Origin of the sequence: Neotamlana sargassicola, assembly GCF_020523965.1 — a bacterium.
In the GTDB taxonomy this organism is placed as follows: domain Bacteria; phylum Bacteroidota; class Bacteroidia; order Flavobacteriales; family Flavobacteriaceae; genus Neotamlana; species Neotamlana sargassicola.
The window spans coordinates 288,357-749,729 of the sequence record NZ_JAJAPX010000001.1 but is presented as its reverse complement, the minus strand read 5'-3'; the positions used below and the strand labels follow the sequence as shown (position 1 = coordinate 749,729).

The 461,373-nt window shown below is 33.4% G+C and carries 408 protein-coding genes, 3 tRNA genes and 1 pseudogene (2 of these 412 running past the window's edge); 212 read left to right on the top strand and 200 right to left on the bottom strand.

Translation table 11 applies throughout. The annotated features are described in order from the left end of the window. The 3 genes from LG651_RS03235 to LG651_RS03225 form a co-directional block, all read right to left on the bottom strand. Positions 1-830, bottom strand: the 5' portion of a protein-coding gene (locus tag LG651_RS03235) for a helix-turn-helix and ligand-binding sensor domain-containing protein (protein WP_226694715.1). It extends 1,978 nt beyond the left edge of the window; 830 of the gene's 2,808 nt are visible here — the first part of the coding sequence; its start codon is at positions 828-830; its stop codon lies beyond the left edge, outside the window. Between the two features lie 85 nt (positions 831-915). Further along, positions 916-1,590: a head GIN domain-containing protein gene (locus tag LG651_RS03230; RefSeq protein WP_226694714.1), complete on the bottom strand. Its 675-nt coding sequence runs from the start codon at positions 1,588-1,590 to the stop codon at positions 916-918. Positions 1,591-1,688: 98 nt separating this feature from the next. Next, the gene (locus LG651_RS03225; RefSeq protein WP_226694713.1) at positions 1,689-1,982 is read right to left on the bottom strand and encodes a YbjQ family protein; all 294 of its coding nucleotides are present in this window, start codon (positions 1,980-1,982) and stop codon (positions 1,689-1,691) included. A 107-nt stretch (positions 1,983-2,089) separates the two neighbouring features. On the opposite strand from LG651_RS03225, the gene LG651_RS03220 reads away from it, so the two are divergent. Together LG651_RS03220 and LG651_RS03215 are read left to right on the top strand one after the other, a co-directional pair. After that, positions 2,090-2,929 carry a DUF6503 family protein gene (locus LG651_RS03220; protein ID WP_226694712.1) on the top strand — a complete coding sequence of 280 codons (840 nt, stop codon included), beginning with the start codon at positions 2,090-2,092 and terminating at the stop codon, positions 2,927-2,929. 377 nt (positions 2,930-3,306) lie between these two features. Further along, positions 3,307-3,855 (top strand): NUMOD4 domain-containing protein, encoded by a 549-nt coding sequence (locus LG651_RS03215; RefSeq protein ID WP_226541943.1) that lies wholly within the window; start codon positions 3,307-3,309, stop codon positions 3,853-3,855. Positions 3,856-3,942: 87 nt separating this feature from the next. Here the strand turns inward: LG651_RS03215 and LG651_RS03210 are convergent, their stop codons facing one another. Together LG651_RS03210 and LG651_RS03205 are read right to left on the bottom strand one after the other, a co-directional pair. Beyond that, entirely contained in the window at positions 3,943-5,298 is a 1,356-nt protein-coding gene (locus LG651_RS03210) for an MFS transporter (RefSeq protein WP_226694711.1), read from the bottom strand. Positions 5,299-5,679: 381 nt separating this feature from the next. After that, on the bottom strand, positions 5,680-7,914 hold the full coding sequence (locus LG651_RS03205; protein ID WP_226694710.1) for a ribonuclease R family protein: 2,235 nt from the start codon (positions 7,912-7,914) through the stop codon (positions 5,680-5,682). Between the two features lie 687 nt (positions 7,915-8,601). Between LG651_RS03205 and rpiB the strand changes: the two genes are divergently transcribed. The 3 genes from rpiB to LG651_RS03190 are packed head-to-tail and all read left to right on the top strand — an operon-like array spanning position 8,602 to position 10,463. Continuing rightward, positions 8,602-9,036: a ribose 5-phosphate isomerase B gene (rpiB, locus tag LG651_RS03200; protein WP_226694709.1), complete on the top strand. Its 435-nt coding sequence runs from the start codon at positions 8,602-8,604 to the stop codon at positions 9,034-9,036. A 5-nt stretch (positions 9,037-9,041) separates the two neighbouring features. Continuing rightward, entirely contained in the window at positions 9,042-9,959 is a 918-nt protein-coding gene (locus LG651_RS03195) for a cation diffusion facilitator family transporter (RefSeq protein WP_226694708.1), read from the top strand. A gap of 60 nt (positions 9,960-10,019) precedes the next feature. Next, positions 10,020-10,463: a GNAT family N-acetyltransferase gene (locus LG651_RS03190; RefSeq protein ID WP_226694707.1), complete on the top strand. Its 444-nt coding sequence runs from the start codon at positions 10,020-10,022 to the stop codon at positions 10,461-10,463. Here LG651_RS03190 and LG651_RS03185 read toward each other — a convergent pair. From LG651_RS03185 to LG651_RS03155, 7 genes are all read right to left on the bottom strand, one after another. Then, positions 10,460-11,863, bottom strand: coding sequence for a T9SS type B sorting domain-containing protein (locus tag LG651_RS03185; RefSeq protein ID WP_226694706.1), 1,404 nt, complete (start codon positions 11,861-11,863; stop codon positions 10,460-10,462). The genes LG651_RS03190 and LG651_RS03185 overlap by 4 nt on opposite strands. 5 nt (positions 11,864-11,868) lie before the next feature. Next, positions 11,869-12,723 (bottom strand): OmpA family protein, encoded by an 855-nt coding sequence (locus LG651_RS03180; RefSeq protein ID WP_226694705.1) that lies wholly within the window; start codon positions 12,721-12,723, stop codon positions 11,869-11,871. Between the two features lie 79 nt (positions 12,724-12,802). Beyond that, positions 12,803-14,437, bottom strand: a complete 1,635-nt coding sequence (locus LG651_RS03175) for a S41 family peptidase (RefSeq protein WP_226694704.1) — start codon at positions 14,435-14,437, stop codon at positions 12,803-12,805. A 13-nt stretch (positions 14,438-14,450) separates the two neighbouring features. Further along, positions 14,451-14,825, bottom strand: coding sequence for a ribonuclease P protein component (rnpA, locus tag LG651_RS03170; protein ID WP_226694703.1), 375 nt, complete (start codon positions 14,823-14,825; stop codon positions 14,451-14,453). Positions 14,826-14,921: 96 nt separating this feature from the next. Continuing rightward, positions 14,922-16,742: a M1 family metallopeptidase gene (locus LG651_RS03165; RefSeq protein WP_226694702.1), complete on the bottom strand. Its 1,821-nt coding sequence runs from the start codon at positions 16,740-16,742 to the stop codon at positions 14,922-14,924. 12 nt (positions 16,743-16,754) lie between these two features. Continuing rightward, positions 16,755-18,365 carry a S8 family peptidase gene (locus LG651_RS03160; RefSeq protein WP_226694701.1) on the bottom strand — a complete coding sequence of 537 codons (1,611 nt, stop codon included), beginning with the start codon at positions 18,363-18,365 and terminating at the stop codon, positions 16,755-16,757. A 27-nt stretch (positions 18,366-18,392) separates the two neighbouring features. Next, a complete protein-coding gene (locus LG651_RS03155) occupies positions 18,393-19,253 on the bottom strand; it encodes an MBL fold metallo-hydrolase (RefSeq protein WP_226694700.1) in 861 nt (286 codons plus the stop codon). A gap of 166 nt (positions 19,254-19,419) precedes the next feature. Between LG651_RS03155 and LG651_RS03150 the strand changes: the two genes are divergently transcribed. After that, positions 19,420-21,297: a cation:proton antiporter gene (locus LG651_RS03150; RefSeq protein ID WP_226694699.1), complete on the top strand. Its 1,878-nt coding sequence runs from the start codon at positions 19,420-19,422 to the stop codon at positions 21,295-21,297. A 133-nt stretch (positions 21,298-21,430) separates the two neighbouring features. Here LG651_RS03150 and LG651_RS03145 read toward each other — a convergent pair whose 3' ends face one another. The 6 genes from LG651_RS03145 to lepA form a co-directional block, all read right to left on the bottom strand. Beyond that, positions 21,431-22,045: a hypothetical protein gene (locus LG651_RS03145; protein WP_226694698.1), complete on the bottom strand. Its 615-nt coding sequence runs from the start codon at positions 22,043-22,045 to the stop codon at positions 21,431-21,433. Between the two features lie 233 nt (positions 22,046-22,278). Next, positions 22,279-24,678, bottom strand: a complete 2,400-nt coding sequence (locus tag LG651_RS03140) for a glycoside hydrolase family 31 protein (RefSeq protein ID WP_226694697.1) — start codon at positions 24,676-24,678, stop codon at positions 22,279-22,281. Positions 24,679-24,867: 189 nt separating this feature from the next. Beyond that, a complete protein-coding gene (glgB, locus tag LG651_RS03135) occupies positions 24,868-26,775 on the bottom strand; it encodes a 1,4-alpha-glucan branching protein GlgB (protein WP_226694696.1) in 1,908 nt (635 codons plus the stop codon). Positions 26,776-26,778: 3 nt separating this feature from the next. Next, the gene (locus LG651_RS03130) at positions 26,779-28,044 is read right to left on the bottom strand and encodes a glucose-1-phosphate adenylyltransferase (protein WP_226694695.1); all 1,266 of its coding nucleotides are present in this window, start codon (positions 28,042-28,044) and stop codon (positions 26,779-26,781) included. A 5-nt stretch (positions 28,045-28,049) separates the two neighbouring features. Then, complete coding sequence (locus LG651_RS03125) at positions 28,050-29,456, bottom strand: glycogen synthase (protein ID WP_226694694.1); 1,407 nt, start codon at positions 29,454-29,456, stop codon at positions 28,050-28,052. A gap of 148 nt (positions 29,457-29,604) precedes the next feature. Next, positions 29,605-31,401 (bottom strand): translation elongation factor 4, encoded by a 1,797-nt coding sequence (gene lepA / locus LG651_RS03120; protein ID WP_226694693.1) that lies wholly within the window; start codon positions 31,399-31,401, stop codon positions 29,605-29,607. A gap of 184 nt (positions 31,402-31,585) precedes the next feature. Between lepA and LG651_RS03115 the strand changes: the two genes are divergently transcribed. After that, positions 31,586-34,009, top strand: a complete 2,424-nt coding sequence (locus LG651_RS03115) for a TonB-dependent receptor (RefSeq protein ID WP_226694692.1) — start codon at positions 31,586-31,588, stop codon at positions 34,007-34,009. 14 nt (positions 34,010-34,023) lie between these two features. Here LG651_RS03115 and LG651_RS03110 read toward each other — a convergent pair whose 3' ends face one another. From LG651_RS03110 to LG651_RS03100, 3 genes are all read right to left on the bottom strand, one after another. Further along, entirely contained in the window at positions 34,024-34,203 is a 180-nt protein-coding gene (locus LG651_RS03110; RefSeq protein ID WP_226694691.1) for a hypothetical protein, read from the bottom strand. A gap of 20 nt (positions 34,204-34,223) precedes the next feature. Then, positions 34,224-35,618 (bottom strand): radical SAM protein, encoded by a 1,395-nt coding sequence (locus LG651_RS03105; protein ID WP_226694690.1) that lies wholly within the window; start codon positions 35,616-35,618, stop codon positions 34,224-34,226. Between the two features lie 139 nt (positions 35,619-35,757). Next, on the bottom strand, positions 35,758-36,501 hold the full coding sequence (locus LG651_RS03100; RefSeq protein ID WP_226694689.1) for a prolipoprotein diacylglyceryl transferase: 744 nt from the start codon (positions 36,499-36,501) through the stop codon (positions 35,758-35,760). An 85-nt stretch (positions 36,502-36,586) separates the two neighbouring features. Between LG651_RS03100 and dusB the strand changes: the two genes are divergently transcribed. The 3 genes from dusB to LG651_RS03085 all read left to right on the top strand — a co-directional run bounded on the left by dusB (position 36,587) and on the right by LG651_RS03085 (position 39,728). Continuing rightward, positions 36,587-37,579, top strand: a complete 993-nt coding sequence (gene dusB / locus LG651_RS03095) for a tRNA dihydrouridine synthase DusB (RefSeq protein WP_226694688.1) — start codon at positions 36,587-36,589, stop codon at positions 37,577-37,579. 114 nt (positions 37,580-37,693) lie between these two features. Continuing rightward, positions 37,694-38,704, top strand: a complete 1,011-nt coding sequence (locus LG651_RS03090) for a dipeptide epimerase (protein WP_226694687.1) — start codon at positions 37,694-37,696, stop codon at positions 38,702-38,704. Between the two features lie 4 nt (positions 38,705-38,708). Then, positions 38,709-39,728, top strand: a complete 1,020-nt coding sequence (locus tag LG651_RS03085) for an aminotransferase class I/II-fold pyridoxal phosphate-dependent enzyme (protein WP_226694686.1) — start codon at positions 38,709-38,711, stop codon at positions 39,726-39,728. A 69-nt stretch (positions 39,729-39,797) separates the two neighbouring features. Here LG651_RS03085 and LG651_RS03080 read toward each other — a convergent pair whose 3' ends face one another. Next, on the bottom strand, positions 39,798-41,276 hold the full coding sequence (locus LG651_RS03080; RefSeq protein ID WP_226694685.1) for a SusD/RagB family nutrient-binding outer membrane lipoprotein: 1,479 nt from the start codon (positions 41,274-41,276) through the stop codon (positions 39,798-39,800). Positions 41,277-41,287: 11 nt separating this feature from the next. Next, a complete protein-coding gene (locus tag LG651_RS03075; RefSeq protein ID WP_226694684.1) occupies positions 41,288-44,476 on the bottom strand; it encodes a SusC/RagA family TonB-linked outer membrane protein in 3,189 nt (1,062 codons plus the stop codon). A gap of 127 nt (positions 44,477-44,603) precedes the next feature. Between LG651_RS03075 and LG651_RS03070 the strand changes: the two genes are divergently transcribed. From LG651_RS03070 to LG651_RS03040, 7 genes are all read left to right on the top strand, one after another. Beyond that, positions 44,604-45,353, top strand: coding sequence for a DeoR/GlpR family DNA-binding transcription regulator (locus LG651_RS03070; protein ID WP_226694683.1), 750 nt, complete (start codon positions 44,604-44,606; stop codon positions 45,351-45,353). A gap of 13 nt (positions 45,354-45,366) precedes the next feature. Then, complete coding sequence (locus LG651_RS03065; protein ID WP_226694682.1) at positions 45,367-46,635, top strand: D-alanyl-D-alanine carboxypeptidase/D-alanyl-D-alanine-endopeptidase; 1,269 nt, start codon at positions 45,367-45,369, stop codon at positions 46,633-46,635. Positions 46,636-46,684: 49 nt separating this feature from the next. Beyond that, complete coding sequence (locus LG651_RS03060) at positions 46,685-47,107, top strand: OsmC family protein (RefSeq protein WP_226694681.1); 423 nt, start codon at positions 46,685-46,687, stop codon at positions 47,105-47,107. A gap of 87 nt (positions 47,108-47,194) precedes the next feature. After that, positions 47,195-48,886: a single-stranded-DNA-specific exonuclease RecJ gene (recJ, locus tag LG651_RS03055; RefSeq protein ID WP_226694680.1), complete on the top strand. Its 1,692-nt coding sequence runs from the start codon at positions 47,195-47,197 to the stop codon at positions 48,884-48,886. 57 nt (positions 48,887-48,943) lie between these two features. After that, positions 48,944-49,303 carry a hypothetical protein gene (locus LG651_RS03050; protein ID WP_044631496.1) on the top strand — a complete coding sequence of 120 codons (360 nt, stop codon included), beginning with the start codon at positions 48,944-48,946 and terminating at the stop codon, positions 49,301-49,303. Between the two features lie 52 nt (positions 49,304-49,355). Next, complete coding sequence (locus LG651_RS03045; protein ID WP_226694679.1) at positions 49,356-50,618, top strand: MFS transporter; 1,263 nt, start codon at positions 49,356-49,358, stop codon at positions 50,616-50,618. A 7-nt stretch (positions 50,619-50,625) separates the two neighbouring features. Beyond that, positions 50,626-50,907, top strand: a complete 282-nt coding sequence (locus tag LG651_RS03040; protein ID WP_226694678.1) for a SelT/SelW/SelH family protein — start codon at positions 50,626-50,628, stop codon at positions 50,905-50,907. A gap of 43 nt (positions 50,908-50,950) precedes the next feature. On the opposite strand, the gene LG651_RS03035 is transcribed toward LG651_RS03040, so the two are convergent. Both LG651_RS03035 and rbfA read right to left on the bottom strand, forming a co-directional pair. Continuing rightward, positions 50,951-52,156 carry an ABC transporter permease gene (locus LG651_RS03035; RefSeq protein WP_226694677.1) on the bottom strand — a complete coding sequence of 402 codons (1,206 nt, stop codon included), beginning with the start codon at positions 52,154-52,156 and terminating at the stop codon, positions 50,951-50,953. A gap of 43 nt (positions 52,157-52,199) precedes the next feature. Beyond that, positions 52,200-52,643: a 30S ribosome-binding factor RbfA gene (rbfA, locus tag LG651_RS03030; protein WP_226694676.1), complete on the bottom strand. Its 444-nt coding sequence runs from the start codon at positions 52,641-52,643 to the stop codon at positions 52,200-52,202. A 32-nt stretch (positions 52,644-52,675) separates the two neighbouring features. Here rbfA and mce point away from each other — a divergent pair, with 32 nt between their 5' ends. Together mce and LG651_RS03020 are read left to right on the top strand one after the other, a co-directional pair. Then, positions 52,676-53,080: a methylmalonyl-CoA epimerase gene (gene mce / locus LG651_RS03025; protein ID WP_226694675.1), complete on the top strand. Its 405-nt coding sequence runs from the start codon at positions 52,676-52,678 to the stop codon at positions 53,078-53,080. Between the two features lie 76 nt (positions 53,081-53,156). After that, positions 53,157-53,230 (top strand) — tRNA-Ile (locus LG651_RS03020). Between the two features lie 387 nt (positions 53,231-53,617). Here the strand turns inward: LG651_RS03020 and LG651_RS03015 are convergent. Beyond that, positions 53,618-53,809, bottom strand: coding sequence for a hypothetical protein (locus LG651_RS03015; RefSeq protein WP_226694674.1), 192 nt, complete (start codon positions 53,807-53,809; stop codon positions 53,618-53,620). On the opposite strand from LG651_RS03015, the gene LG651_RS15845 reads away from it, so the two are divergent. After that, positions 53,745-53,885: a PID-CTERM protein-sorting domain-containing protein gene (locus tag LG651_RS15845; protein ID WP_394371654.1), complete on the top strand. Its 141-nt coding sequence runs from the start codon at positions 53,745-53,747 to the stop codon at positions 53,883-53,885. The two genes, LG651_RS03015 and LG651_RS15845, sit on opposite strands and share 65 nt — an antisense overlap. Positions 53,886-53,890: 5 nt before the next feature. On the opposite strand, the gene LG651_RS03010 is transcribed toward LG651_RS15845, so the two are convergent. Next, positions 53,891-54,481, bottom strand: a complete 591-nt coding sequence (locus tag LG651_RS03010; RefSeq protein WP_226694673.1) for a riboflavin synthase — start codon at positions 54,479-54,481, stop codon at positions 53,891-53,893. Between the two features lie 65 nt (positions 54,482-54,546). Here LG651_RS03010 and pdxA point away from each other — a divergent pair, with 65 nt between their 5' ends. From pdxA to LG651_RS02970, 8 genes are all read left to right on the top strand, one after another. After that, positions 54,547-55,590 carry a 4-hydroxythreonine-4-phosphate dehydrogenase PdxA gene (gene pdxA, locus LG651_RS03005; RefSeq protein ID WP_226694672.1) on the top strand — a complete coding sequence of 348 codons (1,044 nt, stop codon included), beginning with the start codon at positions 54,547-54,549 and terminating at the stop codon, positions 55,588-55,590. A gap of 136 nt (positions 55,591-55,726) precedes the next feature. Continuing rightward, positions 55,727-56,269, top strand: a complete 543-nt coding sequence (locus LG651_RS03000) for a YceD family protein (RefSeq protein ID WP_226694671.1) — start codon at positions 55,727-55,729, stop codon at positions 56,267-56,269. 8 nt (positions 56,270-56,277) lie between these two features. Further along, positions 56,278-56,478, top strand: coding sequence for a 50S ribosomal protein L32 (gene rpmF, locus LG651_RS02995; protein ID WP_226694670.1), 201 nt, complete (start codon positions 56,278-56,280; stop codon positions 56,476-56,478). 160 nt (positions 56,479-56,638) lie between these two features. Further along, on the top strand, positions 56,639-57,634 hold the full coding sequence (locus LG651_RS02990) for a beta-ketoacyl-ACP synthase III (protein WP_226694669.1): 996 nt from the start codon (positions 56,639-56,641) through the stop codon (positions 57,632-57,634). 35 nt (positions 57,635-57,669) lie between these two features. After that, on the top strand, positions 57,670-58,155 hold the full coding sequence (gene accB / locus LG651_RS02985) for an acetyl-CoA carboxylase biotin carboxyl carrier protein (RefSeq protein ID WP_226694668.1): 486 nt from the start codon (positions 57,670-57,672) through the stop codon (positions 58,153-58,155). A gap of 44 nt (positions 58,156-58,199) precedes the next feature. Then, the gene (gene accC, locus LG651_RS02980; RefSeq protein WP_226694667.1) at positions 58,200-59,552 is read left to right on the top strand and encodes an acetyl-CoA carboxylase biotin carboxylase subunit; all 1,353 of its coding nucleotides are present in this window, start codon (positions 58,200-58,202) and stop codon (positions 59,550-59,552) included. A 211-nt stretch (positions 59,553-59,763) separates the two neighbouring features. Next, positions 59,764-60,465, top strand: coding sequence for a monofunctional biosynthetic peptidoglycan transglycosylase (gene mtgA / locus LG651_RS02975; RefSeq protein WP_226694666.1), 702 nt, complete (start codon positions 59,764-59,766; stop codon positions 60,463-60,465). After that, a complete protein-coding gene (locus LG651_RS02970) occupies positions 60,446-60,904 on the top strand; it encodes a GreA/GreB family elongation factor (RefSeq protein WP_226694665.1) in 459 nt (152 codons plus the stop codon). Before mtgA ends, LG651_RS02970 begins: the two co-directional genes overlap by 20 nt. A 36-nt stretch (positions 60,905-60,940) precedes the next feature. Here LG651_RS02970 and LG651_RS02965 read toward each other — a convergent pair whose 3' ends face one another. The 3 genes and pseudogenes from LG651_RS02965 to LG651_RS02955 all read right to left on the bottom strand — a co-directional run bounded on the left by LG651_RS02965 (position 60,941) and on the right by LG651_RS02955 (position 65,261). Beyond that, on the bottom strand, positions 60,941-61,846 hold the full coding sequence (locus tag LG651_RS02965) for an ABC transporter ATP-binding protein (RefSeq protein WP_226694664.1): 906 nt from the start codon (positions 61,844-61,846) through the stop codon (positions 60,941-60,943). Positions 61,847-61,945: 99 nt separating this feature from the next. Next, a pseudogene (locus LG651_RS02960) lies at positions 61,946-64,006 on the bottom strand (prolyl oligopeptidase family serine peptidase); the annotation flags it as partial. 310 nt (positions 64,007-64,316) lie between these two features. Then, complete coding sequence (locus tag LG651_RS02955; protein ID WP_226694662.1) at positions 64,317-65,261, bottom strand: nicotinic acid mononucleotide adenyltransferase; 945 nt, start codon at positions 65,259-65,261, stop codon at positions 64,317-64,319. A gap of 184 nt (positions 65,262-65,445) precedes the next feature. On the opposite strand from LG651_RS02955, the gene LG651_RS02950 reads away from it, so the two are divergent. The 5 genes from LG651_RS02950 to LG651_RS02930 all read left to right on the top strand — a co-directional run bounded on the left by LG651_RS02950 (position 65,446) and on the right by LG651_RS02930 (position 70,473). Beyond that, positions 65,446-67,164, top strand: coding sequence for a T9SS type A sorting domain-containing protein (locus tag LG651_RS02950; RefSeq protein WP_226694661.1), 1,719 nt, complete (start codon positions 65,446-65,448; stop codon positions 67,162-67,164). 64 nt (positions 67,165-67,228) lie between these two features. Further along, positions 67,229-68,407 carry a helix-turn-helix domain-containing protein gene (locus LG651_RS02945; protein WP_226694660.1) on the top strand — a complete coding sequence of 393 codons (1,179 nt, stop codon included), beginning with the start codon at positions 67,229-67,231 and terminating at the stop codon, positions 68,405-68,407. Between the two features lie 96 nt (positions 68,408-68,503). Then, complete coding sequence (locus LG651_RS02940) at positions 68,504-69,505, top strand: NAD(P)H-dependent glycerol-3-phosphate dehydrogenase (RefSeq protein WP_226694659.1); 1,002 nt, start codon at positions 68,504-68,506, stop codon at positions 69,503-69,505. A gap of 52 nt (positions 69,506-69,557) precedes the next feature. Next, the gene (locus tag LG651_RS02935) at positions 69,558-69,920 is read left to right on the top strand and encodes a hypothetical protein (protein ID WP_226694658.1); all 363 of its coding nucleotides are present in this window, start codon (positions 69,558-69,560) and stop codon (positions 69,918-69,920) included. A 94-nt stretch (positions 69,921-70,014) separates the two neighbouring features. After that, complete coding sequence (locus LG651_RS02930; protein ID WP_226694657.1) at positions 70,015-70,473, top strand: hypothetical protein; 459 nt, start codon at positions 70,015-70,017, stop codon at positions 70,471-70,473. A gap of 85 nt (positions 70,474-70,558) precedes the next feature. Here the strand turns inward: LG651_RS02930 and LG651_RS02925 are convergent, their stop codons facing one another. The 11 genes from LG651_RS02925 to LG651_RS02875 form a co-directional block, all read right to left on the bottom strand. Next, positions 70,559-70,954, bottom strand: a complete 396-nt coding sequence (locus LG651_RS02925) for a hypothetical protein (RefSeq protein WP_226541580.1) — start codon at positions 70,952-70,954, stop codon at positions 70,559-70,561. Between the two features lie 148 nt (positions 70,955-71,102). After that, the gene (locus LG651_RS02920; protein ID WP_226694656.1) at positions 71,103-72,521 is read right to left on the bottom strand and encodes an efflux transporter outer membrane subunit; all 1,419 of its coding nucleotides are present in this window, start codon (positions 72,519-72,521) and stop codon (positions 71,103-71,105) included. A gap of 5 nt (positions 72,522-72,526) precedes the next feature. Further along, positions 72,527-75,664: an efflux RND transporter permease subunit gene (locus tag LG651_RS02915; protein ID WP_226694655.1), complete on the bottom strand. Its 3,138-nt coding sequence runs from the start codon at positions 75,662-75,664 to the stop codon at positions 72,527-72,529. 22 nt (positions 75,665-75,686) lie between these two features. Then, positions 75,687-76,814 (bottom strand): efflux RND transporter periplasmic adaptor subunit, encoded by a 1,128-nt coding sequence (locus LG651_RS02910; protein WP_226694654.1) that lies wholly within the window; start codon positions 76,812-76,814, stop codon positions 75,687-75,689. 8 nt (positions 76,815-76,822) lie between these two features. Beyond that, complete coding sequence (locus tag LG651_RS02905; protein ID WP_226694653.1) at positions 76,823-77,323, bottom strand: GbsR/MarR family transcriptional regulator; 501 nt, start codon at positions 77,321-77,323, stop codon at positions 76,823-76,825. 134 nt (positions 77,324-77,457) lie between these two features. Then, on the bottom strand, positions 77,458-78,384 hold the full coding sequence (locus tag LG651_RS02900; RefSeq protein ID WP_226694652.1) for a helix-turn-helix domain-containing protein: 927 nt from the start codon (positions 78,382-78,384) through the stop codon (positions 77,458-77,460). Between the two features lie 45 nt (positions 78,385-78,429). Beyond that, positions 78,430-78,903 carry a DUF1097 domain-containing protein gene (locus LG651_RS02895; protein WP_226694651.1) on the bottom strand — a complete coding sequence of 158 codons (474 nt, stop codon included), beginning with the start codon at positions 78,901-78,903 and terminating at the stop codon, positions 78,430-78,432. A gap of 11 nt (positions 78,904-78,914) precedes the next feature. Further along, on the bottom strand, positions 78,915-79,655 hold the full coding sequence (locus LG651_RS02890; RefSeq protein ID WP_226694650.1) for an SDR family oxidoreductase: 741 nt from the start codon (positions 79,653-79,655) through the stop codon (positions 78,915-78,917). Between the two features lie 94 nt (positions 79,656-79,749). Continuing rightward, positions 79,750-82,191 (bottom strand): helix-turn-helix domain-containing protein, encoded by a 2,442-nt coding sequence (locus LG651_RS02885; RefSeq protein ID WP_226694649.1) that lies wholly within the window; start codon positions 82,189-82,191, stop codon positions 79,750-79,752. 137 nt (positions 82,192-82,328) lie between these two features. Next, on the bottom strand, positions 82,329-83,348 hold the full coding sequence (pheS, locus tag LG651_RS02880; protein ID WP_226694648.1) for a phenylalanine--tRNA ligase subunit alpha: 1,020 nt from the start codon (positions 83,346-83,348) through the stop codon (positions 82,329-82,331). 237 nt (positions 83,349-83,585) lie between these two features. Beyond that, positions 83,586-83,942, bottom strand: a complete 357-nt coding sequence (locus LG651_RS02875) for a hypothetical protein (RefSeq protein ID WP_226695004.1) — start codon at positions 83,940-83,942, stop codon at positions 83,586-83,588. A gap of 116 nt (positions 83,943-84,058) precedes the next feature. Here LG651_RS02875 and LG651_RS02870 point away from each other — a divergent pair, with 116 nt between their 5' ends. After that, positions 84,059-84,589: a CvpA family protein gene (locus LG651_RS02870; protein WP_226694647.1), complete on the top strand. Its 531-nt coding sequence runs from the start codon at positions 84,059-84,061 to the stop codon at positions 84,587-84,589. Here the strand turns inward: LG651_RS02870 and LG651_RS02865 are convergent. From LG651_RS02865 to LG651_RS02810, 12 genes are all read right to left on the bottom strand, one after another. Next, positions 84,586-85,254 (bottom strand): DUF2490 domain-containing protein, encoded by a 669-nt coding sequence (locus LG651_RS02865; RefSeq protein ID WP_226694646.1) that lies wholly within the window; start codon positions 85,252-85,254, stop codon positions 84,586-84,588. The two genes, LG651_RS02870 and LG651_RS02865, sit on opposite strands and share 4 nt — an antisense overlap. 6 nt (positions 85,255-85,260) lie before the next feature. Beyond that, a complete protein-coding gene (locus LG651_RS02860) occupies positions 85,261-85,890 on the bottom strand; it encodes a carbonic anhydrase family protein (RefSeq protein ID WP_226694645.1) in 630 nt (209 codons plus the stop codon). Between the two features lie 40 nt (positions 85,891-85,930). Further along, positions 85,931-87,514, bottom strand: coding sequence for a SulP family inorganic anion transporter (locus LG651_RS02855; RefSeq protein ID WP_226694644.1), 1,584 nt, complete (start codon positions 87,512-87,514; stop codon positions 85,931-85,933). Positions 87,515-87,596: 82 nt separating this feature from the next. Then, a complete protein-coding gene (locus LG651_RS02850) occupies positions 87,597-87,881 on the bottom strand; it encodes a hypothetical protein (RefSeq protein ID WP_226694643.1) in 285 nt (94 codons plus the stop codon). Positions 87,882-87,921: 40 nt separating this feature from the next. Beyond that, the gene (locus tag LG651_RS02845; protein ID WP_226694642.1) at positions 87,922-88,698 is read right to left on the bottom strand and encodes a tetratricopeptide repeat protein; all 777 of its coding nucleotides are present in this window, start codon (positions 88,696-88,698) and stop codon (positions 87,922-87,924) included. Positions 88,699-88,726: 28 nt separating this feature from the next. Further along, complete coding sequence (locus LG651_RS02840; RefSeq protein WP_226694641.1) at positions 88,727-90,499, bottom strand: BatD family protein; 1,773 nt, start codon at positions 90,497-90,499, stop codon at positions 88,727-88,729. 135 nt (positions 90,500-90,634) lie between these two features. Next, positions 90,635-91,495, bottom strand: coding sequence for a tetratricopeptide repeat protein (locus LG651_RS02835; protein WP_226694640.1), 861 nt, complete (start codon positions 91,493-91,495; stop codon positions 90,635-90,637). A gap of 83 nt (positions 91,496-91,578) precedes the next feature. Beyond that, positions 91,579-92,616 (bottom strand): vWA domain-containing protein, encoded by a 1,038-nt coding sequence (locus tag LG651_RS02830; protein WP_226694639.1) that lies wholly within the window; start codon positions 92,614-92,616, stop codon positions 91,579-91,581. Between the two features lie 78 nt (positions 92,617-92,694). Continuing rightward, entirely contained in the window at positions 92,695-93,702 is a 1,008-nt protein-coding gene (locus LG651_RS02825; protein ID WP_226541624.1) for a vWA domain-containing protein, read from the bottom strand. Then, entirely contained in the window at positions 93,702-95,354 is a 1,653-nt protein-coding gene (locus tag LG651_RS02820; protein WP_394371653.1) for a BatD family protein, read from the bottom strand. The genes LG651_RS02825 and LG651_RS02820 overlap by 1 nt, the downstream gene beginning before the upstream one ends. A 7-nt stretch (positions 95,355-95,361) precedes the next feature. Continuing rightward, positions 95,362-96,228, bottom strand: coding sequence for a DUF58 domain-containing protein (locus LG651_RS02815; RefSeq protein WP_226541628.1), 867 nt, complete (start codon positions 96,226-96,228; stop codon positions 95,362-95,364). A 112-nt stretch (positions 96,229-96,340) separates the two neighbouring features. Next, complete coding sequence (locus LG651_RS02810; protein ID WP_226694637.1) at positions 96,341-97,342, bottom strand: AAA family ATPase; 1,002 nt, start codon at positions 97,340-97,342, stop codon at positions 96,341-96,343. Positions 97,343-97,604: 262 nt separating this feature from the next. Here LG651_RS02810 and LG651_RS02805 point away from each other — a divergent pair, with 262 nt between their 5' ends. The 3 genes from LG651_RS02805 (at position 97,605) to LG651_RS02795 (ending at position 100,545) form a co-directional block, all read left to right on the top strand. Further along, the gene (locus tag LG651_RS02805; protein WP_226694636.1) at positions 97,605-98,357 is read left to right on the top strand and encodes an SDR family NAD(P)-dependent oxidoreductase; all 753 of its coding nucleotides are present in this window, start codon (positions 97,605-97,607) and stop codon (positions 98,355-98,357) included. Next, positions 98,358-99,491, top strand: a complete 1,134-nt coding sequence (locus tag LG651_RS02800; protein WP_226694635.1) for an ATP-binding protein — start codon at positions 98,358-98,360, stop codon at positions 99,489-99,491. It begins immediately after the preceding gene. A 118-nt stretch (positions 99,492-99,609) separates the two neighbouring features. Then, positions 99,610-100,545, top strand: a complete 936-nt coding sequence (locus LG651_RS02795; protein ID WP_226694634.1) for a cadherin repeat domain-containing protein — start codon at positions 99,610-99,612, stop codon at positions 100,543-100,545. A gap of 470 nt (positions 100,546-101,015) precedes the next feature. Here the strand turns inward: LG651_RS02795 and LG651_RS02790 are convergent, their stop codons facing one another. Together LG651_RS02790 and LG651_RS02785 are read right to left on the bottom strand one after the other, a co-directional pair. Next, a complete protein-coding gene (locus LG651_RS02790) occupies positions 101,016-101,591 on the bottom strand; it encodes a hypothetical protein (RefSeq protein WP_226694633.1) in 576 nt (191 codons plus the stop codon). A 19-nt stretch (positions 101,592-101,610) separates the two neighbouring features. Then, positions 101,611-102,540, bottom strand: coding sequence for an OmpA family protein (locus tag LG651_RS02785; protein ID WP_226694632.1), 930 nt, complete (start codon positions 102,538-102,540; stop codon positions 101,611-101,613). Between the two features lie 212 nt (positions 102,541-102,752). On the opposite strand from LG651_RS02785, the gene LG651_RS02780 reads away from it, so the two are divergent. Further along, on the top strand, positions 102,753-102,968 hold the full coding sequence (locus LG651_RS02780; RefSeq protein ID WP_226694631.1) for a hypothetical protein: 216 nt from the start codon (positions 102,753-102,755) through the stop codon (positions 102,966-102,968). 32 nt (positions 102,969-103,000) lie between these two features. Here the strand turns inward: LG651_RS02780 and amaB are convergent, their stop codons facing one another. After that, positions 103,001-104,569 (bottom strand): L-piperidine-6-carboxylate dehydrogenase, encoded by a 1,569-nt coding sequence (amaB, locus tag LG651_RS02775; protein ID WP_226694630.1) that lies wholly within the window; start codon positions 104,567-104,569, stop codon positions 103,001-103,003. 647 nt (positions 104,570-105,216) lie between these two features. Here amaB and LG651_RS02770 point away from each other — a divergent pair. From LG651_RS02770 to LG651_RS02760, 3 genes are all read left to right on the top strand, one after another. After that, the gene (locus LG651_RS02770; protein ID WP_226694629.1) at positions 105,217-111,681 is read left to right on the top strand and encodes a GEVED domain-containing protein; all 6,465 of its coding nucleotides are present in this window, start codon (positions 105,217-105,219) and stop codon (positions 111,679-111,681) included. Positions 111,682-111,706: 25 nt separating this feature from the next. Continuing rightward, on the top strand, positions 111,707-114,388 hold the full coding sequence (locus tag LG651_RS02765; RefSeq protein WP_226694628.1) for a PQQ-dependent sugar dehydrogenase: 2,682 nt from the start codon (positions 111,707-111,709) through the stop codon (positions 114,386-114,388). A gap of 82 nt (positions 114,389-114,470) precedes the next feature. After that, entirely contained in the window at positions 114,471-114,779 is a 309-nt protein-coding gene (locus LG651_RS02760) for an antibiotic biosynthesis monooxygenase family protein (RefSeq protein WP_226694627.1), read from the top strand. A gap of 3 nt (positions 114,780-114,782) precedes the next feature. Here the strand turns inward: LG651_RS02760 and LG651_RS02755 are convergent, their stop codons facing one another. Continuing rightward, positions 114,783-115,334: a YciI family protein gene (locus LG651_RS02755; protein WP_226694626.1), complete on the bottom strand. Its 552-nt coding sequence runs from the start codon at positions 115,332-115,334 to the stop codon at positions 114,783-114,785. Positions 115,335-115,336: 2 nt separating this feature from the next. After that, positions 115,337-115,804 carry a CYTH domain-containing protein gene (locus tag LG651_RS02750; RefSeq protein WP_226694625.1) on the bottom strand — a complete coding sequence of 156 codons (468 nt, stop codon included), beginning with the start codon at positions 115,802-115,804 and terminating at the stop codon, positions 115,337-115,339. Positions 115,805-115,927: 123 nt separating this feature from the next. Here LG651_RS02750 and dinB point away from each other — a divergent pair, with 123 nt between their 5' ends. The 3 genes from dinB to LG651_RS02735 all read left to right on the top strand — a co-directional run bounded on the left by dinB (position 115,928) and on the right by LG651_RS02735 (position 120,977). Further along, the gene (gene dinB, locus LG651_RS02745; RefSeq protein ID WP_226695003.1) at positions 115,928-117,025 is read left to right on the top strand and encodes a DNA polymerase IV; all 1,098 of its coding nucleotides are present in this window, start codon (positions 115,928-115,930) and stop codon (positions 117,023-117,025) included. A 108-nt stretch (positions 117,026-117,133) separates the two neighbouring features. Then, on the top strand, positions 117,134-119,584 hold the full coding sequence (locus LG651_RS02740; RefSeq protein ID WP_226694624.1) for a TonB-dependent receptor: 2,451 nt from the start codon (positions 117,134-117,136) through the stop codon (positions 119,582-119,584). A gap of 16 nt (positions 119,585-119,600) precedes the next feature. After that, positions 119,601-120,977 carry a hypothetical protein gene (locus LG651_RS02735; RefSeq protein ID WP_226694623.1) on the top strand — a complete coding sequence of 459 codons (1,377 nt, stop codon included), beginning with the start codon at positions 119,601-119,603 and terminating at the stop codon, positions 120,975-120,977. 83 nt (positions 120,978-121,060) lie between these two features. Here the strand turns inward: LG651_RS02735 and pyk are convergent, their stop codons facing one another. The 5 genes from pyk to LG651_RS02710 form a co-directional block, all read right to left on the bottom strand. After that, positions 121,061-122,497, bottom strand: a complete 1,437-nt coding sequence (gene pyk / locus LG651_RS02730) for a pyruvate kinase (RefSeq protein ID WP_226694622.1) — start codon at positions 122,495-122,497, stop codon at positions 121,061-121,063. Then, positions 122,497-122,982, bottom strand: a complete 486-nt coding sequence (locus tag LG651_RS02725) for an IPExxxVDY family protein (RefSeq protein WP_226694621.1) — start codon at positions 122,980-122,982, stop codon at positions 122,497-122,499. Before LG651_RS02725 ends, pyk begins: the two co-directional genes overlap by 1 nt. A gap of 105 nt (positions 122,983-123,087) precedes the next feature. Then, entirely contained in the window at positions 123,088-123,834 is a 747-nt protein-coding gene (gene rnc / locus LG651_RS02720) for a ribonuclease III (RefSeq protein WP_226694620.1), read from the bottom strand. Positions 123,835-123,841: 7 nt separating this feature from the next. Next, the gene (gene fabF / locus LG651_RS02715) at positions 123,842-125,092 is read right to left on the bottom strand and encodes a beta-ketoacyl-ACP synthase II (protein WP_226694619.1); all 1,251 of its coding nucleotides are present in this window, start codon (positions 125,090-125,092) and stop codon (positions 123,842-123,844) included. A 13-nt stretch (positions 125,093-125,105) separates the two neighbouring features. Further along, positions 125,106-125,339 (bottom strand): acyl carrier protein, encoded by a 234-nt coding sequence (locus tag LG651_RS02710; protein WP_007647141.1) that lies wholly within the window; start codon positions 125,337-125,339, stop codon positions 125,106-125,108. A gap of 185 nt (positions 125,340-125,524) precedes the next feature. On the opposite strand from LG651_RS02710, the gene purN reads away from it, so the two are divergent. From purN to LG651_RS02690, 4 genes are all read left to right on the top strand, one after another. Then, the gene (purN, locus tag LG651_RS02705; protein ID WP_226694618.1) at positions 125,525-126,091 is read left to right on the top strand and encodes a phosphoribosylglycinamide formyltransferase; all 567 of its coding nucleotides are present in this window, start codon (positions 125,525-125,527) and stop codon (positions 126,089-126,091) included. 40 nt (positions 126,092-126,131) lie between these two features. Continuing rightward, positions 126,132-126,773 (top strand): ribonuclease H1 domain-containing protein, encoded by a 642-nt coding sequence (locus LG651_RS02700; protein WP_226694617.1) that lies wholly within the window; start codon positions 126,132-126,134, stop codon positions 126,771-126,773. 169 nt (positions 126,774-126,942) lie between these two features. Further along, positions 126,943-127,869: a PfkB family carbohydrate kinase gene (locus LG651_RS02695; RefSeq protein WP_226694616.1), complete on the top strand. Its 927-nt coding sequence runs from the start codon at positions 126,943-126,945 to the stop codon at positions 127,867-127,869. 87 nt (positions 127,870-127,956) lie between these two features. Beyond that, complete coding sequence (locus tag LG651_RS02690) at positions 127,957-129,855, top strand: amidophosphoribosyltransferase (RefSeq protein ID WP_226694615.1); 1,899 nt, start codon at positions 127,957-127,959, stop codon at positions 129,853-129,855. Positions 129,856-130,267: 412 nt separating this feature from the next. Here LG651_RS02690 and LG651_RS02685 read toward each other — a convergent pair whose 3' ends face one another. Continuing rightward, on the bottom strand, positions 130,268-131,089 hold the full coding sequence (locus tag LG651_RS02685; RefSeq protein ID WP_226694614.1) for a GIN domain-containing protein: 822 nt from the start codon (positions 131,087-131,089) through the stop codon (positions 130,268-130,270). 245 nt (positions 131,090-131,334) lie between these two features. After that, positions 131,335-131,943, bottom strand: a complete 609-nt coding sequence (locus LG651_RS02680; RefSeq protein ID WP_226694613.1) for a superoxide dismutase — start codon at positions 131,941-131,943, stop codon at positions 131,335-131,337. A 124-nt stretch (positions 131,944-132,067) separates the two neighbouring features. Between LG651_RS02680 and LG651_RS02675 the strand changes: the two genes are divergently transcribed. The 15 genes from LG651_RS02675 to LG651_RS02605 all read left to right on the top strand — a co-directional run bounded on the left by LG651_RS02675 (position 132,068) and on the right by LG651_RS02605 (position 148,404). After that, on the top strand, positions 132,068-135,208 hold the full coding sequence (locus tag LG651_RS02675; protein ID WP_226694612.1) for a UvrD-helicase domain-containing protein: 3,141 nt from the start codon (positions 132,068-132,070) through the stop codon (positions 135,206-135,208). 11 nt (positions 135,209-135,219) lie between these two features. Beyond that, the gene (gene kbl / locus LG651_RS02670) at positions 135,220-136,413 is read left to right on the top strand and encodes a glycine C-acetyltransferase (RefSeq protein WP_226694611.1); all 1,194 of its coding nucleotides are present in this window, start codon (positions 135,220-135,222) and stop codon (positions 136,411-136,413) included. 121 nt (positions 136,414-136,534) lie between these two features. After that, complete coding sequence (locus LG651_RS02665) at positions 136,535-137,926, top strand: OmpA family protein (RefSeq protein WP_226694610.1); 1,392 nt, start codon at positions 136,535-136,537, stop codon at positions 137,924-137,926. A gap of 75 nt (positions 137,927-138,001) precedes the next feature. Then, on the top strand, positions 138,002-140,767 hold the full coding sequence (locus LG651_RS02660) for a PD-(D/E)XK nuclease family protein (protein WP_226694609.1): 2,766 nt from the start codon (positions 138,002-138,004) through the stop codon (positions 140,765-140,767). 2 nt (positions 140,768-140,769) lie between these two features. After that, entirely contained in the window at positions 140,770-141,612 is an 843-nt protein-coding gene (locus LG651_RS02655) for an alpha/beta hydrolase family protein (protein ID WP_226694608.1), read from the top strand. A gap of 278 nt (positions 141,613-141,890) precedes the next feature. After that, positions 141,891-143,207 (top strand): phage integrase SAM-like domain-containing protein, encoded by a 1,317-nt coding sequence (locus LG651_RS02650; protein WP_226694607.1) that lies wholly within the window; start codon positions 141,891-141,893, stop codon positions 143,205-143,207. A gap of 19 nt (positions 143,208-143,226) precedes the next feature. Continuing rightward, complete coding sequence (locus LG651_RS02645; RefSeq protein WP_226694606.1) at positions 143,227-144,060, top strand: hypothetical protein; 834 nt, start codon at positions 143,227-143,229, stop codon at positions 144,058-144,060. Positions 144,061-144,204: 144 nt separating this feature from the next. Then, complete coding sequence (locus tag LG651_RS02640; RefSeq protein WP_226694605.1) at positions 144,205-144,501, top strand: helix-turn-helix domain-containing protein; 297 nt, start codon at positions 144,205-144,207, stop codon at positions 144,499-144,501. Between the two features lie 4 nt (positions 144,502-144,505). Beyond that, positions 144,506-144,799 (top strand): hypothetical protein, encoded by a 294-nt coding sequence (locus LG651_RS02635; protein ID WP_226694604.1) that lies wholly within the window; start codon positions 144,506-144,508, stop codon positions 144,797-144,799. Continuing rightward, the gene (locus tag LG651_RS02630) at positions 144,799-146,238 is read left to right on the top strand and encodes a hypothetical protein (RefSeq protein ID WP_226694603.1); all 1,440 of its coding nucleotides are present in this window, start codon (positions 144,799-144,801) and stop codon (positions 146,236-146,238) included. The genes LG651_RS02635 and LG651_RS02630 overlap by 1 nt, the downstream gene beginning before the upstream one ends. Then, the gene (locus LG651_RS02625) at positions 146,222-146,782 is read left to right on the top strand and encodes a DUF6046 domain-containing protein (RefSeq protein WP_226694602.1); all 561 of its coding nucleotides are present in this window, start codon (positions 146,222-146,224) and stop codon (positions 146,780-146,782) included. Before LG651_RS02630 ends, LG651_RS02625 begins: the two co-directional genes overlap by 17 nt. Then, positions 146,779-147,066: a hypothetical protein gene (locus tag LG651_RS02620; protein ID WP_226694601.1), complete on the top strand. Its 288-nt coding sequence runs from the start codon at positions 146,779-146,781 to the stop codon at positions 147,064-147,066. Before LG651_RS02625 ends, LG651_RS02620 begins: the two co-directional genes overlap by 4 nt. A 184-nt stretch (positions 147,067-147,250) precedes the next feature. Beyond that, on the top strand, positions 147,251-147,400 hold the full coding sequence (locus tag LG651_RS15840; RefSeq protein ID WP_226694600.1) for a helix-turn-helix transcriptional regulator: 150 nt from the start codon (positions 147,251-147,253) through the stop codon (positions 147,398-147,400). Positions 147,401-147,554: 154 nt separating this feature from the next. After that, positions 147,555-147,743 (top strand): hypothetical protein, encoded by a 189-nt coding sequence (locus tag LG651_RS02610; RefSeq protein ID WP_226694599.1) that lies wholly within the window; start codon positions 147,555-147,557, stop codon positions 147,741-147,743. A gap of 259 nt (positions 147,744-148,002) precedes the next feature. Continuing rightward, positions 148,003-148,404 carry a hypothetical protein gene (locus LG651_RS02605; protein ID WP_226694598.1) on the top strand — a complete coding sequence of 134 codons (402 nt, stop codon included), beginning with the start codon at positions 148,003-148,005 and terminating at the stop codon, positions 148,402-148,404. Between the two features lie 203 nt (positions 148,405-148,607). On the opposite strand, the gene LG651_RS02600 is transcribed toward LG651_RS02605, so the two are convergent. Further along, positions 148,608-148,681 (bottom strand) — tRNA-Ala (locus LG651_RS02600). Between the two features lie 80 nt (positions 148,682-148,761). On the opposite strand from LG651_RS02600, the gene LG651_RS02595 reads away from it, so the two are divergent. Both LG651_RS02595 and LG651_RS02590 read left to right on the top strand, forming a co-directional pair. After that, positions 148,762-149,262 carry a GNAT family N-acetyltransferase gene (locus tag LG651_RS02595; RefSeq protein WP_226694597.1) on the top strand — a complete coding sequence of 167 codons (501 nt, stop codon included), beginning with the start codon at positions 148,762-148,764 and terminating at the stop codon, positions 149,260-149,262. Beyond that, a complete protein-coding gene (locus tag LG651_RS02590) occupies positions 149,259-150,593 on the top strand; it encodes an MATE family efflux transporter (protein WP_226694596.1) in 1,335 nt (444 codons plus the stop codon). The genes LG651_RS02595 and LG651_RS02590 overlap by 4 nt, the downstream gene beginning before the upstream one ends. 121 nt (positions 150,594-150,714) lie before the next feature. Here the strand turns inward: LG651_RS02590 and LG651_RS02585 are convergent, their stop codons facing one another. Beyond that, positions 150,715-151,344, bottom strand: a complete 630-nt coding sequence (locus tag LG651_RS02585) for a 2OG-Fe(II) oxygenase (protein ID WP_226694595.1) — start codon at positions 151,342-151,344, stop codon at positions 150,715-150,717. Positions 151,345-151,463: 119 nt separating this feature from the next. Here LG651_RS02585 and LG651_RS02580 point away from each other — a divergent pair, with 119 nt between their 5' ends. Both LG651_RS02580 and LG651_RS02575 read left to right on the top strand, forming a co-directional pair. Then, positions 151,464-151,919, top strand: a complete 456-nt coding sequence (locus tag LG651_RS02580; protein ID WP_226694594.1) for a 6-pyruvoyl trahydropterin synthase family protein — start codon at positions 151,464-151,466, stop codon at positions 151,917-151,919. Between the two features lie 130 nt (positions 151,920-152,049). After that, positions 152,050-152,805 (top strand): UDP-2,3-diacylglucosamine diphosphatase, encoded by a 756-nt coding sequence (locus tag LG651_RS02575; protein WP_226694593.1) that lies wholly within the window; start codon positions 152,050-152,052, stop codon positions 152,803-152,805. A 21-nt stretch (positions 152,806-152,826) separates the two neighbouring features. Here the strand turns inward: LG651_RS02575 and LG651_RS02570 are convergent, their stop codons facing one another. The 5 genes from LG651_RS02570 to LG651_RS02550 all read right to left on the bottom strand — a co-directional run bounded on the left by LG651_RS02570 (position 152,827) and on the right by LG651_RS02550 (position 156,216). Next, complete coding sequence (locus LG651_RS02570) at positions 152,827-153,489, bottom strand: peptidoglycan-binding domain-containing protein (RefSeq protein ID WP_226694592.1); 663 nt, start codon at positions 153,487-153,489, stop codon at positions 152,827-152,829. A gap of 100 nt (positions 153,490-153,589) precedes the next feature. Continuing rightward, positions 153,590-154,168, bottom strand: a complete 579-nt coding sequence (locus LG651_RS02565) for a uracil-DNA glycosylase family protein (RefSeq protein ID WP_226694591.1) — start codon at positions 154,166-154,168, stop codon at positions 153,590-153,592. A gap of 121 nt (positions 154,169-154,289) precedes the next feature. After that, the gene (locus LG651_RS02560) at positions 154,290-154,634 is read right to left on the bottom strand and encodes a HopJ type III effector protein (protein ID WP_226694590.1); all 345 of its coding nucleotides are present in this window, start codon (positions 154,632-154,634) and stop codon (positions 154,290-154,292) included. An 18-nt stretch (positions 154,635-154,652) separates the two neighbouring features. Beyond that, complete coding sequence (gene rsmI, locus LG651_RS02555) at positions 154,653-155,324, bottom strand: 16S rRNA (cytidine(1402)-2'-O)-methyltransferase (RefSeq protein WP_226694589.1); 672 nt, start codon at positions 155,322-155,324, stop codon at positions 154,653-154,655. A 178-nt stretch (positions 155,325-155,502) separates the two neighbouring features. Then, on the bottom strand, positions 155,503-156,216 hold the full coding sequence (locus LG651_RS02550; RefSeq protein ID WP_226694588.1) for a hypothetical protein: 714 nt from the start codon (positions 156,214-156,216) through the stop codon (positions 155,503-155,505). A gap of 104 nt (positions 156,217-156,320) precedes the next feature. On the opposite strand from LG651_RS02550, the gene LG651_RS02545 reads away from it, so the two are divergent. The 4 genes from LG651_RS02545 to LG651_RS02530 all read left to right on the top strand — a co-directional run bounded on the left by LG651_RS02545 (position 156,321) and on the right by LG651_RS02530 (position 159,645). After that, positions 156,321-156,980 (top strand): thymidine kinase, encoded by a 660-nt coding sequence (locus LG651_RS02545; protein ID WP_226694587.1) that lies wholly within the window; start codon positions 156,321-156,323, stop codon positions 156,978-156,980. Then, entirely contained in the window at positions 156,964-158,070 is a 1,107-nt protein-coding gene (gene alr / locus LG651_RS02540) for an alanine racemase (RefSeq protein WP_226694586.1), read from the top strand. Before LG651_RS02545 ends, alr begins: the two co-directional genes overlap by 17 nt. A 67-nt stretch (positions 158,071-158,137) precedes the next feature. Beyond that, positions 158,138-158,539 carry a large-conductance mechanosensitive channel protein MscL gene (gene mscL / locus LG651_RS02535; protein ID WP_226694585.1) on the top strand — a complete coding sequence of 134 codons (402 nt, stop codon included), beginning with the start codon at positions 158,138-158,140 and terminating at the stop codon, positions 158,537-158,539. Positions 158,540-158,655: 116 nt separating this feature from the next. Then, positions 158,656-159,645 carry an aspartate-semialdehyde dehydrogenase gene (locus LG651_RS02530; protein WP_226694584.1) on the top strand — a complete coding sequence of 330 codons (990 nt, stop codon included), beginning with the start codon at positions 158,656-158,658 and terminating at the stop codon, positions 159,643-159,645. An 81-nt stretch (positions 159,646-159,726) separates the two neighbouring features. Here the strand turns inward: LG651_RS02530 and LG651_RS02525 are convergent, their stop codons facing one another. From LG651_RS02525 to LG651_RS02490, 8 genes are all read right to left on the bottom strand, one after another. Beyond that, positions 159,727-159,966: a PID-CTERM protein-sorting domain-containing protein gene (locus tag LG651_RS02525; RefSeq protein WP_226694583.1), complete on the bottom strand. Its 240-nt coding sequence runs from the start codon at positions 159,964-159,966 to the stop codon at positions 159,727-159,729. A 171-nt stretch (positions 159,967-160,137) separates the two neighbouring features. Then, the gene (locus LG651_RS02520; protein WP_226694582.1) at positions 160,138-160,548 is read right to left on the bottom strand and encodes a hypothetical protein; all 411 of its coding nucleotides are present in this window, start codon (positions 160,546-160,548) and stop codon (positions 160,138-160,140) included. After that, a complete protein-coding gene (locus tag LG651_RS02515; RefSeq protein ID WP_226694581.1) occupies positions 160,526-161,125 on the bottom strand; it encodes an archaeosortase/exosortase family protein in 600 nt (199 codons plus the stop codon). The genes LG651_RS02520 and LG651_RS02515 overlap by 23 nt, the downstream gene beginning before the upstream one ends. Continuing rightward, positions 161,112-161,354 carry a PID-CTERM protein-sorting domain-containing protein gene (locus tag LG651_RS02510; RefSeq protein ID WP_226694580.1) on the bottom strand — a complete coding sequence of 81 codons (243 nt, stop codon included), beginning with the start codon at positions 161,352-161,354 and terminating at the stop codon, positions 161,112-161,114. The genes LG651_RS02515 and LG651_RS02510 overlap by 14 nt, the downstream gene beginning before the upstream one ends. Before the next feature lie 216 nt (positions 161,355-161,570). Beyond that, the gene (locus tag LG651_RS02505; protein ID WP_226694579.1) at positions 161,571-165,986 is read right to left on the bottom strand and encodes a CheR family methyltransferase; all 4,416 of its coding nucleotides are present in this window, start codon (positions 165,984-165,986) and stop codon (positions 161,571-161,573) included. 117 nt (positions 165,987-166,103) lie between these two features. Next, the gene (nadD, locus tag LG651_RS02500) at positions 166,104-166,682 is read right to left on the bottom strand and encodes a nicotinate (nicotinamide) nucleotide adenylyltransferase (RefSeq protein WP_226694578.1); all 579 of its coding nucleotides are present in this window, start codon (positions 166,680-166,682) and stop codon (positions 166,104-166,106) included. A 3-nt stretch (positions 166,683-166,685) separates the two neighbouring features. After that, complete coding sequence (gene gmk, locus LG651_RS02495) at positions 166,686-167,273, bottom strand: guanylate kinase (protein WP_226694577.1); 588 nt, start codon at positions 167,271-167,273, stop codon at positions 166,686-166,688. 12 nt (positions 167,274-167,285) lie between these two features. Further along, a complete protein-coding gene (locus LG651_RS02490) occupies positions 167,286-168,143 on the bottom strand; it encodes a YicC/YloC family endoribonuclease (protein WP_226694576.1) in 858 nt (285 codons plus the stop codon). Positions 168,144-168,386: 243 nt separating this feature from the next. On the opposite strand from LG651_RS02490, the gene nirB reads away from it, so the two are divergent. The 7 genes from nirB (at position 168,387) to LG651_RS02455 (ending at position 179,661) form a co-directional block, all read left to right on the top strand. Beyond that, on the top strand, positions 168,387-170,903 hold the full coding sequence (gene nirB, locus LG651_RS02485) for a nitrite reductase large subunit NirB (RefSeq protein WP_226694575.1): 2,517 nt from the start codon (positions 168,387-168,389) through the stop codon (positions 170,901-170,903). A 30-nt stretch (positions 170,904-170,933) separates the two neighbouring features. Beyond that, the gene (gene nirD / locus LG651_RS02480; protein WP_226694574.1) at positions 170,934-171,311 is read left to right on the top strand and encodes a nitrite reductase small subunit NirD; all 378 of its coding nucleotides are present in this window, start codon (positions 170,934-170,936) and stop codon (positions 171,309-171,311) included. A 15-nt stretch (positions 171,312-171,326) separates the two neighbouring features. Then, positions 171,327-171,911: a DUF4202 domain-containing protein gene (locus LG651_RS02475; protein WP_226694573.1), complete on the top strand. Its 585-nt coding sequence runs from the start codon at positions 171,327-171,329 to the stop codon at positions 171,909-171,911. A gap of 15 nt (positions 171,912-171,926) precedes the next feature. Next, positions 171,927-173,783, top strand: a complete 1,857-nt coding sequence (locus LG651_RS02470; protein WP_226694572.1) for a sensor histidine kinase — start codon at positions 171,927-171,929, stop codon at positions 173,781-173,783. A gap of 13 nt (positions 173,784-173,796) precedes the next feature. Then, a complete protein-coding gene (locus LG651_RS02465; protein WP_226694571.1) occupies positions 173,797-174,471 on the top strand; it encodes a response regulator transcription factor in 675 nt (224 codons plus the stop codon). Between the two features lie 235 nt (positions 174,472-174,706). Beyond that, positions 174,707-178,228, top strand: coding sequence for a nitrate reductase (locus LG651_RS02460; RefSeq protein ID WP_226694570.1), 3,522 nt, complete (start codon positions 174,707-174,709; stop codon positions 178,226-178,228). Next, positions 178,228-179,661, top strand: coding sequence for a rubredoxin domain-containing protein (locus LG651_RS02455; RefSeq protein WP_226694569.1), 1,434 nt, complete (start codon positions 178,228-178,230; stop codon positions 179,659-179,661). The genes LG651_RS02460 and LG651_RS02455 overlap by 1 nt, the downstream gene beginning before the upstream one ends. A gap of 115 nt (positions 179,662-179,776) precedes the next feature. Here LG651_RS02455 and moaA read toward each other — a convergent pair whose 3' ends face one another. From moaA to LG651_RS02410, 9 genes are all read right to left on the bottom strand, one after another. Then, positions 179,777-180,784, bottom strand: coding sequence for a GTP 3',8-cyclase MoaA (moaA, locus tag LG651_RS02450; RefSeq protein WP_226694568.1), 1,008 nt, complete (start codon positions 180,782-180,784; stop codon positions 179,777-179,779). A gap of 84 nt (positions 180,785-180,868) precedes the next feature. After that, complete coding sequence (gene moaCB / locus LG651_RS02445; protein ID WP_226694567.1) at positions 180,869-181,780, bottom strand: bifunctional molybdenum cofactor biosynthesis protein MoaC/MoaB; 912 nt, start codon at positions 181,778-181,780, stop codon at positions 180,869-180,871. A 94-nt stretch (positions 181,781-181,874) separates the two neighbouring features. Then, positions 181,875-182,162 carry a four helix bundle protein gene (locus LG651_RS02440; protein WP_226694566.1) on the bottom strand — a complete coding sequence of 96 codons (288 nt, stop codon included), beginning with the start codon at positions 182,160-182,162 and terminating at the stop codon, positions 181,875-181,877. Between the two features lie 26 nt (positions 182,163-182,188). Further along, positions 182,189-182,632 carry a molybdenum cofactor biosynthesis protein MoaE gene (locus LG651_RS02435; RefSeq protein ID WP_226694565.1) on the bottom strand — a complete coding sequence of 148 codons (444 nt, stop codon included), beginning with the start codon at positions 182,630-182,632 and terminating at the stop codon, positions 182,189-182,191. A gap of 53 nt (positions 182,633-182,685) precedes the next feature. Continuing rightward, positions 182,686-182,919, bottom strand: a complete 234-nt coding sequence (locus LG651_RS02430; RefSeq protein WP_226694564.1) for a MoaD/ThiS family protein — start codon at positions 182,917-182,919, stop codon at positions 182,686-182,688. After that, positions 182,903-183,487: a molybdenum cofactor guanylyltransferase gene (mobA, locus tag LG651_RS02425; protein ID WP_226694563.1), complete on the bottom strand. Its 585-nt coding sequence runs from the start codon at positions 183,485-183,487 to the stop codon at positions 182,903-182,905. Before mobA ends, LG651_RS02430 begins: the two co-directional genes overlap by 17 nt. Position 183,488: 1 nt before the next feature. Next, entirely contained in the window at positions 183,489-184,229 is a 741-nt protein-coding gene (locus tag LG651_RS02420; protein WP_226694562.1) for a sulfite exporter TauE/SafE family protein, read from the bottom strand. 1 nt (position 184,230) lies between these two features. Next, positions 184,231-184,569, bottom strand: a complete 339-nt coding sequence (locus tag LG651_RS02415; protein WP_226694561.1) for a winged helix-turn-helix domain-containing protein — start codon at positions 184,567-184,569, stop codon at positions 184,231-184,233. Positions 184,570-184,580: 11 nt separating this feature from the next. Beyond that, complete coding sequence (locus tag LG651_RS02410) at positions 184,581-185,759, bottom strand: molybdopterin molybdotransferase MoeA (RefSeq protein WP_226694560.1); 1,179 nt, start codon at positions 185,757-185,759, stop codon at positions 184,581-184,583. Between the two features lie 230 nt (positions 185,760-185,989). Between LG651_RS02410 and LG651_RS02405 the strand changes: the two genes are divergently transcribed. The 18 genes from LG651_RS02405 (at position 185,990) to LG651_RS02320 (ending at position 209,642) form a co-directional block, all read left to right on the top strand. Continuing rightward, positions 185,990-186,730, top strand: coding sequence for a Crp/Fnr family transcriptional regulator (locus LG651_RS02405; RefSeq protein ID WP_226695002.1), 741 nt, complete (start codon positions 185,990-185,992; stop codon positions 186,728-186,730). 248 nt (positions 186,731-186,978) lie between these two features. Then, a complete protein-coding gene (locus tag LG651_RS02400) occupies positions 186,979-187,392 on the top strand; it encodes a globin family protein (RefSeq protein ID WP_226694559.1) in 414 nt (137 codons plus the stop codon). A gap of 30 nt (positions 187,393-187,422) precedes the next feature. After that, entirely contained in the window at positions 187,423-188,247 is an 825-nt protein-coding gene (locus tag LG651_RS02395; RefSeq protein ID WP_226694558.1) for a c-type heme family protein, read from the top strand. Between the two features lie 55 nt (positions 188,248-188,302). Further along, positions 188,303-188,779, top strand: a complete 477-nt coding sequence (locus tag LG651_RS02390; RefSeq protein WP_226694557.1) for a hypothetical protein — start codon at positions 188,303-188,305, stop codon at positions 188,777-188,779. Positions 188,780-188,787: 8 nt separating this feature from the next. Beyond that, the gene (locus LG651_RS02385) at positions 188,788-189,816 is read left to right on the top strand and encodes a ferredoxin--NADP reductase (RefSeq protein WP_226694556.1); all 1,029 of its coding nucleotides are present in this window, start codon (positions 188,788-188,790) and stop codon (positions 189,814-189,816) included. 13 nt (positions 189,817-189,829) lie between these two features. Next, complete coding sequence (locus tag LG651_RS02380; RefSeq protein ID WP_226694555.1) at positions 189,830-190,531, top strand: cytochrome c3 family protein; 702 nt, start codon at positions 189,830-189,832, stop codon at positions 190,529-190,531. Between the two features lie 248 nt (positions 190,532-190,779). Next, positions 190,780-190,974 carry a hypothetical protein gene (locus LG651_RS02375; RefSeq protein WP_226694554.1) on the top strand — a complete coding sequence of 65 codons (195 nt, stop codon included), beginning with the start codon at positions 190,780-190,782 and terminating at the stop codon, positions 190,972-190,974. Positions 190,975-191,142: 168 nt separating this feature from the next. Beyond that, the gene (locus LG651_RS02370; RefSeq protein WP_226694553.1) at positions 191,143-192,024 is read left to right on the top strand and encodes a BPSS1187 family protein; all 882 of its coding nucleotides are present in this window, start codon (positions 191,143-191,145) and stop codon (positions 192,022-192,024) included. Between the two features lie 38 nt (positions 192,025-192,062). Continuing rightward, a complete protein-coding gene (locus LG651_RS02365) occupies positions 192,063-193,505 on the top strand; it encodes a helix-turn-helix transcriptional regulator (RefSeq protein WP_226694552.1) in 1,443 nt (480 codons plus the stop codon). Positions 193,506-193,792: 287 nt separating this feature from the next. Next, entirely contained in the window at positions 193,793-196,951 is a 3,159-nt protein-coding gene (locus tag LG651_RS02360) for a SusC/RagA family TonB-linked outer membrane protein (protein WP_226694551.1), read from the top strand. A 14-nt stretch (positions 196,952-196,965) separates the two neighbouring features. Then, complete coding sequence (locus tag LG651_RS02355) at positions 196,966-198,414, top strand: SusD/RagB family nutrient-binding outer membrane lipoprotein (protein ID WP_226694550.1); 1,449 nt, start codon at positions 196,966-196,968, stop codon at positions 198,412-198,414. Positions 198,415-198,488: 74 nt separating this feature from the next. Beyond that, entirely contained in the window at positions 198,489-200,069 is a 1,581-nt protein-coding gene (locus tag LG651_RS02350) for a sulfatase (RefSeq protein ID WP_226694549.1), read from the top strand. 7 nt (positions 200,070-200,076) lie between these two features. Then, positions 200,077-201,645 carry a sulfatase gene (locus LG651_RS02345; RefSeq protein WP_226694548.1) on the top strand — a complete coding sequence of 523 codons (1,569 nt, stop codon included), beginning with the start codon at positions 200,077-200,079 and terminating at the stop codon, positions 201,643-201,645. 15 nt (positions 201,646-201,660) lie between these two features. Then, a complete protein-coding gene (locus LG651_RS02340) occupies positions 201,661-202,449 on the top strand; it encodes an aspartate/glutamate racemase family protein (protein ID WP_226694547.1) in 789 nt (262 codons plus the stop codon). A 353-nt stretch (positions 202,450-202,802) separates the two neighbouring features. After that, positions 202,803-205,046 (top strand): beta-glucosidase, encoded by a 2,244-nt coding sequence (locus LG651_RS02335; RefSeq protein WP_226694546.1) that lies wholly within the window; start codon positions 202,803-202,805, stop codon positions 205,044-205,046. 16 nt (positions 205,047-205,062) lie between these two features. Then, on the top strand, positions 205,063-206,028 hold the full coding sequence (locus LG651_RS02330; protein WP_226694545.1) for an SMP-30/gluconolactonase/LRE family protein: 966 nt from the start codon (positions 205,063-205,065) through the stop codon (positions 206,026-206,028). Positions 206,029-206,041: 13 nt separating this feature from the next. Further along, positions 206,042-208,288 (top strand): glycoside hydrolase family 3 N-terminal domain-containing protein, encoded by a 2,247-nt coding sequence (locus LG651_RS02325; protein ID WP_226694544.1) that lies wholly within the window; start codon positions 206,042-206,044, stop codon positions 208,286-208,288. A gap of 10 nt (positions 208,289-208,298) precedes the next feature. Continuing rightward, a complete protein-coding gene (locus LG651_RS02320) occupies positions 208,299-209,642 on the top strand; it encodes a GntP family permease (protein ID WP_226694543.1) in 1,344 nt (447 codons plus the stop codon). Here LG651_RS02320 and LG651_RS02315 read toward each other — a convergent pair. The 4 genes from LG651_RS02315 to LG651_RS02300 all read right to left on the bottom strand — a co-directional run bounded on the left by LG651_RS02315 (position 209,631) and on the right by LG651_RS02300 (position 222,049). After that, a complete protein-coding gene (locus tag LG651_RS02315) occupies positions 209,631-212,915 on the bottom strand; it encodes a VCBS repeat-containing protein (protein WP_226694542.1) in 3,285 nt (1,094 codons plus the stop codon). The two genes, LG651_RS02320 and LG651_RS02315, sit on opposite strands and share 12 nt — an antisense overlap. A 97-nt stretch (positions 212,916-213,012) precedes the next feature. Next, positions 213,013-214,551, bottom strand: coding sequence for a RagB/SusD family nutrient uptake outer membrane protein (locus tag LG651_RS02310; RefSeq protein ID WP_226541433.1), 1,539 nt, complete (start codon positions 214,549-214,551; stop codon positions 213,013-213,015). Between the two features lie 11 nt (positions 214,552-214,562). Further along, complete coding sequence (locus LG651_RS02305) at positions 214,563-217,610, bottom strand: SusC/RagA family TonB-linked outer membrane protein (protein ID WP_226694541.1); 3,048 nt, start codon at positions 217,608-217,610, stop codon at positions 214,563-214,565. A 287-nt stretch (positions 217,611-217,897) separates the two neighbouring features. After that, the gene (locus tag LG651_RS02300; protein ID WP_226694540.1) at positions 217,898-222,049 is read right to left on the bottom strand and encodes a hybrid sensor histidine kinase/response regulator transcription factor; all 4,152 of its coding nucleotides are present in this window, start codon (positions 222,047-222,049) and stop codon (positions 217,898-217,900) included. Positions 222,050-222,900: 851 nt separating this feature from the next. Between LG651_RS02300 and LG651_RS02295 the strand changes: the two genes are divergently transcribed. From LG651_RS02295 to LG651_RS02275, 5 genes are all read left to right on the top strand, one after another. After that, positions 222,901-224,298 carry a CmpA/NrtA family ABC transporter substrate-binding protein gene (locus tag LG651_RS02295; RefSeq protein ID WP_226694539.1) on the top strand — a complete coding sequence of 466 codons (1,398 nt, stop codon included), beginning with the start codon at positions 222,901-222,903 and terminating at the stop codon, positions 224,296-224,298. Between the two features lie 139 nt (positions 224,299-224,437). Next, positions 224,438-225,544 (top strand): ABC transporter permease, encoded by a 1,107-nt coding sequence (locus LG651_RS02290; RefSeq protein ID WP_226694538.1) that lies wholly within the window; start codon positions 224,438-224,440, stop codon positions 225,542-225,544. A 190-nt stretch (positions 225,545-225,734) separates the two neighbouring features. Further along, positions 225,735-226,580, top strand: coding sequence for an ABC transporter ATP-binding protein (locus LG651_RS02285; RefSeq protein ID WP_044631371.1), 846 nt, complete (start codon positions 225,735-225,737; stop codon positions 226,578-226,580). A 12-nt stretch (positions 226,581-226,592) separates the two neighbouring features. Beyond that, positions 226,593-227,411: an ABC transporter ATP-binding protein gene (locus tag LG651_RS02280; RefSeq protein ID WP_226541461.1), complete on the top strand. Its 819-nt coding sequence runs from the start codon at positions 226,593-226,595 to the stop codon at positions 227,409-227,411. 50 nt (positions 227,412-227,461) lie between these two features. Next, positions 227,462-228,736, top strand: a complete 1,275-nt coding sequence (locus LG651_RS02275) for an alginate export family protein (protein ID WP_226694537.1) — start codon at positions 227,462-227,464, stop codon at positions 228,734-228,736. Positions 228,737-228,902: 166 nt separating this feature from the next. Here LG651_RS02275 and LG651_RS02270 read toward each other — a convergent pair whose 3' ends face one another. After that, positions 228,903-230,369 (bottom strand): glutamate synthase subunit beta, encoded by a 1,467-nt coding sequence (locus LG651_RS02270; RefSeq protein ID WP_226694536.1) that lies wholly within the window; start codon positions 230,367-230,369, stop codon positions 228,903-228,905. A gap of 4 nt (positions 230,370-230,373) precedes the next feature. Continuing rightward, positions 230,374-234,888, bottom strand: coding sequence for a glutamate synthase large subunit (gltB, locus tag LG651_RS02265; protein ID WP_226694535.1), 4,515 nt, complete (start codon positions 234,886-234,888; stop codon positions 230,374-230,376). Between the two features lie 465 nt (positions 234,889-235,353). Here gltB and LG651_RS02260 point away from each other — a divergent pair, with 465 nt between their 5' ends. From LG651_RS02260 to LG651_RS02245, 4 genes are all read left to right on the top strand, one after another. Next, positions 235,354-236,376 carry an outer membrane beta-barrel protein gene (locus LG651_RS02260; RefSeq protein WP_226694534.1) on the top strand — a complete coding sequence of 341 codons (1,023 nt, stop codon included), beginning with the start codon at positions 235,354-235,356 and terminating at the stop codon, positions 236,374-236,376. Between the two features lie 88 nt (positions 236,377-236,464). After that, positions 236,465-237,730, top strand: coding sequence for an ammonium transporter (locus tag LG651_RS02255; RefSeq protein ID WP_226694533.1), 1,266 nt, complete (start codon positions 236,465-236,467; stop codon positions 237,728-237,730). A 168-nt stretch (positions 237,731-237,898) separates the two neighbouring features. After that, positions 237,899-238,237 carry a P-II family nitrogen regulator gene (locus LG651_RS02250; protein WP_226694532.1) on the top strand — a complete coding sequence of 113 codons (339 nt, stop codon included), beginning with the start codon at positions 237,899-237,901 and terminating at the stop codon, positions 238,235-238,237. A gap of 24 nt (positions 238,238-238,261) precedes the next feature. Then, entirely contained in the window at positions 238,262-239,509 is a 1,248-nt protein-coding gene (locus tag LG651_RS02245) for an ammonium transporter (RefSeq protein ID WP_226694531.1), read from the top strand. Positions 239,510-239,640: 131 nt separating this feature from the next. Here the strand turns inward: LG651_RS02245 and LG651_RS02240 are convergent, their stop codons facing one another. The 3 genes from LG651_RS02240 to tyrS form a co-directional block, all read right to left on the bottom strand. After that, positions 239,641-242,229 (bottom strand): phosphoenolpyruvate carboxylase, encoded by a 2,589-nt coding sequence (locus LG651_RS02240; protein ID WP_226694530.1) that lies wholly within the window; start codon positions 242,227-242,229, stop codon positions 239,641-239,643. A gap of 179 nt (positions 242,230-242,408) precedes the next feature. After that, positions 242,409-244,769, bottom strand: coding sequence for a hybrid sensor histidine kinase/response regulator (locus LG651_RS02235; RefSeq protein WP_226694529.1), 2,361 nt, complete (start codon positions 244,767-244,769; stop codon positions 242,409-242,411). Between the two features lie 160 nt (positions 244,770-244,929). Next, on the bottom strand, positions 244,930-246,225 hold the full coding sequence (gene tyrS / locus LG651_RS02230) for a tyrosine--tRNA ligase (protein WP_226694528.1): 1,296 nt from the start codon (positions 246,223-246,225) through the stop codon (positions 244,930-244,932). A gap of 86 nt (positions 246,226-246,311) precedes the next feature. Here tyrS and LG651_RS02225 point away from each other — a divergent pair, with 86 nt between their 5' ends. Further along, entirely contained in the window at positions 246,312-247,319 is a 1,008-nt protein-coding gene (locus LG651_RS02225; RefSeq protein ID WP_226694527.1) for an NAD-dependent epimerase/dehydratase family protein, read from the top strand. Here the strand turns inward: LG651_RS02225 and LG651_RS02220 are convergent. The 3 genes from LG651_RS02220 to LG651_RS02210 are packed head-to-tail and all read right to left on the bottom strand — an operon-like array spanning position 247,297 to position 249,923. Beyond that, positions 247,297-247,848: a DUF4296 domain-containing protein gene (locus LG651_RS02220; protein ID WP_226694526.1), complete on the bottom strand. Its 552-nt coding sequence runs from the start codon at positions 247,846-247,848 to the stop codon at positions 247,297-247,299. The two genes, LG651_RS02225 and LG651_RS02220, sit on opposite strands and share 23 nt — an antisense overlap. Further along, positions 247,845-249,194, bottom strand: coding sequence for a dihydroorotase (locus LG651_RS02215; RefSeq protein ID WP_226694525.1), 1,350 nt, complete (start codon positions 249,192-249,194; stop codon positions 247,845-247,847). Before LG651_RS02215 ends, LG651_RS02220 begins: the two co-directional genes overlap by 4 nt. Positions 249,195-249,200: 6 nt before the next feature. Further along, positions 249,201-249,923, bottom strand: coding sequence for a polyprenol monophosphomannose synthase (locus LG651_RS02210; RefSeq protein WP_226694524.1), 723 nt, complete (start codon positions 249,921-249,923; stop codon positions 249,201-249,203). 115 nt (positions 249,924-250,038) lie between these two features. Here LG651_RS02210 and LG651_RS02205 point away from each other — a divergent pair, with 115 nt between their 5' ends. Together LG651_RS02205 and LG651_RS02200 are read left to right on the top strand one after the other, a co-directional pair. Then, the gene (locus LG651_RS02205; protein ID WP_226694523.1) at positions 250,039-250,695 is read left to right on the top strand and encodes a DUF4271 domain-containing protein; all 657 of its coding nucleotides are present in this window, start codon (positions 250,039-250,041) and stop codon (positions 250,693-250,695) included. A gap of 11 nt (positions 250,696-250,706) precedes the next feature. Then, positions 250,707-251,456 (top strand): uroporphyrinogen-III synthase, encoded by a 750-nt coding sequence (locus tag LG651_RS02200; RefSeq protein WP_226694522.1) that lies wholly within the window; start codon positions 250,707-250,709, stop codon positions 251,454-251,456. A gap of 55 nt (positions 251,457-251,511) precedes the next feature. Here LG651_RS02200 and LG651_RS02195 read toward each other — a convergent pair whose 3' ends face one another. The 4 genes from LG651_RS02195 to LG651_RS02180 all read right to left on the bottom strand — a co-directional run bounded on the left by LG651_RS02195 (position 251,512) and on the right by LG651_RS02180 (position 255,352). Further along, positions 251,512-253,113 carry a S41 family peptidase gene (locus LG651_RS02195; RefSeq protein ID WP_226694521.1) on the bottom strand — a complete coding sequence of 534 codons (1,602 nt, stop codon included), beginning with the start codon at positions 253,111-253,113 and terminating at the stop codon, positions 251,512-251,514. Then, positions 253,114-253,545, bottom strand: a complete 432-nt coding sequence (locus LG651_RS02190; RefSeq protein WP_226694520.1) for a deoxycytidylate deaminase — start codon at positions 253,543-253,545, stop codon at positions 253,114-253,116. A 201-nt stretch (positions 253,546-253,746) separates the two neighbouring features. Next, positions 253,747-254,337: a HupE/UreJ family protein gene (locus LG651_RS02185; protein ID WP_226694519.1), complete on the bottom strand. Its 591-nt coding sequence runs from the start codon at positions 254,335-254,337 to the stop codon at positions 253,747-253,749. A 61-nt stretch (positions 254,338-254,398) separates the two neighbouring features. Then, on the bottom strand, positions 254,399-255,352 hold the full coding sequence (locus tag LG651_RS02180) for an NAD-dependent epimerase/dehydratase family protein (RefSeq protein WP_226694518.1): 954 nt from the start codon (positions 255,350-255,352) through the stop codon (positions 254,399-254,401). Positions 255,353-255,509: 157 nt separating this feature from the next. On the opposite strand from LG651_RS02180, the gene LG651_RS02175 reads away from it, so the two are divergent. Then, positions 255,510-256,031 (top strand): hypothetical protein, encoded by a 522-nt coding sequence (locus LG651_RS02175; RefSeq protein WP_226694517.1) that lies wholly within the window; start codon positions 255,510-255,512, stop codon positions 256,029-256,031. Positions 256,032-256,101: 70 nt separating this feature from the next. On the opposite strand, the gene LG651_RS02170 is transcribed toward LG651_RS02175, so the two are convergent. Beyond that, positions 256,102-256,815, bottom strand: coding sequence for a hypothetical protein (locus LG651_RS02170; protein WP_226694516.1), 714 nt, complete (start codon positions 256,813-256,815; stop codon positions 256,102-256,104). A gap of 253 nt (positions 256,816-257,068) precedes the next feature. Between LG651_RS02170 and LG651_RS02165 the strand changes: the two genes are divergently transcribed. Further along, positions 257,069-257,536, top strand: a complete 468-nt coding sequence (locus LG651_RS02165) for a CBS domain-containing protein (protein ID WP_226694515.1) — start codon at positions 257,069-257,071, stop codon at positions 257,534-257,536. Positions 257,537-257,600: 64 nt separating this feature from the next. Here the strand turns inward: LG651_RS02165 and LG651_RS02160 are convergent, their stop codons facing one another. The 11 genes from LG651_RS02160 to LG651_RS02110 all read right to left on the bottom strand — a co-directional run bounded on the left by LG651_RS02160 (position 257,601) and on the right by LG651_RS02110 (position 266,501). Beyond that, positions 257,601-258,269, bottom strand: a complete 669-nt coding sequence (locus tag LG651_RS02160; protein ID WP_226694514.1) for a hypothetical protein — start codon at positions 258,267-258,269, stop codon at positions 257,601-257,603. A gap of 26 nt (positions 258,270-258,295) precedes the next feature. Further along, complete coding sequence (locus tag LG651_RS02155) at positions 258,296-258,643, bottom strand: hypothetical protein (RefSeq protein ID WP_044631348.1); 348 nt, start codon at positions 258,641-258,643, stop codon at positions 258,296-258,298. Positions 258,644-259,058: 415 nt separating this feature from the next. Next, positions 259,059-259,412, bottom strand: a complete 354-nt coding sequence (locus LG651_RS02150) for a hypothetical protein (RefSeq protein WP_226694513.1) — start codon at positions 259,410-259,412, stop codon at positions 259,059-259,061. A 134-nt stretch (positions 259,413-259,546) separates the two neighbouring features. Continuing rightward, complete coding sequence (locus LG651_RS02145) at positions 259,547-259,999, bottom strand: cbb3-type cytochrome c oxidase subunit I (protein ID WP_226694512.1); 453 nt, start codon at positions 259,997-259,999, stop codon at positions 259,547-259,549. A gap of 10 nt (positions 260,000-260,009) precedes the next feature. After that, complete coding sequence (locus LG651_RS02140; protein ID WP_226694511.1) at positions 260,010-261,194, bottom strand: YHYH protein; 1,185 nt, start codon at positions 261,192-261,194, stop codon at positions 260,010-260,012. Between the two features lie 252 nt (positions 261,195-261,446). After that, positions 261,447-261,941: a MepB family protein gene (locus LG651_RS02135; protein WP_226694510.1), complete on the bottom strand. Its 495-nt coding sequence runs from the start codon at positions 261,939-261,941 to the stop codon at positions 261,447-261,449. Positions 261,942-262,115: 174 nt separating this feature from the next. Beyond that, on the bottom strand, positions 262,116-262,733 hold the full coding sequence (locus LG651_RS02130; protein ID WP_226694509.1) for a hypothetical protein: 618 nt from the start codon (positions 262,731-262,733) through the stop codon (positions 262,116-262,118). Positions 262,734-262,863: 130 nt separating this feature from the next. Then, on the bottom strand, positions 262,864-263,436 hold the full coding sequence (locus LG651_RS02125) for a hypothetical protein (RefSeq protein ID WP_226694508.1): 573 nt from the start codon (positions 263,434-263,436) through the stop codon (positions 262,864-262,866). 131 nt (positions 263,437-263,567) lie between these two features. Further along, positions 263,568-264,263, bottom strand: a complete 696-nt coding sequence (locus LG651_RS02120; RefSeq protein ID WP_226694507.1) for a hypothetical protein — start codon at positions 264,261-264,263, stop codon at positions 263,568-263,570. Positions 264,264-264,411: 148 nt separating this feature from the next. Next, positions 264,412-265,599, bottom strand: coding sequence for a PDDEXK-like family protein (locus tag LG651_RS02115; RefSeq protein ID WP_226694506.1), 1,188 nt, complete (start codon positions 265,597-265,599; stop codon positions 264,412-264,414). A 161-nt stretch (positions 265,600-265,760) separates the two neighbouring features. After that, on the bottom strand, positions 265,761-266,501 hold the full coding sequence (locus tag LG651_RS02110; RefSeq protein ID WP_226694505.1) for a hypothetical protein: 741 nt from the start codon (positions 266,499-266,501) through the stop codon (positions 265,761-265,763). Positions 266,502-266,729: 228 nt separating this feature from the next. Between LG651_RS02110 and LG651_RS02105 the strand changes: the two genes are divergently transcribed. Then, positions 266,730-267,062 (top strand): single-stranded DNA-binding protein, encoded by a 333-nt coding sequence (locus LG651_RS02105; protein WP_226694504.1) that lies wholly within the window; start codon positions 266,730-266,732, stop codon positions 267,060-267,062. Positions 267,063-267,192: 130 nt separating this feature from the next. Here LG651_RS02105 and LG651_RS02100 read toward each other — a convergent pair whose 3' ends face one another. The 4 genes from LG651_RS02100 to LG651_RS02085 all read right to left on the bottom strand — a co-directional run bounded on the left by LG651_RS02100 (position 267,193) and on the right by LG651_RS02085 (position 270,843). Continuing rightward, positions 267,193-267,642: a YHS domain-containing (seleno)protein gene (locus LG651_RS02100; RefSeq protein ID WP_226694503.1), complete on the bottom strand. Its 450-nt coding sequence runs from the start codon at positions 267,640-267,642 to the stop codon at positions 267,193-267,195. A 51-nt stretch (positions 267,643-267,693) separates the two neighbouring features. After that, a complete protein-coding gene (locus LG651_RS02095; protein ID WP_226694502.1) occupies positions 267,694-268,674 on the bottom strand; it encodes a LuxE/PaaK family acyltransferase in 981 nt (326 codons plus the stop codon). Between the two features lie 84 nt (positions 268,675-268,758). Further along, complete coding sequence (locus tag LG651_RS02090) at positions 268,759-270,393, bottom strand: T9SS type A sorting domain-containing protein (RefSeq protein WP_226694501.1); 1,635 nt, start codon at positions 270,391-270,393, stop codon at positions 268,759-268,761. A gap of 105 nt (positions 270,394-270,498) precedes the next feature. Further along, the gene (locus LG651_RS02085; RefSeq protein WP_226694500.1) at positions 270,499-270,843 is read right to left on the bottom strand and encodes a T9SS type A sorting domain-containing protein; all 345 of its coding nucleotides are present in this window, start codon (positions 270,841-270,843) and stop codon (positions 270,499-270,501) included. Between the two features lie 196 nt (positions 270,844-271,039). Between LG651_RS02085 and LG651_RS02080 the strand changes: the two genes are divergently transcribed. After that, the gene (locus LG651_RS02080; protein ID WP_044625303.1) at positions 271,040-271,720 is read left to right on the top strand and encodes a response regulator transcription factor; all 681 of its coding nucleotides are present in this window, start codon (positions 271,040-271,042) and stop codon (positions 271,718-271,720) included. After that, on the top strand, positions 271,720-272,790 hold the full coding sequence (locus LG651_RS02075) for a sensor histidine kinase (RefSeq protein ID WP_226694499.1): 1,071 nt from the start codon (positions 271,720-271,722) through the stop codon (positions 272,788-272,790). The genes LG651_RS02080 and LG651_RS02075 overlap by 1 nt, the downstream gene beginning before the upstream one ends. Here the strand turns inward: LG651_RS02075 and LG651_RS02070 are convergent. Then, positions 272,741-273,793, bottom strand: coding sequence for a glycosyltransferase (locus LG651_RS02070; protein WP_226694498.1), 1,053 nt, complete (start codon positions 273,791-273,793; stop codon positions 272,741-272,743). The two genes, LG651_RS02075 and LG651_RS02070, sit on opposite strands and share 50 nt — an antisense overlap. Positions 273,794-274,001: 208 nt before the next feature. Here LG651_RS02070 and trmB point away from each other — a divergent pair, with 208 nt between their 5' ends. From trmB to LG651_RS02055, 3 genes are read left to right on the top strand one after another with little or no spacing between them, the layout of a single operon-like run. After that, a complete protein-coding gene (trmB, locus tag LG651_RS02065) occupies positions 274,002-274,676 on the top strand; it encodes a tRNA (guanosine(46)-N7)-methyltransferase TrmB (protein WP_226694497.1) in 675 nt (224 codons plus the stop codon). Between the two features lie 3 nt (positions 274,677-274,679). After that, positions 274,680-275,312, top strand: coding sequence for a LysE family transporter (locus LG651_RS02060; RefSeq protein ID WP_226694496.1), 633 nt, complete (start codon positions 274,680-274,682; stop codon positions 275,310-275,312). A gap of 1 nt (position 275,313) precedes the next feature. After that, the gene (locus LG651_RS02055) at positions 275,314-275,643 is read left to right on the top strand and encodes an MGMT family protein (protein ID WP_226694495.1); all 330 of its coding nucleotides are present in this window, start codon (positions 275,314-275,316) and stop codon (positions 275,641-275,643) included. 16 nt (positions 275,644-275,659) lie between these two features. On the opposite strand, the gene LG651_RS02050 is transcribed toward LG651_RS02055, so the two are convergent. Then, positions 275,660-276,493, bottom strand: coding sequence for a hypothetical protein (locus tag LG651_RS02050; RefSeq protein WP_226694494.1), 834 nt, complete (start codon positions 276,491-276,493; stop codon positions 275,660-275,662). A gap of 156 nt (positions 276,494-276,649) precedes the next feature. On the opposite strand from LG651_RS02050, the gene LG651_RS02045 reads away from it, so the two are divergent. The 5 genes from LG651_RS02045 to LG651_RS02025 all read left to right on the top strand — a co-directional run bounded on the left by LG651_RS02045 (position 276,650) and on the right by LG651_RS02025 (position 279,510). Continuing rightward, positions 276,650-277,786 carry an Mrp/NBP35 family ATP-binding protein gene (locus LG651_RS02045; RefSeq protein WP_226694493.1) on the top strand — a complete coding sequence of 379 codons (1,137 nt, stop codon included), beginning with the start codon at positions 276,650-276,652 and terminating at the stop codon, positions 277,784-277,786. Positions 277,787-277,789: 3 nt separating this feature from the next. Further along, positions 277,790-278,032, top strand: a complete 243-nt coding sequence (locus LG651_RS02040; RefSeq protein WP_044633116.1) for a NifU family protein — start codon at positions 277,790-277,792, stop codon at positions 278,030-278,032. A 209-nt stretch (positions 278,033-278,241) separates the two neighbouring features. Beyond that, entirely contained in the window at positions 278,242-278,571 is a 330-nt protein-coding gene (locus LG651_RS02035; protein WP_226694492.1) for a 2Fe-2S iron-sulfur cluster-binding family protein, read from the top strand. A gap of 47 nt (positions 278,572-278,618) precedes the next feature. Continuing rightward, on the top strand, positions 278,619-278,915 hold the full coding sequence (locus LG651_RS02030; RefSeq protein ID WP_226694491.1) for a hypothetical protein: 297 nt from the start codon (positions 278,619-278,621) through the stop codon (positions 278,913-278,915). An 88-nt stretch (positions 278,916-279,003) separates the two neighbouring features. Beyond that, positions 279,004-279,510 (top strand): ferritin, encoded by a 507-nt coding sequence (locus tag LG651_RS02025; protein WP_226694490.1) that lies wholly within the window; start codon positions 279,004-279,006, stop codon positions 279,508-279,510. Positions 279,511-279,556: 46 nt separating this feature from the next. Here LG651_RS02025 and LG651_RS02020 read toward each other — a convergent pair whose 3' ends face one another. The 5 genes from LG651_RS02020 to LG651_RS02000 form a co-directional block, all read right to left on the bottom strand. Further along, a complete protein-coding gene (locus LG651_RS02020; protein ID WP_226694489.1) occupies positions 279,557-280,354 on the bottom strand; it encodes a DUF1853 family protein in 798 nt (265 codons plus the stop codon). A 5-nt stretch (positions 280,355-280,359) separates the two neighbouring features. Continuing rightward, complete coding sequence (locus LG651_RS02015; RefSeq protein ID WP_226694488.1) at positions 280,360-281,262, bottom strand: metallophosphoesterase; 903 nt, start codon at positions 281,260-281,262, stop codon at positions 280,360-280,362. A 38-nt stretch (positions 281,263-281,300) separates the two neighbouring features. Continuing rightward, positions 281,301-282,020, bottom strand: a complete 720-nt coding sequence (locus tag LG651_RS02010; RefSeq protein WP_317197706.1) for an SGNH/GDSL hydrolase family protein — start codon at positions 282,018-282,020, stop codon at positions 281,301-281,303. A 52-nt stretch (positions 282,021-282,072) separates the two neighbouring features. Next, the gene (locus tag LG651_RS02005; RefSeq protein ID WP_226694486.1) at positions 282,073-283,251 is read right to left on the bottom strand and encodes an acyl-CoA dehydrogenase family protein; all 1,179 of its coding nucleotides are present in this window, start codon (positions 283,249-283,251) and stop codon (positions 282,073-282,075) included. A 96-nt stretch (positions 283,252-283,347) separates the two neighbouring features. Further along, a complete protein-coding gene (locus LG651_RS02000) occupies positions 283,348-284,064 on the bottom strand; it encodes a tRNA1(Val) (adenine(37)-N6)-methyltransferase (protein WP_226694485.1) in 717 nt (238 codons plus the stop codon). A gap of 128 nt (positions 284,065-284,192) precedes the next feature. Between LG651_RS02000 and LG651_RS01995 the strand changes: the two genes are divergently transcribed. The 3 genes from LG651_RS01995 to LG651_RS01985 all read left to right on the top strand — a co-directional run bounded on the left by LG651_RS01995 (position 284,193) and on the right by LG651_RS01985 (position 285,994). Further along, the gene (locus tag LG651_RS01995; RefSeq protein WP_226694484.1) at positions 284,193-284,642 is read left to right on the top strand and encodes a DUF2383 domain-containing protein; all 450 of its coding nucleotides are present in this window, start codon (positions 284,193-284,195) and stop codon (positions 284,640-284,642) included. 220 nt (positions 284,643-284,862) lie between these two features. Beyond that, a complete protein-coding gene (locus LG651_RS01990) occupies positions 284,863-285,357 on the top strand; it encodes a DUF2383 domain-containing protein (RefSeq protein WP_226694483.1) in 495 nt (164 codons plus the stop codon). 163 nt (positions 285,358-285,520) lie between these two features. Then, positions 285,521-285,994, top strand: a complete 474-nt coding sequence (locus tag LG651_RS01985; protein WP_226694482.1) for a hypothetical protein — start codon at positions 285,521-285,523, stop codon at positions 285,992-285,994. A gap of 7 nt (positions 285,995-286,001) precedes the next feature. Here LG651_RS01985 and rimM read toward each other — a convergent pair whose 3' ends face one another. The 3 genes from rimM to LG651_RS01970 all read right to left on the bottom strand — a co-directional run bounded on the left by rimM (position 286,002) and on the right by LG651_RS01970 (position 288,371). Continuing rightward, a complete protein-coding gene (gene rimM / locus LG651_RS01980) occupies positions 286,002-286,526 on the bottom strand; it encodes a ribosome maturation factor RimM (RefSeq protein WP_226694481.1) in 525 nt (174 codons plus the stop codon). A 148-nt stretch (positions 286,527-286,674) separates the two neighbouring features. Beyond that, on the bottom strand, positions 286,675-287,187 hold the full coding sequence (locus tag LG651_RS01975; protein WP_226694480.1) for a 30S ribosomal protein S16: 513 nt from the start codon (positions 287,185-287,187) through the stop codon (positions 286,675-286,677). A gap of 86 nt (positions 287,188-287,273) precedes the next feature. Further along, the gene (locus LG651_RS01970; RefSeq protein WP_226694479.1) at positions 287,274-288,371 is read right to left on the bottom strand and encodes a lactonase family protein; all 1,098 of its coding nucleotides are present in this window, start codon (positions 288,369-288,371) and stop codon (positions 287,274-287,276) included. A gap of 267 nt (positions 288,372-288,638) precedes the next feature. On the opposite strand from LG651_RS01970, the gene LG651_RS01965 reads away from it, so the two are divergent. Next, positions 288,639-289,088, top strand: a complete 450-nt coding sequence (locus LG651_RS01965; protein WP_226694478.1) for a ferritin-like domain-containing protein — start codon at positions 288,639-288,641, stop codon at positions 289,086-289,088. A gap of 62 nt (positions 289,089-289,150) precedes the next feature. On the opposite strand, the gene gldD is transcribed toward LG651_RS01965, so the two are convergent. The 4 genes from gldD to mutY all read right to left on the bottom strand — a co-directional run bounded on the left by gldD (position 289,151) and on the right by mutY (position 292,623). Next, positions 289,151-289,729, bottom strand: a complete 579-nt coding sequence (gene gldD, locus LG651_RS01960) for a gliding motility lipoprotein GldD (protein ID WP_226694477.1) — start codon at positions 289,727-289,729, stop codon at positions 289,151-289,153. Beyond that, complete coding sequence (locus LG651_RS01955) at positions 289,729-291,033, bottom strand: gliding motility-associated protein GldE (protein WP_226694476.1); 1,305 nt, start codon at positions 291,031-291,033, stop codon at positions 289,729-289,731. The genes gldD and LG651_RS01955 overlap by 1 nt, the downstream gene beginning before the upstream one ends. A gap of 21 nt (positions 291,034-291,054) precedes the next feature. Further along, positions 291,055-291,495, bottom strand: a complete 441-nt coding sequence (locus LG651_RS01950; RefSeq protein ID WP_226694475.1) for a single-stranded DNA-binding protein — start codon at positions 291,493-291,495, stop codon at positions 291,055-291,057. A gap of 78 nt (positions 291,496-291,573) precedes the next feature. After that, a complete protein-coding gene (mutY, locus tag LG651_RS01945; protein WP_226694474.1) occupies positions 291,574-292,623 on the bottom strand; it encodes an A/G-specific adenine glycosylase in 1,050 nt (349 codons plus the stop codon). A gap of 141 nt (positions 292,624-292,764) precedes the next feature. Here mutY and LG651_RS01940 point away from each other — a divergent pair, with 141 nt between their 5' ends. The 5 genes from LG651_RS01940 to LG651_RS01920 all read left to right on the top strand — a co-directional run bounded on the left by LG651_RS01940 (position 292,765) and on the right by LG651_RS01920 (position 306,766). Next, positions 292,765-293,055 (top strand): HU family DNA-binding protein, encoded by a 291-nt coding sequence (locus LG651_RS01940; protein ID WP_044633095.1) that lies wholly within the window; start codon positions 292,765-292,767, stop codon positions 293,053-293,055. Positions 293,056-293,449: 394 nt separating this feature from the next. Beyond that, a complete protein-coding gene (locus LG651_RS01935) occupies positions 293,450-294,994 on the top strand; it encodes an Rne/Rng family ribonuclease (RefSeq protein WP_226694473.1) in 1,545 nt (514 codons plus the stop codon). A gap of 187 nt (positions 294,995-295,181) precedes the next feature. After that, complete coding sequence (locus tag LG651_RS01930; protein ID WP_226694472.1) at positions 295,182-303,503, top strand: BspA family leucine-rich repeat surface protein; 8,322 nt, start codon at positions 295,182-295,184, stop codon at positions 303,501-303,503. Positions 303,504-303,507: 4 nt separating this feature from the next. Next, a complete protein-coding gene (locus LG651_RS01925; protein WP_226694471.1) occupies positions 303,508-304,422 on the top strand; it encodes a PorP/SprF family type IX secretion system membrane protein in 915 nt (304 codons plus the stop codon). Between the two features lie 121 nt (positions 304,423-304,543). Next, positions 304,544-306,766 carry a response regulator gene (locus tag LG651_RS01920; protein ID WP_226694470.1) on the top strand — a complete coding sequence of 741 codons (2,223 nt, stop codon included), beginning with the start codon at positions 304,544-304,546 and terminating at the stop codon, positions 306,764-306,766. A gap of 19 nt (positions 306,767-306,785) precedes the next feature. Here LG651_RS01920 and LG651_RS01915 read toward each other — a convergent pair whose 3' ends face one another. From LG651_RS01915 to LG651_RS01905, 3 genes are all read right to left on the bottom strand, one after another. Further along, a complete protein-coding gene (locus tag LG651_RS01915) occupies positions 306,786-307,817 on the bottom strand; it encodes an NADP(H)-dependent aldo-keto reductase (RefSeq protein WP_226694469.1) in 1,032 nt (343 codons plus the stop codon). A 274-nt stretch (positions 307,818-308,091) separates the two neighbouring features. After that, entirely contained in the window at positions 308,092-309,048 is a 957-nt protein-coding gene (locus LG651_RS01910) for an OmpA/MotB family protein (protein WP_226694468.1), read from the bottom strand. Positions 309,049-309,078: 30 nt separating this feature from the next. Next, positions 309,079-309,840, bottom strand: coding sequence for an exodeoxyribonuclease III (locus LG651_RS01905; RefSeq protein WP_226694467.1), 762 nt, complete (start codon positions 309,838-309,840; stop codon positions 309,079-309,081). Positions 309,841-310,090: 250 nt separating this feature from the next. On the opposite strand from LG651_RS01905, the gene LG651_RS01900 reads away from it, so the two are divergent. Beyond that, positions 310,091-313,513, top strand: a complete 3,423-nt coding sequence (locus LG651_RS01900) for a hypothetical protein (protein WP_226694466.1) — start codon at positions 310,091-310,093, stop codon at positions 313,511-313,513. On the opposite strand, the gene LG651_RS01895 is transcribed toward LG651_RS01900, so the two are convergent. The 4 genes from LG651_RS01895 to LG651_RS01880 form a co-directional block, all read right to left on the bottom strand. Then, positions 313,510-314,418, bottom strand: coding sequence for a M28 family peptidase (locus LG651_RS01895; RefSeq protein ID WP_226694465.1), 909 nt, complete (start codon positions 314,416-314,418; stop codon positions 313,510-313,512). The two genes, LG651_RS01900 and LG651_RS01895, sit on opposite strands and share 4 nt — an antisense overlap. 149 nt (positions 314,419-314,567) lie before the next feature. Further along, a complete protein-coding gene (locus tag LG651_RS01890) occupies positions 314,568-315,311 on the bottom strand; it encodes a succinate dehydrogenase/fumarate reductase iron-sulfur subunit (protein WP_226694464.1) in 744 nt (247 codons plus the stop codon). A gap of 70 nt (positions 315,312-315,381) precedes the next feature. Next, complete coding sequence (locus LG651_RS01885; protein ID WP_226694463.1) at positions 315,382-317,394, bottom strand: fumarate reductase/succinate dehydrogenase flavoprotein subunit; 2,013 nt, start codon at positions 317,392-317,394, stop codon at positions 315,382-315,384. An 11-nt stretch (positions 317,395-317,405) separates the two neighbouring features. Beyond that, complete coding sequence (locus LG651_RS01880; protein ID WP_226694462.1) at positions 317,406-318,083, bottom strand: succinate dehydrogenase cytochrome b subunit; 678 nt, start codon at positions 318,081-318,083, stop codon at positions 317,406-317,408. Between the two features lie 201 nt (positions 318,084-318,284). On the opposite strand from LG651_RS01880, the gene LG651_RS01875 reads away from it, so the two are divergent. Continuing rightward, positions 318,285-319,577 carry an aminopeptidase P family protein gene (locus LG651_RS01875; RefSeq protein WP_226694461.1) on the top strand — a complete coding sequence of 431 codons (1,293 nt, stop codon included), beginning with the start codon at positions 318,285-318,287 and terminating at the stop codon, positions 319,575-319,577. Positions 319,578-319,634: 57 nt separating this feature from the next. Here the strand turns inward: LG651_RS01875 and LG651_RS01870 are convergent, their stop codons facing one another. After that, the gene (locus LG651_RS01870; protein WP_226694460.1) at positions 319,635-320,957 is read right to left on the bottom strand and encodes an aspartate kinase; all 1,323 of its coding nucleotides are present in this window, start codon (positions 320,955-320,957) and stop codon (positions 319,635-319,637) included. A 98-nt stretch (positions 320,958-321,055) separates the two neighbouring features. On the opposite strand from LG651_RS01870, the gene LG651_RS01865 reads away from it, so the two are divergent. The 4 genes from LG651_RS01865 to LG651_RS01850 all read left to right on the top strand — a co-directional run bounded on the left by LG651_RS01865 (position 321,056) and on the right by LG651_RS01850 (position 323,172). Next, positions 321,056-321,712 (top strand): hypothetical protein, encoded by a 657-nt coding sequence (locus LG651_RS01865; RefSeq protein ID WP_226694459.1) that lies wholly within the window; start codon positions 321,056-321,058, stop codon positions 321,710-321,712. Positions 321,713-321,718: 6 nt separating this feature from the next. Beyond that, the gene (locus tag LG651_RS01860) at positions 321,719-322,498 is read left to right on the top strand and encodes an alpha/beta fold hydrolase (protein WP_226694458.1); all 780 of its coding nucleotides are present in this window, start codon (positions 321,719-321,721) and stop codon (positions 322,496-322,498) included. A gap of 56 nt (positions 322,499-322,554) precedes the next feature. Beyond that, positions 322,555-322,836, top strand: coding sequence for a hypothetical protein (locus tag LG651_RS01855; protein ID WP_226694457.1), 282 nt, complete (start codon positions 322,555-322,557; stop codon positions 322,834-322,836). Between the two features lie 66 nt (positions 322,837-322,902). Further along, complete coding sequence (locus LG651_RS01850) at positions 322,903-323,172, top strand: hypothetical protein (protein WP_226694456.1); 270 nt, start codon at positions 322,903-322,905, stop codon at positions 323,170-323,172. Here the strand turns inward: LG651_RS01850 and thiL are convergent. Next, entirely contained in the window at positions 323,162-324,205 is a 1,044-nt protein-coding gene (thiL, locus tag LG651_RS01845; RefSeq protein ID WP_226694455.1) for a thiamine-phosphate kinase, read from the bottom strand. The genes LG651_RS01850 and thiL overlap by 11 nt on opposite strands. 499 nt (positions 324,206-324,704) lie before the next feature. Here thiL and LG651_RS01840 point away from each other — a divergent pair, with 499 nt between their 5' ends. The 14 genes from LG651_RS01840 to LG651_RS01775 all read left to right on the top strand — a co-directional run bounded on the left by LG651_RS01840 (position 324,705) and on the right by LG651_RS01775 (position 337,634). Next, the gene (locus tag LG651_RS01840) at positions 324,705-325,034 is read left to right on the top strand and encodes a HesB/IscA family protein (protein ID WP_044633079.1); all 330 of its coding nucleotides are present in this window, start codon (positions 324,705-324,707) and stop codon (positions 325,032-325,034) included. 16 nt (positions 325,035-325,050) lie between these two features. Further along, positions 325,051-326,499, top strand: a complete 1,449-nt coding sequence (gene sufB, locus LG651_RS01835) for a Fe-S cluster assembly protein SufB (RefSeq protein ID WP_226694454.1) — start codon at positions 325,051-325,053, stop codon at positions 326,497-326,499. 54 nt (positions 326,500-326,553) lie between these two features. Continuing rightward, positions 326,554-326,973: a hypothetical protein gene (locus tag LG651_RS01830; RefSeq protein ID WP_226694453.1), complete on the top strand. Its 420-nt coding sequence runs from the start codon at positions 326,554-326,556 to the stop codon at positions 326,971-326,973. Between the two features lies 1 nt (position 326,974). Next, complete coding sequence (gene sufC / locus LG651_RS01825) at positions 326,975-327,727, top strand: Fe-S cluster assembly ATPase SufC (protein WP_226694452.1); 753 nt, start codon at positions 326,975-326,977, stop codon at positions 327,725-327,727. A 72-nt stretch (positions 327,728-327,799) separates the two neighbouring features. Further along, a complete protein-coding gene (gene sufD, locus LG651_RS01820; protein WP_226694451.1) occupies positions 327,800-329,113 on the top strand; it encodes a Fe-S cluster assembly protein SufD in 1,314 nt (437 codons plus the stop codon). Positions 329,114-329,229: 116 nt separating this feature from the next. Continuing rightward, positions 329,230-330,444 (top strand): aminotransferase class V-fold PLP-dependent enzyme, encoded by a 1,215-nt coding sequence (locus LG651_RS01815; RefSeq protein ID WP_226694450.1) that lies wholly within the window; start codon positions 329,230-329,232, stop codon positions 330,442-330,444. 144 nt (positions 330,445-330,588) lie between these two features. Then, positions 330,589-331,650 (top strand): zinc metalloprotease, encoded by a 1,062-nt coding sequence (locus LG651_RS01810; protein WP_226694449.1) that lies wholly within the window; start codon positions 330,589-330,591, stop codon positions 331,648-331,650. 78 nt (positions 331,651-331,728) lie between these two features. Next, positions 331,729-332,514, top strand: coding sequence for an META domain-containing protein (locus LG651_RS01805; RefSeq protein ID WP_226694448.1), 786 nt, complete (start codon positions 331,729-331,731; stop codon positions 332,512-332,514). Positions 332,515-332,630: 116 nt separating this feature from the next. Next, positions 332,631-333,053, top strand: coding sequence for a SufE family protein (locus LG651_RS01800; protein WP_226694447.1), 423 nt, complete (start codon positions 332,631-332,633; stop codon positions 333,051-333,053). A 77-nt stretch (positions 333,054-333,130) separates the two neighbouring features. Next, on the top strand, positions 333,131-333,457 hold the full coding sequence (locus LG651_RS01795; protein WP_226694446.1) for an SUF system Fe-S cluster assembly protein: 327 nt from the start codon (positions 333,131-333,133) through the stop codon (positions 333,455-333,457). Between the two features lie 10 nt (positions 333,458-333,467). Beyond that, positions 333,468-335,309, top strand: coding sequence for an ABC transporter ATP-binding protein (locus tag LG651_RS01790; RefSeq protein WP_226694445.1), 1,842 nt, complete (start codon positions 333,468-333,470; stop codon positions 335,307-335,309). A gap of 18 nt (positions 335,310-335,327) precedes the next feature. Continuing rightward, positions 335,328-335,837: a DUF2480 family protein gene (locus tag LG651_RS01785; protein ID WP_226694444.1), complete on the top strand. Its 510-nt coding sequence runs from the start codon at positions 335,328-335,330 to the stop codon at positions 335,835-335,837. A gap of 77 nt (positions 335,838-335,914) precedes the next feature. After that, positions 335,915-336,853 carry a DUF3078 domain-containing protein gene (locus LG651_RS01780; RefSeq protein WP_226694443.1) on the top strand — a complete coding sequence of 313 codons (939 nt, stop codon included), beginning with the start codon at positions 335,915-335,917 and terminating at the stop codon, positions 336,851-336,853. An 82-nt stretch (positions 336,854-336,935) separates the two neighbouring features. Next, the gene (locus LG651_RS01775) at positions 336,936-337,634 is read left to right on the top strand and encodes a hypothetical protein (protein WP_226694442.1); all 699 of its coding nucleotides are present in this window, start codon (positions 336,936-336,938) and stop codon (positions 337,632-337,634) included. Between the two features lie 7 nt (positions 337,635-337,641). Here the strand turns inward: LG651_RS01775 and LG651_RS01770 are convergent, their stop codons facing one another. Together LG651_RS01770 and hflX are read right to left on the bottom strand one after the other, a co-directional pair. Beyond that, positions 337,642-339,942, bottom strand: a complete 2,301-nt coding sequence (locus LG651_RS01770) for a transglycosylase domain-containing protein (protein ID WP_226694441.1) — start codon at positions 339,940-339,942, stop codon at positions 337,642-337,644. Continuing rightward, complete coding sequence (hflX, locus tag LG651_RS01765) at positions 339,926-341,149, bottom strand: GTPase HflX (protein WP_226694440.1); 1,224 nt, start codon at positions 341,147-341,149, stop codon at positions 339,926-339,928. The genes LG651_RS01770 and hflX overlap by 17 nt, the downstream gene beginning before the upstream one ends. A gap of 75 nt (positions 341,150-341,224) precedes the next feature. Here hflX and LG651_RS01760 point away from each other — a divergent pair, with 75 nt between their 5' ends. Beyond that, positions 341,225-342,193 (top strand): endonuclease/exonuclease/phosphatase family protein, encoded by a 969-nt coding sequence (locus LG651_RS01760; protein ID WP_226694439.1) that lies wholly within the window; start codon positions 341,225-341,227, stop codon positions 342,191-342,193. 2 nt (positions 342,194-342,195) lie between these two features. Here the strand turns inward: LG651_RS01760 and LG651_RS01755 are convergent, their stop codons facing one another. Together LG651_RS01755 and LG651_RS01750 are read right to left on the bottom strand one after the other, a co-directional pair. Next, the gene (locus LG651_RS01755; protein WP_226694438.1) at positions 342,196-343,620 is read right to left on the bottom strand and encodes a DUF5689 domain-containing protein; all 1,425 of its coding nucleotides are present in this window, start codon (positions 343,618-343,620) and stop codon (positions 342,196-342,198) included. Between the two features lie 110 nt (positions 343,621-343,730). Next, positions 343,731-346,538 carry a TonB-dependent receptor gene (locus LG651_RS01750; protein WP_226694437.1) on the bottom strand — a complete coding sequence of 936 codons (2,808 nt, stop codon included), beginning with the start codon at positions 346,536-346,538 and terminating at the stop codon, positions 343,731-343,733. 181 nt (positions 346,539-346,719) lie between these two features. Between LG651_RS01750 and LG651_RS01745 the strand changes: the two genes are divergently transcribed. After that, positions 346,720-347,685 (top strand): endonuclease/exonuclease/phosphatase family protein, encoded by a 966-nt coding sequence (locus LG651_RS01745; RefSeq protein WP_317197705.1) that lies wholly within the window; start codon positions 346,720-346,722, stop codon positions 347,683-347,685. A 32-nt stretch (positions 347,686-347,717) separates the two neighbouring features. Here the strand turns inward: LG651_RS01745 and LG651_RS01740 are convergent, their stop codons facing one another. Then, the gene (locus tag LG651_RS01740; RefSeq protein ID WP_226694435.1) at positions 347,718-348,158 is read right to left on the bottom strand and encodes a hypothetical protein; all 441 of its coding nucleotides are present in this window, start codon (positions 348,156-348,158) and stop codon (positions 347,718-347,720) included. Positions 348,159-348,248: 90 nt separating this feature from the next. Beyond that, positions 348,249-348,746 carry a heavy-metal-associated domain-containing protein gene (locus LG651_RS01735; protein WP_226694434.1) on the bottom strand — a complete coding sequence of 166 codons (498 nt, stop codon included), beginning with the start codon at positions 348,744-348,746 and terminating at the stop codon, positions 348,249-348,251. A gap of 132 nt (positions 348,747-348,878) precedes the next feature. On the opposite strand from LG651_RS01735, the gene LG651_RS01730 reads away from it, so the two are divergent. From LG651_RS01730 to LG651_RS01705, 6 genes are all read left to right on the top strand, one after another. Continuing rightward, positions 348,879-349,325: a DUF4199 domain-containing protein gene (locus tag LG651_RS01730; RefSeq protein ID WP_226694433.1), complete on the top strand. Its 447-nt coding sequence runs from the start codon at positions 348,879-348,881 to the stop codon at positions 349,323-349,325. A gap of 110 nt (positions 349,326-349,435) precedes the next feature. Beyond that, entirely contained in the window at positions 349,436-350,095 is a 660-nt protein-coding gene (gene rplU / locus LG651_RS01725) for a 50S ribosomal protein L21 (RefSeq protein ID WP_226694432.1), read from the top strand. Positions 350,096-350,135: 40 nt separating this feature from the next. Beyond that, positions 350,136-350,396: a 50S ribosomal protein L27 gene (rpmA, locus tag LG651_RS01720; RefSeq protein WP_044633057.1), complete on the top strand. Its 261-nt coding sequence runs from the start codon at positions 350,136-350,138 to the stop codon at positions 350,394-350,396. Between the two features lie 145 nt (positions 350,397-350,541). Then, positions 350,542-352,113: a tetratricopeptide repeat protein gene (locus LG651_RS01715; RefSeq protein ID WP_226694431.1), complete on the top strand. Its 1,572-nt coding sequence runs from the start codon at positions 350,542-350,544 to the stop codon at positions 352,111-352,113. 162 nt (positions 352,114-352,275) lie between these two features. After that, positions 352,276-355,158, top strand: a complete 2,883-nt coding sequence (locus LG651_RS01710; protein WP_226694430.1) for a TonB-dependent receptor — start codon at positions 352,276-352,278, stop codon at positions 355,156-355,158. A 2-nt stretch (positions 355,159-355,160) separates the two neighbouring features. Further along, the gene (locus LG651_RS01705) at positions 355,161-356,168 is read left to right on the top strand and encodes a phytase (protein ID WP_226694429.1); all 1,008 of its coding nucleotides are present in this window, start codon (positions 355,161-355,163) and stop codon (positions 356,166-356,168) included. A gap of 58 nt (positions 356,169-356,226) precedes the next feature. Here the strand turns inward: LG651_RS01705 and LG651_RS01700 are convergent, their stop codons facing one another. Beyond that, positions 356,227-356,694 carry a DUF1569 domain-containing protein gene (locus LG651_RS01700; RefSeq protein WP_226694428.1) on the bottom strand — a complete coding sequence of 156 codons (468 nt, stop codon included), beginning with the start codon at positions 356,692-356,694 and terminating at the stop codon, positions 356,227-356,229. Between the two features lie 94 nt (positions 356,695-356,788). On the opposite strand from LG651_RS01700, the gene LG651_RS01695 reads away from it, so the two are divergent. Then, the gene (locus tag LG651_RS01695) at positions 356,789-357,049 is read left to right on the top strand and encodes a hypothetical protein (protein ID WP_226544262.1); all 261 of its coding nucleotides are present in this window, start codon (positions 356,789-356,791) and stop codon (positions 357,047-357,049) included. 72 nt (positions 357,050-357,121) lie between these two features. Beyond that, positions 357,122-357,415, top strand: coding sequence for a GIY-YIG nuclease family protein (locus LG651_RS01690; protein ID WP_226694427.1), 294 nt, complete (start codon positions 357,122-357,124; stop codon positions 357,413-357,415). A 497-nt stretch (positions 357,416-357,912) separates the two neighbouring features. On the opposite strand, the gene ahcY is transcribed toward LG651_RS01690, so the two are convergent. Continuing rightward, positions 357,913-359,229 carry an adenosylhomocysteinase gene (ahcY, locus tag LG651_RS01685; protein WP_226694426.1) on the bottom strand — a complete coding sequence of 439 codons (1,317 nt, stop codon included), beginning with the start codon at positions 359,227-359,229 and terminating at the stop codon, positions 357,913-357,915. Between the two features lie 132 nt (positions 359,230-359,361). Here ahcY and LG651_RS01680 point away from each other — a divergent pair, with 132 nt between their 5' ends. The 14 genes from LG651_RS01680 to moeB all read left to right on the top strand — a co-directional run bounded on the left by LG651_RS01680 (position 359,362) and on the right by moeB (position 371,558). Beyond that, the gene (locus LG651_RS01680) at positions 359,362-359,988 is read left to right on the top strand and encodes a 4'-phosphopantetheinyl transferase family protein (protein ID WP_226694425.1); all 627 of its coding nucleotides are present in this window, start codon (positions 359,362-359,364) and stop codon (positions 359,986-359,988) included. A gap of 30 nt (positions 359,989-360,018) precedes the next feature. Continuing rightward, entirely contained in the window at positions 360,019-360,753 is a 735-nt protein-coding gene (locus LG651_RS01675; RefSeq protein ID WP_226694424.1) for a geranylgeranylglyceryl/heptaprenylglyceryl phosphate synthase, read from the top strand. A 4-nt stretch (positions 360,754-360,757) separates the two neighbouring features. Then, positions 360,758-361,390, top strand: a complete 633-nt coding sequence (gene pnuC / locus LG651_RS01670) for a nicotinamide riboside transporter PnuC (RefSeq protein WP_226694423.1) — start codon at positions 360,758-360,760, stop codon at positions 361,388-361,390. Then, positions 361,351-361,920, top strand: a complete 570-nt coding sequence (locus tag LG651_RS01665) for an AAA family ATPase (RefSeq protein WP_226694422.1) — start codon at positions 361,351-361,353, stop codon at positions 361,918-361,920. Before pnuC ends, LG651_RS01665 begins: the two co-directional genes overlap by 40 nt. After that, positions 361,920-363,464 (top strand): DUF4301 family protein, encoded by a 1,545-nt coding sequence (locus tag LG651_RS01660; protein ID WP_226694421.1) that lies wholly within the window; start codon positions 361,920-361,922, stop codon positions 363,462-363,464. The genes LG651_RS01665 and LG651_RS01660 overlap by 1 nt, the downstream gene beginning before the upstream one ends. After that, a complete protein-coding gene (gene arfB, locus LG651_RS01655; protein ID WP_317197704.1) occupies positions 363,464-363,871 on the top strand; it encodes an alternative ribosome rescue aminoacyl-tRNA hydrolase ArfB in 408 nt (135 codons plus the stop codon). Before LG651_RS01660 ends, arfB begins: the two co-directional genes overlap by 1 nt. Positions 363,872-364,247: 376 nt before the next feature. Continuing rightward, positions 364,248-366,380, top strand: coding sequence for a TonB-dependent receptor (locus LG651_RS01650; RefSeq protein WP_226694420.1), 2,133 nt, complete (start codon positions 364,248-364,250; stop codon positions 366,378-366,380). A 30-nt stretch (positions 366,381-366,410) separates the two neighbouring features. Further along, a complete protein-coding gene (thiS, locus tag LG651_RS01645; protein WP_226694419.1) occupies positions 366,411-366,611 on the top strand; it encodes a sulfur carrier protein ThiS in 201 nt (66 codons plus the stop codon). 247 nt (positions 366,612-366,858) lie between these two features. After that, the gene (locus LG651_RS01640; protein ID WP_226694418.1) at positions 366,859-367,449 is read left to right on the top strand and encodes a thiamine phosphate synthase; all 591 of its coding nucleotides are present in this window, start codon (positions 366,859-366,861) and stop codon (positions 367,447-367,449) included. Between the two features lie 5 nt (positions 367,450-367,454). Continuing rightward, complete coding sequence (gene thiE, locus LG651_RS01635; RefSeq protein ID WP_226694417.1) at positions 367,455-368,093, top strand: thiamine phosphate synthase; 639 nt, start codon at positions 367,455-367,457, stop codon at positions 368,091-368,093. A gap of 103 nt (positions 368,094-368,196) precedes the next feature. Then, positions 368,197-368,970 carry a thiazole synthase gene (locus LG651_RS01630; protein ID WP_226694416.1) on the top strand — a complete coding sequence of 258 codons (774 nt, stop codon included), beginning with the start codon at positions 368,197-368,199 and terminating at the stop codon, positions 368,968-368,970. Positions 368,971-369,002: 32 nt separating this feature from the next. Continuing rightward, entirely contained in the window at positions 369,003-370,151 is a 1,149-nt protein-coding gene (gene thiH / locus LG651_RS01625) for a 2-iminoacetate synthase ThiH (RefSeq protein WP_226694415.1), read from the top strand. A 17-nt stretch (positions 370,152-370,168) separates the two neighbouring features. Next, positions 370,169-370,471 carry a DUF1330 domain-containing protein gene (locus LG651_RS01620; protein ID WP_226694414.1) on the top strand — a complete coding sequence of 101 codons (303 nt, stop codon included), beginning with the start codon at positions 370,169-370,171 and terminating at the stop codon, positions 370,469-370,471. 28 nt (positions 370,472-370,499) lie between these two features. After that, positions 370,500-371,558: a HesA/MoeB/ThiF family protein gene (gene moeB, locus LG651_RS01615; RefSeq protein ID WP_226694413.1), complete on the top strand. Its 1,059-nt coding sequence runs from the start codon at positions 370,500-370,502 to the stop codon at positions 371,556-371,558. Here the strand turns inward: moeB and LG651_RS01610 are convergent. After that, entirely contained in the window at positions 371,555-371,989 is a 435-nt protein-coding gene (locus LG651_RS01610; protein WP_226694412.1) for a hypothetical protein, read from the bottom strand. The two genes, moeB and LG651_RS01610, sit on opposite strands and share 4 nt — an antisense overlap. A 188-nt stretch (positions 371,990-372,177) precedes the next feature. Between LG651_RS01610 and greA the strand changes: the two genes are divergently transcribed. Then, a complete protein-coding gene (greA, locus tag LG651_RS01605) occupies positions 372,178-372,651 on the top strand; it encodes a transcription elongation factor GreA (protein WP_226694411.1) in 474 nt (157 codons plus the stop codon). A gap of 87 nt (positions 372,652-372,738) precedes the next feature. Further along, entirely contained in the window at positions 372,739-373,128 is a 390-nt protein-coding gene (locus tag LG651_RS01600) for an HIT family protein (protein ID WP_226694410.1), read from the top strand. Positions 373,129-373,327: 199 nt separating this feature from the next. On the opposite strand, the gene LG651_RS01595 is transcribed toward LG651_RS01600, so the two are convergent. Together LG651_RS01595 and LG651_RS01590 are read right to left on the bottom strand one after the other, a co-directional pair. Continuing rightward, the gene (locus tag LG651_RS01595) at positions 373,328-373,672 is read right to left on the bottom strand and encodes a hypothetical protein (RefSeq protein WP_226694409.1); all 345 of its coding nucleotides are present in this window, start codon (positions 373,670-373,672) and stop codon (positions 373,328-373,330) included. A 1-nt stretch (position 373,673) separates the two neighbouring features. Beyond that, positions 373,674-374,828: a sensor histidine kinase gene (locus tag LG651_RS01590; RefSeq protein WP_226694408.1), complete on the bottom strand. Its 1,155-nt coding sequence runs from the start codon at positions 374,826-374,828 to the stop codon at positions 373,674-373,676. A gap of 119 nt (positions 374,829-374,947) precedes the next feature. Here LG651_RS01590 and LG651_RS01585 point away from each other — a divergent pair, with 119 nt between their 5' ends. From LG651_RS01585 to arsB, 4 genes are all read left to right on the top strand, one after another. Beyond that, the gene (locus LG651_RS01585; protein WP_226694407.1) at positions 374,948-375,817 is read left to right on the top strand and encodes a flavin reductase family protein; all 870 of its coding nucleotides are present in this window, start codon (positions 374,948-374,950) and stop codon (positions 375,815-375,817) included. A gap of 78 nt (positions 375,818-375,895) precedes the next feature. Continuing rightward, positions 375,896-376,273, top strand: coding sequence for a DUF3127 domain-containing protein (locus tag LG651_RS01580; RefSeq protein WP_226694406.1), 378 nt, complete (start codon positions 375,896-375,898; stop codon positions 376,271-376,273). An 83-nt stretch (positions 376,274-376,356) separates the two neighbouring features. Beyond that, positions 376,357-376,977 (top strand): leucyl/phenylalanyl-tRNA--protein transferase, encoded by a 621-nt coding sequence (gene aat / locus LG651_RS01575; protein ID WP_226694405.1) that lies wholly within the window; start codon positions 376,357-376,359, stop codon positions 376,975-376,977. 90 nt (positions 376,978-377,067) lie between these two features. Continuing rightward, positions 377,068-378,096, top strand: coding sequence for an ACR3 family arsenite efflux transporter (arsB, locus tag LG651_RS01570; protein ID WP_226694404.1), 1,029 nt, complete (start codon positions 377,068-377,070; stop codon positions 378,094-378,096). Positions 378,097-378,158: 62 nt separating this feature from the next. On the opposite strand, the gene LG651_RS01565 is transcribed toward arsB, so the two are convergent. The 3 genes from LG651_RS01565 to LG651_RS01555 form a co-directional block, all read right to left on the bottom strand. Next, positions 378,159-378,758: a DUF2490 domain-containing protein gene (locus LG651_RS01565; RefSeq protein ID WP_226694403.1), complete on the bottom strand. Its 600-nt coding sequence runs from the start codon at positions 378,756-378,758 to the stop codon at positions 378,159-378,161. A 64-nt stretch (positions 378,759-378,822) separates the two neighbouring features. Next, the gene (locus LG651_RS01560) at positions 378,823-379,422 is read right to left on the bottom strand and encodes a hypothetical protein (protein ID WP_226694402.1); all 600 of its coding nucleotides are present in this window, start codon (positions 379,420-379,422) and stop codon (positions 378,823-378,825) included. Beyond that, positions 379,388-379,954 carry a DNA-3-methyladenine glycosylase I gene (locus tag LG651_RS01555; RefSeq protein WP_226694401.1) on the bottom strand — a complete coding sequence of 189 codons (567 nt, stop codon included), beginning with the start codon at positions 379,952-379,954 and terminating at the stop codon, positions 379,388-379,390. The genes LG651_RS01560 and LG651_RS01555 overlap by 35 nt, the downstream gene beginning before the upstream one ends. Before the next feature lie 105 nt (positions 379,955-380,059). Here LG651_RS01555 and LG651_RS01550 point away from each other — a divergent pair, with 105 nt between their 5' ends. After that, entirely contained in the window at positions 380,060-380,677 is a 618-nt protein-coding gene (locus tag LG651_RS01550) for a thioredoxin family protein (protein ID WP_226694400.1), read from the top strand. Here the strand turns inward: LG651_RS01550 and LG651_RS01545 are convergent. The 6 genes from LG651_RS01545 to LG651_RS01520 all read right to left on the bottom strand — a co-directional run bounded on the left by LG651_RS01545 (position 380,664) and on the right by LG651_RS01520 (position 385,109). Then, positions 380,664-381,371 carry an energy transducer TonB gene (locus LG651_RS01545; protein ID WP_226694399.1) on the bottom strand — a complete coding sequence of 236 codons (708 nt, stop codon included), beginning with the start codon at positions 381,369-381,371 and terminating at the stop codon, positions 380,664-380,666. The genes LG651_RS01550 and LG651_RS01545 overlap by 14 nt on opposite strands. Before the next feature lie 62 nt (positions 381,372-381,433). Beyond that, positions 381,434-382,129 carry a tRNA pseudouridine(55) synthase TruB gene (gene truB / locus LG651_RS01540; RefSeq protein ID WP_226694398.1) on the bottom strand — a complete coding sequence of 232 codons (696 nt, stop codon included), beginning with the start codon at positions 382,127-382,129 and terminating at the stop codon, positions 381,434-381,436. Position 382,130: 1 nt separating this feature from the next. Further along, complete coding sequence (locus LG651_RS01535) at positions 382,131-382,925, bottom strand: undecaprenyl-diphosphate phosphatase (protein ID WP_226694397.1); 795 nt, start codon at positions 382,923-382,925, stop codon at positions 382,131-382,133. Continuing rightward, positions 382,925-383,179: a DUF3098 domain-containing protein gene (locus LG651_RS01530; RefSeq protein ID WP_226544293.1), complete on the bottom strand. Its 255-nt coding sequence runs from the start codon at positions 383,177-383,179 to the stop codon at positions 382,925-382,927. Before LG651_RS01530 ends, LG651_RS01535 begins: the two co-directional genes overlap by 1 nt. 36 nt (positions 383,180-383,215) lie before the next feature. Then, positions 383,216-384,094 (bottom strand): cell division protein FtsX, encoded by an 879-nt coding sequence (locus tag LG651_RS01525; protein ID WP_226694396.1) that lies wholly within the window; start codon positions 384,092-384,094, stop codon positions 383,216-383,218. A gap of 88 nt (positions 384,095-384,182) precedes the next feature. After that, positions 384,183-385,109: a DMT family transporter gene (locus LG651_RS01520; protein ID WP_226694395.1), complete on the bottom strand. Its 927-nt coding sequence runs from the start codon at positions 385,107-385,109 to the stop codon at positions 384,183-384,185. Positions 385,110-385,266: 157 nt separating this feature from the next. Between LG651_RS01520 and leuS the strand changes: the two genes are divergently transcribed. The 5 genes from leuS to LG651_RS01495 all read left to right on the top strand — a co-directional run bounded on the left by leuS (position 385,267) and on the right by LG651_RS01495 (position 392,482). Beyond that, positions 385,267-388,107, top strand: coding sequence for a leucine--tRNA ligase (gene leuS, locus LG651_RS01515; RefSeq protein ID WP_226694394.1), 2,841 nt, complete (start codon positions 385,267-385,269; stop codon positions 388,105-388,107). Between the two features lie 166 nt (positions 388,108-388,273). Further along, positions 388,274-388,525, top strand: coding sequence for a SemiSWEET family sugar transporter (locus tag LG651_RS01510; protein ID WP_226544297.1), 252 nt, complete (start codon positions 388,274-388,276; stop codon positions 388,523-388,525). Positions 388,526-388,695: 170 nt separating this feature from the next. Next, entirely contained in the window at positions 388,696-389,796 is a 1,101-nt protein-coding gene (gene ald, locus LG651_RS01505) for an alanine dehydrogenase (RefSeq protein ID WP_226694393.1), read from the top strand. 146 nt (positions 389,797-389,942) lie between these two features. Further along, positions 389,943-390,638, top strand: a complete 696-nt coding sequence (locus LG651_RS01500) for a zinc metallopeptidase (RefSeq protein ID WP_226694392.1) — start codon at positions 389,943-389,945, stop codon at positions 390,636-390,638. Positions 390,639-390,709: 71 nt separating this feature from the next. Then, on the top strand, positions 390,710-392,482 hold the full coding sequence (locus LG651_RS01495) for a MutS-related protein (RefSeq protein WP_226694391.1): 1,773 nt from the start codon (positions 390,710-390,712) through the stop codon (positions 392,480-392,482). A 465-nt stretch (positions 392,483-392,947) separates the two neighbouring features. Here LG651_RS01495 and LG651_RS01490 read toward each other — a convergent pair whose 3' ends face one another. After that, positions 392,948-393,838, bottom strand: coding sequence for a thioredoxin family protein (locus tag LG651_RS01490; RefSeq protein WP_226694390.1), 891 nt, complete (start codon positions 393,836-393,838; stop codon positions 392,948-392,950). A gap of 583 nt (positions 393,839-394,421) precedes the next feature. Between LG651_RS01490 and LG651_RS01485 the strand changes: the two genes are divergently transcribed. From LG651_RS01485 to LG651_RS01470, 4 genes are all read left to right on the top strand, one after another. Then, entirely contained in the window at positions 394,422-395,006 is a 585-nt protein-coding gene (locus tag LG651_RS01485; RefSeq protein ID WP_226694389.1) for a sensor histidine kinase, read from the top strand. Beyond that, entirely contained in the window at positions 395,003-395,692 is a 690-nt protein-coding gene (locus tag LG651_RS01480; protein WP_226694388.1) for a LytR/AlgR family response regulator transcription factor, read from the top strand. Before LG651_RS01485 ends, LG651_RS01480 begins: the two co-directional genes overlap by 4 nt. Positions 395,693-395,761: 69 nt before the next feature. Beyond that, a complete protein-coding gene (locus tag LG651_RS01475) occupies positions 395,762-396,238 on the top strand; it encodes a hypothetical protein (RefSeq protein ID WP_226694387.1) in 477 nt (158 codons plus the stop codon). Between the two features lie 48 nt (positions 396,239-396,286). Then, on the top strand, positions 396,287-397,072 hold the full coding sequence (locus LG651_RS01470) for a nitrilase family protein (protein ID WP_226694386.1): 786 nt from the start codon (positions 396,287-396,289) through the stop codon (positions 397,070-397,072). Here LG651_RS01470 and LG651_RS01465 read toward each other — a convergent pair. Both LG651_RS01465 and LG651_RS01460 read right to left on the bottom strand, forming a co-directional pair. Next, the gene (locus tag LG651_RS01465; protein WP_226694385.1) at positions 397,059-398,660 is read right to left on the bottom strand and encodes an Ig-like domain-containing protein; all 1,602 of its coding nucleotides are present in this window, start codon (positions 398,658-398,660) and stop codon (positions 397,059-397,061) included. The genes LG651_RS01470 and LG651_RS01465 overlap by 14 nt on opposite strands. A 59-nt stretch (positions 398,661-398,719) precedes the next feature. Next, entirely contained in the window at positions 398,720-399,397 is a 678-nt protein-coding gene (locus LG651_RS01460; protein WP_226694384.1) for a ComF family protein, read from the bottom strand. A 237-nt stretch (positions 399,398-399,634) separates the two neighbouring features. On the opposite strand from LG651_RS01460, the gene LG651_RS01455 reads away from it, so the two are divergent. After that, positions 399,635-401,179 carry a glycine--tRNA ligase gene (locus tag LG651_RS01455; protein WP_226694383.1) on the top strand — a complete coding sequence of 515 codons (1,545 nt, stop codon included), beginning with the start codon at positions 399,635-399,637 and terminating at the stop codon, positions 401,177-401,179. A gap of 83 nt (positions 401,180-401,262) precedes the next feature. On the opposite strand, the gene LG651_RS01450 is transcribed toward LG651_RS01455, so the two are convergent. Further along, positions 401,263-401,730 (bottom strand): Lrp/AsnC ligand binding domain-containing protein, encoded by a 468-nt coding sequence (locus tag LG651_RS01450; RefSeq protein ID WP_044633017.1) that lies wholly within the window; start codon positions 401,728-401,730, stop codon positions 401,263-401,265. Between the two features lie 223 nt (positions 401,731-401,953). Further along, a complete protein-coding gene (locus tag LG651_RS01445; RefSeq protein ID WP_226694382.1) occupies positions 401,954-403,318 on the bottom strand; it encodes a saccharopine dehydrogenase family protein in 1,365 nt (454 codons plus the stop codon). 98 nt (positions 403,319-403,416) lie between these two features. Here LG651_RS01445 and LG651_RS01440 point away from each other — a divergent pair, with 98 nt between their 5' ends. Together LG651_RS01440 and pckA are read left to right on the top strand one after the other, a co-directional pair. Beyond that, positions 403,417-403,815, top strand: coding sequence for a DUF423 domain-containing protein (locus LG651_RS01440; RefSeq protein ID WP_226694381.1), 399 nt, complete (start codon positions 403,417-403,419; stop codon positions 403,813-403,815). Between the two features lie 61 nt (positions 403,816-403,876). Beyond that, positions 403,877-405,493 (top strand): phosphoenolpyruvate carboxykinase (ATP), encoded by a 1,617-nt coding sequence (gene pckA / locus LG651_RS01435; RefSeq protein WP_226694380.1) that lies wholly within the window; start codon positions 403,877-403,879, stop codon positions 405,491-405,493. Between the two features lie 100 nt (positions 405,494-405,593). Here the strand turns inward: pckA and LG651_RS01430 are convergent, their stop codons facing one another. From LG651_RS01430 to LG651_RS01420, 3 genes are read right to left on the bottom strand one after another with little or no spacing between them, the layout of a single operon-like run. After that, positions 405,594-406,205, bottom strand: coding sequence for an FAD-dependent oxidoreductase (locus LG651_RS01430; protein ID WP_226694379.1), 612 nt, complete (start codon positions 406,203-406,205; stop codon positions 405,594-405,596). 1 nt (position 406,206) lies between these two features. After that, positions 406,207-406,410, bottom strand: a complete 204-nt coding sequence (locus tag LG651_RS01425) for a hypothetical protein (protein WP_226694378.1) — start codon at positions 406,408-406,410, stop codon at positions 406,207-406,209. A gap of 9 nt (positions 406,411-406,419) precedes the next feature. Beyond that, positions 406,420-407,007 (bottom strand): MarC family protein, encoded by a 588-nt coding sequence (locus LG651_RS01420; RefSeq protein ID WP_226694377.1) that lies wholly within the window; start codon positions 407,005-407,007, stop codon positions 406,420-406,422. A gap of 100 nt (positions 407,008-407,107) precedes the next feature. Between LG651_RS01420 and LG651_RS01415 the strand changes: the two genes are divergently transcribed. The 3 genes from LG651_RS01415 (at position 407,108) to LG651_RS01405 (ending at position 411,322) form a co-directional block, all read left to right on the top strand. Continuing rightward, complete coding sequence (locus LG651_RS01415) at positions 407,108-407,680, top strand: DUF3109 family protein (RefSeq protein ID WP_226694376.1); 573 nt, start codon at positions 407,108-407,110, stop codon at positions 407,678-407,680. Positions 407,681-408,245: 565 nt separating this feature from the next. Continuing rightward, the gene (locus LG651_RS01410; protein ID WP_226694375.1) at positions 408,246-409,520 is read left to right on the top strand and encodes a ribonucleotide-diphosphate reductase subunit beta; all 1,275 of its coding nucleotides are present in this window, start codon (positions 408,246-408,248) and stop codon (positions 409,518-409,520) included. Positions 409,521-409,522: 2 nt separating this feature from the next. Then, positions 409,523-411,322, top strand: a complete 1,800-nt coding sequence (locus LG651_RS01405) for a ribonucleoside-diphosphate reductase subunit alpha (protein WP_226694374.1) — start codon at positions 409,523-409,525, stop codon at positions 411,320-411,322. Between the two features lie 251 nt (positions 411,323-411,573). Here LG651_RS01405 and LG651_RS01400 read toward each other — a convergent pair whose 3' ends face one another. Further along, positions 411,574-412,434 carry an OmpA/MotB family protein gene (locus tag LG651_RS01400; RefSeq protein ID WP_226694373.1) on the bottom strand — a complete coding sequence of 287 codons (861 nt, stop codon included), beginning with the start codon at positions 412,432-412,434 and terminating at the stop codon, positions 411,574-411,576. A gap of 88 nt (positions 412,435-412,522) precedes the next feature. Then, positions 412,523-414,790, bottom strand: a complete 2,268-nt coding sequence (locus LG651_RS01395) for an inorganic phosphate transporter (protein ID WP_226694372.1) — start codon at positions 414,788-414,790, stop codon at positions 412,523-412,525. Between the two features lie 276 nt (positions 414,791-415,066). On the opposite strand from LG651_RS01395, the gene LG651_RS01390 reads away from it, so the two are divergent. Then, positions 415,067-415,381 carry a toxin-antitoxin system YwqK family antitoxin gene (locus LG651_RS01390; RefSeq protein ID WP_226694371.1) on the top strand — a complete coding sequence of 105 codons (315 nt, stop codon included), beginning with the start codon at positions 415,067-415,069 and terminating at the stop codon, positions 415,379-415,381. 73 nt (positions 415,382-415,454) lie between these two features. On the opposite strand, the gene LG651_RS01385 is transcribed toward LG651_RS01390, so the two are convergent. From LG651_RS01385 to LG651_RS01375, 3 genes are all read right to left on the bottom strand, one after another. Continuing rightward, a complete protein-coding gene (locus LG651_RS01385; RefSeq protein ID WP_226694370.1) occupies positions 415,455-418,343 on the bottom strand; it encodes a TonB-dependent receptor in 2,889 nt (962 codons plus the stop codon). Between the two features lie 69 nt (positions 418,344-418,412). Then, positions 418,413-419,711: an autotransporter outer membrane beta-barrel domain-containing protein gene (locus LG651_RS01380; RefSeq protein WP_226694369.1), complete on the bottom strand. Its 1,299-nt coding sequence runs from the start codon at positions 419,709-419,711 to the stop codon at positions 418,413-418,415. A 240-nt stretch (positions 419,712-419,951) separates the two neighbouring features. Beyond that, positions 419,952-420,326, bottom strand: coding sequence for a carboxypeptidase-like regulatory domain-containing protein (locus LG651_RS01375; RefSeq protein WP_226694368.1), 375 nt, complete (start codon positions 420,324-420,326; stop codon positions 419,952-419,954). A 159-nt stretch (positions 420,327-420,485) separates the two neighbouring features. Between LG651_RS01375 and dgt the strand changes: the two genes are divergently transcribed. Further along, complete coding sequence (gene dgt / locus LG651_RS01370; protein ID WP_226694367.1) at positions 420,486-421,826, top strand: dGTP triphosphohydrolase; 1,341 nt, start codon at positions 420,486-420,488, stop codon at positions 421,824-421,826. A 186-nt stretch (positions 421,827-422,012) separates the two neighbouring features. Here the strand turns inward: dgt and dxs are convergent, their stop codons facing one another. Further along, positions 422,013-423,764 (bottom strand): 1-deoxy-D-xylulose-5-phosphate synthase, encoded by a 1,752-nt coding sequence (dxs, locus tag LG651_RS01365; protein WP_226694366.1) that lies wholly within the window; start codon positions 423,762-423,764, stop codon positions 422,013-422,015. Positions 423,765-423,803: 39 nt separating this feature from the next. On the opposite strand from dxs, the gene LG651_RS01360 reads away from it, so the two are divergent. Beyond that, positions 423,804-424,253: a nucleoside deaminase gene (locus tag LG651_RS01360; RefSeq protein ID WP_226695000.1), complete on the top strand. Its 450-nt coding sequence runs from the start codon at positions 423,804-423,806 to the stop codon at positions 424,251-424,253. Positions 424,254-424,479: 226 nt separating this feature from the next. Here the strand turns inward: LG651_RS01360 and LG651_RS01355 are convergent, their stop codons facing one another. The 8 genes from LG651_RS01355 to LG651_RS01320 form a co-directional block, all read right to left on the bottom strand. Continuing rightward, complete coding sequence (locus tag LG651_RS01355) at positions 424,480-424,719, bottom strand: hypothetical protein (RefSeq protein ID WP_226544304.1); 240 nt, start codon at positions 424,717-424,719, stop codon at positions 424,480-424,482. Between the two features lie 8 nt (positions 424,720-424,727). After that, entirely contained in the window at positions 424,728-426,512 is a 1,785-nt protein-coding gene (locus LG651_RS01350; RefSeq protein ID WP_226694365.1) for a chloride channel protein, read from the bottom strand. An 11-nt stretch (positions 426,513-426,523) separates the two neighbouring features. Beyond that, positions 426,524-427,225, bottom strand: coding sequence for a DUF6503 family protein (locus LG651_RS01345; protein ID WP_226694364.1), 702 nt, complete (start codon positions 427,223-427,225; stop codon positions 426,524-426,526). Between the two features lie 80 nt (positions 427,226-427,305). Then, entirely contained in the window at positions 427,306-429,060 is a 1,755-nt protein-coding gene (aspS, locus tag LG651_RS01340) for an aspartate--tRNA ligase (protein ID WP_226694363.1), read from the bottom strand. Positions 429,061-429,190: 130 nt separating this feature from the next. Then, entirely contained in the window at positions 429,191-432,664 is a 3,474-nt protein-coding gene (locus LG651_RS01335) for an efflux RND transporter permease subunit (RefSeq protein ID WP_226694362.1), read from the bottom strand. 27 nt (positions 432,665-432,691) lie between these two features. After that, positions 432,692-433,858, bottom strand: coding sequence for an efflux RND transporter periplasmic adaptor subunit (locus LG651_RS01330; RefSeq protein WP_226694361.1), 1,167 nt, complete (start codon positions 433,856-433,858; stop codon positions 432,692-432,694). Between the two features lie 5 nt (positions 433,859-433,863). After that, complete coding sequence (locus LG651_RS01325; RefSeq protein ID WP_226694360.1) at positions 433,864-435,189, bottom strand: TolC family protein; 1,326 nt, start codon at positions 435,187-435,189, stop codon at positions 433,864-433,866. After that, positions 435,189-435,800 carry a TetR/AcrR family transcriptional regulator gene (locus LG651_RS01320; RefSeq protein ID WP_226694359.1) on the bottom strand — a complete coding sequence of 204 codons (612 nt, stop codon included), beginning with the start codon at positions 435,798-435,800 and terminating at the stop codon, positions 435,189-435,191. The genes LG651_RS01325 and LG651_RS01320 overlap by 1 nt, the downstream gene beginning before the upstream one ends. Before the next feature lie 125 nt (positions 435,801-435,925). Here LG651_RS01320 and LG651_RS01315 point away from each other — a divergent pair, with 125 nt between their 5' ends. Both LG651_RS01315 and LG651_RS01310 read left to right on the top strand, forming a co-directional pair. Then, positions 435,926-436,900, top strand: coding sequence for a polyprenyl synthetase family protein (locus tag LG651_RS01315; RefSeq protein WP_226694358.1), 975 nt, complete (start codon positions 435,926-435,928; stop codon positions 436,898-436,900). Further along, positions 436,900-437,250 carry a hypothetical protein gene (locus LG651_RS01310; protein ID WP_226694357.1) on the top strand — a complete coding sequence of 117 codons (351 nt, stop codon included), beginning with the start codon at positions 436,900-436,902 and terminating at the stop codon, positions 437,248-437,250. The genes LG651_RS01315 and LG651_RS01310 overlap by 1 nt, the downstream gene beginning before the upstream one ends. On the opposite strand, the gene LG651_RS01305 is transcribed toward LG651_RS01310, so the two are convergent. Then, positions 437,247-437,369, bottom strand: a complete 123-nt coding sequence (locus LG651_RS01305) for a hypothetical protein (RefSeq protein ID WP_317197703.1) — start codon at positions 437,367-437,369, stop codon at positions 437,247-437,249. The genes LG651_RS01310 and LG651_RS01305 overlap by 4 nt on opposite strands. A gap of 146 nt (positions 437,370-437,515) precedes the next feature. Here LG651_RS01305 and LG651_RS01300 point away from each other — a divergent pair, with 146 nt between their 5' ends. Both LG651_RS01300 and odhB read left to right on the top strand, forming a co-directional pair. Continuing rightward, positions 437,516-440,266 carry a 2-oxoglutarate dehydrogenase E1 component gene (locus tag LG651_RS01300; protein WP_226694356.1) on the top strand — a complete coding sequence of 917 codons (2,751 nt, stop codon included), beginning with the start codon at positions 437,516-437,518 and terminating at the stop codon, positions 440,264-440,266. Positions 440,267-440,296: 30 nt separating this feature from the next. Next, the gene (odhB, locus tag LG651_RS01295; RefSeq protein WP_226694355.1) at positions 440,297-441,505 is read left to right on the top strand and encodes a 2-oxoglutarate dehydrogenase complex dihydrolipoyllysine-residue succinyltransferase; all 1,209 of its coding nucleotides are present in this window, start codon (positions 440,297-440,299) and stop codon (positions 441,503-441,505) included. 603 nt (positions 441,506-442,108) lie between these two features. Here odhB and LG651_RS01290 read toward each other — a convergent pair. Then, positions 442,109-442,738 carry a response regulator transcription factor gene (locus LG651_RS01290; protein ID WP_226694354.1) on the bottom strand — a complete coding sequence of 210 codons (630 nt, stop codon included), beginning with the start codon at positions 442,736-442,738 and terminating at the stop codon, positions 442,109-442,111. A gap of 31 nt (positions 442,739-442,769) precedes the next feature. Continuing rightward, positions 442,770-443,213 carry a retropepsin-like aspartic protease gene (locus LG651_RS01285; RefSeq protein WP_226694353.1) on the bottom strand — a complete coding sequence of 148 codons (444 nt, stop codon included), beginning with the start codon at positions 443,211-443,213 and terminating at the stop codon, positions 442,770-442,772. A 228-nt stretch (positions 443,214-443,441) separates the two neighbouring features. On the opposite strand from LG651_RS01285, the gene LG651_RS01280 reads away from it, so the two are divergent. From LG651_RS01280 to LG651_RS01245, 8 genes are all read left to right on the top strand, one after another. Beyond that, entirely contained in the window at positions 443,442-444,209 is a 768-nt protein-coding gene (locus LG651_RS01280) for a TatD family hydrolase (protein WP_226694352.1), read from the top strand. Positions 444,210-444,211: 2 nt separating this feature from the next. Continuing rightward, positions 444,212-445,243: an asparaginase gene (locus tag LG651_RS01275; RefSeq protein WP_226694351.1), complete on the top strand. Its 1,032-nt coding sequence runs from the start codon at positions 444,212-444,214 to the stop codon at positions 445,241-445,243. A gap of 79 nt (positions 445,244-445,322) precedes the next feature. Continuing rightward, positions 445,323-445,410: transfer RNA gene (locus LG651_RS01270), tRNA-Ser, on the top strand. A 74-nt stretch (positions 445,411-445,484) separates the two neighbouring features. Beyond that, entirely contained in the window at positions 445,485-446,258 is a 774-nt protein-coding gene (locus LG651_RS01265) for a MotA/TolQ/ExbB proton channel family protein (protein ID WP_226694350.1), read from the top strand. A gap of 26 nt (positions 446,259-446,284) precedes the next feature. Beyond that, positions 446,285-446,716 carry a hypothetical protein gene (locus LG651_RS01260; protein WP_044632974.1) on the top strand — a complete coding sequence of 144 codons (432 nt, stop codon included), beginning with the start codon at positions 446,285-446,287 and terminating at the stop codon, positions 446,714-446,716. A gap of 3 nt (positions 446,717-446,719) precedes the next feature. Then, positions 446,720-447,304 (top strand): ExbD/TolR family protein, encoded by a 585-nt coding sequence (locus tag LG651_RS01255; protein WP_226694349.1) that lies wholly within the window; start codon positions 446,720-446,722, stop codon positions 447,302-447,304. Positions 447,305-447,325: 21 nt separating this feature from the next. After that, positions 447,326-447,799 carry an ExbD/TolR family protein gene (locus LG651_RS01250; RefSeq protein ID WP_226694348.1) on the top strand — a complete coding sequence of 158 codons (474 nt, stop codon included), beginning with the start codon at positions 447,326-447,328 and terminating at the stop codon, positions 447,797-447,799. 110 nt (positions 447,800-447,909) lie between these two features. After that, a complete protein-coding gene (locus LG651_RS01245) occupies positions 447,910-448,599 on the top strand; it encodes a porin family protein (protein ID WP_226694347.1) in 690 nt (229 codons plus the stop codon). Here the strand turns inward: LG651_RS01245 and LG651_RS01240 are convergent. The 11 genes from LG651_RS01240 to rplM form a co-directional block, all read right to left on the bottom strand. Beyond that, positions 448,594-449,151: a hypothetical protein gene (locus LG651_RS01240; RefSeq protein ID WP_226694346.1), complete on the bottom strand. Its 558-nt coding sequence runs from the start codon at positions 449,149-449,151 to the stop codon at positions 448,594-448,596. The two genes, LG651_RS01245 and LG651_RS01240, sit on opposite strands and share 6 nt — an antisense overlap. Before the next feature lie 47 nt (positions 449,152-449,198). Further along, positions 449,199-450,656, bottom strand: coding sequence for an RNA polymerase factor sigma-54 (gene rpoN, locus LG651_RS01235; protein WP_226694345.1), 1,458 nt, complete (start codon positions 450,654-450,656; stop codon positions 449,199-449,201). Between the two features lie 116 nt (positions 450,657-450,772). Then, complete coding sequence (asnS, locus tag LG651_RS01230; RefSeq protein ID WP_226694344.1) at positions 450,773-452,206, bottom strand: asparagine--tRNA ligase; 1,434 nt, start codon at positions 452,204-452,206, stop codon at positions 450,773-450,775. A gap of 54 nt (positions 452,207-452,260) precedes the next feature. After that, a complete protein-coding gene (locus LG651_RS01225; RefSeq protein ID WP_226694343.1) occupies positions 452,261-454,648 on the bottom strand; it encodes an efflux RND transporter permease subunit in 2,388 nt (795 codons plus the stop codon). 47 nt (positions 454,649-454,695) lie between these two features. Continuing rightward, the gene (locus tag LG651_RS01220; RefSeq protein WP_226694342.1) at positions 454,696-455,967 is read right to left on the bottom strand and encodes a DUF5686 family protein; all 1,272 of its coding nucleotides are present in this window, start codon (positions 455,965-455,967) and stop codon (positions 454,696-454,698) included. Positions 455,968-456,097: 130 nt separating this feature from the next. Beyond that, the gene (gene frr / locus LG651_RS01215; protein WP_226694341.1) at positions 456,098-456,655 is read right to left on the bottom strand and encodes a ribosome recycling factor; all 558 of its coding nucleotides are present in this window, start codon (positions 456,653-456,655) and stop codon (positions 456,098-456,100) included. Positions 456,656-456,708: 53 nt separating this feature from the next. Continuing rightward, entirely contained in the window at positions 456,709-457,416 is a 708-nt protein-coding gene (pyrH, locus tag LG651_RS01210) for a UMP kinase (protein WP_226694340.1), read from the bottom strand. A gap of 130 nt (positions 457,417-457,546) precedes the next feature. Next, entirely contained in the window at positions 457,547-458,521 is a 975-nt protein-coding gene (gene tsf, locus LG651_RS01205) for a translation elongation factor Ts (RefSeq protein ID WP_226694339.1), read from the bottom strand. An 84-nt stretch (positions 458,522-458,605) separates the two neighbouring features. Beyond that, positions 458,606-459,376, bottom strand: a complete 771-nt coding sequence (gene rpsB, locus LG651_RS01200) for a 30S ribosomal protein S2 (RefSeq protein ID WP_226694338.1) — start codon at positions 459,374-459,376, stop codon at positions 458,606-458,608. Positions 459,377-459,603: 227 nt separating this feature from the next. Continuing rightward, positions 459,604-459,990, bottom strand: coding sequence for a 30S ribosomal protein S9 (gene rpsI, locus LG651_RS01195; protein ID WP_044632961.1), 387 nt, complete (start codon positions 459,988-459,990; stop codon positions 459,604-459,606). Beyond that, complete coding sequence (gene rplM, locus LG651_RS01190) at positions 459,990-460,445, bottom strand: 50S ribosomal protein L13 (RefSeq protein ID WP_226694337.1); 456 nt, start codon at positions 460,443-460,445, stop codon at positions 459,990-459,992. The genes rpsI and rplM overlap by 1 nt, the downstream gene beginning before the upstream one ends. A 326-nt stretch (positions 460,446-460,771) precedes the next feature. Here rplM and LG651_RS01185 point away from each other — a divergent pair, with 326 nt between their 5' ends. Further along, positions 460,772-461,373, top strand: partial view of an ABC-F family ATP-binding cassette domain-containing protein gene (locus LG651_RS01185; RefSeq protein ID WP_226694336.1) — the start only. The gene runs 1,030 nt beyond the window's last position; only the first 602 of its 1,632 coding nucleotides appear in the window; the start codon lies at positions 460,772-460,774; its stop codon lies beyond the right edge, outside the window.

Genomic DNA, 461,373 nt, shown 5'->3' with positions numbered 1-461,373 from the left:
ATTTCTCCAGTAGGTGATAAGAGTAAAATACCATCGGAAATACTTCCTAGAACAAAACTTCCGTCTTCTAGTTTTTTACTACTATAAATGCGTAATTTTTCTAAGGAACTACTTGCGGAAATTTGCCATGATACTATTTCATTATTTTCTAAATAGTAAAAACCGTTATCCTCGGTTAAAAAAAACAATTTATTATTTTTTTTAAAAACATTAACGAGTAAATTTTTCTTGATAACGTTATGGTCTGAAACTAAACGTGCTTCACCGTTTGCTATTTCGAATAAACCGTTAGTTAACTTTTGAAAATAAATAGAATCGTCGACCTTAAATAAACGATAAATAGTTTCCTTAGAATTGATTATAGAATAGTTATTATTTTTAGTATTGTAAATATAAATTCTGTTAAGCGATTGAAACAGAACATAATCGTCTATCCCAATAATATTCCATAACTCTTCATCTTCTAAAAAAGGAATGTTTAATTGTTGAGATAATGAGGTGTAATTTAAATTTCCGTAATTATCGCGTTCCCAAAAACCAAACTCTCTAAAACTACCTGAATAAATAATATTATTAATAACAGCTACCGACCGGATAATAGTTTTGTTTGGAGAATTATAAACACGCCATTTAGCACCATTAAATTCTAATAAGCCTTTATTATTAGCAATAAAAATAGATTTATTTTGGTCTTGAGAAATAGACCAGTTTTGATTTTCTGCACCATATTGAGAAGGTGTAAAAATTTGAATAGGCGGGCGTTCCTGAGCTGTAACTATAAAAAAAGAATACATTACAGCTACAAAACTTAAAAATTTAGTTAGCTTCAACGGTAAAATTTAGTTTGTTGTATAGCTAAATTACTAAAAATAAGCTTTACAAGCACGTATGTATAGGTGTTGTAAAGCTTAAAATTTAATCTATACGCTTTATGCTACCACCAAAAATTTTGCTTTCGTTAACTGTTTCTGGCTTACCATAAATAAATATTTCGCCTCCAGCTCTTACTTTAGCATCTACTGTTTTTGAGGCTTTTACATATGCCGAACCAGCAGCGTTAATGGATACTTTAGCTTTTTCGGAATTTAATTCTTTACCATGATATTCGCCACCTGTTAATAAAGAAATATCTTGACTTTTAGAAGTTCCTAACACTTCAACTACACCTCCGGTTACCGCTTTAACATTAGTAAAAGACACATCTACAGGTACTTTAATTATACCACCTTCTTGGGCTTTTAAATCTATTTCGAACTGTTTTATTATATCGTTTGAAGTTACTGTTGCACCTTCATTTACATCAATAATATCAACTTTGGTGTAGTATAATTTTACCTTCGTTTGGTTTCCTTCAAAGGATTCGCCTAACTTCATTTTTATTTTTAAAGTGCCGTTTTTGTTAACAATTACAACGTCATCTTTATTATCGCCAGTAATTTCAACTTTGTCTTCGTTTGCTTGAATAAGCTCCACATTAATTAAATCGTAAACTTTAAGTTCTTTAAATTCTCCAACTGTTTTTTCAATAACATTTTGGGAAAATAAGTTTACAGTAATAAATAATACAAGCGTTTTAACTAAGGTTTTCATTTTAAATTTTAAAAATTTTAAATTCTACTTTTTTATAATTTACGTAAAGGAATCAATAATTGTTCCATTACCTAAAAACTTTAGCAAAACATTATAATTTATTCCACTTTTACAGCAGTACCTGTAACCGAAATAAAAAAATATGCGCCAGATTCAGTTTCCACATCTACAGTTATACCAACAACCGCATTTGCTTGCAAGTTCATCGCATTTGATTTTAATTTTTGAAATGCTTCTTCTTTAGCTTTATCTATAGCCTCAGAAAATAAATTTAAATTCTTCTCAGTTTTAAATGAAAACGCGGTTTTTATATTGCTAGAAATGCCAGAAACAATTCCTAAATAATCTACAATTTTATGGCCTTCAATATTGGGTGTTGTCGTTAAAATCATGTTTATCTAATATATTTACTTGTTAGTATTTAAAAGATTGTTAAAGTTACATATAAAACATAGCTAACCGTTTATTTAGTTATATTTTTATCCAAAAAATAACAGTTATGATTTCAAAAAAATACTTTTCGGCTATAATGCTATCAAGTTTACTTGCCATATCTTGCAATAACAAAACTAAGACAGAAAAATCGGAAATTAAACCAGCCACAGAAACACCAAAACAAACCTTTAAAAATAAAGGCCATGAATTGGTTTATAACCTAGTACAAACTGTTGGAAATTACGACAAGCTTCGTGCAAAAAAAGATGTTGTTTATACCTATACATACCAAACACCGGATGGTAAAAAAGATGTATCAACAGAAAAATACATATTTAATGGCGAACTTTCTTATGGAAAATATGAACAACATGAAAGAACTTTACCCGATTTAAAAGGTATTTTAGAACAAGGTTACAACGGAAAAAACTATTGGTTAAAACATGAAGCTACCCCAATTAACGACGAAAAAGCCTTAAAACGTGTTGCTTTTAATAGACCTACAAACTTTTACTGGTTTGCTATGTTTCAAAAATTACTGGATCCAGGTTTAATTTACGAGCATTTAGGCGATACTGTTATAAACGATACTAATTACGATATTGTAAAAGTATCGTTTGAAACTAAAAATGATAAACCAACCGATATATACCAGCTTTACATTAATAAAAAAACCCAATTAGTAGATCAGTTTTTATTTACTGTTGCCGATTTTGGTGTTATGGAAACACCGTTTTTAATGACTTTAGAATACGAAAAAATTAATGATCTATTAATACCAACAACGCGCAAGTATAAAAAATCGACTTGGGATGCAGCTGTTTCTCAAGACCCTTGGATACTTGTAAACTGGAGCAACATTAAATTTAATAACGGTTTAACTACCGAACAATTTAACATGTAATACAAATCCATATAAAATTTTAAAAGAGAGACTTTTTAATAAGAAGTCTCTCTTTTTTTTCCTTAGCATATACTTAATACCCGTTTATAATTACTAAAATTTTTAGCTTGAAATAAAATTTATTACATCCAATTAAACGTATTATTTTCACTTCAAAAAATTGATTAGTCATGATAAGGTTATAATAAACCATAAAACACTTTTCAAAATACACATTCGTAAAAACTTAAAATAATTAAGAAAAATATAATATTAGATGTATTTTAATTCTTTCAAATAACTCTAAACCAACGGTTTTTAAGAGAAACATTTTATGCTTCTTCTTATTTTACGTAAATTAGATTCTTGCTATTTTTTACAATTTAAAATGAAAACCTATGATAAGAGATTATTGGAAAGAAGAATGGAAAGAAATTAAATTTGATGAAGGTATTGCCGAAAACGAAAAATTTAAAATTTCAAACTACGGAAGAGTTATTAACTGTAAAGGCGAAAAAGAATTTTTAGTAAAGGAATCTTATATAAATGGTTACCGAAATTTACCAGTAAAACAAAAGGTAAATGGAAAATCAACCAGCCGATACATTCACAAACTTGTTGCACAACACTTTTTAGAGCAAAATGACGGCGTTTACGTAATTCATTTAAACTACGATAAAAATGATAACCGCGTTGAAAACTTAAAATGGGCTACTAAACGCGAAAAAGAAATTCATCAATTTAGTAATCCAGAATATAAAAATAAACCTAGAAAACGTACTTATGCGAAACTTACCGAAAGTAAAGTTAGGTTAATAAAACGAAAAATAAACGATCCTAACCGCAGAACACGTTTAAAAATGATTGCCAAACAATTTGGCATTTCCGAAATGCAATTATACCGCATAAAATCTGGTGAAAACTGGAGCTCGGTAACCGATTACTAAATTTATAAAAACCTGAATACCAATCAAAAAAAATCCTGAAAAGCTCAACTTTTCAGGATTTCTTATTTAACAATATTTACCAAATTTTTAGGCAGTAACAGCCGAGTTATCTACCGCTTTTTGTAAATCTTCTATTCTTTTTTGTTCATCTTTTGCTGCCTGCTCTTCTTTAGGAGAAAACTTAACTAGCAATCCAAGAAATCCAACTGCAGCTACAATAAATCCGAAGGCAAAAAATGCTTCTTGTAAACTAGAACCACTTCTTAATAAATACTGTGCATAAAGCACTGCACCAACATTACCACCTGCACCAACAATACCAGAAACGGCTCCTAGAGCTTTTCTGTTAATAAATGGTACTACCGAATATGTGGCACCTTCTGCCATTTGCACAAATAGCGAGAAAAATACCATACTTGCAACTGCAAATCCTAAAACATTCATTTGAGAAAATAACAATAATGCAATACCTTCGGCAATAACCACGTAAACTAATATTTTAACACGACCATTAAGTCCAGAGTTCTTTCCGAATTTATCGGCAATCCATCCACCTGTAGAACGCGCAAACAAATTCATTGCCCCAAAAAATAACACAATAAAACCAGCCGATTCTTGACTTAAACCAAACTTTTCTTGATAATATGTTGAAGCCTTACCGGTAACAAACAATTCCATACCAAAACAACCTGCATACATTAAAAATAATATCCATACACGCTTATCTGAAGCGGCTGTTAAAAACAATCCTTTTTCACCTTTTTTAACTTGAGGTCTTTCTTCTGGCAAATCAACATAATTACCTTTTGGGCAATCTGTAGTATATTTCCAATACAAAAAAGCTACAACTAACATAATTATTGCTGGAACAAACATAGCAATACGCCAATGTGCATTAGCTTCGGCTAGTCCTAAAGCCAAAACTCCAGAAGCAATTAAAGGCATAACAGCATTTGTTACACCACCGCCTAAATTACCCCAACCAGCAGTTGTAGCATTTGCAATACCAATAACATTAGGTGCAAACATTACCGAAGTGTGATACTGCGTAATTACAAACGATGCACCAATTACTCCAATGGCTAATCTTGACAATAAATAGGTTTCCCAAGAATAAGCAAAGGATGAACTAGCCACAGCAATAGCTCCAAAAATGAGTAAATAAACATAACTCTTTCTAGGACCAATTTTATCGCATAATGAACCAATAAGTAAACGTGCAAAAATGGTAACGCCTACAGAAGCAATAAAAGCTAAGGTTGTTTGTGCTTTAGTAAGTGCTAAATCTGGTGCAATAGTAGATTTCATTAATGGTGCGTGCGAAAACCAACCGAAGAAACATAAAAAAAATGCAATCCAACTTAAATGAAATGTACGCATTTGTACGGTTTTAAAATCTGTAAGTGTAATTTTTGTAGCTTTACTTGTACTTATATTACTCATAATTGTCTGCGATTAAGATTAAAAAATAAGTATTAATACTTATAAAATACTTATATATTACAAACATACATGATTTTTATCATTTTAAAAACTGCTTTTTTACATATTTGTGTTTTTTACAAATACCTTAATTTTAGTGATTTAAAATTAAACAATATAAAATTTGACTCATTTATATCAACTAAATACTTAAGTATTAATAAAATAATACGTACTTAGATTAAGTATATTTATACAAAAAGAGTTAATTAATTAAGAAGAATACTAAAGTTTTGTAACGAATTTAAAATATTACTTATTAGATAAAAGCGAAAAAAAAGCATTCTAATTTGTACAAATTAGAATGCTTAAGCCCTTTATTTCTTTTAAAGGTTAAAAATTTTATACCTCTTCTGCCTTTCCAATTAATGTAAAATCGAGGTGTTTTTTAACTAAATCGGTATTTTTTACTTTTACAACAACTTCATCACCAAGTTGGTAAACAATTTTATTACTTCTCCCAACCATAGCATAAAGTTCTTGATCGAAAGCATAATGATCGTCTGTCATATCACGAACACTTACCATACCTTCACATTTATTCGAAATAATTTCAACATAAATACCCCAATCTGTTACTCCAGAAATAACGCCTATAAATTCTTCATCTTTATGATCTTCCATAAAGCGAATTTGCATGTATTTAATAGAATCACGTTCGGCTTTTGTAGCTAAATTTTCCATATCGCTGGAGTGTTTACATTTTTCTTCGTAAACATCCTCATTAGCGCTTTTTCCGCCATCTAAATAGTGTTGTAGTAATCGGTGTGCCATAACGTCTGGATAACGTCGTATAGGCGATGTAAAGTGACTGTAATAATCGAATGCTAAACCATAATGCCCAATATTGTGTGTAGAATATTCGGCTTTACTCATACTTCGTATGGCTAAAGTATCTACTAAATTTTGTTCTTTTTTACCATTAACTTCTTTAAGTAAATTATTTAATGACGCTGAAGTAGATTTTCTATCTTTAAAATCGAGTTTATAACCAAAACGTTTTACAACACCTTGTAAACTGGCTAATTTACTTTCGTCTGGCTCGTCATGAACTCTGTAAACAAAGGTTTTTTTAGGTGATTGTTTACCAATAAATTCCGATACTTTTCGGTTAGCAAGAAGCATAAATTCTTCAATTAACTTATTAGCATCTTTACTGGTTTTAAAGAAAACCCCAACCGGATCATTATTTTCATCTAAGTTAAATTTTACTTCAACTTTATCAAAAGAAATAGCTCCAGATTGCATACGAACACCACGCATTTTTTTAGCAAGTTTATCTAATACTAAAACGGCTTCGGCAATTTCCGGTTTTGTTTGGTATGTTTTTCCTGTTAATGATACTTCTTCTGGAATTTCAGTATTGATTTTTAACGTTTCGATTGCACTCAGCGAGACACCGGAATTATTTTCAATTATTGCCTGAGCTTCTTCGTAAGCAAAACGAGCATCACTGTAAGTTACGGTTCTGCCAAACCATTGGTCTTTTATTTCAGCTTTATCGTTTAGAGTAAATACTGCTGAAAATGTATATTTTTCTTCATGCGGACGCAATGAACAGGCATTGTTAGATAATACTTCGGGCAGCATTGGCACAACTCTATCTACTAAATAAACCGATGTAGCTCGCTCGTACGCTTCATCATCTAAAACAGTTCCTTCTTGCAAATAATGCGATACATCCGCTATATGAATACCAACTTCGAATAAACCATTTTCTAATTTTGTAAATGATAAAGCATCATCAAAATCTTTTGCGTCTTTCGGGTCGATGGTAAAGGTTAAATCTTTACGCATATCGCGGCGTTTTGCTATTTCGGCTTCGGTTATAGATGTATCTAACTCATTTGCATAAGCTTCAACGGCTTCTGGAAACTCGCTTGGTAAGCCATAATCTGCTAAAATAGCATGAATTTCTGTATTGTGTTCTCCAGGTTTACCCAGGACTTTTATTACTTTTCCGTAAGGTGAATCGGCTTTTTCTGGCCAATCTTCAAGTTTTACTAATACTTTATCTCCATCTTCAGCCTTAAAAGTTTTATTTATGGGTACAAAAATATCTTTATACATTTTTGTACTATCTGGCACTACAAATGCATAATTACTATGTAATTGAATTACACCTACATACTCACTTTTATCTCGTTTTAAAACTTGGGTAATTTCACCTTCCATTTTGCCGCGTTTACGGCGTTTGTATAAGTAAAATTCTACTTCGTCACCGTTTAACGCACGATTAATATTGTTTGAAGCTACGTATATATCTTCTTCAAACTCGTCGCAAATAATATAACCAGATCCACGCGACGATAAATCTAAAATACCGGCGTAATATTCGGTATTAACAACGGCTTTAAATTTACCACGATCTACTTGTTCAATTTCTTGTTTAGCTGCAAGTTTAGCTAAAGTTTTTATAATTTGGTTACGGCTGCTAGCATCGTTAACACCAAGTTTTGCTGCTATTTGTTTGTAGTTAAACGCTTGGTTACGTTCTTTTTTTAATATACTTAATATTGTATTTGTAAGGTTGGAAATACCGTTTTTTCTGGATTTTCCTTTTCTTTTTCTGCTCATATAATTTGAGTAATCTTTTAATTCCTAATAACAAAATATTAGAAAGCCTGTTATAAAAATAGCTTAAAAAGGCGAAGTAATAGCTATTTGTTTACACAAAGCTACAATAATAAAATGTAAAACGTTTTAATTAATGTTAAATTGAAGTTATTCACACTATATATTATAATATCTTTTTCTTTTAAAAATTTTAAAAAAATATTGATGATGATTATTGTTTGTTAATAGCGGTATAACTTTTTAGATTTTTATTTTGAAAAGTATGTTATTTAAAACTATTGATAGGTAATTAACATTTATGAACATACTTAACTTGTTAATTTTTAAGCTTTTTTATTTTACTATTAACAGCTGTTAATAACTAAACTAACAGTAAATTTTTAATAAAATATTTAGTTAACATAGCTTATAACTGTACATTTTAGTGCTTATAAGTTAACTAAAAATTTACATTAACTTATTTGTGTGTTACGTAAACGTTACGGATTGTAATTTTTTAGATAAAAACCAAATAAATATTTTATAAACATATCAACAGTTATTAACAGGTAATGAAAAACTAATACACAGCTTTTGTAAAAAACACGAGATTATTAACATGTTAATATAAATGATAAGTTTTTTTACAGAATAGCTATCTAAATACTAATTCGTTACCTTTGTATACATATATTAAAGTATAAAAAAATGACAATTTCTATAGGAAACGACCACGCTGGTACCGATTATAAATTCGCAATTGTAAAATATCTTGAAGAACAAGGATATACCGTTTTAAATCACGGTACAGATAGTAAAGATAGTGTAGACTATCCAGATTTTGTTCATCCAGTTGCCACAGATGTTACCAACCAAAAAGCTACTTTTGGTATTTTAATTTGTGGTAGTGCCAATGGTGTTGCTATTACAGCTAATAAGCATCAAGGTATTCGTGCTGGTTTATGTTGGACTAAAGAAATTGTTGAACTTATTCGAGGCCATAATAATGCTAACATATTATGCATTCCTTCGCGATTTACAGCTATAGAACAAGCTGTTGAAATGGTTGAAACGTTTTTAAATACAGAATTTGAAGGTGGTCGTCATCAACGTCGTGTAGATAAAATTCCGTTATCTTGTTAATATGAATGGAACACAAACATTCGCATAGCCAAAATACTCATTATAAAGATTTAAATGGACAGAATCTGTTAGTTTCTATATTATTAAATATAGTTATTACAGCATCTCAAGTAATTGGTGGTTTAATTTCTGGTAGTTTATCTCTATTAAGCGATGCATTGCATAATTTTAGTGATGTTTTATCGCTTATAGTTAGTTATATAGCTAATAAATTAGCAAAAAAAGAGGCTTCAGAACAACGTACTTTTGGTTATAAGCGTGCCGAAATTTTAGCAGCTTTTATAAATGCTTCTACTTTAATAATTGTTGCTATTATTTTAATTAAAGAAGCTGTACAGCGTTTTAAAAATCCGCAAACCATTGAATCTAATTTAGTTATAATACTTGCGCTTGTGGCTATTTTAGGAAACGGATTTAGTGTGTATTTGCTAAAAAAAGAATCTAATAATAATATTAATATAAAATCTGCTTACATACATTTATTAACAGATATGTTAGCAAGTATTGCTGTTTTAGTTGGTGGCTTGTTAATGAAGTATTTTAATATGTTTTGGGTAGATAGTTTACTCACTTTTTTAATTGCTTTGTATTTAATTTGGGTTGGGTATTTTTTATTAAAATCTTCTACCAAAATGTTAATGTTATTCACACCAGAACATATTGACATTAAAGAAGTTGTAAACGAAGTTAACAAGTTACCAAAAGTAAAAAAATTACATCATGTACACATTTGGAATTTAAGTGATGATGAATTGCATTTAGAAGCACATTTAGATTTAATTGAAGATGTTAACATCACAGATTTTGATGCTATTTTATTAACCATTGAAGCTGTATTACAAGAAAAATTTAATATTAACCACGTTACTATTCAACCTGAGTTTAATAAAGATGATATAAAAGATATTATTGTTCAGGATTAATTTTTTTAAAACCTTTCGATTTCGCTCTAGGTGACAACTACTAATTAGTAAAACTTATATATGCTAACCATACAAACTAAAACATTTAACGAACTTACTACCAACGAGCTGTATAATATATTACAATTACGAAGCGAGGTATTTGTAGTAGAACAAGATTGTGTTTACCAAGATATAGATTATAAAGACCAAAAAGCGATTCATGTATTAGGTTTTAAAAATGAAAAAATAGTGGCTTATACACGCATTTTTAAACCTGGTGATTATTTTGAAAAATCAAGCATTGGTAGAGTAGTAGTGGCGCAAAACGAACGCAAACATAAATACGGTTACGATATAATGAAAGCTTCAATAACTGCGGTTAGTAAGTATTTTAACGAAACAGAAATAAAAATTTCTGCACAATGTTATTTAAAAAAGTTTTATAACAGCTTAGGATTTAACGAAATAGGAGAGGAGTATCTTGAAGATGGTATACCGCATATAGCAATGCTTAAAAATTAGCGTTTTAATGTAAAATGGCCCCATAAAACTTCACCAGTATTAAAACTTATAACATACCAATAATCGTCGGTTGGTAAATGGTTACCTTTAAAAGTGCCATCCCATTCTAAAATACCTTGTGCTAAAAATTTTATAAGTTTTCCGTATTTATTGTAAATACTAATTGTGTTAATAACATTAGTATTATCTATAACCTGCCATAAGTCGTGGCTACCATCGTTATTAGGTGTAAAATATTTTGGAATATAATAATCTGAATCTGTTATAAAAACATAAAAATTTGATTCATTACTATCGCATACGGTTGCATTATAAATGTAAATTAATTGCGATTGGTTAATAACATCTCCAGCGCTTAAAGGTGTTCCGTTGGCATCAGATTCGGTGAAATAATTACCGTTTGTTAAAGTTGGTAAGGTGTAGGTTGTTCCTATAAAATCATCAATTTCATCTACGGGAACAAAAACACTACAAGTTTCAACAGTATTTGTATAATTGTTAAAATTAGTTGGTTGCCAAGTACTAAAATCATCATTTTCATTATCTACAACTACACAATTTAAAAAATCGTTATTGCTAAAATCTATAAAAGTTATAGCAGAATTATTACCGTTTTTAAGGTTTAAGGTACATAATTCGTTTGTATTACAATCTAAATAAGATAGGTTTGAATTCTTAGAAAAATCAAGCGTTTTAAAATTATTGTTACTACAAATTACTGTTTTTAGCGCTTTATTTTCACTAATATCTAGTGTTGTTAGTTGGTTATTTTCACAAGTCAAATAGGTTAAATTTGTATTTTCTTTTAGGTTTAAATTATTTAATGTGTTGTTACCACACTGCAATCTATTTAATGCTGTATTTTGAGTTATATCTAGGTTCGATATATTATTTTCTTCACAAACCAATACGGTTAATGCTGTATTGTTAGTTACGTTTAAAACGGATAGATTATTATTCCAACAAACTAACGAAATTAAACTTGTATTGTTAATAACATTTAAAGTGTTTAAGTTGTTTGAGTAACACCATAAAATTTTTAGTGCTTTAAGGTTTGAAACATCAATATTTGTTAGCAAGTTATTGTGAATATATAACTCTGTTAATAAGCTATTTTGAGATACATTTAAGGTTGTTAATAGGTTTTGTGAACAGTCTAAACTTATTAGGTTTGTAAAATCTTCTATTCCTGTTAAATCGCTTATATTTTGTGCAGAAACATCTAAGTTTGTAATGGTGTTAATATTAGCTGTGGGCACAAAATTGTCTATAGGTGCAGTGTCGTAACCTAAATTAATTAATGCTTGTTCAAAATTATTATCTGGAACATAAGTTTGCGCTGTTAGTTTTAACTGAAAAACAATTAAAATAACGAATATATATAAGGTTTTGAAGCGCATAACATTTAGTTGGCATTATCTACGTAATTGATTACAATTTCAACACGACGATCGAATTTAGGATCGCCACCTAATGGAAATTTACGTCGCATTCCTAGATGTCTCATGCGTTTTTTATCTACGCCTTTTTTCGCAAAATAATCGTAAACATATTTTGCTCGAGCTTCCGATAAATTTCTAAGTTTTGTTTTCCTGTCTATAGCATCGCGTGAATATTTTGTACAACACACATGCCCTTGAATGGTAAAGTAAATATCTGGTCTGTTGGCTAATGCTTCAGCTATGGCAGTTAAGTTTTTTTTAGTTGCTGGAGTAACAGTAGCATAACCTGTTTTAAATAAAATATCTTTAAAAATTATTTTATCGCCTTTAACGCTTTCGTTAATTTTTTCGACAACGGTTTTTTCTTTAGGTGGTTGTATTATTTCAACAGCTTTAACTACAGGTTTAGGTGGTTTTGGTGTAACAATAATTTCAACTTTTCGATTTAAACCTCTAATTTTTAACAGGTTTTTTTCTTCAACTATTTTTAATAAAATTTCGCCTTTACCATCTACGTTTGTAATTAATGATTCGCTAATTTCGTTTTCAGAAAAAATAGTTTTTATTGCTTCGGCACGTTGTTGTGAGAGTTTTAAATTGTAAGTATCGGCGCCTCTATCATCACAAAATCCAAAAATAGATATAGTTTCTATATCTACATCGGTTAATTTAGAAATAAATAATAAAAGCCTATTAGTTTCTGTATTTGGTACTACGAATTCATCAGTTTCAAAATAGACTTCGTGTTTTAAATTTTCTTGCGAAAAACTTAAAATTGAAATAAAATTGAGAAGTATAATTATTAAAACTTTGTTCATAGCAACCTATGTGATAAATATAATATTTTTAAATGAAATCGAAGCTATATACTGTTATACAGCATATTTCAACGGTATTTTAATTTAAATATCCAGAATAGGTACTTAGGTTACCAAGTATTTCGGTAGCTTTTTTTATGTCGTTATCGTGTATTTTATAATAGTCGTATAAACCTTCTCGGTAGGCATATTGTTTTACTATTTCTTCTGTAAGTTTGTTAAGTAAATAGTCTTTATTTTCGTCGATTACAGTTGATTTCGATTTGTTTAAATTTGAAATTAACGTGTTATAATCTGTATTTATATTATCGTTTAATTCTTCTTTTTTAGCAATTTCGAAGGCTTTTCTTAGCGCTTTCTCTGTATCGGTTTCGAAAGTAAAATTGTTAGTTTTTAAATAATTTTTAAAGTCTTTAAAATCGGTATCATTTAATTTTAAACTGTTAATATCGTTAATTTTATGTTTGTAATAATAGTTTGTTGCATAGTTAAACACTAAATCGTTATTAACAATTGCAGATGTTATGGGTGAGGTTTTATAACTTCCTATTAAAACATCTGGGAAAACACCACCACCATCAAACACTTTACGTCCGTTTTTAGTTTTAAATTCGTTGTAATTTTCTTGTTTTACACGAACAGCTTCTCCGTTTTCGTTTCTATGCCAATAATCTAAAGCTTGAATACAACGGCCAGAAGGCGTGTAATAGCGCGAAATAGTAATTTTTATTTGTGTTCCATATGTTAATTCTTTTGGGCGTTGCACTAAACCTTTTCCAAAGCTACGAGAACCCACGATTACAGCACGATCTAAATCTTGTAAAGATCCAGATACAATTTCGCTAGCCGAAGCGCTTTTACCATCAATTAAAATAACCAAAGGAATTTCGGTATCAATAGGGTCGTTTTGTGTGTAATATGTACGGTTGTATTTTTTAACTTTAGATTTAGTGGTTACTACCAATTGACCTTTGGGTACAAATAGGTTAACAATTTTTATAGCTTCGTTAACCAATCCACCAGGGTTTCCGCGTAAATCTAAAATAATACGTTTAGCACCTTGTGCTTTTAAATCGCGCAGTGCATAATTGGTTTCGCTATGCGCTTTACGGCTAAAGGAACTTAAAACAATATAACCTGTGTTATTGTTTATCATTGAAAAATGAGGCACAGCTTTAATTTCTACTTCGGCGCGCTTAATGGTTGTAGTTTGTGTTTTGCCTTGTCTATTAAAAGTGACTTCAACTTGCGATCCGGCGGTACCTTTTAATAAGTTACCCGCATCGTCTTTATAATCTAAAATAGAAGTGTTGCCAACTTTAATAATTTCGTCCCCGGCTTTAAGGCCCGCTTTATCCGCAGGATAATCTTTGTAAGGTTCAATAATTAATAATTTATCTTTTAAGGTTTTTACTTTGGCTCCAATGCCTGTATAATCGCCAGTGTTGTTAATTCTTGCCGCTTCAACATCTTGTTCGTTCATGAAATTGGTGTACGGATCTAAATCGGCAAGCATGCTTTTTATAGCGGTATCCATAAGTTCGCCAGGGTTGGTATCATCAACATAATTCATGTTGATTTCCTTAAAGAGCATAGTGAAAATTTCAATTTGCTTTGCAATTTCAAAAAAATCGTTTTTAAATGCTGAAGTTGTTAAAAATACAGCACAAAGTAAAACGGGAATAATTACTTTTCTTTTTAATAATTTTTTCATGAACGAATTTTTATTAGGCTTGGCTTTTATTCGAAAATTTCTCGAAAAGTTGCTTCATTTTAGTATTTACAAGGTTAAAGCTTGGTATTTCTTTACCAATGTACAAAATCATAAACGCATGTGGCGTTGATAAATTGTTAAATATATCGGGTTTATTTAATCTATAAGCTTCACGCATTAAACGTTTTATACGATTTCTAGCTACCGCAGTTTTAAAATTACGCTTACTTACCGAAACACCTGTTTTAGCCTGTACATTTTCGTTAAATGTTGTTGGTAAATATACTAAACGCAAAGGGTAGGCCGAAACCGATTTACCGCTGGAAAATAGTTCGTCGATAAGCGTTTTGCTTTTTAATTTTTCGTTTTTAGGGTAGGTAAGACGCAATTATTGTGCTTTTATTTGCCAAAGGTATGTAAATTATAAAAATAAAAAACCTTCTGTTTTAACAGAAGGTTTTTAAAATTAATATAAAAATTAAATCTACTTCGTATTATTTTCTGGGTTAATATCTGCCATTAAACCACTTGGGTCAATTTGTACACTTTTAACCGATTTTTCTGCGTTAAATGTATAGGTAGGATATGCCCATGCCCAATCTTTTATAAGGGTTGCAGTGGTTGGTTTTTCCCCACGCATCATTTGTAATGGTATGTAATAATTTTGTGTTGTACCATCGGTGTAGGTTACTGTTAAATCTATAGGCATTGGCATTAAACCAATACGCTCTAAAGTTATAGTTTTATCTTCAATAGATGTAATACCGTAATCTATAGTGTTTGTTGTTTGTCCAAAATCTATTAAATACCAATCGAGTTCTAAACCAGAAACTCTTTCGGCAGTTCTAACAATATCTAATGGTTTTGGGTGTTTAAAAGAAAAATCGGTAAAATATTTTTTTATGGTTTTCTTTAAGTTTTCTTCTCCAATTATATAACCTAATTGAGCTAAAAACACTTCACCTTTACTGTAAGCCGAAATACTGTAAGCTTGATTGTAAGCATATCTATCGGCATGTGTAGTTAACGGTTGCTCTTTACCAGATTTAGCTAAATACAGGTAGTTTCTGTAAGCGCCAGCAGTTGGATTTTCTTTATTAGTCTCCATAACTTCGTTCATTGCTAAATCACTAATGTAACTTGTAAAACCCTCGTCCATCCACTCGTGTTTTGCCTCGTTGCTCGCTAGTAAAAATTGAAACCAAGTATGTGCCATTTCGTGAGCTGTAACACCAACTAAACTACCAAAACTACGTTCACCAGTAATTAAAGTACACATAGCATATTCCATACCGCCATCACCACCTTGAATTACAGAGTATTGTTTGTAAGGATATTTACCAACGTGCTCGGAGTAATATTTAATTAACGCCGCAGCTTTAGGTTGAAATTCTTTCCAGAATTTTAAATTTTCTTCCGGAAGTGTTTTTTTGTAGTAAAAATTAAGCAATGGACCATTTTCCATTTGTAAGGTATCGTGAATATATTCTGGATCTGCCGCCCAAGTAAAATCGTGTACCTTTGGAGCCTTAAAATGCATGGTTTTTTTATTGCCTTTTACAGATGGCTCTCCTTGTAAGTAACCTGTACCACCAACAACATAATTTTTATCTATTGTTAGTTTTACATCAAAATTACCCCAAACCCCGTGAAATTCACGACCAATATATGGGTCTGCATGCCAACCTTCAAAATCGTATTCGGCTAATTTTGGGTACCATTGTGTCATGGAAAGTGCAACACCTTCTTTGTTGTTTCTACCAGAACGACGAATTTGTACAGGCACTTGGGCATCAAAAACCATATCGAAGGTAACTTTTTCGCCAGGTTGAATAGGTTTTGCTAATTCAACTTCTAAAACGGTACCCACAGTTTCGTGTTTTAAAATGGTTCCGTTTTGTTTTAAAGAATTAACGTTTATATAACCAATTTCGTTAGGCTTAAGTTTGCTAATTCTATCTTCAACACGACGGTCTGGATCTGCAATTGTACGCGAACGTACATCCATTTCGCTACCAGGTTGAAAAGCATTAAAGTATAAATGATAGAATACTTTGTTTAAAACATCTGGTGAATTATTGGTGTAAACCAATTGCTGTTTTCCTTGATATTGATAGGTGTTTACATCCATATCAATTTCCATTTTGTAATCTACATGTTGTTGCCAGTATCCAGAATTTACGTTCGAAATTATTGGTGTTTTTGGCGTATTTGGAGGTGTTGCTTTATTAGAAGCAGCGCCTTTACCTCCACCACAGGATAATAAAAAAAACAGGCTTAAAAGCGATATAAAAAAACGTTTCATAATAATAATTTTTTATTGAGCGGCTACTTTTGAAGCCATTATTAATGCGTTAAAAGCATTTACTATTTTACCAGATTTTGATAATTCGGCAAACGGACGAATATCACTGCTATTGCCACCAACAATAACTTTTGGTGTTAAAGCTAAGCCAGAGTCCATAATAATTTGTTTTACCTGTGAAGCTTTTAAAGTAGGGTAATAAGAACGAATTAAAGCAGCAACCCCAGCAACAGCAGGCGCTGCCATAGATGTTCCGCCTTTGGTATCGTATTCGTTTTCTGGAGTTGTAGAATAAACGCTTGCTCCTGGAGCAAAAACATCGACATTTTGTTTCCCATAGTTAGAAAAACCAGCTACTAAGTTTGAACCATATTTTGGAGCCAATGCGCCTACACGAATGTAGGTGTTCGATATTTCTTCACCATTTATGTTATCGTCTGGAAAATTAGGTTCTGTATCTACATCTTTACTATCGTTACCTGCTGCATGAACAAAAACTACATCTTTTTCACTTGCATAAGCAATGGCATCGCGTACCCAATCGCTATGCGTTGAAAAACTTTTACCAAAACTTCCGTTAATTACAGAAGCACCATTATCAACAGCATAGCGAATAGCAAGTGCTACATCTTTATCGTATTCGTCTCCGTTAGGCACGGTTCTAATACTCATAATTTCTACGTTGTTAGCTACACCATTTGCACCTAAGCCATTATTACGTTCTGCAGCAATAATTCCGGCTACGTGTGTACCATGGCTTTCACTTTTCACAGTTGGTTTTACATTTCCGTCACCGTAGAATTTTGTAGATAAATCGTCTGGATTATCACCATTTACGCGACCTGTAAACGATTTATTAAGGTTATAGTTTAAACGTTCGTTAATTTGTTCTAAACCAGAATTAATTTCTTCTTTGGCTTCATCCATCGATTCCATACCATTACTAAATATGTATTGTGCCATTTGTTTTGCTTGATTTACTTTTTCATCTTCACTTTCAATAGCATTAACATCTTCTTTAGTGTATTTTTCTTTACCTGTAGCTTTTGCTAAAATTTGGTCTGCAGCCATAATTTGCTGGTAAATTTGGTCGTATTGTGTTTTACGTCCTAACCAAGTTTGGTATTGCGAATCGTATTCGGCCTTAGCGGCAGCATAATCTGGATTGCTAGTATCTCCGCTAGCTACAATTCTAACATATTCTAATTGTTCGTTATAGCCTTCACCAAGAAAATTCCAGCCATGAATATCATCAACATAACCGTTATTATCGTCGTCTTTTCCGTTGTTTGGTATTTCATCTTCATTCGTCCATATAACATCATTTAAATCTTCGTGGTCAATATCGATTCCAGAATCAATTACAGCAACAATAATTTTTTTCCCTTTTTTGTTCTTAATAATTTCAGCGTAAGCTTTATCTACACTCATACCAGGAATGGTATCGGCAATCATGTCTAAATGGCCCCAATTATGCTTTTCGGTTTCTGTTAGTTCCGAAACTTTTAAAGGTGAGGTATCAATATTTTCTGGTGGTGTAGAAATTATGTTAGCTCCGGTACCGCAGCCAAATAATACTGCCGAAAATACGGCAGAAGTGAATAAGGGTTTAATAATTTTCATTTGTTTATTTTGAGTTTATCTTATAATTTAACTAAATATATCTGTTGTTTCAAACGTTTCGTTTAGCCTAACGCCTTTATCGGTATGTTTTACTGTAATTATTTCGTTATGAGCGTCGTGTTCTAAAAATAGATAATAATTATTATCTGCGGCTATATTTAAAAATTTTTGCTTTTCTGTGAGCGTTAAAAGCGGTCTGGTATCGTAACCCATAACATAGGGTAATGGTAAATGCCCAACAGTTGGCAATAAATCGGCCATAAAAACTATGGTTTTGCCTTTGTAATTAATAATAGGAATCATTTGTTTATCGGTATGGCCATTGGCGAAAAAAATATCGAAACCAAGCTGAGAGTTTTTAAGTAAGTCGCTTTCTGGAATGTTTGTAAATTTTAATTGGCCACTTTCTTCTATTGGTAAAATATTTTCTTTTAAAAACGATGCTTTTTCGCGTGCATTTGGTTGTGTTGCCCATTGCCAATGGTTTTGGTTACTCCAAAAATGGGCATTTTTAAAAGCCGTTTCGTAGCCTGTTTTGTTTTTGTTCCATTGTATGCATCCGCCACAATGGTCGAAATGTAAATGGGTTAAAAACACATCGGTTATATCATCGCGATGAAATCCATGTTTTTTTAAAGAACTATCTAAATTAAATCCACCCCATTGGTAATAATAACTAAAAAATTTATCCGATTGTTTATTACCCATGCCGGTATCAATCAAAATAAGGCGGTCACCATCTTCAATTAATAAACAACGGGCAGTTAAATCAATCATGTTATTAGCATCGGCCGGATTGGTACGCTGCCATAACGATTTTGGAACCACGCCAAACATAGCGCCACCATCTAACTTAAAATTACCAGCATTTATAGGATATAAATTCATAAGAATGTAAAATTAAGAAATCTAGTACGATTGCTTAAAAACGTTAAGAATTTATTAAGATATAAAGTTTTAATAGCTTGGTAAATACTAAAAATTTATAACAATGTGCATTAAAAAACTTAAACTTAGCAGAATTTTTTAAATTAGTAGCTTATAACACTAACATATGGTTGCATTAGGAGGGATAATTATTTTAGGAATATTAGCACAATGGGTAGCATGGAAATTTAAAATTCCGGCTATTTTACCTTTAATTTTAATAGGCCTACTTGTTGGCCCTTTTGCAGCCGAATATTTATCGCACGACGGAACGAAATGGATTGAACCAATTTGGAATGGTAAAGAGGGTTTATTTCCTGGCGAAAGCTTATTTTATTTTGTTTCTTTAGCCATTAGTATTATTCTTTTTGAAGGTGGCTTAACACTTAAAATTAACGAAATTAAAAATGTAGGACCGGTTATTACAAAATTAATAACCTTAGGTTCTGTTGTAACCTTTTTTGGTGCTGCTATTGCGGCACACTACGTGTTTTATTTAACATGGGAAATTTCTTTTTTATTTTCGGCTTTAATAATTGTTACGGGACCCACAGTAATTACACCTATTTTAAGAAACATTCCCTTAAAAAAAGATGTTTCGGCTATTTTAAAATGGGAGGGTATTTTAATAGACCCAATTGGAGCACTTGTTGCGGTTTTGGTATTCGAGTTTATTAGTGTTGGTGCAGGAGGCGAGTTTACAAAAACGGCTTTAATTGAATTTGGAAAAATTGTTTTATTCGGCTTTACATTCGGCTTTACATTTGCTCACGCATTAAACTTTATAATAAATAAAAAATTAGTGCCACATTATTTACTTAATGTATTTGCCTTAGCTGCGGTTTTGGGTGTTTTTATTTTATCTGATGTTTTTGCTCACGAATCTGGTTTATTGGCTGTTGTAGTTATGGGCATGGTTTTAGGAAATTCTAAATCGCCTTACCTTAAAGAGTTGTTGTATTTTAAAGAATCGTTGAGTGTTTTATTAATTTCAATTTTATTTATTTTACTTGCGGCCAATATAAATTTTGAAGATTTATTACTTGTTTATAATTGGAATGCGGCTATTTTGTTTGCTTGTGTTGTTTTTATAATTAGGCCAATTGGCGTGTTTTTAAGTACACAAGGCAGTAAACTACGTCTTAAAGAAAAGCTTTTTATTAGTTGGGTTGGCCCGCGCGGAATAGTAGCTGCAGGTATAGCTTCGTTATTTGGTTTAACACTTGCCGATAAAGGCGTTACCGATGCCAAATACATTACACCTTTGGTGTTTATGATTGTGTTAGGAACGGTTTTACTTAATGCAACCACGGCAAGATTATTTGCAAAATTGGTTGGCGTATTTTTAGAAAAATCTGGAGGTATTTTAATAGTTGGTGCTTCGAAAGTATCACGCTTGCTTGGGCATTATTTAGAAACCAATGGGCGCCATGTGGTTTTAATTGATAGTAACGAACGCAATATTGAAAAGGCACGTGAACTTGGGCTTGAAGCTATTTCTACCAATATTTATTCCGATACGCTTATGGATAATATTGAACTTAGTGATGTAGGTTATTTAATGGCTTTAACGGGAAATTCCGATATCAACAAATACGCTATTGAAAAATTTGGAAATCAATTTGGAGAAAATGGCTCGTTTAGATTGATTACCACACAGGAAATGCTCGATCAAGATTTTAGTAATCATCCAAAAGAAGGATTATTTTCGCATCGCGACGATTTTAATTCGCTTTTAGAGCTTTCGCGTCGTCACCCAAGTATTCAGGAGATTGATTTGACCGATAAAGCGCATTACGAAAGCCTTATTGAAATTACTAATAACGACGACGATATAATTCCTTTATTTATTAAAGATATAGAAGGCGAATTACACATTATTTCCTCTTTTGGATTAAATATTGTTGAAAAAATAAAAGATGGTTTTCAATTGGTTTACCTTGGAAAACCTTTTGATGTTGAAAAAGTACCAACAGTTGAAAATAGTTCGTTGGGTAAGGAGTAAAGTAAAACAATACTGCTTTAAGTATTAAAAAATATAGAAAAACCTGTGATTCTTATTTTATTTAGGAATCACAGTTTTTTCACTTTTTAAGCACTTTTTTATATTGTTAAAGAATGTTTTTTTGTTAAAGAAATTATTTAAACTTTTTAGCAAAGTACTTTTCAACCAGTCTGTTTGCTGCGGTTCTAGAGCCATTATATCCAGAAAACGCCGATTGACTTGCCGCATAACTTTTGGTTTCTAAGTAAGTTTTTCCGCTTAATGTTAAAAGGGTGGCTTTTACTTTTCTATCTCCCATAAGTTTCTTTTTTAATGAAAAAACAATGATAAAATCGGCATCAGATTTATTTTCAACTATTTGCCAATAGTTCCATTTTTTTAGTGAATTTTTAAAATACTCTAAAGCATCATTATTAGCGTCATCACTTTTTTCTAAAAAAACTTTATTGCCTTTATTAAAAATACTAGAAATATCACTTTTTTCTTTTTCTGCATATACTTTTTCTTTATCCGATGTTGTTTGTTGAAATATTTCTATGTCTCCATTTTCATACTTTATTTGGGATATGTCTTTTTTATCAATTATAATTAATGGGCCATCCAGATAGTTTGTTTTTTTATATTTTATTTCATTTTTACTTATTTCTAAAATTTTAGCATTAATAGTGGAACCATCGATATTTGTAATAACATCTTGAGAAAAAGAGATAAATGGAAGTAAAAAAAGGGCTGATAATTTGGTTTTCATAAATGAATGTTTGAAATTTTTTAGTGTAAATTAAGATGTAAAAGTAAATTTATATTGCAAAATTATAGCTATTTCTTTTGAAGAAATTGGAAGCTTACTACAAAGTAATTGATATGTATTAAAATATAGGAGAGCAAAGGGTTAATAGTAATTTGTTACGAAAAGAATAAAAAAAAGCTTCAAATTAAACGTTTGAAGCTTTTTATAATGTGATATAAATTCTTTTCTTAGTACTACGCCATAATATGAAGCTCTGTAAATTCTTTATCTAGCACTAAAGTATTACTACTATAAACTAGGTCTTCTACGGGAATTAAAACATTATCTATTTCAATTTTTTTAATTTTAAATGGCAACCCATGTAAATTAAGTTTAAACGTTTTATAGGTAGTAATGTATTTACCTGTTTTAAATTGTTGTATAATAAGTTCGTCTTCTTTCCCAGTAAGTTTAAAATCGCGTAAGCTGTAACGGCCTTTTATATAATCGTAACCGTCGCCTGCATCTTCGTAAACTTGGGAGGTTTCTTTACCTAGTTTATAATAAACATCTAGGGTAAGTTCTTCAATCGTTTTTTCGCCAACGTATTGTTGTATTGGGTATTTTGGAATAATGGCGCCTTCGCTAACAAAAATAGGCATACTATCTAAATCGGCATCAACCCACATTTCTTGGCCACCTGTTACAATTTCGTCCGTCCATAAATTATACCATCTTCCAAACGGGAAATACATGCGTCGTCCTTTTTGGTTAGGAGCATTTACTGGGCAAACTAGTATTTTTTCACCAAAAATAAATTCGTCGTTTCTATAATGGGTTTGCGAATCTTCTTGATCGTATAATACCAACGACTTTAAAATAGGAATTCCGTCGCTTACATGGCGCCAAAAGGCCGTGTATAAGTATGGTAATAATTGATAGCGTAGCTCAATAAATTTTTTAACTACATTGGTTATAGTATCGCCAAATGCCCAAGGCTCTTGGTCGCCGTGATCGCCCGACGAATGCGTACGACAAAACGGATGAAAAATACCTAATTGTATCCAACGTGCATAAAGCTCTCCATTAGGTTGTTCGGCAAAACCACCAATATCCGATCCAATAAACGAAAATCCAGACATGGCCATACGTTGTGCTTGTAAATTAGCAATATTTAAATGATCCCAAGTGGCAATATTATCGCCAGTCCAACTTGAAGTGTAACGTTGCGTACCAGAATAAGCGGCTCTGGTAATTACAAACGGACGTTTAGGGTACGAGAATTTTTTTAAACCCTGGTAAGTAGCACGCGCCATTTGCATACCATAAACGTTATGAGCCTTACGGTGGCTGCATTGGTTACCATCGTAATCGTGTCTTACATCGTCTGGAAACGATTTTCCAGGAACATCCATTACAGCTGGTTCGTTCATATCGTTCCAAACGCCTTTTACGCCAATTTCTTCAATAAGTTCTTGAAATAAATCAGACCACCAATCGCGTACTTCGGGATTGGTAAAATCTGGGAAATAGCATTCGCCTGGCCATACTTTACCTTTCATGTATGGGCCATCGGCACGTTTACAGAAATAGTCTTTATCTAAACCTTCTTTAAACACCGAATAATCCATGTCTATTTTTATTCCAGGATCTATAATTACAATGGTTTTAAAGCCATCGTCAGCCAATTCTTTAACCATGCGTTTTGGGTCTGGAAAATATTCTTTACTCCAAGTAAAACAGCGGAAACCTTCCATGTAATCAATATCTAAATAAATAGCATCGCATGGTATTTTTAGTTCTCTAAATTTGCTTGTTATTTCTTTTACTTTCGATTCTGGATAGTAGCTCCATTTACATTGGTGATAACCAAGCGCCCAAAGCGCTGGCATTTCGTGTGGTTTTCCGGTTAAATCGGTATAATTTTCTACTACTTCAGACATTTCTGGGCCGTAAATAAAGTAATAATTCATTTCGCCACCATGGGCCCAAAAACTGGTAATATTACGGCGTTCGTGACAAAAATCGAAATATGAACGGAAGGTATTATCGAAAAATATACCGTACGATTTTTTATTGTGTAATGCCGTGTAAAACGGAATGGCCTTGTAAATAGGGTCGGTGTCTCTGCCATAGGCGTACGAATCGGTTACCCAGTTTTCAAAACGTTTTCCTTTTAAATTATTATCAACAGGCTTATCACCTAAACCGTAATAACATTCGCCTGCTTGCGCTGTTTTTGACATTTTTACAACGTTGCCACCAAATGCGTAACTTTCTTCCCAATGAAAACCAAGTTCGTCTTCACAAATTAGTGTGTTATCAACAGCGTCGAATAACGAAATACGCATATCGCTTTTTGCAACTTTACATATTAATTTTGATGTAGTAATTACGTAAGCTTCGGTTTCTTCTTCTACTTCTAAATGATTATACCCTCTACTTGCGTATTTTGTAATGGCATACGAAAAATCATTTTCAAAAATTCCTGTAGTTGTATATCTAAAACGAAGTATACTGTCTCTGCGAACCGTAATTTGCATTACAACGCCATTATCGGCTGTAAAAGAAAGTACATTAAGGTTTTTTTCGTAGTTTATTATTTTGGAAGGAAATAAGTTTCCTTTGTATTCTAATTCTGTATTAAGTATCATAGCTTATACTTTATATGTTAAGTATCTAATTTAATAAATTAAAAAATCCTCTTGCGTTTATTTTCCCTAAAAAAACACCTAAAAAATTAATAAAGATTAAAAATTTAGGTGTTTAATATTGCAAAAATGCAAGAAGCTAAAAATATAAGAGTTTTTAATCTTTTATTAAAAGATTATATGGTAATTCTTTTAAATAAATTCGAAAATTATTACAGATAATGGTGGTAAAGTTACTTTTGTCGAGTATGGTTTACCATTCCATGATTTTTTTACGGGTTTTACAGGATTTTTGTTTGAAACTCCGCTGCCTCCAAACTCGGTGGAATCGCTATTAAAAATTTCTTTTATGTTTCTGTTTTCAGGCAAACCTATACAGTAATCTTCTCTTAAACTTGGAGTTAAATTACAAATAACAATTACGTTTTGTTCGGCATTATCTCCTTTTCGAATATATGAAATAACACTGTTTTCGTGGTCGTCGTAACTTATCCACTCAAAACCTTCACCTTCAAAAGGTTTTTGGTATAGTGCAGGTGTGTTTTTATAAAAAGTATTTAAAGCTTTATAGTATTTTTTTAGATTTTGATGCGGAATAAATTCGAGTAAATTCCAATCTAAACTTTCTTGAAAATCCCATTCGTTATATTGTCCAAATTCGCCACCCATAAACAATAATTTGGTTCCTGGATGGGTAAACATGTAGCCATATAATAAACGTAAATTCGCAAAACGTTGCCATTCATCACCAGGCATACGACCTAAAATAGAGTTTTTACCGTAAACCACTTCGTCATGAGAAAGAGGTAACATAAAATTCTCGGTAAAGGCGTAAGCTAAACTAAAAGTGATTTCGTTATGGTGGAATTTGCGATATACGGGATCTTTTTTAAAGTATTCTAAGGTATCATGCATCCAGCCCATCATCCATTTCATTCCGAAGCCTAAACCACCAATATCAACTGGTTTAGAAACCATAGGGAAAGCTGTAGATTCTTCGGCAATGGTTTGTACATCTGGGAATGATGCGTAAACTTCTGTATTTAATTCTTTTAAAAAGCTAACTACAGCTAAGTTTTCGCGACCGCCATAAATATTTGGCTCCCATTCGCCGTCTTCTCTAGAATAATCTAAGAATAGCATAGACGCTACGGCATCTACGCGTAAACCGTCGGCATGGTATTGGTCTAACCAGAAAATAGCATTACTTATTAAAAACGATCGAACTTCGTTACGTTCGTAGTTAAAAATTAAGCTTTTCCAGTCCTGATGATAGCCTTTGCGTTTGTCTGGGTGTTCGTATAAGTGTGAGCCATCGAAAAACCCTAAACCATGAGCATCTTCTGGAAAATGCGAGGGCACCCAATCTAGTATAATACCAATATCGTTTTGGTGTAGTTTATCTACTAAATATTTAAATTCTTCAGGGTAACCATAACGTGATGTTGGTGCAAAATATCCAGTTAATTGGTAGCCCCACGAGGGGTCGAAAGGAAACTCCATAATTGGCATAAGCTCAACATGGGTAAAATTCATGTCTTTTACGTAGGCTACTAATTCATCGGCTAGTTCGAAATAAGACATAAAACGGTTTTCTTCCACTTTTTTCTTCCATGAACCTAAATGAACTTCGTAGACAGAGTATGGTGCGTTTAAAGCATTATGCTTTTTACGTTTTTTCATCCAATCGGTGTCTTTCCAACTGTAATTATCTTCCCAAACAATAGAAGCTGTACTTGGTGGGTGTTCGCAGCGTCGTGCATATGGATCGGATTTTTCGGTAACTACGCCGTGGTGGTGACTTACAATTTTGTATTTATAAAGATTACCTTTTCCAACATACGGAATAAAACCTTCCCAAATACCGCTAGAATCCCAACGCACGTTAAGTTGATGTTCGCCTCCTGTCCAGAAATTAAAATCGCCAACAACCGACACTTCTTTTGCACTCGGCGCCCAAACGGCGAAATATGTGCCTTCTATACCATTAACGGTAATAATATGTGATCCAAATTTTTCGTAAAGTCTAAAGTGTTTACCAGCTTTAAAAAGATTGATATCGAATTCTGTAAATAAACTATGTGCTTTAACTTGTGCCATATATTATAATTTGAAGCCTGCAGGAATTACGGCTCCTTTTTTAATTACTACAATACCATCCTTAATAACGTAAGTATCGGTTTCGGTATTTTCAAGGTGCATACCGCCTTCAATTGACACATCGTCGCCAATGCGGCAATTTTTATCGAGTATGGCATTTTTAATAAAACAGCGTTCACCTATCCCCATTAAAATTTCAATTTGTTTTTCTTCAATTTCTGCAAGAGTTTCGTAACTATCACTGCCCATCATATAGGTGCTAATTACTGTAGAATCTTTACCAATTCTAGAACGAATACCAATAACCGATTGTTCTATTTTTTCAGCGCTAATAATACAACCTTCAGAAATTACAGCTTTTTCCAGTGTTGTTCCTGCTAATTTGGTAGTTGGTAGCATTCTTGCTCTGGTATAAATGCGCTTAGTTTTGTCGTATAAATCGAATTTTGGGATGTCTTCTGTTAATCCTATGTTGGCTTCAAAAAACGAATCGATATTTCCAATATCGGTCCAATAGCCTTCATATTGATAGCTTAACGTTTTATGTTTTGATATTGTTTGAGGGATTATTTCTTTACCAAAATCAATTGTAGTTTCATCTTCCATCAACTTAATTAATAGGTCTCTATTAAAAATATAAATACCCATTGAGGCTAAATAATTTCGGCCTTCTGCTTTCATTTCGTCACTAACTTCCGAAGTCCAATCGGGCAATAAGCTAGCATCTGGTTTTTCAATAAAAGAGGTTACTACGTTTTCGTCGTTAGCTTTCATAATACCAAAAGAAGTAGCGTCTTTAGCATTTACTGGTATAGTGGCAATAGAAATTTCGGCATTTGCAGCTTCGTGTGCAGCAACCATTTTATCGTAGTCCATTTGGTATAATTGATCGCCAGATAGAATTAAAGCATACTCAAAATCATGACGAATAAAATGATGCATGCTTTGGCGAACAGCATCGGCAGTTCCTTGAAACCAACCTTTATTATGTGGTGTTTGTTCGGCAGCTAATACATCAACAAATGCGCTACTAAAAAAACTAAAATGGTAGGTGTTTTTTATATGGCGGTTTAATGATGCTGAGTTAAATTGCGTTAATACAAAAATGCGCTTAATATCAGAATTTATACAATTAGAAATTGGGATATCTACTAAGCGGTATTTACCTGCAATTGGAACAGCTGGTTTGGAGCGCTCGTGCGTTAGTGGATACAGCCTTGACCCTTGGCCACCACCAAGAATAATTGAGAGCACTTTACTATTTATCATAATTTTTAGTTTAGAGTGTTATATAGATTGATATATTGTTGAGCTGAAGCATGCCATGAATGGTCAATTTTCATTATTTGCGTTCTTATTCGTTTGTATTTTGTAGGTTTAGAGTAAAGTGCCACGGCACGTAATATAGTTTCGTTAATTTCTGTAATGTCGGTACTGTTATGGCAAAACCCAAAACCATTGGGTTCTGTAATATCTATAACGGTATCTTTTAATCCGCCAATTTTTGTTACAATAGGAATGGTACCATATCGAAGAGAATACATTTGATTTAACCCACAAGGTTCAACTCGCGATGGCATTAAAAGAAAATCGGCACCGGCATAGATAATATGTGAGAGTTTTTCATCGTAACCAATATAGGTATTGTAATTACCTTCGAATTCTGTTTTTAAAGCACTAAGGCTTTCTTCTAAATAAGGGTCACCAGAGCCTAAAAGCAGAATATTAAGATTTTTATTTTTTAGTGCGTTTTTAAAAATTTCGGGAAACAAATCAGTTCCTTTTTGGTGAACCAAGCGCCCTATAAAAGCGAAGAGTGGTTTTGTTTCGTCTAAATTAAACGCTTCACAAAGGTGTTTTTTATTGGCTTTTGCCCCTTTATTTACAGTTTTTATAGAATAATTTTGTACTATAAATTCATCGGTTTCTGGATCCCAAACATTGGTATCGATACCGTTTAAAATACCTGAGCACTTTTGGCTTTCGGCGCTTAATAGGCTTTCTAAGCCATTGGCATTTTCTTTTAATTCTTCCATGTAAGTTGGAGATACCGTAGTTACGCGCCATGCACATTTTATGGCCGCGGCTAAAGGGTTTATTGTTCCTCCCCAGTCTAGTAGGCCAACATTATCGAAATTGAATGCCGGAATTAAATGGACTTTGTTATGAGGAAACCAGCCTTGGTATTGCGCATTATGTATGGTTAAAATATTAGGAATGTATCTTAAAGCTTCGTATTTAAAACTTTCCTGAAGCATAAATGGAATTAATCCTGTATGATGATCGTGACAATGAATAACATCTGGGTAATCGTGCCATGTTAATAACCAATCTAAGGTAGCAATTTGAAAGGCTAAAAATCGTTCGGTATCTTCAAAGGAATACACATATTCTTTAAAAAGTAAATTGGGAACATCAACAAAAAACACATCAAAATCTAATGTTGAGTCTTCAAGTACTAAAATATTAAAGTTATAAGGCGTTTCGCCCAATAGAATTTCGGAAGAAAAAATAGTATTAAAGGTGTTTTCCTGGGTAAATTTATTGTTGTAAAAAGGCATAAACACCTGAGCGTATTCTCCAGAACTATTTAAATATTTTGGTAGTGCACCAACTACGTCGGCAAGTCCTCCAACTTTAGCAATAGGGTAGCATTCTGCACTAATATGAACAATTTTCATTATTTAGTTTTCGTTGTTATAAACTTACGAAAATAAATAGCAAAAAATGAATAATACTTGTGTTTTTCAATAAATTAATACATTATTAATAATTGACAAAAGAATTAATAATGATTTAATATTTGTAGGTGCAAATTTTATAGAATTATTAATCGTTAAGTTTTAAAACAGCCATAAACGCTTGTTGAGGTATTTCTACGTTTCCTACTTGGCGCATACGCTTTTTACCTTTTTTCTGTTTTTCTAGTAATTTACGCTTACGAGAGATATCTCCACCATAACATTTTGCGGTAACGTCTTTGCGTAAGGCCTTAACAGTTTCTCTTGCTACAATTTTGGCTCCAATTGCTGCTTGAATAGGAATATCGAATTGCTGACGTGGAATTAACTCTTTTAACTTTTCGCACATTTTTTTACCGATGTTATGTGCGTTGTCGGCGTGAATTAATGCAGAAAGCGCATCAACCGATTGGGCGTTTAATAACACATCTAAACGTACTAGTTTAGATTGTTTCATGCCTATTGGATGATAATCGAAAGAGGCATAACCTTTTGATACGGTTTTTAAGCGATCGTAAAAATCGAAAACTATTTCTGCCAAAGGCATATCGAAATTAAGTTCAACTCGCTCTGTGGTTAAATAGGTTTGGTTGGTTATTTGTCCGCGTTTTTCAATACACAAGCTCATTACGTTACCAACAAAATCGGCTTTTGTAATTATGGTTGCTTTTATAAAAGGCTCTTCAACACGGTTTAAGGTTGAAGGTTCTGGTAAATCGCTTGGGTTATTAACAATAATAACTTCGTCTGGATTTTTATTTGTGAAGGCGTGGTAACTTACGTTTGGAACGGTTGTAATAACCGTCATGTTAAATTCGCGCTCTAAGCGTTCTTGAATAATTTCCATGTGAAGCATACCTAAAAAACCACAACGGAACCCGAAACCAAGAGCTGCAGAACTTTCTGGAGCAAATACTAACGAGGCATCGTTAAGCTGAAGTTTTTCCATAGAGGCGCGAAGTTCTTCGTAATCTTCGGTATCAACAGGATAAATACCAGCAAAAACCATAGGTTTTACATCTTCGAAACCACCAATGGCATTTTTAGTTGGGTTGGCAGAATCTGTAATAGTATCACCAACTTTTACTTCTTTAGCTTCTTTTATGCCGGTAATAACGTATCCTACATCACCAGCTTTAATTTCTTGTTTTGGCTGTTGTTTTAATTTAAGTGTACCAACCTCGTCGGCGCCATAAGTTTTACCGGTTGCAATAAATTTAATTTGTTGGTTTTTTTTAATAGAACCATTTATAACTCTAAAATAAGTTTCTACACCACGAAATGGGTTGTAAACCGAATCGAAAATTAAGGCCTGTAAAGGTTCGTTTGGCTCTCCGACAGGAGCAGGAATACGCTCAATAATGGCTTTTAAAATGTTATCGACACCAAAACCAGTTTTTCCGCTGGCGTGAATAACATCTTCTGGATCGCAACCTAAAAGGTCTACAATATCGTCGGTAACTTCTTCTGGGTTTGCACTTGGTAAATCTACTTTATTAAGTACCGGAATAATTTCTAAATCGTTTTCTAAAGCTAAATATAAATTCGAAATAGTTTGAGCTTGTATACTTTGTGCCGCATCAACAATTAGTAATGCGCCTTCGCAAGCGGCGATAGATCGAGAAACTTCGTAGCTAAAATCTACGTGACCTGGTGTGTCAATTAGGTTTAATACATAGGTTTCGCCTTCAAAAATATAATCCATTTGAATGGCATGACTTTTTATAGTAATACCACGTTCACGCTCCAAATCCATGTTATCTAAAAGTTGATCTTGCTTTTCGCGTTCGGTTACAGAACCGGTGTAGTCTAGTAAACGATCGGCAAGCGTACTTTTACCATGGTCAATATGTGCAATAATGCAAAAGTTTCTAATATTCTTCATATGGCTAACCTAAAAATAGATTTAGTTTGCAAATATATGTGATTTTAAATGAGCGTAAAACAATGCTAGTTGGTAAATTATAAGTTATTTTAAAATTATGGGTGATAATTTATAAATATTTCATTTAATTTAAACGTTTACAGCAATTTGTAGTCTTAAATTTATACTTTAAACCACTAAACTTATGACCACGTTTTTAAAAGCTTCAAAACGAACGTTTTTTTTCCTTTTTTTCCTACTATCTATTTTTAAAATTAGTGTATTAAAAGCTCAAACCAATAAAAAAGTTCCTGAAATTGAAGGCATTTATGTGCACACCGACCGTGCAAAATATATGTTTGGCGAATCACTTTGGTATAAGGCATATTCGGTTTATCCTTACAGCAATCTTTTGTTTAGTAAAAGTAATATTTTATATGTAGAATTGGTTTCTCCAGACAATGAAGTTGTGGTACAAAACAAAACTATTTTAGAAAACGGATTGGGTCATGGGGATTTTATTTTAAACGATTCGTTAGGGATTGAAAAACCTGGAATGTATCAGTTAAGAGCCTATACCAATTGGAATAGGAATTTCGAAAATCACTTTGTTTTTAAAAAAAACATAGAAATTTTAAATGTTTTAGCGTCGACTAATTCTCAATCCCAAGAGGCTTCTAAAAAATCAAAAAAAGAGGAATTAACAAACCCGATTTCTATAGAAAATAATGTTCAGTTTTTTCCAGAAGGAGGTTCGTTAATAAGCAGTGTAAACAATGTTGTAGCCTTTAAAGCAACAAATGGAATGGGTTTTCCTATTCATGTAAAAGGAGAAATTTATAAAGCATCAAACGACTCGCTAGTCACTTTTTTTGGAACACTTCACGATGGTATGGGAAAATTTATGCTTAAGCCTAAACCAGGAGAAAAATTTTATGCTAAACTTTTAAATTCTAATAAAAAAATAGCGATTCCAAGCAGTTTGGATCAAGGTTATGCTTTAGGTTTTAGAAAAATTAGAGGTAAAAATATGCTCATTATTAAAACTAACGGAAATACTTTAGCTAATCAAACAAGTGCGCCTTTTCAAATAATATTTAAATTTAAAGGCGTTACGTATTTCGATATTAGGCAAGAAATTTCAAATCCTACTACTTATTTAGAAATTCCAAATAACACGCTTCCAGAAGGTATAAATCAAGTTACTTTAATCGATGCCAGTAATAGGCCACATAGCGAACGATTGATTTATATTGAAAAGGATAAAGACTTGGAGGTTGCAGTTACAACCAATAAATATAGTTACCAACCAAATGAAAACATAACGGTAACAGTTTCTTCTAAAAATAAAAGTGGAGAAGTTGCTTTGGCAAGTTATTCTATAAGTTGTATTGATAGAAATGGTGACGAATCGAAACAATACGAATCTAACATTGCGACGCATTTTTTAATGGAGTTTGACATTAAAGGAAAAGTACATAATCCGGGTTATTACTTCGATGAAGCAAACCCAAGACGATTACTAAATTTAGATTTATTGTTATTAACCCAAGGTTGGAGAAATTATTTATGGAAAAATTTACCAGAACCTAAGCTATTAAAAGCTCCTTTTTTAGCCGAAAAAGGGATTTCATTTAGTGGTCGTGTAAAACAAATTTTGGGAACAAAAGCTAAGGCAAATAATACGGTAACATTGGCTTTGTTTAATAACGGCAAAGTAGAAATGTTAAGTACAGAAACCGATGATTTAGGAATGTTTAGGTTTAAAGACCTCATGTTTTACGGCAAAACAAAGTTTGTGTTAAGTTCTAAAAACGAAAAAGGAAAAGGAAAAGGGCAATTATTGTTGGATAAGTTTAGTAGATTTCCTCTTGAAACCAATTTTAATCCTGAAGTTGTAAAAGTAGACACCTTGCAAGACATAACAATAAAAGATAATATTTTAAGAAAATATATGTCTTTTGGTGTTATGCCAGAAAATGTTTTAGATGAGGTTGAAATTATAGCTAAGAAAAAAACCGAACCTTCGCAAAGCATTTACGGAACCCCAGACAGAATCTTTACTTTCGAAGATGAAAGGCGGTCTTTTTCTACCATCCTTCAGCTTATTCAAGTAACTATTCCTGGAGTACAAGTTACAGGTTCTACCATTAAGTTTACGCGTTATAATGGACCTGCGCAAATAATTGTAGATGGTATTCCTTGGGAGCAAGAAGAGGTGTCGTTTATTCAACCTAGCGATGTGGAAAAAATAGAAACTTTAAATGGTGCAAGTGCTTCTATTTTAGGTGCTAATGGCGGTAATGGTGTGATATTAATTTATACTAAAGAAGGCGCATCAAACCGAGAAAAAACCATTTACCACACCGTTAAAGATGATATTGATGGCTTTTACAAAGCTCGAGCGTTTTATGTTCCAAATCCTTCAGAAAAAAACGAAGACAGTAGTAAATATGCAATTAGAAATACCTTGTATTGGAACCCATATGTGCATCCAGAAGAAAACGGAGAAATTCAATTAAATTACTTTAATAGCGCTGTTGAAACCGAGGTTCAAATTACTCTAGAAGGGATAACTGCAACGGGTATTCCTGTGGTAAAAAAGACGAATTACAGTGTAAAAAAGTAGCCGAGATATTTTCATTAAGATATCACACCACCACAAACTCCTAAACTAACGATAAGGTAAACAACAGAAATAATAAATAAAATTTTAGCTGTCTTTCTTTTCTTTTTAAATAAAAATAAACCAATTATACTCAATATAATAGCAGGTACAGAAATAATTAGTAGTATTATTATAAAAATACCGGTTAAATCCATGTTTGGGCTTAGTAAATACATCATAATGTGGTTTTTCTTAGTTCTTCTAAACGTTGTTTTTTATCGTCGCGATAAAAGAGATTCATGGTTTCAAAAGGAATAATTTTGTTGTCTTTATCAACAATATGCACACACGATTTTTTTATAGCACGTACATCAAAATTATAAGCATCAATAAATTGCATTATTATAATACGAAATAAATTATCGTAACCTAGGTTTGGTGCATCAATATTTGGCAAACAGCACATAATACTTTTTAGGTTTTCTTCGGCAACTTCAACAGAGTTACCAGTGCTAAACAACTCAATCATTTTACCTTGTAATTGCTCATCTTGCTCGTAAATAATGGTGTTTTTACTATTATCTAATAAATCGTTTGGGTTAATATATCGCGTTAACGGAAACACCTCGTCTTCCAATTTTAGTGCATAACCCATAACTAAAGCATCGGGGTTACAAGGCACGGGCAACAAATCGTCTGGATTAAAAATAGAGGTTTGTTCTAAAATTTTTCTTCGTACTTCGGTTAAAGTTAATCGGTCTGTTTCTGGGTTAAAATTTTCTAATCTACCGGCAATTTGTGTGGGCTGAAACGTAACCCCGCGCACACATTTTTGTTGCAATGCATAATCTATAATTTCACCAATTTCGTTATCATTTAACCCTTTTTGAAGAGTAACAACCAGTGTTGTAGAGAGGTTTAAGGCGTTTAAGTTATCTAAAGCCTGTTTTCTAATATCGCTTAAATTTGCACCTCTTAGTTCTTGCAATACCGAATCTTTAAAGGAATCGAATTGTAAATAAATCTCAAAATCTGGCGTATACGTTTTTAAACGTTTAGCAAACTCCAAATCTTTAGCAATTTTTATACCGTTGGTGTTAAGCATTAAATGCCTAATAGGTAGTGATTTTGCATAATCTAAAATGTCCCAAAACTGCGGGTGTATTGTAGGTTCTCCACCCGAAATTTGTACCACATCGGGCTCCTTTTCATTCGCCACAATGGTATCTAGCATTTTTTTAACTTCGGCCAAAGTTCTGTGCCTGCCATAAGTAGGCGAAGACCCAGCATAACACGTAGGGCAAGTTAAATTGCAACGGTCTGTAACCTCAATAACCGTTAAGCAAGAATGTTGCTCGTGGTCTGGACACAAACCACAATCGTAAGGACACCCATAATCTGTTTTTGTATTAAATTTATAAGGCGTTTCGCTAGGTTTATTGTAGTTTCTTATGTTTTTATAATACGCAATATCATCGGCAATTAATACTTTAGAGTTACCATGTTCTTTGCAACGCTTAAGCATATAAACCTTATCGTTTTCAAATACAATTTTTGCATCAACACGTGTTAAACATTCGGGGCAAAGGCTTAAAGTATAATCGTAGTACGTATATTTTCTATTGGGCATATTAATTTTTTTATTTGGGCGCTACCACAAGGGCCGGGCTTTCGGCAGTCGCTCTCTCCTGCGTCGAGGAGCTTCAACAAATGCCTCAATCCCTAGCGCGAGCAAGTTTGTAAATAATTGTAAAAGGCTATTTACGGTATTATTTTTTTGTAAAATTTAAACAGGGTTTGTATTTAAAATAATACAACCAGCAAGCTACACATAATAATTGAATTGTACTTAGGCCAAAAACCAAAAATAAGTTAGGTTTTAAAAACTCAATAAAAAACCTAAAACCAAAGTAAAAAATCATAAACCATTTAAACAAGTCGCCATTTTTAAGTTTGTATTTGTTTTTAAAATAAAATAAACCACAAAATAAAACAATTAAAAACAGTAATTCGTACAACGATGTAGGGTGCCTAAGTAAACCATCTCCTAAATCCATGCCCATAAAAAAAGACGTTTTTCTACCATAGGTAAACTCGTTTACACCCGATAAAAAACAACCAATACGCCCAATAAAAATGCCTAACATAATAGGAAATGTAAACAAATCGCCAGACGATTTAGTTTCGCCAATAATTTTTTTAGCCAATTCTACACCAAGTAAACCACCAAACAAACCCCCCATAATGGTTTTTGTATTTATAAGGTTAATTAAATTTTCTTTAGTAAAGTCAAAAACAGGGTTTTCCAGAAAACCTATAACTCTAGAACCAATTAAAGCACCAATTGTGGCGCCTAGAATTATAGAAAGTCTGTTATTCGAGTTAATAGCATCAATTTGTTTTTTACGTAAAAACAGATAAAACCTAAATGCTAAAAAAAATGCTAAATATTCTAAAATCAAATGAACATTTAAATTAAAGCCAAAAACAGTGGGTTCAAAAGGAATTTTCAAAAAACAAGATTTATAACAAGGTTGTTAATTTAGCCGCAAATAACATTTGACTAAAATACTGTATTTTTGCCACAAAAATTGTGTTGTGGTAAAAATAGGTAATATAGAACTTCCAGATTTTCCATTGCTTTTAGCACCAATGGAAGATGTTAGCGATCCGCCATTTCGTAAGTTATGTAAAGAGCAAGGCGCCGATGTAGTTTACACAGAGTTTGTGTCTAGCGAAGGCTTAATTCGTAATGCTGCAAAAAGCGTTATGAAACTCGATATTTACGACAAAGAGCGTCCCGTGGGTATCCAAATATTTGGAGCAAACCTCGATAGCATGCTTCAAACCATCGATATTGTATCAGAATCTAAACCGGATATAATCGATATAAATTTTGGTTGTCCGGTAAAAAAAGTAGTAAGTAAGGGCGCTGGCGCAGGAATTTTAAAAGATGTGTGCCTCATGGAAAAACTTACTGCCGAAATGGTAAAACGAAGCTCTATTCCTATCACTGTAAAAACCCGTTTAGGTTGGGATCACGATTCTATAAAAATTGTTGAAGTTGCCGAACGTTTACAAGATGTTGGTTGTAAGGCTATTGCAATTCATGGGCGAACGCGCGCACAAATGTATAAAGGAAATGCCGATTGGAAACCTATTGCCCAAGTAAAAAACAACCCACGAATGCATATTCCGGTGTTTGGAAATGGCGACGTAAATACCCCAGAACGTGCTATGGAAATGCGAGACCAATACGGATTAGATGGCTGTATGATTGGGCGCGCAAGTATTGGTAATCCTTGGTTTTTTAAGCAAGTAAAACACTTTTTTAATACAGGAGAACATTTAGCTCCAATTAGTATGAAAGAACGTGTTGAAGCTGCACGCCGACACTTGCAAATGAGTATCGATTGGAAAGGTGAAATTCTTGGTGTGTTAGAAACTAGAAGACATTATACAAACTACTTTAAAGGTATTCCGCATTTTAAAGAATACAGAACAAAAATGGTAACTAGCGACGATGCTAAAGATGTATTCGCTGCTTTTGATGAGGTTGAAGAAAAATTTGCCGATTATCAGTTTACCTAATAGTCCTATTTTTAAACGCTAAATTATTAACGTTAAAAACTTATTTTAACCTTTGTTTTATTGGTGTAAAGAAGCATTTTTAGTACCTTCACTATAAATAAAAACACATTATTTATGGAGGTTATATTAAAACCTTACCAGCTTAAATTAAAACATACATTTACCATTTCGCGCGAGTCGCACGATGTGCAACCATCGCTTATTGTTCAGTTGAACGATGAAGGTTTTTCCGGGTTGGGCGAAGCTACTTCTAATCCGTATTATAACATCACGGTTGAAAAAATGCGCGATGCTATTTCGGTCTTAATTCCAGAGATTCAAGCGCATAAAAATAAAACCCCAGAACAGTTTTGGGAAGTATTTTATCCGTTGCTTAAAAACAATATGTTTGCACTTTGTGCTTTAGATTTAGCTTTTAACGATTTGTATGCCCAAAAACAAGGCAAAAAACTTTACGAACTTTGGGGATATAGTACTACAAATAATCCGTTAACCGATTATACTATTGGCATTGATACCGTTGAAAAAATGGTGTCTAAAATGAAAGAATTACCATGGCCAATTTATAAAATTAAATTGGGCACCAAAGAAGACATTAAAATAGTAACCGAACTTCGTAAGCATACCGACGCGGTTTTTAGAATTGATGCCAACTGCGGCTGGACCGTAGATGAAACTATTAAAAACGCTATTGAATTAAAAAAATTAGGTGTTGAATTTTTAGAACAACCCTTAAAAGCCGATGATTGGGATGGCCATAAAAAAGTATTCGAAACCTCGGTTTTACCTGTTATTGCCGACGAAAGTTGCCAAGTTGAAGCCGATGTTGCAAAATGCCACAATCATTTTCATGGTGTTAATGTAAAACTGGTAAAATGCGGCGGATTAACACCTGCGCGACGCATGCTTAACCAAGCTAAAAGCTTAGGCATGAAAACTATGGTAGGTTGCATGACAGAATCGTCGGTTGGTATTTCGGCCATTGCGCACTTATTGCCACTGCTCGATTATGTAGATATGGATGGCGCTTTATTACTTGCCGAAGATATTGCAAATGGAGTTACCATAACTGATGGCGTTATAAAATACAGTGAAAAAAACGGGGTTGGAGTTACGCTAATTTAAATGTATGATTGTAAATGAGTTTCCAGATAGGTTTATAAATATTGATGGTAATGACTATTTATATTTTGGAGGAACCGCTTATTTAGGCTTGCCAACGCATCCAAAATTTCTAGAATATTTAGCTGAAGGTTTGCAAAAATGGGGATCGTTTTACGGAAGTTCACGAAACTCTAACATTAAACTTTCTATTTTTAATGAAGCCGAAACGCTTTTTGCAGAACAAATTGGTGCTGAAGCAGCCGTAACTACATCGTCTGGAACTTTAGCCGGAAAATTAGTTTTACAGCATTTTTCTAAAAAAAATTATGCGTTTTATCATTATCCAAAAACACATCCTGCTATTTTACACGAAAAAAGTGTGTCTATTTTTCAAGACAAGCAGTTGCATCCAAATTTATTAAATAACACCGAAGAACATGTTGTTATTACTACAGATGCTATTTTAGGTTTAGAAGTAGAAGCTACAAATTTTAGTTTTCTTCAAGATATTTCAAAATCAAAAAAAGTAATTTTGGTTGTCGATGAGTCTCATAGTCTTGGTATAATGGGTAAAAATGGCGCAGGTGTTTTTAATAGTATAAATAATTCTTGTTTGCATCAAAAAATAATGGTGTCGTCGTTAGGAAAGGCCTTAGGATTATCGGGCGGAGTTATTGCTGCTGATGAAAATGTTGTTGAAGCTATAAAAAACGAACCGCTGTTTGTATCGTCGTCATGCACAAATTCGGCGTATTTATATGCTTATTTAAAATCTCAGGATATTATAAAATCTCAGCAAGCTAAATTGAAAGAAAATTTATGTTTTTTGTTTGAAGATTTTAAGCCTTCTGTAGAATTAAAATTCAATAAAAATTATCCAGTTATTTATTCTGAAGAAGCCTCGTTTTACCAAAGGTTGTTAAATGAAAATATAGTAATAACAAATTTTAAATATCCTACGTACAAAAATTTAATGAGTCGTATTGTTATTACAGCAAACCACACGAAAGACGATTTATTAAAATTGAAGCAAGCCTTAAAGTAGAAATAAATTTAAATAAAAAACCTGAGCAGAAATGCTCAGGTTTTTACCTGCTATTAAAAAAATTAACTATTATTCAAAAAGCCAAATATTAGTAATTGAAGTCGTTTCGTCGTAAGTTATATTTTCGTTAGAATCGGTTTCAGATGAAGGATAAATGGAGCGTCTAAACCATTGCCCTAAATATTCACTTGCAGAATCTTCTTCTAAACGAAGCGCTAAGTCTTTAAACACATCTGCAGAAAAATCGTAGCGTCTCATGTCGTTATAGGTTTCAACGTTATGAAAATTAGCGATATATTTTTCTTTCATAATATGGTTAAGCATTAAACCTGTTTCGCCAACAGCAACAACGGTATCGGCCATATAATCTGTTCCATCAACACCAATTTCATCCATGCTAGCTTCAATTCCAGCTAAATAAGCATTGTAACCAGTGGTTGTAGTTCCTGTACTTGTTGTAGTTCCTCCATTTGCTAAAAACTCAGCTTCTGCTTTTATAAACATCGCTTCAGCATAAGTCATTAAAATTAATGGAGCAGTTGCGCTAGTGTGATAACCACCATCTTTATAAAATGTATTTCCATCTTCGCCATCAGACGATTCGCCTGTTCCACCATTCATAAATCCTCTCCAAGGGTCTCCTGGTTCGCCTTCGTTTTCGAAAAACTCAGGAAGTCTAGGGTCTATTTCAACAACACCGCTTTCAAAAGGGTACGAGGTTCCATTCATCATGCTAACTATTTGGTCGTTAGGAGCGCGAAAAAAGTTTGATGTGTTACGCGCTAGAATATTGGTTGAATAATATGGATTTATTTCACCTTCTGGAAACTCTAACATAATGTTATCGGCGTTTGAAGTGAAACCATTGTTTATTGAGGCTAAAACATCGCTAGCAGTTGCACCACCTGTATTTATGAGTTTTAATTGCATGCGTGCTTTAAATGTGTATGCGGCGCGTAACCATTTATCGAAATCGCCATCGTAAAATAAATCTTCGGCTCCCATTAAAATTTGAGAATCGTCGGTACCTTCTAAATCAGAAATGGCTTCATTAAGTATGTTTAAAGCTTCGGTATAAACAGTTTCACCATCGTCTAAATTAGGGAATGGATAAGTAAAGGCATCACCAATTTCAGAATAAGGTACATCGCCCCAACATTCTACGGCTAAGCTTAAATTTACTGCTTCCAGTATTTTAATTACTGCTTTGTAGTGTATTGCACCTTGCGCATCCGCTTTGGCTTTTAAAACTTCAATGTTTGGAAGTCCCTCGGTATAAATGTTAGACCAAGTGGCAGAAGTACTTGTAAGTCCTGCAGCACCATAACCGTACGACCCAAAGTATTGCGTATAGTTTCCGTACGATAATTCGGCATAGTAAAACGCATAAACAGTGTTAAACATTACAGGCCCAATAATATCTTTCATATCAAGCGCATCTTCGGTTTGAGCACTCGAAGGCGTGTTTACATCTAAATAGTCTTCACAACTATAAATTCCTGTAGTTAGTAAAACTAAAAGGAGTATATGTTTTATTTTATTTTTCATAATGCTATTTTTTAAAATCCTATAGTTAAACCAAATGAATAGTTTTCGGTTAAAGGAATTCCTCTACCCGTAAATCCGTATTTATTACTACCTGCAGAGTAATCGCTTCCTTCCGGATCGAAACCATCAAAAGGTGTCCACAGTAATATGTTATTTAAATTTGCGCTAAGCTCGAAATTACTAAGGTGTAATTTTTCTAAAACAGAGGCGTTAACACTGTAGCTAAAACCAAGACTTCTTATTTTTACCCAAGAGGCGTCTTGTAATAGGTTTTCTGCGGTTCTACGTCCGTAAGCAGTCCAGTTAAACATTCTGTATCCTGTAACAGATTCTGGTGAGAAATCGGCAACAGTAGTGTTTGGTATGTAAGTTCCAGGGTTGTTAGGGTCTTCCATGACCCCATCAAATAAATATTGGCCATCACCTTCTCTATATTGCATGGTAAATTCCGATTGTCCCATACGATTTAAAATATAACGTTGCCAAGAGTATTTATCGCCACCTTTTTTCCATTCGAACATAAAATTAAATGCAAAGTTTTTCCATTTAATGTTGCTTCCTAAACTCATTACAAAATCTGGAGTTGCATCACCAACAATAACTCTATTTTCGTCGGTTATTGTTGTGGTTGGCAATCCAATGGTTGAATCAATTATAAGTTCTCCATCGTCTGTTCTGTCATAATTATAACCGTAAATAGCACCAATGTTATCGCCTTCTCTTGGTTGTAAATATAAATAGGCACCAGTAAGGTCGGTAGAGAAATCAATATAAGGTACTTCATCTGGTAAATCAATAACTTTTCCTTGGTTTTTACTAAAGTTATAAATTAAGGAAATATTTAAATCTTCCGATTTTATTAAATCGCCACTTATTAAAAGTTCATGACCGCTAGTTTCGTATAAACCAGCATTTCTTCTAATAGAAGTAACCGATGTTGAAGGTGCTGTATTGGTTGCAAAAATAGCATCATGCACTTCGTTTTTAAAGTAAGCGTAATCTACTCTTAAGCGATTTTTAAAGAAACGTAAATCGGCACCATATTCCCAGCTTTTTGTCATTTCTGCTTTTAAGTTAGGGTCTGCAATGGTTTTATCGGCAATATAACCACCTGTGCCTCCCCAAGGGAAATTAGCATCTGGGTAAAAGAAATATCCGGTTTGTCCAAACGATGTGTCGTTACCCACTTGAGCGTAAGATAACCTAAGCTTACCAAAGCTAAAAATATCGTTATTTTCAAATAAACTTTGAATGTTATAAGCTAAACTAGCTGATGGGTAGAAATAAGAATTGTTTTCGATGGGTAAGGTTGAAGACCAATCGTTTCGTCCAGTAACAGACAGAAATAATTTGTCGTCGTAATCTAATTTAAACTCTCCAAAAACACCTATGGTTCTTGTTTGGGCAATATAATTTGAAATAGAAAAGTTTTCTTGGGCGTTACTCATATGATTAAAATGAGGAATATTTAAGTTTTGCCCATACATTCTATACGATGTTCTTTTAAAATCTCTAACCGAGTTACCTACAAGTAAATAAGCCGATAGTTTTTCTGAAATATCTTTTGTGAAGGTTGCTAGTAAGTTAGACTCTAATCCCATAAAATCGTAAACTTGATCTACAATAAAACCGTTTACTTGAGATCCAGCATCTAATTCTGGTGGTACAAAACGATTAAGTAAAGTTGTGTAATTATCAACTTGAGCTGTGTAGTTTAAATTGAACCATTCCTTTGGTGTCCAGTTTAAGTTTAAGTTACCTAACCAGCGGTTAGTATCTTCGGTTAAACCACTAATATAGGCATTGTATTTTGGGTTGTCTATCCACCCTGGATAAGGGTTTCTAGCAGAACCATCAGCATTTAAAAAATCGTTTATTGGAAAAGTTGGTGACCAATATCCTAAAGCACTTATTATAGATTTATCGCCACCAGTTGGTTTTCTAGAATCCGATTTTGTGTACATTATCGAGGTGTTAATTTTAAAACTCTCGGTAGCTTGAAAACCAGCTTTAAACCTAAAAGCTGTTTTAGCAAAATCGGTGTACGGAATTATACCGTCGGTTTTTGAGTTTGCTGTCGAAAAATAGTAGTCTATTTTTTCTGTAGCACCTGAGATATCAAAATTTATATTTTTATTTACACCCATATCAAAAAGTTCGTAAGGGTCGTAAAACTTATCGTTCGATAAGTCGTAAGTTTCACCATCTTGTAAAATGGAATCATCGGAGTATCTTACACCCCAATTGTATGGTCCGGAGCTCGATGTTCCAGAAATATACTGGTATCCAGTTTGTGTTTCTGGTAAATACAAAGTGTTAGTTTCACCGTAAATACCTTGTCTAAATTCGGTTTGTAATTCTGGGGCCTTTGTAACATTACTAAGGGTTGTAGAAACACTTAAATTAATTTTTGGTTTCCCTTGTTTTCCCTTTTTAGTAGTAATTACAATCACGCCATTTGCGCCTGCGCTACCATAAAGCGCCGTGGCAGCTGCACCTTTAAGCACGTTAAAGCTCTCTATATCTTCGGGGTTTAAATCGCCAATTCTACTTGCAAACGAGAATTGCTCGTTACTTCCAGAGGCATTACTTCCGGCTGCAGGCAAAATGCTACCTGAAAAAGTATCGTTGTTAAAGGTAACACCATCTAAAATAATAAGCGGTTGGTTGTTTTGCGTAGGATCCATAGAAGACATACCTCTAATTAAAATATCTACACCACCACCAGCAGTTCCAGAAGGGTTACTAATTTGTAACCCTGCAACCTGACCTTGCAATGCTAGAATTGGGTTGGTGTTACCAGTTAAATTTAAATCTTCGGTTTTTACTTGTGTTACCGAGTAACCAAGCGATTTTTCTTTCTTTTGAATACCAAATGCAGTTACAACAACTTCGTCGAGAGCATCGGTACTTTCTGTTAAGCTTACATTTAATGTTGAGCCTTCAACAATAGCTTCTTTGGTTTCAAAGCCAATAAACGAAAATGTTAGTACATCGCCGGTTTTTGCCGAAATGCTGTAAAGGCCATCAAAATCGGTTGAGGCGCCTTGGTTTGTGTCTTTAATTTGAATATTCACACCAGGCAACGGTACACCAGAGGCGTCGGTTACCTTACCGCTAACAGTAATGTTTTGAGCAAACAATAAACTAAAAGTGGATGTGAAAAAAACAAGAAGAGCGAGGGTAGTTTTTTTCTTCATAAAAGTTAATTTTGAGTTATTAGTCACTCAAATATAACAAAAGTGTTGCGTTTTTTTGCGTGTTTGTGCATTTTTTTTGCAAAATAAATTTGAAAATTGCATATTTATAAAAAAATTCTCATCCTTTATGTTAAAACAAGAGCGTCATAAATTAATTTTAGATAGGCTTAAATTGAGTAAAAAAGTGCTGTCAAAAAATTTGAGTGACGAGCTTTCAGTGTCTGAAGATACTATTAGAAGAGATTTAAAAGAACTCGAATCGAAAGATTTAATTTACAAAGTACACGGCGGTGCATTATTAAAAGAAAATAGAGTACGTTCTTACGATGAGCGCAGTATTGCCGATGTTGAGGAAAAGAAAAAAATTGCAATTAAAGCAGTAAAGCTTATAAAAAGTGGCCAAGTTATTATTATGAGTGGTAGTTCTACTAACTTAGAATTGGCTAAAATAATTCCACCAGAAATAAATGCAACTATTTATACCTATAGTTTACCAATAGCTGTGGAGTTATCGCATCATCCATCTATTGAAGTTATTTTTATTGGCGGAAAATTAAACAAAGAAGCACAAGTTACCGTTGGTATCGATATTGTAAACCCGATATATAATATTAGTGCCGATATTTGTTTTATGGGTACCGATGGTATTGATGTAAATCGCGGTTTAACCGAACCAAATTGGGAAGTTTCTAGAATAAAGAATAGTATGATAAGAGCTTCAAACTATGTGGTAGTTATGTGTGTAAGTAGTCGTATAAATTCTGTTAAACGACATTCCGTAGTTCCTATAACTGAAATTGATGCAATTGTTTCAGAAATAGACCCAAGCGAAGCTATTTTTAGTGGGTTTAGAGACTTAAATTTAACCATCATTTAAAAAGTTAGTAATTATGTTCAAAAAGTTGCTAGTTTTAGTTTTTGTGTTGGCTAGTATTTTTAGTTGTAAATCGGCTAAACTAAAAAAAGGTATAATTAATAAAATTGAGGCACCTTTTTACAACAATCAGTTTACGGGTTTACTTGTTGTAAATGCCAAAACCACCGACACTGTTTTTAGTTATAACGCCAGCAAATATTTTACACCAGCAAGCAATACCAAAATTTTTACACTGTATTCGGCATTACAGCTTTTGCCAACCCATATTCCTGCATTTAAATATAAAACAGAAGGCGATACTATTACTATTCTAGGTACCGGAAATCCAACGTTTTTGCATCCTTTTTTTAATGATAGCACCGCTTTAAAAATGGCTAAAAATTATAAACATGTAAAATTGATTTATAATAATTTAGATGATGAAAAATTTGGTCCTGGTTGGGCTTGGGAAGATTACGACACTTATTTTAGTCCAGAGCGAAGCAGTTTTCCTATGTACGCCAATGTTGCAACAATTAGTAAAACCGATAGTTTGCATGTTATTCCTCAAGTTTTAAGTAAAAATGTAACAGAAGTTTTTACCCCCAAACGCCGAAATTATAACGATAACACCTTCTATTACAACAAAAAAAATCAAGATACTATTGAAGTCCCTTTGGTCATCGATTCTACTTTAATAAAACAACTTTGGCAAGCCATTTATCCTAATAAAATAACATTTGCAAAAGCATCAAACAAACCATTCGATAAGGTAGCTTACAGCAACATTGCAACAGATTCATTATATAAGCGCATGATGGAAGTAAGCGATAATTTCCTGGCCGAACAAATGCTTATCATGGCATCATCTACATTGTCCGATACTTTAAGTTCTCAAAGCGTGCGAACTCATATTTTAAAACATCAGTTAAACGATTTAAAACAAGAACCGCGATGGGTAGATGGCTCTGGTTTAAGCCGATATAATTTATTTACACCAACATCTTTTGTTCAAGTTTTAACTAAATTATATAACGATATTCCTCAAGAACGACTATTTAATTTATTTCCTGTAGGCGGAAAAACGGGCACTTTAAAACGGTATTATAAAGGCGGTAATAAGCCTTATATTTATGCTAAATCGGGAACGGTTGGTAATAATTATTCTTTAAGCGGTTATTTAATTACCAATTCTGGAGAAACACTTATTTTTAGTTTTATGAATAACCATTACAGGCAATCGACTGTTGAGGTTAAGCATCACATGGAATCGGTATTCGAATGGCTTCGCGATAATTATTAAATTAACTTTATAAGTAGTATTTTTGATGTTTATTGAAATACTACAAAAAATGGCAAATCATATTACAACAACCTGGTTGGGCGACATGAAGTTTGAAAGTACAAACCCATCAGGACATAATTTATTTATTGATGCAGGCGAAGAAAACGGAGGCAAAGGCGAAGGTTACCGTCCAAAAGCACTTATGCTATCTGGTTTAGCGGGTTGTTCTGGTTTAGATGTGGCCTCGTTAATAAAAAAAATGAAGCTTGAAGTAGACGATTTTAAAATTGAAATCGATGCTAATTTAACAGAAGAACACCCAAAATACTACGATAAAGTTGCTATGCATTTTCACTTTACAGGCGGGAACTTAAACGAAAAAAAGCTTCAAAAAGCAGTCGATTTATCTATTGAAAAATACTGTGGTGTTATGGAAATGTTTCGTCAATTCGCCGAGTTAGATATTCAAACTCATTTTCATAATAAATAGTTTAATTGTGGTTTCTTTTAGTCAATTTTTGAAGAGAAACCAAGCAAATTAATATCGATAAGTAACCCCTGAAACTAAAAATGAACAATGCGTTGGACGCTAAAACCAAAACCAGAACCGCGGAAAGTTGAAGCATTACAAAATGCTTTAAATGTCGACGAAACTACAGCAACCTTATTGGTGCAACGTGGCATAACAACATATAATGATGCAAAACGGTTTTTTCGCCCAAGTTTAAACGATTTACACGATCCGTATTTAATGAAAGATATGGATAAAGCCGTAAAACGCATTGAGCAAGCCTTTGCAAATGGTGAGAATATTTTAGTTTATGGCGATTACGATGTAGATGGTACAACGGCAGTTGCCTTAATGTCGTCCTATTTAAAAACACGCACGCCTAATGTAGCGACTTACATTCCAGATAGGTATAACGAGGGTTACGGCGTGTCTACACAAGGTATCGATTTTGCACACGATAACGATTTTACCCTTATTGTTGCATTAGATTGCGGCATAAAAGCCATCGAAAAAATAAGCTACGCCAAACAAAAAGGTATCGATTTTATAATCTGTGATCACCACCGCCCAGGAAACGAAATTCCAGAAGCTGTGGCGGTTTTAGATGCCAAACAACCCGATTGCAATTATCCATACAAAGAGCTTTGTGGCTGCGGCGTAGGTTTTAAACTTATTCAGGCGTTAGCTTCAAAAACTGGTGAAACCATCAACGATCTTTTACCGTATTTAGATTTGGTGGCAACAGCTATTGGTGCAGATATCGTGCCTATAGATGGGGAAAACAGAGCATTAGCCTATCATGGTTTACAAGTTATAAACACTAACCCAAGACCCGGCATAAAAGCGATTATAGCTCAAACAAATAAGGAAGAATTAACCATAACCGATGTGGTTTTTATTGTGGCTCCAAGAATTAATGCTGCGGGCCGAATGAAGCACGGCGACTACGCTGTTTCGCTTTTAACAGAAATGAATTTGGCAGAAGCCGAAAGGTGCGCCGCAGAAATTGAAGCCTTTAATTCCAATAGAAAGGAAACCGATAAACTAATTACTCAAGAAGCTTTACAGCAAATTGAAACGCAGCATGAGCAAGAGCGTTTTACAACCGTTGTATACAGCGAAAACTGGCATAAAGGCGTTATAGGTATTGTGGCTTCCCGATTAACCGAAACCTATTATCGTCCCACGTTGGTCTTTACTAAAAGTGGCGATAAATTAGCGGCATCGGCGCGCTCGGTTAAAGGTTTCGATGTTTACAATGCCTTGGAAGGCTGCAAAGCACATATAGAACAATTTGGAGGTCATAAATATGCCGCAGGTTTAACATTAAAAGCAGAAAACTACGAAGCTTTTAAACAAGCTTTTGAAGATGAAGTTTCCAAAACTATCGATACCAATTTACTTACACCAGAAATTAAAGTAGATGGCAAAATAGAGTTAGATAATATTACACCTAAATTTTATCGCATTTTAAAACAATTTGCTCCTTTTGGTCCTGGTAATATGACGCCTGTTTTTATGACTGAAGATTTAATAGACACTGGTTATGCTAAATGTGTTGGCGAAGATAAAACCCATTTAAGGCTTACGGCCACTCAAAAAAACGCCCACAATAAAATAGTAGCTATTGGTTTTGGTTTAGGCGATAAATTAAATTTGGTAATCAATAATAAGCCTTTTAACGCTGTATATTCTATAGATGAAAATCATTGGCAAGGGCAAGTAAGTTTGCAATTAAAGCTTCGAGATGTTAAATAGATTTAGTTATTTAGAATAAATCTAAATAATTCTTATATTTGTTGTAAATCAAGCGTTATGCAACAAGATATTTATAAATTATACAACAACAGCTTTGGTATAGCTTTTAAGTGGAAAGACCCAATTACAGATCAGGTTCAAAATAAAGTTCAAATTATATTTAGAGATATGGGCTTTTATTTTTCTCACCAAGAAATAATAGAATTTTACAATTGTGTAAGTGCAGCCAAATGGAATTTACCTTGCAATCAATGCGATTTAAATTGCGATACCAGAAATATTTTACTTAAAACACCTTGTAAACAAATTGATGTTGCAATAAATAACAAAGAATTAGCCTTGGTAGATGATTTAATTAAAGGCACGCTTTTTCAGTTAGAACTCGACGATTATGTTGGAGATTTATGTAAAAATTGAATAAATTAACTAGCTGCAAGATGTAATTTTAATACATTCGTTATTTAAAATTATGGCAAAAAACGATCCTTACGCGGCTTTAAAATTTAAGGAGTTTAATATCTTCCTTTTTATGCGATTTCTACTTGTATTTGGCTGGTCCATGCAATTTATTGTTATCGAGTGGGAAGTGTATAGTTTAACTAAAGATCCGTTAGCTCTGGGAATTATTGGCTTAATGGAAATTATTCCAGCCTTTACCATGGCACTTTTTGCAGGCCATATTGTAGATCGAAGTGAAAAACGGAATTTACTTGCAATTTGTATTGCCTTATTTTCATTTATTAGTTTAGGTTTATTTTGTTTAACTTGGGATGTTGTTGTAGCAAATTGGTCCACAAAAACTATTTTATACGGTATTTACACATTAGTTTTTTTTGGTGGTTTTTTACGTTCGTTTTTTGGGCCAACCATATTTTCACTCATCGCTTTAATTGTTCCTAAAAAAGCTTACCCAAATGCCGCAACTTGGAGCACGAGTACTTGGAAAGCAGCTACCGTTTTAGGTGCGCTTTGTGGCGGGTTTTTTATTCATTGGATAGGTGTCGATAAAACACTTTGTATCATTTTTGTTTTGGTAGTTTTAGCCTTAATTTTCACTTTCAGAATTAAAAAGAAACCTATTTTAAATACTAACAAAGAAGAGTCGGTTAAAGAAAGTTTGGCTGTTGGTGTTAAGTTTGTATTTTCAAATAAGGCTATTTTAGGTGCTTTAACTTTAGATATGATTGCGGTTCTTTTTGGTGGAACTGTAGCTTTATTATCGGTTTTTGCCCAAGATATTTTAGAAGTTGGTTCGCAAGGTTTTGGTGTTTTAAATGCTTCTATTTCTTTAGGAAGTATTGTTAGCATGTTTTTAACCACCTATATTCCAGTTGCAAAAAATGCAGGTAAAAAGTTATTAGCTTCTATATTTATTTTTGGACTTTGTATTATAGTTTTTGGCTTATCGTCTAGCTTTTGGCTTAGTGTCGTGGCTCTATTTTTAAGTGGTGCTGCCGATGGTATTTCTATGGTTATTAGGCAAACTATTTTGCAATTAAAAACACCTGACGAAATGCGCGGACGTGTATCGTCTGTAAATTCAATGTTTGTTGGTTCGTCTAATGAGTTGGGTGCTTTCGAGAGCGGTTTAGCTGCGAAATTATTAGGACCTGCGAGAGCTGTTATTTTTGGAGGAACTATGACATTACTTACTGTTGTTGGCCTTGGCTTTAAAAATAAAGTACTTCGTGAGTTAGATTTAACCGAAGATTACGAATTTGACGAAAATTAAAATTATTATGAAAACAACTGTAAAAATAACATACTGCAGTCAATGTAAATGGTTATTGCGAGCCACTTGGATGGCACAAGAATTACTATCAACGTTTAACGACGAAATAGATGAGCTAATATTAGAACCAGGAACCGGTGGTATTTTTGAAGTGTATGCCAACCAAGAGAAGATTTGGTCGCGAAAGGAAATGAATGGTTTCCCAGAAATTACGACTTTAAAAATAAAGGTACGAGACGTTATTGCTCCAAACAGAGATTTAGGGCATATCGATAGGAAAAAGCAATAGCTTTATTTTATTAAATTGAAAAGGCTAAACACCTACAAAAAAATTAACTATGTTGTACCAGCGATTTGGTAATTCTTGCAGACGCAATTTTGCTCGCTATAATCCCTAGTACAGAAATAGTAAACAGCACAATAAAAAAGTTTTCTAGCTTAATGGTAACTGGGTAAGGCAATGTTGGTGTAATCATTACCAAATTAAAATGTTGCTGTATTAAGGTTATAATTAAGGCTAAAATGAGCCCGATAACGCCTCCAAAAACACTCATTAAACTCCCTTGAAGAAAAAATATTTTCTTAATATCTTTTACGGTAGCGCCAATATTAAATAATGTTTTTAGGCTATTCTTTTTGTCTAAAATCATCATAATTAGTGAACCGATGATATTAAAAAACGCAATAATTAGTACTAAAGTAAAAATTAAATACACGGCTAAATTTTCGGTATTTAGCATTTTGTAAAGTGCATCGTTTAACTGTGTTCGGTTTTTTATGGTTACGCGATCGCCTAAAATGGCTTGTATTTTTGCTTTTATATCGGCTTCATTGGCGTTTTCGCTTAAAACAAATTCAATTGATGAAAGTTGATTATCCTCATAATTAAGTAAGTTTTTAACCAAATCTATTGGAGCAAAAATGTATTCATCGTTTAAACTTTCATTTATAAAAAATACACCTACATTAATTGTTCTTGCTGAGTTAAATGCATTTTTTGTTGAGGTTATTTGCCCCGTTCCTGGTTTAGGTACGTAAATATTTATAGGTTTGGTAAAGTCTAATACTCCAAGCGATAAGGTATTAGAAATACCCCAACCTACCACTATTTGATTCGATTTTTGGTCGAACCAATCGCCATAATCTAAAATAGAATCAACGTTAGCAATATATTTGTAATTGGTATCTACACCTTTTATAGTTGCTAAGGCATTTTTATCTTCGGCACGAATGCCAACGCGATCTTCAATTACCTTCGAGAAATGAGTTATTTCTTTTATATTTTCCAGCTGAGTAAGTTCGCTGTTTGTAATAAAAAACGATTTTCCACTTGCCGTTTCAGCCTTTAAATCAGGGTCTAAAACACTAGAAAACTTTAGAGTAAAATCTTTCAACCCAGCAAAACCAGATAACACAATAAATAACGATGCGGCACCTAAAATAATACCAATTAAGGCAATGTAAGTGATAAAATTTATGGCATTGTTACTACTTTTTGAGTATAAATAGCGTTTGGCAATGTATAGCGAAAAATTCATGCTTTAAAGATAAGAAAGCAAAAACACAGATAGGTTTACCGACTTATTTTTTTTTGCGTTTATCTAAAATTGAAGGATCTTTAATGGGGTTGTCTTCACCTTTTAAAGACTTGTTTATATTGTCGATATACTCTAAAGAATCATCAATAAAAAACTCTAAATTAGGCATACGACGTAACTGATTTTTTGTACGTTGTGCTAATTCGTGACGTATAAGTGGGGTGTTAGACCGAATACCTTCTAAAAGTGTTGTAGCTTTATCGTTTGGAAAAATGCTTAGGTATACTTTCGCGATACTTAAATCTACAGTTACACGAACTTTACTTACCGAAATTATAACACCACGCATACCGCCATCGGTAGCTGCACGTTGTAAAACATCTACCAAATCGTGTTGTAAAACCGACGCTATTTTTTTTTGTCTTTGACTTTCTTCCAAAATGTTATTGCTATTAAAATGCAAAAATAACATTATTTTTATTACCATAATTCGTAACTTAAACAAATAAGGGTCTTAAAATGAATAAAATTGAACACATTGGTATTGCTGTAAAAAGTTTAAAAGACTCTAATGCTTTATTTGAAAAGCTTTTTGGAGCTAAACATTATAAAATTGAAGAAGTAGCTTCAGAAGGAGTAAAAACTTCATTTTTTAAAGTTGGCGAAAACAAAATTGAATTACTTGAAGCAACAAACCCCAATAGCCCAATTGCGAAGTTTATAAATAACAAAGGCGAAGGCATTCATCATATAGCTTTTCACGTAACCGATATGAAATCTGAAATAAAGCGCCTCAAAAATGAAGGTTTTACAGTTTTAAACGATAATCCAAAAGTTGGTGCAGACAATAAATTAGTGGCTTTTTTGCACCCAAAAAGCAGTAATGGTGTTTTAATAGAGCTTTGCCAGGATATAAAGGATTAATTTTTCTTGTAGAGTATTAAAATAAGTAGTAATATTGCACTCTCTTTTTAAAAAGAGTAATTAGCTTTTGCTAATGGGTCCTATAACTCAGTTGGTTAGAGTATCTGACTCATAATCAGAAAGTCCCTGGTTCGAGCCCAGGTGGGACCACTTAAAGAAACCGTTTCATTAATTTTGGAACGGTTTTTTCATTTTATCATGATATAATCATAAAACGCTACAAATTTATGGAAGCTATTAAAAATTATTATTATCAAGTTTACACTTAATGTTAGTAATTCATTATTTTTTCCAATCCAAAAAAATATATGTTTTAGGGTCTTATTTGAACATGTTTAAGCAGTGTTTCCTGTTAAACTTTAAAAATATATTAAAATACATGTAATTTAACTTAACATAAAGCGTTTATATTTTGGTTTTAACCTAAATTACATATATTTGTTTCGTAATAAAAAGCGCTAGTTCTTTGTAGATAGTTTTAAAAAATCGCAGTTTGAATTCGCTATTTAATGTATTTCATCGATTTTTTTAATCCTTTTAAAGGTTTTTTTTAGTCATTAAAAGACTGTTTACTTTCCTGGCTCGCTTTTTTTCATACATTTGTGACCCCATGACACTACAAAATAAAAGAATATTTGTCTCAATCTTATTTGTATTAATAAGTTTGGTATGTGTTGGACAAACTAATCCGCCACCTCCTAGTGCTCCACCTCCGTATGGTTTGCCCATTGATGGAGGCGTTGTTTTTGGCGTTGTTTTTGCCTTATTTTATGGCATTAAAAAAACGGTTTTTGGCAAAAAATAGGCTTGTTATTTCTTCAATTCAACCAAGCGCGCCACGTATTTTCCTAAAACATCAAATTCTAAATTAACAACGGTTCCTTTTTTAAAGGTGTTAAAGTTTGTGTGTTCGTAAGTATACGGTATTATAGCAACACTAAACCTGTCTTTTTTAGAGTTAACAACCGTTAAACTTGTGCCGTTTACAGTTATCGAGCCTTTCTCAATGGTTATGTTATTTAAGTTATGGTCGTAGCTAAAAGTAAATATCCAACTCCCGTTTTCCTCAGTTACATTTTCACAAACCGCGGTTTGATCTACATGACCTTGAACAATATGTCCGTCTAGTCTGTCGCCAAGTTTCATGGCGCGTTCTAAATTTACTTTATCTTTAGTTTTTAAAGTGTTTAAATTGGTTTTTATTAAGGTTTCTTTTATTGCAGTAACGGTATAAATATCATCTTTAATATCAACTACAGTTAAACAAACACCATTATGAGCTACACTTTGATCTATTTTAAGTTCTTTTGTAATATCGCTTTTAATAGATATATGAAGGTTATCTTTTTCGGTTTCTAAAGCCGAAACTGTACCAATAGTTTCAATAATACCTGTAAACATTTTATTGTGGGTTTATTTAATTAAATTTGCAAAATCAAAATTACAAACAAAAGTTATCATTTTAAATGAAGGAAGCTGAAAATATAATAGTAGGAATATCTATAGGTGATTTGAACGGCATTGGGGGAGAAATTATTTTAAAAACTTTTGAAGATTCCCGAATGATGGAGTTTTGTACTCCAGTTGTGTTTGCATCGGCAAAAACCATAACTTTTTTAAAAAAGCAATTTAATTCCGAAATAAAGTTTCATGCTGTAAATAACATAGAACAAATTGCACTTGGTAAGTTTAATGTATTTAACTGTTGGAATGAAAATGTAAAAATTGAATTTGGAAAGGAAAACCCTAAAATTGGAGAATACGCTATAAAATCGTTACAAAAAGCAACCCATGCTTTAAAAAGTAACCAGATTGATGTTTTAGTAACGGCTCCTATAAATAAGCATAATATACAAAGTAAGGATTTTAATTTTCCAGGACATACCGATTATTTAGCAAAGGAGCTTGGAGGTAAAAGTTTGATGTTTATGATAACAAATTCGTTACGCGTAGGCCTTTTTACCGACCATGTGCCTGTAAAAGATGTAGCCAACCACATTACACCTAAATTAATTGAAGATAAAATAAACACTTTATATACATCACTTAAACAAGATTTCAGAATTCAAAAACCTAAAATAGCCGTGTTAGGTATTAATCCGCATACTGGCGACAATGGCGTTATAGGTTCGGAAGACGATGAGGTGTTACGCCCCACATTAAAGGCAATTCAAGAAAAAGGTAAATTAGTATATGGTCCTTACGCTGCCGATAGCTTTTTTGGTTCCAATACATACCAAAGTTTCGATGCTGTAATTGCATCGTATCACGATCAAGGATTGGTGCCTTTTAAAACATTATCATTTGGCCAAGGTGTTAATTTTACAGCAGGTTTAAATAAAGTGCGTACGTCGCCCGATCATGGAACGGCTTATGAAATAGCAGGTAAAGGATTGGCTAACGAAAATTCGTTTAAAGAAGCTGTGTTTAGTGCTATAAATATTTATAAAAACCGATCGGATTACGAATATTTAACTGCAAATCCGTTAAAAAAAGCATCTAAAAAGTAATTATTTTTATCTTTATAAAAGTAATTAACAATGTTAATGCACTATAAATTAAACGAGTAAACAAAAAATTGTTTATAAATATCGCTACGTAAATAAAAATTTATATATTTGCAGGCTCAAAATAGACACGATTAAAATGAAGCCATTAAAAGAGTTTACAATTCCTTTTGTGGGATTAAAAATTGGGAAGCATCATTTTGATTATGAAGTTGAGAAAGCGTTCTTTGAATATTTTGAGTTTGAAGAGTTTAATGATGCTAATATTAGCGTAAAGGTTGACCTAGAAAAGAAATCAACTTTATTAGAATTGAACTTTAAAATCTCTGGATGGGTAAACGTAAATTGCGATTTAACCAACGAACCGTACAACCAAACTATTGAAAATAACTTTAATTTGGTGGTAAAGTTTGGCGATGAGTATAACGACGATTATATAGATATACTTATAATCCCACACGGTACATTCGAAATTAACATACAACAGTATGTATACGAACTTATTGTGTTGGCGGTACCAGCAAAACGTGTGCATCCCGGAGTTGAAGACGGAAGTTTAGACTCCGAAATACTTAAAAAATTAGAAGAACTTAGCCCTAACGAGCAAAAGGAAAATAAAGATAATAACGAGGATATAGATCCGCGTTGGAATACATTAAAAAATCTATTAACGGATAAATAACATATAAAATGGCACATCCTAAACGTAAAATCTCGAAAACAAGAAGAGATAAAAGAAGAACACATTACAAAGCTACTGCGCCACAAATTGCAACTTGTCCTACTACAGGCGAGCCACATTTATACCACAGAGCGCATTGGCATGAAGGTAAACTTTATTACAGAGGTCAAGTATTAATTGACAATACTGAAGTAGAAAACGTAGCATAAATTTGCTATGCAAGCATATAGAAAAACGCTCTTTTTGGGCGTTTTTTTTATGAAAACGTTTTTTAGACATCTCAAAAACTAGTAATTTGCAATTTATTACACCAAATTTCGGTATTTGTACGATTTGTAATAATTTTTAGTCCTAATTAACTATAAAGTTATGAGTAAAATTTCTGCAGCAATTACAGCTGTAGGCGCTTATGTGCCTGATTATGTATTAACCAACCAAATTCTGGAAACTATGGTTGATACTAATGACGAATGGATTACCACTAGAACTGGTATAAAGGAACGAAGAATATTAAAAGATGAAGATAAAGGAACTTCATTTTTAGCCATAAAAGCCGCACAAGACTTAATAAATAAAAAAGGTATCGATCCTAAAGATATCGAGTTGGTTATTGTAGCCACCGCAACTCCCGATTTAAAAGCTGCTTCGACAGCATCATATACAGCCACAGAAATTGGAGCAACTAATGCATTTTCGTTCGATATGGATGCGGCGTGCTCTAGTTTTTTATACGGTATGTCCGTAGCTTCTAGCTACATCGAATCTGGGCGTTATAAAAATGTTTTACTTATTGGTGCCGATAAAATGTCATCAATAATAAATTATAAAGATCGTGCCACCTGTATTATTTTTGGTGATGGTGCGGGAGCAGTACTTTTTGAACCAAATGAAGAAGGCTTAGGCTACCAAAACGAGTATTTAAGAAGTGATGGTTCAGGAAGAGAGTTTCTACAAGCACCGGTGGGTGGATCTTTAAACGCAATTACCCACGAAGCTATAGATGAAGGTAAGCAATTTGCTTATCAAGAAGGCAGAACTGTATTTAAAAATGCTGTGTTTAATATGGCAGATGCCACCGCAAAAATATTAGAGCGTAATAATTTAACTAAAGAAACCGTTGATTGGTTGGCAGCACATCAAGCTAATAAACGCATTATTGATGCAACAGCCGAACGTATAAGCCTTGAACCAGAAAAGGTAATGATGAATATTCAAAAATACGGAAATACAACATCGGCAACTTTACCTTTATTGTTAAACGATTACGAATCGAAACTTAAAAAAGGAGATAATGTTATATTTGCTGCCTTTGGGGGCGGATTTAACTGGGGTTCCATTTATTTAAAGTGGGCTTATAATTCTTAAAAAATTTAACCAAAAATCACTAATTCAATAAAACTATGGATTTAAAAGAGATTCAAAACTTAATCAAGTTTGTTGCAAAATCTGGAGCAAGCGAGGTTAAATTAGAAATGGATGATGTAAAAATCACCATTAAAACAGGATCAGATTCAGATACTACAATTGTGCATCAAGTGCCAGCACCTCAAATAGCACAAGCACCAATTGTTCAAGCAGCACCAGTTGCAGAAGCACCAGCAGCGCAACCTGCAGCACCAGCCGAAACAAAACCAGACGATTCAAAATATATCACTATAAAGTCTCCAATTATTGGAACATTCTACAGAAAACCATCTCCAGACAAACCTTTATTTGTAGAGGTAGGTCAAACTATTGCAGAAGGCGATGTGCTTTGTATTATTGAGGCTATGAAGCTTTTCAACGAAATAGAGTCTGAAGTTTCAGGAAAAGTAGTTAAAATTTTAGTGGATGATTCTTCGCCAGTAGAGTTCGATCAGCCATTATTTTTAGTAGACCCATCTTAAAAATTCAGAATTCAGAATTCTGAATTCATAATTTATTATAAGTTATGTTTAAAAAAATATTAATAGCAAACAGAGGTGAAATAGCACTACGTGTTATACGTACTTGTAAGGAAATGGGAATAAAAACCGTTGCGGTTTATTCTAAAGTAGATGAAGAAAGCTTACATGTAAAATTTGCCGACGAAGCCGTATGTATAGGGCCAGCACCAAGTAGCGAGTCTTACTTAAAAATGTCTAACATTATTGCTGCAGCCGAAATTACAAACGCCGATGCCATTCATCCAGGATACGGATTCTTATCAGAAAACGCGAAATTTTCAAAAATTTGTGAAGAACACGGTATAAAATTTATTGGTGCATCTCCAGAGATGATTGATAAAATGGGAGATAAAGCTAACGCTAAAGCTACCATGAAAGCTGCAGGAGTACCATGTGTACCAGGTAGCGACGGTGTTATAACAACTTTTGAAGAGTGTGAAAAAATAGCAGTTGAAACAGGTTACCCAGTTATGTTAAAAGCTTCTGCCGGTGGTGGAGGTAAAGGTATGCGAGCTGTATGGAAACCAGAAGATTTAAAAGCTGCTTGGGATTCTGCACGACAAGAAAGTAAAGCTGCCTTTGGTAACGACGATATGTATATGGAAAAGCTTATTGAAGAGCCTCGCCATATCGAAATACAAGTTGTTGGAGATTCTCGTGGTAAAGCATGCCATTTATCAGAAAGAGATTGTTCGGTACAACGTCGTCATCAAAAATTAACAGAAGAAGTACCATCGCCTTTCATGACCGATGAGTTACGCCAAAAAATGGGAGAAGCAGGTGTACGTGCCGCAGAATATATTAATTACGAAGGAGCAGGGACAGTTGAGTTCTTGGTAGATAAACACCGTAATTTTTATTTCATGGAAATGAATACACGTATTCAAGTAGAGCATCCAATAACAGAACAAGTTATAGATTTCGATTTAATTCGTGAACAAATTCTTGTAGCTGCAGGTGTGCCAATTTCAGGAAAAAACTATACACCAAAGCTTCACTCTATAGAATGTCGTATTAATGCAGAAGATCCGTATAATGATTTTAGACCATCACCAGGAGTTATAACAACATTACACGCTCCAGGAGGTCATGGTGTACGTTTAGATACGCACGTTTATGCGGGTTACGCCATTCCACCAAACTACGACTCTATGATTGCAAAGCTAATTACAACAGCGCAAACAAGAGAAGAAGCAATAAATAAAATGAAACGCGCCTTAGACGAGTTTGTAATAGAAGGCATAAAAACAACGATACCATTCCACAGGCAATTAATGGATCATCCAGATTATGTTGCTGGTAATTATACCACAAAATTCATGGAAGACTTTGTAATGGAAAAAAAAGTTGAAGAATAAATAAACAGAAACTCCGGAATTAATTTTCGGAGTTTTTTTATGGTGTTACTTTTGCCTTTTATGGGCAAAAGTCAGGCTATCCACTATATCTTTTTTATTCGTGCCTCAAAAAAAGGATGCCGTTTCTATCCTTAACACAAAGCAACGTCCTGTTAAAATAAGTATCTTTACAGCTTATTAAATGGTATATAAAATGTCCTTAATTTTTTAAATGAAAAAACTATTTCGTTTTATACTAAAAAGTTGTTTTTGGCTTGTTATTATATCAATTTTATGGGTTGTAATGTATCGTTATACTCCTGTGTATTATACGCCATTAATGGCAATTCGCTATTTTGAAAAAACACAATCAACTTCACAGTTTCAGCATAAATGGGTAAATATTAATGATATTTCTATTCACTTACAAAAAGCCGTAATTTGTAGCGAAGACCAAAAGTTTTTAAGCCATAATGGCTTTGATTTAGATGCTATCGAGAAAGCGTACCAAAACAATAAAACAGCAAAACGCATAAAAGGCGCAAGTACCATTAGCCAGCAAACCGCAAAAAATGTGTTTTTATGGCCAAACAGAAGTTGGTTGCGTAAAGGTTTAGAAATGTATTTTACCTTTTTAATTGAAAGATTTTGGAACAAACAACGCATTTTGGAAGTGTATTTAAATAGCATTGAAATGGGAAATGGGGTTTACGGAGCAGAGGCGGCATCAAAATATTGGTTTGGTACATCAGCAAAACATTTAACCGTAAGTCAAGCAGCCGCAATTGCAGCTATATTACCAAACCCAAGGCAGTACAAAGCGCAACCAGCAACAAATTATATATCGGGCAGAAAAAAGTGGATTATTAAGCAAATGGGATTTTACGGGCCGTTAAATTTCCCAAAAAAAGAGCATGGAAAACTTAAAAATTAAAGCACAATTGCTGGAGCTTTGCAAAGCTAGTTTAGAAACACGATTAAAAAGTGTTTTAGCAGTTATAAACGACTTAAAACAAAGCTTACAAAGTGAAACCAAAAGTAGTGCAGGCGATAAGCATGAAACCGGAAGAGCTATGGTGCAACTTGAGCGTGAAAAAGCAGGGCATCAATTAGCAGAAATTGAAAAAACTAAACAAGTTCTTTCTAAAATTAATCCAGAATCTTTTTCTAAAAATGTTGGTTTAGGTAGTGTGGTATTTACAACAAAATCTAACTATTTTATTAGTATTAGTGCAGGTGAGCTTAAAGTTGAAAGTGGAATATTTTACGCTATTTCTGCTAGTACACCAATTGGTCAATTGCTGTTAGGAAAATCGGTTGGTGATAAAGTGGTTTTTAGAGAAATGAAGTTTAAGATTATTGAAGTTATTTAATAGATTTATTGTTTTAGAAAAACTAGGAGCTTATGTTTAATATTCTAAATTAACTTTAGTTTCTGATTTTAAAGAATTTTCATGCTCAAAAAACACAATTTCACCGTTTAATTCAGCTTCAATTAAATAATAATGCCCTTTAAAATAACTAGTAATAACGTTTGCTTTTAAATTAGAGTGCTCAACAACTTTTAATTGATTGGCGTAGATAATTTCATTATTTATAACATTAAACTCGCCAAAAAAAGAAGCGATTAATGGTGTTTTTGGGTGTTTGTATAAAGTTTCAGGCTTTCCGGTATCTAAAATTTCATTGTTGTTTAAAACCATCATGGTATCGGCAAAACCTAAAACGTCGTCTTTATCGTGTGTCGCAACAATACAAGAGATGTTTTTATCTTTTAGATATTTATAAACGCTACGACGTAAACTTTGTTTTTTAAAATTATCAATGTGGCTAAAGGGCTCGTCTAATAAAATAATTTCTGGTTGCTTTGCTAAGGCTCTAGCCAATGCTACCCGTTGTTTTTGCCCACCTGAAAGTGTTTTAACTTTTACGTTGGCAAAATCTTCAAGCTCTACAACTTTTATAAGTTCTTGGGTGCGTTGTTCTTTTTCTTCTGGAAAAAAGCGTGATAAATGTTTTCCAATATTTTCGGCAACAGTTATGTAAGGCATTAAATCGAATTCTTGATGCACGTATTTCATGAATTCATAACCAATAACTAAGTTGTATTTTGGCCCTAAAATTTCGGTGTCTTTCCAGAAAATTTTTCCTTCATTTAAATCAAATTCACCATAAATTAGGTTGAGTAAAGTACTTTTTCCGGAGCCACTTTCACCAATAATAGCAAGGTTTTCACCAGATTTAACATTAAAAGAAATGTTTTTTAATATAGGCGATTTATTATAGGAAAAAGTAAGATTTTTAACGTTTAGCATAGTTGCAAAAATAACATAAAAAAAGCGCTCAAAATATTTCGAGCGGTTTGAAAAATAGAATTAATTCCGTTCTAAATTAAAAGCGATATAGAAATAAATTTAATTTTTGGGATTTAAAGTTTTAACGTTCATGTTAAAGAGCGTAAATGCAAAAACATCGGCATATTGTTCAATAGTTTTACTTACAGGTGTACCAGCACCGTGGCCTGCATTGGTTTCTATACGAATTAAAACGGGGTTTTTACCTTGATGCTTATTTTGCAGTTCTGCTGCAAATTTAAAACTGTGCGCAGGTACAACTCTATCATCATGATCGGCAGTTGTTATTAAAGTCGCGGGATATTTGGTTTGTTTTACGTTGTGGACTGGCGAGTAGTTTTTTAAATACTGGAACATATCTTTACTATCTTCTGCTGTTCCATAATCATAAGCCCAACCGGCACCAGCAGTAAAGGTGTGGTAGCGTAGCATATCTAAAACGCCAACAGCGGGTAATACTACTTTTGCTAAATTTGGGCGTTGTGTCATTACTGCGCCAACCAATAAACCACCGTTAGAACCACCGCGTAAGGCTAAATATTCTGAAGAAGTATATTGGTTAGCTATTAAGTATTCCGCGGCAGCGATAAAATCATCGAACACATTTTGTTTTTGCATTTTTGTACCTGCATCGTGCCAAGCTTTACCGTATTCTCCTCCTCCTCGAATATTAGGAACAGCCAAAATACCACCTAATTCTAACCATACGGCATTTGCAATACTAAAACTGGGAGTTAAACTAATATTAAAACCACCATAGCCATATAAAATTGTTGGGTTTTTGCTATTAAGCTTAATGCCTTTTTTATGGGTGATAATTATGGGAATTTTAGTTCCATCTTTCGAGGTGTAAAAATCTTGTTTACTAGTGTAATTTTCAGTGTTAAAATGGACTGCAGGTTGCCAATATAATTTATATGCTCCTGTATCTGTATTAAGTTTATAAATGCTTGTTGGTGTGTAATAATTTGAAAATGAAAAATAACAGGTACTTTCATCTTTTTTACTACTAAAACCATGTGCAGAGCCTAAACCAGGTAAGTTTATATCCCGAACAAACTCACCATTAAATTTGTATTGTTTAATGTTAGAAATGGCATCGACCATATAATGAGCAAACAAAAACCCACCACTTTTAGCAATGGTTAAAACTTGATTTGTTTCTGGTATAATATCTGTCCAGTTTTTAGGTTCTGGGTTATTAAAATTAACCGAAACTATTTTTTTATTTGGTGCATTTAAATTGGTTACCAAAAAGAGGTTATCCGCTTTATTTTCGAGCACGTACGTATCGGAATCGCTATGATTTAAAATGGTTTTAAACGTGCTGTTAGCATCGGTTAAATTTTTAATAAGGAGCTTGTTTCCCGAGGTTGAAACTCTTGGTGTTAATACTAAAAATCGATTATCTTCTGTAACGTTAGCATAAATGTAGCGGTGTTTTTCTTCTGGTTTTCCGCCATAAATTAGTGTGTCGTTTAGTTGTGATGTATTTAATTTATGGTAAAACACTAAATGCTGGTCGGTTTTTGCAGAAAGTTCGCTGCCATCGGGTTTTTGGTAGCTTGAGTAATAAAAGCCTTCGTCTTTAAACCAGGACAGTTGTGAAAATTTTACATTAACCAAGGCGTCTTCAACAATGGTTTTAGTGGCGACATCCATTATGTAAACTTTACGCCAATCGCTTCCGCCAATTGAAACGGTATATGCCAAATAGCTGCCACTTTTGGAAAAACTTAATGCTCCTAAAGAGACGGTTCCATCACCAGAAAAAGTATTTAGATCTAGAAAAACTTCACTTTTATCACTATTAACAAGTGTTCTATAAATAACATCTTGGTTTTGCAAACCATTATTTTTAGAATAGTATATGTAATTGCCTTCTTTAAACGGAGCGCTTATTTTTTCGTAGTTCCAAAGGGTTTCTAAACGTTTTTTTATTTGATTTTTATACGGAATTTGATTTAAATATGAGTTGGTAACTACGTTTTGAGCTTTAACCCAAGCTTTTGTTTCTGCGCTAACATCATTTTCTAACCACCTGTATGGGTCTTCAACTTCAACTCCAAAATAGGTGTCGGTAATATTTTTAATTTCTGTATGTGGGTATTTCATTTTTAAAATTATTAAAAACCGCTTTTAAAAGATGATTAAAAAGGCTTTAAGTAACATTTTACCATAACTTGAAGCAGTTATGGTATATTGTTTTGTGTTATATAGCTGCCGTGTTCAAAATATAGCAAAACGTTTAAATAAAAGTAAGCATTACAAAGAGAAATTTCTTCATTCATTTTTAAAAATACTAACCAATGTTTTGGCAAAACGGTTTTATATTTAAAGAACTCATGCTTTTTAAAGTTGATAAAATAAAAGAAACCGCCTAAAACAGGAGTTTTAAACGGCTTCTTAACTAAATAACCAACCAAAATTTTTATATATCCCTTATATTTTCTCTAGGGTTATCTATTTTATCTTTTCTATACTTACGTTTTTTATCGGTATTTGGATTTTTTAAACTGTCTTTTTTAATTCCAGTTTTTAAATATTGAATATATCCACGTCCTTCAAACTCATAGACTGTACCTGAATTAGGGTGGTATAGCTCAATCTTTCTGTCATTAATAACGCTCAATTCAAAATATTCATTGCCTAGGTAGTCATAATCTAATGTTAAAGTTTTTAGGTAAAAATCTCCAGACACATCTCCTACACCGTAAACACCGGTATAATCCCAATACAAGTTATTTTGACTTGTTCCTGCGGCGTCCTGAGAGCTTCTAAATTCCGAATCGTTACCACCAGCTAAAAATTGTAAATAATTTTCTGCATCAAATTCATTAATGGCTCCAAAATTACTCGTGTATGTTTTTTCCCAAGCTTCATACTCTTGCAAGAAATAATGAATATTGTCGTAAAACACATAATCGTAATCAAAATTACTACGTTGGTATCCATCTAAAAAATATGAAGTATCGTTATGCGGGTTGTACAACTCAATAGTATTGTTATCTATTTGGTATACATCAAAAGTTTCAAAACCATCAATATCGTGTTGTACATCTAAAATCATATTATATGCATCGTAAGTGCCCACATCTATACCATATCCGTTTCCACTACTACCTAAACCTACAATATTATTATTCGCATAAACAACTCCATTTATAAAGGAAATAGTGAAGGCTTTTTGTAAAAAAGGAGTTTCGCCATAACCTAATGTAGAATTAATATCTACATACCATAGCTCATAACTGTTTAACAATTGGTTTACAGAAATTGGACGGTCGTCAAAATCATCAACAATTACCTCGGTATAACACGATGTAAATAACATTGAAATTAAGGAAAAACTTAAAAGTAATTTTATTGCTTTCATAATCAAATAGTTTATGGTTTCTGTTTGTTAGATTTCAAAACGCGTGCCAAAAAATATAATCTTAATAATTCTCTCTTTTAAAGCGCTATTACAATGCATAAAAAAGTATCAATGCTTCCAATAAGAACCTTTTATTATGCGAAATTAATTTCTTTGCTTGTATAGTAACTAATAACACGACAGCATGAACAAAACTTTTACTTTCTTATTTATTTATCTAGCTTTCTCACACATTACTCATTCCCAAAATATAGATTGGGTTAAGCAAATTGGAGGAACATCAGAAGATGTTATACTTTCTGTAGATACAGATGCAAACAGCAATACTTATTCTACAGGTTATTTTGCAAACACATCGCATTTTGATGAGATAACATTAAACAGTATAGGCTACTTTAATGGTTTTGTTACTAAAACCGATACTAACGGCACTATACTTTGGGCTAAGTCATTTGGACAACCTAACGATGGAGATATAAACGACTACCATTCTGTTATACCTAGAAGTGTTGCAGTAGATGCTAATGGAAATGTAATTATAACAGGTTATTTTGAAGCTGGTGAGTTTGATGCAGACCCAGGAAATGGAGAGTTTATATTAACCTCTAACAGCTATGAAATGTTTATTGTAAAACTTGATAGCAATGGCGAATTTATTTGGGCAACTTCATTTGGAGCTACCGAAAATAGTTTTGAAAATATTTATGATGTAGAAACAGATATAAATGGAGATGTTTACGTTACTGGGTTTTATAGTGGTAACATATCAATAGATCATGCTGCTGGAACAGATTTTATATCATCTAAAGGTAGTAATGATATTTTTATAATGAAGTTTGATGCATCTGGCTATTATAGCTGGATGTATAGTGTAGGAGGACCCGACTCCGATATTTCTATTGACATGGAGGTAACCAGTAATGGCGAAATTTATATTACCGGGCAATACAGAGATAGTGCTACATTTTACGAACCGTTTTTTATGGGAAGTCCCGTAATTTTAGATACCACAGAAGGGTACAAAGCTATTTTTGCTTTAAAACTAGATACTAATGGTAATTTTATTAATGTTATTAAAATTGGAGAAGCTGAGTCTAGTGCCATTGGTATGTCTTTAGCTGTAGGTATGAACAATTATGTATACCTAACAGGGCATTATGGAGGTATACTAACATCGAATATTGGATCTTCAAATGAATTTAACTTAAACTCAGATAATAATTATGAAGGATTCATTGCGAAAGTAGACTTTAATAACAATAATGTAAAATGGATAAAAGAAATAGATGGTGCAAATAGCTCGGTATATAGCTTTGCAGTAGATACAGACTCTAACAACATTTTACACATTGCTGGCTTTTTTGGTGAAACCCTTAATGTAGGCAGTTTTAACCTAACTAAGCAAACAACAAATGCTCAAGAAAATTTTTTAATAGCTATGAACGACTCTGGTGATTATTTATCTGCGCATCAATTTGGAGGTTTAGATGCTGTAGACACGCAATCATTAGTTATAGATGATAACGATAATATTATTTTAGGAGGTTCGTTTAAAGAAACGGTTAATATTAGTCCGTTCTCGTCTGAAAACATATCAATTACCTCTTTAGGTTTTAGAGATAATTATATTTTAAGGCTATCTAATAACACGGTGTTAAGCACAAAAACAAACACTTTACAAACCAATTTTAAAATATACCCTAATCCAACAAGTGATTATTTAATAGTATCTAAAAATAACCTTAACGAGAAATTAAATTACATAATTTTTGATATAAACGGGAAATCTATTTTAAGTGGGGTTACAGAAAATAAAGAGAAAATAAATTTAAACACTTTAAATAGCGGGGTTTACTTTCTTTCTATAAACAATCAAAACACGTTTAAATTTTTAAAAAAATAAAGTTATTTAGGACATTCCAACGATAATTTTTGGTGACAATATTTATCCTTTCTATATTCGAAACATGGATAGTTTGGAAATGTTTACCGATTTTTTTTTAATCGCTGGAATGTCTTTTTTAGCATTTTTAATTTTAATTCTATTAAAATCTAAAGTTCATTTTTCAAAAAAAATATTAACCATATTTTTTATAAACGCGTTTTTCTTCCTTTTATATTATTATGCCTTTTTACATAAAATAAAGTTATTAGCAGGAATTTCAATACTTTTTGGGCATGGTGTTGGCTACCTTTTAGGGCCTTCATTTTTATTTTTAGTAAAATCTTTAGTTTTTAAAAAAGAGGTTATCATAAAGCCATATATTAAAAGTTTAATTCCTTTTTTTATAGTATTTATTCTATTGAACATTCCCTTATCTATTGCTGTAACAACAAATTATTTATCGACTTACCATAACTTATACATTGTTCTTGAAATTCCTTTTAATATTATAGAAAATTTGTTTGTTATATTTTACATATTTAAAACGTTATCTTTTCTTAAAAGATTAAAGCTTTCTATTCAACAAAATTATTCTCACGTTTCTTCTCAAAATTTAAAATGGTACAAACATTTTATTATTGGTTTTTTAACTGTTGTGATTTTTGATATTTTATTGAGTATTTACGAAATATTTTATACCATTAATACTTTTAATATAGGCACCATAATTGCCTTTTTATTTTTCTGTTTATACATTTATTTGGGCTATAAAGGCTTATATCAATCTCAAATTTTTATACCAAGCTTTTTGCTAGATAATCTATACACAAATACAGAAAAGCAAGTTGTATTAAACAATATAAAAGAAGAAAAGCATAAAATAAGACGTTTAGATAATTTAAACTCAGTCGAAATTGAAAATTTAAAAAACAAACTATACCTTTTATTAACTAAAGAAAAGGTATACTTAAACGAAGAGCTTAACTTAACCGAACTTGCCGAACAAATAGGCATATCTAATAAAAAACTTTCAGAATTGCTAAACCATCATTTAAATACAAATTTTTATGACTTAGTAAACCATTACAGAATTGAAAACGTTAAGAAAAGATTTGAAAATGGCGATGCTGAAAAATACACAATAATATCTATTGCCTATGATGCTGGTTTTAAATCGAAAGCCAGTTTTTATAGAATTTTTAAACAAAAAGAAGGTGTTTCACCTTCTACATACAGCAAAAAATATCAAAACGTGTCTTAAGATAATTAAGTAAAACTTAATAATCTGCTAAAACTGTAAATTCTATTTACATATAATTTTATGTACTTTTGAAAAATATAATTTGAATATTTTTAAATGGAAAAACCTTTAAAATACGCTGTTTTTGGTGCCGGAAGTTGGGCCACTGCCATTGTAAAAATGCTGTGCGAAAATTTAAACGAAGTAGGCTGGTACATGCGCAGTGTTTACACAAAAGAACATTTAATACGAGAACAACACAATCCAAATTACTTAAGTTCTGTCGAGTTTCATTTAGAGCAACTAAAACTTAGTAACGATATAAATGAAATTGCAGAATACGCCGATGTTTTAATTTTTGTTATTCCCTCGGCATTTATACACAGTGAGTTAGAGAAATTAACTATAGATATTTCTGAAAAAATAATTGTTTCGGCTGTAAAAGGTATTATGCCAGAAAGTGGTTTGTTGGTAGGCGAACATTTTCATAACTTTTATAATGTGCCTTACGATAATATTGCAGTAATCGCGGGTCCTTGTCATGCTGAAGAAGTTGCTTTGGAGCGCTTATCGTATTTAACCATCTCCTGCTCAGACTCAAACAAAGCAAAAGCCATTGCCAAAAATTTAAGTAGCGATTATATAAATACAAAAATTAGTGATGATATTATAGGTATAGAATACGCTGTTATGCTAAAAAATATTTACGCTATAGCAGCTGGAATAGCCCATGGTTTAGGCTATGGCGATAATTTTCAGAGTGTTTTAATGAGTAACTCTATTCGTGAAATGAAACGTTTTATTAAAAAAATGCATCACATGAAACGTAATATTAATAACTCGGCTTATTTAGGTGATTTATTAGTAACGGGCTATTCTGTTTTTTCTAGAAACCGAATGTTTGGTAACATGATTGGTAAGGGTTACACTGTAAAATCTGCACAAATGGAAATGAATATGGTTGCCGAAGGTTATTATGCTACAAAAAGCGCACATTTACTTAACCAGAAAAACAACAAAAAAACCCAGCTTCCTATAATAAATGCGGTTTACGATATTTTATACGAAAATAAAAACCCCAAAAAAGTCTTTAAAAAGCTTACCGAAAAGTTAGATTAATTTTAACACTACTAATTAAACAAACTACCTTAGTATTAGCTACTTTTGCAGGATGAAAAAGTTAATTTATTTACTTTTACTACTTAGCTTTTCTAGTTATGGTTTTTCGTTAGAAAACAACGATTCACAAACCACTAAATTTGAACAAGCCCAAGAAGACAACATTTGGAAACTTTACGCTCCAGATGCACCTTCTATTACAACAAAAAGTGTAGAAAGTACTGTAATTAACTTAGTACAGTATGTTACTGCACCGCAAAACCTTGTACCGGTTTACAAGCTTCCTTTTAATGTTTCAAAATCGTTTGAAGCTTTATATACCAACACTTGCAAGGTTAAATTTAAGCATCAAAATATAATTGGTGTTCCTTTTACAAAAACGGATATTATTTTTCCGTTTCACTACCACTGGTAAACCGTATTCTTTTTTTCGTTTTAAATATTTATGTCTTAAATAAACGTTTAAGGCACAAATAAACACACATTTATTTAACTTAAAAAACATAAAAATGGATACTAGAAGTACCGTAATTGGCCTTGTTATAGCATTAATTTGCTTTGCGCCATTTGTAATATTTTCTATTATAAAAAGAAGAAATAAAAAAGCATTAATTAAAAACTTAAATACAATAGCTACTAAGCATAATTTCCAGGTAGGAAGTTTCGAAATTTTTAATGATTCAATTATTGGAATTGATAACAATTTAGAATTTGCTTTTTTTATTAAAGGTGAAACCCATACAGTTGTAGATTTAAAAAACACTAATCATTGTTATTTAAACCTTAATAAAGATAGAACTGAAAAAGTTGTACTAAATGCAGATATCGTTTTTCATCAGTTTTCTAATAAAAAAATAACGTTTAATATTTTTGATGATGAAGTAGATCCGCCTTTAAACGGAGAAATTCCTTTTTCTGAAAAATGGGTAAATACCTTTAACCAGAAAATAAAATTGGCTGCGGCTTAATAAACTAGCAAAGGTTTTAAAATAAAAAATCTGTTATTCCAAACTTTAAAAGAATAACAGATTTTTTTTATTTCTTGATTAAATATTACTTCACCAAAACACCTTTTAATTGCATAAGAGGCAAAGGCCTTAAAGCTTTGTTATTAATGGTGTTTTTTCTAAATAAATAGGTTTTATCGAACATTTGGTTGCCTTCAAAAAAGGTAATTTTAAACGAGTTGTTAAGTTCTAAAACCTTTTCTTGCATATATTCAATTTTAGCGTAACTACGTGCTGGTAATTTGGCTATGGTATGGCGCATTGGTGGCGTCATTTTAGTTTCGTTATAACCTTGCGATACAATAAGCACGGTATCTAATTCTTTATCGGTATTATTTATAATATAAGCATTCCAATCTTGCGTTTTATACTCTAAATGCTCTTCTTGCACTACAGCAACATGAACATCTTTTACTTCGGGTATATTTATATCTTTCTTCATACTACAAAAATAGATAAACTGTTTAAATACACTTTTAATTATACTTCATAAAAAAAGGACTTAAAAAATTAAGTCCCTTTTCATCAATAATTAATCACAACATTAAAAACAAATTTACACTTGTCTTTATCTTTTATTAAAAAATATATTATTTCCATCCGCCTCCTAAGGCTTCATATAAATTTACAACCGATGTTAATTGCTGTAGTTTACTATCTATAATGCTTAACTCTGCACTTAAAGCACTTTGGCGCGCCGTTAATAAATCTAAGTAATTGGCATAACCATTTTTAAGCAGTTCTTCAGAGTTTGTTTCGGCAGCCCTTAAGGCTTCCACTTCCAGTTTTCTGTATTCATATTTTTCGGTTTCTGCTTCGTAGGTGTATAATGCGTTCGATACTTCGCTACCCGCAATTAAAAGCGTTTTTTTAAAGCTGAGTAATGCTTGTTCTTGATCGGCTTGGGCAACTTCTTTTAATGTTTTAAGATGTCTTTTATTAAAAATAGGTTGCGCAATACCACCAACTACTGTTGCAAATAAGGAGTTAACGTTTAATAATTTATCGAGCTCTAAACTTTCTAAACCAGCTGATGCTGTTAAGGTTAACGATGGGTATAAATTGCTAGTTGCCACATTAGTTAACTCAAAACTTTGAATTAAACCATACTCTGCAGCCATAACATCTGGCCTATTGCTAAGTAATTGTGCAGGAACACCAAGCTTAATTTCCGATTCTATATTTTGTGAATCTAAACGGCTTCTTTCAAATTTTTGCGGTGTTTTTCCTAATAAAATACTCAAGGTATTTTCTGTTTTAAAAATAGCAGCTTCTAAATCTACTTGTAAAGACCTTGCGTTGTTATATTGCGCTATATTTTGATCGACAGCTACTTGTGTTACTTGTCCGGCGTCTTTTAAAGCCTTTATAGTTTCTACACCTATTCTTCTGGTTTCAATTGTTTGTTTGGTAACTTCTAGCTGTGCATCGAGCGCTAATAAATTATAATACGCATTTGCTATATTTGAAATAAGCTCGGTTTTTACTAATTGATGCGCCGAAACTGTTTGCAGATATGCTGCTTGGGTTGCTCTTCGGTTACTTCGTATTTTACCCCAAATATCGGCTTCCCAAGATAAACTTGCTGTAATGTCGTAAGTATCAATATTTCCTGTAATTAAAGAAGCAAATTGACTGTTTTCCGAGAGTTTTTGGTGTGTAACATTTGCTCCTAAATCTAAAGAAGGGAAATAACCTGCTTTTCCTTCCTTGGCATAAGCTGTTGCCGATTGTATTTGCTGTAATGCAATTCGAATATCCATGTTATTTTGTAAACCTTCTTCAATATACTGTTGAAGGTATTTATCTGTAAACATGGTTTTCCACGATACATTTGCCATAGACACACTGTCTTGTGGTAAATTTTCGGTTCTAAATAGTGCTTCGGTTTCTGGTGTAACATCAGTACGTTCGTAATCTTTCGCTACAAAACAACTTTGTAAGGTTACAACAACAACCAACAATAAAGCGCCTTTACTTATGGTTTTATATTTTTTATTTGTTTTCATTGTTTTTAAGATTCTATAGTTTGAACTACTGATTTACCCGATATTTTTTCTTGTAACCACTGGAAGAATATAAACAGAATAGGAATTACAAAAACACCTAAAATAGTACCAATTAATAATCCGCCAACGGCTCCAGAACCAATAGATCTGTTTCCTTCCGATCCTACACCTGTTGCTAAAACTAATGGCATTAAACCTAGAATAAATGCAAACGATGTCATTAAAATAGGACGTAAACGCGATTTTGCTCCATCGATTGCCGCTTCAACAATAGATTCGCCTTGCCTTCTTTTCTGTAAAGCAATTTCAACAATAAGTATGGCATTTTTTGCCAATAACCCAATAAGCATTATTAAGGCAATTTGGAAATAAATGTTGTTTTCCAATCCTAAAAACTTAGTACTTATATAGGCTCCAAATACACCAAATGGTAAGGATAAAATAACAGCAAAAGGCAACAAGTAACTTTCGTATTGCGCACTTAATAAAAAGTACACAAATAGAATACTTAAAATAAAAATAAAGGTTGTTTGGTTACCTGCATTTACTTCTTCTCGGGTTAATCCGGAATAAGCTACGGTATAATTACTTGGTAGTTTTGCAACTTCTTCTTCTATAACTCTAATAGCATCACCAGTACTGTAACCATCGTTTGTAGCTCCGGTAATACTTGTTGAGTTTAGTAAGTTAAATCGCGTTACAGATTGTGGCCCGTAAACACGCTTTAGTTTTACAAACTCTGTAATGGGCGTCATTTGCCCCGAATTTGTTCTTACATACATGCTATTAAGCGCACTTTCGTCTGCTCTATCTTCTGGTAAAGCTTGAATGTATACTCTAAACTGCTTACCAAATCGTGAAAAATCTGAAGCATAAATACCACCAATATAACCTTGCAACGTGGCAAAAATACTGGTAACAGAAACGCCTTTTTCTTTAGCCAATGGTACATTAACTTCCATTTCGTACTGCGGATAGTTTGTACTGAACGATGAGGTTGCATACTTAATTTCTGGATGACTCATTAAAGCCATTGAAAAATCTTTGTTTGCCTTATCTAAATCGGTAAACTCACCGCCAAACTTATCTAATAAATTAATTTCGAAACCTGAAGCATTACCAAAACCTCGAATACTTGGCGGCGAAAAGAATATAATATTAGCCTCTGGCACCGTTGCGGCAATTCCAAAAAGCTTTCCTGTTAATGCTTGTACAGAAAGAGTTTCGTCTTCACGTTCGCTCCAATCATCAAGTTTTATAATACCAAAACCAAAGTTTGTACCGGTTCCAGAAATTAAACTTCTACCTTTAATAAAGTTTACACCTTTAATACCATCTAAATCTTCAATTTTAGAATATAATTTTCTGGCTACGGCATCGGTTCTGTCTAACGACGCGCCTGCAGGTAATTCTATATTTGCAAAAATAATTCCGCGATCTTCACTTGGCACAAAACCTGTTGGTGTTGTGTTTGACGCCCAGTAAATACCAATACCAGCAATAATAATTAACACTACAGAAACAAATTTTTTCTTGTATAAAAAATGAAGTGATTTTCCGTATTTGTTAACCGTAGCATTAAATCCGCGGTTAAATAATGTATAAAAACGCTGCAGCGGATTTTTTTCTTTTAATTCTTCATCATCTTTATGCGCTTTTAATAATAAGGCACATAACGCCGGACTTAAGGTTAATGCATTTACGGCCGAAATTAAAATAGCTATAATTAAAGTAATACCAAACTGCTCATAAAAAACACCAGTAGGCCCAGTTACAAAAGTTACTGGAATAAATACCGCCGCCATAACTAAAGTAATGGAAATAATAGCACCAGATATTTCGCTCATGGCTTTTAATGTGGCATTTTTAGGGTCGTGCTCTCCGTCGTCCATTTTAGCATGAACAGCCTCAACGACTACAATAGCATCATCTACCACAATACCAATGGCCAGAACTAATGCGAATAAGGTTAAAAGGTTAATGGAATACCCAAAAACATTTAGGAAAAAGAACGTACCAATAATAGAAACAGGTACGGCAATTGCTGGAATTAAAGTAGACCTAAAATCTTGTAAAAAGATAAATACTACAATAAAAACCAGAATAAATGCTTCAATAAGCGTGTGAATTACTTTGTCGATTGATGCATTTAAGAATAAACTAGTATCGTAAGGAATAAAAATATCTAAGCCTTCTGGCAAATCGGCCTTAACGGTTTCTAAAGTGGATTTTATACCTTCAATAATTTCTTGTGCGTTCGATCCTTTGGTTTGGAAAATTCCCATAAATACTGCGGGATTCCCTAAACTCATAGCGTTCGATGCATACGATTGTGCATCAAGCTCGATGGTTGCAACATCTTTTAATCGCAAATACTCACCGTTTCCTAAGGCTTTTACAACAATATCGCTGTACTGACTTTCGTTTTTAAATCTTCCGCTATAGCGTAAAGCGTACGAAAACGATTCACCGTTATTTTCACCTAACGATCCTGCTGCTGCTTCTAAATTTTGTTCGGCTAAAACGGCCGAAATATCAGAAGGAATTAAATTATATGCTGCTAATTTTTGCGGATTTAACCAAATACGCATCGCATAATCTTGTTGCGAAAAAACGCTTACATCGCCCACACCACTAATACGCTGCATTGCCGGAATAACGTTTATTTTTAAATAGTTTTGAATAAACGTGGCATCGTAATTATCGCTTTCTGAATACATAGAAACAAACATTAAGGCACTTGTTTCTTGCTTTTGCGTAGTAACACCAGTTTGGGTAACTTCTTGCGGTAATAATGGCGCCGCTCTAGCAACACGGTTTTGCACGTTTACGGCCGCAATATCTGCATCCATTTCTTGGTCGAAATACACCGTAATTTCTGCAGTTCCTGTATTTGAAGCCGTAGAGGTCATGTACGTCATGCCTTCTACACCGTTTATTTGTTCTTCAATAGGAATAATTACACTTTCTAAAACGGTTTCGGCATTAGCTCCTGTATAAGTTGCTGATACTTTAATTGTTGGCGGTGCAATATCTGGGTATTCCTCTATAGGTAAGGTTGTTATACTAATAACCCCTAGCATAACTATGATAATAGAGATTACCGTTGAAAGCACTGGTCTTTCAATAAATGTTTTTAACATGACTAATATTTTTGAGGATTAATTAGTTTTTAAAAAGTACTGCTATGGGCTTTATGGCTTCATCAAAATCCATTTCTTGAGGCGTAATTTCCTGGCCATTTCTAAGTTTACCAACTCCAGAAACTACAATTTTGTCGTTGGCTTTTAAACCAGACTCCACAACATAAAGATTATCTACCGATCCTTTTACTTTTAAAATTGATGTACCTACTTTATTATCGGCTCCAAGTTTATAAATCATGACATTACCCTGTTGCTCGAAAGTTGCAGATTGTGGTACTACAACAGCATCCTTATATTCTATTGGAAACTTAATTTTACCACTGTTACCATTGGTTAAAATTTCGTTAGGATTATTAAAAGCTGCTCTTATTTGAATAGTTCCTGTACTTTGGTTTATTTGTCCGGTACTGGTTTGAATGCGCCCTTTTTCGGAATATTCGGTACCGTTTGCTAAAATTAAAGTTAAATCTGGCGATCTTTCTATGCGTTCTGCTTTAGTACGACCTTCCGATCGTTGTAAGTGATCGATATACTGCGCTTCGTTAAAACTAAAAAAAGCATAAACCTGTTCTATTTCGCTAACCGTTGTTAGCGGAGTTGCATCGTTAGGGCTAATTAGTGCACCTTCTCTAAAATTAATAGCGCCAACGTAACCATTAATTGGGCTTTTTATGGTGGCGTAATTTATATTTTCTGAAACACTACTATAACTTGCCTTGGCTTGTGCTAAATTAGCTTTAGCCGTTTCTAATTGTACAGGGCTAATAATATTTTTTTCAACTAAAGGAATAAGTTTATCTACCTCTACTTGAGCTTGATTAACTCTTGCCTTTGCTGCACTTGCATCTTGACTTAACGACTGCGTTTCTAGCTTAAATAATGGTTGGCCTTTTCGTACTTTCTGACCTTCATCTACAAAAACTTTTTCTAAATATCCGGTGGTTTTAGCGCGAACATCACTGTTTACAACACCTTCAATAGTTGCGGGATATTCGTTATAACCCGTTACGGTTTTTTGTTCTACTTTCGCTACAGGAAAAGTAGCAGGCGGTGCTTGTGCCGCCTGCTTCTGTTCGCTATTCCCACAACTTAAAATCACTAAGAAAACACTTAGTGAGATTACTGCTATTAATCTATTTTGTTTCATAATAATGGTTATGATATTTTTTGGTTATCTAATATTTTATTTTTTAATTCTTTTACAGCTAGAGTTGCACTATCTATGAACTTGATGTAATCATTGTGAAAATTTAAATCGAATTTTTCTTCTTCTTTTTCAATTTTATTTTCGTTAATTAAATTTTTATAATCTTTTATTTCTAAATGTATTTTGCGTTCATCTCTCCAGTGATCCATCATTCTATCAATATGATGAACAATCATATCTTTTTTAACAATAAAATATTTTTTTCTGTCGCCTGTTTTGGTGAAATATTCAATTTTATTTAAATCTTGTAAATGATTTAAATGCGTTGAAATTGTGCTCTTGCTAGCGCATAGAACCTCCACCATTTCATCGAAAGTAGTACCTCTTTTACCTGTTAATATTACATAAGCCAATATTCTTGCCGCTACAGGTGCTAAATACTCTCTATTTTCTAAATGCACTCCTAGTTTTTCAACCAAAGCCATTTTTTCTTTACAAATGTCTTTCATTAAATATCCTTTTTTCATTAATTACAATAATGCAAAATAAGTTGCGAAGTAATTTCTTTGCAAAAATATTAACTAGTTCGGAACAAACCGAACTAAACGAAGTTAATTTGTTGTTAAAACTATTTTAAGAATTATTAATTAAACGTTTTCCTGAATTCTACTGGAGACATTTCGGTTTTACCTTTAAATAATTTATTGAATGAAGACGGATACTCAAACCCCAATTTATAGGCTATTTCGCTAACTGACAGCTGTGTAGTTGTTAATTCTTGTTTTGCTTTTTCTATAAGTTTATTATGAATATGCTGTTGTGTAGACATGCCTGTTAGAGATTTTAACATGCTACTTAAGTAACTTGACGATAGATTTAATGCTGATGATATTTTTTCTACTGAAGGCAAACCAACTTCAATTAAATTATCGTTTTTAAAATAATTATCTAAATAAACTTCAACTTGACTTAAAAGCTGATGATTTGTTTTGTTTCTGGTTAAAAACTGCCTTTCATAAAAACGTTCGGCGTAATTTAAAAGAAGCTCTAGTTGAGAAATGATTATTTTTTGACTGAATTTATCAATGTTTGCTCGATATTCTTTTTCAATATTTTTAAAGATGTTTAACATCATATGCTCTTCATCTTCCGAAAGAAACAACGATTCATTTATTTCATAATTAAAATAATCATAATCCTTAATACTTTTTGCTAATGTAGCGTTCCAAATAAAATCTGGGTGTATTAAAAGCAAGTAGCCCGAAGGTTTTAACGGGCCACTTAAATTTATATTTGGGTTTCGCTCCATGCTCATAACTTGGTTGGGCGCTAAAAACGTCATTAATCCTTCATTAAAATCATATTCTTTTTGCCCATAAAACAATTTATAAGGCACATTGCGCTTTAAACCAATGGTGTAATAGTTTTGAACTAATTTTAAACCTTTTATATCTTCTGGAAATTGCACTTTACTAAAATCTATTAAACTGATTAATGGATGCTTTGGAGATGGCAAGTTCGCAAAAACATGAAAATCGGATAATTTTGTTATGTGTTTTATCTTTTCCATTGTAGTAAACCAAGTTTGGTTTTTATAAAATTAAATATAAAATAGTTACGATTTTACAGAAGTTTTAAAAACCAATTGAGTTAACGTATCATTTATAAAAGCAAATGCTAGACCTAACAAAATTGGTAAAAAAAGACTTAAAATTGAAATGACTTGCACATGCGGATGAACGCCAAAAAATATAATTAAACCCATAAACCAAGCCGGAATGTTATTTAAATACTTAATTTTTGATAAATAGGTAAGTGTAGAAATAAATATAAATACAGCCATGGGAAAACCCATTTTACCCAAATAACTTCCTAACAAGCCACCAAAACTTAATATTAAAGTTCCCATAATTATTCCCGCAGATATTGGAACCAACGTTAATAATGCCGATTTAAACGATTTGCCAAATAAATAATAACTTACCCAAGCTAAAAACAATACCCAACTTGGTAAGTTAAACGAAAAAGCTAAATATGTAGCTAGGGCGCCACAAACACCCATTATAATTGCAGATAAAAACTGTTTCATAATATGTAATTTTAAGCCATTCCGCCATTTGCTCCAACACTTTGGGCAGACATCCATTTAAACTCGTTAGTTGCCAATTGTGCTACTATATTTGCAATATCTGTAGGTGTTCCAAGGCGTTTAAACGCATTACTATTAGCAAGCTGATTTATTATGGTTTCCGATTTTCCTTGTAAAAACAAATCGGTTCCTGTTGGGCCTGGTAAAACGCAATTTACATTAATACCACGATGCCCAACTTCTTTTGCAAATACTTTGCTTAACTGTTCTACCGCTGCTTTGGTAGCTGAATATATGCCATAGGTTGGAAAATTAGTGCGTGTAACTGTAGAGGAAATATTAATGATACTTCCGTTATCGGCTAACTTGGTTGAAGCTTCTCGCAGCGTATTAAACACACCCTTTAAATTAATTTGTATTTGTTTTTCGAAAACAGCATCAGAAGCTTCAGAAATTAAACTGTTTAACATAACACCGGCGTTATTTACCAAAATATCTATTTTGCCAAAATGCGCTATACTTTGGGCAAATAATTGGTTAACATCTTCGGTTTTACTTACATCTGCTTTAACACAAATAGCCTCACCATTTTCCTTTAAAATTGTACCAACTACTTGTTCTGCCTCAGCTTTACTTCCGGAATAATTAACCACAACTTTTGCGCCTTTTTCTGCAAACGTTTTGGCAATTTGGGCACCAATACCTTTGGAAGAGCCTGTTATTAAAGCCACTTTTCCTTTTAAATTACTCATAATACTTTGTTTTAATTTATGTTACAAAGATGAGTTATGTGGTTGCCTTAAACTTTTCCAAATCGGCTTATTAGTTAGCCTTTTTTATTTTAAATTAAGAAGATGTAAGCTCACTTAAAACCAATTTAATTTCGCCGTAGCTATATTTGTCGTTAAGCTGAAGTTTTAAATCGGAAAGATTTTCGTAGGTTTTTGTAGGTAATATTTCTTTTAGCTCTTTGTAAACATCTGAAGCTATTAAATCGGTAATTTTAATTTCGCCTGAAGGAATAAATGTTGCTAAATGCCCAAAAATAGTATTTTCGTTAAGCTCACGCTGATTCGCTATTTCGGCTATGGTTTTACCATTTTTAAATAAATCTAAAGATTCTTTTTGGCTATCACCTTTTTGGCGTTTAGGCTTTTTAGGTGCTTCTTCTAGCTCAACTTGGTTAGTAACTTCAATATCGTTTTCCTCAACAAATTTGGTAATAACCTCTAAAATTTCTTTGCCATATTTTTCTACTCTGGTTTTTCCCATGCCATGAATAGCCAGTAATTCTTTTTTATTTGTTGGCAGTAATTCACACATCGCATATAACGATTTTTGGGTGAAAATTTGAAAATGTACTAAGCCTTCGCGTTCGGCAATGTCGTTTCTTAAAACTCGTAAAAGCTCGAAAAGATCAATATTTACAGTACCATCAATTACTTGTTTTCGTTGTTTTTTAGGTTTTTCTTTAGCTAAAAATACAGCTTCGGTACGCAATTTTAAATAAAAGTTTACACTAAAGGCGTGTGGCAACCCTTTAAAATACAATAGTTTTTCGGTTAAAAGTTCTTCTAAAGCATCAAGTTGTTTTTCAAGATCTTTTTCTATGGCTTTATTATCGGTTGTAAAATTTAAAGCTTTTAATGATGCTTCAATATTGGCTTTTGTTTGATCATTAAAATAAGCAACTGCTTTAGCAAAACGTTCTTGTAATGGTTCGCTGGTTTCAGGAATTTCGGTTTTTTCAACCAAGTTTTGTAGTTGAACTTTAAAGCCATTACCAACTTTTAATAAATTAGTTACGGTATTTTTAATTGTAATTGCTGGTTCTTCAACTTGACCTTCAATACTCCCTCGGTTTTTATAAAAGATATCTAAAACACGATTTGTTGGGTATAAAAAGGCGTAAAAATTAAAAATTTCGGCAATTAAATCGAGTTGAAAATCGCGTTCCGATTCTAATAAAACAGCTTCGTCTGGCTCGTTATTTGCTGCTTCTTCATTAAAATTTAAAACATGACTATCCGTAATTATTTGTTGCGGAGAAATTTTGCTTTTTAACACCAAACCCTCTAATGATTTACAACGACTTAAAGCCACATAAGTTTGCCCATGCGCAAAGGCAGATTCGGCATCAATAATTGCTTTTTCAAACGTTAAGCCTTGGCTTTTATGTATGGTAATTGACCAAGCCAATCGTAACGGAATTTGAGAAAAACTGCCAACTTTATCTTCTGTAATTTCTTTGGTTTCGTTATTTACCGTGTATTTTATGTTTTCCCAGGTTTCTAACTTTGTAGTAATATCGAAATTATCTTGCGGACAACGCACTACAACTTCGTCTTTATTTAAAGCAATAACTTTACCTATTTTACCATTAAAATATTCCTTTTCTTGAGAGCTATCGTTTTTAATGAACATAACCTGGGCGCCCACTTTAAGCTCTAAAACCAAATCGTTTGGATATGCATGTTCTGGAAAATTACCTTCTACGGCTGCTTTGTATTTTTGAGATTTTCCTGTTAAATCCTTTAGCTTTTGTTCGTTGGTTGCAATAGCTTTTCGGTTGTGAGTTGTTAACGAAATATAGCCGTCTTCGTCGTTTGCTATAAAATTGGGCTGATATCTTTTATTTAATTCATCGGCCGATTTTTGGGTGAGTTTATTATTCCTGATTTCATTTAAAATAGTAATAAAAACGGGGTTTTCTTGTCGGTAAATGTGTTTAAGCTCAATGCTTATGGCTTTACTTTGTTGATACGCCAAACTACTAAAGAAAAACGCATTTTTGTAATACGGTTGTAACAAATGCCACTCACTTTCTTTAATTACTGGCGAAAGCTGTTGTAAATCGCCAATCATGAGTAATTGCGTGCCGCCAAACGGTAACATTTTGTTTTTAAAACGGCGCAATACTTTATCGATGCCATCGAGTAAATCGGCACGAACCATACTTATTTCGTCTATAACCAAAAGGTCAAGCGACTTAATAATATTAATTTTTGTTTTATTGAATTTTCGGCTAAACTGCGACGAACTTTGTAAATTATCGTGTGGCAAAATAGGACCAAAAGGCATTTGAAAAAACGAGTGAATAGTAACGCCTTTAGCATTTATAGCGGCCACACCCGTAGGCGCCACAACCACCATACGTTTATGGCATTCTTTTTTTAATTTATGAAGAAATGTAGTTTTACCCGTACCAGCTTTACCGGTTAAAAAGATATTACGATTGGTTTTAGTAACAAAATTCCAAGCTAGGTCGAGTTCTTTGTTTTCCTTCATGTTTAAAAAATATGTATGAAGATAACTTTAGTTTTATGAAAATGCAAGATGTAAAGCTTATCTGAAATAAAAAACCCTGATAAATTCAGGGTTTTAAGTTTGTTACCTATTTATTTAGATGGATGACAATTTTATTTTTAAAGTGCCGATTTAAACTGCTCTAAAAAGCGCACATCGTTTTCGCTTAATAAACGAATATCTCCAATTTGGTGTAACAACATGGCAATACGATCGATACCCACACCAAATGCAAAACCAGAATATACTTCGGTGTCTATACCGCAGTTGGTTAATACATTTGGGTCTACCATACCACAACCGCCAATTTCTAACCAACCGGTTCCTTTGGTAATTTTGTAATCAGTTTCGGTTTCTAACCCCCAATACACATCTATTTCTGCACTTGGTTCTGTAAACGGAAAGTACGATGGGCGTAAGCGTATTTTACTTTTCCCGAACATTTCGGTTGTAAAGTGTTGTAAAGTTTGTTTTAAATCTGCAAAACTAACGTCTTTATCTATGTACAAGCCTTCAATTTGGTGGAAAAAACAGTGCGAACGCGCCGAAATAGCTTCGTTTCTATACACACGACCTGGTGAAATAGTTCGAATAGGCGGTTGGTTGTTTTCCATATAACGTACTTGTACCGAACTAGTGTGTGTACGCAATAAAATATCGGGGTTAGTTTGTATAAAAAACGTATCCTGCATATCGCGTGCTGGATGGTATTCTGGCAAGTTTAACGCTGTAAAGTTGTGCCAATCGTCTTCAATTTCTGGACCTTCGCTTACGTTAAAACCGATACGTGAAAATATATCGATAATTTGATTTTTTACAATTGAGATAGGGTGGCGCGAACCTAATTGAACGGGTTGTCCTGGGCGCGATAAATCGCCAAAAACGCCGTTTTCTTCTTCTTTACTTTCTAGAACATCTTTAAGCTCGTCTACCTTTGTTTGTGCAGTAGTTTTAAGCTTATTTATGGTTTGGCCAAATTCTTTTTTTTGCTCGTTTGCTACATTTTTAAATTCAGCAAAATAGGCATTAAGTAATCCTTTTTTTCCGAGGTATTTAATTCGGAATTCTTCTACCTCCTCAATGGTTTCGGCTTTAAAGGCTTCGGCTTCGGCAATTAGTTCTTTTATCTTGTCAATCATAGCTATATTATCGAAATGGTTGCAAATTTAGTGATTTTTAACGCGCTGAAACAAGTTTTATTTATCTTAAATGCTTTAGTCTGCATGGTTATTTGTGGCAAAAATACATTTAAGAACGAATAAACAATGCCTTTTGCGAATAGGTTGCGTTAAGGATTGCAGCGGCATCCTTTTTTGAGGTTACGAGAAAAAGATATAGCGGAAAGCCCGACCGCGCCTTAGCGTGGTAACGCCCATTTAATTAATATATTCGGTTTCTAGAAAATAGTTTACAATGGCTTCTTTCATTAAAACGCTTTGTTCTCCGGCTTTTAGGTGAGGTAATTGTTCGAGGGTTTTGTAGTGTGGCCAACCATCGTTATCTACAAAATCGAGCTCGTAATAGCCATATGGCGAGAGTAATTTACATATTGCAATGTGCATGAGATCGAGCTTTTGGTCTTTTTTAAACGTGCGGTTTAATTGCCCGAGTTCTTGCACTCCAATGAGGTAAATTATAGCATCTAAATCTAAAGTATCGCCATCTGCGAATTGATTGGATAGTTTTTTTACGACTTGTTCCCAGCGTTGTTTTAATTGTTCGTCTCGTGCCATTCCTTTTTTTAAAGTTTCTTGTTTCGGGTTCAAATTTAATGAATGCCTTTGTTACTTGTTGGATTTGCATTAAAAAAGGATGGAATTTATTTTATATTTGTTGAAATTGATTTTTTATGGGCGTTATTGATATTGTTTTAGGTGCTTTAATTTTATTAGGCTTAGTTAGAGGTTTTTTAAAAGGCCTTTTTGTTGAAGTGGCTTCGCTTGTTGCTCTGGTTGCGGGTGTTTATGGCGCTATACATTTTAGTAATTTTGCTGCCGAATTTTTACAAACTAAAACCGATTGGGGCGAGAAAACCATTAATGTTACTGCATTTGCCATTACTTTTGTGGTTATTATTTTGGCAATTGCTTTGGCAGGAAAAGCACTTACTAAACTTGCCGATTTTGCCGCACTTGGTATTTTAAATAAACTTTTAGGCGGTGTTTTTGGGGCCTTAAAAATTGCACTTTTACTGAGTGTTATTTTAAATATTTTCGACAAATTTAATAACACCATCACCTTTATAGATGATGATGATATTGAAAATTCTATACTTTACACACCTGTAAAAAGTTTGGTGCCGTTAATTTTTCCGAAATTAATTTCTGATGAAACTGATGACGATGAAACTGAGGATGACACCGTGTTGCAAGAGGCTTAAAAGTTTACAAATGTCATGACGTTTATTTGGTCGCGACTTGTGGTTTCGAAAAACTGATTCATATATCCGGCTTCTACACGAACATTTTTAGACAAGTTATATCCTAAACCGCCGTACAACCGATTGCGATCGAAAATAGAGGTTTTGGTATTTAAAAATATTTCGTTGTAGGCCGATAAATAGAATTTACTGTTGCCATTTTCTGGTTTGCATAAGGGTACTTTAGCCGATAAAAAATAACGAAATCGCATTTTAAAGTCGCTTTCTACAAAGCGTTGCTCGAACCTATAACGGTGACTTAAACTAACGCTACCAATAGTTTGTTTTGATATAAATTGCTGATATATGCGATGCTCGTTTACCGAAGTTTTATTATCTGTATTATTAATATAATTTTCTGATAAAATATAGCCGTAGCCTAATAGTACATTGTTTTTACTTTCGTTAAAGGTATAACCCAAACCTGTACGCAGTAAAAGTTGTTCTAAATCGCCTATGGCATTGTAATTTCTGTATTGTACTTCGTGGTGAAGGTTCCATTTTTGGTTAAGCTGCTTGTTTCCAAAATAAATTAACCAGTTGCCTAAATTACTGTCTTGCGCTACCGAAAAAAAAGGCAGCATTAATAAAATTATTAATGCTGCCACACATTTTTGTAAAGTCATAATATTTTACTCGTAAAATTCTACAGCTCCCGTTGTAATATTATACATGGCGCCTATAATTTTAATTTCGCCATTTTTTTCCATTTCAGATAAAATTGGACTTTCTGCATGAATTCTATCTATGGTAAGCTCTACATTTTTTTTAGATACATTATCTACAAACTCTAAGTTTTTAGAGTTACGTTGGCTTTCGTCTGCAGGTTCTGTTACCGCTTCTACTGCTGGGTTAATTTTCTCTATTAGCTTTGTTAAGTTACCCATTTCGGCATGGTCGCAGGCGCCTTTTACCGCTCCACAGCTTGTGTGACCTAAAACCACTATAAGTTTTGTTCCGGCTAATTTACAAGCAAATTCCATGCTTCCTAAAATATCTTCGTTTACAAAGTTTCCTGCAATACGTACGCTAAAAATGTCGCCTAATCCTTGATCGAAAACTAACTCTGCCGATACGCGTGAATCTATACAACTTAATATTGTTGCAAAAGGAAATTGTCCTTCTTTAGTATCGTTTACTTGTTCTAACAGGTTACGGTTTGCTTTTAAATTATTTTGAAAACGGATGTTTCCTTCCTTTAAAAATTGTAACGATTTTTCAGGCGTCATGGTTGCCTGAGTTTCTTTTGTATGTGCTTTCATGTTAAATTTATCTTTTTTTAAACAGCCTTAAATAAATGTATTAGGCCGTTATTTTTTGTTTAAAAAATTCTATAAAACTCTCTGGATTCTCAACAGTGCCGCGTTGAGAAATTAGTTTTATATTAATATTTCTTTCTTGAGCTTTTAAAATAAAGTCTTCTAAAATTTCGATAATATCGTTATCTAAATAACGGGTTCCCGTTACGTTTAATTCTAAAAAAGAATTTGGTGGTAAGCTATCTAACTCTTTTAATATGGCACCTTTGTTAAAGAAAGTAACTTCTTCGGCTAAGGTCATTTTTACCTTACCTTCATTACCTTCTTCTTTGTGTAAAAAGTGTGAATTTTGAAAGTTTTTAAGTAAAATAACAAAAATACCTACCGCTAAACCTAAACCAATACCTAATAACAAATCTCCTGTAATTACCATTGGCATTACTGTGGCCATAAAAGGTAACCACTGTTTCCAGCCTAGACTAAACATAGCTTTAAAGGTAGATGGCTTTGCTAGTTTAAAGCCAACTATAAATAATACTGCAGCAAGTACAGCAAGAGGTATTTGGTTTAATAAATTAGGAATTAAAATAATTGAAATTAGTAAAAAGAACCCATGTATAATAGCAGACATTTTGGTTTCTCCTCCAGATTGAATATTGGCTGAACTACGAACAATTACTTGAGTTATTGGCAAGCCCCCGATTAACCCCGAAATTATATTTCCTGTGCCTTGAGCGAGAAGTTCTCTGTTTGTAGGGGTTACATTTTTATGCGGGTCTAACTTATCTGTGGCTTCAACGCACAATAATGTTTCTAAGGATGCCACTAAAGCTATTGTAAAACCTGTAATCCAAACTTCTGTATTCGCTATAACTTCAAAATTTGGGAAGCTAAATTGCCCCATAAAGCTATCGAAACTGTCTGGAACAGGAACAGATACTAATTGGCTTTGGTTTAAACCAAAGTCGCCTCCTTTGGTTGATAAATAATATACAATACCAACAACAACAGCCACTAATGGCCCTTGAATTAATTGAAAAATTTTTCCTTTTTTGGATAATACATTGGACCATAGTAACAAAATACCAATAGCAACCAACCCTATTAATGTAGCTCCAACGCTAATGTTACCACTTATTAAAGCATTAATATCTTGCAGTAATCCAGAAATTAAATTATTCCAACCTACATTTAAAAACTCGTAGTCTCCTTGAACAGTTTTATCCATGCCAAAAAAGAATCGAATTTGTTTTAAAATAATAATAATACCAATTCCTGTTAGCATGCCTTTTATTACAGATGATGGAAAAAAGTAACCAATAATACCTAAGCGTAAAATGCCAAAAATTAATTGAATTACGCCACCTATAACGACTGCTAATAAAAAGTTTTTGTAGCCTAAGGATGTAATCGCTATTAAAACAATAGCTGCTAATCCAGCGGCTGGACCACTAACACCAATGTTAGAGCCACTAAGCGCACCAACAACTATACCTCCAACAATACCAGCTATTAATCCTGAAAATAACGGCGCTCCACTTGCCAGTGCAATACCTAAACATAAGGGCAACGCAACAAAAAACACTACAATACTTGCTGGCAAGTCTTTTTTAAGTGATTTAAACATATAAAAATTTTTTTGCTTTAGAATTTTACTCTAAAGACGGTTAATGAAAATTTAATTTTTTTAAAACGTGTAGAAATAAACATTAACCTAATTCTGGGGGAGGAGAAATAAGATTTACTAACGGATTAGGATATTTTTTTGAGAAATAAACAGTTTGAATCTTCGATGTTAAGGCCAGAATGCGCGTTGTTTCTTCGTGAGGATTATTACATTGTAACTTAATTTTGCTTAATTCTTCTTCTTCGGCAAAATTATTATAAATCACAGACACATCTGCAGAATCGTCTAAAATAATAAGTACTGTTGGCGCTGCTATAAAACAGAGCAGTGTAACAGAAAAAAATAAGACTATTAAGTTTTTAGACATGTTAGTTGGGTTGTTACACAAATATAACAAATCAAACGAATTATTCTGTTACATGTGTTTTAAAATCTTTAAGAGGTTTTATGTCGTTTGAGCTTATCCAACCAATTTTACCATCTGTAAGCTTAATTTTTTTCCAGTTTTCGAAAGTTTCAACAATTTGTACTTTAGTGCCTTCGTGTAATCTAAATGCTTCTTCGCTGTTTGGGTTGGGGCCCGTTTTTATTTTACTCTCTTGTGTGAAAATAATAGCTGGATAATCTTTTTGTTCAAGGTTATATTTGTAAAATGCTAAGGCTAGTGTAATAACTGTTAAACCTAAAGAAACCAGACTCCCAATAAAGGCTAATCGCTTTCTATTGGTTGAGAATGCAAAATAATATGCTAAGAATAAAATAACGAACACAAAAACCAAAATCACCGCTATTTTTGCCCAAGCATCAAACGTAAATTTATTGGCTATTGATTTTATAATTTTCGATACACCAGAGTCTGGAACAACATCAATAGCATCAATAGTCATGTTTTGCGCAAAAGCAAGATTGTTTTTAATATCGGCATCATTGGGTGCTAACAATAAAGCTTTTTCGTAAAAGTAAATACTTGGTGCAATGTTGTTTAATTTGTAATTGGCATTACCGAGATTAAAATACAAATCAGCTGAATGCTTTCCAGTTTCTAGAATGGCTTGGTATGCATCGATAGCTTCGGCATATTTAGCATCGTTGTAAAGCGCGTTGGCTTTTTCGAACAATGTTTTATTTTGACCAAAACTTAACGCGGATATAAAAACTACGAGTATGTAAATTATGTTTTTCATAAAATGCTTCACTTTGTTCAAAATGCTATTAATTAGCTTGCTTATCTATTAACGAAATGGTTTTTGCAGCCTTGTCGTAATCTTCTTGCATAGTTACATTGTCTATGGGTGTGTAACGTGCTAGCTCACAACTTTGTAATATGCTGTTAAAATCTGTAATAACGTTAGCGTCAACTTGTTTTTCGTTAAGTAATTCGGTTATTCTATCTTTACTTAATTCGCTTGTTTCAATATGTAATTTTGCTTTTAAATAATTGTGTAATGCTTTTTCTAAAGCCACATAAAATGCTTCTTTTTGTCCTAAAGATTTTTTAGCACTACTTAAATATTTTCTCGCTAATTTATCGGCTTTTCTAATTTTGTTTCCATAAACGTCGGCATCACGTTTTGCTTTTTGTTTTCCAATTAAAATAGCTAATGGAATAGCTAAAAACGGCAATAACAATAAATACCAAAACAAATTTGTTTTAAAGAAATGACTTTGTTTTATAGCTGAAAACGTGGTATCTGTTTTAATAAAAGCAAACTGATTGTCGTTATAAACCACCGCTTGTTTGTTATTGTTAGCGCTGTTATTTTCGTTGGAGTTAACACCATTTGAAGGCCCGTTTAATACATCAATTATAATTTCATTGGATGATAAGCGCTTATAACTTTCTGTTTTTAAGTCGAAATAAGAAAACGAAATACTTGGTATAGGGTATTTACCTTTATATTGAGGCACAACCGTGTAACTATCTGAAATACTACCTTGCATGCCTGCTAAATTTGTTTTAACATTTTCGGTATGCTCTGGCTCGTAAACCTCTAACGAACTTGGTAAAGTTACTTTTGGTAAATTAAATAGTTTTAAATTACCATTACCACTAACACGAACTTTAAGTTGTAAAGATTCTGTGGCATCTAATTCAGTTTTAGATGTAGAAACATCGAATTTAAAATCGCCAACCGCTCCAGTAAAATCGGCGGGTTTCCCTGCTTCTGGTAAGGCTTTAACGTTTATTGTTTTGTTGCCTGCAGACACGGTTCGGTTAACTCGCGTCATGAGTAAACTACCAAAAATATCGCGACGGTTTGATGGTACCCGCATAGCGATATTTAAACTTAAAGGCTCTATATTAAGTTTTCCTGTTTTTTGTGGGTATAAAACCGTTTTTCGTAATACTAAAAATCTATAATCTTCGCCGTTATAAGTTCCATTTTGTACCTTCTGGTTTTGCGTATCAATATTTTGACTCCAGAAATCGTTGTAACGAGGACTATCGATTTCATTCCAATTATCGACCGCTACTTTTGGAGACACATAAAGTTTATATACGACTGTAATAGCTTCATTTAAATACGGGTTTGTTTTTGAAACTTCGGCTACCAAATGAATATTCTCTGAAGCTAAATAATTAGGGTCGTTAGGGTCTTTTGGAATATCGACTGCAGCCGTAACTTCAACCTTTAATGGTGTGGTTTTATAGGTTTCGCCATCAATATTTATAGTGGCTTGATTAATGGTAAATGTACCTCGGCTTTTAGGTGCTAAAAAATAACTATATGTTTTTTTATAAGAACGAACGCCATTTATCCAGGAATTACTAACCGATTGATTTGGACCACCTATAACGGTAAAGTTTGCAAAATCTGGCGGATTAAAATTATCGCCATCTTGATTCATTTCAAAATCTATACGCAAGCGCTCGTTAACACCCAACTTTTTTTTGCTTGCTTTAGCTTCAAACTTAATTTGAGCTCCAGCAAATGTAGATGTCATTGCAATTAATAAAATAACTATGTAATTCTTTATCTGCATGTTTATTTTAATAAGATGCTTCGTTTTAGTTGACTCGGCATAACAATTTATTAGATTTTATTTTTTAGAGATGCTTCGACTGCTCTCAGCATGACATATTATTAAAACTCCAAACTCAATTTTCGGCTTTCAAAACTACCAATCTTTTTCGGTTTTTACTTTTACACCCTTTTGTTTTTCGGCGTTCATTTTTTCTTGAACCTTTTGTTCTTGATTATTCATGGCTTCTAGCAAGTTTTTAATTTGCTGTGGCGATAATTGGCCTTGTTGCGGCTTTGGCTGCTGATTTTGCTTTTGCTCATCGCCTTTATCTCCTTTGTCTTCTTTTTCATCTTTAGGCTTACCATCTTCATCTTTTTCATCTTCACCATCTTTTTTATCTTGATTCTCGTCGTTTTCGCCTTCTTTATCCTTATTTTCCTGATCTTGTTTATCCTGCTGGTCTTCGTTTTCTTTATTTTGGTCTTGCTTATCTTGATCTTGATTCTGATCTTGATTCTGATCTTGGTTTTGATCTTGCTGATCTTGTTGCTCCTCGGCACATTCTTTTGCTATACCAAGGTTATATCTAGTTTCGTCGTCGATTGGGTTGTTTCTTAGCGCATTTTTGTAAGCTTCAACTGCTTCTTTACACTTTTTATTTTTCATTAAAATGTTACCAATATTATGAAACGCACGATGTTTTTCTTCTTTTGAAGTTGAAGAAGTAGCCGCTTGTTGTAAACGATACAATGCTTCATCAAAATTACCATTTTTAATATAACTTGTTCCTAAGTTATAAACACCTGCTTTTGTTGAGGCTTGTTCTGACAGTGCTTTACGATATTCCATTTCGGCAGAAACAAAATCGTCGTCATTTAACAACGCGTTACCTTCATAAACATAATTATTGGCTTTTTTCATCGCCAATAATTGTGCCTTCATAGCATCATCTTCTTCTTGTGAAAAGGATACCAAAGAAATAAATACGCTTAATATTGTTAATAAATGCTTCATATGTTCTTTTAAATTTAAAAAACCCATTGTTTTTGCACGTTAAAAAAATGATAAATAATTAACACGCTACACACAGTAGAATCTTAAAAATTCTCATTAAATAGATTTAATTTTTTTAACCAAGCTGTTTTTCTTTCTAATAGGAAAATATCTAATAATAAAAAGAAAATTCCGAAGCCTAAAAACCATTGAAACTGGTCTTTAAAATCGGCAAATTGTTTTGCCTCGAATTCAGTTTTATCCATTGCGTTTAAAATCTCCCTAATATTTTCAACTACGTTATCTGTATTTTTTCCATTAATATAAGCGCCATTTGCTGCTTCGGCTATGGCTTTTAAAGTCTCTTCGTTAAGCTTAGTTATAACGGTTTCGCCTTGGCTATCTTTTTTATAATTTAAAACAACTCCATTTCTTTTCTCTGGTATTGGACCTCCTTTTACATCGCCAACACCAATAGTGAAAATTCTAATGCCATCTTCGTTTGCTGCTTTAGCTATAGCTTCGGCTTCTTGCCCATGGTCTTCTCCATCAGAGATTATAATGAGTACACGGTTGGTTTGCTCTTCATCATCAAAATACGTTGATGCTAATTTTATGGCTTCGCTTATAGCAGTTCCTTGCGACGATAACATATCGGTATTCATACCTTGTAAAAACATTTTTGCCGAGGCATAATCTGTGGTTATTGGTAATTGCGGAAATGCTGCTCCTGCGTAAGCAATTATACCTACACGGTCGCTAGCCAAATTGTTTACAATTTGCGTAACTAATTGTTTCGATTTTTCTAAACGGTTTGGTGCAATATCTTCGGCCAACATACTTTTTGAAACATCGACAGCAAAAACGATATCTACACCTTCACGCTTTACTGTTTCTAGCTTTGTGCCAATTTTAGGGTTTACTAAAGCTAAGGATAAACACAAAAAGGCTAAACTTAAAACCACAACTTTTAAAACGGTTTTAAATGTAGATTTATTCGGACTCAGTTTTTTAAGTAATGCTTTATCGGCAAACTTATTTTGTGTTCTGTATCTCCAGAATTGAAGACCAAAAAATAGGAGGATTATTACCGGAATAACAACCAATGTCCAAAACCATATTTTCTCTTCTAATTGATACATGTTTTAGTTTAAAGTTTCAGGTTTAAAGTTGAAAAGTTTTATGTTTAGTATTTTCGCTTTCGTGGAAAAACAAAACGGTTAAACAAAGCTTTTAAAAACAGTGTTTCGCAATAACAATTCAATCAACAACAATAATCCTGCGATTAATACTAGCGGACGAAACTTTTCTTCGTAATTGTAAAACTTAAATTCTTCTATTTCGGTTTTTTCAAGCTTATTAATTTCGTCGTAAATTTCTTCAAGCTTCTTATTATTAGTTGCTCTAAAATATTTTCCACTTGTAACTTCGGCAATTTCTTTTAACAAGGCTTCATCAATTTCAACTTGAATTCTTCCGTATTGAAAATTACCCGTTCTTGGGTCGATAGCAACAGGCGACAATGCCATTCCGTTAGTTCCTAAGCCAATAGTGTATACTTTTATACCGTATTCTAAGGCTAGTTCACTTGCAATTTTAGGATCGATAAACCCAGAATTGTTTACACCATCGGTTAATAAAATAATAACTTTACTAGAAGCTTTACTATCTTTTAATCGGTTAACCGATGTTGCTAATCCCATACCAATGGCGGTTCCTCCTTCAATAATGTTATTATATTTTATGCTTCGCAACGAACGCAATACAATACTTTTATCGCTTGTAATTGGTGTTTTTGTGTAGCTTTCGCCAGCGTATTCTACCAAGCCAATACGGTCGTTTGGTCTGCCTTGAATAAATTCTGAAGCTACTTTTTTAAGCGCTTCTAAACGGTTTGGTTTTAAATCTTTGGCAAGCATACTTGCCGAAACATCTATTGCCATTACAATATCTATACCTCGAGTTGTTTTGGTTTTAGAAGACACATCAACCGTTTGTGGTCGTGCCAATGCTGTAATTAAAAATGCTAGTGCTAATAAACGCAAAGCAAATAATACGTGCTTAAATTTTGGCAATAACGAGTTTGTAACTTTAAAGCCTTTTAAACTCGATATTTTAAGTTCGGCCGTTTGCTTTTTGTTTTTAAAAATATACCAAACAATAGCTAACGGTAATGCTAATAGCAACCAGAAAAATTCTTTATTTACAAACTCAATACCTTCTAACATTACTCTTGTCCTTTTTTAAGTTCTATAGAATTTAAAATGCGCTCAACTGTTTGGTCTGCATAAACATCATCAACAGGATACGTTATAGCAATTTGTTGCACGACGTTTTCTGAAGCAAAAAATAACATAACGTATTTTAAGTCTTCATAATTTCCTGTTTTTAAGCGGTCTGCTTTTAAAGTTCCGTGAGTTTTTATGCCTTCTGCCCCGTTTGGCGTAGTAAACTTTTCTTTTAAAGTTACAATATCTTTAGCACCTTGGGCTTCTAATGCTTTAAAACTACCTTCTATACTTTGTTCTACATCAATGCCACCTTCTGGCGCTTGATTTAAAACCGTTGTATTTACTAACACACTAAACTCATCAAGTAAAGTGCCGTACATAAACGAGGTCATTTGCATGTTAGCTTTTAACTCGTCTGGAACAGGAAGCTCAACGCGTTTTAAAACTTTTGGTGTGGAAATAGTAACTGCAGGAAAACCATATTCACTATTTACCCAATCGCCTTCCAGTAACTCTTTGCTGTCGTGACCCAAAATGGTGTCTTTTACATAACCAAAACCGTATTTTAATGAAAACCCAACATAGGTTGCCGCTAATAAAAACAAGGCTATACCTGCCGTTAACCAGATTTTTCGGCGTTTCTTTTTACGCTCTTGTTCTTCACGGTATTGTTGGTCTAAAAGCTTTTCTTCTTCGGTTGGTTCTGGTAAAGCTTCTTTTACATGATCTATTTCTACATCAATCGTATTTCTGTCTAGCTTTGCTAACTCAACATCTGGTGCAGATTTTGCAAATTTTACTAAATCGGCACGTTTTAAAATGCTTTCTAAGTTTTTAATGTCGTCGTTACTTAAATCAACTTGATTGCCTTGTTTAAGTATTTTAAGTCTATCTATCAATTCGTCTGTTGTGCTTTCTAGAGCGCGATCGTAAACTTTTTCATCTAAATATTTACGAATAATAAAGGTTAAATCGGAATAATAATCTTTTAAATTTTCGTGCTCTAAATAGTGGCTTTCGTCTAGCTTTTTAAGTGCTAATTTAGCACGATCGTAAGGCGGTAATAATGCAATTTGCTCAGCTTCAGTTAATGGTTTTTTACGCCAAATAAACCAATATAAAAGTGCTGCAATAACAGCTATAATTAACAATACGATGAGTGCTGTTTTCCACCAATCGCTGCTGCTTTTTTCAACTTCAATAATTGGTTTTATATCGTATAAGCCTTGTTTTGTTGTATCTACCGCAACATTAAAAACCTCAACTTGTAACGAATCGGTAAAAAAGGTTTTATCTGCAATAATTATTTTTTGCTTTGGTATGGTGTATTTACCCGAATCGAATTGCGTTAACCCGTATTTTTTTACCAAGCTATACTTATCGGTCTTTTTTAAAGTATCAATTGGGTAAGATTCAATAACTTCTAATGGTGAAAATAATTGCCCTTCTGGGAAAACCACCAAATTTGTAGTGTCGGTTTCTACCTCAACTTTAAAGGTGATTTGTTCTCCTATTTTGATTGAAGTAGAATCGATTGACGATTTTACTTGAGCATTCAAGAAAAAAGAGAATAGAAAAAAGAACAAAGAAAACACAAGTGTTTTAGATTGTTTTGATTTAATATTCATCATTAGTAATTCGTAATTCATCATTCGTTTATCCTCTTCGTTTAAAATAGCCTAGTAACTTTTTTACATAGCTTTCATCTACACGGCAATCCATACTTCCCGCACCCGATTTATTGAAACTATCTTTGTAATAGTCGACTTTTTCTCTATAAAATTTCGCGTAATTCTGTCTTACTTTTTTCGATGATGTGTTTACCAACATAAGCTCGCCCGTTTCTTCGTCTTGCATTTGTACAACACCTAAATTTGGTATGTCTTCTTCGCGAGCATCGTAAACTCGAATGCCAGTAACGTCGTGTTTTCCAGCTACAATTTTCATGGTGTGATGGTAATCGTCTGCAATAAAATCGGACAATACAAACACAATGGCTTTCTTTTTCATTACACTTGATAAAAAACGTAATGCTTCAGCAACATTGGTTTGTTTACTTTCTGGTTGAAACTCTATAAGCTCTCGTATAATACGCAATACATGCGAGCGTCCTTTTTTAGGCGGAATAAACAATTCTACTTGATCTGAAAATAAAATCAGGCCTATTTTATCGTTGTTTTGTGTTGCCGAAAAGGCTAAAGTTGCTGCAATTTCGGTAACTACTTCGTTTTTAAATTGCTGGTTTGTACCAAACATTTCGGAACCTGAAACATCTACCATTAGCATCATGGTTAGTTCGCGTTCTTCTTCAAAAACCTTTATGTAAGGCTCGTTATAACGTGCGGTAACATTCCAATCTATATTTCGTACATCGTCTCCAAATTGATACTGGCGAACTTCAGAAAAAGTCATACCACGACCTTTGAAAGTCGAGTGATATTCGCCTCCAAAAATATGATCAGACAAACGGCGTGTCTTAATCTCAATTTTTCGTACTTTTTTTAGTAATTCTTTAGTATCCATCTATTCAGTAAACAGTTTTCAGTCGCAGTATTCAGTTATCACAAACTATTTATACAGTATTCAGAATTATCGTAAGCAACTGCAAACTGCTACTGAACACTGTAAACTATTTTCATGGAACTTCAATCTCGTTTACTATTTTGTTTATAATGTCTACAGAAGTTACATTTTCGGCTTCGGCTTCGTAAGTGATACCTATTCTGTGACGTAACACATCGTAAACAACCGCACGAACATCTTCTGGAATTACATAACCTCTACGTTTAATAAACGCGTAACATTTTGCAGCAGTAGCTAAGTTTATACTACCACGAGGCGATGCACCAAATGAAATTAATGGTTTTAAATCGGCAAGTCTATATTTTTCTGGATAACGCGTTGCAAAGATGATATCTAGAATGTATTTTTCAATTTTCTCGTCCATATAAACCTCACGAACAGCCTGTTGAGCTCTTAAAATGGTATCTGTTGAAATTACAGATTGTACTTTTTCCCAAGCCCCTTTTAAGTTAGCACGCATAATTAGCTGCTCTTCGTCAAGTTTTGGATAATCGATAACAGTTTTAAGCATAAAACGGTCTACCTGTGCTTCTGGCAAAGGATAAGTTCCTTCTTGCTCTACAGGGTTTTGTGTTGCCATTACTAAAAACGGCTTATCTAACGGGAAGGTTTCATCACCAATAGTTACTTGCTTTTCCTGCATCGCTTCAAGTAATGCAGCTTGTACTTTTGCTGGTGCACGGTTAATCTCATCGGCAAGTACAAAGTTTGCAAAAATGGGTCCTTTTTTAATAGAAAAATCATTATCCTTCATATTATAAATAAGGGTTCCTGTAACATCGGCAGGTAATAAATCGGGCGTAAACTGTATACGACTAAATGTACCATCTACGGCTTGCGACAAGGTGTTAATAGATAGGGTTTTTGCTAAACCCGGCACACCTTCAAGTAAAATGTGGCCACGCCCTAACAAACCAATAAGTAATCGTTCTACCATGTATTTTTGCCCAACAATTACTTTGTTCATTTCTAACATAAGTAAGTCTACAAAAGCACTTTCCTTTTCAATTTTCTCGTTAATGGTCTTAATATCAATAGTACCTGTTTCTTCCATTATTTTTTAATTTTATTAAAAGCACGAATATAATGCCCTAATTTGAGCATTGCAAATTGTTAAAATTTTTCTTTGGTAGCTGTTAAAGAATGGTTAAAAAACATAGCTAAAACCGCTTGTGTAAAGGTTTAACGAATAATTATGATAAGTAAATCTTAAATAAGCGACTTTTATTTCTTGTGATAAAACAATTACAAGTAAACAAACTTTTTACATCCGAGTTGTTTTAAGTATTTTTATAAAGGATTAAACAAATATTAAAATGAAAAAAACGGCCCTAATTACTGGTGCAACTAGTGGTATTGGAGAGGCAACCGCTTACGAATTTGCAAAACAAGGTTTAAATATAATTATTTGTGGCCGACGTTTAGAACGCTTAAACACCATGCAAAAAGCATTATCTAAACTAACATATGTACATATTTTAAATTTTGATGTACGAGACAAAGAAGCTACACTCAATGCTATTAATAATTTACCAGATAGATTTAAACAAATTGATATTTTAATAAACAATGCTGGTAACGCCCACGGCCTAGACCCTATTAACGAAGGGAATACTGATGATTGGGATGCTATGATGGATATAAACGTTAAAGGTTTGTTGTATGTAAGCAAAGCCATAATCCCGCAAATGACCGAACGAAAATCGGGACACATAATTAATATCGGCTCATCGGCAGGAAAAGAGGTTTACCCTAAAGGCAATGTGTATTGCGCCAGTAAACATGCGGTTTTAGCAATTACCGAAGGTATGCGTATTGATTTAAACCCGCATAACATAAAAGTTAGTGCTGTAAACCCGGGGCTTGTAGAAACCGAATTCTCTAAAGTACGTTTTAAAGGTAGCGACCAAGCCAATCATGTTTACAAAGGTTTTAAAGCCTTGCAAGCTAAAGATATTGCCGAAATATTATACTTTGTAATTTCCAGACCCAACCACGTAAATATTGCAGATCTTTTAGTTTTTCCAACAGCACAAGCCAACAGCGTAACCGTTAAAAAGGAGTTTTAAATGATTAATAAACGCCTTCTTATTAAACATTTGCTTGCTCACAACGACGAAAATAGCTTTTACGATAAAAAGCTAAAAATAGACATTAGCGAAAAAGAAGGTAAAGCCAAATTTTTAAAACACATTTGTGCCCTATCAAACAGCAACCCTAAAAACAACTCTTATATTGTTATTGGTGTTAAAGATGAAAATAATGCCATTATTGGAGTAGATTTTTTTGATGATAGTAAAATTCAAAATTTAATAAACGCCTATTTAAGTCACCCGCCAATTGTGCAATACGAAAACATACCGTTTCCGCATTTACCACACGACAAAGTAGTAGGTTTAGTTACCATTCGCCCAACAGGAACCATTACCTCCCTCAGAAAAAACATTTGGAAATATTATGGTGGCTCTGTGTTTTTTAGAGACGGCAGCATGAGCATGCCCAAAGTTTTTGATATTGAAATAAAAGATGTGAATTCTGAACTAGTTGCCGCTATTGAAAAAAATTCGCAAAACAATATAGAGCATACTCTTGATGGTGTTATGGAGTTCATGAACGCCCGTACAGATTACACTCCACAGTACAAAGTTTTTAAAGAGTATTTTGTTGTGTGTTGGGCCGGACAAAAAAAAGTTGTAAACGATGAGGTGTTTTTCTCTAGAGTTGATATAGAATTAATTAACGAACAAGTAAAACTATTTTTTTCGGCTCTAGATGAGGTTTCCATTTTTTATGATGAAAACAGTTTTAAGATAATAGAGTATGTGCGCTTAGGGCTTCAGGATTCTTATAAATATTATCAATTAGAAGAAACTATAATTAACTTTCAAGACAATGCAAGTTATAATATTGAAACTACTTTACTATTCCAGCCCCCACAATTCGATAAAAAAATTCTCTTTCATATTTATAACAATAACAATGCTTTACTAGAAAAATTAAAAAAAGGCTTGTCGCTAACGCCTCGAGAAGAAGCCGATTTAAAAAACTTACCTTCGGCATACCTTATTTGTTATTTAAACCTATTTCATGAAGCCGTTAACAAACTTCATGAAGCAAAACCTTACTTAAAAAAACATAGTAACGAAGTTTACAATTACTACAAAGAATCGGTTAGAATTTTAAGAAAAGTTAAGTATAGCTAAATAGGGAAAACACCTTTTTTTAACGAGTAAAACCCTTGGTAAAATGCGTGCTTTAACTCTTTACAAGCGTACAATTATTGCATTGCTTTGTAACACTAAAAATAAAATTATAAAAGTTATGAAAGCAACGCGCAGACTAAAGTTTTTATGGGCAACATTATTATTAATTGTAGTATTTGCCTGTAGTAAAGACGAGGATAAAGCAGGTATTAATGTGCAAAATTTTATTGCCAATTTTGACGAAAACCCAACGAACGGTGACGCTGTAGGAACAATTCAAGCTGTTGGATCGGGCACTTTAAGTTTTAGCATAACGAGCCAAATACCAAGCGGCGCTTTAAGCGTAAACCCAAGTACTGGAGCATTAAGTGTTGCAGATGCTAGCCTTTTCGATTTTGAAACGAACCCAATTATTTCGGCCGAAGTTACCATTATAGATGTATCAAACACCGAAACAGCTTCGGTTACCATTAATTTAAACGATTTAGATGATATTGAATCCTTTTTAAGTTCCTCGAAAGCCAGTTATGTGGCAGCTTCGGCTGGCGAATGGATTGCCGTTACCGAAACAGAATACAATGCTTTAGCTACAAATTTAAATGAAATAACAAAAGTGGCTACAAGCGACAAAGAGTATGATTATGATTTAGATGTTGAAAGGAGTTCAACAGAATTTACCATTGCAAATAATAACGGACATACTATTCCGGCTTCCAGCTATATAATTGCATTTAAATTTCATGCCATAACAAACAGTAGCACCAACAAAGTACTAATTTCAACTACCCATTTACTTGGGCCATATACTCAACTAGGCAATAATTTACCTACCACTACAACAGGTGATCAATTTTATGTAATAAAAGGAAATAATACAACTGCCGAAGGCTATTTAGGATTCTATAATTCTGACCAAATGGGTTTTAAAAGAGTTCCAACATCCATTAGTTACGGTTTTCATTCTTCAGAATCATTAACATTGCTCTCTGAAATATTTGATGATGCTCGTATTGTTTTATACCAAGGACTAAGTACCACGCAAAAACAGTGGTAGTTAAAATGTTTAAACATTGCTATTAATCAATTCTTAAAAAAATCCTTGCTTGAAATGCGTTTTTAAGTGAGGGTTTTCTTTTAAAAGCACCAGGTTGCAAGATTATAAAATATTCATATTGAAGTTAAAACATTTTGAATGCCTTAAAATGAAGGGGCTATTTTTAATAATACCAAAATACTTACAACTTAACCTTTATTTAAACTTGAAAATATTTTTATAATTAAAAAAAAGTTGCATTTTTGTCTTGCTATTAATCAAATAAACCTTGTGCTCCAAATCGCTTTTTGAAACAGAGTCAAGGTTTTTTTTATGCTTAAATATTGGTTTAACTAAGTTTTGTTTTAAGAGCTTCAGAATATAGTAGTAATAAATTTCTCAAGTCAAAAATAACCATATCATTATTCAGGCGAATAAAAAAATGGTTACTATAAATAATAACCATTTTTAAAATAAAGTTTTACTAGCAATTATTTTCCACCATCTAATTGATCCTGCCAATCTAACAATTCTTGCCACTTTCCTTCGTAAGCTAATTGTGCTTGTTTTGGCCATGTTCCTGGTTTATGCATTTTAAAACGATCGCCTCCACTGGTTAAAACTTCTTGACATTTTTCTACACTACATTCTGATAAAGCTTTCCATGTTTTAATATCATGGTTATGAAATAAACCTTGAATTTTGGGGCCAATACCTTCTACCACAGTTAAATCGTCTTGTTTTATTTTTTTACCAAAAACAGCCTTTGCTGCATCTGCATTAAAAGGAATAAGAGCTACGGCAGGCGCTGTTAAAGATGCTGCTAAACTTAGGTTTTCCGCTTTTACTGTTTTTAAGTTTTCTTCTAAATTTAAAACAGAACTCTTAGATAAGCTTAAGTCTGATTCTAAACTCATTTTTGATGCCTTACACGCTTTTAAGTCAGCTTCAAGCTTTTCTATATCAGCTACATTACTGTTGCTTCCTCCAGTTAATCTACCTAATAAATAACCTAAAAGAGCACAAATAAGGCCTACTAATAATGGGATTAATATACACCAATTCATAATTTTATATTTTAATTTTTTAGTTAATTGTAATTACTGTTCTTCTATTTTTTGCTCGACCTTCTTCTGTATTATTATTTGCTATAGGATCTGTTTGTCCTTTGGAAGAAGTTTCAATATTATCGTTTAAAATACCATTGTTAACCAAATAAGACTTTGCAAAATCTGCGCGCCCTTGGCCTAGAGTTAAATTAGTTTGTGCATTTCCTGTATTATCGGTATGCCCAACAACTAATATTTTAACTCCCAGTTTATCAACGCAATGTGAAATATCTGCTATTTTTTGACGTTGTTCAGGTGTTAAATTTATTTGAGCTTGCCCTGTTTTAAAATAAAGCACAATAGGATTTTTTCTAATAGAATCGCAAGACGCTAGCAACTTTTCATCAACCTCATCTGGACTATGTGTTAACATATTAAATGATACAGGGCCAAATAAAGTATTAGCCTCGTCTGGTACAATAGCATCGTTTAACTTACCGTATGTATCCAATTGTTTTGATGGAATACCATGTGTAACAAAGTAATTTTTAACGCTGTTAGCACGAGCTAATCCTAAATTAGGAAAAGCGGAGTTGTTAGTTTCATTGCTTTTGTAAAAGCCAGTAATGTTTACTGTTTTTAAAGGATTTTTTAATAAAAAATCTTCCAGTTTAGAAACGCGAGAAATTACCTTTGGCGACACAGAATCTAAAATTGAAAAAGACGATGTTTTAAAATTAAAATTATCGTTAACATTAAGTTTAAAAGCTCCGTTTTGGTCTGTAATAGCAAATGCATTTCGGGTTACGGTAATAACTTTGGGGTTTGCTTCTGTATTGGTTGTAACTTTAGCAGGTGCTGTTTCTTCTGGACAGCAATAGCAACTATCGCATAAATAGCAATACAATAAAGTACCAATAATAATTGTGAGCAAAATACCCAAAAGGTAAGTTGTTTTTTTACTCATGTAGTTGTGTTTTAAATAATTCGCATTCAATATATTAAAAAAATTAACATTTTTTAACATAGTTTAGAAACATTCAACTTTAAAAAGTCACTTTATTTAGTAAAACACTTAATTACTAACCAGAATAATTTAAAATATAAAGTTTAAAATCAATTTTACTGAAAATTTTAAACCAGACTACGCTGTTATTTTTATCTTAACACGAGATGATAATGATAGAAATTATGGATGATTTAGCACAAAAACAAGCCTGTTTTTTAGGTGTTGAAAGCGCAATTAACGAATTAGGTTTTATAGGTTATTTGAAAACGCTTGAAAATATTAATTCTTGCAAAGAACAAACAAACCATGTATTTGCCCAAAAAAACGTCATACGTTTGCGAAGTATTTGTTTGGGGTATATTAATCTTTCAATCCATTTAAAATAAAGACTTTTATTCTGCTAAAGATAAAAATCGTTTTATAAATTAAATTTAATGCCTTGTGCTAAGGGTAATTCGTTGGAATAATTTATGGTATTGGTTTGTCTGCGCATATACACTTTCCATGCATCGCTGCCTGATTCGCGACCGCCACCTGTTTCTTTTTCGCCTCCAAAAGCACCACCAATTTCGGCGCCCGAAGTGCCAATATTAACATTAGCAATACCGCAATCGCTGCCTGCGTACGAGAGAAATTTTTCGGCTTCTTTCATGTCATTTGTCATTATTGCCGACGATAGCCCTTGGGCGACACCGTTTTGCAAAGCAATGGCGTTTTCTAGCTCACCCGAATATTTTATAAGGTATAAAATAGGAGCAAAGGTTTCATGTTGTACAATTTCAAAATGGTTTTCGGTTTCAATAATGGCAGGTTTTACATAACATCCGCTTTCGTAACCTTCGCCTTCAAGTACACCACCTTCAACCAAAACGCGTCCACCTTCAGCTTTTGCTTTTTCTATGGCTTTTACATAGGTGTTAACAGCATCAGTGTCAATTAAAGGCCCAACATGATTGGTTTCATCTAAAGGATTTCCAATTTTTATTTGCTTGTAGGCGCCAACAATAGCGTCTTTTACAGTATTGTAAACCGATTCGTGAATTATTAAACGACGCGTACTTGTACAGCGTTGACCACAAGTACCAACAGCACCAAAAACAGCACCAGGAACCACAACTTTTAAATCTGCCGAAGGTGTAATAATTATGGCGTTATTTCCGCCCAATTCAAGTAACGATTTTCCAAAACGTTCGGCCACAGTTTTGCCAACAATGCGTCCCATTCTGGTTGAACCTGTTGCCGAAACTAAAGGAATTCGAGCATCTGTAGTTAGGTATTCGCCCACTTTATAATCGCCGTTTATTAAACACGAAATACCTTCGGGTAAATTATTTTCTTTTAAAATTTCTGCTATAATATTTTGACAAGCAACGCCGCATAACGGTGCTTTTTCCGAGGGTTTCCAAATGCAAACATCGCCACAAATCCAAGCTAATGCTGTATTCCAACTCCAAACGGCTACAGGGAAGTTAAAAGCCGAAATAATACCAACAATGCCAAGTGGATGCCATTGTTCGCGCATAATGTGTCCTGGACGTTCCGACGGAATTACTTGTCCGTTTAACTGCCTAGACAAGCCTACCGCAAAATCACAAATATCTATCATTTCTTGCACCTCGCCGTAACCTTCTTGAAGGGATTTGCCCATTTCGTACGATACTAATTTGCCTAAAGGTTCCTTTAGTTCGCGTAGTTTATTTCCAAACTGTCTTACTATTTCACCGCGTTGAGGTGAAGGCACATCGCGCCATACTTTAAAAGCAGAAGTGGCAGAGGTTATAATTTTGTTGTAATCGGCTTTAGTGCTGCTTTTAACTTTCCCAATAAGTTTGCCATTAACAGGAGAATAGCTTTCTATTAAATTGATGTCTGTATCGTTGCCAATAGAAAAATGATGTACTCCAGTTGAAGAGCCTTCGTTCACAGCTTTAATTCCTAATTTATTAAGAGCATCCTCAATTCCAAAATGGTTTATTACAGCGTTCATATTTATAAATTTTTAATTTAATAGGATTTCTTTACTAATATAACAATTTTAAGTCGTTTTTATTAAAGCTTAATAAGCTTGAACTTTTAGTTTTATTGCAGAATATGGAGTCATTTAAAACAAAAGCACTTCAAAAATCTAAGAATCCAATAGTAAGGCCGATATGTTTGTTATTGTTAGTCAGGTTTAGTGGCGCATTTTATTTTGACCTTGCTAAATTCAAAATCTTAAGTTTTTTGGTAGGAACTTATAATTTGAGAAAAGCTCTTAAAAATTAAATATAGTCATAATGAGCTCTTATTGATAGATGAAAGGCTGTGAATATGGTTGTAAATTTCAGATTTATATGTTTAACAATGAGTGTTTTCCATCTGAAAATCATGTAAAAAAGACAGGTTTTTGGTGTTTAGGTTCTTATAAAACTGTTTGTCGATACATCTTGTCGACACAAAAAGACGTTTCGGCTTGTATTTTGTTGTTGAAAATAAGTGTTATATAAATTTGCCTTGAATATAGCCCCAAACTATACAATCATGAAAAATCTTACTTGTAATGTGCTTCGTATGTGCCTTGTGTTTTCTTTATGTTCAAGGTTAAAAAATACTAATTTTCTAAAAACAATATTTATTTCTAGAAGCTTTTTGAGCTTGCTATTAGTTTGTATAAGTGCTGTTTATGCTTATGGGCAGTGTAGTTATAATATTAATGCTTTAGGAAGTAACGATTTAGTAAATTGGGATGGACATCACATTTCTAACGTAACCATAACCGGCGATGGTATAAGCCAAATAAATAATACAAATTCTAACACCAGATATACTGATTACACAGCTCAATCTGTAAATGTTACTGCGGGTAGTACTTATAATTTCTCAATTATAAACGATAAAGGAGGAAATCAATGGGGTGATGTAAAAGTTAGAATTTGGATAGACTATAATAACGATGGTAATTATACTCAAGTGTTTGATTCAGGTGCTTATGTGGAAAATTATGGGGACTTAACCCATACCATTTCTGGGAGTTTTGATGTAGACCCTACGGCAGTGTCGGGTACATCTAAATTAAGAATACAAGGTTCATATTGTTCAAGCTGTAATGGAAATGGAGCAGTGATTTCAGCCGATGGTTGCGATTTCACAAACACCTACAGAGGCGATGTAGAAGATTATACCTTAAATATCTCTGCTCTATCAGTTCCAGACCCAGTGGCTAACGACGATAATTTAACTGTTTTAGCCGATAGTACAGCAGGTACTGACAACCAAGTAGATGTATCAACAAACGATAATATTGGAACCTCTCATGGTACCGATGGCGATGATTATGCTATTAATACAACGCCTACAAATGGTACGGTTTCAGAAATAACAGATGGTGTTTTCGAATATGTTCCAAATCCAGGTTACGAAGGTGCAGATAGTTTTACCTATAACCTTTGTGATTCAAATAACGATTGTGCAACCGCAACGGTAAATGTAACCGTGCAAGGAATTACTTATTGTACGCCAGACAGTAACTCTGATACAAATAATAACAATCTTTACATTTCGAATGTGTTTTTAGATGGTAATGGTGCAGCCGATATTAATAATACTTCAGGTGACGATGGCGGATATGCCGATTACAGAGCTACACCAGCCGCTATTTTAAGTGTAGATACTGCTTATCCAATAACCATTACAGCTAGTTCTACAGACGGTTGGCCTACTAGTCAAGCACAATGGAGTGTGTATGCCGATTTAAATGGTGATGGCGATTTTACCGATGCTGGCGAAACACTATATAGAGCTACAGGTCAAGGTGCTTCTCCTTTTAGTAGTAATATTACCATACCAAATGGATCTAATGTTGGAAACATGGTAATTCGAGTTGCTGTTTATTTGCAGAACGATACGTACGATTCTTGTGGAAATACTAATACTGGTTATCAACCTTCATCAGAATATGAAGATTACCTAATTAATGTTTTAGGCGCAGATACACCGTTTGCAAGCGACGACGAATTAAGCGTTTTAGTTGATAGTACTTCTGGAACAGCTAATCAAATAGATGTTAGTACAAACGATAACTTAGGTACAGACGGTGGCGATGGCGATAATTTTGCTTTAACATCGGGCGGAACTACTACTAATGGTGGAACTGTTACAGAAATCACAGATGGTGTTTTTGAATATATTCCTGCTGCTGGCTATCTTGGTGCCGATAGTTTTACATATCAAATTTGTGATGCTGGTACTCCAGAAGATTGTGCTACTGCCACAGTAAATATTTCAGTAAATAGAGACTATTGTGCACCTACATCAACAACTAATGGCACACATTATATCGATACTTTTGCCATAACTGGCGAAAACGCTACAAATATTAATAATAACTCTGGAGACAATGGAGGTTACGCCGATTTTACAGCAACACTTCCAGCTTTAGAAGTTTATAAAAACAACACCTATACCGGATCAATTACCGTTGCTGGTGGTAATATGGGGTGGGCTATTTTTATAGATTATAATCAGGATGGTGATTTCGAAGACACAGGCGAGCTGGTAGCAGATACGGGTGGTGAAGGTACTGGAAATTTAAATTTTACAGTACTTAGTTCGGCCATTACAGGTAATACAGTAATGCGTGTTGGATCTAGACGTTATTGGTATTCAAACAATCCTTGTGGTAATACCGATGGACATTATGAAGAATTTGAAGATTATTTAGTAAATATTGCAATAGACCCATCGAGTCCTGCCGAAATGGATATTTCTGGAAATGGTGCCGAGGTTTTAGATAACGCAACCACAACAAGTGCAACGAACTTAACAAATTTTGGGACACACGATATTTTTGAGCCAATTCCGTTAGAACGTACTTTTACAATTACAAATAACGGTAATACAGATTTAATTCTAGATGGTACACCAGTAGTAGTTGTTACTGGTAGTGCAGATTTTACAATAAGTGCTCAACCAGCAGTTGCCACTTTGGCTAGTGGCCAGTCAACAACATTTACCGTGGCTTTCAATCCTTCGGTTGCAGATCCCAACACCCCAGTATCGGCAACTATTTCAATTGATAACAATGATTCAGACGAAGATCCATATAATTTCGTTGTAGAAGGTTATGGCGATCAAACGTTTGGAGATACCGATGGAGACGGCATTCCTGATAATGTTGATATAGATGATGATAACGATGGTTTAACAGACGAATACGAACAAAATTCATGTCTTTTAAATGCTTCAGCGTTAACAACCAGAACGACCTATTTAAATGAAGATTTTGATGCTGGGACCGATCGTAAAACAACCGATGGAGTAACCTATTGTTACGAAGATGGTTTTGGCTCTTGTAACAGTTCTCCAAACTTAAATGATGGTGAATATGTAGTATATTACAAAGCTGCAAATGGTGATGGTACAAATAATACCCCAAATGGCGAAGTTGCAAGTTGGGCAGATGTGTATTGGTATCCAGGTCTAGACCATACTCCTGGAGATACTCACGGAAGAATGGCTATGTTTAATGCCGAAGAAGATCCAGGTGTATTTTACCAAACTACTATTTCGGGTGTTAGTGCTGGAGTAGATATTACTTATGGATTTTCTGCAATAAACCTGGATAGAGCGGACGCTCCTGGTATTGGTTCTCGAGAAAGACCTTCTGTATTAATCGAAATTTTAGACCCATCGGGTGCTGTTATTGCTTCAGAATCTTCTGGAGATATTCAACCAACTACAGATTATGTTAATGGAGATTGGGTAGAAGTAAGTGCAACTTTTAGCACCACTTATACTAGCTTTACTGTTCGTTTATCTAATGAAGCGCCCGGAGGATTAGGTAACGACTTAGCAATCGATGATATTTTTGTTTATCAAACGCTTTGTGATTTAGATGGCGATGGTGTTGAAGATTCTATAGATTTAGATAATGATGACGATGGTATTCCAAACGTTGTCGAGCTATTCTTAACCGACGATGATAAAGACGGCACAGTAAATAACGACTCTGGCGCTTATGCATGGGTTGATGCTAATAACAATGGACTTATAGATATTTACGATCACCAAGATATAAACGGGTTAAATCCTGGAGATTCTGGTTTTTCTGGGTCGTTAGGAACGCCTATCGATTTATCAGACCCTGTTTATGATACCGATGGTGATGGTGTTGTAAATTATTTAGATTTAGATTCAGATAACGATGGTATTTTCGACACAGTTGAGTACGACAACAGAGGCGATGTTGATGTTGACGGCGATGGTAATGGTGATGGTTCAGACAAACAAGTTTTAGATGTAAACGGAGACCCAATTGATAATGACATCTATGATGGCGATGGAATTTTAAACCTTGCCGATAATAACGATGATGATGCCGACGATTCCGATCATGGAACCGCAAATGCCTACCCAACACCGCTTGACGACGATGGCGATGGTTTACCAAATTATTTAGATGTAGATAGTGCCGATAGTCCCAACAATTTTTCTAATGGAAGTGATATCGATACTACAGAAATTTATGCACACCTTGATGCTGATAACGATGGCATAATTGATGGCACTACAGACACCGATGGCGATGGTATTTTAGATGCTTTCGATACCGATAATACGGTTTTTGGTTCACCACGAGATTTAAACGATAGCTTTACCCTATTTTTCGATGGTAGAAACGATTATGTCGAAGACGATAATATTATTAATGCTTGGCCAAGTGCAACTTTAATGGCGTGGATAAAAATAGAACCAGGTTCAATCGGCCAGCGTATTATCGCAGGGCAAGACAGTTTTATTTTACGATTAGAAAATGGAAATGCATTTACAGCGTTTGTTAATGGCGTAACAACCACTACAACTAACCTTACAGAAGGTGTATGGGTGCATGTAGCTGCTAGTTACGATGGTGTAAACGGCACCTTAAACCAGTATGTTAATGGAGAATTAATTAATAACCCTAGCGTTTCAGGAAGCTTACCTGCCGATACCTCTAATTTTACAATTGGTAGAATGCCCAATACAGACTCAAATTATTTTCAGGGCGAAATTGATGAGGTTAGAGTTTTTAATGCGGCTTTATCTACAGACGAAATTCAAAAAATGGTGTATCAAGAATTAGATGATACAAATAGTTTTGACAGTGGTTTGATAATTCCTTACAATATCGCAACAACGCTTAATACATGGCTTATAAAGTATTATAAAATGGATACTTTTAAAGCCGATATTACCGATAATAAAACCACTGCAACTATCGATGTTGGCACAGGCGCTAGATTATACAATATTAAAAACATTTACTACCAAACGGCACCGCTACCTTACGAAACAGTGGCCGATGGCGATTGGAGTAGCGTAGCAACCTGGTTGCATGGCGATGTTTGGGATATTACCGACGAAGCAAATAACATGGATTGGTCTATTGTTCATGTAAAACATAATGTAACAACTTCTGCAAGACATGGAACTTTAGGTTTAATTGTAGATTCTGGAGTAACGCTTGAAATAAATAATGATGTAGAGTTACAAAATACTTGGTATTTAAATTTAGAAGGAACATTGGATTTGCAGGGCGAATCGCAATTAGTACAAACACAAAATAGTAATTTAATAGGAACAGGAATTTTAGAAAGAGACCAGCAAGGTACAGTAAATTTATATACGTATAATTATTGGTCGTCTCCTGTGCATACAACCAATCCAAATTCCGATATCGATGGCGACGAAAGTTACACGATTTCTAGCGTGCTTTTAGACGGAACAGATGCTGCCAACCCTCAAAACTTTAATTTTGTTGCTGGTTATAATGGTAATGAAGCTTCAAGCCCAAAAGAAATATCCGAATATTGGATGTGGAAATTTGCTAATCAAACTTCAAATAATTACTATGCATGGAAGCAAATAAAAAGTACTGGCGAATTAAAAGTAGGCGAAGGGTATTCAATGAAAGGTTACGGAACTGGTGCTGCAACAGCCGAAAATAATTATGTTTTTAAGGGTACACCAAACAACGGTGATATTACTTTGAGTACCGATGCCGGAAACGATTATTTAGTAGGAAATCCGTATCCGTCGGCAATAGATGGTTATGCATTTATATTAGATAATACGCATACCGACGGAACTTTGTATTTCTGGGAACACTTTGGTGGTGGAACACATGTTTTAAGAGAATATCAAGGCGGTTATGGGCAATTAAACTTATCTGGAGGTGTTCCTGCGGTGTCGCATACCGATGTTGCGCAATCTGGTGCTTCTACAAAAACCCCAGAACAATATGTTCCTGTTGGGCAAGGTTTTTTTATAAAAGCGTTGTCTAATGGAAATACAACTTTTAATAACGATCAACGTGTTTTTGTTACCGAATCTAGTCTTAATTCAACCTTTTTAAAATCTAACTCTAATAAGAATGCAAATACTTTCATTGAAGATTCCCGTACTAAAATTAGATTAAACATTAGTTCTGAAACAGGTTATACACGACAGTTGTTAGTAACCGTGGACGAAAATGCAACCATACAAAAAGATTGGGGTTACGATGGTGCTTTAATTGAAAATAATAATTTTGATGCGTATTGGATGATTGAAGATGAAAAACATATTATTCAAGGTATCGATACTATAAATTCAAATACTACAAAACTTCCTTTGGGTGTAAAATCGAAGACAAGTACTACATTTAATGTAACAATAGAATCTTTAGAGTTTGCTCCAGAAAATATGGTAGTTTATATAAAAGATAACACAACAAATACTTATTTCAATTTAATTGAAGCTAATTTTTCTGCAAGCATAGAGCAGGAGGAATTAAACAACCGATTTGAAATTGTTTTTAATAATGAAACGGTGTTATCTACCGAAGATGCTGAATTGACAGAATCTAATATTAATTTGTATTTTAATAGTCAAAATAATATTTTAACAATTAATAATTTTAATAATCAGGAAATCAAATCTTTAAAATTATATAACACGTTAGGGCAGGTTGTGTTTAATAAATCTATTAATTCCTACGATTCGAGTATTGAAATTCCGTTAAAATCTGCAACGGGGCTTTATATAGCTTCAGTTGCTACGACTAATTCAGAAATAACTAAAAAGATTATAATTTCTAACTAAACCTAATTAAACACAATCAATTTCTATGCTAAAAAACTACTTAATGGCTTGTTTTTTAGGTTTTGGACTGCTTTCTGCGCAAACACCTATGACGCCTTTATCTAGTGCTGTAACTTCTGGATCAGACTGGGAAACGAACAAAATTACTATAGATAACGCTTTAGATTATCCTTGGGAAATTACTTATGGTCCAGACGATAAACTCTGGGTAACCGAAAGAGTTGGAGAGAAAATAGTACGTGTAGACATTGCTACAGCAACAAATACACCAACAACGTTAATCGACTTATCATCAAAAGTCGCTTATGCCAAACAAGGTGGTTTAATGGGAATGGCTATTCATCCAGATTTATATGCCGATATTAATACAACAACAAACAATTATGTATTTGTATCTTATACGTATAACGATGGCGGCCAATTAAAATTAAGAATTGCGAGATTACTTTACAATAATACTAACGGCACTTTAACAGAAGATACTTCTTTAGACGCTAACGGAACAATTTTAGAAGGTTTACCAGGTAGCGAAGACCATAATTCCGGACGTTTAATTATTGGTCCAGATTTAAAAATTTATTACACTATTGGTGATCAAGGTGCTAATCAATTCGATTATGCCTGTAACCCTGTTTTATCGCAGGTTTTACCAACTTCTTCAACCGATTATGATAATTATCCGGGTAAAACACTTCGTATTAACTTAGATGGAAGCATTCCTTCCGATAATCCAACTTTAAACAGTGTAAAAAGTCATGTTTATACTTATGGGCACCGCAATGCACAAGGTATTATTTTTGCTACAGACGGCACACTTTATGCGTCGGAACACGGTGCAAAGGTAGATGATGAAATAAATATAATTAAGTCTGGTAAAAATTATGGATGGCCAGAAATAGCGGGTTATTACGATAATTTAGCTTATACTTATTGCAATTGGTCTTCTTTAGGAGGATCTTGTAATTCGGGTTCCTTTAGCGATCATAACTGTCCTTCTGGAGCTGAAACTGCTACAGAGTACGAATCGTATCCAACTGCTGGAGATGTGCCAAGTAATTTTGAGCCGCCTATTGGTACTTATGGTAGCACAACTTCTGTAGATCCTCCTGGAGGATGGTTTACATGGCCAACGGTAGCGCCTTCTGGAATCGATATTCATGAAGCTGGTAGTATTCCATGTTGGGGTACTTCGTTGTTAATACCAACTTTAAAAAAAGGCACTATTTATCGTGCTCAACTAAATGCCACTGGCGATGATATTGTAAATGATGCTTACGAAGAGTTTCATTCCTCAAACGACAGATATCGAGATATAGCTATTTCACCAGATGGTTTAACTATTTTTGCAGTAACTGATAACGCTGGTGGAACCTCTGGCCCTTCGTCCGATAGTGGTGTAAGCATTGCTAATCCAGGCGTAATTATAAAAATAGAATATGTTGGGCCGCAAGTAACAGAGCCTTTAGAAGCACCAACCCTAGAAGATGTGGTAAGCTATTGCCCAATTACGTTAACGGCGCCTGTAGTAACAAATAATGCTAGCGAGTGTGAAGATATTACAGGTACCACTACCGATCCAACAACCTATAATTCTGGATCGCACGTTGTGAATTGGTCGTTTAATGATAATGGTACAATTGTAAATGCAAGCCAAAATGTTATTATTAACCCATTAGAATCGCCTTCGAATGTGGTTGCAAGTCCTGGCTCAACAACCGCCGAAATTAGTTGGGATGCTTTAGAAAACGTGTCTTTTAACTTGCAATATAGAGCACAAGGCAGTTCAACATGGTTAACAGAAACGGTAGCTACAAACACCATAACTTTAACTGGGTTAACACTTTCTACAACTTACGAGTACCAAATACAAAGCGATTGTGGTGGTTCGCAATCGGCTTTTTCAACAGTTGATACTTTTACAACAACAGCGGTTACTTATTGTACGCCGATTGTCGATTTTTATCCAGACGATTTTTACATTAGTAATGTAACCATTACTACCGATGCTAGCGGTGATACGCTTTTAAATAATTCATCTAACGAAACAAATGATGTTAATGGCTATTCTAATCATACGGGAGTAGCTGCTTCCGATTACAAATCGACCGAAACCTTTAGTATTTCTATAACGTTACATAATTCGCACCCATGGAATAAAACTACGGGGCATTCTGTTTGGATTGATTATAACCAAGATGGAGATTTCGAGGATACAGATGAAAGAGTATGGGGCACAACTAATGGCGACGATTTATTTGCTCATGGAGCCGTTGCCCAAGGTAGTTTTACTATTCCAATTACAGCAGCTGCCGGTAATACCCGTTTAAGAATTGCATCAAGAACGTATTGGACAGGAACAGACCCTTGCCATTTAGATTTTGATAGTAATAACGGTGGCGAGTTCGAAGATTATACCATAAACATTACATCTTCTACTTTGTCGGCTAACAATCTTGTCTTGGCTAATTTAGAAATGTACCCTAACCCTGTAAAGGATGTTTTGTACATTAAGCTCCCAAATAATATAAATTACGAAGCCATTAGTTTACATCTTGTTGATATGCAAGGACGTGTAATTAAAACAACAACGGCTAAAGGTCAATTAATAACGATATCTAATTTCGATACCTTAAATAGTGGAATTTACTTTGTTAGGTTTAAAAATAATGCTGAGTTTATAGGTTCTAAAAAACTTATAAAACAATAATTAATTATTTAAAGAATAGCTTTAAAAACAGCCTTATTTTAAGGCTGTTTTTTTTATTTTTATATGGTTTTATTATGAAGCTATGAAAAATTTTGAACCTTATTATGCCGTAATTTTCACTTCAACCCGAACCAACGGAGATAATGAGTATGCAACTATGGCCAAAACAATGGAAGATTTAGCAATGCAACAACCGGGTTTTTTGGGTGTTGAAAGCGCCAGAAATGATATTGGAATAACGGTAAGTTACTGGAAAACCCTTGATGATATTTCTGCTTGGAAACAACAAACTAATCATATTTTAGCTCAAAAATTAGGGAAAACAAATTGGTACGAGTGGTATAAGGTAAGAATTTGTAAAGTAGAGCGCGAATATGAATTTTTTAAATAGTTATTACCTTAAAGGAAAACCTTTAGCGGCCCACCAAGGGTGAATTTCTATTTCTAAACGGCCTGCTTTTACCATAGGATCGGATTTTGCCAAACTATCGGCCATTTTTAAGGTTGGTACGTTGTAAATTGTAATACCACGAATAGTACCATCGTCGCCAAAAGGTCCAGAAATATCAGCATAACCTAAATCGTACATTTTTTTTAAATGCGCTAAGTGTTCTTTTTGTAAATCGGCGGCTTCTTCTTCATTTTGCCCGCGAATAGGACCTTTTTTTAAAAACGCAATAAAATATTGCTGCATAATTACGGTGTCTTTAGTTTCTTCATCTACATAATCGAAAATTTTAAAACCTTTATTAGTAAGATCGGTTTTTAGTTCTGCAACCGATATTTTTACGGGTTTTTCAATAACTTCACTTGCTGTTTTTTCAATAGAATCTGTATTTGTAGAGGTATTTTCGTTTAAAGTTATAGTTGAAGATTCGTTTTTAGCATCATTTTTACAAGACATAAAAAATAGAAGCACTACTAAAATTGCTATTACTTGTTTCATAATTACCAGTTTTTAAAAGGATTTTTACTGATTTGTGAGTTATAATATTTAGGATCTCCGGTGACTTCATTTGCCAACCAAAGTGGTTTTTCAAAAGATTCATCTTCCGAAGTCAATTCTACTTCAGCAATTGTTAAACCTTCATTTTCACCAAAAAACTCGTCTATTTCAAAAGTATGGGTTTTAACCTTTACTTCATAACGAATTTTATCTATAATTCCTGGTTCACACAGATTTAGCAATGCTTCAGCCTCATGTTTGCTAATTTCTTTTTCCCATTCAAAGCGAGACAATCCGTTTGCCGATGAGGTGCCTTTTATTGTTAAAAACCCGGTGTCACCTTTTAATCTTACACGAACGGCGCGATTTTTATTAGAATTTAAATAGCCTTGAACAATACGTGTTTGTTTGTGTGCTTCATGTTTAAAAGCATCCGATTTTACTAAAAATTTGCGTTCTATTTCTATCATAAAAAAAACGAAGAAAGTTGGTGCTTATTCCATATTATCATCAGATCAAAAATATAATAAAAAGGGCATAATTTTAATTTAATTTAAGATTCTTGCCTGCATAGGAATTTATAAATTTACATGATGTCTGTTAAATTCCCAATAAGAAAAATTATTCACGTCGATATGGATGCGTTTTATGCGTCGGTCGAGCAAATGGATAATGAAGAATTAAAAGGAAAACCCATTGCAGTTGGCGGAAGTAGTAAGCGCGGTGTTATTAGTGCTGCAAGTTACGAGGCCAGAAAATTTGGTGTAAAAAGCGCCATGTCTGGGACGTTAGCTGTAAAATTATGTCCGGAATTAATTTTTGTAAAACCAAATTACGAGCGTTATTCTGAAATTTCGAATAAAATTAGACGAATTTTTTTCGATTATACCAATTTGGTTGAACCACTTTCGTTAGATGAAGCTTATTTAGATGTAACTCAAAATAAAAAAGGAAACCCAAGTGCCTCATTAATCGCAAAAGAAATTCGCGAGCGTATTTTTAATGAAGTTGGACTAACGGCTTCTGCAGGTATTTCAATAAATAAATTTATTGCTAAAGTTGCTAGCGATTATAATAAGCCTAACGGACAAAAAACAGTAAATCCGGAGGAAGTTATTGAATTTCTAGAAGTGTTAGATATTAGGAAATTTTATGGCATTGGTAAGGTTACAGCCGAAAAAATGTACCAAAAAGGCATATTCACAGGATTCGATTTAAAGCAAAAGTCCCTTGAATTTTTAGAAACACATTTTGGAAAGTCTGGAGCTTATTATTTTAATGTGGTTCGTGGTATTCATAATAGTGAAGTAAAACCAAATAGAACAAGAAAAAGTTTAGCTGCAGAGCGTACGTTTAGCGAAAATTTATCGAGTGAGGTCTTCATGCTTGAAAAATTAGAACATATTGCTACCGAGGTGGCACAAAGGTTAGCTAAAACTAAGATTTCTGGAAAAACCATTACCTTAAAAATTAAGTATAGCGATTTTACACTACAAACTAGAAGTAAAACTCTACTTTATTTTATTAGTGATAAAAGCGTTATTCGCGAAACAGCAAAAGAATTACTTTACCAAGAAAAACTTAATAACTCTGTACGATTGTTAGGTATTTCCTTATCCAATTTAAATACCGAAAAAAAAGAAAAACCCGAACAAAAAAGTGTAAGTGCCCAACTTAAATTTGGTTTTTAAAAAGTGCGTGTATAGCTTATAAATTTTAACATTTTTAAACTTCGTTATTTTCTTATATTTATTTGGATTTAGTCTAAATAAAAGTATTTTTGTCAAAAATTTCAAACGTTGGCAAAACATTTACTCTTTTTATTCGCTTTTCTTTCAACCATTTATTTAGCAGCTCAAACGGGAACTATTAGCGGTTATATTATGTTCGACAATAACAAACCTGCACTTGGAGCTTCAATAATTATAGAAAATGCAAATACTAAAAAAGAAACCTCGGCAAATGTAAATGGGCAGTTTCTAGTTAATAATTTACCATTTGGCAATTATACTATTTTGGTAAGCTCGTTAAATGCAAAGAGCCAGACGGTAAAAATAAATCTTAACTCGGCAAATAAATCGCTAAATATAATTCTTGAATTAACCGATTATCAAGGTTTGAGTGAGGTGGTTGTAAAAACAAAAACAGCCAAGAAAAAAATAGAAGAAGGCGGTTTTGCAGTAGCCATAATAGATACTAAAGAAGCATCGTTAAGAAACCTTACAACCAATGAATTATTAGACAGATCTGTTGGTGTGCGTATTAGGCAAAATGGAGGTATAGGCTCAGATGTAGAATATAATCTTAATGGTATGTCTGGAAGTGCTATTGGAATATTTCTTGATGGTTTAGAAATTTCAACATACGGCCAATCCTTTAATCTTAACAATATACCCACTTCAATGATTGAACGTATAGAGGTTTATAAAGGCGTATTACCTTCGCACCTTACGGGCGATTATGCCGGTGGAGCCATAAATGTTGTTTTGAAAAAAGATGTGTCTCAAAATAACATCAATTTAGCAACCTCTTATGGTTCTTTCAACACTTCACAATCTGATGTTGGAGTAACCTTTCGCGAAAAGAAAACAGGACTTGCTTTTAGAGGGGCTGCTTTTTACACTTATACAGATAATAGTTATGAAACTTGGGGAAGATCTACAACCTATGTTAATTATTTAGGTCAAATTACAAGACCTTATCGCGCTAAACGATTTAATAATACTTATAAATCGCTAGGAGGACGTTTTGAAGTTGGATTTACCGATACCAAATGGGCAGATCAATTTTTTGTAGGCTACAACGGTTCTAGCAACTATAAAGAAATACCGCATGGAACAACAATGTCTGTACCATATGTGGGAAGATTTAACGAAACCGAAGCCCGCGTTATATTACTTAATTATAGCAAAAGAAATTTTCTAACAGAAAACTTGGCATTAAAAGTAAATGCCGCTAGAAGTTATCGCAGTACGTTTTTACAGGATACTGTTGGAATAGCTTATAACTGGGATGGCACCCAAAGGGAAGTTATTGAATATGGCGAAAGAGTGCCTCTTAAAACGCTTCTTGGCGGACAACAAGGTGAAAAAGTTATTTCGAACACCGATAGAAAAATTACCAATATACGAACAAACTTGGGGTATTTGGTAGCCGATAGACATCGTTTATCTTTAAACCATAAGTATGAAGCAACAGATAGAGAAGACGAAGATTTATTAAATGAAATAAATCAAGATTATGCCACAGTAAGTACAATATCTCAAAATATAATTTCTATTAATTATGAAGCGGAAACTTTTAATAGAAAGCTAAAAACCAATTTATTAGGTAAATATACATACAATCACACAAGTCAAACAGAGTATGATATTACAACAACCGATGGTGTAAATTCTATAGTAAGAAAAGATACAATTGCAACTAACTCTAATTTTGGTTATGGTGGAACGTTGTCTTACAATGCGGTTTCCGATTTATACGTTATCGCATCTACCGAAAACTCGTATGTATCGCCTAGTGAGCGCCAACTGTATGGATCTCCAGAAACTAATATTCTTCCAAACACACAATTAAGCCCAGAAAAAAACATTAATTACAATTTAGGTTTTCGTTTGGGAACTTTAGAATTTAATAAGCATAAAGTATCGGTTTATTCAAATGCTTTTTGGCGTAATGGATATGATAAAATTACACAACAAGCTGTTGATGAGTCTGAGATTGAAGAAGAAGCAGAAGCAGATATTCAAGTAACTCGCTATGTAAATCTTGGTAAAACACAAGCGCGAGGTTTCGAAGCCGAAATTATCTACATCTATAATAACAGATTAAATACGTCTTTAAATTTTTCAAAATTTAATAATGTATTTAAGCAAGAAGTCGACGAAAACAACAATGCACATTCTCTATATGGTCAACAAGTTCCTAATGAACCCTTTTTTACTATTAACGGAAATGTTCAATACAGATTCAATAATATTTTTCAAAAAAAATCCATTTTAAACACCTATTACACAATTGGTTTTGTGGGAGAATATTATACAGTTTGGGGGCAACCAGAATGGTCTAAAACACCGAGGCAAGTTTCACACGATGTTGGCATAAGTTATCGTTTTCCGTCACAAAAATTAATAGCAAGTATAGATGTAAAAAACCTGTTTAACGCAGAAATCTATGATAATTACGCCATACAAAAACCAGGAAGAGCTATCTATTTCAAATTAAATTACATAATCAGTAAATTTTTATAATCAAAATCAATTAATCATGAAAAAAAATCTATTTAAAATAGGATTATTAAGTATAGCTATAGCTTTTAGTAGTTGTAGTAATGAAGATGATCAACCAGGAGGAACAACTGATCCAGATCCAGTTGATGAAACCCGATATATTACGTTAACAGCATCATTCCCAGACGATGAAGGAACTGGAGGTAATGGTGGTACTCGCGCATACGGTATTACTGTAGAAAATGCAGAGGATCCAAGTTATATTGTAGATCTTTTAAAATATGAAAATGGATCCTTTGTAGAAGGTATTGGTTTAAAATCTAGCCGTACTGCTCGTGTACAAGGTTCTGCCGATGGTAAATACTTATACAACATACAATACACAGGTACAGAAGGTGGTGTATTTAACAAATACGAAGTTGGTGAAGGTGGAGACTTTGAAGAAGTAGGTTACGAATTAAATACTGCAGCTATTTTAGGAACAGCGCCACGTTGGATGAAAGCAGCTGAAGGAACTGGTATTGGTGTTTATGCGAGCTCATACGATGTAGAGTATGAAGGAGAAGATGGAAATTACACATTTTTAAGTGCAGATAGTGAAATAAAAATTGCAGTTCTAGATTTAGATAATACAGCAATTACTAATACCGCGATATTCGATTTTCCTTGGACAGACGAAGAAAGAGCCGCTGGTTACAATGTAGGGCGTGTAGATGTACCTATTTTAAACGCTGCCCAAACTAAATTATTTATTGGATGTAGAACAAGAAGGTATGACGTTGATGCAACTCCTACTTTAGATGAAGATGGTATACCAGAATGGCCTTATGGTGAAATTGAAGGTACTAAAACTTTAGTTTTAGATTACCCTTCATTAAAAAATCCTACAGTTATTACGTCTACAAATTCAACAGCAGTTAATAACTCGTATCGTACTATGACACAATATGTTGGTACAGATGGACATGTTTACCAAGCAACAGCTACATCTGGAGCAGATATTTTACGTATTAGTAGTGCAACTAATGACTATGATCAAAGTTATCATTTCGATTTAAACGAAGCTATTGGTGTTACAGATGCATCTATAAAAGCTTGGAGATATGTTAAAGATGGAATTGGTATTGTGCTTTATACATTAGCCGATACAGCTGGTGGATACCTTGCTTTAATCGATTTAAACACCCCATCGAACTCTGTTAAATTAACTACAGATGTTGAAACAGACGAGGATTTAGAGGCTACCTTAGGTCAGTACCAATATATCGGTCTTGTTGGAGATATAGCATATGTGCCATTAACGCCATCTGGTAAAGAAGGTAATATTTATGTTATAAACACATTAACAAAAGAAATTAGTAAAGGTGCTACGTTAAAAACTATTTCTGGTAGTTATTATTTAGCAGCCTATTAAAAAGCACTTTTTAAGTCATAAAAAAAGCTGTTCTTGTTTTTAACATGAGCAGCTTTTTTTTATAAATATATAAACTAAAACGGTTAGTCTTTCGAAATTTCTCGTACTCTTAAAGTGTTTACCATACCTTTTTCTTGAATAGGCATCGATGCTAAACTAATTACCATATCACCCTTTTTAACATAACCTTGTTCTTTAGCAATACGGTTAATATCTCCTACTGTTTCATCTGTACTCACAAACCTATCGTAATAAAAAGCTTTAACACCCCAAAGTAAACTTAAACGAGTTAAAATACGTTTGTTTGATGTAAATACTAAAATATGGCACGATGGTCTCCAAGCCGAAATTTGAAAGGCTGTGTAACCACTATTGGTTAACGTTGAAATAGCCGTTGCATCAATTTCGTTAGCCATAATAGCAGCGTGATAACAAATAGATTTTGTAATAAAACGATTGGTACGAATATGTGGTGGTAATTGTGGTACTTTAATTAATTCAGAATCTTCTACATTCTTTAAAATACTTGCCATTTTTTGAATAACCTGCACCGGATATTTACCTACTGAAGTCTCACCAGAAAGCATTACCGCATCGGCACCATCCATAACCGAGTTAGCCACATCGTTTACTTCTGCTCGGGTTGGTGTTAAACTAGTAATCATGGTTTCCATCATTTGGGTAGCAATAATTACAGGTATTCTGGCTTTTTTAGCGCGAAGCACTAATTCTTTTTGAATTAGTGGCACTTCTTCTGCAGGAACTTCTACCCCTAAATCGCCACGAGCTACCATTAAACCATCACAATGTGCAACAATCTTATCAATGTTTTCAACAGCTTCTGGTTTTTCAATTTTAGCTACAATAGGAATTTTATAATCGCTATGTTTTTCAATTAACTCACTTAGTTGTTTTAAATCCTCTGCATGACGAACAAATGATAAAGCAATCCAATCTACATTTTGTGAAATTGCAAAAATAGCATCATCAATATCTTTTTTTGTTAAAGCAGGTTGCGAAATGTTGGTGTTTGGTAAGTTTACACCTTTTTTCGATTTTAAAGGACCACCTTGAATTACCTTAGCTGTAACTTCACTTTTATCGTCTGTAGAAACGACTTCAAAAATTAGTTTACCATCATCTAAAAGAATGCGTTCACCTGGTTTTGCATCTTGTGGAAAGCTTTTATAAGTCATGTAAACACGCTCTTTTGTGCCTTCAAAACGCTCACCAGTTGCAAAAACTATTTCATCTCCTGGATTTACTACAACTTCTTCTTTCATTACACCAACACGGAGCTTAGGTCCTTGTAAATCTGCTAAAATGGCAGCTGTAAAACCGTATTCCTCGTTAAGCTCACGTATCATTTTAATACGTTCTGTAACATCGTTATAATCGGCGTGAGAGAAATTTATTCTAAATACATTTACTCCAGCTTCTAACATACCTTTTAACACATCTTTGGTACTTGTTGCTGGGCCTAATGTGGCTACTATTTTTGTTTTTTTATTAATTGACATTAGCTAAAAATTAAATGTTCTTTGGTTTTTATTTGGCTAGCACTTACGCTATAAGCTGTTGCTATTTGCGATATTTTTAAAATATTGTTTAGTAATAATTTTTGTTTGTTGCTACTAAATTCAAAATCTATCTTTAAAAAATAGTTAACGCTTTTATGTTCTGGTAATAAAAAAGTTGTTTTTACTACCTTTTGTGTATAATCGAATAATGAATTAATATCGGCATCTTGGTCGGTTTCTGTTTTACAAATATTAGAAACTAAATGCCAAGATACTTGTTGTTTTTCATCATCCCAATTATAAATTGGATAAGTAATGGTGCCCTTATTAAATTTTAAATCGGATTTTTTCCGCGTAAGCGATAGCCCTAAATGTTTATTTAAAAGATACGCCAAACGATAATCTTCTATATTACAATGTATAGCTATTAGGGTGTATTCTGCCTCGGCAAAATCGTCATCTAAAATAAGTTTGTGAATCGCCATAACTTATTATAAAACATGGTAAATATAAGGTTTATAATGATGCGTTTTGTTAAGAAACCATCAATCTTAACTACAAATTATACTATAACGTTATAGTTTTATTCTTTAAACCGAATTTGGTTTTGAAATCTTATTTTGAAGTGCAAAAAAGGCGCGTTTCGATGCTTTTTCTTCGGCTTTTTTCTTCGATGTTGCTCGGGCTTTCGAAATAACTTTATCGTTTATTGATAGTTTTACCGAAAAATGCCTAAGTTGGTCATTTCCTGTATCGTCGTAAACGTTATAATTAAAGGTTTTCTTTTCTTTTTGGCACCATTCAATTAACAAGCTTTTGTAGCTTATAACTTTACCTTCAAGAGTTTCTATGTCTACATAAGGAATAATAACACGCGTGTAAATAAATTTTTCGCAGTATTTATAGCCTCTATCTAAAAAAATGGCACCTATTAAAGCTTCGAATAAATTACCATGAATATTATCGCCAAATTGCCCTTGCGGAATTTTACTTTCTACCAGGTTAATAAGTTTAAGTTCTTTTCCTAACTCGTTTAAATGTTCACGGCTTACAATTTTAGATCGCATTTTGGTAAGATAACCCTCGTCGCCACTTGGCACTTCAAGATATAAATGTGATGCAATAACCGAGCTCAACATAGCATCGCCTAAAAATTCTAAACGCTCGTAATTTATGGCATTGCCTTTACTGTCCTTTAAATTCATTGAACGGTGTGTAAAAGCTACTTTATAAAATTTTACTTCTTTTGGTTTAAAGCCTAAAATTTTATGTATTTCCATAAAAAAATTCCCGTTACGTTTAAAACGGGAATTTAATATGTTACGAATGTTTTTCATTCGGGATTTAATCTATTTTCTTGAATAATACACAGGCGTTATGTCCACCAAATCCAAAGGTATTACTCATAGCAACTTTAACGTCTCTTTTTTCAGCTTTGTTAAGTGTTAAGTTGAGTTTAGAATCGATATTTTCGTCTACAACTTCATGGTTTATTGTTGGAGGTATAATACCATGTTCAATGGCTAAAATTGAAGCAATAGATTCAATAGCTCCTGCAGCACCAAGTAAATGGCCTGTCATAGATTTTGTAGAGTTAATATTTATATGCTTTGCATGGTCTCCAAACACTTCAGTTATCGCTTTAAGTTCGGCCACATCTCCTAAAGGTGTAGATGTACCGTGTGTATTAATGTGATCGACTTCTTCGGGTTTCATACCTGCGTTTTCTAAACAATTGCGCATTACCGCCATAACACCAATACCATCTGGATGTGGTGCCGTCATGTGATGTGCGTCTGATGACATACCTCCACCTACAACTTCTGCGTAAATTTTGGCACCTCTAGCTTTAGCATGCTCATATTCTTCAAGAATAATTGCGCCAGCACCTTCACCTAAAACAAACCCGTCTCGAGTTCCATCAAAAGGTCTTGAGGCTGTTTCTGGGCTATCGTTTCTTGTAGATAGTGCATGCATAGCATTAAAACCGCCCATTCCCGCAATGGTAACAGCAGCTTCACTACCTCCAGTAACAATTACATCACAATGCCCTAAACGTATATAGTTTAAAGCATCAATCATGGCGTTTGCCGATGATGCACATGCCGATACTGTGGTATAGTTTGGACCCATAAATCCATTTTTAATGGATATGTTTCCTGGGGCTATATCGGCTATCATTTTTGGGATAAAAAATGGGTTAAAACGTGGTGTTCCATCGCCACTGGCAAAATTTAACACTTCGTTTTGAAAGGTTTCTAAACCACCTATTCCTGCACCCCAAATAACACCAACTCGCAATTTGTTAACTTCGTCAAGGTTTAGCTTAGCATCTGCGATGGCTTCATCTGAAGCAACCATGGCGTATTGCGTAAACCTATCCATTTTACGAGCTTCTTTTCTATCAAGAAAATCTGTTGCGTTAAAGTTTTTTAATTCGCAAGCGAATTTTGTTTTAAACTTTTCGGTATCAAAATAGGTTATAGGCGCAGCACCACTTTTACCACTAATAAGGCCTTCCCAATATTCGTCTTTGGTATTGCCAATAGGTGTTAAAGCCCCTAATCCTGTGACTACAACTCGCTTTAATTCCATAAAGTAAATTTACTTATTTTGCTGCTTCTATGTAAGAGATAGCCTGACCAACTGTTGCAATGTTCTCAGCTTGATCGTCTGGGATTTGAATATCGAATTCTTTTTCAAACTCCATTATTAATTCTACAGTGTCTAAAGAGTCTGCTCCTAAATCGTTAGTGAAGCTAGCTTCAGTTACTACTTCGTTTTCATCAACTCCTAATTTGTCTACGATAATCGCTTTTACTCTTGATGCAATGTCTGACATAATTTTTTAATTTAAGGTTTTAATTAGTTGGCAAAAATAAAAAACTTTATTTTAAAACACATCTTTAATTTAAAAATGTGAATCTAAATTTAATAAAATCATTTTAAGTAATTCAATTTTACCTACTAATTGTTAATAATTATTCTTTTTTTTGTTGAAGTAATTTTAACATTTATAGTCTGTTTATGAAACGTGTGGTAATTTTTGCGTCCGGAAGTGGTACTAATGCTGAAAATTTAATTAAGTTTTTTCAAAACAGCGATAATGCTTCTGTTATTCAGGTACTTACTAACAATCCTCATGCCAAAGTTTTAGAGCGTGCAAAAAAGCTTAAGGTGAGCGCACTATCGTTTAATAGAATGTCTTTTACCCAAACCAACGATGTGCTTAACATTTTAAAAGCCAATAAACCAGACCTTATTATACTGGCAGGTTTTTTATGGAAATTTCCCGAATTTATTTTAAATGAGTTTGAAAATAAGGTAATAAATGTGCATCCTGCTCTGTTACCAAAATTTGGAGGAAAAGGTATGTATGGTATGAATGTACATAAAGCTGTGGTTGAAAATAAAGAAACCGAAACAGGCATTACTATACACTATGTAAACGAAAATTACGATGAAGGCGCCACTATTTTTCAAGCCAAATGCGATGTTTTACCTGAAGATACGGCAGAAGAGGTTGCAGTAAAAATTCATAAGTTAGAAATGGAGCATTTCCCCAAAGTAGTAGAGAAACTCTTGAATAAATAAGAACTTGAATTTGTGAAATTCGCTTTCGCGGAAACTAAAAATGAGTAAAAAAAAGAAGAAATATTATACCGTTTGGAAAGGCCATAAAACTGGTGTTTTTGAATCTTGGAACGATTGTAAAGCGCAAATAACTAATTTTGAAGGTGCACAATACAAATCGTTCCCAACATTTGATGCTGCGAAAAAAGCTTTAAACGGTAATTATTTTGATTTTGTTGGAAAAAATAAAAATTTTAAAAGTGCGCTCTCTGAAGTTGAATTAAAAAAAATTGGTCAACCTAACTATAATTCCATTGCTGTAGACGCTGCTTCAAGCGGAAACCCCGGAAAAATGGAATATCGTGGTGTTGATACTAAAACTAAAAAGCAGCTTTTTATACAAGGTCCTTTTCAACAAGGCACCAACAACATAGGTGAATTTTTAGCTATTGTTCATGGGCTAGCACTTCTTAAAAAAAATAATAGCAATAAAATACTTTACACCGATTCGCGAACCGCGATAAGTTGGGTAAAAAAGAAAAACTGTAATACAAAATTAGAACGTAATAATAAAAACAAACCGCTTTTCGAGTTAGTAGACAGAGCCGTTACTTGGTTAAAAAACAACACTTACAATACAACCATTGTAAAATGGGAAACCAAAGCCTGGGGCGAAATTCCTGCCGATTTTGGTAGAAAATAAAAAAGGGGAAAATCCTCTTAAAAGTTTCATCTCCTTATTTTAAATTTGAATAATAGCATTATTATGACACATTAAATTTAAAGAGGTCACTTTTATTTTTCAGCAAAAACAATAGTGCCTAATTTTATTTTTAAAGCATTATATTTGCACAAAATTATCAAACCTATTCATGGGCAAATTAGTAATAGTAGGTACGATAGCTTTTGATGCTATTGAAACACCTTTCGGTAAAACCGATAAAATTCTTGGTGGAGCAGCAACTTTTATTGGCCTTGCAGCTTCAACATTTGGCGTTGATGCTACAGCCGTTTCTATTGTTGGAGACGATTTTCCAGAAGATTATTTAAAATTACTTTCAGATAAAAACATAGATTTATCTGGAGTAGAAATTGTAAAAGGAGGGAAAACCTTTTTCTGGAGCGGACGTTACCACAACGACATGAACTCTCGCGACACTTTAGTTACAGAACTTAACACTTTAGCGGACTTTAATCCTGTGGTTCCAGAAAACTATAAAGATGCCGAAGTAGTTATGCTTGGAAATTTACATCCTTTAGTGCAAGCAAGTGTTTTAGACCAAATGACGACAAAACCTAAACTTGTTATTTTAGACACCATGAATTTCTGGATGGATTCTGCTCTAGAGGATTTACACAATACTATTAAACGTGTAGATGTTATAACCATAAACGATGAAGAAGCACGACAGTTAACCGGTGAATACTCGTTAGTAGTTGCAGCAAGAAAAATTCATGAAATGGGACCTAAATACGTTGTAATTAAAAAAGGCGAACATGGCGCATTATTATTTCACAATAATGAAGTGTTTTATGCACCAGCTTTACCTTTAGAGGAAGTTTTCGATCCAACAGGCGCAGGCGATACCTTTGCTGGTGGATTTGCTGGGTATATTGCTAAAACTGGAGATACCTCTTTCGAGAATATGAAAAAGGCTGTTATTTTTGGATCAACATTGGCTTCTTTTTGTGTCGAAAAATTTGGCACCGAGCGTATGCTTAATTTATCCAGTGCAGAAATACATAAGCGTCTCCTGCAATTTAAGGAACTAACGCAATTTGAAATAGAATTAACATAAATAAACGCGCTCTAAAAAGAGTGCGTTTTTTAATTAACACAAAACGCAAACGACAATTGTTTTTTCATTAAAACAAAAACTTAATTTATGAGTGATTTTTTAAAACACGAATGTGGTATAGCCATGATAAGGCTATTAAAACCTTTAGAGTATTACAAAGAAAAATACGGAAGTGCATTTTATGGTGTAAATAAAATGTACCTCATGATGGAAAAACAACATAACCGTGGGCAAGACGGTGCAGGCTTTGCAAGTATAAAACTAGATACTAAACCTGGAGAGAGATACATTAGTCGAGTACGTTCTGTAGCACAACAGCCTATTCAAGATATTTTTGGGCAAATTAACGACCGAATAAACAACGAGTTTAAGTTACATCCGGAATATTTAGACGATGTTGCGGCACAAAAAAAGAATATTCCATACATTGGAGAAGTTCTTTTGGGTCATGTACGTTACGGTACATTTGGTAAAAATAGCGTGGAAAGTGTACACCCATTTTTACGCCAAAACAACTGGATGCACAGAAACCTTATTATGGCAGGAAACTTTAACATGACTAATGTTAAAGAGCTTTTCGATAACTTGATTCAATTAGGGCAGCACCCAAAAGATTATACCGATACCATAACTATTATGGAGAAAATTGGTCACTTTTTAGATGATGCTGTAAGTAAAATATATAAAGACCTTAAAAAGGAAGGTTATAATAAACAAGAAGCATCGCCGCTTATTGCAGAGCGATTAAAAGTGGCCAAAATACTAAAGCGCGCTGCAAAAAACTGGGACGGAGGTTATGCTATGGCAGGTTTAATTGGCCATGGAGATGCTTTTGTTTTGCGCGACCCAGCGGGAATTCGTCCAGCGTATTATTATAAAGATGATGAAGTTGTAGTAATTGCATCAGAGCGTCCAGTTATTCAAACGGTTTTCAATGTAAAATTCGATGATGTAAAAGAATTACAGCCAGGACAAGCCATTATTACAAAAAAATCGGGCGAAATGAGGTTAAAACAAATTTTAGAACCTCTTGAAAAGAAATCGTGTTCGTTTGAGCGTATTTATTTTTCGCGCGGTAGTGATGCAGAGATTTATCAAGAGCGTAAAATGCTTGGTAAATTAGTAATGCCAAAAGTTTTAAAAGCTATAAATAACGATACTAAAAATACGGTGTTTTCGTATATTCCTAATACGGCAGAAACCTCGTTTTATGGCATGGTTGAAACAGCCGAGAGTTTTATTAATCAGAAAAAAACCGACGCTATTTTAAAAGGGCAACGTTCTATTTCGGCAGAAAAAGTTACTGAAATATTAGCTGAGCGTGCACGTGTTGAAAAAATAGCTATAAAAGATGTTAAATTAAGAACTTTTATTACAGAAGATAGTAGTAGAGACGATCTTGTTGCACATGTTTACGATATAACTTATGGTGTTGTAAAGCCTAGTGATAACCTGGTTATTATAGATGATAGTATTGTTCGCGGAACGACCTTAAAAAAGAGTATTTTAAAAATGCTTGATAGGTTAAACCCTAATAAAATAATTGTTGTATCCTCTGCACCGCAAATTCGTTATCCCGATTGTTATGGCATCGATATGGCGAATTTAGAAGGTTTAATTGCTTTTCAAGCAGCTTTAGAGCTTTTAAAGGATAATAACCAATATAGTATTGTTGATGAAGTTTATAAAAAATGTTTAGATCAAACCGATTTAGCCGATAAAGATGTGGTGAATTTTGTAAAAGAAATTTATGAACCATTTACTGATGAACAAATATCTGATAAAATAGCTGAATTGTTAAATGACGAAAGTATAAATGCCGAGGTTAAAATTATTTTTCAATCTGTAGAAAACTTACATAAAGCCTGTCCAGAACATTTAGGGGATTGGTATTTCACAGGAAATTATCCAACCGTAGGTGGTAATCGTGTTGTTAATAGGGCTTTTATAAACTTTTATGAAGGCAATAAAGAAAGAGCATATTAATTTAATTATCTATAAAAAATCACCTATAAACGGATAAATTCGTATTTCGTCTAAAAATAGTTAGATTTAGTTAAATTAGAAATAAATTAGTGTCACCATAACATAAGTAGGTTAAGTTCATGGTAGATTTGGGGCAAAAAAAGGTGAACAGCTGTTCGCCTTTTTTTATGTAAGATTGTTACTTTTTACGACTTTTTTAACCGTTAAACCTATATTTTTACTTCCTCTCGTTTAAGCTAATTAATATGCGGTTTAACTAAAATATTTTAAAAGAAGATTTTACAATTATATTTTTGATTCACCATAACATAAGTAGGTTAAGTTTATGGTAGATTTGGGGCAAAAAGGTGAACATTCTTGTTCACCTTTTTCATTTTAAAAAACTAACTAATTCTAAACTAACCTCTATTTTTTATTTTTTTATTATCTGAGATTTATCACTTAATCCTTCAATATTAATTTTAGGGTTTCCATAAACATATACATTACTCTTTCCTTTTGCATATAAGCTCAAATCTTTATTGGAATACACATAAATGTCAGAATTACTGGAACCGTTTATTTTAGCATGGGTAACATTTAAATCTTTTGCTTTAATATCGGTCGATCCAGTAGCAATTAAATTTAGGTGTTCGCAATTCCCCTCAATATCCAAATCGGCACGATCGTTTACAACTATATCGAAATTAGTAGTAGATATATTTCCCTTAACCAACGCTCCATCATTTAAACCCATAGTAAGGTTATCGCCTCTGTAAATTAATTTTCCATTAGAGTTACCTTGCATATTAATCGATAAATTCGCAGAAGCCACATCTAAATTATACTTCGAATTGTTAAAAGTGGCTATGGTAAGTGAGTCGGACTGAATTAAATTCTGTCCTTCTAATCTCGCGCCTTGCGACAAATTAATTTGATTTAATTGTGCCGATGTTAAATGAATTTCTAATTTTTTTGAAGACGAAACATTCATGGTTGTATATAGCTTTAAAATGCTATCAACAACCTCAATTTTAATAATATCAACTAAATTAGAATCGGTTTTTAATCGATATCCTGTTGCTCCAGTTTGCATAAGTGATACCTCTAAGCCATCGGCGATATCAAGTTGTGAAAAGGCTGGTAAGTTTTCGTAAACCTCAATAACCTCTTTATTTCCTTTTATCTTTTCTTTTTTTTGACCAAATGCTAAACCTACCGATAACATTGTAATAAAAAGTAAATATTTCTTCATTGTAACGATTTTATTGAATTTTTAAATAGAGCGGTTATTTAAAAAAAATATAACCGCTCGAATTAACTAGTAATCTTGCTATTAACAGTCTTACCTTTTTATTTGAGTGTGTGTGTTTATATTTTAAAAACTTAAAATCTTTGCTCTTACTACATTTTAGACACAGCTAAAATTAAAAGTCACTATTAGGCAAAAAAAACGCCTAAACTTTAATTTAGGCGTTTTAAAATGTTATGTTTTAAAGCTTATTTAGCCTCGGCGTAACGTTTTTCTACTTCGTTCCAGTTAATTACTTTAAAGAAAGCATCGATATAATCTGGACGACGGTTTTGGTAGTTTAAGTAATAAGCATGCTCCCATACATCTAAACCTAAAATTGGTGTACCTCCACAACCAACTCCTGGCATTAATGGGTTATCTTGGTTTGGTGTAGAACAAACTTCTACTTTACCACCTTTATGCACACATAACCAAGCCCATCCAGAACCAAATTGTGTTGCAGCGGCTTTACTAAAAGCTTCAATAAAAGCTTCTTTCGATCCAAATTCTGCTTCAATAGCATCTTTTAATTCGCCAGAAAGGTAACCTTTATCTTCTGGGTTCATTACTTCCCAAAATAAACAGTGGTTGTAGTAGCCACCACCGTTATTTCTAACAGCACCGTTACTTAAGTCTAATCCAGTTAAAATATCTTCAATAGATTTTCCTTCTAAATCTGTACCTTCAATAGCAGCATTTAATTTAGTAGTATACCCGTTATGGTGTTTTGTATGATGTATTTCCATGGTACGTGCATCAATATTTGGTTCTAAAGCATCGTACGCATATCCTAGTTTCGGTAATTCGAAAGCCATAATTTTTAGTTTTAAATTATTAATATTTAATTTCATTCAAATTTACACATAAAAGCGGGTAATAAAAAATAATATATTGTTATGAAATCATTGATAGTTTTTATCTTGTATGCAAATTACCTTTATGCAAAACAAACCAACTTTTACAATATATAATGCCTCAGCGGGAAGCGGCAAAACCTTCACCTTGGTAAAAGAGTATTTAAAAATATTACTGGCATCAAACAATTTATTTTTGTTTAAAAATATTTTGGCCATAACTTTTACTAACAAAGCTGTGGCCGAAATGAAAGAGCGCATTATAAATACGCTTAAACAGTTTGCAGATAACTCTATTTTAACCCAGCCAAACGATATGTTTCTGGCTATTCAAAATGAATTAAACTTAGACCAAAATAACCTTCACGAAAAAGCAAAGAAAATATTAAACCATATTATGCACAATTATGCTGCATTCGATATTTCAACTATCGATGGTTTTACACATCGCATAATTAGAACCTTTGCTTACGATTTAAAATTACCCTTAAATTTTGAAGTAGAATTAGACCAAAACAGCCTTTTAAATGAAGCTGTAGACAGTCTTATTGCTAAAGCTGGAACAAATAAAGCGTTAACCCAAATTTTAGTTGATTTTGCCATTGAAAAAGTAGACGATGATAAAAGTGGCGATGTTAGCTTCGATTTTAATAAAATTGCAAAACTACTTGTAAATGAAAATGATGCAGAATATGTAACAAAGCTTAATAATAAAACTTTTGATGATTTTAAAACTTTAAAAAATCAATTAATAAAAGACATAAAATCTACCGAAGAACTAATTAAAGAAAATGCTCAGGAAGTTTTAAAGTTAATTGAAAGCGCTGGTTTATCGCATGAAAATTTTTCAAGAAGCACACTACCAAATCATTTTATGAAAGTTTTAAATCTAGATTTTTATAAGATTTACGACAATAAACTTGAAGAAAATTTAGCCGAAAGAAAAGGTATTTATACTCAAAAATTAGATGACACACTTAAAACTACTATCGACAACTTATTACCTGAAATAGAAAGCTATTATAAAGTAATTAAAGCTGCTGTTTATAATCTAAAATTCTTAAAAAACTTCTACAAAAACATAACACCGCTATCGGTTTTAAGTGCTATAAATAAAGAGTTAACAGAACTTAAGGAAGAGCAAAACAAAATGCTAATTTCAGAATTTAACACCTTAATTAGCAAAGAAATAAAAAAACAACCTACACCTTTTATTTACGAGCGTTTGGGCGATAAATTCAACCATTTTTTTATCGACGAGTTTCAAGACACCTCTACCATGCAATGGGAAAATTTATTACCATTAATTGGCAACTCGTTAGCTACCCAAGTTGGCAGTAGCATGCTAGTTGGCGATGCTAAACAAGCTATATACCGTTGGCGCGGTGGTAAAGCTGAACAATTTATCAATTTATTTAATAAAACTAATAAGCCATTCCCGTTTATAAATCAAAACGTTGAGAAACTCCCGAATAATTTTAGAAGCTACAAAGAAATAGTAAGTTTTAATAACGGTTTTTTTAATTACTTAGCTACACAAACCTTTAGTAACCCCGTTTATAGCGAACTTTTTAGTAACGCACATCAAGATATTAGAATAGATAACAAAGGTTATGTAGAGCTTAATTTTCTAGACATATTAAAAGATGATGACAGAGACGAAGTTTTTGGTATTGAAGTTTTAAACACCATAAACAATTGTTTAAAAAACGGTTACAGCCAAAGTGATATTTGTGTTTTAGTTAGAAAAGGAAAAGAAGAAAGAGCATTAGCAAAGTTTTTGGCCAAAGAAAAACACCTTAAAATTATTTCAGCAGACGGTTTATTAATTCATAATTCACCCGAAGTTGTTTTTATAAATAACATGTTATGGTTATTACTTCAACCAAAAAATAAAGAAATAAAAATTGCCATTTTAAACTTTTTATCAGATCATTTTAATATTGAAAACAAACACGAATTTTATACAAACTATATTAACCTAGACAGCACAGAGTTCTTTGAAGGTTTCGAAAAATTTGGCATTTATATAAACAGCAAACAACTTATTGAATTACCACTTTACGATTTAGCAGAAACTATTGTAAGAAGTTTTAATTTGGTTGAAAACTCTAACGCTTACATTCAATTTTATTTAGATGTTGTTTTAGATTTTTCCCAGAAAAAAGGATCAGATATTTCAGCTTTTTTAGAGTATTTCGATAAGAAAAAAGACAATTTAAGCGTAGTATCGCCCAAGGGTCAAAACGCTATTCAAATCATGACCATTCATAAATCTAAAGGGTTAGAATTTCCGGTGGTTATTTTTCCTTACGCAGATTTAAACATTTATGAAGATATAGAACCTAAAGAATGGTATAAGCTTGATGCCGAAAAATATAACGGATTTACACACAGCTTACTCAGTTACACTAAAGATTTTGAATATTTTGGAGAAGAAGGTAATCAAATTCATAATCGCCATCAAGCGGAATTGGAGTTAGACAGTATTAATTTATTATATGTAACATTAACACGACCTGTCGAGCAACTTTATATAATCTCTAAAAAAGATATTAATGCAAAAGGAGAAGTTAATATTAAAAATCATTCAGGATTATTTATAAGCTATTTGCAATATCTAGGTTTATGGAACGATTCGCAATTATTATATTCATTCGGAGACAAATCTAAAACATCTACACACAAGGAAAAGCTAGACTCAACTATCGAACAGCGTTTTATTTCAACCGCAAAAGAAGATCATAATATTAAAGTGGTTACCAAATCGGGCTTACTTTGGGATACCAACCAACAAGAAGCGATTGAAAAAGGGAATTTAGTGCACGATATTATGGCTAAAATAAAAATTATTGATGATGTTGATTCTGTTTTAAACGAGTTTATAAAAGCTTCAACCATAACTAAAAACCAAGCAGAATATTTAAAGTCCGATATTTTCAAAATTATCAATCATCCGCAGCTAGAACAGTATTTTAACTCCAATTCAACTATTTTTAACGAACGTGATATTATTGATAAATACGGAACTATTTTACGACCAGATAGAATAGTTATAAATTCGCAAAACGAAGCTACTATTATAGATTACAAAACGGGTGGCGAAAACAAAAAACACCAACAACAATTACAACTCTATCAAGATGTTTTAGAAGACATGAATTTTAAAGTAAATGAAAAAATTCTAGTCTACATAAACCAAGATATAAACGTAACCGTTATTTAAAACCCAAAACTATGTACGGAGAAATTAAAGAATATTTAAAAGAAGAACTTAAAGACATAAAGAACAACGGACTTTTTAAAGAAGAACGTATAATAACATCGGCTCAAGGTGCCGAAATAACATTAAACACAGGCGAAACTGTTTTAAACTTTTGTGCCAATAATTATTTAGGCTTATCGTCGCACCCGGAGGTAATTCAAGCTGCAAAAGATGCTATGGACACACACGGATTCGGGATGAGTTCGGTAAGATTTATTTGTGGAACACAAGATATTCATAAAGAATTAGAAGAAAAAATCGCGCATTTTTATCAAACCGAAGACACTATTTTGTATGCTGCAGCTTTCGATGCTAATGGTGGTGTTTTTGAGCCCCTTTTATCTAAAGAAGACGCCATAATTTCAGATTCACTTAACCATGCCTCTATTATTGATGGTGTTCGCCTTTGTAAAGCGGCGCGTTACCGTTACCAAAATAATGATATGGTAGATTTAGAAAAACAACTTATAGAAGCAAATAAAAACGGAGCGCGTTTTAAAATAATTGTAACCGATGGTGTATTTTCTATGGACGGATTAGTTGCTCCATTAGATAAAATTTGTGATTTAGCCGATAAATATGACGCTCTAGTAATGATTGATGAATGTCACGCCGCTGGGTTTATTGGCAAAACCGGACGCGGAACACTTGAAGAAAAAAACGTATTAAACCGCATAGATATTATTACGGGAACACTGGGTAAAGCATTAGGAGGTGCAATGGGTGGCTATACAACCGGCAAAAAAGAAATTATCGAAATGTTACGCCAACGCTCTAGGCCTTATTTGTTTTCAAACTCATTAGCTCCGGCTATTGTTGGCGCATCAATTAAAGTATTCGATATGCTTGAAAACAACACTGAACTTCGCGACACATTAGAATGGAATACCAATTACTTTAAAAACGGCATGAAAACAGCTGGTTTCGATATAATAGATGGAGATTCTGCAATAGTTCCAGTAATGCTTTACGACGCACAACTATCTCAAACAATGGCTAATATGCTTTTAAAAGAAGGCATTTACGTAATAGGATTCTTTTTTCCTGTGGTTCCAAAAGAAAAGGCAAGAATTCGTGTACAGTTATCTGCGGCGCACACGCAAACACATCTGGACAAAGCCATATCCGCGTTTATAAAGGTAGGTAAAGCCCTTAAAATCATCTAAGGCCAGTATTAAGTATGTATAATTAACTGTTTTTAACTATTTTTTTTATATTTGTTTTGTTAATTACTTTTAACAACTTACTTTTGTTCACAATTAACACTTAAAAATTAAACTTTTGAATATGAAAAATCTTAGCAGATTATTATTAGCTATGTTGCTAGTTCTTGGTTATAGCAATGCTAATGCGCAAGACCAAAACAATCCTTGGCAAATTACTATTGGAGCAAATGCTGTCGATGCTTATCCTTCTGGAGATGGTGTAGTAGGTGATGCTCAGTTTGGTGAAACTATTTTCGATGAGTACTTTAACGTAAGTGATCACTGGAATATTTTACCTTCTTTATCAACTATTTCTGTATCTAAATACATTAAAAACGGTTTCTCTTTAGGTGTTACTGGTTCTTTAAACAAAATTGAAAGCTGGGGAGATGTTCCTGGTTCAGATCCTGAAGTTGTAAATTCAGAAGATGATTTATCTTACTACGGATTAGATGGTACAATTAAATATAATTTCTTAGAAGGAACTACTTTAGACCCATACGTTGGTGTTGGTGGTGGTTACACTTGGATTAATGAAATTGGTGCTGGTACAGTAAACGGTACTGTTGGTTTAAACGTATGGTTCACAGAGAACGTAGGTTTAACACTTCAGTCTGCATATAAGCACGCTTTCGAAGATTATTTACAAACGCATTTCCAACACACAGCTGGTATCTCAATTAAATTTGGTGGTACTGATACTGATGGTGATGGTATCTACGATAAAGATGATGCTTGTCCAGAAGTTGCTGGTTTAGAAGCTTTCAATGGTTGTCCTGATACTGACGGTGACGGTATTGAAGATTCTAAAGATGATTGTCCTAACGAAGCTGGTTTAGCTGAGTTAAACGGTTGTCCTGATACTGACGGTGATGGTATCGCTGATAAAGATGATAGCTGTCCTACAGTTGCTGGTTTAAAAGCTTTAGCTGGTTGTCCTGATGCTGACGGTGACGGTGTTACTGATGCTGACGATGCTTGTCCAGATGTTGCTGGTCCTGCTGCTAACAAAGGTTGTCCTTGGCCAGATACTGATGGTGATGGTGTGTTAGATAAAGATGACAAGTGTCCTGAAATTAAAGGTACTGTTGCTAACGCTGGTTGTCCTGAAGTAACTGCTGAAGTTCAAAAAACTTTAAATGAGTACGCTAAAACTATCTTATTCGATACTGGTAAATCTTCAATTAAAGCTCAATCTGAAGCTGTATTAGGTGATATCATCAGTATCTTAAAAGAATACCCAACTGCTAAATTTACAGTTGAAGGTCATACTGATAGTGTAGGTAGCGAAAAATTAAACCAAAGATTATCTGATTCTCGTGCTAACTCTGTAAAAGAATACTTAGTAAGCCATGGTATTGATGCTTTCAGATTATCTTCTCTAGGTTACGGTGAGTCTAAACCAATCGACACTAACAAAACTAGAGCTGGTAGAGCTAACAACAGACGTGTTGAAATTAACTTAGTAAAATAATTTTACTGACTTAATTCTTAAAATAAGTTTTATAAAAACGCATCGGGTTTCCGATGCGTTTTTTATTTTTATACTATGACTACTTTTATATTTGATGTTTTAAACGACCTGCAAACAAATAACATTGATATTGCAAATACAACCTTTATCTTACCAAGCAAGCGCGCTGGTTTATTTTTAAAACACCAAATACCGAAAGTTGTAGGTAAAACTATTTTCGCGCCTGAAATTTTGAGTATTGAAGAGTTTGTTGGCGAACTATCGGGTTTAAAAACCATAACCAATACAGAACTACTTTTTAATTTTTATACAACCTATTGCGAATTAACACCAGATAAACAACGTGATTCTTTTGAGACTTTTGTTAAATGGGCACAAATTTTATTGCAGGATTTTAACGAAGTAGACCGTTACTTAATTCCTCAAGAAAAAATTTTTAATTATTTAAGTGCAATTAAGGAAATTGAAAGTGATCATTGGTCTATAAGTGAAAACAAAAGTGATTTTATAAAAAACTATATAAATTTTTGGAACCAATTATACACTTACTATAAAAGCTACACAGAATTATTAATTGCTAAAAACATAGGTTATCAAGGTTTAGTTTACAGAGAGGCCGTTAATAATTTTGAAACGTATTTACAGCAAAACCCAAATAAACAACATGTGTTTTTAGGATTTAATGCTTTAAATACGGCCGAAGAAACCTTAATACAAAAATTATTAGAACTAAACCAAGCCAAAATTTATTGGGACACAGATGCTGCTTTTATCAATACTAAAAACCATGATGCGGGTTTATTTATAAATCAACATAAAAAAAACTGGAAACACTTTAAAAACAACCCTTTTAATTGGATAAAGGATAATTATAATCAGGAAAAAAACATCTCGCTTTTTGCAGTTCCAAAAAATATTGGCCAAGCAAAATATGTTGGATCTATTTTAGAAAAACTGAAAGAAACAAACCATAATCTTGAGAATACCGCTGTGGTTTTAGGTGACGAAAATTTATTGGTTCCTGTTTTAAATTCATTACCTGAAAGTTTAAATGAATTAAACATCACAATGGGTTTTCCATTAAAATCTATTCCTTTAGCTTCAATATTCGAGAATTTATTTCATCTGCATAAAAAAGCTAGTAACGATTTTTATTATAAAGACGTTATTAAAATACTATCTCATCAATTTATAAAACCACTATTTTATTTTAATGATGTTGACTATGCTTCAAAAATTATTGAAACTATAGACAGCAACAATATTATATTTATCAATAAAGATAGATTATTAACAATAAGTGAATCAAAATTCGATGCTGTAATTAATATGCTATTCTCCAACTGGATGAATAACCCAACAACTGCACTAAACAATTGTACAGAGTTAATTCATATTATAAAAAATCATCTTAATTTAGATAAAACACAGAATACGTTAAGCTTAGAATATTTATTTCGATTTAACGAACTATTTAATGAGCTAACAAGATTAAATAACGATTACAGCCACATAAAAGACATATCGGCGCTTTACAGTATTTATAAAGAGCTTTTAAGCAGCAATACACTCGATTTTCAAGGAGAACCATTACAAGGCTTGCAACTTATGGGTATGTTAGAGTCTCGTGTTTTAGATTTTGAAACTGTAATAATAACTTCGGTTAACGAAGGCGTGCTTCCTTCAGGCAAAAGCAACAATTCTTTTATTCCGTTTGATGTTAGAGTTGAAAATAAATTACCTACGTACAAAGAAAAAGATGCTGTTTACACCTATCACTTTTATCATTTATTACATCGTGCAAAAAATGTGTATATTCTTTATAATACAGAACAAGACGTTTTAACTGGAGGTGAAAAAAGCCGCTTAATAACACAACTTGAACTTGAAAATATTCATGAGCTTAAAAAACATGTAGTTGCGCCAAATGTACCTGTAATTCCAGAAAAACTAACAGTTGTAAAAAAAACAGAAGCACTTACAAAATCTATTTTAAAAGTAGCTGAAGATGGTTTTTCACCCTCATCTTTAACTAATTATATTCGTAATCCAATTGATTTTTACTATCAAAAAATATTAAAAATTAAAGAGCACAACGATGTTGAGGAAACCGTTGCAGCAAACACCTTAGGTACAGTTGTACATAATACTTTAGAAGATTTTTATAAACCCCTAATAAATAAATTCTTATCAGTAGAAATCATTCAAAATCTAAAGAAAAATATTGAAGAACGCGTTACTTATCACTTTAAAACGGAATACAAAGAAGGAGACATTGCACGTGGCAAAAACCTAATTATATTCGAAATTGCTAAACGCTATGTTTTAAACTTTCTAGATTTAGAAATAAAAGAACTAAAGTCTGGAAAAAAAATAAAAATTATAGCTATTGAAGCCGATAATAATGTTAGTATTGATATTCCAGAACTAAACCAAACAGTAAAGCTAAGAGGAAAGGTTGATAGAGTTGATGAATACAATGACGTTATAAGAATTATAGACTACAAAACAGGCAAAGTAGATCAAGGGCAAGTTGAAATTATTAATTGGGACGATTTAAATACCGATTATAAAAAATACAGTAAAAGTTTCCAGATACTTTGTTATGCTTATATGATGGCTAAATCACAACCATTAAAATTCCCGATTGAAGCTGGTATAGTTTCATTTAAAAATTTAAGCGCTGGTTTATTAAAATTTTCTACAAAACCATCAACCCATTCTAGAAAAAAAGATAGTTTAATTACAGAAGACACACTTTCAGAATTTTCAAAACAACTAAAACAACTTATTTTAGAAATTTGTAATCCAGAGATAGATTTTACCGAAAAAGAAGTTTAATTATGCAAATTATTAAAAATATAGCTGTTGAAGGCATTCATGGAAAACCTATAGTAACTGATGTGTTTTTCAATAAAAATACTACCAAAAAACCCGTAACTATATTTTGCCACGGTTACAAAGGTTTTAAAGATTGGGGAGCATGGAATTTAATGGCAGAAAACATAGCTAAAGCTAATGTGTTTTTTATAAAATTTAATTTTTCGCATAATGGCGGTACGTTGGAGAAACCTATAGATTTCCCAGATTTAGAAGCTTTTGGAAATAATAACTACACTAAAGAATTAGACGATTTAAAATCGGTTATCGATTGGCTATTTAACAACGAAGATTTTAAAAATGAAGCCGATTTAAGCCAAATTACCTTATTCGGTCACAGTCGAGCAGGAGGTATTGTAACCATTAAAGCAGAAGAAGATACTCGTATAACAAAGGTAATCTCCTTAGCAGGAGTTGCAGATTATGGCAAACGCAGCGCTACAACAGGTGATTTAGAACAGTGGCAAAAGGATGGGGTAAAATACATTATAAACGGTCGTACAAAACAAAAAATGCCACATTACATACAGTTTTATGAAGATTTTATTCAAAATGAAGAACGCCTAACTATAAAACGAGCTGTGAGCAATTTAAAAATACCATATTTAATTATTCATGGAAATGAAGATACAAGTGTTTTAATTGATGAAGCCTTTAGTTTAAAAGAATGGTGCAATCACAGTGAATTAAAAATAATTGATAAAGCTAATCATGTATTTAATGCGAGTCATCCTTGGGAAAAAACCGAACTTCCTAAAGAATTGAAGGCGGTTGTAACATTAGTTCTTGATTTTGTGCAAAACTAAAAAAGCTTCCAATTTCTTGGAAGCCTTAGTAACACTAGTGGAGAAGACGGGAACGTAATGACCTTTTTTAAAGAAAAACACAAAGACTTTAAAAACCTAAAAAAACCTATCGAATTTACTTAAATTACAGTATATAAGGGAGTTTTAAAGAGTAAAACCAAATTAAAACGAATTAAACCAAATAAAATTATTTTCGGTACAAATTACGGACAAATTACGGACAACTCAATTTCGATAAAATAAAAGGGCTATATTTGTAATGTTCAAATTTTACTTTTATGGCATCAGTCAAATATAATGTTAGGGGAAAATCCAACCCCTCTAAAATATCAATTCGATTAGTAATTGATAGGCAAACAGATTTTAAACTTACAACCCCGTTACTAATAAATCCCGCATTTTTTAATAACAAAACGGGCAAAGTAAGACAGTTAACCCACTTTAAAGACAAAGACAAAATACAAAACCAGTTACACGCTTTACAAACTTTCGTTATTGACAATTACAATAACACTATTGTAAAGGGTGGTTTTATTAGTTCAGATTGGTTAAAAAACTGTATCAACACTCATTTTAATTTAATTGAGGTTACAGACTATAATTATTTAATAAATTATTGTACTTACTACATTGAAAAGTTAAGAACTAAAACAAATGATAAAACAGGTACTTTGGGCGTTTCTAAGGCGACAATTTCAAAGTATAGTACTATTAAAACAAAGATTTCCGATTTTGAAAAATACAAGCGTAAAAAGTATCGTTTAAACGATGTTAATTTAAAGTTTAAAGATGCTTTTTTAAACTACTTGTTAGACGTGGAAAAATTATCACGTAACACCGTTGGTCGTTATATAAGATTTTTAAAAACAATTGTTTTAGATGCTAAACAATTAGGCTATAAAGTAAGCCCCGAACTAAATCAAATTAAAGGTTTTAAAGTTGATATTAAAAAAATATACCTAAACTTTGACGAATTACAAACCATTGAAAACACTTACTTTGAGGATGAACAATTACAAAGTGCAAAAGATTGGTTAATTATAGGTTGCTATATAGGGCAAAGAGTAGGCGACTTATTACAATTAACTTCTAATAACCTAACCACAAATGGAAAACTTGACTTTATAGAATTGGTACAACAAAAAACCAAAAAACGAGTATCTATACTAATACATCCAAAAGTTCAAGATATTTTAAATACTAGAGGGGGTCAATTTCCACCAACGTACAGTAAAAATATTGATAGTGCTAAAACCATTTTTAACCGTTTAATAAAAAAGGTTTGCTACAAAGCAAAGTTGACAACTATAATTGAGGGCGGTCTTATTAACCCAAAAACCAACCGAAAAGAAAACGGTCATTTTCCAAAATACAAACTAATAACATCGCATATATGTAGGCGTTCTTTTGCAACCAACCATTACGGGGATATGCCTACACCTCTACTGTTAAATATTACAGGGCATAGTACCGAAAAAGAGTTTTTAAACTATATAGGCAAAACCAATATTGATTATGCCGAACAAATGGCAAAATACTGGAATATACAAAGCCAAAAGCAACAAAAGGAGAGCGTTTTAAAGGTCGCTAAATGATAATTTAAATAGCATTTAAATGAAAATATTAGGCTTAGAAATACCTAACGGGGTTTATCAGTCTGCACGATATTGTATGTATGTAGATAAGCCAAACAAAGAACTTCAAAAAGAGTTAAATAAAACCTATTATATTGAAAACAAAACCAAAAGACTTAAAAAAGTAAGGGAGTTATTGAAAAATAATAATGATTTTAAATTAAATACTCATGTATCTAAATCTAAAACAATAAACTGGGAAAATTACGGTTTTGAAAGTTTAGAGGAATTTATTAAACTTAAAAACCAAAATATGTTTTTTGGTAACTGGGTTGAAGTAAGTAATAAAAGAGCTTTAGAAATTGAGGTTTATATTTTGGGTTTATATGATAACGCTAGTAAGATATTTGGTAAAAATAAAAGCTCGTTTGATACAATTTGTTTTTTAATCGACGAACAATTTAAAGAACACAAAGATGTTTTTGATGACCCTAAAAGCGATATTATTTATAGAACACAATACAATCATTTAATTTATGACTTATTACAAAAAAAAATTAATGAGTTTGTAAACATACCGATTGACGATATTCGAGAAACATTAATTACAAAAAAGCCTTTGGTGTGGAATGCAAAAAAATCTAGTATTGGCACTTTGTTTGGAATGTTGCATAATGCTAAAATTATAGATGGGTCAAAAACTGACATGATAAGGGGGTTAACTGCTATGTTTGATAATTTGGTAGAAAGTAGTGTTAAGGACAATGTAAACCTTAAAGTTTACACCGCCGAAAACAAGTGCTATTATGATGAAGAAACGGAAAACAACGCAAACTCATGGGTGGAATATTTAAAAACAAGTACCACAAAATAAAAATTGTTTTAACTATATAAATAGTTATTTAAGCCCTTATTTATAAGGGTTTTTTAATACCACAAAATAAGCACTCCATATATTTGAGGTGTTTCAAGGGTTTTACTTCTTTTAATTCTTTGCACCATACAAAACGATCAACGTATGGAAACGCAAAGTAAAATTATCAAAACTGAAATACAGGGCTTAGATGCAAACACCCTGTTATCTCGTTTCGAGAAAATTCAAAACGGCATTTTAGAACTTCAAAAAGCCGTACAACCTCAACCCGAAACCGAATTATTAACCCGTCAAACCGTTGCGGAGTGGCTTAGTATTTCCTTACCCACGCTTCACGCATGGACTAAAAACGGTATTCTTAAATCTTATCGAATTGGAAACAAAATAAGGTATAAGAAAAACGAGGTTTTAACAGCCTTGCAAACTATTAAACATAGTTAGCAAGATGAAAAAGGAAATTGTAAAAAATTGCATGGATTCATTAGCGGGTTTTGATTTGTGCGAATGGCGCGAACAAAAACAAACACTTATAAGTGTAATTGATGTTTTAAGGAATTACCCCAAACCTCACACGAAAAAAGAAATATGTACCAATACCAAAAATTTGGGTGCATACCTTTTTATCAGTAATTCTCGAAACGCATGTAAGCTGTGTATTAACGGCTTTATTGGTAGTTGTGAGGCCTATCAATTAGTTAGCAAAAATTTAGAAAGTGCATTAAGTTTATTGATTGATTAATGATTGACGGTGTAAAAATAGATGTGCCTAATTTAACTGGGAGCGAGTGGCTTAATTGCCGTTTGTTAGACTTCTACACATACACCAATACCAAAACAGGGGAGTTATTAGACGGTACAATAGTGGCAAAGTATAAAGGTCTTAAATTCTTTATAACGAAGTCTAAAAAATACCAAAATAAAACCTATTGCAGTATTCAAGGCTCTTTACATAAATACTTTAATAAAGGAAAGCATAACGCAAACGATTTCACATTGTACCACTTGCAAAAAATTATCGCAGAATTAGAGCAAAAATTTAGTGTAGAGCCTAAAACGGCAATATTAAGAAACTTAGAATTTGGTGTAAACATCAATACAACAATAACCGTCAATGAATTATTAAAGAACCTTGTTTGTTATGGAAACTACACATTTGGAACTCTAAAAATTGAGAGGGTAAAAGTTGGTAAGAATATTAGTCAACAAAGAACAGAGTTAAAGATTTACGATAAGGGAAAACAGTATAATTTGGAAGTTAAAAACCTTACTCGAATTGAATTAGCCGTTAAAAAAATGGAGTTCTTAAAGGCTTATAACATAACAACTCTTTCGGATTTAGTCAATATTAATAAAATAAAGCCTTTAGGTGGTCTTTTACTGTCTTACTGGGATGATGTTATATACTACGATAAAAAAGTTAACTGGAAGCAATTGACACCTTTTGAGCGCAAAAAGTTGTTATACTATGCAACACCTCGAAACTGGGAAGATTTCGACCGAAAACAAAGGTACAGAGCAAAAAAGCATTTTAAAGAGTTAATGCATTTTTATAGCACCTCAAAAACGCACCAAGATATTGCTCATTTAATAGCCGAAAAAACAGAAATATTAACAGCTTCTTTTTGTCCACAAATTAACCACGATTTACACCCAAAAGAAACGGCTCTAAATGTCCACGAATTAACCGTTAGAATACACAGTTACAATGTGGACAAAAACAATACTAAAATGAGAAACAAAAAAAAGGTCGAAAATCCTACCAAAAAAAGACGTGTTTGCTGTGTTTGCAAAACAAGTATTTCGCACAAACGAACCGATGCAAAATATTGCTCTAAAAAATGTAACAATAAAGTTAATGGAGTAAAACGAACGAAACGAAAACAACGCATTAGACAAACAGAAATTAAGTTATTAAATAAGCTTATTCCAATCCTTTATAAAAATAAGCTAGAACTAATAATTACCTATAAAACCGATGAGGGGATTTATTCAGATAGCTTGCAACAAAAAGAGATACTAACGACGAAATTTTGGGTTTCTAAAATTAAAACGGTTGTTGTTAATGGGTATCGTAAAAACTCTAAAACCATATTGTTAACTGAAAGTAGAGCGAAAAAATTAATAATAATCGTTAATAAGTTAAATGTCAAAAAATTAGATAATGAAAAACGAATTTAATATTAAAAAAATGATAATTAATAACGGGGGGTATGTCGGTTTGCCGTTTCCTAACCTAAATTTTGAAAACTTACAGCCCGATTTATTAACAGTTGGAGAGGCTATAAAAGGCAAAAACATTTTAGGTAAACCTTTTTTTATGGACGTTACAATTGATGGCGTTCGCTTGCCAAATGAGCCATTAATAACAATTTCTTCAAAAAAAAATATTGTAGAAACGGCACTAATTGGTAACGAACGAAAAGGAACTGTAAAAGAATTTATTTCTAATGACAATTATAAGATAAAAATTGAGGGGGTTTGTATTGACATGAAAAACCCTAAAAGTTACCCAACAGAACAGGTGCAAAATATTATTGATTTAGTGAGTAAAAATATACCCGTTTCAATAAGTAATAGTATTTGTGAATTATTCCAAATAAATGAAATTGTCATCAAAAATTATAGTTTTCCTAATATGCAAGGTAAGCCATTTAGTCAAGGTTATATTTTGATGTGTGAGAGTAACGAGGATTTTTACGCAATTAAAAAAAGCTTACAATGAGGAGAAAATTAACTAAGCATCAAAACCACAATTTAAAACAAAGGTTTATTGCAGATTTTCAAAGCGGAAAAGTTAGCGTTACCCTATTGGCTAAACAATATAACGTTGATAGGCGTAAGCTTTTAAAATGGAAACATGAGATTTTTGGCAAGGGAAGTTTAAAACAAAAACGAATGTTTCAAATGAGCGTTTCGGGGATTCCTGCAAAGGTTATAGCAGATTTTTTTAATACTCATGTGTTTCAGGTGCATAGGGCTATAAGGAATGAAAAAAAGAACCTTTAAAAGTTAAATAAACACCTTAAAAAGTCATGTTTGTTTTAGGGGGGCGGTTAATTGATTAAACAACTTTTAAAGTGCGTTAAGACAGCTTAAAAAAGTACGTTAAAATCGTAATATTTTTTGTTTAAATATTATAATTTAATGATATATAAATATGCTTAGTATTGTAATTTAATATAAAAAATTAATGAATTCAATTAACACAAAAAAAGCTTTTAACTATTATTGCATGGGGCTAAACAGTAAAGAGATTGCAAAATTATTAGATTGTAGTTATAGGACAATTCAAAATTACATGAGTTCTGAAAATTGGAAAGATAAGAGGAAAAAAAAATAATATATATCTTTATAGCGGATATCTAAGGATGACCCCGAAATAAATTTATGCTCTTTATACTAGTTATAAATCATAGATTCAATTTTAAGCCTTTATGTCATTTGTAATGATTAAAGGCTTTTAATTTTAATTAGAGTATAATAATATTAAAATTATGCCTCGTAAAAAGGATTTAATACAGCTTAGAAATTTAAATATTAAAAAACGTTACAACGAAATTTCGTTGAAAAATCCAAAATGGAAACATGAGGCTGTAGTTTTAGAGCTTGAAAAAACTTTTTTTCTTACAAGTAGAACAATTACAGCAATTTTAAACAATGAGGGCAATTATGGCAAAGATTGAAATTTGTTTTAATTTAAATTTATAAAAGTGTAATTCCTGACAGACTGTATTTGTTAAGGCAATGGCTTTTTTTTTAAACACTTCTTTAATTAGAGGTGTTTTTTTTATTTTTATAATTCCTAAAAGTAAAAACATTGAATTACAATAAAGATTTTTTGCCCGTTTGGTATGGTGGCGGTTTTGGAAACACCCGCAACGCTCGTTTTTACAGCGTAGGACACCTAAGCTTTTCGGGCTTCATATTTTAATATTATGAATTATGGTTTTAGTTAACAAGCCTTTAGAGGGAATTAATTATTTTTTCGATTCTGTAATTAGTACAGATGAATTTGTAACTTATATTAAAAATTTACAAAATGCCTATTTAATGCTACATCTAAACGATGAAGATAACTTGTATAGGCTTGAAATTAAAGACGGTCATTATTGGTTAAATAATTTTATTGAAGTCTTAGTTAACAAGCCTTTAGAGGAAATTAATTATTTTTTCGATCCTGTAATTAGTTTAGATGAGTTTGTAACTTATATTAAAAATTTACAAAATGCCTATTTAATGCTACATCTAAACGATGAAGATAATTTGTATAGGCTTGAAATTAAAGACGGCCATTATTGGTTAAATAATTTTATAGATACATTAGTACAATCATACTTAAATTAAAAAACGCTACACTTAATTAAAAGTCTAGCGTTTTTATGTGTTCAAATTTTACCTTAAGTCGGTAAGATATACCAAAGGTAATAATTTGTTTTAATACTGGTTAAAAAAACTCGTTTTTGCTTCGTTTCGGTACATATTACGGACAAACACCAAAACAAAAAATCCTAAACATTTAATTAACAGATAGTTAGGATTTTATATTGTGGAGAAGACGGGATTCGAACCCGTGACCTCTTGACTGCCAGTCAAGCACTCTAGCCAACTGAGCTACATCCCCATTTTAACATATATTTGTTTTAACTTCTGTTAGCAAACAGAAAAATTAAAATAAATTTGCTGTAAATGTAAACATTTTTCATGATTAGAAAAGCAAAAGTTACAGATATTGATAGGTTATTAGAAATTACAAAAGCATGTGCAGCCAACATGATTGCACAAAATATTTTCCAGTGGAACGAGTTTTATCCTAGTAAAAAACCATTTTTAAACGATTTTAATCGCGACGAACTTTATGTTTTAGAAATAGACAATAAAGTTATGGGATGTATAACTATTTCAACACTTATGGATGAAGAATACATGCCAATTAAATGGCTTACTGCAAATAAAAACAACATTTATATCCACCGTTTAGCCGTCCATCCAGAAGCTCAAGGAAAAGGTTATGCTCAAAAACTTATGAATTTTGCTGAAAACTATGCGAAAACTAATCATTTTGCTTCGGTAAGATTAGATACCTTTTCACAAAATCCAAGAAATGTAAAATTCTACGAAACCAGAGGTTACCAGCGCTTGGGTGATATCTTTTTCCCTAAACAAAGTGAATTTCCGTTTCACTGTTTCGAACTAGTATTGTGAGCGCAGATATAAGTTTTAAACATATAAACAAACTAGCAATTCCTGCATTAATTGCGGGTGTTTCAGAACCTATTTTGTCTTTAACCGATGCTGCTGTAGTTGGAAATATTTCAGAAAACGCAACCGAATCGTTAGCAGCCGTTGGTATAGTAACAACATTTTTATCTATGCTTATATGGGTTTTAGGGCAAACGCGTAGCGCTATTTCTTCTATTGTATCTCAATATGTTGGTGCAAATAAATTAAACGAAATTACCAGCTTACCAGCACAAGCCATTTTTATAGTTACCTCAATAAGTGTTTTAATTATTATTGGTACATACCCATTTGCTAGAAGTATTTTTAAGCTTTATAATGCCAGTAATTTAATTTTAGAGTATTGTATAGACTATTATCGTATACGAGTTTTCGGTTTTCCATTTACACTTTTTACAATGGCTGTTTTTGGGGCTTTTCGTGGTTTACAAAACACGTTTTACCCTATGATAATAGCCATAATTGGTGCTGCCTTAAATATAGTTTTAGACTTTATTTTAGTTTACGGAATACCCAATTATATTAGCCCAATGTATGTAAATGGTGCAGCTTATGCCAGCATTATTGCTCAAATAATTATGGCATTATTATCGGCTTACTTTTTACTAACAAAAACACCAATAACTTTAAAAATAAACTTTCCTTTTAACAAAGAAATAAACCGTTTTTTATTAATGGTTTTAAATTTGTTTATTAGAACAGTAGCTTTAAACGTTACGCTATATTTTGCAAGTTCCTACGCAACAAGTTACGGCGCTAATTATATAGCGGCTTATACTATTGCCATAAACTTATGGTTTTTAGGTGCTTTTATTATAGATGGTTACGCCAGCGCCGGAAACATATTATCGGGTAAATTGTATGGCGCCAAACAATATAATTTACTTATTAAATTAAGTAATAAACTCATAAAATATGGTGTAATTTTAGGATTTACCACCGCTATTATTGGTGCTATTTTATATTATCCTATCGGAAGAATTTTTACAAACGAAACCCAAGTTTTACAAGCATTTTACTCTATTTTCTTTGTAATACTAATTATGCAGCCTTTATGCGCATTAGCTTTTATTTTTGATGGCATGTTTAAAGGCCTTGGTAAAATGAAATACCTTCGCAATGTGCTTTTATGCGCAACCTTTTTAGTGTTTTTACCTATACTTTTTTTACTAGATTATTTCAACTTTAAGCTTTATGCCATTTTTATAGCGCTAACCATTTGGATTATAGCACGTGGCTTACCCTTAATAGTTAAATTTAGACAACTATTTTTGCCACTTGCTAAAAACAATTAAATTTACTCAAAAAACAAACCTATGGATTTCATGTCTTTTATAAGTGGTAATGGCTTATTTCTACTTTTAGCATTAATTTTAATAATAGTTTATATAGTAAACCGCATAAGAAAACGCTAAATTATCGCGTTTTTAGCCAACCCGTAATACTAAAACGTTGTGTATTTACAGGCTTAACCTCGTGTTCAATAATTTGGCTTTCAAAAATAACCACGCGCCCAGGAAACGGATAAATAGTTTTTTCTTCATTTTTTAAATAGAGCACCAATTCGCCACCATTTTCGGGCAACCAACCATCTTCGTTTAAATAACACACAAACGAAAGTTTACGCCTATCATCATTCTGGAAAGTATCAATATGGCGTTTGTAAAACGTGCCTTTAGGATAAATAGCATAATGAAATTCTTTAAACAACACGCCTAAAAAACACGTACGGTTTAAATACCCAATCAAATCATTAATTTTAGCAAAAAACAAGCCTTCGGCAGCATTAGCCATAAGCTCATCAATCCAAAAAATTAAATCACCACGAATCGATTTTATAATGTTTTCATTCGTTCGATTTCCAATGGCCGCTTTTTTAAAATCGTCTTCTGTTTTTCGTTTTAAAAGTGAATCTCTAAGTAATTCAACTTCATTGTTCGAGAAAAAATCCTCAACAATACAATATTGTTGCTTCGCTAAATCCTCAATTATTTTTTCATAAAGCGAATTTTCAACAAAATCAATAGCCTCAAACAAATGGCTCATAAGCAAATAGAAATATAAATCTATCCACCGCGGATAAAAGTGCGCAAATGTAATCTAAAAATCGATTCGTAAAACAAAATGAATATCTTTGTGACAAATTATATTTTCTAAGCAATATCATGAACAACCATATTCGTATTACCAAACAATTTTCGTTCGAGACCGGTCACGCCCTTTACGGTTACGATGGTAAATGCAAAAACGTTCACGGTCATAGTTATAAACTTTCCGTAACCGTTATTGGCACTCCAATTTCAGATCCTAACAATGTAAAATTTGGTATGGTAATAGACTTTGGTGACCTTAAAAAAATTGTAAAAGAAGAAATCGTTGATGTGTTCGATCATGCCACCGTTTTTAACCAAAACACGCCACATGTAGAGCTTGCAAAAGAATTAAAAGACCGCGGCCACAACGTACTACTTGTCGATTACCAACCCACAAGCGAAATGATGGTTATCGATTTTGCAAATAAAATAAAAAAGCGCCTACCAAAGCACATTAGTTTACATTCGTTAAAGTTGCAAGAAACAGACACCTCGTATGCCGAGTGGTTTGCTTACGATAATATTTAGGGCGTTACCACAAGGGTCGGGCTTTCGCAAGTCGCTCTTTTCAAGGAGCTCCAACAATTGCTCAATCCCTAACGCAAAACTAGCAGGTAGTTAAAAAAAGCCAAAACTCAAAAAAAGCTATATTTATAACATGCAAATACCCGAAGGAAAAAAAATATATTTCGCTTCCGATAATCACTTAGGCGCACCAACAAAAGAAGCCTCGCGACCACGCGAAAAAAAGTTTGTAGCCTGGTTAGACGAAATAAAACAAGATGCGGCAGCTATTTTCCTTTTAGGCGATTTATTCGATTTTTGGTTCGATTATAAAACCGTTGTACCAAAAGGCTTTACAAGAACTTTAGGCAAACTTGCCGAAATTTCCGATTCTGGAATTCCAATTTATTACTTTGTTGGTAACCACGATTTATGGATGAATGGCTATTTTGAAGAAGAATTAAACATTCCTGTTTACCACAAACCCAAAGAATTCACTTTTAATAACACCACTTTTTTTATAGGACATGGCGATGGTTTAGGCCCTGGCGATAAAGGTTACAAACGCATGAAAAAAGTGTTTACCAATCCGTTTTGTAAGTGGTTGTTTAGGTGGTTGCACCCCGATATTGGCGTAAAACTAGCTCAATATTTATCGGTAGAGAATAAAATGATTTCGGGCGACGAGGATGCTAAATTTTTAGGAGAAGATAACGAATGGCTCGTGCAATATTGCAAGCGCAAAGAAAGCCAAAAACATCGCGATTACTATGTGTTTGGACACAGGCATTTGCCGCTAGAAATTTCTATTGAAGACAAATCAAAATACATAAATCTAGGCGATTGGATTATTTATTATACCTACGGCGTTTTTGATGGAAAAACATTTCAATTAAATAAATACGAGTAATATTCTTTTAATAGAACAAAATTACTCCAACAAAGCTTCAAGAGTATATTCATCTATTTGGCCGTCGGGAAACAAATTATGTTTCGTTTCGAAATCTATAATAGCATTTCTAGTTTCCGATTTAAAAATTCCATCTAAAGGTATGTTATACCCTTTTTTTACTAGTAATTTTTGTACTTCATAAACAAAGGCGTTTCCGCCACCACCATAATTAAGGTTTTCTTTAGGAATACTGGACATTAACCGATTTTTATATTTTTCGGCATTTAATTTTTTATTGTAAGCCTCAACAGATAAGCCTTTCAATTCAAAATTCTGAACATCCGCATTATTAAAACCTTGATTTTTTAATTTTTTAGACTGCTTCAATAGGGCTTCGAAATATTTAACTTTTGCAAGTTTTTCGCGGTATTGGTTTACTGCATATTCTGTTTCTTTATTGTCGTTTTCAGGAGATTTAACATCTATTTCGTTAGCACTCCATTGCATTAAAACATATCCGTTTAGGTTTTCAACTGCATTAAAATAATTGTGAACTATAGTTTTATTGTAATAATCTAAATCTATGTTTTCACTGGTTTTGTAGTTGGACGTTTTAGGATGAAACCTCTTGTAATCCTTGTATTCGTTATACCCAAAAATTGCGATAATAACTACAAGAATGGTGATAAGAATTTTTTTCATTTGCCTATGCTTTATACACAAATATAGGTAATAGTTTTTTTATTTATAGAGCTAAAAATACGTCTCTTTTAAGTTGTTTTTTAAAGGCCTTAAAAACAATTTAACTATTGTAAATTATATGTTTAACAAGTTGTTGCAAAACGGGAATAGTATTGGTTTCAAACCAAGGGTTTTTGGTTAGCCAAAATCGGTTTCTTGGAGATGGGTGCGGTAATGGAAAAAATTTAGGTAAATAATGGTTGTAGTTTTTAACCGTTTCGGTAAGTGTTTTTTTTGCCGATTTACCCAAGTAGTAATTTTGAGCATACATACCAATTAATAGCACAAGTTCTACCTTGTTTAGCTCGTTAAAAAGTAATTCGTGCCATTTTGGAGCACATTCTGGACGCGGCGGTAAATCGCCAGTTTTTCCTTTTCCGGGGTAGCAAAAACCCATAGGTATGATCGCAAAATTTTCGGGATTGTAAAATTTGTCGGTACTAACATTTAACCATTTTCGTAATTGCTTACCACTGGCATCGTCCCAGGGAATGCCAGAGGCGTGTACTTTTGTGCCAGGAGCCTGCCCAATAATTACAATTTTAGATTCTGGATGTGCAATTACAACGGGTCTTGCTCCTAGTAATAAATTTGGTTCGCAAATTGTGCAGGATTTTATGTTTTTTAAAAGCGTTTGCATATTAATAATTACCTAAAAGGATTATTAAAAGACGATGAAAATTTTATAAAAAACATAAAATGAGAGGATGATTTTTTAGGAGAAGTAAAAATGATTTACAATTACAAGTTAAAAAAGCATTTTACTTTTCTACTAAAGCTTCTACTTTAAAAACTAAACCTTCAAATCCGGTTTTCATAAAATTTCTAATATTTTGGTGCCCAGTTCCTGTTGGGTCATTTAAAACCTCATCGAAATAATATTTACCAAAACAGGCTAAAGTTTCTGCTTTAGTTAACTCTTGTGCTTTTGCAAAAGCAAATAATTTACAAGACCCAGAGTTTTGCCCTTCTTCGTTTTGTAAATCTCCGTTTATAAAAGCTGTTGGTGTAAAATTATAGTTAGCCTCGATAGTTTCCATGGTTTCAGAAAAATCGATAGCTTCTGGATTGTTTTTTAGTTTCGTTTTAAAAGTCTCTATTTTCATTACAATTTAAATGTTTAATTATTTTTTTCCAGCTGCAATAATAACAATTTCTCCTTTAGGCGGCTTGTTAGTATAAAACTCTAAAACTTCTTTTGCTGTGCCACGTATGGTTTCTTCAAACATTTTTGTAAGCTCGCGAGATACAGAAACTTGCCTATCTTCGCCAAAATATTCGCAAAAATGCCCAAGCGTTTTTATTAATTTATGTGGGCTTTCGTAAAATATCATGGTTCGTGTTTCTTCGGCTAGTAAATTTAAACGCGTTTGCCTTCCTTTTTTTACTGGTAAAAAGCCTTCAAAAATAAATTTGTCGTTTGGTAAACCACTATTTACAAGAGCTGGCACAAATGCTGTTGCTCCGGGTAAGCACTCAATATCTATATTATTTTCTATACATGCTCTTGAAAGTAAAAAACCAGGATCGGAAATACACGGTGTTCCGGCATCGCTAATTAAAGCAATGGTTGTTCCTGTTTTTAGTTTTTGAATAATATTTTCAACCGTTTTATGCTCATTATGCATGTGATGTGATTGCATATGAGTTGAAATTTCGAAATGCTTTAGGAGTTTACCTGAAGTTCTGGTATCTTCGGCAAGTATTAAATCGGCTTCTTTTAAAACCTCTATGGCTCTAAAGGTAATATCTTTTAAATTACCTATGGGTGTAGGCACAATGTACAGTTTACTCATGTGTTAGTGATTGTAGTGGCATCCTTTTTTTATTAAATAAGCTTTAATTGTATTTAAAAAAAATAGAACATAGAATAATGCTTATAAGCGCAAATGTATTACAAATAATAAAAAAAGATATAACGGAAAGCACGACCGCGCTCGCGATAGCGTTTAAAGCGTGGTAACACCCAAAAAATTAATTAAACTTAGCTTCTATTATTTCTAAAAAACGATCTTCAAACTCTTCTTTTCCCTGCCAATTATTGTAATCTGGCTTTATCATTGTTGTAATAAACTGTTGGGCTTCTGTAAAGGTTTCGGTGGTGTTTAATTGAGAAATTACCCGATCGTAATCTTCACTTTTACCGTTAAATAGTTTGTTTATAAAGGCTATTTTATCGTTTAAACCTATGTTTAATTTATTAATGTTTAATTTATCGTTTAACGATTTTTTTTCAAATGAAACACTACTTGTTGCTTTTGCTACTGGTTCGAAAACTGGGGTTTCTTTAAAACCTGCTGTAATTTCGTCGAAGTCTGGTTTTGCAAGAGGTTCATCTATTTTATCTGGCATTAGCGTTGCCATATCTTTTATTTTGTGTATGGCGTGCTCCATAATATCATCTTTATTATCTTCTTCGTCTTCCAGTTTTATGTAAACCTTATCTTCAACCTCAATGCTATCGCTTATTTTGTTGTTAAAAGCGCTGTCTAACATTCCAAAAAACGATGAATTGCTGCCTATACTTGGCATGCCTGCTTCGGCATTTTCTTCGGCAAATTTTAAAACCGAAAGTTTTTCATATAACACCGCAACCTGTTCGTGCATTTTTTTCACATCTTCTCTTCCTTTAAGTTTTAATATTTTATGTGCAATGCTAATGAGTTCAGCTTCTAACTTCTTCTTCATTATTTTATTTTTTAATTGTTATTAACAGGTTTTTGTTTTTTAATAAATTTGCGCCACCTTTATACAAACGAAAAATCGATTTGTTTTAGTGTTAAATTTACAAAATGTTTCTTGAAAATACAGTAAATCATAAAGAACAATTTGGTTGGATTGAAGTTATTTGCGGTTCCATGTTTTCTGGTAAAACCGAAGAGCTTATTCGCCGATTAAAACGTGCACAATTTGCAAAACAAAAGGTTGAAATTTTTAAACCTGCTATTGATGTACGTTATGATGAAGAAATGGTGGTTTCTCATGATTCTAACGAAATTCGATCTACGCCTGTACCCGCCGCGGCCAATATTCCTATTCTGGCCGATGGCTGCGATGTTGTAGGTATTGATGAAGCCCAATTTTTCGACGACGAAATTGTGCGTATTTGCAACGATTTAGCTAACAAAGGCATTCGTGTTATTGTCGCTGGCTTAGACATGGATTTTAAAGGCAATCCGTTTGGGCCAATGCCTAATTTAATGGCCACTGCAGAGTATGTTACCAAAGTTCATGCGGTTTGCACTAGAACTGGTAATTTAGCTCAATACAGCTACCGAAAAGCCCAAAGCGATAATCTAGTGCTTTTGGGTGAAGTTGAAGAATACGAACCACTTAGTAGAGCTGCTTATTACAAAGCCATGTCGCGTGATAAAATTCGTAATATAAAGGTAAACAATCCAGAGGAAATACCGACTTCTAATTCTAAAGACACTAATGCCGACAGCAAATGAAACGGTGCTTGAAATTGACTTAAAAGCACTACAACATAATTTTAATTACCTAAAATCTAAACTACATAAAAACACTAAATTTTTAGCAGTTGTTAAAGCCTACGCCTATGGTAATAATGCTGAAGAACTTGCTAAATATCTTGAAAATTTAGGTGTAGATTATTTTGCAGTTGCTTATACTAACGAGGGTGTTGCACTCAGAAACGCTGGAATAAAAACACCTATTTTAGTGTTACACCCGCAAGCAGTAAACTTTAGTAAACTAATAGAATATAAACTAGAGCCTAATTTATACAGTCGTAAAATTTTAAACGAGTTTATTGAATTAGCACAAACTGAAAAATTAATTAATTACCCAGTACACCTTAAATTTAATACTGGATTAAATAGATTAGGATTTTCTGTAAATGATATATCTTATTTAGCTGAAACCTTAAAAAAAACGGATGCTATAAAAGTAAAATCGATGTTTTCACATTTGGCAGCCAGCGAAGATTTAAATGAAAAACCTTTTACACTAACCCAAATAAATAGTTTTAAAACTATTACAGATAAGCTGTCTAATTTAATTGGTTACAAACCAATTTTACACTTATGTAATACTTCTGGTATTTTAAACTATCCTGATGCACACTTTAATATGGTGCGCAGCGGCATTGGCCTTTATGGTTATGGTAACTCCGTAAAAGAAAATCAAAATTTAAAACCAATAGGCACTTTAAAAACTATTATTTCGCAAATTCACACTTTAAAAAAAGGAGACTCCGTTGGCTATAATCGTGGTTATATTAGTAATGGTGTGTTAAAAACAGCTACTTTACCAATTGGGCATGCCGACGGTATTGGTAGGCAATATGGTAACGAAAAAGGATACGTAATAATTAATAACCAAAAAGCACCAATAATAGGCAATGTTTGTATGGATATGATTATGGTAAATGTCACCGACATAGACTGTAATGAAGGCGATGAGGTTATAATTTTTGGCCCAAATAATACTGCTGAAAAATTTGCACAAACCGCTAATACTATATCTTACGAAATTTTAACATCCCTCTCGCAACGTATTAAACGGGTGTATTTATATTAAATTTTAACATTTTTTTAAATATTTTATTTAATTTAGTAGTTCACTAACTATTAATAAAAATTTTATCATGTTAAAAGAGTTTAAAGAATTTGCAATGAAGGGTAACCTTATAGACATTGCAGTTGGTTTTGTTATGGGTGCTGCTTTTAAAGAAGTAGTTACATCTTTTACAGGAGGAATTGTATCTCCTCTAATTGGTTTATTATTCAATACAGACTTTAAAGATTTAAGATTGAAATTACAAGACGGAGAATTAAACGAAGCTGGAGAAATGGTAGGCGAAGTTTATTTGGAGCACGGACAATTTATTACTAATGTTTTAGATTTTATTATTGTTGCATTTGTAATGTTCTTAGTTGTAAAAGGTGTTAACAAATTAAAGAAGAAAGAAGAGCCAGCTCCAGAAGCTCCTGCAGGACCTAGTCAAGAAGATTTACTAGCTGAAATTAGAGATTTGCTAAAAAAATAACATAAAGTTTAATAAATAACAACCTGTTATTTGTTGTTAAAAGACCTTATTTTTAATTAAATAAGGTCTTTTTTTATGTATTTTTGCCTCCACATTTTAAACTAAACATTAAAAAAATGAAAGTAGCTGTTGTTGGTGCCACTGGTATGGTAGGCGAAGTGATGCTAAAAGTTCTTGCAGAACGTAATTTTCCTGTTACAGAATTAATTCCTGTAGCTTCAGAACGTTCTGTTGGTAAAAAACTAAATTATAAAGGTGAAGATTATACCGTTGTTGGTTTAGAAACTGCTGTTTCTATGAAACCAGATATTGCGTTATTTTCAGCCGGTGGAGATACTTCTTTAGAGTGGGCTCCAAAATTTGCTGAAGCAGGTACAACTGTTGTAGATAACTCTTCGGCTTGGAGAATGGATCCTTCTAAAAAATTAGTAGTTCCAGAAATTAACGCCTCTGTTTTAACTAAAGAAGACAAAATTATTGCCAACCCAAACTGTTCTACAATTCAGTTAGTTATGGCTTTAAATCCGTTACATAAAAAATATAAGATGAAACGTGTTGTAGTTTCAACTTACCAATCGGTTTCTGGTACAGGTGTAAAAGCTGTACGCCAATTAGAAAACGAAATTGCTGGTGTAGAAGGCGAAATGGCATACCCTTATCCTATTGGTAGAAATGCTTTACCACATTGCGACGTATTTTTAGATAACGGATACACAAAAGAAGAAATGAAATTGGCGCGTGAGCCACAAAAAATAATGGACGATAAAACATTTTCTGTTTCTGCAACAGCTGTTAGAATTCCTACTGCTGGTGGACATAGCGAATCTGTTAATGTAGAATTTGAAAACGATTTCGATTTAGCCGAAGTTCGTCAATTATTAAGTGAAACTCCAGGAGTTGTTGTACAAGACAATACGGCTACAAACAGTTACCCAATGCCTATTTTTGCTCACGATAAAGATGAGGTTTTTGTTGGACGTATTCGTAGAGACGAAACGCAACCAAACTCTTTAAACATGTGGATTGTTGCTGATAATCTTCGTAAAGGCGCCGCAACCAATACTGTTCAAATTGCTGAGTATTTGGTTGAAAAAGAATTAATATAATTAAGGATATTAAGTTCCATTATAAACATAAAAAAAAGGCACTTTTAAAAGTGCCTTTTTTTATTTCATATACGATAAAAATTACTTGTTATCGCGTAATTTTTTCACACCAAATGCAGCTGCTCCTAATACTAAAATGCTTAAACCACCATCTAATGGCACAGAATCTTGCTTTTTAGGTTTCTTAGTTTTAGGTTTTTTAGGTTTGTGTTTAGATCCACCATGTCCATGACCACCGCCACCAAAAGCACTTACATTTACACTAAATAATAAAGCAGCAAATAAGGTAGCTGAGAATAAAATTGAACGATTTGTTTTCATAATGTTTAATTAATGTTACTGTTGTTAAAATTAATAGCAATGTAAATGTATATTTTATTAAGGTGTCTGTTATTTTTTTTCGATGAAGTTAAAATTTTAAGGCTTAAAACACCTTCGGGTTACATTTTACGGGATAAAACATGTTATTAATCCGATAAAAAGATTGGTGATTTAGACCTTATTTTCTTTATTTAAACTTCGGTTTAATAAGCCCATAGCAACGTATAAAACCGGAGAAATTAAAATTTCTTGCACATTATGAGCAAAGCTTTTTAAGGCGCGAGGTATTTCAATTATAAACCAGTCTATTAATCCTAAACTTGTAATAATAATTAAGCCAGAAACGTGCACTAAATGCCAAATAGTGCTCATCCAAGATTCTTTAATCTTTCCTAAATGATATGTGCCTATAAAGTATACAACTATAGTAATTCCGAAGCGTATTAAATGGAAGGTTAATTTTGGTAGTTTCATCCATTCTTGATTCTCAGTTATAAAGAACAAACCGTTCCATGAATAGACGATAACAATAAGTATTAAACCAGCAATAAAACGAACTTTATCCGATTTGTAAATTTTCATTTTTAAAACTAATTTTTCTAGAAAAGTACATCCAAATTAAAAATGTACAAGTATAAACAACGGCTTTGAATAAGTAGTGGTGGGCGAAATCAAAATACGCATGATAATATTCTCGAAGATAAATTAAGCCCATACATCGTAGTATATTAACAAAGTCAATAATTAGTATTCCTAGAACAATGTATAAAAGTTTTCTCTTTAAACTTGAAGGCATGCATATTATAAAACCAATAAATAATATCATTAGTTCTAGACCATTACAATTATCGGCAATATGCAATACCAAATATCCATTATGAAAAATTTGAGAAGAGATACCCCCTTCTACCAATTCGTCTCCAATATAAAACGTCCCTACATTACGCTCTACGGTAAAGCCGCTCATAGGACTAAAGTTGTTTAATAAATACGTTGAGGCTTCGCCAACATGTTTTGTTAGCGGATAGTCTAAGGTTTTAGTATGAGAAAAATAGAAACCGTAAAGGAGTTTCCAAACTACAAAAAACAATAAGGCTTTTCCTAAGAAAAGCCTTACAGGTTTGGGTATGCTTTTTAGTGAGTCTTTAATGTTTAGCATTTTTTTCGCCTCTTAATTTGTACGCGCCAAAAGCAGCAGCTCCTAATACTAATATTCCCATACCACCATCAATTGGTACAGAGGTATGCCCACTATTATTTTGAGATTGGTATTGGTACCATTTATCCATCCAATTACCGGAACTGCCGGCAAAAACATTGGTTGTTAAACTAAGTGCAAAAATAACACTTAAGGTTGCGATACTGTTAGGTAATTTTTTATTTTTCATGAGTTTGAGGGGATTAATTAATAGCGATGTAAAGTTATAAATATTTGTTAATTCTAAATTGTATTAAATAACATTTTTCGATAAAAACTACTAATCATTCTTTAAAATACAACGAGTATTCGTTTAAATACTTATTTTTTCTTTTAAAGAGATATGATAAAATTACTTAATAGCTATACGTATTTCTGAATTTTTAATAACGGTATGTGAAATATTTTACTGAATCCATTTGTTTAATTCTTCGAATAAATCTTCTTTTGAAACAGGTTTAGTTAAATAACCAACACAGCCTTTTTGGAAGCATTTTTCTTTTTCTTCTGGCATTGCGTAAGCGGTTTGCATTACAATTTTAGCATCTGGATTTATTGCTAAAATTTTATCCAAGGCGTCAAAACCATTCATTTCTGGCATTCTAATATCAAATAATAAAACATCAATTTTAGGTGTTGTTTTATAAATATCGATTGCAATTTTTCCATTTTTTGCGAATAGTAAATTCGCGCCTGTGTTTTTAAGTGTAATTTTAAAAAGTAGTTGTATTAGTGAATCGTCTTCTGCGATTAAAATAGTTTTTCCTTTTAAAAAATCGGTATCATAAAAACTAGAAATTTTCTTTTTATTGGTTTTTAAAGTACCGCGAGTTAAAGGAATTGTAAATTCGAATAAGGTGCCAACGTTGTATTCAGATTTTAAGGAAATTTCGCCATTTAATAGCAGCACTAAACCTTTACAAATAGCTAGTCCTAGTCCTGTACCACCATAATTGGTGTTTTGATCGTAGTTTACTTGTTTGAATCGCTCAAAAATTTCGTTTTGTTTGCTTTGTTCAATACCAATTCCTTGGTCTTGCACAAAGAATTTAATGTTGTTCTCTACAATATTAAAGCCGAATAAAATTTCTCCATCGTTTGAAAATTTTAAAGCGTTGTTTAATAAGTTTGATATGATTTGTTGTAATCGTTGCGGATCTGTTATTACCACCAAATCTTTGTATTCTTCTGGAACGTGTACTTTTAGGTTAATATTTGCTTTTTTATATCGACTAACTTTTAATTGATTGTAAGTAATTTCTAAGTTATTAATAAGGTTTGGAAGGTGAACAGGCTTAAATAGAATTTTTAAATCGTCGGATTCTATTTTTGCAATATCAATAATATCATCAATTAAGTTTAAAAGTTGTTTTGAATTTCCATCGATTATTTTAAGATATTTAAGCCGGTCTTCTGTAGTTAATTGGTCGTTCTTTAAAAGCTCAGAAAACCCTAAAACACCGTTCATAGGAGTTCGTATTTCGTGGCTCATATTAGCCAAGAAATAGTTTTTATGCGAATTGGCAAGTTCTGCTTCTTTTTTTGCTTTTATTAGTTCCTGTTGAACTATTTTTGATTCTGTAATATTCTGTGCTACCCCGCGTAAGCCAATAATATTTCCTTTTTCGTCTTGGTCGGTTTCCCCTCGAGACCAAATCCATCTGTTTTTACCAGTTTCGGTTTTTAAATTTAATTCAATCTCGTAAGGATTACCAGTTTTAACTGTATTATCAACGGCAGTGTTAAGTTGTTCCCAGCTTTCTGGAGTTAAAATAGCTTCCGTTTCTTCAAAGGTTGGAGGTGGTAATTTAGGATTCCAATCGAATATTTTAAATAATTCTATGGTCCATTGTACATCTCCCGTTTCTAGGTTTAAATACCAACTACCAATTTCAGCTAACTCTTGTACTCGAGTTAGTTCAGATTTACTTTTTTTAAGAGCTTCTTTTTGGTTATTAAGTTCGGTAATGTCTGTAAATGTTGCTGCAAATTCGTTTTTTCCGGGTGAAAAAATATGCACATAATAATGTTGATTGTTTGCGGTGAAGTTTTTTATAAATTGTTCTTTAGCTGATAGTGCAGCTTCCTTAAAACTATCTGTCCATAAGGAGGTGACGGGTTTGGTATATGGTTCTAAATCGGTAAAATTTAAACCTATTACGTCTTTTGCTTTTAATCCTAAAATGGTTTCAAAAGCAGGGTTTATATCGATTATTTCAAGTTCGTTAGGATTATCTTTAGTTAATTTGCCGTGTAAAAAGCCTTCGTTTAAATTTTCGAACAGTCTATGATATCTTTGTTCGGTACTAGCAAGTTCTTTTTCTGCTTCTTTTAAATTGTTTATATTATCTAGAGTAATTACAACACCATTAATTTTTTTTGAGGCGGTGATAAATGGACTAATACGTTGTAAGTAGTAATTATCAAACTTATCTACAACTTGCTTTTCTACAGTAACTAATTTTTTAAGAACAAGTTTGGCATCAACAAGTATATTTTCACGTGTTTCTTCACTAAAGTTTGATGTGAAGCTCGATAAAGGTCGACCGTAATCGGTTTCTCTTAGGTTAAATACTTGTTTTATTGCTGGTGTAAATTTTCGTATTCGTAAATCGGTATCTAAAAACAACGTGGCTATATCGGTATTATCTAAAAGATTGGTAACGTCGTTGCTTAAATTGGTTAATTCTGAGTTTTTTTCTTGAAGTTCAGAGTTTACGGTGTATAATTCTTCGTTTACAGATTGTAATTCTTCATTAGTACTTTGAAGTTCTTCGTTGGAGGCCATCAGTTCTTCGTTTGAAGACTGTAGTTCTTCATTGCTAGTTTCAAGTTCTTCAATAGCATTTTGAAGCTCTGTTTTTACAAATTTCAGTTCGTTTTCTAAATCTTCTAAACGTTGTGTTGATGCCTCATTTAAATCAATATTTTTTAATGTTAGTGGCTTATCAATAGCGCGGTCGTTACTAAATTCAATTAAATAACAATTATGAAGTTCGTTAGTGGGTTTATGAAACGTTAAATCGAATGTTATAAAACTGTTTCCTTTTTTATTTACAATATCTTTAATTAAAATATCTTTTTTATCCTTATTTAGTCGTCTAATACCGTTTCTAATAATAGATGCAATTTCTGGGTTAACAACGTTTAATAAGTTATTTTGAAAAACACCCTCGGTATGGGATAGTCTTTTACCGGCATCGCCTTTAATAAATAAAATATTATAATCGGCATCAATAAATATGGATGCTGGGCTATTTTTAGTTCCTAAATATTTATGAAAAATATACTCAGGGTTGTCTTTTTCATAATTATAACTTCTATTAGAAGGTTTTAAGAGTGTTGAATTATGGGCTAAGGAAGGGAATCTTTCAACTGGATTGTTTTGGGTTGATATGTGTCTTGTATTTGATATATTTTGAAAAATTTTCCACTTTACGTCAATAGCTTCAAAATGCTTTGATACTTCGCCCAACGACTCACTACTGCCTAAAAATAAATACCCTAATTTATTTAAAGCAAAGTGAAAGTGGTTCATTACTTTGTTTTGTACTTTATTATCTAAATAAATAAGTAGGTTTCTGCAAGAAATTAAATCCATTCTTATAAATGGAGGATCCTTAATAAGATTGTGATTAGAGAATACAATTTTTTCACGAATACGTTTAATAATTTGTACTTTGTTTCCTGTTTTTAAAAAATATCGATCTAAATAAACGTTATCTATTTCATTTACAATATTAACATTATAGGTTCCCGCACTTGCAATAGCTAAGGCTTTAGGGTCTATATCTGTCGCGAAAATTTTATAATCTATGCTTAGTTTGGTTTGGCGTATGTAGTCGTCAATTAAAATAGCTATAGAATAAACTTCTTCACCAGTTGAGCAACCAGCAATCCAGATTCTAACAACCTCTGAGTTATTTTTTGCGTTACAAATTTTGGGGATTACTTTTTCTTTTAGAGTGGTAAAAGCAACAGGGTCTCTAAAAAAACGAGTTACGCCAATTAAAAATTCTTCTTTTAGTATTTGTTTTTCGGTTTCGTTGTTGTTTAAAAAAACAAGGTAATCGTAGATTTCATTTAAATTGTTAATATTCATACGCTTTTCTAAGCGTCTTAAAAGTGTGTTTTTTTTATATTCTTTGAAATTTACACCGGAAAATTCATAAATGGTTTCAAGAATATTGTCAATTAAGGTTTCGGTGGTAGATTTGGGGTTAAAGCGTTCTTTAAGCAATGGGGCGGCAATTGGGGTTTTAGTAAATAACTCAGCTATTTCTTTAGGATTTAAAATGTAATCGATCAAATTAGTTGCAATGGCAGAATTAGGCATGCCATTAAATTGTGCCGTAATAGGGTCTTGAGCGATTATGGTGCCGTTGTTTTCTTTAATAGTTCGAATACCTCGTGAACCATCTGAACCTGTTCCAGATAAAATAACACCAGTGGAGTGTTCTTTAAATTCTTCTCCCAACGTATGGAAAAAAATATCTATTGGTAAATTTAAGTTGTTTTTAGGGCCTTTATTAAGCAAATAGAGTTCGGACCCTTTTATATGTAAGTTTTTATTACGCTGATTTAAATAGATGCAATTTGGTTTTATTGTTTGCTTATCTTCTGCAGTAAAAATGGGCATTTTAGTATACTTTGCAAGCAATTCGGGCATTAAGCTTTTAAAGTCTGGCGAAAGATGTTGGATAATTATAAATGCCTTACCAGTGTTGTTTGGTATGTTTTTAAACAAGCTTTGTAAAGCATCTAAGCCTCCGGCAGAAGCACCAATGCCAACAACTTGTAAACTAGAATTTTTTTTGGTCATAATTAGGGAGAACTAGCAAACTAAATTAACATATTATAACCAATTAATTCTTCTTTTTTTTTAGAAAGACTCGGAGGTTTTAAAAGATTAACACTTTTTTAAAGTTTACTAGTAGATTTATCGATAAAAATTCATGTCGTCTAAATACTTCCAAACATTTGTTGGTAATAATGGTTTAATGTTTTTGCTGTTTTTTATGGCATTTCGAATGTCGGTAGAGGAGATTTGCATAATTGGAGCTTTAACCGAGTGAATTTTTTCGTGATTAAGCAAATGCTTAGGGGTGATGTTATCTGAAATTCTTGGATATACGTATATGTGATGATTTTCTAAAATAACATTATAGTTTTTCCATTTATGAAAACTCTTTAGGTTGTCTTCGCCCATTATTAATGCAAATTCATGTTTAGGATGCTTTTCTTGTAGGTAGGCAAGTGTATTTACGGTGTAATTTGGCTGAGGTAAGTTAAACTCTATGTCGCTGGGCTCTAGTTTATCGTACTCTTCTGTGGCTAGGTGCACCATTTCTAGTCGTTGGTAATTATCTAGTAAACTACTTTTCTTTTTAAAAGGGTTGTGGGGTGTAACTACAAACCAAATTTTATCTAAGTCGCTGTTTTCTGCTAAATGGTTGGCAATTATTAAGTGTCCAATATGTATGGGGTTAAATGAGCCAAAGTATAAACCAATTTTCATTAATTACGAGTTTATAAAGTTGCTTACTAAGGTTTCGGCTTCGTTTAGGGCTTTCTCTAAATTATCGTTAACAATTATGGTGTCGAATAAAGGTGCGGTTGCTAATTCTGCCGAAGCTTTTGCCACACGCATGTTAATTTTGTCTTCGCTTTCGGTTTTTCGTTTTTTTAGTCTAATTTTTAATTCGTCAATACTTGGTGGTTTTACAAAAATAGCCAAAGTCGCTTCTGGAAATTTTCGTTTTATTCGCAGGCCACCAGAAACATCAATATCAAAAATAACGTTTTTACCTTGTGCCCAAATACGTTCTACTTCAGTTTTTAAAGTGCCATAAAAGTTGTCGCGATATACTTCTTCCCATTCTAAAAAAGCTTCATCTTTAATTTTGCTTTTAAAATCTTTAGCCGATAAAAAGTAGTAGTCTTTACCATCTATTTCGGTGCCACGTTTTTCTCTCGAGGTTGCAGAAATTGAAAACTCTAAATTTAAAGTATCTTGTTTAAGCAGATGTCTTACAATGGTTGTTTTACCCGAGCCAGATGGTGCAGAAAATACAATAAGTTTGCCTTGTGTTTTTGTTTGTTGTGTCACGTAAATAGTTTTTTAAAGCACATTCAATAATTGTTCCTTAATTTTTTCTAGTTCGTCTTTCATTTGTACCACAAGCTGTTGCATTGGTGCATAATTACTTTTAGAGCCAATGGTGTTAATTTCTCTGCCCATTTCTTGGCTAATAAATCCAAGTTTTTTTCCGTTAGAATCTTTGGAGTTTATAGATTCTATAAAATAGTTAAGATGATTTTTTAAGCGCACTTTTTCTTCGGTAATATCAAACTTTTCGATATAATAAACCAGTTCTTGCTCGAATCTGTTTTCGTCGTATTTTTCTCTTAATTCCTCAACGCCTTTTAATAAGCGTTCTCTAACGCCCTCAACACGCTCTGGATCCATTGCTGCTACTTGTTCTAATAGGTTCTCTAGGGTTTTTATGCGTTGGTTAAAATCTTGCTCTAACACTTGGCCTTCATTAAGGCGGTATTTAACTAAATCGGAAACGGCATTATTAATTTCGGTTTGTATTGCTAACCATTCATCTTCATTAATTTCCTCTCTAACGGTATTTAAAGCGTCTGGGAAGCGCACTGCCATTTTAAGAAGTTCTACCTCGTTGGCATCAACAACTTGTTTTAGTTGTTCCATGTATTGTTTAACAACAGGAGTGTTTATTTGTGTAGAAGAATCATCGGCGGTGGCTTCAACGTATATTGAAAAATCTACTTTACCACGAACTAATTTATCGGCCAATAGTTTTCGAATACTTAGTTCCTTTTCTCTGTAAATCGACGGCATTCTTGCATTTAAGTCTAAGTTTTTACTGTTTAAAGACTTAAGTTCTATAGTGATTTTTTTTGTTGGTAATTGTAAAACAGATTTTCCGTAACCTGTCATTGAATAAATCATAAAGCTATGTGTTAAAGATTACAAAGGTAATTAAAAGTATAACTTTAGAAAACAGAGATTTTTATTCAGTTTAAAGAAATTTTATTATTCGTAAATATTGATATTGGTATTTTGTTTAATGTTTAATTTTTAATATTTCAATTTAGTAATTTCATAATAATATGAGTTATCTTCATTTTTAAATCTAAAATTAAGTATAATTACGTAGTTTTTACTTATATTTGTTTTGTAAAATACGTAGTTATGAAAAAAATCATAGTAGTAGGTAATGGAATGGTAGGTTATAAATTTTGTGAAAAATTTGTACAGCAATCAACCGATAGTGCTTTTAAATTAACTGTTTTTGGCGAAGAGCCTCGTCCGGCTTACGATCGTGTTCATTTAAGTGAATATTTTGAAAATCAAGACGCCAAAGCATTAGAAATGGCTCCTGCTGAATGGTATGTAGAAAATGGAATCGATTTGGTTACAAACGAGCGTGTGGTAGATATACATCGTGATTCTAAAACAATTACCACATCAAAAGATAGAACCTTTACTTACGATTATTTAATTCTTGCTACAGGATCTTCACCTTTTGTGCCGCCAATTAAAGGTGTTGAGAAAAAAGGGGTTTTTGTTTACAGAACTATTGAAGATTTGGAAGGCATGCTAGCTTATGCTGCAGATTTAAAAAAGACTAATCCAGATGCTAAAGCGGCTGTTTTAGGTGGTGGTTTACTTGGTTTAGAGGCTGGTAAAGCTGTTTTAGATATGGGCTTAGAACCACATATTGTAGAGTTTGCACCTAAACTAATGCCAAGACAATTAGATTCTAGAAGTAGTAAAGTGCTTCAGTTAAAATTAGAATCTATTGGTTTAAATATTCATTTAAGTAAAGCAACAAATCAAATTTTAGGAGACGATGCCATTGTTGGAATGGAGTTTGGTGAAGACGATGTTTTAAATGTTGATATGCTAATTGTTTCGGCAGGTATTCGCCCGCGTGATGAACTCGCTAAAACATGCGATTTAGAAGTTGGTGTTCGTGGCGGTATTGTGGTTAATAACAAAATGCAAACCACCGACGAGAATATTTATGCCATTGGTGAGGTAGCCTTGTTAAACCAAATGATTTATGGTTTGGTAGCTCCTGGTTACGATATGGCAGATATTGCGGTTAAACAAATTTTAGGAGATGTAAGTGCTGAAATGCCAGAAGAAATTGATATGTCTACAAAACTGAAATTAATTGGTGTAGATGTAGCGAGTTTTGGAGAGCCTTTTATGCCAGCATCAAAAGGACATTCAATAATATATGAAGATAAAACGAAGTTTTTATATAAACGTATTAATGTAAGTTTAGATAGAAAAACACTTCTTGGTGGAATTTTAGTTGGCGATGCTGCCGATTATAATATGTTACACCAAATGTATATGAATAGTATGGCTATTCCAGAAGAGCCAGCACAATTAATTTTACCAACTAGCGATGGGGCTGCAGCCTTTGGCGATGTTATGGATTTACCAGACGATGCACAAGTTTGTTCCTGCGAAAGTGTAACTAAAGGGCAAATTTGCGGCGCTATTGAAAGTGGTGAAGCTAAAGATTTAGCCGATGTTGTGTCGTGCACAAAAGCAGGAACTGGTTGTGGTGGTTGTAAACCAATGGTTAAAGATATTACCGAAGCAACTTTAAAATCTTTAGGTATTGAGGTTAAAGATTCTATTTGTGAGCATTTCGATTATAACCGTCAAGATTTATATAAAATTATCCAGGTTAAAGGTTACCAAACGTTTAACGAGGTTTTAGATAATCACGGAAATGGTGGTCATGGTTGCGAGCTGTGTAAGCCTGTAGTAGCATCGTTAATGGCAAGTATTCATGCCGATACCGCGAATAAGGAATATGCTATTCAAGATTCAAACGACAGATTTTTAGCCAATATTCAGCGAAACGGAACGTATTCTGTAGTGCCTAGAGTTCCTGGTGGAGAAATTACACCGGATAAGTTAATTGCACTTGGCGAAATAGCTAAAAAATACGATTTATACACAAAAGTAACGGGTGGTGTTCGTATCGATTTATTTGGTGCAACCTTAAATCAATTACCATTAATTTGGAAAGATTTAATAGCGCATGGTTTCGAGAGTGGTCATGCTTATGGTAAATCACTACGTACTGTAAAAACCTGTGTAGGTTCTACTTGGTGTCGTTACGGTATGGACGAAAGTGTGAGTTTTGGTATAGAGCTAGAAAACCGCTATCGTGGTATTCGTGCACCGCATAAAATTAAAGGTGGTGTTTCTGGTTGTATTCGTGAATGTGCCGAAGCTCGCGGAAAAGATTTTGGTTTAATTGCTGTTGAGGGCGGTTGGAATCTTTATGTTGGTGGTAACGGTGGTGCAACACCTAGACATGCCGAGTTATTTGCAGAGCAAATTGATAACGAAACCGTAATTAAATACTTAGATCGTTACTTAATGTTGTACATGCGTACAGCAAAACCGTTACAACGTACTGCTGCATGGCAAGAACGACTAGAAGGCGGTATAGAATATTTAAAAGAAGTTATTATAGAAGATAAATTAGGTATTGCAAAAGATTTAGAAGAAGAAATGCAAACCTTAGTGAATAAGTTTGAATGCGAATGGACACAAGCTGTTAACGATCCAGAAATGATGAAACGTTTTAATCATTTTGTAAATAGCAAAGAAGAAGACGATAACATTGTTTTCGTGCCAATGAGAGATCAAAAAATGCCAGAACCTTGGAAATAATAATTACAGCTAAAAACACAAAACATAAACATGATTACAGTTGCTAAAAAATATAAAAGCGTAAAACCAGACGAGGTAAAAGTTTGGTTTAAAGCGGCGTCGGTTAACGATTTTCCAAAAGATGGTGGTGCTTGCGTAAAGTATAAAGATTTACAAATAGCCGTTTTTAACTTTGCTAGATTAAATACTTGGTTTGCTACGCAAAACTTATCGCCAGAAAAAGAAGAAATGGTGTTAAGTCGTGGCATGATTGGCGATCATAAAGGAACGCCTATGGTAGCTTGTCCTTTACATAAAAAATTATTTTCTTTAGTAGATGGCACTAATTTAAATGGCGATTTAGATCCTATTGCAACATATCCTATAAAAATTGAAGAAGAAAATGTGTATATTGGCTTTGCAGACTAATATTTAAAAACACATATGAAGCCTACTAGATTTGAAACCGCAATAGCATTAATAGATAAAAAAAACGCAGAAGACACAAATGTATATACAACCAATGGATTAAATTTTCCAAAGGAATTATTGTATTCGCAACGCATGTCGCAAAAATTATTGCAATTTAAACCTAATGCTTCAAGAGCATTGCAATTAGCAGCGCGAGCACAACACATTTGTCGTTGGAAAATAGATAGGAAAGAATATCCAATGGATCGTGTTGGGTATTTAAAATGGCGGGAGGCTTTAAAAAAAATGCATGCCGATTTAACTGAAGAGATTTTAAAAGAAGTAGGTTACAACGATGAGTTTATTAAACGAGTAACCGACTTAATAAAAAAGAAACTAATAAAGAAAAACGAAGAAACGCAAATACTAGAAGATGTTATTTGTTTGGTGTTTTTAGATTATTATTTCGAAGAGTTTGCCGAAAAACATTCCGATGAAAAAATAATTGATATTCTTCAAAAAACATGGGTTAAAATGTCTGATGAAGGCCATGAAGAAGCCTTAAAAATTAAGTATTCAGAAAAAAGTTTGGCGCTTATAAAACAGGCTTTAGCATAAATTTAAATTATAAATATGAGTAACAACGGCAACACATTGGACCAACGTACCTTTGGTAAACTAAGCCGGTTGTACATTATTGCGTTAACAGTAATTGCGATATCTATTATAGTAAGTCAGTATTTAGTTAGGCGGCATCTTAATACTCAAGAAAGCGATTCAACAATTATTAACGTTGCAGGACGGCAACGTATGCTTAGCCAAAAGCTTACAAAAGATATTTTAAAACTTAACTCAGCTAAAAATTTAGATGTTCAGCTTCAATTAAAAAACCAAATAAAGCAAACCTTAAGTCTTTGGGAAACATCGCATTATGCTTTGCAAAATGGTAGCGATAGTATGGGCTTGCCGGGAGACAACAGTAAGGCTATTCAATTAAAATTTCAAAAATTAAAACCTGTTTTTTTAAGTATTAGTAATGCTTCTAGAGGAATTATTGCTAAAATTGAAAAAACACCTCCTCTGCCCTTAAGTCAATACAAGTTTGAAATTGAAACTGTTACCAATGCCGAAGGTGAATTTTTGGTTTTAATGGACGACATTGTAAATCAATATGATATTGAGGCAACTAAAAAAGTAAATTGGTTACGCCAGTTAGAGACAATAATTACGGTGTTTACCTTGGTGGTTTTATTATTAGAATTTCTGTTTATTTTCTGGCCAACAGCAAAAAATATTAGAGCCACTTTATTCGATTTAATTAATGCAGAACGAAATGCTAAAAAAATGGCAATTGAAGCCGATGAATTAAGTATCGCTAAAGAAAAATCAATTAAGGAATTACGAGCGTTAAATTATGCCATGGACGAAACTTTGCTTTTTGCAAGAATAACCCCAAGTGGTTCTTTGGTGCACATGGGTAAAAAGTTTTCTAAATTGTTTAGAGTTTCTCGTTTTAGTGTGTCAAATTCTTTTGCCGAAATACTTTCAATTCACGAAAATGAGCAATTGGTAATTGAAAATATAGTAGCGAAATATAAAAAAATTGGCTGGCAAGGCGAAGTGAAAGCAACTACTAAAGAGGAAAAAGATATTTGGCTAGAAATGGCTTTTATACCTTTTAATCCTTCCGAAGATAAATCTGAGTTACTTATAATTGCTTCAGATATTACGTATAGAAAAGAAGCGCAACTTGAAATTGAACGTTTAACCAAGCAAGGTTTCGACGAAAAAATGAGTCATCAAAAAGTCATTTCAAGTCAAATTATAGAAAATCAAGAAAAAGAACAAAGCCGTATAGCTAAAGATGTTCATGATGGGATTGGGCAAATGCTAACAGGTTTAAAATATAATTTAGAAAGTATAAATTTAAACGATACCGATAAAGCAGCGCAAAAAATAGAATACTTAAAAGAGCTGGCGTTAAATATTATAAAAGGCGTTCGCACGGCAACTTTTAATTTAACGCCTCCCGAATTATCCGATCATGGCGTTGTACCTGCCATTACTAAATTAATACAGGAACTCTCTAAGCTTACTAATAAAAACATTCAAATTTTTAATAAAAGTAATTTTAATCAGCGGTTAGATTCGTTAGTCGAAATAAACATATATCGTATTGTTCAAGAGGCAGTTAATAACGCTATTAAGTATGCAGAATCTTCATATATAATTGTGTCTCTTGCGCATAGTGAGAATATACTAAGTATTGTGATAGATGATAACGGTAAGGGGTTTAATCCTAAAAAAGTAGAAAAAGTAAAAAATGGAGATGGTGGTATGGGAATGACTTTTATGAGAGAGCGTATAAAATTTATTGATGGTCGCTTTTTTATATCATCGGAGGAAGGAAAAGGCACGCGGGTAACGTTAAACATACCGTTGCCCAAAGAAGTAAATAAGGAAAAATTAGTAAATTTACCAACAATATAAACTAAGCTAAGTTATGGATGTTATAAATGTGGTTTTGGCCGACGATCATGTGTTAGTTCGCGATGGTATAAAGGCTTTGTTAGAAGATCAAGACGGTATAAATGTTGTTAATGAAGCATCAGATGGTGTAGAGGCTTTAGAAATAATTGATAACGAACAACCGCACGTTTTAATTGTAGATATACGTATGCCAAATAAAAACGGGATTGAAGTTGTTGGGGAGTTAAAACAAAAACACCCTAAAGTAAAAGCTTTGGTGTTATCTATGCACGATTCCGAAGAATATGTACTAAAATCTATTCAGGCTGGTGCCGATGGTTATATGCTTAAAGGAGCGAGTAAAGATGAGTTTTTAAAAGCGCTTAATACAGTGGCCTCTGGAGGTAAGTATTTTACAGGTGAAGTATCTGCTATTTTGCTCAATAATTTTGTTGGTGGAAATAATACTGAATCAGAAATAATAGTACCAAAACCGCAAATAGCAAAAGAAGATCCTTTTAAATTAACTAAACGCGAAAAACAAATTTTAGAACTAGTGTTGCAGTTAAAAAATAATAAAGATATAGCTAAAGAGTTAGAGATAAGTAAACGAACCGCCGAAGTACATCGCTTTAATTTAATGAAGAAATTAAACGTTAAAAACCTCATGGAATTAACAAATAAAGCAAAGGAGTACGAACTTATTTAAGGTAGTATAAACTTAATTTTTAGCGATTTGTATTTTTTTAAGTATAAATCGCTTTCTTTTTGTCATATTCTTAAAAAGTAAAATTTCTTATTGTAAATATCATATTAATTTAAAAATACGTATAAAGTACTTAGAAAATTAAGTATTTATACGTATTTTTGATATGAGTTATATTTTTATTTTTTAAAATAAATTCACATCAAAATTTACCTTAATTTAGAAGAAAGCCTTTGTTATGTTAAAAAATGAAATTAAAACAACCTGTTCTTATTGCGGTGTTGGCTGCGGAATTGTAGTTAAAAAAGATAATAACGATAAGGTATTTGTTGAGGGCGATAAAGATCATCCTGTTAATAAAGGTATGCTTTGTAGTAAAGGTATGAATTTGCATTATGTTGCTAACGATACTTCCGATAGAATTTTATATCCAGAAATGCGTTGGTCTCGTTCTCATCCCAGAGAACGCGTAAGTTGGGACGACGCACTCGATAGAGCAGCTAGTGTTTTTAAAACCATGATTAAAAAATATGGTCCAGATAGTGTTGCTTTTTACGTTTCAGGACAAAGTTTAACCGAAGAATATTACATAGCAAATAAATTAACAAAAGGCTTCTTGGGAACCAATAATATCGACACAAACTCTCGTTTGTGTATGAGTTCTGCCGTGGTAGGTTATAAAAAAACTTTTGGTGAAGATAGTGTTCCTATTTCGTACGAAGATATTGAGCTTGCAGACTGTTTTTTAATTACTGGGGCAAATCCAGCTTGGTGCCATCCTATTTTATTCAGAAGGATTGAAAAACATAAAGAAGAAAACCCGAACGTTAAAATTATTGTTGTCGATCCGCGAAAAACCGATTCGGCAAATTTTGCAGATATTCATTTACAACTTATTCCAGGAACCGATATTATTCTTTACAATGCTATTGCACGTTGTATATACGAACGCGGTTTAATAGATGAAGATTTTATAAATAATTACACCGATGGTTTTACAGCTTATAAAGAACTCATTTTTAAAACTTCGGTTAAACAAGCTTCTAAACTTTGTGGTGTTCCCGAAAAAAGCATTCGTAAGGTTGCCGATGTAATAGGGCTTTCAAAAGGTTTTATTAGCATGTGGGCAATGGGGCTTAACCAAAGCGTTGTAGGAACCGATAAAAATGTATCGCTCTTAAACTTATCGCTAATTACAGGAAATGTTGGTAAGCCGGGAGCAGGTCCATTTTCATTAACTGGTCAGCCAAATGCCATGGGCGGGCGTGAAGTTGGCGGTATGGCAAATTTGTTGGCTGTACATAAAGATTTGGCAAATGCAGAACACCGTCGCGAAGTCGCTCAATTTTGGGGTGTTGAAGATATTTCACCTAAACCAGGACTAACAGCTACCCAAATGTTCGATGCTTTAGAGTCGGGTGAATTAAAAGCCATTTGGATTGCATGCACAAATCCAGCAGTTAGTTTACCAAATTCTCATAAAATAGAAAAAGCTATGGCAAACGCTAAGTTTGTTGTGGTACAAGATATATCTCATAAATCGGATACAACAGAGTATGCCGATTTGTTGCTTCCTGCGGCCGGATGGTTGGAAAAAGAAGGAACAATGACGAATTCTGAACGCAGAATTTCGTACTTGCCTAAAGAAATTCAAGCACCAGGCGAAGCGCGTCCAGACGTTGAAATTTTCTGCGACTTTGCGCAACGCATGGGCTTTCGTGGATTTAATTATAACAGTGCCGAAGAAATATACGATGAATATTGTAGCATGACTAAAGGCACCAATATTGATGTGTCTTTTCTTAATTACGACAGGTTAAAAACCGAAGGTACATTCCAGTGGCCAGTGCCAGAATACAGGCATGCAGGAACACCGCGTTTGTTCGAAGATAAAGTGTTTTATACCCCATCGAAAAAAGCGATTTTTAACGTGCCCACTTCCGTAGAAAATACGGCTGTAAAACCTAATGGCGATTTTCCTTTGGTTTTAACTACAGGTCGTGTGCGTGACCAATGGCATACCATGACCAAAACGGGTAAAGTAGCTCGATTAAAAACGCATTATCCTAAGCCTGTATTAGAAATTAATCCTGTAGATGCCTATTTAAATAATATAAAAGAAGGCGATATTACACAAATAACTAGCGAAAATGGCGAGGTTCGTGTGCGAGCAAAGGTTACCAAAAATATAGCTAAAGGTGTCGTGTTTTTACCAATGCACTGGGGAAAACAGTTGCAAAACACTCTAAATAGAGCTAATAATTTAACGCACACTGTTTTAGATCCAAGTAGTAAAGAACCCGATTTTAAATATACCCGCGTTAAGGTCGCTAAATATAAAAAGCCAAAAGATAAAATTATAATTGTAGGTGCAGGTGCTGCGGCATTTAGGTTTGTGCAAAATTATCGTGAATTAAATGAAGCGGACGATATTCACGTATTTTCTAAAGAGCCTAATTTATTTTATAACCGTGTGCTGCTTCCCGAATATGTAACCGATGAATTAAGTTGGGAGCAATTACTTAAAATTAAGAAGCAAGAACTTTCTAAACTCGATATTAACGTGCATCCTGAAACGTTTATAGTCGAAATAAACCAGAAAGAAAAATACGTAATAGATAGTAATAACGAGAAGCATAATTTTGATAAACTTATTTTGGCCACAGGTAGTCGTGCCTTTGTGCCGCGTGATGTTCAAATAGATTTGCCAGGGCGTTTTACCATGCGTAACAAACAAGATGCCGATGAGTTTAAAGCTTATCTCGATGCTACAGGCTTGCCGCCAGAAGAGCAACATGTTGTAATTGTTGGTGGTGGTTTACTTGGTTTAGAATTGGCTGCTGCCATGAAACATAAAAACGCTAAAATTACTATTATCCAACGTGCTTCACGATTAATGGAGCGCCAATTAGATAGTATTTCGAGTAAATTATTATCGCTTGATGTGCAAGAACGTGGCATTCAAATTTATTTTGATAACGAAGTAAGCACGGTTTTCGACGATGAAGATACAGGTGAATTAAATATTACCCTAAAAAGTGGTAAGTTTTTAACTGCAAACGCCATTGTTTATGCTATTGGAACTATACCAAATGTTGAAATAGCTCGAGAAAATGGTATTTTATGCGGAAGAGGTGTTAAGGTAAATCAACATTTACAATCTTGTAATCCAGATATTTTTGCCATTGGTGAAATTGCCGAATATAACAATCAGTTATTTGGAATTACCTCGGCGGCCGAAGAGCAAGCTAATATTTTAGCCAATTATATTGCCGGCGATTTAGGGTCGTCGTATCACGGTTCGGTACTTATGAATATTTTAAAATTCAACGATTTAAACTTGTGTAGTATAGGAGAAATTAAAGTGCCTGAGAACGACAATAGCTACGAAGAAATTATTTTTACCGATATAAAGAAACGCTACTACAAAAAATGTATAGTAAAAGACGATTTACTTATTGGAGCGGTTTTAATGGGAGATAAAAATGAATTTGCTGAGTTTAAATCGATGATTGAAAGTAAAATTGAAATGGCCGAAAAGCGAGATACTTTACTTCGTGGCGCATCAAATACAGAACCAGTAAAAGGGGAATTAGTGTGTTCGTGTAGTCAAGTAGGTGTTGGTAATATTGAAGAAGCGATTCGTGGCGGGTGTGTAGATTTTACCGAATTATGTAATTCTACTGGAGCCGGTTTAGGCTGTGGTAGTTGTAAAACCGAAGTGCGAGAAATTCTTAATAACTCTAAAGTATTAGCGTAATGATTGAGCCATACAGATTACGAATAAACGGCGGTGTATTATCGCCAGGAGAATTAAAATATATATGCGAAGCTGCAGAATATTTAGGATTAGATGCTATTTCCTTTGGGTCTCGTCAGGATATTATTTTCCCCGAAGAAATCGATGAAAGTAAATTTAGCCAATTCGATAAAATAAAATTTGTAAAACCAAAACGCGATGGTGTAGAAAATTTATCATCATCCTATGTGTCGGCCGATATTTTACCGAGCACTTCATGGTTAACAAGCGATCGCTATTTGTACATAATCGAGCAGTTTAAGCATAACCTAAAATTACGCGTAAATGTTACCGACCCAAAGCAACGAATGGTACCATTATTTACCGGAAATGTAAATTTTATTGCATCTGAGCATGAAGATTACTGGTATTTGTTTATTCGATTACCTGGTTGGAAAAAAACACAAATGTATCCGGCGTTAATTTATAGTTGGGATATGGATAAAATTGAATTGGCCATAGAAAATGTGCTTCAAGAAGATCCAGAGAATGTGGAAACCATTTTTCAGTTGGTTAGCGATGCTGTCGATACCAATAACAGAACAGTAGATAAACCGCTTGAAGTGCCGTTTTATCCGTTTCCTTATTACGAAGGCATGAATAGGATTGGTGATAAATATTGGTTAGGGTTATATTGGAGAAATAACCGTTACGATATAAAATTTTTAAAAGCACTGTGCGAAATATGTGCAGAAAATAAAGTTGGTAAAATATCTATAACACCATGGAAAAGCTTTATTGTTAAAGGAATTCCATCGGAATCGAAATTAGACTGGGAAAAGTTATTAGGCCGTTTTGGAATTAATGTTCGTCACTCGATGTTAGAAATGAATTGGCATTTACCAGTAAACGATAAAGAGGCTTTAAATCTTAAAAAATATTTAGTTACAAATTTCGATCAAAACGATATTAGTACCTATGGTTTAACGTTTGGAATTACAAGTTTCGATAGTACAACATATAACTTCACTTCGATAGTAATCGAAAAAAATAAAGCACCAGAATCTGTAGGCGATTTTGTAATTCGTGACACCTATAATTTGCTTTATGCTAAAAATTTCGATCCAAATACAAGAGAGTACATTGTGCATGTTCAAGATGTTGACATGGTTGAACTCCCAGGATTGTTAATGGAATTAAGTAAGTTATACTTTGAAAATTTAGGAAATGAAAGTGTTGATGATGAAGCAGATATTGTGATTTCTGAAACTTTAGAGGAAGCTGTATTTCAATGTAGTGAATGTTTAACGGTGTATAACAAAATTTATGGAGATGTTACACAAGACATTCCACCAAATACAAGTTTCGAGAATTTACCAGTTACTTACCAATGTTCGGTTTGTGAAGCTCCTAAATCGAGTTTTGAAAAAAGGACTTTAGTTAGTAAAATTTAATCGGGAAAAGGATTGCAGCCTGTCGGTTTGAGGTTTTTAGTTAGTTAAAACTTAAGAAGTAGTGAGAGGCATTCTCAATTTTAATTGTTTAAAATATTACTTAAACCGGCATTTGCTATCCTCCTATGGTTATCATGCTTCTATTTTTGGAGTGAAGCTGAGGTTTTTCTAGTTTTTGTAAAGTGTCCATCCCACCACGTATTTTAAACTTGGCTTCTATGGCTTTTTTAATAACAGGTTCTATAGATTTTCCTTGGCGAAGTGTTGTTAACAAGTCAGATTCTTCAGCAGAAAATAAACAATTTTTTAACTGGCCATTTGCAGTTAATCTAAGTCGGTTACATGAATCGCAAAACGGATTGGTAACAGAACTTATAATGGCGAAACTTCCTTTATAGCCTTTAATTTTATAGTTTTTAGAGGTGTCGTTCGGGGCATCTTGTAATCTTAAAATATCATTTTTGTTAAATGCTTCTTCGGCATATTGCATAACTTCAGCATAAGATATCATTTTACTTTTATCCCATTTATTACCATCAAAAGGCATAAACTCAATAAATCGAACAGAAATAGGCAGGTTTTTAGTAAATTTTATAAATTCTACTATTTCATCTTCATTAAAGTCTTTCATTAAAACCGCATTAAGTTTAACATTAAAGTCTTCATTTATAAGTTTTAAAATGTTGTTATAAACTTTATCGAAATTATTGCGGCGCGTTATATGTGTAAATTTTTCCTTGTTCAAAGAATCTAGGCTTACATTTATGTTTTTTACACCATATTTTTTTAAATCATCAATAAAACGATCTATAATTACTGCGTTTGAGGTGATGGATAATTCCACAGAAAGCGACGCTAGTTTTTCTAAAATGGTGCTAAAATCTTTACGCACTAGAGGTTCGCCACCGGTTAATCTAATTTTGGTTACACCATGATCTACAAAGGTTTTTGCGATGGTGTACACTTCTTCGTAGGTCATTAAATGACTTTTAGGCGATAAAGGTACGCCAGCTTCGGGCATGCAATATGTGCAGCGTAAATTGCACCTTTCGGTAAGCGAAATGCGTAAGTAGCTGTGTTGCCTATTAAATTTATCTGTTAGTATGTTTTTACTTTCGCTCATTTCTTTAATTGTTGAGTTGTTTAATCTTGAATTATTTAATTCTTGAAACGCTTAATCTATTAAACATTTGCACGACTAAACATTTTAATCATGTCGGGCACCTCTTAAAACTCCAAATACATGCTGCACCGATGGGAAAATAGCGTCCATAGATTCTTTTGCACCATTGGTTGATCCTGGAAGCGCTATAACCAAGGTGCTTCCAATAGTTCCAGCAACGCTTCTCGATAACATGGCGTATGGCATACGTTGCTGGCCGTAATTTCTAATGGCTTCTTCTATTCCTGGAATTCGTCTATCTAAAATAGGTATTAGTGCTTCTGGTGTTACGTCTCTTCCTGAAAGACCTGTGCCACCAGTGTAAATCACCATGTCAATCCCCATATTTTCATAGCTTTTTACTTTATTTTGAATGCTTTCAAGCTCATCAGGAATAATTACGTATTCTGAAACAGTAACTTCGCAAGTTTTTAGCTTTTCAATAATGGCTTTTCCTGCTTTATCTTCTTTATGTCCTGCCGATATACTGTCGCTACAAACTACAACGGCTGCGGTTAAATCTTTCCTGAATTTGTTTTTAAAATCAGATTTTCCTCCTTTTTTCTTTAGGAGTTTGATAGCATGAATTTCTATGCCTTTATCAATTGGTTTTAGCATATCGTACATGTTTAATGCTACAACGCTGGCGCCGTGCATAGCCTCAACTTCAACACCAGTTTTATAAATGGTTTTTACCGTGAAAATAACATGAATATCTAATCCGTCAATTTCATATTCAACACCGGTGAACTCAATAGGTAATGGGTGGCAATCGGGTAAAATATCGGGTGTGCGTTTTACACCTAAAAGTCCCGCAGCTTTACTCATGGCAAATACATGGCCTTTTGGCACGGTGTTGTTTTTTATAGCCTCTATAGTTTCTGGTTTACTAACCTTAACGGTTGCTTGGGCTATGGCTGTTCTAAGTGTTGTGTTTTTATGAGTGATGTCTACCATTTTATTATTTTGTATTGTATAATTTTTATTGATTATTTTTTGCTTGCTGTTTTTCTTGAAGCAATGAAAATAGAGGTCAATTCGCTAGATTCTTTCAATAAATAGTTGATTTTATTTTCTGAAATTTTAATTGTTCGTCGCGTGTAAATTCTAACCAAAAATTTGATTCATCAACCTCTTCTATTACTATGCTTATTTTAGCAATAAAACTAGCTTTTGATTGCGCAATACAGGTTGCTCTATAATTAGCAGCAACCGATGTTGAGCATCTAATTAACTGTCCTTTTATGTGATTTGCTAAATATGTTTTAGGTAAATACTCAGTCAATTTAATGCAATTATGAGCAAAAATTTTTGTACGTTTTTTTAGGACTTCTTTCATAATAATCAATAATTATTAGTCAATAATCAATTATTAACTTTCCATTGATGCGATTGGTCTTCGAAAATTTCTTTGCCAAAAACGGGAACATGTGCTTTTATTTCTTCCACAACATATTCTAAAGCTTCAAAAACTACTTTACGGTGTGGTGCAGAAACAAAAACAAATAGGCAAATTTCTCCAGCTTTTACTGTCCCTAAACTGTGGTAAATATGCATGCAAGTGAGTTCAAATTTATTAAAAGTGGCTTCACGGATATCATGAAATTTTTGGTTTGCCATGTCTTGGTAAGCTGTGTATTCTATGGCTGAAACTGTTTTGTCGTCAACTTTATCGGCACGCACTTGACCAAGAAAAATATTATGTGCGCCAATGCTAGTTTTACTTTGGTGCTTGTAAATGCTATTTCCTATAAATTCTGATGAAATAGGGCCTTCTTTAAATACGTTTTTTATGGTTTTATTTTTCATATGTTTTTTTTGAGTTTGGCTATTCTTCCGCGAAAGCGAAAAAAATAAATTATTTATCCGCCTGCAAAAGGAGGTAATAGTGCGATTTCGGCTCCAGATATTTTAGTGTTTAACGAAACTAATTCTTGATTTTGAGCAATTTGAAAGCCTAAATCTTTTAGTTTAATATATTTTGCTTGAAGTGTATTTAATACATCGGCAATTTGATTGCCTGAAACCTCAAGAGTTTCTTCGGTTTTATGGGTAACTTCCACTATTTGCCCGAAATATTTAATAGTTATTTGCATTTTTTATAGCGTTAAATTCGTTAGGTGTATTTATGTTGGTTGTGGTTTGTTGTTCGTTGTTTTTTAAAACTATTTGTTTTGTTTTAAGCGATTTTAAAACCATTTGCAATCGTTTTTCATTGTTTTGTAATGCGTTTTTAAAAGTGTTACGACACGATTTTTTGTACAACCCAATTAGTGGCATAAGTCTGTTGTTGCTTTTGGTTAAAACAGCATCAAAATCGTTAGGTATTTCATTTAATAGTTTTTGTAATATTTCGGTTTTAATTAATGGAATATCGCAGCTTAAAATTAAGTTCCACTTGGTTTTTGATGCGGCTAAGCCTGAATAAATTCCTGCTACCGGACCAGAGTTTTTAATGGTATCTTCAACTCTTTGGCATTTAAAAACATCGTAGTCTTTGTTGTCTGAAACAATAAGAGTTTCAGAAACTAATGGTTTTAATGCGTCGATACTGTGGGAAACAAAATATTTGTTATTCAGTTTTAAAAACCCTTTATCGGTTCCCATTCTAGAGCTTTTTCCGCCGGCTAAAACAATGCCTGTTATGTGGTTTTTGTTAATCATTTTAAGTTAAAATCAATTTAAAACAGGCAATTATTAGTACAAAAGCTAAAATATGGCGTAACCTTTTGTTGTTTAGTTTTTTGCTGCCAAAATAGCCTCCTAAAGTTCCGCCAATTAACGCAATAATAACTAGTATAAATGATTCGGATTTAATGGTAACACCGCTACTAATTTGCCCAATTAATCCAGATGCAGAATTTACCCAAATAAATAGTGCTGAAACTGCTGCGGCTTCCTTCATTTTACCCCAATGTAACAGTAAAATTACTGGGGTTAATATTATGCCGCCTCCAATACCTATTAAACCTGAAAAAAAACCGATTATGCCACCAAAAATAAGTCCTTGCCATAGTTTTAACGGTTTTATATTTTCTTTTTTATTGCCAAAAACATTAAGCATTTTTAAGATGGCGAATACGAGTAGTATGGCTAATATTTTCTTGTATATAGAAGCGTCAACTTCAATGGTTCCGCCTAAAAATGCACAAGGAATGGAGGTAATGGCGAATGCTAAAAACAGCTTTTTATTAAAATGTCCTGCTTTAAAATAATAGTAAAACGATATGCCGGCCACAAATAAATTAAGAAGTAAAGCGGTGGGTTTCATAGTTTCTGGAGCAAAAGAAAATAAGGCCATTAATGCTAGATAGCCACTTGCTCCACCATGTCCTACACTTGCGTATAGAAATGATACAATTGGTAGTATTGTAAGGAAAATATATATGTTTTCGGTTTGAAGCATTTTATAAACTATCTATTTTTTGTATTTGCTTATCCAAAAAATCCCAGCAATTTTGGTTTATCTCATCAAAAGCAGTAATTAAAGATTTGCCGTAATCTGTTAATTCGGCACCACCGCCACCTTTGCCGCCAGTGCTATTTATGGTCACAGGTTTTTTGGCTGATTTGTTTACAGAATCTAAAAGCGTCCATGCCTTTTTATATGAAATGTTTAACGATTTAGCAGCTTTCGAAAGTGACCCTGTTTGGGCTATAGCTTTTAATAATTGTACACGACCTTGACCAAGCAGCACGTTGTTGTCTGCTTCAATCCATATTCTACTTTTAATTTTATAGCTCATGTTATTAAGGTTTAAACAGGGAGTAAAATGGTTTCTACGGTGTCGTTTATTTTTATTTCAGAAATATTTTCTGGAATAAAAACTAAAGCATTTGCTAAGGCAAAAGTTTGAAGCATTGATGAGTTTTGACCTTCAAGAATTTCTACTTTTCCTTCAGAATATATCGCTTTTAAAAATTGCGGACGATCACCTTTTTTTGTGAAGTTACAGTTTGATATTGCTTGTTTTCTTGGTAATTCTATTTCGCTTCTGTTCATCATTTTTTGTAATGCGATATAAACGTACACATAAAAACAGCTTAATGCGGCTGCCGGATTTCCGGGTAATGCAAAAATAGAGGTGTTATCTTTTTTTCCGAAGAATAAAGGTTTCCCTGGTTTTTGTTTTACTTTATAAAAATGCTCTTTTACATTTAATTCATTTAAAGCTTTACCAACAAAATCGTAATCGCCAACAGAGATGCCGCCGGTAATTATTACCAAGTCGTTTGTTTTAATTGCTGAATTTAAGAGTTGTAATGTTTTTTCGTAATTGTCTTTAACTTTATGAAGTGTAACGTTGTAAAATTTTAAACCATATAAAGCGGTTTGAAGCATTTTAGAGTTGCTCTCGTAAATTTGTCCGTGTTTTAGTGGCGTTCCGGGTTCAATAAGTTCGTTACCAGTTGTAATAATAGCAATGTCTGGTTTTTTAATTACTGAAACTTCGGTGATTCCTAGAGACGTTAAATAACCAATGGCAGCTGGGTTTAATTTGATTCCTTTTTTTAAAGCAATGTCCCCTTTTTTTACCTGCTCGCCTAAAGGGCGTATATTGAGTTGTTCATTAATTTGATGGTCAATTTTAATTTGTTTGCCCTTTACTACAATTTTCTCTTGCATCATTATGGCGTTTGCTGTGTCTGGAACAGCCGCACCAGTAAAAATTCTAACGGCTTCACCTGGTTTTAAAATCGGTTGGTGTTGGTCTCCGGCTTTAACTTCATCAATTAAATTATAAGTTAAGCTATCGTGTAGGTTTAAGGCATAACCATCCATGGCAGATTGCCTAAATGGTGGCATGTTAATAGGGGAAATTAAGTTGTTTGCTAGAATATAACCATTTGCTTTTTCAATAGGTTTTATTGTTGTTTTAAAGCTGGGTGTAATACTTAATTTTATTTTTGAAATAGCATCAGTAATAGATATCATTTTTTTTCGTTGTGTTTTTGTAAATATAACGCTTTTTTGAAGTAGAGGTTGTTTTGTGTGCTTTTTTTAGTAAAAAGCCTTTTAATATGGGTGTTAATTTTGAATTTCATAAATAAGACTCTTTCTATTTGCGTATTTTGTAAAAATAAGTATAAACACAAAAAACTAAGTATAATTACTTATATTTGATATTGAAAAATAGTTATTTATAATTTTTAGTTAAACTTGTGATGCCTACCACTTCTTCAGTTATTAAAAAAAGAGCAGCTTTTGATGTGGGCTGTGAAGTGTGTGAGAATTACAATTGTTTAATAAAAAAAAATTTGCTTTTAACAGCAGGTTCTGATGCTTTGTTAAAAAGAAGTATACGCTGTAAAAAAGGCCAGCAATTTATTATAGAAGGCGCTCCTGTTAACGGGTTGTTTTTTGTTTTAAAAGGAAAAGTAAAGGTTTTTCGAACCGGTATTAATGGAAAAGAGCAAATAGTGCGTTTTGCAAAAGAAGGTGAAATTATTGGTCATAGAGGGTTTGGTACAGAGGAATACTATTCTATTGGTGCCATAGCAATTGAAAATACTGTTTTGTGTTATTTTTCAAAATCGGTTTTACAAGAAGCTTTATTGTCTAATGCGAAGTTAGCTTACGATTTTATGATGTTTTATGCAGATGAATTAAATAGAAGTGAATCTAAAGTTAAGTCTATTTCTCAAATGACGGTTAGAGAACGAGTAATAGATACTTTGTTGTATATTCATAGAAAATTCGGCGTAAATAAAGGTTATTTAGATGTTGTTTTAAGTCGAAAAGAATATGCAGATCATGCTGGAACAACAGAGGAGCAGGTTATTCGTGTGTTTTCTGCTTTAAAAACAGAAAAGTTAATTTCAGCAAGTGGAAAAAAAATAGCAATCAACGATATTCAAGGATTAAAAAATGAAATTAGTGAACATAATTTTTATTTAGATAGTTAACTCACTTTTGCCAACAACTATAATTAAAGCTGTACTTTCTTGTGCGGCTTTTTTTGTTTTAACAGTTTTTTGATTAATATTTTGACATCTTATAATCTGTTTTTTTACAGCTTTTTACTTGTTTAAAAAAAAGTGAATAGCATGTAATTTCTCATACTTAGTTTTAAATAGTCATTTTAAATTTGTTAAGTATAAATACGTATTTATGCTTAATCAATTTATGTATTGTTAACTAACTTAAAAATATTATGGAGCAAAAAACAGTAGCACTTGTGCAAACCTCGTTCGAGAAAGTAAAACCTATAGCAGCTACAGCGGCTGACATTTTTTATACTAAACTTTTTGAATTAGACCCAAAGTTAAAACCGTTATTTCCTAATAGCAGTGAAGCTATGAAGCAGCAAGGAAATAAATTAATGACCATGTTAGGTGCTGCCGTTGCTGGGTTAAGTAATCTAGATGCGTTAATTCCTGTGCTACAAGATTTGGGTAAACGTCATGTTGATTATAACGTAGAGCAAAGTCATTATGATACTGTTGGGGCAGCATTACTGGGAACATTAGAGGTTGGACTTGGGGATGATTTTACATCGGAAGTGAAAGAAGCTTGGGCAACTGTTTATGGTACTATGGCAGATGTTATGATTAAAGCATCTTATTAAAAAGCATACAATAAACTAAAAATTAATACAATGAAAACTTTTTATAAACTAAAATTTATATATCCATTATTGGCTTCATTTATAATTGTGTCATGCGGTGGTGTTCCTGAAGAAAAAGCAGAATTACAAGGTGAAGAAAATGTTTTTTCTGTTGAAGAAGTTCTAGAAATGGTGGCAAAAGAGAATGATGTAACCCGCACACTATATACTAAAGCTATTGTTGGTAAAGGTAAATTACAAGGTATGAAATTTGATGAAGATTGGCGAAAAGACAAAGTAGAAGCGGGGCCATTGCCAGCATTGTTTTTGCGTGGTGTAGCTACAAGTATTAAACGCGGTCCTGTGCCTTTAGGCTTGTACTTAGGGTCAGATCACCCTGTTAACGCAGCTAATAAATTTGAAGGTAAGCAAGCGGAATTATTTGAAGAAATTAAACAAAACCAAGAGCCGCAGTTTTTTTATGACGATTCCCAACAGTTGCACACAGCTATGTTTGCAGATTTGGCTAGTGCCGGAGCTTGTGTTTCATGTCATAACGATCATCCACAAACAACAAAGTCCGATTGGAAACTAGGAGATGTTATGGGAGCAACCACTTGGCAATACCCTAAAGATTCGCTTACATATAAAGAAACTATCGCTGTCTTAAACTCTTATGCAAAAGGTACGGTTGATATCTATATGGAATACTTAGATGAAATTGAGCATTTTAAAGAAAGTGAGAAGCCTGAAATTGGTAATAAGTGGCCTCAAGATGGAAAATATTTGCCAACTGCAGAAGTGTTTTTAGATAGTGTGAAAAAATTATCGTCTTACGAGACTATGAAACACTTAGTTTCACTAAACAAAAAATAATTTAGTTAAGTATTCGGTTCACGTCGGGAATAATTCATTTTTTCAATCTGTTTTTATGGCATTAAGTAAAACAAGCATTTTAGGTATTATTTTTTTCTTAGCTTTTGTTGTTCAGTTTCTTTTTAAACTCAATTGGGAATGGTTGTTTCAATTGCAGCAACAAGAAATGTACAAAAGATGGACGGGTTTACTTCTTGCTATTTTTGTGTTGTTTCAATGGTTGTTGTCGTTGGTTAGGACGGTGAAAAGTTTAAAGAAGTTTGCAGTTAATATGCAAGAAATTCATAAGTGGCTTGGTGCAATTAGTCCGTTGTTGTTTTATACCCACAGCATAAGATTAGGCTATGGGTATTTGCTTTTGTTGTCATATTTTTTTCTTGCTAATACCGTATTGGGGTATTTTAATTTAGATGTAATTAAAAAAAGCGGAGAAATTTATTTTAAAGGCTGGATGATTGCGCATGTTGCACTTTCTTTAATAATAACCATACTCATGGTGTTTCATGTTACAATGGTGTTTTATTATAAATAAGCTATCAAATGAAATTAGTAGTAAAAGAACTTATAAAAGAAACGCCTGATGCTTTAACAGTGGCTTTTAAAAACGGAAATTTTTTTAAAAAATTAAGCTATAAACCTGGACAATTTCTAACCATTCATGTGCCAGTAAGCGGGCAAGTGCATAAACGAGCTTACTCGTTTTGTAGTAACCCTTATACCGATAAGGATTTAAAAATTACTATAAAACGTGTTGAAGGAGGCTTAGTTTCAAATTATGTTCACGATAATTTAAAGGTTGGTGATAAATTAAATGTAGATAATCCCGCAGGAAGTTTTTGTGTATCTCCAGAAAAAAGTAATAAAAAACAGTATGTGTTATTTGCTGGAGGTAGTGGCATAACCCCTATGTTTTCAATAATAAAATCTGTTTTAACCGAGGAGAACGATTCTAGCGTGCTTTTAATTTATGCAAATCGAAATTTAGAATCTATTATTTTTCATGAGGAAATTAAACAAGTAAAAGCTAATTATAAAGATAGATTTAATGCGGAGCATGTTATTTCTAATTGCGATGCTTGTGGTGAAGGGTACCATAAAGGGCAAATTACCAATGGGCTCGTAAATCAGGTTTTTGCTAAATATAGTTTGGATTTTGGTAATTATGAATACATGATTTGTGGTCCAAATGGTTACATGGAAAAGGTAAAAGAAATTTTGAAAGAAAATGGAATTACTCGAGAGCAGATTAAACTTGAGGTATTTAAAGCTCCAAAAGTTAAATTAACTGGAAAAAATTTACTCAGCGAAGTAATTTTAAAACTAAAAGGGGAAGAATATAATTTGTCGGTAAGAGGCGATAAATCAATACTTCAGCAGGCATTGTCTGATAATGTGGTAATACCTTATTCATGTAGGTCGGGTATGTGTTCTTCTTGTAAGGCAAAATGTCTTGAGGGTGAGGTAAAAATGATTGATGGTCATATAATGCCTCACGAAGAGGTTTCAGCAGGAAATATTTTAACCTGTGTATCGTATCCGGTAAGTGAAAAAGTTGTTATAGAATTTTAAAAAAATATAGTTCATGTTTAGTATAAGTCCATTAAGAACAAGGCAAGTTATAGGTGGGATAATAGGTTTAGTTGTTGGGGCTTTAGTATTCGTTTTGCTTTCCTTGGAATCTAATGAGGAGTATGTTTCTGTTGGTCCGATGAATACAGGACATGAAGAGCTTTCGTGTTTTGCTTGTCATGCAGATGCTAAAGGTAATTTAATTCAGCAAGTACAGTCAAATACATCTCATGCTTTTGGTTTTAGAGAAGAAGGTGTAGATTTTGGAACACAGGATGTAACTGCGAATAATTGTTTAGAATGTCATGATAGGCCAAACGACAGACATCCAATTTATCGATTTTCAGAGCCACGATTTAGTGATGCTATTAAAAATATTGATGCAACCACTTGTGTAACGTGTCATTCCGAGCATCATGGGGAGCGTGTTACTTTAGGTAAAATTGATTATTGCATGAATTGTCATCAAGATTTGTCTGTTGAAAGCGATCCATTGGATATATCTCATAAAGATTTAATTGCTCAAGAAAAATGGGAAACATGTATCCAATGTCATGATTTTCATGGAAATCATAGATACGAAGTACCAACACAAATGAAGGATACATTTTCCTTAAAATTGATTAGCAACTATTTAAAAGGAGGTAAAGATCCTTACGGAATGGATAAAAAATACACCGCACTTTCTCAAGAAGAATGGTTGAATAAAAAATAATATTTAAAATTTATCTATTTCATACAAATTTCATTCTTGAAAATAAGAACAGTTGTTTCATGATTTTACGTATATGTATGGGGGTTTGTTTTGGTGTATTTTAATTTTTAAAATGTTGATTTGCAATAATTTTATAAAAAAAACATGTTTTCTCGCAGGTTGTTAAAAGTATAAAAAGTTGTCAATTCGTCATTAAGTGCATACATACGTGATTTTTGATTCTGCCTTATTTATTACAAATGATTTAAATGAAGGCATTAGGTACAGAATTAGATGTTGTATTTAAAAAGGCGTTTAAAGGTTATGCTTTAGTTACAGGTTATTCACACATGTTTGGCGCAGACGGTATGTACGATTTAAAAGGTATTACAGAAGATGCGTGTTTTAGCACTCAAAACTGGGCTTGGGCTATGTTAGTTATTAAGCCTAAGTTTTTAAACTAAGCAGTTAAAAGTTTTGGTGGTTAACTTTTTTTATTAAAGTTAATTTTATTGGTGAAAAAAAGGATCTCAACTTGAGGTCCTTTTTTGTTTTTATATAGTTTTAGTTGTCTATAAATTAAGAGTAATTTACTTATATATAATATATTCATGATTTCTTAAAACTTTTTTATGCTAAACCGATTCCTTATTACTCTCTGTGTGTTATTTAATTCAAGCCTGTTTTATGCACAATCTCTTGACGAAAGTTATACAATTTTAAATGTAGAACCATCAAAAACCGATGCTAGAATTGCAAATTCTAATACGCCGCATTTAATAATGTATAATCAAAAACAAAAGCAAGGAAAATTATTATTGTTTTTGCCAGGTACAGGCGGAATTGCCACAAAGGGACCTAAGCAATTATTTGCGGTTGCTGTACAGCAAGGGTATCATGTTATTAATTTATCTTATATCAATAGGCCCGCAGTTGCTCAAATTTGTAAAGGTGAAAATTTAGCAAAAAACAGGAAATGTACCGAGGAATTTAGAACAAGAAGAATTTATGGCACAAATAAATTCGATTTTATAGGTGATGCATCTTACGATGCTATTGAAAACCGATTTACTAAGCTACTTATTTATCTAGCGAAAAATGATAAAAATACAAATTGGAGTGCTTACTTAGAAGATGGTAAACCAAAATGGAGCGAAATAGCGGTTTCTGGTCAGTCGCAAGGAGGTGGTATGGCTGCTTTTATTGCAAAAACAAAAAAGGTAGCTAGGGTAATAGATTTTTCTGGAGGTTGGGATTATTCGGCAAAAAATAAAATTGCCGATTGGTATTTTTACGAAAGCGTAACACCGTCGCATTTATGGTATGGTACTTATCATGCTACAGAGCCAAAGGCAAAAACTATTCACGAAACTTATGAGGCTTTAAATATTCCAAAAGATCATATATATGCGTTCGATTTACCTGTTCCTGAAGGTAAAAGAGGGCATTCCAATGGCGTGCGAAATATTGGGTATGCACCACAATGGATTGAGCTGTTGGGTAGTGGGGATTAATATTTTTTTAGCAGGCCAAATTTTTCTTAAAAGAAATTATGAGATGTACCTTTCTAACATTTTTTTACTTTTCATTGTTTTTTGTTAGTGCTCAGCATAATGTAGAATTAAATAATTATGTTTTAAAAGAGGAGAAAGTAGCTTCTTTAATAAAGGAAGGTCTTTTTGAACAGGCCTTGCTTTTAAATATAGAAATAGTTGAGGATGCTAGAAAAGAAAATAATCATAAAATTGTTATTAGCGGATATGCTCAAATAGCTAATATACTTTGTATTTTCGGCGAACACCTCGAAAGTTTGAGGTATTTAGAATTGGCTGAGAACTCTTTTGATAAAAATAAAATAAACGATTTTAGGTTAAAAGTGCGAATTCTTGCTATTTACGGCAGAAATTTCGCTGCTCTTAAAATAAATAACAAATCTTTAGAGTACTATAATCGCGGTGTAGAAATAGTAAAAACTCAAAATTTAGATAGAAAAAAATTGCTGTCTATGCTGTATGTAAATAAAGCAGATGTATTTTTAAACACACCATATCGGTTAGACTCTTCTTTGGTTTATTTACATAAAGCTATTAGGTTAGATAGTACTTCTTTTAAGAATGCTGTTGTTGCAAATTACTATTTAAAACAAAATTTAAATATCGACTCGGCTAAAATTTATTTAAACAGAAGTAAAGCCTTGTTTTATGAGAATAAGAAGGCGGTAACAGAGTATCAAAAATCAATAATTCTTCAGGCAGAGGCTAATTTTTATAAGGCTACTGGTGCGTATTCAAAAGCTATTTATTTTTATGAAAAGGCTTTAGCTATCTATACTAAAATGAATAAATATATAGAGATTAAGCTATCGTATAAACTTCTATCCGAAACTCACGAAGAATTACATAATGAAGAGTTAGCGCACGAATATTTATTAAAATATGCCAAATTCACAGATAGTATAAACGCAAAGTATACAAAAAATGTAGATTCGGTTATTAATAACTTTTTAGAAGAACAAGAAACTAATTATAAGGCAAGCGAAAAAAAATTAAGCTTAGCATTAATATTAGCGGTTATTATATTTTTTGTGATTATCATTTCAATTATATATTACTTTAGGGTAAAAAAGCAGCGGATTATTTTTGAAAAAGAACAAGAAATAGAGCTTAAACACTTGGAAAGCGAAAAATTAAAAGAAAAATTAAATGAAGCTTTTAATGATGTTGTTCAACTTGCCAAAAATAACGATCCGGCTTTTTTAACTCGTTTTCAAGAAGTTTACCCAGAAGTTTGCGAAAAGTTATTACTGCGCAACTCTAAATTAGTAAATACAGAATTAATATTGTGTGCAATGATTTGGCTTAATTTCTCTTCAAAAGATATAGCATTGTATACAAATGTTCAGCCCAAAACAGTACAAACCAAAAAGTATAGATTAAGAAAAAAACTTAACATTCCCGAAGATGAAAACGTGTATACTTGGTTAAGAAATATTTAAAAATTTATAATTTTTGTCACAAAAAAAGTATTTTTTTAAGAATTAAACATTGATTTTCCCTAAGTAGTGTTTTATTTATTGAATATATAAAATATCGATTTGTTAAAATAAAGACTAAATTTTGTTATATACTTAAAAGTTTAGTTTTACACCTAAGTGTAGTATAAATGTAACCCTTGTAAACGCCCTAAAATGGGCGTTTTTTATTTGCTTTATAAGAAACTGTTAAAAATAGTTAAATACTAACGTCTTATAAATCAATAAGTATTTGTTAAAACCAATCGTGTATGAATTCAAAAATTACCAAGTTATTTATTTTATTTCTTACCATTCAATTTGTCGCTATCCAAAGTGCGTTTTCTCAGGAAATAACAATTTCTGGAAAAGTTATAGATGGTTCAGGAATTCCGTTTACTGGGGTGAATGTTATAGTTAAAGGCACCAATACAGGGACTTTAACAGATTTCGATGGGAATTACTCTATTAAATCAAGTAAAGGTCAAGTTTTAGTCTTTTCATATTTAGGTATGAAAACTGAGGAAGTAGAAGTGGCAAAATCTTCAATAATAAATGTTAGTTTATACGAAGATGCTCAAGTTTTAAATGAAGTTGTTGTAACTGCAATGGGTATTGAACGTGCCGACAGAACATTAGGATACGGTGTAAGTACTGTAAAATCGGAAGATTTTGAGGTGGCAGCAGAAACAGATGTTGTACAAGCCTTACAAGGAAAAATTTCCGGAGTTAACATTACAGGACAAGGAGGAGGTATTGGCGCTTCTTCAAAAATAACTATTCGTGGTGTTACCCGAATTAGTGGTTCAAATAGTCCGTTATGGGTAATAGATGGTGTTCCTATTTCAGATGCAAATGATTTTACGAGTTCAAGAACAACAGGTTCAGTTGATTATGGAAACAGAGCACAAGATATAAACCCAGATGATATAGAGTCGTTAACCGTGTTAAAAGGCGCATCTGCAGCCGCACTTTATGGTTCAAGAGCATCAAACGGTGTTATAATTGTAACTACAAAAAGAGGAAAAGAAAAAGGCTCATTAACATATAGTTCTACAATACGTTTCGATAGTCCTTTAAGATTGCCAGATTTTCAAAACACTTATGGTCCTGGTACGCAGGGCGCTTATAGCGAAATTGATGGAGATAACTTACAAGATGTTTCTCCTGGATGGGGGCCTTTAATTTCAGAAGGAGGTAGTTATACCGATTATGCTGGTAATTTACAAACATTTGAGTCTCACCCAGACTTGCAAAAAGATTTTTATGCACTAGGAATTACAAAAGTTAATAATTTTTCTGTTTCTGGATTATCAAATAAAGGGTCAAGCAATTACAGGTTAAGCACTTCATATTCTTCTAAAGAGGGAATTATTCCGGGATCGGAACTAAATCGATTAAATATAGCTTTAAAGTCAGGTACAAAATTGTTTGATAATTTAAAATCTGATTTCAGTCTTAACTATATTAATTCTGATGTTGAGGGAGCTGTAGCTCAAGGAGGCAACGATCCAAATGTTCTTATGGGAATTGTTAACCGTTTACCAAGAATTACAGATGTAAACGTATTTAAACCATGGAAAGCCGAGAGTAATGATGAGCAGTTAGCGGCCGTAGATAGCGATGGAACGAATAACCCTTATTGGATAATACATGAAAACCAAAGAACTAGCAGTACAGAACGGTTTTTTGGTAATATAAGTTTAGATTATAATCCTTTAAAAAAACTATCTCTACTAGGGCGAGTTGGGTACGATACTTATAATACAACACATTTTTCTAACAAACATAAAGGTACCATTGGTCTTCTTGATGGAAACTATACAGAAAATCATATTAGCAGAAATGAGTTAACATTAGATCTTTTGTCGACTTACGATGATACTTTTGGAGATATTGACTTTACAGCAAGGGGTGGTGTGCAATGGAATCAAAGAGTTTTTAGTTCCATAGGAAATCAAGGCGTTGGGCTAACAATTCCAGAATTATTCGATCCAGGAAATGTTGATACAAACATACCTTGGAAAAATTACTCGAAACGACGAATTTTAGGAGTGTTTGGCGATTTAACATTTACTTACAAAAAATGGTTAACATTAAATGCTACAGCCAGAAACGATTGGTCTTCAACATTACCGCAAGGAGGTAATAGTTATTTTTATCCTTCTATAGCATTAAGTTTTGTTTTTACAGATGCTTTTAATGTTGATAGCGATATTTTAAGTTATGGAAAAATTAGAGGAAACTGGGCCAATGTAGGGAGTGATACAGGAGCTTATCAATTGGACTTTTTATATTCTCCTCAATCTAGTTTTTTCGGACAATTTAATACAGGAGGAACTTTTCCTTTCGACGGTCAATTAGCATTTTCAGGCCCTAATACATTACCTAATGTAAATTTAAGACCAGAAAATCAAGCCAATTACGAGCTGGGGGTTGAATTAGGCTTCTTTAAAAACCGATTTAATATTGATGCGACTTTTTATAAAAACGTAACTACCGATCAAATTATAGCATTGTTGGTTCCTTCTTCAACAGGATATAGTACTTCTATGACCAATTTAGGGCAAATTTCTAACACAGGATTCGAACTTGAAGTTAGTGCTAAAATTATTAGGTATAAAGGTTTTAGGTGGAATTTAAATTATAATTTTTCAACCAATGAAACCATAATTGATGAGTTAGGTGAAGGTATTGATAAATACACAATGGCTTCGGCATTTAATGGTCTTGTTGTTGGTGCAGAAGAAGGAGAATCTATTGGTATTTATGGAAATAGATTTGCTCGAGCAGTAGATGACAGCGGAAATACCATTGAAGATATGATATTAGTTAACGAAAGTGGAGTTAGGTATGAAGGAGATAATGAGCGTTTAGGTAATATTTTTCCAGATTTTACTATGGGGCTTACTTCGGTATTTAGTTACAAAGGTTGGAGTTTATCTACCACCTTCGATTGGAAAGAGGGCGGAGTACTTTATTCTCAAACGGTTTCATCTCTTAGAACCTCAGGATTGGCTGCAGAAACAGCTGTAGATAGAGAAACACTGTTTGTTGATAGCGAAGCCTTTATGGATAATGGTGATGGTACATATTCTGAAAACACAATACCAATATCCAGTGTTCAAGAATATTGGAGTAGTTATTCGGCCAATAGAATTCATGAAAGTAACACGTTTGATGCCACATATATTAAGTGGCGAGAGTTAGGTTTATCTTATTCTTTTAATAAAAAACAACTAAAATCTTTGCCATTTAGTTCTTTAAGGCTAGGTGTTCAAGGTAGAAATTTAGCCATTTTTAATACGAGTATTCCTCATATAGATCCTGAAACTAATTTATTTGGTTCCGGAAGTAATGGTGGTGCCATTGAATATAATGGAGTACCATCAACAAGAAGTGTTGGTTTCAATGTTCAAGTTAAATTTTAAAATTATTGTTAGTTATGAAAAATATATTCTCCAATATAAAATTTGAATTCTTATTTATTTTTATTCTAATTTTTTCATTAACCTCTTGCGATAGTGAGTTGGTTGATATTAATGAAGATCCTTTAGCAGTAACATCTGTTCCTCCAGAACTTTTGTTTCCAGAAGTATTGGTTAACTTTTCTTCGGTAAGGTCAATTGAATTTGCGGGTTTAAATATGCATGCACAACAATGGTGTGGTAGCGGAGGAACTTGGTTAAGCAGAAGTCGTTATGTTTTAGGTGTGCCTTCTGTAAATAATGGTTGGACAACATGGTATACTACCTGTTTAAAAAACTTATCTTTAGTAGAGCTTTTGGTTGAGTCCAACAATCCTGAAAATCAATATATAACAGCGCAAGCTAAAATTTTAGAAGGTTTTATTTACTCCAATATTACTCAGGTTTGGGGCGATGTGCCATTTACCGAATCTGTAAATCCAACAGACTACCCTTACCCCAATTTTGATTCTCAAGAGGTTGTTCTTGAGGGAGTCGTGTCTTTAATGGATGAGGGTTTAGCCATCTTAGAGCAAGATATGGATTCAGATATCATAACCGATTCAGATTTGGTTTTTAAAGGAGATAGACAAGCATGGATACGTTGGGCAAATTCTATAAAATTAAAAATGCTCATGTTTATTGCTAATAAAAAACCAGAAACAGTTAGCTCTCAATTGCAAGATTTAGTTAGTGAGCCTATGATATATACCAATAGTCAAGAAGCTAAGTTGTCATACACAACAGAAATAGGGAACGAAAACCCTAAATATAGGTTTATACAAAATTATTGGGGAGGAAACATTAATTTGTGGTACGCAGGAAGACCGCTAGTAAATTTAATGAACGAATTAAATGATCCACGTTTATCTACATATTTCGAGCCTAATGTTAATGGCGTTTACTTAGGGAAATGGCAAGGTTATACAGGGTTTGCTTCAATATCTAAAATTAATGCGAACAATATTTTACCCGATACTCCAGACAGGTATTCAACGGCATCCGAAACATATTTTTTACTGGCAGATGCAGCGGCGAATGGATATGTTTCAGGCGGTTTGTCTCAAGCAAATACGTGGTTTATTCAAGGGGTTACATTGGCGCTTGATTACTTTGATGGTTCTTTAGGAGAAATTTCTCAAACAGATAAAGATAATTATATTGCTAGTTTTCCTGATTTATCGACGTTAAGCACAGATGAAGCTTTAGATTACATAAATGACCAGCATTATATTTCATTATTTAACAATGGTCTTGAAGCTTGGAATCAGTGGAAGCGAACTAAAAGTGTTGAGCTAGATGTTCCAGCTAATGCAGGAGCAACAGAAGTTATTAGACGTTACACATATTCCACAAACGAAGCAGGATCAAATATTAATACCCCCCAAGGATTAACCTTGTTTACTAATATGTGGTATGAAAAATAAGTAACTAATTTTAAAATAAAAATGTCTATAAAAATAAAATTGTTGACTTAAAAAGATATAGTATATCAAATTATATGAGAATTTTAATCCTAATTATTTGTTCTTTTTTTTCCATTCAATCGTGTACTAAGGTAAAAGGTAAATCGAATACTAAAGAAATATTACAGGTAAAACAACCCAACATCCTTTTCTTGTCTATTGATGATTTAAGACCAGATTTAGGTGTTTATGGTAATACCGAAATTAAAACACCAAATATTGATGCTTTAGCAAAACAGTCTATGGTTATGCTAAATACGCATAGCCAGTCGGCCGTTTGTGCGCCTTCACGAGCCAGTACAATGTTAGGGTATCGCCCAGATTCTACAAGAGTTTGGCATTTAGGCGATAAGTTTAGAGAAATAAACCCTAACGCCGTAACCATGCCTCAATATTTTAAAAAAGCGGGTTATTATACGGTAAATATTGGGAAAATATTTCATAATTACATGCCCGATTCTGTGTCTTGGGACGAGCCAGATTTAAAGCCTTACCCATACAATACAAAGCCTTATAAGAATAGAGATGCAGAAACCTATTACTACTCTCCTGAAGCTTTAGAAATTCAAAAACGAGATAGAGAAGCACTGTTAGAAAAGCGAAAAGGAAAAAAGGTTTATGGTGATGGCTGGAATCGTGGACCTGCAATTGAAAGCGCCGATGCGCCCGATTCATTGTATTACGATGCCATGCAAACCCAATTAGCATTGCAAACCATAGATAAAATAAAGGATAAAAGCGAACCGTTTTTTCTTGGCTTAGGTTATTTTAGACCGCATTTACCATTTGTTGTGCCAAAAAAGTATTGGGATTTATATCCAAAAGGCTCTGTTTCTCCAGCGGCAAATCCAAAACTTCCGGAAAATGCACCTGTTATGGTGTCAAATTCAAATTACGAGCTACGTGCTTATAATCATCCGCATAAAATTGGAAGGCCCGAAGATGAACCTTTACCAGAAGATTATGCCGACACCCTAAAACGCGGCTATTTCGCAAGTGTAAGTTTTATTGATGCTTGCGTAGGGAAATTAATTGAAGGATTAAAAGAACGCGGACTTTACGAAAATACTATTATTGTGTTGTGGGGCGATCATGGTTGGAAACTAGGCGACCATAACGGATGGGGAAAAATGACTAATTTTTATATTGATACTCATGTGCCTTTAATAATAAAACAAGCCCATCAAAAAGAAGGAAAACGCATTGAAGCGCTTACCGAACTTGTTGATATTTTTCCAACACTTTGCGACGTTTCGAACGTAGGAAAAGCTAATTATTTTCAAGGAACAAGTTTAACGCCTCTTTTTGAAAACCCTGAATTGGAATGGAAAGATGCTGTTTTTTCACAATTTCGAAGACGTGCTAAGGTATCAAAAGATGGTAACGAATACATGGGATATTCTATGCAAACCAAAACCTATCATTATATAGAATGGTATACTTGGAATAATGAAACCAAACAAAAAGGAAAATACGCTGCAAGAGAACTATATAATCATGATGTAGATCCAACCGAAACGGTTAACGTCGCCAATTATCCTGAATATAAAAAAACAGTAGAAGAATTATCGGTAAAGCTAGCTGAAGGTTGGCGTGCTGCAGTTCCTAAAATTTAAAAAATAAATGAATTTAAAATTAATTAAACTAAGTGTTGTAGTACAATTTCTGGTAATTCTAGTTGCTTGTAATGGCGAAAAAAATGTAAAAGCAGAAGTTACCCAGGAAAATAATAAACCAAACATTCTTTTTATTCCTATAGACGATTTACGGCCAGAATTAGGTTGCTACGGGAACGATTTGGTAATTTCGCCAAACATAGACAAGCTTGCAGAAAATGGTGTTGTTTTTAATAATGCCTATTGCCAGCAAGCGGTTTGTACACCTTCTAGAACCAGTTTGCTAACAGGCTTAAGACCAGATTCTACTCAAGTTTGGGATTTACGCACACATTTTAGAACGAATTTACCTAATGTGGTCTCTTTACCTCAGTTCTTTAAAAACAATGGCTATTATACCGTAGGTTTAGGAAAAACGTTTCATAATACACTTCAAGATTCAATAGCGTGGAATGAGTATTTGCATGTAGACGGATTTCCTTTTGATCCGGATGCCGTTTATGTAAATCACGATAATATTGTCGAGCAAAAAGAACTAGAATTAAAACGTTTAAAAAATGGTAAAGCAAAGTTCGATAAATACGGTTTTATTTATTCTAAAACACGATCTAGCGAAATGGGAATTTCAGAAGACGATGCCTATTACGATGGTGCGCAAACAACCCTAGCTATTAAAAAATTAAAGGCTTTAAAAAACAGTAAAACACCATTCTTTTTATCTGTTGGGTTTTATAAACCGCATTTACCATTTAATGCGCCAAAAAAATATTGGGATTTATATGATAGAGATAAAATTCCGTTAGCAAACAATCAATACGCTCCAAAAGATAGTCCAGAGTTTTCGATTCATGGCGATGCCGAATTACGTGGTTATGTAGATGCTAAAAATAATTTACCAAAACCTAACGAGGCCCCTTGGGATGAAGATAAACAACGCGAATTAATACATGCATATTATGCTTGTGTTAGCTATATTGATGCTCAAATAGGTAGGTTGTTAAATGAGCTTAATCAATTAGGTTTAGCCGAAAATACAATAGTTGTACTTTGGGGCGACCACGGTTGGAAATTAGGAGAACATAATGGTTGGGGTAAGCAAACCAACTACGAAATAGATACGCGAGTACCTTTAATTATTAGCGGAAATGGTGTAAAATCAAAAGGAAAAACAAGTCATGCATTAACAGAGTTTGTAGATGTTTACCCTACGCTATGCGATATGGCAGGTTTTAGCGTACCAGAACACCTTCAAGGTTTAAGTTTAAAACCTGTTTTAGAAGATTCTGAGGTTACAATAAAAGATGCCGCTTATAGTCAGTTTTTATTAGGAAGGTATGGGCCTCCAGAAGCTCGTAAGCAAGAACGAATGGGTTATACCGTTAGAACGGACAGATATAGATATGTGGAATGGTACACATGGAATAAAAATAAAAATGTACCAGAACAACTTATTGCGAGAGAGCTTTTTGATCATGAAAACGACACTCAAGAAAATTATAATATTGTAAATAACCCTGAACACGAAATTTTAATAAAACAGCTTTCAAATAAACTAAAAGAGGGATTTACTTTTTAATACAATAAGCTTTTTATGTTTAAAAAATATGTTTCTGTGCTTTTGTTTATAAATGCAGCTTTATTTGTAAACGGAATACATGCTCAAAAAAATCAATATAAAAATAAAATGAAAACATTAGGTTTAATTGGTGGCACATCATGGCATTCTACAATAGAATATTATAGTGCAATTAACCAATCTGTAAACGACTATTTTGGTAATAACACCAACCCGCCGTTACTAGTTTATACACTTAACCAAGCTGAGGTACATCGTTTTCAAATAGAAAATAAATGGGATTCTATAGCGCATATGTTAACCCAAGGCGCTAAAAGTTTACGAAAGGCTGGTGCCGAAGCTGTTATGTTTTGTGCAAATACACCGCATAAAGTATACAATCAAGTTCAGGAACAGTTAGATTTTAAAGTGATTCACATAGCCGATGTTACCGCGCAGGCCATTCAAAAAAAAGGTATAAAAAAAGTATGTTTTATAGGTACTAAATATAGCATGCAAGAAACATTTATAAGCCAAAGGTTACAGGAAAATGGTTTAGATGTTTTAGTACCAGAATCGGAAAGTGTTATTAACGAATTACACCGAATAATTATAGAAGAACTCACTTATGGTAAGATTAAAGAAGAATCTAAAGCTTATGTTATAAGCATTCTTAACGGTTTAATAAATAAAGGAGCCGAAGGTGTAATTCTAGGATGTACAGAGTTCCCTCTAATGATTTTTAAAGACGATTTAAGTGTTCCTATTTTCGATACTACAAAAATTCACGCCATGTCTGGTGTAGAGTATATTTTGGGAGAATAAACTTTATTACTTTTTAATAGCTATGCAGATAATTTGTTGCTTCAATAAAATCTGCTAAAAAAGAAAACCTTAGTAAATAGCTAGGTTTTTTTATTGGTTTTCTGTTAATAATAGTCATGTTAAAAATACCCTATAATCTTGTTAGTTCAGTAATGTGCAACACTTTTAGTGCACATATATGTTAATTTATGCATAGCATAATTTATGGCAACTCGCTAAATATGCCTTATGCAACAAATGTTTTATTAAGCGCTGTATTTGTTTTAAAGATATTTTTTAATTCTGAATAGTTTTATATCACTTTAACCAACTGAATTAAAGGAAAGCTTATTTCCTTAAACAAATTATTCTTTATGAAATTTAAACTCAAGTACAGTAGTATACTATGTGGCATCGTTTTATTGGCATCTTGTAACACAAAGCCAAAAAACAAAATAGAAGAACCAAAACAGAATATTGAAGCAAAAATAGATAGTATTTTACCGCTTTTAACCTTGCAGGAAAAAGTAGATTTATGCCACGCCCAATCTAAATTTAGTACAAAAGGAGTAGAGCGTTTAGGGATACCCGAAATTTGGATGTCCGACGGTCCGCATGGTGTTAGAGCCGAAATAAGTTGGGATTCGTGGGATTACGCAGGTTGGACTAACGATTCAATTACCGCATTTCCGGCATTAACCTGTTTGGCGGCAACTTTTAACCCAGAATTAGCTGGCGAATATGGATTTAATTTAGGCGAAGAGGCTAGGTACAGAAAAAAAGATGTGCTTTTAGGTCCTGGAGTTAATATTTACAGAACACCATTTAATGGTAGAAATTTTGAATATTTAGGCGAAGATCCATTTTTAGCCTCAACATTAGTAGTGCCTTACATAAAAGGTGTTCAAAAAAATGGGGTTGCAGCTTGTGTTAAACATTATGCTTTAAACAATCAAGAGCATTGGCGTGATGTTGTTAATGTTGAGGTTAACGATAGGGCTTTACACGAAATTTATCTACCAGCATTTAAAGCAGCTGTTCAAGAGGCCAATGTTTGGGCTATAATGGGAGCTTATAATAAATTTCGAGGGCAATACACTACACATCACGAGCTATTAACTAACCAAATTTTAAAAGGAGATTGGAAATATGATGGCGTAGTAATTAGTGATTGGAGTTCTGCACATAGTACCACAGAAGCTGCAAACTATGGATTAGATATTGAAATGGGAACGGGAACAGATGGTTTAGGTTTTACTACAGAAAACCATTATTCTAAATACTTTTTAGCCGATCCTTTTCTTGAAAAACTAAAAAGTGGAGAGTTGTCAGAAGCGGTTTTAAACGATAAAGTTAAACGGGTATTAAGATTAAGGTATAGAACTAATTTAAGTAAAAATAGACCATTAGGAAAAGCAAATAATAAAGAGCATCATGAAGTAGCTCGAAAAGTAGCTACAGAAGGAATAGTGTTACTTAAAAATGAAGATAATTTCTTTCCTATAAAAGATAAAACAGGATTAACCATTGCGGTAATTGGAGAAAATGCCACACGATCTATGACTGCAGGCGGAGGCTCATCAGAATTAAAACCTAAATTCGAAATATCTCCATTAGAAGGTATTAAAACGCGTTATAAAAATGCTACCGTTTTGCATACAATGGGTTATGAAACAGGGCGTTCGGAGTACGATGTAGTGCACCCGCCAACTTTAAATCAAGACTCATTAAAGGTTGAAGCCATTAAGCTCGCCAAAAAAGTAGATATTGTATTATTTGTTGGAGGTTTAAATAAAAGTCATTTACAAGATTGCGAGGGCGATGATAGGCAACAATATAATTTGCCATTTGGTCAAGAAGAACTTATTAACGAAATAGCTCAAGTAAATAAAAATTTAGGATTTATTTTACTTACAGGAAATGCTATTGAAATGCCTTGGTTAAACAAGGTTAAAGGTTTGTTAGAATCTTGGTATTTGGGCAGTATGGCGGGTTATGCCATTGCAGATGTAATTAGCGGAGATGTAAACCCATCAGGTAAATTACCGTTTACAATACCTGTAAAAATAGAAGATAATGCGGCTCACTTTTTTGGATCCGAATCTTACCCAGGAATTCAAGATCCTCAAAACGACATTTCAAAAAACAATAAACCATCATTCACGCAAGAATATAAAGAAGGAATTTTAGTGGGGTATCGTTGGCACGATACAAAACATATAACACCACGTTATGCATTTGGTTATGGGTTGTCTTACACATCATTTAAGATAGAAAATATTATTACAGATAATAATACTTATAATCAAAATGATAAAATAACTATTACTTGCGATGTTACAAATACTGGAGATGTTGCTGGCGCAGAAGTTATACAGGTTTACATTGGTAAATTAAATTCTAAAATAGAACGGCCACTAAAAGAATTGAAAGGTTTTGCTAAAGTTAATTTAGAAAAAGGCGCAAAACAATCTGTTTCTATAACTGTAGATGTTTCAAAGCTAAAATATTATAACGAATCAAAATCAGATTGGGATTTTGAAACAGGAGAGTATCAAATATATGTTGGTAATGCTTCAAATAATATTTCCAAAGCGCTTAAAGTAACTATCAATTAATATTTGTACACACATTATGGGTAAAAGTATAATTATTGTTTTGCTTTTTTTGCTTTTTCAAGGCTGTAAATCACGTAAAAAAGAAATAGTTGTAAGTAACAAACTTAAGGCAGAATTAGAATATAAAATACCAGCTCAATTAGGTGAAGGCGCTTTTTGGAACTATAAAACGCAAGAGTTGTATTGGATAGATATTGAATCTGAAACGTTTAATATCTACAATCCAAAAACTAAAAATAATAAAGTATATAATACTAAAAGTAAAATAGGCAGTGTAGTTGCTATTAATGAGATTGAAGCGTTAATAGCGTCAGAGGATGGGGTGTATCGCTTAAACCTTAATTCAGGTGAGCGCACCCTTTTTTCTGACTTAAAAAAAGAGCTGGTTGGCAGTAGGTTAAACGATGGTAAATGCGATCCTTCGGGAAGGTTTTGGGTAGGCTCTATGCATTTTAAGCAAGAGCAAGGAAGAGCTAATTTGTATATGATTAATGCTGAAGGTAAATCTTTAAAAAAGAAACAAAACGTAACCATTTCTAATGGTATAGTTTGGACTTCAGATAAAAAAACAATGTATTATATAGATACACCAACTTCAGAAATAAAAGCTTACGATTACAATAATGAAACGGGCGAAATTTCAAACGAAAGGGTTGTTGTAACTATTCCTTTAAAATTAGGCTTTCCAGATGGTATGACCATAGATGAAGAGAATATGCTTTGGGTTGGTATGTGGAATGGTAATGCGGTAATTCGATTCAACCCAGATACAGGCGAAGTTTTACAAACAATAGAAGTTCCTGCGCACAATGTAACATCCTGTGCCTTTGGAGGCGAAAATTTGGATGTGCTTTACATAACCACGGCATCGGTTGATATGACTGATGAAGAACAAAAGCAATATCCGCTCGCTGGTTCAGTATTTAAAGTTGTTACTGGGGTAAAGGGTGTAAAGTCTTCATTCTTTAAAACCAATAACTAAACTAAATACTACCATGAAAAAAATCTTATGTATCATGCTGTTCGCTATGTTTTTTACTTGTGAAGAAAACAAAACAAAAACATCTAAAAATACTAAAGAAGACCAATTTATTAGCGAATTACTTTCTAAAATGACTTTAGAAGAAAAAATTGGTCAAACTAATTTACGCGGTACTTCCAGCAGAACAAAAATGTTACCAGCAGCATTAAAAGATGCAGTAAGAAATGGAGAAATAGGAGCCTTTTTAAACGTAATGAATTTAGATTATGTCGACGAGCTTCAAAGAATAGCTGTTGAAGAAAGTCCAAATGGTATTCCATTAATTTTTAGTAGAGATGTTATTCACGGTTTTAAAACTATTTTTCCAATTCCGTTGGGTATGGCGGCAAGTTGGGATGCTGAGGTAGCAAAAAAATCTTCTGAAATTGCAGCTTACGAAGCTTCGGCAGTAGGAATAAGGTGGACATTTGCGCCCATGCTCGATATTTCCAGAGACAGTCGCTGGGGAAGAATTGCAGAATCTCCAGGTGAAGACCCGTATTTAGCAAGTGTTTTAGGTAAAGCTTATGTTGAAGGCTTTCAAGGCGAAGACTTAAGCGATTCTACAAAAATAGCAGCTTGCGCTAAACATTTTATAGGCTATGGTGCAGGCATAGGTGGTAGAGATTATAATACTGTAGACATGAGTGATCCACTACTCAGGAACGTGTATTTGCCACCTTTTGAAGCGGCTTTAAATGCTGGGGCAGCAACGGTAATGACCTCGTTTAATGAAATTAATGGTATTCCAGCTTCAGGAAACGAATTTTTATTAAAACAAGTACTTAGGGAAGAGTTAGGTTTCGATGGGTTTGTGGTTAGCGATTGGGATTCAACTAAAGAAATGATTGCGCATGGTTTTGCCAAAAACAATAAACATGCTGCAGAATTATCGGCTGTTGCGGGAATGGATATGGAAATGACTAGTAAATCTTATGAAAAACATCTAAAAGAATTAATTACTGAAGGTAAATTTTCTGAAGTAGAACTAGATGAGTTTGTCAAAAATATACTTCGCGTAAAATTTAGATTAGGATTATTTAAAAATCCATATAGAAATAAAGATCACACTGGTAATTTTTATGCAGAAAATCATTTAACTGAAGCTAAAAAAGCCGCAATAAAAAGCACTGTTTTATTAAAAAATAACAATGCTATTTTACCTTTAAACACAAACAGTAAAGTAGCAATTATTGGTCCTTTAGCTAATGCACCACATGAACAATTAGGAACTTGGACTTTTGATGGAGAGAAGGAATATACCATTACTCCATTAGATGTGTTTAAAGAAAAAAGTTCAAGTTTTATATTCGAAAAAGGATTAACACACAGCAGAGACAAAACTAAAAAAGGATTTAAATCTGCAAGTAAAGCTGCTAAACAAGCCGATGTGATTTTGTTTTTTGGTGGTGAGGAAGCTATTTTATCTGGTGAAGCACATAGTAGAGCAAATATTGATTTACCAGGAGTTCAAGAGGAATTGATTAACGAATTATCAAAACTAGATAAACCTTTAGTTTTAGTAATTATGGCAGGACGACCAATTTCAGTTTCTAACATTTTAGATAAAACTGATGCTGTTCTTATGGCGTGGCATCCAGGAACTATGGGTGGCCCTGCTTTACACGATATTATTTATGGTGTGGCAGAACCTGAAGGTAGATTGCCTGTGTCGTGGCCAAAAACAGCAGGACAGTTACCGTATTTCTACAATCATAAAAATACCGGAAGACCAGCTAGCGACGATCAGTTTGTTGGAATAGATGATATTCCCATTCAGGCGTGGCAAAGTTCGTTGGGTAACGATTCTCATTATTTAGATGCTGGTTTTACACCACAGTTTCCGTTTGGTTATGGTTTAAGTTATTCAAAATTTGAATACAAAAACTTGTCGGTTTCAAAAGACACTATCAATTTTAATGAAGATTTAACTGTAAAAGTTACCGTGACAAATACTGGAAATAGAGCAAGTAAAGATATTGTTCAGCTATACACTCAAGATGTAGTTGGAAGTATTACAAGGCCAGTTAAAGAGTTAAAGCGTTTTCAGCATGTTTCTCTAAAACCAGGAGAATCTAAAGAAGTGAGTTTTACTATTTCTTCTGAAGATTTAAAATTTGTAAATCATAAGTTAGTTAATGCAGCCGAAGCGGGTGATTTTAATATTTGGGTTGGGCAACATGCGCTTAGTGGTTTAAAAGGCTCTTTTTACTTAAAATAGTAGTTAAGCTATGATAGATTATAATCTCATTCTAGCTGTATTTGCAGGCATTGCTATTTTATTGTTTTTAATTCTACGGTTAAAAATTCAAGCCTTTATAGCTTTACTCGTAGCTAGTATTGTTGTGGGTATTGTAGCAGGTATGAATCCTACAGATATTACAAAAACTATTCAAGAAGGCATGGCTAGTACTTTGGGTTTTGTAGCCATGGTTGTTGGGTTAGGAGCTATATTTGGTTCTATTTTAGAGTATTCTGGTGGTGCAGAAGCTTTAGCCAACTTTCTTTTGAAAAAATTTGGAGAAAAAAATGCATCATGGGCGTTGGTAATTACAGGCTTTTTTATTGCTATTCCTGTTTTTTTTGATGTGGCGTTTATTATTCTTGTTCCGTTAATTTATTCGTTACAACGAAAAACTAAAAAATCGATATTACTTTATGCTATTCCTTTATTGGCTGGTTTAGCAATTACACATGCGTATATTCCGCCAACTCCTGGGCCAGTTGCGGTTGCAGATATTTTGAAAGCTGATTTAGGATGGGTAATATTATTCGGATTTGTAACGGGCATACCAACGGCAATAATTAGCGGGCCAATTTTTGCCAAATATATTTCAAAGAAAATTTATGTTGCTGCACCAGAGGTTAATCTTATTAAAAACGAAAACGAGAAATACCCAGCAGTTGGTTTAATTTTAGCAATTATTGGTATTCCTATTGTGCTAATTGTTGGTAATACAGTTTTAAATAGTCCGTTGTTTTCTAATAATGCTATTTCAAGTAATTTAAAGTTATGGTTAAAAATGCTTGGGCATCCTTTTACAGCTTTAATATTAGCGAATCTTATTGCTTGGTATTTATTAGGCATAAAACGAGGAGCAAAAAAAGAGGTTTTACTAAAACTTAGTACAAAATCTATGGAGGCTGCCGGAATTATTATTTTGTTAACTGGTGCTGGTGGTGTATTTAAACAAATGCTTGTAAATACAGGAACAGGAGAAATGTTAGCTGTTTATTTTGCTAATAAAGGTATTAGCGTTTTGTTTTTTGCATTTTTAGCAGCTGTGGTCGTTCGTGTATTACAAGGGTCTGCAACGGTTGCTATGATTACCGCAGCAGGAATTGTATCGCCATTATTAGCGGCAACAGTTTCTGAGATTGATAAAGCTTTGTTGGTTTTGGCTATTGCATCAGGAGCTTCAATTTTTTCTCATGTAAACGATAGTGGTTTTTGGTTAGTAAGTAAATATCTTGGCTTAAATGAAAAGCAGACGTTTAAAAGCTGGACCATGATGATAACGATTATGGCTTTAGTAGGTTTTATAACTGTTTTTATTTTTTCTTTAATTTTTTAAAACCTCAATACATTGTAAGTAATCGTTGTTTTTTGCGGCAAGAATATGTTTTTTGCTATTAATACTAATTTCTTTTAAATCTTTAACATCGCCACTTACATAAAATCCGCTTTCTGAAACAGGAATGCTTTTAAATTTCCCTTTTCCATTACCTTTTAAAAATAAACCAAAACTGGCATCGTTTCTTGGGGTTTCTACTTCTGAATTATAAAGATTTCCAGCTATAAGTGCGTCTAAATTTCCATCGTTATCATAATCATTAACCAAGATGCCATTTATGCTAGAAAATTGAGCTTCAATAGGTAATTCGTGTGTAATAAATTTACCGTCTTTATTTTCCAAATAAATACTAGCAAACGATTTTACTTGGTAGTGTAAAGCGTTTTCTAAGTTCTTTTTTCCGTAAACATCAATAAGTTTGGCTTGCGAAAATTCATCGTAATTTTTAAACTTTTGTTTAATTCCTGGGATTTGTTCAGACGAGCATTGTCTACCTCTAAGCGGATATTGTTCACCGTCATTGTAGTAGCTTAAAACAATGTCTTGCTTTTTATTGTTATCAAAATCATTTGCATAAATATCGAATGTTTCATCTTCAGTAGCTTTGTATTTATAGTTTAAACCGTTGTTGCCAACAATATAATCTATATCGCCATCGCCATCAAAATCACCTTGGTTAATGCTCCACCACCAACCAGTGGAGTTTGCATTTAAACCATAATTTTCAGACACATCTTTAAAAATACCTTCAGAATTCATAAAGATTTTAATTGGCATCCATTCGCCCACAATAATTATATCGTCCCAAGAATCGTTATTAAAATCGGTAATTATGGCGTTTGTAGCCATACCTAAATCTTTAAAAAATGGGGCAACTTGTTCAGTTTCATTTTCAAACTTAATCATTGAGTTTTCAGATACATTTTTTAATAAGTAACTAGACGCTGGTGCAGGGTATTTCCCTGGAACTTGTCTGCCTAAAACCAATACGTCTTTTTTGCCATCTTTGTTGTAATCTAACTCTAAAACTTTAGAACCACTGGAGTTAAATTTAGGCAAAGCATTTGTGGTTTTGGTAAAGTTGCCTTTGCAATTATTAGTGTATATTCTGTCTTGTAATAGGTTTGAGTTTTCGGCATATTCGTAACCACCACTAACCACGTATAAATCTAAATCACCATCATTATCGGCATCAAAAAAGAGTGCTCCTAAATCTTCAGATAATTTATCTTTTTCAATATCTGGAATGTTTTGTTTTACAAATCCTGTTTGGTTTTGTAAATATAAGCTGGCAGGTAAGCCAAAGGAGCCACCAATGAAATAATCGTCCAATCCATCATTATTTACATCAGCAATGGCTAAAGCTGGACCAAGAGTTGACATTTTATGTGGTAAAAGCACTTGTTTATCAAAATCGTTTACATCGTTTTCAATATGTTTATGAAAAACAATGTCTTTTGAAGTTGAAAATAACTTTTCATTAGAAGTTGATTTTTTTACTTCTGAAGAATTAGCTTCTGAAAACTCTAAAGTTAATTCTTGGTTTGTCTTTACATTTTTAAGTGTTTGAATATTTCCATTATGCCAAACAACTTTTAAACTGTCAATTTTTGAAGCATTGTCCAAACCAAAGTGTAATTTGGGTGAAACCGAAGATTGAAACCCACGAGTTAAGGTTAGTTCTTGTACTTGAGTTGTATTTTGGTTGTATAAATAAATACGGTTTCCTAAGCCAAATTTATTTGAAGCTTGCCCGTTAAACTTTATTTGTAAGTAGTTGTTTTGGTTACTTGTGTTTTCAAAAATTGAAGCTTCTTCATCAATGTTATTAATTATAATCTCTAAATCGCCATCGTTATCTAAATCGGCATAAGCAGCGCCGTTAGAAAATCCTTTATGTTCTATTCCCCAAGTTTTATTTGTTTTAGTAAACGTTAAATTTCCTGAATTTTTAAACATGAAGTTATCTATTTTTTCAGAAGGAATCATTTTGGTTTTTTCTAACAGAGAATACTTGTCGTATTCTTGCTTTCCTATTTTTTTAAAGAAATCTTTATTGTTTACCTCTCGTCTTGTTCCGTTGGTAACAAAAAGGTCTTTAAGTCCATCGTTATCAAAATCGGCAATTAATGGTCCCCAACTCCAATCTGTTGATGAGGTTCCTGATAATCTGGAAATATTAGAAAATTTAGGAATACCATTTTCGGAATACCCAGAGTTTAATTGTAAATTGTTTTGCATGTACTGGTAGTGAAAACCGTAAAGTATAGTTTCGTAAAAAAGCCTTGGATTCATGCTGGCCATATTTGCTTTTTGACGGCGGTTGTTATTAGAATCCATATCCACTTGAAAAATATCTAATAAACCATCGTTGTTTATATCGGCTACATCAATTCCCATTCCGTAAAAGGCTGTTTGGTTTGTGGCGTCTTTTATTACTTCGGTAAATGTACCATCATGATTATTAATGTATAAAAAGTCTGGAATACTATAATCGTTTGATACATATAAGTCTTGCCAACCATCGTTATTAATATCTGAAGCAGAAATACCTAAAGAGAAACTGTAGTTTTTAACACCAGCTTCTTGGGTAACATTAGTAAATGTATGGCCATCGTTTCTGTATAATTTATCTGATTCTTGCATGGTAACATGATCCATTCGGTTTTTATAAATCATGTTTGGAACCGATGTTTTAGATATAGGATAATTGGCTACATATAAATCTAAATCGCCATCATTATCGTAATCAAAAAAAGTAGCCTGTATAGAATTGGCAGAGTCGTTAATTTTATATTCTGAAGCTTTTTCGGTAAATGTTAAGTCTTTATTATTTATAAAAAGTTGGTTGTTTTTTACGCCATCTTTTCCTGCTACAGCGCAATAAATATCTAAATAGCCATCGTTATTAATATCGGCCATAGTAACGCCTGTATACCAACGATTATCTCCAGAAATTTTAGCTTTTAAGGTTATGTCCTCAAATTGTAAATTACCTTTATTTAAGTATAATTTATTGTTGGCTTGGTTGCCTGTAAAAAAAATATCATCTAACCCGTCGTTATTAATATCTCCTACAGCGACGCCGCCACCCATATAAATTGAGGGGTAAGTAAAATAGTTTAACGAATCGGTTTCATGTAAATTATTACTAAAAGTAACGTTGGTTTCTTGTGGTGTTAATTTTTTAAATAATGTAGCATTAGTGATGTTATTTTTTTTTGATTGACACCCAATAAATATTAATAAAAAAGGAAAGATAATTTTATGCATTACTTTAATTTTTACATTGAAACATAAAATAATATAGCAGTATGAAAAACTTCCATACTGCTAATATTAAACTAAAAACTAAACGAATTTTATAAGTTTAGTAACCAGGGTTTTGGTCGGCCTCGGTTAATTTTGAATTTTTATCTATTTCGTTAATTGGAATAGGAAATAAATCGTTTTTAGAGGTGTAACCAGTTCCTGCTAATTCGGTTGAGGCTCTTCCCCAACGTACTAAATCCCAGAAACGTTGTCCTTCGTGTGCTAATTCTAAGAATTTTTCGTTTACTATAGCATCAAATAAATCGTCACCAGCTAAGGTTGCGCTAATATCTGCTAAACCAGCTCTATTTCTAATTTTATTTAATTCTGTTCTTGCCTCGGCATCTTGTCCATTTTGGTTATAAGCTTCGGCTGCTAATAATAATACCTCGGCATAACGGAATAATCTAAAATTAGTGCTATAATTTAGTTCTTTAACACCATCAGGACTTGTGTCTTCGTCTTTAGTGGCGTATTTTATTCTTATAGAACCTTCGTAATCCCAAATTTCACCTCCAGTAGCAGCTGTAGCATCAACAGAGCCACCTGCAGCTATAAGTTCTTCCTCAGTCATTAATGTTGCTGCTTTTCTGTTTACGTCTCCGGCTGTATCAAAGGCATTTGCCAATTTTTCGGTTGGCAAATTAAAACCCCAGCCGTTAATTAAATTAGTTCCAGTAAGGTCGAAAATACCATCACCACGAGGCCCCATAAGTTGAATGTGTAGGTTGCTTTCGTTACGGCCTCCCCATTCTAAATTACCCCAGTCTCTTCCTGATGTTGAAATAAATCCTATTTCTACTAAAGACTCAATGCCAAATTCATTATTTATACTCCAAACATCTTCGGGGTTAGTTTCTAAATCGTGTGATGGATTAGCAATTACGCTCTCGAAGTACGGTATGGCTTCATCATACTTTTCTTGAAATACTAATACTTTTCCCATTAAAGCTTCTGCAGCACCAGAGGATACTCTAAAATAATCGGTAGCAGATTTGTCTTGTAAATCTGAAATAGCATCAATTAAATCGCTTTCTATTTGCGCATAAATTTCGGTTTGAGACGTTTTTTCAATTCCAAAATCTTCTGCATCTTCAAGAATTGTAAGTCTTAAAGGGATGTCTCCGAACATGGTTGTTAATTCAAAGTAACACCAAGCTCTAAAAAATTTAGCTTCTGCAATTACGCGATCTTTATTACTTAAATCACTGTCTTGAATGTTTTCAATTACAATGTTTGAAAGCGCAATGGTTCTGTAAAACAAATCCCAAATACTTGTTATAGAGGCGTTAGATGATACTACATCTGTATAATCGTCAATATCTTGTAATTGTTGTTGGTCGCCAGAGTTTCCGCCTGCTGCGTTAGCATCGTCGCCTGGTAAAAGTTTTACAAAAAAGGCGCTATGCCAATCTCTACTGTAATTGTATTGCATTAAATCGTAAATACCAATTAAAGCTTCTTCTACATTGCTTTCGTCTTGGAAAAACGTATCTATATCTTCAACTCCAAAAGCGGGGTTTGTTGTAAAATCGTCGTTACATGATAGTATTCCTAAAAAACAGATGGAAATACATGTTAATATTGTTTTTTTCATAATTTTTCTTTTTAAAATAAGTTTAGTGATAAGCCTAGTATAGCTCTTGCAGCGGTTGGGTAAAACCCTCGATCTATACCAACGGAGTTAAAAGAAAAGTTACCAATTTCAGGATCTAAACCTTTATATTTTGTAAATGTAAAATAGTCGTCTAGAGATACGTAAACCCTCAAGTTTTTTAATTTAGAGTTTTGAATTATGTGCTGAGGTAATGTATAACCAAGTTGAATTTGTTTTATACGCATATACGAGCCGTCTTCTACAACTAAATCTGTGTCGTAAGAACTTATTACATGTTCAGCGCCAGGTAAACTTGCGTTATCGCCCGCTTGTTGCCATCTGTCGGTATAAAAATGTAATGGCTTATTTGTAATAGGTCTGGATGGTTGGTGGTAGGTAGACATAATATCGTTACCTAATGTGCCTTGAAATTGTAAATTAAAATCTAAGGCTTTGTATCCTAAGGCAATGTTGCCACCAAAAAGCACATCTGGATGCGGTGTGCCTATAAATGTTTTGTCTAGGTTGTTTACAGTGCCATTGCCATCGTTGTCTACTAAAATAACTTCTCCTGTATTTGGGTCTATACCATTGGTTTTGTAACCATAAAAATACCATGCAGGTAAGCCTTCTGTAAAACGTGTTACACCATCAGGATTTTGTGGAGCACTAGCACCAACTAATGAAGTACCTTCGGGAACAAGCTTAATTTCTTTTACTTCGTTTTTAAGTGTTGAAAGGTTTAAGTTAATATCGTAGGTGAACCCTTTGCTATTAGAATCGGAGTAACCGATTTCAAACTCGAACCCACTATTTTCAATGGTTCCGCCATTAAAAGCTTCAAAGTTAAAACCTGCAGAACCTGGTGTTATTAAACTTCCGTCTGAAACTAGTAAGTCTCTTGTGGTTTTTATATAATAATCTGTTGAAAAACGCAGTCTGTTGTTAAAGGCTCTAATATCTATACCAAGGTCTAATTGTTCTGATGTTTCCCAAACTAAATTAGAGTTTCCGTAACCGGTAATTTGGGCACCATTGTTGCCTTCGTAAACAATGTCTTGATTTAAGTAACCTTCGCCAATTAGTGTTATACCAGTAATGTCTGAATTTCCAGGCAAGTTAGCCTTACTACCATTTTGCCCCCAGCTACCTCTTAGTTTTAAGTAACTTATTTTAGAGTCTTCGTTCCAGAAATCTTCGTTAGATACTACCCAACCAGCAGAAAAAGCAGGGAAATAACCTGTTTTATTTTCTGAAGGGAATTTATCTGATGTGTCTGCTCTATATGATGCTTCAAAAAGATATTTATCGTTAAAGTTATAAGATAATCTTCCATAAAAAGATGCTAAATTATCTAAATAAGGAAATGCATTATATTCTATTTGCCCTGGTAGTGAGTTGTCGTAAAAATCGAATCCAGTAAAATCTTCTACAGGAATAGAGAATGTTCTTGAAATGATAGTATTGGTATCTGAATCTTCAGCAGAATAACCAACTAAGGCTTTAAAATTATGATTTCCAAAAGATTTGGTGTATGTGGCAAAGTTTTCCCATAACCAACGTCTGTTTCTTAATCTGGTTTGCGACCCTGTATAAGAAGTGTTCGCAGCCTCTGAACTTACATAATAAGGATTAACTGTATTGCGGTTATCTGTATTACCACGCTCGTAACCATAGCGTGTAGTTAACTCTAAACCTTCAATAGGTTTTAAGGTTAAATATACTGTTGATAAAAACTGAGACCCAATAAAGTTTGAAATGTTTAATTCGTTAGCGTAAGCCACAGGATTTATAACCTCTCCTGTTGAAAAACTTGGATAACCATATACACGACCATTACCGTCTGTAATTAAAGGTACATTATTGTTGTTAGATCTATCAATTACATCTTGAGGAACTTCTCCATCATTGTAAAAAACAGGTGTTAGCGGGTCTATAATTAACATGTTTTGAATAACACCTCGAGTATCACTATTTTCAGCAATACCAAATCTATCTCTAGATGATAACGACATGTTACCGCCCACTTCCATCCAATCAGCTAATTGAGACTTTAAGTTAAGTCGCATTGTTGTACGATTAAAAGATGAATTATCTCCAGCTACAACACCATCTTGTTTTAAGTTTGATGCAGAAAAATAAAATGAATGTTTATTTGTGTCTGTGGCTCCAGAAACATTTACATCAAATCGTCGTGTTGGTGCGCTTGAGAATGTTTTGTTAATCCAGTTTGTATTATAGCCATTGTCTTCAACCGAAGTTATGCCTGCTTCATTCATGTATTCAACAAACTGTGAAGCATTCATTAGTTCCATGTTTGTATTAACCCATTGGGTACCAAGTTGAGTATTAAAACCAACTTTTATACCGCCTGTTCTCCCTCGCTTGGTAGTTATAATTACAACACCATTTGCACCTTCTGTACCGTAAATAGCTGCAGAAGCGGCATCTTTTAAAATTTCCATGTTAGCAATATCGCCAGGAGCAATATCTACTATAGATGAAGTTTTCATGCCATCTACAATATATAAGGGGCCAGAGTTACCGCTTGAGCCTGTACCACGAATTCTAATTTGTGCTCCAGAACCTGGTGCCCCAGATGATGACATTACGGTTACACCAGAGGTGCGACCTTGTAAAACTTGCTCTACACGTTGGTTTGATGCGCTTTGAATGGCTTTAGTATCAACACTTGAAATAGCACCAGTTAATAAACTCTTTTTTTGCGTTCCGTATCCAACTACAACAACTTCGTCAAGCTCTGCAGTATCTTCTTCTAATACAATTTCTAAGTTTTTTTCGCCATTATAAGTTATTTCCTTAGTTTGATAACCTAAATAAGAAAAAATTAAAACATTACCTGTGGTAATTTGTAGTTCAAATTTTCCATCAAAATTAGTAACGGTTCCTTTGTTTGTGTTTTTAACCAGAACATTCACACCTGGTATAGGTATACCTGTATGGTCTGAAACTGTTCCAGAAACCGATTGTGCATAAGTAATACTTCCTATAAAAATAAATAAAGGCAGTATTAACTTTTTAAGTAATCTGTTTTTCATAAAGTTTAGTTAGTTTTAAATTATTTGTTTTAGTTAAAGCACATAGGTTATAAGAAACAATAAAAGCCCTATAATACAGATTATTAATAGTACTTCTCCTGCTCGTTTATGCCTATTGGTTTTTAACATGGTATACAAATGTTGAAAAAAAATTAAACTATAATTAGCATGCATAAAGCAAGTTTTACAAATTTTGAAGCAAACCTAATTAAATTAAGTGTTTTGCTACATTTGTAACATGTGGTGCAACAAGTATTATAAAGTTTAACTTGTAGTTTATTAACTTTTTAAGTGTTGTATTGTGTTTTTATTTCTGTTGGTAGTACACCAAAATGATTTTTAAAACATTTTGTAAAATATGAGTGCGATGAAAACCCTGTAGCATAGCAAACCTTGCTTATGTTTGTTTCTCCTAATTCAAGAATTTGTTTCGCTTTTTGAAGCCTTATATTTCTTAAAAATTCGGTTGCAGTTTGGTTTGTAAGTGCTTTTATTTTTCTATAGAATTGACTTCGGCTAAGGCTTAAATGTGTTGCAAGTGCTTCAACATTTAAATTAGGATCACTTATATTTTCATTTATATGATTTAAAACTTTTTCTATAAACTCTTTATCTATGGGTGGTGTGTTTGTGTTTTTTGGTAGTTCGCTAATTACACTAAAATATTTATTAAAAATTAATTGTCTGCTGGTTATTAATTGCGATAACCTGAGTTTTAATAAACGAATATTAAATGGTTTTACCATATAGGCGTCTGCTCCGGTTTCAATGCCTTCAATTCTGTCGTCTATTTTCGCTTTGGCAGTAAGCATTAAAATAGGTATGTGGCTTGTGCTTAAATCGCTTTTTAGTTGTTTGCAAAACTCTAAACCATCAATTTCTGGCATTACAACATCTGTTATTATTACATCGGGAAAGGCTTCTTTTGCAATTTTAATACCTTCTTTACCATTGGCGGCTACCAAAACTTTATGTTGACTGCTAAGTTCTAGTTTTAAATAATCTCTTAGTTCGGTGTTGTCTTCAACTATTAAAACTGTATGAATTTTATTTTCTGATTCAATTTCATCTATGTCTTCTTGAATATTTACAGATGGAACATACGAGAATTCATCTTTTTTAAGGTATTCTGAAGTTTCATCAAGTACTATTTGGTCGTTGTTAAAATGACTGTTACCTGCTGGAAATAATATTTTAAAAGAAGTGCCAACGCCAATTTCGCTGCTTACTTTAATTTTACCTTTATGTAATTTCACAAAGCTTTGCACAACTTCTAAACCTATTCCTGTTCCTCCAATGTAAGACTTGGTTTGTCTTTCAACTTGATAAAAACGATCGAAAATTTTATTTACTTCTTCTTTTTCTAAACCAGGACCACTATCTGAAATTATAATTTCTACGGCGTTCACTGTTGTTTTATCGGTAACTAAAGGTAGTAAGTAAGGTTGTTCTGTGGCAAGTAAATCTATATTAATTACACCACCAGAAGGTGTTATTTTAACGGCGTTTGAGAGTAGATTAAATATTATTTTTTCCAACATTTCTAAATCTGCCCACACGCATATATCTGGGTTATCGGCATCTACACTAATAATAATATTTTTGCTTTTGGTTTCTTCTTCAAAATAGCCAACAATATTTTTTGTAAAATCTATTAGCTTTATTTTACGCGCTTTAACTTTAATTTTGTTAAACTCTAGTTTTCTAAAATCCATGAGCTCGTTAATTAACCTATAAAGCCTATCTGTGTTTTTATTAATTATGGCGTGTTTATGCTTAACATGTTCTGGTAGGTTTAGTTTGGTGTCATGAATTATGGCTTTTAACGGATTCATGATTAAGGTTAATGGAGTTCTAAATTCGTGAGAAATATTTGTAAAGAATTGTATTTTCTTTTTGTTTAGTTCGTCTTGTTGTTGCCTTTTTAGGCGCTCGTTTTTTATAAGTTCTTTTTCTTTTATTCTACTTTGGGTTAATCTATTTAATAAATAAAAACTTAATATAATAAGTGTAATATAACCCATTATTGCCCAATTGGTTTTCCACCATGGAGGTAATATTTTTACATGAAGTTGCAGAGGTTCTTGGTTCCAAACGCCATCGTTGTTAGAGGCTTTTAGTTTAAAAATATAGTTGCCGTGATCGAGATTTGTGTATGTTGCACTTCGTTTTTGCCCAACGTCATTCCAGGTTGTTTCGTAGCCTTCAAGGTAGTAAGCATAGTTGTTTTTTTCGGGTCTAGTGTAATTTAAACCTGCGTATTCAATTGTAAAAACAGATTGTGTGTTGGTTAAAGTAATGCTATCTGTTTCTGCAATAACTTTAGTTAATGGTGATTTGTTTTGGTTAGGAGTTACGGTTTCGTTAAATAGTTTAAAATCTGTTAAATGTAGAGTGGGTACATTATTGTTAAACTGTAATTTTTTTGGATTGAAATAATCGATACCTCTATAGTTTCCAAAATATAAGGTGCCATCTTTGTCTTTTAGTGCGGCACCAAAGTTAAAATCGTTGGATAGTAAGCCATCGTTGTAGGTGTAGTTGGTAAATTCATTTTTTTCAATGTTTATTTTAGTTAATCCGGAGTTACCGCTTATCCAGATATAATGATCATCATCTTCAATAATAGAAGCTACATTTTCTTCAACTAAACCATTAGATTTATTGTACCATTTAAAGGTATTGTTTGTTTTGTTATATAAACATATTCCGGCACCTCTTGTGCCAATCCATATATTTTGTTTAGAATCTTCAAATAAACTTAAAACGTAATTTGCATCAATAGAGTTGTTAAATACTTTGTTTATTTTTTCAGACAAAGCTAGGACTTGTTTTATAGAAGAGCCGTTTCTTTCAACTTTAAATAAGCCATCTGTAGTAGCTAACCATTGGTTGTTATCAGAATCTAAAAATATTTTTAAAATATTAGCGCTACTTATACCGTGTTTTATAAAAGCATCAGGCTCGAAATTAACGATTTCTTTTGTTTTTGGATTAAAAATATGAATACCACTGTAAAACGTTCCTATGTTGATATTACCGTTAGTGTCTTCAGAAAAGTTCATGATAATATTCGACTTTAATCCTGAATTTTCTTTGTTATAGTTTATAAATTTTTTTGAGTCTTTTCCTAAAAAAAATACGCCCTTGTCCCAGCTACCTGCCCAAATATTGTTTTGAGAATCTTTAAAAATAGATATAATGTAATTTGATGTTAAGCCAGAATAATAATTAGTATCTGTGGTGTTTATATGTTTTATTTTTTTGGTTAAGGTATTGTAAATATCTATGCCGCCGCCATCGGTTGCAATCCATAAATTGTTGTTGGAATCATTTACAATGCCCATTACAGAGTTGGTTTTTAGCGAGTTATTGTTGTTGGGAATGCTGGTGATATCTTTAAACTTATCGAAAAGCTTATCGCTAATGGCTACACCGCTATTGTAATAACCCATCCAGATTCTATCGTTTTTATCTATAAAAAGTTTCCAGATAGAATTATGTAAAATATTATTGTTTTTAGAGCTGCTCTTTAAATGTTTAATGACGCTATTATTTTTATTTAAATGAATAAAGCCATCATTTTCAGTACCAATAATTATGCTATTGTCTGGTAATTGAGCAATAGACATTATTTTATTTTGTGTACAATTAATAGATATAACTTTTGCGATGTTTTTGTGTTCGTTTAATATGCATTTATAAATGCCTTTACCAGATTGAAAGCCAACCCAAAGATTTTGGTTGGCATCAACAAAAAGTTTTGAAATTTCATTTTTAAAATCTTCTAGGTTTTCAGAAGCATTTTCAATGTCAATAAGTTTGTTGGAGGTAACATCTATTTCCTTTAATCCAAAATTGGTGGCTACATAAATTTTATTATTTCCAGCGTGTGATAAACTGTTTATTTTTAGTTTTTTACTTTGTTTGTAATAAGTAGAATTTGCAATTTTTGTTACATTAAAAGTGCTTGTGTTTACTTTGTAAATACCATAACCAACAGTGCCAACATATAAATTATTTGAGGTATCCTGTGTAATAGAACTTATAATGTCTTTATTGGGGTTGTTGGTGTTTAAAACAATTCTATTAAAATTGTCTTGTTTGTTATTGTATACATTTAAACCATTTTCGGTGCCAACCCATAATTTTTTATCGGAATCTATAAAGCTACATGAAACTCTGCTGCTGCTTAAAGATGTAGAGTCGTTTAAAACATGTTTGTAAGGAATGTAGTCTATACCATTAAATTTGTATAAACCCGTAGAGTTCGTTGCAATCCAAATAAAATCGTTGTGGTCTTGAATAATATCAGTAACTCCAGCTTTTGGGATGCCTTCTTTTATGCTTACAAAATTAAAATTTTGATAAGTATTTTGCGCCCAAGAAAGGTTTAAGTTTATAGTTAGTAGTATTAATAAACGCTGTAAGTTGTTCATACAAAAGCGAATTAGTTTAGTTAGTTGATTAAAGATAAAAATAAATATTATTAAATCTTGACTTTGGTACTTTTGATGCATGCATTGCAAGTTATGTTGCATAATCGTTAAAAACATAGAGAAGAATTTAAAAGAAAACACCTATTTAAATAAAAATATTTTAAAGTGTAAAAACAAAAACCACAACTGTTAAAACAATTATGGTTTATGTTTACTAAAGGTTTGAACACTTTTTTAATTTTACAAACATGTAAATATGTTTCAGTTTTTGTTTGAATTATTTTTGATGTTTGCGAATAATAACGCTACTACAGAACAAAATGCTCTGAAAAAAAATTTAATTGCTGGTTTGGGGAATATGGGCAATCAATACGAAAATATAAGACACATTATCATTAAAAGCTATAAATTCCTAATTAAAGGGTAGAACCGAAATAATATATAGTGCATTTTCTTAAGCAGAATGGTTGAAAAAACAACCTTTTATTAAACTTTCCTGTTCCTTTCAATAAGCTTAAACAAATTTTGGTTGAAGGCTTATTAATAAGCCTTTGTTAATGATTTGTGTCGTTTTCTGAAATCTTAAGCATTTATTTTCTACGTATTTTTTTAAAAATTAAGTAGGTTTTAAGTGTTTTTATAAGTAATTTCTTGAAACATATTCTTCTTGATTTTTATTTTATATTATTGGTATACTGATTATTATAAATAAAACATGTTTTTTGGCAGGTTATTAACTGTGCAAAAAGTTGTCGATTCATGGTTAAATGCATACGTAGTTTGTAATTCTACGTATATCTTTGTTAAAAATAAGTATTCATACTTAGTTAACTATAAAAACTAGAATAATAATGAAATCACAATTAATTAAATTAACAAGTCTTGCAGCACTTTCCTTAGTTATGTTTGCTTGCGGAGGCAAAGATTCTAAAAAGAAAGCTGAAGAAGTTGCGGCTGTAGCCGAAACATCTAAAACCAAGGCATTAGAAATTGAAAAACCACAATTAACATTCGGTTTTATTAAATTAACAGATATGGCGCCTTTAGCTATTGCTAAAGAAAAAGGTTTTTTTGAAGATGAAGGTTTATTTGTTTCTGTTGAAGCACAATCTAACTGGAAAAACGTATTAGACCGTGTTATTGATGGACAATTAGATGGTTCGCATATGTTAGCAGGTCAGCCAATTGCTGCTGGTGCAGGTTTTGGTCGTCAAGCAGATTTAGTGACGCCATTTTCAATGGATTTAAATGGAAACGGTATTACTGTATCTAACGATGTTTGGAGTAAAATGAAGCCAAATGTTCCAACTGGAGAAGATGGAAAACCAGTACACCCAATAAAAGCTGAAGCTTTAAAACCAGTAATTGCCGATTATAAAAATTCAGGTAAAGCATTTAAAATGGGTATGGTATTTCCAGTTTCTACACACAACTACGAAATTCGTTATTGGTTAGCTGCTGCTGGAATTCACCCAGGAATGTATACCGCAGAAAATGTGCAAGGGCAAATTGATGCTGAAGTTTTACTTTCTGTAACACCACCACCACAAATGCCAGCAACTTTAGAGGCGGGAACAATTTACGGGTATTGTGTAGGTGAGCCATGGAACCAACAAGCAGTATTTAAAGGTATTGGAGTTCCTGTAACTACAAACTACGATATCTGGAAAAACAACCCAGAAAAGGTGTTTGTAATGACAAAAAAGTTTGTTGAAGAAAATCCTAACACTGCAATTGCTGTAACTAAAGCATTAATTCGTGCTGGAAAGTGGTTAGACGAGCCAGGAAACAGAGCAGAAGCCGTAAAAATATTGTCAATGTCTCAATATGTTGGTGCAGACGAAGCGGTATTAGCAAACTCTATGACAGGTACTTTCGAGTTTGAAAAAGGTGATAAGCGCGAAATGCCAGACTTTAATGTATTCTACAAATACAATGCAACATATCCATTCTATTCAGATGGTATTTGGTTCTTAACTCAAATGAGACGTTGGGGTCAAATTCCAGAAGCTAAACCAGCAGAATGGTATGCAGAAACTATTAAAGATATTTACAGACCAGATATCTGGAAAAAAGCAGCAAATCTTTTAGTTGAAGAAGGACATATTCCTGCTAGCGATGTGCCAACAACAGATGGTTATAAGCCAGCAACAACAGATTTTATAGACGGTAAAACATATGATGCTAAAGATCCAATAGCATACATAAACAGTTTCTCAATTGGAAATAAAGATAAAGCAGTACAATAAGCTGTAAAAAAGTAAAGTGATTTTATTGGTTTGTTATTCCTGATGAGGATTATCTCCAATATTTCAGGAATTACAAACTATAATGGTCGCTTAAACTTAACTATTTATACTTAAACACAAACCAATAAAATCAATAATCATGAGTCAAAGTTTAACATTAAATAAAATATCCAAATTCGTAGGGTTAGGATTTTTATCAACGCTAAAGGACCTGTTTACAGGAAAACTTGAAAAACAGGATTATATTAAGTTTTTAAGAAAATTTATTGTTCCAATATTATCAATATTTTTATTTATAGGAATATGGCATTTAGGAGCAAAAGCGTTATACAATAAGGAAGCTGAGTTTAAAATTGAAAAAGCTTTAACCGAACAAGGTCAGGCAGCAGCAGATGCTTTAAAAGCTTGTATAGCTTCAGGAGATATTAGTTGCCAGCCAAATACTTTACCATCGCCATCGCAAGTTTGGGCGTCGTACAATTCGCTTTTAGATGATCACTTTTTAATTAGAGCAGATAAGTTGGCTTTTAAAGAAAAAACAGCAGCTTTAAACGAAAAACGTGTGGCAGAAGGTAAAGATCCTATTGTTTACACCGGACGACCATCGTTTGTAGATCAAATTTTTAGAAGTTTAAAAACGGTATTTGCCGGTTTCTTTTTAGCCTTATTAATTGCTGTGCCTTTAGGAATATTTATAGGTTTAAGCCCAACGTTAAAAAGTGCTTTTAACTGGTTTATTCAAATATTTAAGCCTGTATCTCCAGTGGTTTGGTATTTATTAGTGTTCATGATTGTTAAAACTTTACTTATAGATTCTAGCGAAGATAGCTCGTTTACCATTTCGTTTATTAGTGTAGGGTTGTGTTCTATGTGGGCCACTTTAGTAAATACAGCAATGGGAGTATCTACGGTAGATAAAGATTATATAAATGTTGCTAAGGTTTTAAAATTAGGACCTTTTCAAAAAGTATTTAAGGTGGTTTTACCATCGTCGTTACCATTAATTTTTACAGGTTTAAAAATTACATTATCTGTAGCGTGGATGGTTTTAATTGCTATTGAGTTATTAGCACAAAGTCCTGGTTTAGGTTTATTTGTTTGGGAAGAGTTTCAAAATGGAGCTAACGATTCTAACGCCAAAATTATAGTTGCCATGTTTGTTATTGGTATTATAGGTTTCTTGTTAGATCGATTAATGTTGTTTATACAAAATACGGTGTCTTTCGATAAAACAGACGCAATTTAATTGTTGGTTTTATTGCAAACCGATAGTTAGTAATAAAGTTTAAAATTTTGTAGAAATCTCGTGTTAGGGATTGAGGCGGCATCCTTTTTTATGTCAGTTCTAGTGTGCAGCGATAGCGAAACGCTAGAACCAATAAAAAAGATATAGCCGAAAGCCCGACCTGGAAGGGAACACCCAAAACTTAAATAAAATGGCATATTTAGAATTAAATAATATAAATAAAACATATGGTACTGGCGATAATGCTTCAGAAGTATTATCGAATATAAACCTAACCATAGAAGAAGGTGAGTTTGTGGCTATTGTTGGGTTTACTGGAAGTGGTAAAACAACTTTGGTAAACTTAATTAACGGGCTTATTACGCCTACATCGGGCGAGGTGCTTTTTAAAGGGCAAAAGGTTGAAGGTACTAGCCATGAGCGTGGTGTAATTTTTCAGAATTATTCCTTATTACCATGGTTAACTGTGGGGCAAAATGTATATGTGGCGGTTAAAGAAGCTTTTCCTAAAAAGAGCAAAAAGGAGTTGCAAGAGTTGGTGGCCGAATATATTGAAATGGTAAGTTTAACACCAGCAATTAATAAACGTCCAAAAGAGTTGTCGGGTGGTATGCGCCAGCGTGTATCGGTTGCAAGAGCTTTAGCTATGGATCCGGAAATGATTATTATGGATGAACCGCTAGGTGCGCTTGATGCCTTAACGCGTGGAAATTTACAAGACGAAATTTTAAATATTTGGAGCCGTAACAAGCGTACCGCCCTACTTATTACAAATGATGTAGATGAAGGTATTTATATGGCAGATCGCATTATTCCGTTACGTCCAGGGCCAAAAGCAACTTTGGGTCCTGAATTTAAAATTGATATTGAAAGACCTCGCGATAAAACCGAGCTTAACGATAATGCTAATTTTAAAGAAACCAGAAACGCCATTATTGAATATTTAATGGATATAGGAGATTCTCGCAAAGCGGAAGCGAATGCACCTATTGAATTGCCAGATTTACAACCAAAAAGTTTTGTAGGACGTTTTTAAAACCTTGAAATTATGATAACTCAAACACAAAATATAACAGAAAACGGCATCATTTTTCCTTCGGAAGATGTGATGCTAGACTTAAAAGATTTAAAGAAAGTTTACCCAACACCAAAAGGTGATTACGTGGTGCTAGAAAACTTAAATCTACAAATTAAAAAGGAAGAGTTTGTTACTATAATTGGGCATTCAGGTTGTGGTAAAACAACTATGCTTTCCATGATAGCAGGTTTAAACGAAATTTCTGGTGGTAATATTTCGGTTTTAGGAAACCATATTAAAGGTCCCGGTCCAGATCGTGGTGTTATTTTCCAAGCGCCAAGTTTAATGCCTTGGATGACGGCCTTACAAAACGTGCTTTTAGGTGTAAACCAAGTGTTTCCTCACGCTACCAAAGCACAGCGTAACGATATTGCAAAATATTATTTACAAAAAGTAGGTTTAGAAGATGCTTTTAATAAGCGTGCTAGCGAACTTTCTCAAGGTATGCAGCAACGTGTTGGTATTGCCAGAGCATTTGCTATAAAGCCAAAAGTATTGCTTTTAGATGAGCCTTTTGGAATGCTAGATTCTTTAACTCGTGGCGAATTACAAGATATTTTAATTGAAATCTGGAATAAAGAAAAAATTACTGCCGTAATGATTACGCACGATGTAGATGAGGCTATTTTTCTTGCCGATAGAGTGGTAATGATGACTAGCGGTCCTCGTGCAAAAATTGGAGATGTTTTAAGTATAGATTTTGAGCGCCCAAGAACACGAAAAGCTGTTTTAGAGCACGACGATTATTACAAATACCGCAAACATTTAATTGACTTTTTAGAGCATTAAAAAAACTAACAAAAAATATAAACTAACACAAAACGTAAAATAATCAAAAAATGAAAAAACAAATAATAACTCTAGGACTATTATTTTTAGGTTGCTTACAAATAGCTAATGCACAATTTACTTTAGATGGTGAATTTAGACCACGTACCGAATACCGTCATGGTTTTGGTAGCTTAATTGCAGATGAAGCAGAACCTGGTTATGGAATTTCAACAAGAATTAGATTAAATTCTGGCTACAAAACTGAAAAATATAAAGTATTTATTAGTTTACAAGATGTAATGGTATGGGGAGAAAATCGTCAGATTTTACCAGATGATGAAAATAACTCGTTTGCAGTATTTCAAGCTTGGGCAGAATTACAATTAGGAGGCGGATGGTCTACTAAATTAGGTCGCCAAGTGTTATCTTACGACGACCAGCGTATTCTTGGTGGTTTGGATTGGGCACAACAAGGCCGTAACCACGATGCCGCCTTAATTAAATATGCAAAAGAAGGATTTAAACTAGACTTTGCCTTTGCTTTTAATCAAGATTATGATAACCCAACGGGGTTTGTGTCTTCTGGTACAGAATATAACACAACAGGATTTTTCTCTTACAAAACCATGCAAATGTTACACTTAAGCAAGGCTTGGGATAAATTTTCAGGTAGCTTATTACTTATGAATAATGGTTTTCAAGAATATGAAGACGATGGTGTAACTGGAGATGGCACAAGTAGTTTATTAACAGTTGGTACACATTTAAAATATAACGCTGGTAAACTTGGTTTAGCTGCTAACGCTTATATTCAAACAGGAGACAGGCAAAATGAAGTTGCTGTAAAAGGTGCATTCGATGTAAGTTTAGATGCTACTTTTAAGGCTTCAGATAAGGTAACTATAGGTGCCGGTGTAGAAGTAATAAGTGGTAACGATGCAGACGCAGGCGAAACTGGAGCATTTTTTCCATTGTATGGTACAAATCACAAGTTTAATGGGTTTATGGATTATTTCTACGTAGGTAATCATGCGAACTCAATTGGATTAGTTGATATTCACGCAAGTGCAAACTTTAATTTAGGAAAAGGATCTAGTTTATTAGTTAAATTATTAAACTTTAGCGGAGAGCAAGAAATTACTGAAGGAGAAAAAGCATTAGGTACAGAGTTAGATATTGTATTTAAAAAGGCGTTTAAAGGTTATGCTTTAGTTGCTGGATATTCGCACATGTTTGCTGCTGATGGTATGTACGATTTAAAAGGTATTGCTGAAGATGCTGCTTCTAGCACTCAAAACTGGGCTTGGGCTATGTTAGTTATTAAGCCTAAGTTTTTAAACTAAGAGTAGCAAAGTTAAAATTATTTAGATCAATATGATGTAAATTTTATTTGGGTTGAAAAAAAGAGAACCTCATTTTTATGAGGTTCTTTTTTATGTTTTTAAGTGAAAAAAGGGATCAAATCGTAATGAAATGATCCCTTTTTTTATTTTGAATATTTTGCTAAACTTAATGTAAGGCAACTAAATCGCCACTAGCATCTTTAGTTGGTAAATCAGATTTACCCATAAGGTAAATATCAACCTGTCTTGCAGCTTCTCTACCTTCGGAAATCGCCCAAACAATTAAGGATTGTCCACGACGCATATCGCCTGCGGTAAAAATGTTTGGTACATTAGTTTGGTACTTGCCATAATCTGCTTTATAATTAGATCTTGCATCGGTTTTTATTCCTAATTTTTCGGCAAGTGTAGCTTCTGGTCCTGTAAAACCTAAGGCTAACAAAGCTAAGTCGCAAGGCCAAGTTTTTTCGGTGCCTTCAATTTCTATTAATTGTGGGCGTTGTCCAGGTACCATTTTCCACTCAACATTTACTGTTTTTAAAGCTGTAAGTTTACCGCTTTCGTCAGTAACAAATTCCTTAGTGTTAATTAGCCAATTACGCTCCACACCTTCTTGATGAGAAGATGAGGTTTTAAGTTGTAAAGGCCAAAACGGCCACGGTGTAGTTGGCGAACGGTGTCCTGGTGGTTTTGGCATAATTTCAAAATTCACCACCGATTTTGCACCTTGACGGTTCGAGGTTCCAATACAATCCGATCCCGTGTCTCCACCACCTATTACAATTACATTTTTATCTGTAGCTAAAACTTGGTTTTCAACTTTTTTACCAAAAACAACTTTGGTTTGCTGTGTTAAAAAGTCCATGGCTTGTACAACACCATCCGCATCAATACCTGGTGTTGGTAAACTACGACGTTTTGTTGCTCCACCACATAATACTACAGCATCAAAAGCTTTTAACTCTTCTGTATCATAATTTACACCAACGTGTACATTTGTTTTAAACGTAATACCTTCTGCTTCAAGAATAGCAATACGGCGGTCTATAATACCTTTTTCCATTTTAAAATTAGGAATACCATAGCGAAGTAAACCTCCAACTTCATCATCACGTTCAAAAACTGTAACTGTGTGTCCTGCTCGGTTTAATTGTTGCGCAGTGGCTAACCCTGCAGGTCCAGAACCAACAACAGCAACTGTTTTTCCAGTTCTTGTTTTTGGCGGTTGCGGTTTTATCCAGCCTTCTTGAAATGCACGTTCTACAATGTTTTTTTCAATGTTTTCAATTGAAATTGGATCTTCAATAATACCTAATACACAAGCTTTTTCGCATGGAGCAGGGCATAAACGTCCTGTAAACTCCGGGAAATTGTTTGTAGAGTGTAATATCCAAGAGGCTTTTTGCCATTCGCCTTGGTGCACCATATGGTTAAAATCTGGTATTAAATTACCTAGTGGACAACCACTATGGCAAAATGGAATACCGCAGTCCATACAACGTGATCCTTGTTTGGTTATTTCTTCCTCGTTTAAAGGTACTGTAAATTCTTTATAGTGCTTAACGCGTTCTTCAACGGGTTTGTAAGCTTCATCTTGTCTTTCAAATTCTTTAAATCCTGTTACTTTTCCCATGTTATTAAGCTATTTCTAATTCTTCAAACATTTCTTCTTCGGTCTCTAAGCGTTTTAATGCTTTTTTGTATTCAGTAGGCATAATTTTCACAAAATTGGCTAGGGCTGTACTCCAATTTTCAAGTATTTCTTTACCACGGTTACTATCTGTATAAAGAACGTGTTTTTCAATCAATGCTTTTAAATCTTCGGCATCTTGTCCTACGACGTCTTCAAATTCTATAGTTTCTGTGTTACATAAGCCATTTACAAATTTGTTGTCTGGGTCGTAAACAAATGCCATACCACCACTCATACCAGCAGCAAAGTTTCTTCCTGTTTTACCAAGAACAACTACTTTACCACCTGTCATGTACTCACAACAGTGGTCTCCAACACCTTCAACAACAGCTGTTGCACCAGAATTTCTTACAGCGAAACGCTCTCCAGCGATACCGTTTATGTAGGCTTGCCCGTGTACGGCACCAAATAAACAAACGTTACCAACTATAATGTTTTCAGCGGCTATAAAATCGGCTTCTTTTGGTTTTTTAATAATAAGTTTTGCTCCAGATAATCCTTTACCAAGGTAATCGTTGGTGTCTCCTTCTAAAGTAAAAGTTAATCCGTGTGCTCCAAAGGCTCCAAAACTTTGACCTGCTGATCCTTTAAAGTTAATATTTAAAGTGTCTTCTGGCAGACCTAAATGGCCGTATATTTTTGATATTTCGTTACTTACAATAGCTCCAACCGTACGGTTTGTGTTACGAATTGGGTATTGTAATGTCATTTTTTCTTTTCGATATAAAGCTCTGTGAGAATCTTTAAGAATTGTAAAGTCTAAAACATTTTCTAATTCATGATCTTGTTTCTCAGTATTTTTAATAGTCATGTGCTTGTAAGCAGTTGGTCTATATAAAATACTTGATAAATCTAATCCTTTAGCTTTATAATGTTTAATGGCTCTGTTTGCATTAATTTTATGAGTTTGACCAACCATTTCGTCAACGGTTCTAAACCCTAATTGCGCCATAATACCACGTAATTCTTCAGCAATGTAATAAAAGAAGTTAATAACGTGTTCTGGTGTTCCTTTAAAGTTTTTACGTAACTCTTTATCTTGAGTTGCAATACCAACCGGACAAGTATTTAAGTGACATTTACGCATCATTATACATCCAGAAGCAACTAATGGTGCGGTTGCAAATCCAAATTCTTCAGCACCTAAAAGTGCAGCAATAGCAACATCGCGCCCTGTTTTTAACTGTCCGTCACACTCTACAACAATTCGGCTACGTAAATCGTTAAGTACCAAAGTTTGTTGTGCTTCAGATAAACCAAGTTCCCAAGGTAAACCAGCATGTTTTAATGATGTTAGAGGAGATGCTCCTGTACCACCATCATAACCAGAAATAAGTACAACATCGGCTTTTGCTTTTGAAACTCCGGCAGCAATGGTACCAACACCAACCTCAGAAACTAGTTTTACGTTAATTCTAGCTTCGCGGTTAGCGTTTTTAAGATCGTAAATTAATTGTGCTAAATCTTCAATAGAGTAAATATCATGGTGTGGAGGTGGTGAAATTAAACCAACAAAAGGTGTAGAGTTACGTGCAGAAGCAATCCATGGTAAAACTTTTTCACCTGGAAGTTGCCCGCCTTCACCTGGTTTTGCACCTTGCGCCATTTTTATTTGAATTTCTTTGGCATTGGTTAAGTAGTGAGATGTTACCCCAAAACGGCCTGAAGCAACTTGCTTAATGGCTGAGTTACGGCTATCTCCATTCATGTCTGGATGAAAACGTTTTCTGTCTTCTCCACCTTCTCCAGAATTAGATTTACCTCCAATACGGTTCATGGCGATAGCTAAATTTTCATGAGCTTCACGAGAAATAGAACCATACGACATCGCACCTGTTTTAAAACGCTTTACAATATCGGTCCAAGGCTCTACTTCTTCAATCGGAATAGGATCTAAATTATCAAATTCAAATAAACCACGAATGGTCATTAAATTTTCAGCTTGTTCGTTTATAGCTTTAGAGTAAACGTCGTAACTAGCTTGATCGCTAAGCCTAACGGCTTGTTGTAGTTTAGATACGGTTGTTGGGTTAAACAAGTGGCGCTCTCCATTTCGTCTCCATCTGTAATCACCACCAATATTTAAACTTAGTCGTTTATCTATTTTATTATCTGGATACGCTAATTTATAGCGTTCGTTAATTTCTTTTTCAATTTCATATAAGCCAATACCTTCAATTCTTGATGCGGTATAAGGGAAATATTTTTCAACAAATGAAGAATTGAAACCAACAATTTCAAATATTTGAGAACCTCTATAAGAATGTAGTGTAGATATTCCTATTTTGTTCATTATTTTAAGAAGCCCTTTACCAATAGCTTTATTAAAGTTTTCTACGGCTTTATCTTCATCCATGTCTTTAATAAACCCTTCTTTAACCTGCATACGAATAATTTCGTTTACCATGTAAGGGTTAATTGCACTGGCGCCATAACCAAATAAAGTTGCAAAATGATGTGGTTCGCGTGGTTCGGCAGATTCAATAATAATATCGAAATACGAACGCTTGCGTAATCGGTTCATTTGATGGTTTACATAGCTACACGCTAAAAGTGCAGGAATTGGAGCGAAATCTTGGTTTACACCTCTATCTGAAAGAATGATAATGTTTGTGCCACGATTTAAAGCTTTTTCAACCTGAACGATAATATCATCTAAAGCATCTTCAAGCCCGTTTAAACCTTGTGCTTTTGGATAAAGCATATGGATGGTTTCGGCTTTAAAGCTTTCAATGTCGATAGTTCTTATTTTTTCTAAATCGGCATTAGAAATTACAGGGTTTTGTATGCGTAATTTTCTACATTGGCGTTCTGTAATGCTAAAAATATTACGGTCTTTACCAAGGTTTAAACTAATATCGGTTACAATTTCTTCGCGAATACCATCTAAAGGCGGGTTGGTTACTTGTGCGAATAATTGTTTAAAGTAGTTTGATATAAGCTGAGGTCTATCTGAAAGTACAGCCAAAGGTGTATCAATCCCCATAGAACCCAGTGCTTCTTTACCAACAACGGCCATTGGTGTAATTACTTCTTGAATGTCTTCGAAGGTGTAATTAAATAAACGTTGTCTTGTTTTTATATCAATAGTTTCAATTGGGCAAGTTTCGTTAGTGTACGGTACATCGCGTAAATGTAGGCGTGTTTTGTCTAACCATTCTTTGTAAGGGCGTTCTGAAACTATTTTGCTTTTAATTTCTTCGTCGCTAATTATGCGGCCTTCATTCATATCAACCAAGAACATTTTTCCTGGTTCTAATCTACCATGTTCTTTAATATCTGATGCTTCAACATCTACAACTCCAACTTCCGAAGACATGATTAGTTTTCCGCTTTTTGTAACGGTATATCTAGATGGGCGTAAGCCATTTCTATCTAATAAAGCACCAATATAATCGCCATCTGTAAATGGTACAGAAGCAGGACCATCCCAAGGCTCCATAATACAACCGTTGTACTCGTAAAAGGCTTTGCGATCTTCAGACATGGTTTTGTGTTTTTCCCATGCTTCAGGAATCATCATCATCATAATTTCTGGTAGAGAACGACCGGTGTGGGTTAATAATTCAACTACCATATCCATAGAAGCAGAATCGGACTTTCCTGGTAAAATTATAGGGAAAAGTTTGTGTATTTGTGGTCCAAAAACATCACTTTTCATTATTTCTTCACGTACACGCATTCTACTTACGTTTCCACGTAAGGTGTTAATTTCACCATTTTGACACATGAAACGGAATGGTTGAGCCAATTCCCATGTAGGCATTGTGTTGGTAGAGAAACGTTGGTGTACTAAAGCTAATCTGGTAACAAGGTCTATTTGTTGTAAGTCGGTATAATAAGGGCCAATATCTTTTGGCATAATTATACCTTTATAAATTAAAGTTGTAGTTGATAAACTAGGAATGTGAAAATAATCACTTTCCGATATTTTCGACTTTCTAATGGTGTGTTCTGCTATTTTTCTTGCAGCATACAGTTTGGCTTTAAATGTAGCCTCATCAATATCATCGTTTTTCCCAATAAAAAGTTGTTCTATAATGGGTTCTGATGCTCTTGCTATTTCACCAAGTTGAGAAGAATCTACAGGTACTTTTCGCCAACCTAGAATAGAAAGGCCTTGTTGTTTAATTTCTTCTTCTAAAATGTTTTTACAAAAGGTGTGTTGATTGTCGTTTTGAGGTAAAAATATCATACCTACAGCGTACTCTCTAAAATCAGGTAAACTAAAGTCGCATACACGTGTAAAATATTCATGCGGAATATCAATTAAAAGACCAGCACCATCACCGGTTTTTCCATCGGCACTTACACCACCTCTGTGTTGCAGTTTTACTAGGATTTCTAACGCATCATGTATGATCTGATTTGTTTTTTCTCCCTTTAAATTACATATAAAACCAGCGCCGCAATTTTCGTGTTCAAATTCGGGCGAATATAGTCCTTGTTTCTCCAGCATAGTCAGCAAATTTTGGATTAAAAAATAGAGTTGAATAGCTAAGATAGTTACAACATATTAAATAGCAATAATGGGGGTTTCATTATTTCGATTTTTATGGCGAAGTGAAGTTAAAAATAATTATCTGCTAATATATAAGGTGTTTTTTGTTAAATATGTAATCGTGGTTTTGTTAATAATATATAGGTATAAGTGTTATTATGATAAAAAAGCAATAATTAAACAGCTATTATCATATAATTTTTTGCGAAAAATTAGCAAAAACTCAATTTCAGACTTTGTTAAAAAATCAAAAAATCAAAAAATTTCCAAAATACCTCTAAAAAAATAGGGTTAAAATTAGAATATTGATAAAAGTAACGGAATTACCCCTATTTTTTATGGGGGTTATAACTTTTTGATATAGATTTACCTCACTCTTAAGAAAAAATTAACTAATAATTAAAACTAAAAATGAAAACAATTATGAAAAAATTTTTAACACTTTCATTACTTTTTGTAGCGGCTTTAGGATTTGCGCAGGAAGAGGAAACTAGTAAACTTAGTATTAGCGGTAGTGTAGATGCATATTACCAAACTTATTTAACTGCTCCTGATAATGAAGGTGTATCCTTTGGAACTGCTTTCGCTGGAAAATCTGGTTTTGCTTTAGGTATGGCGAATGTTATTCTTGGTTACGAAGGTGAAAAAGCTGGTGCGGTTGTAGATTTAGCATTCGGACCAAAGGGTACAGGTGCTACGTTAGTTGAATCTGATGATTTTACTAATGGAATCGTAAACCAAGCTTATGTTTACTGGAATGTTTCAGAAGGAACAACACTTACATTTGGTAGATGGAATACCTTTTTAGGTTATGAGGTGATAGCTCCAGCTGGAAACTTTAACTACAGCTGCTCTTACTTATTCTCTAGTGGGCCATTTTCTCACATGGGTTTAAAAGCTGATTTTGCTTTATCTGATGACGTAAGCTTAATGTTAGCTGTTACTAACCCTTGGGATACTAACGATATATCTATGACTGGTGAGTATGCTTTAGGTGCTCAATTAGGATTCTATGGTCAGTACTTAAACTTATACTATGATAGTGGTAAAAACGAAGGTTTAGGTTTCGAAATTGATTATACAGGTGGTTTCGATGTATCTGATTCTTTCTTCTTAGGAATCAATGCTGCTTACAACGATAACGATGGTGCTGGTTTTTACGGTGCTGCATTATACCCACAGTTAGCAACTTCTGATAGCTTCTCAATTGGTTTAAGAGGTGAATATTTCGCATTACATGGTGATGGTGATGATTTACCAAGCGTATTCGCAACTACTTTAACAGGAAGTTATACAGTTGATAACTTAATAATTAAGCCAGAAGTTAGACTTGATGCATTAACTAATGTTGATAGCGGAGAATTTTACGGAAAATTCTTAGATAACGATGGTATGCCAAGCGAGAGCTTAGCTGCATTTACTTTAGCTGCAATTTATTCTTTCTAACTCAAACATATTTAAACCCATGCCCGTTTTTATAAACGGGTTATGGTGTTTAATAAACAAATTTTACTAACCATTAAATAAATAAATTATGTCAATGTTAAACATTCCTTTATTTTTTCAAGATACTGCTGCTGTAGAAGGCGATATGGGTATGCTTTGGATGTTACTATCCGGTATTCTTGTTTTCTTTATGCAAGCAGGATTTACTTTAGTTGAGTCTGGTATGACGAGATCTAAAAACGCGGTAAATATCGCAATGAAAAACTTTTTAGATATTTGTGTAGGTTCAATTACTTTCTGGCTTGTTGGTTACTCTTTAATGTATGGAGATACGTCAAACGGATGGTTTTTCTGGGGCGGATTCATGCAAGGTGAAGGTGCCGATTTATTCTTCCAAACAATGTTCGCTGCAACAGCTGCAACAATTGTATCTGGAGCTATAGCTGGTAGAACTAAATATACTACGTATATTATTTTCTCTTTATTAATGACTGCTGTTATTTATCCAATTTCTGGTGGATGGCAATGGCAAGGCGATGGCTGGTTAACTAAATTAGGTTTTATCGATTTCGCTGGATCTTCAATTGTACACTCTGTTGGTGGATGGGCTGCTCTAGTAGCTGCGTTTATGGTAGGTCCTCGTATTGGAAAATATGTAGATGGTAAAGTATTACCTATTCCTGGTCACAACCAAATATTAGCAACTTTAGGTGTTTTTATCCTTTGGTTAGGATGGTTTGGTTTTAACGGTGGTTCTCAATTAGCTTGGGGTGGCGACGATGCTACTGGAGCGTCAACTGTTGTTTTAATTACAAACTTAGCTGCTGCTGCTGGTGGTTTAGGTGCTTTAATTACAACATGGATTTGGTACGGTAAACCAAACTTAGCACAATCTTTAAATGGTGCTTTAGCTGGTTTAGTTAGTATTACTGCTGGTTGTGGTAACATGACTGCTGTTGGTGCTTTACTTGCTGGTTTAATTGGTGGTGTAATTGTAGTATTCTCAATAGAATTTATAGAGAAAAAACTTAAAATAGATGATGCTATTGGTGCTGTTTCTGTACACGGTGTATGTGGTGCATGGGGTACTTTAGTAATCGGTCTTTGGGGTGTAGATGGCGATGCTGGTATTGGTTTATTCAATGGTGGTGGTGCTGCTCAATTAGGTGCTCAAGCAATTGGAGTTTTAGCTTATGCTGTATGGGCAATTGTTTTATCTGCAATTGTACTAGGTATTTTAAAAGCTACTTTAGGATTACGTGTAACTGAAGAAGAAGAAATTAAAGGTCTTGATATTTCTGAGCACGGTTCTATTGCTTACCCAGGAAAAAGAGTTCGTGAATTCGAAGAATAGTAGAATAATCCCTTTAAATATTTTACAGAAAAAGATGCCTTATTTTAAGGCATCTTTTGTTTTTTATGCAATTGTTTAAATTTTTTGTATCTCGGGAGTAATCTTTTTTAAATCTTCATATTAATTATCTAACTTGAGTCGCTAAATAAAATATATACGAAACTAATTATGAAAAAAATTGAAGCAATTATTCGTAAATCCAAATATCGTGCGGTAAAAGAAGCCCTGCACGAAGTTGGTGTAAATTTCTTTTCCTATTGGGATGTAACTGGTTTGGGTAACGAAAAAACGGGACATGTTTATCGTGGCGTATCATACAGTACAAGCGATATTCAACGACGTTATTTATCTATTGTTGTTAATGATGATTTTGCGGATGCAACGGTGCAAGCCATATTAAATTCTGGAGCTACAGGAGAAGTAGGAGATGGGAAAATATTTGTATCTCAAATTGAAGAATGTTACAGAATTCGAACAGGAGAAAAAGGCGGCGATACTTTAAAATAAACAACTAAAACTAATTAACTAAAAATGGAAATATTTACAACAAATAATGTATGGATGATGGTCTGTACAGCACTAGTCTTTTTTATGCATATGGGTTTTGCTCTGCTTGAAATAGGTTTAACTAGGCAAAAAAATACAATAAACATATTATTTAAAAACATATTTATAATTACCGTAGGCTTATTGCTATATTGTTTGGTAGGTTTTAATTTAATGTATCCTGGAGAATTTAATGGGTTTGTAGGTTTCGCAGGATTTGGTTTAGATGCGCCGTTAACAACCGAAGGTGCACTAGATTTAACTTATAACGAAGGTTATACGTATTGGACAGATTTCTTATTTCAAGGCATGTTTGCTGCTACAGCGGCAACTATAGTTTCTGGTGCTGTTGCAGAGCGTATGAAAATTTTACCATTTATGCTATTTACGCTTGTTTACGTTGGTTTAGTTTATCCAATTGTTGGATCTTGGCAATGGGGTGGTGGTTTCCTTTCTACTTTTACTATTGGTGAAACAGAAGGTTTTTACGATTTCGCAGGTTCTACTTTAGTGCATTCTGTTGGTGGTTGGGCTGCTGTAATTGCGGTTTGGTTGCTTGGAGCAAGAATAGGAAAGTTTAATAAATATGGTAAACCAGAAGCTATTCCTGGGCATAACATACCGTTGGCAACTGGTGGTGTGTTAATTTTATGGTTAGGATGGTTTGGATTTAATGGAGGTTCTGTACTTTCTGCCGATCCAGAATTAACGTCATTAGTATTAGTAACTACTTGTTTGGCTGCTGCTGCAGGAGGTGTTGTGTCGATGTTGGTATCTACAATCATGTTTAAAAATTTAGATTTAACTATGTTTTTAAACGGAATATTGGGTGGTTTAGTTGGTATAACGGCAGGTGCAGACCAAATGAGCCCTACAGATGCTATTTTAGTAGGAGCTATTGCTGGAGCATTAATTGTTTTTGCTGTTAGTTTAGTAGATAAACTAAAATTAGATGATCCCGTAGGAGCTATTGCAGTGCATTTGGCTTGTGGTATATGGGGAACTTTAGCGGTTGGAATTTTTGGTGCAAAGGCAGGTATCGATCAGTTTTTAATACAATTGGTTGGTGTGGGTTCTTATGCTATATTTTGCGTTATAAGTGCCTTTATCATCATTTTTACACTTAAGAAAACTATGGGAATTCGGGTTTCTGAAAGAGAAGAGTTGGAAGGGTTGGATGCTCATGAACATGGTATGGATGCCTATCCTGACTTTAGAATGAATGAGCACTAAATAATTTTAATATGTATTTTTACTTGTGCTTTTTCTGATATTTTAAATTAAAGTACACGTAAAAAAGTCAATAAAAAAAGGATGTAAGTTTTAAATTTACATCCTTTTTTTTATGATTTAATTTTAGAAGTTTAAGCCGAGTTTCTACTGGCATTAATGTTTCCAAATAATGATCGAGTTACTATTTTTTCGAATACTTTACGTTCTTCATTATCCGCAGGAACGCCTTGTCTGTCGAAATTCTGAATCTTTTTAAGTGCATACTGTTGTATGGTTAACAATGGTAATACAATAGATTCTCTAACTTGAATTGAAGCTTTTCCAGCAGGTTCGTTTTCCATTAACTCGTTATAACCTGTTAGCTTTAATAGCAAACGTTTTGTGGTTAAATATTCTTCGTGTATAATATTCCAAAACGCTCCGAATTCTTCGTCTTTCGACATATATTTGGTTAAATCGAAGAACGATTTGGTTAACGACATCATACTATTTTCAAGTAATGTTTTAAAGAACTTAGAGTTTTTGTATAACTGTTCTACTTTATGGAATTCGCCATTGTCTTCGTACTTCTTTAAAGCAGTACCAACACCGTAAAAACCAGGAACGTTTTGCTTTAATTGGCTCCAAGATCCTACAAAAGGAATGGCTCTTAAATCTGAAAATACTAGTTTGTCCGATTTTCCACGTTTCGATGGTCTACTTCCAATATTGGTTTTGGCGTAATACTTTAAAGTACTCATGCGTTCCAAATATGGAATAAACATAGGGTGGCTTTTAAAGTTTTTATAGGTTTCATAACTGTTATTGGCTAAATCGTCCATAACAAGTGTATCTTCTTCCGATAAGTGGTTGCTGCCACCAATTCTATTTTTTAAACCAGAACTTATTAATTGCTCTAGGTTGTAACGCGATGAATCTAAGGTTCCAAAGTTTGAGCTAATGGTTTGTCCTTGTATGGTAATTTGTACTTCTTTGTCTTCAATAGTTGGACCTAACGACGAGTAGAAGTTATGTGTTTTACCACCACCACGTGCTGGTGGTCCGCCACGCCCATCAAAGAATATGGCAGTAATGTCATACTTTCTCGACATTTCGGTTAATAGCTCCTTAGCTTTGTAAATACCCCAGTTTGCCATAAGGTAACCACCATCTTTTGTACCATCGGAGAAGCCAAGCATTATGGTTTGTTTGCTACCACGTGCTCGTAAATGCGCCATGTACGCTTCATTGGTATATAATTGCTCCATTACTTTTGGTGCATTTTCAAGATCTGGAATCGTTTCGAAAAGCGGTGCAACATCTACAGTTAATTCATCTTTAAAACCAACCATTTTAAGCATAGCAAATAATTGCATAACGTTTAATGCCGTTTGGTTGTTACTAATTATGTAACGGTTTGCACCTCGCTCGCCATTGGTTTGTTGAATGTTTTTAATTATTGAAATGGTTTTAAGGGTATTACGTACCATTTCATCTTCAAAAGCATCTAAATCGTGCACATCATCGTTGGCTTTTGATAAGATTTCAATTTGTTCAGCTTCCGATAAATCGTGATAATTATTAGGGAACGATGAGTTTCCTTTTTCAATTAAATGATCGATTACCGTGGTAAATACCGAGTGGTGAATACGACTATCTTGACGAATATCAAGCGTTGCAAAATGGTAACCAAATAAATGAACACGGTTTATTAAGTTGTTTAACTCGCTTACGTATAACGATTGATGCTCGCTTATTACTACATCACGAATACTTAATAGTTCTTTTATAAACTCTTTTGATGTTAATGTTTCGCTAGTAATTTGGTTAATACTATAGTTGTACATAATGTTTTCGAGCTTTATTACGCGCTCTTCAACACCTCTAAAAGTAAGTTTACGTCTTAAATCTCTTAAGTCGTTATAGTATTTTCTTAAAATAGCTTGTTTTAGTTTAGCTGCTACTTTTAAGGTAGTATCTGGTTTTACAAAAGGGTTGCCATCTCGGTCGCCACCTGGCCAGAAACCAATATTTATAATTTCGTTGTGTTTTTTACTGTCGTCGTAAATATTTTGTTGAATGTAGTTGTAAATATCTCCAAACGATTTATAAAACACATTTTCTAGATACCAAATTAAACTTTTAGCTTCTTGATATGGCGAAGGCTTTTCACGTTTAAAAAATGGCGTTTTTCCTAATTGCCCAAATAGGTTGTTAATTTTGTTTAGGTCGTTGTCTTTTATGGCTTCTGTTAAATCTGTAATAATTCCTAAAACAGAACCTGGATAAAATTGTGTAGGATGTGCTGTTAATACAATACGCACTTTAAATTCTTCAAGATACTTTTTAAGTTCTTCTAACTTATTTTCAGAACTTGCAGTTTCCTTTAAGTTACGTAATGTACCAATACCTTCCATGTTATTTACTACAGGGAAAGCGGCGTCTTCAATAGCATCAAAAAGTACCACTTGGCGCTCTATGTATTGTATAAAACGAAATAGTAAATTTATTTGACTTTCCTCACTTCGACGTGCTTGGTATTTTTTAAAAAAGGTTTCTACAATAGTGGTTGGGTCATCACCTTGTTTAAACCCTTTTTCACAAGTTTCGTGAAATAAAGGTAAAAGGACACCGGTTTTTGTAACGGTATCGAAAGGTAACGTCATAAATATACTATTGTATATTTGGTATTTTGATAAAACACTTTGGTTAAATCGGATTAATTTTGGCTCTACAGACATATTTTCTTTTTCTATTGAGAATGAAACATAAAAGTACTAAAGCTAAAATTAAACTACGAACGAAACCCTAAGTTTTATTAATAATTTTAATTAATTAACGCTTAATCTTTTTTTGTTAAATAAATATCTGTAATTATTAAAATAAGTTGAAAATAATTCATTTTCGTTTGGTTTCTTGCTTAGGCTATTTTAAGCGTTTTATCGTTGCTTGAGCTATAGCAGTTGTAAATTTTTTCAATAAGGGCATCTTTATCAATAGGTTTAGTAAGGTAGTCGTTCATGCCTAATTGCAGTGCCTTGGCTTTAGTTTCGGGTAAAGCATCGGCCGTAACCGCAATTATTGGAATATTCACTGTATTATTACCAATACCTCCTTTTCGTATAATTTCGGTGGCTTCATAACCATCCATAATAGGCATTTGTAAATCCATTAAAATTAGGTCGTAAATATCGGTTTTTAATGTTTCTAAAGCTTCATGACCGTTAAATGCAATCGCAAAAGAAATATTGGGTTCGGTGTTTAAAATTTTACGCATTACCATTTGGTTAAGTTTGTTATCTTCAACTACCAGAATATGTAAAGGTTGTTTGTTGCTTTTTGGAAGATTTAACACGCGATCTTTTGCGGTTGTTTGCAATGGTATGTCTATAAAAACATCGGTGCCAATGTTTTCTTTGCTTTCAATAGTAATTTGCCCGTTGTAAAGTTCTATAATTTTTTTGGCAATGGTTAACCCTAAACCTATACCTCCAAATTGACGTTTATGGTTAAGTTTCATTTGACTAAAACTATCGAATATGGATTTTTTAATTTCTGAATTTATTCCAACGCCAGTGTCTGATACTTGTATTGAAAAACGACATTGGTTGTTAGGTTGTTTTAAACAGGTTACTTTAAAATAAATACTGCCTTTTTTTGTAAATTTAACAGCATTCGATAACACGTTGTTTATAATTTGAACGAAACGTTTTTCGTCGGCAATAACCTGCGATGGAATTTCTGGGTCCATTTCAAAATTATAATCTAAGCCTTTATTTAAAGCTTCGGTTTTCCAGTTATTACTAATTTGATTTATTTTTATGGAAGGACTAAACTTTGATGATTCTAATTTAAGTTCGTTTTTTTCAATTTTTTCAAAATCAAGAATATCGTTAACATTGCTAAGTAAGCTTAATGATGCATTTTTAATAATTTCATAGGGCATTCTGTCTGTTTTATTTTTTAACTCACCTAATTCACTTTCGGCAATGCCCATTATCGCATTTATTGGAGTTCTTAATTCATGACTCATATTAGACATGAAATAGGTTTTTAACTGGCTAATTTCCTGAGACTTGTTTAATGCTTCTTCTTGCGATTTTTCTTTTTCTAAACGTAAATTTCTAATTAAGTTAGTCATTGAAAGCGATAGAAAAATAACTTCGAATCCTGAACCAAATTTGGCACTGTTGAGTGTTAAAAAGTTATTAGGTAACAAGCTTAGGTTGTTCATTACAAAACCTAATAAGCCAACAACTAAAAAGAAAATACCAAACGAGAAAAACGGGTCTATTTTTATACCCTTAAATCGCATTGTAAAAGAGGTAACTAATATTAAGACTAAACTAAATAAGCCATTTAAATTGCTTAAAGGATATGCTAATTTTAAAGTGTGTTGGTTTATAAAAAGCATAATAAAACAAATACCTATAAAGGCGTAAGCGATGTTGAAGGCTTTAACAAACCCTTTTAAGTGTGTATTTAGCTCTAAAAAATATTTACAGTATTTTAAAAGAAAAAAGTTTGAGAATAGCGCTGTTATTAATACTAAGCGGTCGTTTATGTAGCCTCCTTGTGTAAAAATATATTCATGTAGCAAACCATCTAATGCGGCTTGCATTAAACCTATAGAAAGGACATAAAAACCATAGTATAAAAAAGTATTTTTTTTAAGACTAGAATAGAAAAATAAGTAAATTATAGTTGCTAAAAATAGCAGACCATAAAACAACCCAAGGAATAATTGTTGTTTGTAGTTTAAAAGTAAAAATTCTGTTTCGTTATAAAGATTTAAGGGTAAATTTATAGTTTCGCCGTCGCTAGATAAATGAATATATACCTCTTGAACTTCATTTGGAGGAAGGTTTAATTTAAAAATTGTAGAGCGGTGTTTAATTTGTTTTTCGCTTACAGGAATTTTATCACCGCTTTTTAATAGGTTAATTGAAGCCCCATTAATTTGGTATAAGTTGGCCACATCGGTAATGGGGCGACCTGTTTCTAGGTAATACGATTTAGGATATTTGCTACTGTTGTTAATTTTAAACCTAATCCAGTAATTACTGGATGTAAAACCAACGCTGTGATAATCGGTTTCCAGATTAGAATATACAATAGATTTATTGTTACGTAAATCGTTTATACTAAAATTGGAATCGCCAACATTTGTAAATTGGGCGTACTCATACAGATTTCCTGTACTTTTTTCGGTATCGAAAACTTGTTTTTGAGCAAACAAGCTTAATCCTATAAAATAGGTTAATAGTAAAATTTGTTTCATGTTTGGGGCATTAACAGCCTCAAACCTAAACTAATTTATTTCGTTACACTCTTTTTTTAGCCTAAAACAGAATAATGGCGTTCTTTCATCGGTTTTGTAAGATAATGATTATTTAAAACCAATTAAAAATCAGCTATTTAGTTTATTTTTAAATAATTAATTACACTACTTGAAGGACAAAATAATTCTTTTTACCACGCTGAAGTAAAATAAATTTGTTATTTATTAAGTCTGCATTTGTAAGTGCGTAATCGTCTTTTACTTTCTCTTTATTTACAGAAATTGAATTTTCTTTTAAAGCACGACGCGCCTCGCTATTCGATTTTAAGAAGTTGCCTTTTTCGGCTAAGGCAGCTATCATGTCTAAACCGTTTTCAATATCTGCTTTATCAATTTGTGTAATTGGTACACCGTCAAAAACATCTAAAAAGGTTTGCTCGTTTAGGGCTTTTAAATCTTCAGAAGTCGATTTTCCAAATAAAATATTACTCGCCTTTACAGCATTATCTAAATCTTCTTTAGAGTGTACCATTGTAGTAATTTCTTCGGCTAAACGTTTTTGTAAAACACGTAAATGTGGTGCTTGTTGGTGTTCTTCAATTAAAGCCGTAATATCGTCTTTACTTAAAAAGGTAAATATTTTTATGTATTTTTCGGCATCAACATCGCTTGTATTAAGCCAATATTGGTAAAATTTGTAAGGCGAAGTACGGTTAGCATCTAACCAAATGTTGCCGCCTTCGGTTTTTCCAAATTTAGTACCATCGGCTTTTGTAATAAGTGGCCAAGTTAGGGCGTAACCTTTACCGCTATCTATACGCCTAATTAATTCTGTTCCGGTAGTAATGTTTCCCCATTGGTCGCTACCACCCATTTGTAAAGTACATTGTTTTTCGCGGTAAAGTTGTAAAAAATCAAACCCTTGAACCAGTTGGTAAGTAAACTCGGTAAAACTCATACCTACAGAAGCTTCAGACGATAAACGTTTTTTTACCGAATCTTTAGCCATCATATAATTTACAGTAATGTGTTTACCAACATCGCGAATAAATTCTAAAAACGAAAAGTTTTTCATCCAATCGTAATTATTCACAATTAATGCGGCGTTTTCAGCATCGCTATCAAAATCTAAAAAACGAGATAATTGTTCTTTAATAGCGTTTTGGTTATGTCTTAAAGTCGCTTCGTCCAATAAATTACGTTCGGCCGATTTTCCTGAAGGATCGCCAATCATGCCGGTGGCACCACCAACAAGCGCAACAGGTTTGTGGCCAGCTAATTGAAAATGCTTTAAACCCATAACACCAACCAAATGGCCAATGTGTAAAGAATCTGCAGTAGGATCTATGCCAACATACGCCATACGCATAGCTTCCATTAAATGTTCTTCGGTGTTTGGCATAATGTCTTGTATCATGCCTCTCCAAGTTAATTCCTCAACAAAATTCTTTATCATGTTCTCCTATTTTTTAAAACTACCGCAAATATAAAAATACACTTATAAATACGCTTTAAATCTTAATAATTCTTTACATTCGTTATATGATTTTAGTAACAGGAGGAACCGGTTTAGTAGGTGCGCATTTACTTTTTAACTTGGTAAATAATAACCAAAACGTGCGCGCTATTTACAGAAACGAACGTAAGTTTAGTAATGTAAAAAGCGTGTTTTCTTGTTATACAAATGATGTGGATGCGTTATTTGATAAAATTGAATGGGTTGAAGCTAATATTTTAGATATTCCAACTTTATCTGAAGCTTTTATAAATGTAACGCATGTTTATCATTGTGCTGCGTTTGTAAGTTTTGAGCCCAACAAATATGATGTTTTAAAGAAAACTAATATTGAAGGTACCGCTAACGTTGTAAATTTAGCTTTGCAACACAGTATTAAAAAACTGTGTTATGTTAGTTCTATCGCTACTTTGGGAGACGAGCTTAATAATAAACCCATAACAGAAGCTACCATTTACAACCCTGAAAGCGATAACAGTGTTTATGCCATTACAAAATATGGTGGCGAAATGGAAGTTTGGCGTGCAACCCAAGAAGGTTTAAACGCGGTAATTGTAAACCCCGGTTTAATTTTAGGTCCTGGAATTTGGCGATATGGTACAGGTAATTTTTTTAAACGAGCCCAAAAAGGAATTTCGCATATTACTTCTGGAACCGTTGGAATTGTTTCGGTTAACGATGTCGTTGCTGTAATGATAGAGTTAATGGAACGTAATATTGTAAATGAACGTTTTATTTTAGTTGCCGAAAATTGGACTTATAAAAAGCTATTGCAAGGTTTGGCAAAATCGGTTAATGGGAAAGTTCCAAAAACCATGGCTAAACCATGGCTTTTAAATTTAGCATGGCGTTTCGATTGGTTTTTTAGTAAAATTACTGGTAAACGAAGGCAGATAACAAAACATCTTGTAGAGTCGTTAACAACAGAAACGTATTATAGCAGTTATAAAATAAAAGAAACTATTGGCTACGAGTTTGCTTCGGTTAGCGAAACCATTACCAAAATAGGAGCTATTTACTTGAAGCAGGTTTAATTAATTTAACCTTTTCAGGGCTTGGTCTTAAATTTTTTTTGAGTTTAGCACTTAAAATGGAATCTTTATTTAGTGTCGTTTTCGATTTATCTACTTTTTCTGAAAATGCTATAGAATCTTTAGTTTCTTGAATAGCAATTATGGAATCTTCCTCTTTTTTGGTGGCATTTTTCCATTCTTCTGCTTCTTGTTTTTTAAAAACTTCTTTTAAAGCTTCAAGACTATCTTTTACTTTTTCGTAAATAGCCTTGTATTCTTCTACATGAAATGCGTAATAATTATTGCTTAATGCAAACTGGGAGCTATCAATATTATGTTTCTTATAAACAAAACTTGTAATATCTACACCATTTTCTCTCATTATCCTTTTTTCAACCGAACTCGATGCTCCTATAATTTTAGAGTCGATTAAAATATCGACCATTTTTTCCTTAGAAATTAGGTTTTCAGGTTTTTCGGGTTCCTGTTTATTATGGCACGCCATAAAACCTAAAATACTAAAAAGTGCTATGCAAGTTTTTAATTTCATCGGTTAAAAGTTAATCGTTTGGCATGTTTTGTTTCGCTAAACTTGGCGTTGTGATATACTAAATTACCATTTAAAATGGTATGTGTTATTCTAGATTTAAAGGTTGAACCCTCGAAAGGCGACCAACCACATTTGTATAATACGTTGTCTTTGTTTACAGTCCATGGGTTATTTAAATCTACCAAAACTAAATCGGCAAAATAGCCTTCTTTTATATAACCACGTTTTTCAACTTGAAACAAAATAGCAGGGTTATGACACATTTTTTCTACAATTTTTTCGATAGAAATTTTACCGCGGTGGTGCATTTCTAAAAGCGCAGGTAAGGCGTGTTGTACTAACGGGCCGCCCGACGGTGCTTTAGTATAAACGTTTTGTTTCTCGGTTAAAGTATGTGGCGCATGGTCGGTTGCAATAACATCTATACGATCGTCTAGTAATGCTTTCCAAAGTTTATCGCGGTCTTTAGCGGTTTTTACAGCTGGGTTCCATTTAATAAAAGTACCTTTTTTATCATAATCTTCATCTGTAAACCATAGATGATGAATACAAACTTCGGCTGTAATTTTTTTGTCTTTTAATGGAATTTTGTTCGAAAATAATTCAGTTTCTTTTCCTGTTGATAAATGAAAAACATGTAATCGTGCTCCTGTTTTTTTAGCTAATTCAATCGCTTTTGAAGATGATAAGTAGCATGCCTCTTCACTACGAATTATTGGATGATATTTAATAGGAATATCGTCGCCAAATTTTTCAATGTGCGCTTCAAGGTTTCGTTTTATAGTGCCCTCATCTTCGCAGTGCACTGAAATTACCAAATTGGTGCTTTTAAATATTTTTTCAAGAACTTCGGGGTCATCTACCAGCATATTTCCTGTCGATGAACCTAAAAATAGCTTTAAACCAGCAACGGCTTTTTCATCTAACTTTAAAATTTCATCTAAGTTATCGTTGGTTCCGCCAAACATAAATGAATAATTAGCGTACGATGATTTTGCAGCTATAGCAAACTTTTCTTCAAGCTTTTCAATGGTAGTCGTTTGTGGCTTTGTGTTGGGCATTTCAATAAAAGAAGTTATGCCACCCGCAATAGCTGCTTTACTTTCGGTTTCTATATTTGCTTTTTGTGTTAAACCAGGCTCTCTAAAATGCACTTGATCGTCGATTGCTCCAGGAAGTAAATATTTGCCTTCGGCATCGATAATTTTTACATCGCCAGATTTTGCACTTATCGAGCTATCTATTTTTGTAATAATAGCTCCTTCAATTAAAACATCGCCATTAAAAATAGTACCTTCATTAACTATTTTAGCATTTTTTATAAGGGTAGTTTGTGCAGTTGTCATGTTGTTTTATTTTGTGAACAGGCTTTTTATTTTCATAGATATTACTCCAAAAATAGCTTCGTAAATAATACCTCCGCTTAACTTACTTTCGCCTTTAGTTCTGTCAGTAAATATAACAGGAACTTCTTTAATTTTAAATTTTTTTAGGTAGGTTTTAAATTTCATTTCTATTTGAAAAGCATAGCCAATAAACTTAATTTTATCAAGATTTATAGTTTCTAGTACCTTGCGTTTGTAACATACAAAACCGGCTGTTGTATCATGAATTTTCATGCCGGTAATTAAACGCACGTATTTTGATGCAACATAGGATAGTAAAACACGACCCATAGGCCAATTAACTACATTTACTCCTGTTACGTAACGTGACCCAATAGACATGTCTGCCCCATCATTATGGCAAGCTTGATACAATTTTGGTAAATCGTTAGGGTTATGTGAAAAATCGGCGTCCATTTCAAAAATATAGTCGTAATTTTTTTCGATACACCATCTAAATCCATGAATATAAGCGGTGCCTAATCCCGATTTTTTTTTTCTTGTTTCTAAAAAAAGCCTATTTGGGTAGTCGTTTTGTAAGGCTTCAACTTTTTTTCCAGTTAAATCGGGTGAGTTGTCATCGACTACAAGTATATGAATTTCGTTCGATTGACTAAAAACAGCTCTTATAACAGCTTCAATATTTTCAATTTCATTATACGTAGGAATAATTACTACAGCCCCAATCATATTGTTATGCTTAACTTCAAAATAAATTTTAGCAAATGTAAGCTATTCAAATTTTATTTTTTTTAAATATTCCTTAATAAAAATCATTCTAAAAAAAATGTGATAATTTTATAGCATGATTAGACCCATTGTTTCACACGAATTATTTACCATACTACTAACCATAGGTTTAATGGTGATTGCTGCAGCTAGAATGGTATCGCCAAAGCGATTTGAAGATTTTGTTATTGTTTTAATAAATAATAAATATTTAAAAATATATTCGCGCGACCAGAAGTTTTTAGATAAGTTTGATGGACTTCTTTTTGGAAACCTAATTTTATCGCTATCTGTATTTTTCTATATATTCTATCAATTTTTAATAAATAGTGCCGAGGTTTCTGTTAATACAATGTTTAAACTTGCGGTTGGAATTACGGTATTTATTTTAATTAAAGTGCTTTTAGAACGATTAATTGCTAGTGTTTTTCAAATAGATAAGTTGATCGATTTCTATCTTTTTCAAAAAATTACTATTAAAAATTTTTTTGGCTTAGTTCTATTACCTATTAATGCACTTTTACTTTATACAATTAAGCCAACCTTAAATACATTTTATGTAATAATAATTTTAATGTTAATTATTAATTTAATAGGGCTAATTGCTTCATTTAAAACCTATCTAAGTGTAATAAAAAATAACTTATTCTATTTTATTTTGTATCTTTGCGCACTTGAAATTGCACCCTATGTAATTTTATATAAGGTGATTTTAGTTAATAACAATATTTAATTGCGCTTAATATGAAAGTGAAAACCATTTTAGTATCTCAACCAGAACCTAAAATAGAGAACTCTCCTTACTTTGATTTACAAGAAAAACAGCGTGTAAAAATTGATTTTAGACCTTTTATACATGTTGAAGGTGTGTCTGCAAAAGAAATTAGACATCAAAAAATCGATTTAAGTAATTATACAGCTATTATTTTAACCAGTAGAAATGCTGTAGATCATTTTTTTAGAGTTGCCGAAGAAATGCGTTTTAAAGTTCCAGATACTTTAAAATACTTTTGCCAAAGTGAAGCTGTGGCTTATTATCTTCAAAAATACGTGGTTTACAGAAAGCGTAAAATTTATGTAGGTAAACGTACTTTTGCAGAACTTACACCACTTATTAAAAAGTATAAGGACGAAAAATTCTTATTACCCAACACCGATAAGGTAAAACCAGAAGTACCTCAAACACTTGATGCTTTGGGTGTAAATTGGAAACAAGCTACCTTTTATAAAACGGTTGTAAGCGATTTATCTGATTTAGAAAATGTAACTTACGATGTTTTAGTGTTTTTTAGCCCTTCTGGAATTGAATCTTTATTTAAAAATTTCCCAGATTTTAAGCAAAACGACACACGAATTGCGGTGTTTGGAAATACCACTATTAAAGCTGTTGAGGAAAAAGGTTTACGTGTAGATATTGCTGCACCAACACCAGAAACACCATCAATGACTATGGCTTTAGAAAAATATATTGAACAAGCTAATAAGGCGAAGTAAATAGTATTTAATAAAACATATTAAAAAAGCTCGATATAAATCGAGCTTTTTTGTTTTAGTTAGTTTCTTCTTCTTCTTTACTTAATTTTATAACCTCGTCTATAACAATATCGCTTTGGTTGTAAACCTCATTAAAAGCCCCATTACCAAAAAGTTGGTCGGCAAAGGTAGCTTTAATGTATTGTTTAACTTCATCATGATATGCAACAAAAGTAATTTTTGCTTGCGTGCGCAGGTTTAAATAATCTTGGAAAGCAAAAACTAAATCGTCGCTAACCTCGAAGTTTTTTATAAAATCTGTTCTCGACATATTATCGAAAGCATGTCGGTCTTGTTCTAATTCCTCAAAAACAAAATTCCCAAAAAAGCCACGGCGTTTTAAAAAGGACAAAGTTTCGTTTTGCATACTTGTATCCAGAGGTACAAAAACATCGGGAATTATACCGCCGCCGCCATAAACAATTTTGCCGCCCGGTGTTACAAATTTTAGAGAATCGTCAACATGAATTTTATCAGGGTCTAGCAGTTCGCCGCTATCTAAACGATCAAAATATTCGTCGTAATAATCTTTATTGCCGTGGTCGTAAGGGCGTTGTATAGATCGTCCTGTAGGTGTGTAATAGCGCGATACAGTTAATCTTACAGCGCTGCCATCTCCTAAATCCATTTCGCGTTGTACTAAACCTTTACCATACGATCGGCGTCCAACAATAGTGCCTTTATCGTTATCTTGTAAGGCGCCAGCAACAATTTCGCTCGCCGAAGCACTATTTTCATCAATTAAAACAAAAACTTTACCGTCTTCAAAATCACCTTTATTGGTAGCGAAGCTTTTTTCAATATCGCCACGTTTGTTTTTTGTAAACAAAATAAGTTTATCATCTTCTAAAAACTCATCAACAATTTGTTCGGCAATGCCTAAAAATCCGCCGGGGTTTTCTCGTAAATCTAAAGCAATTTGTGTTGCACCTAAAGCTTCAAGTTTATTTAAGCCGGCTTTAAATTCTTTATATGTCGATTCGGCAAATCGGTTAATTTTAATATATCCTAAGCTTTCTGTAAGCATGTAAGCCGCATCAACGCTAGCAATTGGTATGGTGCTTCGTTTTACAGTAAAGTCTAATAATTCGGGTTCGCCACGACGATAAACCTTTAAGTTAACTTTCGAGTTTTTTTCGCCTTTTAGTTTTTTAACAATTTCAATATCCTTCAACTTATCGCCAAATAAAGTATCGCCATTAGCCATAATAATGCGATCGCCACCTTGTATTCCGGCCTTGGCACTAGGGCCATTTTCTAAAGCACGAATTACAGCAATGGTATCGCGATAGGTGTAAAAGCTAATACCAATACCAACAAAATCGCCTTTCATTTCTTCGGCAACACGTTCCATATCTTCTTTCGGGATGTAAACCGAGTGCGGATCCAGATTGTTTAAAATGCCATTAACCGTAACATCAACAATACTATCGGTATTAATATCGTCAACATAATCGTATTCAATATAATCAATAAGTCGGTTTAGTTTATCCTTTTTGCTGTTTTTGGAGAATAATCTATCGGGAGAATCTGTAAAATTTAGTTTTCCACCAATAAAAATACCAGCCGCAATAGCAGCACCTAAAATTAAGGGCAAGTATTTTTTTTGGTAACTCATTTAAGCCGTTATATCTTCAATATGTTCAATTTCAACGCCGGCGCGCTCTAAAAATTTTAAACCCGAATCGTCTTTATAAGCCTTATGATAAACTACTTTTACAATACCCGCTTGATGAATTAATTTACTACATTCCTTACAAGGCGAAAGCGTTATGTAAAGCGTAGCGCCTTTGGCCGATTGTGTAGATGCCGCAACCTTTAATATGGCATTGGCCTCGGCGTGTAAAACATACCATTTGGTGTAACCTTCGTCGTCTTCACAAAAATTCTCGAAACCCGTTGGTGTGCCGTTGTAGCCATCAGAAATTATCATTCTGTCTTTAACAATAATAGCACCAACCTGTTTGCGTTTGCAATACGACAATTTACCCCATTCTTTGGCAATTCTTAAGTAGGCTTTATCGTATTTAAGTTGTTTGTTTTTTGGCATTAAAATTAAATTTGGGCGTTACCCACAAGGGGTCAGGCTTTTCGCTATATCTTTTTATGCAATAAAGTTATAAACTTACAATTAAGTATAAGTTTAGCATAAAAAGGATGCCGCTGCAATCCTTAACGCAAAAACACTATAACGAATATACGTTGTAAGTATTTTAAAAACAACGGAAGTTAGTTAAACTTTTTATAACGATTAAGCTAAATAATCGCTATTTAAAATCATTGGTATTACCAAACCAATTACAATGGCCGATAAAACCATAACCCAGTCGCGCTTAGAAAACCGAAACAAAGTTTGCACTAAATACCCTAAAAATAGTACAACAAAAACAATAATAACTTGTGCAAGTTCTATACCCAAAGCAAACTCTAGTAGTAAAATAAGTTTGTTATCCGAGTCGCCTAAAAACATTTGAAACTCTCTGGCAAAGCCTAATCCGTGAATTAAACCAAAAAATAAAGTTGATAAAAACAACACGCCAACTTTTTCTTTTTGAGCACCTTTACCAGCAGTAAAAACATTGTAAAGTGCCACAATAAAAATTGAAACCGGAATTAAAAACTCTACAATACTCGCATTTACACTTACAATTTTATAAGCTGCCAAAACCAGAGATAACGTATGGCCAAGAGTAAACATAGAAACTAAAAGAAAAACGCGTTTCCAATCTTTAAACAAATAAGGAACGGTTAAAACAATTAGGAATAAAACATGATCGTAAGCATTTATATCGAGTACGTGGTTAATGCCATACTCAACATTAAACCAAAAATCCTGAAGCATATTAAATTAATTTAGGGGTTGCTCAAATATACAATTAAAACTATATTTTTCTGTTAAAAAATTACGGCTTGTAGGTTTTGCTAAGTTGTGTTAACATTTCCTCGGTAATTTCATCTAAATTAAATTTATGTTTCCATTTCCAGTCTTGTCTTGCATACGAATCGTTAATGTTTTTTGGCCAACTGTTTGCAATTTCTTGTCTATAATCGGGTTTGTAACTTATTTTAAATTCTGGTAAATGTTTTTTAATACTATTTGCAACGGCTTTTGGTGTAAAACTTATGGCAGATAAATTGTACGACGATCTTATTTTTATGGCGGTATGTGGAGCTTGCATAATATCTACGGTGGCTTTAATGGCATCGTCCATAAACATCATAGGTAATTCGGTGTCTTCTTTTAAAAAACATTCGTATTGGTTGTTTTTAATGGCTTCGTGATAAATTTCAACAGCATAATCTGTGGTGCCACCACCAGGCAAAGTTTTCCAACTTATAATGCCTGGGTAACGTAAACTTCTAACATCTACGTCGTATTTATTAAAATAATACTCGCACCAACGTTCGCCAACTTGTTTGGTAATACCATAAACTGTTGTTGGTTCCATAACCGTGTATTGCGGGGTGTAATTAACAGGTGTTGTAGGCCCAAAAACGGCAATGCTAGATGGCCAAAACACTTTTTTAATAAACTTGGCGCGGGCAAGGTTAAGTACATTAAAAAGAGTACTCATATTTAAATCCCAAGCTTTCATCGGGTATTTTTCGCCAGTGGCACTTAGCATTGCGGCCATTAAATAAATAGTATCAATGTTATATTTTTCTACACAAATTTTAATGCTGGCGTAATCTTGAGCATCAACAATTTCAAAAATACCAGAATTTACTATAGTTTCGTTACGGTAACTTATGTCGCTGGCAATTACATTTTGGTCGCCATAAATAGTTCGTAATTTAAATGTTAATTCCGAACCTATTTGTCCGCCAGCGCCAATAATCAATATTTTTGAACTCATTTTTAATGTGATTTATGAAAACTTTTCAAAAATAATAAGATTTTAATGAAAATAATATATTTATATTTCAATATTTTTTATTTATCATAACACTAAAAAACAACACTATAAAAACGGCTATTGCGTTATATTTGTATTGTAATTATATTAATTGAAAATGAATTTTAAAGGTTTCATCATTATATCTCTGTTACTTGTTTTTATATCTTGTAAAAAGGATTCTGAAAACAAAGAAATTACACAGGAAGAAAAGGAAAAACATGTGCACTTAGTAACCGAGCAAGAAGTTACCAAGTTAAAATATGTAGATTTTGCATTAGATTTAAAAACCGAAGAGGCTATAAAAGACTGGAAACCTTATTTTGAGTTAAGCGATGTTATTAGTAAAGTAAAAGTTGGAGATTTAGGTTTTTTTATGGCCGAAGAAAACGAAGTAAATTTACTGTTAACAAACTTAGATAAAACTATTCCCGATGCTGTAAATAGCCCTTCGATAACGGCGCGAATTTTAGTTTTAAAAACAATGATGTTAAAGCTTAAAAGTTTAGCTAATTTGGATACCAGAAACAGGGACGAACTTTTATTGGCAATTAAAGAATATTTAACGGCGTATAGTAATGTTAATTATCAAATGAATAAGAAAATTGAATTCGATGTTCGGAATATTGAACGCCCGTAATTTTTAAACCATAAAACATAAAAAAAGCTCTATTTTTAAATAGAGCTTTTTAATTTTATTACCTCAATAATTAATTTTTGGTTTGCTCTTCTTGAGCTTGTAAGGCCTGTTTTTGGCGCAATAATTCGGTTTTTGTTAACTGAATTAAGTTAAAGTTTGGTGCCGTTTTTAAGGCAGCATCCAGAATATCTACAGCGGCATCAATATTGTTTTTTCGGTCTTTATTAAAAGTATTTAAGGCGTTTAAATACATAAAAGCCGATTTTAAAGGTACTTCGTAAGGTTGTTGGGTTTCAAAAAATGCTTTTTTCATATCGTCTGTTGCATTTGCTAACCCATAATTTATGTGTTTTTCAATTTCAGTATTATTTTGGACTGTCATATTAAGCTCGGCTAAATCGTAGGCAAGGTAGGCGTTTGGTTTACGATTAAACATTTCTTGAAAGTGTCCAATTGCCAATTCTGGTCGCTTTAAAGCTTTAAGCGAAACAGCTTTTACTTCTAAAGCAATATCCGAATCGGCTGCATTTTTTTCAAAACCAATGGTGTTAATTGCTTGTCGGTATTGATTTTCGCTCATGTAAATATAGGCAAGGGTATCTTTTCTGGCTTGCGAAGGTTGTAATACATTTAAATGCGTCATGGCATTAACAATACCTTGTACATCGCCTTGTAATTTCATTTGTTTGTAATAAGCCTCGTAGTGTTTTAATAAATCGGTGTTGGTTTGTGCATTTAAGCAAACAGTAAATAACACTAAAACTATGGTAACTAATTTTTTCATTGTTCTTATTTAATTTTTCGTGCGCCAAATCTAAAAAAATATATGCTTTTTTTGTTAAAAGATGCGTAATTATTTCTTTTTTAGGTAAATAACCAGAGCTATTTTAAATTAGGTTTTATAGTTTTTTTCTATTAACAGACGTCTTTTTAATATATAAACATCATGTTTATAGTGAGTTACAGTGTTGTTTTTTAGGATGTTTAAAAAAATATACCTATATTTAAGTTTACTAACTATTTAAATAAGACTAATTATGGGAATTAAAAGTTTTCGAGGCGCAAGGCGGATGCAGACCGCAACTATTGATGAATCACCTTTAACGGTAAGCGATTATATGACCACTAATTTAATTACATTTTCGCCAAACCAAACCATTGAAAGTGTAATGCAAGCCTTAATAAAAAACAGAATTTCTGGAGGGCCAGTTGTAAATGAAAAGAATGAATTAATTGGTGTAATTTCTGAAGGGGATTGTATAAAGCAAATTAGCGAAAGCCGATACTATAATATGCCTATGCATGATAGTACTATTGAAAAGCATATTACTAAAAATGTTGAAACCATCGATGGTAATATGAATATTTTTGATGCAGCTAAACGTTTTTTAGATGCTAAACGACGTCGTTTTCCAATTGTTGAAAACGGAAAGCTTATTGGGCAAATAAGCCAAAAAGACGTGCTAAAAGCCGCTATGCAATTAAAAGGACAAAACTGGAAGTAAAGTAGTTTTAAAACATTGTAATAAGTTGAATTGAAAGCCTGATAAACTTTTAATTCAACTTTTTTTATGCTCTTGCTTTTGGAGAGTCTGTAATAATTAGTTTGTGTGTTTCGCTGCTTTCTAAAGTTGAAATTTTTGAATAATTGTAACCTTCAATAGGTTCGCTTAACGATTTTAATTTCGAGATGCCACCAACAGTTATAGTTTCTCCTATTTCTATGATGCGCTCTGTATATTTTAAACTCTTGTTAATGCCAAACCAATTTTTGTTTTCTACACCTAATGCTTTTAAAACGCCCTCAAAATTTTGGTCAGGTTTATTAAAAACGCCCGATTGTACTTTATGGTCCTGTTCCATGTACAATAGATAATTGTTTTTTGTAGGCTTTACCATAATTTGTTCGCCTTTAGCTTCAATAAAAAAATCTTGAATGTCTTCTTTTTTTATTAAGGTTCTCCATCGGGTGTGTTTACCATTACTTACGCGTTGTTTAACTTCAAAAACGTAAGCAATACACGGTCGTTTAGTGTATGGTGCGATAAAAGGTTTGCTAACTTGTAAAACAGTTCCCGATATTTTTGTTGGTTGGTTCGTTTTAAATTGTGTTGACGATTTTGGCGTATATGTTTTTAATTTTCGCAATACCGTGTTTTTAGAATTAAAATAAGTAGATGCAATTATTGTTGCAACGGTGATAATAAAAAAAATGATAATGATTGTAATTTCGGCCATGTTTTAGGTTTATATGTCACGTTACCTTATTCGCGCTTAACCAGTAAAAAGTACTCATTTTCTAATTCTAAATAACCTTGGTCGTAAACAAAATAATAAATACTACCTTCTTTAGTGGTGTAAATACTGGTAAAATAATTAAAGTCGAAACCTTCTTGGGTAAGTTTTTTTCTGGTGGTTTTAGTTTTTCCGGAGGTGTTTGCTGTTTCTAAAATGCGCCAATTTTTGCGTAAGCGGTTGTTAATGTTTCGAATTAAGTTTTTACTGTCTTTATTTATATTGTTGTTGTATGCGTTACGACAGTAGTCACTGCAAAATTTTTTATCGCTTCGGCCAATGAGCTTTTCGTTGCATTCTAAACAGGTTTTTTGCATAAAGGTTAAGTTTTACTTAGGTCTAGCTTGGTAGTTACTGTTTTAGAGTTTATTTAGTATAAAGATTTTGGTGTTCTTCTGGAAATAATTTTTCTAAAATTAACGGAAGTAATAAACAGGTAATTCCAATAATTGACTTCATTTCAAAATTAGGAATAAAGTTCATTGCTATTAAAAATATACCGCAAATTAGTAGCGTTAGTTTAATTATTATTTTATTTACAGACCATGAATAAGCCAAAAATACAATGCCTATTAAACAAAACATGATAGTATTAATGGTGCGATTAGTTTCAGCTGAATATGCAACGAACCAATTTGAAATTTTAAAGATTAAAATTACAACTAATAAAATTCTAAAAATTAAGACGTAATAATTATTTAAAAATTTAAAAATCATATTGTTTTATTTACGTTAAATGCTTTTTCGTTTAGTTTTCTTCTTTTTTACTTTCAAGTATTTATGGTGTGCAATTATAGTTTTATTGTCTGGAATTCCTGTAATGTCGACATTGTAACCAAGTGTAATTAATTTTTCTTGATATTTTTCCATTTTTAGCTTTTGTTGTTCCCGAGCTAAAAGATCTTTTTTGGTTAGTTTCTTATTTTCTAAATCTTTACAATTTACTTCTTTCCATTCCAGTTTCTTTTCATAATGAAAGCATTTGGCGTAGCATTTTCCGGGTGTAAAGTTAGGTGGAACATCAAAATTTTGAGCCCTTAAATTTAAAACCGTAAACAAAAGTATTGGTACAATTAAATATTTCATTTGTTTTAAGTTCAGCAAAATAGCTTCGGGCTTATATTTATAGGTTAAAATAAAATACTAAACTCTAGTAAATATAATAAAATTGTACGAAATAACTGTGTTTTAATCGTGTGGCGTTAAGCGAAAAATTAATACTAAATTCTGAAATCGTTTTTTAAAATGTATTTACTTTTTTTTTTATTAATGATTCCGTAAATGATATTAACTAGGAAAATTAATTGTGCGAATAGGGTGAGTAAAACAAAAAGTAAAGCAATTATGGTTATGTTATCGTTAAAGCTATGTTCGGTATTTGTGACTTTATGTAATTTCGATAATATCCACGCTGTGCAAATGCCACCAAAAGTGAGTATTATGTGAATTTTGTTTAGCGATTTCGATAATTTTAATTTTTGCACAAGCCAATAAGTAGCTGCTATAATTATAAAAACGATTGAAATTGTGATAGCTAAATACAGATGGTCTATTATAAAATATGTGGCATGAATATTAAAATCTGCAGAGCCATTACTTAAAATGCCAATTAGCATAATTACAGGAATAGCACATAGAAAAGCAAGATGAGGTTTTTTAAATAGTCTGTTCAAAATACTTATTTTACTCTTTTACCTCTGTGTAACCCGGTAAACCATGTAAACATTTTAAAATTTGATTTTCACCTGGTTCTCCGGCATGATAATGATAACCTCGGATTTCGTCGAAATGCCCGCCACATTCATCTAAATCGGTAGGTTTGTTTCCATTTTTATCTAAAAGCCCATATATGCCAAAGCCATCGATAGCATACCCAATTAGAGGTGCATGTGCGTCGTTTTGAGCAATTTCTTTAGTCGATCCTGTGGCAGCGTGATAGTGATAACCTCCATGCGGATTTACGTGCCCACCATGATCATCTAAAGGAGCAATGGTGTGTGCGGCTAATATGGCATGAGTTGGCGCCGGCGGGTCGTAATTTACACCGTTAAAAGCAATGCCTATACCGCCTCTTCCAAAACTTTGAGTGGTTTTTAAGTATGTTGGGGTTGCTGGAATTACAAAAGTGGTGACTTGATCTTTAAAATATTCGGGTAAGCATTCCACGCAATAATTATTATACTTTTCTTCTACATCGGGTTTTGCTGCTGCCAAACAACCTTCTTCGGTGTTGGTAACATTTATGGTTCCATCTTCACGATATAGTTTCCATTGGTTGTCACTATAAAATTCGTCTAGATTTGCAATAAAATGTCCCGAAACATCATAAACTTTGTCATCTTTAAACCAAATTCCAGCTTTTTCTATACCATCGTCTATATGCTTTGGGCACCAAGGTCCCATAGTGTGTTCTGTGGCTTGCGAATGGGTTGTTATTACATAGCAAAGGGTTTCTACGCCACTTAATTCTATCGTTTTAGTTTGTATACCATCAATAATATTTTCTGCAATAAAATAATCTTTATTTACAGGAATTACTTTTACCGAACTATCAATGTTGTTCGATAAATTTTTAGAGGTGTTTTCTTGTTGTGGTGGTTTGTGGTTGTGATTTTTTTCGGCATGGTTAAGTTCTTCTAAAGTTAAAACACCGTCGTTGTTACTATCTATATTTTTAAAATCGTTTGCGAGTGGGCCTTTGGCTTCAGTTTTAGATATTTTTCCGTCGTTATCACTATCCATTTCTAATATTAATTGCGACGAAGATGGTTTAGGGCCATTAGGTTGTTGTGGCTTATTTTTTTCTTGATTTGATTTGCAAGAAATTAATAATACCAAACTTATTATTGCAATTATGATGTTTTTCATTTTTTGGATTTTCTTATTTAGCGCTTTGTTTTTTATTGAAAATAATCTCAACACAGTTGCTTTAAAATTAAAATACGATGATTTTTGTTCAAAACATTTTTGTTGTTGGCCAGAGCTAAATATACTAAAAATGGATAGAAGAACTATTGTTTTTACTATTGATTGTGGTCTTAATTTGCTAAGTTTTTACTTTAAAAAATTTTGATTGAGAAGAAGCCTAAAACTTGAAGTTGTATTTTGTAGTTTTTCGTTTTATTTAGCTTGGTATAATTCTGTTACCTGTTTAAAGTTAGTAGTATTATTTATTTCGAAAAAATAGTTCGATTGCCATTTTTGTGTGCGTTCTGCTTGTTTACTTTTCGGGATATCCCATGTTGGATAAACGCGAAACCCTCGTTTGCCTTCTCTGTTTTTGGTTGAGATAATGCCTTTATTAATAAGCACAGACTTAGGAAAAACAAACTGCCCAAAACTACTGTTAGCGCTTACATTTACAATGTAAAAATCAATATTGTCGTTAACATTAAAAGGTTCAATAATTCCGCTTTTGTTTCTTTTCCAGAAGGTTACAAATTGCCCAACTTTATTAGGTGTTATTTTAGCAGTTCTACTTAAAACTTTTAGTCCGTTAAGTTCAAACCGACATGCTTGATAAGCTTTACCCTCTTTTTCTATTTTAAAATTCGAAATGTTTAGTGCACATGCATCGTAAATTTGGGTTTTAATTTGTTTCAGGTTTTTGTCCATTTTTACTTTTAAATCTGGCTTTTTTAATGGGTATAATATTGTCGTATTTTAGTGGATTTTTCGAGTGATTTTAGTAACAAATTAGCAAATAAAAACCGAATATAAATCCGTAAGCATTTTTAGAAGTAAGCAAGAACAAGCAATTACTTATAGCCATTGTGGGCCACAGTATTTTTATATTGTCAATCGAGGTGATTTTGTCATTTTAAATATCTCTCCTCTTTTTGGATTTTGTGATTTTCTAATTATAAAATAGATCAATGATGATATTATTAATGTTCCTACTATTAGTGTTCCTATTGTTCCTAAGGCTTCTGCAATCCAAACTATTATTTGTTTTAACCAAGCTCTTCTTCCAGCAATTCTTATACTTTCCCCTTTTTCTATTTGCATAGCAGATATATAAGTCACAACAATAAGAATTCCAGAAATCCCAAGAGTTATGAGTTGAGGAAGAATTTGTTTAAAGATTGAATAATCTTTTATTTCAATTCGTTTTAGCTGGGCTTTTAAATAAGATTTAATTTCTGAATATACAATTTTGTCTACTTTAAGAATTTCTTCAGGGGTTTTGTCATCTTTAAATCTAAAATCAATCGTAAAGTCAGTATCAATAAAAACTATTTCTTTCAAATCTTCGTATCGGATACTTTTAATTATTCCTAAATTTTTTGTGTCAATTAGTTGATTAATATCTGCATCTTTGTTTTGGTCAGTTAACCAAATAGATTTTTCAGTAGGGATTAAATATTTATCTTTAAAATCAGATTCTGAAATTTTCCAATTTTTCATGTTTAGTTCGTTTTTTTTATTGTACACAACGGTCTGGTATAACCGTTAGTTAAGGGTTAAATTAGCAATTCCTAGTAGATTCGGACGCAGTCGAATCGGCCTAATTGCACTTATGCATTGTTGTACATAGTTATTTTTCATTCAGTTCGTTTCCGTTCCATTTGTATTTTTTCAAAACATTTTTTGATTTCAATTTGAAAGTTGGGTTATCATTCTCCTTTATCATTTCATCTTGAAATTCTGTCAACTCAATTGTGTCGGATTCAGCATTGAAAACGTAATCTATTGTTTTCATTTCAAACTCGTAATCTTCTTCTTCTATTGTTGGAAGTTCAATTAGTTTTTTGTTGTTAGTTACAAAAAAATAATACTTTGAAGTATCACAATAACAAGCACATTGGCTAATAACTACACGAATTATTTTATTGATATTTTTAAAGTCAGTTGTTATGAACTCCTCAACTTTTGAGTCATTTTCGTAAGTTTCAATAAAAACTTCAATTTCCTTAAGTTTATTTCCTATACTGTCGGTTATATAAATTTGAGTGTTTCCATTGAACTCTTCGCTTGATGAAAACATTTTTTCAAATAAAGACGTGTCATATTTAGTCAATATGAATTCTTCTGATTCAGTATATTCTTGTCCATGAACCAAAAATTGGAATAAGAGTAAAATTGATAATATGATTGTTCGTTTTTTCATAATTATGCCTAACGTGTTTGTGTGAGTTAGTTACGTTGTTTAAGCACTTAATTTAGCAAATAAAAACCGAATAGAAAATCTGCAAGGATTTTCGTAAGTAGGTTAGAACCAGCAATAAATTATATACTTTGTTAGCTATTGTATTTTAAGTTTAAAAGATTTTCAAATAGCTTTTGAGATTTATTAATCAATTTGTCAATTAGTTTGCTGTTAACTATTACGAAGGTTACTATGTCTTGCTTTTTATCTATAAATTCTTCATATTCACAGTCAAAAGAGTCATTGTTTTTTATAAAATTCACTAATTTTTTGTCATCCATTTTAATTATATTACCTGAATGAACTAAATTATTTCTAAGAGATTTACATTGTAATATATATTCCCATTCGGCATTTACTGAGTTAAAATCAATATTTGTGATTTTTTTTAAATAGTCTTTACATTTTACAAAGTCATTATTCCCTTTTAAATCAGTAACCTTAAAAGTTTGGTTTTTTATGGTTGCTAAATCATTACATAATCTTTTTAATTCTCTTTCAATTACAGAGATAACTTGAGTCAAAAAAGAAACTCTAAAGTTGTGAGGAAATAGTCTAGCTATATCGTGATATTTTTCAAATTTGTGATAACTCTCTGTACTAATTAAATCTAAATATTTCTCGTACTTTTCACTATCATTCATTTTGTCATTAATATTAACTTCATTGATGTTTGCTTCAAGCTCTTTTTTCTGAGTATTTAAGAAAGTTTCAATTAGATTTTGGTATTTTCGTAAATCTTCAAAAATTATATGATAAAGGGATATGTCGAATTCTTTTCGTATCATTTTATATAATAGCTAACGGTTAGACTATGAGTAGTTGTGTGGTTTAGCGATTAACTTTGCAAGTACACGCCAAACTGAAAATCCGCGAAGATTTTCAGAAGTAAGCAAGAACAAGTACTTACTTATAGCCATTGTTGCCAACTGGCTTTTATTCTAAATGTTGTTGTAATTCCGTTTTATATTTTAATAATTCTGTTTCTACTTTGGTGACAATCTCTTGTACTTTATCCCATTCTTTGTCCAAAACTTTCATTACTTCACTTTCGTCTGCTCCGATAAAATCCTCAACATCGAATTTCCAAGTATGAATAAAATGAACAAGCCATTTATTTCCTCTTGGTTTTTTTGCTCCTTCAATGTTACTCATTGCTTTCTGAAAAATATCGTGAATTTCTGGGTCGCCTGGTGAAACAACAGTTTTAAAAACAATTTTTTTCTTGCTCCAGAAATAGTCAATTTCAAAAAGGAAATTTTCTTTTAAAGGCCACCCTTTTCCTTTTTTTGGAATTATTTTGTCAAGTTCTGAAGTCAGAAATCGAGCGTAGCCTTTATGTTTTGAACCCATTATCCAACCACTATTCTCAATTTTTTTAACAAAAATCGGATAAAGTTCAGATGCGATATCTGACTTATGTTCAAAAACAAAATCAATGAGTTCACGATGGTTTTTATAAATTTTATCTGCAAGTTCGTTTAACTCATCGTTTTTCATAAGTTCTCGTTTTATTGTTGTTAAATAGTCCGAAATATATTGGTTCACTCCATTGTTTAAAGAGTTTCCGTGAATTTTTAATATTCTGTCAGATTGTTCTATAATTTCTTGATAGGAATATTTTGCATAATATTCCCTTTCCGTTTGGTCTGTTGGTAATTCACCAATTGGTGTTAAATAGACAAAAACTTTCTTTTTAGACTTAAAATTAGAATTTACAATTTCTCTGTACTTCGTAAGTTGGTTAGAATGGTCTTTACTATCAATTTTGTTTTCTATACAAATTACCAAAGAATCAAAAATCAATAGTAGGTCTATGTTTTTCCATTCTCTTCTTATCTCTACGTTGTTAAAGTTCAACTCTTCAATTTCAAATTCATCAAGTTCGGTTGCTACATCAGAAGTCGAAATTCCACGTAAGAATTTGGTCAAAAATAATTTCCCAAGTCCGTGATTTCCATTTGGGTCAAGCAACCAGCCTAAAAAATTTGAATGTCGGATTTCAGTTCTTGCGACACCTAGAATTTGGAAAATATTAGGCGTTTTTAATTGAAGTTCGAGTTTGTCGAAATCAATATCATTTATCAGTTCTCTGTATTTTTCTCTTACGTTTATTTCGGTCACGATTGTTTTTTCAGCTTGTTGCCAACGTTGATGTGTAAGGAACGTTGCGTGTTTGAGTGCGAGGATTTTCCGAAGGAAAATCAGAAGCTAGCAAACAAAGCAACGACCAAACGGCTTAACTAAAATAAGCAATGTTTTTTACACGGTGTTGGCATTAGTTTTTATTCTTTTTGTCCAAACCAATTTAAATTATTTTCATAATCGGCTTCTTTACTTTTATATGTTCTGTAAACTTGCTTAATTAAAGTTGATTTTAGTATCTTTTTGATTGAGTCTATTTGAGACTCATTAATATTTTTGTCGGCAATCAAGTTAAATCTTAAGAAATTTTTGAATTCATCACGTGAGTTATTTTTAAACTCAATTACTTCATTTTCCAAATTGTTTAGGTCGGATGATAAATCCGTTTTGACAGCTAATTTGTTATCCTTATTATAACCAGCATAAATATTGAAATTCAAATTACCAGGGAAGCCTATTCGAACTAATTTAGTTTGTTTTGTAGGTAATTCAATTTTCAAACCGAATATTTTTTTTAAAAAGTCAAAGGGATTTTTAGCTTTACTCAATTTAGGTAGTTCAATTATGGTATCTCCTAAAGCTTTGAGATATAAAAATCTATTAGATTTATCTAGTTTATAAGAATAGGTCAATTGCTTTTTAGTAGTGAGTCCTTTTATATTTGTTAAGTAAATTTTGTCTTTATTAACTTCCCATTCTTGCGAAAACTTTCCTAACATTTCATCATAGATTATAAGGGAATCATTATAAAATTGAAACTCTACAAAACCATAGTTTTCATTGCTATTTGAATACCAATTTCCAATTAATTTTTCTTTCTGTTTTTTAGAAGAACAACTAATTAGAAATATTAATATGAGGTATGTTAAAATGTTCTTCATTCAAATTAATGGCAACTTATAATAACAATAAATATAAAAAATTCCTACAAAATAGTTTTTAAAAGAGCTTTTATTTTAAATTAATTAAGCCGATGTAAACGACTACAAACATTTACAAACGAACACAAATGTTTAATAACCGTTTATAATTTTATTCCAGTTGCATCTTTGCCATGTCGTTATACAAAACACGATAGTATTAACTGTTTAACATTAAAAATTAAAATTATGAACACGCTTAGAAACAAAGTACAGTTGATTGGGAACTTAGGAAACAATCCAGAAATTATTAATCTAGAATCGGGTAAAACATTAGCTAAATTTAATATGGCTACAAACGATAGCTACACCAATAATAAAGGCGAAAAAATAACCGATACCCAATGGCACGCAGTGGTTGCTTGGGGTAAAACGGCACAAATAATAGAGAAATATTTAAGTAAAGGTAATGAGGTAGCTATTGAGGGTAAATTAACGTCACGAAGCTACGAAGACAAACAAGGAAACAAACGTTACATTACCGAAGTGGTGTGTAGCGAACTACTTATGTTAGGCAAATAAAATGCCCTTTAAAATTTTAAAGCCTGATTTTTTAAAATCAGGCTTTAATTAACTAATTAACCAAAATTAATAATCTTTCTTTTTTTTCGCATTTCTTTTGTCGGAAATTTAATGTCACCTTACAAACAATTTAATTTTTTTTAAATTTTATTTTTTGCCAGTAGCCATCGGCTTGTGCTTGCAGTTTATCAGAGCCCGCTTTTTCCCACGATTTTAAGGTGTTTATACCCCAAGAATTATAAAATAAATAGAGTTTGCCGTCTTTAATTTGATAGGTTTCTGGGTCTACCCCAACTTTTTCGCCTTTCTCTGCTATGGCATAAGCGCAATAGCCTCCATATTGCGGGATATAACGTTCCGGGTCTTGTTTAAACTTTTCTAAATTTTCTGAGGAACTAAATTTAAATTTTGCCCCATTGTATGTGGTAGTTAGCTCTTTTTTGCCTTCAACAGGAGTGTCTTTAAAATAGGAAACCACGTCGTAACCTTCGGCTACGTAACCTTTTTTTAAGTTGTAATCTATTTGTTGTGCTTGTAATGAATATATGCTCAAAAAACAGAGTGCTAAAAATAATTTCATTTTAATATTTTATTAGTCAGTCTTGGTTCAATGCAAAAACTTACAGAACTATTAAAATACCATAAGGTTGCAACCACGAATATCGGAGTTATCGAAACGCCCAATAATTTCTATGTCGCCATTAGGTTTTATTTTTCCTAAATCTTGGGTAGCAATAAAGGCGCAGGAATTAATATTAGCTAAATCAATAACATTAATGCCTCCGGTTTTTCCGGCGCTTTGTATGGTTAAAGCATCTTCGGTGTCGCGTGTAAGCACATGCATCCATGGCGGACAATTAAAAATACCGCGACCTTTGGAATAGGCTTGACTCAATAACTCTGTCATGCCATACTCGCTGTGTATTGTGTTTACGCCAAACCCTTGTTTTAACAGTTCGTGTAATTCTGCTCTAATAAGTTCTTTTCGGCGTCCTTTCATGCCTCCGGTTTCCATTACAATTGTGTTTTTTAGTTTGAATTGATGCTGTTCAATTAAATCTAATAACGCGAATGAAACGCCAATAAGTAGCACTTTTTTGCCTTCGGAATTTAGTTTTTCTAAGGTCGTTTTTAACTCGGAAAGGTTATTTAAATAAAAGCCACTTTCAGGGTGTTTTGAGGCGTTAATCATATAATTTACCATATAAATTAACGACGAGCCTGTGCGCTCTAAATACGAAGGAAGTAAACCTAAAATTACGTAATCGTTTACGTTGCCATAAAAATGATCGAAACCCTTGGTAAAACTTTGTTCGTAAATATTCAAATTGGTTACTAAGTGTTTACTAGTTGCACTTCCTGTTGTTCCCGAACTTGTAAACGTGGTCTTTATAGTGTCGCGACTACTTAAAATATCGTGGGTTTTAAAAAATTGAATGGGTAAAAACGGAATGTCTTGAATGGTTTTTACACTACTTGGGTGTTTGTACAACAAATCGCAAAACGAACGATAAACCTTGTTTTGCTCAAACTGAAATTTAAAAACTTTTAGAGCCATGTGCTCAAAGGCCTCTTTAGAGTTTATATTAAAAATGTCTTCAGGGTTTATCATAAGTAATTTTTCACCATTGCAAAAGTATATAAAATAAAAAAGCGCTACCAATGGCAGCGCTTTAAAAAAGATGATGTAGTAAAATTATTTTATGACTAATTTTTTAGTCGAAACAGCATCGTTTTGACTTACTTTCATAACGTAAATACCACTTTTTAAGTTAGAAACATCAAGTTGGTTGTTTTTAACAGTATTGCTTAAAACTTGTTTTCCTAATAAATCAAATACAGAAACAGTCATAGTATCGTTGCTAGCACTTAAAATGTTTACATAACCTAAATTGGTTGGGTTAGGATACATATCGAAACCTTCAATTTGGTTTTTGCTAAGTGATAATGCCGCACAGTTAGATGTTGGTCTTGTTCCTAACGTAGGACAATTTCCATTGGCTTCAAGGGCTACATTTGATAAGCTCCATGATGAATACCCATCAGCTCCATCATCTAAATATTGAATTCCAATAAATACTTCAGTTCCTGAAATTCCAGATAAGTCGATGTCATAAAACCCACTATCAGTAATAGTTTGAGAAGTAGTCCATGTTGATGCCGACGGACAATTAGCATATGTTGAAGTATAAGCTATAATTAAATCTGTTGTCCCGAATTGTTCCGAAGCATTAAGTGCAAGATTTAAATCGGTTACACCTGTCATATCTAACGGACCAAATATTAGCCATGTTTCAATATTTTCTGCACAACCAGAACCACAATAACCGTTCATAGAATATGTTCCATTAGTTTCTGTCCACTCGTCGTTGTCAGTGTTTGCAGTAACAGTAACTAACTCAAATAATTCGCTACCTTCACTTAAATCGAAACATGCTGGGTCGCAAATATCAGAGCCAATAGTTCCGCTAATTGTGGTGCTGTCGCAATCTCCACCGTTTAAAGTAATATCCCAAGCATCACCTTCAGATAATCCTGTAATTGTAATGGTTCCATCTGTGACAGAAGCAGGATTGTCACCTCCAATAGCTCCCCCAGAAGTAGTTGAAACCGAAGTGATTCCGGAATCATCTCCTGTATACGGAATATTTACTGTAACTGTATCATTGTCATCGCCAAGTGTGTTTGTTGTACAAACAAAAGTAGCGGTTCCTAAGGAAACGCCACATGATGATGGTGCTCCAATCCAACTTTTAGGATCGAATCCAGCAGGTGCATCTTGTGCTCCTGAACCAAAGCCTTGGTCGTTGTCGCTAATCCATTCGCTTTCTGTCCATGTAGCGTTTGGAGCAGTTACCGTAGCTGCTCGTTCTGCTCTTCCGTCTTCAAAATTTTCGGTAATATTAGCATTATTTACGTCATTGCCTGGTATTCCAAAAATATCAATTGTGGCATCCGATGCATCAAAAATAGCTATTTTGTCATCACCATTACTATCGGCGGCACCTCCAGTTGAAGTACTTATGTCTGGCGCAAAACCATAAACAGCTTCAAATTCTGAAGCATTTGGCGAAATTATTGCAAATTGCCCAACGTTTAATGTACCTATTGAAGATAAATCTACACCACTTGTTTGTGGGTCTGTATTCGAATTTGTCCATCGTCTAAGCTCCCAGCCATTTAGATTTACCGAGCTTGGTCCAATACAATAAATTTCAACAAATCTTGCCCCAGCATTATTGTTTGGGTCTGCAAGCTCTGTAATAATAACTTGCCCAAAAGAAGCAAACGATATTAAACTTGTAAGTAATAAAAAGTAAAGTTTTTTCATAAAAAAAGAGATTATTTAATTTAAGCTAAAACTATTATTTACTTAGGTTCAAGCCAAAAAAAAACAGCCGTACGGCTGTTTTTTAACTATATGATAATATTAGGATTATTTTATTACTAATTTACGAGTTTCGCTAACGGCACCCTCGGTAATTTTGAGAATATACACACCACTATTTAAATTAGAGATGTTTAATTCCTTTCCAGAAAGTACAACAGAGTAAACACGTTTGCCTAAAACGTTGTAAAATTCAACTCGTTTTTTAAAATTGTATTTAGTAGAAATATTAATGTAAGCCTTACCACTACTTACTGGATTGGGGTAAATAGTTAAGCCCTCAATATTCTGCGAGGCAACCGATGCTAATTTTGCATCACTTTGCGCAACACCATATTGGGTTGTAAAAAACGCCAGAACAAATAGTAGAATGTAAACGTAGTTTTTTTTCATAGGTGCTTTTAGATTAAGTAAAATTACTAAATTCTTACAAAAGTGATGCCAAAAAACTGTTAAAGATTTGATTCATACGTCGAAACACATGGTTTTCTTAAGTAAATTGTTACCTTAATGTTATTAAATCTGTACTTTTAATAAAATTATGTTATTAGTTTTATATTTGTTCACACAAAAATAGCAGTACGTTATAATGAAAAAAAAGGACATAAAAATTTTGCTTGTTGATGATGAGCCAGACATTTTAGAAATTGTTGGTTATAATTTATCCAGTGAAGGCTATCAAGTAATTACTGCCGAAAACGGAAGTGAAGGTGTAAAAAAAGCAAAAAAAGAACTTCCTCAATTAATTATTTTAGATGTGATGATGCCAGAAATGGATGGTATTGAAGCTTGTGAAATGATTAGAAAAATCCCCGATTTAAAAAACTCTATTATAACTTTTTTAACTGCTCGTGGTGAAGATTATTCTCAAGTTGCTGGTTTCGAGGCTGGTGCCGATGATTATATTACCAAACCAATTAAACCAAAAGTGTTAGTTAGCAAGGTAAAAGCATTATTGCGCCGTTATAAAGAAGAAGATGTTACCAATACGGTAAAAGTGGGTAGTTTAGTAATAAACCGCGATGAGTATAAAATAACTTCGAAAGGAAAAGAAATTGTTTTACCTCGAAAAGAATTTGAATTATTATCTTTACTAGCATCAAAACCAGGGAAAGTATTTAAAAGAGACGAAATTTTAGATACTGTTTGGGGTAACGAAGTGGTTGTTGGTGGTAGAACTATCGATGTTCATATTAGAAAATTAAGAGAAAAACTAGGCGACAAAAGCTTTAAAACAATAAAAGGAGTTGGCTATAAGTTTGTAGATTAATGCGAACAAAATTTAAAAAATCATACAGGTTTGCTTTGTATACCTCGTTATATATAACTGTATTAACAACACTCTTAGCGAGTGTTTTTTTATTGTTGTTTTACGAGTTAAAGTGGTATTTTTCAGTTGGTTTTGCCTTAACGGTTTATGCTTTCTGTTTTATTATTATTCAGTTTAGGGTAGAGCGATTTATTTACAAGCGAGTAAAAAAAATATACGACGATTTAACACTTTTAGAGTCTACAAATTTTCGAAAAGGATCCATTACTACCGATATGCGAACCTTAACCGAAGAGATTGATAAGTTTGCCAAAGACAAAAAAATAGAGATTGAATCGCTTAAAATTCGTGAAGAATACAGAAAAGATTTTTTAGGCAATATTTCACACGAACTAAAAACACCTCTTTTTACAGTTCAAGGTTATATTTTAACGCTTTTAGATGGCGCAATGAACGATGAGGGAATACGCGAAAAATACCTAGAACGAGCCAGTAAAGGTATTGAGCGACTGGGGTATATTGTAAAAGATTTAGACATGATTACCAAACTTGAAGTTGGTTATTTAAGTTTAAACACAGAAACTTTCGATATTATTGAGCTAGCCAAAAGTGTTTTCGAAATGCTTGAGATGAAAGCTGCAAAGAAAAAAATTACGCTAACATTCGATTTAGATTATGCTAAACCTATTCTTGTAAAAGCCGATAAGGAGCGTATTCAGCAAGTTTTGGTAAACTTGGTAGTAAATTCTATTAAATATGGAAGAGAAAAAGGGACTACCGAAATTAGCGTAGAAAATCTTATTAAAAACAAAGTAATTGTTCGTGTTACAGACAACGGAGAAGGTATTACCTCAGAGAATATACCAAGGCTTTTTGAGCGCTTTTTTAGGGTCGATAAAAGTGGCTCTCGAAAAGAAGGAGGTTCTGGTTTAGGTCTATCAATCGTTAAGCATATTATTGAAGCTCACGACGAAAAAATTTATGTAGAAAGCGAGTTTAACGTTGGTAGCGAGTTTTCTTTTACTTTAGAAAAGGCTGAAACAATTCAGCAAAATCAACCTCAAAATTAAAGGCTTTTAACCCTTTGTAAAGCGCCATTTGTTCTAGTTTTTTTAAGGTGAAATCGTCCTGCTTGCAACTTGGTACTAAACCTAATTCGGTTAGTCGTTTAGCTAAATATTCTTGCTCAAATTGCCCGGGTGTTGGTATAAAAAAGGCTTTTTTACTAAGTTTTGCTAAGTCCATTACCGTCGTGTAGCCCGATCGTGAAATTACCAATTCGCTCTCGTTAATAGTTTTTTCAAGTAAACTCGAGGTCATAAAATTGTAAATGGTAATATTTCCGGCAGTTTCAATAACTTGTTCGCGTTCCATTTTACCTTTTACAAAAACAACTTGTCCTTTAAAATTTTTAAATTCGCTTAGTAATTTTTCTTCAAGTAATGTGCGCTGAGGTTCTGGTCCAGAAATTAAAACCATAACATCGTTTTTTATTGCGGCCTCGGTTTTTTTAAATCGGCTTAAAGGCCCAATGTATTTAGTGTCTATTTCAAAGGACTTTACATGACCAAGTTTTCCGCTTAAATTAAGGCTTCCGTTGGTATCTGGAACCCAACAAACATCAAATTTTTTTATTATTTTCTGATGAATTTTTGTGCTAATCCAAGTGGTATTTCCGCTTAAAACATTCAGTTGATGCGTAATAAAAATAGAAGGTACTTTTTTACTTCGAACGCCTAAGCGATTATCTGAAATTATTCCGTCGATGTTATAGTCTTCAATAATAGAATTAATAACTTTTTTCTCGGCTTTAATAGCTTTTAAAAGTTTGGGGGAATTTTTTAAAATCTTCAGTTTAAAATATTTGCCTTTTTTTGCATAAGTTACTTTATACGAAGGCAGCTCTAAAGTGGTTAATTCTGGGAATTCTTTTTGCAATAACGAAAGCGCCACACCATCGCTGGCAATTATGGGCTCAAAACCAAAATGTATTAAGGCATTTATAATAGGTATGCAGCGTGTAGCATGACCTAATCCCCAGTTTAAAGGAGTAATTAAAATTCGTTTCTTCATAAATAATTTAATTCACCTTAAATCAATTGTTCACTAATTTAAGCTGAATTTTAATCTAAACAAAATTAAGCATATTTTAAGCGCTGAATATTTCCTAAATTTTATGAAATACAATTAAATACTAATTTATTGTTAAGCAAATTTTTTAAATAGAACAACTCTGCCGTATTTTTGCAAAATAATTATTATCTGATAAAAATTTAATTAGGTGGGCAGTAAAAATAAATTGAAGCGATTTAGAGAGAACGAAACCTTTAACAATGTAATTCAGCCAACACGCGATGAACTTGTTAATGCCGAATTTAGCTTAAAAGGCCATTGGAGTAAAAATCAATTTAAAAACAATAATCCTGTTGTTTTAGAATTAGGTTGCGGTAAAGGTGAATATTCGGTAGCCTTAGCAAAAAAATATCCTAATAAAAACTTTATTGGTATAGATATTAAAGGCGCTCGTTTTTGGCGCGGCGCAAAAACAGCAGTAGAAGAAGATATAAACAATGTCGCTTTTTTGCGCACCCAAATTGAATTAATTGAGTACGCTTTCGCGGAAAATGAAGTAGACGAAATTTGGATTACTTTCCCAGACCCACAAATAAAATATAAACGCACGAAACACCGAATGACTAACGCTGCTTTTTTACAGCGATACAAACAGGTTTTAAAACCAGAAGGTATTGTAAATCTTAAAACCGATAGCGAGTTTATGCACGGTTACACACTTGGTTTATTACACGGTGCTGGCCACGAAGTGCTTTACGCTAACCATAATGTGTATAAACAAGAAGGAAGCCCTGAAGACGTTACAGCGATACAAACATTTTACGAGTCGCAATATTTACAGCTACAAAAGCCTATTACTTATATAGCATTTAAAATTAAATAGGTTTTGAATATAACTTTTGTTTTTTTACTAGGTTTAGTAGCCGCCTTTATTGCAGTTTTGCCTCCAGGTATGTTAAATATAACGGCGGCCAAAATTAGGTTAAAAGAAGGCTTAACTAGAGGTGTTATGTTTTCTATTGGAGCTGTTTTAATTGTGATTTTACAAACCTATATTGCTGCAATTTTTGCACGTTATTTAAAAATGCACCCTGAGGTTATTAGTGTGCTGCAAAAAGTGGCCTGTGCTTTATTTATAGCTATATCACTTTATTTTTTTTTAGTAGCCAAATCTGGGCCTAAAAAACAAGAAAAAAAACCTAAAAGTAAAAGTAAACATAGTCGGTTTTTTCAAGGTGTTTTAATGTCGGCTTTAAATGTGTTTCCTATACCTTTTCAGGCCTACATGACAATTACTTTGGCATCGTTTGGTTGGCTAGATTTTAGTATTTCTAATATTGTAGCTTATGTTTTAGGTACCGCTTCCGGATCGTTTTTGGTGCTTTATTTGTATATGGCTTTTTTCGATAAAATAAGTGAAAAACAGTTTACGTCTCAAAAAAACATGAATTATATTATTGGTGCTATTACCGCGATTATTGCTATTATTACTTTAATTAATATTATTAAGAAGATGTAATATGAAACCAGAAACACTTAATTTTTTCGATAAGGTTTACGAGGTAGCTAAACAAATACCTTACGGAAAAGTTACAAGTTATGGTGCTATTGCAAAATATTTAGGTGCCGCTAGAAGTGCCCGAATGGTTGGTTATGCAATGAATGGTTCGCATGGAAAAGATGTACCAGCTCATCGCGTAGTAAACAGAAATGGTTTGCTTTCTGGAAAACATCATTTTGAAGGCACAAACTTAATGCAACAGCTTCTAGAAAGCGAAGGTGTTGTTGTTATCGATAATCACGTTCAAAATTTTAAAGCTGTTTTTTGGGATCCTTCGGAAGAATTATAAGCTAATAAATTCCAGTTTAAAACGAAAAACCAGCGCCTAAACTTACCATAGAAAAGTTTTGACTGCCAATTTTTAAATACTCGTAACCGCCGTAAATTTTGTATTGATTAATGTAGTAGTTTATAAGTGCATTAAACTTATTAACGGTGTTTTGATTTACTAAAGTTTGGTTAAAACTGCTTTCAATACTAATTGGTTTGCCTAAAAATACTTCGGCGCCTAATCCGTAAGTAAAGCCGAAACTGTTTACCTCGCCATCAACATATGATGCGCCAACACCCCACCAGCCATCAAACGCTTTTGTTCTAATACGGTGGTATTTTCCTAAAGCGGTATAAATAGCTAATGCGTCGTGTCCAAAATTGGTGTTGTTTTCCCAAAGTTGAAGGTAGTTTACTTCTAAGGCTAAACGATTAAAAAAACGCATATCAATATTTAAATGATTGCCTTTTAATTTAGGATTAGCAAAAATATATTTCGTTGAAATTGTGGTGCGTCCAATGGCCGAATTATCGTTCCATTCATAACTGTAATGTCCTGTGTTTGGTTCAAAATAAACACGCTTCGTTAATATAGCATCATTGTTTTTACTGTTAATTTCAAATGGGCTTTCAAATAATACACCGTAGGCGGTGTAAGCAAATAAACCTATAAATAATTCGGCAACAACTTCGCTAAAAAATGAACCACTATCGCTACTTGAGTTGTTGTATTCATTACTTTGGGTGTAATAGCCCACAGGTTGCTCTTGTTTTTTTAAGCTTTCTTCGGCTTTTTCAATTTTGGTTTGAGATTGAGAAAAATTAAAGCTCAAAATAATTAATAGAAATAACGCGTATTTTGTTAACATTTTGGTTGGGTTTTTTGTGAAATTTCTTGCACACAAATCATGCCGTTTTATATAAATATTTTACATAGTTATATCAATAAAACTTTTTAATTCAGTTTTAGGCTTCAGTCTTAAATGCGTATATTTGCTTTTTCTGAATTATGCTTTACAAAACGAATGAAACTCAATAAAAACGATATACTTAAAGCCTTAGAAACCATTACAGTGCCTGGAGAAGGCCAAAACATGGTGGAAAGTGGTGCCGTAACAAATGTGGTAACTTTTGGCGACGAAGTTATAGTAGATGTAACTATAAAAAACCCAAGTTTACAAGCTAAAAAACGCACCGAGGTCGATATTTTAAAAACCATACACGATAAGGTTTACGAAAAGGCTAAAATAAAAGTAAATATAAAAGTGGTTGCACCTGCAAAACCACAAACTAATGTTATTAAAGGAAATCCTATTCCGGGAATTCAAAATATAGTAGCCGTGGCATCTGGTAAAGGTGGCGTTGGTAAATCTACAGTAACAGCAAATTTAGCGGTTAGTTTAGCAAAAATGGGCTTTAAAGTTGGCGTTTTAGATGCTGATATTTATGGGCCATCTATTCCAATTATGTTCGATGTAGAGGCGGAAAAACCTTTGGCGGTTAATGTAGATGGTAAATCTAAAATGAAGCCTATAGAAAATTATGGTGTAAAGGTATTGTCTATTGGCTTTTTTACACAACCTAATCAAGCTGTAGTTTGGCGTGGTCCAATGGCAGCAAAAGCATTAAACCAAATGATTTTTGATGCACATTGGGGCGACATAGACTTTTTACTAATAGATTTGCCTCCAGGAACAGGCGATATTCATTTAAGTATTATGCAGTCGTTACCAATTACTGGCGCGGTTGTTGTTAGTACACCACAAAATGTGGCTTTAGCCGATGCCAAAAAAGGGGTTGCTATGTTTCAACAAGACAGTATACAAGTTCCTGTTTTAGGAATTATTGAAAATATGGCGTATTTTACACCAGCAGAGCTACCAAACAATAAATATTATATTTTTGGTAAAGAAGGCGCTAAAAATTTAGCCGAAGACTTAAACGTACCATTTTTAGGGCAATTGCCTTTAGTACAAAGTATTCGTGAGGCTGGCGATGTTGGTCGTCCAGCAGCATTACAAACCGCAACACCTCTTGAAAAGGCTTTCGAAACAATAACTAAAGAAGTTGTTCAAGAAGTAGTAAAAAGAAACGATAATTTACCACCAACTGAAGCCATTAAAATAACAACCATGGCAGGTTGTTCGGCTGTTAAAAAATAAGATATGACAACAGAAGAGTTAAAAATAAATATTGAAAAAGCCTTAGATGAAATTCGCCCGTTTTTACAAAGTGATGGCGGCGATATTTCCCTAATTTCTATAGAAGATGAGAAGCTGGTAAAAGTACAATTACACGGCGCTTGTGTAGGCTGCAGTGTTAACCAAATGACTTTAAAATCTGGTGTAGAAATGACCATAAAAAAGCATGCACCTCAAATTGAGGAAGTAATAAATGTTGAGGCGTAAAATAAAACCCCAATAATTTATAAAAAATTATAAGCAAAAGGCTTAATTGAATAAAAATGAGAATTCTTAAAACTTAGTTTTTTAAGGATTCTTTATTTTTTTTGTAAAAACTTGTAAAATTATAGGTAAAACAGATATAAGTTTAATTTCAAGCTTTAAATTTGTGGCATAAAACATGCTGTTTACAAAACATAACAACACATTTTAAAATGAGCGACGTAAATATTAAAATAACAGATAGAGATGGCGTTACACACGAAATTGTAGCACCAACAGATATGGCTATGAACTTAATGGAAGTGGTACGATCTTACGAGTTGGCACCAGAAGGAACTATTGGTGTTTGTGGTGGTATGGCTATGTGTGCGTCTTGTCAATGTTATGTGCTTAGCGATACAGAATTACCAGAAATGGGAGACGATGAAGAAGCTATGCTTTCTGAAGCTTTCGATGTGCAAGACAACAGCCGTTTAGGTTGCCAAATACAAATAACACCAGAAATGGAAGGCTTAGAAGTTGAATTGGCTCCAGAAAGTTAAATTGTTTTTATTTATTCTAAATAAATAACTATATTTGCCGTCATCTTATGGAAATTGATATAAAATATAGTTACGATATTAAGGCGCTTACCTTTTGTAAGTACGTTTTAACTGCGCCTAATAAGCAGATTAATTTAAGTTTTCCTCAAATTCTTGAATTAAGACGTAACATTAATGAGTTAACGCAATTTTCATCTTTAGAAAGAATTGTTAACAACGAAAATTTTGTGTTATTGTTTGTTGCAGATAAACAACACTTGCTCTATTTAGAAATTCCAGAATTACTTCATTTAAAAGAAGAATTAGAGTTGTTTTTTCACGCTCCTGCTTCTATATTAGTTTAAATTTATATTTATTTAGACTTTGTATAAATTTTATTTATACTTACTGGGTGCTTCAATTTATTTTAACTTTGTAATAAAATAATTAGGTATGAACACAGCAGTAAGAAAACAAATGTCTATTCACCCAGAGGTAATGGATATGTTAAATAATCAAATAGGAATGGAAATGAAAGCATCGGCTGCTTATTTAGCAATGGCTTCTTGGTGCGACCAACGTGAACTTTTAAACAGCAAAGCCTTTTTTTACAAGCAAGCTGAAGAAGAAAGAGAGCACGCCATGAAAATATTTAAATTTGTTAACGATAATGGTGGTGCGGCTATTTCGCCAAATGTAACAGGAGTTAATAACGAATTTGAAAGTTTACGATCTATTTACGAAACAGGTTTAGAGCACGAAATTAGTGTTACCGAATCTATCTTCAAAATATTTAAAGCAGCAAGAGAGAAAAACGATTTTATAACCGAAGTATTTATGCAATGGTTTGTTTCAGAGCAATCTGAAGAAGAAGATAGTTTTAGAAGCATTCTTGATATTTTCGATTTAATGGAAGGTATGCCGTTAAAAATGATTGACGAACGTATTCCTACAGAATAAAATTATTTGTAATTCCGAATTTAATTCGGAGTTTTTAAAAATGTTCCTAGCTTGTCCACCAAACTAGGAACATTTTTTTTATTTCGCCATTAGGTTGCTTCATCCAAAACATGGTTGAGAATTTTTCGGTAAAATAATTTTCAGCTAAAGCTTCAAATACATCAAAATTGGTCCAATCTACATGAGGTTCAGGTATAACTAACCAGTCTTTTTTATTTGGTATGTAAAATTTACAATCCGTGAAGTTTTTCAAATCTAATTTTGAAACATAATACCCAACAATACAAGCGTTATTTAAAGTTTTTAAAGTAACATTGTTATTAAACGGTATAAATAATTGTGCTTTAAAATATACTTGCTGTTCTATGTCTTCAGTATTTAATCCCAAACTATTTAAATAAGGTTGGCAATGCAATGAATGCAGTAAAGGAAGCTGTTTATTTTTTAATTTATCTAGTTTTTCAATTAGAGAATCTTTTCTATTAGGTCCAATAAAATGATGAATTTCGCTGTTACCAACAGACGCATCATACAAATAAAATTTATAGATAATTTCTAAATGAATAGGCTTTTTGTTTTTTAATAACAAGCAATCTAGTTCGCCTAAAGTAAGTTTGTTATTTTGAATTTGAATATTTTCGGCTAAAACAGAAATACTTTTTTCTTTATGTAATTGAAATGAAACGAGGCGTTCAACATATTTTCCTAAACGGAGATTATTATTTATGTAGATATTTATTTTTGAAGCGTTTTGGGCAATATTAAACTGTTTTAAATTAAAAATAGTCTTGCCTTCCCAAAGTGTAGGCGTATTTAAAAAACCTTGATAATGTTTTTGAAGCATTTAAGTTAATCAGTTTTATAATCTTCTAACTTTCTTGGTCCTTCTAATAAAACACGAACTATTTGTAAAGTGCCATCGTCTTTAGTGGCAATTTGCCATTTTATAAGTGAAATTTTGCCGTTTTCAATTTCAATACCTGTAATGCTTCTAGGGTGTACGCAGCTACCATCATTAAAAAAAGCGATATCACCAGGTTCGGGAAATCGTGGTCTGTGTGTATGCCCAACAATGGTGAGTAAATTATTGTTGGCTGCAATCCATTTTTTGGTTCGTTTTTCAACCTTTATAAGTTCTGTGTAGTTTTTTGCCGGACTTGTTGGGTCTGCAATTCCCATAACGTTTAATGGTTTCCATAAAATACGTACTAAAAATCGGCTCCATTTCCAGAATAAAAAATTCCACCAATCGGCTTGATGACCGTGGGTTAAAAAAAGTTCTTGTCCGGTTCTGCAATGTTTTAAAATAATAGCTTCGTTATATTTTAAATCTTTAAAAAGTGGAACATCTTCACCAATTTTAGGATCGAAATACGTAGATAAATATTTTTTCACATAGCTCTCATTTCTATAAACCATATCGTGGTTACCCCAAATCATGTGTAATTTTTGCTCTTCATGAAATTGTTTCATAAGCATATACACATTTTTATGAGCATTTAAAATGGAACTGAAAGAAAGATTTTCCCATAGTTCGTCCCCATCACCAAGTTCGCAATAATTAAAGCCTTCTGCATAATAGTGTTTTAAGGCATGAAAATAAATGTTGCGGTTGTTAGCAAAATCGTCTGCAAAACTATTGTCGCCACGGTGGCAATCGCTAAATAGTATAAATTTGCTGTTATCGTCAAATTCTACGACTTTAGCATTTTTATAGGCGTTATCTAATCTCTTTTTCGATGAAAGATTCATTAGTTATTTGTTATACAGTAAATGTATTAAAAAAGTGACTAGTCTTTTAGTTTTTCTTGAACTAATGGTAATAAATGTTCTACAAATTTAGTGTAGGCTTTGGTTGAAGGGTGAAGCCTATCGGTTGCTACTAATTCTGGGTTTTCTAATCCTTTTCTTGTTATGTCGGTAATGTTTAAATAGGTAATGTTGTTATTACTACAATATTGCTTGGCAAAATTGTTGTATTTATCTATTGCTTCGGAGATTAATTTATTTCCTTCGCCAAAAGGTGTAAACGCATAATCTGGAATAGAAACCACAATAACGTTTAATTTATCTCCATTTGCATGCTTTATTGCAGTGTTTACTAACTGCGGAAATTCGTTTTCGTAAATTGAAAAAGGCTTGCCTTGATATTGGTTGTTTACACCAATAAGTAAGGTTACTAAATCGTATGTGTTCTTCAAGCTTTCGTTATCAATGGCATTAATTAAGTTGGTAGTAGTCCAACCGGTTGTTGCTACAATTTTTAGTTTTACTTGGTTTTTATTTTTAAAACGAAATTCTAAACTATCTTTTAGCTGAGTTGGGAAGTTACAAGTTTCACAAACGCTTTCTCCAATGGTGTAGCTATCGCCCAAAGCGAGTATTTTATAGTTTTTCTGAGTGGCTGTGGTATCGCTATATGTTTCAAAAAAATCGTTTTCGGTTAAAGCTGAATCGGTATTACTACAACCCGAGACTAAAAACGACATTAGCGTTAAAAGATATATCATTGTTTTCATATTTAGCTTTTTAAAAACATACGAGTAAAAAGCTATTGAGGTTTTATTTAAAGGCGTTAAAGCCGGTAATATCTAAGCCTGTAATAAGTAAATGGATGTCGTGCGTGCCTTCGTAGGTTATTACACTTTCTAAATTCATCATGTGTCGCATAATACTATATTCACCCGTAATACCCATACCTCCTAGCATTTGGCGCGCTTCTCTCGCAATTTTTATGGCCATATCTACATTGTTTCGTTTCGCCATAGATATTTGTGCCGAGGTTGCTTTATTTTCGTTACGTAAAACACCTAAGCGCCACGTTAATAGTTGCGCTTTGGTAATTTCGGTAATCATTTCTGCGAGTTTTTTTTGTTGTAATTGAAACTGCCCAATAGGTTTGCCAAACTGTATGCGTTCTTTACTGTAACGAAGTGCCGTGTCGTAGCAATCCATAGCTGCACCAATAGCGCCCCAAGCAATGCCATACCTAGCAGAATCTAAGCAGCCAAGAGGTGCGCCCAAGCCCGATTTATTTGGTAGTAAATTTTCTTTGGGTACTTTAACGTTATCAAAAATTAATTCGCCAGTTGCACTTGCACGTAACGACCATTTATTGTGTGTTTCAGGGGTTGAAAATCCATCCATACCACGTTCTACAATTAAACCATAAATTCGGCCTTCTTCATTTTTTGCCCAAACTACAGCTATTTGAGCAAAAGGGGCATTACTAATCCACATTTTAGCACCATTTAATACATAATGGTCGCCTTTGTCTTTAAAATTAGTTACCATGCCGCTTGGGTTACTACCGTGGTCTGGTTCTGTTAAACCAAAACAACCCATCCATTGGCCACTTGCAAGTTTTGGTAAATATTTTTGGCGTTGCGCTTCGGTGCCGTATTTCCAGATTGGGTACATAACTAACGACGATTGCACCGATGCTGTACTGCGTACTCCAGAATCGCCACGTTCAATTTCTTGCATAATTAATCCGTAGCTAATTTGGTCTAAACCAGCACCGCCATATTCCAAAGGGATATATGGACCAAATGCGCCTATTTCGGCTAACCCGGAAATTATTTGACTTGGGAATTCTGCTTTTTGTGCATATTCTTCAATTATTGGAGAAACATCGCGTTTTACCCAATCGCGAGCTGCTTGCCTAACAAGTTTATGCTCTTCGGTAAGTAATTCGTCTATGTTATAATAGTCGGGTGCTTCAAATAAATCTGGTTTCATAATTTTTAAAATTATTCAGGTTTCTAACAAATTTATTTAAAATATTTAACAGAAAGGGGCTTATTTTGTGAAATATTTAATTTGGTTGTTGGGGAGTTACATTTTTAAATAAAACTCTTTAGTTAATGCAATATATTCTGGGGTATATACATGTCTTTCGGTTTCAATAATTAAAGTTTCGGTTTTAATGTCTGATTCTGTAAACGAAAATTCTATTAAGCTTCTTTTTATTTCGGAAGTCGGATTGCCCTTAACATGACATATTCTAACAGGTGAAAGTTGGTAATTTGATGCAAGCTCTATAAAATGCGCTTCTTCCTTTTTTGGTATTATAACCGAGAATATACCGTTTTCAGAAAGTAATATAGCGACACTTTGTAAAAGATGTTCAAAAGGCATCGCATCTTGAAAACGTGCTAAATCGCGGGACGGGTTATTGGTTTTAAAATCATCAGAATAAAACGGAGGGTTGCAAACAATTAAGTCATATTCGTCTTCAATTTCATTAGTAAACTCTTCTAAAGAGGCATGGTAACAAAATAAACGATCGCCCCAAGGAGAATGCTCGAAGTTTTCAACACATTCTTCGTATGCTTCATCATCAATTTCAAGGGCATCAATAACTTCGGCAAAGCATCGTTGCGCTAAAATTAAAGCTAAAATACCGGTTCCAGCTCCAATGTCTAAAATTGAAAACGGTTGATTTTTAATGGAAGCCCAAGCACCGAGTAAAACCGCATCTGTTCCTATTTTCATTGCGCTTTTATCTTGATTAACAGTAAATTGTTTAAATACAAAAGGAGTGTTGGCCATTGTTTTTTTTGTAAAATTAAGTTAAAAAAGTAAAAAAATGTTAAAAAATATAATTAGGTAATCCAAATACAGTTATACAAGCGTATATAAATTTAAACATACTGCAAACTAAAATAAAGTTATAAGCTATGAGATACGTGAAAAAAATATTGGGACAACTTAATGATTTATTGTTAGTAAATTTTGAAGTAGAAAAGGTTTACGATGAGATTGTAGATGAGGTGAAGGATGATACGTTGCGCAGGTTTTTTAGAGAAAGTGCAATAGAACGAAATGAGTTTAGTAAACTTATTAATAAAGAAATTGAATCTTTAGGTGAAACTCCTGAGCGTGTTGGAGCCTTAAGTAAAAACTTTTATAAGTTAAAAACTAAGTTTAAAGGTTTGTTAGATGTTGAAAATGAAAGTAAGTTAATTGATGAAATCTTTATGTTAAAACAAGCAAGTGTAAATAAGTATAACGAAGTATTAATGCAGCCTCACTTGCCGTTAAAAGTATGTAAAACGTTGGTGAAACAGCGCGATAGTATACAAGACACGTTGCGTGTTTTTAAACGCGAATATGCTATTGTTGCCTAAAATGTATTTCAAAGCGGCTATATTATTCTATAAATAAGCTAAATGAAAGTATAAAACCTTGAACATTTAATAAAATTAAGCTTTATATATGACATATATTTTAATTTCAAGACGAAAACAATGAGATAAATTAATTATTGTGAAATATTTTTTATCACTATTAGTTTATAGCGTTTTTTCTTAACTTAGAATTCTCCTAATTATTAAAAAATAACCAAAAATGCCTTGGCATTTTAAATATCAACTAGGTCGTATGAAAAATACAGAATTAATTAATAAGCAATTAAACCGTTTACTTACCTTAAACTGCAAGGCAGAAAAAGCTTTTTTAGATGTAATAGATATTGTTGACAGCACTGTAATAAAAAACTTTTTACGTGTTTCTGGTTACGAACGAAAGCAATTTATAAAAGCCTTAGATTCGGCTATTAGACAAAAAGGCGGTGTACCAACTTATCCAGACAACATTATACCCAGCCTAAATAAAAACAAATTAAGACAAATTATATCCAAACGAAATAAGCTTAAAATTTTAACCGAAATTGGTAGAATGCAAGTTGTAGATATTGAGAAATATCAAAAAGTACTTAATAATGTGGATTTTCCGGAGCAATTAGAAAAGGCACTTAAAAATCAAAAAAATACTATTGTTAATTCATTATATGGTATTGAAGTTCACAAGGATTTATTCGCTAGACAATTTGCCGTTTCATAAAAAATTATGCTAAAAAATGCATTTCATCGATTTTTTTAGCGTTTTAAAGAGTTTTTTTGTCGAATATTTTAGTCGGTTTAGTTGAAAATTGGTTTAGATTATTACTTTAGCTAGTACCAAATCTAATTTGTTAATCTTTTTTTCGAACTTAAACCTACTTAATATGAAGAAATCTCTAGAAATTACAGCGTATCTTAATAAATTACTAAGTCTAAATTTTAATACCGAAAAGGCGTTTTTAAATACGGCTGATGCTATTGAAAGCGAATCGGTTGCTAAATTTTTAAGATTACTCGGGCACGACCGTGGTCAATTTATAAAAAAGTTAGATGCTGCTATTCGAGACCAAGGGGGAGTACCAGAATATCCTGAAGTTACCACACCGTTAATGATAGGCTACGGGTTGAATGAAATACTTAAAAATATTAAATCATCAAGCGACGAGGTTTTTATTTTCTCAGAAATAGGTAAAATCCAAATGATGGATATTGAAAGATATCAAACTGTTATTAATAAGTTTGACTACAACGAAAAATTAGAGTCAACGTTAAAAAAACAAAAAGAAAATTTAGTAATGACGCTTTACGCTATTAATGTGTATAAAGATTCTTGCTCAAGAAATAAAGTTGCAGTATAAACTGTACTTACAAATACAAATCTATTAAACCATCGGGAGTGTTTACTTCGATGGTTTTTTGTTTTTTATCAACTTTTACAATAAACTCGTCGTTCATTGGGATTAAAATTTCTTTGCCGTTTCTGTCAATTTCAAAAAGCGATTGCGCTGTAGAGTCGTTTACGGCTTTAATAATTCCTACTTCACCAAAGTTTTTATCGGTTACAGTAAAGCCAATAATTTCATGAAAATAAAATTTGTCATCGTCTAATTTAGGAAGTAAATCTAAAGGTAGATATAAGTCGCATTTTAAAATTGAATCGGCGTCAGCTTCAGAATTTACATCTTCAAATTTTAAACGAAGCAGTTCTGTTTTGTGTAATTGCGAATGTTCTACAAAAAATGGAATTAAGTTGTTTTTCAGTTCTAGAAATACAGCATCTAAGTTTTCATAAATGTCTGGTTCGTCGGTATCAAGTTTAGCTAAAACTTCGCCTTTAAAACTGTATTTTTTAACAATTTTTCCTAAGTAGAAACAATCTTCTTTTTTCATAAAAAAGGTCTTCTTTTTCTATTTCCGCCCATGCGGAAATCTTTTTTTTTGAGAAATTTATTATTAGTTTAAATTCCCACTTTCGTCGGAATAAAAAAACTCCGATACAACGTACCGGAGTTTAAAAGTATAAAAAAATTAATGTTTTTTATTCTTCTTCGTTGCTAGCTTCAGCTTCAACCTCTGTACTTTCTTCAGTTGCTTCTTCAACAACAGGAGCAGCGGCAGCAATTCTAGCTTCGTTTACAGCTTTTTCTGCAGCAAGAGCTTCAGCTTTAGCTTTAGCTTCAGCTTCGCTTAAACCATCGGCTTTAGCTTGTACTTTAGCTTCTTTTTCTTGTAGCCAAGCGTTGAATTTTTCTTCAGCTTGCTCTTCGGTTAAGGCACCTTTTGCAACACCACCAGCTAAATGCTTTTTAAGTAAAGCTCCTTTATAAGATAAAATAGCTTTAGCAGTATCGGTTGGTTGTGCACCGTTTTGTAACCACTTTACAGCACCATCAACATCTAACTCTACAGTTGCAGGGTTTGTGTTTGGGTTGTAAGCACCTAATTTTTCTAGGTATTTACCATCTCTTTTTGCGCGTGCATCGGCAGCAACAATCCAGTAATAAGGTTTTCCTTTTTTACCGTGTCTTTGTAATCTAATTTTTACAGGCATAATAATTAATTAATTGAGGTTCTCGACCTCGGGTTATTAATGAGGGCGCAAATATACTCTAATATTTTTAATTTTCAAGCATTTAACTAAAATAATAGGAAAACCGGCGATGGTGTTTTTACGTCATGTAAAAAGGATAGTTGGCCATTGTTTTGGTTTATTTTAAAAACCGAAATGTTATTACTACGGCGGTTGGCCACAAGTAAAAATGTTCCGGTTGGGTCTATAGTGAAATTTCGCGGCCAATCCCCTTCAACCGAAATGTTCTGAATTTTTTCTATTGTTCCAGTTTCTGTATTGCGATTAAATACCGCAACGGTGTTTTCTCCGCGATTTGTAACGTATAAATATTTCTGGTTTTTAGATAGATGAATGTCGGCGCTAAAGTTTTCTTCAGTTGTGTTACTCATTAATGTAGTGTCTAAATCTATCGTTTTAAAATTTGAATCATCTCTTTTTATACTGGTAATTGAGTTTTCGTATTCGTTAATTACGTATATAAATGTTCCGTTTTGCGATATGGTAAAGTGTCTAGGACCTGGATTGCCAACTGCATTCACAATGGCTTCAGATTGTAATTTATATTCACCTTCATTTAAAACGTATTGATAAATGGCATTCCTTCCTAAATCTGCCACAAACAACTCATTTTTATAAAATTGGGAGGAGTGGGCATGCGATGTTTGGTTTTTGGCGTTATGATTAAATACTTGTTTAGCTTTAGTTAAGCCTCCATCTTTATTTATTTGATATAATGATACCGTACCACCGTTATAATTGGTGTTAGAAATTAATGTGCCTTCTTCGTTTATAGTAACGTGACAAGGCGATTTCCCTTGGCTATTTTGAGTGTTAATTAAAGTAAGTGTGCCGTTTTTGTTTACATTAAAAGCAGAAATAAAATCGGGTTGGTCTGGATTGCCTGACCTATTAGCTGTATACAAATGTTTTCTGTTTTTAGAATACACCATATAATTTGGGCTACTTGTTTCGGCTGCCAACTTTTGGTTTGTTAATGCTCCTGTTTTGGTGTTGAATAAAAAATGGTAAATCCCCTTACTATCTTTAGTTGTAAATGTGCCAACATACAATGGAATGGTCGATTTTTCTGCATTAATAGTTGTTGATGTAGTTTTACAAGAGTAAAGAATTACAATTAAAAAATACAGCCAAATAGGTTTCATAAATACGGGTTTTTTCAAATTTAATGTTTTCGGTTTAAGTTGTTAATGTGCTCTTAAAGATATTATAAACCTTGTTAAATACCTTGACATGGCCTTGCTTATTAAGTATCTTTACTATGAGTTTAAAACAAAAGCCTATGGTTTTATAAATAAAAGCTCAGGATGTAATTAATATTTAATTGTGTTTAATATTGATTGCATGAACTAAAGAATCGAAAGATTTTTTTGAAAATGAAACGCAAGAAATTTAAATGAAGAATTAGAATTATGAAGTACACAGAAGAAATTTCGAACAAATTAAACGAACTTTTAGTAAAAAATTACGATGCCGAAAAAGGTTATTTAAATGCCGCAAATCATGTTGATGATACCAATTTGAAAATATTTTTCAGACGTCGAGCTACCGAACGTAGCGATTTTGCAAAACAAATTCGCACCGAGATTTTAACCTATGGTGAAGAGCCAAAAGAATCTGGTAGTTTTACAGGAACGGTGCACCGCAATTGGATGAGTTTAAAATCCTTATTTGCGAGTAACGATGCTGAAGCTATTTTAGAAGAGGCTATTCGCGGCGAAGAAGCTAGTTTAAAAGAATATAACGATATTTTAAAAGATAGAATGTTGCCACCAAGCATTGATGCGATGTTGGTTAGTCAAAAAAATGCGATACAGGCAGCAATAAATAGTGAAAAGTTAAAAGAACAATTAGTTTCATAAACTATTTGGTTGGTTAGTTAGTTTGAAAAAACGCAGCTCGATTAATTTTGGGTTGCGTTTTTTTATTTCCATTGTAACGATTCCATGATGCGCTTAATATCATTTTGTAAATATTGAGCTGCCGGATAAATGGAGTCGTAATTTGGTTTCGCATAAAAATAAATAGATCCGGTTAAAAAGTGGTTTGTACTATCGGTAACGTAAAATTGTGCTGGAGAAGCAACGTTGCCTTTAACTTCCGATAGCATTCCGTAAACTTTTCTTTTATTGTTTTCGTAGGGATAAGCAGGAATTTCGTCCGCTTTTTGGGTGTGCTCTAAAGTAAATTTTTGAGCATCTTTTAAAAAGTCGTTTAAGTTCTTAGTATTGTTTTCTATGGCTTTGTAGGTAATAAAAATGGTGCCTTTTAATGCTGGATATTCTAAATTAACGCCATAACTTTTGGTTGTAGATTGTATTGGTTTTAGCGTTGTTTTTTCGGCTAAAAGATTTTTATCGAACGTGAATGGCAGATTTAAACTATCGGTAATGTATTGAGGTTCCGGGTATTCTAAACGCAATTCTGCCTTTGGTTTTGGTTTGTAATCTTCGCTGCAAGAAAAGCAAATAATAATTATTAATAGGTAGGCAAATTGTTTCATTACAATATGGTGAACTTTACTAGTTTTATACGTTTTTTATCCATGGATTCTATAGTAAAAACGTAGTTTTCAAAATTTATTTTACTGTTTAGTTTTGGGAAACTACCCGATATTTCTAAAACAAAACCAGCTATGGTTTCAGCTTCACCCTTGTTTTCTTCAAAAAGGCTGTCATCATCAAGCTTAATAATTTTATAAAGATCTTTTAAGGCTGTTTTTCCTTCAAAAACAAAGTTGTTTTCGTCTAGCTTAGAGTAGGTTAAATCTTCATCATCGAACTCATCACTAATATCGCCTACAATTTCTTCAATAATATCTTCTAAAGAAATAAGTCCCGATGTACCGCCATATTCATCAACTACAACCGCTAAATGCACTTTTTTTTCTTGAAATTCGGCCATTAAATCGTCTAGTTTTTTGTTTTCGGGCACAAAAAATGGCTCGCGTAAAAGGGTGGTCCAATCAAATTGTTTTCTGTCAATATATGGCAGTAAATCTTTAACGTAAAGGATGCCTTCAATAGTATCAATATTGTCTTTGTAAACGGGAATTCTGGAGTAACCGTTTTCTATAATTTCGGGCATAATATCGGCATACTTTTGCTCGATGTTCAAGGCGAAAATATCAATACGAGGTCGCATAACTTGCTTGGTGTCTGTGTTACCAAAGGACACAATGCCTTGTAGAATTTTGTGTTCTTCTTTGGTTGTATCTTCTTCACTAGTTAGCTCTAAGGCCTGCGAAAGTTGGTCTACACTTAGGTTCGATTTTTGCTTACCCAATTTGTTGTGTATTGCCAGTGTAACACTGCGCATTGGTAAACTTATTGGCGATAAAACCACATCTAAAAAACGAAGCGGATACGCCATAAAAGTTGCAAATTTTAGGTTGTTGCGGCTGGCGTAAATTTTAGGTAAAATTTCTCCAAATAGTAAAATTAAAAATGTAACCACAACCACTTCTAAAATAAATTTTAATTGTGGGTTTGTTACACCACCAAACATAAAGTCACCCAAAAAAGCGAACAGAATTACCACGGCGATATTTATAAAATTATTGGCTACTAAAATGGTTGCTAATAATTTTTTAGGACGATCTAGAAGATTTAAAATAATTTCAATGGGTTTCGAGGTATTGGAGGCTTGTTCTTCTAGTTCGGTTTTACTTAAAGAAAACAAGGCTACTTCGGCACCAGAAATTAATGCAGAACAAAGTAAAAGCAAAATTAATAATGCAAAGCCAAATACAATTGAGAAATCAATTGCTAAAAACGTGAGTTGTAAACTGGCAGGGTCGGGATCCAAGTAGGGTTAATTTAGTTAAACTTAAAAAGGAAGATCGTCATCATCAGCTTCAACCGGTTCAATAGGTTTTGCTTGAGTTGGTTTAGCTTGTTGCGGTGGCATACTCGATGCATTTTCACTTTCATTTTTTGCTGTAAGGAAGGTAAAGTCGGTACATTGAATTTCGGTAGAATACCTATCGTTGCCTTTTTCGTCTTGCCATTTTCTGGTTTTTAAACGACCTTCAATATATACTTTGTCGCCTTTGTTTAAATATTTTTCACAAATTTCGGCGCCTTTATTTCTAACTACAATATTATGCCATTCGGTATTGGTAACGCGTTCGTTAGTTTGCTTATTGGTGTAGGTTTCGTTGGTTGCCAATGGAAATCGACCTACACAACCGCCACCTTCAAAATAGTGCATTTTCACTTCATCTCCCAAATGGCCAATTAGCATAACTTTATTTAAGGTTCCAGACATAATAATATTGTTAAAGACAACAAATGTAGTTATTTGTGTGTCATTTTTAAAATTAATAAAAAAATATGATTGTAGGTGTTAAACTAAATCAAAATTAAACGATTCAATAAAATTTCCAATCAGTATAGGTACGGGGTACTTATTAATGTCTTTTACATAGATAGTTTCTGTCTTTATATTTTCGACCGTAATAATCCAGAATTTGGTATATAAGTGTTGGTGCGATAATTTATGTATAATAGGTTCATCATTATATAGTGTAAGCTCAAACTTTTTATTATATAATAAGGTGTTGTTTTTTAAAGCGTTTCTTAATGTTTTTTCGTTGGTGCTTTTTTCGGTTTCAATTAATGGAAATTGGTAAAGGTTTTGCCAAATGCCTTTGCCTGTTCTTTTTTCCAGTACAGTTTTACCATCGCTACTTATAAAAACTAAAAAATTAAAGTGCTTCTTTTTAGCCTTAGCTGTTTTAGTTTTTACTGGTAATTGGTCAGTTTTCTGCTTGCTTAAAGCGAGGCAGCTTTGGTTTAGTGGGCAATTTTCACAATCTGGATTTTTTGGTGTACACTGTTTAGCACCAAATTCCATAATGGCTTGGTTAAATGTTGCTGGTTGTTTTTTATCTATTAGTTCTTGTGCAAGTATTTTAAATTCTTTGGCTCCTTTAGAAGAGTTTATAGGTGTATCTATATTATAATATCTCGACAATACACGATATACATTGCCATCTACTACAGCAGTAACTTCGTTAAAGCAAATGGAAGCTATTGCACTTGCAGTATAGTCGCCAACACCTTTTAATTTAATAATATCTTTGAACGTATTGGGGAAATTGCCTTGTAATTCGTTAACAATATATTTGGCAGTGCTGTGTAAATTTCGAGCTCTAGAGTAGTAACCTAATCCTTGCCAAAGTTTTAAAACCTCACTTTCGGGTGCTTTTGCTAAGTTAAAAATAGTTGGGTATTTGCTTACAAAAGCTTCATAATATGGTAACCCTTGCTTTACTTGTGTTTGCTGTAAAATAATTTCTGAAAGCCATATTTTATAGGGATTTTGGGTTTCTCGCCAAGGTAAACTTCGCTTATTTATTGAGTACCAATGTATTATTGTTTTTGTGAAATTCATGAGTTCTTATATAACCATAAAACAAAAATAAACGTTTATGATATTAAATTTTAGTGAATTAGGTTTGAAATATTGAATATTTAATTCCTATATTTGCATCCCTTTAAAAATTAATAGTAACCCAAATAAAAAAATTTAAGTATGACTAAGGCTGATTTAGTAGCAAAAATTTCTGAAAAATTAGGAATTGAAAAAGGTGATGTACAAGCAACAGTTGAATCTTTTATGGATGAGGTAAAAACATCATTAGAAAGTGGAGACAATGTTTATTTAAGAGGTTTTGGAAGTTTTATAATTAAAACTAGAGCAGAAAAAACAGGAAGAAACATTTCTAAAAATACTACTATTAAAATACCTGCTCACAATATTCCTGCATTTAAGCCTGCAAAGGTTTTTGTTGAAGGTGTGAAAACAAATGTAGACGTAAAGTAAAACAATACGCTGTGTCTTGTAATTTAGGAGATACAGTTTTAAAATAATTATTAATTTATAAAAGACACTATTTATGCCAAGTGGTAAAAAACGTAAAAGACATAAGGTAGCGACGCACAAACGTAAAAAACGCAGACGCGCTAACCGTCACAAAAAGAAAAAATAAATCGAAAAAGTAGTTAGTGATTGACTACTTTTTTGGTTTTTAAAAAACTAAGTTCTTTGAAATGAGTTCATTTGTTTTTAGCGCTTTTTAGTTAAAGTGTGTTATTGAACTCCACGGATAATTCCCAATATTCTCGATATATTTTATTATTTGTCGAGATAGGGACCTGTGAAAAATATTGTATAATCCATCTGTTACACTTTAGTGTAATGGATTAAAATTAACAACATGGATAAAGAATTGATTATTCGATCTAGTTCCGAGGATGTTGATTTTGCCTTATTAAAAGATGGAAAACTTATTGAATTACAAAAAGACGAAGGCGAGAACAAGTTTTCTGTTGGTGATGTGTTTATAGCCAAAATTCGAAAAACTGTTCCGGGTTTAAATGCCGCATTTGTTAATGTAGGCTACGAGAAAGATGCGTTTTTGCATTATCACGATTTAGGCCCAAAATTACCTTCCCTTTTAAAATTCATAAAACGTGTAAGCACAGGTAAACTAAAAGATTTCTCTTTAAAAAATTTCCCATTTGAAAAAGATATTGATAAGGGCGGTAAAATTGTAGACGTCCTAAAATCAAATCAATCGCTATTGGTACAAATTGTAAAAGAACCTATATCTACAAAAGGCCCAAGAATTAGCTCTGAGCTTTCTATTGCTGGTAGATATATTGTTTTAGTGCCTTTTTCTAATCGCATTTCTATTTCTCAAAAAATAGAAGATAAAGAAGAAAAAGATCGCTTAAAACGATTAGTAAAAAGTATTACACCTCAAGGTTTTGGGGTAATTGTACGTACCGTAGCACAAGGCAAAAAAGTAGCCGAACTAGATAAAGATTTACAAAATTTGCTTAGTCGCTGGACGGCAATGAGTAAAAAGCTACATAAAGCCCATCATCCAACAAAAGTATTAGGTGAAATGAACAAAGCCTCGTCTATTTTACGAGACATTTTTAACGACACCTTTACTGGAATAACAGTTGATGATGAAGAGCTTTATTATCAAATTAAAGATTATTTGCAAGAAATTGCACCTAAAAAAGAATCAATAGTTAAATTATATCAATCAAACATTCCTATTTTCGAAAAATTTGGTATTGAACGCCAAATTAAAACCTCGTTTGGAAAAACCGTGTCTATGGCAAAAGGCGCTTATTTGGTAATAGAACATACCGAAGCCTTGCATGTCGTAGATGTAAACAGCGGAAACCGATCTAACAAAGCCAATAACCAAGAGGAAACAGCATTAGAAGTTAATTTATTAGCTGCTACCGAGATAGCTCGTCAATTGCGTTTACGCGATATGGGTGGTATTATTGTAGTAGATTTTATTGATATGACAAATGCTGAGAACAGGCAAAAATTGTTTAGTCATCTTCGTGATGAAATGAAAGATGATCGCGCTAAACATAAAATTTTGCCACCAAGTAAATTTGGATTGATACAAATAACAAGGCAACGCGTACGCCCAGAATTAGAAATTAAAACTCGTGAGGAAAATCCTAACGGGGTTAATGGTGCCGAAATTGAAGCTCCTATAGGCGTAGTACAAAAAATAACGCATGACCTTGAAAAACTATTTAAAAAAGACTATAAAAAGGTGACCTTAAACACACATCCTTTTATAGCAGCCTTTTTAACAAAAGGCTTTCCATCTGAGCGTTCTAAATGGTTTTTAGAACACAAAAAATGGGTGAAAATTTTACCAAGAGATGCTTACACATACTTAGAATATCATTTTTTCGATAAAAATGGTAAACAAATTAAATAACCCGAAACCCGCAGCTTTTATTAGTTTGCGGGTTTTTTGTTTTTAAGTAATCTTTAAAAACTTATATTTGTCAATATAAACCTACTTGTTATGAATGTTTTATGTCTTATAACTACGCAATACTCGAATATTTTAGCCATCGGTTAATTTTTATTACAACACTTTTTTCTTCCTAAAAACTTATCATATGCAAAAAATCTACCTTGTCTGTTTTGCTTTATTAATTGGTTTAAATTTGTTCTCACAGAATTTTAGAAGTTCTTGGAACACAAACAATATAGAAGTAAGTTCCTCGGCAGATTATCAAATTACTATACCTACAAATCCAGCATACACATACAATTATACTGTAAATTGGGGCGATGGCAATACAGATACCGGAGTAACCGGAAACATTACCCATGATTATGCCACTCCAGGAAATTACAACATTGAAATTAGTGGAGATTTTCCAGCGATTTATTTTAATGATGACAATACCAACGACAAACTAAAAATTATTGAAATTTTAGAGTGGGGTTCGTCCATACAATGGCAAACCATGGAAAATGCTTTTTACGGCTGTGAAAATTTAAATTTCGATTTAATTGATTCTCCAGATTTAAGCCAAGTTACTACCTTAAAAAATATGTTTAGAGAGTGTACTTCATTTAACGGCATTGTAAACAATTGGGATATTAGTACCATAACAAATTTATCTGGTATGTTTTATGAATGCGATACTTTTAACAGACCACTAGATTTATGGAATACAAGCAATGTAACTGATATGTCTGAAACCTTTTATGGAACTAATAATTTTAATGAACCTTTAGACAATTGGAATACCGCCAGAGTAACTAACATGTATAGAATGTTTCGTTCTGCAAGTCGCTTTAATCAAAATATAAATAATTGGACTGTAAATAATGTTACCAATATGTCTGGCACGTTCTCTTATGCCAACAATTTTAACGAACCCTTAAACAATTGGAATGTTGCTAATGTTACAGATATGTCTAATATGTTTGATGGTTCAGACTTCAATCATCCTATTGGTAATTGGAATGTAAGTAATGTTACTAACATGTCTGGAATGTTTAGGCACGCCGTTTACAATCATCCTTTAGAGAATTGGGATGTATCTTCAGTTGTAGATTTCTCTGAAATGTTTCAAAGACATAGAACTTTTAATCAACCTTTAAATACTTGGAATGTTAGTAATGCTACCGATATGTCTGGCATGTTTGACGGTTGGATTTGGGGACAAGTTTTTAACCAACCCTTAGATAATTGGAACGTAAGTAACGTAACTAATATGAGTTACATGTTTAGAGACAACACTGCTTTTAACCAAGATATTAGCGGTTGGAATGTAAGTAATGTAACCAACATGGCGGGGATGTTCGAGGATACTTCCGTTTTTAATCAAGATATAAGCTCTTGGAACGTTAGTAGCGTAACTAATATGCAAGGGATGTTTCAGCAAACAGATGCTTTTAACCAACCTCTAAATAATTGGAATGTAAGCAATGTTTCTAATGTCTCAAACATGTTTTCTAACGCTGCAGTATTTAATCAACCCCTAAACAATTGGAGTTTAAACAATGTAACCAATTTTAGTTCCATGTTCAACCTTGCAATTGCTTTTAACCAAGATATTAGTAATTGGGACACCTCTGGAGTTACCAATATGAGCAATATGTTTAACGGTGCAACATCGTTTAACTTAAATATTGGACCTTGGAACATAGCCGCTGTAACCAACATGACTAATATGCTGTCTAATAGTGGTATTTCTCAAGAAAACTACGATAATATTCTTATAGCTTGGTCTGTACAAACCGTTCAAAACAATGTTTCTCTTGGAGCGACCAATCTTCAATATTGTGATGCTCTCAACCAAAGACAAAGTTTAATAGATGATGATGGATGGGCAATTACCGGTGATGCCGTGAACTGTTCTTATGTATTGTGTACCGAAATTACCATGCCGCATTCTAGCGATACAGCAACACCAGCAAATAGCGATATTCGTTGGGATCCTGCCCCTAATGCTACAGGATATAGAATTACCTTGGAAATAGAACGCGGTGGCGTAAGAAGTTATGCTACTATTGGAGGAAACATAGCAAATAATTATGATGTAGGCAATGTAGTTGGTTTAGATTTCACTAACGAATTTCAAGCAGGAGATACGGTTTTCGTTACCGTAGTACCTTATAATGATGAAGGACCAGCAACGGGTTGTACAGAAACAAGTTTTACCGTTGTAGAGAGTTGGGTTAACAGAACCGATGTTTTTAAATTTACCATTGACACTAGAAACTTGGATACTGGTTCTACTGCTGCAAACCAATATAGAATAGAACTTAATGATGGTTATCCTGACTATTTAACATACGACTTTAATATTGATTGGGGAGATGGACAATATGATAATAATGTAACTACAGATATAACACACACCTATTTAAACCCAGGTATTTATACCATTGCAATCATTGGAGATTTTCCTGCGTTTTATCACGACTCTAGTAATAGAGATAATGACAAACTTATCTCCATGGACCAATGGGGTAACCAAGTTTGGCAATCTATGGAGCAAGCATTCTATTACTGTGAAAACATGGAATATAATGCCACAGATATTCCAAATCTTACCCAAGTTGAAAATATGAGCGGAATGTTTGTCTCATGCGACTTATTTAATAGTGATATTAGTAATTGGGATGTTAGTAATGTAACTAACATGTCTAGCCTCTTCTTAGCTGCAAATTCTTTTAACCAACCCTTAAATAATTGGAACATAAGTAATGTTACCAATACATCTGCTATGTTTTTTGGAGCTAATTCTTTTGATCAACCACTTGACAATTGGGATACAAGCAATGTAACCAATATGTCAAGAATGTTCAGACAGGCAACTGTTTTTAACCAAACTTTAAATAACTGGAACTTAAGCAATGTAACCGATACATCACAAATGTTTAGCTATACGGATGCGTTTAACCAACCTTTAAACAATTGGAATGTAAGTAACGTAATTAATATGGAAGAAATGTTCCATAATGCTGAACTTTTTAATCAAAATATTGATAGTTGGGAAGTAACCAACGTTACTAATATGGCTGGTATGTTCAACTATGCACCTAGTTTTAATGAACCGCTAAACAGCTGGAATGTTTCATCGGTAACCAATATGGCTTCTATGTTTTCTGGTGCTGATGCTTTTAACCAACCATTAAACAATTGGGATGTTTCCAATGTAACAACCATGGCCTCTATGTTTAATTCTGCCGATAATTTTAACCAAAATATAGATAGTTGGAATGTTACCAATGTAACCAATATGTCTTACATGTTTAACAATGCTTCAAGTTTTAACCAACCACTAAACAGTTGGGACGTAAATTCTGTAGTAAACATGTCTTCAATGTTTCGAGGTACAACAGTATTTAATCAGCCTTTAGCTAACTGGGATGTAAGTGCAGTAGCAAATATGAGTAATATGTTTGAAGAAGCTTCTGCATTTAATCAGCCATTAAATACCTGGAATGTAAGTTCGGTTACTTTAATGCCTTCCATGTTTGAAGGTGCCACGGTTTATAATCAAGAAATGGATAATTGGGATGTAGCCGTTGTTACAAATTTTGAGGCTATGTTTAAAGAAGCTTCAGCTTTTAATCAACCCTTAAATTCTTGGAATACAGGTGAAGCTTTAACTATGGAAGCTATGTTTTATGGTGCCACAGTTTTTAACCAACCTTTAGATAGTTGGAACACAACGTTTGTTACCTCGATGGAAGACATGTTTAGGGAAGCGAGTGCCTTTAACCAAACTTTAAATTCATGGAACGTAGCGTCGGTTACAACTATGGAAAGCATGTTTCAAGAAGCCATAATGTTTAATGGTGATATAGATAGTTGGAATGTAAGAGCAGTAACTACCATGGCCGATATGTTTAACGGTGCATCAGCCTTTAACAAGCCTTTAAATAGCTGGCGGACAACTAATGTTACAACAATGGATAGAATGTTTCAAGAAGCCATTGCATTTAATCAACCTTTAAATCAATGGTTGTTTGGTAACGTAACCATGCGCGCCATGTTTCATGATGCTACTGCTTTTAATCAATATTTAGGCGACTGGGATGTTAGTGGCGTTACCGATATGAGAAACATGCTCGACGATACCGCGCTAACCAGAGAAAATTACGATAACACCTTAATTGCTTGGTCCGAACAAAATTTAACACCAGGAATTACCTTAGGCGCCGCATCACTATTATATTGCGATGCCCAAGATGAGCGTCAATCAATGATAGATACTTTTGGCTGGACAATTAATTCAGATATTTTAGATTGTCCAATTCCAGAATGTACACAATTAACCTCGCCTTTAAGTGGAGCTACCGATGTACCAGTTAACACCAATATAACTTGGGAACACGCACTTTATGCCGAAGGCTATTATTTAACCGTTGGAACAAGCCCTGGTGGAAACGATATTTTAGATAATGAAGCTGTTGTTAATGAAACTTTCTATGAGTTTACAACAAACTTTAATACCGGCGATGTTATATACATAACCATTATTCCGTATAATTATGTAGGGAATGCGGTTGGCCCTTGTACCGAAGAAAGCTTTACAATTTCAAATAACGCTGCATCGGTACCAGAGTGCACTACCTTAATTGAACCTATAAATGGCGCAACAGATGTAGAAGTAACGACTGATTTAATTTGGAATGCCATATCTAATGCCGATGGTTATAAACTATCTGTTGGCACAACATCTGGAGGCACAGATTTAGTAAATAATGAAGATGTTGGAAATGTAACTGAATATGATTTTACCACAGATTTACCAGAAGACACCGATATTTTTGTAACCATAACACCTTATAATGAAGAAGGTGATGCTACAAGTTGTACCGAAGAATCATTCAGAACTAAATTTATACCTATTCCTCCAGCATGTACAACATTATCTAATCCGTTAAATGTAGCAACAAATATCTCGACAACAACCGATTTAACTTGGAATACTATAGCAGATGCAACAGGCTATTTAATTAGTGTTGGTACAACATCCGGAGGTGTAGAAATTGTAAACAGTATTGATGTTGGCAATGTTACAAGCTATACTTTTTCTGAAGAATTACAAGAAAACAGAATCTATTATGTTCGTATAACACCTTATAATAATGTTGGTGATGCCAGTGGGTGTTCCGAAGAATCTTTTACCACAGCCGCAGCACCAACAGCACCTAGTTGTACAACATTAACAAGTCCATTGAATGGCGCAACCGATGTTTCAGTAGCTACCGATTTATCTTGGACTGCAATTACTGACGTGACTGGTTACAGATTAACCGTTGGCACAACATCTGGAGGAAATGATATTTTAGATAATGAAAATGTTGGCAATGTTTCAACCTACGATTTAGCTAACGATTTACCAGAAACCACAACCATTTACGTCACCATTACACCGTACAATGCGGTTGGTGATGCCACAGGTTGTTCCGAAGAAAGTTTCACTACGGAAACACTTCCAACTGCACCAACATGTACAACATTAACAAGTCCGCTTAACGGTGCAACCGATGTTTCAGTAGCTACCGATTTATCTTGGACTGCCATTACCGATGCGACTGGTTACAGACTAACCGTTGGCACAACGTCTGGCGGAAATGATATTTTAGATAGTGAAGATGTTGGCAATGTTTCAACCTACGATTTAGCTTCAGATTTACCAGAAACCACAACCATTTACGTAACCATTATTCCTTATAATGCGGTTGGTGATGCCACTGGTTGTTCCGAAGAAAGTTTCACTACCGAAACACTCCCAACAGCGCCAACGTGTACAACATTAACAAGTCCGTTAAATGGCGTAACTGATGTTGCTGTGTCTACAGATTTATCGTGGACTGCCATAACCGATGCGACTGGTTACAGATTAACCGTTGGCACAACGTCTGGAGGAAACGATATTTTAAACACTGAAGATGTTGGCAATGTTTCAACCTACGATTTAGCTAACGATTTACCTGAAACTACAACCATTTACGTCACCATTATTCCATACAATGCGGTTGGCGATGCCACTGGTTGTACTGAAGAAAGTTTCACTACCGAAACACTTCCAACAGCGCCAACGTGTACAACATTAACAAGCCCGTTAAATGGTGCAACCGATGTTGCTGTGTCTACCGATTTATCGTGGACTGCCATAACGGATGCGACTGGTTACAGAATTACCGTTGGCACAACTTCTGGAGGAAACGATATTTTAGATAATGAAGATGTTGGCAATGTTTCAACCTACGATTTAGCTAACGATTTACCTGAAACTACAATCATTTACGCCACCATAACACCGTACAATGCGGTTGGCGATGCCACTGGTTGTACCGAAGAAAGCTTTACGACGGAAACACTTCCAACAGCACCAACGTGTACAACATTAACAAGTCCGTTAAACGGTGCAACCGATGTTGCTGTGTCTACAGATTTATCTTGGACTGCCATTACCGATGCTACGGGTTACAGATTAACCGTTGGCACAACGTCTGGTGGAAATGATATTTTAGATAATGAAGATGTTGGCAATGTTTCAACCTACGATTTAGTTACCGATTTACCTGAAACCACAACCATTTACGTGACCATTACACCTTACAACGCGGTTGGCGATGCCACTGGTTGTACCGAAGAAAGCTTTACGACGGAAACACTTCCAACAGCACCAACATGTACAACATTAACAAGCCCGTTAAATGGCGCAACCGATGTTGCTGTGTCTACCGATTTATCGTGGACTGCCATAACGGATGCGACTGGTTACAGACTAACTGTTGGCACAACGTCTGGAGGAAACGATATTTTAGATAATGAAGATGTTGGCAATGTTTCAACCTACGATTTAGTTACCGATTTACCTGAAACAACAACCATTTACGTCACCATTACACCTTACAATGCGGTTGGCGATGCCACTGGTTGTACCGAAGAAAGTTTTACGACAGAAACACTTCCAACAGTTCCTGGTTGTACAACATTAACAAGTCCGCTAAACGGCGCAACCGATGTTGCTGTGTCTACAGATTTATCTTGGACTGCCATTACCGATGCGACTGGTTACAGACTAACCGTTGGAACTACTTCTGGAGGAAACGATATTTTAGGTAATGAAGATGTTGGCAATGTTTCAACCTATAACTTAGCTTCAGATTTACCAGAAACCACAACCATTTACGTCACCATTATACCTTACAACACGGTTGGAGATGCCACTGGTTGTACTGAAGAAAGCTTTACGACGGAAACATTGGCTACAATTCCAGATTGTACCAGATTAACAAGTCCTGTAAATGGAGAATCTGATGTTTCTGTATCAACAGATTTAAGCTGGCAAGCCATTGCAGAAGCTACGGGTTACAAACTTACTGTTGGTCTCACTTTTGGTGGAAATGAAATATTAAACAATGAAGATGTTGGCAATGTAACAACTTATAATTTGGTATCTGATTTGCCAGAATCTACAGAAATTTATGTAACAATAATACCTTATAATTTAGTTGGAGATGCAACGGTGTGTACAGAAGAAGCATTTATTACTGAAACCTTTCCAAGCGAGCCAATTTGCGCAGCTTTAACCAGTCCAACAAACGGCGCAACCGATGTTTCGGTAGCAACCGATTTTAATTGGGATGCTGTTACTGACGCTACTGGTTATAGACTTACTATTGGAACGACTTCCAATGGAAACGATATTTTAGATAACGAAGATATTGGTAATGTAACAACCTTCAATTTAACTTCAGATTTACCTGAAAACTCAACCATTTACGTTACTATTACACCATACAACGCTGTTGGCGATGCTGTAAGTTGTACCGAACAAAGTTTTACTACAGAAGTATTTCCAACAATTCCAAATTGCACGGAGCTAGTATCGCCATATAATGGAGAAACAGAGGTTAGTACAGATACTTATTTGGAATGGTCTGAAATTAGTGATGCTACGGGTTATAAATTATTTGTAGGAACCACCTCTGGTGTTTACGATATTTTAGATAATGAAGATGTAGGTAATGTAATATCCTATAGTTTAAGTAGCGATTTACCTGAAGGCACACAAATATATGTTGTAGTTATAGCTTATAATGATGTGGGGGAAGCTATTGGTTGTACAGAGACTTTATTTACAACTAATATAACCTTAGCAGAATCTAAATATGGGTTCTCGCCTAATGGAGATGGTTTAAATGATTTCTGGGAAATAAATGGGATTGAAAACAGTCCAAATAATGTGGTTAATATATACAATCGTTGGGGCGATTTAGTATTTACTATAGCAAATTATAATAATTCTAGTAATGTTTTTCGAGGTGAAGCCAATAGGCTTAAACAGCTAGGGGCTGGTAAACTACCAGATGGAACTTACTTTTTCGAAATTAAGGTTTCTGGAACACACAACTTGAAAAAATTAAAAGGATTTGTAGTTATTAAACGCTAAAAAAATGAAAGTAAATACCAAATACATATTATTAATATTAGTTTTTATTGTGGCTAAAGTAAATGCACAACAAAGCCCGTTATTTGCCGAGTACAATTATAATCCGTTTATTATAAATAGTGCATACGCAGGATTAAGCGGTAATACCGAAATTACTTTAAGTAATAACGGATACTTTGGAGGTTTCGATGGTGCTCCAAGAACACTTTCTTTTAGTGGGCACGGAAGTTTAAACAACGAAAAATTAGCTTTGGGAGCAGGAATTATAAGAGATGAATTTGGTGTTACAAAGTCTACAAATGTTTTTGCTGCGTTTTCGTATAAAATATTTTTCGACTTTAAAAGTAGTCGTCCGTATTGGCAACATTACTCTCGAAATGTATTATCTTTTGGTTTAACTGCAGGTTTGCAGCAATTTCAAGATAATTTAACAGAATTAAATATAAATAATGATCCTGAATTTGCGAACGATATTAATAGCAGTATACCAACTCTAGGATTAGGTTTTTTATACAATAACGCTTTGTTTTATGCTGGTTTTTCGGCCCCCAATGTTATAGGCGATGCATTGGCAAGTGAGCAAGTGGTGAGGTTGTCTTCTCCTGTTTATGGTTACATTGGATATCGGTTTTTTAGCAATAAGTTTGATAATATAATGATTAAGCCCAACATACTTATTAAGTATGAAAACGGCGCACCATTACAAACCGATTTTAACGTCTCTGTTAGTGTTAGAAATAAGTTTGAGTTTGGTGGTGGTTATAGAACATCGTCAAGTTTTAACTTGCTAGCGGGACTTTATTTAGGGAACCATTTGCGCCTTGTTTACAATTATAATTTAGCTACCAATAATTCACCTTTAGGTAATAGTTACGGTATTAATTTAAGTCTGAAGTTTGGAGAAGGCTACAAGTTGTAAATCGTTTCTTGTTAATTTTTAAAATCTTAGAAATTATCGGTAAAACTGCACTGTTCTTAACGATTTAATAACCTAACAGACTCATGGTTTAAATACATTTGCCCTTTCCCTAAATAAACCAATGGCATTTAATTTTTACAAATCTTACAGATTTAAAATTGTTTTTTCCTTTCTTATAGTAATTGCAGTTACTCTACTTTTGTTTGTAAGCTACAATTATTTTAATTCGAAAACTTTAGAATTACAAAAGCTAAGCAATTCTATTTACGAGTTAGAATCAGACTTTAGTAACAACGAAAAATACTTTCTTTCTTTTTTATTAAACGGTTATAAATCACCTGAGTTTTACAATAATTATAAGGAGAAAAATATTGATGCTTTTATAAATAAAATTACGCAACAAAAAGACAGCTTGATAAATATATCGAGGAAATTAAATGCGAACAAACTTCTTACAAACAGTGATTTAGTAGATAGTTTAAAAACAAAATTTGGCCATTTATACAAACTATCTGAGCATATAAAACATGAACGTTTTTTACTAGGTTATCACGACTACGGTAAGATAGGACATATGCGTAAACTTATACATGGTATTGAAGCATCTCGAAACCTTCCCGTAGATAAAATTTTACAGTTGCGCCGTCATGAAAAAGATTTTTTATTGCGTAGCGACAGTTTATACATCAATCAGTTTAATAGTTTAGCAAGTAAATTAATTGAAGAAAATCCAAAATTAGTTAGTCTAAAAAATTATAAAAACTTATTTAACGATGTTTCTAAACTGTATTTTAACATTGGGTACAATTCTAATAAGTCTCACGGATTGTGCGCTAATATTTTGGCAACTAACAAAAATATCCTTTCCGATTTAAATGAAATAAACACGATTAGTAAAGCCGAAATAGCTAAAAAAAATGCCGGCACTTCTATTTTTATAAAATCATCTATATCGGCAATTCTGCTTTTTATGGTTTTGTTAATTTTATACTTATCTCAAATTTTAACGCGCGATTTAAAGCGTTTAAAAGTATCGATGCATAAGTTTATAAAGTCCGATTTTAAAGAATACGATTTTAATGTTGATGAAAACTCCAAAATTTTAGAAATCGATTTTCTATACAAGGCTTACGATTTACTAAAGGAAAACTTACTTAAAAATATTGATGGCTTAAATTTAACAATTGAAGAGTTAGAACGCGCTACTGCCTATAAATCGAGCTTTTTAGCTAATATGAGCCATGAAATTCGAACACCTTTAAACGGAATTATTGGTGTTTTAAATTTGATAAACCAGACTAATTTAAACGAAAACCAAGTAAAACTTCTCGAAATAGCCAACCACTCATCGAGCCATTTATTAGGTTTGATAAATTTAATTTTAGATTACTCAAAAATTTCGGCTGGTAAAATGGAATTAGAATATATTCCGTTGCAAGTAGAAGAGGATTTAAGTAAAATTATCAAAATTTTTGATTTTCAAGCGCAAGAAAAAAATATTGATCTTTTATTTGAATATAATAAAGACAAAAACGCATCCGACTTCGTTTTTGGCGATACCATTCGCTTAAATCAGATTATAATTAATCTTTTAAACAACGCCTTAAAATTTACAGAAACGGGTTACGTAAAACTAAAAGTAACTCAAAAACAACTTAATGCAAACACCGATACTTTTTTGTTTTCTGTAAAAGATACAGGTATTGGTATGGAAAAGAGTATGAGCGATAAAATTTTTCAGGCTTTTGAACAAGAAGATTTGTCGACCACACGAAAATTTGGCGGTACAGGATTAGGACTTGCAATATCGAATGAATTGGCATCGCTAATGAATGCCGAATTAAAATTTGAATCGGAAAAAGGTGTAGGTACCGAGTTTTATTTTGAGTTGCAGTTAAAACGCACCTCGCAAGACAGCTCGCTTATTCCTAAAAATAATTTTATATCAAACCTAAACAGTAAAGGTGAAACTATAAAGGTTTTAGTTGTTGATGATAACAAAATGAACCAAAAGGTACTGGCTTTAATGCTTAAAAAGTTTAACATTGAAATAAATTATGCCGATAATGGTGTAGAAGCTATTGAAGCTTTTAAAAACGGTGCTTTTCATATGGTATTTATGGATATTCAAATGCCAATTATGGATGGATTAGAAGCTACAAAAAATATAAAGCAAACCGAGATTTTTAAAGCTAATCCCATACCAATTATTGCAGTTTCGGCTAGTGCTTATACCGATGATAGAAGACAAGCTAGTCAAGCAGGGATAGATGATTTTATATCGAAACCCATTGAATTAAAAAACCTCCAAGATATATTAATTAAATATTCCTTGAAGGTTTAAAATTTAAAATCCTGTTTTGTTACGGCGCCGGATTAGGTATTTCGTCGTGTACCGCATTTATTTGTTTTAAAATATCGTCGTTCAAGGTAACCTCTATGCTTTCTATATTTTCTTTTAATTGATTCATTGTAGTTGCTCCAATAATAGTACTAGTTACAAAAGGTTGTTGGGTAACAAAGGCTAAACTAAGTTGAGCTAATGTTAATCCTTGCTCTTCCGCTATTTTTAAGTATTGTGTAGCTGCTTTTGTGGCATTAACACCACTATAGCGTGAAAATCTTGGGAATAGTTTTAAGCGCGCATTGTCTTTGGCTGTGCCTTTTATGTATTTACCAGAAAGTACACCAAAAGCCATGGGCGAGTAAGCTAGTAAACCTACGTTTTCTCTTAAAGATACTTCTGCTAAATCGGTTTCAAAGCTGCGAGTTAATAGCGAATAGGCATTTTGTACGGTTTTTATTCGTGGTAAATTGTGAGTTTTAGCTTCTTGCAAATAACGCATGGTTCCCCAAGAATTTTCGTTCGAAATACCAATATGTTTTACTTTACCTTGTTTAACTAAGGCATCTAAACTGTGAAGTACTTCATTAAAATTATCTTCCCACTGGGTGTCTAGTTTAAAATTTCTCACCCCAAAACGATTAGTATCGCGCTCTGGCCAGTGCAATTGATATAAATCTAAATAATCGGTTTGTAAACGTTTTAATTCTAAATCTATAGCTTCGTTTATAGCTGCTTTACTAAAACCATTGGTGCGAATATGCGCGGTATAATCGCCTGTTCCAGCAATTTTTGAAGCTAAAACTACTTGATCTCTTTTTCCTGATTTTTTTAACCAAGTTCCTACAATTTCGCTTGTACGACCGCTAGTTTCTGCTGTGGCTGGTACTGGGTATAATTCGGCAGTGTCTATAAAATTTATACCATGTTCTATAGCATAATCGAGTTGTTTGTGGCCTTCGGCTTCGGTGTTTTGGTTACCAAATGTCATGGTGCCTAAACATAATTTACTAACTTTTATATTGGTGTTTGGCAGGGTTGTATATTTCATTTTACTCCTTTTGTCATGCTAAACTTAATTTAGCATTTTATTAATTGAATTTTTTAATTATGAAGGGATTCCGTAATGTAGTACGGAATGAGAATTATGTACTGTTATTTTTAGAAGATAAAGATAAAAAAACCTTTCAGTTGTTGTTTAACTGAAAGGTTTAAAACTGTGTTAAGGTTTGCGTTAGGGATTGCAGCGGCATCCTTTTTTGTGCATAAAGGCACAAAAAAGATATAGCGTAAAGCCCGACCCTTGTGGTAACGCCCTAATTATGTTATTCGTTTAATAGCTGCGAAAGCTCGTCTAATTTTGGTGTTAAAATAACCTCAATTCTACGGTTTTTTGCTCTGCCTTCTGGCGTACTATTTGTTGCTACTGGTGCAAACTCACCACGACCTGCTGCGGTTAAATTCTCGGGGGTTATTTGCGGATTTTCGCGTAAAATATTTACAATAGCAGTGGCGCGTTTGGTGGATAAATCCCAATTGCTTGTTAATGGCCCGTTGCCAGAATAGGGTACGTTATCGGTATGGCCTTCAATTAAAACGGCGATGTCTGGGTTGTCGCCTAAAACGTTTCCTAGTTGTTGTACAGCACGACGCCCTTCGGTACCAACAGCCCAACTTCCTGAACCGAAAAGCAATTTGTTTTCCATGGATACGTAAACTTTGCCATCGCGTTGTTCTATGGTTAAGCCTTTGCCTTCAAAATCGGTTAAGGCATGCGAAATGGCATCTTTAAGTGCGCTCATTGCAGCATCTTTATCGGCAATAACTTTTTCTAATTCGGCCACGCGGTTAGAGCGTTCGGCTAAAGCGTTTTTTAAATTTTCTAAACGAGCGCTTTCTGCAGCAAGTGCATCTTCTTTAGCTTCGAGTTGTGCTAAGAGCTCTCTGTTTTTTTCTGAGTTTTTAGCAATGGCTGCCGAACTGTTTTTTTCTAAAGCTTCGTAAGAGGCTTTTAAAGCGTCTAGGTTCGCTTTAGTTGCTGCATAATCGGCTCTTAATTGGTCGCGTTCTATTACGGCTTCGTTGTATGCCTTTTTTAGTTGCTTTAATTCGTTTTCGGCCATGTTTCGAGCGCTTTCTAGCATTTCATTGTCGGTAGAAAGATCTCGGTTTTCTTTTTTCAAGGCATTGTATTTGTCTTCGAGTTCTTTGTAAATTTTTGGTGAAACACATGCGGTTAAAACTACCGCTAGAAGTAACAAAATGGAGATTTTTTTAAGCATGTAAAATAAAATTAAGTTGATTTGAATTGTTTATTGGTTTATTTCTACTAAAATAGGGCAGTGATCGCTATGAACTGCATCGGTAAGTATAACGGCTCTTTTAATGTTTTCTTGTAAAGGTTGCGAAACCATGGCGTAATCTAATCGCCAACCCTTGTTGTTTGCTCGCGCATTGGCACGGTAGCTCCACCAGCTAAACTCTTGCTTTTCGGGGTTTAAATAGCGGTAAGAATCAATAAATCCGCTATCAATAAAATTCCCTAGCCACTCGCGTTCTTCGGGTAAAAATCCCGAAACACCTTTCATTTTTGGGTTGTGTATGTCTATTTCTTCGTGACAAATATTGTAATCGCCACAAATTATTAAGTTTGGTAGGCTTTGTTTTAAATTGTTAATATAGTCTTGAAACATATCCATGTATTCAAATTTATGGCTTAAACGCGCGCTATTTGTTCCCGATGGCAAATACAAACTCATTACCGAGCAGTCATCAAAATCGGCGCGGAGGTTTCTACCTTCAAAATCCATTGACTCAATTCCTGTGCCATACTCAACATGTTTGGGTTCAATTTTACTTAAAATAGCAACACCGCTATAGCCTTTTTTTTGTGCGCTAAACCAATATTGGTATTTGTAACCAGCATTGGTAAACACCTCTAAATCGAGTTGTTCTTTAAGGGCTTTAATTTCTTGTATACAAATAACATCGGGATTCGCGGCTTCTAGCCAGGTTATAAAACCTTTGTTTAATGCCGCGCGAATACCGTTAACGTTATAGGAAATAATCTTCATAATCGAGGTGTTTACAAACAATCCAGAATTAAATTGGTTGTTTTATTTAAAAAGTTTAATGTTTTAGCTAAAATAAATAATACGTTACTTTTACACTATTAAATTTTATGAGATTTTAAATTTTCTTCTGGTTTTAAATTGAAGTTGTTTTTTCTATTTAGTTAAACAGTAGTGATTTAAGAGGTGTTTTTAACCTTGTTAAAATAAAAAGAAACAAAATAATTTAATTTGTTTTTAGTTTTAGTAACTAATGAAATTAACTGTAGCTGCTTTTATGTTTTTGTTCGTGTTTTGTGGTTTTGCACAGAATAACACATCTAATTACAGAATTAAAAAAGTGGCTGTAAACGATACTATTTTAATAGATAGTGTTAGTATAAATTCCAATTACTTTTTTTTGAAAACGAAAGCTGAAGTTTTAATGGATACAGCGATGTATTCGGTTAATTTTACGAAGGCTATTTTAACTTTTAAGCAACCTGTTGAAACCGATTCGGTTATTATTGAATATTTAAAATTCCCTGAATTTTTAACCAAAACCTATCAGCAACTCGACGAAAGTATTATTGTTGAGAATACCAATGTTCAAAATCGGTTATATAAATTTACCCAAAGCAATAGCGAGAATACTTTTGTTCCTTTTAATGGATTAAACACTTCGGGAAGCATTGCTCGTGGCGTTACAGTTGGTAATAACCAAAATTCTGTTTTAAATAGTGAGTTAGATTTACAAATTACGGGTAAATTAAACGATAAAGTATCCTTGCGAGCTTCTATTCAAGATGCTAATGTGCCTTTGCAAGAAAGCGGGTATAGCCAACGTTTAGATGAGTTCGACCAAGTATTTATAGAGCTATTTAGCGAGCGTTGGCGCGTACGTGCTGGTGATATAGATTTGGTAAACAACAACTCGTATTTCGCTAATTTTTCTAAACGTGTGCAAGGTTTAAATATTAATGTTGATTTAGGTGATTCTGGTAATGAAACTAATATTTTTGCGGCTGGGGCGGTGGTTCGTGGTCAGTTTACTACTAGCCAATTTGTAGCGGAAGAAGGCAACCAAGGCCCATATAAATTGCAAGGTCAAAATGGCGAATTGTATGTTTTGGTTGTTTCTGGAAGCGAAACAGTTTACGTAAACGGTATTGCGCTTAAACGTGGAGAAAGCGAAGATTATATTATAGACTATAATGCCGGTGAAATTATTTTTAATTCTACTTTTCCTATAACTTCCGAAATGCGAATTACTGTAGACTATCAGTTTAGTGATAGAAATTATTCACGTTTTATAGCATATGGTGGAGGTGAATATAGAAGTGATAAATTTGAAATCGGAGTTTCGGTGTATTCTGAAAATGACTCAAAAAATCAACCACTACAACAAAACTTATCTCAAGAGCAAGTGGCAATTCTTGCCAGTGCAGGCGATAATGAAGATTTAATGGTTTCGCCATCTGAAACGGAACAAGAATACGACGAAAATCGTATTCTGTACAGAAAAGATATTGATAATGGCAATGAGGTTTTTGTGTATTCTAACAACCCAGAAGACGAACTGTATTTAGTAACTTTTAGTTATGTTGGCGAAAACCAAGGCGATTATGTTTTAATAAACAGTAATGCTATTAATAATATTTACGAATTTGTAGGTGAAAATTTAGGCGATTATGCACCTATTACGAGGCTTATTGCGCCCACAAAACTGCAAATAGCTGTTGTAAACGGTAGTTATATGCCAACCGAAAAAACACAAATTAATTTTGAAGCTTCAGCAAGTAAAAACGATTTAAATTTATTTTCTAATTTAAATGATGATGATAATAATGGTTTCGCAGGAAAGGTTGCTGTTAGCCAAACGATTGTTGAAAGAGATAGTGTTTTAAATGTCGATGCCTTTGTTGATGCCGATTACATTTCGAGTAATTTTAGAAACGTTGAAGGTTTATATTCTCCCGAATTTAATCGCGATTGGAATTTAGATGTTACCAACATTACAGGTATTGGTTTTGGGCTAGGAAACCAAACCTTAGTCAATGCGGGAGTTAATGCATTAGTTAATAAATATGGATTGGCAAATTATACGTTTCAACATTTAAGTTTTTCCAACGGATTTAATGGAAACAGGCATATATTAAATGCACAGTTTGCCTTTAATAGGTTTTTGGTGGTTTCAAATTCGAGTTATTTAAATTCAAGCGCTACTTTAAACGAATCTAAATTTTTGCGTTCTTACAATCGGTTAACTTATAGTATGAAGAAAAGTTGGTTAGGTACAAAATTTTCGGTTGAAGATAACCAACAACGCGACCAAGTAAATCAGAATTTAACCGATTTAAGTCAGCGATTTAAATCTTACAATGTCTATTTTGGAGTGGGAGATAGCACCAAGGTTTTTGCAGAAATTGGTTATAAACATCGTGTAAACGATAGTGTTAAAAATAATAGTTTGCAACGGGTAAATACATCGAATACTTATTATTTAAACTCTAAATTAATCGAAAATAAACACACTAATTTAATGTTATTTGCCAATTACCGAAAGCTAGATTATGATGATGAAGCTTTTGAAGATGAAAATTCGGTAAACTCGCGCATGCAATTTACTCAACAGTTTTTTAAGCAAATGGCACAATTAAATTTAAACTACGAAACTAATTCAGGTAGTATTGCAGAACAAGATTTTACATATGTTGAGGTCGAACCAGGGCAAGGTAGTTATACTTGGCTCGATTATAATAATAACGGCATTCAAGAACTTGAAGAATTTGAAGTTGCACCGTTCGCCGATCAAGGTACTTATATTCGGGTACTGTTACCTAACCAAGTTTATCTTAAAACGCATCAAAATAAGTTTAGTGGTACACTATCATTAAACCCTGCAACTTGGTCGGTTAGTAAAAATAAATTTAAAAAGATTGTATCTCATTTTTATAATCAAACCAGTTATTTAATCGATAGAAAAAACCTGCGATTTGGAAACTCATTTAAGTTGAATCCTTTTGAAAAAGATGAAGAAAACCAATTAGGTTTACAGCTTAATTTTAGAAATGTGTTCTTTTTTAATCGTGGTAAACAGCGTTACACCACATCGTATACGTTTTTAGAAAATACCACTCAAAGTTATCTTTCCGTTGGGGCATTATCAAGTCGTATACGAAGCCATCAATTAAACTTTAACCATAAAATTATGGAAAGTTGGTTAATTAATTTTTTATCTGCACACGAGAAAAACGAAAGCGAAAGCGAAAACTACTCCAGTAAAAATTTTAATATAAATCAGTTTCGAATTAATCCAAAAATATCCTACTTGTTTGGTGGTAATTCTAGTTTCGATTTGTTTTATCAGTATACAAATAAGAATAATATTATTGACGATTTTGAGCGTTTAGAGCAACAAAAATATGGAGCATCCTTTAGTTTTGCTAGTAGTGCAAAAAGCGCGTTAAATGGTGAGTTTAATTATTTTTCTAATGCTTTTAAGGGCGATGCTAATACACCAGTAGCTTACCAAATGTTAGAAGGACTACAACCAGGAACTAATTTTACGTGGACACTTTTAGCTCAAAAAAAAATGACTAAATATCTCGATTTAAACTTTAGTTATTTTGGTAGAAAAACAGAAACGAGTCGTATTATTCATACTGGAAATATTCAGTTGAAAGCTTATTTTTAAAGTTGGGTATCAATAGCTTTAAAAACAGATATAATTGAATGTACGGCTTTAATGTAAAATTCGGGGTGAATATTTTCGAAGTCGTCTGTAGGTTCGTGGTAATCTTCATGGTCTTCAACTCCAAAATACAAAAACGGAACGCCTTTTTTGTAAAAGTTGGCATGATCGGACGAGTACGTCCAGTTTTCTAAATTGTCGTTAGCATCGTGCCCTATAACTAGTTTAAATTGTTCGCTGTTTTTGTAATTGTTAACGATGTTTTTAAAACGATTATGGGTGTCTGTTCCTACAACAAACAACTCTTTTTTATCGCTTCGACTTACCATATCAAGATTTATGTTTACAATAATATTTTTAAGCGGAATTAAAGGGTTTTTTGTAAAATAATATGAGCCTTTTAAACCGAGTTCTTCAGCATCTAAAGCGGCTAAAATTACAGTATGTTTTGGAGGGTTATTTTTAAAGTACTCGGCAAAGCTAAAAAGTGCGCCAATGCCTGAAGCATTATCGTCTGCACCGTTATAAATTTCGTTGCGTTTAATACCTTCATGATCGAAATGTGCTGTAATTACAATATATTTTTTTTGTTTCGATGTGCCTTTTATATAGCCTAAAATGTTTGTAGCTTGGTATTGTTTTACACCTTTCGAAAATGTGAAATTCTGTCTGTATTTATTGGTTAATGGTTTTACTCCAAGAGCATGAAATTGATTAATAATGTACTTTTTAGTTTTTTCTGCTCCTGGTGTTCCTGTTCTTCTGCCCTCAAAAGCATCAGATGATAATGTTTTTATATGTTTAAGCAGTTCCTTTTCATTAAACCATTGTTGTTGAATTTCGGTTTGTGAATGGGTTAAAATTCCTGTGAAAAATGCTAGGATAATTATGCAGAGTTGGTGTTTCATTTCGTTGTAAATTGGGGTATATTAAATGTTATATGAAATTTTTATGCCAAATTGCATAGTATAAAAAAATAAAAGTAGCTAAAAAAAATAAAAAAAGCTCAAGTAAGTTTTTACTTGAGCTTTTTTATAAGAGTATTTATTTTGGCTGGTTAAGAAACCGAAGCTTTCATTAATTCACGGTTCATTCTTGCAATGTTTTCTAAAGAAATTCCTTTAGGGCATTCAATTTCGCAAGCTCCTGTGTTTGTACAGTTACCAAAACCTTCTAAATCCATTTGAGCTACCATGTTTTTTACACGATCTGCAGCTTCAACTTGTCCTTGTGGTAAAAGTGCATATTGCGATACTTTAGCACCAACAAATAACATAGCAGACGAGTTTTTACATGTAGCAACACATGCACCACAACCAATACATGTTGCAGCATCCATAGCTTCATCGGCAGCATGTTTAGAAATTGGTAATGCGTTTGCATCTTGTGTGTTTCCAGAGGTGTTTACCGAAATGTAACCACCAGCATGTTGTATTCTATCAAAAGATGTTCTGTCTACAACTAAATCTTTAATTACTGGGAAAGCAGCAGCTCTGAATGGCTCAATGGTAATAGTGTCACCATCTTTAAACATACGCATGTGTAATTGACATGTTGTAACGCCACGATCTGGACCGTGAGCTTCACCATTTATATACATAGAACACATACCACAAATACCTTCACGACAATCGTGATCGAAAGCAACAGGTTCTTCGCCTTTTGCAATTAACTGTTCGTTTAGAACATCCATCATTTCTAAGAAAGACATGTGTTCTGAAATTTCGGTAACTTTATAATCTACCATTTGACCCTTAGTGTTAGAGTCTTTCTGTCTCCAGATTCTTAATGTTAAATTCATTTGTTTTAGTTTTTGGTTGTTAGTTGCTCGTTGTTAGTTTTACAGGAAACTAATAACTGACAACCATCAACTATTTATATGAACGTTGTTTCAGTTCGATATCGTTAAACTCTAATTCCTCTTTGTGCAATACTGCATCGGCAGGTTCGCCTTTGTATTCCCAAGCAGCAACATAAGCATAGTCACTATCGTTACGTTTAGCTTCTCCTTTTTGTTCGCCATCTAACTCAACAGACTCTTCTCTAAAGTGTCCGCCACAAGATTCGTTTCTGTTTAGTGCATCTTTAGCAAAAAGTTCACCAAGTTCTAAGAAATCAGCTACTCTTCCAGCTTTTTCTAGTTCTGGGTTCATTTCGTTTGCATTTCCAGGTACAGTTACGTTTTTCCAGAAATCTTCACGAAGTGCTTTTATTTCGGCCATAGCTTCTTTTAAGCCTTGTTCGTTTCTAGCCATTCCGCATTTATCCCACATTATTTTTCCTAATTTTTTGTGGTAATAATCTACAGAGTGTTCTCCTTTATTATTAATAAAGAAATCGATTCGATCTTTTACTTCTTTTTCAGCTTCATCAAATTCAGGAGTATCTGTTGGAATTTTTCCAGTACGAATTTCATTAGATAAATAATCACCAATTGTGTAAGGCAATACAAAGTATCCATCGGCTAAACCTTGCATTAATGCAGAGGCACCTAAGCGGTTAGCACCATGATCGGAGAAGTTAGCTTCACCAATACAGTATAAACCATCAACAGTGGTCATTAAGTTATAATCAACCCAAACACCTCCCATTGTATAGTGTGTTGCAGGATAAATCATCATAGGCGTTTCATACGGATTCTCATCTACGATTTTCTCGTACATTTGGAATAAGTTTCCGTATTTAGCTTCTACTATTTTCTGACCTAATTCGTATACTTTTCCTGCTGAAGGGTTTGTAATACCAAGAATTTTAGCTTGCTCTTTACCGTATCTTTCAATAGCTGAAGCAAAATCTAAATATACAGCTTCACCAGTAGCGTTAACACCATAACCAGCATCACAACGTTCTTTAGCGGCACGCGATGCAACATCACGAGGTACTAAGTTACCAAAAGCTGGGTAGCGACGCTCTAAGTAGTAATCTCTTTCGTCTTCCGATAAATCGGTTGGTTTTTTCTTGCCTTCACGAATAGCAATAACGTCTTCCATGTTTTTTGGCACCCAAATACGTCCGTCGTTACGTAAGGATTCCGACATTAACGTTAATTTAGATTGGTAATCACCAGAACGAGGAATACAAGTTGGGTGAATTTGTGTATAGCAAGGGTTAGCAAAATAAGCTCCTTTTTTATGAATTTTCCATGCTGCAGTAGCATTAGAACCCATAGCATTGGTAGATAAGAAATAAACATTTCCGTAACCACCAGAAGCAATAACTACAGCATGAGCTGAATGACGCTCAATTTCTCCTGTAATTAAGTTACGCGCAATAATACCACGAGCTTTTCCGTCTACTTTTACAACATCTAGCATTTCGTGACGGTTAAACATTTCTATTTTACCACGGGCAATCTGTCTGTTCATTGCAGAATAAGCGCCTAATAATAATTGCTGACCAGTTTGTCCTTTAGCGTAAAATGTTCTAGAAACAAGTACTCCACCAAAAGAGCGGTTATCTAAAAGGCCACCATAATCGCGAGCAAAAGGAACGCCTTGAGCCACACATTGGTCAATAATATTTGCCGATACTTCAGCTAAACGGTATACGTTAGCTTCACGCGAACGGTAATCGCCACCTTTTACAGTGTCGTAAAATAATCTGTAAGTTGAATCGCCATCACCTTGATAGTTTTTGGCAGCATTTATACCACCTTGCGCTGCAATTGAGTGTGCACGACGAGGTGAATCTTGATAACAAAATGCTTTTACGTTATATCCTAATTCGGCAAGAGTTGCAGCTGCAGAACCTCCAGCTAAACCAGTACCTACAACAATAACATCTATAAGACGTTTGTTTGCAGGGTTTACCAAATCAATTTTGTCTTTATAAGTTGTCCATTTATCTTTAATTGGACCTTGAGGTACTTTTGAATTTAAAGCCATATTATGTAAGATTAATGGTTAAAATGATGATAAAGTGCTATAAAAATAAATCCTAAAGGAATTATTATAGAATACGCTTTACCAATGTTTTGTAAAGTTTGTTTTCTTCCAGCCGTTGCTCCTACAGATTGAAACGCCGAGGTAAACCCGTGTAGTAAGTGTAAAGCTAAAAACACAAAAGCCAATACATAAGCACCAACACGAATAGGGCTTACAAATTTATGAGTAAGCTCCTCGTAGTAACGAAACCCTTCAACGCCGTCTAGCGTTCCAGACCAATCGCCTTGAATGTATTTTGTGTTAATTTCAGGAATCCAGAAATCGATAAAGTGAAGCACGATAAAAGCTAAAATAGCTGCACCACTCCAAATCATATTTCTACTCATCCAAGAAGAATTTGCGGCACCATTATTTTTTACATAAGCAACACCTTGTGCCTTTTTGTTTTTAATTTCTAAAACAAAACCCATGATGAAATGAAACACTACACCAAAAATTAAAACCGGTTGTAATGCAAATTGAACCATAGGATTCGTTCCCATAAAATGCGACACTTCATTAAACGCATCAGGGTTAAAAACAGAAAGTAAATTAATTGCGAAGTGTTGTAGTAAGAATACCATAAGGAAGAATGCCGAAAGTGCCATGGCAACCTTTCTTCCTATCGAAGATTTAAAAAATCCGCCCATTATTTTGTTAGTTTATTTATATATAACAAAGGTAAGGCTCAAAGCTATTTTTAACAAGCATTAAATGGCATTTTACTGCGTATTTAGAATGATTTTAAAGAAGATTATGCCCTGAAAAACTTACATTATGTTAAAAGCTTAGTAAGCCAAATAGCTTTTTGTAGCTTTGTGTAATTACAAAATTTAATTTCTATTTTTATTATGAAATATTTACCTATTGATAATGAGTTGTTTATAAAAAACAGAAAAAAGTTTGCGGCTAATATGAAGCCGAAAAGTTTGGCTGTTTTTAACTCTAATGATATATACCCAATTAGCGCAGATAGTACCTTGCCATTTCAGCAACATCGCGATATTTTTTACTTAAGCGGGGTAGACCAAGAAGAGAGTATTTTGGTAATATTTCCAGATTGCCCAAAAGAAAAACATCGTGAAATTTTATTCCTTCGAGAAACTAACGAGCATATTGCTGTATGGGAGGGCGCAAAACTAGACAAAGAAGCGGCTTACAAAACCAGTGGCGTAAAAACGGTGTATTGGTTACAAGACATGGAAAAAGTAATGTTTGAACTAATGACACAATGTGATACTGTTTACATAAATACAAACGAACATTATCGTGCAAATGTAGAAACCGAAACCCGTGAAGATCGATTTTCTAAATGGTTAAAGCAAAAATATCCAGCTCATAGCGTTGCCAAAAGTGCTCCTATTTTACAACGATTACGTTCGGTAAAGGAGTCACAAGAAATTGCTTTAATGCAGCAAGCTTGTGATATTACTGAAAAGGGATTTAGACGGTTGTTAAATTTTGTAAAACCCGGAGTTTGGGAATATGAAATCGAGGCAGAGTTATTGCACGAATTTATTAAAAATCGATCTAAAGGTTTTGCATACTCGCCAATAATTGGTTCTGGAAATAACGCAAATGTGTTGCATTATTTAGAAAATAACAAACAATGTAAAGCCGGGGAATTAATTTTGCTTGATACAGCCGCAGAGTATGCAAATTATTCTAGCGATTTAACTAGAACCATTCCTGTTTCTGGTACGTTTACTAAACGACAAAAAGATGTTTATAACGCGGTAAACAATGTAAAAAAAGAAGCAACAAAAATGTTAATTCCTGGTACTATTTGGGAAGATTATCATGTTGAGGTTGGTAAAATAATGACTTCTGAACTTTTAGGTTTAGGTTTGCTAGATAAAGCTGATGTGCAAAATGAAGATCCTGATTGGCCTGCTTACAAAAAGTACTTTATGCACGGAACGTCTCATCATATTGGTTTAGATACGCATGATTACGGAATTTTAACCGATCCAATGGTACCAAATATGGTATTTACTGTAGAGCCTGGAATTTATATTCCTGATGAAGGTTTTGGTATTCGATTAGAGGACGATGTGGTAATTCAAGAACAAGGAGAACCTTTTAATTTAATGAAAAATATTCCTATTGAAGCTGATGAAATTGAAGACATTATGAATTCATAGAAAAACAAAAGGGATTGCAAAAGCAATCCCTTTTTTTCTCCACGCTAGCTTAGTGATTTACAGAGTGACTAATTCAAATAAATAATTATTTAGCTTTTGTAGTGTGGTGATTTTATTGTTGGTATCAATTAATAAAGAAATGTTGTTGTTGCTTCCTCCATAAGAAATCATTCTTATTTTAACATCTTGTAGTATTTGAAACAATTTAAAAGTTTCTTGGTGGTTTACTACTGCATGTCCAACTAAGCAAACAATACTTTGGTTATTATCAACTTCTACAGTTGAGAATTTTTCTAATTCGTTCAGTATTTTTTCTAAATTTTTATCATCGTCTATGGTTAATGAAACAGCAACTTCCGATGTGGTAATCATGTCGATAGAGGTTTCATAAACTTCAAAAATTTCAAAAACACGTTTCAAAAAACCATGGGCTTGTAACATTCTGCCCGATTTAATTTTTATAGCAGTAATGTTATCTTTCGCAGCTATAGCTTTAACACCGTTTTCTGAGGTTTCTTCAGATATTAATGTGCCATAAGCTTCAGGATCCATAGTGTTTTTTAAGCGTACAGGAATTTGATCTTTTCTAACCGGCGAAATGGTTTGCGGATGTAATATTTTAGCTCCAAAATAAGCTAATTCTGCAGCTTCATCAAACGACAGGTTAGAAATTGGTTTGGTGTTTTCAACATGACGTGGGTCGTTATTATGCATCCCATCAATGTCGGTCCAAATTTGTACTTCTTCAGCTTTTATTGTGGCTCCAATTATTGTAGCTGTATAATCGCTTCCGCCACGTTGAAGGTTAGAAATTTCATCTTCAGTATCTAAACAAATAAAGCCTTGAGTTATGTAAATTTCAGCTTCACCAGCATTTTTAATTACTTGGTTAAAGTTTTCTTTAATGTAAGCAAAGTCAGGTTCCTTGTGCTCATCAATACGCATAAAATCTAGAGCAGGAAGTAAAGCGGCGCTAATACCTTCTTGCGCTAAATAGCTGTTAAACATATATGTAGATAATAGTTCGCCTTGAGCCAAAATTTTATTTTCTAAAGCTAATGTATGTGTTTTGTAAGTGCATTCTATTAAAAAATCGAACACATCATTTACATAACTTTTTACATTGTAGTTTAAAGTTTTTTCTTGTAACAACTCGTTAATAGTGGCTGTATATTTTTCATGAAGCGCATTAATATGTTCTAAAGCTTCATTAGAATTTTTTTCCGAAATAAATTGAGCAATTGCAACTAAAGCGTTGGTAGTTCCAGACATAGCCGAAAGCACAACAACCTTTTTTTTGCCATCGTTAATTATACTTTTAACGTTGCTCATGTTTTTTACCGAACCTACAGAGGTTCCTCCAAATTTCAATACCTTCATTTTCAATTAATTTGTTGGCTAAATTAAAACTCCTTTTATAATTTTCTATGTTTTTAATAAAAAAAAATTATTTTTACACAAATTGTTAAATAATTAACATGAAAACAGTATCTAATTGTGTAGAAGATATTTTAATATCGCAACCTTATCTTGAAGAGGCGCTTTCAAGAAACATTATTAATTTTAGTGCTTTGGCTATTGAGTTAACCGAGCCAATAAGCAAAATGTTAAAAAAAGATGTAAAGCCTGGAGCTATAATGATGGCTTTAAGGCGATATAACCCGCCAGTAGCTTTGTCTAACTCTATTAAAATGAAGCGGGTAATACAAAATTTAGGCGATATTACCGTGCGCTCCAATCTTACCGATTTTACCGTAAAAAATTCTGATACTATAATTGATAATCATGCTAAAATTCTAGAACGAATCAATCAAGAATCTAAATTATTTTACACCTTTACACGTGGTATTCATGAAAGCAATATAATAATATCCAGTAGTTTAAATGATTTTATAAAAAGTCAGTTGCAAGGTGAAACTTTTCTGGCAGTTCAAGATGGGTTAACGGCCATAAGTATAAATTTACCCAAGGACAATTCTAAAATAGCAGGCCTATATTATCATTTTTTTAAGCGCTTAGCTTGGGAAGGTGTGGTGCTTTACGAGGTTATTTCTACAACTAACGAGTTCACTATATTAGTTGAAGATGAATTTGTAGACAAGGCATTTACTGCCATTAAGAAAGTAAAAGCATAAATTTAAATGACTTTTATTTACAAAGAAGCTTCAGTTTTTTACACAGATTCTGGTAAGGGTGAAACCTTGGTGCTGTTGCATGGGTTTTTAGAGCACAGCGGTATGTGGGAAGATTTTATACAAGAACTTAGTAAAAAAAATAGGGTAATTTGTGTTGATTTATTGGGGCATGGTAAAACCGATTGCTTGGGTTATGTGCATAGCATGGAGCTCATGGCGGAAACTGTATGTGCGGTTTTAAGGCATTTAAATATTGCTAAAGTTAGTTTGGTTGGACATTCAATGGGTGGTTATGTTGCTTTGGCTTTCGCCGAAAATTGGCCAGAAATGGTTTCGGGTTTGTGTTTATTAAATTCTACAGCTGAAGCAGATTCAATTGAAAGGAAGCAAAACCGCACACGTGCTATTGATACGGTAAAAAACAATCATGAACTTTTTATAAGAATGGCTATAGCCAACTTATTTTGGCCAGAAAACCGAAATCGGTTTGCAAACCAGATAAAGGAAACAATAAAAGAAGCCACCAAAACTCCTCTGCAAGGTATAATTGCAGCCTTAGAAGGTATGAAAATAAGGCGAGATAGACAGCATGTTTTAAAAAATGCATCTTTTAAAACTTTAATTATAGCAGGAGAAAAAGATCCTGTTTTATTCTACAAATCTCTTTTACGTCAAGCAGAAAAAAATAATTGCGCAATAGTCTCATTTCCAGACGGACATATGAGTTTTATCGAGAATGCTTCAGAATTACTGAAAACAATAACGCATTTCGTCGAAAAAACATAGCGTTTTATCGTGTTTTTAAATATTTTTTGTAGATTTAGATACCAAATCCAAATACTATGAGAAATTATTCACCTATTAGAGCAGCGCTTATGCCCCGAATTTACTGTAATGTTTTTGGGCATGACTACCATGTAACAAAAAAAGTAACACGTCACGTAAAAGAGTATCGATGTTCTCGCTGCAAGAAGGAATTAACCACAAACAGTAATGGCGATTTAACCGCGTTAACACCTAAATTTAAGGAGATAAACGAAGTTTTAGAGAAAATTCACTCAGTACGAAATAAACGTTTGCAGGATAAATCTATCACTTCATCGATTAGCTCGCAAGTGGTATAATTTTTTTAGTCTTTTTTATTAGTTTAAAAGTCTCTAATTAACTAATTAAAAAGATTTTGATAGCGAATGAAAAACCTTCATTGTAAAATCTTTGGGCACCATTACCAAGTGTCTAGAGAAGTTACTTTACATGTAAAAGAGTATACCTGCAAAAATTGCGGTAAAGAACTAACCACAAATAGCAACGGCTATCTTGTTGAGCTAACACCAAAATATAGAGAAATTAATGATGTGTTAGCATCGATGTTTATAAAACGTCACGGACATCTTCCAACTACAACCGAAACCACCACACCACCACTAATAGTAGGTAATTTAATTAGCTTTAGTCATTAAAATTTTTCCAGCCTTGTGCTTTTAAAGGAATTTTTGTGTCTGCTCTGGTAATTAAATGTAATCCTTCTTTTTCTTCCTTAATAAAACCAATAACACTTAAATTAGGGTTGGCTTTTATTTTAGGGTAATCGTCTTGCGATATAGTGAAAAGTAATTCATAATCTTCACCTCCGTTTAAAGCAACGGTTGTGCTGTCTATGTTAAATTCTTCGCAAGTTGAAATTACTTGAGGGTCTAAAGGTAGTTTGTTTTCGTATAAATCGCACCCTACTTTGCTTTGTGTGCATAAATGCATGATTTCAGAGGATAAACCATCACTAATGTCAATCATAGAAGTAGGTTTAACATCCAAATCACTTAAAAGTTTTACAATATCTTTTCTGGCTTCTGGTTTTAATTGGCGCTCAATAATGTAAGTATACGGTTCTAAATCTGGTTGATTATTAGGGTTTACTTTATAAACTTCCTTTTCCCGTTCTAAAACTTGTAAGCCCATATAAGCCGCACCAATATCGCCACTTATCACCAATAAATCGTTAGGTTTAGCTCCGTTTCTGTAAACTACTTCATTTTTGTCTACTTCGCCAATGGCTGTAACCGAAATTAATAAACCTTTATTAGAGGATGTTGTGTCTCCGCCAATAACATCAATATTATAAATTTTAGCAGCTGTTTCAATACCTGCATAAATGGCTTCTATGGCTTCTAGAGGAAAACGATTAGAAACAGCAATAGAAATGGTAACTTGTGTTGCAGTAGCATTCATAGCATAAACATCAGATAGGTTTACAATTACAGATTTGTAACCTAAGTGTTTTAAAGGCATGTAGCTTAAATCAAAATGCACGCCTTCTACCAATAAATCTGTGGTAACAACAACTTGCTTTTTAAAATTTAATACAGCGGCATCATCACCAATACCTTTAATTGTAGAACTGTGGTTTATCTTAAAGTTTTTGGTTAAATGGTCAATTAAACCAAATTCACCTAAATCGCTTAACTGTGTTCTTTGCTGGTTTTTATCTTCTATCATAATGCAAAAATAAGAAGCTAATTTTGTTTTTTATCATAATTATGCCATTAACTAAAATGTATGGGACTTATTTCGAATAATAATAAAGTTTCTGTTCCTAAATTTCATTTTTGATTTTCTATTGTTGTGATCTACTTTTTTAGTACAAAAGTTTTGGAAGTGGGTAGGCATTATCTGTACCGGTGAGGATGACTTTATCAATAACTTCCATAAGTGTGTAATCACGACAACTTCGTTGTAAAAAAATGAAAATAATAATTTTATAGGTAATGATTAGAAATAGTATAAGGTTCTCATGTCCTGCTAAATAGGTTAAGTTTTTTGTGGTTCGGTTAGAAATAACAAGCTTTACCTATTAAATCCTGTTAAATTTAAAATTTTGGAGACGTGTTAAGAGCTAATCTATAAAAAAAAGCTATAAAACTATATAGTAATATAATGTTAGGTTATGTTGAAATACACGTCTTAAATTGTATATTTGCACTCAATAAAAAACAATATGATAAAAGTTTCTGAAACAGCAAAAAAGAAAGTTATTGAGCTTATGAACGATGACGGCTTTAACCCAAGTACAGACTATGTGCGTGTGGGTGTAAAAAGCGGTGGTTGTTCTGGGTTGTCTTACGATTTAAAGTTCGACAAGGAAAGCAATGACGATGACAAGGTTTTTGAAGATAATGGTGTAAAAATTATTGTCGATAAAAAAAGCTTTTTGTATCTTATAGGTACAACTTTAGAATATTCAGGAGGTTTAAACGGAACTGGATTTGTGTTTAATAATCCAAACGCCAACCGCACATGTGGTTGTGGGGAGTCGTTTTCATTATAATAATTAAGAAAGCATTATGTCGAAATATACCGAGGATGATTTAAGAGAAGAATTAAAAACCAAAGAGTACGAATATGGTTTTTATACAGATATAGAATCTGAAACATTTCCTGTTGGGTTAAACGAAGATATTGTTCGTGCTATTTCAAAAAAGAAAGAAGAGCCAGAGTGGATGACCGAATGGCGCTTAGAGGCTTTTAGAGTTTGGCAAAATATGGAAGAGCCAGACTGGGCGAATGTTAATTATGAGAAGCCAGATTTCCAGGCTATTTCTTATTATTCTGCACCAAACAGTAAACCAAAGTACGACAGTTTAGATGAGGTAGATCCGGAGTTGTTAGCAACTTTCGAGAAGTTAGGAATTTCTCTAGACGAGCAGAAAAAATTAGCCGGAGTCGCTATGGATGTAGTGGTAGATTCTGTTTCTGTGGCTACAACTTTTAAAAAGACTTTAGGTGAAAAAGGAATTATTTTTATGAGTATTTCTGAAGCGATAAAAGAGCATCCAGAACTTGTAAAAAAATATATTGGTACAGTTGTACCTCAAAAAGATAATTTTTACGCCGCTTTAAACTCTGCTGTTTTTAGTGATGGTAGTTTTTGTTACATACCAAAAGGTGTAAAATGCCCAATGGAGCTGTCTACATATTTCCGTATAAATCAAGCCGGAACTGGTCAGTTTGAAAGAACTTTAGTGGTGGCAGACGAAGGTAGTTACGTAAGTTACCTAGAAGGTTGTACAGCCCCAAGTCGCGACGAAAACCAGTTGCACGCAGCGGTTGTAGAGTTAATTGCTTTAGATGATGCAGAGATAAAATACTCAACTGTACAAAATTGGTTTCCAGGAAATGCCGAAGGTAAAGGTGGTGTTTTTAATTTTGTAACCAAACGTGGTTTATGCGAGAAAAACGCAAAAATTTCATGGACGCAAGTAGAAACTGGTTCTGCTGTAACCTGGAAATACCCTAGTTGTGTGTTAAAAGGCGATAATTCGGTAGGAGAATTTTACTCAATAGCGGTTACAAATAACTACCAGCAAGCCGATACCGGTACAAAAATGATTCATTTAGGCAAAAACACTAAATCAACCATTATATCAAAAGGTATTTCGGCAGGAAAATCGCAAAACAGTTACCGTGGTTTAGTTCAAGTAAATTCTAGAGCAGAAAACGCACGTAACTTTTCACAATGCGATAGTTTGTTAATGGGTAACGAATGTGGTGCACATACGTTTCCATATATCGAGGCTAAAAATAAATCGGCTAAAATAGAACACGAAGCAACAACAAGTAAAATTGGTGAAGATCAAATTTTTTACTGTAACCAACGTGGTATAGATACCGAAAAGGCTATTGCATTAATTGTAAATGGGTTTAGTAAAGAGGTGTTAAATAAATTACCAATGGAGTTTGCTGTTGAGGCTCAAAAACTATTAGAAATAAGTTTAGAAGGTAGCGTAGGATAAATTTTAAATACACACTTTGTAACGTTAAAGTGTTTGTGGAATTAAGTTTTCAAAATGAAAAAAATCATTTATTTATTATTTGTGCTTATCGCTTTTACAAATTGTAAAAACGATGCAAAAACTAAACCAGAAGATGTGCCAGTAGCTACCGATAAAAGTAGTGGGCGTACAGAAAAGCAAAGCGATGGTTTAACCTTGTTAAAAGGTGAGTTTGTTTATTTTGGAGATGCCGCAGTATTGCAAACACATAACGAAATTTATGGAGTTTATGTTACTGATAAAATGCTAGAGCTCAATGCAAAGGCAAAACAATATAAAAGGCAGCCAACCGATATGGTTGATGTTATAATTAGAGGAAAAATTACAAATAAAAAAGACGATAAAATTCTTTGGGAAAATAAAGTTGAAATTGTTGAGATAATTAATGTTTCTAAACCAAAGGAAAGTAGCAACGTTGTAAAATTAGAACAATAGGATGTTAAAAATTAACGATTTACACGCAAGTGTTGAGGACAAGGATATTTTAAAAGGCATAAACCTTGAAGTAAAACCAGGAGAAGTTCACGCTATTATGGGGCCAAACGGTTCTGGTAAAAGTACGTTAGCTTCTGTAATTGCAGGAAAAGAAGATTATGAAGTACAGAAAGGATCAATTTCTTTTAATGGAGAAGCTATTGAAGAGTTAGATGCTGAAGAGCGTGCTCACAAAGGTGTCTTTTTATCGTTTCAATATCCAGTAGAAATTCCTGGAGTTTCAGTAACTAACTTTATAAAAACAGCTATAAACGAATCGCGTAAAGCACAAGGTTTAGAAGAAATGCCTGCTAAAGACATGCTAAAACTTATTCGTGAAAAAGCCGATTTATTAGAGATAGATCGTAATTTCTTATCACGTTCTTTAAACGAAGGTTTTTCGGGAGGAGAGAAAAAACGTAACGAAATTTTCCAAATGGCTATGTTAGATCCAAAATTGGCAATTCTTGATGAAACCGATTCTGGTCTAGATATCGATGCACTTCGTATTGTAGCAAATGGTGTTAACAAACTAAAAAGTAAAGACAATTCTGTAATTGTAATTACGCACTACCAACGTTTGTTAGATTATATTGTTCCAGATTACGTACACGTACTTTACAAAGGTAAAATTGTAAAATCAGGTACTAAAGAGTTAGCTCACGAACTTGAAGCTAAAGGTTACGATTGGATTAAAGAAGAAGTGAACGCTTAAAAAGTAAACCAGTCTCAGTATGAGTAAACAGTACAGCTGTAAACGGAAAACTGCCACTGTAAACTAAAAAAAATGGATTTAAAAGACAAATTACTATCATCGCATTTAGTATTCGAAGACCGTTCAGATATGGGATCATATGTGAATAATTTACGAAACGATGCTATAAAAGTATTTCAAGAAAAAGGCTTTCCTAGTAAAAAAGATGAAGCCTGGAAATACACCTCTTTAAACAAAGTTTTAAGCGAAGACTATTGCGTTTTTCCAAAGCAAGAAACCGCTTTAGAATATAACGATGTAAAAAAATATTTTATTCACGATATAGATACTTATAAAATTGTATTTATAGATGGTAAATATTCATCGCACCTATCGCAAACCACACACGAAGGTATCGATGTTTGCCTAATGTCGTCAGCGTTATGTAAACCAAAATATCGTTTGGTAATAGAAAATTATTTTAATAAAGCCGCAGAAAGCGATAGCTTATCAGCTTTAAACACGGCATTTTCAAGCGAAGGCGCATACATCCATATTCCAAAAAATAAATTGGTAGAAAAACCAATTCAAATAATACACTTCTCAACAGGTAACGAAGCAGCAATTATGTTGCAACCTCGTAATTTAATTGTTGTAGGCGAAAATTCGCATGTTCAAATTATAGAACGTCACCAAAGTTTAACCAATAATCCGGTATTAACTAATAGCGTAACAGAAATTTTCGCAGCAAAACGTGCTATTGTAGATTATTACAAAATACAAAACGATAACGCCAATGCATCGTTAATAGACAATACGTTTATTAAGCAAAAGCAAAGTAGTTTAGCCTCTGTACACACATTCTCTTTTGGAGGTAAGTTAACACGTAACAACCTTAATTTTTATCAAAATGGAGAGCGTATCGATTCTACACTAAAAGGAGTAACCATTATTGGAAACAAACAACATGTAGACCATAATACGCTAGTGCATCATATCGAGCCAAATTGCGAAAGTCATCAAGATTATAAAGGTATTTTCGACGAAAATTCAACAGGTGTTTTTAACGGTAAAGTTGTTGTAGAAAAAGAAGCGCAAAAAACAAATGCATTTCAAGCCAACAATAACATTTTAGTAAGCGATAAAGCTACTATTAATACCAAACCACAACTAGAAATTTTTGCAGACGATGTAAAATGTTCACACGGTTGTACCATTGGTCAATTAGACGAAAGTGCTATGTTTTACATGCAATCGCGCGGTATTCCTAAAAAAGAAGCCAAAGCATTATTAATGTTTGCATTTAGTAACGATGTATTAAGCTCGGTAAAAATACCAGAGTTAAAACAACGCATTACAAAAATTATAGCCAATAAATTAGGAGTAAGTTTAGGTTTCGATTTATAGTCCTAAAAGCATTTTTTAGTATTTAATTTTTTTTTGAAGCTAATCCCGCTTTCGGCAGTCGCTTCCCTATCGGGCGGGCTCCAACAAATGCCTCAATCGGGGCTAAACACAACATCATGTTTAAAGTAGAAAATATACGAAAAGATTTCCCAATACTGTCCAGACAAGTAAACGGTAAACCTTTGGTGTATTTCGATAATGCAGCAACATCGCAAACACCACAGCAAGTTATAGATGTAATTGTAAATTATTACTCAAACTACAACGCTAATATACATCGTGGTGTGCATGCTTTAAGCCAAGAAGCAACCGATTTATACGAGCAAGCACGATATAAAATACAAGCACATTTTAACGCTAAACATGCCCACGAAATAATTTATACTTCAGGAACTACACATGGTATAAATTTAGTAGCCAACGGGTTTTCTGCACTCTTAAAAAAGGGCGACGAAATTATAGTATCAGCTTTAGAGCATCACAGTAATATAGTGCCTTGGCAAATGCTTTGCGAGCGTACAGGAGCCAATTTAAAAGTAATACCAATGAACCAAAATGGTGAGTTGGAAATTAAGGCATTCGAAACGTTATTAAACCAGAATACAAAGCTTGTTTTTGTAAATCATATTTCAAATGCTTTAGGAACAATAAATCCTATAGATCATATTATAAAAAAAGCACACGAAGTTGGAGCAGCTGTTTTAGTTGATGGCGCACAATCTAGCCCGCATATTAAACCAGACGTTCAAGCGTTAGATGTCGATTTTTATGTAGTTTCAGCCCACAAAATGTGTGGTCCAACAGGTGTTGGCGTATTGTATGGTAAAGAAGATTGGCTTAACAAATTACCACCATACCAAGGAGGAGGAGAAATGATTGCCGAAGTAACTTTCGAAAAAACTACCTATGCAGCTTTACCACATAAGTTTGAAGCAGGAACACCAAATATTTGTGGTGGCATAGCCTTTGGTGCAGCCATCGATTATATGAATGCGGTAGGTTTCGATGCTATTGCAGCATACGAGCATGAACTTTTAGAATATGCTACAAATAAACTTTTAGAAATAGAAGGTTTAAAAATATACGGTACTTCAAGACATAAAACATCGGTAATTTCATTTAATTTAGAAGGTATTCATCCCTACGATGTTGGTACTATTCTCGATAAGTTAGGGGTTGCAGTTCGTACAGGTCACCACTGCGCTCAACCCATAATGGATTATTTTAAAATTCCAGGTACCGTGCGAGCTTCATTTGCATTTTATAACACAAAATCTGAAATAGATATTTTAGTTGAAGGTGTTAAAAAAGCAAAAATGATGTTGAGTTAAATTTCATTTATAATTTGCTATTTTCTTTAACAAGCTTTAATTAAATTGCATTTCCGCATTGAATTAACATAATTTTTAGAAATTTGTAAGTTTTTTTTGTTAAAAAGTCATATCTTAACAGGCGACTAATTCAAATTATTTACGATGAAAAAATTATTTTTTAGTATGGCTGCTTTGGCCTTAATGCTTACAGCTTGCGATGACGACAAAACTGAAATTTCTACAGAACAAGAGATTGATATGAGTGACTTCTATCTCTACACAGATAGTAGCGAGTTAACAGCAAAAGCTTCTAATGTTAAAGACGAGTTAAAAAACTGTTATTCCATGAATGTTTTGAACAGGCAACTGGATGAAAATCCAGGCTTGGCAAAAAAAATGTATGATGTTGAATACCACACGAGACAATTTATTGCTGCAAAAGGCAAGCCTTCCAACCCAGGAAATGGAAATGGTGGAAACGACGGTGGTGGAGAAGACCCAACTCCAGATAACTTAGGTATCATAAACATTCCTGTTAATGTTATTGTTGTTTATAGTAATGCTGATGAAAATATTAGTAATGCTCAAATTAGTTCACAAATAGCTGTACTTAATGACGATTTTAGGAAAGCTAATAATGATGTAAATGAAGTGCCAACAGAGTTTGAAGGGTTAGCCGCAGATAGTGAATTTAGCTTTACTTTAGCAAACACATATAGGTATGCAGACTCAAGAACGTCTTGGGGAACCAACAATGCTGTAAAAAGTGCTTATCCTCCGGTATCTCCAGAAACACATTTAAATATCTGGGTTTGTAACATTGGTGGTGGCATTCTGGGTTATGCGCAATTTCCTGGTGGTAACTTAGCTACTGATGGTGTAGTTTGTTCGCCGCAATTCTTTGGAACTACAGGTTATGTGCAAGCTCCATTTGATAAAGGCAGAACAATGACTCACGAAGTTGGACATTATTTAAATCTGCGCCATATTTGGGGTGATGGGAGATGTAAACAGGACGATTTTGTTTCAGATACCCCTTCTTCTGATGGGCCAAACTATGGTTGTCCGTCTTATCCAACGGTTAATTGTAGAACAAACGACATGACCATGAACTATATGGACTATGTTGATGATGCTTGCATGTATATGTTTTCAGAAGGTCAAAAAGTTCGTATGAGAGCAATTTTTGCTCCAGGTGGTGCTCGTGAAAGTATGTTGCCTTAAATCATAAAAAAAAATATAAAGAATTTTAAAGGCGCCAACTTTGGCGTCTTTTTTGTATCTTATTTTTAAAAATTACTTATGAAACTCATATCAGTCTTTTTGCCTTTAGTCATTTTAAAATGCTGCTGGGGACCAACCGATTATCAATTAATGCTCGACAAACAAAACAGCAATTCTATTTTAATCGATTTAAATAATAGCTTTAATATCACTAATTTAAATGGTAGCGATATAACGGCTCATGGATTGACTATAAGTTATAATAGCGCATCGAACACCGTTTCTGGATTTTCAGGGTGTAATCAGTTTTCAGGAAATTACACCATAAACGAAAACGCGATTAATTTTAGCAATATAATATCAACTAAAAAAATCTGTTTAAATGATGCAAATGCCATTGAAACTGAATTTTTAAAAACTTTCAAAAATGCCAATGCTATTTTATTTAGTGATAACGGGTTTTCTTTATTCAACAAGAAAAAATTGCTGCTAAAAGCCTTTAAACAAGAGCAGATTTCAATTGATTATACTGTTTCATCAAGAGGTTTTTTTAAGGAAGTTTTAGTTAATGCACAATCGGTATTATTAACTCAAAAGCGTGGTGGTTCTTATAATAAAACATCAATTTCACAACAAGACTGGGAACGTATAAAAAATACTTTAAAAATTATTAAAATCGAGGAAATTTCAGAATTGAAAGCGCCAAGTCATAAATATGCCTTCGATGGTGCGGCATTAGCTCATTTAAAAATAACGAAAAACGGAAAGACGTATCAGTCGGCGCCTTTCGATCATGGAAATCCACCAGCAGAAATATCTAATCTCGTTAAAGAAATCTTATCTCTTTCAGAAAACATTGAATAGCATTAATTCTTGTTGTATTTTTGTATTTAAATTCATGTTGTAAAGCAGGGTTTTAGCGAAACCTTTTCATTTTCAAAAAATAAAATTGAAATCTTTCAACTTAAAAAATTGTACACGTGACTATAGAAGAAATACAAAACGAAATTATAGACGAATTCTCAATGTTTGAAGATTGGGAAGAGCGTTACCAGTACATGATAGATCTTGGTAAAGATTTACCTTTAATTGACGACCAATATAAAACCGATAATAATATTATAAAAGGTTGCCAAAGTAAAGTTTGGGTACATGCAGAAATGAATGATAATAAAGTTGATTTTACTGCCGATAGCGATGCGATTATAACTAAAGGTATTATTGCTATATTAATTCGTGTATTTTCTAATCAACACCCAAAAGATATTATTGAAGCTAACACCGATTTTATTGATAAAATTGGGTTAAAAGAGCATTTATCGCCAACGCGCGCTAATGGTTTGGTTAGTATGGTAAAACAACTTAAAATGTATGCTATTGCATACCAAACACAACTTAATTAAGTTGATTTGTTGAGCCGTTTATTTGTTAAGAAAACAATTAAACGTATTAACAGATAAACAAAAAAACATTTAATAAAATGAGTGATTCAACAATAAACACCGCCGAATTAGGAGAAAAAATAGTAAATGTTTTAAAAACGATTTACGATCCTGAAATACCTGTAGATATTTACGAGTTAGGTTTAATTTACGATGTATTTGTAAATGAAGATAACGACGTTAAAATTTTAATGACGCTTACAACACCAAATTGCCCAGTAGCAGAAACTTTACCACAGGAGGTTGAGGAGAAAGTAAAATCGCTTAATGAGGTAAACAATGCAGAGGTTGAAATTACTTTCGACCCGCCATGGACACAAGAGCTTATGAGCGAAGAAGCCAAGTTAGAATTGGGTATGCTATAAAATTTAAAGCATGGTTAATCGTGGGCCAAGGTCGTTTAAAGATAGTAAAAGAAAAAAAGTTGACTTAAAAACATCTTTTAATGCTTTAGTTTACATTCCGCGTTTCTTTAAAGAAATTTGGAATGTAAATAAAAAGCTATTTTTACTTACAGCATTTTGCAGACTAATAGCCGCATTATTGCCTGTTATTATTTTATGGGTAGGTAAATTAATTATAGATGAAATAATTTACCAAATTTCTTTAGAGGTTACAGACTATTCACAACTTTGGGGTTACGTTGGTTTAGAGTTTGGTTTAGTTATTCTTTCCGATTTAATAAGTAGAGCCGTTTCACTTACAGATGGTTTGTTGGGCGACCAATACAATATTGCCACTTCGGTAACTATTATTCGAAAAACCAATCAAATAAATATAAGTTTATTAGAAGATGCCGAATTTTACGATAAACTAGAACGTGCCAGAACACAAACAACAGGCCGTGTAGGTTTAATGTCTAATGTTTTAGGGCAATTACAAAGTGCCATTTCTATAACCACTTTAGTTGGTGGTTTGGTAATTTTCGATCCTTATTTAATTATTTTACTGGTTTTAAGTATAATTCCTTCGTTTATAAATGAAATTCGTTTTAGCCAACAGCAATACTCTTTGGCTAGAAGTTGGACATCAGAACGACGAGAACTAGATTACCTACGTTTTATTGGTGCTAACGATAAAACAGCTAAAGAAATTAAGCTTTTTAATTTAACCGACTTTGTTGTAAATCGTTTTAAAAATCTATCTGAAGAATATTTCAAACTCAATAAAAAACTAGCTGTAAAGCGGTCGGCATTAGGTTTTCTGTTTAACGTTTTAGGCTCCTTAAGTTATTATGGTGCTTATGTTTTTATTATTTATCGTGTACTTTCTGGAGCGATAAGTTTAGGCGAATTAACGTTTTTATCAGGATCTTTTAATCGTTTAATGAAGAATTTACAAGAGTTCTTCTCCAAATTTACACGCATAGCAGAAAGCGCACTTTACTTAAAAGATTATTTCGATTTTGTAGATATTTCGGTAAAACCAGAAGTTAACGAAGATTTACCTTTACCTAAAGAAATTAAAGAAGGTTTCGAGTTTAAAGATGTTTATTTTCATTATCCAGAATCTGAAAAAGACATTTTAAAGGGCATTAATTTTACCCTTAAAGCAGGCGAAAAAATGGCGTTTGTTGGCCAAAACGGAGCGGGAAAAACAACGTTAACAAAATTGTTATTGCGTTTTTACGAGCCAACTTCAGGAGAAATTTTATTAGACGGCATCAATATAAACCGTTACAAAAAATCGGAATATCAAGCTTTTTTTGGAGTGATTTTTCAAGACTTTTTTAAATATGAATTTACTGTAAAAGAAAATATAGCCATTGGAAGTATTACAGAATTAGAAAATCAATTAAAAATTGAAAATGCGGCCGAACTAAGTTTGGCGAGTGGTGTGGTTAGCGAATTAAAATATGGCTACAACCAGCGTTTGGGTAAGCGTTTTTCTAATGGGCAAGAGCTCTCTGGCGGACAATGGCAAAAGGTAGCTTTGGCACGAGCTTACATGAAAGATGCCGAAGTTATTATTTTAGACGAGCCAACATCGGCTCTAGATGCTAAAGCCGAAAGTGAAGTTTTTGGCCGATTTATTGGACTAACAGAAAGTAAAACAAGTATTATTATTTCACATAGATTTAGTACCGTAAGGCAAGCCGATAGAATTTTGGTTTTACAAGACGGTAAAGTTTTAGAAATTGGAACTCACGATGAGTTAATGCAGAATAAAACGTTATATTCTGAACTCTTTTCCCTTCAAGCAGAAGGTTATCAATAACAAAAAATATGGCATATTATGGCAGATGAAATTATAAATCGCGTGGCGAATAGTAAACTAGTTACATTAGATTTAGAAGATTTTTACCCTAAAGGAACGCGTGTTCTTTTCGATATAAAAGATTGGCTTTTTGAAGGTTTTGTGCTTCGAGAAAAAGATTTTAGAACACAGGTAAGCGAACACGATTGGTCGCAATACAAAGATAATTATGTAGCACTAACCTGTAGTAGCGATGCTATAATTCCGGGTTGGGCATATATGCTACTTAGTTTGCATTTAGAGCCTTTCGCAAAAAAAACAATTGTAGGCAATTTAGGAGCTCTAGAAACTTCAATTTACCAAGACATTATAAACGATTTGGAGGTATCTGAATATACAGATAAACCTGTAATTATAAAAGGTTGTTCTAAAAAACCTGTGCCTCAAAATGCTTACATCATGCTTGCCAATAAGGTTAAAAAAGTAGCGAAATCAATAATGTATGGCGAAGCTTGTTCTTCGGTGCCGCTTTTCAAAAAAAAATCCTAAAATTTAGTGACTCTAAACTAAATCGAGGGTCATAACCGTATATTTGTATAAACTTTCAAAATAAAATTTAAACTTAAATGAAAAAAGTACTAGTATTAGGATTGTTGTTTTTAGGAGTTATTTCTACAAACGCACAAACTAAAGAAGAATTACAAGCACAAAAAGCAGAAAAGCAAGCAATTGCTGATAAAGCTCAAGGCGAAGCTAATGCTATTCAAGCAAAAATTGATGCCTTACCAGGATGGAGAATTGGTGCTTTTGGTACCATTGGTGGTAGTCTATCTGGTTTTAATAACTGGTATTCGCAATCGGCTCCAAATTTAAATTCAGGAAATATTGGTTTTACATTTAATGCGTTTGCAAACCAAATCCAAGACAAGTATTTCTGGAGAAACTCATTAACTTCTAACTTAAGTTGGATTAAGTATGATGACAGAGATGATGCTACAGACAATGATAGCTTTGAGCCAGCAACAGATATCTTTAACATATCATCTTTATATGGTTATAAATTATCTGAAAAATTAGCAGTTTCAGCTTTAGCTGAATACAGAACGACGTTATTAGAAAACTTTAACGACCCTGGTTATTTAGATGTTGGTGTTGGTATTACATGGACGCCAATAACAAACCTTTTAGTTGTTGTACACCCATTAAACTACAACTTTGTTTTTGCTGATAACGATGCTGTTTTCGAATCGTCTTTAGGTGCAAAAATAGTTGCTGATTATACAAGAAAAATTGGTGCAATAAACTTTAAAACAAACTTATCTGCTTTCCAAAGCTACAAGTCTAGTGACTTATCTAACTGGACTTGGACAAACTCTTTTAGCTACACGTTATGGAAGAAAATTGGTGTAGGATTTGATTTTGGTTTAAGAGACAACAAACAAGAAGCTTTAAACTATATTCAAACACTTGATGCTGCAGATGGTGGTGATGAAAATGCTACGTTTGATAGTATTGACAATAAATTACAAACGTATTACACAGTTGGTTTAAGCTATAGCTTCTAATTGAAAAAGAAATAAAAAAACAGGAAAAAGCCTCTTACGTTGTAAGTGGCTTTTTTTTATTTTTAGGGTAAATAAAACCGTTATGAAAGCTAAGCATAATAAAGATTTACAACACTCCGATTATAGAATACGAAAACTTATAGGTGTTCTAGGTCTTTTTTTGCCAATTTTAGTCTATTTTTCTGGTGGCGAATTATTGGCATCTATAAGTCATTATTATTATAAGCCACTGCCTTCTTTATTTTTCATAATTATTTTATCGGTTTTTGGTTTGTTTTTGTTGTCGTATAAAGGCTATAAATTCGATTCTAAAACAGAAACTATAAGCGACGATATTTTAACCAATATTGGTGGTATAGCTGCATTAGTTGTTGTTTTTGTACCAACGTGTTGCAAAGAAAGTTTAAGTGCGAGTATTGATATTATTTGTAGAGATGAAAACTACCCGTTGTTAGGTCACGGCAACACATTTAAAAACACAATACATTTAGTAGCTGCAGGAGTTTTTATGTTTACTATGGGGTGGATGTCTAAATTTAAATTTACAAGAAGCTCTAACGATGTTAATAATACTATTTATAAAATTTGTAGAAACTTAGTCTGGGCATCAATAGCATTAATTGTTGTTTTTATTGTTTTAGAAGATTACGACATTGTGCTAACCAAATATTATGTGTTTATTTTTGAAACTACAGCAATAATTCCCTTTGGAATATCTTGGCTTGTTAAAGGCGAAGTTTTAGATAATGTAAGTGATATGTTTACTAAAAAAGAGAAGTAATTAATCTTTACTTCTCATCATTTGAATTAAAATTTTTCACTTTTTTCTTCTTACCAAATAATCGTTTTAAAAAGCCATCTCGTTTTTCTGGTTCGCAGTTTAAATCTTCAATAACTTTAGAATCTGGTTTATCAAATCTACTTTTAGTAATAGAATTAAATTCGGCATTTGCATTTAATTTTTGATAAAATTTTGCGAAAATTGGTAATGCGGAATTAGCGCCTTGGCCTAAGCCTGTGCTTTTAAAACCAATGCTATGGTTGTCGTTTCCAACCCAAGTTACGGTAACCAAATTAGGTGTTAAGCCAACAAACCAGCCATCTTTATTGTTTTGGGTGGTTCCTGTTTTACCAGCAATATCGTTTGTTAAACCATAAGTATTTCGTAATCGAGAAGCCGTTCCAGAGTTTACTGTAGCTTTCATTATTTCTAGCATCACTTCTTTTGTGTAATCGCTAAAAGCTTCAGTTTTATTTATTTCTGGTTTAAATTCAGCAATTAAATTACCATGTTTATCTTCAATTCTGGTTATGGCATACGGTTTAACACTGTGTCCGTTGTTTAAATAACTAGCGTAAGCTCCGGTTAATTCTTTTAAATTAATTTCGGCAACACCAAGCGCTAACGATGGTTCTTCTGGAAGCGTTTTAGTAATGCCTAATTTTTTAACTTGATTAATAACTTTAGGAATACCAACTTCGTTAAACACCTTAACGGCAATTGTGTTTATAGAGTTACTTAAGGCTTTTTCTAGGGTGTAGTTTATGTACGGATCTTCTTCTTTGCTACCAGAATTACTCGGCGTCCAATTATCGTAATTTTTATAAGTAACCTCAGAAAGTGAAAAATAAGTACATGGTTTCATACCGTTTTCAATGGCTGCGGTATAAACAAAAGGTTTAAATGTAGAGCCAACTTGCCTTTCGCTTTGCGATACGTGGTCGTATTTAAAATAGCGATAATCAATACCGCCAATATAGGTTTTAATGGCACCAGTTTTTGGTTCAATAGCTAGCATGCCGGTATTTAAAAGCTTCAAATAATGCTGTAAACTATCAATAGTCGATATATTTTGAATGGTGTCGCCTTCCCAATTAAAAACTTCCATATCGCGTTTAACCGATAAAGAATCTATTATTTGCTGATGAGATAAACCTTTTTCTTTTAAAATTTTATAGGTTTTATGCTTTTTTATTGTGGCTTCAAGTAAAGCTGAATTTTTTTTCCAAAGCGAATTTTTTCCATAGGAAGCTTCAAAAGCAGTTTGTAATTTGGTTAAATGCGATGCCATAGCGTCTTCAGCCAAACGCTGCATATCTGCATTTAAAGTGGTGTAAACTTTTAATCCATCTTTATATAAGTTGTATTCGGTATCATCAGCCTTATTAATGGAGTCTAAAATTTGAGTGAGCTCTTGCTTAACTTGTTCTCTAAAATATGGTGCAATACCAACGTCGTGGTTAAAAGAATGGTAGCTTAAATTTACATCGTGTTTACTTAAAATATTTAGAGAGTCCTGTGGTAAATAATTGTATTTCACCATTTGATTAAGCACCACATTTCGGCGCTCTTTACAACGCTCTTCATGCAATCTTGGGTTGTAATAATTATTAGCTTTTAGTGTGCCAACAAGCAATGCGGCTTCGTTTTGTGTTAATTTTTTAGCCGATTTGTTGAAAAACTTTTGTGCTGCACTTTCTATGCCGTACGTATTATCGGGAAACGGAACGGTATTAAAATACAGTGTTAAAATATCGTTTTTAGAGTAGATTTCCTCAATGCGTTTGGCAATTATAGCTTCTTTAAATTTATTAACTATGATGCCCACAATTGGGTAATGCTTGCGTCCAAATAGGTTTTTTGCTAATTGTAATGTTATGGTACTACCACCCCCAGCCGATTTATCGCGAAGCAAAATACTTTTTATAAACACGCGCCCTAAACTTACATTATCTACACCGTCGTGTTCGTAAAATCTGGCATCTTCGGTGGCAATTAAAGCTTGGATTAAATGTTCTGGAAAATCTTCAAATTCTAGAGGTTGCCTATCGTAAATGTAATATTTGCCTATAAGTTTTTTATTAGAATCTAGAACTTGAGTAGCTTCTTCTTGTTTAATAGAACTTAAGTCCTCTTTTGTTGGTAGTTTACCAAATGCGCCTAAATAAATGCTAAAGTAAAGCCCGATAAAAAATAAAATAATTACTCCAATACCAATAAAACTAAACTTTACCCACTTCTTTTTTAGGAAAGCAGTTAGTTTAGTTTTAAAGCGGTTTATGTCTTGGTTTTTAGGCGTCGTCTGCATCTAATTCGTTGTAGTCTGGATATAAAAAATGGTTGTACGGAAAACGTGTTACGTGAATTTCTCTAACTTCATCGTAAACACGTTTTTTAAAATCGTCAAGATTCTTTTTATTTAACGCAGAAATAAACAAAGCATTGTTTCCAATTTTGTTCATCCAGGTGCTTTTCCATTCTTCAAGCGAGTAATGCTTTTCGGTGCGTTCGGTTTCTAAATCGTCCTCATCAAGCGGTTCAGCTTGGTAAGCATCAATTTTATTAAAAACCATAATGGTTGGTTTGTCGCTGCTTTCTATTTCGCCTAATATTTTGTTTACCGATTCTATGTGTTCTTCAAAATTAGGATGCGAAATATCAACAATATGCAATAGTAAATCGGCTTCTCGAACTTCATCTAAAGTACTTTTAAAGCTATCTACAAGCTGGGTTGGTAGTTTACGAATAAACCCTACTGTGTCGCTTAATAAAAAAGGTAAATTTTGTATAACAACTTTACGAACTGTAGTATCGAGTGTTGCAAAAAGTTTGTTTTCGGCAAATACTTCACTTTTACTAATAACATTCATGAGTGTAGATTTACCAACGTTGGTGTAACCAACAAGTGCCACGCGAACCATTTTGCCACGGTTTCCACGTTGTACGGCCATTTGCTTATCGATGGTTTTTATTTTTGCTTTTAGTAAAGCTATTTTATCGCGAACAATACGTCTGTCGGTTTCAATTTCGGTTTCACCCGGACCGCGCATGCCAATACCACCTTTTTGGCGTTCAAGGTGCGTCCACATACCTCGTAAACGAGGTAATAAATACTCACATTGCGCCAATTCTACTTGAGTACGAGCATAACTCGTTTGCGCACGTTGGGCAAAAATATCTAGAATTAAATTAGTTCGGTCTAGAACTTTTACGTTAAGTATTTTGCTAATATTGCGCTCTTGAGCTGCCGAAAGTTCGTCGTCGAAAATAGCAGTTCCTACGTCGTTTTCTTCTATAAACTGGCGCACATCTTCCATTTTACCGCTTCCAATAAAAGTTTTCGAGTTTGGCATGTCCATTTTTTGCGTAAAGCGTTTTACGGCATAACCACCGGCGGTAAAAGTTAAGAATTCTAATTCATCTAAATATTCTTTAAGTTTAGTTTCATCTTGGTCTTTAGTAATAATTCCAATTAAAACCGCTTTTTCTAAAGTAATATCTTTTTTCTCTATCATATATGTAAAATATAAACAAAGTTAATCAATTGTTAGCACTTATATTTTTATATTTTTGAAGTTAAATTTTTATTGATGAGCGACATTTTTGATGATATCCCGGTGAGAAACGATTTGCAAACTATTGCATTTTATAACCTTGAAAATTTATTTGATATACACAAAGATAGAAATACTCATGATAGCGATTTTTTACCAACCTCTGTAAAACGATGGACACCAAAACGCTACGATAATAAACTTAGGAAATTAAGTTACGCCATTTCTAATATAGGAAAGCGCGAAACCGGTAAAAACCCGGCTATTGTTGGTTTAGCTGAAGTTGAAAATGCCACAGTTATTCAAGATTTACTGAATTATAAACATTTAAAAGATTATAATTACGGATTTGTACATTACGATTCGCCAGACGAACGCGGTATTGATGTTGCCTTAATTTACGATAAAGCTAGTTTTGAAGTTTTACATTCTGAAACGTATAGCGTTTTACTTAGAGATGAAGATGGTTCGCCAGATTATACCAGAGATATTCTTTTGGTTTCTGGAAGGTTAGATGAAGAAAAAGTACATGTTATTGTAACGCATTGGTCATCTAGACGTGAAGGACAGAAAGAAACCGAGTATAAACGTATGGCATCATCAAATAAAGTGGCCGAAATTATTACTAAGCTAAAACAAGAGAATGAAGATGCAAGAATTATTGTTATGGGCGATTTTAACGACGAACCCGATAATAAAAGTATTAAGAATTTAGTTGATAATTTCGGACTTTATAACCCTATGGAAACTTTACGATCTTTTAGTCGCGGTACAACATATCATCATAGAAAATGGAATTTGTTCGATCAAATTATGTTTACAACCAATTACTTTAAAAACTCGAATAATGAATTTGAATTTTTTAAAGCAAATATTTTTGATGAAGATTTTTTAAAAACCTTTAGTGGTCGTTACAAAGGGTCGCCTTTTAGAACTTATGTTGGTAAAAAATATAATGGAGGTTATAGCGATCATTTTCCTGTTTATACGGTTTTTAAGAAGTAGTTTTAATCTACATAATCAACACTTATCTCATCTAACTCATAAATACCATCAAACGAATCAATACCGCCTCCAGTAAATTTAAAGGCGATGTATAGTGTTCCGGCTTGGCAGGATAAATCTATGGTTCCAGAATTAAACCAAGTCGCAAAAGAATCGGTGTCTTGTACAATGTAAGCATCAGCAAAAACACCCCAATTTGCAGTGGTAATTGTAGCTTCGTTGCCATCCCAATCTTGTGAATATAACACTTCCATAAAACTACTATCGGCTAAACTATTTGAAGTTTTAAAGCGAAGTGTTTCACCATCGTGTTCATCTAAATTTATAGCTGGTGTAATTAACCAGCCTATGTTGCTTACATCGCCAGAACTGGCACATTGAAATCTGCAAGAACGCCCCAAAGATGCATTTGATGAGGTTGATGAGTAGCCTTCCCAAGCTTCGGTTCCGGTTTCAATGTAATTCGTCCAACCTTCAATTTCAACAAAGCGGTTGTTACTTTGGTCTTCAAAATCTTGGTATAATAAATTGCTAGCGCCTAAAGTTTCAGCTAATCCGCATTCCCATTCTGCAGGATCACATCTATTAGTGTTTTCAAAATTAACGTCTTCAGAAGAATTTACAATAAGCACATTAAAATCATCACCAAAATCTCTAGAAAAAACTCCTGTGATATGTCCTTGACCTTGCGGAACGACTAAAGCATTAAAATCGGCAAATGTACTGGTTTGTAAAAAGGTAGATACACCAGTTTCACAGCTTTCTAGTAGCCTAAAACCGTCAAATTCATCGAAGGATTCAGCAGAAAAAGTTCTTCCCTTTTCATACCGATTAAGTTGCATGTTTTCTAATTTAATAAGCGTATTTAAATCGGCACTGGTTAAGGTTTCAAAACCTGCTATTTTTGGTGAAATATCTGCGATTTCGTTAGTTCTTAAAATGATATCTTGATATTCTGATGCTTGAATTTGTTCGACTTCAGCAGCATTACCTTTGCCAATTGTTATAACACCATTAGATTCTCCAAGGGTTAAATCGTTCATTTTAACATAAATCTTTTGTCCTATTTGGTAGGTGTCACTTAAGCTGCTGGCGTTTATACTAATTGAAAACCCTAGCCTTGGGTCGTTATCTGGGTTGCTATCGTCTGTTTTATTTTGAATGATGAGTTCTTCGAAAAAATTACCATATTTATCGGTTGAAATTACATAGCCTTCAATATATAAATCGGTATCGCTATAAATTTTTGCGGTTGAATTTCCGTTGTTTACCGCTTGTTCGTAAAGCGATTTTATAGCCGAAAATGTGGTGATGTTGCTTTCTGGAATTATAGGGTCTTCTGTAGAAATATCTGGAATACTAAAATCTTCATTATTTACACAGGTAAATAGAAAAGCGAATAGTATTGCGGGGATTATTTTTTTCATCTTTTTTAATATGTTTTGATATCATGCTGAACTCGTTTCAGTATCTCATTTCATCTGAAACAAATTCAGGTTGACAATGAATTTATCATTTATTTATTGCCAATTATTGGCTAAAAACTAACATTTAAGTTTAAAAAGTAGGTGGTGCCACGACCGTACCAATATTTCGATCCAAAAACAGGCGTATCAAGTGCTTTATCATCTCTAAGCTCTCTGTAATTGGCATTTCTACCTTGTTCAAAACCACCTGTTTTATAAATTTCGTTTAAAACATTGTTAATGCTAGCAAATAAGCCAATGTAATATTTGTTGATTTTCCATGATTTTCCGCCAACTAAATTCACGACCATATAGTCATCAAATTGTTCTTGTTTTAAAAGTGCTCTCGCTATGGTTTCATTGTAATCGTTAAAAACGTTGCCATCAAAATCTGTGTTAAAATTTGATGTTCTTGTTAACGGACTTACATCAATAAATGTGTTATTGAAAAAGTTTGCAGATGCGCCAAACCACCAATAATTGGGGTCGCGATACTCGAAACCAGCAGAGAAAGCTTGTTGTGGGCCAGAAGCTAAACGGTAATTTTTTAAATAGGCCTTTCCAAAGTCTTTAAAGCCGTTAATAAAACCGGCATTTTCGGCATCTTCATCTGGTTCTGTAGAAAGGTATAAATCGGGGTTGTTGTTATATGTGAATTGACCAACCGATGCGACACCTTTTAATTTGATGGTTGGCGTAACTTGGGCTTCAATACCAAACTCTAAACCTAAATGTTTTTTATTAATGCCTTGAAGAATTTCTTGAACAAAAACCGAATTATCGCCACCAATGCCATCGGCAAAATAGAACGAAATTTCGTTAGCATTATTAATATTTGTATAATAACCAGTAAGTTTAGCTTTAGCAATGGGCGACCTGAAAATATAACTTACATCGATAGAGGAAATCTGTTCTTCTGAAATATTAGGTACTGTATTATGGTTTTCTCTAGAGTTTGTATAAGTGTTTTGAATAGTTGGTGCTTTGGTAATATAACCAGCATTGATATCGAAAACATGTTTGCCAGAAAGTTTATAGGTTAAACCGGCTTTTAATCCAAAACCAAAAAAGTTAAGCATTTCGCCTTTACCTAAAGAATTATCTGGAAAACCGCCATTTTGGTATAATCCTTCTCTTTGATAACTAGTGCTTTTGGTATGTAAAGCAGTATAAAAATCTACTTTGCTATAACTGAATTGTGCTTGCGCAAAACCACCTATTTCCTTTGATGAAATATTATAATGGTATTTAAACTTGTCGCCCTCGCTTACTAATTTATTTGGGTTTTGTAAATCGTTTTGAGCTTCATTGATTGTAGTCGCGTAGGCATCAACATTTAAGTACGTTTTTGCACCTAATAAATCTAGAACGCTAGCAAAGTTTTCAGATTTTAAAGATTTAAAGTTTAAACTAGCGTTTAAAGTAATATGTTCGTTTAACACTTTGTTTAAGATTGAATTTATGTTGATTTGTGTGTCATCAACTCGGTCTTCATATAAGGCGTAAATAGCATTCCCACCATTTGCGGTGTTTGTAATATTAGCATTGTAAAGCGCATTCCAGTTTATTTGTCCGTTATCTTGAAATTCGTTTAAAGCTAAATACGCATACTCTAAATTATCAGGAAAATTACGTTCAAAATAACTTGGTAGCTTTTGGTAATACGTTGGGCTTGGGTTACTGCCTCCACTTTGCGGAAAGTTGTTAACTAAATCGGTTCCGTTATAGTCTAAACGACTATTACTTAATTTACCAAATTGGTAACCAATATTGGTGTTTAGGTTGGTTTTGTTATTTATTTTCCAATAATGACTTATAATAAAAATAGGTTCGTTTACCTCTTTAATTCTTGAATTTCGCTTTTCGCCATTTTGCCAACCCCAATATTCGTTGTATTTAATGCCTTTTAAATCGTAAACTTCTTGTGTGTTGGGTGATGATTTTCCTCTTCGGTTAGGCGTGTAAATAGCTGCTAAATTTAAACTGTGTTTGGTGTTGAATTGCTTTTCTAAAGATGCAAAAAATGAATTGGCGCTATAATTTGTAGCGTCTTGATAACCTTCGTTTCCCCAACGCCTGCCAACGGAAGCAGTATAAGCCCAGTTGTTTTTTAGTAAACCAGAAGCATGAGTAGCCATTAACCTATTGGTGTAACTTCGGTTAGAAGATGAGTAAGTTAACCGGCTTCCTGGTCGAGCTTGAGAAGGGCGAATATTAATATTTGTGCTTCCTAAAACACCACCAAAAGTATAATTTGAAGGAGCTAAACCAGCGCTTAATTCTTGGTTTCTTAATACATCATTAATACCGCCCCAATTACTCCACTGTGGCCTGCCGTTAAAAGTTTTGTTCATTTCAATGCCATTAATTAAAACAGAACTGTTGTTAGAATCTAATCCGCGAATGCGAAAAAAGGAAGCGCTATACTCGAAAGCCGCTGTGCGTTGAAATATATCGAGCGATGATGCTAGCAGGCCAGAAATATTGTCGGCTCCAGAAAAATCATCATTCAATTCATCATCGGTAAGTGAAATGGTGAATAAATCGGTTGTTTGCGAAGTGTCTTTTTCTAAGGTTATGCCAGAGAGATCTAATGTTTTACCTTCATTAATGATAATTGGAATGCGTTTATCTAGATATCCTGTTTTAGAAATTTGCAGCATTTGTTCACCTAGGGGCAGGTTGTTTTCAAAATTAAATTCACCATTAAGATTAGTAAGTACAAAGTCATTGGTGGCTTTAATGGTAATAGTAGCGTTTTCAATGGGTTGGTATGAATAGCCGTCAAGAATACTGCCTTTAACTGTTGGGTTCTGGCAATATGCTGCAAGCGAGAAAATTCCGAAAAGGAGCGGTATTATAAGGGATTTAGTTGGCATACAAGAAATTTAAATGTAGGAAAATTAAATTTGTTTTGAAATAAATTCACTCATTTTTTGTAATATAGTTTCTATGTATTTGAAGTTTTTAAAAAGATATTTTGGGGTTGCTGTATTATATTTCTTGTTAACTAATTCATTTTCAGTATTTAGTCAAACAAAAGATTATAAAATTCATACTGTGGCTTTTTATAATTTGGAGAATTTATTTGACACTATAAACGACCCTAATAAATTGGACGAGTACAGTCCTATTATGGAATTAAAAGCCAACAAGTCTTTTATTTACCAACAAAAAGTTAAAAATATGGCAAGGGTTTTAGCCGATATTGGTAAGGATGAAACTCGAAATTCGCCCGTAATTATAGGATTATCGGAAGTTGAGAATAAAAGGGTTATTGAAGATTTGATTATGGATTCGCTCCTTGTAGATAGAAATTATGGGATTATTCATTTTAATTCGCCAGATGCTCGTGGTATTGATGTGGCGCTTTTGTATCAAAAAGCATTTTTTACACCTATTTCAACAAGTTCACATGAACTTAAAATATATGATAACAAAACGCAAAAACGTGTATTTACAAGAAATCAGTTATTAGTTTCTGGAAAGTTAGAAGAAAATGATATACATATCATTGTAAATCATTGGCCCTCTCGAAGAGGAGGTGAAGCTAAAAGCAGAGCCAAAAGAGTAGCCGCTGCAAAATTAACTAGGCGTTTAGTCGATTCCTTACAAGTTAAAGACCCTTATGCAAATATTTTAATAATGGGTGATTTTAACGATAACCCAAACAATACGAGTTTTAAAAATGTTTTAAAAACGAAAAGAGATAAAAACAAGGTAGCTTTTAAAGGTATTTACAATCCTTTTGAAAATTACTTTAAAAAAGGAATAGGAACAACGGCTTATCGAGATTCATGGAGTTTATTCGACCAAATTTTGTTAACAAAACCACTTCTTGAAAACGATTATAGCTCATTTAAATTTTACAAAGCCGGTATTTACAATAAGCAATATATTATTCAGAATTCGGGTAAATATAAAGGCTATCCATTTAAAAGCTGGAGTAATGGTTTTACAAATGGATTTAGCGATCATTTTCCCGTTTATGTGTTTTTAATTAAAGAAGTCAAAATTAAAACATAAAAAAACCGACTTAATTAGTCGGTTTAACTTTTTTAACCTAACCAAGTACTCCAAGGTATTCTTGATAATAATAAAACAAGTCCAAGCGTGTAAAAAATGGCGATGAGTTCAAATTTCCCATGAGAAGTTAATTTCTTTTTGTGTTTAGAGTATCCAATGGTAATTAAAGCAACAGCTATTATATTAATAACCGGATGCTCAACTAAATATAAGCGGTTTACGGCATCTTTCATAACGCCTCCCATACCTAATTCGGAAAACAGTTGTAATCTTGGAGAAACAAAATATAATATTAGTCCTATTAATAATTGAATGTGCGTTACAATTAATGTAAACAGCGCTTTTCTAAAATCGTTAGGTTCGTAGGGTTTATCGCTAAAGCTTTTAATTAAAGCGTTAATAGCAGCAATAGCCAAAACAATTAATACTAAAAATGCCCAATAGGAATGAACGGATTGTAAAACTGAATACATAGATTTTCTTTAATTTAAATTTTGGTAAAAGTACTAATAATTACGCGTAAAAAAACTGCTTCAAAAGGGAGCAGTTTAGGTTTAGTAAAATTATGCTTTTTTCTCGCAACATGCCATTTTGCAATCTGGTTTGCAGGCCATTTTTTCACCTTCGGTTTTTGAACAGCATGTTTTTTTACAATCGTCGCCACATTTTTTTTCAGAAGAAAAGGCATCAACGGTTTTCATGTTGCTAACCTTATAAATGTCGGCAACACTAGTTACAGTATTGGTTAATTTTTCTGGGTTTACCTTAGCTTCGTCGTACTCAACCATAGCTAATTTTTTGTCAAAATCCACTTTAGCCGATTTTACGCCATCCATTTTCGATATTTTCTTTTGTATCGTTGCGGCACAACCAATTTGGCAGGTCATTCCATCAATGGTAAATTCAGCTTTAGCATATGTTGCATTTGGATCTAATTCTTTTTTATTTTCCGAGGCAGCAACTTCAACTGTTTTCACTTCAGGTTGCTTGGTTTCGTTTTTACAGCTAGTAAAAAAAGTGGCTGTTAACACTACTATTAAAATATATTTTAAATGTTTCATTTTACGTGAAATATTAAATTAGGTTTTAGCAAAATTACAGAAAATAGGACTGGTATTATGTTTAAAAGTGGTTAAAAATTATTTAATCTGATAAATTTTCACGAAATTTAAGAGAACTAAACAGGACATTTTATGAAAAATTTATCACTACCACTACGTTTTGGGTTAGTTACTAGTGCCATTTTAATAGCTTATTTTTTGGTCTTAGCAATGGTGGACAAACACACCAACCCCGCATTTAGTTTTTTTAATGCCTTTATTACAGCTTGTGGAATTTACGAAACTATAAGGTTTAAAAAATTAGAAGAGCACGCAACTTTTACCTACGGTGAAGGGTTTAAAACAGGATTAATAACAGGTTTTGTTGCAACGGCAATATTTACTGTTTTCTTTTTGGTTTATAGTACCGAAATAAATGTCGGTTTTTTAACTGAATTATTTAAAAATATTAATGGTGATGCGTTTAATACTAGCGTCGGTATGGTAACCTTTATTGTGGCAGTTATGGGGTTTGCAACTACCTTAGTATCTACGTTTACTGTGATGCAACTATTAAAAAAATCGAAAAATTTAGTTTAAAACCTTTAAAACGTTTGTAGATTAATTAATTAGCAGTATATTTGCACCCGCTTAAATTGAGGTTTAGGCATATTTTATTTAATAATATTAATTAATATAAACGTTACGCTATGTACGCAATTGTAGAGATAGCAGGGCAACAATTTAAAGTTGAAAAAGACCAAAAAGTCTTTGTTAACCGTTTACAAACTGAAGAAGGGAAAGAAGTATCTTTCGATAACGTTCTTCTTTTAGGTGATGGTGACAATGTTACTGTAGGCGCCCCGGCTATAGACGGAGCTCAAGTTGGAGCAAAAGTCTTAAAGCACCTTAAAGGTGATAAAGTTATAGTTTTCAAAAAGAAAAGACGTAAAGGTTACCGTGTGAAAAACGGACACAGACAATCTTTAACAGAAATCGTTATTGAAAGCATTGTAGCTTCTGGAGCTAAAAAAGCTGCTCCAAAAAAAGAAACTAAGAAAACTGAACCAAAGGCAGCAGCTCCAAAAGCTGAAGCTAAAAAGGCAGCTCCTAAAAAATCATCTAAAGGTGATGATTTGAAGAAAGTAGAAGGTATCGGACCTAAAATTGCTGAAACTTTAGCTGAAGCTGGAATTACAACTTTCGCTCAATTAGCAAAAACCGATGCTGCTAAAATTTCTGAAATTATCTCTGGTGTTCGTGGTAACCACGTAACAGATACTTGGCCAGCACAAGCTCAATTAGCTGCAGATGGTAAGTGGGATGAGTTAAAGAAATGGCAAGACGAATTAGATGGTGGTAAAGCTTAATTGCAAAACCACTTAAGTATAACAATAAAACCTTAAAACAATGGCTCATAAAAAAGGAGTAGGTAGTTCTAAGAACGGTAGAGAATCAGAATCGAAACGCTTAGGTGTTAAGATTTTTGGTGGTCAAGCTGCTAAAGCTGGTAACATTATCGTAAGACAAAGAGGAAATACGCATCACCCAGGTGAAAACGTATATTCTTCAAAAGATCATACATTACACGCCTATGTAGATGGTGTTGTAAAGTTTACTAAGAAAAAAGATAACAAATCTTACGTTTCTATCGAGCCTTTCGAGGCTTAAGAAACTTTTTCTTAAGAAATTATTTTAAAAAACCCTTTCTGTTTATTCAGGAAGGGTTTTTTGCATTATTAATGGTAAATTAATATTGTAACTACATTTGAGTAAAGTGCGAGTTCTTTCTTTGAGAATTTTACACTAACCAATTGTGAATTTTACTAAAACATTTTATTTTTTACTGATTGTTGTTTTTGGCGTTAAGCTTTTAAGCGCCCAAGATATAGTGTCTAAAAATGCTATATCTAAAATTAATACAATAAAGGGTGCGCTTAATTTAGCAAAACATGAAAATGATACCTTAGGCATCGCAAAAAACTTCATTTATTTAGCTAATTTTTACAAAGATTTAGGGTTAGACAGTGAAGCCATTAAAAATTACCACAACGCACAACAGATTCACTTAAAAAAAGACACGCTTTTTGTTTATGCTAATAACAAAATTGCTTTCATTCATTTACATTTAAAACAATATGCTGAGGCTTCACAATATTCCCAGAGTAGTGTTTCAATAGCAAAATCAATTAACTATAAAACCGGTTTAGCTACAGCAAATGCTATTTTAGGAAGTGTTTACGAAAAACAAAGTAATTATAACGCGGCTTTAAATTATCAAAACGAGAGTTTACAATTATTTGAGAGTTTAAATGATAGCACGGGAATTGCATTAACAAACGAAAACATAGGAAGCATTTATGAAGATTTAGAGCAGTACGATTTAGCTAGAAACTATTTTAATAAAGCATATAGTTTTGAATCAGCAAAAACGTCAGATTTAAAAATTAATATAATTAATAATCTTGCCGATGTTTACCGAAAACAAAATCAATATGAGCAAGCTCTTAAATTAACAGAAGAAGCTTTAAACTTAGCCCAATCTGAAAATAATAAACAACAAGAAGAAAGCGCACTTAAAGATTTATCTAGAACATATGCAGAACTTCAAGATTATAAGAAAGCATACGAATACCTGAATAAGCAAAACTTAATTAGCGAACAGCAGCTTAAAAACCAGAATATACAATTGGTAAGCGCCATGGAAGTGCTTTACAATGTAAAAGAAAATGAAGCCCAAGTAGCTATATTAAACAAGCAAAATCAAATAAATAAAACACGGCAACTAGCCATTATTATTATAAGTTTAGCAGTGATTTTAGTGTTTGTTATTGGTGTAATGCATTTAAAAAAGCGAAAAAAGCAAGAGCAGAAACTATTAACATACAAGCAGCAATTATTACAAGCAGATCTAGATATTAAAACTGCCGAAGAAGCCTCATTAAAAAGAGAAATAGATATTAAAATTTCTGCTTTAACTAATTACAGTTTAAACTTAGCGCACAAAAATAAATTGTTAGCCGATATTTCTAGAACACTAAATAATTTAAAAAGCAGAAACCCAGAGTTAGTAAAAACAAAACTTAAAGATATTGTAAAAACTATTAATTCTGATTTATCAAAAGAAAATGAGTGGACAGAACTCATGGCATATTTCAGTCAAATAAATCCTAGCTTTTTTAAAAATTTAAAAACTCAAGTTCACGAAGAGTTAACATCGTCCGAAATGCGTTTATGCATGTTGCTTCGTTTAAACTTATCGTCTAAAGCCATTGCTTCAATTTTAAATATTACACCAGACAGTGTTCGTATAGCCCGATATAGAATGCGTAAGAAGCTTCCGTTAGCTTCAAAAGACGATCTACAAGCTTATATTTTAAACCTTTAGTGGTTTTTAAATAAACATCAATCCAATGTTATTGCAGTGTTAATGTTGCTATCATTTATAGGTGAATTTCACTTGTAAATTACCGTTTGTTAACATCAATTTTAGCTAAAAGCAATGTTGCCAATATAGCTTTGCATCAACTAAAATTAATCAAACAACAACATGAGGAAAAATCATTTTTTATCATTTTTAGCATTATTATTAACTTCTTTTATGTTTGCACAAAACGGAAACATTCAAGGTGTAATTACAGATAATAATGGTATTACTGTACCAGGTGCTACAGTAGTAATAGAACAATTAAAAAAAGGAGCAGTATCAGATTTCGATGGTACATTTACTTTAGTAGATATTCCTGAAGGCGATTATACATTATTAATTAAGTATTTAGGTTACGCCGATTATAACGAAAAGGTTTCTGTAACTGCAGGACAAACAATTTCTGTAGATATCCACTTATCATCAGAAAACACAGAACTTGATGCGGTTGAAATTACAAGCTATTCTATTGGTGGGCAAGCTAGAGCATTAAACACGCAAAAAAACAAAACAAACATTACCAATATTGTATCTACAGATCAAATTGGTAAATTTCCAGATGCTAACATTGGTGATGCTGTAAAGCGTATTCCTGGAATTACAATGAAAGTAGATCAAGGTGAAGCTAGAAACATTATTGTTCGTGGTTTAGCGCCACAGTTAAACTCGGTTACCTTAAACGGAAGTAGAATTCCATCTGCCGAAGGCGATAACAGGGAGGTTCAAATGGATTTAATTCCATCGGACATGATTCAAACTATTGAAGTTAATAAAGCGGTAACACCAGATATGGATGCCGATGCCCTTGGTGGTTCTGTAAATTTAATTACACGTACTTCGCCTCAAGGCTTTCGCTTATCTGCAACTGCTGGTTCTGGTGTAAATTCAATTACAGGAAAACGTATTTTAAACGGTCAGTTTTTATTAGGTGATAGAAGCGATAACGGAAAATTTGGTTGGATGGTTTCTGCATCTATCAACGACAACGATTTTGGAAGTGATAACTTTGAAGCAGAATGGACCGATGAGTTCGAATACAACAACGGCGACGAAGATAATTTAGAAGAAGTTGATGTTAATCCATACACCAACGTTTTTGAAATTAGACAATATTTAGTACAACGTATTCGCAGAAGTTTCTCGGCGAATTTAGATTACAAATTTAACGATAATAACAGTATTTATTTTAAATCTATTTACAACTGGAGAGACGATCGCGAAAATCGTTTTGTGTTAGAACACGAAATTCTTGATGGTGAAGACATTGAAGCTGGAGATTTTACAGTTGATGGCAACGGAAACTTAACCATGTTTCCTGTTGAAGCAAAACGCGAAACAAAAGCAGGTATAGATAACAACCGAAACAAAAATACGCGTTTAGAAGACCAGCGTATGTTTAACTTTAGCTTAGGTGGAAATCACTTGGCTAATAGTTTACAAATAGATTGGATGGCCTCTTATGCAAAAGCATCAGAAGAGCGTTTAAACGAACGTTATTTAGTTCACGAAAGCGAATATGCAATTAACTATAATAACGATTCTCAATTTCCTCTTTACACACCAGTTGATGCTACCGATGCAGCGTACAACAACTTTGAGTTTGGTGAGTTAACCGAAGAAAACCAATACACCGAAGAAACAGATATGAACGTATTTGTAAACTTTAAATTACCATTAAACTTATTTAATAGTGAAGACGGATTTTTAAAGTTTGGTGTTCGTGGGCGTTTTAAAAACAAAAACAGAGATAACGATTTTACCGAATATTCTCCAGAAGATTCAGCTTTCGATTTATTGGGAACGTTACCAACCAGAGATTATACAGATTCAGACTTTTTAGCTGGAAGCCAATACCAAATAGGAAGCTTTGCAACTCCAGAATTTGTTGGAGCTTTAAATTTAACCGATGCTACACAATTTGAAGGTGAAGATTTAGTTGATGAATACCAAAGCGGAAACTTTGATGTAAACGAAAATGTTTTTGCAGGTTACATCATGACAAGTCAGCAATTAACTAGCAAATTAAGTGTTTTAGCTGGTGTTAGAATTGAAAGTACAAATTTAGATTCTGAAGGTTATAGATTAACATTTATTGAAGAAGATGAAGATGCTGGTATCGACGAAGAAATTATTGTTGAAGCTGTAAGCGAAACAAATTCTTATGTTAATATTTTACCAGGTTTACATTTAAAATACGATTTAAACGACAACACTGTTTTCCGTTTCGCATGGACAAATACTTTGGCGCGTCCTAATTATGCCGATTTAATTCCAAGAGCAGAAATTATTAACGAAGACAACGAAGTGGTACTTGGTAACCCAGATTTAGATCCAACAACATCAATGAACTTCGATATTATGGCAGAACATTATTTTAAATCTGTTGGTATTTTATCTGGTGGTGTTTTCTACAAAAAAATAAACGATTTTATTTACACATACCAAACCGAAACTACCGATGATACTTATGGCGACGACACTACAGGTTATGAAGTTTACCAACCTTTAAACGGCGATGATGCTTCGGTTTTAGGTTTCGAATTTGCTTTCCAAAGAAAACTAGATTTCTTACCTGGTTTTGCTAAAGATTTTAGCGTATATTTAAACTACACACATTTAACATCTGATGCTAATGGTATTAGAAATGAAGATGGCGACGAGCGCGACGATTTAGGTTTACCAAACACAGCGCCAAATATGTTTAATGCTTCTTTAGGTTATGCAAACAACAAGTTAAGCATTCGTTTATCAAGTAACTTCTCAGATTCTTATATTGATGAAATTGGAGGAAATGCTTTTGAAGATCGTTACTACGACAAACAATTTTTCTTAGATTTTAATGCAACATATGCATTTGGTAACGGCTTGAGCGCATACACAAGCTTAAACAATATTACCAACCAACCATTACGTTTTTACCAAGGCGTTAGTAGTCGTACTATGCAACGTGAGTATTACGGGCAACGTTTTACAATTGGTTTAAAATACGATTTATTTAAAAAATAAAAATGAAAAAACTCTTATTCGGGTTTAGCTTACTGGCAATTGTTTCTTCTTGTAAAAAACAGTTGCCGGTAATTAAACCAACGGTTATTACAGAAAAAACACCAAACGATACCGACGATCCGGCAATATGGGTAAACCCAAACGATGCCTCAAAAAGTATAGTTTTTGGTACCGATAAAAAAACAAATGGCGGTATTTATGCCTTTAATTTAGATGGAAAAATTATCCATGAAAAAAGCATAAAAAACATACAACGCCCTAATAATGTCGATTTAGAATACGGTTTTAAATTAACCGATTCTACTAAAACCGATATTATTGCGTTTACAGAAAGAGAAAAGCAACAAATTCGTGTGTTTTCGGTTCCAGACATGAAACCATTAGATGGTGGAGGGTTTAAAGTGTTTACAGATGCTACCGAATTAGAACACAATGCGCCTATGGGAATTGCGTTGTATAAATCGCCAAAAACAGAAACTATTTATGCTATTGTTGGCAGAAAAGCAGGACCAAAAACAGGCTATTTATATCAATACGAATTGGTGACTGATAGTTTAGGTGTTCACGCTAATTTGGTTAGAAAGTTTGGAAATTTTAGCGGAAAAAAAGAAATTGAAGCCATTGCTGTAGATAACGAAAATGGGATTGTTTATTATTCTGATGAAGGACAATGCGTTCGTAAATACTATGCCGAACCAAGTATGGGTAACGAAGAGTTAGGTTGTTTTGGTAGCGAATATTTCACTGATGATATTGAAGGCATTGCCATTGCAAAATACAAAAACAAAGGTTTTTTAATTGTATCGAATCAACAAGCGCACTCGTTTAATATATTCGATTTAAAAACCGATGCTTTTATTAAAGAAATAAATTTAGGAACTATTGAAACCGATGGTTGCGATGTTACAACCGTGGCTTTAGGTAATAAGTTTCCTAATGGCTTATTCGTGTCTATGAACGACGAGAAAAACTTCTTTTTTCACGATTTAGCCCTTTTAGACTTAGATTAATTTTTTTTAGAAGTTAATTTTTTTGAGCCCTTTCTATTCGTAGAAAGGGTTTTTTCATTTATTCTATTTTGGCAATAATTTTTAAATGATGATGCGTGTGCATTTGTAAAAAACGCAGTGTTTGTTTCTTGTTTAATTTGCCAAATATAAAATGCTTAAAAAAACTTGTTTTAGGTAAATTTTGCAACGCACTTAAATTCGATTTTGCAGTTTCTAACTGATTACGAATGTCGTTTTCTTGTATATTTTCTGGTGGTAAAACGTATTTTGGCGCTTTGGCTTTGCCTCGTGGTATATAATTTAACTTAAACAAAAGGGCACGCCAGAAATTGAATGTCCATTTATAATCTTTGGGGTTCGATTGTATTGTCGCAGTACAAACGGCATTAAAAACCTTTAAACTGTGGTCTAAATGCCAGCCAATTGATGCTTTTGATGCTTTGGTGTTAATTAAATTAATTTGAGGTATATGGTTTTCAATTTTTACTAATTGCTGGTTTATTAAGTCTAGTTGCTTGTTGCTCATTTGCATTTTAATTTAGAAAAAGATATTAAATAAATTTGTAACTTTAGTAAATACCAACTAAAACCAAGATTGTTTAACTTAAATTGATGAGATTATGCTACCGTTTAGATCTGAAATTAGAAATTCCCCAACGCAACCTACCATCAAGATTTTTTTAGGCGATGAATCGCTAGATGCTAGAATAAAAAATCATTTAGAGCATTTTAACGAAATTGAAACCATTGAGATAAGAGAAAGTATAGGTCGTAACCGCGCCAACGAAAACCTTACCGTGTTTTTAAAAGACGAAGTCGATATTAATAAAATGAAATCGAGTATAGATTCTAGTTTGTGGTGGTATTTCGAGCAGGATTAATTTATAAGCCACGTCACTTCGAGTGGTTTCGAGGTACGAGAAATTGTATCGAGAAGTAAATATATTTTTAAAATGAAAATATCCTATGTTTACATCCTTAAATGTTCTGATAATTCCTATTACACAGGTATAACCTCTAATTTAACTAAAAGATTAGAAGAACATAAGGCAGGAAAATATGTGGAAAGTTATACTTATAAAAGAAGACCTTTGGAACTAGTATTTTACGCCGAATTCACGGATATTAGTATTGCTATTCAAACTGAGAAGCAAATAAAAAAATGGTCTAGAGCTAAAAAAGAAGCTCTAATAAATGGAGAATTTGATAAACTACCCAATTTAGCTAAGAAGAAATTTAAACATTAAAGGTTCTCGATACAATTCGCTTACGGCGAATTACTCGAACTGACGCTCGTTTGCTAAATACGTTTTGGAATTTTTATAAGTCACGTCACTTCTAGTGGTTTCGAGGTACGAGAAATTGTATCGAGAAGTTTAGATATGGTTAAAATGAGCTAAGATTAATAGGTTAAGGTTCTCGATACAATTCGCTTAGGGCGAATCACTCGAACTGACGCTCGTTTTGTATTTACGTTTTATATTTTTTTATAAGTCACGTCACTTCGAGTAATTTCGAGGCACGAAGAAATTGTATCGAGAAGTTTTCCGCGTTAGGGATTGAGGCATTTGTTGAAGCTCCCTGACGTAGGAAGGAGCGACTGCCGAAAGCCCGACCCTTGTGGTAACGCCCAAAATAAGAATAAAAAAAATCCCAAACTAAATGTATAGCTTGGGATTTTGTTTTTTAGATACTGAAAAACACTTCGACTGCGCTCAGTGTGGCATTATTCAGGTTGATACTTTTAATATCTGTAGTGTTCTGGTTTGTAAGGACCTTCTACAGTTACGCCAATATATTCGGCTTGATCTTGTTTAAGTTCGGTAAGCTCTACGCCAATTTTTTCTAAGTGTAGTTTTGCTACTTTTTCATCGAGGTGTTTTGGTAGCATATACACATCATTTTCGTATTTATCGCTATGATTCCAAAGCTCGATTTGTGCTAAAGTTTGGTTGGTAAACGAGTTACTCATTACGAAACTTGGGTGGCCAGTGGCACAACCTAGGTTTACTAAACGACCTTCGGCAAGTATAATAATATCGTTACCATTAATGGTATATTTATCTACTTGTGGTTTAATGGTATTTTTGGTATTTCCGTAGTTTTCGTTTAACCAAGCCATTTGTATTTCGTTATCGAAGTGCCCAATGTTACAAACTATGGTTTTATCTTTCATAGCTTTAAAGTGTTCTGCACGAACTATATCTTTGTTTCCTGTAGTTGTAATTACTACATCGGCAGTTGCAACTACGTTTTCTAGTTTTTTAACTTCAAAACCATCCATAGCGGCTTGTAAAGCACAAATTGGATCTATTTCTGTAACAGTTACAATACTTCCAGCGCCTTTAAAAGAGGCTGCTGTACCTTTACCAACATCGCCATAACCACAAACTACTACGCGTTTTCCGGCTAACATAACGTCGGTAGCACGACGAATAGCATCTACAGCACTTTCACGACATCCGTATTTGTTATCGAATTTAGATTTTGTAACCGAATCGTTTACGTTAATTGCAGGCATTGGTAATGTTCCGTTTTTAACACGCTCGTATAAACGGTGAACGCCCGTTGTGGTTTCTTCGCTTAACCCTTTAATTCCTGGAGCTAATTCTGGGTATTTATCTAAAACCATATTGGTTAAATCGCCACCATCGTCAAGAATCATGTTAAGTGGTTTACGGTCTTCGCCAAAAAATAAGGTTTGCTCGATACACCAATCGAATTCTTCTTCGGTCATATCTTTCCATGCGTAAACGGCAGTTCCAGCAGCGGCAATAGCAGCAGCAGCTTGGTCTTGTGTAGAGAAAATGTTACATGAACTCCAAGTAACCTCGGCGCCAAGAGCTTGTAAAGTTTCAATTAAAACAGCGGTTTGTATGGTCATGTGTAAGCAACCTGCAATACGCGCACCTTTTAAAGGTTGATCGTTTTTGTACTCTTCGCGTAAGCTCATTAAACCTGGCATTTCTGCTTCGGCTAATTCAATTTCTTTTCGGCCCCATTCTGCCAAAGTAATATCTTTTACTTTGTTTGCTACGTACGGAATTGTTTTAGTACTCATATTTTTTCTTTCTAATTTTTTTAATTGATTTGCCTTTGGGATTTAGCACTTAATTTGGTTAAATTCGCTTGCGAAAAATGCCAATACCAACTTAGGCAGTGCAAAGATAATCAATAAGTTTTACAATATTACATGCCACTTTATAAAACCATCAGCCCTAATTCACAAACTACCGTTAAAATTTGGAAGATTACCGAATCGTACGATTTTTTAATGCAAGATTTGGAGCTTAAACCAGAAACTTTAAAGCGTGTTTTAGGTATGAAAAGCGAATTGCACCAACGTGGTTTTTTAAGTGTGCGCCATTTGCTAAAAGCTTTTGGTTACACCGATGCCGATTTGTTTTACGACGAACATGGAAAGCCACATTTAAAGGATGGTAAACAAATTTCTATTACGCACTCTTTTATATTTTCGGCAGTGGTTATTAGCGATGGAATTGTAGGTATAGATATTGAAAAACAACGCGAAAAAATAAAAGTAATAGCACATAAATTTGTTGGTTATGAGGCTAATTATTTAAATGAAGCGGCTAAGGATTACGTGCAATATTTAACCAAAATTTGGTGCGTAAAAGAGTCGTTATATAAATTGTTTGCTACACCAGGTTTAAGTTTTAAACAGCATTGTTTGGTTATTCCTTTTTCTGATGATGAAGACACTAGTATTGCATGGATTGATTATGAAGGAAAAAAATACCGTTACCATGTCGCATGTTTGGAGTTTGAAGGATTTACTTTTGCCTATGCCATACAATAAAGCTTATTGAAAAAAAATATACACTAATTTGTGGCTGAAAACAAAAACATATTAAGCGGCATTAAATCTTCAATTTTTAAAGAAGACAAACTACTTGCAATTTTAATTGATCCTGATAAGTTTGTATTTGAAAACACCGCTAGCTTTATTGCAAAAATAAATGCATCAATAGCTACACATATTTTTGTTGGAGGAAGCACAGTTGAAGTTGATGCTACTGAAGCTTTAGTGAAAAAAATTAAAAATCACACTATGCTTCCTGTTATTTTGTTTCCAGGTGATGTGACGCAAATAACGAAAGAAGCAGACGGACTTTTATTTTTAAGTTTAATTTCAGGCAGAAACCCAGAGTATTTAATAGGTAAACATATTGAAGCGGTTTCAAAATTAAAAAGCACCAATTTAGAAGTAATTCCCACTGGATATATTTTAATTGAAAGCGGAAAGGAAACCGCAGTACAACGGGTAACAAATACGCAGCCTATTTCGCAAACTAATATTGATAAAATTGGAAATACAGCGAAAGCCGCCGAATATTTAGGAATGCAATTGGTGTATTTAGAGGCAGGTAGCGGAGCGAAATATGCGGTTTCACAGGAAATTATAAAAGCAGTAAAAGCTATTCTTAACATTCCCTTAATTGTTGGCGGTGGTATTCGTAGTAAAAAACAACTAGAAAGTGCTTACCTTGCAGGTGCAGATTTGGTTGTAATTGGTACCGCTTTCGAGGAAGATGAAGCCTTCTTCAGTCAAATAAAAAAATAAACACATGCAAAGTATTTTCGATTATTTATTTGGACAATACGCAGAATATGAAACCATTGATGTAGTTTTAGAAGCCATAGCTATTATTTTTGGCTTTTTATCGGTTTTATATTCTAAAAAAAATAGTGTTCTAGTGTTTCCAACAGGAATGATTAGCACCGTAATTTTTGTGTACTTGCTTTCTAAATGGGGCTTGTTAGGCGATATGATGATTAACGCTTACTATTTTATAATGAGTGTTTATGGTTGGTATATTTGGACTAAAAAAATTGATGCTGAACATGTTACTCCTATATCGCGAACTACATTTAACGAAAAAAAAATAAGTTTAGCTATATTTTTAGCAACCCTCGTTTTTGTTTATTTAGTTTATACAGCTTTTAATAAATGGACCAGTTGGGTGGCATATATAGATACTTTAACCACAGCCATATTTTTTGTTGGTATGTGGCTAATGGCTAAGCGAAAACTAGAAAACTGGATACTCTGGATTATTGGCGATGTTATTTCGGTGCCCTTGTATTTTTACAAAGGCTTTACTTTAACCAGTTTACAATATTTAGTGTTTACAATAATAGCTATTTACGGCTATAAAGCATGGAAGAAAAACTTAAACAGCAACCCGCAAACTGCATAAAAGTAGTATTATTTGGCCCAGAAAGCACCGGGAAAACAACATTGTCTAGGCAACTGGCTAGATATTATAATTCTATTTGGGTGCCAGAATACGCACGTGAGTATTTACAAAATAAATGGAATAACGAACGCAAAACCTGTGAAGCAGACGATTTACTGCCTATTGCCTATGGGCAAATGCAATTAGAAAACGAACTCGCCCAAAAAACGAATACGGTTTTAATTTGCGATACAGATTTATTGGAAACCAAAGTATATTCCGATGCGTATTATGTAGGTAGTTGCGACCCCATTTTAGAAAAATACGCGCTTCAAAACACCTACAATTTATATTTTTTAACTTATATTGATACCCCTTGGGAAGGTGACGATTTGCGAGACAAACCGGAAAGAAGGGAGCAAATGTTTAAGGCGTTTGAAGATGCATTAATTAAATACAATCGCCCGTACGTTTTGCTAAAAGGCAACAAAACAGAACGATTAGAAATAGCAGTAAAGCACATTAACAAAATTCTAAAAATTACAAACTAATGTTTACAGAAAAAGATCTCGATCAAATTAAAAACAAAGGCATTTCGCTTGAGCAGGTTGAAGCTCAAGTATCTCGAATTAAAAATGGTATGTCGTATTCTAATCTAATATCGGCAGCAACTATTGGTCACGGTATTGAGAAATACAACGACAACGACATGCAAAAATTAATTGAAAGTTATCATGCAAAACAAGATAGTTTAGATATTTTAAAGTTTGTTCCTGCTTCTGGAGCAGCAACACGTATGTTTAAATTTTTGTTTCAGTTTTTAAATAAATTTAATCCAGAAACAGATACGGTTGAAGCTTACGCCGAAGCTAATAACGATAAGCTAATTAAAACTTTTTTCTCTGGGTTAGAAAGCTTCCCGTTTTACGAAAAGGTAATGACAAAAGTTAAAGCATTAAATCCTAATTTTGATGCTTTAAGCGAAAGTGAAGCAAGCTATAAAATTGTTGAAACAGTTTTAAGTGAAGAGGGCTTAAATTATAGTTTTTTACCTAAAGGATTACTGCCATTTCACAAATATGAAACTGGAGCAAAAACACCTTTTCAAGAGCATTTAATGGAATCTAAAATATATGCATCTTCAAACGGAAAAGCCAATTTACATTTTACTGTTTCAGAAAAACATCACGACTATTTTAAGGCTGAATTCGAAGCTGTAAAAGCAGCTTTAGAAGCAGAAACAGGAATTAGTTTTAATGTAACCTATTCATATCAAAATCAAGCAACCGAAACTTTAGCTTTAACTACAAAAAACGAAATTTTTAGAAAAGAAGACGGTTCTATTTTATTCAGACCAGCAGGTCATGGTGCGTTGTTAGAAAATTTAAATGAACTAGATAGCGATATTATTTTCATTAAAAACATTGATAATATTGTGGTTTTAGAAATGAATAAAGACATTTCAAACTACAAAAAAGTACTTGCAGCAGTATTGCTGGAAGCTCAAGAGCAAGCATTTACTTATCTAAATGATTTAGATGCTGATGCCGATGAAGCAAAACTTCTTGAAATAGCTGCATTTATAAAAAGTAAACTAAACGTGGTTTTAAATGATGACTTTGACGATTTTTCTAAAGCTGAGAAAGTAACTTATTTAAAAGAGCGCTTAAACCGACCAATTAGAGTTTGCGGAATGGTTAAAAATGAAGGCGAACCTGGTGGCGGACCGTTTTGGGTTAAAGATAAAGATGGAAACACTTCGCTACAAGTTGTGGAGTTTGCTCAAATTGATGAGAAAAACTCGCAGCAAAACGATATTGTGCAAAACGCAACACATTTTAATCCAACCGATTTAGTTTGCGGTGTAAAAAACTACAAAGGCGAAAAGTTCGATTTAATGCAATACGTCGATCCGGAAGCGGCTTTTATTACTATGAAAACGCAAAACGGTATCGATATTCAAGCCTTGGAATTACCAGGACTTTGGAACGGTAGTATGGCGTATTGGAACTCTATTTTTGTTGAGGTTCCTGTTGAAACTTTTAACCCAGTTAAAACAGTAAACGACTTACTTAAACCAGTACACCAAGTATAGTGGCAATTAATGAAGACACCTTAATACAAGAACTCACTTTTAAAGCTATTCGTAGCTCTGGTAGTGGTGGGCAACATGTAAATAAGGTGTCTTCAAAAATTGAATTGGGCTTTAATTTATGGGAGTCTCAAGCTTTATCCGATCTTCAAAAACTCCGCATCGAAGAAAAGCTTAAAAACAGACTAACCAACGATGGTGTTTTAATATTGCAATGCGGCGAAACAAGAAGTCAGCATAAAAATAAAACCATAATAACACAACGTTTTTTAGAGTTAATAAAAGCGTCGTTAGTGGTTCGTAAAAAACGTATTAAAACCAAAGTGCAAAAGTCGGTTATTAAAAAACGTTTAAACAACAAAAAACGCAATGCCGAAAAAAAAGCCAATCGAAAGAAGCCAGATGTTTAATGTGTTAGGTTTCAAATAAAATCATCTTAAAGAAAAAAAGGCAATTAAATTATGAAAATTTAACATTTCGTAATTATCTTTGCGTCGTTCTCATAAAGGGGTGCTTACTTAATTCAAAATTCTGAATTCAGAATTTTGAATTAAAAAAAGGCTGAGATCATACCCAATGAACCTAGAACAGGTAATGCTGTTTAGGGAAGCGAACGTTAAAAAAATGTCTAGTAAACAGTTTTAGTGAGTGCGGTTAGTTCATCTTTCATGATCCTATTGTTAAAGCTAAATGTGAACTAAATGTTTTTACGTTCAACAAATCATTTTTTACTAACAATTAAGAATAATTACCTCTTTTTATTCGATTAATTTTTATTTAATCGAGATGAAAAACATTTTTCTTTTTTTAACGCTTTTAGTGTTATCAGTCGGCGTAAATGCCCAACAAAATCAAACCCAAAAAGATTCTACAACAACACAAAAACTCGACGAGGTTTTAGTGAGCGCGGTAAGAGTTGATGCCGATTCGCCAATTACACACTCCGATGTAAGCAAACAAGAGTTGGCAAAACGTAATTTAGGGCAAGATATCCCTACGTTACTAAACTATTTACCATCGGTAGTAACTACTAGCGATGCCGGAGCTGGTGTTGGTTACAGCAGTATTCGTGTGCGTGGTACAGATGGTACACGTGTAAATGTAACTATTAATGGTATTCCTTATAACGACCCAGAAAGTCAAGGTACATTTTGGGTAAATTTAGGCGATTTTGCATCATCAACAGAGAGTTTACAGTTGCAACGTGGTGTTGGTACATCAACCAACGGTTCTGCGGCTTTTGGAGCGAGTATAAACTTGCTTACCGATGCTTTTTCCGAAGAAGCTTCAGGTGAAATTGCCAACAGTTTCGGTAGCTACAATACCAGAAAACACACGGTAAAATTAAGTACAGGTTTACTTAACGATCATTTCGAAATTTCAGGACGTTTTTCAAAGATTTATTCCGATGGTTACGTAGATCGTGCATTTACCGATTTAAAATCATATTTCCTTCAAGGTATTTATAAAGATGATAATACTTTAATAAAAGCTTTAACTTTTGGGAATAAAGAATACACGTATCAAGCTTGGTATGGTTTAACCGCCGATGAGTTAGAAGAAGATCGTCGTCAAAACCCATACACTTACGATAACGAAACCGATAATTATTGGCAAAACCATTACCAATTACATTGGAACGAGCGTATAAATAATAATTGGTCTACAAACATTGGTTTAAACTACACCAAAGGCGAAGGTTATTTCGAGCAATACAAACCAGAAGAATCGGCAGAAGATTTTGCTAATTTAATTGAAGAGGGTTCCGATATTATTGTGCGTCGTTGGTTAGATAATCATTTTTACGTAGTAAATGCAAACGTAACCTATAAAAACTCTGGCCTAGAGTTAATTTCTGGAGGATCTTACAATACTTACTCTGGCGATCATTTTGGTGAAGTTATTTGGGGAAGCGATTTAGCTGAAGGTACAGAAATTAGAGATCATTATTACTTTGGTGATGCCAAGAAAAGCGATTTTAGTGTCTTCTCGAAAGCCACATTCAAGTTAGCAGAATCACTTACTGGTTTTGTAGACTTACAAGGCCGTTTTGTAAATTATGAAACCGATGGTTTAAATTCCGATAGAGTTGAGTTTGTTACCGATGCTAGTTTTAGTTTTTTCAACCCTAAAGTAGGTTTAACCTATAAGCCAAGTGTTAATAATAACTACTATTTGTCTTACGCTAGAGCAAACCGCGAACCTAACCGTGGCGATTTTGAAGTAGGCGTAACCGAAAACGAAACTTTAAACGATATTGAATTAGGTTGGAGACACAACACCGAAAATATTGCAGTAAGTACAAACTTGTATTATATGTTTTATCAAAATCAGCTGGTGTTAACGGGCGAGTTAGACGATGTAGGAAGCCCAATTAGAGCAACTAGTGGTAAAAGTTATCGCTTAGGTTTAGAGGTTGATGCTACCATTAAGTTTACAGACTTTTTTAACACTACAACCAATGTAGCATTAAGTACCAATAAAAATGTAGACTTTACATCTTCTATCGATGGCGAATTGGTAAATTTAGGAAATACCAATATCTCATTTTCGCCAAATGTTGTTATTGGAAATGCGCTTAATTTTTATCCAACAAAAAGTCTGCAACTAACCTTATTAAATAAATATGTTGGCGAACAGTATATGGGTAATATCGATTGGGAAGCATCGAAACTTGATGCGTATTTTATAAGCGATTTTAATGTGAATTATGTTATCAATCCTAATAAAATATTTAAATCCATTGTGCTATCGGGACTAGTAAATAATATTTTTAGCAACGAATATGTGTCTAACGGTTATTTTGGAACTTACGACGATACTTGGTCGGTACCAGGAGAAACCACAACATTAAGCTACGAAGGGTATTATCCGCAAGCGACTATTAATTTTTTAATGGGTGTAACCTTAAAATTTTAAATATTTTTTAAAGTAAACCCAAGCAAAACAATGTATATTAAAGTAAACCAAACACGTCGTGAAGTACCAGATAACATATCGGTAGAGCAACTCATAGAAATCTATAAAGTTTCAATAAACGGTATTGCTGTGGCGATTAATAATGAAGTTGTAAAAAAATCGGACTGGTCATCAACAGATTTAAAAAGCGACGACGATGTTTTAATTATAAAATCTACTCAAGGTGGATAAATAATGTTATATTCAAGGATATGTTCTACGTGAAGATAATAAGAGCCTTTAAAGAAAAAGGATCTGAAGTATATTTGTAAAATAATCAGGGAGTTCCCACGCCAAAAAAAAGCGTGGGCGGGCTTTCCGTTATATCTTTTTTGTAGAAAAAACAAAAAAGGATGCCACTGCAATCCCTAACTCAAGTTCTCGATACATTTTGTTACACTGGGTTTCACAATAATATCAAGAAGTAATTATAACAGAAATGATAGTTTTAATAGCACCAGAGCAAGACATAACAAACGAAATTGAAATACTAAACCAGTTATTTCAAGAAGGTTTGCAATACTATCATTTAAGAAAACCAAATAAAGATTATAATCAACACTGCAACTATTTAAATCAAATAGATACAAAATATCATAACCGAGTTGTAGTGCATTATCATCACAAATTAATAAATCAATATAACTTAAAAGGTATTCATTTTCAGGAACAAAAGCGAAGAGATCATATAGATAATCCTGGGCAATATTTTAAAAATTTAAATATGTTTGGTAAAACCATAAGCTCGTCGTTTCACGAACCAGAAGAATTAGAAAACTGTTATTTCGAGTTCGATTATCATTTACTAAGTCCGGTATTTTCTTCCATATCTAAACAAGGGTATAAAGGTCGCGAATTCGATGTAAATCATATCGATAAAACCATAGTAGGTATGGGAGGTGTTACAGAGCATAACCTTTCAGAATTTAAAAAGCTAGGGTTTAAAGGCGTTGGTGTGCTTGGTGGTGTTTGGCATAGCGAAAACCCATTACAAAGTTTTATAAACATAAAAAATGCCTTTAAAAACTAACGAGTATGATAAGTAAATTACAATATATATCACAAGGAAGCACACCCGACGAGCATTTAAAAAACATACAAAATGCCTGTACATCTGGTGCAGATTGGGTTCAGTTAAGGTTAAAAAATTTAGATGAAAAAATAATATTAGAAACGGCACAAAAGGCTAGAGAAATAACTGGTCATTTTCAAACGCGGTTAATTATAAATGATTACTACAAAATAGCCAAAGCGGTAAAAGCAGATGGCGTACACTTAGGTAAAAACGATGCATCAACGCTCGAAGCCAGAAAACATTTAGCATCGTGGCAAATTATTGGAGGAACAGCTAATACACTTCAAGATTGCGAAAAACTAATTTCCGAAGAAGTAAATTATATAGGCTTAGGTCCATTTCGGTTTACAAAAACCAAAGAAAAGTTAAGTCCGGTTTTGGGCTTACAAGGCTATCAATCTATTCTAGAATTGCTCAACACCAAAACCCCAGTAATTGCCATTGGCGGAATTACCATTAACGATGTGCCAGAGTTATTAAAAACTGGAGTTTATGGGGTTGCTGTTTCTGGGGTAATTACTAAGAATTTTAATAATATTTCAGCATTTAATAAAGTGTTAGGAGGTCCAAGTACACGAGAACAAGTGTATAAATTATAATTTGATTAAATTAATTGTCACCTCGAGCGCAGTCGAGAGGTCTATGGAATAAACGAAATATAAATAAGGTCTCGACTGCGCTCGACCTGACAAGAGTAAAACAATGAATCAGCAATTAACAATAGCAGACAAAACATTCAACTCAAGGTTATTTACCGGAACTGGAAAATTTAGTTCATCTAAACTCATGCAAGAAGCGCTGTTAGTAAGCGAAAGCGAATTAATAACTGTTGCTCTAAAAAGAGTTGATATTAATAATGAAGACGATGATATTTTAGCACATTTAAACAAACCTCACATAAACTTATTACCAAATACATCTGGTGTTCGTGATGCTAAGGAAGCGGTTTTTGCGGCAGAACTATCGCGTGAAGCCTTAGAAACCAATTGGGTAAAATTAGAAATACATCCAGATCCAAGATATTTACTGCCAGATCCAATTGAAACTTTAAAAGCGGCCGAAGAATTGGTAAAAAAAGGCTTTGTGGTTATGCCCTATATTCATGCCGACCCTGTTCTATGTAAACGTTTAGAAGAAGTTGGGGTGCAATGTGTTATGCCATTAGGAGCACCAATTGGAAGTAATAAAGGCTTAAAAACACAAGATTTTTTAGAAATTATAATCGAGCAATCTAACGTGCCTGTAATTGTAGATGCAGGAATTGGTTCGCCGTCGCATGCAGCACATGCCATGGAAATTGGTGCCGATGCGGTTTTAGTAAACACAGCAATTGCAGTTTCGCAAAATCCCGTAACTATGGCAAAAGCGTTTAAAATAGCTGTTCAAGCAGGTAGAATGGCATTCGAGGCTAAATTAGCTCCTGTAAAAAAACAGGCAGAAGCGAGTAGCCCATTAACAAAATTTTTAGCTGATTAGCTTTTGGCTATTAGCGTTTAGCTTAAATAGTAATGATACAAAACGACATAGCAAAAAACGAAGGGCAAAAAACTAATAGCTTCACAGAAACATTCAAAAATTACACTTGGGATGAAGTTCTTCATGATATTAATTCTAAAACCATAAATGACGTAGAACATGCATTAGCCACAGAAAAACGAGATTTAGAAGACTTTAAAGCTTTAATATCGCCAGCAGCCAAACCTTTTTTAGAGCAAATGGCTCAAATAAGTCGTCAACTCACCAAAAAGCGTTTTGGTAACACTATGCAAATGTATGCACCACTTTACTTAAGTAACGAGTGCCAAAATATTTGCACCTATTGCGGGTTTAGTTTTACTAATAAAATTCCAAGACGAACGCTTACAGATGCCGAAATTTTAAAAGAGGTTAAATACTTAAAACAAAAAGGTTTCGATCATGTGTTATTGGTAACCGGTGAAGCCAACCAAACCGTTGGTGTAAACTATATTAACAACGCAATTAAACTTATAAAACCCTATTTTTCAAACATCACTATAGAAGTACAACCGTTAGAAAAAGATGAATATGAGTTATTGATGCAAAATGGTTTGTATGCCGTTTTAGTGTATCAAGAAACGTATCATAAAGAGGAATATAAAAAGCATCACCCGAAAGGGAAAAAATCAAATTTTAATTACCGATTGGAAACTCCCGATAGGTTAGGGCAAGCTGGAATTCATAAAATTGGCTTAGGCGCTTTATTTGGTTTAGAAGATTGGCGTGCCGATATTTTTTTTACTGCGTTACATTTAAAATATTTACAAAAACAGTATTGGAAAACAAAATACTCTATTTCTTTTCCAAGATTACGCCCGCATTCGGGCGGTTTAGAGCCGAAAGTAGAAATGACTGATGCCGATTTGGTACAACTTATTTGCGCTTACAGATTGTTAGATGAAGATTTAGAACTATCTATGTCTACGCGCGAAAGTGAACATTTTAGAAATAACATTGTGCAATTGGGTATTACGTCCATCAGTTCAGAGTCTAAAACCAATCCTGGTGGATATGCTGTAGAACCAAAATCGTTAGAACAGTTTGAAATTTCAGATGAAAGAAGCACCGAAGATTTCACCCAAATGCTAAAAGACCAAGGTTTAGAAGTTGTTTGGAAAGATTGGGAACATTTTGGGTAAATCACTAAATTTACTCTATGATTCATTTAACACAGCTTATCTATATTAAGGAAGGTCAAGAAGCTATTTTTAACGAGTTTGAAAGTGTGGCTATTCCCATTATTTCTAAATATAATGGAAGACTCGTGTTACGTGTAAGACCAAATAAAAATTCTTTAATTGAAGCTAAAATAGAACAGCCTTACGAAATTCATTTGGTGGAGTTCGATACTGAAGAAGACTTTGAAAACTTTAAAAAAGACGAGGAGCGAAAACAATTTTTACATCTAAAAGAACAAGCTATCCAAACTTCAATTTTAATTAAGGGAGAGAAACTATAATTAAAACCAACAACCTCAATAAACAACTATGCTTACAACAGAAGAACAAAAGCAATACAATCGCCATATCATTTTAAAAGAAATTGGCGAAGCAGGTCAGCTAAAATTAAAAGAAGCTAAAGTTTTAGTTATTGGTGCTGGTGGTTTAGGTTGCCCTATTTTACAATATTTAACTGCTGCAGGAATAGGCACCATTGGAATTATTGATAATGATGTTGTAGACCAAACCAACCTGCAAAGGCAAGTTTTATATACGATTAACGATGTTAATAAACCCAAGGCAGAAATTGTAGCTAAACGGTTAGAACAGTTAAATCCGTTTGTGAATTTTAAGGTATTTAAAGAGAAACTTACAAAGGAAAATGCAATAAGTCTTTTTAAAGCATTTGATGTTATTATTGATGGAAGCGATAATTTTCAAACCCGATATTTAACTAACGATGCAGCTGTAATTACAAACAAACCTTTGGTTTATGGCTCTATTTTTAAATTTGAAGGTCAAGTAAGTGTTTTTAATTTTAAAGGAAGTGGTACATATCGATGTTTATACCCAACACCACCAAAACCGGAAGAATCTCCTAACTGTTCAGAAATTGGAGTTATGGGCGTTTTACCCGGAATTATTGGCAGTTTACAAGCTAACGAAGTTATTAAAATAATTTGCGGAATTGGAGAAGTTTTAGCTAATAAATTATTGGTTTTTGATGTGTTGAGTATGCGACAAATAACTTTAAAGTTTAATAAAACTGAACATGCTAATATTAAAACATTAGAAGAAAATTACGATTTTTTCTGTGGTATTGCTTCAACAGAAAACGAAATTTCTTTAAGCGTTTTAAATAAAAACAAAACAGATTACAACTTGCTTGATGTGCGTGAAAATTGGGAACGCGAACAGCATCATATTGGCGGGTTACATATTCCTTTAAATCAATTACCCAAAAGATATCAAGAAATAAACACCGATAAACCGTTGGTTGTTTATTGTAAATCGGGCATCAGGAGTAAACATGCTATACAATTTTTACAAGAAGCTTTAACTAATAATGCAAAGCTTATTAATTTAAAAAACGGACTATCAATTTAATTGTATATCGTTAAAGAGTTTCCATTTTGCTGCACGCGGTAGTTTTTTAAAGCGCAAACTAAAGTAGGGTCGTCGTTATCGCTAATTTCACCAGTTACAAAATTATAAGTATTTCCGTTGCCACAATCGTTAGTTCCAAACAGGCCATTTGGCACTAAAGCAGAACAAGTACCTGGAACATAATTTGGGTCGCTAGCATCCCAAGCCATGTAACTAGAACCAGTATTTGCAACAATAATTCCATTATTTCCAATTCCAGAAATGTAAATTGAGTTTCCTACAAAACCTAGTGTACTGTATTGGGGAAGACTTAAATTAATGGTTATATTCACGTTAATATCGAGCAAGAAATTGCAGTTTTCGTTGGTTACAGTATTGCTGCTACAACTAAATAAGAATAAAGAAATTATTAGGGCAAAGAGAGACTTCATATGTGAAAATAATTTTGGCCAATTTACAACAAAAGTAATCTGTTTTAGTACTTTATAACTGTAAAATAATTATGTATTTAAAAATTTTGTATTTTTGTTTTACAATCTCGTATATGCGGGATTTTTTTGTATGCTGTCCCGATATTTCGGGATTTTCAGCTTTTTGTATTAAGTAAAACGATGAAGTTATGAGTAAAGTATCATACTATACACCAGAAGGATTAAAAAAATTAAGAGACGAGCTTAATCAGCTTAAAGATATAGAACGCCCAAAAGCCTCACAAGCTATTGCCGATGCACGAGACAAAGGCGATTTAAGTGAAAATGCAGAATACGATGCAGCTAAAGAAGCTCAAGGCATGTTAGAGATGAAAATTTCTAAAATGGAAGAGACTTTAGCTAATGCTCGAATTATAGACGAGTCGCAGTTAGACACCTCAAAAATATTAGTGCTAAGTAAGGTGAAGATAAAAAACCAAACCAACGGTATGGAAATGAATTATACTTTGGTAGCAGAAAGCGAAGCAGACTTAGCTTCTGGTAAAATATCGGTAAATTCTCCTATTGGTAAAGGTTTATTAGGTAAGTCTGTTGGCGATGTTGCAGAAATTAAAGTGCCAAGTGGTGTTATGAAATTTGATATTGTTGAAATTTCTAGATAATTCTTCATTTAAAATTTTTAAAAAGATTCCTTATCTCTTTTGGTTTGGAATCTTTTTTATATTTACATCGATACAAAATATTCTACTATGGCTTCTATTTTCACTAAAATAATTAACGGCGAAATACCTTGTTACAAAATCGCTGAAACCGAAGATTTTTTCGCGTTTTTAGATATTAATCCCAATGCAAAAGGACATACACTTTGTATTCCAAAAAAAGAGGTTGATAAATTATTCGATTTAGATGAAGCAACATATAATGGTTTAATGTCTTTTTCAAGACAAGTAGCAAAAGCCATAGAAAAAGCTATACCTTGTAACAGAGTTGGCTTAACTGTAATTGGCTTAGAGGTGCCCCATGCACATGTACATTTAATTCCTTTGAATGCCATGGACGATGCCAGATTTACTAAAAAGGAAAACTTAACAACCGAACAGTTTAAAGAAGTCGCAGAGGCAATTAAGGCATTTTTGTAAATGACATAAAAAAGTTTTTCTAAGCGTTTTTAACCATTTAAAGTCATTGTGTTATCTGTGCTCTTTACATTTTTTTATTAGATACTTACAGAGAATTACCCAAAGAAAATTTTTGAAAAACCACGATGTAAAACCAAGGCATTGCGTATTTATTTGGTTAAAAGGAAGGTGCTCAATAATGTTAGAGGAGGTTTACCCTCTAGTTTTTTAAGCCGAAGTAAACACCAATTGCAATAGCTGTAATTATAATAAAAGCAAGTGTAATCCAAAACGGATTTTTGTAATTTAAAACCTTTTCTGGAGTATTTAGTTTTTTATGATAATCGAAAACACGCTCAATATCTTCTGTCCATTGTACAGGGTAAATAGTAGATTCACATTTATTACAACTTAAAGTGTTACTAACATTTGTAGTGGCATTTTTATAAAAACTAGTTTCTATTATTTTTTGCTTAAATGTTAAGCGTAAACCCTCATTATTAAAACAAACCGGACAGTTGTTTTTTAAAGCGATTTCAGATAATGTAATGAACGTTTCTGGCATGTTAATTGTTTCGTTTTAATTGAATTTGAATGGTGGTGCCTTTGCCTATTTCGGAATGAAGAACCTTTATTTTTCCGTTATGAAAGTCTTCAATTATTCGTTTTGTAAGCGATAAGCCTAAGCCCCAACCACGTTTTTTAGTGGTAAACCCAGGCTCAAAAATTTTATTAAAATCTTTTTTAGCGATACCTTTACCGCTATCGGTTACTTTAATCATTACGTTGTTTTCTAATTGTGAAATTTCAACAATTAATTTGCCTCGACCTTTCATGGCATCAATGGCATTTTTCACTAAATTTTCAATAACCCAACTATAAAGTTGTTTATTAAGATTTACGATAATTTCTTCGTTTGGGATCTTTATTTCAAATGTTATAAGTTTTGATGCTCTCGCTTTTAGGTAATCAAAAGAGTTTACAGTTTCTTCAACAATATTCGAAGCCTCTAAAACCGGTAGCGAGCCAATTTTGCTAAAACGTTCGGTTATGGTTTGTAGGCGATCTATATCTTTTTCTATTTCAACAATATAATCCGGATTAACGTTTTCGGTTTTTAAAATTTCGGTCCAACCAATTAAAGAGGAAAGTGGTGTTCCTATTTGATGCGCCGTTTCCTTTGCCATACCAGACCAAAGCTTATTTTGTGTTGCGGTTTTACTGCTTTTATAAAAGAAATAAATTACGGCGGCAAACAAAAAAATAATTAAAAATAAGGCTAATGGGTAATACTTTAGTTTGTTTAAAAGTGGTGAGTTTCCGTAGTAAATAGTGCTAATTACCCTTCCGTCTAATTTTACTTTTATGGGGTTATTTTCTTCTTGAAACTTTGCAATTAATTTTTGTACTGCAATAGAGTCTATAACCTTACTTTCATCAATGTTATTAAAATCGTAGCTACCATTTTCGGCAACCATAATCATTGGTGTGGTTTTATTACTGGTAATAACTTTAAGTGGCAAATTACCAAGATCGATATCTAAATTTGTGGTTTTTAATAAGTCGGTTTGAGCAAACGACCAATTTTCCATTTTAATACGTTCTTCTTCTTTAAAATGCTGAAAAAACTCGAAGGTTTTCCATAAAATAAGAGAAACAATGGCAAAAGAAGCGGTAATAATTATCCAACGAAATAAATTGCTGTGCTTGCTTAAAATCATTAACAAAGGGATTTGTTCGGTAATATAATGCAATTCTGTTAATATTATTGTTTAAGTTGTTAGTAAATCGGTTTTTAGATGCAGGCAAGAATAGTTACCTTTGTTTAAATAAATTTGCGATGCTGTCCATAGATCCTAAATCCATATCAACGAGCCAGTTACATGGTTATTTGTTGAGTGCTGTGGCACCAAGGCCCATTGCTTTTGCAAGTACAATTGATGCCCAAGGACAAGCAAACTTATCGCCATTTAGTTTTTTTAACGTATTTAGTGCTAACCCACCAGTATTAATTTTTTCTCCGGCAAGACGAGTTAAGAATAATACAGTAAAACACACGTTAGAAAACGTAGAGGCAGTAAAAGAAGTCGTTATTAATGTAGTTAATTACGATTTGGTGCAGCAAATGTCGTTAAGCAGTACCGAGTATGCTAAAGGCGTGAACGAGTTTGAAAAGGCTGGTTTAACCATGTTAAAATCAGATATAGTAAAGCCGTTTAGGGTTGCTGAATCTCCGGTGCAAATGGAGTGTAAGGTTACCGATGTTGTAAAATTAGGAAATGAAGGTGGAGCTGGAAATTTAGTAATTTGCGAAGTTGTAAAATTGCATATTGATGAGGCTGTTTTAAATGAAGAAGGTAAAATTGACCAAAATAAGATAGATTTGGTTGCACGGGCTGGAGGAAATTTATACAGCAGAGCAAAAACAGGCTTTTTTGAAATAGCTAAGCCTTTAAGTACATTAGGAATAGGGGTTGATAGTTTTCCTGAAAACATAAAAAACAGTACTGTTTTAACCGGTAACGATTTAGGTATTTTAGGAAATGTTGAGGTTTTACCAACCCAAGAAGAAGCCGCTGAGTTTTTTAAAAACTTAGCGGTTAAAAAACCTGAAATAATAGCTTACAGCCAAGTAGAAAAACATGAGTTGGCTCGTAAATTTTTAAGTTTTGGTGATGTAGATAGTGCTTGGAAAGTATTGTTAACTTAAAAAATAAATAGACCTTTGTAGCCCACAGAAAAAATATAAAAAGTAAGATAAATAAATAGTAATAAATAATTTGATTAGATGGAAGTTCAAGGAAGAATTAAAGTGATTGGCGAAACCCAAACTTTTGGTAATAATGGGTTTAGAAAAAGAGAAATAGTGGTAACGACAGAAGAGCAGTACCCACAACATATTATGGTTGAATTTGTACAAGATAAAACCGATTTACTAAACAATTACAAAGTTGGTCAACCTGTAAAAATAAATATTAATTTACGTGGTAGAGAATGGGTGAATCCACAAGGAGAGACAAAATACTTTAACTCAATTCAAGGATGGAGAATTGAGGCTGTACAGGCTGAAGCCGGTGGAGAAAATTTACCTCCAGTTCCTCCAGCAGATGCGTTTGAACCAGCTGGCGATTTAAACGAAGACGATCACGACGATTTACCGTTTTAATTAGTTTTCTAAATTATTTTTTGGAATCGTGTATAACACTTAACCTTTCAATAGCTTATTGAAAGGTTTTTTATTTTTACAAAATGTATCAACTCACAGAAGACCTTTGGTTTCCAGATCCAGATGAAGCTTATAGCGATGGTTTATTGGCAATTGGAGGCGATTTAACTGTGCCGCGTTTACTGTTGGCATACAAAATGGGAATTTTTCCATGGTATGATGTCGAACCTATTTTGTGGTGGGCACCAAATCCGCGGTTTGTTTTATATCCGCAGGAACTTAAAATTTCTAAAAGTATGCGGCAAGTACTTCGAAATGGCAATTTTAATGTAACTGTAAATAAAGATTTTAAAGAGGTGATAACCCAATGTGCCTTAGCGAATAGAAAAAACCAAGATGGAACATGGATTACCAAAAGAATGATTGAAGCATATACTAAACTACATGAACAAGGTTATGCAAAATCGATTGAGGTTTGGCAAAACAATGTTTTGGTTGGTGGTTTATACGGTGTCGATATAAAAAATGGTGTTTTTTACGGTGAAAGTATGTTCACAAAAGTGAGTAATGCGAGTAAAGTAGGATTTGTTACTTTCATTAAAAATTCTAATTATACACTTATAGATTGCCAAGTGCATACTAAACATTTAGAAAGTTTAGGAGCAAAGCATATAACCGGAGAGTCTTTTTTTAAGTTGTTGTAATTAATTATTTCTTAACGTAAATAATTAAATCTTAATTTTGATAATATATCCAATCATCGTAATATTGCAATATTCAAATTAATGAATGCAATGAGAAAATTAAGCTTTCTAGATAAGAATTTAACCTTATGGATATTTATCGCTATGGCGATTGGAGTAGGAATTGGTTATTTCTTTCCAAGTTTTCCAAATATTATTAATTCATTTAATAAAGGAACAACAAATATTCCTATTGCAATAGGTTTAATTTTAATGATGTACCCACCCCTTGCCAAAGTTAATTATGCCTTGTTGCCAAAGGTGTTTCGTAATACTAAAATACTTTCCATTTCACTTGTTTTAAACTGGATTGTTGGTCCTGTATTAATGTTTGTTTTGGCCATTACCTTTTTAAAAGATTATCCAGAATATATGGTTGGTCTTATTTTAATAGGGCTTGCGCGATGCATTGCCATGGTTTTAGTTTGGAACGATTTAGCCGAAGGAAGTAGTGAGTACGGTGCTGGTTTGGTTGCATTAAATAGTATTTTTCAAGTATTTGGTTATAGCTTTTATGCATGGTTATTTATTACCAAATTACCGCCACTTTTTGGGTTTGAAGGTGCTATTGTCGATATTTCCATAGCAACAATTGCAGAAAGTGTGGCTATTTATTTAGGCCTTCCATTTTTATTAGGCATATTAAGCCGATTAATTTTGGTGAAACTTAAAGGAGAAGATTGGTATACAAACAAATTTATACCAACCATTTCGCCACTAACTTTAATATCTCTACTATTTACAATTATTATTATGTTTTCTCTTAAAGGCGAGTTAATAGTAGAAATACCAATGGATGTATTAATAATTGCTGTGCCTCTGTTAATTTATTTCGGATTAATGTTTATTGTTGGGTTCTTCTTTACCAAAGCTATGGGGGCAACATACGATAAAACGGCTGCAGTAGCCTTTACAGCCGCTGGTAATAATTTTGAGCTAGCCATTGCCGTAGCCATTGCTGTTTTTGGTTTAAATTCAGGTCAAGCCTTTGCTGGGGTTATAGGTCCTTTAGTGGAAGTTCCTGCTTTAATATTGTTAGTAAAAGTGTCTTTCTGGTTAAAGAAAAAATATTTCGCATAAAAATTTAGTGTAAATTGCTTTAAGGCCCAATGTATTCTTTCTGAAGCTTGGGTCTTTAAATTTTAAAGCTTAAATACAGCAGAAGTTAATAAGTATAAACTATGCTTCGCAATAATATTAAAAGCTTCAAGTCTATATTCTAAACCCGTTTGAAGCTTCAAAGTTTCAGAAACTTGCCAACCAATTTGAGTAATAGTGCGTTCGTCGAATTCTGCACTGTCCTTTTTACTAAAGCTCCAAAGCCCTTCTAACGAACAAAATAAATAAGGTTCTCCAACATCTAACTTTTCTCCGTTTAACGGAAAATCTATTGCAAACCTGTAACGTTGTCTAAATATAGTTTTAGTATCTAAAATACGTTGTTCGGCTCTAAACCTATGGCCAAACCTAACCAAGTGCTTCTGCTTTTTGTAATTAAATTGTTGCGTAAACCTAACTTCGCCACTACCAGTGTTAAATAAATCTCTGTTTCTGTAATAAATTCCTAAACTTAAATCATGATTTAGGTTTAGTTTTAAAGTTGAAAAGTGATAAACATCTAATTGCTGTTGTTTATAGCTAAAGGTATTATTCTCGTTTAAAAAGTAGCGAGATCGCGCTGCAAAGTTTACACTATAATTTTTAGTTGCTTTATGGCTAACAGAAAAAGCAGATTCTCCCATAAGGGTTAAATTATTTTGGCCGGTAACCGATAAACAACCTAAAAATAAAAGGAATAAGAGAGATTTAAAATAATGCATGTTCGTACGACGCTGAAGATATAGGTCTTGAGGTTTCGAATTCGCCTGTAAACTTAAAGGTAAATTCTTTAAAAAAACGGTTTTTGTTTGATATTATTTCGGCAATAATTTCAAAATGGGTGTGTTTTCCAATAGGATTTTCTAAAATATAATTAATAAATTCAGCATCTGTTTTAGTAGACTTATTTACATATTGTTCTTGAATTTTTATAAAATTAAAGCTATCGAAATTGGTTTTAAAGTAAGTTATTATGGTTTGTAAAGCACTTTCTGGAATATGCTTTTGTTTAATAATAATTTCAATATCTTCAAGTTTACCCAGGGTATCGAACTCAATACTGTATTGCAATTTGTTATACTTAAATTTAGCTTCGTAACTTTTACGGTGTCCATCAATTTCTTTAAAATATTTTAATCTTTTTAAAGATTTTTCGGTGTTTTTTAAATAATTAAATGCTTGTTCTGGAAACCGAGAAGCAGGAATGCGGGCTTCTTTTTCATTCTTGCTTTGAGCGAACGAAAGTGTGGCACACAACAAAAAAAGTAATAAATTAAACTTCATGGTACCTAAAACAGTTAATTTCATGATCGTTTACCATACCAGTTGCTTGCATATGTGCATATACAACCGTAGAGCCAACAAATTTAAACCCACGTTTTTTTAAGTCTTTGCTTAAGGCATCACTAATAGCTGTGTTTGCCGGTGCTTCTTTGTAGTTTTTTACTTGGTTTTTTATAGGTTTTCCGTTAACAAACCCCCAAATATATTTACTAAACGATCCAAATTCTTCTTGTATTTTAATAAATGCTTGCGCGTTTGTTACCGTTGCTTTTACCTTCAGTTTATTTCTAATTATCCCAGGATTTTGTAACAATTCTTCGAGCTTATCTTGCGTGTAGTTCGCAATTTTTATATAGTCAAAATCATCAAAAGCCAATTTAAAATTTTCACGTTTTCGAAGTACGGTAATCCAACTTAATCCGGCCTGAAAGGTTTCTAAAGTTAAAAATTCAAAAATGGTAGCATCGTCATAAACAGGAACGCCCCATTCTTGGTCGTGATATGCTTCGTAAAGCGCATCGCCTTCGCACCAGCCGCATCGATGTTTTGTGCTCATATTTTTGTTGTAAGGATTAGCGTAAAAGTATGACAAATATCATCCTAATTAAAATATTAATGCGCTAAATTTGCTTTGATGTTTTGCCTTAAATTATAAATAATTATGGATTCTATAATTGCAAAAAGTTTACAAAAAGCTATTAATTACAATGCTTATCGAGAGTTAATTAAAAACTTAGCTTTAAATGAAGTAACCACAGGATTAGAGCAAAGTGATGCTTTAATAAACTATACTAAACTTAATGAAAGACGCATGAAGCGTTGGGACAAAACAATAAAAGTAAGCCAAAACCATAAAGAGGCTGTTGCTGCATTTAGCAGGTCGGTTACTTTTCTCGCTATTACCGAAAGTTGGTGTGGCGATGCAGCCCATGTTTTACCAGCAATTAATAAGGTAGCAGAATTAAACGATAATATTGATTTAAAATTGGTGTTGCGTGATGAAAATTTAGAGCTTATGGATGCGTTTTTAACCAATGGCGGACGATCTATTCCAAAAGTAATTATGATTGATAATGAAACCGGTGAAGTTTTTGATACTTATGGACCAAGACCAACCGAAGCCACTAATTTGGTTAATGAATTTAAAAGTAAGCACGGTAATTTAACACCCGAATTTAAGGAAGTTTTACAGCATTGGTATAACAAAAATAAAGGCCAAAATATTATTGAAGATATTACCGAAATTTTAAATAAATTAAGTCCTGTTACTTCCCTATAAAGTTAAATGTAATAGTTCCTATTTGGGAAGGTTTGCTTGGGTCTGGGCTAAAAACGGATTGTTTGGCATATTCTAAAGCCCGTTCTTTTAAACACTCGTTAGCCGAATTCGATGAGCTGTTTACATATGTGTTAACCACATTACCTTTATCGTTTACGGTAATGTTTACTACAATTTTACCATTTTCTTCGCATAAATAAATGGGAATGGGAATATGTACTTTTGTTCTGTTTAATAAGGAATAGCTTATGGTGCTTTTCGAATTGTCGTTACCCGATTTTTGTTTTTTAAGAAGTTCGTTTACTTTACTAAATGTTTCGAGTTCTTCCTTGTTTAGTTCGGTATCGTTTTGTTTCTTATAGCTTTGTTTTGCTGTGTTTGGTCCGTCTTGATAACTACTAAACTTAGGAACATAATCTTTAGGTGGTGCAATGGTTTTAAACGCTTGCGCAAAATGTTTGTTTTTTTTGTTTTCGTTCGATGCGCTGTTGGTACGTGCTTTACTAAATTTATCTAGTGTTTTTTGAATTTTTTCTTCTTCAGGAGTTCGCTTTTTTTCAGGTTCAAGCTCGTAATAACTCTCATTTAGTAACATTTCGTGACGCTCTAAGCCCAAATTAAAAGCTAATGTAAGTACAATAGTTGCGAATATGGAGCTGATTATTAGGGCTTTATGTTGATTTGTTAGGTTCAAATCTAAAAAATTCTGAATAAATAGGTTTCCTGAAATATACGTAAAATATTGATATATAGATGTTAATTGTTGTTAAGCTGGCTAATAAAGGCTTCAATACTTACGGCATTTTCAACATTAAAATCTCCAATTTTAGTGCGTCGTAAAGCCGATAAATGCCCGCCGGATTGTAATGCTTTTCCAAAATCGTTAGCTAGAGAACGTATGTAAGTACCTTTGCTGCAAACGACTCTAAAATTAACATTTAAATTTTCGATGGAAGTGATTTCAAATTCAGAAATATTGATGGTTCTTGGTTTAATTTCAACGGCTTCACCAGCTCTTGCAAATTCGTATAAACGTTTGCCATCTTTTTTTACTGCAGAAAAAACTGGTGGAAACTGTTCAATATCTCCAATAAATTGTTTGGTGGTTTGATGTATTAATTCTTCTGTAATATGATCTGTTGGAAATGTTTCATTTATTTCGGTTTCTAAATCAAAAGAAGGTGTTGTACTCCCTAAAACAATGGTTCCTGTGTATTCTTTAACTTGAGCCTGAAATGTATTAATTTCTTTAGTTTTTTTACCCGTACAAATAATTAAAAGCCCAGTAGCTAAAGGATCGAGCGTGCCTGCATGCCCAACTTTTATTTTTTTAATATTGAAGGCTTGACGTATTTCCCAGCGCAGTTTATTTACAGCCTGAAACGATGTCCAGTTTAAGGGTTTATCTATAAGTAAAACTTGCCCAGTTAGATAATCTTCTGCAGTTTTCATATTAATTTAATAAAGCAACTGCAATAGCAATAACACCAACTACAGCACAGTAAATAGCAAAGTAAGATAGTTTACTTTTTTTAACTAGTGCAATCATCCAGGTACAAGCAAATAGTCCTGCTACAAATGCTGCAACAAAGCCAATAGAAAGCGCAGTGAAATTTTGACTTTCTAAAGAAATATCGCCACTTAAAACATCTTTAGCCATTTTACCAAAAATTAAAGGTACAACCATTAAAAATGAAAAGCGCGCAGCTTTGGTTTTATCATTTCCTAATAATACTGATGTAGAAATAGTTGATCCGGAACGTGAAATACCAGGCAACATGGCAATAGCTTGCGAAATACCTATTAAAAAAGCATTTGCAAACGATACTTTTTTGTTGGTGTCTTTAGCTTTGTCGGCTAAAAATAATAATAAGGCAGTAACAATAAGCATACAGCCAACAAGTAAAATGTTTCCTCCAAATAGGGCTTCAAGTTGTTCTTCGAAAAATAAACCAACTATAACAGCTGGAATCATTGAAATTCCAATTTTAACTATAAACTGTAAATCGTCGTTCCATTTAAACTTTAAGGCGCCTTTAATTAAATCTAAAATATCTTTTCTAAATACAACTATAGTACTTAATGCAGTTGCAAAATGAAGAACGACAGTAAATAGTAAACTTTCTTCTGGAACGGAATTATCACCTAAAATGGCTTTACCTAATTCTAAATGGCCACTAGATGATACTGGCAAAAATTCGGTAAGTCCTTGAATAATTCCAAGAATTATAGCATCAATTATATTCATTAGTTTTCCTCAGGATTTAAAAGAATAGCATATACCTCAAGACCAAAACCAATAAGCACTAGCATAGGTGCCAAACGAATACGTCTCCAGTTAAAAATTTCAGGATTAAAAACATTTGGGTCGTCGCTGCCGCCACCAGACATTAAAATAAAACCTAACGCTATAACAGCTAAACCAATAAACATAAATTTATAGTTTTTTTTGCCAAAAACAAAAGCTGGTTTTTTGCTTTCTTTTCGTTTTTGTTCTCCCATAATTTTTAATTTTTTACAAATAAAAGCAATTATTTTTTAGTAGTATAGTTGTTCGGTTTTTAAGTTTAAAAAACGTTGTGTTGCAAAATGGGTGCTTACCCAAGTAATAACGACACCTAGGGCAAAAATAAATAGAAATAGTAAACCTATTAAAACGGGGTTACTTAAAAGTTGTAACTCAGCAAAGGTTTTGTTAAGGTAATACAATACTATAGCCATTCCTATTAATGCTACTAAAGCACCAATCATTCCCAAACGAATACTTTTCCAAACAAAAGGCCTGCGAATAAATTGTTTTGTAGCACCAACCATTTGCATGGTTTTTATGGTAAAACGTTTTGAGTAAACAGAAAGGCGAATGGAACTATTAATTAATAGTACAGCTATAACAGTAAAAATGCCACTAATTAAAAGCACCCAAAAGCTTATTTTTTTAACATTGTTATTCATGAGCTTTACCAAATCGTTGTCGTAGCTTACTTCATCAACAAAATCTTTGGTTAAGGCTTCGTTTGATATTTTTTCAAGATGTTCGGTAGTAACAAAATCTGCTTTCAGATAAACATCAATAGAGTTTTGTAATGGGTTGTAGCCAACAAAATCCATAAAATCTTCGCCGTTTTGGGCTTTCATAAATTCTGCCGCTTGTTCTTTCGATACGTACTCGGTATGTTTAACATACTCGGCCATAGCCAAACTTTTTTCAAGTTGTTTGGTTTCAACTTCTTTAGCATTGTCTTTTAAGTAAATAGTAACAACTACTTGTTCTTTAAAATGGTCAGAAACTTTTTTGGCATTCAACACCAATAAGCCCAACAATCCTACTAAAAATAACACTAAGGCAATACTTAATATTACCGAAAAGTAAGAGGAAATTAAACGGCGTTTTTGATGTTTTTCAAACGATGAACTCATAAAATGAATAAATTAATCACGTAAAAATATAAAACTAAATAACACAATGTGTTTAAAATTACGCTTTTCAATAAAAACGATAACGTGGCTATTTTGTTTTAGCTTGTTTTACTTTTTTAGGTTTGCTAACAATATAAACTCCAGCGGCAACTAACAAACAACTAAAAATTTTAATAGGGTTTATATCTTTTGCATATTCACTTTGCATAAAAACGTAAGCCAAAATACTAACAAGAATAAAGCTAACCACAGGTTGTAAATATACATAGCTGCTTGTAACCGAAGGCGCTAAGTGTTTTAAAGCAAAAATGTTAAATAAATAGGCAAAAAACGTAGTAAATAAAATAACGTAACCAATGGTTAAAACGGTATGCGCAGTAAAACCACTAAAGTTTGTTTCTAAAAAAGCATTTACATTAAATGGAAGAGAAATAGTAAAACCTATTAAAAATATCCAACTTGAAACGGTAATGGCATGATATTTTTTCATTATAGTTTTTGCTATAACCAAGTATAAGCCATAACTACATGCGTTACCAAAAATTAGTAAATTACCTAAAAACGAACTATTACCTTGTGCGTTATTACCATAAAGAATTAAGGTAACAGCTCCAATGCCGGCAATTGTAATACCTAATACTTTGTTTAATGTAATTTTTTCTTTTAAAATAAATAAACTGAAAACTAAAACTAAAACAGGGGTTGCAGTTTGTATAATAGAAGCATCGATAGGCGATGTTAAATTAATGCCATGAAAAAACAGCATTTGGTTTAAAGCACCACCAAAAAGGCCGCATAAAAAAAGTTTAAAAAAATCTTTTTTTTCAACACGTTCTTTAATAAATAATAGTTTGAGTAACCAAAATAAAAAGGTGCAACTAGCTAGCCTAATAAAAACAAATGCCGTTGGCATAATTTTATCGGGCATAATGCCTTTGGCAATAATGTAATTAGCACCATAAATGGCATTTGCACCAAAAACAGCTAAATGGGCTTGGGTATTTTTATTTATCAAAATACTACGTTTTATGCTGCGAAATTACAAATTGCTTTATTAAAGGCTTGTTTTTATAACATTAAAATTCGCTTAACATAAATGTATTGGTATTAATTGGCTCTTTTTCGTTTTAAAACGTAAATTTGCGCTTTCAAAAAATGTAGAAATAAACAGGATGAAATACAATTTCAACGACATTGATGCCAAATGGCAAAAATATTGGGCCGAAAACCAAACGTTTAAAGCTGAAAACAATAGCGATAAACCAAAATATTATGTTTTAGATATGTTTCCTTACCCAAGTGGTGCAGGTTTACATGTTGGGCATCCGTTGGGTTATATTGCATCCGATATTTATGCACGTTACAAACGCCACCAAGGTTTTAATGTTTTACATCCGCAAGGTTACGATTCGTTTGGTTTGCCAGCAGAACAGTATGCTATTCAAACAGGGCAGCATCCGGCACTAACTACCGAAGCCAACATAAAAACATACCGCCGCCAACTCGATCAAATAGGATTTTCTTTTGATTGGAGTAGAGAAGTGCGCACCAGTAATCCAGAATATTACAAGTGGACACAGTGGATTTTTATACAATTATTTAATTCATGGTATAATGTTGATGCTAATAAAGCTGAAGACATTTCAGAATTAATTAAAGTTTTTGAAAACGAAGGTAACGCCAATGTAAACGCTGTTGCCGATGAAGATATCACTGTTTTTTCTGCTGAAGATTGGAATGCTTTTTCAAGCAAAAAACAACAAGAAATTTTACTTGGGTATCGCTTAACTTATTTAGCTGAAACAGAAGTAAACTGGTGTCCGGCTTTAGGAACCGTTTTAGCCAACGACGAAATTGTAAACGGCGTTTCAGAACGTGGTGGGCATCCTGTGGTACGTAAAAAAATGACCCAATGGAGCATGCGCATTTCTGCTTATGCCGAACGTTTGTTGCAAGGTCTAGAAACTATTGATTGGACAGATTCGCTTAAAGAAAGCCAACGCAACTGGATTGGTAAATCGGTTGGTGCATCGGTAACTTTTAATGTTATTCCTAATGATGCTGTCACTTCGAGCGCAGTCGAGAAGCCTCAAATTGAAGTCTTCACCACGCGCCCCGATACTATTTTTGGTGTAAGTTTCATGACATTGGCACCAGAACACGATTTAGTATTACAAATTACAACACCAGAACAAAAAGCTGAGGTTGAAGCCTATATTGAAGCCACCGCAAAACGCAGTGAGCGCGAACGTATGGCAGATGTAAAAACCATTTCGGGCGCTTTTACTGGGGCTTATGCAGAGCATCCGTTTACCAAAGCCCCAATTCCAATCTGGATTGGCGATTACGTGCTTGCCGGTTACGGTACAGGCGCCGTTATGGCAGTGCCTTGTGGCGACCAGCGCGATTACGATTTTGCAAAGCATTTTAATATTGACATTATAAATATTTTTGATGGTGTAGATATAAGCGAAGAAGCTTACGCATCAAAAGACAATGTAAAAATTGCTAATAGCGATTTCCTTAACGGAATGAACTATAAAAAAGCCACAAAACGTGCCATTTACGAATTAGAGCAAATTGGGCATGGTCAAGGCAAAACCAATTACCGTTTACGTGATGCTGTTTTTAGTCGTCAGCGTTATTGGGGTGAGCCATTCCCAGTGTATTATCTAGATGGTATGCCACAAATGATTGATGCCAAACATTTACCAATACAATTACCAGAAGTTGAAAAATATTTACCAACCGAAACTGGCGAGCCACCATTAGGTAACGCCAACGTTTGGGCTTGGTGCACAGAAACCAATTCGGTTGTAGAAAATAGCAAGATAAATAACACAACGGTGTTTCCTTTAGAGCTTAATACCATGCCAGGTTGGGCAGGAAGTTCATGGTATTTTAACCGATACATGGATGCTGGTAATACCGAAGCCTTCGCAAGTAAAGACGCCTTAAATTATTGGAAAGAAGTTGATTTATACATTGGCGGAAGCGAGCATGCCACAGGGCATTTATTATACGCCCGTTTTTGGCAGAAATTTTTATTTGATAAAGGATTTGTGCCAGTTCCTGAATTTGCAAAAAAACTAATTAACCAAGGTATGATTTTGGGAACTAGTGCTTTTGTTTATAGAGTTGAAGGTGAAAATAAATTTATATCGAAAGGTTTAATAAAAGATGAAAAAGTGCAACAAATTCATGCCGATGTATCTTTTGTAAATGCTTCTGATGAGTTAGATGTTGAAGCTTTTAAAAACTGGAGGTCAGAATTTAAAGATGCCGAATTTATATTAGAAGATGGCGTTTACAAAGTTGGTCGCGACGTCGAAAAAATGTCGAAATCGAAATACAACGTTGTAAACCCAGACGATATTGTTGCCGATTATGGCGCAGATAGTTTACGTTTATACGAAATGTTTTTAGGGCCTTTAGAACAGTACAAACCTTGGAATACTGCGGGTATTACAGGTGTGCACAATTTCTTAAAGAAACTTTGGAAGCTGTATGCAGACGATAACGGACTAAAAGTTACCGACGCAGAACCAACCAAAGACAACTTAAAAACATTACATAAAACCATAAAAAAGGTACAGGAAGATATTGAGAATTTCTCGTTTAATACTTCGGTGTCAACGTTTATGATTGCTGTTAACGAGTTAACCCAACAAAAATGTACAAGCAAAGCTATTTTAGAGCCTTTATTGGTTTTAATTTCGCCGTACGCGCCACACATTGCTGAAGAGCTTTGGAGCCAGTTAGGAAATAGCGAGTCTATTTCTACAGTACTGTTTCCTGTTTTCGATGAAAGTCATTTAGTTGAAAGTAGCAAAAATTACCCTATTTCGTTTAACGGTAAAATGCGTTTTACGCTAGAATTACCAATGGATATGAGTAAAGATGATATTGAAAAAACCGTTATGGCGCACGAAAAAACACAAGAACAATTAGCAGGCAGAACGCCTAAAAAAGTAATTGTAGTGCCAGGAAAAATAGTAAATATTGTAGGTTAAATTTAGTTTCTATTAAACTATATGTTATTTGGGAGTTACACGTTGCGTTAGGGATTGAAGCGGCATCCTTTTTTTGAAGTATGATAAAAAAGATATAGCGCAAAGCCCGACGCCGACCTTAGGAGGTGTAACGCCCAAATTTTTATTTAAATTATACCATTTTATTATGGAAATTGTAGGTTTTGTTGCCGCATTTTTAACTACTGCGGCCTTTTTGCCACAGGTGTATCAAACCTGGAAAACTAAAGATGTTACCAGTTTATCTATGCCCATGTTAACCATGTTTTTTGTGGGTATTATATTGTGGCTAATTTATGGTATTAGCATAAACAGCCCATCAATGATTGTGGCTAATAGTATTACGGTGATTTCGGCGTTTATGTTAGTTTACTTCAAAATTAAATACGCAAAAAAATAGCCTATTTTTTTAAATCTTTCTAGTATTAATTATTGTAATTTTTAAAGTTACTAAAATTCTGTTTTTATTTTTTTTATTTTAATAAAAATGAAGTTTTCCGCTTTTTGTATTACAATATATAATTAATTCGTTGTAAATTGCTTTAATAAAATAATCTAAATTAATTATTGATGAAAATTGGTGTTCCAATAGAAATTAAAAACAACGAAAACCGTGTAGGTATGACGCCTTCTGGGGTTTTTGAACTAACCAAAAGAAACCATACGGTTTATGTGCAAAAAAATGCAGGATTTAATAGTGGTTTTTTAGATGAAGATTACATTGAAGCTGGAGCAACTATTCTAGATACTATAGAAGATGTTTACGCTACAGCAGAAATGATTGTAAAGGTTAAAGAACCTATAGCCGAAGAATATGGTTTAATAAAAGAGCACCACACTGTGTTTACTTACTTCCATTTCGCATCTAGCGAACCTTTAACAAATGCGATGATAGATAGTAAAGCAGTTTGTATTGCTTACGAAACTGTTGAAGCGGAAGATGGCTCGTTACCGTTGTTAATTCCGATGTCTGAAGTTGCAGGAAGAATGTCTATACAACAAGGAGCTAAATATTTAGAAAAACCAATTAAAGGTCGTGGTATCTTATTGGGAGGTGTACCAGGTGTTCCGCCAGCAAAAGTTCTAGTTTTAGGTGCTGGTATTGTTGGATATCAAGCGGCTAAAATGGCCTCTGGTTTAGGAGCGCAAGTAACTATTATGGATATTAACATGAAAGCGCTTAGGTATGTAAGTGATTCTATGCCAAATAATGTTATTAGTGAGTTTTCTAGCGAATATAATATTAGAAAGCATATTAAAGATGCCGATTTAATTATTGGTGGCGTTTTAATTAAAGGAGCAAAAGCACCTAAGCTTATTACTAGAGATATGCTTAAAGAAATGAAACCAGGAGCTGTAATGGTTGATGTGGCCGTAGATCAAGGTGGTTGTTTTGAAACTACCAAGCCTACAACGCACCAAGATCCTACTTATGTTATAGATGAGGTTGTGCATTACAGTGTAGCCAATATGCCAGGAGCAGTACCTTATACCTCTACAATGGCTTTGACTAACGTAACATTACCTTATGTTATTAAATTGGCAAATGATGGTTGGAAAAAGGCATGCGAAAATAATAAAGCCTTACAAAAAGGATTAAATATTGTAAACGGAAAAATTGTTTATAAAGAAATAGCTGAAGCTTTTGACTTAGAGTTTGAAAAAGCTTAGGTTTTACTTAAGAGTGATATGTTAAAACGGAAAATGCGCAATGCTATTTTCCGTTTTTTTTATTTATATACTGACAGAATATCATTTTAACAACATTGGCTTTATTTTTGTTATATTTAAATTATTAAACTAAAAATATTAAAAAAATGTTAGGATATTATATATTAATTGGAGCGATTGCCTTAGTTAGTTGGTTAGTAAGTAATACGCTAAAACGAAAATTTGCTAAATACTCAAAAACACCATTACGCAACGGGATGAGTGGTGCCGAAATTGCAGAGAAAATGTTGGCAGATCATGGTATTTACGATGTTGAGGTTATTTCTACACCAGGACGTTTAACCGACCATTACAACCCAAAAAATAAAACTGTAAATTTAAGTCAGGCCGTTTACAACCAGCGAAATGCTGCTGCTGCTGCCGTAGCAGCTCACGAGTGTGGCCATGCGGTACAGCACGCGCAAGCGTATAGTGCATTAAAAATGCGTTCTGCCTTAGTGCCTGTGGTTTCGGTTACCTCTGGTATGTCGCAATGGTTGGTAATTGGCGGATTGGTTTTAGGTGCAGCATCGGGTTCGAGTATTGGGTTTTTGGTGGCTGTTTTAGGCCTTGTTTTTATGGGAGCAGCAACCTTATTTAGCTTTATTACATTACCTGTTGAGTACGATGCAAGTAACCGTGCTTTGGCTTGGTTAAAAAATAAAAATATAGTTACACCAGACGAATATAAAGGATCGGAAGATGCCTTAAAATGGGCTGCAAGAACATATTTAGTGGCAGCAATTGGTGCTTTAGCATCTTTATTATACTGGGCGCTTCAAGTTTTTGGAGGTCGCGATTAACAAATTAAGAAATTACATTAAAGCTCTGAAGTTTTTCAGGGCTTTTCTTTTTTTAAATAGCAACTATTTTCATGCAAAATCCTTTACATTATTATAAAAAGCAAAGCGAAATTTATGCCAATAAAACGAAACAAATTACAACTAAGTTACGTTGGTTTAGTTTGTTGCGAATTTCGGTTTTTGGGTTAACAGCGTTTGGGGCTTATACAATGCGTTCGCAATGGCAAGTGGCAGTTATTTTTGTGGTTATTGGTTTGGCTGTGTTTGGTTTTTTGCTTTCAAAATACACCGATTTAAAAACACAAAAAGCTATAAATAAAAATTTAAAACGAATAAACGACGATGAGCTTAAAATAGCAGCAGGCGATTTTTATAACCGTAACGATGGTAAACAGTTTCAAGATTCGTCTCATTTTTATAGTTTAGATATAGATTTGTTTGGTCGCGGATCGTTTTTTCAGTTTATAAACCGAACCACCATTACAGAAGGCGCGCAAAAACTTGCTAATGCCTTAAAAGCGAATAATATTACAAGCATTGGCGATAGGCAGGAAGCCATAAAAGCACTTAGCGAACAACCTGAATGGCGTCAATTATACAGCGCGACATCAAGCTTAGTAGAAGTTGAAACACCAGCGCATAACATAATTAATTGGTTAAAGCAGTATAAGCCTTTTACAACGGCATTTATAAAATGGCTGCCATTGGTGTTTACAGTTTTGTCTTTATCAATTTTTGGTTTAACCCTTACAGGAATTATTTCTAGCTTAGGTTTTATTGGCTATTGGTTGGTTTTTGGCCTTGGGATTACAGGTGTTTATTTAAAGAAAATTAATGTTTTAGCAAGTAATACCAATAAAATAAGAGATACGTTTAGGCAATATACAACCTTGCTTAAATTAATTGAGGACGCTTCTTTTTCTTCGGAATTACTTCAGACAAAACAGGAGTTAATTAAGTCAAACGATCAAAAGGCTTCACAAGTTTTTAAATGGTTTTCAAAGGCTTTGGATGCGCTCGATAATCGCAATAATTTAATTGGTGCCATTTTTGGAAATGGATTCTTTTTAAACGATTTAAAAAACGCTTATAAGATTGAACAATGGATTAAAATACACGGTGCCAAAGTTGAAGATTGGTTTGAGGTGGTTTCGTTTTTCGATGCCTACAACAGTTTAGGAAACTATGTTTTTAATCATCCAGAATTTGTGTTTCCAGATATTGTAGAATCTGAAGCTGTTATAAATGCAGAAGGTTTGGGGCACCCATTACTTGATAAAAATAAGCGCATTGATAGCGATTTAGTATTAAATACCGAACAGTTTTTTATAGTTACTGGAGCAAATATGGCAGGTAAAAGTACCTTTTTACGAACCGTTTCATTACATATTGTTATGGCGAATGTTGGTTTGCCAGTTTGTGCAAATTCTAGTAAATATGCACCTGTAAAATTAATAACAAGCATGCGAACTACCGATTCGTTAACCGATGATAGTTCGTATTTCTTTTCAGAATTAACGCGCTTAAAATACATTGTTGAAACCATTAATAAGGAACCGTATTTTATTATTCTCGATGAAATTTTAAAAGGAACAAATAGCACTGATAAAGCGATTGGCTCGCGTAAATTTGTTGAAAAATTAGTAGCATCAAATGCAACAGGTATTATCGCGACTCACGATTTAAGTTTATGCGAATTGGAAAATGAGCTTCACCAAATTAAAAACTATTATTTCGATGCCGAAATAGTAAATGATGAGTTGTATTTCGATTATAAATTAAAACAAGGGATTTGTCAAAATATGAATGCTTCCTTTTTATTAAAAAAAATGAATATTGTATAAGGTGTTAATCTAAAGTTAGTTAATCTTAGTCGACACATTTTTTCCATCCAACGAAATTCAAAGAAAATAAGAAGTGTATTGTTTTAATTTTACGAAAAATAATCTCAAATACACTTCGCTATGATAATTTATTGTGTGCTTTCGGTTTTCATTATTAGCTATGCTGCTATAAGTTTAATGCTTACATATAAGGTTTGTACATCATTGAAGCAAAAGTTAAAAACAGATAAATTGTACGTACATGATAGTAGTAAAGTGAAATTGAAAAGCTTTAGGGTATTTCAAAAATATCAAACCTTAGATTTTATAAATAACTTCGAAAAATTTAACAGTTGTGCAAATTGTGCCTTAGCATCTAAAAATAGGTGCAATAAAAAATGCGAAGCTAACTTAAAGGAAATTCAAGATATTAAGTTGAAAATCAGAAAAGAAATCATTCCCTTATTAAAGCCAGCTAAATTGGGTTTAATGCGTTAATTTATTTATTTTTTCTATCATAATACTAGCATTTTCATTGTCTGGTTTTAAGCTTAGCACTTTGTAATAATTTTTTAATGCCTCTGTGTAATTTTCAGTTTTAAAATAAGCTTCGCCTAAACTATCGTAAACATTGTATTTATAAGGGTATATTTGTGAGTTCAACTTAAAAACAAATAAAGCTTTTTCTGTTTCGCCTGATCGTAAAAGGGAATAGCCATAAGTGTTAAGTTCTCTGCTTCCTTTAGTAAATTCGGCTAATCGCGGTATTAAAATGGGTGCTTCAATGGTTAAGCTATCCATGCTTTTTGTGTTTATTAAATGGTACATATAATTTGCAACGAGGTAATTTGGGCGGTATTTGTTTGTAACGCAAATATTGTAAATGTCGCGTTCAAAAGTTTCAACGGGAAATTCTACAATTCTATTTACTTCTTTGCCGTTTTTATAAAAAATAAAAGTTGGCACACGGTGAATGTTCAGCCCTTTTTCGTCGTGGTTAGGGCTTTGTTTATAGGCGTCTTCGGTATTGTTAACAGCAAAAACTTGCAATTGATTTTCAGGAAATTTGGCACGTTCTAAAACTTTATAAAATCGTGGTACTTCGCGTTTACTGTCGCCACACCAAGTGCCTAAAAATACTTTTATGTGGTAGGCGTCTAGGCTATCTTTTAATTGTTTAACTAGATCTTTATTAACAATATAATCGTTATAGTTTTTGTTAAACCAGGTGCCAAAACTATTGTGTGTAAGTCCCGTTTTGTTAATTTCTCCTAGTAAAATTTCTTTGCCGTCATTGTTAATGGTTAATTGATTTAGGTTTTGAGAAAAATTAATTTGAACACAAATTAAAAATAGATAAATAACTGCTCGTTTCATGAAAAAGTAAGATTGATGTTTCTCAAAACTAGCGTGTTAAGTTGAAGGTTTCAATTAAAATGTACAGTATGCAACCTTAATGGTTTTAACGGTTGTTTTGTTTGTACCATATGCAATATGTTGGCGTTGGTTTAATTAAAGAGGCCGTTTGTACAAAATTGTTTGATGCTTTTTTATTTCTGTCTATTTTTAATGAATGGTTATTGTAAAAAAACATATTTCTCAAATATTAGTACATCTTTTGTTTTGGTTGCTATTTGTATTTGTGTCGCTGTTTTTGTTCTCTAATTTCTATTGGAAAGAGAATCCGTTTTTGCAATACTTGGTATTATTGGTAGTTATTGTCTATTTAAACAATTTTTTATTGTTGCCATTTTTTGTTAAAAAGAAGTTGTACGCGTTTTACATATTTGTTTTTGCAGCCATTTCTTTTTTTGCAACTCAACTGTATTGTTATGCTTTTGCTCAATGTGGTTGCAGTTTGTATAAATGTTTAAGCGATTATTTATGGCAAACATTAGTGCCTTTAATTTTCTTTTCGTTTGTCTGGGTGTTATATCGTTTTATTAATGAGCAAGAGCAGGTGGAAAAAATAAAAAAAGAACATGCCGAAATGGAACTAAAGTTTCTTAAAACTCAAATAAATCCGCATGTACTATTTAATAATTTAAACACCATTTATTCCTACGCTTTAGAAAAACCAGCCGAAACGCCCGAGCTTATTTTAATGCTATCCAATAATTTAAAACACGTGTTGTACGAAAGCAATGAAACTATGGTGGCTTTAGAGAAGGAAATAGAGTTTATCGATAATTATATTAAGTTTCAAAAACTAAGAACCGAAGGTGTTAAAACCATAAAATACACGAAGCAAATGGATACGCTTCAGCATCATATCGCGCCGTTATTGCTCATAACTATTATTGAAAATGCCTTTAAACACAGTGTTTTAAATAGTGAAATTAGTATTGAAATAACCGTAAAAAAAGGAAAACTAAAATTAATTTGTGAAAACGATTTCGATAATCTAAAAAACGAAACTATTCAGCAAAAAATAGGCCTAAAAAATTTAGAAAAACGTTTAAACTTACTCTATAAAGGTAATTACGAATTGCAAGTAAATAAAATGAATAGTTTTAGTGTTACATTGTTAATTAATTTAGAATGAATTGTATAATAATTGAAGACGAAATACCGGCACAAAACATTATAAAAAATTACATCGAGAAGTTGCCCAATGTTGAAATAAAAGGTGTGTTTAAAGCAGCTATTGAAGCCAATGCCTTTTTAAACATTAACAGCGTCGATGTGGTTTTTCTCGATATTAATTTGCCCGATATGCCTGGTTTAGATTTTATAAAAACCGTTAAAAACCCGCCCAAAATTATTGTAACAACCGCCTATCCAGAGTATGCTGTAACCAGTTTCGAGCTCGATACTATTGTCGATTATTTGGTTAAACCGTTCTCGTTTAACAGGTTTTTAAAAGCCGTTAATAAAGCCAAAACCAGATTGAATCCGATTAAAGAAATCGAGGATTTAAACAACGAAGGCTTTTTTTTAAATGTCGATAAAACGCTTCATAAAATAACAATTAATTCTATTTTGTATATCGAATCGCACCGTAATTATATCACTGTGGTTACTCAAAACCAAAAATTAACTTATGTGGATTCGCTAAAAAATTGGGTAGAAAAATTGCCCGAAAACCAGTTTTTTCAAGTGCACAAAAGCTTTATTATAAACCGTAAATTTGTCGATAAAATTTCGGGAAATTTAGTTTATATAAACCAAGAAAAAATTCCTATTGGTAGAACATATAAGCAAAAACTTTTAAAACTTTTAGGTATTTAAAATTGTGTTAAAGGAGTAACTTTTTAATATGCTTCGTGTCTTAACAGAAACAATAAAATAAAATTAATTATGAAATATGTTATGTTAGCCCTTTGTTTAGGCTTAAGTTTTGCCGTAAATGCTCAAAAAGTAAAAGTAGATAAGCAAAATTTTGAAGTAAAAGGAGAGCGAATATTTAAAGATGGTGCCGATGTTACCGAAACACTAACATTAGAGAGAAAAGCGGAAATAAAAAAAGCGGTTCAAATTCAAAAAGCTGAAGAAGTAGCTAAACAGGCCGAAAAAGCTAAAAAAGAAGCTAAAAAAGTAGAAAAAAAGGAAAAATCAGCTGAAAATAAACGTAAAAAAGCCGAAAAGGAATTAGCTAAAAAGCAAAAAGCCCAATCTAATTTCGATAAGGCGAAAAGCAATTTAGAAAAAGCTCAAGAAAAGCGCACAAAATTAATGGAGCGCGGAAAATTATCGCCAGTTGATGAAGCTAAATGGGATAAAAAAATTAAAACGCTTGAAGAAAAAATGGCAAAAGCCAAAAAGAAGCTAAAATAATTCCTTCTTAAATACAATTAGTTAACGCTATTTTGAGTAATTTGTATTATGCAAGAAAAACTCGAAATAGCGTTAATTCAATCAAATTTAGTTTGGGAAAATCCTGAGGAAAACCGAATTCACTTTACGCACTACATTGAAAATCTTCCTGAAACTGTCGATGTGGTTTTGCTTCCCGAAATGTTTACTACTGGTTTTACCATGAATGCCAAAAAGGTTGCCGAAACCATGCAAGGTAAAACCATAACTTGGTTGCAAGATCTTGCAGCTAAACACAATATTGCCATATCTGGAAGTCTTGTTATTACCGAAAATGACAACTATTATAACCGATTAGTTTTTGTAGAACCTAACGGCAATTTATCCTGTTATAATAAGCGCCATACCTTCACTTTTGCAGGAGAAGATAAAATATATACCGCAGGAAATACCAAGCTTATTGTTAATTACAAAGGCTGGAAATTATATCCGTTAGTTTGTTACGATTTACGCTTCCCTGTTTGGGCAAGAAACACTCAAAATTACGAGGTATTGTTCTATGTTGCTAATTGGCCGCAATCGCGAATAGCAGCTTGGGATAGCCTGTTAAAAGCCCGTGCCATAGAAAACATGAGTTATTGTATTGGCGTAAATCGCGTAGGTGCCGATGCGCTTAATAATAACTATTGCGGTCATTCGGCGGTGTACGATGTTTTAGGTAACGAAATAGAAACCTTTAAACCCGACGAATCTGGAGTTAAAATAGTTACGCTAAATAAAAACCACATCGACGAAAACCGAAAGCGATTTCAGTTTTTAAACGATATGGATAATTTTATAATTAAGGAAAAGTGAGCGATTCTGTAACACCCCAGTCGGCTCTAATTTCAACTTCTTTAAAATGATAAACTTGCTCGGGTTGTATCCTTTTTAAGAAAACACCAGGATCATATTGTTTATTACCATTAGTGTCGTAAATAACACGGATTAAATATTTACCCGGTGTTAAATCTAAAAACTCAACATCGCCTTGGGTAGCAGCATAACGTTCAAATTTTACTTCACCTTTATTATCGGTTAACTGAAAAATTAGCGGAAATTTAGCGTTAGTTAATGAAAATCGAGCAAAACCAAAATCCGATTCCTTTTTTGTACTAATCGAGAATTGTAAAGTATCATTTTTATTATCAAAAAAATCGGTAAATGCTTCAGGTAAAATAGAAATGTTATACTTATTCTCGTAAGTTTTATCGAAACTAAAAGCGTAAGCATTCGTTAAACTATCAAAACTAGTTTTAAAATCTACATTTGCCGAATCCTTATCCATCATAGAAACTTTTGTTTCGTCTAAACTTACAAAAGGAATACTTCCAAATATTTTAAAATCTTCATCTAAACCAATGCTACCAGTTGGTGCGTTTTTTAAGGTTAACGAGTCGCGTTTTTGTTCGCTTATTCTAGTAGTAAAATCTTTTTCGTAGTCTTTGTTGGTTACTTTAAAAAGAAGCGAGTCTACTTTTAATCTTGGTTTATACCAGTAATAAAGCGTATCGGCTAGCTCGTCTTTGGTAATGCGGTATGTAAAATCTTCAGGCGTTTCAGAAACCATATTTATTTTCATGTTTTTGTGGTTTCCTTCGTAAGCAAAAGCAATTTTTTCACCTGCAAATAAACGCGGTCTAATCGCTTTAAAATCTGGCGATTCTTTAAAAAGTTTTAAAGTGTAACTACTATCGGTTGGTACGTTAATAAATGCTTTATGAAACGCTATTGCATCTGTTTTTTGCTGAAATTTATTGTCGCCATTATTGTCTTTTAAAGCCATGAGTAAATACTTTCCAGCTTTAATGTTTTCAATAGAAAAAGTAGTTAAACTATCTAAAGTATTGGTAATGTATTTGGGTACTTCTTTGTATATAATCGAATCGGTATAAGTCGAGTCCACTTCGTATAAAGCCACATTAACAAAAGCTTCTGGCTTGGTTTGTAGCGCATCAATAATTTTACCTTTTACGTTTAAGGAATCTATATAACTTCCCGTAGAAAAAACAAAACGGTAATACGGGTAAGGGTTGCCCTCGTTATTATCAACAATACTATTACCAAAATTAAAAGCGTAGGTCGTGTTAGGTGGTAACGTATCGTTAATTTTAATGGTAATTTTTTTGCTAGCCGAACCTTGAGGCACAATGTCTGGTTCGTATTTCATTGGCGGTGAAATAATAAGCTGTTTGTCTATGTTGTTAACTTTAATGTATTCGTCAAATTCAATTTCAATTTCGTTGCCTTTAAAATTGGTGGTGAAATTTTCTGGCGAAGACTTTACAATTTTTGGAGGTGTTTCATCTTTAGGGCCACCATCCGGCGAGCCACGATTGGCACAGTTAACTAAAATTAAACCAAAACTACAAGCTAAAATTAGGTTGCGAAGCGTTTTATTCATCTAACAATTATAAATTTTTACAAACCTACATAATTTTAAGGTTATAACGCTAAACTACTTTATGCTATTGCCATGGTGGCTACACTTATTTTAACATTTTCGGCTTTGGTAAGTACATTTATGCACGCTTCAATGGTTGCGCCGGTAGTTATAATATCGTCTACAAGTAAAATATGTTTGTTTTTAATTTGGGTAATATTTTTGGTAGCAAAAAGCTGTTGGTTTTCGTTCCAACGTAAAATTCTTTCTTTAGTAGTTTGCGATTTGGTGTTTGTTATTTTTACTAAAACATTCTGGTAACATTCAGCATTTAAAGCCAAAGCCAGTTGTTCTGCAAATTTTGTAACTTGGTTATAACCGCGTTTTTTAAGTTTGTTTTTATGCAACGGCACAGGTATTACGGCATCAATAGTTTGGTAAGCTTTAATTTGTTTAAGTTCGCCACCTAACCAATTACCTAAAACAAAACCAATATTTTCGTAGCCTTTGTATTTTAAGCCATGAATAAGTTGTTGCACCAAGCTTTTTTTCTGGAATCTAAAAAGTGCCGTAGCGTGTTCAATTTTAGCTCTTCCATACAGTACTTTTTTTACGGTATCGTCGTTGTTAAAATGAAAATTGGTAATAGGTAAATCGTGCCGACAGGTTGTGCAAATACTAGCTTCGTTATCGTTAAGTAAGTTTTGGCAAGCATAACAAACTTCGGGGAAAAATAAATTTACTAGGTTTTTTAGCATAATTTTTGGGCATTACCCCGTCCCGAATATTCGGGATCGTGGTCGGGCTTTCCGTTGCAATCTTTTGCTTAGGCAAAAGGATTTTCACTACAATCCCTAATGCGCTTTGTCGATACAATTCAAGTTTTCAAAAAAGATTATAGCTTTAGTTTCCTAATATAAATATTTATTAGCGAATTTGCATCAAATTTTAATAAAGAACAGTAATAGTTTATTTGGGTTTTATATTTTTGCAGAATGGCAAATCAAGACGATCAATTTAAGAAGGTTATATCGCACGCAAAGGAATACGGTTATGTGTTTCAAAGCAGCGAAATTTACGACGGTTTAAGCGCCGTTTACGACTATGCACAAAATGGTGCAGAATTAAAGAAAAACATTCGCGACTACTGGTGGAAAGCCATGGTGCAAATGAATGAGAATATTGTGGGTATCGATGCTGCAATTTTTATGCATCCAACCACCTGGAAAGCTTCGGGGCACGTTGATGCGTTTAACGACCCGTTAATTGATAATAAAGACTCTAAAAAACGATACCGCGCCGACGTTTTAATTGAAGACTACTGCGCTAAAATTGAAGCTAAAATTGAAAAAGAGGTTAAAAAAGCCGAAAAACGTTTTGGTGATGCGTTTAATAAAGAAGAGTTTTTAAGCACAAACGGCCGTGTTTTAGGATACCAAGAAAAAATAAACACTATACTTTCTCGTATGGCAAAATCTTTAGAAAACGAAGATTTAGCCGATGTTAAAGCCTTAATAGAAGAGTTAGAAATTGCAGATCCGTTAACCGGAAGTAAAAACTGGACCGACGTTAAGCAGTTTAACCTTATGTTTGGCACCAAGCTTGGTGCTTCTGCCGAAAGTGCCATGGATTTATACTTGCGCCCCGAAACGGCTCAAGGTATTTTTGTTAACTTTTTAAATGTGCAAAAAACAGGACGTATGAAAATTCCGTTTGGTATTGCACAAACCGGTAAAGCGTTTAGAAATGAAATTGTTGCCAGACAATTTATATTTAGAATGCGCGAGTTCGAACAAATGGAAATGCAGTTTTTTATTAAACCAGGTACTCAAAAAGAATGGTACGAACACTGGAAAGAAACGCGTTTAAAATGGCATTTAAGTTTAGGTATGGGTGCAGATAATTATCGTTTTCACGATCATGAAAAATTAGCACACTACGCCGATGCCGCAGCCGATATTGAGTTTAAATTCCCATTCGGCTTTAAAGAACTAGAAGGTATACACTCGCGTACCGATTTCGATTTAAAAGCACACGAAGAATATTCTGGTAAAAAACTGCAATATTTCGATCCGGAAGAAAATAAAAGTTATGTGCCATACGTATTAGAAACCTCAATTGGTTTAGATCGTATGTTTTTAGCAGTATTCTCGAATTCGTTGCAAGAAGAAGAACTAGAAAATGGCACTACTCGAACTGTTTTAAAATTACCAAGTGTTTTAGCGCCAGTAAAAGCTGCTATTTTACCATTGGTTAAAAAAGATGGCTTGCCAGATGTTGCTCGTAAAATAGTTGAAGATTTAAAATGGGATTTCAATGTAATTTACGACGAAAAAGATGCCGTTGGGCGTCGTTACAGAAGACAAGATGCAAACGGAACACCGTTTTGTATAACGGTAGATCATGATACTTTAGAAGATAACACGGTTACCATTCGTCATAGAGATTCTATGGAGCAAGAGCGCGTTAAAATTGAAGATTTACGTAACATTATAAAACAAGATGTTGATGTACGTAATTGGCTCATGAAAATGAAATAATACAATTTCGGCGAGAGCAGGAAATTTTTAAATAAACAAAACCCCGAGCAAATACTAGGGGTTTTGTTTTATAAATAATTTGTTTAAACCTTTATCTGCCTATCAATTTGCTGTTCTAAAGAAATTAACGATTCGGTTCTAGAAACGCCGGTTATTGGTTGAATTTCTTTATTAAGTATATGCATTAAATGGTTGTTGTCTAAACTTAATACTTTAATGAATAAGTTGTAATTACCGGTTGTGTAATGGCATTCTACAACTTCAGGAATTTTTTTTAAGGCATTAATTACGCTATCGCTATCGGCAGCTTTATCTAAATAAATACCAACAAAAGCTAGGGTTGAAAACCCTAAAATTTTAGGATCGATAATAAATTTTGAGCCTGCCAGTAATTGCGATTTTTCTAATTTGCGAAGGCGTTGGTGAATGGCTGCTCCCGATATTCCTACATTTCGAGCAATTTCTAAAATTGGTGTTCGGGCATCTTGCATTAGGGCGCGAAGTATTTTTTTATCGATGCCGTCGATAGTTATGGTTTTTGTTTTTTTCATACGGTTTTAAACTAAAACATAAATATAATTGTTTTGTTTTAATTTGAAACTAAAATTGCGTTAGGGATTGCAGTGGAAATCCTTTTTACGAATATTTTAAACCTAATAATTTAATATACTTTTAAGTTTGTTTTTGTTGATGGCTTGCAAAACGAGTTCGAACTGTTTCGTAAAAAGATTGTAGCGTAAAGCCCGACCCCTTGCGGGTAACGCCCAATAATGGCTAAATATTTAAGGGGTTGTATCCTAAATAAGGCACTTCTTTTTCTTTAAATACAATGCCAAAAGTGGCTAATTCGCTTAAAATGGGCGCATAAATATTTTTAGAAATGGGTATTTGCACACCAGTGGCTGTAATTTTTTTGTTTAAAATGGCAAGTGTAGCCATTGCAACGGGTAATCCAACGGTTTTTGCCATAGCGGTGTAGGTTTGGTCTTCGCCTAAAACAACCATAGTGGCATCTATTTGGTGGTTTTTTCCATTTTTTTCGTAACCAAATTTGTGATACATTACAATCATGTCTTTATCATTTTTGGCTAGGGACCAACTCTGGGTTAGTATGTTTTGAAGTATTTGTGCTGGTGTGGCGTTTTTGATGCCTACTTTTTTGGTTGCGCTAAAAATGTCGAGTTCTACTAATTTATCCCAAACAATATCATCTTGATCTATTTTTAGTTGATGCCGTAGTTTAAGTTCTACCGAATCGGTTGGGCTGTAGGGTAAAAATAAGTTGGTAAAATCGCGATAAGTCATTTGTTCGCTATTATCGATGGTGTAACTATCGTCGGTCATTCCTAAGGTTACAAACATGTTCCAGGCGCGACTAAAACCTACGCGACGCATGGTGCCGCGGTACAGTGTTTTTACGTTTTGCAAGCCGTATGCGTTTTGGTATTTTAAAGAGTCGCGATTGGCATAAACCTCGAATCGGCCAAAATTATCGATTTCTAAAAATTCGGTTCGTCTAAATAATCGGTTATACGGAATGTATTTATAAGTGCCTTCTTGTAAAAATTTGGCAGCGCCGCCTTGTCCGGCAAGCACGACGTTTCTGGGATTCCAAGTAAATTTGTAGTTCCATAAATTATTGTCGTTTTCGGGTGCCACTAAACCGCCGGTAAACGACTCGAAAAGTATTATGTTTCCGCCCGCATCACGAATGCGATCTAGAACTTGCATAGCGCTCATGTGGTCTATACCAGGATCGACACCAATTTCGTTGAGTAAAATTATGTTTTTTGCTACGGCTGCGTCGTGTAGGGCTTGCATTTCTGGGCTAACATACGAAGCTGTAACCATAGGTTTGGCATAGATAACGCAATCTTTAGCTACTTCAATATGAAAACGTGCCGGAAGCATAGATACCACAATATCGGCATTTTTTATAGCCTGTGTTCTCGATTGGTTATCGAAAACATTTAATGCTATAGCTTTCGCGTTTTTATGATTTTGAATGGCTTTTTGAGCCGTTTTTAAATCTAAATCCCCAATAGTAATGAACAGATTTTCAGCATCCGATTTATCTAGCAAATATTTTTGTAGATAAGCTGTAGATTTCCCAGAACCAATAATTAAAATCTTTCGCATTTCGGGTTTAGTTGAGTAATTTTGTGTACGCTATGTTCGAAATATTTATTTCGGATGTATCAATAAAAATAAGGTTTTGTTAAAAATAATTTATAAAAATGACTAGAAAAATTTTAATTGCCGCTTCGTTAATAGGTTTAATAAGTATTATTTTGGGCGCTTTTGGCGCTCATGGATTAAAACAACTTATTTCTGCAGAAGCTATTCAAACCTTTGAAACGGGTGTAAAATACCAAATGTATCATGCTCTTTTTTTATTGTTTGTGGCGCATACGCATTCTATTTCAGAAAAGACGAAACGTATTATTTTTTATCTGGTTATAATTGGAGTTATTTTCTTTTCGGGTTCTATTTATGGTTTAGCAACTAATAATTTGTCGGGTTTTAATTTTAAAACCATTGGTTTTATAACACCTATTGGTGGTCTTTTATTAATTTTAGCTTGGGTATTTGTTTTAGTTTCTGTATTGAAAAATTCTCAAAAAAACGTTATTTAAAAAGTTAATTTACAAATAAATATTATAGTTTTGCTTTTATAATTTAATTTTAAGTGAAATTATGGAAAGCTACAAGCAAATTACGAAAACGATTTCGTTAGAAAAGTACGGTATAAAAAATGCCCATGTACAATATCAATTATCGCCCGAAGCTTTACACGATATTTCTATTAAAAAAGGTATGGGTGTCGAAGCAAGTTCTGGTGCTTTGGTAATAAATACAGGTGAATTTACTGGGCGTTCTCCAAAGGATCGTTTTATAGTTAAGGATGCTGTTACCGAAGAGAAAATTTGGTGGAGCAATGTTAATATTCCTTTTGAAACTGCTCATTTTGATAAATTATACAATAAAGTTGTTGATTACCTTTCTGAAAAAGAATTGTTTGTTCGTGATTGTTACGCTTGCGCCGATGAAAATTATAAGCTCAATATTCGTGTTATTAACGAGTATCCATGGAGCAACATGTTTGCAAGCAATATGTTTTTACGTTTAAAGGATGATGAGTTTGATGGTTTTACACCAGAATGGACCATTGTTAATGCTCCTGGTTTTATGGCAACTCCAGAGATTGACCATACACGTCAACATAATTTTGCCATATTAAACTTTACCAGAAAAATTGCTTTAATAGGTGGTACAGGTTATACTGGCGAAATTAAAAAAGGTATTTTTTCGGCTTTAAATTTTATTCTACCTGTGTTTAAAGAAACCTTACCTATGCATTGTAGTGCAAATGTTGGAAAAGAAGGCGATACAGCCATATTTTTTGGGTTATCTGGTACCGGAAAAACAACCTTATCTACCGACCCAAATAGAAGTTTAATTGGCGACGACGAGCATGGTTGGACCAAAGAAAACACAGTATTTAATTTTGAAGGTGGTTGTTACGCTAAAGTAATTAACCTATCGAAAGAAAAAGAACCCGAAATTTTTAACGCGATAAAAAAAGGTGCTATTCTTGAAAATGTAATACTAGATGATGCTGGTACGGTAGATTTTGCGAATACATCCATAACACAAAACACTCGGGTAAGTTATCCTATTCATCATATTGAAAATATTTGCAAACCATCAATAGGAAAAAAACCTAAAAATATTTTCTTTTTAACGGCCGATGCTTTTGGGGTAATTCCACCAATATCTAAATTAACACCAAGTCAGGCGGCGTATCACTTTATTTCGGGTTATACGGCAAAAGTTGCAGGAACCGAAGCAGGTGTGGTAGAGCCAGTACCGTCATTTTCTGCCTGTTTTGGAGCGCCTTTTATGCCTTTGTACCCATCGAAATATGCCGAAATGTTAAGCAAAAAAATGGTGGATGCTGGCGTAAATGTTTGGCTGGTAAACACAGGGTGGACTGGTGGACCTTACGGCGTTGGTAAACGCATGGAATTAAAATACACACGCGCCATGATTAACGCTGTTTTAAATGGCGATTTGGGCTTGTATAACTACGATAACTACCACATTCACTCGGTTTTTGGTGTAGCGCAACCAAGATCTTGTCCGGGTGTTCCAACAAGTGTATTAAGTCCAAGACAAACCTGGAACGACGACCAAGCGTACTATACGATGGCATTTAAATTAACCAATGCGTTTAGAGAAAATTTTAAAAAATACGAAGCCTTTTGTAGCGAAGAAATTCGTCGCGGCGGGCCACAACGCTATGCGTTTTAGGTGTTGTAAAATATAGATTTTAAAAAAAAAACAAAAAATGGTGAAGTTTTAAATTTCACCATTTTTTGTTTGATTATTTAACGAAAGAATTGCTTTAAAATTAAGCTTCGTTTACTTTATCATGCACTTTAGTGTGTTTTCCGTTATTCCATAAAGTTAAAATATCGGTGGCAACATGAGCACCGCTTCCCGAAGCGATTGCAAACTGACTGCGCCATCCTGCTAATGTACCAGCTACATATAGATTTTCTTCAACAAGGTGGTCGGTGTTTTTTAACCAGATTCTATTTTTTTCGGTTGCAGCTCTTGGGTGAGCTTCAATATATTTAGTTAAGCCTTCTATGGTAAATAAATTAGTGTAACCAACAGCTATAACAACTATTTTACTAGTGTAAGTGTTTTTGTTGGTTGTAATAGTGAAATTATTGTTGGATTTGCTAACGTTTAAAACTTTTTCATTTTCAATCTGTTCAATGGCAGGGTAAAGCGTTTTTAGTTGCGTTTTACCACTTTCTAAAATAGATTCTCCTGTTGTGCCAGGTTTTAATCCTAGTACATTATTGAATAATGCCGTTTGTAAATGTGAGGTTTTTTGGTGAGCAAAAAGTGCTACTTTTTTGCCTTTAGCGAATGGCTTTTGTAACCCAGATCCTAAAACCAAAGCACACGACATGCCAGCAGCGCCAGCGCCAATTATAACCGCATCGAACATATTAGTTTTTTTCTTTTACCTTTTTCTCTATTTGTTTTGATACTCTTAAAATAGTCATTAATAAAATAACGCAAAGTCCTGCAATTATTGTTATTAAAGCAATCATGCTTTCGCCAGAAAAAGGGGCATCAGTATTTATTTTGGTGCTATTAAAAATTATAAGTCCTAAAGCAATAACACTAATTATGTATGTAAAAATCTTCATTTTAAATATTTAAACAATATCAAATAAGGCTTTAATATTGTGGGTAAAAAGTTTAACGGCAATAGCTAGTAAAATAACACCAAATACTTTTCTAATAATATTAATGCCATTTGCGCCTAAAATGCGTTCAATTTTTGCCGATGTTTTTAAAACTATAAAAATAATAATAACATTTAATATTACAGCTACAATAATGTTTTCTGTTCTAAATTCAGCACGAAGCGATAATAAGGTGGTTAAACTACCTGGTCCGGCAATTAATGGGAATGCAAGTGGGAAAACGGTTGCAGTAACAGCCGATTGTTCTTCTTCTTTATAAAGCGTTATTCCTAAAATCATCTCTAAAGCAATAAAAAATAATATAAATGCACCGGCTACAGCAAAAGAGTTTACGTCTATGCCAATAAGATTTAAAATACTTTTTCCAAGAAACAAGAAAACAATTAAAATAGCTCCAGCAATTATAGAAGCTTTTTCGCTTTGTATTTGGCCAGCTTTTTTACGTAAGTCAATTACAATAGGTATGTTGCCAATAATATCTATTACAGCGAAGAGAACCATAAATGCGGTAAATATTTCTTTTAAATTAAGTTGCATATTAAAAGGGGTTAAATTTTCGGCAAAAGTAGTATATAAATCTTAATTAATTTCATATTATTATTAACTATTTTTGCCAAAAATTTAATTTTAAAAAGTTATGTTTCAGTTAGGTAAAACTATTGTTTCTGAAGATGTTATAGAAAAAGATTTTGTGTGTAATTTAAATGCATGCAAAGGCGCTTGTTGTATAGATGGTGATGCTGGTGCGCCACTAAATAAAGAGGAAACACAAATACTTGAAACTATTTACCCAAAGGTGAAGCCTTTTTTGAGACCAGAAGGCATAGAGGCTATAGAAAAACAAGGCACTTTTATTACCACTGAAAACGAAGAACTAGAAACTCCGCTTATTAATGGTGCAGATTGTGCCTATGTTATATTTGATGAAAACAAAACGGCGCTTTGTGCCATTGAGGAAGCTTATAATCAAGGCGAAGTCGATTGGAAAAAACCAGTGTCTTGCCATTTATATCCCATTCGAGTGCAAGATTACACAGAATTTTCGGCGGTAAATTATCACAAATGGCAAATTTGTGATGACGCTTGCGAGTTAGGAGAAGAATTAGGAGTGCCTGTATATAAATTTGTAAAAGAAGCCTTAATTAGAAAATTTGGAGTCGATTGGTATGACGAATTAGAGAAAATAGCTCAAGAAAGAAACGAAAAATAACAACGTTCTATTTGTTACTTTTAATAGTTGTGTATTGAAGTTGTTTTTGAGTGTTTTTTTGAAGATAAAATCCCTTTAAAATTCGCTTGTAGATACGCTTTTTTTAGGTCTTTTTTTTAGTTGATTTTTTAGGGTAAAAATTATGGGAATTTAATTTTTTTAACTTCAAATTCCAGGTTGTCAAAATTTTTTGAAATTTAATTAACTTCAAAATTTATCAAATCCTTAATTTTATTTTAAGATTTTGAAAATCAAATAAATAAACGGTTGTTTTGTGTGGTTTTTAATACTTAAAATAGCCGTTGTTAAAAACTTGTTAACAACGTTTATTAAAACCACTTTCATTTTTAAGCACAATTATCAATCTTTGTTGTAGGCAAAAAGAGTAAAATTTTTGGTCGGTTATTTGGGAATAAAAGAGACTGAAAATTAGCTTTCGAGAAAGCCCCCAATCGATCCTCATTTTTAGGAGCACAAAAAACACATATTTTAACGAATTACTAAACTGAATAGCCAAAATTAAGCAGTTGTTCTAATGGTATTTTAGTCTGTAAATTTTAGTATTATGGAGATTACACAAATTATTAAACGAGATTACGAAACAGCACCGTTTGTTTTAAATAAGATTTCAAATGCCATAGAAAAGGCTATGATTTCTGTTGGTAATGGCTCTAAAGAAGATGCCAAAGGAATTTCCGAAAAGGTTTTACAAACTTTAATTGCTAGAAAGGCTAACGATAGTAATTATGTGCCTACCGTAGAGGAAGTTCAAGATATTGTTGAAGACAAATTAATGGGGAGCGAATTTCACGACGTTGCAAAGGCTTACATATTATATAGAAACGAACAGGCTAGAAATAGAAAGACTAATATTTTTGAAAAACGTATAAACTTAAAACCATACGAATATCCTGCGCTTAACGAATATGTTGACGCTATAAGACACTCGTACTGGATTCACTCCGAGTTTAACTTTACAAGCGATATTCAAGATTTTAAAACAAGACTAACTGTAGTTGAGCAAAATGCTATAAAAAACACCATGTTGGCTATTTCACAAATTGAAGTTGCCGTAAAAACCTTTTGGGGCGACATATACCAAAAAATGCCAAAACCAGAAATTGGGTCGGTTGGTTCTACATTTGCGGAAAGCGAAGTGCGTCATCATGATGCCTACTCTCACTTATTAGAAATTTTAGGATTAAATAACGAGTTTAAAAATCTTAAAAAGAAACCTGTTGTAATGCAACGTGTTCACTTTTTAGAAACAGCACTTAAAAATGCTAAAAGTGAAGACAACCAAGAATACGCAGAATCAATTTTATTATTCTCTTTATTTATTGAGCACGTGTCATTATTCTCGCAATTCTTAATAATTATGGCCTTTAATAAGCATAAAAATATGCTTAAAGGAATATCGAATGTGGTTGAAGCAACTTCAAAAGAAGAGCAAATTCATGGCGATTTTGGTATCGATATTATAAGAATTATAAAAGATGAAAACCCAACGTGGTTTGGCGAAGAGCATAACACCAAGGTGCAAGAATTATGCAAACAAGCTTTTGAGTCGGAAAGTAAAATTGTGGATTGGATTTTTGAAGCAGGCGAACTAGATTTTCTTCCAAAAGATGTTATAAACGAATTTATTAAAAACAGATTTAATAACTCGTTACAAAGTATAGGTATAGACAAAATTTTCGAAATAGACGAATCATTAATAGCTCAAACCGAATGGTTTGATGACGAGATAATAGGCACCAAGCATGGAGATTTCTTTGTTAAACGCTCTATAAATTACAGTAAAAGAACCAAAAGTATAACAAGCGACGACTTATTTTAAACATGAACGAACACACAAATCCAGACCTAAAAAGCGCTCACGTAGAGGCCGAGGCAGCCTCGAAATACGATGAGTTACTAAAAGCTAGAAAAGAAGCCAGACAAGAAACTGCTGCAAAACAACAACCAGAAATTAAATGGTTAACAGAGCACAGTCGTAAATTTTTGTCGTCGGGTTACCTTACCGAAGGTACAACGCCAGAAGCGCGTATTTTAGAAATTGCACAACGTGCTGAAGACATTTTGAAAATAGACGGATTTGCCGATAAGTTCTACGGTTACATGGCCGAAGGTTATTACTCATTAGCGTCGCCAGTGTGGTCTAACTTTGGTAAAAAACGCGGTTTACCAATTAGCTGTTTTGGTTCGCATGTATCAGACGATATGGGTGATATTTTGTACACACAGTCTGAGGTTGGAATGATGTCTAAACTAGGTGGTGGAACGTCTGGATATTTTGGTAAACTGCGTCATCGTGGTGCACCTGTAAAAAATAATGGTGAGTCGTCGGGTGCCGTACACATTATGCAATTGTTTGAAAAAATGGTTGATGTTGTAAGTCAAGGTTCTGTAAGACGTGGTCGTTTTTCCCCATATTTACCTATCGATCATAGTGATATTAATGAGTTTTTAGAAATTGGTACCGAAGGTAACCCAATTCAAGAACTTACTCACGGTGTAACTGTTGGTAACGAGTGGATGCAAGAAATGATTGATGGTGATGTTGAAAAGCGTTCAATTTGGGCAAAAATATTACAACGTCGTGGCGAAATAGGATATCCTTATATTTTCTTTAGAGACAATGCTAACAATAATGCAGCTGATGTTTATAGAGATAAAGGACATGAAATTTATGCAAGTAATTTATGTAGCGAAATTATGCTACCTACAAACGAAAAATGGTCGTTTGTATGTGTGTTATCGTCAATAAACTTGTTACATTACGATAAGTGGAAAGATACCGATGCGGTTGAAACCATGATTTATTTTCTTGATGCTGTTTTAGAAGAGTTCATTACAAAATTAGAAGTTTATAGAGATTCGCCAAACCGCGACGACCAGCAAACCTTCTTGTTTATGGAACGCGCTTATAACTTTGCTAAAGAAAACCGTGCTTTAGGAATGGGGGCATTAGGATGGCACTCTCTATTACAGAGTAAAATGTTATCTTTTGATAGTCAAGAAGCCTTTAATTTAAACAGCGAAATTTTTAAAACAATAAAAGAGCGTTCTGTTAAAGCTTCAGAAGAATTGGCAAAATTGTATGGAGAACCAGAAGTATTAAAAGGCTATGGGCGTCGTAATACAACTTTAAATGCTATTGCGCCTACAACATCTTCAGCGTTTATTTTAGGTCAAGTATCGCAAGGTATCGAGCCAATTTGGTCTAACAGTTATGTAAAAGATATTGCTAAAATAAAAACAACTATTAAAAACCCGTTTTTAATAAATCTTTTAGAAGAAAAAGGAATGAATACTAGTGAGGTTTGGAAGAGCATTCGCGACTACGATGGTTCGGTACAGCACCTAGACTTTTTAAGCGATCATGAAAAGGACGTATTTAAAACCTATTCTGAAATTGATCAGTTAACAATTATTTACCAAGCGGCAAACCGTCAAAACCATATAGATCAAGGACAATCTATAAACATTATGGTACATCCAGATATGCCAGTAAAGGATATTAATAAAATATATATTACGGCTTGGAAATTAGGTATAAAATCGCTGTACTATCAGCATAGTATGAATGCAGCCCAAAAATTCAAACAGAAAAAAGAGTGTACTAGCTGTGAGGGTTAATACAAAAGTGTTATGGATTTTAAAAAAGCATTTCTTTAATTAGAAATGCTTTTTTTTATGCCCTTTCTCAAGGGTTTAATATTTTACCTAAGTGTATAAATGGGTTTGGTTTTGTAATTATTAAAACAAATATCAGTGTTTATAATAGCACGTAATATTAATATAAAAAATAAGACCTGATGGTTTTAAAAACTATCAGGTCTGTTACCAGTTGGTAAATAAATGGACTAATTAAATAATATAATTAATATTTAATCTAAAATGTTTTCTGCCAAAGTAGTATCGTTATCTGCCATTAACGCAAAAAACTTATCAATGTTTGGTAAAATTATAATGCGAGTTCTTCTGTTTTTTGCTCTATCTTCTGCATTATCGTTGCTTGCAATAGGTTGGTAACTGCTTCTACCAGAAGCAATCATTTTTTCTGGAGAAACTTCATACTTTTCTTGTAGCTTTCTAACAACCGATGTAGCTCTTAAAACGCTTAAATCCCAATTGTCTGATACTTTAGCAGTATTAATGGTTCTGGCATCGGTGTGGCCTTCAATCATTACATCTAAACTAGGTTCAGAGTTTATAACATCTGCAAGTTTTTTAAGTACGTTATCGGCTTTACTGCTTAAACGGTAGCTTCCAGTGTTAAATAGCATATTATCGGCAATAGATATCATTACTACGGTTTCATTAATATCTACAGCAAAGTCTTCATCTTCGTTAATATTGCTTTCGTTTATGGCCTTTTCAAGATTGTATGCCACTGCAATATTCATAGAATCTTTAAGTGTTTTAGCATTGCTTAATTTAGCAGCATCAACGTTTTTTAAAGTGGCTCTCATTTGTGCTTTTGCGTCGTTAGAAATAAGGGTGCCATTTTCGGCAACTTCTAACTTTGCATCGCTTTCTGCCTTAAGAGACATTATTTTATTGTTGTAGTTGGCAACTCGAGCTTCAATTTTTGCAAATTTAGCTTCAAGATCTTCTTTAGCAACTTGAGTTTTTTGTAGTTGGCTTTTTATTTCACCATTTTCTTGTTGAAGTGCTACATATTTTTTCTTTGAAACACATGACACTGTAAAAATGGTTGCCAATAATAAAACTGAAAAATTCTTCATAATAATTTAATCTTAATTGTTTTTTATACTTACGGTACAAAATCAATTATAGATGTTTAAATTATTGTTTTAAGAAGAATTTAAGATATTACTTTTTAATGGTAGCTGGCTCAACAGAATTGTCGTGGGCGCTATAATATTCCTCTAAAAGTGTAGTCATAGCTTTTAGTAAATCTTTAGTTTCTAGTAAAATACTAAAATATAAAGTGGTGTTTTTAGGACTAGATTCCTCGGTTCTGGTACGCTCTACTTGTTTTTGTATTTTGTCGTTAAGTAAATCGAAAATGATTTGTTTTTTACTTAAAACTAATCCTATTTCTTCAAAAGAACGCGAGTTAAATGAAGAATTAGTTCTTTCAAAGAGGTTTTCTAAAACTTGATCGACTTCTTTAAGTTCTTTTATTTGTGTAAACTTTAATTTTTTATGATTGTTGTTTACGTGTTTATAACTTACGTTCGAAATGTACTCGAGTGATTGCGTCATGTCTTGTAAAAGGCTTAAAATAGTAATGTAAAAGTTACTTGCCTTTGCACTCGGTTCGTCTAATTTTTTAATAAAATAGAAGATATTATCACGAAGTTCTTCAATTTCGTCCGATAGTTTATTAATATTACTTTTATTTTTTTTAAGCTGCTTTAAATTATGTGTTGCTAGGCCGTTTATAGCACCGCTGTAAATTCTATTACCACGGTTTACTACATTTGCAATGTTTTTAGCACTTTCAATAATAACACCTTGAGTAGAACTACTTTCGGCTTTTTTAAGGCTATCTTCGGCTTTTTGTTCTTTAGCTTTTTTGCTGTGTACAATAGAGTTTCTAATTAAAAGTACAACGGCTATTGTAAGTAAAGCAGTTAACGCATAACCACGACCGTAAAATAAAATTAAGGCCATAACTGCGGCCGCTACGAAAGCACTTAAAGCGGTAAAAAACCAACCACCAATAACATTAAGAACCCCAGCAACGCGGTATACAGCACTTTCGCTACCCCAAGCCCTGTCGGCTAGTGAGGTTCCCATAGCAACCATAAATGTTACGTAGGTTGTAGAAAGTGGAAGTTTCATTGAAGTTGCTATTGAAATTAATACGCTTGCAACCATTAGGTTTACGGCAGCTCGAACTAAATCGAATGCAGGTATGTCATCTTTTTTTAGTAAGGTTAAAACGTCTGGTTTTTTAAACTGTTGTTCAATTTTTTGCTTGAAGGAATTAGGTAGTATGTTATTAAAACTTTCTGAAGCTACAATGCTATATCGAACAATACTACGTGATAAGAAATTAGGTTCAAAACGTTCCGACCCTTCGTCTTGGCGAGATAAATCAACCGATGTTTTTACTACGGCGCGTGCTTTACTAGAAAACCATAATGTAAGCACCATAATTATGCCTGCAATTAAAAGCAAATAAGGTTTGGTTTGCACAGGTTCGCTAAGTGCAACCATGGGGAAATGTTGGGGTAAAATATTTGTAACCGACCAAGCTTCGTAAGAATTAAACGCAGCAATAGGTACACCAATAAAGTTAACTAAGTCGTTACCAGCAAATGCAACGGCAAGAGCAAAAGTACCAACAACAATAATTATTTTATAAATATTGGTTTTTAAGGTTACCATGGCCACGTACGATAAAATGGTAAAAACTACAAAGCCAATGGCAAGAAGCGCTGGCGGATTACCGGTAATTAAAGCTTTTATGGAATCGTTCATGAAAGTGGCATTTTTTATACCTTTAATAAGGATAAAATACATGATAGATGTAATCGCAAAACCACTAAAAACAGCACCAAATATTTTGGGTTTGTTATTAAAATTGAATGATAATAATAACCTAGAAATAAATTGAATTATAGCGCCAACACTAAAAGCAACAACAACAGAAAGTAAAATGCCGAGTATAATTTCGATGGCTTTTTCATTGTTAATGTAATTGCCTATGTTTAAGATAGATTGAGAGTCATCGGCCGAAATTTTTATAATGGCAATACACACCGAAGCCCCTAAAAGTTCGAAAACAATAGAAACAGTGGTCGATGTAGGTAAACCCATGGTGTTAAAAAAGTCGAGCAAGAGTATATCTGTGAGCATAACGGCCATGAAAATAATCATGATCTCGTCGAACATAAATTCGCTTGGGTTAAAAATACCTTTACGTGCAACTTCCATCATTCCGCTAGACGACATGGCACCAATAGCCACACCCAAACTAGCCACAATCATAATGGTTTTAAACGAAACGGCTTTAGAGCCAATGGCTGAGTTTAGAAAATTAACAGCATCGTTACTAACTCCAACAACTAAATCGGCAGCAGCTAATACGGCTAATGCCACCAACATATAGATGTAAATATCTCCCATAAAACTATTAAAAATTATAGGGCAAATGTCTCATTTTAAATTGAACTCAATGTTACCGGAATGTTATGTTCTTTCTATTATACAAGTAAAATTTGTACATTTAGGTGTGTGTTATGCATATTTAGAGGATGGTTGTAAGTTAATTAAATGTTATTTTTTAAAATACTGTAAATCAATTAAATATAGATTTAATGTTAATTTAATGTTATGTGAATGTTTCTTTATTGTAAAAAATGTTTATATTTGTAAAAAAATAATCGAATAAAACCCCATATTATGAAAACAATTTTAACTTTTGCAATGGCGCTGTTTGTTACAGTTGCTTTTGCACAAAAAGAGAAAGAACTAACATTAAATGAAGAAACAAATTTAATTGATGTTGTTTATTATCATAACAACGGTGAAGTTAGTCAAACCGGATCGTTTACTTTAGAAGGAAAACTAGAAGGAAACTGGATAAGCTATGATAAGGACGGAAACAAATTAGTGTCTGCATTTTACAACAATGGAAAAAAAGTTGGAAAGTGGATACATTGGATTAATGGCAAAAAGAAATTTGTTAATTACAATAACAACGTAGCATCTTTGTAATATTAATATTAGTGTAAAAAAAGAGCCTAAAGTGTTTAACTTTAGGCTCTTTTTTTATTTAAATTTTGAAAATTTAGAACTTTAAAGAATATCCTAACGAAAATTCTGTTCCTGGTTGTCTTAAAGAAAATACTTGATTTTGTGCATTAAACGATTCGTAATGACTTTCTCTTTCATCTCCTAAAATGTTGTTTACTTTAAATGAAATAGAAGATCTTTTCTTTTCTCCCAAAGTAAAGTTAGATGTAAAATTTAAACTATGAAATGGTTGTGTGTAAATATCTGGGAAAAATCCAGTACCAACAATTTCTAAAGTTTTACCTTGAACATTATAGAATAAACCAGCTCTAATATCCTTGTCAACGAAATCGTAATCTAAACCAACATTTATTAAGTAAGGCGACATACCTTGTAAATCACGAATTCTATCAACAGTTTCGCCTGTTTTAAGCGTGCCTTCTGCCGTACGTAATTGGAATTCGAATTCAGACATTTCAAGTTCGGACTTAGTATAAGATGCGTTAGCTGTAAGCTTTAAGTTTGTTAAAGATTCGCTTAAAAAACCAAAGTTTTGACGAAATTCTAACTCAGCCCCATATACTTTTGAGTCTCCAAGATTAGCCACCGTAAATTGTGGTGATGCCGAACTTGTATTAGGCATAAATACAATTTCTATAGGGTCTTTAAATGACTTATAAAAACCACTTACAGCAATCATTTGGCCTTCTTCTCTAAATATTTCGTATCTCAAGTCGAAGTTATTAATATAACTTGGGCTAATAGGATCGTAAATTACATCACCATCAGAATCAAATTTACCAAATCCGTTACCTAAAAAGGTATCATTGGTTACAGGATCGTAAATTTGAGCACTAGAAGCTTCTTTAAAAGATGGTCTTGCCGTTGTACGAGAGTACGATGCTCTTAAGTTAGATTCTTCGGTTAATGCATAAATTAAATTAGCCGATGGGTAAAAATCTATTACATCGATAATGTTTTCTCTAGTATAAGACGTTCCATCATTTTCTTCACCTGTATAATATTGAGAATAATATTCTGTACGTATTCCTAAAACACTTTTTAGTTTTTCTGAGAAATTAAATTCTGCTGAAAAATATGTAGCACTAACCTGAGATTCTCCCTCATAAGAGTTTGATGGCTCGTAAACATTTTCTAAATTTAAGTATGTACCTTCACCAGTATCCGGAGTCCAGATGTTTTCTTCTAACAACAATAAATTACTATTTCCATTTGGAATAATTAAGTCTGTTGAAGTAAACGAGTAGTTATCAATACTAAAATCTCTAAACTTGTAAGTATGAGCACCACCAAACTTAACTTTAGCAGGCCTATTAAAAATGCTTACTTTTTTAGTAAAATCTACTTTACCAGTCCAGTTTTCTTCCGATAAGTTTCTCCATAATTGTAATGGGTAACTAGAAGCACTTGGAGAAATAAAATAATCGCCATCATCACTAATTTGTAACGGAGTAATTCTATGATCTTTATCGTAAACACCTGTAAACGTAGGGGCAAATTTCCAATCGAATGTCCAATCGTTTTCAGCTCCCATATTATGAGAACCTGCAACTAATAAATTACTAATAGAACGTTGAGTGTACAATAAACCATCTTTTACAACAGGCTCGAAGGCACCAACACCACCACTGGTATTAATTTGTTGTTCTAAGAAGTTTGAGGTTGTCTCTCCGTTTTGAATGTGTAAAAAGTTAACTTTGTATTTAGAACGACTGGTTTTATAGGTAACACCAACTAATCCGCTTAAAAGAACGGTGTTAATACTTTCCGAACCGGTACTTAATCTATTTCCATCTAGTTCGAAAATATTTTCCGATCCTGAAGTAACACGTCTAGTATAACGACCATCAATTCTTTCGTCATAAAATGTAACATCGTTTTTGTACGAAACAGCAACTTGGTAACCAACTTTATCGTCGTTTTTTAAAGCATATTGATTTCCTGAGGTAAAACCTAAATCGAAGTTAGCTCCGTTAGTAAAATTATCTGCTTTAAGTTGTTTCTCAAAACGATTTGTTAAAGTTGTAAGTAATGTTTTGTTTTCAAAAGTACCTGGAATTGGTTGGTAACGATTTATTGGTAAACTTCTTGTGCCATCGTCGAAACCAAAAATATCTGTATCGCTTCCTTCGTATTTCAGCGCTTCGCTATTAAAGTGCATACTTGGATTATAAGCAGCACCTAAAGAAATAGAATATTCAGCTTTTGTAGGGAAATCTTTTGTAATAACATCTACAATACCACCGGTAAAATCTGCTGGATGTTCTGCAGCTGCAGACTTAACAACAACAATATTATCAATAATATTTGTAGGGAACACATCCATTTGTACGGTGTTTCTATCTGGATCTAAACCAGGAATATCTACACCATTTAAAATAGATTTAGAGTATCTGTCTCCAAGACCACGAACATAAACATATTTACCGCCTTGTACAGAAACACCAGGAACACTTTTTACAGCACTAGCTACATCTCCTGCACCAGTTTTCTTAATACTCTGGGCAGACATGGCATCTAATAATGTTACCGATTTTTTTTGAAGTGCTAAAGCAGCAGATTCTGTATTACGCTTAACACTAGTTGTAATTACAATTTCGTCTAAAGCATTCGAAGCTAATGTAACATCTAAATTAGTAACCTGACCTGCGTTTATTACAACACCGCTAATTTCTTTGGTTTCGTAACCAACAAAAGAAAAGATAATAGTATAAGTACCAGCATCTAAATCCATTTGGTATTTACCGTCAAAATCTGAAGTGGTACCAGTTGTAGTTCCTTTAACCAATATATTCGCAAATGCAAGGGGCTCATTGTTATAGTCGCCGTCAATTACATTACCAGCTAAAACACCGGTTTGCGCTTGGGCAACATTAAATAATCCTATTACAAATAGAATAAGAACTATTAAAATATTTTTCATAAATGAGTTTTATAAACAACTGCTCACCTTGTGAGCAGTTGTACTTATTTTGTTAAATAATGGTTTTTATTAGAAGTCTACGTTTTCAGCTGTATAAGTCCAGCCTAAAACTGTAGTAGTTGCTCCAACTGTTTGACTCCCTTGAGTTACAGCAGTAGCCTCAGAACCTAAACCTGTTACAGTTACAGTATCTGCGTTGTTTTTAAATATGCTAGCAACATCTGTTACACCTGCTGGTAAAACAATTTCCCAGCTGCTCATAGTAACTAAACCATCGTTATAGTTTGTTGCAACACCATCGTTATCTAACTCAACATCAGAAGAATCTTTGAATCCGTAAGCGTAAACATTGTTTACATGTCCTTGTGCATTACTTCTCCAATCTGCATACTCACCGTTTGCAGTTGTAGTGTTACCAATAAGTGTTAAATCGTTGATTGTAAATTCACCATCGATTGAACCTTCTGGACCATCAATTTCTAAAGCATGATCTGAAGCATCACCTAAAATAACTACAGCGTTAGTAATAGTTCCAGAATAAGCTTGGTCGATATCTAAAGCATCATCACCTTGAGCCCATACTAATAAGTTTGAAGCGTTTACAGTTCCACCGAAAAATTCGATACCATCATCAACGTTAGCAACAACTTCTACATTATCGATAGTAGTACCTGTACCAACACCACCAAGAGTTAATCCGTTAATTTCGTTTCCTTCTCCTAATAAAGCACCACCGTGACGGATAGAAACATATTGTAAAGTACCTGAGCTATCAGCATCATCAAAAGCTTCACCGTTAGCTAAATCAGCACCGTATAATCCAAATGTATCATCGGCAGCAATACCTTCAATATTTGCAAGACCAGTATCACCTGAAACAGATATTGTAGCATTACCTAACATAATAATTCCTCCCCATAAACCTCTGTTAGCAGAAGTTAAGTTAGTACCAGAAGTTTCACCTGGCTCGATGTTATCACTTTCAGAAGTAAAAATAATTGGAGCATCAGCAGTACCAACAGCATTAATTTGAGCACCTCTTGCAACAATTAAAGCAGAAGATAAAGAACCTGTACCAGCTCTACCTTTTACAATAGTTCCTGGCTCAATAGTTAAAGTAACACCTTCTTGTACTACAACTTTTCTATCTAAAACATAAACGTTATCTGCAGTCCAAGTAGCATCAAGTGCAATACCGCCAGAGACTACTATGGTTTCATAATCGGCGTCGTTGTCACCATCGTTATCGCCATTATTATAATAATTATTTGTAACCTCCTCTATAATAATTGGAGTATCATCATCTTGTAAACATCCAGTAAGTACTAAGGCAGATGCAGTTAAAAAAGTTAAGAATGATTTTTTCATGAGTATTGATTTTTTAGATATTTTTTTGATTTAATTTTCTCAGCGCAAAGAAACCACTGTACCTTTAAAATTGTGTTACCGAAACATTAAACAACAGTAATAAAAAGGTTAGTTTAATGTTATTTAATTTGTTTTTTACGCTAAATAATTAACATTAAATTAACACTAAAAATAGGCGTATTTTTGTGGTGTTTTTCGGTAACTAAAATTTCCTTTAAAAAGAGAGGGGATCTGTTTGTGTTAGTTAGAGGTTGCCTTGTTATCGGCTTTTTCTAAAACGCTTGCTAAATCGTCGAAAGAGATGGTTTTGGCTTGCAATGCTATTTTTAAAGCTTGCTTATTAGTAGAGTTGTTGGCAACAGCTACTTCCTTATTGTCGTATCCTGCAAACGAAAAAACTAAAGTATAAGTTTTGTTTTCTAACGCTTCAAACTTAAAAGTGCCTTGAGTGTTAGTTAACATTTTTTCGCCAGTTTCCTTAATTAAAACTTCGGCAAAAGCTAAAGGTGAATTTTCAATTTCGCCATCGAATAACGCGCCAGAAATAACGTGGTTATTTTGGGCAAACATGGTGCCTGTAAAAACGAAGCTTAAAGCGATTAAAAAATGTTTCATGAGTTGAATTAAAAATTCAACTGCAAATAAAAAGCAATCAGATAAACGCAATGTTATCAAAACATCAACAAAAGTTAATTAAAAGTTTACCGTAATGTTAAGAAGGTTTTAGTCTTAATTTATTTGGAAATGTTATCTTGCTTTTATTTTACTAAAACAATGAACTGGGAAAAACTATTATCTTTAAAACGATTTGGCGATACAAAAGAACGTTTACGAATTGCGCAAGACGAAACCCGTCTGGGTTTTGAAGTAGATTACGATCGTGTTATATTTTCATCGGCGTTTCGAAGTTTGCAAGATAAAACTCAAGTAATACCACTTTCTGAAACCGATTTTGTACATACACGCCTTACTCACAGTTTAGAAGTTAGTGTGGTTGGCCGTTCTTTAGGACGATTAGCAGGAAAAAAAATATTAGATAAATACCCACATTTACAATACGATTTAGGCTATAAAGCTAACGATTTTGGAGCCATTGTTGCTGCAGCTGCTTTGGCGCACGATATTGGAAATCCGCCATTTGGTCACTCTGGAGAAAAAGCCATTGGCGAATTTTTTATAAACGGAGAAGGTAAAATATATAAAACCGAATTAACTCCTAAAGAGTATCAAGATTTATGCGATTTTGAAGGAAATGCTAACGGATTTAAAATTTTAGCCGAAACGCGCCAAGGTCGCGAAGGCGGATTAAGACTAAGCTACGCAACCTTGGGCGCTTTTACAAAATACCCAAAAGAGTCGTTGCCTAAAAAACCAACAGCCCATATTGCCGATAAAAAATACGGCTTTTTTCAAAGTGAAAAAGAAGCCTTTATCGATGTGGCCAATAGTTTAGGCTTACTAAAACGAAGCGAAACAGATATTAGTTTTTCACGTCACCCATTAACTTTTTTAGTAGAAGCCGCCGACGATATTTGCTACACTATAATCGATTTTGAAGATGGTATAAACCTCGGCCTCATACAAGAAGAATTTGCTTTAGAATATTTGTCTAAAATTATACGAAACACCATAAAACCAGAGAATTATTACGGGCTTGCCACCCGCGAAGATCGCATAGGCTACTTGCGCGCATTAGCCATTGGAAGCTTAATTGACGATGCTGTAAACGTATTTATGGAAAATGAAGACGCCATACTTAAAGGCGAATTTAACTGCGCACTACTCGATAAAAGTAAATACGAAGCTCAAATAAAAGATATCATAAAAATTAGCGTCGAAAACATTTACCAATCCAAAGAAGTTATCGACAAAGAAATAGTGGGCTACGGTGTAATAAAAACCTTGTTAACAGCTTACACGCACGCCGTAAATAATAGTTTTAAAAACCAAGCATCAAATTACGATAAGCTTATTTTAAAAACTTTGCCCGCAAGTTTGCAAACCAACCAAACCAGTTTATACAAGCGTTTGTTAAGTGTTTGTCATTACGTCGCGTCCTTGTCCGATAGTAAAGCCATTTTAGAGTATAAAAAAATAAAAGGTATTGGGTTTTAAAATCCTTTGGGCGTTACCCCGTCCCGAATATTCGGGATCGGGGTCGGGCTTTACGTTACAAGTCCTCGCAAGCTGCGGGCTTTCCACTGCAATCCCTAACGCGACCACCAAATAAGTTTTAGAACAAACTCTATGTTTTTTGAATTTCTAATTAGGCTATTTTTTTGAAAATCAGATAAAAAAGTGCTATGCAAATTTTTGAAACTCGATTTTTAAACTTTCAACATCTAAACCAACCAATCTTTGTAAGTCGTCAACACTACCATGTTCTATAAAATTATCGGGAATACCTTTAACTTTAATGGTGTTTTTGTAATTGTATTTTGCAGCAAATTCTAAAATTGCAGATCCAAATCCGCCCTTTACACTATTATCTTCAACAGTAATTATGGTGCTATAGTTTTTAAAAATATCATGTAATAACTTCTCATCAATCGGTTTTACAAAACGCATATCGTAATGCGAAACTTTTAAATCTTCAATCGATATGGTTATGTTACTTGCAATGGTGCCAACACTTAAAACAGCTAGGTTTTTTCCTTGTTTTAGTTGTTCGCCTTTTCCAATTTCAATAGGTTTAAACGGCACTTTCCAATTAAGCATATTTCCAGTTCCGCGAGGATAACGAATAGCGATGGGTTGATTTAATCCTAATTGAGCGGTGTACATGATGTTACGCAACTCAACCTCGTTTCTTGGTGCAAAAACAATAAGATTTGGTATGCAATTTAAATAGCTTAAATCGAAAACACCATGATGCGTAGCGCCATCTTCACCAACCAAACCGGCACGATCTAAACAAAAAATTACAGGCAATTTTTGCAAAGCAACATCGTGAATTATTTGGTCGTAAGCACGTTGTAAAAAGGTGGAATATATATTACAAAACGGAATTAAACCTTGAGTTGCCATGCCTGCAGCCAGAGTTACGGCATGTTGTTCGGCAATACCAACATCGAAAGCACGTTCGGGCAATTCTTCCATCATGTATTTTAAAGAACTTCCAGTTGGCATTGCAGGTGTAATGCCTACAATATTTTTATTTTGCTTAGCCAACTCAACTATGGTTTCGCCAAAAACGTCTTGAAATTTGGTGTAGCCGGATTTAGTTTTTGGTATAATTTCTCCTGTAATGGCATCAAATTTACCAGGCGCATGATATTTTACTTGGTCCTTTTCTGCTTGTTTTAAACCTTTGCCTTTAGTGGTAATTACGTGTAAAAATTTAGGGCCTTTTATGGTTTTTAATCGGTTTAATTCAGAAATAAGAGCTTCTAAATTATGCCCATCAATAGGTCCTGAATAATTAAAATTTAAGGCTTCAAAAATATTATCTTGCTTTTGTGTGCCTTTTTTAACATTGGTTAAATACTGTTTTAACGCTCCAACACTTGGGTCTATACCAATAGCATTATCGTTTAAAATTACGAGTAAATTAGCATTGGTAACTCCGGCGTGATTTAAACCTTCGAAAGCCATTCCGCTAGCAATACTGGCATCGCCTATAACAGCAATATGATGTTTATTATCTCCTTTTAATTGCGATGCAATAGCCATACCCAAAGCTGCTGAAATAGAGGTTGACGAATGCCCAACGCCAAATGCATCGTATTCACTTTCTTCTCGTTTTGGAAAACCACTTATACCGTTTAACCTTCGATTTGTATGAAAAACATCTTTTCTGCCAGTTAAAATTTTATGTCCGTATGCTTGGTGGCCAACATCCCAAATAAGTTCATCAGTTGGTGTGTTAAACACATAATGCAAAGCAATTGTAAGTTCTACAACACCTAAACTCGCTCCTAAATGGCCTTGTTTTGTTGCTACAATGTTTATAATAAACTCACGTAACTCTTGGGCAAGTTTAGGTAAGTCCTTTTGGTTCAAAAGACGTAGTTCTGTAGGTGATTGTATTTGATTTAAAATTGAATTTTGCACAACGCAAAAGTACAAGTTTGAATTTGTATTTTTGCTATGATGATAAAACCTTTTGACGATACCTATTTTATGAAAAAAGCGCTGCAGGAAGCCGAAGCTGCTTTTGATAAAGGTGAAATTCCTGTTGGTGCTGTTATTGTAATAGAAGACAGAATTATTGCCCGCTGCCATAATTTAACAGAAACCTTAAACGATGTTACGGCCCATGCCGAAATGCAAGCTATTACGGCTGCAGCAAATTTTTTAGGCGGAAAATATTTAAAAAAATGCACACTGTATGTTACTTTAGAGCCTTGCCAAATGTGTGCTGGAGCTTTGTACTGGAGTCAAATAGGAAAAATTGTTTATGGCGCTCGCGATGAAGAACGCGGCTGTATAAATTTAAACACTAAGTTACACCCAAAAACTAAAATGATTGGTGGCGTTTTGGCTGAAGAAGCATCTAGGTTATTGAAACGTTTTTTTGTAGAAAAGCGTAATCTTAATTAATATATTTTGTCAGGTTGAGCGCAGTCGAAACCTAATTGATATTTTTGTTGCGAACCTTTCGACTGCGCTCAAGGAAGCAATTGCCTGTTTTATATCGAACTCAAGTTAAATAGTCTATTATAATATTGGTGGCTGCGTTAGCGATGGAATGGCCTGTTTGAGCTCACCGACGTAGGAGGTAGCGAGTAATGACAGCGCGACCCTTGGGTAACGCCCAAAAAAATAATTAAAGTTTACGTTTGTCGCCTTCGCGTTTTCGCATGGCTTCTAGGTTTTCTTTGGTAAGCATATAATCTTTTACATCTTTATCTTTCCAGTGGCGATAAGAAAACATTGGGATGACTACAAAAAATAAGGCAACTACGCCAAAACCTATGAGCTTTTCGGAGTAAGGGACTTGTAAAACGAAGCCACAAATAATGCTTGCTAATGCTGCAAAAAAGATGATGCCTATTAAATACTTCATGCTATTAATTAAGATTTTGTAAAATTAATTAATTCTCGGCGATATACCGTAAGTAGTTTGGATTTTGACACAAAGCCCATGTATTTATTGTCTTTTATTACGGGTAAATTCCAAGCGTTTGAGTCTTGAAATTTCGCCATAATTTTTTTCATGGAATCGTTATTGTAATCGATTATATCGGGCGGGTTGTGCATTAAGTCTTCAACAAATGTAGTGTTGTAAAGCGATTGATTAAACATGATGTCTCGAACATCATCTAATAAAATAATACCAACTAAAGCATTATCATCGTCGACCACCGGAAATAAATTTCTGGTAGATTTTGAAACGCCTTCGTGAAGCATATCACCTAAACTCATTTCTGGTTTTAAGGGAACAAAGTTGGTTTCTATAACTCTGTTTATATCTAAAACCATAAGCACGTTTTGGTCTTTATCGTGGGTCATTAACTCGCCACGTTGTGCTAGTTTTAATGTGTAAATAGAATGTGAAATGTAATATTTTGTTATAGCAAACGATATGGCCGATACCAACATAAGCGGAACAAATAGTTCGTAGCCACCGGTAATTTCTGCAATTAAAAATATAGCAGTAAGTGGAGCATGTAAAACGCCTGCCATTAACCCTGTCATACCAATTAATGTGAAATTGGATTCTGATACGTGAAACCCAAAACCAATGTTGTTAATTATTTTAGCGAAGGCATTACCCAAAGCGCTTCCCATAACCAAAGTTGGAATAAATACACCGCCAACACCGCCAGCACCAAAAGTGGTTGTCATGGCTATAGCTTTAAATATTGAAATACCTAAAAGCAATGCAATTACAATCCAGATATTATTTAAATCTAACTCGAAAGGTGTGGTGCCAATAGCGGCAAGATGATCGCCTTTAAGTAAGTTGTTCATTATACCATAACCTTCACCATAAAGCGGTGGAATAAAATACAAGATGGTTCCGATTGCTAAACCGCCAATAAGTAAGCGTTTTGCTCTGCTTTCAAATTGTTTGAAAAAATTGGTAATGGCGAAAAACACTTTTGAAAAATAAACCGAAGCAAAAGCAGTAACTAAACCTAAAATGATATAGAAAGCGATATCGTTTATTTGAAATTTATCGGTTAACTCGAAACGCAATAAAAAATCGGTACCTAAGAAAAAATAAGAAGTTATTACCGCTGAAACTGATGCCAACAGCAACGGAATTAAAGATGCAAAAGCAACATCTAAACTAAATACTTCAACAGCAAAAATAATGGCGGCAATTGGTGCTTTAAACATACTTGCCATAGCTCCGGCGGCGGCGCAACTAATAAGCAACATGCGCGTATTTGCATTTACGTGTAATAAACGTCCTAAGTTAGAACCTAAAGCTGATCCTACACTTACGGCAGGACCTTGTAACCCAACCGAACCACCAAATCCTGCAGTTAGTGGTGCTGTAATTAGTGATGCATAAATATTATATCTGGGAATGATGCCTTTTAATTTTGAAATGGCATGTAATGTTGAAGAAATACCATGGCCAATATGCTTTTTTAACCAAGTTTGTTTTATAATATAAACCAATAAAAGACCTATAATTGGAAAAATAAAATAGAGCGAGTTTTGGTAGTTTTTAAATAAATCGATTTCGAAAAGCAACCTAATGTAATGGGTAATGTTTCTTAAGGTTACAGTGCCTAATCCTGCTAAAAACCCAACGATTACACTAAGAATATACACAAAATTTCGTTCGGAAATATGTTTGTATTTCCAAATTAAAAAGTTTCGTAATAGTTGGTTAAATTTCATGAAGCCTCAAACTAATTTAAAATATCGGTTCCTAAATGTTTATCGTCTTTATTCATGTACCAAACTCTTATTTTTGGCATTTTTATATTACTGATTACTTTCTCATCAAATAACAAGATGTATTCGCCATCATTTTTGCTTTCATCATGAAAAAACTGATACACTTCCATTGCATAAGTAGACTTATTAAAATAAAAATACCAAGTGTCTTTACCAACACTTTTATCGTAAGTGGCTTTTAAAACTAAGTATGATTTTCCTTTAAAGGTTTTGCTTTCTACTTTTTCATGAATAATAGTGCCTTCATCTTTAAGCTTCATAGGTAAACCGTATAGGTAAGTGTAATAGTTTTTATAAAGCAATGCGCGATCTTTACTTAATTTATTTGCTTTTAAAATGGCTTCGGAAGGGTTTTTATCCCCATTGAAAACTATAGTTACACTGTCTTTATTAATTATATATTCGGCAATATCATCTCCTACTTTAGTTTTAACTGAAAAAAAAGTATTTGGTAAATCAATATTAATACAGTTATCAATAATTTCTTTTTCAGGTATTTGCATGGTTATTTTTAAGGAATCGGAAAACGTTTCCCAGTTTCCTTCTGGATCGTGATACGCAATGGCTTTATCTAACAACTCGGTTCCTTTTATATCTTGAGAAAAAACGACTAATGAAAATAAAAGTGTAACACATTGTAAAAGTTGTTTCATGGGTTTAATTTTTTTCAGTTTGTTTTTTTCAGTACCAATTAAAAGTAATAAAAAATCCTGCATTTGCAGGATTTTAAAAATTATGATTTTAAATTAAGTTTTAAGCTTAATTCTGTGAGTTGCTCATCGTCTATTGGTGCAGGTGCATCAATCATAACATCGCGACCTGCATTATTTTTAGGGAATGCAATATAATCGCGAATAGTTTCTTGGCCGCCAAGAATAGCCACCAATCTATCTAACCCAAAAGCTAAACCACCATGCGGAGGCGCACCATATTGAAATGCATCCATTAAAAAGCCAAATTGCGCTTTAGCTTCTTCTTCTGTAAATCCTAAATAATCGAACATTAAAGCTTGTGTTTCTTTATCGTGAATACGAATAGAACCACCGCCAATTTCGTTACCATTTAAAACTAAATCGTAAGCATTTGCTTTAACCGCACCCGGATCTGTTTTTAATAATTCTATTTGTCCTGGTTTTGGCGATGTAAATGGGTGATGCATGGCGTGGTAACGCTCGGTGTCTTCGTCCCATTCTAAAAGTGGGAAATCAATAACCCAAAGTGGCGCAAATTCGTTTGGTTTACGCAAACCTAAACGCTCTGAAAGTTCCATGCGTAAGGCACTTAATTGTGCGCGTACTTTGTTTTTATCACCAGAAAGCACACAAATTAAATCGCCTGGTTTTGCACCTGTAACTTCGGCCCATTTAGCTAAATCGTCTTGATCGTAAAATTTATCTACCGACGATTTAAAGCTTCCATCATCATTATATCTACAATAAACCATACCTAAAGCTCCAACTTGCGGACGCTTTACCCAGCTTATTAATTTATCAATTTCTTTTCTGGTGTAACTATTTCCACCAGGAACAGCAATACCAACAACTAATTCGGCATTATTAAAAACTCCAAAATCTTTATGCTGAGCTACTTGGTTTAATTCGCCAAACTGCATGCCAAAGCGAATATCTGGTTTGTCGTTTCCGTATAAACGCATAGCATCATCGTAAAGCATTCTTGGAAATTTATCGACTTCAACACCATTAATTTCTTTAAGTAAATGGCGCGTTAAACCTTCAAAGGTGTTTATAATATCTTCTTGCTCAATAAAAGCCATTTCACAATCAATTTGTGTAAATTCTGGCTGTCTGTCGGCGCGTAAATCTTCATCTCTAAAACATTTTACAATCTGGAAATATTTATCCATACCACCAACCATAAGCAATTGCTTAAATGTTTGTGGCGATTGTGGTAAGGCGTAAAATTGCCCTTCATTCATACGACTTGGCACTACGAAATCGCGAGCGCCTTCTGGCGTAGATTTTATTAAATATGGCGTTTCAACCTCAATAAAACTGGCATTAGACAGGTAATTTCGAACTTCTTGAGTTACTTTATGTCTAAAAATCAAGCTGTTTTTTACTGGGTTTCTTCTAATATCTAAATAACGATATTTCATACGAATATCTTCGCCACCATCTGTTTTATCTTCAATTGTAAATGGCGGAAGTTTAGCTTTGTTTAATATAGTAAGGTCTGAAACAAGCACTTCAATATCACCCGTTGGAATATTTGGGTTTTTAGAAGCCCGCTCTTGTACTTTTCCCTTAACTTGAATTACAAATTCACGTCCAAGTTTTTGGGCGGTTTCCAAAACTTTTTTATTTGTTTGCTCTTCATCAAAATATAATTGAGTTATCCCGTAACGGTCTCGCAAATCTACGTAAACCATAAACCCTTTATCTCTAACACCTTGCACCCAGCCTGCTAAGGTTATTTCTGTATTTGTATGTGATGCTCTTAATTCACCACAGTTATGACTTCTGTACATATCGAAATTTTAATCGTGCAAATTTAATGAAGTAAAATGACTAAGTAAACAAAAATCCTCAACATATGTTGAGGATTTTTTGCTATCAATCAAAATTTTCAATAGGGATTAAAATTATAAACTTTACTCCTTACGCAGCAACACGATCTTTAAATAACCTCATTTTTAACTTAGTTATTAAAAAGAATAAAATAGGAACTATTATTAAAGTTAAAAATGTTGCAATTAATAAACCGTAAATTACAGTCCACGCTAATGGTCCCCAAAACACGACATTGTCTCCACCCATATAAATATGTGGGTTAAACTCAGAGAACAAGGTAAAGAAGTTTATGTTTAAACCAATGGCTAAAGGAACTAAACCTAAAATAGTAGTAATGGCAGTTAAAAGTACAGGACGTAAACGTGCTTTACCCGCTTTAACAATACACTCGTATAAATCGTCTATGTTTAAATAGGCATCTTCTGGTAAATCGAGTTCTAATTTTTTACGATCAATTAATAATTGGGCGTAATCGAGTAGTACCACACCGTTATTTACAACAACACCAGCAAGCGATATAATACCAACCATAGTCATCATAATAACAAACGAGCTGCCAGTAACTACAATACCGCCAAATACACCAATTAAACTTAAAAATATAGCCAACATAATAATAGTTGGTTTAGAAATAGAGTTAAATTGGAAAATTAAAATAAAGAAGATTAAACCTAAACCAGTAAAGAAAGCCCCCATTAAAAAGGCCATTTGCTTGTTTTGCTCTTCAATTTGGCCAGTATAGTCTATTTTAATGTTTTCTGGTAAGTTCTCGAAACTTTGCATTTCACTTTGAATTTGACTTACAACAGCACCAGCATCTGTAAAACCAGGAGCTAAAGCCGAATATACGGTAACCACACGCTTCGTGTCTTTATGCTTAATAGCACTAAATCCTGAAGTGTTTTCGGCATGAGCAATGGCCGAAACTGGCACTTCACGTATTTGCCCACTTGCCATATCTCTAAAAGTGATTTTCTGGTTAAATAAGGCACTTGTGTTATAGCGGTTTTCTTCATTAAAACGTACATAAATGTCGAAATCGTCACCATCTTCTTTGTAAATGCCAGCTTTCGAACCAAAAATAGAGTTACGTAGCTGTTGTCCAACTTGCGAAGCACTTACACCTAATTCACCCGCTTTTTCGCGGTCTACAACTACACGCATAACAGGCTTGTCCTTGTTAACATCAATTTTTAATTCATCGACTCCACCAACGTTTTTACTGTTAATAAACTCGCGCATACGTTCTGCGGTAGTAATTAATTCGTTGTAATCGTCGCCTTCAATTTCAATGTTAATAGGCGCTCCAACTGGCGGACCGTTATAATCTTTTTCAACTGAAATTAAAACACCTGGGAAAATACCAACTAATGCTTTTTGTACTTTTTGACGAAGCAACTCACTGTCTTCGCCTTCGCGATATTTAAACTCGCGCATAGAAGCCGTTATTTTTGCTTTGTGTGGCATTTCTGCAGCCGAACCACCATCGGTTTGTGGGTTTCCGGCGCCTTCACCAACTTGCGAAACGGCACTTTCTACCATAAAGTTATAATCACCATTTTTATATTGATTATCATCTAAAACATCGTAAACAATGGATTCAATTTCTTTTGTAATGGTGTTCGTTTTTTCGATAGCTGTTCCTTCAGGATATTCAATGTAAACAATAATTTGATTAGGAATATTATCTGGGAAAAACTCCACTTTGGTGCGTTGCATACCAAGTGATGCTCCAAATGCGATAAACGAAAATATAAGTAATAAAAAGGTGCCTATGGTAAAAAAGTAAGGACGACGCCCTTTAAATGCACCACGTAATTGGCGTTCGTAAAAATTTTCTAGCTTAACTAAAGTTTTGGTTTGAAAATTATTTGCCCATTTACGAAGCAATAACCTGTAAACCCAGAGCATAATAGCTGTAAATACCATTAAAGCACCTAAGCCACGATAATCGCCACCAAAAATTATTACTAATAAACCAATACCTGCCATAATTCCTGTTAAGGTAATTATGCTTTTTAATGGCATGTCTTTATCTTCAATGCTCATGAAATTTGAAACTAATACTGAGTTGAAGAAAATAGCAACGAAAAGTGACGAACCTAAAACTATTGATAAGGTTTGTGGTAAAATTTTCATGAATTCTCCCATAATTCCTGGCCATAAACCTAACGGAATAAAGGCTGCTACAGTTGTTGCGGTAGAAATAATAATAGGAAATGCAATTTCACCAATACCTTTTTTTGCAGCTTCAATTCGGCTCATGCCTTCTTCGTCCATTAAGCGGTAAACGTTTTCAACAACTACAATACCGTTATCAACGAGCATTCCTAATCCCATAATTAAACCAAAAAGTACCATGGTGTTTAAGGTGATGCCGAACATGTTAAGTATCATAAGTGACATTAACATAGACATTGGAATGGCAAAACCAACGAAAATGGCATTTTTAAAGCCTAAAAAGAACATTAAAACGGTTACTACAAGAATAACCCCGAAAATAATGTTGTTCACTAAATCGTCTACTTGACCAATGGTAACCGATGATTGATCGTTTGTGATGCTAACTTCTAGGTCCTGTGGAAAATCGTTTGCCTTGGCATTTTCAACAATGGCTCTAACTTGTTCGGCTGCGTCAACCATGTTTTTTCCAGCTCGTTTTTTAACGTCGAGCATAACCACAGGATGACCGTATTCGCGAGCAAATGTTGTTTTATCTTCTTCATGAAATGTAACAGTAGCTACATCTTTTAAATAAATAGGGAAATTGTTTTCTGCTTTTACCACAAAATTTTCTAATTCTGATGGTTTTTCAATTTCACCTAAAACACGAATAGTTCTGCGCTGTCCGCTAGCTTTTATATTACCTGCAGACATGGTTACGTTACCACCATTTATAGCATTAATAATATCGCTAAAGGTTACTTTTGCTGCCGTCATTTTATAAATGTCTACAGCAACTTCAACTTCTTTTTCTTGAGCACCACGAATGGCAACTTCTTTAATTTCTAGTAAATCTTCAATATCGTCTTGAAGAAATTCTCCAAATTCTTTAAGTTTTTCAACGGTATAATCGCCAGAAATGTTAATGTTTAATATTGGCATTTCTTCCGATAGGCTCAACTCGAAAACATCGGGCTCAACTTTTGCACCGTTAAAGGTTGGCCAATCTTCGCCTGCTGTTTCGCTTTCTATTTCGTCTTTTACCTTTTGTTTTGCTTGTTCTACGGTTAAGTTTTCATCAAATTCAACAATAACCATCGAGTAATCTTCGGTAGATGTTGAGGTAATTTCTACAACATTACTTACTGTTTTAAGTTGATCTTCTAACGGGTCTGTAACTAATTTCTCAATATCTTCGGCAGTGTTACCAGGAAAAATAGTACTTACGTATATTTTGGTTTCGTTTACTTCTGGAAAGTTTTCGCGTGGCATTTCGAAAAAGGCCGAAACACCTAAGTAAAATATAACCGCAATAAGTACATACATTGTGGTTTTATTGTTGATTGCCCAAGAGGACCAGGAAAACTCTTTATTGACTTTTTTCTGATTATCAGTCATAATTTTAATAGGTAATTAATAAGGTTATTAAATGGTTATTACCTTAACAGGTTGGTCGTCTTTTACACTTCTTGCACCTTCTTCAATAATTTCTGTGCCTTTTTTAACACCGGAAAGTACTTCTATTACATCGCCTTGAGTTTTACCTGTTTTAATAATTACTTTTTTGGCAACACCTTGGTTATTGTCATCTTTATTCTCAACAATATAAATGTATTGTTCGCCCTCTGCGTTTTCTGAAATTATACTTTGCGGAATTAAAATAGTGTCTTCGTTTGTATAATCGTTAATTTTAAGTTTTGCCGTTAAATTTGGTTTTATTGTTGCGTCTTTGTTTGGAATAGCAACTTCAACTTTAAAGGTACGGTTTGCTGGGTTTATAAAATTTCCGGCTTGTCGCACTTTGGCGTCTACGGTTTTTCCTAAAATTGGAAACTCCACTTTCACGTCTTTACCAACAACAATATCTGATACATAACGTTCTGGAACATCGGTTTCAATATACATATTGCTTAAATTTACAATACGAAATAATTGCGATTGCCCAGGAGCAACAACAGAACCTTGCTCGGTTATAACATCGTCTATAGTTCCCGAAAATGGTGCCTTTACTACGGTTTTTGCAACTTGCTGCTCTAACTGGTTTACGGCTTCTTGTTGTGCTTCGTAGTTAGATTTAGCTTGTAAAAACTGAATTTCGCTACCAATTTTTTGGCTCCATAAACGCTCTTGACGCTCGAAAGTAGTTTTAGATAATGCCGTTTGAATTTTAAGTTGTGCCAATTGTTGGCTTAGACCGCCATCATCAATTTTTGCTAGTGTTTGTCCCTTACTAACATGTTGTCCTTCTTTTACATATACTTTTGATAGTACACCCGAATATTCTGGAAAAATAACCAGATTTTCTTTGGTGTCTACACTTCCTTGTAGTTCTACATAGTGTGTAAACGTTTCGGATTTTGCTGTAAAAGTTGTAATAAGCGGTATTTTTTCTTGAGGATCGAGCGCTTTAATTTTTGCTTGTAATTGCTTTAATTGTGTTGCAATTTCTTGAGCAGATGCGTCTAGTTCGTTTTTCTTTTTTCTAATAAGCGTTAAATCGTTTGTTGCAATAATATCTTGAACAGACTGATTCTTGTTACCACCACATGATGCTAAAAGAAGGGTTACTAAAATTAATTGTAAATATTTCATCGTGGTTATTGTTTAAGGTTTAATAGGTTTGTTAATTCTGCTTTTTTGTTTATTACATCAATAATAGCTTGTAAATATTCTTGTTGTATGGTGTAAAGTTGTGTTTGTGCTTGTCTTAAATCGAAGCTGCTTGCAATACCTTCGCGGTATTTTATGGTGTTTTTGCGCTCAATTTTTTCGGCTAAGGCTAAGTTTTTTTGTTGGTTTGCATAAGTTTCAATTGCTAAATTATATTCGTTTTTAGCGTTTTTTACTTCAATACTAAGCTGGCTTTCTTTTTCAATTAATTCGTTTTTAGCAATCTCCCATTCAATTTTTGCTTTTTGTCGTTTTGCTTTATTACCAAACGAACTAAATATAGGAATGGTTAAACTTACACCTCCAATAGATGAGAACAACCAGTCTTGCTCTTTTTTAAGAAAAGTAAATTCGTTACTAATACCCAAATAACTAGCGTTAACAAATGCGTTTAATTTTGGTAGTTGTTCCGATCGTTCTAACTTGTATTCTAACTCTTTGCTAACAACTTGGTTAGCCGAAATTTTATAATCGATATTATTAGTAATAGGCTGGTTTTCGCTAATTAGGTTTAGTGAAATGTTGTTTGTTACTAATACTTCTAAATCGTCTGTTAAAACAATGTCGGCATTAATATCTAAACCTAAAAGTACCTTTAAATAACCTTTAGAAATATCGTGTAGGGTTTCTAGATTTTTTAATGTAATTTCTAAACCGGAAAGTGTAATTTGTAATTGTTCAACATCTTCTTCCTCGGTTAAACCGTTTTCAAAAATTTTAGTGGTTTCGTTTAAATTATCTTTTAAAACCGAAATATTATTATTGGTAATTGCAATACTTTCTTTTGTTAATAAAGCATTGTTGTAAGCGCTAATAACGGCGGTAACAATTTCGTTTTCTGTTTTTTCTTTTGCGTTTTTAGAAATTTCTAAAAATACTTTGTTCGATTGTAACCCAACAACATATCCGCCATCAAACAATAATTGATTTAGCTGAATAGCCGGCGTTAATTGATGTTTAGGAAAAAGAAAACGAAACGGGTCGTCTTCTGGTAAACTATTAACATCGAACGGTGTTTTTACATAAAGTTGATAATCTACAGAACCATTAATTTGCGGTAAACCTAACGCTGTAGTTGCTTTAACATCTTGTTCGGCGGCGTTTATGCTTAAATTGGCATTTTTTATGGTTCTGTTATTTTCTTTGGCATAATTTATAGCTTCTTCTAAGCTAAAATTATAAGAGTTGTTTTCCTGCGCATGTATGCTGGATGAGAAAAACAACACGATTAATAAAATTGATAATTGTTTCATTAAATGTTATTTTGATTGATTTGTAAGTAGTTGTTTAAATATTCTAGCCCTTTAGGTGTACAGATGCCCCGTAAATGGTATTCTAAGAAATTATTCATGAGTATTTTTGTTGAAAAGTTTTCGAGCGGAAAAAGAGATTTATCTTTTAAACCCATTATACTGTTAAAATAAATTTTAGAAATAAATTCCGAATTTAGTTCAGGTCTAAAAAGCCCTAAGTTTTGTCCTCTCGTTATGTTTTCTTGCACACAATTATCCATAACACACATTTGTTTTTGCTTAATGTTGTGGTATATCTCTGGATAGTATTTTTCTAATTGGTATTGAGGCGAAGACTTTTCGTCTTTTAAATTATGCATTAACACTTGCTTAACCTCGTAAATTTCATCAATGGGATTTTTTTCTAGTTGGCAAACGTTGTTTATTCCAGCCGAAATTTTTTGAAATAGTAGTAACACAGATTCTTCAACCAAAACCGTTTTATTTTTAAAGTACTGGTAAATGGTTTTCTTCGAAATACCTTGTGCGTTGGCTATTTCGTCCATTGTAACACTTTTAAAACCATAGTTTAAAAATAAATCGCAGGCGGTATGTAATATCTTTTCTTTCATAATTATTGGGCAAAATTACAACAGGAAACTTTAAAAACAAAAAAAGTTTCCTGGGTTTTACGTTTTTTTAACATTAAATTTAATTTGCTGCAATATTATAGCGGTTTTTAATTTATTTTAGCGCCATGCAATCTATAGACGACTACAGAGATCAATTTGTTTCATTTTTAAACAAATTTGTTGCAAAAAAGCAACCGGAAAACCTTTATAATCCTATAAATTATATTTTACAACTAGGAGGTAAGCGCTTAAGGCCAGTACTAACACTTATGACTGCCGATATTTTTGGTGGTCATTTTAAAAAGGCTTTAAATGCTGCTTTAAGTGTTGAGATCTTTCATAACTTTTCCTTAGTGCATGACGATATAATGGACGATGCACCTTTGCGTCGCGGGCACAAAACCGTTCATGAAAAATGGGATGTAAACACAGGAATACTTTCTGGAGATGCTATGTTAATAATGGCATACCAACTTTTCGAAAATTACGAAGCTCATGTTTTTCAAGATTTAGCAAAGTTATTTAGTAAAACAGCGCTCGAAGTTTGCGAAGGGCAACAGTACGATGTCGATTTCGAAACTAGAAATGATGTTACCATTCCGGAATATTTAAAAATGATTGAATATAAAACAGCCGTTTTGGTTGGTGCAGCCATGAAAATGGGAGCTATTGTAGCAAAAGCATCTACAAAAGAGCAAGATAATATTTATGAATTTGGTAAAAATTTAGGGATAGCTTTCCAGTTACAAGATGATTATTTAGATGCCTTTGGTAATCCGGAAACATTCGGTAAGCAAGTGGGGGGCGATATTATTGAAAACAAAAAGACGTATTTGTATTTAAAAGCAATCGAATTTTTAAATGATAATGATAAATCTGAACTGGAAACATTATTTTCTTCTCAGCCAGAGCAAGTAGACGAAAAAATTGCAACCACCAAACAATTGTTTGAAGCTTCTGGAGCAGCTCAGGCAACCAAAGAAGCCATAAAAACTTACACCGAATTAGCCTTTAAAAACCTGGAGTGTTTAAATATTACCGAAGATAAAAAAGCGCTTTTAAAAGCTTTTGGTAATAGTTTAATGAATAGAACAGTATAATGCAATTACCAGCTACTTTTGAAGATTTAATGGCCCAGGCTTCCGAGCTTAACTTATATGCAAAATTAGTGCAACAGCTTAATAAGGATTTTCTTTTGGCTAATATTGATTTAGGATTTAACGATGCTGTTTTACCATCGAGTTTAAAATTGTTGTTGCATGAAACAGTTTATAAGCTTATAAAAGAAAAATTCTCAGAATATTTAAACCTACTTTATATTATAGATGTATCTGAAGATGCCGTAAAAGCATTAAATGGAGATGATGTTTTAAAACTATCAGAAGAAGTTACTTTTTTAATTTTAAAACGCGAATGGCAAAAGGTTTGGTTTAGGCATAAATATGCTTAAAAATAGACCCGAATAAACGGCATCCACGCATTTGCATAAATACTTTTGCTGTTATTGTAAAGCATATCGTAGCGCACACCAAGTGTAACATTATTGCTTCGGTAACTTTTTGTTGTCATTCTATTAAAAATTTAACAGTTTTATTGTATTTGTAAATAATCTTAAAATATAAGATATAAATATAGTTAAACAAAGCCCTTATTTTACTAAAAGTTGTATTTTTGAAAAATATTTTTACTAAACCTACAAGGTATTAAATAAAACAATGGATAAATATTCCTTTTTAAATGCAGCTCATACAGCATATTTTGCTGAATTATATGAACAATATTTACAAAATCCCGATGCCGTAGAACCTAGTTGGAGAGCCTTTTTTCAAGGTTACGATTTTGGAAGCGAAAACTACGGAGTTAACGGCGAAATAATTGAAGGTGTTAGCACACAAATACCAGAACAATTACAAAAAGAATTTCAAGTTGTAAAATTAATTGATGGGTACAGAATGCGTGGGCATTTGTTTACAAAAACAAACCCTGTACGCGATCGTCGTACTTATTCACCAACTTTAGATTTACAAAATTTTGGTCTTAGCGAAAACGATTTAGCTACCGTTTTTAATGCTGGCGAAGTATTGGGTATTGGTGCACAACCATTAAGTGTTATTTTAAAACATTTAAACAGTATTTACTGCGATTCTATAGGTGTAGAATACATGTATTTGCGTAATCCGGAGGTTATTGGTTGGTGGCAAGAGCAACTTAACAAAAATGATAATCAGCCAAGTTTTTCTGCAGAAACAAAAAAATACATCTTATCTAAACTAAACCAAGCGGTTACTTTCGAAAACTTTTTACAAACCAAATATGTTGGTCAAAAACGATTTTCATTAGAAGGTGGCGAGTCTTTAATACCAGCAATAAGTAACGTTCTATTTTATGCATCTTTAAAGTATGATGTAAAAGAATGCGTTTTAGGTATGGCGCACCGTGGGCGTTTAAGTACATTGGTTAATATTTTTAGAAAACCAATGCGCGAGTTATTTAACGAGTTTGATGGTAAAGATTTTGAAGACGAAAACATTGATGGAGATGTAAAATACCATTTAGGTTTAACTTTAAATAAAACCTACCAAAATGGTAAAAGCATTAAAATGAACTTAGTGCCTAATCCATCACATTTAGAAACTGTTGCTCCAGTAGCTGAAGGTATTACAAGAGCAAAAATAGATAATGATTATAACGGAGATGACTCGAAAATAATACCAATAGTTGTTCATGGAGATGCAGCTATTGCAGGTCAAGGTATCGTTTACGAAGTTGCACAAATGAGCCGATTAAACGGTTACAAAACCGGAGGTACTATACATATTGTAGTTAACAACCAGGTAGGTTTTACAACCAATTATTTAGATGCCCGCTCAAGTACATATTGTACAGACGTAGCCAAAGTAACCTTATCTCCAGTTTTACATGTAAATTCTGATGATGCTGAAGCTGTAGTTCATGCCGTAGAAATGGCTTTAGAGTACAGAATGCGATATAAAAAAGATGTTTATATAGATTTGTTAGGATATCGTAAATATGGCCATAACGAAGGTGATGAGCCAAGATTTACACAACCAGCATTGTACAAATCCATATCAAAACATCCAAACCCGTTTAAAATATATTCTGAAAAATTAATTGCTGAAGGAACTATAGATAAAGGTTATGTAGATGGTATTGTGACAGAATTTAAAGAAACTCTTGAAAGTGAATACGAAAAATCTAAAGAGGCCGACTCTTCAAAAGTTCGTGAATTCATGGAAGAGCGTTGGGAAGATTTTACCAGAAGAGGTGTTGATGCTATGTTACAGGAGGTAGAAACAACCTATCCAAAAGATAAATTAGAACACATATCAAAAGTAGTTTCTACAGTTCCAGAAGGCGTAAAGTTTTTAAGAAAAGCAGAACGTATTCTTGAAGGACGTAAAAAAATGGTTTTTGAAACCGATACTTTAGATTGGGGAATGGCCGAAACTTTAGCCTACGGATCTTTAATGGAAGAAGGCTTTAACGTGCGTATATCTGGTCAAGATGTAGAACGCGGAACATTTAGCCACCGCCATGCTATACTTCGAGATGAAAAATCTGAAGAACGAATAAACTTATTAAACACAAATCCAGATAACAAAGGTGAAATGTATATTTTCAATTCCTTTTTATCTGAATATGGTGTACTTGGTTTCGATTATGGTTACGCCATGGCAAACCCAAACACATTAACCATTTGGGAAGCGCAGTTTGGAGATTTTAGTAATGGTGCACAAATAATTTTCGACCAATATTTATCGGCAGCAGAAGATAAATGGAAAGTTCAAAACGGTATTGTAGTATTGTTACCTCACGGTTACGAAGGTCAAGGTTCAGAACACTCTTCAGCAAGAATGGAGCGTTACTTACAACTTTGTGCCAACGATAACATGATTGTAGCCGACTGTACCACACCTGCCAATTTTTTCCACTTATTGCGTCGCCAAATGAAACGCGATTTTAGAAAACCGTTGGTTGTGTTAACGCCAAAAAGCTTATTACGCCATCCAAAAGCAGTGTCTTCTATTAACGAATTAGCAGCAGGAACCTTCCAAGAAGTTATAGATGATACTATCGAAGCTTCAAAAGTTAAAAAATTAGTATTCTGTACAGGTAAATTTTATTATGATTTATTAGCAGAACGTGAAACTTTAAATAGAGAAGATGTTGCATTAGTAAGAATAGAGCAGCTGTTCCCGCTTCATTTAGATAAAATACAAGAAGTAATTAATAAATATCCAAATGTAGAAAATTATGTTTGGGCTCAAGAAGAACCCAAAAATATGGGAGCTTGGAGTTTTATGGCAGAACGCTTAAATATAGTAAAACTAGAAGTTTGTTCAAGACCATATAGCTCGGTACCTGCACCTGGTTCAAGTACAAGAGATAAAAGGAGACAACGCCGCGTAATTGACGCTGTTTTTAATAACGAAGAAATAAAATAAACGAAAAATACGACTTAAAAATTAAGACCAATGATTTTAGAAATGAAAGTCCCTTCTCCAGGGGAATCTATTACTGAGGTAGAAATAGCAACATGGCTAGTAGAAGATGGTGATTATGTTGAAAAAGATCAAGCCATTGCTGAGGTAGACAGTGATAAGGCAACATTAGAATTACCTGCAGAAGTAAGCGGAACCATTACATTAAAAGCGGAAGAAGGTGATGCTGTAGCGGTTGGTGCTGTTGTTTGTTTAATTGATACAGATGCTGAAAAACCTGAAGGAGGTGAAGCGCCAAAGACTGAAGCTAAGGAAGAAGCACCAAAGGCTGAGGTTACAAAACCAGCAACTGCTGAAAAAACATATGCAACAGGAACAGCAAGTCCTGCTGCTAAAAAAATATTAGCCGAAAAAGGTATTGAGGCTTCATCGGTTTCTGGAACAGGAAAAGATGGTAGAGTAACAAAAGACGATGCTGTAAAAGCAGTGCCTTCAATGGGAACGCCTACAGGAGGTTCCAGAGGAGAAAGTCGTAGTAAAATGTCTATGTTACGTCGTAAAGTAGCAGAGCGTTTGGTTGAGGCTAAAAATACCACCGCTATGTTAACAACGTTCAACGAAGTTAATATGACGCCTATTTTTGAGCTACGTAACGAATACAAGGAAACTTTTAAATCAAAACATGGTGTTGGTTTAGGTTTCATGTCTTTCTTTACTTTAGCTGTTGTGCGTGCTTTAAAAATGTATCCGGCTGTAAACTCAATGATTGATGGTAAGGAAATGATTTCCTATGATTTTTGCGATATTAGTATTGCAGTATCTGGACCAAAAGGATTAATGGTTCCTGTAATTAGAAACGCCGAAAATTTAACCTTTAGAGGTGTAGAATCTGAAGTAAAGCGTTTAGCATTACGTGCGCGCGATGGTCAAATTACGGTCGATGAAATGACAGGTGGTACTTTTACCATAACAAATGGCGGCGTATTTGGTAGTATGTTATCTACACCTATTATTAATCCTCCACAAAGTGGTATTTTAGGAATGCATAACATTATACAACGCCCTATTGCTGTAGATGGTAATGTTGAAATTCACCCAATGATGTATGTTGCATTATCATACGATCATAGAATTATTGATGGTAAAGAAAGTGTTGGGTTTTTAGTAGCTGTTAAAGAAGCTCTTGAAAATCCAATAGAATTATTGATGAATAACGATGTAAAAAAGGCTTTAGAATTATAAGTTTTTTTATTTAGAACAAAAAAAGGTGTTGTTTTTTTAAATAACACCTTTTTTTTGTTTGATGATTTTGCTAATTAATAAAAGCACATCATGATATTAAATGCAATGGTTAATACAACAATAACAACTAAACCAATAAATAGACATTTATTAATGGTATTATTTTCCTCTCCCATAAAATTTTTTTTGTTTTTTATAAAATCTTGCGTTAATATTTTTATCGCAGAGTTTTAATCGTTTCGTTAGATATATTGATTAATAACACCGTAAAGTTAAATACTTCAGTTTTTAAATAAAATAAGCAGTTATACGTATTTTAACGCAGAAGTAGTTTGTTGAAAATAAAAAAAAGACTTTAAGTCATTACAACTTAAAGCCTTTTATAATTCTCCCTAAGAACTAATTAATAGCAGGGTAAAGGTATGTTATATTAAGCTATAAAAAAATACGTACTTCTGCGTATTTTTTGATTTTTTGTAAAATAAAAAAAGACTTTAGATCATTACAACCTAAAGCCTTTTATAATTCTCCCTAAGAACTAATTAATAGCACTGTAAAGATATATTAAATTATCTTATAAAAAAATACGTACATATACGTATTTTATAAAAAATGTTTGTTTAATGTTGCCCAAATCGATAAGGATGTTGGTTTTTTATCTAAACCAAGCTTTGCAACTATGTTACTTCTATGTTTGTCTACGGTTCTAATCGATATAGAAAGCTCATTTGCAATGTCTTGGCTGGTTTTGTTGTTGGCAATGAGTTTAACAATTTTTAATTCAGATTTTGTAAGACAACCAATTTCTTTAGGTTTTTCGTTATGTGAGTTTTGTAAATACGAGGCTATTTCGTCGCTAAAATATGGCGTGTTGTTTATAACGCTTTTAATGCAGGCTTCAATTTCTTCAATTGCAAATTCTTTTAAAATATAACCATAAACATTAAAAGCTTTAGCTTGGTCGTAAAGCCCTTCTTCTTTATCGAAAGTAATTAGAATAATTTTGGTATCTATATCATTTTTTTTGCAGGCTTCGGCTACTTCTAAACCTGTCATATGTGGCATTCTAATATCTAGAATAGCTATTTCTGGTTTTTCTTTCACTATTAGGTTATAGGCGCTTTTACCATCGGTAGCACTTCCAATAATATTAAAACCTTTGGAGTTTAAAAAATCGGTTAGACCACGTAACATCAAAGGATGATCGTCTGCTATTACTATTGAATTGGTCATTAGAGAGAGGGAAATTACTTTTTTGCTATTATTATAATTTTAAATATAAATATTTCTTTTCATAATCTATAACAGCTTTGCCTTTTTTTAATATATCTGCTCCAATAATACCATCAACAGGTTGCGAGTTATGGTTTTTTAAAGCTGTATTCACATGGGTTAGGTTAAAAAGAACCAAAACTACTTTGTTATTGGTCCATTTTCCTATTTTAATTTTATTACGTTTCGACATTTTAGTGTCCATATTAGTAGCGCCAGCACCCGCCGCTTTTATTATGGAGTCCTCGGCGGTAAGGTTAAACGTGTTAACAGCTTCAAAACCAACACAAGAGTTCGACGCTCCAGTATCGAGAATAAATAATCCTTTTTCACCGTTTATAGATGCCTTTATTTCGAAGTGGTTAGTTTTTGTAAGGTGTAATTTTACCTTCGCATAACCTTTTTGTAGCAGAAATTCTTGTAAATTAGGCTGCATGTCTTTTTAGTTTTCTGCTCAAAAATACTACAAAGCGTATAATTATACTACCAATAATAATATAAAATAGATTGTCATTATCATTAGGCTTGTTTAGCTGTCCATATTAGTTTAAGGCGTCCCAATAATTGGGCGACTTTTCAGCATTTGGGATGGTTTCGTTTTTTTGAAATAAGTTCAGGCCCAAAATTACTTGATAATCTCGATTCGCTCAGTTACTTTTGCTCCATGATTATTACAGACACGCACACGCATTTATATAGCGAAGTTTTCGATGAAGACCGAAAAGAAATGATTAACAGAGCGATTGATGCTGGGGTTACAAGATTTTTTATTCCGGCAATCGATTCTACATACACCGAAAGTATGCTTCAGCTGGAAAGCGATTTTCCAGATAATGTGTTTTTAATGACGGGTTTGCATCCAACACATGTAAAACAACACTATAAAAACGAGTTGAAACATGTTGAGGAGATGCTAGCTTCTCGAAAGTTTTATGCGGTTGGAGAAATAGGAATCGATTTATATTGGGATAAAAGCACATTGATCATTCAACAAGAAGCTTTTAAGCAGCAAATACAATTAGCGAAAAAATATAATTTGCCCATTGTAATTCATTGTCGCGAAGCATTCGATGAAGTTTTTGAAGTTTTAGAAAATGAAAAAGACGATAAATTATTTGGGATTTTTCATTGCTTTACCGGAACCTTAGAGCAAGCAGAACAAGCCATTTCCTATAAAATGAAATTAGGCATTGGTGGTGTGGCCACATTTAAAAATGGAAAAATTGATAAATTCCTAAATCAAATAGATTTAAAACATATAGTTTTAGAAACCGATGCGCCGTATTTAGCACCAACGCCATTTCGAGGTAAACGAAACGAAAGTGTATACATATTAAAGGTGTTAGAAAAATTGGCAACCATATATAATGTATCTTTAGAAACATTAGCCGAAATAACCACAAATAATTCTAAAGCGGTATTTGGTATATAAATATGACTTTACAAAAACCAAACATATTACTTATTTACACAGGCGGAACCATTGGAATGATTCGCGATTTTAAAACGGGCGCTTTAAAAGCCTTCGATTTTAAAAACTTACTCGAAAAAATACCGGAATTACAACTTTTAGATTGTAACATTGATACGGTATCGTTTAGCGAACCTATAGATTCTAGTAACATGAACCCAGAGTGTTGGGCGCAAATTGCCGAAATAATAGAAGTGAATTATAATGCATTCGATGGTTTTGTTATTTTACATGGCAGCGATACCATGAGTTATACGGCATCAGCATTAAGTTTTATGTTAGAAAATTTAGCAAAGCCAGTTATTTTTACAGGATCGCAATTGCCAATTGGCGATTTACGCACCGATGCTAAAGAGAATTTAATTACATCAATTCAAATAGCATCTAAACAACAAGAAGGCATACCTATTATTAAGGAGGTGTGTTTGTACTTTGAATATAAACTGTATCGCGGTAACCGAACTACAAAAATTAATGCCGAACATTTTCAGGCATTTGCATCATTAAATTATCCCGATTTAGCCGAATCTGGAGTATATCTAAAAATTAATAACGAGTATTTGTTTCGCCCTAATTTAAAAGCAGATTTAGTGGTTAGGAAAAATTTAGATAGCAATATCGCAATCATTAAATTATTTCCAGGAATTTCTTCCGCAGTATTAAAAAGCATTTTTAGTATTAAAAATTTAAAAGCTGTTATTATAGAAACCTACGGCGCGGGTAATTGCACAACAGAAAAATGGTTTATTAATTTAATTACCGAAACAATTAAAAAAGGAATACATATTATTAATATTACGCAATGCAGTGGCGGAAGTGTAATAATGGGACATTACGAAACCAGTAGGGCGTTAAAAAAAGCAGGCGTAATATCTGGTAAAGATATAACTACAGAAGCCGCAATAGCAAAAGCCATGTACTTATTAGGGCAAAATATTACTGGTAAAAGCTTCAAAACCATATATGAAACTAACCTACGAGGAGAAATCACTTAAAATTAACTCTTAAAATTTTAGAGTTAAAATAATTTTTTGTTATTTGAGCCTCCAAAAATAAGGTGACTTAAAATAATAAAGAGAGGTGGCCGAGTGGTCGAAGGCGCACGCCTGGAAAGTGTGTATACCTCAAAAGGGTATCGAGGGTTCGAATCCCTTCCTCTCTGCTGAATTTTTATTTTTAATTGCTTTTTTTTTATATCTTTAACACTTTAACTAATAAAATTAAGAAACAAGAAACATGAAAAGATTATTTTCTATCCTTGCCATTACAGGAATGATGGTATTCGGAACTGCAAATGCAACCACAATTGCAAACACAACTGCCGCATCAACTACTGTGGTAACGGTAGCACAAGACGATGAAGCTGCTGCTGAAGAAAGCTTAACATTTCACCAAGAATTAAAAAAGCGTTTTATTGAAGGTGGACCAGAATTTATGGGAATTGTATTGTTATGTTTAATCTTAGGTTTAGCAATTGCAATCGAAAGAATTATCTTTTTAAATCTGTCTACTACAAACACTAAAAAATTAACACAAAAAGTTGAAGACGCTTTAGCATCAGGTGGTGTAGAAGCAGCGAAAGAAGTTTGTAGAAACACAAAAGGGCCTATCGCTTCTATTTACTACCAAGGTTTAGATAGAACAGACGAAGGTATCGAAGCTGCTGAAAAAGCTGTTGTAGCTTACGGTGGTGTTCAAATGGGACAATTAGAGAAAAACGTATCATGGATTTCATTATTTATCGCACTTGCACCAATGCTTGGTTTCATGGGTACGGTAATTGGTATGATTCAAGCATTCGATAAAATTGAAGCAGCTGGAGATATGCAACCTTCTTTAGTAGCAGGTGGTATTAAAGTAGCACTTTTAACAACAGTATTTGGTCTTGTTGTGGCTATTATTCTTCAAATTTTCTACAATTATATTATTGCTAAAATTGATAGTATTGTTAACGATATGGAAGATGCTTCTATCACGTTAATGGATCTATTAATTAGACACAAAAAATAATAATATAATTAAAACGAAAACAAATTATGAATTTACATAAAGTATTAAAAATAGTAGCTTTCGCTCTAGCCATTATTGGTGCTATCTTTGCATTGATGATTATGGGTTCAGAGGAGGAAGCAGCACAAGGCCTTAGCGGTAATATACTATATGTAGCTTATGCCGTATTAGCAATAGTAATTGCGCTTGTTGTAGTCTTTGTAATTAAAGGGCTATTCTCTGGCGATATTAAAAAGACTTTACTAACGGTTGGCGCATTTTTAGTAATTATTGCGATCTCTTTTGGAGTGTCGTCTGGTTCAGATTTAGACTTACAACCATTTATCCAAAAAGGTTCTGACGTAACAGAATCTACTTCTAAAACTGTTGGAGCAGGCTTAATCGCTTTCTACATTTTAGCAGTTTTAGCTATTGGTTCAATGCTAGTTGGTGGGGCTAAAAAAATATTAAATAAATAGATTATGTCAAAAAGAGCAGCACCAGAAGTAAATGCAGGCTCTATGGCCGACATTGCTTTCTTATTATTAATTTTCTTCTTAGTTACAACAACTATCGAGGTAGACTCTGGATTAAACAGAAAATTACCTCCAATTGAAGAAACTGAGCCGCCAATCATCAAACAAAAAAACATCTTTACCGTGCTTTTAAATGGTAACGATCAATTACTTGTTGAAGATGAAATTATGGAGGTTAAGGATTTAAGAGAAGCAGCCATAGCATTTTTAGATAATGGAGGAGATGGTTCTTGCGATTTCTGTAAAGGAAAAAGAGACCCAGAATCGTCTGATAATCCTTCAAAAGCCATTATTTCTTTAAAAAACGAACGCGAAACAACTTATAAAACATACATTGCTGTGCAAAATGAGTTAGTAGCCGCTTATAATGTTTTGAGAAATAAAAGAGCAGAAGCACTATACGGGAAAACGTTTACAGAAATGGAGGCTAATGTCAACGATGTAAACTGGCCTGGAAATAAAGAAAGATTAAAGGATCAACTTGAGAAAATTAAACTCGATTATCCTCAAAAACTTTCTGAAGTACAATAACATTAAAATTTAACATAAACTATGTCTAAATTTAAAAAGAAAAAAGAGGGCGGAGTACCTGCGGTAAATACTGCAGCCTTACCAGATATTGTATTTATGCTTTTATTTTTCTTTATGGTGGCAACAGTAATGAGGCAAAACACCCTAAAGATTGAAAATAATCTGCCTTTTGCAGATCAAGTTGAAAAGCTAGATAAAAAGGATTTGGTAATGTACATTTACGCTGGTAAACCAAGTGATAACTATAAACAATACGGTACTCAGGCTAGAATACAATTAAACGACGATTTCGCTAATGTGAGTGATATTGCTTCGTTTATTGCGGCCGAACGCGCATCGAAACGTGAAGAGTTAGTGCCATTTTTAACAACAGCGTTAAAGGTAGATGGCGAAACTAACATGGGTATTGTTGGTGATATTAAACAAGAACTACGTAAAGTTAATGCGTTAAAAATTAATTATACTACTAAAAAAGGTAGTGTAACTAACCAGTAATTTTACCTTCTTAATTTTATTTAAAAGGCGTTTTGAATTTTCAGAACGCCTTTTAATATTTTATAACTTATCTTTAAATTTATCCAGAGATAAACCTTACGCGAACTGTAATGAAGTATATATATTTATTTTTATTGGGTCTTAATTGTTCTTTTGGTGTTGCACAAAATGATGTTGCCAAAAAGGAGATTGATTCCCTTTATAAAGAAGATCAATTTTATGCTTCAATTACTTATAATGTATTGCATCATGTGCCCGATGATTTAGCGCAAAGCGGATTTTCTCTTGGATTTCATGCTGGTTTTATTAAAGATATGCCTGTTAATAAACGACGTACTGTAGCCATTGGTATAGGTCTTGGGTATTCAACCAATTCTTTTAACCAAAACTTGTTAATTAATAAAAACTCTGATAATACTTTTGAATACGAAATTGTTGATGAAGATGACTTTACCAAAAATAAATTTTCGAATCATTTAATTGAACTACCTATTGAGTTTAGATGGCGTACTTCTACCGCAACCGATTATAGTTTTTGGCGTTTATATGCAGGTTTTAAACTTGGCTATATGTTGTTAAATAACACTAAATATAGCGGCGATTTAGGGAATATTAAATACTCTAATATCGATGTGTTTAATAAATTTCAATATGGTTTAACTTTAAGTGCTGGTTACAATACTTGGAATTTTTGTGTGTATTATGGTTTAAATCCGATTTTTAAAGAAGCTTCTCTAAGTGATAATACAACCAGAGAAATGACAGACATAAAACTGGGCTTAATCTTTTATATTTTATAACCAGTGGTTAACTAGTATTAATTGTGGTAACAGTCCAATAAAAATACCTATTATAAGTTCTATATAGGTGTGTGCCTTAACATGAATTCTTGAAGTTGCAAGTGCTCCAAGTAATATAAACATAACGGCTAATGTGCCATTTATGTTAATACTAAAATGAATGCTTAAGGCAATAAAAAACATACATAGTCCACTTATTCCCATCATATGTAAACTAGCTTTAAATTTAAAGATAGCTAGAATTAAACATGCCATGGTAGAAATTAAAATGCCTAAAAAGAAAAAATAGAGTTCAATATCTTGCGATGGTGATAAAATGCGTTTTAAAACCATTAGTGTAATTACGCCATTTAATAATAATGGATAAATGCGTTCGCGAGTGGTTTCTAGCTTTATAGAATTAACTTTATTAAGCGTTTTTAAAAGGAAAAAAAGCAATATTGGTAATAGTACAGTAAGAATGAAAATGGCTATTAATTTTCCTTTAATAACATCGAATTGAATAAAGCGTGGTGATTTGGCGAAATAAAAAATAACCCCTGCAATTGGCATAAATAAGGGGTGTAAAACATATGAGATGCTTTTTAATAGCCTGTCCATTAAATTTTTTTACGAAGTCTAGCAACTGGAATGTCGAGTTGTTCACGGTATTTAGCAACGGTTCGTCTGGCTATTGGATAACCTTTCTCTTTTAAAATTGAAGCTAAAGTTTCATCGGTTAGTGGTTTCTTTTTGTCTTCTTCCTCAATTACGGTTTCTAGAATTTTTTTAATTTCTCTTGTAGATACATCTTCACCTTGATCATTTTTCATGGATTCTGAGAAGAACTCTTTAATTAGTTTTGTACCATAAGGTGTGTCTACATATTTACTGTTAGCCACACGAGAAACTGTTGAAACGTCCATATTTATTTCGTCTGCAACGTCTTTTAAAATCATAGGTTTTAAATTACGTTCGTCTCCCGACAAAAAGTAATCTTTTTGGTAGTGCATTATGGCACTCATGGTAACAAATAGCGTTTGTTGACGTTGTTTAATAGCTTCTATAAACCATTTTGCAGCATCTAGCTTCTGTTTTATAAATACAATCGCGTCTTTTTGCGATTTCGATTTGTCTTTAGAGTCTTTATAACCCTTAAGCATGTTGTTATACTCACGCGATACATGCAGTTCTGGTGCATTTCTTCCATTAAGCGTTAATTCTAATTCCCCATCAACAATTTTTATGGCAAAATCTGGCACTATGTGTTCAACAATTTTATTATTTCCCGCATAAGAACCTCCTGGTTTTGGGTTTAAATGCTCAATTTCGGAAATAGCATCTTTTAACTGTTCTTCGGAAATGCTAAACTTTTGAAGTAATTTGTTATAATGCTTTTTTGTAAATTGTTCAAAGGCGTTATCAATTATGGCCGTAGCTAATTCTACTTCGGCTGTTTTGTTTTTTCGTTGCAACTGTATACTTAAACACTCTTGCAAATTGCGAGCGCCAACACCTGCTGGATCTAATTGATGCACAATTTTTAAAACCTTTTCAATATTTTCTTCGGATGTATAAACGTTTTGCGTAAATGCTAAATCGTCCATAATATCGCTTAAGTCGCGACGTATATAGCCGCTTTCATCTACACTTCCTACTAAAAACTCGGCAATATCTCGTTCTTCGTCATTTAAGCGATAGGTATTTAATTGATTTTTTAGATGTTGCGTAAAGGAGGTTCCTGCCGCGTAGGGCATGGTTTTTTCTTCATCGTCACTACTATAATTATTGGCTTGGGTTCGATAATCAGGAATTTCATCATCGCTTAAATACTCATCAACATTTATTTCATCATTACCAATAGTTTCGCTATCGTTAAAATCATCGGAAGAATTATCGAAATCGGCATCTAAATCATCATTTTTGTCTTTACCTCCTTCTAGAGCTGGATTTTCTTCAAGCTCTTGCTTTAAACGCTGTTCAAAAGCTTGTGTAGGCAATTGAATCAATTTCATTAACTGAATTTGCTGTGGCGAAAGCTTTTGCGATAATTTAAATTGTAAATGTTGTTTAAGCATGTTTCGATTTAAGGTATTTGCTCTAAAAAATAAATTAAACGCTCATGTATTAATGACGAGGTTGTTTAATCAAATATATAAAAAAGCATTAAGCTTAACAAGGTAATGTACGCGACTTAAAACTCAGCATTTTGGGGTGTTCTTGGAAACGGAATAACATCACGAATATTGCTCATGCCTGTTGCAAACATTACTAAACGCTCGAACCCTAAACCAAAGCCAGAATGCACGGCGGTACCAAATTTGCGTAAATCGAGATACCACCAAAGGTCTTTTTCAGGAATATCAATGGCAGCCATTTTTTCTTTTAAAACCTCTAAGCGTTCTTCACGTTGCGCACCACCAACTATTTCTCCAATTCCTGGAAATAGAATATCCATGGCGCGAACGGTTTTTCCATCGTCGTTAAGACGCATGTAAAAGGCTTTAATGTTTGCCGGATAATCAAATAAAATAACGGGACATTTAAAATGTTTTTCAACTAAAAAACGTTCGTGTTCGCTTTGCAAATCTGCGCCCCATTCATCAATAATATATTTGAATTTTTTCTTTTTGTTGGGTTTCGAGTTTCGCAAAATATCAATAGCTTCGGTATAGCTAACACGTTTAAAATTATTTTCTATAACAAAGTTTAGTTTTTCAATTAAACCCATTGGACTACGTTCTACTTGAGGCTTCTTTTTGTCTTCCTCAGCTAAACGCTTATCTAAAAATTCTAAATCTTCTTTGTTATTTTCTAGCACATAGTTTATTACCGATTTTAGAAAGTCTTCAGCTAAATCCATATTTCCGGCTAAATCCATAAATGCTACTTCTGGTTCAATCATCCAAAATTCGGCTAAATGGCGCGATGTATTCGAATTTTCGGCTCTAAACGTAGGGCCAAAAGTGTAAACTTTACCTAAGGACATGGCATAGGTTTCGGCCTCTAACTGCCCAGAAACTGTAAGGTTGGTTTCTTTGCCAAAAAAGTCTTGTGTGTAATCTATTTTACCATCATCGGTTTTTGGAGTGTCGGCAACATTTAAACTTGTTACTTGAAACATTTCTCCAGCACCTTCGGCATCGCTACCTGTAATAATTGGTGCGTGCATGTAGTAAAAGCCGTTTTCGTTAAAATATTTATGAATGGCAAACGACAGGGCAGAACGTAAACGCATAACGGCACTAAAGGTGCTTGTTCTAGTTCGTAAATGGGCATTTTCACGTAAAAACTCGAAAGAGTGTTTTTTAGGCTGAATAGGATAGGTTTCTGGATCGGAATCTCCTAAAACATCAAGTTCTTTTACTTGAATTTCTACGGTTTGTCCTTTGCCTTGGCTTTCTACTAAATCGCCTTTTATATAAATGGCAGCACCTGTTGTAATACGTTTTAATAAAGCTTCATCAAAATTTTCGAAATCTACTACGCATTGTATATTATTAATGGTCGATCCATCGTTTAAAGCTATAAAACGATTGGCTCGAAAGGTGCGCACCCATCCTTTTACTTCTACTTCTTGTAATAAAATGTCTTGGTTTAGTAAATCTGAAACTGTTTTTGATTGCATGTAGTTAAATTTATAATGTAAATATAAAAAAAAGCTTGATTTTATAAGCAAGATTTACGCTTCTTCGTCTTCTTTTGGGATAATATTTATTGATGGCTCTCGTAATACCTCTTTGTTTGCAATATTTCGCTCTAACGAAAGTAGTAGCGAAGGTAAAAGTAATAAGTTTGATAGCATAGCAAAAAGAAGTGTGGCAGATACTAAGGCTCCTAGTGCCACAGTGCCACCAAAATTAGAAATTGTAAATACCGAAAAACCAAAAAACAGCACAATAGAGGTGTAGAACATACTAACTCCAGTTTCGCGCAAAGCACCGTAAACCGACACTTTTATTTTCCAGTGATTAGCCTGCAGTTCTTGACGGTATTTAGCTAAAAAATGAATGGTATCATCGACCGAAATGCCAAATGCAATACTAAAAACCAGTATTGTTGAAGGTTTTATAGGTACGCCTAAATAGCCCATTAATCCTGCGGTTACTAATAAAGGCAATAGGTTTGGTATTAACGACACAATTATCATTCTGCCTGAACGAAACATATACGCCATGAACAAGGCTATAAGTATTATGGCTAAAGACAGTGAGACAGCAAGATTTTTAACTAAATATTTTGTGCCTTTTTGAAAAACTAAAGCTTTACCTGTCATGGTTACATTGAAACGCTCTTTTGGAAAGACTTTGTTTACTTTGGTTTGAATATCTTCTTCTATCCGTTCCATTTTATCGGTACCAATATCCTTCATAAACGTTGTAATACGTGCGTATTGACCAGTGCTATCAACAAAATTTTCTAATAAATTTACATTTGAAGTTGAGTTTTTAGCGTACGATAAAATAAAACTATTTTCTTGCGAGGTTGGTAATTGGTAAAATTTAGGATTGCCGTTGTAATAGGCTTGTTTGCTATATTTTACTAAGCTTACTACCGATATAGGTTTGGAGAGTTCTGGAATTTCAACAATTAAATTTTCGAGCTCATCCATACGTTTTAAGGTGGACAGTTTCATAACGCCTTTTTTGCGTTTTGTATCTATTACAAACTCTAAAGGCATAATACCATTAAATTCTTTTTCGAAAAAGCGTATGTCGTTAACAAATTCTGAGTTTTGAGGCATGTCTTCAATTAAGCTTCCCGAAATTCTAATCTGGTAAATGCCAATCATACTTACTATTAACAGTATTACTGCTGTAAAATAAATCGTAATACGACGTTGTTTTACCATGCGCTCCATCCAATTTACAAAACCACCTATCCAACGTTTGTTTAAATGCTCTAAATGACGCTCTTTAGGGTAAGGTAAAAAGGTGTAAATTATAGGAATAATAAGCAAGCATAATATAAAAATAGCCAAAATGCTAAGCGATGCAACGATACCAAATTCTTTTAAAAGTTTACTTTCGGTTAAAATGAAGGTTGCAAATCCAGAGGCTGTTGTAACGTTGGTCATTAACGTGGCATTCCCAATTTTAGTAATAACGCGCTGTAACGATTTTACTTTATTTCCATGTAATTTTACTTCGTGCTGGTATTTATTAATTAAGAAAATGCAGTTTGGAATTCCAATAACAATAATTAATGGCGGAATTAAAGCGGTTAAAACGGTTATTTCGTAATTAAGAGCTCCAATAATTCCGAGGGTCCACATAACACCAATTGATACGACAATTAATGAAATAAAAGTGGCTCTAAACGATCTAAAAAATAAAAAGAAAATAAGCGATGTTACCAATAAGGCGGCTCCAACAAATTTTCCAATTTCGTCTACAATGTTTTGGGCGTTTAGCGAGCGAACATAGGGCATTCCAGATACACGAACGTCTAGACTGTTGGTGGTTTCAAACGTTTCAATTTTTTTAACAAGTTCGTTAAGAACAAAGTTTTTTCTGGCAGATGTATTTACAATATCCTTTTTTAAATAAATTGCCGTTCTAACTGTTTTAGTTTTGCTATTAAATAAAAAATTATCATAAAACGGATATTTTTTAAAGAGTTCTTCTTGTAGAGTATCAATTTGACTTAAAGAAGTAATAGAATCTTTTATAAAAGGCTGCAGTTTAAATTTTTGATTGTCGGAGTCTTTTATAAGCTTTTGTAGGTCTTTTATTGAAACAACGGTTTCAACTTCTTGGTAATCTTTAAAACTATCAGCAAGTTTATTCCAGGTATTAATTTTTTCAACTGTAAAAAAAGTACTGTCTTTTACTCCAAGAATTATAAGGTTACCTTCTTCTCCAAATATTTTTAAAAAGTTGTTATAGGTAATGTTTACCTCATGATCGTCGGGTAATAAATTGGCTTCGGTATTGCTAAAACGCATGTTTTCCCACTTGGTACTAAACAAAAATGTAACAATAACAATACTAACAAGAATTATAATTTTATTACGTAAAATTAATCTTGCGATAACGTCCCAAAAATCGGTTGTAAAAAGTTTAAACATGCTAGAATTATAAGCTGCGCAAAGGTAGAAAAAAGCAACAGATTACCTCATAACGAGACGTTAAATGTGAATTTTAAGGCCACATTATCGCTTATATTTGGTAAGTGGTAAGCGCCATAGCGATAAGTAAAGCTTAAACCAAAGCCAAAAAACAATTTATTAAGTTCGAAACCCGACTCGGTATAGCCTTTGTTTAAGGTGCCAAAGCTAATGTTATTATGCTGTTCGGGATTTTCCATATTACCAATAGCATAGCGAGAAATTAATACTACTTGTGGTTTAAACCGTTGACTTATTTCGAATGGCTTTAAAAAATGTTTAAATTGAACAGTGGTAAATTTATCGGAAAAAAACTCATTGAAATACATGGTTTCAAAACTGGTTAAACCAGCTACCGAAAAACGTTGTAAAATTGTTTCTTTTGTAATGTTGTTTGGGTAAGCATGATATAAATGGCTTAAGGGAACTTCGCCTTGTGCAACACCAGAAACTAAAGTTATTTCGGAAAAAGATTTGTTGCTATTTCCAAGCCTAAAAATACTTTTGAAATCTATTTTTGAAAAGTTAAAATCACTATTAAATACGCCTTTTATGCCTTTGGTATATTGAAGCGTAATTTTTGGATAGCCTTGTTTTATACGTGTTTTACTTTCAGAGAGTTTTTCAATTTTATTAAACGGATTCCAGTTTAAAGCTAATTTAGCATTGGTAATATCGTAATTGGTATAACTATTCCCGTTTATGTTGAAACTGTATGCATAGGTAGGTTCTATTTTACTAGCTGCAAATTCCGATTCAAAAATTAGGGTTTTATGAAATTCGTGTTCTAGTGCTATTTTTTTAGTGATGTGCTTATGAAACAAATCGATGTTAAGTAAACGAGGTTCAAAAAACTGAAAAAATCTACCATCTGTTATAAATTTGGTGCTTCCTGTTTCTTGTAAATCGTCGGTATAGGCTAAATTAATCCAAGTGTTTGTGTGTTCTGAGACTCGAAAACCTCCACCAATACTGTATTTAAAACGATGGTCTCGAAACCCGTAAACTAAATAACTATTAATGCGGTATCTCTGTGAGAATTTGTTGTTGGTTTGAAAACCTAAACCGGTACGAATACCTTCGTATTGGTTAAATTTAATAAGGTAGCGTAGGTCTAAATCTAAAAATTTGGTAGGGAAAAAACCTTGGCCTAAGTGCTGTATAAATTCTTTTCTTTTAGTAGAATCTTGCTGTATTTTAACGCTATTTTCCGTTTCAAATTGAGCATGAGATGAGAAAAAGCTGATATAGCAAATAAAAATAAAGCAGCGTTTTAGCATTAGTTTTGTTGAACAAAAAAACTGTTCTAAAAGATTCTTTGAATAAAGTTATTTCAATAATTTAAAAAAATAGCCCGAATGTTTGTGTTTCAGGATAAACTTTTAAAACAGTTTTGTATTTAGTGGTATACTATACCGTCATAATCTCCTTTTCTTTTATAGCGAAAAGTTCATCAACCTTTTTAACGAAATTATCTGTCATTTGTTGCACATCAATTTCGGCGTTGCTTTTTTCGTCATCCGAAACATCGTCGGATTTTTTAATATCGTTATTCGCATCTTTTCTTGCGGTACGAATACTAACTTTGGCATCTTCTGTTTCAGCTTTTGCTTGTTTAGCTAAATCTTTACGACGTTCTTCGGTTAATGGTGGTACATTAATAATAATGGTTTCGCCATTGTTCATTGGATTAAAGCCAAGATTCGCGTACATAATGCCCTTTTCAATTTCTTGAAGCATGCCTTTTTCCCAAGGTTGCACGGTAATAGTTCGTCCGTCTGGCGTATTAACATTGGCAACTTGACTTAACGGAGTTTGTGAGCCATAATATTCTACCATGACACTTCCTAACATAGCAGGAGAAGCCTTTCCAGCTCGTATATTTACAAATTGCTTTTCTAAATGCTTTACAGCATTATCCATAGCTTCTTTAGTTGAATCTAGTATAAATTGAATGTCTTCGTTCATAGCTTTTCTTTTATAGAATTATAAAATACGCTTTTTCAAAAATTAAGCCAAATTTATAGGTTTACTTCGGTACCTACTTTTTCGCCCGATACTACTTTTAGTAAATTTCCTTTTTTGTTCATATCGAAAACAATAATTGGCAGTTTGTTTTCTTGACTTAAGGTAAAAGCTGTAGTATCCATTACCTTTAAGCCTTTTCTTAAAACATCATCAAAGGTAATGTTGTTAAATTTAACGGCTTTTTTATCTTTTTCTGGATCGGCATTGTAAATACCATCTACGCGAGTACCTTTCAAAATAACATCGGCTTCAATTTCTATAGCACGAAGTACTGCGGCAGAGTCTGTTGTGAAATAAGGGTTTCCGGTTCCTCCTCCAAAAATTACAACGCGCCCTTTTTCAAGGTGTCGCATAGCTTTTCTACGAATAAAGGGTTCTGCCACTTCATTAATTTTAATTGCCGATTGTAAACGTGTTGGTATACCAGCGTCTTCTAGCGCACTTTGCAAGGCTAGACCATTAATTACGGTTGCTAGCATGCCCATATGATCGCCTTGTACACGATCCATACCATTACTTGCTCCGGCAACACCTCTAAAAATATTACCGCCACCAATAACTATGGCAACTTCAACACCTTTGTCGGTTATTGTTTTAATGTCATTTGCATATTCTGCTAAACGGTCTGGATCAATGCCGTATTGGCGAGTTCCCATTAAGGCTTCGCCAGATAGTTTTAGAAGTATTCTTTTGTATTTCATTTGTAGCTTTCTGAAGGTTGAGCAAAACTACATAAAATTTTTATTTTATGTACAAAAAAACCACTACCTAAAAATAAGTAGTGGTTTATAATATAGATTTAATTTCTAGAATTTTAGAAACAAAAAAGTATTAACCTACAGAAGCACGTTTAAAACCTGCGATAGCAACTTCACCATAAGAAGAAACATATTCTGCAACAGTTTTCTTTTCGTCTTTAATAAACTTTTGATCTAATAAACATTGTTCTTGATCTAAAGTTGTGTTGTCAGAGATAAAACGCTCCATTTTACCTGGTAAAATTCTATCCCAGATTTTTTCTGGTTTACCTTCGGCTTGTAATTCAGCTTTTGCATCTTCTTCAGCTTGGGCTAAAACTTCTGGAGTTAATTGAGCCATAGAGATGTATTTAGGAACATTTTTTAAAGTTTTTCCTAATCTAGCTAACTCTTCATTATCTTTTTCAATAACCGCAATTCTAGCTTCAGTTTCGCTAGCCACGTATGCAGGATCGAAATCTTTGTAAGATAAAGAAGTTGCTCCCATTGAAGCGACTTGCATAGCTACGTCTTTTACTAAAACATCGGCGTTATCAACTTTTGCAGTTAAACCAACTAAAGCAGCAATTTTGTTAATGTGTACGTAAGAACCAACGTAAGCAGCTTCTAATTTTTCAAAAGAAGTGATGTCTAATTTCTCACCAATTACACCAGTTTGCTCAACTAATTTGTCGGCAACAGTCATACCATCGAAATCTGCCGCTAAAAATTCTTCTTTAGTAGAAGTGTTTAACGCGATATCTCCTAATTGGTTAGCTAATGCTAAGAAATTTTCGTTTTTACCAACAAAGTCAGTTTCACAACCTAAAACAATGGCAACACCAGCAGTTTGGTCGTCGTTTACTTTAGCAACAGCAGCACCTTCAGATGAATCTCTGTCAGCTCTTTTTTCTGCTACTTTTTGTCCTTTTTTACGTAACACTTCGATAGCTTTATCGAAATCTCCTTCGGCTTCAACTAAGGCTTTTTTGCAGTCCATCATTCCTGCGCCAGTTGCCTGTCTTAATTTATTTACTTCAGCGGCTGTAACTTTTACTGTAGTACTCATAGTAGTTATAATTTAAAAAAGTCGTTCAATTTATTTCACAAAGAAAAGAACTAAACGACTTATTTATGTTTTGTTAATGTTATTTTATTCTTCTTCTTCGTTAGCTGCAACAGCTTTTTTAGCTTTAGGCTTTGCATCGCCTTTTTCAGCTGCAGAAGCTTCTTTTTCAGCTTTACGTTCTGCTAAACCTCCAGCGATTGCAGACGAAACGTAAGTTAAAATTTTATCGATAGATTTAGAAGCATCATCGTTTGCAGGGATAACGTAATCTACTTGACGTGGATCTGAGTTTGTATCAACCATTGCAAAGATTGGAATGTTTAATTTTTGAGCTTCTTTAATCGCGATGTGCTCACGTTTAATATCTACAACAAAAAGCGCACCTGGTAAACGAGTCATGTCGCTAATAGAACCTAAGTTTTTCTCTAACTTAGCTCTTAAACGATCTACTTGTAAACGTTCTTTTTTAGATAATGTGTTAAAAGTACCGTCTTTCTTCATTCTATCAATAGAAGCCATTTTTTTAACAGCTTTTCTAATAGTAACGAAGTTAGTTAACATACCACCAGGCCAACGCTCAGTAATGTAAGGCATGTTAATTCCGCCAGCTTTTTCAGCAACAACATCTTTAGCTTGCTTTTTAGTTGCAACGAATAAAATTTTACGTCCAGAAGCTGCAATTTTAGCAAGAGCTGCTCCGGCTTCATCAATTTTAGCCGCTGTTTTGTAAAGGTTTATAATATGAATGCCGTTACGCTCCATATAAACGTAAGGCGCCATGTTAGGGTCCCACTTACGTGTAAGGTGTCCAAAATGTACACCTGCTTCAAGTAATTCTTTTACTTCTACTGCCATGTTTGTAATAGTTTACGTTCTGTTGATTAGCAATGTTCCAATGTTATTGGCTTCATTTAGATGCTAAACTAAACCTGCTTTTTCAAGCTAGGTAACAACAATAACTGTTTTTAATTTAATCTTAAGTTTTGAAGGTTATCTCCAAAACTTAAGAATTTATTTGTTTTAATGTTTTGAAAATGTTGGAGTAACTGGTAAACAGATACTGTAACAAGTTCAGGGTAATATTAACGTTTAGAGAACTGGAATTTCTTACGTGCTTTCTTCTGACCGAATTTCTTACGTTCAACCATTCTTGGGTCTCTAGTTAATAATCCTTCTGGTTTAAGCGTTAATCTGTTTTCAGCATCTAATTCGCACATTGCGCGAGAAATTGCTAAACGAACAGCTTCTGCTTGTCCAGTAATACCACCTCCATATACATTTACTGTAATATCAAAGTTGCCATCATTGTTAGTCAAAACTAAAGGTTGCTTTACTTTGTACTGCAAAGGAGCCGTAGTAAAGTAATTAGTTAAGTCTTTTTTGTTAATCGTTATGTTTCCGCTACCAGCAGCAACATATACACGAGCAACAGCCGTCTTTCTACGGCCGATTTTGTGAATTACTTCCATTAATTAAATTCGTTTAAGTTTATTGTTTTTGGCTTTTGAGCTTCGTGTTTGTGCTCTGTACCAACAACAACTGTTAAATTACGGAATAAATTTGCACCTAATTTGTTTTTAGGCAACATTCCTTTTACTGATTTTTCAACAACACGAGTTGGGTTTTTACCATACAACTCTGTAGCTGTTAAACTTCTTTGACCTCCTGGATATCCAGTGTGACGTAGGTACGTTTTATCGTTCCATTTGTTACCAGATAACGTGATTTTTTCTGCATTGATAATAATAACATTATCTCCGCAATCAACATGAGGTGTGAAGTTTGGCTTGTGTTTACCTCTTAGTAGCTTTGCTACCTTAGAAGCTAAACGACCAAGCGGCTGTCCTTCAGCATCAACTAAAACCCACTCTTTATTTACAGTAGCTTTGTTTGCTGAAATCGTTTTGTAGCTTAATGTATCCACACTAATTGATTTTTAATTATTAAACATTCCTCTCTCAAAAAGAGTTTGCAAATTTACGATAAACTATTGGATTAGCAAATTCTATTTAAATGTTTTTTTGTGTTGAAAATCAGGCGCTTTAATCCAGTAGTGATTATCGTTATTTAACAGGTTTCATTGAAATTAATCATTTTTACATTATTAAACTCTAAGAAATAATTAAAATTTTACTAATGGTTAGTGATTTTTGTAGGGCTTTATAATTATTAAAAAGTATTTTTTAGTTAACAAAAATGAAAGATTTATTTTTTGGCTTTTAGTAGTTTTGCGCTTTTAAAAATGTAATTATGATTTCTGTAGATAATTTAGTTGTAGAGTTTAGTGGTCATACCTTATTTAGCGATGTGTCTTTTACCATTAATGAGAATGATAAAATTGCCCTTATGGGAAAAAATGGTGCTGGCAAATCTACAATGATGAAAATTATTGCAGGTGAACAAAACCCTACTAAAGGACATGTGCGAGCACCAAAAGATGCTGTAATAGCTTATTTGCCTCAGCATTTATTAACCGAAGATGATACCTCAGTTCTAGAAGAAGCATCCAAAGCATTTAGTCATGTTTTTGAAATGCGAGATGAAATGGATGCGTTAAATAAGCAACTTGAAACTAGAACGGATTACGAATCTGATGAGTACATGAAAATCATTGAGCGCGTATCAGATTTAGGTGAAAAATATTATGCTTTAGAAGAAGTAAATTACACGGCCGAAGTTGAAAAAGCCCTTAAAGGTTTAGGTTTTAAACCTGAGGATTTTAATAAACCAACTAGCGAATTTTCTGGTGGATGGCGCATGCGTATTGAGTTGGCTAAAATTTTACTTCAAAAGCCTGATTTAATTTTGCTTGATGAGCCAACCAACCATATAGATATTGAATCGGTAATATG

Excerpts from the sequence above, each read along its gene's own strand:
- LG651_RS03230 (WP_226694714.1), bottom strand. The coding sequence starts at position 1,590 with ATGAAAACCTTAGTTAAAACGCTTGTATTATTTATTACTGTAAACTTA.
- LG651_RS03225 (WP_226694713.1), bottom strand. The coding sequence starts at position 1,982 with ATGATTTTAACGACAACACCCAATATTGAAGGCCATAAAATTGTAGAT.
- LG651_RS03220 (WP_226694712.1), top strand. The coding sequence starts at position 2,090 with ATGATTTCAAAAAAATACTTTTCGGCTATAATGCTATCAAGTTTACTT.
- LG651_RS03215 (WP_226541943.1), top strand. The coding sequence starts at position 3,307 with ATGATAAGAGATTATTGGAAAGAAGAATGGAAAGAAATTAAATTTGAT.
- LG651_RS03210 (WP_226694711.1), bottom strand. The coding sequence starts at position 5,298 with ATGAGTAATATAAGTACAAGTAAAGCTACAAAAATTACACTTACAGAT.
- LG651_RS03205 (WP_226694710.1), bottom strand. The coding sequence starts at position 7,914 with ATGAGCAGAAAAAGAAAAGGAAAATCCAGAAAAAACGGTATTTCCAAC.
- rpiB (WP_226694709.1), top strand. The coding sequence starts at position 8,602 with ATGACAATTTCTATAGGAAACGACCACGCTGGTACCGATTATAAATTC.
- LG651_RS03195 (WP_226694708.1), top strand. The coding sequence starts at position 9,042 with ATGGAACACAAACATTCGCATAGCCAAAATACTCATTATAAAGATTTA.
- LG651_RS03190 (WP_226694707.1), top strand. The coding sequence starts at position 10,020 with ATGCTAACCATACAAACTAAAACATTTAACGAACTTACTACCAACGAG.
- LG651_RS03185 (WP_226694706.1), bottom strand. The coding sequence starts at position 11,863 with ATGCGCTTCAAAACCTTATATATATTCGTTATTTTAATTGTTTTTCAG.
- LG651_RS03180 (WP_226694705.1), bottom strand. The coding sequence starts at position 12,723 with ATGAACAAAGTTTTAATAATTATACTTCTCAATTTTATTTCAATTTTA.
- LG651_RS03175 (WP_226694704.1), bottom strand. The coding sequence starts at position 14,437 with ATGAAAAAATTATTAAAAAGAAAAGTAATTATTCCCGTTTTACTTTGT.
- LG651_RS03165 (WP_226694702.1), bottom strand. The coding sequence starts at position 16,742 with ATGAAACGTTTTTTTATATCGCTTTTAAGCCTGTTTTTTTTATTATCC.
- LG651_RS03160 (WP_226694701.1), bottom strand. The coding sequence starts at position 18,365 with ATGAAAATTATTAAACCCTTATTCACTTCTGCCGTATTTTCGGCAGTA.
- LG651_RS03155 (WP_226694700.1), bottom strand. The coding sequence starts at position 19,253 with ATGAATTTATATCCTATAAATGCTGGTAATTTTAAGTTAGATGGTGGC.
- LG651_RS03150 (WP_226694699.1), top strand. The coding sequence starts at position 19,420 with ATGGTTGCATTAGGAGGGATAATTATTTTAGGAATATTAGCACAATGG.
- LG651_RS03145 (WP_226694698.1), bottom strand. The coding sequence starts at position 22,045 with ATGAAAACCAAATTATCAGCCCTTTTTTTACTTCCATTTATCTCTTTT.
- LG651_RS03140 (WP_226694697.1), bottom strand. The coding sequence starts at position 24,678 with ATGATACTTAATACAGAATTAGAATACAAAGGAAACTTATTTCCTTCC.
- glgB (WP_226694696.1), bottom strand. The coding sequence starts at position 26,775 with ATGGCACAAGTTAAAGCACATAGTTTATTTACAGAATTCGATATCAAT.
- LG651_RS03130 (WP_226694695.1), bottom strand. The coding sequence starts at position 28,044 with ATGATAAATAGTAAAGTGCTCTCAATTATTCTTGGTGGTGGCCAAGGG.
- LG651_RS03125 (WP_226694694.1), bottom strand. The coding sequence starts at position 29,456 with ATGAAAATTGTTCATATTAGTGCAGAATGCTACCCTATTGCTAAAGTT.
- lepA (WP_226694693.1), bottom strand. The coding sequence starts at position 31,401 with ATGAAGAATATTAGAAACTTTTGCATTATTGCACATATTGACCATGGT.
- LG651_RS03115 (WP_226694692.1), top strand. The coding sequence starts at position 31,586 with ATGACCACGTTTTTAAAAGCTTCAAAACGAACGTTTTTTTTCCTTTTT.
- LG651_RS03110 (WP_226694691.1), bottom strand. The coding sequence starts at position 34,203 with ATGGATTTAACCGGTATTTTTATAATAATACTACTAATTATTTCTGTA.
- LG651_RS03105 (WP_226694690.1), bottom strand. The coding sequence starts at position 35,618 with ATGCCCAATAGAAAATATACGTACTACGATTATACTTTAAGCCTTTGC.
- LG651_RS03090 (WP_226694687.1), top strand. The coding sequence starts at position 37,694 with ATGGAGGTTATATTAAAACCTTACCAGCTTAAATTAAAACATACATTT.
- LG651_RS03085 (WP_226694686.1), top strand. The coding sequence starts at position 38,709 with ATGATTGTAAATGAGTTTCCAGATAGGTTTATAAATATTGATGGTAAT.
- LG651_RS03080 (WP_226694685.1), bottom strand. The coding sequence starts at position 41,276 with ATGAAAAATAAAATAAAACATATACTCCTTTTAGTTTTACTAACTACA.
- LG651_RS03075 (WP_226694684.1), bottom strand. The coding sequence starts at position 44,476 with ATGAAGAAAAAAACTACCCTCGCTCTTCTTGTTTTTTTCACATCCACT.
- LG651_RS03070 (WP_226694683.1), top strand. The coding sequence starts at position 44,604 with ATGTTAAAACAAGAGCGTCATAAATTAATTTTAGATAGGCTTAAATTG.
- LG651_RS03065 (WP_226694682.1), top strand. The coding sequence starts at position 45,367 with ATGTTCAAAAAGTTGCTAGTTTTAGTTTTTGTGTTGGCTAGTATTTTT.
- LG651_RS03060 (WP_226694681.1), top strand. The coding sequence starts at position 46,685 with ATGGCAAATCATATTACAACAACCTGGTTGGGCGACATGAAGTTTGAA.
- recJ (WP_226694680.1), top strand. The coding sequence starts at position 47,195 with ATGCGTTGGACGCTAAAACCAAAACCAGAACCGCGGAAAGTTGAAGCA.
- LG651_RS03050 (WP_044631496.1), top strand. The coding sequence starts at position 48,944 with ATGCAACAAGATATTTATAAATTATACAACAACAGCTTTGGTATAGCT.
- LG651_RS03045 (WP_226694679.1), top strand. The coding sequence starts at position 49,356 with ATGGCAAAAAACGATCCTTACGCGGCTTTAAAATTTAAGGAGTTTAAT.
- LG651_RS03040 (WP_226694678.1), top strand. The coding sequence starts at position 50,626 with ATGAAAACAACTGTAAAAATAACATACTGCAGTCAATGTAAATGGTTA.
- LG651_RS03035 (WP_226694677.1), bottom strand. The coding sequence starts at position 52,156 with ATGAATTTTTCGCTATACATTGCCAAACGCTATTTATACTCAAAAAGT.
- rbfA (WP_226694676.1), bottom strand. The coding sequence starts at position 52,643 with ATGGTAATAAAAATAATGTTATTTTTGCATTTTAATAGCAATAACATT.
- mce (WP_226694675.1), top strand. The coding sequence starts at position 52,676 with ATGAATAAAATTGAACACATTGGTATTGCTGTAAAAAGTTTAAAAGAC.
- LG651_RS03015 (WP_226694674.1), bottom strand. The coding sequence starts at position 53,809 with ATGGGCAAACCATACGGAGGTGGAGCACTAGGAGGTGGCGGATTAGTT.
- LG651_RS03010 (WP_226694673.1), bottom strand. The coding sequence starts at position 54,481 with ATGTTTACAGGTATTATTGAAACTATTGGTACAGTTTCGGCTTTAGAA.
- pdxA (WP_226694672.1), top strand. The coding sequence starts at position 54,547 with ATGAAGGAAGCTGAAAATATAATAGTAGGAATATCTATAGGTGATTTG.
- LG651_RS03000 (WP_226694671.1), top strand. The coding sequence starts at position 55,727 with ATGAAGCCATTAAAAGAGTTTACAATTCCTTTTGTGGGATTAAAAATT.
- rpmF (WP_226694670.1), top strand. The coding sequence starts at position 56,278 with ATGGCACATCCTAAACGTAAAATCTCGAAAACAAGAAGAGATAAAAGA.
- LG651_RS02990 (WP_226694669.1), top strand. The coding sequence starts at position 56,639 with ATGAGTAAAATTTCTGCAGCAATTACAGCTGTAGGCGCTTATGTGCCT.
- accB (WP_226694668.1), top strand. The coding sequence starts at position 57,670 with ATGGATTTAAAAGAGATTCAAAACTTAATCAAGTTTGTTGCAAAATCT.
- accC (WP_226694667.1), top strand. The coding sequence starts at position 58,200 with ATGTTTAAAAAAATATTAATAGCAAACAGAGGTGAAATAGCACTACGT.
- mtgA (WP_226694666.1), top strand. The coding sequence starts at position 59,764 with ATGAAAAAACTATTTCGTTTTATACTAAAAAGTTGTTTTTGGCTTGTT.
- LG651_RS02970 (WP_226694665.1), top strand. The coding sequence starts at position 60,446 with ATGGAAAACTTAAAAATTAAAGCACAATTGCTGGAGCTTTGCAAAGCT.
- LG651_RS02965 (WP_226694664.1), bottom strand. The coding sequence starts at position 61,846 with ATGCTAAACGTTAAAAATCTTACTTTTTCCTATAATAAATCGCCTATA.
- LG651_RS02955 (WP_226694662.1), bottom strand. The coding sequence starts at position 65,261 with ATGAAAGCAATAAAATTACTTTTAAGTTTTTCCTTAATTTCAATGTTA.
- LG651_RS02950 (WP_226694661.1), top strand. The coding sequence starts at position 65,446 with ATGAACAAAACTTTTACTTTCTTATTTATTTATCTAGCTTTCTCACAC.
- LG651_RS02945 (WP_226694660.1), top strand. The coding sequence starts at position 67,229 with ATGGATAGTTTGGAAATGTTTACCGATTTTTTTTTAATCGCTGGAATG.
- LG651_RS02940 (WP_226694659.1), top strand. The coding sequence starts at position 68,504 with ATGGAAAAACCTTTAAAATACGCTGTTTTTGGTGCCGGAAGTTGGGCC.
- LG651_RS02935 (WP_226694658.1), top strand. The coding sequence starts at position 69,558 with ATGAAAAAGTTAATTTATTTACTTTTACTACTTAGCTTTTCTAGTTAT.
- LG651_RS02930 (WP_226694657.1), top strand. The coding sequence starts at position 70,015 with ATGGATACTAGAAGTACCGTAATTGGCCTTGTTATAGCATTAATTTGC.
- LG651_RS02925 (WP_226541580.1), bottom strand. The coding sequence starts at position 70,954 with ATGAAGAAAGATATAAATATACCCGAAGTAAAAGATGTTCATGTTGCT.
- LG651_RS02920 (WP_226694656.1), bottom strand. The coding sequence starts at position 72,521 with ATGAAAACAAATAAAAAATATAAAACCATAAGTAAAGGCGCTTTATTG.
- LG651_RS02915 (WP_226694655.1), bottom strand. The coding sequence starts at position 75,664 with ATGTTAAAAACATTTATTGAAAGACCAGTGCTTTCAACGGTAATCTCT.
- LG651_RS02910 (WP_226694654.1), bottom strand. The coding sequence starts at position 76,814 with ATGAAACAAAATAGATTAATAGCAGTAATCTCACTAAGTGTTTTCTTA.
- LG651_RS02905 (WP_226694653.1), bottom strand. The coding sequence starts at position 77,323 with ATGAAAGACATTTGTAAAGAAAAAATGGCTTTGGTTGAAAAACTAGGA.
- LG651_RS02900 (WP_226694652.1), bottom strand. The coding sequence starts at position 78,384 with ATGGAAAAGATAAAACACATAACAAAATTATCCGATTTTCATGTTTTT.
- LG651_RS02895 (WP_226694651.1), bottom strand. The coding sequence starts at position 78,903 with ATGAAACAGTTTTTATCTGCAATTATAATGGGTGTTTGTGGCGCCCTA.
- LG651_RS02890 (WP_226694650.1), bottom strand. The coding sequence starts at position 79,655 with ATGAGTAATTTAAAAGGAAAAGTGGCTTTAATAACAGGCTCTTCCAAA.
- LG651_RS02885 (WP_226694649.1), bottom strand. The coding sequence starts at position 82,191 with ATGAAGGAAAACAAAGAACTCGACCTAGCTTGGAATTTTGTTACTAAA.
- pheS (WP_226694648.1), bottom strand. The coding sequence starts at position 83,348 with ATGATTGACAAGATAAAAGAACTAATTGCCGAAGCCGAAGCCTTTAAA.
- LG651_RS02875 (WP_226695004.1), bottom strand. The coding sequence starts at position 83,942 with ATGGCACGAGACGAACAATTAAAACAACGCTGGGAACAAGTCGTAAAA.
- LG651_RS02870 (WP_226694647.1), top strand. The coding sequence starts at position 84,059 with ATGGGCGTTATTGATATTGTTTTAGGTGCTTTAATTTTATTAGGCTTA.
- LG651_RS02865 (WP_226694646.1), bottom strand. The coding sequence starts at position 85,254 with ATGACTTTACAAAAATGTGTGGCAGCATTAATAATTTTATTAATGCTG.
- LG651_RS02860 (WP_226694645.1), bottom strand. The coding sequence starts at position 85,890 with ATGAAAGCACATACAAAAGAAACTCAGGCAACCATGACGCCTGAAAAA.
- LG651_RS02855 (WP_226694644.1), bottom strand. The coding sequence starts at position 87,514 with ATGTTTAAATCACTTAAAAAAGACTTGCCAGCAAGTATTGTAGTGTTT.
- LG651_RS02850 (WP_226694643.1), bottom strand. The coding sequence starts at position 87,881 with ATGTCTAAAAACTTAATAGTCTTATTTTTTTCTGTTACACTGCTCTGT.
- LG651_RS02845 (WP_226694642.1), bottom strand. The coding sequence starts at position 88,698 with ATGAAAAACATAATTTACATACTCGTAGTTTTTATATCCGCGTTAAGT.
- LG651_RS02840 (WP_226694641.1), bottom strand. The coding sequence starts at position 90,499 with ATGCAGATAAAGAATTACATAGTTATTTTATTAATTGCAATGACATCT.
- LG651_RS02835 (WP_226694640.1), bottom strand. The coding sequence starts at position 91,495 with ATGAAGCATTTATTAACAATATTAAGCGTATTTATTTCTTTGGTATCC.
- LG651_RS02830 (WP_226694639.1), bottom strand. The coding sequence starts at position 92,616 with ATGTATCAATTAGAAGAGAAAATATGGTTTTGGACATTGGTTGTTATT.
- LG651_RS02825 (WP_226541624.1), bottom strand. The coding sequence starts at position 93,702 with ATGTTAGAAGGTATTGAGTTTGTAAATAAAGAATTTTTCTGGTTGCTA.
- LG651_RS02820 (WP_394371653.1), bottom strand. The coding sequence starts at position 95,354 with ATGAATTACGAATTACTAATGATGAATATTAAATCAAAACAATCTAAA.
- LG651_RS02815 (WP_226541628.1), bottom strand. The coding sequence starts at position 96,228 with ATGGATACTAAAGAATTACTAAAAAAAGTACGAAAAATTGAGATTAAG.
- LG651_RS02810 (WP_226694637.1), bottom strand. The coding sequence starts at position 97,342 with ATGGAAGAAACAGGTACTATTGATATTAAGACCATTAACGAGAAAATT.
- LG651_RS02805 (WP_226694636.1), top strand. The coding sequence starts at position 97,605 with ATGAAAAAAACGGCCCTAATTACTGGTGCAACTAGTGGTATTGGAGAG.
- LG651_RS02800 (WP_226694635.1), top strand. The coding sequence starts at position 98,358 with ATGATTAATAAACGCCTTCTTATTAAACATTTGCTTGCTCACAACGAC.
- LG651_RS02795 (WP_226694634.1), top strand. The coding sequence starts at position 99,610 with ATGAAAGCAACGCGCAGACTAAAGTTTTTATGGGCAACATTATTATTA.
- LG651_RS02790 (WP_226694633.1), bottom strand. The coding sequence starts at position 101,591 with ATGAATTGGTGTATATTAATCCCATTATTAGTAGGCCTTATTTGTGCT.
- LG651_RS02785 (WP_226694632.1), bottom strand. The coding sequence starts at position 102,540 with ATGAGTAAAAAAACAACTTACCTTTTGGGTATTTTGCTCACAATTATT.
- LG651_RS02780 (WP_226694631.1), top strand. The coding sequence starts at position 102,753 with ATGATAGAAATTATGGATGATTTAGCACAAAAACAAGCCTGTTTTTTA.
- amaB (WP_226694630.1), bottom strand. The coding sequence starts at position 104,569 with ATGAACGCTGTAATAAACCATTTTGGAATTGAGGATGCTCTTAATAAA.
- LG651_RS02765 (WP_226694628.1), top strand. The coding sequence starts at position 111,707 with ATGCTAAAAAACTACTTAATGGCTTGTTTTTTAGGTTTTGGACTGCTT.
- LG651_RS02760 (WP_226694627.1), top strand. The coding sequence starts at position 114,471 with ATGAAAAATTTTGAACCTTATTATGCCGTAATTTTCACTTCAACCCGA.
- LG651_RS02755 (WP_226694626.1), bottom strand. The coding sequence starts at position 115,334 with ATGAAACAAGTAATAGCAATTTTAGTAGTGCTTCTATTTTTTATGTCT.
- LG651_RS02750 (WP_226694625.1), bottom strand. The coding sequence starts at position 115,804 with ATGATAGAAATAGAACGCAAATTTTTAGTAAAATCGGATGCTTTTAAA.
- dinB (WP_226695003.1), top strand. The coding sequence starts at position 115,928 with ATGTCTGTTAAATTCCCAATAAGAAAAATTATTCACGTCGATATGGAT.
- LG651_RS02735 (WP_226694623.1), top strand. The coding sequence starts at position 119,601 with ATGAAAAAAAATCTATTTAAAATAGGATTATTAAGTATAGCTATAGCT.
- pyk (WP_226694622.1), bottom strand. The coding sequence starts at position 122,497 with ATGTCAATTAATAAAAAAACAAAAATAGTAGCCACATTAGGCCCAGCA.
- LG651_RS02725 (WP_226694621.1), bottom strand. The coding sequence starts at position 122,982 with ATGGCGATTCACAAACTTATTTTAGATGACGATTTTGCCGAGGCAGAA.
- rnc (WP_226694620.1), bottom strand. The coding sequence starts at position 123,834 with ATGAAAAACATTCGTAACATATTAAATTCCCGTTTTAAACGTAACGGG.
- fabF (WP_226694619.1), bottom strand. The coding sequence starts at position 125,092 with ATGGAATTAAAGCGAGTTGTAGTCACAGGATTAGGGGCTTTAACACCT.
- LG651_RS02710 (WP_007647141.1), bottom strand. The coding sequence starts at position 125,339 with ATGTCAGACATTGCATCAAGAGTAAAAGCGATTATCGTAGACAAATTA.
- purN (WP_226694618.1), top strand. The coding sequence starts at position 125,525 with ATGAAACGTGTGGTAATTTTTGCGTCCGGAAGTGGTACTAATGCTGAA.
- LG651_RS02700 (WP_226694617.1), top strand. The coding sequence starts at position 126,132 with ATGAGTAAAAAAAAGAAGAAATATTATACCGTTTGGAAAGGCCATAAA.
- LG651_RS02695 (WP_226694616.1), top strand. The coding sequence starts at position 126,943 with ATGGGCAAATTAGTAATAGTAGGTACGATAGCTTTTGATGCTATTGAA.
- LG651_RS02690 (WP_226694615.1), top strand. The coding sequence starts at position 127,957 with ATGAGTGATTTTTTAAAACACGAATGTGGTATAGCCATGATAAGGCTA.
- LG651_RS02685 (WP_226694614.1), bottom strand. The coding sequence starts at position 131,089 with ATGAAGAAATATTTACTTTTTATTACAATGTTATCGGTAGGTTTAGCA.
- LG651_RS02680 (WP_226694613.1), bottom strand. The coding sequence starts at position 131,943 with ATGGCTTTCGAATTACCGAAACTAGGATATGCGTACGATGCTTTAGAA.
- LG651_RS02675 (WP_226694612.1), top strand. The coding sequence starts at position 132,068 with ATGCAAAACAAACCAACTTTTACAATATATAATGCCTCAGCGGGAAGC.
- kbl (WP_226694611.1), top strand. The coding sequence starts at position 135,220 with ATGTACGGAGAAATTAAAGAATATTTAAAAGAAGAACTTAAAGACATA.
- LG651_RS02665 (WP_226694610.1), top strand. The coding sequence starts at position 136,535 with ATGAAAAATCTTAGCAGATTATTATTAGCTATGTTGCTAGTTCTTGGT.
- LG651_RS02660 (WP_226694609.1), top strand. The coding sequence starts at position 138,002 with ATGACTACTTTTATATTTGATGTTTTAAACGACCTGCAAACAAATAAC.
- LG651_RS02655 (WP_226694608.1), top strand. The coding sequence starts at position 140,770 with ATGCAAATTATTAAAAATATAGCTGTTGAAGGCATTCATGGAAAACCT.
- LG651_RS02650 (WP_226694607.1), top strand. The coding sequence starts at position 141,891 with ATGGCATCAGTCAAATATAATGTTAGGGGAAAATCCAACCCCTCTAAA.
- LG651_RS02645 (WP_226694606.1), top strand. The coding sequence starts at position 143,227 with ATGAAAATATTAGGCTTAGAAATACCTAACGGGGTTTATCAGTCTGCA.
- LG651_RS02640 (WP_226694605.1), top strand. The coding sequence starts at position 144,205 with ATGGAAACGCAAAGTAAAATTATCAAAACTGAAATACAGGGCTTAGAT.
- LG651_RS02635 (WP_226694604.1), top strand. The coding sequence starts at position 144,506 with ATGAAAAAGGAAATTGTAAAAAATTGCATGGATTCATTAGCGGGTTTT.
- LG651_RS02630 (WP_226694603.1), top strand. The coding sequence starts at position 144,799 with ATGATTGACGGTGTAAAAATAGATGTGCCTAATTTAACTGGGAGCGAG.
- LG651_RS02625 (WP_226694602.1), top strand. The coding sequence starts at position 146,222 with ATGAAAAACGAATTTAATATTAAAAAAATGATAATTAATAACGGGGGG.
- LG651_RS02620 (WP_226694601.1), top strand. The coding sequence starts at position 146,779 with ATGAGGAGAAAATTAACTAAGCATCAAAACCACAATTTAAAACAAAGG.
- LG651_RS15840 (WP_226694600.1), top strand. The coding sequence starts at position 147,251 with ATGAATTCAATTAACACAAAAAAAGCTTTTAACTATTATTGCATGGGG.
- LG651_RS02610 (WP_226694599.1), top strand. The coding sequence starts at position 147,555 with ATGCCTCGTAAAAAGGATTTAATACAGCTTAGAAATTTAAATATTAAA.
- LG651_RS02605 (WP_226694598.1), top strand. The coding sequence starts at position 148,003 with ATGGTTTTAGTTAACAAGCCTTTAGAGGGAATTAATTATTTTTTCGAT.
- LG651_RS02595 (WP_226694597.1), top strand. The coding sequence starts at position 148,762 with ATGATTAGAAAAGCAAAAGTTACAGATATTGATAGGTTATTAGAAATT.
- LG651_RS02585 (WP_226694595.1), bottom strand. The coding sequence starts at position 151,344 with ATGAGCCATTTGTTTGAGGCTATTGATTTTGTTGAAAATTCGCTTTAT.
- LG651_RS02580 (WP_226694594.1), top strand. The coding sequence starts at position 151,464 with ATGAACAACCATATTCGTATTACCAAACAATTTTCGTTCGAGACCGGT.
- LG651_RS02575 (WP_226694593.1), top strand. The coding sequence starts at position 152,050 with ATGCAAATACCCGAAGGAAAAAAAATATATTTCGCTTCCGATAATCAC.
- LG651_RS02570 (WP_226694592.1), bottom strand. The coding sequence starts at position 153,489 with ATGAAAAAAATTCTTATCACCATTCTTGTAGTTATTATCGCAATTTTT.
- LG651_RS02565 (WP_226694591.1), bottom strand. The coding sequence starts at position 154,168 with ATGCAAACGCTTTTAAAAAACATAAAATCCTGCACAATTTGCGAACCA.
- LG651_RS02560 (WP_226694590.1), bottom strand. The coding sequence starts at position 154,634 with ATGAAAATAGAGACTTTTAAAACGAAACTAAAAAACAATCCAGAAGCT.
- rsmI (WP_226694589.1), bottom strand. The coding sequence starts at position 155,324 with ATGAGTAAACTGTACATTGTGCCTACACCCATAGGTAATTTAAAAGAT.
- LG651_RS02550 (WP_226694588.1), bottom strand. The coding sequence starts at position 156,216 with ATGAAGAAGAAGTTAGAAGCTGAACTCATTAGCATTGCACATAAAATA.
- LG651_RS02545 (WP_226694587.1), top strand. The coding sequence starts at position 156,321 with ATGTTTCTTGAAAATACAGTAAATCATAAAGAACAATTTGGTTGGATT.
- alr (WP_226694586.1), top strand. The coding sequence starts at position 156,964 with ATGCCGACAGCAAATGAAACGGTGCTTGAAATTGACTTAAAAGCACTA.
- mscL (WP_226694585.1), top strand. The coding sequence starts at position 158,138 with ATGTTAAAAGAGTTTAAAGAATTTGCAATGAAGGGTAACCTTATAGAC.
- LG651_RS02530 (WP_226694584.1), top strand. The coding sequence starts at position 158,656 with ATGAAAGTAGCTGTTGTTGGTGCCACTGGTATGGTAGGCGAAGTGATG.
- LG651_RS02525 (WP_226694583.1), bottom strand. The coding sequence starts at position 159,966 with ATGAAAACAAATCGTTCAATTTTATTCTCAGCTACCTTATTTGCTGCT.
- LG651_RS02520 (WP_226694582.1), bottom strand. The coding sequence starts at position 160,548 with ATGAAAATTTACAAATCGGATAAAGTTCGTTTTATTGCTGGTTTAATA.
- LG651_RS02515 (WP_226694581.1), bottom strand. The coding sequence starts at position 161,125 with ATGCTAAACATTAAAGACTCACTAAAAAGCATACCCAAACCTGTAAGG.
- LG651_RS02510 (WP_226694580.1), bottom strand. The coding sequence starts at position 161,354 with ATGAAAAATAAAAAATTACCTAACAGTATCGCAACCTTAAGTGTTATT.
- LG651_RS02505 (WP_226694579.1), bottom strand. The coding sequence starts at position 165,986 with ATGACCAAAAAAAATTCTAGTTTACAAGTTGTTGGCATTGGTGCTTCT.
- nadD (WP_226694578.1), bottom strand. The coding sequence starts at position 166,682 with ATGAAAATTGGTTTATACTTTGGCTCATTTAACCCCATACATATTGGA.
- LG651_RS02490 (WP_226694576.1), bottom strand. The coding sequence starts at position 168,143 with ATGATTTATTCAATGACAGGTTACGGAAAATCTGTTTTACAATTACCA.
- nirB (WP_226694575.1), top strand. The coding sequence starts at position 168,387 with ATGAAAAAAATCATAGTAGTAGGTAATGGAATGGTAGGTTATAAATTT.
- nirD (WP_226694574.1), top strand. The coding sequence starts at position 170,934 with ATGATTACAGTTGCTAAAAAATATAAAAGCGTAAAACCAGACGAGGTA.
- LG651_RS02475 (WP_226694573.1), top strand. The coding sequence starts at position 171,327 with ATGAAGCCTACTAGATTTGAAACCGCAATAGCATTAATAGATAAAAAA.
- LG651_RS02470 (WP_226694572.1), top strand. The coding sequence starts at position 171,927 with ATGAGTAACAACGGCAACACATTGGACCAACGTACCTTTGGTAAACTA.
- LG651_RS02465 (WP_226694571.1), top strand. The coding sequence starts at position 173,797 with ATGGATGTTATAAATGTGGTTTTGGCCGACGATCATGTGTTAGTTCGC.
- LG651_RS02460 (WP_226694570.1), top strand. The coding sequence starts at position 174,707 with ATGTTAAAAAATGAAATTAAAACAACCTGTTCTTATTGCGGTGTTGGC.
- LG651_RS02455 (WP_226694569.1), top strand. The coding sequence starts at position 178,228 with ATGATTGAGCCATACAGATTACGAATAAACGGCGGTGTATTATCGCCA.
- moaA (WP_226694568.1), bottom strand. The coding sequence starts at position 180,784 with ATGAGCGAAAGTAAAAACATACTAACAGATAAATTTAATAGGCAACAC.
- moaCB (WP_226694567.1), bottom strand. The coding sequence starts at position 181,780 with ATGGTAGACATCACTCATAAAAACACAACACTTAGAACAGCCATAGCC.
- LG651_RS02440 (WP_226694566.1), bottom strand. The coding sequence starts at position 182,162 with ATGAAAGAAGTCCTAAAAAAACGTACAAAAATTTTTGCTCATAATTGC.
- LG651_RS02435 (WP_226694565.1), bottom strand. The coding sequence starts at position 182,632 with ATGAAAAATAAAACCATAAAAAACGTATTTAAAGAAGGCCCTATTTCA.
- LG651_RS02430 (WP_226694564.1), bottom strand. The coding sequence starts at position 182,919 with ATGCAAATAACTATTAAATATTTCGGGCAAATAGTGGAAGTTACCCAT.
- mobA (WP_226694563.1), bottom strand. The coding sequence starts at position 183,487 with ATGATTAACAAAAACCACATAACAGGCATTGTTTTAGCCGGCGGAAAA.
- LG651_RS02420 (WP_226694562.1), bottom strand. The coding sequence starts at position 184,229 with ATGCTTCAAACCGAAAACATATATATTTTCCTTACAATACTACCAATT.
- LG651_RS02415 (WP_226694561.1), bottom strand. The coding sequence starts at position 184,569 with ATGAGCTATAAAATTAAAAGTAGAATATGGATTGAAGCAGACAACAAC.
- LG651_RS02410 (WP_226694560.1), bottom strand. The coding sequence starts at position 185,759 with ATGATATCTATTACTGATGCTATTTCAAAAATAAAATTAAGTATTACA.
- LG651_RS02405 (WP_226695002.1), top strand. The coding sequence starts at position 185,990 with ATGCCTACCACTTCTTCAGTTATTAAAAAAAGAGCAGCTTTTGATGTG.
- LG651_RS02400 (WP_226694559.1), top strand. The coding sequence starts at position 186,979 with ATGGAGCAAAAAACAGTAGCACTTGTGCAAACCTCGTTCGAGAAAGTA.
- LG651_RS02395 (WP_226694558.1), top strand. The coding sequence starts at position 187,423 with ATGAAAACTTTTTATAAACTAAAATTTATATATCCATTATTGGCTTCA.
- LG651_RS02390 (WP_226694557.1), top strand. The coding sequence starts at position 188,303 with ATGGCATTAAGTAAAACAAGCATTTTAGGTATTATTTTTTTCTTAGCT.
- LG651_RS02385 (WP_226694556.1), top strand. The coding sequence starts at position 188,788 with ATGAAATTAGTAGTAAAAGAACTTATAAAAGAAACGCCTGATGCTTTA.
- LG651_RS02380 (WP_226694555.1), top strand. The coding sequence starts at position 189,830 with ATGTTTAGTATAAGTCCATTAAGAACAAGGCAAGTTATAGGTGGGATA.
- LG651_RS02375 (WP_226694554.1), top strand. The coding sequence starts at position 190,780 with ATGAAGGCATTAGGTACAGAATTAGATGTTGTATTTAAAAAGGCGTTT.
- LG651_RS02370 (WP_226694553.1), top strand. The coding sequence starts at position 191,143 with ATGCTAAACCGATTCCTTATTACTCTCTGTGTGTTATTTAATTCAAGC.
- LG651_RS02365 (WP_226694552.1), top strand. The coding sequence starts at position 192,063 with ATGAGATGTACCTTTCTAACATTTTTTTACTTTTCATTGTTTTTTGTT.
- LG651_RS02360 (WP_226694551.1), top strand. The coding sequence starts at position 193,793 with ATGAATTCAAAAATTACCAAGTTATTTATTTTATTTCTTACCATTCAA.
- LG651_RS02355 (WP_226694550.1), top strand. The coding sequence starts at position 196,966 with ATGAAAAATATATTCTCCAATATAAAATTTGAATTCTTATTTATTTTT.
- LG651_RS02350 (WP_226694549.1), top strand. The coding sequence starts at position 198,489 with ATGAGAATTTTAATCCTAATTATTTGTTCTTTTTTTTCCATTCAATCG.
- LG651_RS02345 (WP_226694548.1), top strand. The coding sequence starts at position 200,077 with ATGAATTTAAAATTAATTAAACTAAGTGTTGTAGTACAATTTCTGGTA.
- LG651_RS02340 (WP_226694547.1), top strand. The coding sequence starts at position 201,661 with ATGTTTAAAAAATATGTTTCTGTGCTTTTGTTTATAAATGCAGCTTTA.
- LG651_RS02335 (WP_226694546.1), top strand. The coding sequence starts at position 202,803 with ATGAAATTTAAACTCAAGTACAGTAGTATACTATGTGGCATCGTTTTA.
- LG651_RS02330 (WP_226694545.1), top strand. The coding sequence starts at position 205,063 with ATGGGTAAAAGTATAATTATTGTTTTGCTTTTTTTGCTTTTTCAAGGC.
- LG651_RS02325 (WP_226694544.1), top strand. The coding sequence starts at position 206,042 with ATGAAAAAAATCTTATGTATCATGCTGTTCGCTATGTTTTTTACTTGT.
- LG651_RS02320 (WP_226694543.1), top strand. The coding sequence starts at position 208,299 with ATGATAGATTATAATCTCATTCTAGCTGTATTTGCAGGCATTGCTATT.
- LG651_RS02315 (WP_226694542.1), bottom strand. The coding sequence starts at position 212,915 with ATGCATAAAATTATCTTTCCTTTTTTATTAATATTTATTGGGTGTCAA.
- LG651_RS02310 (WP_226541433.1), bottom strand. The coding sequence starts at position 214,551 with ATGAAAAAAACAATATTAACATGTATTTCCATCTGTTTTTTAGGAATA.
- LG651_RS02305 (WP_226694541.1), bottom strand. The coding sequence starts at position 217,610 with ATGAAAAACAGATTACTTAAAAAGTTAATACTGCCTTTATTTATTTTT.
- LG651_RS02300 (WP_226694540.1), bottom strand. The coding sequence starts at position 222,049 with ATGAACAACTTACAGCGTTTATTAATACTACTAACTATAAACTTAAAC.
- LG651_RS02295 (WP_226694539.1), top strand. The coding sequence starts at position 222,901 with ATGAAATCACAATTAATTAAATTAACAAGTCTTGCAGCACTTTCCTTA.
- LG651_RS02290 (WP_226694538.1), top strand. The coding sequence starts at position 224,438 with ATGAGTCAAAGTTTAACATTAAATAAAATATCCAAATTCGTAGGGTTA.
- LG651_RS02285 (WP_044631371.1), top strand. The coding sequence starts at position 225,735 with ATGGCATATTTAGAATTAAATAATATAAATAAAACATATGGTACTGGC.
- LG651_RS02280 (WP_226541461.1), top strand. The coding sequence starts at position 226,593 with ATGATAACTCAAACACAAAATATAACAGAAAACGGCATCATTTTTCCT.
- LG651_RS02275 (WP_226694537.1), top strand. The coding sequence starts at position 227,462 with ATGAAAAAACAAATAATAACTCTAGGACTATTATTTTTAGGTTGCTTA.
- LG651_RS02270 (WP_226694536.1), bottom strand. The coding sequence starts at position 230,369 with ATGGGAAAAGTAACAGGATTTAAAGAATTTGAAAGACAAGATGAAGCT.
- gltB (WP_226694535.1), bottom strand. The coding sequence starts at position 234,888 with ATGCTGGAGAAACAAGGACTATATTCGCCCGAATTTGAACACGAAAAT.
- LG651_RS02260 (WP_226694534.1), top strand. The coding sequence starts at position 235,354 with ATGAAAAAATTTTTAACACTTTCATTACTTTTTGTAGCGGCTTTAGGA.
- LG651_RS02255 (WP_226694533.1), top strand. The coding sequence starts at position 236,465 with ATGTCAATGTTAAACATTCCTTTATTTTTTCAAGATACTGCTGCTGTA.
- LG651_RS02250 (WP_226694532.1), top strand. The coding sequence starts at position 237,899 with ATGAAAAAAATTGAAGCAATTATTCGTAAATCCAAATATCGTGCGGTA.
- LG651_RS02245 (WP_226694531.1), top strand. The coding sequence starts at position 238,262 with ATGGAAATATTTACAACAAATAATGTATGGATGATGGTCTGTACAGCA.
- LG651_RS02240 (WP_226694530.1), bottom strand. The coding sequence starts at position 242,229 with ATGTCTGTAGAGCCAAAATTAATCCGATTTAACCAAAGTGTTTTATCA.
- LG651_RS02235 (WP_226694529.1), bottom strand. The coding sequence starts at position 244,769 with ATGAAACAAATTTTACTATTAACCTATTTTATAGGATTAAGCTTGTTT.
- tyrS (WP_226694528.1), bottom strand. The coding sequence starts at position 246,225 with ATGATAAAGAATTTTGTTGAGGAATTAACTTGGAGAGGCATGATACAA.
- LG651_RS02225 (WP_226694527.1), top strand. The coding sequence starts at position 246,312 with ATGATTTTAGTAACAGGAGGAACCGGTTTAGTAGGTGCGCATTTACTT.
- LG651_RS02220 (WP_226694526.1), bottom strand. The coding sequence starts at position 247,848 with ATGAAATTAAAAACTTGCATAGCACTTTTTAGTATTTTAGGTTTTATG.
- LG651_RS02215 (WP_226694525.1), bottom strand. The coding sequence starts at position 249,194 with ATGACAACTGCACAAACTACCCTTATAAAAAATGCTAAAATAGTTAAT.
- LG651_RS02210 (WP_226694524.1), bottom strand. The coding sequence starts at position 249,923 with ATGATTGGGGCTGTAGTAATTATTCCTACGTATAATGAAATTGAAAAT.
- LG651_RS02205 (WP_226694523.1), top strand. The coding sequence starts at position 250,039 with ATGATTAGACCCATTGTTTCACACGAATTATTTACCATACTACTAACC.
- LG651_RS02200 (WP_226694522.1), top strand. The coding sequence starts at position 250,707 with ATGAAAGTGAAAACCATTTTAGTATCTCAACCAGAACCTAAAATAGAG.
- LG651_RS02195 (WP_226694521.1), bottom strand. The coding sequence starts at position 253,113 with ATGAGTTACCAAAAAAAATACTTGCCCTTAATTTTAGGTGCTGCTATT.
- LG651_RS02190 (WP_226694520.1), bottom strand. The coding sequence starts at position 253,545 with ATGCCAAAAAACAAACAACTTAAATACGATAAAGCCTACTTAAGAATT.
- LG651_RS02185 (WP_226694519.1), bottom strand. The coding sequence starts at position 254,337 with ATGCTTCAGGATTTTTGGTTTAATGTTGAGTATGGCATTAACCACGTA.
- LG651_RS02180 (WP_226694518.1), bottom strand. The coding sequence starts at position 255,352 with ATGAGTTCAAAAATATTGATTATTGGCGCTGGCGGACAAATAGGTTCG.
- LG651_RS02175 (WP_226694517.1), top strand. The coding sequence starts at position 255,510 with ATGAATTTTAAAGGTTTCATCATTATATCTCTGTTACTTGTTTTTATA.
- LG651_RS02170 (WP_226694516.1), bottom strand. The coding sequence starts at position 256,815 with ATGAAAAAATTAGTTACCATAGTTTTAGTGTTATTTACTGTTTGCTTA.
- LG651_RS02165 (WP_226694515.1), top strand. The coding sequence starts at position 257,069 with ATGGGAATTAAAAGTTTTCGAGGCGCAAGGCGGATGCAGACCGCAACT.
- LG651_RS02160 (WP_226694514.1), bottom strand. The coding sequence starts at position 258,269 with ATGGCCGAAATTACAATCATTATCATTTTTTTTATTATCACCGTTGCA.
- LG651_RS02155 (WP_044631348.1), bottom strand. The coding sequence starts at position 258,643 with ATGCAAAAAACCTGTTTAGAATGCAACGAAAAGCTCATTGGCCGAAGC.
- LG651_RS02150 (WP_226694513.1), bottom strand. The coding sequence starts at position 259,412 with ATGAAATATTTAATTGTACCAATACTTTTGTTTACGGTTTTAAATTTA.
- LG651_RS02140 (WP_226694511.1), bottom strand. The coding sequence starts at position 261,194 with ATGAAAAACATCATAATTGCAATAATAAGTTTGGTATTATTAATTTCT.
- LG651_RS02135 (WP_226694510.1), bottom strand. The coding sequence starts at position 261,941 with ATGGACAAAAACCTGAAACAAATTAAAACCCAAATTTACGATGCATGT.
- LG651_RS02130 (WP_226694509.1), bottom strand. The coding sequence starts at position 262,733 with ATGAAAAATTGGAAAATTTCAGAATCTGATTTTAAAGATAAATATTTA.
- LG651_RS02125 (WP_226694508.1), bottom strand. The coding sequence starts at position 263,436 with ATGAAAAAACGAACAATCATATTATCAATTTTACTCTTATTCCAATTT.
- LG651_RS02120 (WP_226694507.1), bottom strand. The coding sequence starts at position 264,263 with ATGATACGAAAAGAATTCGACATATCCCTTTATCATATAATTTTTGAA.
- LG651_RS02110 (WP_226694505.1), bottom strand. The coding sequence starts at position 266,501 with ATGAAGAACATTTTAACATACCTCATATTAATATTTCTAATTAGTTGT.
- LG651_RS02105 (WP_226694504.1), top strand. The coding sequence starts at position 266,730 with ATGAACACGCTTAGAAACAAAGTACAGTTGATTGGGAACTTAGGAAAC.
- LG651_RS02100 (WP_226694503.1), bottom strand. The coding sequence starts at position 267,642 with ATGAAATTATTTTTAGCACTCTGTTTTTTGAGCATATATTCATTACAA.
- LG651_RS02095 (WP_226694502.1), bottom strand. The coding sequence starts at position 268,674 with ATGATAAACCCTGAAGACATTTTTAATATAAACTCTAAAGAGGCCTTT.
- LG651_RS02090 (WP_226694501.1), bottom strand. The coding sequence starts at position 270,393 with ATGAAAAAACTTTACTTTTTATTACTTACAAGTTTAATATCGTTTGCT.
- LG651_RS02085 (WP_226694500.1), bottom strand. The coding sequence starts at position 270,843 with ATGAAAAAAAACTACGTTTACATTCTACTATTTGTTCTGGCGTTTTTT.
- LG651_RS02080 (WP_044625303.1), top strand. The coding sequence starts at position 271,040 with ATGAAAAAAAAGGACATAAAAATTTTGCTTGTTGATGATGAGCCAGAC.
- LG651_RS02075 (WP_226694499.1), top strand. The coding sequence starts at position 271,720 with ATGCGAACAAAATTTAAAAAATCATACAGGTTTGCTTTGTATACCTCG.
- LG651_RS02070 (WP_226694498.1), bottom strand. The coding sequence starts at position 273,793 with ATGAAGAAACGAATTTTAATTACTCCTTTAAACTGGGGATTAGGTCAT.
- LG651_RS02055 (WP_226694495.1), top strand. The coding sequence starts at position 275,314 with ATGAAACCAGAAACACTTAATTTTTTCGATAAGGTTTACGAGGTAGCT.
- LG651_RS02050 (WP_226694494.1), bottom strand. The coding sequence starts at position 276,493 with ATGTTAACAAAATACGCGTTATTTCTATTAATTATTTTGAGCTTTAAT.
- LG651_RS02045 (WP_226694493.1), top strand. The coding sequence starts at position 276,650 with ATGAAACTCAATAAAAACGATATACTTAAAGCCTTAGAAACCATTACA.
- LG651_RS02040 (WP_044633116.1), top strand. The coding sequence starts at position 277,790 with ATGACAACAGAAGAGTTAAAAATAAATATTGAAAAAGCCTTAGATGAA.
- LG651_RS02035 (WP_226694492.1), top strand. The coding sequence starts at position 278,242 with ATGAGCGACGTAAATATTAAAATAACAGATAGAGATGGCGTTACACAC.
- LG651_RS02030 (WP_226694491.1), top strand. The coding sequence starts at position 278,619 with ATGGAAATTGATATAAAATATAGTTACGATATTAAGGCGCTTACCTTT.
- LG651_RS02025 (WP_226694490.1), top strand. The coding sequence starts at position 279,004 with ATGAACACAGCAGTAAGAAAACAAATGTCTATTCACCCAGAGGTAATG.
- LG651_RS02020 (WP_226694489.1), bottom strand. The coding sequence starts at position 280,354 with ATGCTTCAAAAACATTATCAAGGTTTTTTAAATACGCCTACACTTTGG.
- LG651_RS02015 (WP_226694488.1), bottom strand. The coding sequence starts at position 281,262 with ATGAATCTTTCATCGAAAAAGAGATTAGATAACGCCTATAAAAATGCT.
- LG651_RS02010 (WP_317197706.1), bottom strand. The coding sequence starts at position 282,020 with ATGATATATCTTTTAACGCTAATGTCGTTTTTAGTCTCGGGTTGTAGT.
- LG651_RS02005 (WP_226694486.1), bottom strand. The coding sequence starts at position 283,251 with ATGAAACCAGATTTATTTGAAGCACCCGACTATTATAACATAGACGAA.
- LG651_RS02000 (WP_226694485.1), bottom strand. The coding sequence starts at position 284,064 with ATGGCCAACACTCCTTTTGTATTTAAACAATTTACTGTTAATCAAGAT.
- LG651_RS01995 (WP_226694484.1), top strand. The coding sequence starts at position 284,193 with ATGAGATACGTGAAAAAAATATTGGGACAACTTAATGATTTATTGTTA.
- LG651_RS01990 (WP_226694483.1), top strand. The coding sequence starts at position 284,863 with ATGCCTTGGCATTTTAAATATCAACTAGGTCGTATGAAAAATACAGAA.
- LG651_RS01985 (WP_226694482.1), top strand. The coding sequence starts at position 285,521 with ATGAAGAAATCTCTAGAAATTACAGCGTATCTTAATAAATTACTAAGT.
- rimM (WP_226694481.1), bottom strand. The coding sequence starts at position 286,526 with ATGAAAAAAGAAGATTGTTTCTACTTAGGAAAAATTGTTAAAAAATAC.
- LG651_RS01975 (WP_226694480.1), bottom strand. The coding sequence starts at position 287,187 with ATGCCTGTAAAAATTAGATTACAAAGACACGGTAAAAAAGGAAAACCT.
- LG651_RS01970 (WP_226694479.1), bottom strand. The coding sequence starts at position 288,371 with ATGAAACCTATTTGGCTGTATTTTTTAATTGTAATTCTTTACTCTTGT.
- LG651_RS01965 (WP_226694478.1), top strand. The coding sequence starts at position 288,639 with ATGAAGTACACAGAAGAAATTTCGAACAAATTAAACGAACTTTTAGTA.
- gldD (WP_226694477.1), bottom strand. The coding sequence starts at position 289,729 with ATGAAACAATTTGCCTACCTATTAATAATTATTATTTGCTTTTCTTGC.
- LG651_RS01950 (WP_226694475.1), bottom strand. The coding sequence starts at position 291,495 with ATGTCTGGAACCTTAAATAAAGTTATGCTAATTGGCCATTTGGGAGAT.
- mutY (WP_226694474.1), bottom strand. The coding sequence starts at position 292,623 with ATGAATTTCACAAAAACAATAATACATTGGTACTCAATAAATAAGCGA.
- LG651_RS01940 (WP_044633095.1), top strand. The coding sequence starts at position 292,765 with ATGACTAAGGCTGATTTAGTAGCAAAAATTTCTGAAAAATTAGGAATT.
- LG651_RS01935 (WP_226694473.1), top strand. The coding sequence starts at position 293,450 with ATGGATAAAGAATTGATTATTCGATCTAGTTCCGAGGATGTTGATTTT.
- LG651_RS01930 (WP_226694472.1), top strand. The coding sequence starts at position 295,182 with ATGCAAAAAATCTACCTTGTCTGTTTTGCTTTATTAATTGGTTTAAAT.
- LG651_RS01925 (WP_226694471.1), top strand. The coding sequence starts at position 303,508 with ATGAAAGTAAATACCAAATACATATTATTAATATTAGTTTTTATTGTG.
- LG651_RS01920 (WP_226694470.1), top strand. The coding sequence starts at position 304,544 with ATGGCATTTAATTTTTACAAATCTTACAGATTTAAAATTGTTTTTTCC.
- LG651_RS01915 (WP_226694469.1), bottom strand. The coding sequence starts at position 307,817 with ATGAAATATACAACCCTGCCAAACACCAATATAAAAGTTAGTAAATTA.
- LG651_RS01910 (WP_226694468.1), bottom strand. The coding sequence starts at position 309,048 with ATGCTTAAAAAAATCTCCATTTTGTTACTTCTAGCGGTAGTTTTAACC.
- LG651_RS01905 (WP_226694467.1), bottom strand. The coding sequence starts at position 309,840 with ATGAAGATTATTTCCTATAACGTTAACGGTATTCGCGCGGCATTAAAC.
- LG651_RS01900 (WP_226694466.1), top strand. The coding sequence starts at position 310,091 with ATGAAATTAACTGTAGCTGCTTTTATGTTTTTGTTCGTGTTTTGTGGT.
- LG651_RS01895 (WP_226694465.1), bottom strand. The coding sequence starts at position 314,418 with ATGAAACACCAACTCTGCATAATTATCCTAGCATTTTTCACAGGAATT.
- LG651_RS01890 (WP_226694464.1), bottom strand. The coding sequence starts at position 315,311 with ATGAATTTAACATTAAGAATCTGGAGACAGAAAGACTCTAACACTAAG.
- LG651_RS01885 (WP_226694463.1), bottom strand. The coding sequence starts at position 317,394 with ATGGCTTTAAATTCAAAAGTACCTCAAGGTCCAATTAAAGATAAATGG.
- LG651_RS01880 (WP_226694462.1), bottom strand. The coding sequence starts at position 318,083 with ATGGGCGGATTTTTTAAATCTTCGATAGGAAGAAAGGTTGCCATGGCA.
- LG651_RS01875 (WP_226694461.1), top strand. The coding sequence starts at position 318,285 with ATGAAATATTTACCTATTGATAATGAGTTGTTTATAAAAAACAGAAAA.
- LG651_RS01870 (WP_226694460.1), bottom strand. The coding sequence starts at position 320,957 with ATGAAGGTATTGAAATTTGGAGGAACCTCTGTAGGTTCGGTAAAAAAC.
- LG651_RS01865 (WP_226694459.1), top strand. The coding sequence starts at position 321,056 with ATGAAAACAGTATCTAATTGTGTAGAAGATATTTTAATATCGCAACCT.
- LG651_RS01860 (WP_226694458.1), top strand. The coding sequence starts at position 321,719 with ATGACTTTTATTTACAAAGAAGCTTCAGTTTTTTACACAGATTCTGGT.
- LG651_RS01855 (WP_226694457.1), top strand. The coding sequence starts at position 322,555 with ATGAGAAATTATTCACCTATTAGAGCAGCGCTTATGCCCCGAATTTAC.
- LG651_RS01850 (WP_226694456.1), top strand. The coding sequence starts at position 322,903 with ATGAAAAACCTTCATTGTAAAATCTTTGGGCACCATTACCAAGTGTCT.
- thiL (WP_226694455.1), bottom strand. The coding sequence starts at position 324,205 with ATGATAGAAGATAAAAACCAGCAAAGAACACAGTTAAGCGATTTAGGT.
- LG651_RS01840 (WP_044633079.1), top strand. The coding sequence starts at position 324,705 with ATGATAAAAGTTTCTGAAACAGCAAAAAAGAAAGTTATTGAGCTTATG.
- sufB (WP_226694454.1), top strand. The coding sequence starts at position 325,051 with ATGTCGAAATATACCGAGGATGATTTAAGAGAAGAATTAAAAACCAAA.
- LG651_RS01830 (WP_226694453.1), top strand. The coding sequence starts at position 326,554 with ATGAAAAAAATCATTTATTTATTATTTGTGCTTATCGCTTTTACAAAT.
- sufC (WP_226694452.1), top strand. The coding sequence starts at position 326,975 with ATGTTAAAAATTAACGATTTACACGCAAGTGTTGAGGACAAGGATATT.
- sufD (WP_226694451.1), top strand. The coding sequence starts at position 327,800 with ATGGATTTAAAAGACAAATTACTATCATCGCATTTAGTATTCGAAGAC.
- LG651_RS01815 (WP_226694450.1), top strand. The coding sequence starts at position 329,230 with ATGTTTAAAGTAGAAAATATACGAAAAGATTTCCCAATACTGTCCAGA.
- LG651_RS01810 (WP_226694449.1), top strand. The coding sequence starts at position 330,589 with ATGAAAAAATTATTTTTTAGTATGGCTGCTTTGGCCTTAATGCTTACA.
- LG651_RS01805 (WP_226694448.1), top strand. The coding sequence starts at position 331,729 with ATGAAACTCATATCAGTCTTTTTGCCTTTAGTCATTTTAAAATGCTGC.
- LG651_RS01795 (WP_226694446.1), top strand. The coding sequence starts at position 333,131 with ATGAGTGATTCAACAATAAACACCGCCGAATTAGGAGAAAAAATAGTA.
- LG651_RS01790 (WP_226694445.1), top strand. The coding sequence starts at position 333,468 with ATGGTTAATCGTGGGCCAAGGTCGTTTAAAGATAGTAAAAGAAAAAAA.
- LG651_RS01785 (WP_226694444.1), top strand. The coding sequence starts at position 335,328 with ATGGCAGATGAAATTATAAATCGCGTGGCGAATAGTAAACTAGTTACA.
- LG651_RS01780 (WP_226694443.1), top strand. The coding sequence starts at position 335,915 with ATGAAAAAAGTACTAGTATTAGGATTGTTGTTTTTAGGAGTTATTTCT.
- LG651_RS01775 (WP_226694442.1), top strand. The coding sequence starts at position 336,936 with ATGAAAGCTAAGCATAATAAAGATTTACAACACTCCGATTATAGAATA.
- LG651_RS01770 (WP_226694441.1), bottom strand. The coding sequence starts at position 339,942 with ATGCAGACGACGCCTAAAAACCAAGACATAAACCGCTTTAAAACTAAA.
- hflX (WP_226694440.1), bottom strand. The coding sequence starts at position 341,149 with ATGATAGAGAAAAAAGATATTACTTTAGAAAAAGCGGTTTTAATTGGA.
- LG651_RS01760 (WP_226694439.1), top strand. The coding sequence starts at position 341,225 with ATGAGCGACATTTTTGATGATATCCCGGTGAGAAACGATTTGCAAACT.
- LG651_RS01755 (WP_226694438.1), bottom strand. The coding sequence starts at position 343,620 with ATGAAAAAAATAATCCCCGCAATACTATTCGCTTTTCTATTTACCTGT.
- LG651_RS01750 (WP_226694437.1), bottom strand. The coding sequence starts at position 346,538 with ATGCCAACTAAATCCCTTATAATACCGCTCCTTTTCGGAATTTTCTCG.
- LG651_RS01740 (WP_226694435.1), bottom strand. The coding sequence starts at position 348,158 with ATGTATTCAGTTTTACAATCCGTTCATTCCTATTGGGCATTTTTAGTA.
- LG651_RS01735 (WP_226694434.1), bottom strand. The coding sequence starts at position 348,746 with ATGAAACATTTAAAATATATTTTAATAGTAGTGTTAACAGCCACTTTT.
- LG651_RS01730 (WP_226694433.1), top strand. The coding sequence starts at position 348,879 with ATGAAAAATTTATCACTACCACTACGTTTTGGGTTAGTTACTAGTGCC.
- rplU (WP_226694432.1), top strand. The coding sequence starts at position 349,436 with ATGTACGCAATTGTAGAGATAGCAGGGCAACAATTTAAAGTTGAAAAA.
- rpmA (WP_044633057.1), top strand. The coding sequence starts at position 350,136 with ATGGCTCATAAAAAAGGAGTAGGTAGTTCTAAGAACGGTAGAGAATCA.
- LG651_RS01710 (WP_226694430.1), top strand. The coding sequence starts at position 352,276 with ATGAGGAAAAATCATTTTTTATCATTTTTAGCATTATTATTAACTTCT.
- LG651_RS01705 (WP_226694429.1), top strand. The coding sequence starts at position 355,161 with ATGAAAAAACTCTTATTCGGGTTTAGCTTACTGGCAATTGTTTCTTCT.
- LG651_RS01700 (WP_226694428.1), bottom strand. The coding sequence starts at position 356,694 with ATGAGCAACAAGCAACTAGACTTAATAAACCAGCAATTAGTAAAAATT.
- LG651_RS01695 (WP_226544262.1), top strand. The coding sequence starts at position 356,789 with ATGCTACCGTTTAGATCTGAAATTAGAAATTCCCCAACGCAACCTACC.
- LG651_RS01690 (WP_226694427.1), top strand. The coding sequence starts at position 357,122 with ATGAAAATATCCTATGTTTACATCCTTAAATGTTCTGATAATTCCTAT.
- ahcY (WP_226694426.1), bottom strand. The coding sequence starts at position 359,229 with ATGAGTACTAAAACAATTCCGTACGTAGCAAACAAAGTAAAAGATATT.
- LG651_RS01680 (WP_226694425.1), top strand. The coding sequence starts at position 359,362 with ATGCCACTTTATAAAACCATCAGCCCTAATTCACAAACTACCGTTAAA.
- pnuC (WP_226694423.1), top strand. The coding sequence starts at position 360,758 with ATGCAAAGTATTTTCGATTATTTATTTGGACAATACGCAGAATATGAA.
- LG651_RS01665 (WP_226694422.1), top strand. The coding sequence starts at position 361,351 with ATGGAAGAAAAACTTAAACAGCAACCCGCAAACTGCATAAAAGTAGTA.
- LG651_RS01660 (WP_226694421.1), top strand. The coding sequence starts at position 361,920 with ATGTTTACAGAAAAAGATCTCGATCAAATTAAAAACAAAGGCATTTCG.
- LG651_RS01650 (WP_226694420.1), top strand. The coding sequence starts at position 364,248 with ATGAAAAACATTTTTCTTTTTTTAACGCTTTTAGTGTTATCAGTCGGC.
- thiS (WP_226694419.1), top strand. The coding sequence starts at position 366,411 with ATGTATATTAAAGTAAACCAAACACGTCGTGAAGTACCAGATAACATA.
- LG651_RS01640 (WP_226694418.1), top strand. The coding sequence starts at position 366,859 with ATGATAGTTTTAATAGCACCAGAGCAAGACATAACAAACGAAATTGAA.
- thiE (WP_226694417.1), top strand. The coding sequence starts at position 367,455 with ATGATAAGTAAATTACAATATATATCACAAGGAAGCACACCCGACGAG.
- LG651_RS01630 (WP_226694416.1), top strand. The coding sequence starts at position 368,197 with ATGAATCAGCAATTAACAATAGCAGACAAAACATTCAACTCAAGGTTA.
- thiH (WP_226694415.1), top strand. The coding sequence starts at position 369,003 with ATGATACAAAACGACATAGCAAAAAACGAAGGGCAAAAAACTAATAGC.
- LG651_RS01620 (WP_226694414.1), top strand. The coding sequence starts at position 370,169 with ATGATTCATTTAACACAGCTTATCTATATTAAGGAAGGTCAAGAAGCT.
- moeB (WP_226694413.1), top strand. The coding sequence starts at position 370,500 with ATGCTTACAACAGAAGAACAAAAGCAATACAATCGCCATATCATTTTA.
- LG651_RS01610 (WP_226694412.1), bottom strand. The coding sequence starts at position 371,989 with ATGAAGTCTCTCTTTGCCCTAATAATTTCTTTATTCTTATTTAGTTGT.
- greA (WP_226694411.1), top strand. The coding sequence starts at position 372,178 with ATGAGTAAAGTATCATACTATACACCAGAAGGATTAAAAAAATTAAGA.
- LG651_RS01600 (WP_226694410.1), top strand. The coding sequence starts at position 372,739 with ATGGCTTCTATTTTCACTAAAATAATTAACGGCGAAATACCTTGTTAC.
- LG651_RS01595 (WP_226694409.1), bottom strand. The coding sequence starts at position 373,672 with ATGCCAGAAACGTTCATTACATTATCTGAAATCGCTTTAAAAAACAAC.
- LG651_RS01590 (WP_226694408.1), bottom strand. The coding sequence starts at position 374,828 with ATGATTTTAAGCAAGCACAGCAATTTATTTCGTTGGATAATTATTACC.
- LG651_RS01585 (WP_226694407.1), top strand. The coding sequence starts at position 374,948 with ATGCTGTCCATAGATCCTAAATCCATATCAACGAGCCAGTTACATGGT.
- LG651_RS01580 (WP_226694406.1), top strand. The coding sequence starts at position 375,896 with ATGGAAGTTCAAGGAAGAATTAAAGTGATTGGCGAAACCCAAACTTTT.
- aat (WP_226694405.1), top strand. The coding sequence starts at position 376,357 with ATGTATCAACTCACAGAAGACCTTTGGTTTCCAGATCCAGATGAAGCT.
- arsB (WP_226694404.1), top strand. The coding sequence starts at position 377,068 with ATGAGAAAATTAAGCTTTCTAGATAAGAATTTAACCTTATGGATATTT.
- LG651_RS01565 (WP_226694403.1), bottom strand. The coding sequence starts at position 378,758 with ATGGGAGAATCTGCTTTTTCTGTTAGCCATAAAGCAACTAAAAATTAT.
- LG651_RS01560 (WP_226694402.1), bottom strand. The coding sequence starts at position 379,422 with ATGAAATTAACTGTTTTAGGTACCATGAAGTTTAATTTATTACTTTTT.
- LG651_RS01555 (WP_226694401.1), bottom strand. The coding sequence starts at position 379,954 with ATGAGCACAAAACATCGATGCGGCTGGTGCGAAGGCGATGCGCTTTAC.
- LG651_RS01550 (WP_226694400.1), top strand. The coding sequence starts at position 380,060 with ATGGATTCTATAATTGCAAAAAGTTTACAAAAAGCTATTAATTACAAT.
- truB (WP_226694398.1), bottom strand. The coding sequence starts at position 382,129 with ATGAAAACTGCAGAAGATTATCTAACTGGGCAAGTTTTACTTATAGAT.
- LG651_RS01535 (WP_226694397.1), bottom strand. The coding sequence starts at position 382,925 with ATGAATATAATTGATGCTATAATTCTTGGAATTATTCAAGGACTTACC.
- LG651_RS01530 (WP_226544293.1), bottom strand. The coding sequence starts at position 383,179 with ATGGGAGAACAAAAACGAAAAGAAAGCAAAAAACCAGCTTTTGTTTTT.
- LG651_RS01525 (WP_226694396.1), bottom strand. The coding sequence starts at position 384,094 with ATGAGTTCATCGTTTGAAAAACATCAAAAACGCCGTTTAATTTCCTCT.
- leuS (WP_226694394.1), top strand. The coding sequence starts at position 385,267 with ATGAAATACAATTTCAACGACATTGATGCCAAATGGCAAAAATATTGG.
- LG651_RS01510 (WP_226544297.1), top strand. The coding sequence starts at position 388,274 with ATGGAAATTGTAGGTTTTGTTGCCGCATTTTTAACTACTGCGGCCTTT.
- ald (WP_226694393.1), top strand. The coding sequence starts at position 388,696 with ATGAAAATTGGTGTTCCAATAGAAATTAAAAACAACGAAAACCGTGTA.
- LG651_RS01500 (WP_226694392.1), top strand. The coding sequence starts at position 389,943 with ATGTTAGGATATTATATATTAATTGGAGCGATTGCCTTAGTTAGTTGG.
- LG651_RS01495 (WP_226694391.1), top strand. The coding sequence starts at position 390,710 with ATGCAAAATCCTTTACATTATTATAAAAAGCAAAGCGAAATTTATGCC.
- LG651_RS01490 (WP_226694390.1), bottom strand. The coding sequence starts at position 393,838 with ATGAAACGAGCAGTTATTTATCTATTTTTAATTTGTGTTCAAATTAAT.
- LG651_RS01480 (WP_226694388.1), top strand. The coding sequence starts at position 395,003 with ATGAATTGTATAATAATTGAAGACGAAATACCGGCACAAAACATTATA.
- LG651_RS01475 (WP_226694387.1), top strand. The coding sequence starts at position 395,762 with ATGAAATATGTTATGTTAGCCCTTTGTTTAGGCTTAAGTTTTGCCGTA.
- LG651_RS01470 (WP_226694386.1), top strand. The coding sequence starts at position 396,287 with ATGCAAGAAAAACTCGAAATAGCGTTAATTCAATCAAATTTAGTTTGG.
- LG651_RS01465 (WP_226694385.1), bottom strand. The coding sequence starts at position 398,660 with ATGAATAAAACGCTTCGCAACCTAATTTTAGCTTGTAGTTTTGGTTTA.
- LG651_RS01460 (WP_226694384.1), bottom strand. The coding sequence starts at position 399,397 with ATGCTAAAAAACCTAGTAAATTTATTTTTCCCCGAAGTTTGTTATGCT.
- LG651_RS01455 (WP_226694383.1), top strand. The coding sequence starts at position 399,635 with ATGGCAAATCAAGACGATCAATTTAAGAAGGTTATATCGCACGCAAAG.
- LG651_RS01450 (WP_044633017.1), bottom strand. The coding sequence starts at position 401,730 with ATGAAAAAAACAAAAACCATAACTATCGACGGCATCGATAAAAAAATA.
- LG651_RS01445 (WP_226694382.1), bottom strand. The coding sequence starts at position 403,318 with ATGCGAAAGATTTTAATTATTGGTTCTGGGAAATCTACAGCTTATCTA.
- LG651_RS01440 (WP_226694381.1), top strand. The coding sequence starts at position 403,417 with ATGACTAGAAAAATTTTAATTGCCGCTTCGTTAATAGGTTTAATAAGT.
- pckA (WP_226694380.1), top strand. The coding sequence starts at position 403,877 with ATGGAAAGCTACAAGCAAATTACGAAAACGATTTCGTTAGAAAAGTAC.
- LG651_RS01430 (WP_226694379.1), bottom strand. The coding sequence starts at position 406,205 with ATGTTCGATGCGGTTATAATTGGCGCTGGCGCTGCTGGCATGTCGTGT.
- LG651_RS01425 (WP_226694378.1), bottom strand. The coding sequence starts at position 406,410 with ATGAAGATTTTTACATACATAATTAGTGTTATTGCTTTAGGACTTATA.
- LG651_RS01420 (WP_226694377.1), bottom strand. The coding sequence starts at position 407,007 with ATGCAACTTAATTTAAAAGAAATATTTACCGCATTTATGGTTCTCTTC.
- LG651_RS01415 (WP_226694376.1), top strand. The coding sequence starts at position 407,108 with ATGTTTCAGTTAGGTAAAACTATTGTTTCTGAAGATGTTATAGAAAAA.
- LG651_RS01410 (WP_226694375.1), top strand. The coding sequence starts at position 408,246 with ATGGAGATTACACAAATTATTAAACGAGATTACGAAACAGCACCGTTT.
- LG651_RS01405 (WP_226694374.1), top strand. The coding sequence starts at position 409,523 with ATGAACGAACACACAAATCCAGACCTAAAAAGCGCTCACGTAGAGGCC.
- LG651_RS01400 (WP_226694373.1), bottom strand. The coding sequence starts at position 412,434 with ATGAAGAATTTTTCAGTTTTATTATTGGCAACCATTTTTACAGTGTCA.
- LG651_RS01395 (WP_226694372.1), bottom strand. The coding sequence starts at position 414,790 with ATGGGAGATATTTACATCTATATGTTGGTGGCATTAGCCGTATTAGCT.
- LG651_RS01390 (WP_226694371.1), top strand. The coding sequence starts at position 415,067 with ATGAAAACAATTTTAACTTTTGCAATGGCGCTGTTTGTTACAGTTGCT.
- LG651_RS01385 (WP_226694370.1), bottom strand. The coding sequence starts at position 418,343 with ATGAAAAATATTTTAATAGTTCTTATTCTATTTGTAATAGGATTATTT.
- LG651_RS01380 (WP_226694369.1), bottom strand. The coding sequence starts at position 419,711 with ATGAAAAAATCATTCTTAACTTTTTTAACTGCATCTGCCTTAGTACTT.
- LG651_RS01375 (WP_226694368.1), bottom strand. The coding sequence starts at position 420,326 with ATGAAACATTTTTTAATCGCTTTAAGCTTCGTTTTTACAGGCACCATG.
- dgt (WP_226694367.1), top strand. The coding sequence starts at position 420,486 with ATGAACTGGGAAAAACTATTATCTTTAAAACGATTTGGCGATACAAAA.
- LG651_RS01360 (WP_226695000.1), top strand. The coding sequence starts at position 423,804 with ATGATAAAACCTTTTGACGATACCTATTTTATGAAAAAAGCGCTGCAG.
- LG651_RS01355 (WP_226544304.1), bottom strand. The coding sequence starts at position 424,719 with ATGAAGTATTTAATAGGCATCATCTTTTTTGCAGCATTAGCAAGCATT.
- LG651_RS01350 (WP_226694365.1), bottom strand. The coding sequence starts at position 426,512 with ATGAAATTTAACCAACTATTACGAAACTTTTTAATTTGGAAATACAAA.
- LG651_RS01345 (WP_226694364.1), bottom strand. The coding sequence starts at position 427,225 with ATGAAACAACTTTTACAATGTGTTACACTTTTATTTTCATTAGTCGTT.
- aspS (WP_226694363.1), bottom strand. The coding sequence starts at position 429,060 with ATGTACAGAAGTCATAACTGTGGTGAATTAAGAGCATCACATACAAAT.
- LG651_RS01335 (WP_226694362.1), bottom strand. The coding sequence starts at position 432,664 with ATGACTGATAATCAGAAAAAAGTCAATAAAGAGTTTTCCTGGTCCTCT.
- LG651_RS01330 (WP_226694361.1), bottom strand. The coding sequence starts at position 433,858 with ATGAAATATTTACAATTAATTTTAGTAACCCTTCTTTTAGCATCATGT.
- LG651_RS01325 (WP_226694360.1), bottom strand. The coding sequence starts at position 435,189 with ATGAAACAATTATCAATTTTATTAATCGTGTTGTTTTTCTCATCCAGC.
- LG651_RS01320 (WP_226694359.1), bottom strand. The coding sequence starts at position 435,800 with ATGAAAGAAAAGATATTACATACCGCCTGCGATTTATTTTTAAACTAT.
- LG651_RS01315 (WP_226694358.1), top strand. The coding sequence starts at position 435,926 with ATGCAATCTATAGACGACTACAGAGATCAATTTGTTTCATTTTTAAAC.
- LG651_RS01310 (WP_226694357.1), top strand. The coding sequence starts at position 436,900 with ATGCAATTACCAGCTACTTTTGAAGATTTAATGGCCCAGGCTTCCGAG.
- LG651_RS01305 (WP_317197703.1), bottom strand. The coding sequence starts at position 437,369 with ATGACAACAAAAAGTTACCGAAGCAATAATGTTACACTTGGTGTGCGC.
- LG651_RS01300 (WP_226694356.1), top strand. The coding sequence starts at position 437,516 with ATGGATAAATATTCCTTTTTAAATGCAGCTCATACAGCATATTTTGCT.
- odhB (WP_226694355.1), top strand. The coding sequence starts at position 440,297 with ATGATTTTAGAAATGAAAGTCCCTTCTCCAGGGGAATCTATTACTGAG.
- LG651_RS01290 (WP_226694354.1), bottom strand. The coding sequence starts at position 442,738 with ATGACCAATTCAATAGTAATAGCAGACGATCATCCTTTGATGTTACGT.
- LG651_RS01285 (WP_226694353.1), bottom strand. The coding sequence starts at position 443,213 with ATGCAGCCTAATTTACAAGAATTTCTGCTACAAAAAGGTTATGCGAAG.
- LG651_RS01280 (WP_226694352.1), top strand. The coding sequence starts at position 443,442 with ATGATTATTACAGACACGCACACGCATTTATATAGCGAAGTTTTCGAT.
- LG651_RS01275 (WP_226694351.1), top strand. The coding sequence starts at position 444,212 with ATGACTTTACAAAAACCAAACATATTACTTATTTACACAGGCGGAACC.
- LG651_RS01265 (WP_226694350.1), top strand. The coding sequence starts at position 445,485 with ATGAAAAGATTATTTTCTATCCTTGCCATTACAGGAATGATGGTATTC.
- LG651_RS01260 (WP_044632974.1), top strand. The coding sequence starts at position 446,285 with ATGAATTTACATAAAGTATTAAAAATAGTAGCTTTCGCTCTAGCCATT.
- LG651_RS01255 (WP_226694349.1), top strand. The coding sequence starts at position 446,720 with ATGTCAAAAAGAGCAGCACCAGAAGTAAATGCAGGCTCTATGGCCGAC.
- LG651_RS01250 (WP_226694348.1), top strand. The coding sequence starts at position 447,326 with ATGTCTAAATTTAAAAAGAAAAAAGAGGGCGGAGTACCTGCGGTAAAT.
- LG651_RS01245 (WP_226694347.1), top strand. The coding sequence starts at position 447,910 with ATGAAGTATATATATTTATTTTTATTGGGTCTTAATTGTTCTTTTGGT.
- LG651_RS01240 (WP_226694346.1), bottom strand. The coding sequence starts at position 449,151 with ATGCCAATTGCAGGGGTTATTTTTTATTTCGCCAAATCACCACGCTTT.
- rpoN (WP_226694345.1), bottom strand. The coding sequence starts at position 450,656 with ATGCTTAAACAACATTTACAATTTAAATTATCGCAAAAGCTTTCGCCA.
- asnS (WP_226694344.1), bottom strand. The coding sequence starts at position 452,206 with ATGCAATCAAAAACAGTTTCAGATTTACTAAACCAAGACATTTTATTA.
- LG651_RS01225 (WP_226694343.1), bottom strand. The coding sequence starts at position 454,648 with ATGTTTAAACTTTTTACAACCGATTTTTGGGACGTTATCGCAAGATTA.
- LG651_RS01220 (WP_226694342.1), bottom strand. The coding sequence starts at position 455,967 with ATGCTAAAACGCTGCTTTATTTTTATTTGCTATATCAGCTTTTTCTCA.
- frr (WP_226694341.1), bottom strand. The coding sequence starts at position 456,655 with ATGAACGAAGACATTCAATTTATACTAGATTCAACTAAAGAAGCTATG.
- pyrH (WP_226694340.1), bottom strand. The coding sequence starts at position 457,416 with ATGAAATACAAAAGAATACTTCTAAAACTATCTGGCGAAGCCTTAATG.
- tsf (WP_226694339.1), bottom strand. The coding sequence starts at position 458,521 with ATGAGTACTACAGTAAAAGTTACAGCCGCTGAAGTAAATAAATTAAGA.
- rpsB (WP_226694338.1), bottom strand. The coding sequence starts at position 459,376 with ATGGCAGTAGAAGTAAAAGAATTACTTGAAGCAGGTGTACATTTTGGA.
- rpsI (WP_044632961.1), bottom strand. The coding sequence starts at position 459,990 with ATGGAAGTAATTCACAAAATCGGCCGTAGAAAGACGGCTGTTGCTCGT.